This window comes from Erwinia sp. 2186 (assembly GCF_057812255.1).
In genome coordinates this window covers 3,443,852-3,895,786 of the sequence record NZ_CM173824.1, presented here as the reverse complement: position 1 = coordinate 3,895,786, position 451,935 = coordinate 3,443,852, and the positions used below count along the sequence as shown (strand labels likewise).

Sequence of the window (451,935 nt, the reverse complement as noted above, 5' to 3'; positions counted from 1 at the left end):
ATGGCGGCGGGCCACCCACAGCAGGGTATGAATGTCGCGCAGGCCACCGGGGCTGCTTTTGATGTCGGGTTCGAGGTTATAGCTGGTGCCGTGATAGCGCAGGTGGCGCTCCTGCTGCTCCTCAATTTTGGCGGCAAAGAAGCGGTCAGACGGCCAGAAGCCATCGCTGAAGACGTTCTTTTGCAGCTCGAGGAACAGCGCCACGTCGCCAGTCAACATGCGGGACTCAATCAGGTTAGTGGCCACCGTCAGATCGGACAGACCTTCCAGCAGACACTCTTCCAGCGTGCGCACGCTGTGGCCGACTTCCAGCTTCAAATCCCACATCAGCGTCAGTAATTCGCTGGTGCGTTGGGCATCCTGTTCGGAGAGCGGCAGGCGGCTGAGGATCAACACATCAATATCGGAAAGCGGGTGCAGTTCACCACGACCATAGCCACCGACTGCCACTAACGCGATGCCGTCCTTTTCCGGGAAGCCATAAAAGCGCCACAGGCGTCGCAACAGGCGGTCAATAAACAGTGTGCGTGCGTCAATCAGCGCTTCCACCTCTGCGCCAGCATCAAACTCGATGGCCAGCAGCTGATGAAATTGCTCAAGGTGTTGTTTGAGGGATTCGCGGGTCAACTCCGCATCAGCCCAGTGGGCAGGGGAGCCAGACTTCTTGTAATCCTTGAGGGTTTTGGTCACGCCAGTGCTCCTGCTAAATGCTCTGCGAGTCAGAATAGGAAAAATCAACACTGACAATAGCGCCAGCACCAGCCTGAGATCAAAAAAAACCGGCCTCAGCCGGTTTTTTTATTTAACGAGCGGTTACTCGTCGTGCGTCAGGATGGCGGGAATGGTGTCATCTTTGCGCAGTGTCATAATTTCACAGCCGTTTTCCGTCACCACGATGGTGTGCTCGTACTGCGCCGACAGGCTGCGATCTTTGGTTTTTACCGTCCAGCCATCTTTCATGCTGCGAATGCGGTAATCACCGGCATTAACCATCGGTTCGATGGTAAACGCCATACCGGCCTGAAGCACCACGCCGCCGTCATCCGCATCGTAATGCAGTACCTGTGGCTCTTCATGGAAGCCTTTACCGATGCCGTGACCGCAATATTCGCGCACCACGGAGAAGTCCTGAGCTTCGACAAACTTCTGGATTTCACGGCCAATGGTCCGCAGGCGAATGCCCGGTTTTACCATCCGCAGCGCCAGATACAGGCTCTCCTGAGTGATGCGGCACAGGCGCTCACCCTGGATGGTTGGTTTGCCGGCGATAAACATCTTTGAGGTGTCGCCGTGATACTCATCTTTGATCACCGTGACGTCGATATTGACGATATCGCCATCTTTCAGAATGCGCTCGTCGCTAGGGATGCCGTGGCAAACCACTTCATTAATCGAGATACAGACAGATTTTGGGAAGCCGTGATAGCCCAGGCTGGCTGAGACCGCTTTCTGCGTATTGACGATGTAATCGTTACAAATGCGATCCAGTTCACCGGTGCTGATGCCCGGCTTCACGTGTTCTTCAATCATTTCCAGCACTTCAGCAGCCAGGCGGCCCGCCACGCGCATTTTTTCGATTTCTTCAGGGGTTTTAATTGTAATTGCCATCAATTTTGTCCGCAGTTGTCGCTATTTTCGACAATAATAAAGGAAGTGCAGCAATGGTAGCAGCCCACCCTTGCTCTGCCAATTGCAGTTTGTGTCAGGGTGGGCTGTTGCTAACAAAACTTGGCTTCACAGGGCGCTTTGTGGTATAAAGCGCGCCGACGATTCTCTGTAGGGAAGTTCTACAGGGAAACGCATAACTCTCATTATGTGTAAATAACACACATGTATCGACACATACTCCGGGGTGCCTGAACGCCTGCGTAAGCAGTCTGCCGGGTCGGTTGTATGGGATACATGGAGGCTTAACCCCAAATCATTCTATAGAGGTAATCATGGCAACTGTTTCCATGCGCGACATGCTCAAGGCCGGTGTACACTTCGGTCACCAGACCCGTTACTGGAACCCGAAAATGAAGCCATTCATCTTCGGTGCTCGTAACAAGGTTCACATCATCAACCTTGAGAAAACTGTACCAATGTTCAACGAAGCTCTGGCTGAACTGAACAAGATCGCTTCCCGTAAAGGTAAGATCCTGATCGTTGGTACTAAGCGCGCTGCAAGCGAATCAGTAAAAGAGTCTGCGTTGAGCTGCGATCAGTTCTTCGTAAACCATCGCTGGTTGGGTGGCATGCTGACTAACTGGAAAACCGTTCGTCAGTCCATCAAACGTCTGAAAGACCTGGAAATCCAGTCTCAGGACGGTACCTTCGATAAACTGACCAAGAAAGAAGCGCTGATGCGTACTCGCGAACTGGCCAAGCTGGAAAATAGCCTGGGCGGTATCAAAGACATGGGCGGCCTGCCTGACGCACTGTTCGTTGTTGACGCTGACCACGAACACATCGCTATCAAAGAAGCAAACAACCTGGGTATCCCAGTCTTTGCTATCGTTGATACCAACTCTGATCCAGACGGCGTTGACTTCATCATTCCTGGTAATGACGATGCAATCCGTGCTGTGAGCCTGTACCTGACTGCAGTAGCGACTACTGTACGTGAAGGTCGCTCTCAGGACCTGGCTCAGCAGGCTGAAGAAAAATTCGCCGAAGCTGAGTAATAAGGATCGCTCTCCCGAGAGCCCTTAGACGTCAGATGTTAATCTGTAAGGGGCCTGCATTGGCCCCTTTATTTTATTCGAATTCGCTTTGCCGGTTGTGATTACGGCGGGGCAGAATGTTTCTCCCGAGACCAGGCATCAGTGGCGAACCTCTCAGGCTCTCGCTGACCGATGCAAGCTAACCGAGGATTATAGAATGGCTGCTATTACCGCTGCTCTGGTAAAAGAACTGCGCGAGCGTACTGCTGCTGGCATGATGGATTGCAAAAAAGCGTTGACTGAAGCTGACGGCGACATCGAGCTGGCGATCGAGAACATGCGTAAATCTGGCGCGATCAAAGCTGCTAAGAAAGCAGGCAACGTTGCTGCTGATGGCGTGATCAAAACCAAAATCGAAGGCAACTTCGGCGTGATTCTGGAAGTAAACTGCCAGACTGACTTCGTTGCGAAAGACGGTGGTTTCCAGGCCTTTGCTGACAAAGTGCTGGACGCTGCTGCTGCAGGCAAAATCACTGACGTTGAAGTGCTGAAAGCCCAGTTCGAAGAAGAGCGCGTTGCACTGGTTGCTAAAATCGGTGAAAACATCAACATCCGTCGCGTTTCCATCCTGGAAGGCGATGTGCTGGGTAGCTACCTGCACGGTGCTCGCATCGGTGTTCTGATCGCCGCTACCGGCGCTGACGAAGAGCTGGTTAAGCAGCTGGCAATGCACGTTGCTGCCAGCAAGCCAGAATTCGTTAAGCCTGAAGATGTGTCTGCTGAAGTGGTTGAGAAAGAGTTCCAGGTTCAGCTGGACATCGCCATGCAGTCTGGCAAGCCGAAAGAAATCGCAGAGAAAATGGTTGAAGGCCGCATGAAGAAATTCACCGGCGAAGTTTCTCTGACTGGCCAGCCTTTCGTTATTGACCCATCTAAAACTGTGGGCCAGTTGCTGAAAGAGAAAAACGCAGACGTTGTTAACTTCATCCGCTTTGAAGTGGGCGAAGGCATTGAGAAAGCTGAAACAGATTTCGCAGCAGAAGTTGCGGCGATGTCCAAGCAGTCTTAATGAACGATAAGAACCGCCAATCGGCGGTTCTTTTTTATCTGTCTTTCGTTCCACCCATTTTCAGTCTCATCCCAATAGCATTTCTCCGATGCTAAGAGGATGATAGTCCAGATTTTACTCCTCACATCGATTAAACCATTCGGGAAAATACACCATGGCGACCAATGCAAAACCTGTATATCAACGTATTCTGCTTAAACTGAGTGGCGAAGCGCTGCAAGGTGCCGAAGGCTTCGGCATTGATGCCAGCGTGCTGGATCGTATGGCTCAGGAAGTGAAAGAACTGGTAGAACTGGGCATTCAGGTGGGTGTGGTTATCGGTGGTGGTAATCTGTTCCGTGGCGCGGGTCTTGCGCAGGCTGGAATGAACCGCGTAGTGGGCGACCATATGGGCATGCTGGCGACCGTGATGAATGGTCTGGCAATGCGTGATGCTCTGCATCGTGCCTATGTGAATGCCCGCCTGATGTCCGCAATCCCATTGAATGGCGTGTGCGATAATTACAGCTGGGCAGAAGCAATCAGCCTGCTGCGTAACAACCGCGTGGTGATCTTCTCCGCCGGTACCGGTAACCCGTTCTTCACCACTGACTCCGCAGCCTGCCTGCGTGGTATCGAAATTGAAGCTGACGTGGTGCTGAAAGCCACCAAAGTGGATGGCGTTTACTCGGCCGATCCGGTGAAGAATCCAGATGCGACCCTGTACGACCAGATCAGCTACACCGACGTGCTCGATAAAGAACTGAAAGTCATGGATCTTGCGGCCTTTACGCTGGCCCGTGACCACAAACTGCCGATCCGCGTGTTCAACATGAACAAACCTGGCGCGCTGCGCCGCGTGGTGATGGGCGAAAAAGAAGGCACCCTGATTACGCAATAATATCAGTCGCTGCGTAAAATAAGGTATATTCTGCCTTTGTGGCGTGTTGCACGCTACACTCAGGATCGTCATAGATTATTTTGAAACGGGCTCTGTGTTCAGAGCCTGCCTGGTAACCAGAATCCAAGGGTTCCAACGTGATTAACGAAATCAGAAAAGATGCTGAAACGCGCATGGAAAAATGCGTCGAAGCATTCAAAAACCACATCAGCAAAATCCGTACTGGCCGCGCCTCGCCGAGCATTCTTGACGGCATTATGGTCGACTATTACGGTTCTTCAACACCTCTGCGCCAGCTGGCCAGCGTGACCGTTGAAGATTCACGCACACTGAAAATCAACGTGTTTGACCGTTCTATCAGTGCTGCTGTTGAAAAGGCAATCATGACTTCTGACCTGGGTCTTAACCCAAGTTCAGCGGGCAGCGATATCCGTGTTCCTCTGCCAGCCCTGACTGAAGAGCGTCGTAAAGACCTGATCAAAGTCGTTCGTGGTGAAGCAGAGCAGGGCCGTGTGTCCGTGCGTAACGTTCGCCGTGATGCGAACGATAAAGTGAAAGCGCTGCTGAAAGACAAAGAAATCAGTGAAGATGATGAACATCGTTCACAGGATGACATTCAGAAAATGACCGACGTCTTTATCAAGAAAATTGATACTGCGCTGGCAGAAAAAGAAGCGGAGCTGATGGACTTCTAAGTCTGTCATGGTTCCGATGAAACGCCGTACAGATTGCCGTTCTTTGGAGTGGTCAGTCTTGCGGCGTTTTGCATTTATTCTCTTATCTGGCGTGCAGGGAAAGGCTTTCCCTGGCGGCGGAGTTGACACAGAGCAACCTCATGAAGCAATTGACCATCCTCGGTTCAACGGGCTCTATTGGCACCAGCACGCTGGCAGTCGTTCAGGCTAATCCAGAGCTGTTTGCTGTTAAGGCGCTGGTCGCAGGCCACAATGTTGAGCTGATGGCTGAACAGTGTCTGGCCTTCCGTCCGGCCTATGCCTCAATGTCCGATGAACACTCGGCAGCGGCCCTGCGACTTCGTCTGAAAAGTTTGAATGTGGCGACCGAGGTGTTCAGTGGCGAACAGGCTGCCTGCGATCTGGCCGCGCTGGATGATGTCGATCAGGTTATGGCGGCAATCGTCGGTGCGGCAGGATTATTGCCTACGTTAGCCGCAATTCGTGCCGGAAAACAGGTTCTTCTGGCGAATAAAGAGTCGCTCGTCACCTGCGGCCAGCTTTTTCTGGAGGCGGTCAGCGCCTCAAAAGCGCAGCTGTTACCCGTCGACAGCGAGCACAACGCCATTTTTCAGAGTTTGCCTGCTTCCCTCCAGCAACAGTTAGGATACGCTTCTCTGGAAGATAATGGCATTGATAGCATTATCCTCACGGGGTCGGGTGGCCCTTTTCGTGACACGCCGTTGGACCTGCTCAAGAGTATGACTCCCGATCAGGCCTGCGCGCATCCGAACTGGTCAATGGGGCGCAAAATCTCCGTTGATTCCGCCACCATGATGAACAAAGGTTTGGAATATATCGAAGCCCGCTGGCTGTTTAATGCAACCGATGCCCAGATGGAAGTCATCCTGCATCCGCAGTCGGTGATCCACTCGATGGTGCGTTACCGTGATGGCAGCGTGCTGGCTCAGCTGGGATCGCCGGACATGCGCACACCGATTGCGCATGTGATGGCCTGGCCACAGCGCGTGCCGTCCGGGGCGAAGCCACTGGATTTCACCCGCATGGGGGCGATGACTTTCGCCGAGCCGGATTATGCTCGCTATCCCTGCCTGAAGCTGGCAATAGACGCCTGTTCTGCCGGACAGGCGGCGACCACCACGCTGAATGCGGCCAATGAAATTGCGGTTGCCGCGTTTCTGGATTCGCAAATTCGCTTTACCGATATTGCTGCGGTCAATTTGGCCGTGCTGGAGGCGCTTTCCTGTGCAGAACCGGACAGCGTTGAAGCGGTGCTGGAGATTGACAGACAGGCACGAGCGGTTGCTCAGGCCCAGCTGTCGCGCTTCTCTGAAGCCCGATAATTCAGCCAATTAGCGCGCCGCTATTTGTGAGGCGAGGGCGGAGATGGTATAGTCTTCGGCCGCTAATTCAGTAATTCGTTGCGATGTAGCGGGGATACAAACCGTGTTTAGCACGGTTTTCTTACGTCGAGCGGGTAAGATATTTCAGAAGCCGTTGTATTTCTGATTAAAGGAAATAATTACGCGTTATGTCGTCCGAAAATCAACTAAAAACCGATGACTTGCAAGAAGGGGAGAATCCCCGTCACGTAGCCATCATCATGGATGGCAATGGCCGTTGGGCCAAAACCCGTGGAAAATTGCGTATCTCTGGCCACAAAGCCGGAGTGAAGTCCGTTCGTCGTGCGGTGAGCTTTGCTGTCAGCAACAATCTCACTGCGCTGACGCTTTATGCATTCAGCAGCGAAAACTGGAACCGTCCTCCACAGGAAGTCATGGCCTTGATGGAGCTGTTCGTCTGGGCACTCGACAGCGAAGTGAAAAGTCTGCACAAGCACAATGTTCGTCTGCGGATTATTGGCGACATCGGCCGATTCAGTGACCGTCTGCAGGAGCGTATTCGTCGCGCTGAGGAACTTACTCAACAAAATAATGGACTAACCCTCAACATTGCCGCGAATTATGGCGGACGTTGGGATATCATCCATGGCGTCAGAAAAATAGCAGAGCAGGTTCAGGAAGGTCTTATCCGTCCTGATCAGATCGAGGAAGAAACCCTTGGTCAGTATCTCTGCCTCAATGAACTGGCTCCCGTGGATCTGGTAATAAGGACAGGGGGAGAGCATCGAATCAGTAACTTCTTGCTGTGGCAGGTTGCCTATGCAGAGTTCTTTTTTACCGATGTTCTCTGGCCTGATTTTGATGAACAAGTCTTTGAAGGTGCACTGAATGCGTTTGCACAACGAGAGCGTCGCTTCGGCGGTGCAGCACCCGGCGGCGCTTAAGCGCACTGGGGGTAATCTTTGCTGAAGTCTCGCCTGATTACCGCGTTTATACTTATCCCGATTGTGATTGCAGCGCTGTTCCTGCTTCCGCCTCCTGGATTTGCCATTGTGACCCTGGTGGTATGCATGCTTGCCGCCTGGGAATGGGGACAGTTTGCGGGCTTCGCGACCCGCTCGCAACGCATCTGGCTGGCAGTCCTGTGTGGACTGCTGCTCGCCTTTATGATGTTCACTCTTCCTGCTTATCAGCACTCGGTACACCTGCCACAGGTTGCCGGTTCGCTATGGGCCGCCCTTTGTTGGTGGATCGTAGCCTTGCTGCTGGTACTCTCTTATCCCGGCTCGGCCTCGTTTTGGCGCTCGTCTAAAGCGCTTCGCCTGCTGTTCGGTGTCCTGACCATTGTGCCGTTCTTCTGGGGCATGCTGACGTTACGCCAGTATCACTACGATACCGACCATTTTGCCGGTGCCTGGTGGCTGCTGTACGTGATGCTGCTGGTCTGGGGCGCTGATTCTGGTGCCTACATGTTTGGCCGCCTGTTTGGTAAACACAAGCTGTCACCTAAAGTCTCACCGGGGAAAACCTGGGAAGGGTTCTTTGGTGGCCTGCTGACGTCTGCACTGATTGCCTGGCTGTTTGGCCTGTGGGCGCCGCTGACTATCTCGCCTGTTACCCTGTTGGTTTGTTCACTGGTCGCCGCACTGGCCTCGGTGTTAGGGGATTTAACCGAGAGCATGTTCAAGCGCGAAGCCGGCATTAAAGACAGTGGTAATTTGATCCCCGGACATGGGGGCATCCTTGACCGTATCGACAGCCTGACTGCAGCCGTACCTGTGTTCGCCTGCCTGTTGTTGCTGGTTTTCGGGACGCTATAAGGGACCCTATGCTAAGCATTCTCTGGAGCCTTGGGGCATTTATCGTTGCCCTCGGCGTATTGATCACCGTGCACGAGTTTGGCCACTTCTGGGTGGCCCGTCGTTGTGGTGTCAAGGTTGAACGCTTCTCTGTTGGTTTCGGTAAAGCGCTGTGGCGCCGGACCGATAAACAGGGAACGGAATACGTCATTGCTCTGATCCCCTTGGGTGGTTACGTCAAGATGCTCGATGAGCGTGTTGAAAGCGTGCCGCCTGAGCTGCGTAACCAGGCGTTTAATAATAAAACCGTGCTGCAACGCGCGGCGATTATTAGTGCCGGTCCTATCGCCAATTTCATCTTTGCCATTTTCGCTTACTGGCTGGTGTTTATCATCGGTGTGCCTGGTGTTCGCCCGGTTGTTGGCGAAATAGTGAGCGGTTCGCAGGCTGCTGAGGCTCAAATTACGCCTGGGATGGAACTTAAAGCCGTTGACGGTATCGAAACGCCTGACTGGGATGCTGTGCGTATGGCGCTGGTGTCGAAAATTGGCGACCAGCAAACCACGTTAAGCGTGGCGCCATTTGGCTCTTCTCAGGTCAGTGACAAGCGGCTCGATCTGCGCAACTGGCAGTTCGAACCGGATAAGCAGGATCCTGTTGTTTCACTCGGCATTAAGCCGCGTGGACCACAGATCGAAACGGTGCTGGCAGAAGTCCAGGCGAACTCGGCGGCAAGTAAGGCGGGTTTGCAAGCGGGCGACAGGATCGTTAAAGTCGATGGTCAGCCGGTGGACCAGTGGCAGCGTTTTGTCACTCTGGTTCGCGATAATCCGGGTAAAGCGTTGGCGGTAGACATTGAGCGACAGGGCAGTCCAGTCACAGTGACACTGACGCCAGACGTGAAGCCAGGCAGTAAAGCAGAAGGGTTTGCCGGGGTGATCCCGCGCATTGTTCCTCTGCCGGATGAATTTAAAACGGTACGCCAGTATGGTCCGTTTGCAGCGATCGGTGAGGCTAGCGCCAAAACTTGGCAGCTGATGAAACTGACGGTCAATATGCTGGGCAAACTGATTGTCGGCGAAGTGAAGTTGAACAATCTCAGCGGGCCGATTTCTATCGCCCAGGGTGCTGGGATGTCGGCGGAATATGGTTTGATCTACTACCTGATGTTCCTGGCTTTGATCAGCGTGAACCTCGGGATTATCAATCTGTTCCCGTTGCCGGTATTAGATGGTGGACATTTGCTGTTCCTGGCGATCGAAAAGATCAAAGGTGGGCCGGTGTCTGAGCGAGTTCAGGACTTCAGTTATCGCATTGGCTCTATTTTGCTGGTGCTGTTAATGGGGCTTGCACTATTCAATGATTTCTCACGTCTTTAGTCTGCCAACAGGCAAACTACCCGTGAGAACCAGTTAGGAAGAATGCATAACAACGATGGCGATGAAAAAGTTGCTCATAGCGTCGCTGCTGTTTAGCAGCGCTACCGTATACGCGGCAGACGGCTTCGTAGTGAAGGATATTCATTTCGAAGGCCTGCAGCGAGTCGCCGTCGGCGCGGCATTGCTGAGTATGCCTGTCCGCGTGGGAGACACCGTCTCCGATGATGATATCAGTAATACTATCCGTGCTCTCTTCGCGACCGGGAACTTCGAAGACGTACAGGTCCTGCGCGACGGCACTACGCTGATCGTCCAGGTGAAAGAACGCCCAACGATTGCCAGCATCACCTTCTCCGGTAACAAAGCGGTGAAAGATGACATGCTGAAGCAGAACCTTGAAGCCTCTGGCGTGCGCGTGGGTGAAGCCCTTGACCGCACCACCATCTCATCCATTGAGAAAGGGCTTGAAGACTTCTACTACAGCGTCGGTAAGTACAGCGCCAGCGTAAAAGCTGTGGTCACACCGCTGCCGCGTAACCGTGTCGATCTGAAACTGGTCTTTACCGAAGGTGTTTCTGCCAAGATCCAGCAAATCAACGTGGTCGGCAACAAAGCCTTCTCGTCTGATGAACTGATCTCCCGCTTCTCACTGCGTGATGAAGTGCCATGGTGGAACGTCGTTGGCGATCGCAAATACCAGAAGCAGAAACTGGCGGGTGACCTTGAAACCCTGCGCAGCTTCTACCTCGATCGTGGTTATGCCCGTTTCAACATTGATTCGACTCAGGTCAGCCTGACGCCGGACAAAAAAGGCATCTACATCACCATCAACATCACCGAAGGCGATCAGTACAAGCTTTCTGGCGTAGTGGTTAACGGCAGCATGGCCGGCCATTCAGCTGAAGTTGAGCAGCTGTCGAAGGTCAAGCCAGGCGAGCTGTATAACGGCGCCAAAGTGACCAAAATGGAAGATGACATCAAGAAGATGCTGGGCCGTTATGGTTACGCGTATCCACGCGTATCGACGCAGCCAGAAATCAATGATGCGGATAAAACCGTGAAGCTGCACGTCAACGTTGATGCGGGCAACCGTTACTCCGTGCGTAAAGTGCGCTTTGAAGGTAACGACACCTCTAAAGATTCCGTTCTGCGTCGCGAAATGCGCCAGATGGAAGGTGCATGGCTGGGCAGCGACCTGGTTGAGCAGGGGAAAGAGCGTCTGAACCGTACCGGTTACTTTGAGACGGTTGATACCGACACGCAGCGCGTGCCAGGCTCACCAGACCAGGTTGACGTGGTGTACAAGGTGAAAGAACGTAACACCGGTACCTTCAACTTCGGCGTCGGTTACGGCACCGAGAGTGGCGTCAGCTTCCAGGTTGGCGTGACGCAGGAAAACTGGTTAGGTACGGGTAATACCGTCGGTATCAGCGGCACCAAAAACGATTATCAGACCTATGCTGAATTCTCACTGATCGACCCGTACTTCACGGTCGACGGTGTCAGCCTGGGCGGTCGTGTGTTCTATAACGACTTCAAAGCGGATGATGCTGACCTGTCTGACTATACCAACAAGAGCTATGGTTTAGACGGTACGCTGGGCTTCCCGGTTAACGAAAACAACACCTTGCGTGTCGGTCTGGGTTACGTGCACAACGACCTGTCCAACATGCAGCCTCAGGTATCGATGTTCCGTTATCTGCGTTCGGTCGGTCAGGATCCTAGCCTGTCGGAAGATGCAGATTATGCAGCAGATGACTTCACCTTCAACTATGGTTGGACATACAACAACCTGGACCGTGGGTTCTTCCCAACGTCCGGTAACCGTACCAACCTGAACGGTAAAGTGACGATCCCGGGATCGGATAACGCCTTCTACAAAGCGACGCTGGATACTCAGCAGTATGTTCCGCTGAATCAGGATCGTACCTGGGTTCTGTTGGGTCGCGGTAAAGTCGGTTACGGCGATGGTCTGAGCGGCAAAGAACTGCCGTTCTACGAGAACTTCTATGCCGGTGGTTCCAGCACCGTGCGTGGTTTCCGTTCTAATACCATCGGTCCTAAAGCGGCCTACTACAATAATGGTTCGGATACATGTTCTACGGGCACGCTGTGTGATTCCAGCGATGCGGTTGGTGGTAACGCATTGGCTACGGCCAGCGCGGAGTTGATCACCCCAACACCGTTCCTGAGCGAGAAGTATGCCAACTCGGTCCGTACATCGCTGTTTGTCGATGCCGGTACAGTGTGGGATACCAATTGGGAAAACACGGCCGAAACACGTGCCGCGGGTATTCCTGATTACAGCGATCCGGGCAACATCCGTATGTCGGCGGGTCTGGCACTGCAGTGGATGTCTCCACTGGGTCCACTGGTGTTCTCTTACGCCCAGCCGTTCAAAAAGTATGATGGAGATAAGGCCGAGCAGTTCCAGTTTAACATTGGTAAAACCTGGTAACGGCGGTTTCGCACGGAAGCGTGTAAGTGAGTATCGCGACGTTTAATGGCAACCTGCGTGGTTGCCTTAACGCGCAACACATGTGTCGAAGACACAAACGTTGATGGTAAGGAGTTTATAGTGAAAAAGTTGTTGTGTGCCGCAGGCCTCTCTATCGCTCTGGCGGTTTCCGCTGGTGCCCAGGCTGCAGATAAAATTGCAGTGGTGAACGTTTCCAGCATTTTCCAACAGTTACCGGCGCGTGCGACAGTTGCGAAACAGCTTGAAAACGAGTTCAAAGGCCGTGCAACTGAGCTGCAGGGTATGGAACGCGATCTGCAGACTAAAATGCAGAAGTTGCAGCGTGACGGCTCTACCATGAAGGCTAGCGATCGCAGCCGTATGGAAAAAGACGTTATGGCTCAGCGTGAAGCCTTCTCAACTAAAGCTCAGGCTTTCGAGCAGGATAACCGTCGTCGCCAGGCAGAAGAACGTAACAAAATCCTGAGCCGTATTCAGGATGCTGTGCAGAAAGTTGCTGATGATGAAGGTTACGACGTCGTTGTTGATGCTAACGCTGTTGCGTATGCAGCTAAATCTAAAGACATCACTGCTGATGTTCTGAAACAGGTTAAATAATCGATGTCTTCAATTCGACTGGCTGATTTAGCCCAGCAGTTGGATGCAGATTTGCACGGAGATGGCGAACTCGTCATCTCCGGCATTGCTTCTATGCAATCCGCCCAATCCGGTCAAATCACTTTTCTCTCTAACAGCCGTTACCGCGAGCAGCTCGTCACCTGTAAGGCCTCCGCCGTGGTGCTGACGGAAGCGGATCTGGACTGCGTTCAAGGCGCCGCTCTGGTGGTGAAAGATCCTTATCTGACTTATGCCCGCATGGCTCAGATTCTGGACAGCACGCCGCAGCCTGCCAAAGACATCGCGCCGAGCGCGGTGATCGATGCCAGCGCTAAGCTGGGTCAATATGTCTCTATTGGCGCAAATGCCGTTATCGAATCTGGCGTTGAGCTGGGCGATAACGTGGTTATTGGTGCCGGTTGTTTCGTCGGGAAAAATACCCGCATTGGCGCCGGAACCCGTTTGTGGGCCAACGTCTCTATTTATCATGAAATTCAGATCGGCGAGCGTTGCCTGATCCAGTCTGGCACCGTTATCGGTGCGGATGGTTTTGGCTACGCTAACGATCGTGGCAATTGGGTGAAAATCCCGCAGCTCGGAACGGTGATTATCGGCGATCGTGTTGAGATTGGTGCCTGTACCACCATCGATCGCGGCGCGTTGGATAACACTCAGATCGGGAATGGTGTTATCATTGATAACCAGTGCCAGATTGCACACAACGTTGTGATTGGCGACAATACCGCGGTTGCGGGTGGCGTCATCATGGCAGGCAGCCTGAAAATCGGCCGCTATTGCATGATTGGTGGTGCAAGCGTAATTAACGGTCACATGGAAATTTGTGACAAAGTTACGGTCACCGGAATGGGAATGGTCATGCGACCAATCACCCAACCTGGGGTATACTCCTCCGGGATTCCACTGCAACCCAACAAAACCTGGCGCAAAACGGCAGCGCTGGTGATGAATATCGATGAAATAAGCAAACGCTTAAAAGCCATCGAGCGTAAAGTCGACAAAGACTAAACGCCTTCCCAGCACCTTGACCAGCTGACATTACCCCACAGGGTAGAATTAGAATGCTAAGCAAGGAAGCCCGGCGCACAGAACCTGATTTGCGGCCTGCGGATGATCTTTGCAGGCCGTGTTATTGATGCCATCAGAATTTTTTAGGACAGGAAGAGTATTTTGACTACTGAAACTCATACTCTGAAGATTGAAGAGATTATTGAACTGCTGCCTCACCGCTACCCGTTTTTATTGGTAGACCGCGTCCTTGAGTTCGAAGAGCACAAGTTCCTGCGCGCAGTGAAGAATGTCTCGGTCAACGAACCGTTTTTCCAGGGCCATTTCCCTGGTAAGCCGATTTTCCCAGGCGTGCTGATTTTAGAAGCTATGGCTCAGGCAACCGGTATTCTGGCGTTTAAAAGCGTGGGCAAACTGGAACCTGGCGAGCTGTACTACTTCGCAGGGATTGATGACGCGCGCTTCAAGCGCCCTGTCGTGCCTGGCGATCAGATGATCATGGAAGTCACCTTCGAGAAAACCCGCCGTGGTCTGACGCGCTTTAAAGGCGTGGCAACCGTAGACGGTAAAATTGTCTGTGAAGCAACGATGATGTGTGCCCGCAGCCGGGAGGGATAATTCGTGATTGATGAAACTGCTGTAATCCATCCAAGTTCCGTCATTGAAGAGGGCGCCGTCATTGGCGCTCGCGTCCATATCGGCCCTTTCTGTTTTATTGGGGCGAATGTTGAGATTGGTGAAGGCACTGTCCTCAAATCTCATGTGGTGGTCAATGGTCACACCCGTATTGGCAAAGACAATACCATTTATCAGTTCACCACCATCGGTGAAGCTAACCAGGATCTGAAGTACGCTGGCGAGCCAACCCGAGTGGAAGTGGGCGACCGTAACAGCATCCGTGAGAGCGTCACTATTCACCGTGGCACTTCTCAGGCTGACGGCCTGACCAAAGTGGGCAGCGATAACCTGTTTATGGTTAACGCGCACATCGCTCATGACTGCATTATTGGCGATCGTTGTATCCTCGCCAACAATGCAACGCTGGGCGGCCATGTGGTTGTGGATGACTTTGCCATTATTGGTGGGATGACAGCAATTCATCAATTCTGCGTTATCGGCGCGCACGTGATGATTGGCGGCTGTTCTGGTGTCGTCCAGGATGTTCCGCCATTCGTAATTGCCCAGGGTAACCATGCCACGCCGTTTGGTATCAATCTGGTGGGGCTACAGCGTCGTGGCTTCAGTAAAGAGGCCTTACACGCGATCCGCAATGCGTACAAGATCCTTTACCGCAGCAATAAAACGCTGGAAGAAGCGAAGCCAGAAATCGCTGAGATTGCCAGCAAGCATCCAGAAGTGCAGCCGTTCTACGATTTCTTCGCTCGCTCTACGCGGGGTTTGATTCGTTAACTCATGCCAAAGCATCCTTTAACGATTGCCCTTGTCGCCGGAGAAACCTCCGGCGATATTCTTGGTGCCGGTCTTATCCGTGCACTCAAAGAAAAGCACCCGGAAACCCGCTTTGTCGGCGTTGCCGGACCGCTGATGCAGGCCGAGGGTTGTGAAGCCTGGTACGAAATGGAAGAGCTGGCGGTGATGGGGATTGTTGAGGTGCTTGAACGTCTGCCTCGCCTGCTGAAAATCCGTCGCGATCTGACCAAACGCTTCACTGCACTGCAGCCCGATGTCTTCGTCGGTATTGATGCGCCTGACTTCAACATTACGCTTGAAGGGCGTCTTAAGCAGAACGGTATTCACACGATTCATTACGTCAGCCCATCGGTCTGGGCCTGGCGTCAGAAACGCGTATTCAAAATTGGCCGCTCTACCGATCTGGTATTAGCCTTTTTGCCGTTTGAAAAAGCGTTCTACGATCGTTTCAATGTTCCCTGCCGCTTTATCGGCCATACCATGGCTGATGCGATGCCGATCCAGCCAGACAAACGCGCTGCGCGTCTGGAGCTGGGGATTGCTGAGGGAACGCCGTGCCTGGCCTTGCTGCCGGGTAGCCGCAATGCGGAAGTTGAGATGCTTAGCGCTGACTTCCTGAGAACGGCGGTGTTATTGCGCCAGAAATGGCCAGAGCTGGAAATCGTGGTGCCGCTGGTTAACCCGCGCCGCCGTGAACAGTTCGAACGAATTAAAGCCGAAGTGGCGCCAGACCTGAAAATGCACTTGCTGGATGGCAAAGGGCGTCAGGCAATGGTTGCCAGCGATGCGGCATTGCTGGCGTCCGGTACCGCTGCACTGGAGTGTATGCTGGCTAAATGCCCAATGGTGGTCGGTTACCGCATGAAGCCCTTCACCTTCTGGCTGGCCAAGCGGCTGGTGAAAACGGACTACGTGTCGTTACCTAACCTGCTGGCGGGCCGTGAACTGGTGAAAGAGCTGCTGCAGGAAGAGTGTCAGCCCGATCTGCTGGCTGCCGCGCTTGAACCTTTACTGGCAGAAGGCGACACCCGCGATCAGTTGCTGGCAACCTTTACCGAACTTCATCATCAAATCCGCTGGAATGCCGATGAGCAGGCCGCGGCTGCCGTACTGGAACTCTGTCCATGAGCGACTTTATCTATCCTGACGCGACCTGCATTGCCGGCGTGGACGAAGTAGGGCGTGGCCCGTTAGTCGGCGCTGTGGTGACCGCGGCGGTTATTCTCGATCCAGCCCGTCCGATAGTGGGTCTGGCCGATTCCAAAAAGCTGTCTGAAAAACGCCGCCTGGCGTTGTACGATGAGATAGTCGAGAAGGCGTTAAGCTGGAGTTTAGGTCGGGCTGAGCCGGAAGAGATCGATCGGCTGAACATCCTGCATGCCACCATGCTGGCGATGCAGCGTGCTGTTGCCGGACTGCATATCTGTCCAGACTTTGTATTGATTGACGGAAACCGTTGCCCGGTGCTGGCGATGCCTTCTCTGGCGGTGGTAAAGGGCGACAGCCTGGTGCGTGAAATCAGCGCGGCGTCTATTATTGCCAAGGTCACGCGTGACCGGGAAATGAGCGAGCTGGATGTGTTGTTCCCGCAGTATGGTTTTGCTCAGCATAAAGGCTACCCGACCGCACTGCATATGGAAAAACTGGCGCAGCATGGCGTAACACCGCATCACCGTCGCAGTTTTGCACCGGTGCGTAATGCGATACTGGATGCCGACGTCGCGGCTTCAGCCGGACAGACCCTGTAATTTTCACCCCTCAGCCTTAAGTGGGATCCAAGATGGCCGAACCTCGTTTTATTCATTTACGCGTTCACAGTGACTATTCCATGGTTGATGGATTAGCCAAGACGGGCCCGTTGGTGAAAAAAGCTGCCTCTCTGGGCATGCCGGCCATTGGGATCACCGACTACCTCAACCTGTGCGGCCTGGTGAAATTCTACGGCGGTGCCCACGGTCAGGGCGTTAAGCCGATCATCGGTGCGGACTTTAAGGTCAGCAGTGACGCGATGGGCGACGATCTGGGTCAGCTGACGATCCTCGCAGCGAACAACACCGGTTATCAGAACCTCACCCTGTTGATCTCAAAAGCATACCAGCGTGGTTATGGTGCCGCCGGTCCGATCATCGATCGTGACTGGCTGATCGAGCTGGGCGAAGGGCTGATCCTGCTTTCCGGCGGGCGTCGTGGCGATGTTGGCCAGATGCTGCTGCGCGGTAACCATGCCCAGGTTGCCGAGTGCCTGGCGTTCTATCAGCAATACTTCCCTGAGCGCTACTATCTTGAGCTGATCCGCACCGGACGCCAGGATGAAGAGACCTGGGTTCATGCTGCCGTCGAGCTGGCCATTGCCAACAGTATTCCCGTGGTCGCCACCAACGAAGTGTGCTTCCTGGAAGCCGGCGATTTTGATGCGCATGAAATCCGCGTGGCGATCCACGATGGTTTCACCCTCGACGATCCCAAAAGACCGAAAAACTACAGTCCTCAGCAATATCTGCGTACCGAAGAGGAGATGTGCGAGCTGTTCTCGGACATCCCCGAGGCGCTGGCTAACAGCGTAGAGATTGCTAAGCGTTGTAACGTCACCATCCGCCTGGGTGAGTACTTCCTGCCGCAGTTCCCAACGGGCGAAATGACCACCGAAGACTTCCTGGTGATGAAATCGCGGGAAGGGCTGGAAGAGCGTCTGGAATTCCTGTTCCCGGACGCCGCAGTGCGGGCAGAAAAACGGCCTGAATATGACGATCGCCTCGAAATCGAGCTGAACGTGATCAACCAGATGGGCTTCCCGGGCTACTTCCTGATCGTGATGGAGTTTATCCAGTGGTCGAAGGATAACGACGTGCCGGTAGGGCCAGGTCGTGGTTCCGGTGCCGGATCGCTGGTGGCCTATGCGCTGAAAATTACCGACCTCGATCCGCTTGAGTTTGACCTGCTGTTCGAACGTTTCCTGAACCCGGAACGTGTATCGATGCCCGACTTCGACGTCGACTTCTGCATGGAAAAACGCGATCTGGTGATTGAGCACGTGGCCGAGATGTATGGCCGTAAAGCGGTATCTCAGATCATCACCTTCGGTACCATGGCGGCGAAAGCCGTGGTGCGTGACGTTGGGCGCGTGCTGGGGCATCCGTATGGCTTCGTCGATCGTATTTCCAAGCTGATCCCCCCAGAGCCCGGCATGACGCTGGAAAAAGCCTTTGCGGCCGAGCCGCAGCTGCCAGAAATCTACGAAGCTGACGAAGAAGTTAAAGCGCTGATCGATATGGCGCGCAAGCTGGAAGGCGTCACGCGTAACGCCGGTAAGCACGCCGGTGGTGTGGTGATCGCACCGACGCAAATCACCGATTTTGCGCCGCTGTATTGCGATGAAAACGGCAACTTCCCGGTAACCCAGTTTGATAAGAACGATGTGGAATATGCCGGGCTGGTGAAGTTCGACTTCCTCGGTCTGCGCACATTGACCATCATCGACTGGGCACTGGCGATGATCAACGCCCGGCGCAAGAAGCAGGGCGAACCGCCAATCGATATCGCCGCGATCCCGCTGGACGATAAAAAAAGCTTTGATATGCTTCAGCGATCTGAAACCACCGCGGTGTTCCAGCTTGAATCGCGCGGCATGAAAGATCTGATCAAACGTCTGAAGCCTGACAGCTTTGAAGATATGATCGCCCTGGTGGCGCTGTTCCGCCCGGGTCCGCTGCAGTCAGGCATGGTAGATAACTTTATCGACCGTAAGCATGGCCGTGAAGCGATCTCCTACCCGGATATCCAGTGGCAGCATGAATCCCTGAAGCCGGTACTGGAGCCAACCTATGGCATCATCCTGTACCAGGAACAGGTCATGCAGATTGCTCAGGTGCTGGCAGGTTACAGCCTGGGTGGCGCGGATATGCTGCGTCGTGCGATGGGTAAAAAGAACCCGGTCGAGATGGCCAAACAGCGCGGTGGCTTTGAAGATGGCGCCAAGTCGCGGGGTATTGAAGGTGAGCTGGCGGTTAAAATCTTTGACCTGGTAGAGAAATTTGCGGGTTACGGTTTTAACAAATCCCACTCCGCCGCCTATGCGCTGGTCTCTTATCAGACGCTGTGGCTGAAAGCGCACTACCCGGCCGAATTTATGGCCGCGGTAATGACCGCCGATATGGATAACACCGAGAAGGTGGTCGGTCTGGTTGATGAATGCTGGCGCATGGGGCTGAAGGTGTTACCACCGGATATCAACTCCGGTCAGTATCAGTTCCACGTCAACGATGACGGCGAAATTGTTTACGGCATCGGCGCCATTAAAGGCGTGGGCGAAGGCCCGATTGAAGCGATCATCGAAGCGCGTAATGAAGGCGGCTACTTCCGCGAGCTGTTCGACCTGTGTGCCCGTACCGACACCAAAAAGCTTAACCGCCGCGTGCTGGAAAAGCTGGTGATGTCCGGCGCGTTTGACCGTCTGGGGCCGCACCGTGCCGCCCTGATGAGCGCGCTGCCAGAAGCGTTGAAAGCCGCCGATCAGCATGCGAAAGCGGAAGCGATCGGCCAGGCCGATATGTTCGGCGTGCTGGCGGAAGAGCCGGCACACATCGAAAAATCCTATGCGGACATCAAGCGCTGGCCTGAACAGGTCCAGCTGGATGGCGAAAGAGAAACCCTGGGGCTTTACCTCACCGGGCACCCGATCAATCAGTATCTGAAAGAGATCGAGCGCTATGTGGGGGGAATGCGCCTGAAAGACATGCACCCGACCGATCGTGGCAAAATGACCATGGCAGTTGGTCTGGTGGTGGCGGCCCGCGTAATGGTAACAAAACGCGGTAACCGGATTGGCATCTGCACGCTGGACGACCGTTCTGGTCGTCTGGAAGTGATGTTATTCACAGATGCGTTAGAGAAGTTCCAGCATTTGTTGGAAAAAGACCGTATCCTGATCGTCAGCGGACAGGTCAGCTTCGATGACTTCAGCGGGGGGCTTAAAATGACCGCCCGCGATGTGATGGACATTGATGAAGCCCGTGAAAAATATGCTCGTGGGCTTGCTATCTCGCTGACGGACAGGCAAATTGATGACCAGCTTTTGAACCGTCTCCGTCAATCCCTGGAACCCCATCGTTCGGGGACCATTCCGGTACATCTCTACTATCAGAGAGAGGATGCACGGGCGAAGTTGCGCTTTGGCGCAGCCTGGCGTGTGTCGCCCAGCGATCGTTTACTCAACGAATTGCGGTCGCTGATAGGGTCGGAGCAGGTGGAACTGGAGTTTGACTAAAACAGGAATATTATGAGTCTTAATTACCTGGATTTCGAACAGCCAATCGCAGAACTTGAAGCGAAGATTGATTCGCTCAAATCGGTTGGCCGTCAGGATGAAAAACTGGATATTAATCTGGATGAAGAAGTTCAGCGTCTGCGTGAGAAAAGCGTAGAGCTGACCCGTAAGATCTTCTCCGATTTGGGCGCATGGCAGATCGCGAAATTAGCGCGTCATCCTTTGCGTCCTTACACGCTGGACTATGTCCGCAACGTGTTTACTGACTTTGACGAGCTGGCAGGCGATCGCGCCTATGCGGATGATAAAGCCATTGTTGGCGGCATCGCTCGTCTGGATGGTCGCCCGGTGATGATCATTGGTCATCAGAAAGGCCGCGAAACCAAAGAGAAGATCCGTCGTAACTTCGGTATGCCTGCACCAGAAGGCTACCGTAAAGCACTGCGTCTGATGGAGATGGCCGAGCGCTTCAAAATGCCGATCATCACCTTTATCGACACCCCGGGTGCGTATCCGGGTGTTGGCGCAGAAGAGCGCGGTCAGTCCGAAGCCATTGCACGCAACCTGCGTGAGATGTCCGGTCTGAAAGTGCCGGTCATCTGTACCGTTATTGGTGAGGGTGGTTCCGGTGGCGCGCTGGCTATCGGCGTTGGCGACAAAGTAAACATGCTGCAGTACAGCACCTATTCGGTGATTTCACCGGAAGGCTGTGCCTCAATTCTGTGGAAAAGCGCTGATAAAGCGCCGCTGGCCGCAGAAGCGATGGGCATTATTGCTTCGCGTCTGAAAGAACTGAAGCTGATCGACACGGTGATCCCAGAGCCATTAGGCGGAGCGCATCGCGAGCCGCTGGTGATTGGTGCCACACTGAAAGCCCAGCTGCTGGCCGACCTGGCCGATCTGGACGTGCTGAGTACTGAAGAACTGCTGGACCGTCGTTACCAGCGTTTGATGAACTACGGCTACGCCTGACAGTTCATGATCCACTCACAACGTCATGTTGTGGGTGGTTCATTCCCCAATTTTTTCCCTTCTGCCCGCCATCTTCGCTATGCTTACCCCTGCTGCACAATACCAGGAGGTACGCATTGAATATCATCGCGATCATGGGACCGCATAACGCATTCTATAAAGATGAACCCATCCGTGAGCTGGACGGGGCGCTCAACGCCCAGGGATTCCAGACTATCTACCCGAAAGATGCGAACGACCTGCTCAAGCTGATTGAACACAATCCCCGGATCTGCGGCGTCATCTTTGACTGGGATGAATACAGCCAGGATCTGTGCAGCGAAATCCAGCTGCTGAACGAATACCTTCCGCTTTACGCCTTTATCAACACCCACTCCAGCATGGACGTCAGCATCAACGAGATGCGCATGGCGATGTGGTTCTTTGAATACGGCCTCGGCGTTTCCGAAGAGATTGCCCAGCGTATCCGCCAGTACACCAATGAATACATCGATACGATTACGCCACCGCTGACCAAGGCGCTGTTCAACTATGTGAAAGAGGGCAAATACACCTTCTGCACGCCTGGGCATATGGCCGGCACCGCTTTCCAGAAGAGTCCGGTCGGTACGCTGTTCTATGATTTCTTTGGTGCCAACACGTTAAAGGCCGATATCTCTATTTCGGTGACTGAGCTGGGATCGCTGCTGGACCACACCGGTCCGCATCTGGAAGCGGAAGAGTATGTCGCGCGCACCTTTGGTGCTGAACAGAGCTACATGGTGACCAATGGCACCTCGACCTCAAATAAGATCGTCGGCATGTATGCCGCCGCCGCAGGGAGCACGGTATTAATCGACCGTAACTGCCACAAATCGCTGACTCACCTGTTGATGATGAGCGATATCATTCCCATCTGGCTGAAGCCAACCCGAAATGCGCTCGGCATTCTGGGCGGGATTCCCAAACGCGAATTCACCAAAGAGAGTATTGCGCTGAAAGTGGCGCAGACTGAACGCGCCACCTGGCCGGTGCATGCGGTGATCACCAACTCAACCTATGACGGGCTGCTGTACAACACCCAGTACATCAAAGAGACGCTGGACGTGCCGTCGATCCACTTTGATTCTGCCTGGGTGCCTTACACCAATTTCCATCCGATCTATCAAGGGCTGAGCGGGATGAGCGGCGATCGTACGCCGGGAAAAGTAATCTACGAGACGCAGTCGACGCATAAGCTGCTGGCGGCGTTCTCTCAGGCTTCACTGATCCACATTAAAGGCGATTACGACGAAGAAACCTTTAATGAAGCCTATATGATGCACACCACCACTTCGCCGAACTATTCGATCGTCGCGTCCATCGAGACGGCGGCGGCAATGCTGCGTGGCAATCCGGGTAAACGGCTGATTAACCGTTCTGTTGAGCGTGCGCTGCACTTCCGCCGGGAAGTCCAGCGACTGCGCGAAGAGTCAGAAGGCTGGTTCTTCGATATCTGGCAGCCGGCAGGGGTTGATGAACCAGAATGCTGGCCAATCCAGCCAGGCGAAGAGGACTGGCACGGCTTCAAAGAGGCGGATGCGGATCATATGTACCTCGATCCGATCAAAGTCACCATCCTGACGCCGGGGATGAGCGAACTGGGCGTGATGGCGGAGGAAGGGATCCCGGCGGCGCTGGTGGCTAAATTCCTCGATGAGCGCGGCGTAGTGGTCGAAAAAACCGGGCCCTATAATCTGCTGTTCCTGTTCAGTATTGGCATCGACAAGACCAAAGCGATGAGCGTGCTACGTGGCCTGACCGAGTTTAAACGTGCTTACGATCTGAATCTGCGGGTCAAAAACATGCTGCCGGATCTCTACGCGGAGGATCCTGATTTCTACCGCAATATGCGCATTCAGGATCTGGCGCAGGGGATCCACCGGCTGATCCGCGAACACGATCTGCCAAGGTTGATGCTGCAAGCCTTCGCCATCTTGCCAGAAATGAAAATGACGCCGCATCAGATGTTCCAGCAGCAGGTGAAGGGCAATGTTGAGACGGTCGATATTTCGCAGCTGGTTGGGCGCGTTTCGGCCAATATGATCCTGCCTTATCCGCCGGGCGTTCCCGTGGTGATGCCGGGTGAAATGATCACCGAGCAAAGCCGCGCGGTGCTCGACTTCCTGCTGATGCTTTGCACCATCGGCAAACATTACCCGGGATTCGAAACGGACATTCACGGCGCGAAGCTGACGGAGGAAGGGCAGTATCTGGTGCGGGTATTAAAAAACCCGGTCGATTAATTCCAGATTAGTGCCATTGTCGGTCGTTGAAGGCCTGCGTACAGTAAGGGATAGAAGCCATTAGCAAGGAGTTATTATGTTAGGTATTAAGCAGGTGCACCATATCGCCATTATTGCCAGCCGGTATCAGGTCAGTAAGGACTTTTACTGCGACATTCTGGGGTTTACCTTAATCGGCGAAGTGTACCGCGAAGCACGCGACTCCTGGAAAGGGGATCTGGCGCTCAACGGTCAGTACACCATTGAACTGTTCTCTTTCCCTTTCCCGCCTTCGCGGCCTACTCAACCTGAATCCTGTGGCCTGCGCCATCTGGCCTTCAGCGTTGACGATATTGATGCCGCCAAAGCGCATCTGGAATCAAAGGGCGTAATTTGCGAAGACATCCGTATCGATCCGATCACCGATAAGCGCTTTACCTTCTTCAACGATCCGGATGGTTTGCCGCTGGAGCTGTATCAGGCGTAATATAGCGCCATTCAAACCCGGCCAGCTCTGGCCGGGTTACCACTTCCCGTAACGGAATGCTCATGGCACTGCATGCACTTGCTCAGCACCTCGCCGGACACCAGCATCTGCTGGTGGGCTTCAGCGGTGGGCTGGATTCAACGGTTCTGCTGCATCAGCTGGTTACCCTGCGTGCACAGCGGGACGATCTGCACCTGCGGGCTATCCATATTCATCATGGTTTGAATCCGCTGGCCGATGGCTGGGTGGAGCATTGTCAGCAGCTGTGCCAGCGATGGCAGGTCGAGCTGGCGGTGGTGTACGTCACGCTGGATAGCCGTGAAAAAGGGGTGGAAGCGGCGGCCAGAGATGCGCGCTATCAGGCGTTTGCTGACCATCTTCGACCTGCCGAATGCCTGCTCACCGCCCAGCATCTGGACGATCAGTGCGAAACCTTCCTGTTGGCGTTAAAGCGCGGCAGCGGGCCCGCCGGGCTGGCAGGCATGCCGGTTCAGTCGCTGTTGGGCACACATACGCTGCTTCGTCCTCTGCTCTTACAAACCCGGGGACAGCTCGAAGCCTGGGCAGCGGAGCATGCGTTAAGCTGGATTGAGGATGACAGCAATCAGGACACCCGTTTTGACCGTAACTTTCTGCGGCAGAAGGTGATCCCTGAGCTGACTTCCCGCTGGCCCCATTTTGCTCAGTCAGTTGCCCGCAGCGCGACGCTTTGTGGTGAGCAGGAGCAACTGCTGGATGAGCTGCTGGCTGAATCATTGGGCACGCTGGTGGATGAGGCGGGTGGTCTGGCATGGGCACCGTTGCTGGCCATGAGCGACGTCAGGCGGGCGGCGCTGCTGCGTCGCTGGATTGCCTCACAGGGCGGACTGATGCCGTCGAAAGCGTCGCTGCAGCGGCTGTGGCAGGAAGTGGCGTGTAGCCGTGAAGATGCCGAACCGCGTTTGCGGCTGGGTCGGTTTGACGTCAGGCGATATCGCGATCGGCTTTACTGGCTGGCGCTGACCGAGCCGGTCACCGATGTGATCCTCCGCTGGCCTGCAGGCGATGCATCCCTCCGCTTGCCCGACGGTCTGGGACACCTGCTGCGCGATGATGCCGGCATAAAGATTCGGCCAGCTTTGCCGGAGGAGATCGTCAGCGTACGTTTTCAGGCGCAGGGGAAATTCCATCTCACCGATCGGGCCGGCAGCCGCGCGCTGAAAAAAATCTGGCAGGAAAAGGGCATTCCCCCCTGGCAACGCGATCGCACGCCACTGCTGTTTTATGGCGAGACGCTGATTGCAGCGGTTGGGGTGTTTGTCACGCGGGAAGGTAAGCCTGATGAAGACGTTTACGGGCAGGTGAGCTGGATAAAACAGACGTGATACTGAGGAGCATGGGCGGGAGCAACCCCGCCCGGCGGTTTAATCAGATTCGCTGACCACTACAGTGCCCAAATCGGGATGACTGAAGCTGGAAATGTGATCCAGTCTCAGCTCGCGGACTTCACCAGAAAGATCGATAGCCAGATATTCCACATTCTTTCGTGACACCATATCTGTGGCTTTCGCCTTCAGCTTTTCACCATCTTTCATTTCCAGCGCCAGCGTCCAGCTGTTCTGGCAGGCGAGTTCAAGGTTGTCGTAATCGTCGCAGTTTATCGGTTTGTAGGCTTCATTCGTCAACATAATCGCTCACCAATAAGTTTGCAGCAGCAAAAGCTGCCTGTTCCCTGATGGAAGAGTGTAGCTCAGTATTTGCCGCTACCTCGTCAAGTGCTTTCAGTACGCAACCTAATGCGTCTGGCACGTATCCCAGATCGCCGCTGCCTATCTGGGCATACTTGCGGCGAACTAATTCACAATACTTTTGCATTTGCACCTCACTCAGAGTTTTCTCTGGCTATTTCACGACTATAACACAGGCTTTTGCGTGAAATCAGCCCACCGGCGAGTGATTTGCTGTGTCAACGGGTTACAATAGCAGCCAATAACGATAAGGAACCCCATGGCACTTAAAGCGACCATTTATAAAGCAACGGTCAACGTTGCGGATATGGACAGAAATGTTTTTATCGACAGCAACCTCACGCTGGCTCGTCATCCTTCGGAAACCGAAGAGCGTTTGATGCTGCGGCTGCTTGCCTGGCTGGTGAACGCGCACGAACGTCTGGTCTTTACCCGCGGCTTGAGCGCGGAAGATGAGCCAGAAATCTGGCTGATGAACGACCACAACGGCATTGAGCTGTGGGTTGATTTGGGCCTGCCGGAAGAGAGAAGGGTGAAAAGAGCCTGTAATCGTTCTGCCAGCGTGGTGTTGTATACCTATAACGGACGTGCAGCACAGATCTGGTGGCAACAAAACCAGAGCAAACTGGCACAGCAGGATAATCTGACCATTCGTTTTATCGACGATGAGCAGCTGAGTGCGTTGATCAAACTGGCATCACGCTCGATGACGCTGCAGGCAACGATTCAGGACGGCACGATCTGGCTTTCTGACGACCAAAACCACCTGGAGCTGCGCTTCACTGACTGGTTGGTTAACGGCAAACGCGCATGATTATTCTGTCACGCAACGTCACCATCCCTGGCAGTGAGCTGGAACTAACGGCGATCAGGGCTCAGGGAAACGGCGGACAAAACGTCAATAAAAGTTCGACGGCGATCCATCTGCGCTTTGATATCCGTGCCTCCAGCCTGCCTGAGTTTTATAAAGAGCGACTGATGGCGGTCAGCCACCATTTGATTACCCCGGAAGGCGTAGTGATCATCAAGGCGCAGGAATACCGCAGCCAGGAAATGAACCGCGAAGCGGCGCTGAAGCGACTGGAGAATTTGATTCAGGAGCTGACGGTGGTCGAAAAGACCCGGCGAGCGACGCGGCCTACGCTGGCATCGAAAAAACGCCGGCTGGAAGGCAAGTCGCGTAAGGCAACCACCAAATCGCTGCGTGGAAAAATGCGTGGAGCAGAGTAAGCCTGGTTTTGAACGCGCGTTGCACAAGGCAACGATGTGGCAGGAACTGGGGTGAAGCGCATTGCGGGCCGGATAAGGGATTATCCGGCCCGCGGTCTGACTAGCCGTTGATCTCGCTGACCAGGAAATCAAGGATTTCGCCGGTTTTGATCATCCGCTTCTCGCCTTCACGGCGGGATTTGTACTCAACTTCTTCGCTGTCGAGGTTACGGTCGCCGATCACGATCGTATGTGGCACACCAATCAGCTCCATATCCGCAAACATCACGCCAGGACGCTCTTTACGATCGTCCAGAATCACGTCGATGCCTTTCGCGCGTAACTGAGCATACAGCTCTTCTGCCAGCTCTTTCACCCGGAAGGATTTGTGCATGTTCATCGGCAGGATGGCGACCTGGAAAGGTGCCAGCGCTGCAGGCCAGATAATGCCGCGTTCATCGTGGTTCTGCTCAATGGATGCCGCCACAATACGGGTAATACCAATGCCGTAGCAGCCCATGGTCAGGATCTGATTGCGTCCATCTTCACCCTGCACTGAGGCCTTCATCGCTTCCGAGTACTTGGTTCCCAGCTGGAAGATATGGCCCACTTCAATGCCGCGTTTGATCTGCAGCGTACCTTTCCCGTCCGGGCTGGCATCGCCTTCCACCACGTTGCGGATGTCTTCTACACGTGGCAGTGGCAGATCGCGCTGCCAGTTGATGCCGGTAAAGTGCTTACCATCAACGTTGGCACCGGCAGAGAAGTCACTCATCACGGCGACCGTGCGGTCAATGATGATGGGCATGTTCAGACCAACAGGACCCAGTGAACCCGGACCGGCACCAACCAGCGCACGGATCTCTTCTTCGGTGGCGAAAGTCAGCGGCGCGTCAATGATATCCAGCTTCTCAGCTTTGATTTCGTTCAGCGCGTGGTCGCCACGAACCAGCAGAGCAACCAGCGTATGGCCACTCTCTTTGGTCGCTTTCACCATCAGCGTTTTCACGGTTTTCTCGACCGGCAGGTTGAACTGCTCAACCAGCTCGGCGATGGTTTTCGCGTTTGGCGTGTCGATTTCCTGCATCGCTTGTTTAGCATCAGCACGGCCGCCCGCTGGCGCCACGGCTTCGGCAAACTCAATGTTGGCCGCATAGTCAGATTCGGTCGAGAAGATCACATCATCTTCACCGCTCTGCGCCAGCACCTGGAATTCATGCGAAGCGCTGCCGCCGATAGAACCGGTATCCGCCTGCACGGCACGGAAGTCCAGACCCATACGCTTGAAGCTCTGGCTGTAGGCGCGGTACATATCATCGTAGGTGGCCTGCAACGATTCCTGTGACGCATGGAAAGAGTATGCATCTTTCATGATGAACTCACGGGAGCGCATCACGCCAAATCGTGGGCGAACTTCGTCACGGAATTTGGTCTGGATCTGGAACACGTTCAGCGGCAGCTGCTTGTAAGAGCTCAGCTCGTTACGGATCAGATCGGTGACCACTTCTTCATGCGTTGGACCGAGAACGAACGGACGATCGCCACGATCGACAAAACGCAGCAGCTCAGGACCATATTGCTCCCAGCGTCCACTCTCCTGCCATAAATCAGCGGGCTGAACGACCGGCATGGAGATCTCAATCGCACCGGCGTTGTTCATCTCTTCACGCACGATGTTTTCAACTTTTTTCAGTACGCGCAGACCGGTTGGCAGCCAAGTGTATAAACCTGAGGCCAGTTTGCGGATCATCCCGGCACGCAGCATCAGCTGGTGGCTGATCACTTCAGCGTCGGCTGGCGTCTCCTTTAAGGTGGAGAGCAGATATTGAGTAGTACGCATGAGTTACGATTCCATTAAGCGGAAAGCTATTCGAAGTAAGCAGAGCCAAAAAAATTCTGGCGGCTAGTGTACCAGCGTGGCCGATGACTCAAAAGATGCAGGGGAATAAATTAACGAGGATCGAGCGCAATCACCACGGTTCCCGCTGCGTTTACGCACCAGCGAACGTTGAAATCCAGCAGCCAGGCCGCGTATTCACGTTCGGGCTCTTCGCCTTTACGGTAAGCCGGACGCGGATCCTGCGCCAGAACCTGCTGAATAAAGCGTTCGAGATGAGGATATTGCGCGCGGTGTAAAGCAAGCTGTTGCTGCGCCAGCGGCGAAAAGGTCACTGACATGGCGGCTTCAGGGGCCATTTGCGCAAATCCGGCCTGGGCCTCAGGAATCGACTCGGCAAAAGGCAGGTAGGGTTTGATATCGACGACGGGCGTACCATCAACCAGATCCAGACTGCCCAGTTCGAGAATCACCTGGCCTTTATCGGTACGAATGCCTTTTAACTCAACCAGCGACATGCCGATGGGATTGGGCCGGAAGGTGGAACGGGTCGCAAAGACTCCCATACGCGCATTCCCGCCAAGCCGGGGAGGGCGAACCGTCGGTCGCCAGCCGCCTTCCATCGTCTGGTGAAAGACAAACAGCAGCCACAGATGGCTGAAGGCTTCCAGGCCGCGCACGGCTTCGGGCTGATTATAAGGCGCGTGCAGATGAAGTTCTCCGCCGCCATCCTCAATCAGGCCGGGCTGGCGGGGAACGGCAAACTTCTCCTTCCAGGGGGAATGAACCGTTGCGATTTGCTGGAAGGAAAATGCACTCATTGATTGGAGACTTTCAACGCTGAACCCTGGCAAACGGCCTGGCGGTAGCAGCCTGGTGCATTGCTGACGATTTCACACTGATGGACCAGCACCGCATTGGCTTTCATCGCAGAAGCACGGATCTGCATTCTTTTGCGCGCGGTGTTGAGGTTCGGTGGCGAGCTTTGCATCGTTGCCTGACAATCATCGCCATAAACTTCACCAAGATCGCGGAATGGTTTACTCACCAGGTCGCTGGCATTGGTATAGAGTTTTACCGGCGCGGGCCGCGTTTGCGGTTTGCTGCGTTCAGGCTGAGTCTGCGTAGTCTGCTTAAAGGGTTCGACGGGCTTATAAGGTTTATGCATCAACGAACACCCTGTCAGCGAAAGGGCTAACAAACAGAGCGGTAAAACACGCATGGGATTATCCTCAGGTTCGGTAAAAGTGGCGTTATTGAAACAAGCCTTCAGGGAAATAACAAGCGCTTAAAAAGGCAAAAAGCGGGCAAAAGCCCGCTTTGTACTGAGTCACGCTGGATCGGCGGCGATCTCCGCCACCGCCCGGCTTACCAGCCTTTAACTGCACCACCATTGAAAATCTTGTTAGCCGCAGCGCTCACTTCGTCAGACTGGTAAGCCTGAACGAATTTCTTCACGTTTTCTGCGTCTTTATTATCTTCACGCGCCACAATCATGTTCACGTAAGGAGAGTCTTTATCTTCTACGAAGATGCCGTCTTTTTCCGGGGTCAGGTTGATCTGGCTGGCGTAAGTGGTGTTAATCACCGCCAGCGCGATCTGCTGATCGTCCAGTGAACGTGGCAGCTGTGGAGCTTCCAGTTCAACCAGTTTGATGTTCTTAGGATTCTCAACCACATCCAGAGAGGTTGGCAGCAAGCCGGTGCCTTCTTTCAGTTTGATCAGGCCCACTTTCTGCAGCAGCAGCAGTGAACGGCCCAGGTTGGTTGGATCGTTAGGGATAGCAACCTGCGCACCGTTCTGCAGCTCATCCAGAGATTTGATCTTCTTGGAGTAGCCCGCGATTGGGTAAACGAAGGTGTTGCCAACCGGCGTCAGCTTGTAACCACGATCCTTGATCTGCTGATCCAGGTAAGGTTTGTGCTGGAAGGCGTTAACATCAATGTCGCCTTTGCTCAGCGCTTCGTTCGGCAGCACGTAATCGTTAAAGGTCACCAGCTCAACATCCAGGCCGTATTTATCTTTCGCGACCTGCTTGGCCACTTCAGCAACCTGCTGTTCTGCGCCAACAATCACGCCGACCTTAATGTGGTTTGGATCTTTCGCTTTCTGATCGCAACCAACCAGCGCCAATGTACCAATCAGCGCGCCCACAGCGGCAAATGTTTTAAAGTTAAAAGACATATCCCTTCCTTAATCTAAGAACAGTTGGTTATTTATGGGTGACTACACGTGCAATGCGGTCGCCACAGAACTGAATCAAATACACAAGAACAACTAACAACACTAATACCGTGTTCATCACCGTAGCGTTATAGCCGATATAACCGTACTGAATACCAATCTGGCCCAGACCGCCGGCGCCAACGGCACCGCCCATTGCGGAATAGCCAACCAGAGTAATCAGCGTAATGGTAGCGGCATTAATTAAGCCGGGCAGTGCTTCAGGTAGCAGAACTTTCTTCACGATCTGGAACGGCGTGGCGCCCATCGCGCGGGAAGCCTCGATCAAGCCGGTAGGCAGTTCCAGCAGCGTGTTCTCAACCATACGGGCAATAAAGGGTGCCGCGCCAATCGTCAGTGGCACAATCGCCGCCTGCAGGCCAATAGAGGTGCCGACAATCATTCGGGTGAACGGGATCATCCAAACCAGCAGGATAATGAAGGGTATCGCACGGAAGATATTCACCAGCGCTGACAGTGAGCGATACAGTGAACGGCTTTCAATAATCTGACCTGGGCGAGTGACATATAAAAGAACGCCAAGCGGCAGGCCAATAACAAAACCGAAGAAGCCAGAGACAAACGTCATGACCAGCGTCTCCCAGACGCCCCGGCAAAGAAGCATAATCATCGCTTCAGACATAACCTAATACCTCTACCTTTACATGATGCTCTTTCAGGAACGTAATAGCCGCCTGAGTATCGGCTTCGGTGCCATGCATTTCGGTCAGCATGATGCCAAACTTCACACCACCGGCGTAATCCATCTGGGCACTGATAATATTGTTATTCACGTTGAAGCGGCGGGCCGACTCGGAAAGCAGTGGCGCATCGACAGACTGACCGGTGAATTCCAGGCGTAATAAAGGCACGCTCTCAGGAGTGTTGTCTGCGGACAGACGGGCGCTGTAGTCTTCCGGGATATCCAGATGCAGCGTCGACTGGATAAATTGCTGTGCCAGCGGCGTCTTCGGATGAGAGAACACTTCACTTACCGTGTCCTGCTCAATCAGTTCACCGTTACTGATCACCGCAACCTGATCGCAGATGCGCTTCACGACATCCATCTCATGGGTGATCAGCAAAATGGTGATCCCCAGACGCCGGTTAATGTCCTTCAACAATTCGAGGATTGAACGCGTGGTTGCCGGGTCCAGTGCGCTGGTGGCTTCATCACACAACAGAACCTTCGGATTGGTGGCCAGCGCACGGGCAATCGCCACGCGCTGCTTCTGCCCGCCAGACAGGTTAGCCGGCCAGGAATCGTGTTTGTCCGCCAGGCCAACCAGCTCCAGCAGCTCTTTTACGCGGGCGTTGATTTCGCTGCGGGAAAGCTTGCCTAACTCCAGCGGCAGGGCAACGTTCCCTGCAACGGTACGGGAGTTCATCAGGTTGAAGTGCTGGAAGATCATGCCAATCTGGCGACGGGCCTGGGTCAGCTGAGTTTCAGAAAGGCCGGTTAGGTCCTGACCGTCGACCAGCACAGTGCCGGACGTTGGGCGTTCAAGCAGATTCACGCAGCGGATCAGGGTACTTTTCCCTGCGCCCGATGCGCCAATAACGCCATAAATTTGTCCGGCCGGCACGTGCAGGCTGACATCAGACAGCGCTGTAATGGTGCGTGTGCCCTGCTGGAACACTTTGGTGATAGAGTTAAGTTTTATCATTTTATTATCGTAGTGCAGTTATCCGTGGCGTGTATTGAGTGCATCGCCCTTGGGCGAAATGCGAGTGGATGTTAAGGCATCCAGACGTCTAAATCAATCAAAGTCATTCAATCTGCCATTCTCACCGTTAGCGCAATCATGCGATACTCTACGGCAACTTTAGTAGCAGGAGTTTCTACGTGACAGACAAAGTCCCCGCCATATTTCTCGATCGTGATGGCACGATGAATGAGGATCATGGCTACGTCCATGAGATCGACAACTTTCAGTTTATAGACGGTGCCATTGAGGCGATGCAGGAACTGAAGAAGATGGGTTACGCACTGGTAATGGTGACGAACCAGTCCGGTATTGCGCGCGGCATCTTTTCCGAAGACACCTTTATGCAGCTCACTGAATGGATGGACTGGTCGCTCGCCGATCGTGACGTTGACCTGGATGGCATCTATTTCTGCCCGCATCATCCGGAAGGTGTAATAGAAGAGTATCGCCAGCAGTGTGATTGCCGTAAGCCAGAACCCGGCATGCTGTTATCCGCGCAGAAAGAACTGAACATCGATATGGCCGCTTCTTATATGGTTGGCGACAAAATTGATGACATGCTGGCAGGTAAAGCCGCCGGTGTAGGAATAAAGGTATTAGTTCGTAGCGGCAAGCCGATTACCGAAGAGGGTGAAAAAGCAGCTGACTGGGTGATTAATAGCCTTGCAGACCTGCCTGCACGCATCAAACAGGGCTAAAAAGCAGCGTTCTGAGTGAAGTTTCATCGAACGGTAAAAAAGTTCAGATTTACGCTTGCCTTCCCGCGGCGTATCCCTATAATGCGCCTCCATCGAACGGCAACGAGCAAACGCTCAGTATGCTGAAAGATGAAGAGAAAAATCCTGATTTAAGGGGTTGACTCTGAAAGAGGAAAGCGTAATATACGCCACCTCGCAGTAAGGCGCCAAGGCACTTACCGCAACGCTCTTTAACAATTTATCAGACAATCTGTGTGGGCACTCGCAGGATTGATATCAGCGCCGCAAGGCGCAAAAAAATATCAAGCCTTAAGAGTGAACACATAATGAAATTCATTATGACGTTTTACACTTGAGCACCGCTGAACTTGTTTCAGCAAATCGAACTTTTAATTGAAGAGTTTGATCATGGCTCAGATTGAACGCTGGCGGCAGGCCTAACACATGCAAGTCGAACGGTAGCACAGAGAGCTTGCTCTTGGGTGACGAGTGGCGGACGGGTGAGTAATGTCTGGGAAACTGCCTGATGGAGGGGGATAACTACTGGAAACGGTAGCTAATACCGCATAACGTCTTCGGACCAAAGTGGGGGACCTTCGGGCCTCACACCATCGGATGTGCCCAGATGGGATTAGCTAGTAGGTGGGGTAATGGCTCACCTAGGCGACGATCCCTAGCTGGTCTGAGAGGATGACCAGCCACACTGGAACTGAGACACGGTCCAGACTCCTACGGGAGGCAGCAGTGGGGAATATTGCACAATGGGCGCAAGCCTGATGCAGCCATGCCGCGTGTATGAAGAAGGCCTTCGGGTTGTAAAGTACTTTCAGCGGGGAGGAAGGCGATAAGGTTAATAACCTTGTCGATTGACGTTACCCGCAGAAGAAGCACCGGCTAACTCCGTGCCAGCAGCCGCGGTAATACGGAGGGTGCAAGCGTTAATCGGAATTACTGGGCGTAAAGCGCACGCAGGCGGTCTGTCAAGTCAGATGTGAAATCCCCGGGCTTAACCTGGGAACTGCATTTGAAACTGGCAGGCTAGAGTCTTGTAGAGGGGGGTAGAATTCCAGGTGTAGCGGTGAAATGCGTAGAGATCTGGAGGAATACCGGTGGCGAAGGCGGCCCCCTGGACAAAGACTGACGCTCAGGTGCGAAAGCGTGGGGAGCAAACAGGATTAGATACCCTGGTAGTCCACGCCGTAAACGATGTCGACTTGGAGGTTGTGCCCTTGAGGCGTGGCTTCCGGAGCTAACGCGTTAAGTCGACCGCCTGGGGAGTACGGCCGCAAGGTTAAAACTCAAATGAATTGACGGGGGCCCGCACAAGCGGTGGAGCATGTGGTTTAATTCGATGCAACGCGAAGAACCTTACCTGGCCTTGACATCCACGGAATTCGGCAGAGATGCCTTAGTGCCTTCGGGAACCGTGAGACAGGTGCTGCATGGCTGTCGTCAGCTCGTGTTGTGAAATGTTGGGTTAAGTCCCGCAACGAGCGCAACCCTTATCCTTTGTTGCCAGCGAGTAATGTCGGGAACTCAAAGGAGACTGCCGGTGACAAACCGGAGGAAGGTGGGGATGACGTCAAGTCATCATGGCCCTTACGGCCAGGGCTACACACGTGCTACAATGGCGCATACAAAGAGAAGCGAACTCGCGAGAGCAAGCGGACCTCACAAAGTGCGTCGTAGTCCGGATCGGAGTCTGCAACTCGACTCCGTGAAGTCGGAATCGCTAGTAATCGTAGATCAGAATGCTACGGTGAATACGTTCCCGGGCCTTGTACACACCGCCCGTCACACCATGGGAGTGGGTTGCAAAAGAAGTAGGTAGCTTAACCTTCGGGAGGGCGCTTACCACTTTGTGATTCATGACTGGGGTGAAGTCGTAACAAGGTAACCGTAGGGGAACCTGCGGTTGGATCACCTCCTTACCTGAAGATACTTTCCCGCGTAGTGTCCACAACAGATTGTCTGATAGAAAAGTAACGAGCAGAAAAAACCTCTACAGGCTTGTAGCTCAGGTGGTTAGAGCGCACCCCTGATAAGGGTGAGGTCGGTGGTTCAAGTCCACTCAGGCCTACCAAATTTTTACTCATGCTGCGTTATGTTTCCGGCTCGCATAGTGAACTATGCGGCGCGAAAACATGCCTTGCCTGAGCAAAAATTAACATTTGTCGCCTGACGGTGGCTGATGAACTCACGTTGAGTGGTAGTAGATGGTCTCTGCAGTAACTGTATGGGGCTATAGCTCAGCTGGGAGAGCGCCTGCCTTGCACGCAGGAGGTCAGCGGTTCGATCCCGCTTAGCTCCACCATGCAGTTTTCTGACAATACTTCAGAGCGTACCGGCAACGGTGTGCTGCGAAGTATTATGCTCTTTAACAATCCGGAACAAGCTGAAAATTGAAACGACATGTCGTTTTCATTCTCCGTAATAAGAATGAAATCAACGATATGTTCGAGTCTCTCAAATGCTTACAACAGCAATGTGTCTTTCGGGACGCTTGTGGGTTGTGAGGTTAAGTGACTAAGCGTACACGGTGGATGCCTAGGCAGTCAGAGGCGATGAAGGGCGTGCTAATCTGCGATAAGCGTCGGTAAGGTGATATGAACCGTAATAACCGACGATACCCGAATGGGGAAACCCGGTGCACTTTGGTGCATCATTGCAACATGAATACATAGTGTTGCAAGGCGAACCTGGGGAACTGAAACATCTAAGTACCCAGAGGAAAAGAAATCAACCGAGATTCCCCCAGTAGCGGCGAGCGAACGGGGAACAGCCCAGAACCTGAATCAGTTTGTGCATTAGTGGAAGCGTCTGGAAAGTCGCAGGGTACAGGGTGATACTCCCGTACACAAAAATGCACTTGCTGTGAGTTCGATGAGTAGGGCGGGACACGTGACATCCTGTCTGAATATGGGGGGACCATCCTCCAAGGCTAAATACTCCTGACTGACCGATAGTGAACCAGTACCGTGAGGGAAAGGCGAAAAGAACCCCGGCGAGGGGAGTGAAACAGAACCTGAAACCGTGTACGTACAAGCAGTGGGAGCACCTTCGTGGTGTGACTGCGTACCTTTTGTATAATGGGTCAGCGACTTATATTCTGTAGCAAGGTTAACCGTATAGGGGAGCCGAAGGGAAACCGAGTCTTAACTGGGCGTTAAGTTGCAGGGTATAGACCCGAAACCCGGTGATCTAGCCATGGGCAGGTTGAAGGTTGGGTAACACTAACTGGAGGACCGAACCGACTAATGTTGAAAAATTAGCGGATGACTTGTGGCTGGGGGTGAAAGGCCAATCAAACCGGGAGATAGCTGGTTCTCCCCGAAAGCTATTTAGGTAGCGCCTCGTGAACTCATCTTCGGGGGTAGAGCACTGTTTCGGCTAGGGGGCCATCCCGGCTTACCAACCCGATGCAAACTGCGAATACCGAAGAATGTTATCACGGGAGACACACGGCGGGTGCTAACGTCCGTCGTGAAGAGGGAAACAACCCAGACCGCCAGCTAAGGTCCCAAAGTCATGGTTAAGTGGGAAACGATGTGGGAAGGCACAGACAGCCAGGATGTTGGCTTAGAAGCAGCCATCATTTAAAGAAAGCGTAATAGCTCACTGGTCGAGTCGGCCTGCGCGGAAGATGTAACGGGGCTAAACCATGCACCGAAGCTGCGGCAGCGACGCTTATGCGTTGTTGGGTAGGGGAGCGTTCTGTAAGCCGTCGAAGGTGGACTGTGAGGTCTGCTGGAGGTATCAGAAGTGCGAATGCTGACATAAGTAACGATAAAGCGGGTGAAAAGCCCGCTCGCCGGAAGACCAAGGGTTCCTGTCCAACGTTAATCGGGGCAGGGTGAGTCGACCCCTAAGGCGAGGCCGAAAGGCGTAGTCGATGGGAAACAGGTTAATATTCCTGTACTCGGTGTTACTGCGAAGGGGGGACGGAGAAGGCTATGTTAGCCGGGCGACGGTTGTCCCGGTTTAAGCATGTAGGCGGAGAGTTTAGGTAAATCCGGACTCTTTTTAACGCTGAGGTGTGATGACGAGGCACTACGGTGCTGAAGTAACAAATGCCCTGCTTCCAGGAAAAGCCTCTAAGCATCAGGTAACACGGAATCGTACCCCAAACCGACACAGGTGGTCAGGTAGAGAATACCAAGGCGCTTGAGAGAACTCGGGTGAAGGAACTAGGCAAAATGGTGCCGTAACTTCGGGAGAAGGCACGCTGGCGCGTAGGTGAAGGGACTTGCTCCCGGAGCTGAAGCCAGTCGAAGATACCAGCTGGCTGCAACTGTTTATTAAAAACACAGCACTGTGCAAACACGAAAGTGGACGTATACGGTGTGACGCCTGCCCGGTGCCGGAAGGTTAATTGATGGGGTTATCCGCAAGGAGAAGCTCTTGATCGAAGCCCCGGTAAACGGCGGCCGTAACTATAACGGTCCTAAGGTAGCGAAATTCCTTGTCGGGTAAGTTCCGACCTGCACGAATGGCGTAATGATGGCCAGGCTGTCTCCACCCGAGACTCAGTGAAATTGAACTCGCTGTGAAGATGCAGTGTACCCGCGGCAAGACGGAAAGACCCCGTGAACCTTTACTATAGCTTGACACTGAATATTGAACCTTGATGTGTAGGATAGGTGGGAGGCTTTGAAGCGTGGACGCCAGTCTGCGTGGAGCCAACCTTGAAATACCACCCTTTAACGTTTGATGTTCTAACCTGGCGCCGTAATCCGGCGTGGGGACAGTGTCTGGTGGGTAGTTTGACTGGGGCGGTCTCCTCCTAAAGAGTAACGGAGGAGCACGAAGGTTAGCTAATCACGGTCGGACATCGTGAGGTTAGTGCAATGGCATAAGCTAGCTTGACTGCGAGAGTGACGGCTCGAGCAGGTGCGAAAGCAGGTCATAGTGATCCGGTGGTTCTGAATGGAAGGGCCATCGCTCAACGGATAAAAGGTACTCCGGGGATAACAGGCTGATACCGCCCAAGAGTTCATATCGACGGCGGTGTTTGGCACCTCGATGTCGGCTCATCACATCCTGGGGCTGAAGTAGGTCCCAAGGGTACGGCTGTTCGCCGTTTAAAGTGGTACGCGAGCTGGGTTTAGAACGTCGTGAGACAGTTCGGTCCCTATCTGCCGTGGGCGCTGGAAGATTGAGAGGGGTTGCTCCTAGTACGAGAGGACCGGAGTGAACGCACCACTGGTGTTCGGGTTGTCATGCCAATGGCATTGCCCGGTAGCTAAGTGCGGAAAAGATAAGCGCTGAAAGCATCTAAGCGCGAAACTTGCCTCGAGATGAATCTTCCCTGGGCCTTTAAGGCCCCTGAAGGGACGTTGAAGACTACGACGTTGATAGGCCGGGTGTGTAAGCGCAGCGATGCGTTGAGCTAACCGGTACTAATGACCCGTGAGGCTTAACCTTACAACACCAGAAGCGTTCTGGTGGTGTCTGAGAGACACGAACAGATATTTTCAGCTTGAACCGGATAAAGAATTATCTGTTCTGCGGACCCCGGTCCGTGGGATTTTGCTTTGTGGCAAGGCGGCAAGCGCCGTGAAGGAAGGAGCATACTGAGGTATGTGACTGAGTTTACAAGCGCGGCCAACGCGGCCACGGAGCGAAATACACAGGACAGAGCACAGAATTTGCCTGGCGGCTTTAGCGCGGTGGTCCCACCTGACCCCATGCCGAACTCAGAAGTGAAACGCCGTAGCGCCGATGGTAGTGTGGGGTCTCCCCATGCGAGAGTAGGGAACTGCCAGGCATCAATTTAGACCAATAAGCGTGAGTAACCCGCTTGTTGCAAGAAATAAGCGTGCTGATATGGCTCAGTTGGTAGAGCGCACCCTTGGTAAGGGTGAGGTCCCCAGTTCGACTCTGGGTATCAGCACCAGTAATTAACCGATAACTCGGTAACAGATTTGCCTGGCGGCTTTAGCGCGGTGGTCCCACCTGACCCCATGCCGAACTCAGAAGTGAAACGCCGTAGCGCCGATGGTAGTGTGGGGTCTCCCCATGCGAGAGTAGGGAACTGCCAGGCATCAATTCAGACCATTTATGGTCATGACCTTTCCAGTGACACGGAAAGGGCGAAACACCTGATATCAGAAGCAACATTCTGAATTCAGTACAGAATCGGTGGAGCGGTAGTTCAGTTGGTTAGAATACCTGCCTGTCACGCAGGGGGTCGCGGGTTCGAGCCCCGTCCGTTCCGCCACTTAAACATGAAGCCCTGAGTCATAAGACTCAGGGCTTTTTTGTGTCTGTTATTTGGCTATTGTTGCTCACAGGGCAAAAGTGTTGTGATTGTTAGCGGTTTTTTCGTCAATAATTCCTCTGTCATACTCCTCGCAACTTAACCAATAACAGTAACAACAGAGGATTTATGACACTTCCAGCATTCGGTTTGGGCACCTTCCGCCTGCAAGATGACGTGGTAATCGCATCCGTGAAAAACGCACTGGATCTCGGCTATCGCGTCATTGATACCGCCCAAATTTATGGTAATGAAGCTGCAGTAGGGCAGGCGATCGCTGAAAGCGGTGTGGCGCGCGACCAGCTGTTTATCACCACCAAGATTTGGGTAGAAAACCTCAGTGCCGACGCCTTGATCCCCAGCCTGAAAGAGAGCCTGAGCAAGTTACGCACTGATTACGTCGATCTGACCTTGATTCACTGGCCATCGCCAGGTGCGGCGGTAACGGTCGCGGAAACCATGAAGGCGCTGGTTGCGGCGAAAGAAGCCGGGCTGACCCGCCAGATTGGTATCTCCAATTTCACCACAGAGCTGATGCAGCAGGCGATTGATGCGGTCGGGGTTAAGCCGATTGCTACCAACCAAATCGAACTCCATCCTTTCCTGCAGAACCGCAAGGTGGTGGATTTTGCCCGTGAGAAGGGGATCCACATCACCTCCTATATGACGCTGGCGTATGGTAAAGCCTTGCAGGAACCGGTGATAATTGAGATTGCCGCTAAGCATCAGGCGACAGCCGCTCAGGTAGTGCTGGCATGGGCTATGCAGGAAGGGTATGCGGTGATCCCTTCCTCCACTCAACGTGCGAATCTGCAAAGCAACATGGCAGCAAGGGATCTGAAGCTGGATACTGAGGATCGGGCGAAGATCGCCAAACTGGATCGTGCTGAACGTCTGGTCAGCCCTGAAGGTCTGGCACCAGACTGGGATTAAATCTTCACTCTGGCTTTACGGCGCTTCCCGTGTCCCTGGGAGCGCTGCTTTCACCCACTCATCGAGAAAATCGATAAATGAACGGATGCGCGTACTCACCGCCCGGTCACTGTAATACACCGCGTTAAACGGCATTTCGATGGGCAGGATCTTATCAGCCAGTAATTCCACCAGGGTTCCCTCTCTGATCTCACGGTCAATCATAAAGTCTGACAGGCAGGCAATGCCGTTGCCGCTCAGGCAGAGTTGCTTGATGGTTTCGCCACTGTTAGAGGTGGGATCCGCCGTGATGTCGTAAAGCTGCCCGTCGGCTTTTGCTATCGGCCAGCGGTTCAGACTCAGAGGTTCGACAAATCCCATGCAGACATGCCCGGCGAGATCCTGACAAGAGTGCGGGATACCGTGCTGCTGCAAGTAGCCGGGACTGGCAACAATTTTACGGTAGCTGGTAAAAAGAGGGCGAGCCCGCAGACTGGAGTCAGTCAGGTTACCTGCCCGGATGGCGATATCCACCTTCCGCTCAATCAAATTAATAAAGGTCTCAGAAGACACCAGCGAAAGCGTGACTTCCGGATAGCGCTCCCGGTAAGGCTTGATCATCGGCATCAGCAGATGCAGCACGACCGGCGTGGCCGCATCGATCCGCAACAGTCCTTGCGGTATCTGTCGGCTTTCCATCAGCTCGTTTTCAGCCGCAGCCATCTCCTGTAGCACCGACTGGACCCGGCGAAAATAGACTTCGCCTTCCTGAGTGAGATTGACCTGTCTTGTGGTTCGGGTCAGTAACTCCACACCCAACTTGGTTTCCAGCTTTTTGACAGCCCGACTGACGGCAGAGTTAGCCATCTCCAGCTGCTCTGCTGCCCGGCTAAAACTGCCGCTCTCGACCACTGCGACAAAAATTGCCAGTTCTTCTGAATTGGCCTTCATTATTGCTCCTTGAGCAAAATTCTGCTGAGACTTTGAATTATTTTGTTATTTAATCATGTGCCGATCCCGAGCGCCATGGAAACCGTTACCGCAAGCAAGCCGGATAACGCTCGGCCCTTGTTATCATTTGTTTACCGACTAACAGCAGTTATTAGTCTGATCCGATTGAAACTCACTACCAAAGCCCCTATAACTGAATGACACAATGGTTCATTCAGTAGTAACTAAGGCCAGGCGGTAGAGTGCGAAGAAAGACGTATGCCATGAGATATGTAGCGGGACAACCAGCGGAACGCATTTTTCCGCCCGGTGCCATGCTGCACGTTGGCAAAGCCTTGCCGCCGGGAACGCCGCTGACGACAGAGTCCACGCTGCGGGTGCTGGTGTGGAACATCTTCAAACAGCAGCGTGCTGACTGGCTCTCCGTCCTGCAGAATTTTGGTAAGGATGCGCACCTGGTGCTGTTACAGGAAGCGCAAACCACGCCGGAGCTGGTGCGCTTCGCTACCTCCAACTATCTGGCCGCCGATCAGGTTCCGGCCTTTGCTTTGCCTCAACATCCATCTGGGGTGATGACGCTGGCTTCTGCGCATCCCGTCTATTGCTGCCCGTTACGCGAACGCGAGCCTTTGTTAAGGCTGTCTAAATCTGCTCTGGTGACGGCCTATGCCTTGCCTGACGATCAGATGCTGATGGTCGTGAACATCCATGCCGTTAACTTCAGTCTGGGGATTGATGTTTACAGCAAACAGCTGGGGCCGATTGGCGAGCAGATAATTCATCATCGCGGCCCGGTGATTATGGCCGGTGACTTTAACGCCTGGAGCCGTCAGCGCATCAATGCGTTATATACCTTCGCCCGCGATATGGGGCTGGAAGAAGTGCGCTTTACCGACGATCACCGACGCAAAGCCTTTGGTCGTCCGTTAGATTTTGTGTTTTACCGCGGTCTTGGCGTGGCTGAAGCCTCCGTGCTGGTTACCCGCGCCTCCGATCACAATCCCCTACTCGTTGAATTCCATCCCGGCAAGCCTGCGCTTCTCTAGGGAATGTTTGGCCTGCCGTCACGGGCAGGTCGACCTCACGTTCTGCCCATAACTCCAAAAAATCAGTAAGGAACACAGAGATATGGCTACACATCATCATGATAACGTCGACAAACAGTTTGGTGACCAGGCAAGCGCCTATCTGAGCAGTGCCGTGCACGCCAGCGGCCGCGACTTAGTGCGTCTGGGTGAACGTCTGTTTGCGGAAAAGGATGCGCATTTACTCGATTTAGGGTGTGGTGGTGGGCACGCCAGCTATGTTGCGGCTCAGCATGTTAAGCGCGTGGTGGCATACGATCTCTCGGCGAAAATGCTGGCGGTGGTAGCTGAAGCGGCAAAAGAGCGTGGCTATGAGCATCTGTCGACGGTGCAGGGCTATGCGGAATACCTGCCTTTTGCCGACGAATCCTTTGATATCGTTATCAGCCGTTATTCAGCTCACCACTGGCATGATGTCGGACGGGCGCTGCGCGAAGTGAAGCGCATCCTGAAGCCAGGCGGTAAAGTGATCTTTATGGATGTGAACGCGCCGGGCAATGCCGTGCTGGATATCTGGTTACAGACCGTTGAGGCGCTGCGCGATACCTCCCACGTCCGCGATTACAATCCTGGTGAGTGGCTGACGATGTTCACGGAAGCCGGACTGGCAATCACGGCCGTCAGTCATGACCGCCTGGATTTGGAGTTCAGCAGCTGGATTGAACGCATGCGCACGCCGAAGGTGATGGCGGATGCCATCCGGGCTTATCAGCAGTCTGCTTCTGAAGAAGTGCAGCGCTACTATGCTCAACAGCCGGATGGCAGCTTCAGTACCGACGTGATCTTTATCGAAGCGTTTAAGCCCTGAATCAAAACGGCCCCGCAAGGGGCTGTTACTCAACCAGTGCCACGGCCCGAATCGGCGAGGCGGAAGCGCCCTTAATTCGTAGCGGCAACGCCATAAAGATAAAGGCTGTCGGCAGGCTTCGCAGATTGGCCAGATTCTCAATAATCAGGCAATCGGCACCCAACACGGCAAGGTGCGCGGGATGCGCTTCATTACTGTAGCGATCGAGCGACATCGCATCCGTTCCGAACACCGTCACGCCTTTATCTATCAGATACTGCGCGCCTTCTCCTGACAGTCCCGGCCAGTTCTGCAAAAACGCCGCCTGATGCGGACGGCAACGCCATTTCTCATCATAGCCGGTGCGAAAAATCACAATATCCTGAGCCAGAATCTCGCCATGCTCTGCCTCCCATGCGGCGATCATCTCGCGGGTGATATCGGCGTTTTCCGCCAGATGGGACATATCCAGGCAGCGTCCACGTCCCGTCAGTTGCTGCACGTCCACCTGTTCAATCGTCTTGCCACCCTCAATAAAATGCACCGGCGCATCAACGTGCGTACCGCAGTGATCTCCCAGGCTTAGCTGGCAGTTATAGTTGCCGTCCCCGGCAGCGTAATCCTCCGCGCGGCTACAGAAAAACTTGCCGTGGGTCGGCCAGACGGGCATGAATTCCTCATACTGATGGTTCAGCTCGATGAGGCGGTGTTGACGCAATACGCTAAGCAGATCGTGAGTCATATCAGGCCTTATTCAGGTTGACGGTTTCTTTGATAAACCACAGTGGGGCGCAGGAGAGCAGCAGCACGCCGACAATCACCAGATAGTGAACGGTGAAGCCATAACTGTGAATGATCCAGCCGCTAACGGGCGCAACCAGAATGCCGGCAATGCCGACGGCGAGGCCAATCATCAGTCCCATGCTGGATGCGGCGGCACGCGGCGAGGAGTCAATCAGTAAAGCGTAGGCAACGGGATAGGGAGAGTTGCGGAACAGCCCCCAGAAAATCAGGATCGCCCAACCCAGCGCGGCAGAGTGGATAAACATGCACAGTGCCGCCGCCAGGATCCAGCCAGCAATAATAAAAGTCAGCGAGCGTTTGCGTCCTTTAACGTCTGAGAAGCTGCCCCACAGGATCTGGCCAATCCATCCGGTTAAGCCAGAGGCACCCGAAATAATCGCTGCGGTGGAAAGGTCCAGTCCCACTTCGCGGGTCAGTTGCAACGTCAGGAAGTTAGCAATGCCCATCTCGGCCCAGGTAAAGCCAAAAATCAGCAGGATCGCCAGCTGGCAGTTGCGGTTTTTCAGGCAGGAGACCGCGTTGGACCAGAGAGAGGCGTTCTCTACCGTTTTTTGCAGAGATTCGGTGACCGGCGGCGTCAGTTTGTTTTCAACAATCCAGTCATTCACTTTCTGATGATTTTTGCGGGTGCCGATAATCAGCTGGGCAATCAGGATCACCAGACCAATCAGCGGGATAAACAGAAAGGCTTCGCGCCAGGTAGCAAAAGCCAGAATGGCAGCGATCAGGATTGGGCCGATAAACTGTCCCAGCGGGAAGCCGGTATGGTGCACGCCGATCGCAAATCCACGGTTCTCTTTCTGCCACCATTCGCCCAGCAGCGCGACGTTAATCGGTTCTGAGCCGCCGGTGCCCATCCCCATCGCCACTCTCAGCGCCTGAAACGCCCCGAGAGACTTGCAGAACGCCGTAGCGACACCCGAGACAATCTCTACCAACACCGCGACACACCAGCTGTAACAGCGTTTGTGACCGGTGCCGACCCAATCCGAGAACAGCCCGAAAAGCACGGCGCCGGTTAAGGTGCCGACAAAACTTAACGAGTTGAGCCAGCCAGCCTGCACTTCGGTCAGGTTGAAGGATTTCATGATCGCCGGCAGCAGGGTCGGCAGAATAATCCTGTCGATGGAGTTCATCAGGATCGCCAGCGTGGTGATCACCAGCATCCACCAGGAAAGCGGGTGGGCTCTCGGCAGGAAGCGTAAAAGCCCACGCCGGGGTGCCTGCGCGCCAGCGGCAGCGCTAACCTGAGTCGTTTGATGTTCAGCCAGTTCAGAAGAAGGGAGTGTCATATCTGGTGCCTTTCAATGTCATCGTTGTCTGCAGCCGTCATTAAACGGTCCGCGCCCTGTTTTACGCTGTTTCTTGTTATGTATGCCGAAAATAGAGATCAAAAAATAAACAAGTTGATAACATAGACACTGAGATTACTACCATACAAGCGCTGATTGACGGTTACTGGATCTTGATCACAGTTGTACCAGCAAGGATGCGTGAAGCCGCGAGGCGATCACAACGTGGAGCGAAGGGGAGTAAGGGGAAATTCAGGGCATAAAAAAAGCCAATCCGCAGATTGGCTTTTTATCGGTCTCAGTCTTAACTGTCTGGCGTACTGGTGTTGCTTACAAACAGCGTCAGCTTGTCGCCTGGCTGGATGTTCTGTGAGCCACTGGTGTTCCAGCGCATCACATCTTTAATCTCAACACCGTGCCCTTTAGCAATGCTGGCCAGAGAATCACCTTTACGAACTTTATAGGTGATGCTGTTGCCATTATCGGCCAGTTTGGTGGCGTTGCCGCTACCGCCCGTGCTCAGGGTCTGTCCTGGTTTGATACTTGCGCCACGCAGGTTATTTGCGCGCTGCAGGTCTTTCACCGAGACGTTCAGACGTTTTGCAATTCCTGACAGGGTATCGCCGTTGCGCACCTTGTAAGAACCGGCTGTCGTGTTATTCGCCAACGCTGTTGGCTGCACGGCAGCAATATCGCCTGTTGCCAGCGAGTTACGCAGCTGCGCTACGTTCGACTTCGGTACCATGATGTACTGAGGTCCACCTTTCGGTGCCGTAGTGCCGCGTTTGTAGCCCGCGTTAAAACTTTTCAGCTTGCTCAGTGACATGCCCGACATTTCTGCCGCCTGCGTCAGTTCAATCTGTTGGCCCACATCGACACGTGCCAGAGCACGGGTTTCGTTAGGCGCCGGCAGACGTAAACCGTAACGCTTGTTGTTCTTCAGGATATCTCCCAAAGCCAACATTTTTGGCACGTAGACCGTGGTTTCGCGTGGCAGAGATAAATGCCAGAAGTCCGTCGGTTTCCCTCGGGCTTTGTTGGCTTTTACCGCTTTCATGACGCGTCCTTCACCGCTGTTATAGGCGGCGATGGTCAGTAACCAGTCACCGTCAAACATCTTGTTCAGACGTTCCATCATGTCCAGCGCAACCTTAGTGGAAGCCACGACATCGCGGCGTCCGTCATACCACTGGCTCTGCTTCAGACCGTAGTTTCGCCCCGTCTGCGGTACAATCTGCCAGATGCCTGCGGCATTGGCGGCTGAGGTCGCATGGGGGTCAAAAGCGCTCTCCACTATGGGTAGTAGTACCAGTTCCATCGGCATTTTACGTTCTTTAATCTGCTCGACAATCCAGTACATATACGGCTCTGCCCGTAATGTTACATCGTGGAGATAGCTCTTGTTGCTTAAGTATTTCTGTTTTTGTTCGCGTATCCGGGCATTATCCGGAACCTTCATCTTCAGCTCGGTACTGATGAGATTCCACAAATCTTTATCCTGCGTAACGCGGGTTCCATCATCCTGCCAACGCGGGGATAACAACCGATCTGTGTCCTGCTCTGCTTCATTCTGACCTGCCGAAGACAAACTCTGTGCATGCTGTTCCGGGATGTTGGTGTCATGCTTTGACGCCTGGCAACCCACCAGCAAGACCGAGGCGAGTAATATCGCTTTAGCCTTCATGTGTGTGTCATTCTTCGCTTAAAAGACGAGCAACTATACTTGCTCGCCCATAGCAACACAACCCGAAAAATCAAAAACGGTCTTTCTTCTCGCGTAGAGTTGCAAATACTTGCCACTCATGTTGTGGAGATGTTTCATACCCTATAAGTCTCTGTAAATCAGGTTCTTGCGTTCTTAAAAAAACATTAATTTGTCGCTCTAATTCCAGCTTTGTCGGCACGGAAACGCCGTTTTTCGCGCGTAACTCCTTAATTTCACGGTAATAGCTCTCTATCTTCGCATCCTGCGGTAAAACGGCATGCGCAAAGGTTAAATTCGATAAAGTATACTCATGCGCGCAACATATCAGTGTATCGGCGGGTAGCTCGTTAAGCTTCTGAAATGATTCAAACATTTGTTCCGGCGTGCCTTCGAATAAACGACCGCAACCGCCTGAGAACATCGTGTCGCCGCAGAAAAGGTAAGGGTGACTGAAATATGAGATGTGTCCTAAAGTGTGACCGGGTGTGTAGATCACGCTGAATTCGGTATCCAGCACGGTAATGCTATCCCCTTCACTGACGATCGATGTCGCCCCTTTATCGGCGGTTTCATTCGGCCCATAGACCGTCATTCCCGGATATTTCTCCAGCAATTCTTTCACGCCGCCAACATGATCGTGATGATGATGAGTAAGCAAGATCGCCACGGGCTGCCACTGGTTTTTTGCCAGAACGGAGAGCACCGGCGCCGCTTCGCCTGGGTCAACGATCAGGCACTGGCCCTGTTCATTATTTAATGTCCAGATGTAGTTGTCCTGAAGTGCCGGAATGCTGGTAAGATTCATCATCGCCTCTTTTATTGGCTGAAATGGAAAGAGAATGGTAAAGCATGAAGCCCGCTAAAACACGCCAAATTCGTCAGGTGCCAGACTCGTGGGCAGAGATCCCATGGGGAGAGTTTTATCGTGATGCCCTCAACAAGCATCTCCAGCCTTGCCTCGCCAAACTCTACGGTTTTCATCTGTTAAAAGTGGGCCATCTTAGCGCCGAAATCGACACCGAAAGCTGCGCCATCTCTCATCAGGTTAACGTGGGATTAAGCGGCGAAGGGCTGCAGGTCAAGGCGGATCCGATGAGCCTGCCGTTTGAATCGAAATCCGTTGATGCCTGTCTGCTGGCACATTGTCTGGCCTGGAGCAGCGATCCGCACCGCATTCTGCGGGAAGTGGATCGGGTACTGATCGACGATGGCTGGATCATTATCAGCGGCTTTAACCCGTTTAGCGTGCTGGGGATCGGCAAACTGATCCCGGGCATCCACAAGCGCGTGCCGTGGAACAGTCGGATGTTTACGCAGATGAGGTTAATGGACTGGCTGAGCCTGCTGAATTACGAAGTGGTTCAGCGCACGCGGTTCCAGGTCGTGCCGTGGAACCGGCAGGGCGGCAAGGTCATCAGCACGCATTTTCCGGCGCTGGGCTGCCTGAGCATCATTGTCGCGCGTAAGCGCACCTTCCCGCTGATCATGAATCCGGCCAAACGGGCCGCGGCGAAAAGAAGGATCACCTCGGCGGTTGGCGCAACCAGCCAGTTTCGCTCGCGGCAGGGGCATCAGGATTCTGACGTGTAGCCCACATCTTGCTGGGTCGGGTTGCCTGCGGCCGCGCGGGCTAACTCGTCACACTGTTCGTTTTCGACGTGTCCCGCATGACCTTTGACCCATTCCCATTTGATCTCATGGTGGCTCAGGGCGCTGTCCAGCCGCTTCCACAGATCGACATTCTTGACCGGTTTCTTATCGGTGGTTTTCCAGCCGCGTTTTTTCCAGTTATGGATCCAGCTGGTGATGCCCTGGCGAACATACTGGCTGTCGGTGCTGAGCACCACTTCACACTTCTGCGTTAAGGCTTCCAGCGCGACAATAGCAGCCATCAACTCCATGCGATTATTGGTGGTTAAAAAATAGCCTTCGCTGAAGGTTTTTTCGTGCTTACCATAGCGTAAGATAGCGCCATAACCGCCCGGTCCGGGGTTGCCCAGGCAAGAACCGTCGGTGAAAATTTCTACCTGCTTAGTCATCTCTGGTAGACTCCCTGCTGAAAAACGCCAAGTCTGACATAAACGGGTCCTATGAGCACAGTAAATACAACGCGTCAGATCGTACTCGATACTGAAACCACCGGTATGAACATGATTGGGGTGCACTATGAAGGGCATCGCATCATTGAAATCGGTGCCGTTGAGGTCATAAACCGCCGTCTGACCGGCAATAACTACCATGTTTATCTGAAGCCCGATCGGCTGGTGGATCCGGAAGCTTTTGGCGTTCACGGTATTGCTGATGAATTCCTCGCCGACAAACCCACTTTTGCCGACATCGCCGACGGCTTCCTCGAATACATCGATGGCGCCGAGCTGGTGATCCATAACGCGTCGTTTGATATCGGCTTTATGGACTACGAGTTTGCCAAGCTTGGGCGCAATATTCCCAAGACCGAAACCTTCTGCCGCATTACCGACAGCCTGGCGATGGCGCGCAAAATGTTTCCCGGCAAGCGTAACAGCCTTGATGCGCTCTGCTCACGCTACGAGATAGATAATACCAAGCGAACCCTGCACGGCGCACTGCTGGACTCCGAAATTCTGGCGGAAGTGTTCCTGGCGATGACCGGTGGCCAGACGCTGCTGAAGTTCTCGATGGAAGGCGATCAGCAGCAGCAAAGCAACGGCGACACTATTCATCGCATTACGCGTCCGGCCTCGGGGCTGGTGGTGCTATCGGCGAGTGAGGCGGAAAACATGGCCCATGAAGAGCGGCTGGATCTGGTGATGAAGAAGGGCGGAAGCTGCCTCTGGCGCGCATAAGTGCTGAAAATCACGGATTAAATCAGCGAAAAGGCGAAAAAACAGGCAGTCGGTTGAAAACCCCGATAAAAAGCGTTGACGGGGGGAAGGGCTGGCCGTAATATTCGCCCCGTTCCCGACGGGGAACATCGGTGGAGCGGTAGTTCAGTTGGTTAGAATACCTGCCTGTCACGCAGGGGGTCGCGGGTTCGAGCCCCGTCCGTTCCGCCAAGTATTCAGAAAGCCTGATTCAGCAATGAATCAGGCTTTTGTCGTTTCTGGAGACGGTAAAACGCCGTCCCCTTCTTTATTAACGCTTCTCTACCGCCACCTTACGACCATAACCCTGGCTGCTGACCACCCGATCCTCACGCGCAATCCAGCGATAGAACCCGCCAGCCAACGCCACGCCAATAAACCAGCTAAAGTTTGCCACGTCATGCAGCGAAGGAATAAAGCTGATCACCAACCCAATCAACACCGACGGGACGAGGGCGACGATGGCTTTCGGGTTGAATCCACCGCGATACCAGTACTGGCCCTGAGGCGTATCATCAAACAGATCCTTCACGGAAATCTGGCTGCGTTTAATCAGATAGAAGTCGCACAGCAGGATACCGAACAGCGGACCAATAAAGGCACCCAGTACGTCCAGCGTGTAGTGGATCAGCTCAGGGGACTGGAACAGGTTCCACGGCGTTAACAGCACCGAACCAACCGCCGCGATCATGCCGCCGGTGCGGAAGCTGATTTTCTGCGGTGAACAGTTGGAGAAGTCGAATGCCGGGGAAACAAAGTTCGCAACGATATTGATGCCGATCGTGGCGGTGATCATCGTCAGCAGACCAATGGCGACCGCCAGATCGTTACCGACGCGGCTCACCGTTTCAATCGGATCGGTGATCATATGGCCGAACAGCGACTGAGTACCGGAAACAATCACCACCGTCACCACGGAAAACAGCAGGAAGTTGAACGGTAAGCCCCAGCGGTTGCCGCGACGGATTTCATTCATGCTCTTACCGTAGCGCGAGAAGTCACCGAAGTTCAGCAGTGGGCCAGAGAAGTAGGAGACCACCAGCGCGGTCGCGGTAATCATTTCCCAGACCTGCTGGCCACCGGTGAGCTGCTTGCTGGCCAGCGTCAGCGAAATACCGTCAAAGCCCGTCTTGTACACAATCCAACCGGCCAGCGCCACCATCACCACATACACTGCCGGACCGGCGATATCGATAAAGCGCTTAATGGCGCTCATGCCGTGCCAGAACACCATGGCCTGCGCCAGCCACATAATGCCGAAGCAAATCCAGCCCAGCTGAGACAGACCCAGCCAGGACGCGTGCGTCATGGCGGCCAGCGACGGCCAGAATTTCAGCGACACCAGCATGAGCGCATTGGCGGCGAGATAGGTCTGGATGCCGTACCAGGCAAACGCAATCAGCCCGCGGATCACCGCCGGGATATTGGCACCAAACACACCAAAGGCCTGACGACAAATCACCGCATAGGGTACGCCGGCCATCTGGCTCGGTTTGGCGACCAGGTTGGCACAAATCTGCACGATGCAGATGCCGACCAGCAGGCAAAGCAGCACCTGCCAGCTTGCCAGCCCGAGCGTAAAGAAGCTCGCGGCGACCACATAGCCACCCATACTGTGTACATCCGACATCCAGAAAGAAAAGATGTTGTACCAGCTCCAGTTCTGGTCGCGAGTCGGCGCCAGGTCTTCGTTACACAGCCGTGGGCTGTAGTTTGCGTGGGCTTCAACCGCCGACGCCTGGCTGACATTCTGACTATTTGGCATGAAACCTGCTCCTGTGTAGGTCACTAAACGCAAATCGGTTTAGCAAGACATTGCAGGAATCAGGCCAGAATCGTTTTTTTGTATACAAAACTTGAGATTCATGTGTACGATTCTTTACGGAACTGATGTTTACCGGAGTGGGTAATGAAGAGTGAAACCGGCCTGAAAACGGCCTCTGACCTGAACGACAAGGACGAGCCAATCTATCAGGCGTTGATGTCGGCCATTGTGGAGCACCAGCTGCCACCGGGCAGTAAGCTGCCGGAAGAAGCGCTGGCGGAGGTGTTTGGCATCAGCCGCACCGGGATCCGCAAAGTGCTTCAGCGCCTCGCCGCGGTGCAAATGATCGTCCTGACGCCCAAACGTGGTGCACAGGTAGCGACACCCTCAGTGGAAGAGGCTCAGGATATTTTCCGCACCCGTGCCTTACTTGAATGTGCCAATCTGCCGGCGATCCTCGCACGTTGCCAGTCGACGCACCTGGTGGCGCTGGAGAAACTCAATCGCCAGGAACAACAGGCGCACGAGGCGCACGATGGCCCGGCCGCTATCCGCCTTTCCGCCGCTTTTCATATTCAGCTGCAGGCTATCTCAGGCAATCAGGTACTGACCGAAATGGTGACGCGATTAACGCAGCGATCGTCGCTGGTGATTGCGGCGTACGGCGCGCCGTGGCAGCAGGGCTGCCGCTGTGACGATCACGATCGGCTGATTGAACTGTTGCGACAAAAAGCGCTGCAACCGCTGACTGACGCTATGCAGCAACATTTCGCGCATATCGTAGACAGTCTGCACTTTGAACGCAGCGGCGAGCAGCTGCCTGACTTTGGCCGCCTCTTTGCCGGCTTTGGAGCGAAAGCATGAGCGTGAAGCAGATCGTTCAGGTGATTAACCCGAACACCAGCCAGGCGATGACCGCGACAATCGGAGCCGCAGCACGCGCCGTGGCCGCGCCGGGAACCGAGATCCTCGCGGTGTGCCCGTCGCAGGGCGTGCCGTCTATCGAAGGGCATTTTGACGAGGCTATCGCCGCCATCGGCGTGCTGGAACAGATCAAGGCGGGACGGGAATTGGGCGTCAGTGGGCACGTGATTGCCTGCTTTGGCGATCCGGGGCTGCTAGCCGCCCGCGAACTGGCTCAGGGACCGGTGATTGGTATTGCCGAAGCGGCGATGCATATGGCGACGATGGTGGCGACCCGCTTTTCTATCGTCACCACCTTGCCGCGCACCTTAATCATTGCACGGCATTTGCTACAGCAGTATGGCTTTGAACAGCATTGCGCCGCGTTGCATGCCATCGATTTGCCGGTGCTGGCACTGGAAGATGGCACCGGTCTGGCGCAGGAGAAAGTGCGCGAAGGCTGTATACAGGCGAAGAAGCGAGACGGCAGCGGCGCAATTGTGCTCGGCTGTGGTGGCATGGCCACGCTGGCGCGTGAGTTAACGCTGGAACTGGGTATCCCGGTCATTGATGGCGTGGGAGCCGCAGTAAAAATGGTGGAGTCGCTGGTGGCGCTGGGGTTATCGACCAGTAAACACGGTGACCTGGACTATCCTGTAAGAAAAACCCTGTCGGGTCAGTTTGCCTCTCTTAAACTGGATTAAGTCGTCCCGACACAAGGACTTTGACCATGAATGATGCCGTAGAGAAAAAAGAGTACAGCTTTAACAAAAACTACCCACGCGATCTGCGTGGCTATGCCGGCAATCCACCCCATGCGGCCTGGCCGGGCAACGCGCGGATCGCCGTGCAGTTTGTGCTGAACTATGAAGAGGGTGCAGAGAACAACGTGCTGCATGGCGATGCGGGTTCCGAACAGTTCCTGTCCGATATTATCGGCGCGGCAAGCTATCCCGAGCGTCATATGTCGATGGACTCGCTGTATGAATACGGTTCTCGTGCCGGTTTCTGGCGCATCCATAATGAGTTCCAAAAGCGCGGATTGCCGCTAACGGTGTTCGGCGTGGCGATGGCGCTGGCGCGTCATCCCGAGATTGTTGATGCTATTAAGGCTGCCGATTACGACGTGGTCAGCCATGGCTGGCGGTGGATCCACTACCAGTCGATGGATCCGAAAGCGGAACGTCAGCATATGCAGCAGGCGGTGGATACCTTAAAAGATCTGTTTGGCAAAGCGCCGACGGGTTGGTACACCGGACGCGACAGCCCGAACACCCGCAGGCTGGTGGTTGAGCAGGGCGGATTCACTTACGACAGCGACTATTATGGCGACGACCTGCCGTTCTGGACGCAGGTCACCTGCCAGGATGGCACGGTGAAGCCGCATCTGATTATCCCGTACACGCTTGAAACCAATGATATGCGCTTCGCCACGCCGCAGGGCTTCAACACCGCAGAGCAGTTTTATACCTATCTGAAAGACAGCTTTGATGTGCTGTATGAAGAGGGCGAAACCGCACCGAAGATGCTGTCGATTGGCATGCACTGCCGCCTGTTGGGCCGTCCGGGTCGCTTTAAGGCCTTGTTGCGCTTCCTGGATCATATTCAGCAGCACGAAAACGTGTGGATTTGTACGCGTCAGCAAATCGCCGAGCATTGGGTTAAAGCCCATCCCGCGCCGGCGGAGTGAGTCTGCAAGCGGGTGGCCTGAGAAATCGGGCCACCGGGATCGGCTATCCGGGCCAGATGGTTACATCCGGCCCGGATAATCCTGCTTTACACCATCAAACTGACCTGCGCGGCCACGATGCGCCAGCCGCACGGCAGCTTGACCCAGGTCTGTTGCTGACGGCCAATTTTATCCGTTCCTTCGCGGGTGAATTCAGTGCTACACACCGCATAATCTTCGCCAAAGGTGGTGATCACCGTATTGCGCAGATCGCGGTTCAAGCCGGCTGACGGCCGTGACGCGCGATATTCTCTGATCTCCTCAATGCCATACAGATTCTCCCCGGCACCCAAACGCACGGTGCGATCGTCATGCCAGAACAGCTCATCCAGCACCACCGTATCATTGCTGATCAGGGCTTCTTCATAGCGGTAAAACGCGGTGGTGACTTCAGCCAGAATCGCCGGGCGATCGATATATTCACTCTTCATTAGTTTGCGCTCACGTTGACGGGGGCTGCTTGGGCAATGCCCATTTTTTCCAGTGCCCATGCGGCACGCAGACAGGCCTCTTCTTTGAACGGTGCCGCAATCAGCTGCAGACCGATCGGTAAACCGCCCGGCGTTTGCAGCGGCACGGTGGTCACCGGCAAGCCGAGGAAGGAGATCGGCTGCGTCAGCATACCCATGCTGGCGCGGATCGGCAGATCGGTGCCGTTGATGTGCATGGTATCCTGGCCGATAAGCGTTGCGGTACTCGGCGTCGCGGGCGCGATCAGCACGTCGAACTGCTCAAACAGCGGCAGGATCTGCTGCTTAAAGTGATGACGGAACCGCTGCGCCTGCACGTACCAGGCCGACGGGATCATCGCACCAGCCAGTAAACGCTCGCGCGACAGCGGTTCAAAGCGTTCAGGCTGGGTACGCAGCGCCGGGAGATAGTGGTTGCCGCCCTCAGAGGCGGTAATGATAAACGCGGCAGTGCGCGCCAGCTCCGCTTCCGGGAACAGCACTTCATCCTGCGCGTTCAACGCATTAGCCGCAACCGCGACCGCTGCGCGGGCGTCTTCACTGCACCAGGTCTGGAAATAGCCGCCCAGCACGCCGCAGCGCAGGCCTTCAAGGCCATGCTCAAGCAGGCGATGGGCGGGATGAATGGCTTTCTCCGCCTGGAAGCTGTCCTGCGCATCGCGTCCCTGCAGCACGTCGTAGACGACCGCCAGGTCTTCCACCGAGCGGGCAAACGGACCGATGTGATCCAGACTGGCGACAAACGGATGGCTGCCGCTGCGGGACAGGCGACCAAAGGTCGGTTTCAGGCCAAAAATGCCACACAGCGAAGCCGGTACGCGGATCGAACCGTTGGTGTCGGTGCCCAGCGAAAAGTTAACCAGACCTGCCGCAACGGCGGCAGCGGAACCACCGGACGATCCGCCCGCGATCCGCTGCAGATCGCGGGGGTTTTTGGTCGCGCCATAATGGGTGTTCTCGGTGGTGAAACCGTAGGCATAGGCGTCCATATTCAGCATGCCGGAGAGCAGGGCGCCCGATTCGCTCAGTTTATTCACCGCAAAGCCATCCTGTTTTGCCGGCTGACGATCGCTGAACAGGCTGGCACCGGCGAGGGTGGCGTGCCCGGCAACATCAAACAGATTTTTCACCGCATACGGCACCGCGGCCAGCGGCGGCAGCGCACGGCCGTCTTTACGCAGACGATCGAGGCGATCGGCTTCGTTCAGCATGCGATCCTGCGTCACTTCCGTCCAGGCATTGATCGCCGGGTTGGCCGCTTCAATATGACTCAGCGTCTGCTGCGCGATTTCGCGGGCGCTGAGCTCGCCTTTCGCCAGCGCGCCCTGAATGTCGGTAATGGATAATGAGGCCGGATTCATGCTTTATACACTCCTGCCACTTCCAGACGGTCATCCAGCGGGAACGCCATCAACGGGGCGGCCATTCCGGCGATGCGGGTAAACTGCACTAACAGTTCGGCACGTCGCTGCTCGTCCAGCGGCACGCCCAGAACCTGTTCCATTTGTGCCACGTAGGCTGCCCAGTCGGGCGAAGTTTGCTTCATGATCCTCTCCTGTTAAAAACCGGCAGCGCTGCCGTTGCTTCTTGGGTCACATGCCCCTTCCAACATGCCGTTGGTATGACGGACGATGGCGCCGGCGTGACCAACGGCCTCGCTGTAATCGGGCAGCGCTTCAACGTCGTGACCCAACGCACGAAGTTGTGCAAAGGTGTGTTCGGAAAAACGGCTTTCCAGCTTCAGTGAATCGGAGGCCTGGCCCCAGGTGCGGCCGAGCAGCCAGCGCGGTGCGCTGATGCACTGCTGAAGCGGCATCCCCTGAACCACGTGACGGGTGAAAATGGCGGCCTGCGTTTGCGGCTGTCCATCTCCGCCCATCGACCCATACACCATGGTGCGGCCATCATTCAGGCGCGCGGCGGCAGGATTCAGCGTATGGAACGGCTGTTTGCCGGGCACCAGCGTTAACAGATGGTCAGGATCGAGGCTGAATGCCGCGCCGCGGTTCTGCCAGGTAATGCCGGTGTCGGGCAGCACCACGCCGCTGCCAAACTCGTGATAAATGCTCTGTATAAATGACACGGCCATGCCGCTGCTGTCCATCACGCCCATCCACACGGTGTCGCCCGGACCTTTGCCCGTTCCCCAGGGCGCGGCTTTCTGCTCATCGACCTGGTTCGCCAGGGTGGCCAGCACGTCGGAATCCAGCAGCGCCTGCATCTCTTCGCGCATATGCAGCGGGTCAGTGATGTAGCGATCGCGCAGGCTGAAGGCGAGTTTGGTCGCTTCGACAATGCGGTGCACGGTCTGGGCTTCATCGGCTTCCGCCATATTTAAGCGGTCGGTAATGCCAAGGATCGCCAGAGACACCAGCCCCTGGGTTGGCGGCGTCATATTGTAGACCTCGCCATACTCATGCTGAATACGCAGCGGCACCCGGCGCTTAGCGCGGTGATTATTCAGATCTTCCAGCGTGACCGGCATCCCCAGGCGCGACATCTCGCTGGCCAGCTTATTGGCCAGCGGACCGCGATAAAAACTCTCCAGCCCGTCTTCCGTCAGCAGGCTGAGGGTATTCGCCAGCTCCGGCTGGGTGAAGCGGCTGCCCGCTTTCGGCACTTCGCCATCCGGCAGGTAGGTGTGAGCGAAGCCAGGCTGCTTCGCCAGCTCATGGTATTTGCTTTCGGTGGCGGCAGACTGTGACTGGGTGACGGGAATGCCATCGGCAGCATAACGGATGGCATCGGCCAGTAACCGGGTAACCGGGGTGGGCGTACCGCCAAACTCAGCTGAAATCGTTAACGCTTCAGCCCAACCGCTGACGGTGCCGGCCACGGTCAGCGCCGCTTTAGGACCACGATGCGGAATCGACGCGAGGCCCTCGTAGAAGGCGCGATCGGCGAGCGAACCGGCAGCGCCGCTGGCGTCGATGGCAATCGGGTCACCCTTTGGCGGCACGATCAACCAGAAGCCGTCTCCGCCCAATCCATTCATGTGCGGGTAGACCACGGCAATGGTCGCGGCGGCGGCCACCATCGCTTCAATGGCATTGCCGCCTTCGCGTAAGACGGCCAGCGCGCTTTCACTTGCCAGATGGTGCGGCGCCACGGCCATGCCCAGCGGGGCGATATTACTCTGAATCATTCCAGTCTCTTTTTTTAGGGTTACAGGGGAACAAGGAAGCAAGAGATGTTCCAGTTTTTCAGAATCAGGGCGCTTAAGCGTGGAAAACTGCCGGCCGGCGCGGAAGAGAGAGACAAATTTCTCGTCTGACGGCAGAATGACTTCCCCGGATGGGCACGTTATTTGTATATGTTAGGTTCTCTGAAACAAAAGTTACAAGGTCAATACCATGAAGCAGCTCGATGAACGTCTCAGAAGTCACTATCCGCAGCTCTCGCCGCAGGAGCAACGGGTAGGGGATTTTGTTTTCGATCACTTTGATGATTTGATCAGCTACAACAGCGCCGAGCTGGCCCGCCTGAGCGGCGTATCCAAGGCGACGGTCAGCCGCCTGTTCAAGCGCTTAGGCTATGAAAAATATAAGGATATGCGCGATGAACTGCGCACGCTGCGTCAAAGCGGGATGCCGTTAACCGACAACCGTGACGCCGTGCAGGGCAACACGCTGCTGGCCCGCCACTACAAGCAGGAGATGGCCAATCTCACCCAGTGGGTTAACGAGGTGGATACCGCTCAGTTTGGTGAAGTAGTCCAGCATCTGGCCAACAGCAAGCGCGTATTTGTGGTCGGGCTGCGCAACGCCTATCCGGTGGCGCTGCACTTCCGCCAGCAGTTACTGCAGGCGCGGGGCGGCATTCAGGTGCTGCCGCAGCCAGGCCAGACGCTGTCTGAAGAGCTGGTGGAAGTGACGCAGGAGGATATGGTGGTGGTGCTGGCCTTCCGTCGCCGTCCCCGTATTATCAAGCCGTTACTGCAACAGCTGCAGCATGATGGCATCCCCACGCTGGTGATCTGTGAACCGCAGGCGCAGGCCATTATTGCGCTGGCCCGCTGGCAGCTTTGTGCTCCGCTGGACAGCGTCTCCGCCTTTGACAGCTACGCCTCGGCCAACAGCTTAATCAACCTGCTGGCCAATGCCGTGCTGCATGAACTTTTAACCGAAGGACGCCAGCGCATTCATCAGATCGCCGACCTTTACAGCCATCTGGACGAGCTGGAACAGCGCTAATGGGGCACCATTTTGGTGCTTTGCCTGTTTATAGGGCGCTGGCCCATCGCTAAACCCTTTCATCATACCCGCCCGATTCACGCGGGCTTCTGGCGCAATAGCAAACGATTGCCTGACAAATTACTGCCACTAAAACCTTAACTTCCGGTTTCAACGCGGTTTTTATCGCCCGATTTTCCCCGCGATCCCGCACGCGGCTCGCCGCCGCAAAAAATTCTCCGCCTTTTATTCTCGCTGGCACATTAGTTGCAAATAAATTCTTCAAGAATCTTTCGTTTCATGTTTTATTACTCGGGGAACACCTAATGAAGAAAGCAATACTGGCAATGCTTGGCGCGGCACTGATGTTGACGCAGGTGACGCATGCAATGGCCGATCAGCTGCAGGACATTGAAAAACGTGGCGTTCTGCGCGTGGCCGTTCCTCAGGACTTCCCGCCGTTTGGCTCAGTCGGCACCGATTTGCAGCCGCAGGGCTATGACATTGATATGGCGAAATACCTGGCGAAGCAGATGAAACTTAAGTTGCAGCTGGTGCCGGTGACCAGCGCCAACCGCGTGCCTTATCTGCAGACCGACAAGGTGGATCTGGTGATCTCCAGCATGGGTAAAAACCCGGAGCGTGAGAAAGTTATCGCCTTCAGCCGGGCCTATGCACCGTTCTTCCTCGGGGTGTTTGGACCGAAAGACGCGCAGCTGAAAGATGCCGCGGCGTTGAGCGGCAAAACCATTGGCGTGACGCGCGGTGCGGTGGAAGACATGGTGCTGACCGACGTGGCACCGAAAGACACCCAGTTGAAGCGTTATGAAGATAACAACACCACGCTGTCTGCCTACCTGTCGGGTCAGGTGCAGTACGTGGCGACCGGCAACCTGGTGGTGGCGGCGATTGCGCGCCAGAATGCCGACAAAGCGCCGGTGGCGAAATTTATGCTGAAAGATTCACCGTGCTTTATCGGCATGCGTAAAGATGAGCCGGCACTGAAAACCAAAGTCGACGCGCTGATTGAGCAGGCGATCAAAGACAAAACGCTGAACGGTCTGTCTGAAGAGTGGTTGAAAGCGCCACTGCCTGCAGATCTGGGCGCGTAAGGGCAGGCAATGATTGGGCAACTGAACTTTCCCGCTCTTTGGCCCTACTGGCCGGAACTGCTTTCCGGCCTGTGGGTCACCATCCAGCTGACCGTACTGGCCACCGTGGGTGGCGTCTCGCTGGGGATCCTCGGCGCCGCGCTGCGTAGCGGCAAGCCCTCGCTGGTGAGTCGCCTGTGGGGCGTCTATGTCGAGCTGATCCGCAACACGCCGTTTGTGGTTCAGCTGTTCTTTATCGTCTTCGGCCTGCCAAATCTGGGGCTGAAGCTGACCGCTGGCGAGGCGGCGCTGCTGGCGATGCTGATTAACCTCGGCGCATACAGCACCGAGATTATCCGCGCCGGCATCCAGGTGACGCCGAAAGGGCAGTGGGAAGCCGGCCGCGTGTTGGGCTTAACCCGACTGCAAACCTTTATGCGGGTGGTGCTGCCGCCGTCGCTGAAGCGCATTTACCCGGCGCTGGTCAGCCAGTGCATTATCGTGATGCTCGGCTCGTCGGTGGTGTCGCAGGTCTCTTATGAAGAGCTGACCTTTGCCGCCAACCTGATCCAGTCGCGCACGTTTTTAAGTTTTGAAGTCTATCTGGTGACCACGCTGATCTATCTGGCGTTGTCGATTGTGATGCGTCAGCTGTTGCTGGCCGCAGGCCGTAAATGGTTAGGGAGCGCCCAGGGATGAATACCTTTACCGATTGGGACATTCTGCGCAATTTGCTGCTGGCTGCCCGCTGGACGATTTTACTGTCGCTGACCGCGTTCTTTGGCGGCACGGTGGTCGCGCTGCCGCTGGTGATGGTGCGATTAACCCGCCGCCGCTGGCCGAACCGCCTGATCCGCGGCTACATCGAACTGTTTCAGGGCACGCCGCTGCTGATGCAGCTGTTCCTGGCGTTCTTTGGCGTGGCGTTATTTGGCATTGATGTGTCCCCGTGGACGGCGGCCTCGCTGGCGTTAACCTTTTACACCAGCGCGTTTCTGGTGGATATCTGGCACGGCAGCATTCTGGCGCTGCCAAAAGGGCAATGGGAAGCCTCACGCTGCCTGGGCCTGAACTTTGGTCAGACCTTATTTCGCGTGGTATTACCGCAGGCGTTGCGGATTGGCATTGCGCCCACCGTCGGCTTTGCCGTTCAGGTGATTAAAGGCACCGCGCTGGCCTCGATTATCGGTTTTATCGAGCTGACCAAAGCCGGCACCATCCTGAATAACGTCACCTATCAACCGTTCAAAGTTTTCGGGCTGGTAGCGCTGGGCTACTTCCTGATGTGTTATCCGCTGTCCCGTTACAGCCAGTACCTGGAGAAGAAATTCAATGCCGCTCATCACCATTAATCAGGTGCAGAAATATTATGGCGAGAACCACGTGCTGAAAGGCGTGGATCTCGATATCGATATGGGGCAAGTGATCTCCATTATCGGCCGCAGTGGCTCGGGCAAAAGTACCTTGCTGCGCTGTATGAACGGACTTGAAGGCTATCAGGAAGGCAGCATCAAGCTGGGTGGCATGACCATCACCAACCGCGATTCACAGGCGCGTGAAATCAGCAGTTCAATCGGCATGGTGTTCCAGAACTTCAACCTGTTCCCGCATATGACCGCGCTGGAAAACGTGATGCTGGCCCCGCGCCGCGTATTGAAAAAGAGCGAAGCGGAATGCCGCGCGCTGGCCGCCCAGATGCTGGAAAAAGTCGGCCTGGGCGACCGTATGGATTACTTCCCGGCCAACCTGTCCGGCGGACAGCAGCAGCGCGTGGCGATTGCCCGTGCGCTGGCCATGACGCCAAAAGTGCTGCTGTGTGATGAAATTACCTCGGCGCTGGATCCGGAGCTGGTGGGCGAAGTGCTGAAGGTGCTGGAGCAGTTAGCCAAAGAAGGCATGACCTTAATCCTGGTGACCCACGAAATGAACTTTGCCCGTGAAGTGGGCGACCGCGTGGTGTTTATGCATCAGGGGCGGGTCTGGGAGCAGGGCGACAGCAAAAGCCTGTTCGCCAATCCGCAGACGCAGGAACTTAAACAATTTATCTCCTCGGTGCGTGGCTTAAGTTAACCGCGCCGGTTCAGACCAAAAAGGAAAGAGCAGATGGATATCACCAAATACCCACAGATTAACCCGCCACAACGCCTGTTGATGGGGCCGGGACCAATCAATGCCGATCCGCGCGTGCTGCGCGCGATGTCCAGCCAGCTGCTGGGACAGTACGATCCGGCGATGACCCATTACATGAATGAAGTGATGGAACTGTATCGCGGCGTGTTTCGTACCGAAAACAAATGGACCCTGCTGATCGACGGCACCTCACGGGCCGGGATCGAAGCGATCCTGCTGTCGGCAATCCGCCCTGGCGATAAGGTGCTGGTGCCGGTGTTTGGCCGCTTTGGCCATCTGCTGTGTGAGATCGCCCGTCGCTGCCGGGCAGAAGTGCACACCATTGAAGTGCCATGGGGTGAAGTCTTCACGCCGGATCAGATCGAAGACGCGATCAAAAAAGTGAAACCGCGCCTGCTGCTGACCGTGCAGGGCGATACCTCGACCACCATGCTGCAACCGCTGGAAGAGCTGGGCGCGATCTGTAAAAAATACGGCGTGCTGTTCTACACCGATGCCACGGCGTCGTTTGCCGGTAACGCGCTGGAAACCGATGCCTGGGGACTGGATGCGGTCTCTGCGGGCATGCAGAAGTGTCTTGGCGGCCCTTCGGGCACCTCGCCAGTGACCTTAAGCGCGGAGATGGAAGCGGCGATCCGCAAGCGCAAATGCGTTGAGGAAGGCATTCGTACCGCGGCCCATCAGGACGGCGATGACGAGATGATCTACTCAAACTATTTCGATCTCGGGATGATCATGGATTACTGGGGACCGGAGCGGTTAAACCACCACACCGAAGCCACCAGCGCGCTGTTCGGTGCGCGTGAGTGCGCGCGTCTGATCCTGCAGGAAGGCCTCGATAACGGCATCGCCCGTCACAAGCTGCACGGCGATGCGATGCTGAAAGGCATTCAGGGGATGGGGCTCGCCACCTTCGGCAACCTGAAACACAAAATGAACAACGTGCTGGGCGTGGTGATCCCGGAAGGTATCAACGGCGACCAGGCGCGTAAGCTGATGCTGGAAGACTTCGGCATCGAGATCGGCACCTCGTTTGGTCCGCTGCACGGCAAAGTCTGGCGCATTGGCACCATGGGCTACAACGCGCGTAAAGACTGCGTGATGCAAACCCTCAGCGCGCTGGAGTCGGTGCTGACCCATCTGGGCTACAAAACCCCGCAGGGCGCGGCGATGCAGTCCGCCTGGGATCATTACGCCAACGGGAGCAACTGATGAGCGACGGCCTGATGAATGCCGCCAGTGCGGCGCAGGCGGCCGCCCGGGTGATGGCGCGTTGCGATCGGCTGGCGGAGATCAGCGAAACGCCCGGCATGCTGACGCGCGTTTACCTGTCACCTGAGCATATGCAGGCCAATGCGCTGGTGGGCGAGTGGATGCGCGAAGCCGGAATGCGCGTCTGGCAGGATAGCGTCGGCAATATCTGCGGACGCTACGAAGGGCTGGAAACCGGCGCGCAGGCGCTGCTGCTGGGATCGCACCTCGATACCGTACGCAATGCCGGCCGCTATGACGGCATGCTGGGCGTCCTGACCGCCATCGAAACCGTGCAGGCGCTGCATCAACAGCAGCAACGCCTGCCGCTGGCGATTGAAATCGTCGGCTTTGGCGATGAAGAAGGCACCCGTTTCGGCATCACCCTGCTGGGCAGCCGTGGCATTACCGGCACCTGGCCGGAAAGCTGGGTCACCCATCCGGATGGCAACAGCATTACCGTCGCCCAGGCGATGGCCGATATCGGGCTGGACGGTGAAAAAATCCAGCAGGCGGCCCGCGATGTCAGCGAGATTGTCGCCTATCTGGAACTGCATATTGAACAGGGACCCTGTCTGGAGCAGGAAGACCTGGCGCTGGGCGTGGTCACGGCGATCAACGGTGCCCGCCGTCTGAACTGCCAGTTTGTCGGCGAAGCCGGTCATGCTGGCACGGTGCCGATGTCGCACCGCAAAGACGCGCTGGCGGCGGCGGCCGAATGGATGGTGTTTATCGAGCAGACCACGCCGAAACACAGTCCTCAGCTGGTGGCGACGGTGGGCACGCTTCAGTGTTCACCTGGCGCGGTAAACGTGATTCCGGGCGACGTTGCCCTGACGCTGGATGTGCGTGGGCCGGAAGATCTGCCGCTGGCGGAACTGCTGTCCGATCTGCTGACTCAGGCCGAAGCCATTGCGCTGCGCCGTGGGCTGACCTTCAGCGCCGAAGAGTATTATCATATCCCGGCGACGCGCTGTGATGACGGCCTGCAGGCGGCGTTAAGCCGCGCCGTTTCCGGCGTGCAGGGTCGCAGCGTCTCATTGCCGAGCGGTGCAGGACACGACGCCATCGCCATTGCCGAACGCTGGCCGGTCGGCATGCTGTTCGTGCGTAACGATCGCGGCATCAGCCATCATCCTGCCGAGGCGGTGATGGAAAAGGATGTGGCGCAGGCGATCCAGGCATATACCCGGGTGGTGTTTGACGTGGCATCCGGAGGCGTGAAATGAGCCTTGAACAGTTTAATCAGGCCCCGGTAGCGGACGCGAAGCAGCAGATTGCGCACTGCGTGGCGATTGCTGACTGGTCTGAGGCACTGGTGGCCGCCAGACCGTTCGCGTCACTGGCATCGCTGCTGACCACCGCTAACGCACTGGCCGGAGAGTGGGACGCGCAGGCGCTCAACCAGGCGCTGTCAGCCCATCCCCGCATTGGTGAAAAAGCGCAGGGAACAGGTAAAGAAGCCACGCTTTCCCGTGGCGAGCAGTCGAGCGTTAACGCAGACGATCTGGCGCTTAAACAGGCCCTTCAGGCGGGCAATACCGCCTATGAAGAACACTTTGGCCGGGTGTTTTTGATCCGCGCGAAAGGCCGTAGCGGCGAAGAGATGCTCTCAGAGCTGGTCCGGCGGCTGGCGAACGATCCGCAGCAGGAGCAGCAGGAAGCCCTGCAGCAGCTGCGAGAAATTACGCTGCTGCGTTTGAAGGAGACTTTTGCATGAACACCATTACCACGCATGTGCTGGACACCGCAGTGGGCAAACCGGCCACCGGCGTGTCGATTTTACTGGAGCAGCACGGCAGCAACGGCTGGCAGCCGGTCAGCAAAGGCAGTACCGATGCTGACGGCCGTATCAAGGATTTAACCCCGCAAGGTCTGGGCGCGGGTCAGTATCGGCTGGTGGCCGACCTCGCCAGCTTCTTTGCCGCCAGCGGGCGCGAAACGCTGTATGCCAGCGCGCAAATTGACTTCGTATTGCCCGAACAGGGCGGGCATTACCATCTGCCTTTCCTGATTTCACCCTGGTCGTGGTCCACTTACCGCGGTAGCTGAGTTAGCACGCGTTACCCGCGTACCGCTTACAGGCTAAAGGCGTCGGCATCGCGCCATGCGGGGAATCTCTCGCGGTATTCGCGCAGGTTCTCCAGCGACAGCTCGGCATTCAGAATGGCTGGCTGATGGGCTTCGCCGGCCGACAGGATTTCACCCTGTGGGCTGATAATCCGGCTGTCGCCGCTGTACTGATGGTTATTGCCATCGGTGCCGACGCGATTGCATCCGGCGATATACGCCTGGTTTTCAATTGCGCGCGCCAGCAGCAACGCCTGCCAGTGCGCGGCACGCGGAGCAGGCCAGTTGGCGACGTACAGCGCCAGGTCATAATCGTTGCTGTTGCGGGAAAACACCGGGAAACGCAGGTCGTAGCAAACCTGCGGCAGAATACGCCAGCCGCGCCATTCAATGATTTCACGGCGATCGCCAGCCAGATAGTGATGATGTTCATCGGCCATGCGGAACAGGTGGCGTTTATCGTAATGGTGAACCTTGCCTTCCGGCTCAACCAGCAGGAAGCGATTCACCGCGCCCTTTTCAGTCTGAATCGCCGCGCTGCCGCCGACCATGGCCTTGGTGGCTTTCGCCTTCGCCTGCAGCCATTCGATCACCCGCGCCTGCGGCAGCGAGCTTTTGGCCGCTTCCATCGCGAAGCCGGTGGTGAACATTTCCGGCAGGATAATCAGATCCTTGCCCTGCAGATCCGCTAACAGGGTGTCGAAAAAGGCGAGGTTCGCTTCGCCATCCATCCACACCAGCGGTTGCTGTAATACCGTCAGGTTTAAAGTTGACACAGGCGCTCCGCAGCAGCAATCAGCGTGGCTTCCTGTTTGGCGAAGCACAGGCGGATCAGTTTATGGGGGAAGGCATCCGCACAGAACACCGACAGCGGAATGGCGGCGACGCCCACTTCCTTTGTCAGCCACTGACAGAATTCGACGTCGTTGAGGTCTGAGACCGCACTGTAATCGGCCAGCAGGAAATAGGTGCCTTCACAAGGCAGCACTTCCAGGCGGCTTTTGGCCAGCGCCTGCAGAAACACATCGCGACGGGCACGATAGAAATCCGGCAGCTCGCGGTAATGCTCAGGCTCTGCGGTCAGCATATCGGCGATCGCCAGCTGCGCCGGGGTGTTCACCGAGAACGTCAGGTACTGATGCACCTTACGCACTTCCGCCGTCAGCGCCGCCGGAGCCACGCAGTAACCCACTTTCCAGCCGGTCATATGGAAGGTCTTACCGAATGACGATACGGCAATCGCCCGCTCGCGCAGCTCGGCATGCGCCAGCACGCTGGCATGACCGTTCGGATCGAAGCAGATGTGCTCATACACTTCGTCACTCAGCACATAGATTTCCTGCGCTTTTACCGCCTGCCACAGCGACTCAAAATCGCTTTTCTGCCAGACGGTGGCGGAAGGGTTGTGCGGCGTATTCAGGATCACCAGTCGGGTGCGTGGTGACAGCAGGGCAGAGAACGCCTGCCAGTCGACGCGGAATGCCGGTGGCTGCAGGGCGATGCGTTTCATCACGCCACCGGCCAGCGTCACCGCCGGGGCATAGCTGTCATAGCTTGGGTCGAAACAGATCACCTCATCACCCGGACGCACCAGCGCGGTGATCGCCGCATACAGCGCTTCGGTTGCGCCAGAGGTCACCGTCACTTCGCTGTTGCTGTCAGGCTGGTAGCCATACAGCTCGGCGGTTTTGGCCGCAATGGCATCACGCAGCGGCTGGACGCCGGTCATCGGCGCATACTGATTCGCACCCTGGCTGACATGGTGCGCCAGGCGGGCTTTCAGATAGTCCGGGCCGTCGAAATCAGGGAAACCCTGCGACAGATTGATGGCGTTGTGCTGCTGCGCCAGGGCGCTCATTTGCGTAAAGATGGTGGTGCCCAGAGCAGGCAGTTTGCTCTCGGGAACGCGTGGAGTCTGGCTCATGAATGTTAACCCTTGAATAACGGTTTTTATGATGTGTTAACCCTGTGTTGCTGCCACTATAGCGTCGATGCTACTATTTGGCAATCGAGACGCTTAGACGTCTAAATGCCACTAAAAGGCCGGAAAATAACCGGCTCTATAAGGAAAGGTATGAGCATAACCCCGCAGTTGGATCAGTTGGTGGCGGCCTGCCACTGGATCGGTGCAAAAGGGTGGGCACCGGCAACCGGCGGCAATATGTCGGTGCGTCAGGACCGTGAATACTGCCTGCTGAGTGAATCGGGCAAAGATAAAGGCGCGTTGACGCGTGACGACTTTATCCAGGTGGATATCGCCAGCAATCAGGTGCCATCAGGGCGCAAACCGTCGGCGGAAACCGGGCTTCATACCTTAATCTATCGCCTGTTTCCTGAGGCCGGCGCCGTGCTGCATACCCATACCGTCAACGCCACGGTACTTTCCCGGGTTGAGAAGGGCGCCGCATTAGTGTTGCAGGGCTATGAAATGCAGAAAACCCTCGCCGGGCAGACCTCGCACCTTGATGCCGTGCCGATTGCGCTGTTCGATAACGATCAGGATATTGATGCTCTGGCGGTGCGGATTGCGCAGTTTGCCGAACAGACGCCGCTGCGTTACGGCTTTTTACTGCGTGGCCACGGGCTGACCTGCTGGGGAAAGGATGTCAATGAAGCACGTCGCCATCTTGAAGGTCTGGAATTCCTGTTCCAGTGTGAATTACAACGTCGTGTGCTGGAGGCCAAATGATCCGCGCGATTATCACCGATATTGAAGGAACGACCAGCGATATTCGCTTTGTTCATAACGTCTTGTTCCCCTATGCCCGCGAGAATCTGCCGGCATTTATCACCGCGTTCCAGCACCGCGAAGACGTGGCGCAAGCCTTAACCGATCTGCGTGCCGAACTGGCTCAGCCGCAGGCCACGGTCGATGAACTGATCGCCGCGCTGTTTGGCTTTATGGATGAAGACCGGAAGTCCACGGCGTTGAAAGCCCTCCAGGGCATGGTCTGGCACGATGGCTATGTTAGCGGCAGCTTCACTGGCCACCTGTACCCGGACGTATTGCCCGCCCTGGAAAAATGGAAGCAGCAAGACGTTGATCTCTATATTTATTCCTCAGGCTCGGTTGCCGCGCAGAAATTATTATTTGGCTACAGCGATGAGGGTGATATCACTAGCTTATTCAGCGGCTATTTTGATACCCATGTTGGCGCCAAGCGTGACGTGCAGTCTTACCGCAATATCGCGGCAGAGATTGGCCTGCCAGCGCATGAGCTGCTGTTTTTGTCCGATATACACCAGGAGCTGGATGCCGCACAGGACGCGGGCTGGAACACCGTGCAGTTACTACGCGGCGAAGCGGATGCCGAAAGCCGCCATCGTCAGGTAAACCGTTTTGATCAGATCAACCTGGAGCTGTTTTCCTCATGAGTGCACTGACTATTTTTACTGACAGCGAAGCGACCACCCCCGTGTGGCACAGCACCGATGCTGAAGAGATCCGCCAGCGGCTGAACGCTAAAGACGTGCGTTTCGAGCGCTGGGAAGCCGACCGCGATCTGGGCGAAAACCCGGCAGCGGAAACGGTGATTAACGCCTATCAACACGCCATCGACAAGCTGGTGGCTGAAAAGGGCTATCAGAGCTGGGACGTGATCAGCATGCGTGCCGACAATCCACAGAAAGAGGTTCTGCGCGGCAAGTTTCTGTCCGAGCATACGCATGGCGAAGATGAAGTGCGTTTCTTTGTTGAAGGCGCGGGCTTGTTCTGTCTGCATCTGGATGGCCACATTTATCAGATCCTATGTGAGAAGAACGATCTGATTTCCGTGCCCGCCGGCACGCCGCACTGGTTTGATATGGGGTCATCCCCGCATTTCACTGCCATCCGTATTTTCGATAATCAGGAAGGGTGGATCGCCAATTTCACCGGCGATAGCATTGCGGATGCCTATCCGCGTCTGCCTTAACTCGCGGTAAATAAAAGGGGCGAAAGCGGCTTTCGCCCGCTTTATTCTTACTATCATTTCACCATGCCATTGGGACTTCGCCCAGGTCGTTTCTTAATTCGGGCCGCCAACCTAGCCGGGAGTTAAACGTGCCGGGTGAATAAGATTTAGCTCAGGAGCAGAAAAAAACCGCTGTGATAATTTAAGGGTCGTTGTTTATTTTTTGTGGGCATTTGCCTGCCATGAAAACGTCATCTTTATTTCACAGAGGGAGAATGTCTTGAGCTTATTCCATGTACTGCTGCTGGCCGTCGTGCAGGGGCTGGCAGAACTGCTGCCGGTCTCCAGCTCGGCTCACGTGATCATGACCGAGAAGTTATTGGGGCTGGATCCTTCCGCCCCGGATATGACGCTGCTCCTGGTGATGCTTCACGCCGGAACCATGTTTGCGGTGATTGTTTATTTCTGGAAGAGTTGGGTAGAAACCTATTTCAGCTCAGTTCGGGCATTTAAAAAGAATATGCTGCTGATATTTTTAGCCAGCCTGTGTACCGGCATTGTCGGGCTGGTGTTATTAAAAGTGATTACCGCGCTGTATGCCAAAAATGCGCCGCACTTTGAAATCGAACAGCTGTTCAGTAATACCAAACTGATTGCGGGAGGACTGGCGGCGGCGGGGCTGTTGATCCTCTATTCGTCCAGACAGAAAGAGAATAAAGACGGCGAGCTGAGCCCAAAGAGCGCGATGATCGTCGGCATTGTTCAGGGACTCTGCCTGCCGTTTCGCGGTTTTTCGCGTTCCGGTGCGACGATTTCTGCCGGGATGGCGTCTGGCGTGTCCCGCAAACGGGCGGAAGAGTTCAGCTTTGCGCTGGCGGTAGCGTTAACGCCGCCGGTGATAATTAAGGAAGTGGTCAGGGTCTATCAGCACGGTGGACAGGCCGCTGCTGCCGGTGGTCATGGGGCGATGAGCGGGATCCTGGTGCCGTCGCTGGTGGGGATGGTGTTCAGCTTCCTGTCCGGTTTGCTGGCGCTGCGTTGGCTTTCACGCTGGCTTGAACACGGCAGATGGCACCTGTTTGGCGGCTACTGCCTGTTGGCCGCCGTGGTGGTGGGGGTGTTTGGCTAATCGCCACGCACAGAAATCCCCTTTGCCAGCAGCGGATGGCAAAGGGGCAATGTTACGCGGTCGGGCGGGAAGGCTGGAAAATGCCCGCCTCAACCTGTGCAGGCGTGACCACACCCGTATCCAGCACCCAACCGCTGATCAACGCCGCAGGCGTCACATCGAATGCCGGGTTGTAAACCTGCGCATCTTCCGGTGCCCACTGCACGTCACCAAAACTGCCCGCAACGCCGGTCACTTCACTGGCCGCGCGCTGCTCGATAGGAATTGCGCTGCCATCCGTGCAGGCGGGATCCAGCGTGGTATGTGGCGCGGCAACATAGAACGGGATGCCGTGATAGTTCGCCAGTACCGCCAGGCTGTAAGTGCCGATTTTATTCGCCACATCGCCATTGGCGGCAATGCGGTCTGCACCCACCCAAATCGCATCAACCTGTTTCTGCGCCATCAGGCTGGCCGCCATGCTGTCGCAAATCAGGCGGTACGGCACGCCCAGCTCACCCAGCTCCCAGGCGGTCAGGCGTCCGCCCTGCAACAACGGACGGGTTTCATCGACCCAGACGTTCGCCACGTTGCCTTCCTGCCAGCCGCGCGAAATCACTCCCAGCGCGGTGCCCACGCCTGCGGTTGCCAGCCCACCGGTATTACAGTGGGTCAGCAGGCGGCTACCCGGCGTAATCAACTTCGCGCCAGCCGTGGCAATGTTGTCACACAAGGCTTTGTCTTCTTCCACCAGGCGCAGGGCTTCAAAGGTCAGCGCGGTCACAAAATTCTCCTGCGCTAACGCTTGCTTCATGCGGTCCAGATTGTTCATCAGGTTGACGGCGGTTGGCCGTGACGCGCGCAACACCTCCAGCGCCTCGGCCAGTTCCGTTTTGCTCAGCCCGTTTTCAGCTAACAGGGCCAGCAGCAGGCTGGCGGAGAGGCCAATCAGCGGCGCACCGCGCACTCTCAACGCTTTAATATGACCAACCAGTTCAGCGACGTCTGGCGTCGGGCACCAGATTTTTTTCTGCGGTAGCGCCTGCTGATCGAGGATCCAAAGCTGGTTATCACGAACTTGTAAGCTGGTTGTGCTCAGTGTCTGCATGAAGGTTAAATCCTGGTTGCGTAATCAGGGCATATTGTGCCAACATGCGGAACGGATGTATAGACGTCTGAACGGCTTGCGCAACAAATTTGCGCGAAAAAGGCTCGCAAGATACGCGATGGGCAGACTGGAACGTTTTGATGAGGATGAGTTAATGTCGCAATACCGTACCTTCACTGCAGCGGATGCCGTGGACTATGCCCGCCAGTTCGGCGGCGTTGAAAATCCAGAGAGTCTGGTGGAGTCACAGGAAATCGGTGATGGTAACCTGAACCTCGTCTTTAAAATCTTCGACAGCGAAGGCGTCAGCCGGGTGATCGTCAAGCAGGCGTTGCCGTATGTGCGTTGCGTCGGCGAGTCCTGGCCGCTGACCTTAGACCGTGCGCGTATTGAAGCCGAAGTGCTGAAGGTGCACGGCACATTCTGCCCGGCGCATACGGTAAAAATCCTGCATTACGATCCGGTGCTGGCGGTGATGGTGATGGAGGATCTCTCCAGCCATGCCATCTGGCGCGGTGAGCAGGTTAAAGGCGTGGACTATCCTCAGGCCGCCTCGCAGCTCGGGGAATATCTGGCGCAGACCCTGTTCCATACCTCTGATTTCCATCAGCATCCTCATCAGAAAAAAGCCGATGTCATCCGCTTCACTAACCCTGAACTGTGCCAGATGACCGAAGACCTGTTCTTCGATGAGCCTTACGAAATTCACGAGCGTAACGCCTATGCCCCGGCACTTGAGCCGTTGGTCGCCTCCTTGCGGACCGACGACGAGCTGCGTCTGAAAGTGGCGGCACTGAAGCATCGCTTCCTGTCGAACGCTGAAGCCTTGCTGCATGGTGACGTGCACAGCGGGTCAATTTTTGTCGCCGAAGGCAGCCTGAAAGTCATTGATGCGGAGTTTGGTTATTACGGTCCGATTGGCTTTGATGTCGGCAGCGCGCTCGGCAACCTGTTGTTGAACTACTGCGCCTTGCCGGGGCTGCTGGCACCGCGTGAAGCGGCAGACGTGCGCGAAAAGCGTCTGCGTGACGTCAGTGCCGCGTGGAAAAGTTTTGCCGAAGGATTCCTCGCGCTGGCGGCGGAAAAAACCACCGATCGCGCGCTGGCTTATCCGGGCTATGCGGCGGCGTTTTTGCAGAAAATCTGGCGGGATACGCTGGGCTTCTGTGGCGTGGAAATGATCCGCCGTACCGTGGGCATTTCGCAGATCGCCGACATTAAAACCATCAAAGACGACACCATGCGCGTTGAGTGCGTTCGCCAGTGCATCACGCTGGGCCGGACACTGATCCTGGCGGCCGATCATATCGCCGACAGCGATGCGCTGATTGCCCGCGTGCGTCAGAACGGCTGAGCCAGAGGATTCCCCCTGTCGTCATGATATCCACAGAATGACAGGATCAAAAAAGGCCGGAAAGTTTCCGGCCTTTTTTATTATGTTAGCGGTCAGGCCGCTTCGGTTTTGCGCGGTTGCTGTGGCTCAGCCTGCACCACCGGCAGCGCCTTTTTTACCGGCTGGGTCGCCAACGCTTCAGGTTCAAACTCATCAACGTTGATGGAACGCAGACGGCTGGCTTCCGCACGGATCAGCACGCTCGCTTCCTCCTCGCTCAGCCATTTCTCCTGCAATCCTTGCTTCGCCAGCTCATCCAGACGGGTAAACGGCAGGTGTTTCTTCTGCTGTTTACACAGGCGATCGTGGATGGTTTCGGCGGCCATCACATCGGCCAGCGCCTCTTCAAGCTGACCGGCAGGGTTATGCTCGGTCGGCTTCAGGTACATGCCACGGCCCAGACGGGTGCGGGTGGCCGATGGAATTTGCAGAATACGCGCCAGCTGATGATCCAGACGGTCTGAAGGCGCACGGCAATGACGACCCAGCGGGAACACGGTCAGGCGTAACACACCCGCCACCAGACGATTAGGGAAGTTACGCAGCAGATCGTCAATGGCGATTTCCGCCTGATTCAACGCATCCTGAACGCCCCAATGTACCAGCGGAAGATCGGCTTCGTTACGGCCTTCATCTTCATAACGCTTCAACGCCGCCGAGGCCAGGTACAGCTGGCTTAACACATCGCCCAGACGGGCCGAAATGCGCTCGCGACGTTTCAGGCTGCCGCCCAGCACCGATATCGAAATGTCCGACAGCAGGGCCATATTGGCGCTCAGGCGATTCAGATGCTGATAGTAACGGCGCGTGGCATCGCGGGTTGGCGAGGCGCTGGTGCGTCCGCCGGTCAGACCCAGCCACAGGCTGCGCATCTGGTTGCTGCCCACGTGACCAACATGGCTGAACAGGGCTTTATCAAACTTCACCACGTCGTTGCTTTGTGCGGCGGCCATCTCTTCCAGCACATAAGGATGGCAACGGATCGCGCCCTGACCAAAGATGATCATGCTGCGGGTAAGGATGTTGGCCCCTTCGACGGTAATGGCAATCGGCGCGCCCTGATAAGCCCGCGCCAGGAAGTTGCTTTTACCTAACATAATGCCCTTACCGCCGGCGATATCCATCGCATCGACAATGGCGCGCTGCCCACGGTGGGTACAGTGATATTTGACGATGGCGGACAGCACCGCCGGTTTTTCACCGAGCATAATGCCGGAGGTGATCAGCGTGGCGGCGGCATCCATCACGTAGGCATTGCCGGCAATGCGCGCTAATGGCTCTTCAATCCCTTCCATCTTGCCGATTGGCAGGCGGAACTGACGACGGATATGCGCATAGGCGCCAATCGCCAGCGCAATACTTTTCAGGCTGCCGGTGGAGTTGGATGGCAGGGTGATGCCGCGTCCTACGGACAGACATTCCACCAGCATCCGCCAGCCCTGACCGGCCATTTTTGGCCCGCCAATGATGTAATCAATCGGCACAAAGATATCGTTACCGCGCGTCGGCCCGTTCTGGAACGGCACGTTAAGCGGGAAGTGGCGGGTACCGATTTCCACGCCGGCGGTATCGGTTGGGATCAGCGCACAGGTGATGCCCAGCTCTTCGGTCTGACCCAGCAGATGCTCAGGATCCGACAGCTTAAAGGCCAGACCCAGCACGGTAGCGACCGGCGCGAGAGTGATGTAGCGTTTATTCCAGGTTAAGCGCATGCCCAGCACCTGCTGACCCTGCCAGTTGCCCATGCACACCACGCCCGTATCCGGAATAGCACCTGCATCCGAACCCGCTTCCGGGCTGGTCAGGGCAAAGCACGGGATTTCGTCACCGCGCGCCAGGCGCGGCAGATAATGATCTTTTTGCTCATCGGTGCCGTAATGCTGTAACAGTTCGCCGGGGCCGAGTGAGTTCGGCACGCCAACGGTGATCGCCAGGATCCCGGAGACGCCAGCCAGTTTCTGCAACACCCGCGCCTGAGCGTAAGCCGAGAAGGCCAGCCCGCCGTACTCTTTCTTAATGATCATCGCAAAGAAGCGGTGCTCTTTCAGATAGGCCCACAGCTCCGGCGGCAGATCGGCCATTTCATGGGTGATCTGGAAATCATTGGCCATCCGGCAGGCTTCCTCAACCGGGCCTTCGAGGAACGCCTGTTCCTCTTCGCTCAGCCGTGGCTGCGGGTAGTTGTGCAGTTTCTGCCAGTCCGGCGTCCCGCGGAAAAGATCGCCTTCCCACCAGGTGGTGCCGGCCTCGATCGCTTCTTTTTCGGTGCGCGACATCGGCGGCATCACCTTCTGGAAGGTGCGCAGCATGGATTTGGAGAACATCGCCCGACGCAGTGGCAAAAGGTTGAACGGCAGCAGAATAATCGCCAGCGGGATCAACAGCCACGGCGTCCAGAGATGCGCGAATGACCACGCAGCTGTCCAGGCGAGCATGATCGCACTGCTCAGCAGCAGGTTAACGCGGTGATAAAAGAGTGCGCCGATCAACACGATCGTGGCCACGATACTGAGAACCATCATAACTAACGCTCCGTAAGTTGTAAGAGGTCTGACCTGTTGAATACAGGTTTAATGGAGAAGCTGTGCGTTAGCAATCTGTTTACATAATAATTACAACCTGGCTCACAAACCGGCCGCACCAAAAGTCAAAGCCCAAGCTTGAGGTGCAGGGCGCTTTTCGCCCCTCTCCCAACTTGGTAAACTGATGGCGACCTCACCTCTAAAGGACTTTCCCTATGTATCAGGACATCATTCGCGCCGAGCTCAACGAAGCAGCGGAAACGCTCAATAAATTCCTCAGTGACGATGCCAATATTCACGCTATCCAGCGCGCTGCGGTGCTGCTGGCAGACGCCTTCAAAGCCGGTGGCAAAGTGCTTTCCTGCGGCAACGGCGGCTCCCATTGTGACGCCATGCACTTCGCTGAAGAGCTGACCGGGCGCTACCGTGAGAACCGTCCAGGCTATCCGGCCATTGCTATCTCTGATGTCAGCCACCTGTCCTGCGTCAGCAACGATTTTGGCTATGATTTCGTCTTCTCGCGTTACCTTGAAGCGGTCGGTAAATCCGGTGATGTGCTGTTCGGAATCTCCACCTCCGGCAACTCCGCCAACGTGATCAAAGCGGTTGAAGCCGCTCGCGCTCAGGGCATGAAGGTGATCACCCTGACCGGCAAAGATGGCGGCAAGATGGACGGCATGGCCGATGTGGAAATCCGTGTACCGCACTTTGGTTACGCCGACCGCATTCAGGAAATCCACATCAAAGTGATCCACATCCTGATCCTGCTGATTGAAAAAGAGATGGCCGAGTAGTTTTTCTGGCCAGCTGCGGCTGGCCGCTACGTGAGGATTTTCTATGTGCGAATTGCTCGGGATGAGCGCGAATGTTCCGACGGATATCTGTTTTAGCTTTACCGGGCTGGTGCAGCGCGGCGGGGGAACGGGTCCGCACAAAGATGGCTGGGGCATTACCTTTTACGAGGGAAAAGGCTGCCGCACCTTTAAAGATCCCGAGCCCAGCTTTAATTCGCCTATCGCGCGGCTGGTGCAGGAATACCCGATCAAGTCCCGTTCGGTGGTGGCGCATATCCGCCAGGCCAACCGGGGCGAAGTGTCGCTGGAAAATACCCATCCGTTCACCCGTGAACTGTGGGGCCGCAACTGGACCTATGCGCACAACGGGCAGCTGAAAGGCTATAAAGGGATGGATACCGGGCCGTTCAGGCCGATCGGTGAAACGGACAGCGAGCAGGCATTTTGCTGGCTGCTGCATAAGCTGACCACCCGTTATCCGCGTACGCCCGGGAACTGGCCGGCGGTATTCCGTTATATTGCTGAACTGGCGGCGGAGCTGCGTGAGAAGGGCGTGTTTAATATGCTGCTGTCGGACGGGCGGTATTTAATGGCGTTTTGTTCGACCAATCTTTTCTGGATCACCCGACGGGCACCGTTTGGCAAAGCCACGTTGCTGGATCAGGATGTCGAGATTGATTTTCAAAAGCAGACCACGCCGAACGACGTGGTCACGGTGATCGCCACTCAGCCCCTGACGGGGAATGAAACCTGGAACAAGATTGAACCAGGTGACTGGGCGTTATTTTGCCTCGGTGAGCGCGAGCGCTGATCCGGAAACCGGCGCGCTGATCAGGGAACCTGGCTGGTTCAGCACGTAATGACCTTCATTAACACTCACTGACGGCGGCAGGCGGTTTTGCACAAATTGTGCATAACCAGGCTGCAGCTGTTTCCAGAAGCTGTAATACACCGAATTGCGATGACGCTGCAGATTGCTGTCGGTCATGCGGAACGGGTAAATGCTCACTTCCACTCGCGGCTGGCCGTTACGCAGCGCCGCATCAACAAACTGATAGATATCGGCAATGTTGGCATCGGTCATCGCATAGCAGCCAATCGACACGCAGCTGCCGTGGATCATCAGGTATTTCCCTTCATAACCCTGCTGGCGATCGTATTCGTTGGGGAAGCCGACGTTAATGGCGCGGTAGAACCGGCTGTCAGGCTTCAGCTGGGAAAGTCCCACGCTGTAAAATCCTTCCGGACTTTTAAAATCGCCCTGACGACGTTTTGGGCCTAAACCGCCCGAAAAGTTACAGATGCGGTAGCTGTCCAGCAAGCGGTAGTCGTTACCGATTTTGCCATACAGTTCCAGCGTACGTTCTTCTTTGAAAATCTGGATATACACGGGGGTGCCGAGTAATTGTTTCTTTAACTCTTTGCTTACCGGCGCGAGCGGAAGTACCGGGGACGTTGGTACGCTGGCGAAGACGACGGCTGGCAGAAAAATCATCGCAAACAGCAGTGCGATTTTGCCCATTCTGGTTCCCTTGAAAAAGAGGGTTGGATGCTATGCCCGAGGGCAGTGTCACTTGCAATATCGGAGAAATCCGCTATCGCTGCGTCACATTAGCATTGTCTATTTTTTTATCAAGTCGCCAGTGAACAAATTGAGAAAGAAAAAATTGCCGGAAGCCTATGCCGCTGCGCTTTACCGGGCGAACGGCATGTTGAAACCCGGCTGATTAACTGTATACTTATCCAGTGCATCTGGGGGGGATATGCGTAAGATCATTCACGTTGATATGGACTGCTTTTTCGCGGCGGTAGAAATGCGCGACGATCCCAGCCTGCGTGATATCCCGATCGCCATTGGCGGCAGCCATCTGAAGCGCGGGGTTATCAGCACGGCCAACTACCCTGCGCGGAAGTTTGGTGTGCACAGCGCCATGTCCACCGCGATGGCGCTGAAGCTCTGCCCGCATCTGAAAGTGATCCCTGGCCGCTTCGAAGCCTATAAAGAAGCCAGCCAGCATATTCGTGAAATCTTCTCGCGCTACACCTCGCTGATTGAACCGCTGTCGCTGGACGAAGCCTATCTCGACGTCACCGACAGCCCGCACTGTCACGGCTCTGCCACGCTGATGGCGCACGACATCCGCCAGACCATCGCCCGCGAACTCAATCTCACCGCTTCCGCCGGCATTGCGCCGATCAAGTTCGCCGCCAAAATCGCCTCCGATTTAAACAAGCCTGACGGGCAGTATGTGATTACGCCCGACTCGCTACCGCAGTTTCTGCTGACGCTGCCGCTGGCGAAAATTCCCGGCGTCGGTAAAGTCACCGCCAAAAAGCTGGAGGAAATGGGGCTGCAAACCTGCGCTGACGTGCAGAGCACCGATCTCTCCGCGCTGTTAAAACGCTTTGGCAAGTTTGGCCGGGTGATCTGGGAACGCAGCAACGGCATCGACGAGCGGGAAGTGGTGACCGAGCGCTTACGCAAATCACTCGGCGTGGAACGCACGCTGTCGGAAGATATTCACAGCTGGGAAGCCTGCCTGGAGATCATCGATTTCCTGTATGACGAGCTGGAGCGTCGGCTGATCAAAATCAAACCTGACCGGCAGATTGCGCGTCAGGGCGTGAAGCTGAAGTTCTCCGATTTCCAGCAAACCACTCAGGAGCACATCTGGCCGATGCTGAATAAGGCGGATTTGATCGAGGTGGCGCGCAAAACCTGGGAAGAGCGACGCGGTGGAAGAGGCGTCAGGCTGGTGGGATTGCACGTTACGCTGCTGAATCCGCAGCTGGAAAGGCAGTTATTGCTGGGGCTGTAAGACGGCGGAGTTGTGATCGACAGAGGTTGCCGGGGGATGAAAGAAAACGGGCGGAATCTCATCCGCCCGTCAGCCGGCTTATGACTTGGCCGGGATCGCCTTCAGCAGCGCGGTCAGCAGTTTCCAGTACAGGCCAACGCTTTCGATATGCACTTGCTCATCCGGTGAGTGTGGGCCGGTAATGGTCGGTCCGATAGACACCATATCCATGTCCGGATACGGCTTCTTAAACAGACCACATTCCAGACCCGCGTGGATCACCTGAATGTTCGGCGTTTTGCCAAACAGTTTTTTATAGGTCTCACCAACCAGCGCCATCACCGGCGAGGACGCGTCCGGCTGCCAGCCAGGGTAATTGCCTTTGGCCACGGTTTTCGCGCCCGCCAGCTCGCCTAACGCGGTCAGCATTTCCACCACGTAGTCTTTCCCGCTGTCGATCAGCGAACGGATCAGGCAGTTGATCTTCGCTTCATCCTCTTTCAACGACACCACGCCAAGGTTCAGCGAGGTTTCGACCACGCCTTTCATCACGTCTGAATTACGGATCACGCCGTTTGGCGTGCTGTTCATCAGGGCAATAAAGGTATCGCGGCTTGCCGCCGTCAGCGCCTGGTCGCCAGCCGCCACGTTCTCAACCACGATGTTGATGTTCTTCTCTTTCAGGCTCAGCTCGGACTTAAGCGTTTCCAGATAGCTCAGCGCCAGGCTTTTCAGCGCGTCGACGTTGTCTGCCGGTACCGCCAGCGTGGCCACCGCTTCACGCGGGATGGCGTTGCGCAGCGTGCCGCCGGTGAAGTCCACCAGACGCAGATCCAGCGCCTTAGCGTGCGCGAACAGGAAGCGGGACAGCAGCTTGTTGGCGTTACCCAGACCGACGTGAATATCACAGCCAGAGTGGCCGCCTTTCAGGCCTTTCAGGGTCAGCTTCAGCGGCTCGTAGCCAGCCGGAACGGCTTCACGGCTGATGGCGAGCGTCGAGGTGAAATCAATGCCACCGGCGCAACCCATATAGATCTCACCTTCTTCTTCGGAGTCGGTGTTGATCAGGATATCGGCCTGCAGCCAGTTCGGCTGAAGACCAAAGGCGCCGACCATGCCGGTCTCTTCGGTCATGGTCAGCAGCACTTCCAGCGGACCGTGCTCAACGCTCGGGTCGGCCAGCACCGCCAGCGCGGACGCCATGCCAATGCCGTTATCGGCGCCCAGCGTGGTGCCGCGCGCTTTTACCCATTCGCCGTCAATCCATGGCTGAATCGGATCTTTCGTGAAGTCATGCACGGTGTCGTTATTTTTCTGCGGCACCATATCGAGGTGCGCCTGCAGGGCAACCGGCTTCAGATTTTCCAGACCGGCAGTGGCAGGCTTGCGGATCAGAATGTTACCCACTGCATCGCGGTCGGTCGTTAAACCTTGCTCTTTCGCCCACGACAGAATGTGTTCTGCCAGTGCTTCTTCGTGATAAGACGGGTGCGGAATCGAGCAGATTTTGGCAAAAATATCCCACAACGGCTGGGGGAAAAGTTGAGATAATTCAGACACGACAAATCTCCTGTGTCATCACCATCGGCCAGCTGGGCTGCGGATGGCGAGGATGTTTAGCGAGTGGATGACTCCCGTCAGATGCTCTGACGCGATGGGCAAAGAATATCATCGTTTCCCCAGCCGTGCTTACTTCGCGGAAGGAAAAAAGGGTCACGGCGCTGGTTTTTAGCGGCTCAGATCACTATAATTCCGCGCAACCTCTCCCATTGTACATTTTTAAGCCAACACCATTGGTCGGGACTCCTTTATGAGTGAAAAATACGTCGTCACCTGGGACATGCTGCAAATTCATGCCCGTAAACTGGCCCAGCGCCTGCTTCCTGTTGAACAGTGGAAAGGCATTATCGCGGTCAGCCGCGGTGGTCTGGTTCCCGCCTCTTTGCTGGCTCGTGAGCTGTGCATCCGCTACGTCGATACCGTGTGCATCTCCAGCTACGATCACGACAACCAGCGCGAAATGACCGTGCTGAAGCGTGCAGAAGGCGATGGTGAAGGCTTTATCGTCATTGACGATCTGGTAGATACTGGCGGCACCGCTCAGGCCATCCGTGATATGTATCCAAAAGCGCACTTCGTCACCATTTTCGCTAAGCCAGCCGGTCGCCCGCTGGTGGACGACTATGTGGTCGATATCCCGCAGAACACCTGGATTGAGCAGCCGTGGGACATGGGCGTGGTCTATCTGCCGCCAATTGTTAAAGGCTGATTGACGCACGTCAAAGCAACGCCCGGTTATGCCGGGCGTTGTCGTTTTTACGAGCGTCAGGGCTGAGGCTGGGATAGACTCATCCCATGCCCCGTGCTGGAGGATCGTTACGTCATGTCACCTAAAAATCTGAGCGAAGAGCTGTTCAAACCTCGCTTCAAGCATCCTGAAACGTCATCGTTAGTTCGCCGTCTCCATCACCATAAACCGCTGCCCATCCACTCCGCGTTGGAAGGGGATAGTAATGCCGGTTGGTATCGGATGATCAACCGCCTGCTGTGGACGTGGCGCGGCATCACCCCGCAGGAAATCAGCGAAGTGCTGGCCCGCATCGCCGTCAGCCGCGTTGAACATACCGACGACCAGCTGCTGGATACCGTGGTCGGTTATCGGGGCGGGAACTGGATTTATGAGTGGTCGAAACAGGCGGCGCTGTGGCAGAAGAAAGCCGGTGAGGCTGAAACCGATGCGGAGGCCGGTCAGTGCTGGCTGCATGCCGCCAATCTGTATGGCATTGCCGGTTATCCGCATCTGAAAGGCGATGAGCTGGCCGAGCAGGCGCAGGTACTGGCGAACCGCGCGTATGAAGAAGCTACGCCGCGCCTGTCCGGTGAACTGAAGGAGCTGGAATTTGCCATTCCCGGCGGCAGCCCGATCTTTGGCTTCCTGCATATGCCGCCGGGCGTCAGCGCGCCTTATCCTACCGTGCTGCTGTGCGGCAGCCTCGACTCGCTGCAAACCGACCATTATCGCCTGTTCCACGACTACCTGGCGCCGCGCGGCATCGCCATGCTGACCATCGATATGCCGTCGGTAGGCTTCTCGGCCAAATGGAAGCTGACGCAGGATGCCAGCTTCCTGCATCAGCATGTTCTGCGTCAGCTGGAGAACGTGCCCTGGGTCGATCATCAGCGCGTCGGCGCGTTTGGCTACCGCTTTGGTGCGAACGTTGCCGTCAGGCTGGCCTATCTGGAAGCGCCGCGCCTGCGGGCCGTGGCCTGCCTGGGGCCGGTGGTGCACAGCCTGCTGTGCGATCAGGCGAAGCAGGACAGCGTTCCCGAGATGTATATGGATGTGCTGGCCAGCCGGTTGGGGATGGCCACCGCGTCTGACTCTGCGCTGCGCGTCGAGCTTAATCGCTATTCGCTGAAGATGCAGGGCTTGCTGGGACGTCGATGCCCAACGCCGATGCTGTCCGGCTACTGGCCAAACGACCCGTTCAGCCCGGAAGAGGAGTCCCGGCTTATCGTCAACTCGTCCGCTGACGGGAAGTTGATGCCGATCCCGCTCTCGCCTGCAATGCTCAACTTTGATAAAGCATTACGTGATATTGTCGACTGGTTAGCGAAACGGCTGACGCGATGAGTTGCTAAAATTCAATCCTTTGCTATAACCTTTAAGCCTTAAACCGCTGTGTTGCCGCGTTTAAGCGCCATAGAGGATTAATTAACAGGCTCAACGATGGAGGTTTACTGATGACGTTACCGAGTGGGCATCCCAAAAGCCGCTTAATGAAGCGCTTTGGATCGCTGGGGCCTTATATTCGCGAAGCGAAATGTGAAGACGACCGTTTTTTCTTTGACTGCCTGGCGGTCTGCGTCAATGTGAAACCCTCACCTGAGCTGCGTGAGTTCTGGGGCTGGTGGATGGAGCTGGAAGCGCAAAGCGATCACTTCACCTACGAGTACCACTTCGGTCTGTTCGATAAAGAAGGCAACTGGAAGCCGTCGACCGTGAAAGGGAAAGAGAATAACGAACGGCTGGAAGAGACCTTACGCAATTTCCACGTGCGGCTGAAAGCGCTGCTGGAAGAGATGGAGCTGGGGCTGAAACCCGCTGCAGACTTTGCGGATGCGCCGGTCAAACTGACCGCCTGATCCCGGCGTAAGTCATAACCTGAGCATTAAAAAAGGCTGGCAATTGCCAGCCTTTGTTTTAGACACATAACGAGGGTGGAACAACCGTAGCAGTGGCGTGTTACGGGGAATAAAAAAACGGATTAGAACTGGTACGTCAGGCCAACAGCAACCACGTCGTCGTTGTTCAGACCAAGTTTGTTGTCGTCGTCCAGCTGGTTGAGTTTGTAATCAACGTAGGTGTTCATGTTCTTGTTAAAGTAGTACGTCGCGCCCACGTCGATGTATTTCACCAGGTCAACATCACCCAGTCCTTCGATGTCTTTGCCTTTGGTCTGCACGTAGCCCACGGATGGACGCAGGCCGTTATCGAACTGGTACTGTGCCACCAATTCAATGTTCTGTGCTTTGTTGGCTGCACCCGCGACCGCGGTGGTGGCACCGTTGATCACGGCCGTGCCGCTGATTGGCGTCATGTTGCGGGTTTCGGTGTAGATGGCGGCCAGGTAAACGCTGTTCGCATCATATTTCAGACCGGTGCCCCAGGAATCGGCTTTGTCGCCCTGGCCCCAGACACGCGCTTGCTGTGCGTTGGTGCGGTCTGAAGAGGTATAAGCACCGCTCAGGCTCACGCCGCTGTCGCCCAGCGCATATACCGCCGACAGACCGTAGCCGTCGCCATTCTGCTTGCTGACGTCAGTACGCGAGTTAGAAGAACCCGCATCGTTCTTGCCCTGATACTGTAAGGCGAACTTCAGGCCATCAACCAGACCGAAGAAGTTTGAGTTGCGGTAGGTCGCCACGCCGGTGGTACGCTGGGTCATATAGTTATCACCACGCGCCGTACCGTCACCGCCGAATTCCGGGAACATATCCGTCCAGGCTTCCACGTCATACAGCACGCCGTAGTTACGGCCATAATCGATTGAGCCGTAGTCGCCAAATTTCAGACCGGCAAAGCCCAGACGGGTTTTGTTACCGGTGTTGGCATCGCTGCCTTCAGAGTTGTTGGTGTTGAACTGATATTCCCACTGGCCGTAACCGCTCATCAGATCGTTGATTTGGGTCTGACCTTTGAAGCCCATACGCATGTATGACTTATCGCCGTTGCTGCCGTCGTTGTCGCTGAAATAGTGCAGGCCTTTGATTTTACCGTACAGATCCAGCTTGTTGCCGTCTTTATTATAGATTTCTGCGGCTTGTGCAGCGGTGGACAGAGCCAGTGCGGCGGTTAAGATTGCCAGTGCGCTTTTCTTCATTTTGCTATCAATCCCGAATGAGTAAGTTTTCAAGTGGCCTTAAGACTTCTCTGAAGGCAGGAACGTTTTACCCTGAGGAGATGAACGTTTTATTACATTTCGACTCATTTCTTGTTATTTGCGAACTTTTGTACTAGCTGATTGTCACGCTAAATTCCGCCTTTTCTCCCGCCGCCTGTTGGCTTCCAGCACCACACCTGTTAAAAAGTCAGTTCACGCTTTTTTTTACGTAACGGCAGGAAATAATGAGCAGCAGCCAGACCCTGGTAGTGAAACTGGGGACCAGCGTATTAACCGGCGGATCGCGTCGGCTGAACCGGGCACATATCGTCGAATTGGTGCGCCAGTGCGCGCAGCAACATGCGGCAGGCCATCGGATTGTGATTGTCACCTCGGGCGCCATGGCGGCCGGACGTGAGCACCTTGGCTACCCGGAACTGCCGCCGACCATCGCCTCAAAGCAGCTGCTCGCTGCGGTGGGGCAGAGCCGGTTGATTCAACTGTGGGAGCAGCTGTTCTCGATTTACGGTATCCATATCGGCCAGATGTTATTAACCCGCGCGGATCTGGAAGATCGTGAACGTTTCCTGAACGCCCGTGACACCCTGCGCGCGTTGCTGGATAACCATATCGTGCCGGTGATTAATGAAAACGACGCGGTGGCCACCGCTGAAATCAAAGTCGGCGACAACGACAATCTGTCGGCGCTGGCGGCGATCCTGGCTGGCGCAGATAAGCTGCTGCTGCTGACCGATCAGCCGGGTTTGTTCACCGCCGATCCGCGCAATAATCCCGAAGCGGAACTGATTGGTGATGTGCATCTGATCGACGATGCGCTGCGGGCATTAGCCGGCGACAGCGTTTCCGGACTGGGCACCGGCGGCATGGCGACCAAGCTGCAGGCGGCCGACGTGGCCTGCCGCGCGGGCATCGACACCATTATTGCCGCCGGCAATCGCGCTGGCGTGATTGGTGACGTGATCGACAGCAAGCCGGTTGGCACGCGTTTCCATGCGTTGGAAACCCCGCTGGAAAACCGTAAACGCTGGATCTTCGGTGCGCCGCCAGCGGGTGAAATTACCGTTGATGACGGTGCGCTTTCCGCCATTCTGGAACGCGGCAGCTCGCTGTTGCCGAAAGGCATCCGCGAGGTCAGCGGCAACTTTTCGCGTGGCGAAGTGATCCGTATTCGCAGCCTGCAAGGGCGCGATGTGGCGCACGGCGTCTGCCGCTACAACAGCGATGCGATGCGGATGATTGCCGGGCACCATTCCCAGCAGATCAGCGACATTCTCGGGTATGAATATGGTCCGGTGGCCGTTCACCGCGACGATATGATCGTCAGTTAAGGAGTAAGACATGCTTGAAGAAATGGGCAAAGCCGCGAAAGCCGCGTCTTACCAGCTGTCGGTGCTGTCCACCGTACAGAAAAATCAGGTCTTGATGACCATTGCCGATCGCCTTGAAGCGCAAAGCGCGGAGATCCTCGCGGCTAACGCGTTGGATCTGGCCGATGCGCGGCAGAACGGCATGAGTGCCGCGCTGATGGATCGCCTGATGCTCAATCCGGCGAGGCTGAAAGGCATTGCCGATGATGTGCGCCAGGTCTGCCGTCTGGCGGATCCGGTGGGCGTGGTGATCGACGGTGGCGTGCTGGACAACGGTCTGCGCATCGAACGCCGCCGTGTGCCGCTGGGTGTGGTGGGGGTGATTTATGAAGCCCGCCCGAACGTCACGGTAGACGTCGCCAGCCTGTGCCTGAAAACCGGCAACGCGGTGATCCTGCGCGGCGGCAAGGAAACCTACCGCACCAACGGCGCAACCGTGCGGGTTATCCAGGGGGCGTTAAAAGAACACGGCCTGCCTGCGGGTGCGGTGCAGGCGATTGAAAGCCCGGATCGTGAGCTGGTCAATCAGCTGCTGAAACTGGATCGCTATGTCGACATGCTGATCCCTCGCGGCGGCGCCGGTCTGCACAAGCTGTGCCGCGAACAGTCGACCATTCCGGTGATCACCGGCGGCATTGGCGTTTGCCATATCTTTGTCGACCAGCAGAGCGAGCTGGAAGCGGCCATGACGGTGATTATCAACGCCAAGAAACAGCGTCCAAGCGCCTGTAACTCGGTGGAAACGCTGCTGGTGCATGCGGCTATCGCCGACAGCTTCCTGCCTGAACTGAGCCGCAGCATGGCGGAAGAGGGCATCACGCTGCATGCCGATCCGCGTTCGCTGCCGCTGCTGCAACAAGGCCCGGCTGAAGTCAGTGCGGTTACTGAAGCGCAGTACCGTGACGAGTGGTTAGCGTTGGATCTGAACGTTAAGCTGGTGGACGATCTTGACCAGGCCATCGCCCATATCCGGGAATATGGCACTCAGCATTCCGACGCGATCCTGACCCGCAGCATTCACAATGCCGATCGCTTTGTAAATGAAGTCGACTCCTCGGCGGTGTACGTCAATGCCAGCACGCGCTTCACCGATGGCGGTCAGTTTGGTCTGGGCGCTGAAGTCGCCGTCAGCACGCAGAAGCTGCATGCCCGTGGCCCGATGGGCCTTGAAGCGCTGACCACCTATAAGTGGGTGGCCTTCGGCAATGACACGGTGCGTGCGTAAGCAAAAGTCCGACGTTGAAGCCTGAATTTATTGGGCAAGCAGAGCCACAGGGAAGTGGCTCTGGTCGTATCCAGGGAGAAGTTGTCGCCTGTTGCTGCTCAACATCGTAAGGACATTCTGCATGGTTACCCTGTCGCAAATTCTTCCCTTCGCTGCCATCGCGCTCGGTCTGGTGCTGACGCCCGGTCCAAATATGATTTACCTGATTTCCCGTTCGCTCTGTCAGGGACGAAAAGCGGGATATATATCGCTGACCGGCGTGGCGCTGGGTTTTATGTTTTATATGGTCTGTGCCGCGCTTGGGATTACCGCGCTGATTATGGCCGTGCCGCTGGCCTACGATGCGCTGCGCATCGCCGGTGCAGCGTATCTGCTGTACATGGCATGGCAGGCTGTCTTCGGCGGCAAATCGCCGTTCCAGGTCCGCGATTTGCCGCCCGACAGTTCGCGTAAGCTGTTCACCATGGGGCTGCTGACCAACCTGCTTAACCCTAAAACCGCGGTGATTTATCTGACTCTGCTGCCGCAGTTTATCCGGCCTGAACAGGGGCACGTACTGGCCCAGTCTCTGACCTTAGGCATTACGCAGATCGTCACCAGTATGCTGGTCAATGGCCTGATTATTTTCGCCGCAGGCACTATCGCTAACTTCCTTGCTCAGCGCCCAACCTGGCAAAAAATCCAGCGCTGGCTGATGGGCATGGTGCTGACCGGACTTGCCCTGCGCATGGTGATGGATGGCAGAAAATAGCGTCGCGGCCGATCGAACTCATCGATCGGCGCCTCGTTAAATCCTCGACGCACTCTCTTCTTCCGCCAGCATCTGGCGCAGCAGATCCTGCAACGCGATCTGCTGGGGCTGACTGAGCCCTTGCAGCATCCTGTCCTGGGTTTGCGTATGCACTACCAGCGCCTGCTCAATCAGCGATAATCCCTTTGGCGTTAAGCCCACCATCATGCTGCGCTTGTCCGCCGGGTCCGGGATCCGCGCAATCAGCCCACTGGCTTCCAGCCGACTCAACCGGTTGGTCATCGCCCCGGACGTCACCAGCAGCGAAGTGAAAAGCTGGGTGGGCGTCAGGCGGAAGGGTTCTCCGGCACGGCGCAGCGTGGCCAGCACATCAAACTCACCTTCACGAAAGCCAAACGGCGCCAGTGCGCTGGCACGGGCTTTACTCAGCTGCTTCATAATCCTCAACATTCTGCCGAACACCGCCATCGACGACGCATCCAGATCCGGCATGGCGTCAGCCCATTGAGCGATAACGAAATCAACATGATCTGGCATCATTTCCCTTAATTCTTTGTGGTTAACATGTTCATTAGTGCGCACCGACTATCGGCAAGGCGATATTTATCTTAACGTTAAGATAAATCAATTCACACTGCCAGCACGCCTCTGCTGCGCAACACCTTATCCGAAGGAGTCGGTTATGAAATCTGCATTCTCAGCCATTACGCTGTTTGCCCTGCTTGTGCTGTTGGTCGGCCTTAATCTGCGGCCACTGATGGCCGCTGTCGGGCCGCTTTTGCCCCTGTTACAACGCCAGGAGCAGCTGACGGGTACCACTATCAGCCTGTTAACGACCCTGCCGGTACTGATGATGGGCATCATCGCGCTGGCCAGCGGCACGGTATTACGCCGAATCGGTTACGCGCGGGGCATCGCAGCCGGCTTAGGGATTATTACATTTGCCTGCGTGTTCAGAGGGTTTTATACGTCCGGCGGGGTGTTAATGGCAACTGCGCTGGCGGGCGGAATGGGCATTGGCCTGGTGCAGGCGGCGATGCCTGCCCTGATCAAACGGCGCTACGCCCGGCATACCGGTACGCTGATGGCGCTGTTTTCAACCGGGATTATGGGCGGCGCGGCGCTGGCGGCGGCAACAGCAGAACCGCTGTCGGTCTCGTTGGGGCTGAATTATGCCCTCGGCCTGGCGGCGTTGCCAGCAGCGCTGGCCTTTATCATCTGGTTCGCCGCCGAAAAGAATCAGCCGCAGGCGGCGACTCAACCGGTTCAGTCAACGTATTCGACCTCGCGCGCCTGGCTGCTGCTGGCTTTTTTTGGCATCGGGACCGGCGCTTACACGCTGGTGCTGGTCTGGCTGCCGCCGTTTTATATTGAGCACGGCTGGAGCGCACGTAACAGCGGCTTTCTGCTCGCCGCGCTGACCTTAACCGAAGTGGTTTCTGGCTTTATCGTCTCGGCGGTGATCCACCGTTTCACCGACAGACGCACGCCTTTACTGCTGGTGTTGCTGATGATTTTGGCCGGGCTGCTCTGTCTGGTGTTCTTCGGAGGAAAGGCCGCGATCCTGTCGACGTTGCTGCTGGGGTTGGGAATTGGCGCACTGTTTCCTCTTTCGCTGATCGTGACCTTTGACCACGCCAAAACGCCGGAAGAAGCAGGTAAACTCCTCTCTTTTGTTCAGGGCGGAGGCTATATCATCGCCGCAACCATGCCATTGATCGCTGGCATGGTGCTGGACAGCACGGCGTCACTGAATACGGCATGGATGTTGATGAGCGGCGGAATTGTGTTGCTGATGATCCTTTCACGCCGTTTTCGGCCAGCGTGACAGGCCGCGCCGTCGCAAGCCATGTTCGGCAGTTTCCCGGCAAAGACCTTATTTCTTACGGAATTCCCTTGGGCTGATTCCCATATGATTTCGAAACAGGCGGGAGAAATAAAGCGGATCGGTGTAGCCGACCGTTAACGCAATATGGGTGATGGCAAAACTGGTTTTGCTTAGCAACAGGCAGGCACGGGCAATACGCTGTTTTTCACGCCAGGCAAAGACAGTTTGACCGGTCTCTTCTTTAAATAAGTGGGCCAGACGCGATGGGGAAAGGCAGGCGCGGCGGGACAGCTGTTCAATGGTGGTTTCTTCAGCCATATGTTCGTTCAGATACTGGCAAAGTGCTTCAATGCGGGGATCGCACTTGTGGCGGTGCAAATTGGGCTGCGCGCGGAAGCACTCCAGAATCACCCGTTCAACGGCATTCATTGCCAGCGCTTCGGATAACGGTTCCTGACTGACGCTCAGCTGGATCACTTCCATAAATCGCGCCTGCATCTGACTGGTGTCTTCTGCGGCGGCAAAGGTCAGGCGGCCGATGCCATCGCGAACATTGTCCCACTGCAGCCAGTCAATCCAGTAGGTTCGTGGAATAAAATAGATCCACAAATGGTCCCAGCACTCGCTGTGTTCGCTGCGACCATAATGATGCGGTACGCCAGCCGGAAAATGCAGCACGTCGCCCGGCTTGCAGATAAAGCTGCCCTGAGACGTATGAATTTTCCCTTCACCTTTAAGGGTGATATTTAATACGTGGCCCTTCATGCCGGCAGCCCGGTTAATATAAAAGTCGAGCTTACTTCCGCGGGATATTGGGGTGAATCCTGCCACCATCCATGCGGTGAAGGTAAAGCGCCTGTAGAGAGGTGAAAAATTCAGCATCTCGGTATCTTCACTATGCGCCATCGCTGCGCTTCCTGCCGACAGAATAAAGAGTTGAGCAGCATAGCGCAGAGAATTAACCCTGCCGCGATGCGGCTCACATCTTCTCAACATTCAGAAAACCTGCGCTCAGCACAGCCTAATTTTGCAGTGAGGTGGCGGATAACCCGGAATCAACCGGCTGCGCAAACTTTCCTTCTGCCAGGTCTGCGGCAACCTGAGGATAAATAGCATCCAGCTTGTAGAAATAGAGCATGACGATATTGGCTACCGCGAGGATCACCGGGAAGAATATAAACAGGAACTGGATCATCTGAATGGCGCTGGCGGGTTGCATGCCGCCTCCGCTGGTGAATCCGGCCAGGCTTAACAACCACCCGACGCTTGCCGTTCCCAACCCCATGCCAACCGTCTGGCCCAGCGTGCCCGCACTGAATAAAATCCCTTCAATACGTAAGCCGGAGACCCATTCGCCGTAATCGATGGTGTCGGCAAGGAAGGCGAACATGGTGGCACCAATGCCGCAGAAGCCAATGCTTCTGACCACCGTCGCCGCAATCACAAAGAAGGCATCCTGACGATCAAACAGCGGCAGAAGATAGCCAATACAGCAGACCAGTAATCCGCTCAGCGCCAGCTTACGTTTGCCCAGTCGTTTAATTAAAAAAGGAATCACCGTCAGCGTCAGTAATCCCGGCAAATATTGCGCCACGCTGACCCACGACATCATCGACAGGTCTTTCAGAATGTATTTGGTGTAATAAACACTGACGGTGCTGAGCGCGGTCAGGCTGGTAAAGGTGATCATTAAATACATAAAGATCATCAGCCAGTATTTATTCGCCCGTATTGCCGGCAGCACTTTTTTAAGCTCAATATTTTCGCGGTTGTCTTGCCGTACTGGCTTAATACGTTCACGGGTGCCCAGTGCGGTAAGAGTAAGAAACAGCGCGGTGAAAAAGCCATAAATGGCGAAGATGGTCATCCACGCACCGCTGCTGTTACCAAACCACGCCACCAATGGCAGCGTAATGACACCGACCGTCAGCGATCCGCAGGTCGACAGGCCTTTGCGGAATACGCTTAACACGCCACGTTCTACGGTATCGCGGGTAATCAACGCCAGCAACGAGCCATAAGCGATGTTATTGGCGGTAAAAAGAATGTTAGCCAGCAAATAGGTTACGCACACCCAGGTGACTTTAACCGCATAGCTGCTGTCCGGTACGCAGGCCAGCAGAAAGGTGGAAAGTCCGAACGGGATGGCGGTCCAGAGAACCCACGGCCGGGCTTTCCCCATCCGGGTTTGCGTCATATCGATACGCACTCCCACCCAGATGCACAGCAGGCCATCGAGCACCCTGGCAAGGAACATTAACGAGCCCACCAGTAATGCTGACACGCCCACCACGTCGGTATAGTAATAGGCGAGAAAGGTCACCATCGTGGTGTAGGTGAGGTTAGTGCCGTAATCGCCGAGACCAAAAGACAGACGCTCTTTCAGCCCAATCGGCTGGGTTGCCACGCCATCACTCTTCATACCGCTTCTCCGCCAGATAAAATGACAAAATCCCAACCGGCTATTTCCAGCGTTTCGCCCGGTTCAACCTGCCGGTTATCTATCAGCGAAGTGGCTTGCCCCAACGGGTTTGGCAGCTGCTGCGGCGTCTGAGAGTAGTTAAAGATAAAGCACAGGGCCTTTTGCGCTTTACTTTGCGCCCGTCGAATTATTAGCGGGAAACTCACCTCCGACAGCAACGCGCTCAATGCCGGCGTGCTGAACAGGGTCGAGAAAACCTGCTCCATTCCGGCGGATGACAGGTTGCAGCCAATATAGGTCGCCGTCCCTTTGCCGAACTGATTGCGGGTGATGGCGGCATATTTTCCCCACTGTGGATGCTGATAGCGGGCCAAAATTTCGGTCTGTGACGACACCGGTTCCAGCAGCTCCATCCAGTCGGTCACCTGACCCGTTTCCTCCGTCAGCGCAAAGGTCTCCGTGGACAGCTGCACCTCATCTGGCTCAACGAACAGCTGATAGGTCACGCCGCAGGCTTCGCTGATAATGCCCGGCTGGATAGCCGTGCGCACCTTCAGATCCTGATTGGCAAAGCCGGATTTAAAGGAGTAAATGACATGGCCGCCTTGCCCGACGAAGGCATTGAGTCGCTGAAGCAGCGCATCGGATGCCGCGTAGAGCAAGGGGACAATCAGCACGTCATAGCGTTCGATACGCGGATCGTCGGCATCAAGAATATCCATCTCGATATTTTGTCGGTACAGGGCATCGTACCAACTGCGGAACAGATCGTTGTACTGGTGATTTTTGTCGCCGCCGAACTGATGTCCGCGCCACGGATGCCAGTCAATGGCGGTCAGCCCACGGTTACTGACCAGCATCGCCACGCGGTTACTTTTGCTTAAGCCGCTCAGTTCGGGCGTTAAGCGCTGCAGCGTTTTGCCAATGTCGCAGGCCTCGTCATACACCGGATTAGGCAGCAAGTCGTGGCTGAGCAGGCCTTTCCAGTAGGTTTCCCACGAATTATGAATCGAATGCCAGTGCCAGTAGCCCACCAGGCTGGCACCGTTGGCGATATGGCTAAACGCCTGCAGACGCAGCTGGCCAGGGTAAGGCGTCCAGTCCTTAAAGGCCTGAGCCTGGGTTTCCAGCACAAAGTAATTCTTATCCTTGGTGGTGCGGGCAATATCCCCGGTGAAGGCAATTTCGGCGCCGGTCAGCCGCGACTGGCCGGGATGATAAACGTCCACGCCGGTGATATCGACGACCTCAGACGCCGCGAAGTGATCGACCTCACTTCGCAAACCAAACGACCAGTTTCGCCAGTCAAAATCGAAGTTATGGGTGACGAAGCGATCGGCCGATTTATATTCGCCGACCAGATCGACCTGCCAGCGCAGAAAATCGATCACCAACTGGCGTTGAAAGGCCTGAAACTCAGCGCCGAGGCTGGCATTAATGGTGCCCTGGACCGACGGGAAATCTTCCCATGCATCCACGCGATTACTCCAGTAATCCAGACCAAACGCCTGATTTAACGCCTGCAGATCGTCGTTGAATTTTTTCCGCAGATATTTAACAAAGGCGATCTGCACCGCCGGGCCACTGGTTTCATAATATTTGGTTTCGTTGTCGACCTGGAAACCGATCACGGCGGGATGGGACGCGGTGGCCGTTAACAGCTTGCGGATAATACGCTCGGAATAATAGCGATAGACTGGACTGGTAATATCCATCTTCTGCCGGGGACCATATTTATTCAGCCCCTGCGGCGTGACGGCCATCACTTCAGGATATTTCTTTGCCAGCCAGCCAGGAATAGCGTAGGTCGGCGTACCGATGATCACGCGAATATCGTTGGCCTGCATCTGGTCGAGCACGGTGATCACCGAAGTGAAATCAAATTCGCCTTCCTGAGGTTCAAAGGTGCTCCAGGTACTTTCGGCAATGCGGACATAGTTGATACCAGCGGCTTTCATCATGGCGATATCTTTTTCCAGCCGCTCCTCTGGCATATATTCGCGGTAATACGCCGTACCAAACCAGATCTTATCCATTTCAGCCTCAATGCAGTCTCTGTAAGTGTGCTGCTAACTTAGCGGAGAACAATCAGCCGAAGCGGTAGCTGACTGTCGTCAACATAAAGAAATCTGCTGCCGTCAGCGCAGTCCGATCTGGATCACAAAACTCGCCGGACCGCTTTGCGCTTTCGCCGGGTGGGGTCGGTAATAAGAAGCCTGCGGGCTGCCCTGCGGGTGAGCAGGGCAGTTACTGGAAGGGGGTTTAGCTCTGTTCGGCCACCAGGATCGCCAGCGTATCGGGTTCCAGTGCGACAAAAATATGTTCCTGGTCGCCGGGGTAACAGATGTAATCCCCGACGCCTAACTCTTCTGGCGCGGCCTTCAGCCCCAACAGCGCGCGGCCCTGGGTGACAATAATGTGCTCCACCGATCCCGACGGATGGGGGTGAGACTGACGCTCCGATCCCGGTTGCGCCATCAGCAGGTAGATATCCCGACGCGCGCCCGGCGGGCAGGTTGCCAGCAAAATGGCCTGATAATCGGCCTTTTCAGCCACCACCTTGCTGCCTTCACCCCGGCGGATCACCTGAGTGCTGGCGCTTACCGGCTCAAGTAATTTGGCAAACGGGATATTCAACGCGCCGCATAAGGCCCACAGCGTTTCAATGCTCGGGTTGCCGTTAGCGGATTCCAGTTGCGATAACGTGGATTTGGCGATCCCCGCCCGACGGGCGACCTCGGCCAGCGACAACCCGGCACGCGTGCGTTCGCGTGCGAGGCTTGCGGCAATGACGCTGATCGGCTGGGTCATGGTGTACCTCTTTGTTCATTTAATCGAACGAATCGTTCGCTTGATCTCGCTGTTTGTTGCGTTCATTATAATGGCGATTTCGTTCGATATGGTAAAACTTTATGCTTATGCACGCATTTTCCAGCCTGAACTCTCAGACTAAAAAAGCCATTTATCTGGTGTGCCTTGCCGTCGGCGTGGTGGGCGCTTCCTACGGTTCGCTGGCCACGGCCTACGGCTTCCCGTTATGGGTGCCGCTGTTCTCCACGTTGTTTGTGCTGGCGGGAGCATCGGAATTTATGTTTGTTGCCATCATCGCCAGCGGCGGCAATCCGCTGGCGGCGGCGGTGGCGGGATTACTGGTTAACGCCCGGCACTTTCCTTTCGGCATCGCGGTGCGGGATCTGGCCGGCACCCGTCTGAAGGGATTGCTGGGATGCCACATCATGAATGACGAAAGCGTGGTGTTTGGTCTGTCGCAATCCACTCCGAAACAGCGTAAAGACGCGTACTGGCTCTGTGGGCTGGGCGTGGCGATCGTCTGGCCGGTTGGCGCGATGGCGGGAAGCGTGGTGGGTAAACTGCTGCCGGATATCAATGCGATCGGCCTGGATGCGGTCTTTCCGGCGATCCTGTTAGCGCTGGTGATCCCGTCACTGAAATCGAAAACCACGCTGATCAGGGCGTCGTCCGGGGCGCTACTGTCATTAGCGGTGACGCCGTTTGTCGCCGTGGGGATGCCGGTGCTGATCTCGATGCTGGGCTTACTGACGAGGAAAAAATAATGCCGTCGAATGAATTAATTATTGCCGGGATCGCCTTACTGTCTGTCGGCACTTACCTGATGCGTTTTGTCGGGGTGAAGCTGGGCAACCGTATGGCGCTGTCCGAGCGCACGCGGGCATTACTGTCCGATGCCGCCACCACGCTGTTGCTGGCCGTGGCGTTAGGGAATACGTTCTATGAAGGCGTGCATTTTGCCGGAACCGCGCGCGTGGCGGGCGTGGCGGTGGCAGTGATTCTGGCCTGGCGAAAAGTGCCGTTAATCGGCGTGATTCTGGCGGCGGCGGTGGTTACCGCGCTGCTGCGTTACGTCGGCGTGCCCTGATCCGCAACTACCAGAACCATGACGACATGGTAAAGCAGTAAGCTATTGTTACGGATAATAAAATAAGTTCGACAGGTTTAAAGTAGGTCATGATGTTGGCAGGTGTTTAGGTTAAGTACTCAATACATCGGTAATAACGGCAGAAACTTTAGGCCAAATTCGGGATTACTTTTGCTAGCAAAAAGAGGGAATTCCCCCCTGCCGCCGCAACGCGCGTGGATGTTCAGGTAAATGTTGGGAATAGTCGGCTAAGCCGCTATTTTAGGGGCTGATTTTTGCGTCAGGAGACGAGAGATGGAGAGACTGGATTGCGACCGGATGTTTATCGCGGTAATGGAAACCGGCAGCTTTACCGCCGCCGCTCAGCGTCTGGGCACCAGCCACGGCCAGGCATCTAAACTTATCTCCCGCCTTGAGCAGCATCTCGGCGTGCAGCTGTTTCGCCGCAGTACCCGGGCGCTGGCCGCCACCGACGTGGGTCGCGCCTATTATGAAAAAATCCGGGTGCTGCTGGCGGATTACGATGCGCTGAATGACTCGGTGCGCAATTCATCGGATGCCCCGGCCGGAAAAGTGCGTATCTCTGCGCCCGTGACCTTCGGCACCACCCAGCTGACTCCGCATCTGATCGACTTCGCGCGGCGCTATCCCGGTATCGAACTGGACGTCAGCTTTGCCGACCGTGCGGTGAACGTGGTGGATGAAGGCTTTGATCTGGCGTTGCGCATCGGCAAGCTGGCGGACAGCAGCCTGATGGCGAGAAAGCTGTGCGATATCCGCATTATCACCGTTGCCTCGCCGGGCTATCTGGCAGAGCGTGGCACGCCCGAGCACTGGGAAGCCCTGGCCAGCCATGACTGCATTATTGATACCAACTTCCGCGATCCCTGGCGCTGGCCGTTTCAGGACGAGAAGCTGGCGCTGCAGGGGCAGCCGGTTAACGGACGCCTGAAGTTCTCCAATGCCGAGGTGTGCTTAAAAGCCGCCATTGCCGGACTGGGCATTGCCCGCTTGCCCTCTTTTGTTGCCGGCGAAGCCCTGAAGAATAAAGAGGTAGTGCCGGTGCTCGCCGCCAGCGAGATTGTGCCGCTCGGGCTGTTCGCCCTCTATCCACCGGCCAAATACCTGGCCCATAAATCCCGCACCTTTATCGATTATCTGGTTGAAGCCTTTGCTGGCGAGCCCGTTTGGGAGCAGGGCTGGTGATTGTTTCCATAATGGAATAAAACATCCGCAGAACCGCTGGATAATCATCATTCCGGAAATAAGATAGAGTCCTCTCATCAACTACTGAGAGGACACCACCATGACTGATACCCGTAGCGCACCCTATGCCCTGAAGCCAACACCGCTGAGAGGATAAGGGAGGATTTATGCTGGTTAATGGAAAATGGACGGCCGAATGGCACCCGGTGCAGGCTACCGATGAGAAGGGCGGTTTCGTCCGTCAGACCTCAAGCTTTCGTCACTGGGTCACCCCAGACGGCGCCGCCGGACCGACCGGCGAAGCGGGCTTCAAGGCCGAAGTGGATCGCTATCACCTGTATGTGGCGCTGATTTGTCCGTGGGCATCCCGCACGCTGATTGCCCGCAAGCTGAAAGGGCTGGAGAAAGTGGTCAGCCTGTCGGTGGTCGAGCCGTGGTTGCTGGATCAAGGCTGGCACTTTGGTGACTACCCTGGCGCAAATAAGGACGAACTGAATCAGGCCGAGTGGGTGCATCAGCTTTACACCCAGGCTGATGCCACGTTTACCGGTCGGGCAACGGTGCCGGTGCTGTGGGATAAGAAAACCCGCACCATCGTCAATAACGAGTCAGCCGATATTGTGCGCATGTTTAACAGCGGCTTTGGCGAGCTGGCGAGTCACAGTTTCGACCTTTATCCTGCGGACTGGCAGAGTGAGATTGAGGCATTAAACGCGGAAATCTACCCACGCCTGAATAACGGCGTATATCGCGCCGGTTTTGCCACCACGCAGATCAGTTATCAGGAAGCCAGCGATGACGTCTTCGCCATGCTGGATAAGCTGGAACAGCGGTTGAGCGATGGCCGGGCATTTTTGACCGGCAACCAGCTTACCGAAGCGGATATCCGCCTGTTCGTCACGCTGATCCGTTTTGACGCGGCCTATCATGGCCTGTTCAAATGCAATCAGCGCAAGCTCAACGAATATGCCGGACTGGACGCTTACACCAAACGAATGCTGGATATTCCCGGTGTGCGTGAAACGGTCAATATCGATCATATTAAACAGGGCTATTACTCGATTAAGGCATTAAACCCCAATGGCATTGTACCTGCCGGGCCGGATTTAACGGCTTACGGGCTGTAAGCGACTGTATTAACAGAAAGCCGTTACCTGTATTTAGGTGGCGGCTTTTTTAATGTCATTCTTTTGTCATAACTCGCTCATGCCGTCGTCAGTTGCCGGGCCGTAAACTCCTCAGCGTAAACCCAACATTCTCCTGAGGAACGCAACATGAACGCATCACTGAAAAAAAACGTAAAATCGGCCGCGATCGCCAGTGCTTTTCTGCTGGCAGGCGCAAGCAGCGCCGCGATGGCGCAACCGGTTAACAATATCGTGCTGGTCCACGGCGCATTTGTTGGCGGCTCGGGCTGGCGTCCGGTGTACGACATCCTTAAGCATGATGGCTACAAGGTGACGCTGGTGCAGGAGCCGCTGACTTCCTTCCCGGAGGATGTGGCCGCCACTAAACGCATTCTCGATCGGCAAACGGGTCCGGCAATCCTGGTGGGACACAGCTATGGCGGCGCGATCATTACTGAGGCAGGCAATAATTCGCACGTGGCGGGTCTGGTTTATATCGCTGCCCATGCGCTGGATAATGGCGAAACCGAAGCAATCAACGGCAAGAAATTTCCTAATGCCGCCCATCCATTTATGAAAACGCCGGACGGCTTCCTGATGATTGCGCCACAAAACTTCCACAGTGACTTTGCCGCCGACCTTTCAGCAAAGCAGGCGGATTTTGAAGCTCAGGCGCAAATGCCGACCTCAGCCTCGGTGTTTACCGCAAATATTCCCGATCCGGCATGGAAAACCAAACCAAGTTGGTACATGGTGGCAAAAGCCGACAGGATCATTAATCCTGATTTAGAACGTATGTACGCCAAACGCGCCCACAGCACTACGGTGGAAGTGGCCGGGGCCAGCCATTCGGTCTATGAGTCGCACCCGAAAGAGGTTGCCGCACTGATCGAGCAGGCTGCACAACACGCGCTGAAGTAATCCTGTCCGCTGCGCCCGCTATCCTGGAGAAGACGATGAAAATTCTGGTGATTGATGATGAGCCCAAAGCCCGGGAATACATGCGCAGCGGCTTAACCGAATCTGGCTATGTGGTTGATGTGGCGGTAAACGGCCGCGAAGGGCTGTTTATGGCGCAGGAATATCATTACGACCTGATCCTGCTGGACGTGATGATGCCGGAGCTGGATGGCTGGGAGGTGATGAAAACGCTGGATGCGCAGAATATCCCGGTTATTTTCCTCACCGCGAAAAGCACCGTCGAAGACCGGATCAAAGGGCTGGAACTGGGTGCCGACGACTATCTGGTCAAGCCTTTCTCGTTTGCCGAGCTGCTGGCGCGGATCCGCACGGCACTGCGGCGCGGCGCTAACGTCAAGCGTGATGAGCTGCTGCAGGTCGGTGATTTGCAGCTGGACAGGGCGAAACGCCGCGTCGAACGGGCCGGGTTACGCATCGACCTGACCAACAAAGAGTTCAATTTGCTGCAGCTGTTTATGCTGAACCCCGGCCAGGTGATGAGCCGCACGCTGATTGCCTCGCGGGTGTGGGATATGAATTTCGACAGTGATACCAACGTGGTCGACGTGGCCGTTCGCCGGCTGCGGCAGAAGGTGGATGAGCCCTTTGCCACGCCGCTGATCCACACCGTGCACGGCGTCGGTTATCGCTGTGAAGGTGACGAATCCTGATGAAACCGCTCTCGCTGACCACGCGCCTGTCGCTGCTGATTTCAGGCATGGTGCTGCTGGTGATGATCCTCGTCGGTATGGCGCTGTATCACTCGCTGGCCCGGCAAATCAGCGTGCGCGATGATGGCGCATTGCTGTCGCGGATGGAGCAGATCCGCACGCTGCTACTTAATGAAGACGCGCTGCAACTGATCCGCGACAAGCCCAAACTGTTTGCCAATATGCTGGGCAATACCGAGTCGCTGCTGGTGCTGCGTTTTCCCGGTCAGCCGCCGTTAATCGAAGTCAACCCTGGCCATGCGCCGATCCCGGATCTGACGCCGGTGCCGCAGGGCCAGTCGCTTGGCCTGGCCAGCGTGCATCACCAGCTTACCCGCGACGGCACGCCGTTTATCTCGGCGGCGGCGCTGGCGCAAACCCGTGACGGGCCCGGCCAGCTGGAAATTATTACCGGCAGGCTGATGACCGAGCGCACCGCCACGCTCAGCGACTATCGCCAGCAAATTGGCGTGCTGATTGTGCTGGCGACGCTGATTGCAGCGCTGATGGTCTGGTTCCTGACGCGGCGCAGCCTGCGGCCGTTGCACCGGCTGGCGCAGGAAACCGCCGCCATCGACGTTCGCCATCTGTCGCGGCGCATCACCCTGACCAACGTGCCGCATGAACTACTATCGCTGGTGGCGGCGTTCAACCAGATGCTGGATCGGCTGGAAACCAGCTTTCAGCAACTGAGCCAGGTGTCGGCCGATATGGCGCACGATCTGCGCACCCCAATCGCCAATCTGCTCGGCCAGACGGAAGTCGCGCTGACGCAAAAACGCAGCAATGACTATTACCTTGGGGTGATGGGATCAAACTTTGAGGAGTTGCAGCGGCTGGCAAGGATGATCGACAACATGCTGTTTCTGGCGCGGGCAGAAGATGCCAGCCAGGCAATCCACCGCGTGGAGCAGCCTTTATCTGAGGTGCTGCAGCCGCTGGCCGACTATTTTGAAGGTCCGGCGGAAGAGCGCGAGATCCAGCTGGTGTTTCCGCAACAGGGGACGGTTTACGCCGACGCCGATTTACTGCGCCGCGCGGTGGCGAATCTGGTGGCCAACGCCATCCGCTATGCCGACGTGGGGAGCACCATCGCCATTACCCATCGGAGCGAGCCGGGCGGCGTGACGATAGCGGTGGAGAACCAGGGCGCAACCATCTCAACGACGCAACAGGCGCGGCTGTTCGATCGTTTCTATCGTGCTGACGCGTCACGTCATAACTCGTCAACGGGCAGCGGCCTGGGGCTGTCGATCGTGCGCGGCATTATGCAACTGCATCAGGGACGTTACGCGGTGCAAAGTCAGTCGGGAGAAACCCATTTTTCGCTCTTTTTCCCCTCTCGCGGTGGGAATCCTCCGCAAGATCGCTAGCTAACTTGCCTGTCGGGCGGAATAGCGACTACTGTTGACGGCTCAGGTTGGGTTTTTCCCGGAACGATTAAGACAGGGAGCCGTCATGAAAAAAGTCCTCGGCACTTTTTTACCGCTTTACACCACCACGTTACTGATGCTGTTAGGCTCCGGCCTGTTAACCACCTATGTCTCACTGCGACTGGCCCATGAAGCGGTCAGCGGCAGCATGATCGGTGCCATCACCGCCGCCAACTACTTCGGCCTGGTGCTGGGTGGCAAAGTCGGCCACAACCTGATTGCCCGCGTCGGCCATATCCGGGCCTACGTATCCTGCGCGGGGATCATTACCGCTTCGGTGCTGGGGCACGGGCTGACCGATTATCTGCCGATGTGGATCTTCCTGCGGCTGATAATCGGTCTGTGCATGATGTGCCAGTACATGGTGCTGGAGAGCTGGCTGAATGATGGGGCGGAAACCGGACAGCGCGGGCTGATTTTTGGCTTCTATATGGTCGCCACCTACCTTGGCCTGTCCGCCGGGCAGATCATACTGATGACGCAGATTGGCTCCGGGCCCTCAAGCCTGCTGATTGTCGCGTTGTGCTTTGCGCTCTGCCTGGTGCCGATGGCCCTGACCACCCGCACCAATCCGCACCCAATGACGCCTGCGCCAATGGAGCTGGGTTATTTTTTCCGCGCCATTCCCCGCATTCTGCTGGTGACGCTGGCGACCGGCATGGCCATCGGTGCGTTCTACGCGATGGCCCCGGTGTACACTAGCCAGCTGGGCTTCAGCACCCAGCAAACCGGCCTGTTTATGGCCATCACCATCTTTGCCGGGCTGGTTTCTCAGTTCCCGCTAAGCTGGCTGTCTGACCGCATCGACCGCAGCCGCCTGCTGCTGTTTACCGCACTGTTCTATATCCTCGCGGCGCTGCCGTTGACCATGCCTTTCCACTTCAGTTTCTTCGCTATCGTGGTGGTGGCGTTTATCACCAGCATGATGCAGTTCTCGCTCTATCCGCTGATTGTGGCGATGGCCAACGATATCGTCGCGCCTGAACGCCGGGTCTCGCTGACCGCCTGTCTGCTGATGGCCTACGGCGTCGGTGCCTGTATCGGGCCGTTGGTCACCGGCGCGATTATGCAGCCGCTGGGCGGCAATATGCTTTACGTCTTCTTCTGCCTGTGTGGCTGTGTGATTGCGGTGATCAGCTGGCTGGCCAGCAGACAGCGTCAGATTATTACCGACGCGCCGATCCCACACGTGGTGTTGCCTGCCAGCCTGACCAGCTCACCGCTGGCGGCGGCACTTAACCCGACAATCGCCGAAGAAGACATCCAGACCGCGATGTTCGACACCGAAGAAACCGATGTTGAGCAGAATAGCGAAGAGGAAGGGGAGTTAGAAAATAGTGAAAGCGAAATCAGATAAGGTTTAAAAATGTGATTATTCCGTTAAGGATAATCCGAAAGTTGATCACCAGTGCTGATTGTTTATACTGGCTACCAGTCTAAAACTGATTGCCAAGTATAAGGGATCCTAATGTCGACCAGAGGAAAGGTTTGGCTGGTGATTATCATCGGGTGTATTGCCTTCTGGGCACTCCTCCTGCTGTGGGGAATGGCGGCATGACTGCAGGGAAGGACGATGACAACCGGGAAGTTGAAGAAGATGGGCCGTTAGCCGGCTGGGCGTTAACCCGCAAGCAAAAATCCTTTTTACAGGCGCTCCTCCCGGACGATGTGCCGGAGGAGCCAGAGGCTACCCAGCCTCCTGACGAACCGTAAAAAATAAGCTGGGCTGAAAGCCCTCCACGTCGAGGATCATCCCGGTGCAGCGCATCCCGGCTTTGGTTAGCACCTTTTGCGATGCCAGGTGATTCTCCCTGACGGTAGCGGATATCTCGGTCATGCCGAGCTGCCGAAAGCCAAAGTCGACAGCCCACCGGGCAAACTCCGTGGCCAGCCCTTTTCCCCACGCCACCGTGCTGAAGCGATACCCCAAATTAATGAAATCCTGCTGATTTACCTGGCGCACCGTCAGGCCGCCAAAGCCAATCACCTCGTCACTGCCTGTCAGCGTCAGCGCCCAATAGCCAAAGCCAAATTGCTGCCAGTGTGCAAGCCACTTATCCAGCACCTCATCGGCGACATGTTGGCAGGAAAACGGGCCGGCAGGATTGAACAGATTGGTCGCCGGATCGCCATAGATAGCAAACAGGGCCTGGGCATCTGCGGAGGTGACCGGGCGAAGCGTCAGTCGTTGGCTGTTGTGCATAATGGTTAGGTAGTAAAGGGTTGATTGCAAGACGTTATCACGCAGGCTCCGCCGCTGAAAAATGAATTTTTAGCAAAATGTTAACTTAGGGCTGTCTGTCATCTCCGCTCCACGAATCTGTCATCTGGCTGTGCCAGAGTAGCCTCTGCTGAAGTTAACCCGATGCAGGGCAGCTCCGCTTTTTGCGCGCTGCACTCATCCAGATATCCGACCAGATGAGGCTTTATGACCGTCATTGAATTGCATCAGCCTAAGTTAGCCGACACCTTTATCGATGAGAGCGTCACGCTGCGTGAAGTGGAGATTGGGCGCTGCTGTGAAATCCTCGCCCATAGCCACCTGGAGTATGCCAGCCTCGGCGATTACAGCTATCTTGGCCCGTATTGCACGGTGGCTGACAGCGAGATCGGCAAATTCACCGCCATCGCGTCTAACGTCCGCTTAGGGGCACCCAACCATCCGATCGATCGGCCTTCACAGCATCGCTTTACCTACTGCGCGGAATATTACAGCGCTACCGCCGAGCGTGACCGCGAGTTTTTCGCCGCCCGGCGGGCGGACAAGGTGGTGATTGGCCACGATGTGTGGATCGGTCATGCGGTTACGGTATTGCCCGGGGTGACGGTGGGGGATGGCGCGGTGCTTGCCGCGGGTGCGGTGGTGACCAAAGATGTTGCGCCCTACACCATTGTCGGCGGCGTGCCGGCCAGAGTGATCAAAGCGCGCTTTTCGCCCAAGGTGGCGGAACGGCTGGCGCGGATTGCCTGGTGGGACTGGCCGATGAGCGAGATCATGGCGCATCTGGCCGATTTTAAAGCGACAGACATCAACGCGTTTTGTGACCGTTGGGACCCGCTTTCCCGTTAGCGCTTACGGCTTTGACGATTTTCTGACGATCTGGCTGCGGGTAAACAGGCGGGTCATCAGGATGGCGAACAGCGCAAATGCACCGCCCATGGCGGTGGCTTCCAGCCGGTGAGTGGCAACCGCGTCGGTCTGCGTCACCCCCAGGCTTGAAATCATAAAGATCACCATCAGCGTCACAAAGAAGGTAAAGACGAAATAGGATTTGGAAATCAGTGAATAGGAGAAGGTGAAGGCGATATAGCCGCAAAGGATAAAGCTGCACACCAGGAACAACGGGCTGTGCCAGTAGCGCACCAGGGTTGCGGCCAGAATGCTGGCCATCAGCGTGCCCAGCACCCTGGCCTGAACGCGGGAAAAAGTATCCTTGTAGTTATTCCGCAGGCAGAACAGCAGCGTCATGCCCGCCCAGTAACCGTTCTTCATCTGGAAAATTTCCACCGTACTCAGCGCCAGACACATGGTGAGCAGGGCATAAAACACCGACCATTGCAGATGGATTTTGTGTTTGTATTTTCTCAGCGTGACGCGGAAGAACATCAGCCAGGAGCGCGGACTGATGTCCTGTAAATGGAAGGGAAAGCGGCGGAACACCAGATAGAGAAAGGCCATTTGCAACAGGCCGCCTGCGCCGGTTAACGCCGCGCGCTCGGCGGCGTATGCCATGTTGCCGGCATAATAGCCGGAGACCAGATAGGCAATTGACCACTGCAACAGCATCCACCAGGCGCTGCTGTCGATATTCGCCATCGCGACATAGACACCGGCATACAGCATCGCCACGGCGATATACAGCGGCATCACGTTGCCGGTCAGACAGCCGAGCCAGGAAGAGAAGGCGAGGCCAAGGCTGGTGGTCAGCAACAGTGAAAACGACGATCCTTCCCAGGTTTTATTGGCACCGAAGGCTAAGGTCAGCGCACCGCTGGCCATGATGCTGGCCGCAGGCACCTGCTGAAACAGGAAGCCGACCAGAAAAATTACCCCAATGGCGGGCAGGCAGCACAGGCCAAGCAGCATATCGTGTTTTAAAACGGCGGAAAGACGCATCGGGATTCGGGCTCTCTGGGCTGACAATAAGGTTAACGAAACGTTGAAGCTTAGCAGCCCACCGCCGGCAGATCATCACCGGCGCCGCTGACCTTTGCTTATTGCAAAAAATGAGCCTGCTCAGTAGGCTAACGTTCCGGGTGATGGGTCAACAATGAGAGAGTTATGCTTAAGACGTTAGTGGCAATTGCAGTGGGCGGTTCCGCAGGCAGTATCCTGCGATGGTTGCTGTCGGTGCGTCTGAACGCGATTTTTCCGTCTCTTCCGCCGGGAACGCTGACGGTCAATCTGGTGGGCGGTTTTATCATCGGCGGGGCAATGGCCTACTTCTTGCGCAATCCGGAACTCGATCCGGCGTGGAAATTGCTGATTATTACCGGGTTTTGCGGGGGCTTAACCACGTTCTCCACCTTCTCAATGGAGATCGTCGGATTGATGCAGGCCGGCAATTATCTGTGGGCGATGATTTCGGTCTTCACCCACGTCATTGGCTCATTGCTGATGACCTTTGCCGGCTTCTGGCTGATTTCACTGCTGTTCTGACCCGCAACTCACAGACCGGGCGGCAACGCGCTGCTGCTGCCCGCGATCCTCAGGCCGGTTCTTCGTCGCTCTTCATTGCCAATGCGCTGGCGCTGGCGGCATCAAACAACGACAGGCTTTCAATCTGATCAAGCATGATAACTTTACGGAACGCCATCGCGGATTTAGGTTCTGAATCCAGCGTGATCCCATGCTCGTCATACCATTTGCTGTAGTTGTGCTCGATGCACAGGCTGAGGGTTTTGCCATCGCGATAGCCGCTGAGCATCGGGATCAGCACGATATTGGCGGTGGTGGCATTGTCATAGGTGGCGGTGTGGATCATGCCGATATAGATGCGGCGGGATTTCAGCGTTACCCAGGCCAGCTCACCTTCTTCCATGCACTGGAACATCAGCCCTTCAACACCATTCGAACGCGACAGTTTCTTATAGAGTTTTTTACGGCCCGAGCTGTTCAGTTTGGCACTGCCAGACCAGCTGGAGCGATACAGACAGAACGCCACGGCAAAGGCCAGCATGATCACCACCGGTGCCTGAATACCGAGGAAGCTCCAGGTCATAAACTCGACCTGCCAGTGATGGTGTAAGCCTTCATTCAGCTGCGGTAAGGCGTTGAGCCCGGCGGAAACAATCAGCAGGATTAGCCAGATAATTCCGGTAGCGATCACCCCTTGCAGCACGAAAATACAGCCGTAAAGGGCCACCAGGAAGTAAACATCCCAGCCGAAAGAGCGTTTTACCTTAAACCGGGTGGAGAGGTCGCGACTGGTGTACCAGTAGCCGCACACCATCAGCACCATAAATATTGCCGTTCCCATGTTAAGCCCTCTTCAGCGCGTTGACGTGCCGGGCAAAATCCTCACGCACATCCGGGCTGAAGATATTCACGGTTGCGCTGCCATCCTCATCAATCAGGATGCGCTCACCTTCTTCAATGGATTCTTCAATATCTTGCTGGCTCATGACTTGCAGCAGCAATTCGGGGCTGGAAAACAGGGAACATAAAAACCTGAACATGACGATCCTTTCTTAAGAATAAGCACTAAGCCTGGTCGGCAAACCGACGTCTCTCCATAAGATTAGTATGAAATGCAACAATTAGACCTGAAGTGCCGTCCCTGGCACGCAATATCAGCTACCGGTTTGCGGCGCCGGATCGTCCTGCAGGTGTTTTTTGAAGTGGACTTCAATCTGCTCCAGCGTTTTGCCCTGGGTTTCCGGCGCAAAAATCAGCGCGAAGATCCCGCCCGCGACGCCAATCACCGCAAAGGCAAAGAAGCAGGTGGTCAGACCGAAGGCTTCCAGCAGGATTGGGAACATAAAGGCGATGGAGAAGTTGGTCATCTGCATGGCAAATACCGAGATGCCGTTGGCCATACCACGGATGCGCATCGGGAAAATTTCCGACAGCAGCAGCCAGGTCACCGGAGAGAGCGCGCCCTGCTGGAAGCTGAGGAAAATCAGCATGCCACCCAGCACCAGGTAACTGCGCAGCACGTCAGGCTGACCGTGCACCGTTTCCGGCATCAGCCAGGTCACCAGACCGATCGCCAGCAGCGAGCAGGTGCAGCCGATCTGACCCACCAGCAGCAGCGGACGGCGGCCAAAGCGGCTCAGTAACATGATGCCGACAAAGGTCATGATCACCGAAATCACCCCGTTGGCGATGGTTGCCAGCAGCGAGGCATTGGTACCGAGGCCCGTCGCCTGCAGCATCGTCGGCGCATAAAACATGATGGTGTTGACGCCGGACAGCTGTTGCAGCATCGCAATACCGATCCCCAGCGCCACCAGCCGCTTCATCCATACCGAGATAGTTTTCTGACGGCGGGCATTTTTCTGGCTTTTCGAATCCATCGACTTGCGGATTTCGCTCATCTCTTTTTCGACTCTGCCGGAATGGCGGGTGCGCTCCAGCACGTCACGCGCTTCGCGGTAGCGGCCATGCATCGCGTACCAACGCGGCGTGTCCGGCAGGAACAGCATGCCGACCCACAGGATCACCGCCGGCACGCAGGCCACGCCGAGCATCCAGCGCCAGGTGGTTTCGCCGCCCCAGACTTCATTGATTGCAGCGTTGCTGGTGTAGGCAATCAGCTGACCGGACACAATCATCAATTCCTGCAGGGTGACAAACTGCCAGCGGCGGTTAGCCGGGACAATTTCCGCAATATAGATTGGCACGATAGCCGCTGCGCCACCGACCGCCAGGCCGAGGATAAAGCGGAACAGGATCATCAGCACCACGTTCGGTGCCAGCGCACAGCCCAGCGAGCCGCACATAAAGATCACCGCCATCACCAGAATGACCTTTTTGCGGCCAAACCGATCGGCCACGCGGCCGGCACAGATCGCCCCAATCGCCGATCCGAGGATCAGGAAGCTGGTGACCATCCCGGTGGTCAGTGAGGTCAGATGCAGGTCGTGCTTCATAAACAGCAAAGCACCGGCAATCACGCCGGTATCGTAGCCAAAAAGCAGGCCGCCCAGCGTGGCAATAAACGCAATTACTTTTACCAGCGGTTCGGTCGGCTGCGGTGCTTTTGCCGCCGTCGTCCCACTGTTTGATGAGTCAGTCACAAGTCACTCCCTGGAAAAACGTTATTATTCTGTTTTTAGTAGTGTGATGCAGATCACACGACCCTTAAATCTAAGACAGATATGCGAATTTGCCAGCGAAATGACGATTTTTAATTTTTTGCGAGGTAATCAGGCGGGGCGGGAAGTGACAGACAGGCTACCGGGATAATACCGGCAGCCTGATGCCTGCTAGGAAAGGCTGCGTGTCAGCCTTGAAGCGGGGGTAGTGGTATGCAGCCTGGGCTGGTGGTTGCCGGTCAGTGGCCGACAGCTTTCTTTGGTGATGCCACGCGCAACAACCGGCGTTTCCTGTGGTGCCGCCACGGCGATGTCGCTGCCGTTGTACTCCTGCAACCACTTCAGGTATTCGCCCAACACCTGCGCAATATCCTCTCCCGGCTGGGTGGTGCGGATGTAAAGCTGCGCGGATGTTTTGCTCTTGTCCTGAATATAAATCTCGTACTTTTTATTCCAGGCTTGTGTGTCGGGACGTTCACGCAGGGTGACGTCATTAAAGCGCAGATGCTGCCAGCGCGTTAGTCGCTCATAAAAATGATTTTTATCCATGACGGATTAACCTCTCCGTTTTTTCTCTGTGTGTGTAATCAAAAAAACGCCCTGGACAGAGGGCGGAATAACAGGGTTATTCGTGTAATTAGTAGAGGGAATGCGCCAAACCCGGCGGGATAGCCGGTTGGCAGCTTAAATCTAGTCGAAATCGGCCTGTTCGCCACCGCATGAAGAGATTTTAGGAAAATTACGCATTCAGAAGCAGGGAAGCTGCGCGGCAAGCGTTTGATACAGCGGGTAATGCCGCCAGAAATATCCCGACAGTTCTGAATAAGAGTCAGCGAAATCCTGTTTACTCGTGACCAGAGGTGATGGTAATTTCGGGGGCATATTATTTCAGGAGCAGGCCATGAAACAGTTAGTTATTGATATCTTGATGAAGATTGCAAAAATCGATGTAGACGCGAAGGAACTGACCGCGCAAGTCGAAGCCCAATCTCTGCTGATTGCTGCTCTGTTGCTGACTGCAGGTAAAGAAGGGGCCAATAACATTTCTGAAAATATCCAGAATGCGATTGTCACCGCCTCAAGTTCAGGTCAGGGTTTTATGCAGTCGGATGTTGATTTGCTGTTGACCCACGTTAACCGCCTGCTGGCCGTTACCCGCTACGTTGACGAGAAATCCGATACCGAAGAGCAAAGCTAAGCGCCTGTGCCTGGGACAATGCACCGATGCATTCCCCCAGGCCGCATAAGCGCGACGATTATTTCACCGCCCCTTCCGTCACGCCGCTGATAAACTTACGCTGGAACACCAGGAATACTGCCACCAGCGGTAAAATTACGATCATCGCGCCGGCCATCAGCACCGGAATGTTGATGGTGTTTTTGTTCTGGAAGAACATCATGCCGATCGGCAGCGTCCTCAGTTCATCCTTGTTGACCAGAATCAGCGGGATCAGGAATTCATTCCACGTCCAGATAAACAGCAGCAGCGCCAGAGTGGTCAGCGTCGGCACGATTGCCGGCACCAGGATCCCCCATAATATGCGCGTGCGTTTCGAGCCATCCATCACCGCCGCCTCCACCAGCTCTTTCGGCACTTGCTGGAAAGCGGTGGCAATCATCAGCGTGGTAAACGGCAGCGACAGCGCCACCTGCGGCAGGATCAGCGCCAGATAGGTGTTGGTGAGTCCCATCCAGTGCAATTCGTGGTACAGCGGGATAATAAAGGCTTCGCTGGGCAGCACCATGCCTAACGCCATCAGCGCGGCAAACACCGTTTTACCCGGAATACGCAGGAAGGCGAATCCAAACCCGGACAGAATGCCGACCAGGATACTGATAATCAGCACCGGAAACACCACCAGCACCGAGTTAAGGAAATAGGTGCTGAAATGGCCTTCCCGCCAGGCGGAAACGTAGTTAGCAAAACTGAAGTGCGAGGGCAGGGCAAATACCCCGGCAAACAGCTCGCTTTGCGTCTTAAACGAGGTCATCAACGCCATCAGGAAAGGCAAAATGGTGACAATGGCGATCAGCCAGATAACCGCACGTGAAACAACAGGCGTAGCGCGCATCAGTGACGCTCCCGGATGGCAAAATGAATAATACTGTTGATCGCAAACACAATGATCATTCCGACGATGGCCACCGCCGAAGCGTAACCGTAGTGGCGTAAATCAAAGCCCTGTTGATACATATACAGGTTGGTCACCAGCGTGGAGGTGCCTGGTCCGCCATGGGTCATCACGTACACCAGGTCAAAGGCTTTCAGGCTGGAGATCACCGTCAGCAGCAGCGCGACGCGAATTTCAGGCCGCAGGCCAGGCAAGGTAATGCGCATAAACTTCTGCCGGCGCGACGAGCCATCCAGATCGGCGGCTTCCAGCAATGACGGATCCATACGTTGCAGGCCGGACATAAACAGCACCAGACAGAAGCCGAAGAAGTACCAGGTGGCGACAAAGCCGACCGCCGGTAACGCCCAGTCAAAATCCCCCAGCCAGGACAGCGCCAGCTGCGGCAATCCAATCGCGCGGAAGAAGTGATCGATCGGCCCAAAGGCCGGGTTATATAACCAGCGCCAGACCACGCCGAGCACCGCCATCGGCATGATATAAGGCAGGAAGAACAGAATACGCAGCAGGCTGCGCTCTTTGTTATTGCGGGTATCGTTGAGGAAGCTGCACAACACCAGGCCAATACAGAGCGGGAACAGCGTGTAGAACAGCATCAGTACGGCGTTATTTTTGATTGCCACCCAGAACACCGGATCGCTAAACATCTGGATAAAGTTATTCAGCCCGATAAAAATCGGCCGGGTCGCACCGTCCCACGAGGTAAAGCTGACGCCGACCGAGACCAGCAAAGGGAACAGCAAAAATAGCGAATAGATAAGCATTGAGGGCAAAATATACAGCGCATTTTGCAGTCGTGACTTATTAAGCATAACGGTGTTCTCGCGCGTCAAACTGAATAACGGCCCGGCCTGTCTCAGCGCCGGGCAGAGGGATTACTTTTTCAGGCTGGAGAGGTACTGCTGGTAATTGGTATCCAGTTTGTCGGTCATCTGTTGCGGCGTAAGCTTGTCGGCCAGCAGCAGCTGCACATTTTCATTCAGCGCATTGCCCATGGTCGGTGTTGCCCAGTCCACGTAGTGGCCAAGGCCATCGTGGCCGTTAACCGTGGTCCAGACGTTATACACATCGGCCAGCAACGGGTTGTCCGCCGGAAGTTTGGCATCCTTGTTGGCGCTGGCGGGCAGGAAGCCGGCCTTCAGCCATTTTTCAGCCATCTTGTCGGAAACGATGTAATCAATGTATTTGGCCGCCGCATCCTGCTGTTCTTTGGTTTTCGCCGTCAGGGTGATGGAGAACGGCAAATCGGTTCCGCCGACCATCAGCGGTTTGCTGACGCCGTCAAACTGCGGGAAGGCAGCGAAGTGAATATCTTTATTATCTTTGAACTGCCCCATGTACCAGGTGCCGCTGACAAAGAATGCGGCCTGCCCACTCTGGAACAGCGTGGCCGCATCGTCTTTACCAATGCCCTGGAAGCCCGGGAAGAAGTAGCCTTTCTTATTCCACTCCTGCATCAGTGCGGCAGCTTTCTGCAGTTTCGCATCTTTAAAGGTGCCACCGACGTCGTAAATCAGGTCATCCATCGCTTTGCGATCGCTGCTGCTGATCTGATCCTGCCACAGCGTGGTCAGCATCTGCTGGCCGGCAGCGCCGTCGAGGATGCCTAACATCAGTGGCGCCGTACCCTGTTCTTTCAGCTTCGCCATCGCGGCTTCAAACTCAGCCATGGTTTTCGGCACGGCAATCCCGGCCTTATCCAGCAGCTGCTTGTTGTAGTAGAGCCCGACCATTTCACCGAGGCTGGCAACGCCATACAGACTTCCGCTACCGAACTGCTGGCTATCAGACCAGCGGTTGCGCTTCAGCATCGAATCCGGGAAGCGCGTGGTCCAGCCATACTGTTTGGCGTAGCCGTCCAGTGGGATCAGCAACTTCTCTTTCACCAGCGCACCCATATCACCGCCGCCCTGATTCACCTGGGCAACCTGCGGGCCGTCACCGGAGTTCAGCGACAGTTTCAGCGGGATGCGGGTATCGTCAAAGGAGTGAACGGAACGGTCAATGCTGACGCCCGGATTCTGCGCGGTAAACTCTTTGATCGCTTCATCGATGGCCGAGGTCTGGGACGGATAGTTATAGATATCCCACTCGGACAGCTTGGTGTCCGCCTGCGCGGGCAGCTGGAACAGTGCGGTAAGTAAGCCAACCGCCAGCAACGACAAGGCCGGGCGGGCAGTGACAGTGCGGGAAGAACGGGTAACCCTGGAAGCAGTGAACATGGATCTGTTTCTCCAACATCAAGAGAGCATCCTTTCATGATGGCAACCGACTTTCCCGCTGGTTGCATGAGGGCGTTTATAGATGATCACGTAGCCTTAGTTCATACTTACTTTAATGATTAAATAAAGTCAAACATCCCCACCTCCGCATTGCTGAAAGGTGATGCAGAGCAGAAAAACTGATAATTTTTCATTTCTCAGGGTGAAAAACTGCAGAATCGCGCTTTTCCTGCTTAAACGCCGGGTTGCCTGGGGCGATCAGGTGTTCTGTCTGGTGGGCGTTGGGGTGAGCTAATTCACTGAATGGTCATATGAAAATAGTATGTCGTCAGGGGCCATATTATCAGGGAACGGCACTGCGCCTGCATTATGGCGCGATTTTGCCGTCAGATTGCCGTCTGCGGGGGGTCTTACGCCAGACTAAAGTTCAAGACTGTGATCGACTGCATAATCTCAACGGCTCAGGTGCAGTGCAGGGGTATTATTTTTTCTTGAAAACAAAGTCGGCTTTATTTAAGTTGGTGTTCTCTTCTTCACCGACTGTATGAGCGTGGACGATGACTTTGCTTGAAGGAAAGATCCGCCCGGCAACCGCCGATGATACCGACGCCCTTTATGAGATCTGCCTGAAAACAGCGGATGCCGGCAAAGATGCCAGCGATCTGTATGCCGATCCTCACTATCCGGGCACCCGCTTTGCCGTGCCCTATGCGCTGTTTGCCCCTGATTTCGCCTTTGTTCTGGAGAAAGCCGGCAAGGTAATCGGCTATGTGGTGGCAACGCCCGACACCGTGGCGTTTGAGCAGCAGTTGCTGAAAGAGTGGTGGCCACTGCAGGTGGAACGCTTTGCCGACCGTCAGCCGGTTAAACCGCTGGACAGTAAAATCCTCGACGCGGTTCGCCAGCCTGAAACCGCCTCTGAGACGCTGACCCGCCGCTATCCCGCGCATCTGCATATCAATATCTTGCCAGAAGGCCAGCGCGGCGGCTGGGGGAAACGGCTGATTGAACATGAACTTGCCGCATTAAAAGCCGCAGGTGTCAGCGGCGTTTATCTCGGTATTAGCCTGCAAAATGAAGCGGTTGCCTGTTTCTATCAGCAACTCGGTTTTCAGCCGCTCTTCCGCAGCAATGCCATTTATATGGGCCAGGATCTGAACTGAGGACGCTATGGCTACTCTGCACTTAAAAAACGTCAAAAAGTCTTACGAGCACGTCAATGTGATCCACGGCATCGATCTGAAAATCGATAACGGGGAATTTATCGTGTTCGTGGGTCCATCCGGCTGCGGCAAGTCCACGCTGCTGCGGATGATCGCCGGCCTGGAAGAGATCAGCAGCGGCGAACTGTTTATCGATGAACAGGATATGACCCACCAGTCGGCTACCGAACGCGGCATTGCGATGGTCTTCCAGTCATACGCGCTCTATCCCAATATGACGGTCAAAGGCAATCTGGCCTATCCGCTGGAAGTCGCCAAGCGGCCGAAGGCGGAAATTGCCGAACAGATTGCGATCACCGCCGAAAAACTGCACCTGACCGAACTGCTGGATCGCCATCCGCGCGCGCTCTCAGGCGGCCAGCGCCAGCGTGTGGCGATTGGCCGGGCGATCATTCGTCAGCCACGAATTTTCCTGTTTGATGAGCCGCTCTCCAACCTTGATGCCGAGCTGCGCTTACAGATGCGTATCGAGATTGCCAAACTGCATGAATCGTTGGGTAACACCATGATTTATGTCACCCATGATCAGCTGGAGGCGATGACGCTGGCGGATCGCATCGTGGTGCTGCGGCAGGGTAAAATTGAGCAGGTTGGCGCGCCGCTGGATCTCTATCACGACCCGGACAACCTGTTTGTCGCTGGATTTATCGGCTCCCCGAAAATGAACTTCGTCAGCGCCCGCGTGCTGTCTGTCGAAGCGGGTAAGGTGCGGCTGGCGGTGCCGGAGCTGAAGCTGACGTCGATTGAATTGCCGGTGCACGCGGCGCTGGAGGAAGGGCAGAAGGTGACGCTGGGCATCCGACCTGAGCATTTCGTCAGCGCCGAACAGGATAACCGTGACTGGTCATTCCCCGGCACGCTGTCGTTTGCCGAGCGGCTTGGTCACACCAACTATCTTTACCTGGATATTGGCCGCGAGAGTTTGCTGGTGATTGAAGCGCGGAAAATGGAGGAGGTTGAGTTGGGAGAAGAGGTGCAGCTGGCACTTAACCCGCAGCACTGCATGCTGTTCGATGAGCAGGGCATGCGCATCCGCTAGATTTCAGCCTGGCGTCGGTTAAGCCCGCCGCCAGAACCTGCCTGTAAACCCGTTACCCTTCTTCATCTGCCTGCGCCGACAGCACGTCAATCAGCCGGTTTACGGTGAATCCTGCTGCGCCCAGGGCCCACATGCGGCTGGATTCGGTCAGGAACTGCAGCGGCGTCAGCTGCGGTGTCAGCTTCAGGCGATACTCCTGAAAACTCTGGCTGATCTGATCGAGTAAAATGCGCGAAGCCATTTGTGGCTCCATCGCCAGATAGATCACATCGGGATCGTAGGCCACGGCAAGGTTTGCCAGCGACAGGCCCAGATGTTGACCGGCCGTCGCCAGCGTTTGCAGCGCCAGCGGTGACGGGTGTTTATCCAGCGCCAGCAGATTGGCCGGCACCGCTTCACCGGCCTGCTGCAGGGTCTTCAGAATGGCTTTGGACGAGGCGATCTCTTCCAGCGTGCACTTTGAGCCATCGTTCAGCAGCGCATTACCAATCTCGCCTGCGGTGCCGGTGCGGCCGCGATACAGCGCCCGATCCAGAATAATCCCGGCACCAATCCCTTTACCGTAGGTGGCGATAATCGCCGTCTGCGCTGCGCCAAGCTGACCGAAGACCAGCGTGGCGAGGGCCAGCGCATTGGCATCGTTCTCGATATACACCGGAATGGCAAAGCGCTCTTCCAGCAATGAGGCAATCGCCACGTGGGTCCAGTCCAGCACCGTCGAACGGATGCAGTGGCCGCTGACCGGATCGACCAGCCCCGCCAGCGCCAGACCAATCGCTGCCACGCGCTTGTCCTCAACGGTTTTCAGGAACTTTGCCAGCGCATCGCTGAGCTGCTTGGGCGTCAGCTCGCCTGAGGGCATCTGCTGCTCGCCAATCAGGTTGCCGGTCAGATCGGTCAGCACAATCAGGTTACGTTCCGCATTGAGCTGGATGCCGACCACCGTGGCGTAATCCGGATTCAGGCCGAGCAGGGTTTTGGGTCTGCCCATCGAGACGCGACGCAGGCCTTTTTCAATGATGATCCCCCGGCTCAGCAGGCGGTTTGCCGCCTGGGACACGGTGGACATGCTCAGCCCGCTGCGGACTTTCAGATCGGACTGGCTGATCGGGGAGTTCTCAACAATCAGCCGCAAAATGCGGGAGGTAACGTTCGGTGCGATCATAAAAGGTGCGGGTCTCAAAAAGTAAGTGGCTGGCTGTCAGCGGTTGACCGGCTCAACAGAGGCTGGCCAGACGCAAAGCACCTGACAGCGCATCTTCCTGTGCAGGCACAATCTTATTGCGCGTGGCTTCAGCCAGCCAGGGGAGAAGCGGGGCGGCCATTCCACCCATCAGCGCCAGCGGGCCGTGGCTGGCTTGCGCCAGCGCATCCAGCATCACCGTCACTTCTGCGGCGCTTTCGGCGATCAGCTCAGCGGCAAGTTCATCACCCTGCTGAGCGGCGTCAAACACCCAGGGCGAGAAATGTCCCCAGTCGCCGGGCGTGGCGTGCCGGGTCCAGCTGAGTAGCGCATCCGGTGAGTGTGAAAAATGGCGCATCACGGCCTCAGTCAGCGGAGTGACGGCAATAATGCCATCATGAGCCTGTAAGGCTTTTCGCAGCGCGCGCTGGCCCAGCAATGCGCCAGAGCCGTGATCGGCAAGCGCAAATCCCCAGCCGCCGACCCGGTGAAAACGCGTGCCGTCCCAGGCCGCGCCCTGGCTGCCGGTACCGGCAATCAGCACCGCGCCCGGTTGCCCCTGATGGGCGCCCGCGCAGGCGATATCGACGTCAGAGAATAACGAGAGTCGGGCAAAAGAAGACGGATGTTGCTGCAAACGCTGGTCGACCGACGGTACATTCGCCCCTGCCAGTCCCCACACCGCGTGGGTGTTTTTACGCGCCGATAAAGGCAGGTCAGCGGCGATAAAGGTCTGTTCGATCAGCGTGTTGACGCGGTCCAGCGCGCCGGTGAAATCAGAATAGACGTTGGCCGATCCGCCGGTGCACTCCGCGAGGATCCTGCCGTCAGGCGTCGTGAGTCTGGTCCGGCAATGCGTGCCGCCGCCATCTACTCCGATCAAAAATTCTGATTGCATGATCCTCCCGTGACCGGCGTTGACCCACAGTGTGGCGAAAAACTACTGGCTATTTTGCTCGAAACGATAAAATAAAAAAACTTAAATCGCAATAACAAATAAATATGGATGGGTTTGTTAATATTATAATGATTTAAATCAAGTGTTTAATAAAAAGTGTGTTTTTGTTTGAGCTTTCATTGTTGACATTAGTTTTTCTGTCGTACTAAGTTGGTGTCCAACAATTGCGCGATTCCGGATGCCGATCACACCGCATCAGGGACGCTTTTCTTTTTCCGTGACCAAGATGGGCAGGGGTCAATATGAAAGTAGCGATCATCGGACTGGGCTTTCGGCTGTCGAACGTAGTAAATGAGTTCAACAAAGCTGACCCGGATTTCAGTATTGTCGGGTATGTCGATCCGGCACCTGCGGGCATACCTAACCTTGAGAAGTTTGGTATTCCTGCCGGAAAAGCGTTTGCCACGCTGGACGAAATGCTGGCAGCAGGCGGGTTTGATCTGCTGATGGTCGGCTCACCTAACTATCTGCACCTTGAGCATATTGAAGCCGGACTGAAGGCCGGCAAGCGGGTGTTCACGGAAAAACCGGTGGTGATCAACGAAGCGCAGACCATGGCGCTGGCAAAACTGATCAGCCAGTACGGTCAGGAGAATATTCTGGTTGGGCTGGTGCTGCGCTACTCACCGCTTTACCACGATCTGTTGCAGGCCAAGGCGGAAAACCGGCTGGGTGAAATTACCTCTATCGAAGCCACCGAGCACATCAAGCCGTATCACGGGGCGTTCTTTATGCGCGACTGGCGTCGCTACGAGCGCTATGCCGGTCCCTACATTCTGGAAAAATGCTGCCACGACATCGATCTTTATCAGGGATTAATGGGAGAACGACCGGTGCGGGTTGCCAGCTTCGGTGGCCGCAAATCCTTCACCCCGGAACATGCACCGCAGGGCGCGATTACCGCCGATTCCGAGCTGTACCATATCAAGCCCAGCGGCTGGTCGAGCACCGAAGCGGTGTTCGAAAGTGATGCGGATATTGTTGATTATCAGACGGCGATTGTGGAGTACGCCGGCGGTGCCACCATGGCATTTCACGCCAACCTCAACGTGCCGGATGAGTTCCGCCGTTTTTGCGTGATGGGCACCGATGGCATGGCCGAAGGCGACTTTGTACGCAACTACTTCCGCGTCCATGACGCGCGCACTGGCGAGAAAACCGTTGCTACAGAGTATGAAGGCAATGCTTACGATGGCCATTACGGCGCGGATGCGTTGATGGCTGCGGAGATTGTGAAGCACATTAAAACCGGTTCGCTGCTGAAGGTGTCGGTGATTGATGCGCTGGAGGCGGGACTGACGGCGATAAAAATCGATGAGGCGCGTAAGTCGCGGACGGTTATCGATCTGACGGACTGCTGGAACACCTTTGACGCCAATTTGGGTCGCTAATTAACTCCCTTCCTGACACTGTCAGCCTGGCATTTCCCCCGCAGGCTGGCCTTCTGATGGCACGCTGACTGACTGCTTGACCGCCGAACCCGACGGTCATTTTTCTCCGTTGACACGGGTAATCGTCGTACCTTCATTGCGGTGAACCTCACCACACAGCAACACCGCATCCGGCCGACGCTGGTGAATACGGCCGGCCATTTGTTCACAGGCGACCTGCGTGGGAAAAATGTGCTCAGAAACCGGCAATGCATCACATGCATCATGGCCACAGGCGCTGACCAGTAAAACGAAGCCAATTAACATAGCTCACTCCTTTGATGAATCAGACCCAATGTTCAGTATAGTCCAGCAGCGAGACGGCTGTGGTATCACCCTGTGTGCTGAGGTGATATAAAAAAGGGCAACCATGCGTAATCCTTTCAGGGAGATTTCTGATGCAATTCACCGGTCTTTCCGCTTTCCCCATCACACCCGCCAGTGAACAGGGTGTGGTTGATGTTGTTGCACTGGAAAAGGTTCTGCTGCGCCTGAAGCAGGCGAAGGTCAATTCCGTTGGCCTGCTCGGCAGCACCGGGCTGTATGCGTTTCTGCGGCGGGAAGAGAAGCGCCGCGCGATTGAAGCCGCCGTTGACTGCCTGCAAGGCGAGATCCCCATTATCGTCAGCGCCGGTGCGCTGCGCACGGATGACGCCATCCAGCTGGCTGAGGATGCAGATGCGGCGGGCGCAGATGGGATCCTGCTGGCGCCGGTGTCCTATACGCCGCTGACGGAAGAGGAAGTGTTCCAGCACTACGCGGCGGTGGCCCAGAGCACATCGCTGCCGATCTGCATCTATAACAATCCGGGCACCACGCACTTTACCTTTACGCCGACCCTGCTGGCTCGCCTTGGCACGCTGCCCACGGTGAAAGCGCTGAAGCAGCCGTCGTCCGACAAAACCGATAAGGATCTGGTGGCCGATCTGCGTGGACGCTTCGCGGACGATTTTGCCCTTGGCTTTAGCGTCGACTGGCATGCGCCAGAAGCCCTGTACGCCGGTGGCGACGTCTGGTTCAGCGTGTTGGGCGGATTGCTGCCAAAACAGGCGATGGCGCTGACTGAGGCCGCATTACGCAAGGATGGCGAACAGCTGGCCCAGCTCAACGCTGAACTTCAGCCAATGTGGACCTTATTCAAGACCCTCACCAGCCTGCGCGTGATGTACAGCGCGGCGGAAATTCTGGGGATTTGTCAGCCGGTATTGCCACGTCCGCTACTGCCGCTGCGGCCTGAGGATTATAAAAAAGTGGAAATGGTGCTGCGGGATTTACAGCTGGACTAGCCAATGAAAAAGGCCTTCCCGTGAGGAAAGGCCTCTGCAATCCGCATTACGCATCCTGCCAGTCAGTGCTGATAACGCGAATTAATGCGCCATGGTGCCGGTTGTGGTGGTGGTGGTGCCGGTGTTGGAGCCATCGCTACCACCACCGCCGCCGCCCATAGTCGCCAGGGCAACACCTAACAGCGCAGCAACAGCACCGATACCCACAGCATTTGAGTTGCCGTCGGACATCGCAGTGGCTTCACTTCCTGCTGCTGCTCCGGTAGTCGGTGCGGCATAAACGCTGGCGCTGGTAGCCAGAGTCAAAATCAGAGCAAGCGTCGTTATTTTTTTCATTTTTATCGTTCCTCAGGAAGGGGTAACCAGACAACGCTTGAGAGCATAATTTCAAAGTTCAGGGTTGAATAGTGGCCGCCCGGGAGGGAATTATTGTTATTCTGATTAAGGTGTTACCGGTTTAGCGCCAGTAATTTCCACAGTAAAAATGACCGATTAGGGTTGCTTGACTGGCGGAAGGGCTGTAGGGATTGAGAACGAGGTGATTAAAGCCAGATTATCCTTAAAACGCTCGGGAATTTATCTCATAGGACAAATTGCTCATGCTGGCCATAAATATGAGCCAATCTGCGCTGTAGTTTACCCTGCGTTTTAAGAATAAATACCGGCGCCTTTTTTTCGCTTTTTCTCCCTAAAGCAAATTTCTCGGGAGCGAATTGAGTGTGAGGCTATATTGATATCTGTTGCGAAATATAAATGATTACCCCGAAATACGGCGGCATTTATGCGATTAATCCTGGTTTTAACCCAGGGCTGAAAGGTTTTAAGAAATTGTTAAGTGTCTTGTGGCTTACTGGGCGTAATCATTTTTGCCAGGGGCTCAACTATGTTGTTATCTGCGTTTTCCTATATCAAAGATAAAACCGGGTATTTACAGGAATTCATCTCCGATCCACGGAAAACAGGCACTATCGCTCCTTCCTCTTTGTCTCTGTGCAAAACCATGTCTGATGCCGTCGACTGGAACCAGTGTCAGCGTATTGCTGAGTTGGGGGCCGGTGACGGCGTGGTCACCCGCCATCTGCTGACGCGCATGCGGCCCGATGCCGAGCTGCTGGCCTTCGAGACCAACAGCCGCTTCCATCCCAAGCTGGCCACCATTGACGATCCCCGCCTGCGGGTCACCGGCGCATCCGCTGAAACCCTGAGCGGTGAATACGACGCGATCTTCTCAGGCTTGCCGTTGCTGTCGCTGCCGAAAGAGGTCCGTCACGGCATTCTGGAGCGCGCCGCGTCGCTGCTGAGCCCGCAGGGCGTCTTCGTGCAGTTCCAGTACACCTCGCTCTCTGAGCCGCTGCTGTCCGAATACTTTGCGTGGAACCGCAGCCGCGTGCTGTGCAATCTGCCGCCAGCATGGGTGTATCGCTGCCATTCGCTGGATAATTTACCGCAGGAGAATGCGGGAGTTAGCACACCCTGATGAAGGGAATGTGACTTAGAGATGGCAATCTCCGTATGGTCTGCCAGGCTTAACCTTTACCCACAACAGGAGGAAATAATGAGTATTGAAAGTGACCTACCCACCTCAAGTGATGAAGAAGTCTGTACTATCATTGGCAAAGCAGTGGTTGACCTGAGTATCACCGGGCAACCTGTCAATAAGGCTACGCTGGCACACAAGCTGTTGGCGATGGCAGATCAGGATGGCGATGAAGAACGCATTTTACTGTACTGGATTGCCCGGAAGGCAATCAACCAGCCACACAGGTTTGCTGCTGCAGCCTTCTAATCTCGCGTGGCATACCGGCACATTGTCGGAAAGACGGCCGCTCCTCACAGAGTGGCCGTTTTTATTGCGCTCAGGTAATGCGGCGCACGAAGGGGATCAGTCTGATCAGCCAGACAATCAGTGCAGAGATGGCAAAGCAGGCGATCGCCACCAGTGGAATGGTCAGAATCGAATAGTAGCCTTCGAAATTAAGCTGCAGCAGGTTCAGCAGCACTTCCAGCACCATTGCATGCACAAAGAAGATTCCGAGGCTGAGATTGGACAGCGCGCGGATCACCCCAATAGCCGATTTGCCGAAGCGTAACGGGGCATTCAGCAGCATAAAGAAGAACGACAGGGACACCACAACCATGGTTGGCGCGGCGTAAAACAGGAAGATTTGGTTAGGCTTGAAGGTACTGATCGACAGGGAGTAAGTCATGACCGCCGTTAACACCACGGACAGAATAAAAATAACGCCCGCAATGATCACCTTCGGATTTATTTTAAAGCGGCGAACCACCCCACCGAGAATATAAAACCCGGACAAATACACCACCATATCGATATTACTCGGATCCGGCAGCGGACGGTTTTCCAGTAAATTGGCCTTCACGTTATCAAATAACATATACACCGAGGCCAGCACAAACCAGATGGTCAGCGTGTAGTTAACCCGCTGCTGGCTGCCATAGGTGATAAAGGTATTCAGCAGCGGCGTCACCAGATACAGCAGGATCATGGTGTAGATAAACCACATATGCGGCCACGCCGGGGTACTCAGCAGCTCCAGCACGCTGACCGACGAGTGGTTCATTTTCACCTGTTGCCCGTAGACAATATAAATCACCGACCAGGCAATCAGCGGGATCACTAAATCCAGCACGCGGGTTTTCAGCGTACTGAGTAGCGACTCATTTTTATTGAGGGAAACATAACCGGCGACCAGCAGGAACAGCGGAAATGCGATGCGCCCAAGCGCTTCATACATTACCGAGACCGACCAGGCCAGATGGAAATAGCTAAAAGGGATAGCAGCCGTATGCAACAAAATAACTAAAAACGTTGCCACAAGTGTGAGCAGCTTTATATTAATCGTTTTCAATGCCAGGTTCCTTGTCATAAAGCACACTCTGCCGGAAAGGAACAGACTGTCGCCACCTGGCTAAAGGTATCATATTTCGCTGTTGCCGATGTAGCTTCTGCTAAGAAAAAGGCCGGGCGCTTTCAGCTCGAATGGCGCGTTGCGTCTACCGTCAGCGTGGCGGGACAGGCCTGCTGAGGCTGAACAACGCGGTATTCCGCTTTCCCCTGATGGATGTACATGCAGGCCCGGCCAGCGTCACCGCCATCCTGTTCCTGGGACAGCGTCAGGACCACTTGCTCAGCGGGCACAAAACAGGACCATAAGATGCTAACGCCCAGCGTCACCACCAGTGAGATGACTTTCATTATTCCATTCATATCAGACAGCCAGAAAAAGTGAAAAGAAGGGTTCCGCTCTGACAATCCCTCCGCAAAGGGTGTCAGAAAACATGACCCTCGCATCAGTGCCTGGCCGACTGCAAGCGTCGGCATGCAATATCGGACGAAGCCTGGGGGTAAGCCAGCAGAGTTTTCTTATTTTACCTGGTCTATATTCCACGGCTGTGATCTGGCGACGGTTAAGCGGTCCTATTGGAGATAATTGAGTGAAAAGGGATTTATTTTTCCAGCTATCAGGGCGCACCATAATTCAGGACCAGTTTTTTTATCAAGTTTTTAACGCGCAGGATAATTTGGCTTAGGCGGAAAAAGGGCGGTTCGGTGGCGGTCGGGCGGCTTGGGAAAAAATTCACCACAGCGCGGGAAAGTTGTTAAAATTACTCTTTCGTCCTTTTTCATGGAAGCCAAGATGACTACTGAAATCTCCCATCCTGCCAGCAGCCCAAAGCAGGCCGCGTTACAACTGGTTATTGAACTGGTGCGTGCCGGTAAACTGAGCCCAATGCAGGGCGATGCCGCCAATATGATCTCCATCTACGAGCAGTTTAAAGATCACTTTGAAGCGGATAAGCACAAGCACTCCACGGACTCGGCTATCTCCTGATAGCAAAAAGGCGGCCTGAGGCCGCCCTTTAACCCTATTTGCTGACCTGATCGTAATACAGCATGCTGTTACCAATACCCTGATTGGCTCCGGTTATATTACTGCGTAATCCCACCAGTTTTTGTCCCTGCAACGTCACCACGTAAGGCGAATTTTGCTGAACCTCGGTCTGCAACTGCTGATACAGCGCGTTGCGCGTCTTCACGTTGCTCTCTGCGGCAGCCGCCTTGGTTTCTGCACTCAGTTTTGGAATTGACCAACCGACGCGCCACGCCAGGGTTTTCGGCCCGTTTGGCACGTTATAGGCAAAGGTGCTGGCATTAGTGTTGGGATCGACGTAATCAGCGCCCCAGTAAATAAAGATCGACTGGAAGTTTCTGCTGCGCATCTTGGCCCACAGCTCCGCCTCGGCAACCGGCTTGATGGCGATCTGAATATCGGCCTTGGCGAAGCTGGCCTGTAAAGCCTGCGCTACATCGGTATACGGCGGTTGATTAACGATGGTCAGCGAGAATTGCGTGCCCGGCTTGATGCCGCCTTTGCTTAAAATCTCCTTCGCCTTGGCCAGATCGTACTTAAACGGCTGGTTCTCCAGCGCGCCGTCAAATCCCTGCGGTAAAAAGGCCTGATGCACCTGATACTGATCTTTCAGCAGCTCATGCGAAATGCTCTGGTAGTCAACCAGCCAGCGGGCGGCCTGCCACAGTGCCGGGTTGCCTAACGCCGGCTGCGCTTTATCCTGAGTGTTAAAGCCGAGGTAATAAATCAGGCTGGAAGGGAAGCTGGCAACCCGCACCGAAGAGACTTTTTTCAGCGCATCAAACTGATCGGCGCCCAGCTCGTAAGCGACGTCGGCATCACCTTGCTCCAGCAGCAGACGGCGTGAACCGGGATCGGAGACCCCTTTCAGGATCACCCGCTTCAGTTTTGGCTGAGGTTGGGCATTGGGGTTTTGCTCAAGCACCAGCGCCTGCTGCGGGACATAGGTTTTGATGGCGTAAGCCGCGCTGCCTGCCGAATGGGTTTTCAGCCAGCCGTTGCCGAAGTCATGATTGACCGCGTGCTGCTCCGCCAGTTTGCTGTCGACGATCGAGGCCACCGGCGCGCTCAACAGCCGCAAGGCCAAATCCCGACCGATGGCCGAGGTCCAGCGGATCTCCAGTTGGTTGTTGCCGTGGCGGGTGAACTGCGCGTCAATATTGTCGGCCGACCAGCCAAATTCATTGAGGATAAATGCCGGCGTTTTGTTGAGCTTCACGCCGCGCGTCAGCGAGTAGATCACATCGTCTACCGTCAGCGGATTGCCGCTGGCAAACTTCGCCCCCGACTTCAGCGTAAACAGCAGGCTATGTTCGCTACTTCCCGGCTGCCAGCTTGATGCCAGCTGCGGCACCAGCTTGCGCGGATCGGTACGGTCCGAATCAACCAGCTTTTGATAGACGTTCAGCAGGCTGCTGGTACTGACGGTTTCGAAGCTTTCGGCCGGATCAAAGCTGATGATACCGTCCAGCGGGATGGCGACAATCAGCGTATCGGCTGGGGTGGCAGCATGGGCAGCAGCCGTCAGACTTAACGCGCAGGCAAGGGCTACGGGCAACAATTTACGCATCAACAGGTCCTGTAAAATGAGTGATTTCAGGACTATAGAGGGAAAGCGCAGGAGGGAGAAATGCCAATTCCGGCAAGCGTAATCTGATTAACAGCATAGCCGGAAAGGCAGATTGGGGCCGACCTGCAGGCCGGCCCCTGAGGTTCAGCTGACGATGTAGCCACGTTCCATATGCACCGCGCGATCGCACATATGATCGATCACGTCCGGATCGTGACTGACCAGCACCATGGTCAGATTGTCTTGACGCTTCAGACTGTTAAGCAGGTTAAGGATTTCAGCCTGCACCGACATATCCAGCGCCGAGGTCGGCTCATCCAGCAACAGGATTTTCGGCTCCAGCAGCAGGGCACGCACGATCGCCACGCGCTGGCGCTGTCCGCCTGAAAGCTGGTGCGGATAGCGATCGGCCATCGCCGGATCTAATCCCACGTGACGGAAGCCGCGATCGATACGATCGTTGATGTCACTCTTCTTCAGCAACGCCAACGGCTCCGCCAGCGTGCGGCGCAGACGATGACGCGGATGCAGCGAGGCATAAGGATCCTGGAACACCATCTGCACATCCTGACGCAGCTGGCCGGTAAAGGATTTACCGGGCTTCACCTGATGCTGTGCCAGCGACATTTCGCCCTGCCAGTTGGGATTCAGTCCCGCCAGCACCCACAGCAGCGACGACTTACCGCAGCCGGACGGGCCGACCAGTCCGAAGCATTCACCGGCCTTCACCTGCAGGCTGACATCGTGCACCACGGTGCGCTGCTCATAACCCTGTCGATGGGAAACGCTTAATTTGTTCAGTTCAATCATGTTCACGCCAGGCCTCCAGCGCAGCACGATCCAGTACCGGCAGTGCCTGGCCCTGAGTGGCTTTACTCGGGCGACAGGACCACAGCGTGCGGGTATAAGGATGGGTGGCATTGGGCAGTTCAGCGGCGGGCAGCGTATCGAGAATGTTTCCCTGATACATCACCATCACCCGATCGCAATGCTCGGAAACCTGCTGTAAATCATGGCTGATCAACAGCAGGCCCATATTACGTTCTTCCACCAGACGGCGGATTAATGCCAGCACCTGATCGCGCATCGCGTGATCCAGTGCGGACGTTGGCTCATCAGCAATCAGGCAGTGGGGATCGGCAATCAGCGCCATCGCCAGCATCACACGCTGGCCCATCCCGCCGGAAAGCTGATGCGGATAGCGCTGCATCAACTGCTTAGGATCGGGCAAGCCGACCGCATCCAGCATCTCACAGACTTTCTCGTTGATTTCCGCACGTCCCAGCTTGCTGTGCAGCTTCAGCGGCTCCGCCACCTGCCAGCCGATGGTGCGCATCGGGTTTAAGGCATATTTTGGATCCTGCATCACCATCGCCAGCTTGCTGCCGCGCAGCTGGCTCCAGCGGCGCTCGCTCAGGGTCAGGGCGTTTTCTCCGGCCACCTGCAGCGTCTTCGCCTGCAGCTGCAAACCCGGTGCCAGCAGGCCCATCAGGCTACGGGCAGTCAGTGACTTACCGGAGCCGGATTCACCCACCAGCGCCAGACGTTCGCGGCCCAGGGTAAAGCTGATTTCTTTCACCAGCGGCGTGCCGTCCGGACTGGCGATTTTCAGCTTATCCGCGACGATCAGGTCAGAGGTTTCAATTGCCATTTCGGGTATCCAGTCGGTCACGCAGGCCATCGCCCGTCAGGTTAAACGCCAGGCTGGCAAACAAAATCGCCCCGCCTGGTGCGGCGGCTACCCACCACTGATCGAATATCACTTTACTGCCTTCGGCCACCATCGATCCCCATTCCGCGGTCGGCGGCTGAACGCCCATCCCGAGGAAGCCGAGGCCGGCCGCAGACAGAATGATGCCGCCGAGGCTCAGCGCGGCACGCACTACGGCACTCGGCATACACAGCGGCAGAATATGACCAAACATCAGGCGTAAGCCGTTGATGCCCTGCATCCGCGCCGCCGCCAGATAATCACTGCGACGCAGCGCCAGCGTTTCAGCACGCGCCTGACGGGCGAACGGCGGCCAGCTGGTCAGCGCCAGGGCCAGCGCACCGTTCATCAGGCCGGGGCCAAGCATGGCGACCAGCGCCAGCGCGATCACCAGATTCGGCAGGGACAGGAAAATATCGGTGATGCGCATCAGCACGCGCTCCGTCCAGCCACCGAGGTAGCCGGCACAGATGCCGATCAGCATGCCCACCGGAATGGTCAGTACCAGGATCAGCGACACCAGCAGCAGGGTCGGGCGCGAGCCATAAATCACCCGTGAAAGCAGGTCGCGGCCAAAGCCATCGGTTCCCAGCCAGTGCAGGGAGGAAGGCGGCAGCAGGCGCGCGGACATCTCCTGCGCATTCGGGTCGAACGGCGCCAGTAACGGCGCAAACAGCGCTGCCAGCAGCAGGATCGCCACCAGCGTGCCGCCAATCACCAGCGACGTCAGGCGGGGACGGCGACGGCGCGACGGTGCCACGTTGTCGAGGTCGGTAAGATTTTGCGTCATCGGGTTCTCGGGTCGGTTAGCCAGGTTAACGCATCTGCCAGCGCATTGAGGATGATAAAGCAGCTGCCGATCAGCAGCGTCGAGCCCAGAATCGCCGGGGTATCGGAGGCGAACAGCGCGGTGGTCATATAGCGTCCCACGCCGGGCCAGGCAAACACCGTTTCGGTCAGAACCGATCCTTCCAGCAGCGTGGCGTAGGAGAGGGCCAGCACGGTAATCAACGTGCCACGAACGTTAGGGAACACGTGCAGCAGTAAAATCCGACCACGGCTGGCCCCTTTGGCCCGCGCCAGCGTGACGTATTCTTTGCTGCTCTCTTCCAGCAGCGCCGCGCGCAGCAAGCGGGTTATGCCGGCCATCGCCAGCAGGCCCAGCACTACCACCGGTAACCATAAATGCGCGACAGCATTGCGGAACATCTCGGGATCGCCGGACAGCCAGCTATCAACCAGCACCAGCCCGGTTTTCGGCTCCAGCGTGTAAATCCAGATATCGTCCAGTCGTCCGGGACCGGCCGACCAGTGCAGCACCGCATAAAACAGCAGCAGACCCAGCAGGCCCAGCCAGAATACCGGCACCGAGTAACCAAGCAGGGAAATCATCCGCGCAAGGTTATCGAGCAGGCTACCGGGCTTCCACGCGGCCAGCAGCGCCAGCACAATGCCGAAGAACGCACCAAAGATCATCGCGCAGGTCGCCAGTTCAATGGTGGCCGGGAAGGTGCGCAAGAGATCGCTGGATACGGCCTGATTGGTCAGGCTGGAAATGCCCAAATCGCCATGGGCGAGGTGCGTCAGATAGTGCCAGAACTGCACCGGCAGCGGCTTATCCAGCCCTAAATCGTGACGAACCTGGGCGTAGGTCGATTCACTGGCGTGATCGCCGGCGATCTGCAACGCCGGATCGACCGGCGACAGATGAGAAAGCATAAAGGTGAAGGCCAGCAGACCGAGCAGCGTCACCAGCAGTGAGGCTAACCCGGTCAGCAGGCGTCCGCTCTTTAACCAGAAAAGCCGGGAGGACCCGGCTTGTGCAACAGTGACCGTCATTACTTGGTGACCTGGCTGTAGTAAACCATATCCGGGTTAATGCCCTGGACGTAGCCTTTAAGATTATCACGCAGGGCGATCAGGTTACGCGCCTGCAGACCCACCACGTACGGGGAGTTCTTCTGGATTTCGCGCTGCATATTCTGGTACAGCTCGACGCGCTTAGCCTTATCGCTTTCCGCGGTGGCGGCCAGCGTCTGCTTGTTCAGCTCCGGGATATGCCAGTTTGAACGCCAGGCCAGCGTTTTGCTGCCATCTTCCGGGTTATAGGCGAAGGCGGCGGCGTTGGTGTTCGGGTCAAAGTAATCCGCGCCCCAGGCGTTCAGGGTGGCTTCATATTTGTGGGCTTTAACCGAGGTAGCGATTTCGCTGCTCAGGCCTGGGATCAGCTCAACCTTAATACCCCCTTTGGCAAAGCTGGCCTGCAGGGCCTGGGCAATGTCCAGATACGGCGGCTGGTTGCTGACGCTCAGCTTAAAGCTGACGTTGTTCAGACCGGCTTTCTTCAGGATGGCTTTCGCCTTCTCCGGATCGTAGCTGAAAGGATTGTCGTTCAGCGCGCCGAGGAAGCCTTCCGGCAGGAACGACTGATGCACCTGGAACTGGCCTTTCAGCAGATCGTCGGCAATGCCTTTGTAGTCAAACAGGTAGCGCGAGGCTTCCCATAACGCCGGGTTTTTCAACGCCGGATTGGCATCAATGTTGAACTGCATGTAGTAGAGCGACGCCATCGGGATCGCCATTGGCTTCACGCCCGGTTTGCCCTTCAGCCCGGCCATCTGATCGGCGCCCAGATTACGGGCAATATCCACATCGCCCTGCTCAAGCAGCAGGCGGCGGGTTGCCGGTTCCGGGACGTTTTTGATCAGCACGTTTTTCAGCTTCGGCGCGCCACCCGGTGAGGTTGGGTTGGCGGACAGCAGCACCACTTCATGCGGAATGTATTTGCGGATCTGGAACGGGCCGCTGCCGGCAGAATGCACCGCCAGCCACTTGTTGCCGAAATCATTGTTTTTGGCATTGGCCATCGCGGTTTTTTCATCAACGATGGATGAAACCGGGGCGGCCAGCAGGCTCAGCACGTAAGTCGGGCTGACGTCGGCGGTCCAGCTAATCTGCACATGGGTTGCATCAACCTTCTTCAGCTGCGCATCCACATTGTCTTTGGTCCAGCCCAGTTGGGTCAGGATGAAAGAGGGATCGAGGTTCAGCTTAACTACACGACCCAGCGAGAAGATCACATCTTCCGGACGCACCGGATTGCCGGAGGCAAATTTCGCGCCATCGCGCAGGGCAAAGGTCAGGCTGCGGTTATCGCTGCCCGGCTGCCAGGATGTGGCCAGCGTCGGTTTCAGATCGGTCGGATTCTGCGGATCGGATTGCACCAGGCGCTGATACAGGTTGGTAAACGCCTGTACCGACGTCAGCTCAAATCCTTCGGCCGGATCGAAGCTGCTGGCATCATCAATGGATTGAGCAATCACCAGCGTATCTGGCGGGGTTGCAGCGTGAGCAGCCCAGGAGGCGGTCAGTGCAAGGGCAATAATTGACGGGTAAAACGATTTCATGACGTTTCCTTACCTGTGAGTTGCTGGCGAGTGTAAGGTACCCGCCGGTAAGACAAATAGTAGATTATCGGCTATCGATAGATGAAATTGTTATAACGCGCGGGAATTGGTTATAAACCGTCAGCAGGTTATCCCGCCAGAGCCAGCCACAGCCACGGCGACACACCAATCAGGTTGTTGAGCATATGCAGAAAAATCGGCAGTTTTAAACCACCCGAGATTAAGCGCGCATAGCACAGCAGCAGCGAGAGGGCGATCAACGCAATCATCGTTTGCGGATGGGTGTACTGCGTGTGCATGGCGGCAAAACCGATCGAGGTCAGCAGGGCGCACGCCAGCCGTTGCCGGGGAGCCCACAGCAGCAAACCTTGCAGCACAAATCCCCGAAACAGGATCTCTTCAAACACCGGTGCCAGTAGCACCACCGCCAGCGAGAACAGCAGGATTTTGCTTTTCCCTTCGCCAAACTGCCCGCCGGTCCAGCTCTCCTGCTGCAGATATAACGACTGAGACAGGATCAGGCACAGCAGCAGTCCGCTGAATATCAGCCCCTGGCGGACGCTGATTTTACCGAACGGGATATTGCTGTAGTGCCTGGCATACCAGCGATAAAGCGGCACCAGCGCGGAAAACTCCAGTGCACAGAGCACCGGCATCAACAGGCCCGTTTCCCTTAACGCCGGATAGGCCGGCAGGGCGCTGATCATCACGGTGATCGAATACCAGACCAGGCACATCCCCATGCACAGCAGCGTACAGGTCACTCTGTCGGCATGATTGTTCATTGCAAGGTCTCTCGGTCCGGGGTGAAAGGATGGTAGCAAGCGGTTTGGGGGCTGTCGAGGCGCCCGCATTTCTGGAAAAACCCGCTAAACAGTTCGCCCGCCAGGCCGATAGTGCATTAACGATCGCGTCTTGAGGACGAGAGGACCAGCGATTCCACTACGCCATGCAGGCAATAAACGACAGGCGAAGTAAGTCAGCCTGCTTGAAAAGGTCCGAGTACATGAAATTTCCACCGACCCTGAATCTACACCTTACCGCCGAGGGTCATAAAACGACGTTTTTCACCCGGCGCTTACTGATGTCGCTGTCCCTGTTGCTCAGTATCGTGATGCTGCTGGCAATGCTGTTGGTGGTCGGCATTGCCTGGCGACAGAATGCCGACGCGGTAAAGCAAGAGACGTTCTTGTTGCACAACGCCTGGAAGGAAAACCGCCAGAACATTCTGACCGATATCCGTGACTATGCCTTCTGGGGCGAAGCCTGGAACCATCTGCATCTGACCGTGGATCCGGTCTGGGCTTACGATCAGCAGAACTTTGGTCCGGGGCTTTTCACCGAATATCACTACGAAGGGGTGTTTGTGGTGGACGGCAGCGGGCGGACAAGTTATGCGGTGATCAACGGCAAGCTGTCCGACCTGAAGCTGGAAAGCTGGCTGGGCATTCATGCGGCGCCGCTGATCAAAAGTGCCCGCGCGCTCGCCGCCGAGGATAATGCGCTGACCATCAATGCGATGATTGGCACCACACCGGCAATTGTCGCCGCTGCGCCGATCACCAACGGCAAAGTCCCTGGCCTGAAAACGATGCCCGGCCCGCCGTCGGTGATGGTGTTTGTGAATCGCTTCACCCCGGAAAAACTGAAAGCGTTTGGCGACAGTATAGGCGTCATCAACGCCCGGGTCCCTGACAGCGCCCACGACAGCTTTGTCCCGCCGCTGCTCAATGAAGAGATTGCTGATGAACCGCCGATTGTGATCCGCTGGGATTCGTTAGCACCTGGCGGCACCCTGCTGTTTATCGTGTTGCCGATGCTGCTGATTACCGCGCTGATCCTGGCGCTGGTGGCCCGCAGAGTGATCAATCACGCCATGCATAACGCCGCGCTGTCCGACGATCGCTTCACCCAGCTAATGCACAGCCAACGCGAACTGGCGGACAGTGAATCCCGTTTTCGCGACGTGGCAGAAACCGCCTCGGACTGGATTTGGGAAACCAATGCACAGGGCGCGCTAACCTATCTGTCCAAACGGTTTGCCGCCGTGACCCACTACGACGTGGCGAAGATGCTGGGACGTTCGCTGGATGACGTATTGCAGCACGACGAGCATCTGGTTTCTGACTGGATCATCCAGCAGCGTGCCGACGGTCTGCGCCATGCCTTGCGCTGCTACTCGGTGACGGCGTTGGGGGCAAAACGTATCTGTAGCCTGATCGCCAATCCGGTGACGGTGAATGGGCAGATCGCCGGTTATCGCGGCACGGTGTCGGATATCACCCAGGAAGTGGAAGCCCAGGCGCGCATCCATTATTTATCTCAACACGATGCGCTGACCGGCCTGCCAAATCGCGTCTATATGAGCGAGTTTCTGCTCGGTCGCCTGCAGGCGCAACCGACGGTGGAGCGGCCGCTGGTGCTGATCAGCCTGGATCTGGATAACTTCAAACCGATCAATGATACCTGGGGACATGCGGCCGGGGATTGTGTGCTGAATGAGGTCTCTCACCGACTGCGCAGCGTGTTGAAGGCGGGCGATCTGGTGTCACGGCAGGGCGGCGATGAGTTTGTGCTGATCGTCTCTAATCTGGCCGATGAAGCGGAAATTGCCGCCTGCTGCAAATCGCTGATCGATGAACTCCGTCGTCCGTTTATGCTCGGCCAGCATGAAGTTTTCCTTGGGGCAAGCCTGGGGATTGCGCTGGCACCGCGCGATGCGATGCAGGCCGAAGAACTGCTGCGGCTGGCGGATATTGCCCTGTATAAATCGAAGCAGGAAGGGCGCAATCGCTGGACCTGGTACACGCCAGAAATGGCCGAACTGTTGGTCAAACGCCGTGAGATGGAGCGCAACCTGCGTAAAGCCATCGGCGGTGATGAACTGCGGTTGTACTATCAGCCTCGCTATGACCTGAAAAAAGAGCGGCTGGAAGGGGCGGAAGCGCTGATCCGCTGGCAGCATCCGGCCAGCGGGATGATCATGCCGGACAGCTTTATCCCGCTGGCGGAAGAAACCGGTTTAATCATCGATATCAGTACCTGGGTGTTGCACCGCGCCTGCACCGACGCGATGAGCTGGCCGTCGCCGATGTACGTCTCGGTGAATATTTCTCCGGTTGAGTTTCGCAGCGGCCACCTGGCGAAGCGCGTGGCGAATGCCCTGCACAGCAGCGGGCTGCCGCCGGAGCGCCTTGAACTGGAAATCACCGAAAATATCACGCTGGAGAATCCCCAAAGCGCGCTGGAAGTGATGCAGGCGCTGAAGACCCTTGGCGTACGGTTAACGGTGGATGACTTCGGCGCAGGCTATGCCTCGCTGGGGTATTTGAAAACTTTCCCGTTCGATGGCATGAAGATGGACCGCTCCTATATGAATGACTTCCCGAACTCGCCACAGGCGCTGTCGATCGTCGAAGGCATCATTGGCCTCGGCAGGGCATTTGCCCTGACGGTGACGGCAGAAGGGATTGAAACCCGCGAGCAGCTGCAGGAGTTGCAGTCGATTGCCTGTCAGGAAGGCCAGGGTTATTACCTCGGCCGGCCGATGCCGCTGGACCGGTTCCGCCTGCTGCTGGACACGGAGGTTTCACCGGTAGCATGACGATCGCCGACACAAAAAAGCCCGCTTAAGCGGGCTTTTTACGTTAGCGGACACGAACCGCAACAAACGTCATGATGACGGCGAACAACACAAACACAACCAGTTCCATAAGAACCTCCTATCTCAGATAATTCTTAAATTATAGCGCTGGCTACGGCATCCCGCTGAGGCATTTTGTGCCGCGTTATCCCGGATCACAGAAACAAACAGCGTTACGAAAAGCGATTATCATCACGGCGTCGGGTCTGGTAGGCTTCCTGTTGATTGCCGAAGATAAAAGCACAGGAGAGAAGTTATGAAGTTTTATGGAAAAATTGCCGCTATCGCAGCGCTGCTGGCGTTATCCGGTTGCCAGACGGCGACGAAGAATGGGAACAGTTCCGCTGCGGTCGATCCGGAAATGGATCGTTGTGGTGCCTCTGAATATCAGCAGTACGTGGGCAAACCCTTGTCAGCCATAGATGGATTGCGTTTCGAACATCCTGTTCGCGCGATTCCGTATAATTCTGCGGTGACAATGGACTTCAACCTCAATCGTCTGAACTTTATGGGCGATGCCAAAAGCAACATCAGCCGGGTTTATTGCGGCTAAAAAAAGGGCCGAATTTCCGGCCCGTTCAGTATTAATGTTTTTTTTGCGCCCACCAGAGGCGCAACTTCATTCCCCAGTAGCTGGTCCAGCCGGTAGTGCTTTGCACCACCTGACCTTTCGAGACGACCAGCAGCGTCGGCGTTACGCTGACATCCCAGTTAGCCGCCATGCTTCCCTGCGGATCGTTGACCACCGGCAGCGTCAGATGTTTGCCATTCAAATAGCGCACCACGCGACTGTCGTCACCCGAGCGAATGGCCACGGTCAGCACGTTGCTGCCGTTATCGCTGAGTTTCACCACGTCAGGCGTGGTGTAGCGGCAGATGCCACACCAGCTCGCCCAGAAGTAAACCAGCAGCGGTTTTTTCATGCTCAGCTCGGCCAGCGTCACGTCCCGGCCATCAATGGTGTGAAGCGGGATGTCTGCAAAGCCTGTCGGCGCCTGCGGGGCACGGAAGAAATCAATCACCGTAAACAGCACCGCCATCATCATCATCATCAGCAGCAGATCGCGAAGAATGCGTCGCCCCTTAGCCATTATTTCACCTGCTCAAGCTGCGCTTTGACCAGCGCTTCCAGCTGTTCATAAGGGATCGCGCCTGAAACCATCTGCTCGCCAATCAGCGTGGCGGGCGTACCGGAAACGCCGAGATGCTGAGCCAGCTGCAGGTTGCTGTTGATGGTTTCCGTGCTGCGCCGATCGGGGTCGATGAAGCTCAGCCCCACTTTTTTCTCCGCCGCTTTGATGCTGGCCTCATCGTGATAGCCTTTTTTAGCCATCAGCCGCTGGTGGAGTGCCCAAAACTGCGCCGGCTTTTCACGCCAGAACATCAGTGCCTGGCGTGCGGCGGTCAGGGAGGTTTCCGAGCGGTACGGCAACGGTTTGATCACCACCGCAACATCCGGGTAATTTTTGACTAATTTCTCCAGCTCGGGATCGAACTGTTTGCAGTAAACGCAGTTGTAATCGGTAAAGTTAACCAGCGTCACTTTGGCCTGTTTCGATCCCAGCCGTGGGCTGCTCTCATCCTCGAACAGCGCCGCTTTATTTTGTTCAATCACCTGAGCAATCACCGCGCCTTGCTCTTTTTGCGCCTGCTTATCATAAGCATCTGCCGCTTCCGCCAGGATTTTAGGGTTCTCAACCAGCGTTTGGCGGATCAGTTCCCGGATACGCACTTCCTGCTCGGGCGTAAACGGTGGCGCAGCCAGTACCGGAGAACTGACCAGCAGCAGAGTTATCAGTAACTTTTTCATTTCGCCTTTCCTTTTGCGTCAGATAACGCGGTTAATAATTGTTGACGCTCAAGCAGCGGTGACAGCACGGTTCCCTGTGGATTGCCTGGGCCATAAACCTGATTGAACGGGACAGCCACGCTGCCGCGACGTTTCAGAAAGGTGTTGATGGCCGCAGAGGGACGGCTCCAGTCGCCGCGAAGTGCCACCACGTCCCCGGATTGTAAGGCCTGCTGGACGTCAGGCCGCATCAGCACGTTGAATTTGTTGGCCTTGCAGGTAATGCACCAGTCGGCCGTGACATCGATGAACACCCGTTTGTCGGTGGCGAGGGCATCAGTAATGGCTTGCTCGCTCAGCGGTTGCCAGTTGATGTGGTCATCCATCAGCGTGAAGCTGACGCCCTGATGACTGAACAGCAGGCTGACCAGCCACAGGCAGGAAGCCAGCATCATCACGCCCATGGCAATACGCACGCCGTTCATCCAGCGACCGGCTTTTGGTAACTTCAGCGCCAGTGCGGGGAACAGGGCGATTACCAACCACGGCAGGCTCATACCGATGCCCAGCGCGATGAAAATTCCCCATAACATCGGCAGGGAAGCCGCCAGCGCAAAGGCCACCGCTGTTCCAAGGAACGGCGCAGAGCACGGCGTTGCCAGCAACGTGGCAAAGGCGCCCTGCCAGAAATGCCCGGCGATGCCGTCGCCGTTGTGCGTGGCCAGACGCGTGGAGAGAGAAGAGGGCAGACGGAAATAGAACAGGCCGAACAGATTGGCGCTGAACAGCAGCGTAATCAGCACCATAAAGCCGATAAACCACGGATTCTGGAACTGAATTCCCCAGCCTAACGCGTGGTTGCTCAGACGAAGGACGGTCATCAGCAGCGCCAGCGCCATAAAGGACGCGATAATACCGGCGCTGGAAGCGATAAATTGCAGCCTCACCGCGCGTTTATTGCGCTGTTCTACCTGCAGGATCGAACCTAACTTCATGCCCAGCACCGGCAGCACGCAGGGCATCAGATTGAGGATAAAGCCGCCCGCCAGCGCCATTAACACCACTTGCCACAGCGCAATGCCGCCGCCGATTGACGCCACGGGCGGGCCAATTTTTAATTCGCTCTGCTGGGCCAGACCGCCGTCGGCAAGCACCAGAGAGACCGTTTCGCCCTGCAAATCCGGCGCACCTTCGCCCCATTGATCGCTGACGGGCACCACTGCCTGCAGGGTGTCACCCTTGATGGTCAGCGCCGGTTTGCCAAAGCTGGCGTCACTGCGATCGTCAATAAACAGGTCCGGCTGGCGCCAGCCGCCGGCACGCGTCGCGGTGATCTGCAGCTTGCCGGACTGATAGCCCGCCTGCAGCGTATCGGTCAGCACGTTGGCTACCGGAACCTGGCCCATCGCCTCGGCAAAATCATGCGCAAAGCGTTTGTCTGAGGGACGCTGCATATCCAGACTGAACGGATAATCGGTCAGAATACAGACGTTGCTACAGGTTGAAAGCGTCAGCGTACCGCTCAGGCGATCGCGCACCTTGCCCGCCATCGTAATGGGCAGCGCGACCTGGTGGTGATAACCCTGGGTAGTCAGGCCCGCAACGTCAAAGCGTTGCGGCACCGGCCAGAACCATCTGGCTGCTGGAGGCGAACCGTCCCAGCGGATTTCGGGCGCAATTCCGCCTTCGCCAGGCGATCGCCAGTAGGTCTTCCAGCCGTCCTGCAGTTTGATATCCAGCAGCACGCGGGTGGATCCTTCGCTGGCATTATCGGCACGAACGCGAACCTGGGCATGATCGTTCTGAGGGGTGGTCAGCCAGCCGCTGTCTGCTGCCTGCAACGCAGGCAGCCACAGGCTGAGCAGGACAACCAGTAAGGTCCTGAAAAGATATTGCATTGTTTCTCCGTAAATAAGTAAAAGACACCAATCCGATCGGGCGGTGACTTATTCACGGAAGACGCAGTGGCAGAGATGGAGCCTTCGTTCAGGCGGGGCCAGCGGCGGACGCAGGTAGCGGACTGGCAGGCGCATCAGCAATGGCGTAAACAGCAGGATCACCACCGCTAATGCCAGCAACGCCATCGCGGCAATTTCGGGCAAGGCAGAGAGCAGGGACTTCACGCTCAGTTCACAAGGGGTAGGAGACAGGTCAGAGTCAGCCGCGTCACTGAGTGTTGAAACGGAGGTTACCGCGGGTGCAGGCGCAGGCGCGCCAACCATCCGCACACCCAGACAGAGCAGGATAACCAGACAGGCCAGACTTAATAATCCCGTTGCGCGCCGTCGCTGAGCGTTCATGCCGAATCCTTTGAAAAGAGTGCGCCAATGATAACGGGGTGGTCAGGGTTAGCAATCTGGTCGCGTGTAAACATACGTAATATCAGGAAAAGGAAGTTCAGCATGTCACAGAATTGCAACCTGGGCGCGGTAGGGTATCGGGCTAACAAAGGTGATCTGCTGGTCACTGCGAAACATGCAATGCTCGTCTTATTCCCGCCTCGTGCGGGATTTTTTTTGCATCAGGCAGGCGAAATTAAGGCAGCGACACGCAGGTGGGCACCTTTCATCAAGCAGGAGGGCAGGCCGAAAATTACTCTTCTTTCTCTTCCAATAGCTGCGTCAGTAAATTGCGATACCCTTGCAGCAGCGCCTCATCGACTTCCCCTTCCAGCTTGGCAATCACCGTGGCGATAATCACTTTGCTGTGGGTAGGCCGTCCCCGGCGCATCAGTTCGGTCAGGATTGCCGCCAGCAGTTCACTCTCTTTCGGCGCATGAAAAGCCGGACTGTTAAAATATTCCGTTATTGCGCGGCCAGCGCCAGGCGTTGAATGTCTCATGATTAACCTCCAGAAAGGCACCACCGATCGCCCAGCGGCGAACCGATGAGATCAGGATTATCATTTTTAAATACGCGTCGATTCACCAGGACGGTCAATCGATACTGAGCCTGCGAATAATCAGGCGGAGATTTTAATTACTCTAGATGGCAGCCGCAGGAAAGCCAGTAACAATCAGAAATATTTTTCATTATGCTTTTTACTCTGGCGCAGAGGAGAGCGCACCCACAGGCCGGTTTTGACTGGGGTTTGCCACGGTAAATGAGAAGGTAAAGTGGATGATTTCGTCGCTGAACGAAAAAAACTAAACTATTTTTAGTTATTTTACAGTGACTTGATGTTGGTTTCGGTTTTTTTTAATCATCAGGTATTGAACTGCATCCTGCGTTATGAGTAAATGCATCGTCGGTTTTGAAACAGACAACGTATGCGAGCAAATTTATTAAAGCAGTTTTCAGTTAAAGGTTATCTCTGATATCTCTTCCTGACTTCCTTCTTAAGTGCCTCATAAGTCCACCCTGTTGAAAAACCCGTGCCCTTTGCGGCTTAATACTTATTGAAGGAAAGACAAATGTCTAACAAAATGACTGGTTTAGTAAAATGGTTCAACGCTGAGAAAGGTTTCGGCTTCATCTCCCCAACCGACGGCAGCAAAGACGTATTCGTACACTTCTCTGCAATCCAGAACGGCGGCTTCAAGACGCTGGAAGAAGGTCAGAAAGTTGAGTTCTCTATCGAAAACGGCCAGAAAGGCCCAGCAGCTGCTAACGTAACTGCTCTGTAATTAGAGAACTTTTCGCAGGCGAACCGGAGTCTACTCCGTGTAGAGCTAGCGAGAATACGAAAACCCGCTTAACGGCGGGTTTTTTGCGTCTGGGGCTTTTAAATCCTGGCTGCGACATGCTGCACTTTCCCGCCACGTTTTCACCAGTCAGAAATACTGCGCATCCGGCATGAAATGCCAGCGCCAGCGCCATTTTGCGGCTGGAGACCCTATGCCAACAGGGTAAAACTTCAAAGTTAACCCCATCCCGTTATTTGCCACTCATTGCTAAAATGTCCTTGTTACACTGCCAACTCGCTCTTCTGCTATAAGGCCCTCAGCACAGCAAGATGGAATCCTGGAAGGTTAACCTCATCTCAGTCTGGTTCGGCTGCCTCTTTACCGGCCTCGCGATCAGTCAAATCATCCCTTTTTTGCCGCTCTACGTTGAGCAACTGGGCGTTACCGATCCCAGCTCGCTGACCCTCTGGTCCGGACTTATCTTTAGCGTAACCTTTATGGTCTCGGCCATCGTCTCGCCGATGTGGGGCAGCCTTGCCGATCGTAAAGGCCGCAAGCTGATGCTGCTTCGTGCTTCTCTGGGCATGGGGATAGTGATTTTTCTGCAGGCATTTGTCACCGATGTCTGGCAGCTGTTTTTGCTGCGGGCCTTAATGGGGCTGACGTCCGGCTATATTCCCAACGCCATGGCGCTGGTGGCAACCCAGGTGCCGCGTGAGCGCAGCGGCTGGGCGATGAGTATGGTGACCACCGCCCAAATTTGCGGCGTGATCATGGGGCCGATGATGGGCGGTTTCCTGGCGGACTGGGTTGGGCTACGCGCGGTGTTCCTGATTACCTCGGGATTATTGCTGACCAGTTTTCTGATAACGCTGTTCCTGATCAAAGAGGGCGGCCAGCCGCGAGTGAAAAAAGAGGATAAGCTCTCCGGCACCATGGTCTTCCGTTCACTCGGCAATCCCGGCCTGATTATCAGCCTGTTTCTGACCACCCTGACTATTCAGCTGTGCAATGGTTCGATCAGCCCAATTCTGACGCTGTTTGTGCGGGAACTTGAGCCGAACGTGCAGAACATTGCCTTTATCAGCGGCGTGGTAGCGGCCATACCCGGCGTGTCTGCGCTGTTTTCGGCGCCGACGCTGGGGAAACTGGGCGACCGGATTGGCGCCCAGCGCATCCTGTTTTCCGCGCTGATCCTGACCTTCGTGCTGTTTGTGACCATGTCGTGGGCCGGAAGTGCCTTCCAGCTGGGTGCTCTGCGTTTCCTGCTCGGGTTTGCGGAAGGGGCGATGATGCCCGCGGTGCAAACCATGCTGCTGCGCTATTCCAGCGATCGGGTTACCGGACGCATTTTTGGCTACAACCAGTCATTTATGTACCTCGGCAACGTCGTCGGGCCGCTGATTGGTTCCGGCGTGTCGGCCATTGGCGGATTCCGCTGGGTATTTGCGGCAACGGCGGTGGTGGTCCTGGCCAATACGGTTCAGCTGATCGTCACCTGGCGTAACCGCAAAGTGGTGACTGCGGCTCAGGCCTGACGCTGCTGCCGTCAGGCCTGAACACGCGTTTATTCTGCTTTCAGCGTCAGCGCATAACGATAGCGTGAGGCTGACAGCAGAAATTCAGGGCTGACGCTGGGGCTCCACGAGTCATCGCCGCCGACGCCCATATGATACCCATCCAGCACCAGCCAGCAGCCTTCCTCTTCCTGCAGCAGATGACGGTGGGTCACCTCGCGAAGCTGTTGCTGGCTGTAGCGACTGACCGAGAAATGAAACTCCCCGTCGACCTTCATCCTGCCTACGCTTAACGATTTTGTGCCGCAGCGCAGACCATTTTCGCTGGGGAACACATACGGCGTAGTGAGCGCGTCGAGTGGCTGCGTCCAGCGTGAGAACTGCGCGGACAGCAGGCGGTCCGGGTAGTTTTCGTGCGGGCCCAGGCCCAGCCAGCTGACGTTTTCTGCCGGCTGACTTAACTGGCAGCTGAGACCGATGCGGGCCGGTGCCGGTAAGCCGGCAGCCACATCTACCTCAACCTGAATATGTAATTCTCCCGCGCTATCAATCAGGTAGCTTTTACGGCTGATAAATAGCCGTTCGCCCTGATGCAACCAGGCATGGGTGGTGGTCAGCTGCACGCTGCGGCTGAGTGCATCGACCTGGAAATCTGTCAGCTCGCTTTCCAGATGATTGAAACCGGCGCGCTGCCAGCGTTCAACCCAGGCATTCGGATCGACTTTAGTCACTTCGCTGATGCCGATATCGTTATCCAGCGGCGCGCGGGTGAAATTATCGCGTAATGGCGTCAGTAGTTGAGGCTGCCCATCAATCAGCCACTGCACCAGTTCGCCACTGTGTTTTGAGAACTGCCAGCGCTGGTTCTGCTGACGGATTTCGATCAGTTGTTCGGTCTCCACCATTTCGGGGATGAACAACGACTTAAGCGGTGAAGGCATCGGCAGACGAGAAGGCAGTTGCCATTGATCCCAGGCCACGCGATGATTTTCCGGCGACCACGCTGTCGCCTCTGGCTGGATAATCTCAACGTTAAGCCACAGCTGATCATCAAGTTCGGCAAACGGTGGCAGTTCGATATCCACCCGACCTTCCGCAGCGATGGCCAGCGGTTGTTCACCTGCCGCTATCTCCACGCCATTATGCTCAATGCACCAGCGCAGGATTTCATTGTCGCTGTGGCGGAAAAGATATTCGCTCTCAATGCGCAGGATTAACGGCCGCGTGCTGAGCAGCGAAAACTGGAAGAATTGCTGCGCACGCTGCGCTTCAAACAGGGAAGGATGCGGCGTACGGTCGGCAAAAACCAGACCGTTCATGCAGAACTGACGATCGTTGGGCGTGTCACCAAAGTCGCCACCGTAAGCCTGCCAGGCATTGCCCTGCGCATCGTAACGGGTCAGGCTTTGATCGACCCAGTCCCAGACAAAGCCGCCCTGCAATCGTGGAAACGCTCTGAAGGCCTGCCAGTATTTGGCAAAGCCGCCAAAGCTGTTGCCCATTGCATGCGCGTATTCACAGAGGATCAGCGGACGGGTTTCTTCCGGCAGACCGATCCACTTCTTCAGTGACCATTTCGGCACCGCGTCGAACGGTTGATCCTGATCGACGCGGGCATACATCGGGCAGATGATATCGGTGGCGGCGGTATCGGCACCGCCGCCTTCATACTGCACCGGCCGCGTCGGATCGTTACTTTTGATCCAGCGCCAGAGCGCGTCATGCGTGCTGCCATGCCCCGATTCGTTGCCCAGCGACCAGATGATGATGCAGGCGTGATTGCGATCGCGCTGTACCATTCGGGTCACGCGTTCGCTAAAGGCATTGAACCACACCGGATCGTCCGACAGACGGTTCATCGGCTGCATACCGTGCGTTTCGATATTCGCTTCGTCCACCACATACAGTCCGAAGCGGTCGCAGAGGCGATACCACAGCGGATGATTGGGATAATGCGAGCAGCGCACGGCATTGAAGTTATGCTGCTTCATCAGCGTGATGTCGCGGATCATCGTCGCTTCATCCATCACCTGGCCATGTTCCGGATGATGTTCATGGCGATTGGTGCCGCGAATCAGCAGCGGTTTGCCATTCAGCTTCAGCAAGCCCTGATGGATTTCGATTTTGCGGAAACCGACATCATAGGCTTCCACTTCCAGCAGGTTCCCCTGCAGATCGCGCAGCGCCGCGGTCGCCCGATAAAGATGCGGCGTTTCCGCACTCCATAACGCAGGATTTTCGACGCGCAGCGTCAGCGTGGTGCGATCGCTGTAGCGGCCTCGCTCATCCACGATCGCGCTGCCAAACGGTTGGTGAACGCTGCCAACCAGCGCGTTATGCCGCCACAGCTGAACCTCAACCTGATACTGCCCGGCATGCTCCAGTGAGCAGACCGCCAGAATTTTCAGCTGGGCGGAGTGAAACTCAGGGCTGAGATGCGTTTCAATCTGGATATCGCTCAGCTGCACGGCGGGTTTATGCAGCAGGCTGACATCGCGGAAAATCCCGCTCATGCGCCACATGTCCTGGTCTTCCAGATAGCTGCCGTCACTCCAGCGCAGTACCAGTACCGCCAACCGGTTCTCGCCGTGGGTCAGCACCGGGGAGAGATCGAATTCTGCCGGCAGGCGGCTGTCCTGCGAATAGCCAATAAACTGGCCGTTGCACCATAAGTAAAAGGCCGAGTTCACGCCGTCGAACTGGATCCGCGTCTGTCCGGACGTCAGCCAGTCCGGATCGCAGCTGAAGGTGAGTGAATAACAGCCGGTCGGGTTTTCCTTCGGCACAAAAGGTGGCGTGACCGGAATAGGGTACTGGACGTTGGTGTAGATCGGGGCGTCATAACCGGCCAGTTGCCAGTTTGACGGCACCGGCTGGGGATCCGCCTCCGGCAGATCCTGCGCTAACCAACTGTCCGGAACCAGTTCTGGCTGGCTGAAATAGCTGAAGTTCCAGACGCCATTCAGTGACTGGCGACGCTCGCTCGTTCTGTCTTCTCTGGCCGCAGCAACCGAACGCCAGCTGGAGAAAGGCGGATGCGCAGGCAGGCGATTCAATTGTGTTACGGCCGGATTTTCCCAATCACGGCGGATCAGTTGCTGTTGCAAAGAGAGAGAAGGAGCGGGTTTCATCAACAATACCTCATAAATGTTATGCGCTCACATTGCGCCGGTTTGGCGTCGTTGTAAAGCAGATCCCTGCGATCCTGCGAGCACGATCGCAGGTAAAACAGCCTGCGGATAATCCGCAATTTACCGGGTTAACCCAGCATTGTTACGGGGTTCTGACAGGAAAGTGTTAAGCGTAGTGACTGGCGGTAAAAATGGTCCTGAACCGGACTATTCTGCATTGCTGGGCCGGTAACGGACGCTTACTATCAGCGCCACTGTTCCGTGGAGGTCTGTACAATGAACCGATTAATGAAAGTAGTAAGTGTGATTGCGCTGGTAACAGCCTTAAGTGGTTGCCTGTTCCCACCTCCAGGTGGTGGCGGCGACGGCGGTCACGGTGGCGGTTGGGGCGGCGGTGGCCCACGCGGTGGCTTCTCTCAGGGCCCAGGCTGATAAAACCTTAAATCAGAGGCAAATTGCCTCTGATTTTTATTGCTGACGATTATTTTGTGACATTAACAGGCAGCAAAACGTTTCGCTCGCAATAAAAATTTGCTGCGCTTCGCAAAAGTGAATAATGAAATCAATACCGTGTTTAAGTAACGAAAAAATATAGCGATTATCTATTTTCTTTTTTTTTTGCTGGTGTTAACGTCTTGCTTTAACTCGCTGAGACGTCCGCATGAAAAACCTCATTGCAGAACTGCTGGTCAGGCTGGCGGAGAAGGAAGAAGAGTCCAAGGAATTAGTGGCTCAGGTTGAGGCGTTAGAAATCGTGGTGACCGCATTACTGCGTAAGCTGGACAGTCATCAATTCCAGCAGATCTCAGACAGCATCACTACCGCGATGGACACGGCGACACGTTCGGAGACCATCAATCCCGAAGACTCGTCATTGCTGGAAGGTTACATTCAGCGCCTTTTGCTTCATCCCCGCCAGTAATCTGCTTTATCAAACCCGTCGCTCGCATGTATGCGGTGACGAGTTGACCCCGTTCATTATTCCCTTATGTTTATTTCTGCTTTTCTTTCTCGCTCCCGTCTGAATTTCTGCCAAACTTTGAGTGTTCGTTAATCAAATAGGGATGGAAAACATGAAGCTGAAATATCTGATGGTTGCGGCAATGCTTTCGTTAATGGCCGGTGGTTATGCCAGCGCGGCAGAAAAGACCGCCCAACAACAAAAAATGACCGTGTGTAATCAGCAGGCCGGTGAAAAGACCTTAAAAGGCGATGAACGAAAAACCTTTATGAGCAATTGCCTGAAGAAAGACAGCAAAATGGACTCGATGACGCCACAGCAGATGAAAATGAAAACCTGTAATACCCAGGCCGGTGAAAAAATGCTGAAAGGGGATGAACGTAAAACCTATATGAGCAGCTGCCTGAAAAAAAGTTAACCTGAGGTGGGCCTGCTCAGGCCCCTCTTTTTGCACTTCCCTCCGTCCCACCGTTCATTCATATTTCCTTAGATATTAATAATCGATAATAAACAATGGCTTAAGCGTAATTATCCTCGCTTCGCCTGCCCCTTTTCGATCCTTTCCCCTGTAAATGCCAGGCTTATTACTGTTGATTTGAAAACAGATAATAAAAAGGAGCCTTGTCGTGAGCTATCAAAATGCCATCGTTTTACAGGATCTCCCTGAGCGAAAACCCGTCAGAGTGCCGGTAGGTGAAACCGGTATAATTCTGATCCGCGAGCAGCAGGAAGTGAAAGCCTTCCAAAGTAAATGCCCCCATTCTGGCGCGCCGTTAGAGCAGGGCGCAATCTATGGCGACAGGCTGGTTTGCCCGTGGCATAAAGCCAACTTCAGCCTGAATGACGGCAGTCTTTGCGAGCCGTTAGCGCTGAGCGATCTTAAGCGCTATCCGGTCAGAGTTGAAAACGGCATGGTGCAGGTGGATCCCCAACCGCTGCCGCCGCTGGCCACTTTCCAGGCCGATCGCCAGGATCCGGTCTTTGTGATCCTCGGCACCGGCGCGGCAGGAGCGGCTGCGGCATGGACGCTGCGCAGGGAAGGCTTTACCGGCAAGCTGATCCTGGTCGATCGTGAAAGTGAGGCGCCCTACGATCGTACCGTGCTGACCAAATTTGTCCCTTCCGGCAACATGAAGATTGATGAGGTTCCTCCGCTGTTAAAAGAGGATTTCTCCGCCTATGCCGAACATAAGCTGGCGGACGTCGAACGGCTTGAAAGCCGTAATCAGACCCTGCATTTCGCCGATGGCACAAGCTTGCAGTATGACAAGTTGCTGATTGCCAGCGGCGGCATTCCGCAGCGGCCAGATCTGGAAGGTAAGGCGCTGCAGGGCGTGCATGTGCTGCGCAGCCTTGAGCAGGCTGACAAGCTGCTGCAGGCGGTCGATGCCACCAAGCAGCTGGTGATTATTGGTAACAGTTTTATCGGCATGGAGCTGGCGTCTGCGCTACGGGCGCAGGATGTGAAGGTACAGGTGGTAGCACCGGAACCGTTGCCGTTTAAAAACACCTTCGGTGAGGAGATTGCCGGTTACTTCCGCAAGCTGCATGAAGATAAAGGCGTGGAGTTTATCGACGGCGAGGTGGCTGAGCTGAAGGAAGATAACGGTCACGTCAGTGCGATTGCGTTAAAAAGCGGTAAAATCGTGCCGGCTGATATCGTTCTGTTGGCTACGGGCGTCGCGCCGGGCACCTCGTTTATTCATGACATTCCGCTCAATGACGATGCCAGCCTGACCACCAGTGAGACGTTAGAAGTGGCCAGCCAGGTGTGGAGCGCAGGCGATATCGCCACCTTCCCGGCGGCGTCAGGCCCGCTGCGGATTGAGCACTATCGGGTAGCGCAACAGCAGGGTCGGGTTGCCGCTAAGAACATGTTGGGGCAAAACGAAGCGTTCGATCGCGTGCCGTTCTTCTGGACCGCGCAGTTTGGGACGCGCTACGAATATCTGGGTCATGCGGAAGAGTGGGATGACTATCAGCTGTTTGGGTCGCTGGCAGATAAGAAATTTGTCGCGCTCTATGGGCAGAAAGGCCAGCTGGCGGCGGTAGCCTCCTGCGGGCTGTATACCTTCACCGCCGAGTTGGTCTTGCGGATGCAGGAGCCGATGACGATGGCTGAAACCGCTGCGCTGGTCAAAGAAGCGCTGAAGTGATCGACAGGGGCGAACGCCGTTCGCCCCTTAAGGTCAGGCCTTGCTCATCCGCTCGGATTTGGCCATGCACTGCTGCATCGCTTCCATCACCGCCGCGCGGAAGCCTTTCTCTTCCAATACTTTCACCGCTTCAATGGTGGTGCCGCCAGGCGAGCACACCATATCCTTCAGTTCAGCAGGATGTTTGCCGGTTTCCAGCACCATCTGCGCTGCGCCTTTAACCGCCTGCGCGGCAAACTGATACGCCTGCGCGCGTGGCATCCCGCCCAGCACCGCTGCATCCGCCATCGCTTCGATAAACATAAACACATACGCCGGGGAAGAACCGCTTACGCCGACCACCGCATGGATCATGTATTCCGGCACCAGCGCGGCTTTACCGAAACCCTTAAAGATATCAACAATCTCATCGGCTTCTTCTTTGGTGACCAGCACGTTTGGCGTCACTGAGGTCATCCCTTCATTCACCAGTGCCGGCGTGTTCGGCATGACGCGAACCAGCTTACGGTCGTGGCCCAGTACGTTCGCCAGTGAATCCAGCGTGATGCCCGCCGCAATTGACACCACCACGGTATCTTTATTCAGGCTGTTGGCGATCTCTTTCAGCACGTTCAAAATGACATTGGGTTTCACCGCACCAAACAGGATATCGGCCTGTTTGGCCACTTCTTCCGCGCTGGACGCCGGCGTAATGCCGTATTGCTGCTGCATCGCTTCATTGGTGGCCGGTTTACGGTCAAATACCCAGATGTTCTCAGGTGCGATCTGACCCGACGAAACCAGACCACCGATAATGGCTTTCGACATATTGCCGCAGCCAATAAAACCAATTTTCTTATCCACCGTTGTGCTCCCTGTTTCAGTCAGTATTTGATACGGCTCTAGCTTACGTCATTCCCGGCCTTTATCCAGTTTCCGCTTCGTTTAGCCGTTACCGGCAGATTAGATTTGCCATTCCTGAAAAGCACGGCATGATCTCCCTGTTTATCGTAATAACAAAAAGGAAAGGGGTCATATGCCAATCTGGGTGGATGCCGATGCGTGCCCGAAAGTGATCAAAGAGGTGCTTTACCGGGCTGCCGAACGCGAGCAGATGAAGGTCACGTTGGTGGCGAATCAACCGCTGAGCGTACCGCCATCGCGCTTTATTACCACGCTGCGCGTGCCGGCGGGTTTTGATGTGGCCGATAACGAAATTGTGCGCCGGGCTGAAGCGGGCGATCTGGTGATCACCGCGGATATTCCGCTGGCGGCAGAAGTGATGGAGAAGGGGGCGATTGCGCTGAATCCACGGGGTGAACGCTACAGCGACGCCACTATTCGCGAACGGCTGACCATGCGTGATTTTATGGATACGATGCGGGCCAGTGGCGTGCAGACCGGCGGACCGGCGACGCTGAACCAGCGCGATCGCCAGCAGTTTGCCAATGAACTGGATAAGTGGCTGCTCAGCCAGAAAAAGAAATAATCAAGAAGCGGGTGGAGAACTCCACCCGCTGAGTTAATCAGACAAAGCTGTCGTCGTCGCCAAAATCATCGCCGCTGAAGTCGTCACCACCGAAATCAGCAAAATCATTGCTGTTATCCTGCTGATAGCCCGAATCCTGGCTGGCGAACTGATTGTCATTGCCGGTGCCGTTAAAAGTATCGAGATTATTATCAAAGTTTTCCTGCGGCATCGCCGGCTCGTTGATAATGTTCACAATTTCCTCTGGCTGCGAATGATGGAACATGCTGGTCAGCATATCTGCCATCACCACGCCACCGGCAACGCCGACCGCCGTCTGCAATGCGCCGCCTAAAAAGCCGCGCGTCGCGGAAGGGGCCGCAGCCTGAGCGGGCGCAGGCGCATAAGCAGGCTGCTGCTGCTGTTGCGGAGGCGGCGCGCTGTTCCACGGGTTCTGCTGCTGGGCCTGTGGCTGTGTCGGCTGCTGCTGGCGCTGACTGCCGCCGCCAAACAGGCCGGCCAGAAAACCGCCGCTGCTCTGCTGGGGCTGTTGCTGCTGCGCCTGAGCCAGCCTGGCTTCCAGCTCACTGACACGGTTGTTGAGCTGCTTCAGTGCCGCTTCCTGAATCAGAATCGACTGCGCCATATAGTAAGGTGCACCTGGCTGTTGCTGAACCTGCTGCTGGATTAATTTCTCCGCTTCGGCGTCACGCTGGCCGGACTGAGTTTCAGCCTGTTTTAAACGGCCAAACAGGCTCTCTATTAACTGTTGTTCTTCGCTCTGCATTAGTCTAACTCCGTAACGGGTGATGCTGACTATATTGGGGCTACGCGTGGGAAAGTAAACGTGCATCGGGTAAGGAAATGTTGCTGTTATCGCGCGGTTATTGTGTGACTGTAAAGTTAAAATTACAGCCTGTTAATTGTTATAATTCAGTCTGTTAATCGACCTCGGTCACACGGCGGGTGTAAAGAAAAAGTGACTACTGGTCGCGCAGGGAAATTATCGGTATGATGCGACGCAAAGTTCATTATTATCTGCCTTTCGGCGTGGGCGTTGACCCTGACGAGCAGGCTGAGGAAGTGCCAGTTATGTCGTTACCCCTTTATCTGATCGGCGCGCGCGGCTGCGGAAAAACTACCGTAGGTCAGGCGCTGGCGAACGCTTTAGGCTATGCCTTCAGTGATACCGATCGCTACCTCCAGCAAACCACGCAGCGTACCGTTGCTGATATTGTGTCCGCAGAAGGGTGGGAAGGGTTTCGTCAGCGTGAAACGCTGTCATTAAAAGCGGTGACGGCGCCGGCCACGGTCATCGCCACGGGCGGCGGTATGGTTCTGGCGGCGGAGAACGGCAAATTTATGCGTGAACAGGGCCGGGTTATCTACCTGAAAGCGGACGCCAACGTGCTGGCCGCGCGGCTGGAAGCCTACCCGGAGCAGGATCAGCGTCCGACGTTAACCGGCCGCCCGATAGCCGATGAAATGGTGGAAGTGCTGGCTGCACGTGATGCACTGTATCAGCAGACCGCGCATTACGTGATTAATGCCATGCAGTGCCCGGACAAGGTGGTAGAGGACATCATTACGATGCTCTCTCTGGCCCGCGCCAGCTAAATACTGCGGAAAAATACCAGTCTTTGTCTATACTTAGTCAGATACGCGATTGTCGGGCCTTTATTGCCGACAGAGGTTTTTATTCTGACAAGAGGGAAATTATATGGCTGGTAAACCCCCGTATCCACGTGAAGCAAAAATTGTCCCGGTTAAAAAAGGCACCACCGAGAAAACTGTCACCTGGTATGAACTGCGCGCCGATCATCCTAAGCCTGACACGCTGATCAGTGAGCATGAAACTGAGCAAGAGGCGCAGGACGCCAAAATCCGTTACGAAGATAAAGACAAAGAGTGATGGCGGCCGGCAAGGATGCCAGCGATCTCCCCGCGAGATTATGACTTGACCCCGCCAGACCCTCCCCGTATTTTTCTGTGGCACCCTGATTTACCTAAAATAAAAACCGATCATCCCTTAGCCCGAGCTGGACTGACTCTTGAAAGATTTTCTGAAAAACACCGCCACGCCTGCTGACCCTCACGCTGTTTCAGAGGCAGCTGCTATGCTTTCTGTATCTGTGGTTCCCGGTACTGACACCACTGAGGATCTGGCGGTTACGTTCGCTGACAGGGCGAACTTTGCGGAAAGTAAAACGATGAAACACTCACTTGCAACACTTACACTAGGCCAGGCTGCCCGTAGCGATCTCCATCCTCTGCTACTGGAAAATCTCCCTGAAGAACAAATCGCCCACGTTGGATTGCTTGACGATCTGACCCACGACGAAATACAGCAAAAATACGCCACGGCAGGCAATGAAAAGGTGGTGATGACCCGCCTGGAAGACGGCACTCACGTGGTGCTTTCGGCCGCGAAAGTGGAAGCGGCGCTGCAAAACAAGATCCTTGAACTTGAACAGCAGGGCTTTGAGACTATCCTGATGCTGTGTAGCGGGCAGTACAAAAACCTGTTTACTGACAGCGCCATTCTGCTTGAACCTTACCGTATCCTGCCGCCGCTGGTGGACGCGATCACCGGTGGGCATCAGGTCGGTATTGTGGTGGCGCGGGAAGAGTATATCGCGGAGCAGGCGTACAAATGGCAGAGCCTGGGGCAGAAGCCCCACTTTGCAGTAGCCAGCCCGTGGGAAACCAGCGATGATGATCTGATTGACGCTGCGCTGCACTTACAGGAGCAGGGCGCGGATGTGGTGGTGCTGGATTGTCTGGGCTACCACCAGCGGCATCGGGATTTCCTGCAGAAACTGTTAGGCATTCCGGTATTGTTGTCCAATGTGTTAATAGCCAAACTGGCAGCAGAACTGCTTGTGTAAACGAGAACTTCTCGGCACTTTTACACTGTTATCTTTTTCTCTGATTTTAAGGATGTTTATATGCTCAACGTCAGTGAGTACTTCGACGGAAAAGTGAAATCAATTGGTTTCGACAGTGCCAGTACCGGGCGCGCCAGTGTGGGCGTGATGGCGGAAGGCGAATATACGTTTGGCACCGGCCAGGCGGAAGAGATGACGGTAGTCAGCGGATCGTTGAAGGTGTTGTTACCAGGTGAAGCCGAGTGGAAGCACTTTGAGCCAGGCCAGGTGTTTAACGTCCCCGGTCACAGCGAGTTTCATCTGCAGGTGGCAGAGCCTTCTTCCTATCTGTGCCGCTATCTGAAAGATTAAACCTGAAGGGCCGACGCCGTTCGGCGCCAAAAGAAGCTCAGCCGTCTCGCGCTGAGCTTCTTTAATGCATTCGCTTAACGCTGCGCTTCGCCACCCAGGGCTTCAATCGTATTGCTCACCAACGCCGCCAGCACGCTGGTCATCAGAATAAAGTCGGCATCAAATCGCGCCTGAACATCATCCCGATCGATATCATCATTCTGTTCACGCAGGGTGTCTGAAAACTTCAGACGCTTCAGCGAGCCATCATCGGAAAGGATCAGCTGCACGCGCTCCTGCCAGTCCAGTGCCAGTTTGGTCACCAGTTTGCCGGCTTCGATATGGTTAGCAATCTCATCGCACACCAGATCCTGCTTCTTACAGCGGATCACGCCGCCATCTTCCAGCAAGGCTTTCAGCTCGGCTTCGTCCATCAGTGCGAACCCGGCCGGCGTTTCACCTGAACGCACCCATTCGGTCATGGTCAGCTCAATCGGGCTTTCCAGCGTCAGTGGCACCACCGGCAGCGAACCGAGGCTCTTGCGCAGCAGCGCCAGCGTATCTTCGGCTTTTTTGGCACTGGCACAGTCAACCATGATCAGGTTGTTAACGGTATCAATCCACAGGAAGGTCTGGCTGAAACGGCTAAAGGCGCGTGGCAGCAGGCTGTGCAGCACTTCATCTTTCAGCGAATCTTTTTCGGTCTTTTTCAGTTTGCGCTGCTGTTCGGCTTCAAGCTTGCCGATTTTAGCTTCCAGCGCCTGTTTGATTACCGTGGAAGGCAGGATTTTCTCTTCTTTGCGCGCGCAAATCAGGATCTGGCCATTATTGACGTGGGTAAATGCATCATGGCGCGGGCCCATTGGCGAAACCCAACCGGTTTTTGCCATATCCTGGCTGCCACAGGGAGCGAAAGAGAATGCCTCAAGCTGTTTTTCCATCTCGTCAACCGCCAGTGGGATCTCGCGATTCAGACGATATACCATTAAATTCTTAAACCACAGCATTATGCTTTCCCTCTCGGGCGCGCATCAGGCGCGCTAATTCAAAGTCAGCGCGCATGATAGCGAATCGGCGGCGGGGTTTCATTGCCTTTCCGCCTCCGGCCTTCTAAGGTAAGACGATGACCGTCAAATAATGAGGAATAACAAGTGCGTATCGGGATAGATTTAGGTGGAACTAAAGTTGAGGTGATAGCACTTGCTGAATCCGGCGAGACGCTGTTCCGTCATCGCGTGCCCACGCCGCGTGATGATTATCAGCAGACGCTGGATGCCATTGTCGGCCTCGTCAGGCTGGCCGAAGAGAAGACCGGTGAGCAGGGCACGGTCGGCATCGGCATTCCGGGAACGCTATCTCCCTACACGCGGCTGGTGAAGAACGCCAACTCGACCTGGCTCAACGGGCAGCCGCTGGATAAAGACCTGCAAAAAATGCTTAACCGTGAGGTGCGGATCGCCAATGACGCTAACTGCCTGGCGGTCTCCGAAGCGGTGGATGGCGCGGCGGCAGGGAAGCAGACGGTGTTTGCGGTGATTATCGGCACCGGCTGTGGTGCGGGTGTGGCGCTGAACGGTCAGGCGCACATTGGCGGCAACGGTAATGCGGGCGAGTGGGGGCATAATCCGCTGCCATGGATGGATGAAGATGAGCTGCGTTACCGCGAAGAAGTGCCGTGCTACTGCGGTAAACAGGGCTGCATTGAGACCTTTATCTCCGGCACCGGCTTCGCCACGGACTATCACCGCCTGAGCGGCGTGGAGCTGAAAGGCGCGGAGATTATCACGCTGCTGGAGCAGCAGGATCCGGTTGCGGAGCTGGCGATGAGCCGTTATGAGCTGCGGCTGGCAAAATCGCTGGCGCACATCGTCAATATTTTCGATCCGGAAATGATTGTGATGGGCGGCGGCATGAGCAATAACGACCGTCTGTATCAGACGGTGCCGCAGTTGATGAAGAAGTGGGTGTTTGGCGGAGAGTGTGAAACCCCGCTGCGTAAAGCGGTTCACGGCGATTCAAGTGGCGTACGTGGCGCCGCCTGGCTCTGGCCGCAGTAAAAAATCAGGGCCGATGGTCGGCCCTTTTTCTTGCTTACTCGCCTGCCAGCATCGCATCACGCGGCGCGTTGGCACGCTGGTTTTTGGTCATCAGGAAGTAGATATAGCCTGCCACCATAAAGGCCACGAACAGGGCCCCAATTAGCGCATTAAACCACAGCATGGCAATCAGGCAGACCACGGCCAGTACCAGCGCAATGCCCGGAACGATTGGGTAGCCCGGCGCACGGAAGCTACGCTCCAGCTCTGGCGCAGTGCGGCGCAGTCGGAACAGGCTCAGCATGCTCATGATATACATCACGATGGCACCGAACACCGCCATGGTGATCATCGCGGCGGTCAGCGTCATGCCCTGCAGGTTAATCCAGCTGTCGCTGAAGATCGCGGCAATGCCAATCAAACCACCGGCAATGATGGCGCGGTGTGGCGTCTGGAAGCGGGACAGCTTAGCCAGTCCGGCAGGCAGATAGCCAGCGCGGGACAGGGCGAAGAACTGGCGGGAATAGCCCAGAATAATACCGTGGAAGCTCGCCACCAGGCCAAACAACCCAATCCACACCAGCATATGCATCCAGCCGGAGTTTTCGCCCACCACCATTTTCATCGCCTGCGGCAACGGATCGTTGATGTCCGACAGCTTACGCCAGTCACCCGCACCGCCGGCCAGCAGCATCACGCCAATGGCCAGGATCACCAGCGTCAGAATACCGCTGATATAGGCCTTCGGAATGGTGCGTTTCGGATCTTTGGCTTCTTCAGCGGCCATCGCGGCCCCTTCAATGGCGAGGAAGAACCAGATAGCGAACGGGATAGCGGCAAAAATCCCGGAAAGCGCAGGCAGTCCGAAATGCTCGCCACCCGACCAGCCATTGGCGGCAAAGTTGGCCACGCTGAAGCCCGGCGCCACCACGCCCATAAACACCAGCAGCTCAAGCACCGCTAACACCGTCACCACCAGCTCAAACATCGCCGCCAGCTTAACGCCGAGGATATTCAGCGTCATAAAGATGATATAGGCGCCCACCGCGGCATATTTCGGATTCAGATCGGGGAACTGCACGTTGAGATAGGCGCCGATAGCCATCGCAATGGCTGGCGGGGCAAAGACGAACTCAATCAGGGTTGCCATACCGGCAATCAGGCCACCGGTTTCGCCAAAGGCGCGACGGCTGTAAGCAAAAGGGCCACCGGCATGCGGGATCGCCGTGGTCAGTTCGGTAAAGCTAAAAATAAAACAGGTATACATAAGGGCGATCAGCGCGGTGGTGACCAGAAATCCTAAGGTTCCCGCCACACCCCAGCCGTAACTCCAGCCAAAATATTCGCCGGAAATCACCAGACCTACCGCAATGCCCCACAGATGTATTGTGCCCAGAGTGGGCTTCAGTTTGCCTGTCATAACGCATTCCCCGTGATGAGTTTTATTGTCAGTCGATAATGCAGCCGTGGCCCGCCGGAAAACTTGACGCTGGCGTAAGGAATTTTGTGCTCTGCTGTCAACTCAGAAGCAAAAAAAGCGCCAGATGCACGCTAAAGTCAAAAGAGGGTCATCTGCGGTCAAGCGGGTCAGAGGCAGGTGACGCCATGCTGGTATCACACGGCGGGTAACCGACAGCCAACCATTACGGAGCCAGACTATGACTGCCACGCAATATGACAACCTGGATACAGCCGCGCTGCTAAACCTTGCTCAGCGCACGCTCACCCGTTATCCCGCAGCCTTACAGGGAACGCTGAGCCTGCTTTGCCGCTCAGAGAACGCCACGTTTTTACTGCAGGCCGGTGGCAAACGCTACGCGCTGCGCCTGCATCGCGGCAATTATCATCAGCGTGCGGATATTGAAAGTGAACTGCACTGGCTCGATGCGCTGCGGGAAACCGGCATCGTGGTGCCGCAGGCGGTGCCGGATAAAGAGGGTCAGACCGTGCAGACGCTGCAACTGGAAGACGGTAGCGAGCGCCATGTGGTGCTGTTTGACTGGATTGAAGGCGAGATGCCGACCACCGAGGTCGATCCGCGTGCCTTCCAGCAGTTAGGCCATATCACCGCCCGCCTGCATCAGCACAGCAAAAGCTGGCAGAAGCCGGCGGGATTCCAGCGCATCATCTGGGATCACCAGACGATGGTCAGCCCGCAGAGTCACTGGGGCGACTGGCGCGATGTGCCGAATCTGCGCCTGCAGGATCGTCCGGTGGTGGAAGAAGCGATCGCCCGGGTCGGTAGCGATCTGACGATCTTCGGTAAAGACGCCTCGCGTTACGGCTTGATCCATGCGGATCTGCGGCTGACCAACCTGCTGCTGCACAAAGGCGAGACGCGGGTGATCGACTTCGACGACTGCGGCATGGGCTGGTATCTGCACGATCTTGCGGCAGCGATCAGTTTTGTCGAGCACCATCCTCGTGCAGCGGAGTGGGTGGATCACTGGATCAAAGGCTACGAGCAGATTGCCCATATCAGTGATGAAGAGATGGCGATGCTGCCAACCCTGCTGATCCAGCGCCGCATCCAGCTGATGGCGTGGGCCGGATCCCATGCCGAAACCGAGATGGCGCACAGTCTTGGCCCGCAGTGGGCGGATCATTCTGTGCGGCTGTGCCGCCGCTATCTGGAGGCCCGCGAGCTTCCGGTTGGCGCCTGAGTTGCACCCAGAACGGGCAGGCATGCTGCGGGTACCGCATCTGCCCGTGATTGTCCTGTCATAACACCTTGTTTTTAAACGTCACCGACGAGGTTGGTATGAATATTGCTGCATTAGCAGCATATTTTCTACGCCGAGGCGACGATGATGGAAACCGGTCTTATCAGACAGCCTGACATGGCAACGGCGCTGAATGCCAGCGCCGTGAGTAATCGTGGGGTTCTGGCGGCGGCGGCCAGCGGCCTGAGCAGTTTTATCAGTGAGAAGGGCGGCGATGTCGATCGCATTTTTGGCGTCAGCGGCATCGATCCCGAACTGCTTTCCAGTCCGACCTTGAGCCTTGGGCTGATCAACTACTGTCGCGTGATGGAAGAAGCGGCGCGTTATTCAGGTTTTGATAACTTCGGTTTGCACTACGGCAAGCAGTTTAAACCGCAGTCATTAGGTCTGATTGGTTATGTCGGCCTGTGTTCGGCGACGCTGGAACAGGCGTTGCAGAACGTGGTGAATGCCTTTCCGTATCATCAGCACGACACGCTCACCCGGCTGGTTGATAAAGGGGATTGCTGGCGGCTGGATTATCAGGTGCGCCACGGTGCGATCCTCTGTCGCCGTCAGGATGCTGAACTGACGCTGGGGATGTTTATGAACCTTATTCGCCACGTGGCGGGTAAAAACTGGGCACCCAGAGAGGTCCATTTCGAGCATCCACGGCCTTCACAATGGCATGAGCACTGCAAAGTGTTCGATGCGCCGGTCTATTTTGATCAACCCTTCAATTCATTACTGATCCCGAAACGCGATCTGGCACGATCGATGCCGGACAGCGATCCGATGCTGTTAATGGTGATGCAGGATGCGATCCGCCGCCTGAACAGCGCCACGCCACAACAAAATATTGTCGATCAGGCCCGTGCGCAGGTGCATCTGGTGTTGCTGAAAGGTGAGCCGGTGCTGGAAGAGGTGGCTGAAAAAATGGGGTTGTCGAGCTGGTCGCTGCAACGGCGGCTACGCGATGAAAACCTGAGCTTCACCGCGCTGGTGGACAAGGTGCGTTGCGAAATGGCCAAGCACTATCTGCAACAGCGCCAGCTGCCAATTTCAGAGATGGCGCTGCTGTTGGGCTATTCCGAAGTCAGCGCATTTTCCCGCGCCTTCCGCCGCTGGTTTGGCATCAGCCCACGTCAGTGGCGGCAGGACGAGTTGGCGGGTTAAGCGGCCGGCTTAAAGTCGAGAATAATTTCGCTGGGAAATTTTTTTGGTGGCGCGGGCAGATTTTCCGCGCTGCTGACCACACCCCAGGCTTTCTTACACAGCTGCTCATCGCCCGACGTACTCAACACGCTATACCGCCCATTCTGTTTCCAGCTGATGGTCAGCACGCATTCGCGTCCGACATAACGCGCGTGGTCATAAAAATTGCGCTGAATACCGTACTGCATTTTCGCGTAGTAGCGGCAGTCTTCCTCAGACATTTCTGCAGTGGCGGCTGTGCACTGCTGGTCAGCAAACGCCTGCATTTCCTGCGCCGTCGCCGGGGCATTTTGATGAGTATTTTTGGCTGACTGACAGCCGGCCAGCAGCGTCGTCATCGCCGTTGCCGCCAACGCCCATGCCATTTTGTGCCGATTCATTTTCATTTATTCATCACTATTTCTAAAGAATCCTGACGTCCAGCCGATAGTTTATCCTGTTAGCTTCTTGCTGGCTGACTCTTTTTTCGCCGTCAGACTCTTTACAGATAAATCTCTACTTCAGCGGAAATATTCTCTCAGATTAAAACAAACCGGCAGGGAATTTACTTAATAACGGGAATAAATTATTTTTCAATTCTCCTTTTCCAGCGTAAATTATGCCTGTTTTTATTAAGTGCTTCGGGAAGTAGGGCAACAGGTTTGCCGTAAATAAAGCCGTCAGACGGGTTTTCACCTTAATTCATGGAACAGAAATGAAACCTTATATTAACGTCCTCGCATTGACCTTATTAAGTAGCGCCATGCTCAGCGGTTGCGCGACTGAATCCTCGCGTGCCATTGAAGCGCCTCAGGTGACTGCTGCCACGCAACCGGCCTGGCAGGGCGCTAAAAGCCCCATCGCGGTCGGTAAGTTCGATAACCGCTCTGCGTATATGAACGGCATCTTCTCGGATGGCGTCGATCGTCTGGGCAATCAGTCCAAAACGATTCTGATCACCCACCTGCAGCAAACCGGCCGCTTTAACGTGCTGGATCGCGCCAACCTGGATGAGCTGAAGGCTGAAGCGGGCTACAAGCGCAGCGCGCAGACCATCAAGGGTGCGGACTATGTGGTGACCGGTGATATCACCGAATTCGGACGCAAGGAAGTCGGCGATCAGCAGCTGTGGGGTATTCTGGGTCGGGGTAAAACGCAGGTTGCTTACGCGAAAGTGAACCTGAACATCGTCGATGTGGCCACCTCTGAAGTGGTTTATTCCGTGCAGGGCGCGGGCGAATATCAGCTTTCAAATCGTGAAGTGATTGGCTTTGGCGGCACCGCCAGCTATGACTCAACGTTGAATGGCAAGGTGATCGATCTGGCGATGCGTGAAGCGGTAAATCATCTGGTCAGCGGACTGGAGTCCGGCGCATGGCGCGCAGCTAAATAACTCAGGGAAGGGAATACAATGCGAATTAATAAGACACTGCTAATCGCGACAACCGCGCTGTTATTGACGGCCTGCGCCGAAAAAAGTAGCAATATCTATTATTGGGGTGACTATCAGCCCTCGCTTTACAGCTATTACCAGAAAAGTGCGGCACCTGAAAAAGAAATTGAGACGCTTAATGCGGTTATTCAGCAAGCCCACGCCAAAAATAAACCGGTAGCGCCAGGCCTGCGCGCACAATTGGGATTGTTGTATGTCGATACCGGTCATCCGGATCTGGCATTCGAGCAATTTAACGCCGAGAAAACCGCGTTTCCAGAATCCGCTCACTATATGGACTTTCTGATGCGTAATAAGCAGGGAGCAAATTAATGAAGAAAATTTTAGTTATTTCCGCCGTCCTGGCGGTGCTGGCCCTGACCGGCTGCGCCAAAAAAACGCCTTATGATTACACCGCGTTCCGAGCCAGCAAGCCGGCCTCGATTCTGGTGCTGCCTGCGGAAAATCGCACCACGGATATCAATGCCGCCCACAGTTTTGCCTCGCTGGTAACGCAGCCGCTGGCGGAATCGGGCTACTACGTCTTCCCGGTCGCCGTGGTGGAAGAGACCTTTAATCAGAACGGCCTGACCAATGCCACCGACATTCGTGGCGTCAGCGCGGCTAAGTTGCGCAGTATCTTCAATGCGGATGCGGCGCTGTACATCGATATCACCTCGTACGGCACCAAGTACATTGTGGTAGACAGCGTGACCCAGGTGACGGCCACTGCCAGACTGGTGGATTTGCGCACCGGCACGCAAATCTGGAGTGGGTTGGCCACCGCGGCGAACAACGAAAACAACAATAACCAGGGACTGGTGGGGATGCTGGTTGCCGCTGCGGTGAAGCAGATCGTCAACAACGTCAGCGATGAGGCGCATACCGTGGCCTCTGTCACCAGTGCCCGTTTGCTGAGCGCCAATGACAATGGCGGCATTTTAAAAGGGCCGCGCGCGAAATCGCCGACCCTGTAAGTCATCATCGGGCGCCTTCCAGGCGCCCGCTTTACGCCGAGGGCGTTTCCAGCTTGCTGTAACCCAATCCGTTGACTTTCCTGACCTTGATCTGCACCGGGATGCGTTCTTTCATCGCTTCCACGTGGCTGATCACGCCAATCGTTTTGCCACTGGCATTCAGGGCATCCAGCGCGTCCAGCGCACTGTCCAGCGTTTCCGCATCCAGCGTGCCAAAACCTTCGTCGAGGAACAGGGATTCAATCCGGGTTTTATGGCTGACCAGGTCCGACAGCGCCAATGCCAGCGCAAGGCTGACGAGGAAGCTTTCGCCGCCGGACAGGGTGCGGGTATCGCGCAGTGAATCTGCCTGCCAGGTATCCACCACCTGCAACTCCAGCGCCTCTTTCGATTTACGCTGCAACAGATAGCGTCCGTGCAGCCGGTTCAGCTGGTTGTTCGCCAGCCATACCAGGTGATCAAGGGTCAGTCCCTGGGCGAACTTACGGAATTTATCCCCTTCGCGGGAACCGATCAGCTGGTTGAGATAGCCCCAGTCTTCCACTTCCTGTTCGTTCTGCCGGATTTGTTCCAGTAACGATTGCTGCTGCTGGCGACGCGCGGCATCGCTGGTCAGCTGCTGGCGGGTTTCCCCTTGCTGGCGATTATTCTCTTTCAGCAGGTTCGCCAGCCGGCTGACCGCTTCACTTAACGCCTCAGTCTGCTCCGTGAGTTCGGCGGGTTTCTGCTCAATATGCCGATCCCGGGTTTTTTGCGCCTGTTGCAGCAATACGCTGGTTTGCTGGCGACGCTGGTCGTGCTGTTTTTGCAACGCACGCAGTTTCAGCGTCTGCTCTTCATCCAGCAATGCCGCAGTGAAGGCCGCTTCATCACTGAAATGACTGGCGGCCAGTGCGGTATTCAACGATTGCTGAGCATTTTCAAGCCGTCGTGCCAGCGCAACCGACTGCTCAGATAGTGAGTTATGCTGTCCGGTCAGTGTATTTAACTGGTTCTGCTCTGTCTGCCACTGTTGCAGGCAGGCCTGGCTGCTTTCTGCGTGACGCTGAGAATCCAGACGCAGCTGCTGTTGCACCGCTGAAGTCGCCTGCTCGCCAAATAGCTGCAGGCGTTGGGCTCGCAATTCGCTCAGCGATTCAGCTTCGGTGTTAAGGCGCAGTGCCAGTTCCGCAAGGCGCGATTTTTCGCGGCCGATTTCATCGCTCAATGCCTGCTGCTGAGTGGCAAGGGTCGTCAGCTGTGGCAACAGGTCAGTTAGCGCCTGCTCCGCTTTCAGCCACTGCTGCCACTCATCTTGTCTGCTGGCCAGCCAGCTTTCATGGCTGCCCGGCTCGGGTGGCGTCAGCGCAGATTCGGCCAGCGAGGCCTGCAGGTCGTCGCGCTGCTGCTGCACGGCGGCCTGCTGCTGTTTATGCTGCTGCTCCAGCTCGCTCAGCGCCTGTCGGGTAGTAAGCAGTTGCTGACCTGCCAGCTGTTGCTGCTGCTGCAAAGCTGCCAGCTCATTCTGCCGCTGGTTCAGCGCATCCTTCTGCTGTTGCAGTTCACGCGCGCTTTGCTGCAGGCTGAGTAAGTTAGCCTGACCCTCAGTTTCTGACTGGTCCTGAGCGGCCAGCCATTGCTGCGTTTCTTCCCGGTCTGCCAGCGTCAGGGTTAACGCCAGGCCATCGACTGCGGTCTGCCACTGGCTTTGTAACTGTGCGGCTTCACGATCGTTCTCTTCCCGCAGCTGCTGCTCTTTCTCCGCCTGCTGCTGCAGGTTTTTCAACTGTTCCCGCGTCGCCGTGCCCTGATCTTTCAGGCTATCGACCTCGGCTTTCAGTTTGACCAGCCGCTGCTGATTTTCTGACGGCTCAAGGGCCTGATAGTCGGCAATTGCAGGATGCTCGCACGCGCCACACAGCGGACAAGGCTGACCGGCTTCCAGTAAGGCACGCTGCTGCTCCAGCCCGGCAATGCGCCTCTCAAGCTCGCAGCGCTTCTCCAGATCCTGCCAGTGCTGATGCTTCTCTTTCCAGTTGGCGCGCAGCACCTCGAGTTGCTGTTCGGTCAGCTTCAGCTGTTTCTGACCCTCTGCCTGGCTGGTTTGCTGTCGCTGCATGCGGGTCTGCAACTGCTGCCACTGCGGGATCAGCAGCGCCAGGGTTTGTCGGAGTGGACGTTGCTGGCTGAGCTGGGCCAGCGAGGCCTGCAGCCGATCTTCCGGATGCTGCAGCTGACGCTGGTGATGCAATTTTTCAGCTTCATCACAGCGGGTTTTGGCCTGTTCCAGCTGCTGTTGCTGAGGCTGTATCTGCCGATCGAGCGCGGTGTAATGCTGTTCCTGCTGAACCACCTGAGCGGCCTGTTGTGCACTGCGTGCCTGCAGTGCAGTCAGCGCCAGTTCGCTCTGATGCTGCTGCTCAAAGCGCACGCGCCACAGGGGAAGGGAGGCACCCCAGCCGGAAAAGTGCGGATGTGCCTGCTGCCATTGGCGGGTTTGCTGCTGCTGAAGTTGCTTCTCAGCCTGGGATTTCTGGTTCTGTTGCAGGGCATCCTGCCGACGAGTAAGAGATTGTTGGTACTCACTGACCTCTTTTTCGAGCAGCTGGTTTTGCTGGTCCAGCGTGGCGATGCGGTTATCCAGCGGCAGCACCCTGTCGGTAATCACCGTTTCCTGCTGCTGGCGATGCGCTTCATGCTGTTGCCGTGCCTCATCGGCCGCTTTCAGCTGCTGAGTTAAGCCGGTCATCTGCTGCTGAGCCCGATCCTTTTGCTGGGACAGGCTCTGAAGCTGGACGCTGAGCTGATGCGCATCCTGCTGATACTGTTCGCGTTGTTGCCAGAGCGGGCGCAGTTTTTCTGCCGGTTCGGCCTGAACCAGACGGGCCAGCTCGCTGCTGTCCTGTTGCCAGGCGCTTTCGGCCTGCTGATGATCGTCTTCGGCCGCTTTCAGCGCCTGCAAGGCCGCGTGATATTGCTGCTGCCATTGCCATAAAAGGCTGTGCTGCTGATGTTGCGAAGTGAGTACCTGCTCATCCGACACCAGCTGCGCTAACTGGGTTGTTAGCAGCTGCAGTTGCTCTTCGTCGAGCAGCGCCATGCCGCTGGCCTGCGCACGCAGCGTATCCAGCGCCACTTTGGCGTTTTTATGCCGTTCAAAGACGTTGGCGGACAGGCGACCGTATATTTCGGTGCCGGTCAGCTCTTCCAGCAGCTCTGCCCGGCTGTTGGCATCGGCATTCAGAAAGGCGGCAAACTGCCCTTGCGACAGCATCATCGATTTGGTGAAACGCTCGAAATCCAGCCCGGTCAGCGCGGTCAGCATATCCAGCTTGTCTTTCACCTTATCGGCGACGATTTTGTTGTCATCACAGCGGGCCAGCTCGACGCGCGGGGCCTGCAGATTCCCATCCACCGCGCCGCGTGCGCGGTTCTGGCTCCAGAATGCCCGCCAGGCCACGCCTTTCACTTCAAATTCAACCTCGGCCAGACATTCTGAGGTGTCGCGGGTCATCAAATCGTTCTGCGTCTGCGAGAGTTTCCCCAGCCGCGACGTCTCGTGGTACAGCGCCAGGCAGATGGCATCCAGCAGGGTGGTTTTTCCCGCGCCGGTCGGGCCGGTAATGGCAAACAAACCGTTGCTGGCAAAGGGCTCGGCGGTAAAATCTATCTTCCATTCGCCTTTCAGCGAGTTGAGGTTTTTAAACCGCAGCGTCAGGATTTTCACGGTTGCACCTCATCATCAATTTCTGCCAGCGTCAGGGTGAACAGCGCCGTCGCCCGCGCCAGCCGTTCAGGCTGTTCATTTTCTTCCAGCGCCAGACGGCGGCTAAACACCTCCTGCGCGCTGAGTTCGCTGAGGGTTTCATTGTTTTGCCGGTCGATAACCTGTTCCCGTTGCTCGCGGCTGCGGCGCAACAGCACCACCTCCACCGGCATTTCCTGGGTCAGTTCCTGAATACGCCGCTGAAGGTCGTTCAGCCACGCCTGGGTGGAAATCTCGATATCCAGCCACACCGGCTTGCCATCTTCACGCGGCGCAATCGCGGCCAGCTGCTGCTCAATCTCCTCCAGCGAGCCTTTGATCATCTGCATCGGCTGAAACAGCGGGACGGAGAGCGTTTCAACCTGGCTCAGCTTGCCGTCGGCAAAGTCGACCAGAAACACGCTTTTGTCTTTGCCCAACTCGTCAAAACTGAGCGGAATCGGGGAGCCGCTGTAGCGAATATGCTCCGTGTTGGCGATGCGCTGCGCGCGGTGGATATGACCGAGCGCGATGTAATCCGCCGGGGGAAATGCCTGGGCCGGAAAAGCATCCAGCGTGCCGATATAGATATCGCGTACCGCATCACTTTTGGTCACGCCGACGGTGGTCAGATGGCCGGTAGCAATAATCGGCAACGGTAAATCCAGCCTTTGCCGCTCGGCCTGCGCCGCCTGCCAGCAGCGATCGTAATGCTGGGTGATGGCCTCCAGCAGGCTCTGCTGCTTTTCATGGCCAGACTGACCGGCCTGGCTGACGGTGATGTCACGCGGGCGAAGGAAGGGAATGGCGCACAGGACCGCGCCAGGTTCGCCATTGCGCTTATTCAGGATCACCACCTGCTGGGCGATATCGTCACTGGCCGCGGCGATCACCCGGGTGTTGAGACAGGCCAGCAGCTCACGCGATTCATTCAGCGTGGCGACGGAATCATGATTGCCACCCAGCACCACCAGCTGACAGCCGGTTTGCTGGAGGTTGACCACGAAACGGTTATACAGCTCGCGCGCATAGCTGGGCGGCGAACCGGTGTCGAAAATATCCCCCGCGATGATAATGGCATCCACCTGATGTTCCACCGCCTGAGCCAGCAGCCAGTCTGTAAAAGCCTGATGTTCCGGGGCGCGGCTTTTGGTGTAAAAAAATTGGCCCAGATGCCAGTCTGACGTGTGGATAATTCGCATGAGATCCCTTTAAGGCGCAAGGCAGAGTCGACGATTATAAACAGCAACGCGTAAAACCCCAGTCTGAATGACTGTAACCTTCACAAAAGTGTTATAAAACGGCGGCCCGGGCCGTGCTTTTTTCATAAAACTGTCATAAAACTGACGCATAATGACGCCGCAAATCCAGTGACATTCCGTCACAGTAGCAGGAGCAATAATGGCTAAGCGTATTCTGGTAGTCGAAGATGAAGCCCCAATCCGTGAGATGTTGTGTTTCGTGCTGGAGCAAAATGACTATCAACCGATAGAAGCGGAAGATTATGACAGTGCGGTCAATTTGCTTATCGAACCCTGGCCTGATTTGATCCTGTTGGACTGGATGCTCCCGGGTGGTTCAGGCATTCAGTTTATCAAGCATTTAAAGCGTGAAGCGATGACCCGCGACATTCCGGTGATGATGCTGACGGCGCGCGGTGAAGAAGAAGATCGCGTTCGCGGTCTGGAAGTGGGGGCTGACGACTATATTACCAAGCCGTTTTCGCCGAAAGAGTTGGTGGCGCGGATTAAAGCGGTAATGCGCAGGATCTCGCCAATGGCGGTGGAAGAAGTGATTGAGATGCAGGGACTGAGCCTGGATCCTTCGTCTCATCGCGTGATGTCAGACACCCAGCCGCTGGAAATGGGGCCGACGGAATACAAGCTGCTGCATTTCTTTATGACCCATCCTGAGCGGGTTTACAGCCGTGAGCAGTTGCTTAATCATGTCTGGGGCACTAACGTGTACGTCGAAGATCGTACCGTTGACGTTCATATTCGCCGCTTACGTAAAGCGCTGGAACTGACCGGGCACGATCGCATGGTGCAGACGGTTCGCGGAACAGGTTACCGTTTCTCTGCACGTTACTGATCGTTCGCACTGGAGTCTTCACCGTGTTGGAACGCCTCTCCTGGAAGAGATTGTTGCTGGAAGTGGTGCTCGCCTGCCTTCCGGCCCTGATTTTGGGGCTGCTGGTGGGCTACCTGCCCTGGCTGCTACTGGTATCGGTGTTAGCCGTTTTGGGCTGGCATTTCGCTAATTTACTTCGTTTATCCCACTGGCTGTGGATTGACCGCAGCATGACGCCACCGGCGGGGCGCGGCAGCTGGGAACCTCTCTTTTATGGCCTTTACCAGATGCAGGCGAGAAATCGCCGGCGTCGGCGTGAGCTGGGCCATCTGATCAAACGCTTTCGCAGTGGCGCCGAATCCTTACCTGATGCGGTGGTATTGACCACCGAAGAGGGCACCATTTTCTGGTGTAACGGCCTGGCGCAACAGATGCTGGGACTGCGCTGGCCGGAAGACAATGGTCAGAACATCCTTAACCTGCTGCGCTATCCCGAGTTTACCCGCTATGTGCGGCAGCGCGATTTTACCCGACCGTTGACGCTGGTGCTGAACAGCAATCGTCAGCTGGAATTCCGCGTGATGCCCTACTCGGAAGGGCAATGGCTGCTGGTGGCCCGTGATGTCACGCAGATGCATCAGCTTGAGGGTGCCCGCCGCAACTTCTTTGCTAACGTCAGCCATGAGCTGCGCACGCCGTTAACGGTGCTGCAGGGCTATCTGGAGATGATGAACGATTCGGTGATGGAAGGCCCGCTGCGTGACAAGGCCCTGCACACCATGCAGGAGCAGACCCGCCGCATGGACGGCCTGGTGAAACAGTTGCTGACCCTGTCGCGGATTGAAGCCGCACCGGCGCTGGATCTGCAGGAAAAAGTCGACGTGCCGATGATGCTGCGTCTGCTGCAGCGTGAAGCGGAAACCCTGAGCCAGGGCCGGCACGAGATTCACTTCACGATGGACGCAGATTTGCGAGTGTATGGCAATGATGAACAGCTGCGTAGCGCCATCTCAAACCTGGTGTACAACTCGGTTAACCACACGCCGGCCGGCACGCGCATCGATATCAGCTGGCTGAGAATCCCACAGGGCGCGCAATTTAAGGTGAAGGATAACGGTCCGGGCATTGCACAAGAGCATATTCCCCGACTGACCGAACGCTTTTACCGCGTCGATAAGGCCCGTTCGCGGCAAACCGGCGGCAGCGGGCTTGGCCTGGCGATCGTCAAGCATGCGCTCAGCCACCACAACACCCGGCTGGACATTACCAGCCAGCCCGGCAAAGAGACCTGTTTCAGCTTCTCCTTACCACCAAGGTTGATTGTCAGCAGCGAGTTGGCACAGAATGCGGTTCGATGATCGTAGCGGAACCCTGTGATGAAAAAGCTGTTTCTGATGCTGCTGGCCTGTTTCAGCCTGACCACCCAGGCACAAGAGGGGATGCTGGCCGGTAACCTGACCAGCGTTGGCTCGGATACCCTTGGCAGCTTAATGACGCTGTGGGGCGATAGCTTTAACCGACAGTTTCCGGGCGTGAATGTGCAGGTGCAGGCCGCCGGTTCCTCTACCGCACCCACCTCGCTGGCGGCCGGCGCGGCGCAGATTGGCGCAATGAGTCGCCCGATGCAGGCGGTTGAGCGCCAGCTGTTCGAGGACCGCTATGGCTATCCACCGCTGGCCGTGCCGGTGGCGATGGATGCGCTGGTGGTGGTGGTCAATCAGGACAACCCGATCAAGGGTCTGAATACGCAGCAGCTCGATGCGATATTTTCCGTTACCCGCCGCTGTGGCGCGCTCTCCGCGGTGCATCGCTGGGGCGATGTGCAGTTAACCCAGCCGGGCTGGGTGTCCCGTCCTTTGCAGCGTTTTGGCCGCAATTCCGCTTCCGGCACCTGGGGCTTTTTCAAACAGCAGGCGCTGTGTAATGGCGATTTCCGCAATGATGTCGGGGAATATCCCGGCTCTGCGGCGGTGGTGCAGGCCGTGGCGGGCACGCTGAATGCCATTGGCTATGCCAGCATGGGCATTCATCTTAGCGGCGTGAAGACATTACCGGTGTCCCGCGATGGCCAGAACTGGGTGGCGCCGGATGCGGCCAATATTCGCAGCGGCCGTTATCCTTACGCCCGCAAGCTGTACCTGTACGTCAATAAACCACCCGGCAAGCCGCTGGAACCTCTTACCGCCGCGTTTCTTCATCACGTGTTATCCGCTGACGGCCAGGCGCTGGTCACCCAGGCGGGATATCTGCCGTTATCGCCAGAGCAGGTCAGTCAGGCGCGTGCGCTGATTGAGGATCGTTAACACCGGCCAAGATGAATTTTTTTCATGTCTGATGAATTATCCTCGTTTGCGCCAGCGTCGCTCTCATGACACTCTTGCGTCTGGACATATAGACATCCAGAAGTCTAAGAATAACGATTCGTGATAATTTCACCGGTAAATTATGCGCGTGTGCGCAGGTCAGGAGTGACACAACATGCAAAGAGATTCAGCTCAGTATCGTGCCGAAGTGGTAGGCAGCTTCCTTCGTCCCGCCGCCATCAAACAGGCGCGCGAGCAGTTCCAGAAGGGTGAGATTGATGCCGTTGCCCTGCGTCGTATTGAAGATGAAGCCATTCGTGATGTGGTCACTCATCAGCGCGCCTGTGGACTGAAGGTGGTCACCGACGGTGAATTCCGCCGCGCGTGGTGGCACTTTGACTTCTTCGATGGCCTGGAAGGCGTTGAGCGCTATGAGTCTGAGCAGGGCATCCAGTTCAACGGCGTGCAGACCAAAGCCCACGGTATCCGTGTCACCGGCAAGATCGCCTTCGGTAACCATCCGATGCTGGAAGACTTCCGCTACCTGAAAAGTATCAGCGGCGACGCGGTGGCGAAAATGACCATTCCTAGCCCAAGCGTGATGCACTTCCGCGGTGGCCGTAAGGCGATCGACGCCAACGTTTACCCGGATCTTAACGACTACTTCGACGATCTGGCCACCGTCTACCGTGACGCGATAAGCGCATTTTATGCGGCCGGCTGCCGTTACCTTCAGCTCGACGACACCGTCTGGGCTTACCTCTGTTCTGAAGATCAGAAAAGCCAGATCCGCGAGCGCGGCGACGATCCAGAACAGCTGGCGCGCATCTATGCGCAGGTGCTGAATAAAGCCATCGAAGGCAAGCCGGACGATCTGACCATTGGTCTGCATGTCTGTCGCGGCAACTTCCGTTCAACCTGGATCTCCGAAGGCGGCTATGAGCCGGTGGCAGAAATTCTGTTCGGCACCGTGAATATTGATGCCTTCTTCCTGGAGTATGACAACGAGCGTTCCGGCGGCTTCGAGCCTCTGCGCTTTATCAAACCCGGCAAGCAGCAGGTGGTGCTGGGCCTGATCACCACTAAAAACGGTGAGCTGGAAAATCCGCAAACGGTGAAAGCGCGGATTGCCGAAGCGGCGCAGTTTGTCAGCCTCGATCAAATCTGCCTGAGCCCGCAGTGTGGCTTTGCCTCCACTGAAGAGGGCAACAGCCTGACCGAAGAGCAGCAGTGGGCGAAGCTGCGTCTGGTGGTCGATATCGCCAAAGACGTCTGGTAACCCTGCATCAACCTGTGTAAAAGGCGCGGAATTCCGCGCCTTTTGTGCATCATCCGGCCATTCCCTGCAGAAATTAACCCCGCGTTGCACAAATAAAATACAAATCATGTAAGGCATCCAGCCGATAACCTGAAGTGATACACTGGCTGGTTCTTTTTTTGCAACATATCGCTCTGCTTTTCCGATCCCGCCTTGCCTTTCTGCCCTATAAACGGTTTACTTAGCGCCGTTTTTACGTTATCCCCCTGTAAACAGATTAAAATCAGCGCAAATCCGCTACCAGAGTGACCACAGGACAGACAATCGCCCTGTATCGGTCTGAAATTCTGGCGTTTTTAGTGCAGGCAGGGTGATGAAGCTGACATCGCGACTTCACTTAACACCAGTACGGGCTAATTTTCTGCTTATGACGAATCGTTTAACTTCCAAAGACATCCTGGCACTGGGGTTTATGACCTTTGCGCTGTTTGTGGGTGCAGGTAACATCATTTTCCCGCCTATGGTCGGCATCCAGTCGGGTGAACATGTCTGGATTGCGGCCCTCGGCTTCCTGCTCACTGCCGTCGGTCTGCCGGTGATCACCGTCATTGCGTTGGCCCGTGTCGGCGGCGGCGTGGATGCGCTGAGTACGCCTATCGGTAAAGCAGCCGGACTGGTGCTGGCCACCGTTTGCTACCTTGCCGTTGGCCCGCTGTTCGCCACGCCGCGTACCGCAACCGTCTCGTTTGAAGTCGGCATCGCGCCACTGACCGGTGACGGCTGGCTGCCGCTGTTTATCTACAGCCTGATTTACTTCTCGCTGGTGATCGGCATTTCCCTGTATCCCGGCAAACTGCTGGATACCGTTGGCCACTTCCTGGCGCCGCTGAAAATTGTGGCGCTGGCGATATTGGGCATCGCGGCGCTGATCTGGCCTGCTGGCGGCCTGGCCCCGGCGACCGAGGCGTATCAACATGCGGCGTTCTCCAGCGGCTTCGTCAATGGTTACCTGACCATGGATACGCTGGGAGCAATGGTGTTCGGCATCGTGATTGTCAACGCAGCGCGTTCGCGTGGCGTCAGTGACGCGAAATTGCTGACGCGTTATACCGTGCTGGCCGGTTTGATTGCCGGTGTCGGCCTGACGCTGGTGTATCTGGCGCTGTTCAAGCTGGGTTCCAACAGTTCAGCTATCGTTGATCAGGGTGCCAACGGCGCAACTATCCTGCACGCCTATGTTCAGCAGACCTTCGGTGGCATGGGCAGCGTGTTCCTCGCCGCGCTGATCTTTGTGGCCTGCATGGTGACGGCAGTTGGCCTGACCTGTGCCTGTGCCGAGTTCTTTGAGCAGTACCTGCCGCTGAGCTATCGCCAGCTGGTGTTTGTGCTGGGTCTGTTCTCAATGGTGGTGTCTAACCTCGGCCTGAGCCATCTGATTGCCATCTCCATTCCGGTGCTGACCGCGATTTATCCGCCGTGCATCGTGCTGGTGCTGCTGAGCTTTACCCTGACCTGGTGGAACAAAAACACCCGCATTATTGCGCCAACCATGCTGGTCAGCCTGCTGTTCGGCATTGTTGATGCGATCAAAACCACCGGCTGGAAAGATTTGCTGCCGGCGTTTGCCCAGCATCTGCCGCTGGCAGAACAAGGTCTGGCCTGGTTGCCGCCATCGCTGGCCATGCTGGTACTGGTGGCCGTGTATGACCGCGTCTCCGGCAGTCGTGAGCAGGTCAGCGCGCAGCAGAAATAGTCTTAACCCCCGCGTCTTCTGTTGCCCGTGCGGCAGAAGACGCAGTCAGAGTGAAAGCAGAACCCGAAACATGACAAAAAATACGCTCAAAAAGGGACTGAGTACCCGCCACATTCGTTTTATGGCATTGGGATCGGCAATCGGCACCGGGCTGTTCTATGGCTCGGCAGATGCGATGAAAATGGCCGGTCCGAGCGTGATTCTCGCGTATATTATCGGCGGCGCGATTGCGTATATCATCATGCGCGCGCTCGGCGAAATGTCCGTCAACAATCCTCAGGCCAGCTCCTTTTCGCGCTATGCGCAGGACTACCTTGGCCCGCTGGCCGGGTATATCACCGGCTGGACCTACTGTTTCGAAATCCTGATTGTCGCCATCGCCGATGTTACCGCCTTTGGTATCTATATGGGCGTTTGGTTCCCCGACGTTCCGCACTGGATCTGGGTGCTGAGCGTGGTGCTGATTATTGGCGCCATTAACATGGCGACGGTGAAAGTGTTCGGGGAAGTGGAGTTCTGGCTGTCGCTGTTCAAGGTCGCGACCATCATCATTATGATTGTCGCCGGTATCGGCATCATCTTCTGGGGTATTGGTAACGGCGGTCAGCCGACCGGCATCCATAATCTGTGGACCAACGGCGGTTTCTTCGCCCACGGGGTGATCGGCATGGTGCTGTCACTGCAGATTGTGATGTTCGCCTATGGCGGCATTGAGATCATCGGCATCACCGCAGGTGAAGCGAAAGATCCGGAAACCTCGATCCCGAAAGCGATCAATACCGTTCCGCTGCGTATTCTGGTGTTCTACGTCGGCACGCTGTTCGTGATTATGTCGATTTTCCCGTGGAACCAGGTCGGCACCAACGGCAGCCCGTTCGTGCTGACCTTCCAGCATATGGGCATTGCGGCCGCGGCGGCGATCCTGAACTTTGTGGTGATCACCGCCTCACTGTCGGCGATTAACAGCGATGTGTTTGGCGTCGGACGTATGCTGCACGGTATGGCAGAGCAGGGCCACGCGCCGAAAATGTTCGCTACGGTTTCCCGTCGCGGCATTCCGTGGGTGACGGTGCTGGTGATGATGGCGGCGATGCTGGTGGCGGTCTACCTGAACTACCTGATGCCGGAAAAAGTGTTCCTGGTGATCGCCTCACTGGCGACCTTTGCCACCGTTTGGGTGTGGATTATGATCCTCTTCGCCCAGATTGGTTTCCGCCGCTCGCTGACCAAAGAGCAGGCGAAAGCGCTGAAGTTTGCCGTGCCAGGCGGCATCTTTACCGCCATCGTGGGCATCCTGTTCCTCGTCTTTATCATCGGCCTGATTGGTTACTTCCCGGATACGCGGATTTCGCTGTATGTCGGTGTCGCCTGGCTGGTGGTGCTGCTGGTGAGCTGGCAGTTTGTGAAGAAAACGCTGAACAAGAACGCCAACGCTTAACCGCGCTAACCGTTTAAGAACCGCCCCAACGTGGGCGGTTTTTTTATGGCTGCGATGCGGATTGAGGGTAGCTGACCGGCACCTGACTTGAGCGATCTGTTGCCTGCCCGATACGCTGTAAGGCAGCGTCATAAGGGCACAGCGTGCCCACCTCGGTGCGTTTGCAGCCGTCGGGGTGCCATTCCGTGGTCAGCAACGGATCGCTGGCGCTGATGGGCGTTAACTGGCGCAGTTGATCCAGGCTTTGAGACTGGAAGTAGACCCGGAGAAAACGCTTACCGAGATTATCGCGCCAGCGTTCAAACACCAGGCTGCCGCCGGGCGGCAGATTGCCTCGTGGATAATCGCCCTGTTGCCAGTTGAAGTGCAGCAGCGTGCGCAGGTAGGAGAGGTTAATATCGCTGGCGACGAACAATAACCAGCGCACGTCGGGTGGTGCATCCTGCGACTGAGAGGTTTGCAACGCTTTGGCAATCTGATCCAGCAACACCGATCCGCCCCGGCGTGCGGCGGAAGGCAAATCGTTGGTGAAATCATATTTCGCCGTCAGCAAAGGCAGTAATGCGCTGACCCTGGCCGCACTATCCGCCTGGCCAAACGCCACCTTGCTCAACGGCTGATTCTCACTCCAGGCTAAGCGGATGCTTTCTGCCATTGCCGCCAGGGTATCCAGCCCCTGGATAGCGATGCCGCCATTCGACCAGACGTTCAGAGTCCAGGGCCGATCGAATACCGGGCAGGGCTGGCCATGTTGGCAAACGGCGTGTTTAAGGGCGTCAATTTGCGGTTGCAGACGCTGCTGCGCCTGTTCGGGCGTGCCGCCCATTGCGTCCAGCGCTTCCTGCTTATAGCGGGCCTTTTGCGACTCACTGACTTTATCCGAGGGGAAGGCAAACAGCGCATCGTCTTTGTCCAGCGCATGCACCGGAACGCCGCAGCCAGGGAACGCGGCCGCAGACCAGGCTTCTGCACTGGCCTGGGTGCGCTGCAACGGACTGGAACGGATATAGACGTCGCCAGGGGATGGGCAGCCGGCTTTTAGCACGCCCAGCTGGCGATAGCGCCCGGCTTCATAGCGGGCCTTCAACCAGACGGCGGTGTAACCGTGGCCGGTCAGGTTGCCGTCGGCCGTTAACCAGCGCGGCCAACTGCGCTGCGTGCCCGCTTCAATGGACTGACGATCGCCCGGGGTGGGCGGCCGCACGCCATGGCGGCTGACTTCGACCACTTTTTCCAGCGTGTAATCTTCTGCTTTCGCTGCGGCGTACGGGCTGAAGACCTCGTACAGGACAGAAACCATCAGGGTGGTCACAAGGGAGAGTTTAGCGTCCATGTTTTCCTTTGCTTAGCGTTGAGTCAGGGGCGTGCCAGGCCCCTGACAGTAACGCAATCGTCAGGCCATTGAAACCGTGACGCTGCGGGCAAGGCTACAAATTGTTGCCCAGTGCAATGCTGCTGCCCAGATCGGTAAGATGGTGGGTGTCGTAGTAAAGCGGCAAGCCTTTACTGGCAATCAGACAGCCTTTTTGCGTGCATAAATTCTCTTTCAAATTGAGCACTTTCACCCCCGGCTGCGCATAGGCGCCGAGGATTTTATTGACTTTATCTTCCGTCAGATGAAAACGCAGCGTGCGGTCGGCAGCCGTATTTACGCCAGAGCCGTTGCTCAGCCACGCGTTAATTTTCGCCCGCAGCGGGATATTCTGGGTAATGCTGTAACGCAGCGGATCGATATCCAGACTCGGTACATCTTCCACTATTGTCACTTTCTTATTCGCCGCGCGTAATAGTTTTACCGCATTACCCAGGCCCTGATCGAGCGCCAGATAATTATCCTGTTGTTTTCCATCGATTGAGCGATAGCCATAGCCGGGAATTAATGAAAAGCCGGATGACCAGAATGCGGTAATCACCACTTCGTCGACCTTGTCACTGAGTAACGTTTTCATCACTTCTTTATTAAAGGCGGTACATTGGTCGCCCTGTTCAGGATGATCCAGCATATAGCGGCTGCTGCCAATCAAAAATGGACAGGAGGATTTGGTCATCTGGAATAAGGGCTTTTTATTTTTTAAGGCATATTGCGCGACGGCCGAGCGCAGCGCCGCAGCATGGCTGTCGCCCACCAGTGCCACAGCCGGCACCGCTATCGCCGGCATACACAGACTGTTGGTTGACGGCAGGTTCGCACCATAGGTTAACAGGCAGGGATTGGTTTCCGCCTCGACCTTAAACAGCTCACCGTTGTTCACCAAATCGTTAACGCGATATTTCAGCCCGCCGGTCATATAGATAGAAACGAATGACAGAATACCGACCACGCATAATATGGCGTAGGACGTTATAATACGCTGTTGCGGCTGAGCCGGACGCCGGAACGGCTTCTCGACAAAGTACCAGGAAAAGGTGGCAATCAGCAGTGCGCCAGCGCTGATGGATAATCCCTGCACCACGCTTAAAGGATCGTTCGCGCTGATACGGGCCAGGCTCAGTAACGGCCAGTGCCACAAATACCATGAGTAAGAAACCTTGCCGATAAATACCATCAGCGGGTTTTCCAGCAGAGTCTGATGCAGGCGGTTATGGGTAAGAATAATCAGCACCGCGCCGACCACCGGCATCAGCGCGAGGAAGCCGGGAAAAGCACTCTCTTTATCGAGGAAAAACACCGGTAGCAGGATTAACAGCAGGCCCGCCAGCGTCAACGGCACGCCTTTGCTGCCGGTCAACGGCTGGTTGCGCCACAGAGCCAACAGCACCCCTGCGCCAAGCTCCCACGCCCGGGTGTGCAACAGGTAAAACGCGCTGTTGCCGTTGATTGGGGTGATGATAATGCCCGCGACCAGCGAGGCCAGACTGAGGGTAACAATGACCGCCTTCAGTGAAAATCGTAACCGGTGGGCAATGATCATCAACGCCGGAAGCACAAAATAAAATTGCTCTTCAATGCCCAGCGACCAGGTCATCAGCATCGGATTGAGGTCGGCGTCAGGATTAAAGTAATCAATGCCTTTCAACAGCATGACGTTGGGAACAAACAGCAATACGGCGGTGACATACTTTGCCAGATCGCGGAATTCCAGCGGTGACAAAATGCTGTAACTTAATGCGGTGATGCAAAACAACATAAAGAACAGGGCGGGGGCAATACGGCGGATGCGTCGAACGTAAAATTGATAAAAGGTGAAGGTATTATTGCTTATTTCTCTGGAGATAATGCTGCCAATTAAAAATCCAGAAATAACAAAAAATACGTCAACGCCAATAAATCCGCCCGATAACGCGCCAACGCCAGAGTGGAACAGAACCACCAGCAGGATCGCAAGGGCCCGCAGCCCGTCAATGTCTTTACGATAGGAAAATAGATGCACACTCTTCATGGTCACTGATCCCAAAAATACGCAGTATTGCCGTTAATAAAAAAACGAAAATAACCACTGATTACCCCACACGCGTTACTGACGTCTGTCAGGCCACCTGTGAAGCAAGCCGCGATGAATAATTGGACTAATTTTCATATCAGGCTATGGCAATACGCGGGGATTTCCAATACGGAGAAACAAATATAGATATTCCTGAGGGAATTATCTCAAAACGACCGGTGTTAATTTCGGCTAAGCAGAGGGGAACTAACAATTAAGTAAAAAAATGGTGGGGCGCAGAAATGAAAAAGGCCCGCCGAAGCGAGCCTTTTCGACAGCGGACGCTATTACAGCTTAGCCGCGTTCGCAGACAGGTATTTAGCAACGCCGTCTGGAGACGCGCCCATACCTTCTTTTCCTTTTTCCCACTGAGCCGGGCACACTTCGCCGTGCTCTTCGTGGAACTGCAGCGCGTCAACCATGCGCAGCATTTCGTCAACGTTACGGCCCAGTGGCAGATCGTTAACAACCTGGTGGCGAACCACACCGGCTTTGTCGATCAGGAATGAACCGCGCAGTGCAACGCCAGCGTCCGGATGTTCGATACCGTAGGCTTTCTGCACTTCACGTTTGATGTCAGCAACCATGGCGTATTTCACTTCGCCGATGCCGCCTTTTTCGATTGGGGTTTTGCGCCATGCGTTATGCACAAACTCAGAATCGAAAGACACGCCGACAACTTCAACGCCGCGCTTCTGGAATTCTTCGTAACGCTTGTCAAAAGCAATCAGTTCAGAAGGACAAACGAAGGTGAAATCCATTGGCCAAAAGAACACAACGGTGGCTTTACCAGCGGTGTGTTTTTTAAAGTTGAAGTTCTCAACGATTTCACCGTTGCCCAGCACAGCTGCGGCAGTAAAATCTGGGGCTTGACGAGTTACCAGGACCATGTTCACTCCTGTAGAGAGAGGTGGGTTAATGAGACGAATCGCCTGCAGTATAAGAGCGATGTCGGGACAGGTGCCAGCGTAAAACGCTGATTGTTCAGATAGGTAAAACCTATCAAAAAATTAAAATGCTTAAAGCAGCCTCATACAATAACCGTTTTCGCCAAAAGGGCAAGCGGCAAACGTCTCACCCGGCTTTTACAGCGCTTTATGCACGGCTTTATCCATCATACGCGGATAAAACTGCCAAAAAAAATCTTCAAATATTTGATAATTATCAATAAAGTCGTCGAACGAATCTTCCAGCGCGGCCAGGCGTGGGCGACGACTGGCCATGCCCCGCAGTACCGGCTGCAGGTAATCGGCGTCGGCGTACTTCTCCATCCAGCGATCGGACCATAAATAACGGTTAAGATTCTGGAATCGCTCGGGTGTCGAGGCTAATTCGGGCGCGATCACAGATTTTGCCTGAGCCAAAAAAGCTGGCAAGGAAATTTCCGGAACGATTTTATCCCAGTTTCGTGACAGAAAATGATCCCAGATCACGTCGAGGGTGATGGGGGAAACGCGACGGGTTTCGGCACGGAAAAAGTCACGCGCAGCGCGCACTTCGGGCAGCGCGTCGGTCATCACATCAATGCGACGATGATGCAAAATGCCCTCGGCAACCGGCGTCGGCCAGTCGTTATGCGGATTACCCCGCACAAAATCGGCCATCAGATTGCCCAACAGGGAGCTTTCGGCCAGCGAGGCCAGGTGGAGATGCGCAAGAAAGTTCATCCGGGGAGTATATCGCCTAATCCGCTGGTGGTGTAGTTGCGTTAGCCGGTGCAGGAACTCTGGATGAATGCGGCTCTGACAGGACTCCGGAGGTGTTCCCGGCGCGTGCAGCATTAGATTGTTTAGAAATGGCGGGATTTCAGCTAGAATGTGCGCCCTGATTTCCCAACAGTGAATGACCATGCGCGTTGCCGATTTTTCGTTTGAGTTGCCCGAATCTTTGATTGCCCATTATCCGCAGGCCCAGCGCAGCGGATGTCGTCTCCTTTCCCTTAACGGGCCGGACGGCGAGTTGTCTCATGGCATCTTTACGGATTTGCTGGATAAGCTCACCCCTGGCGACCTGCTGGTGTTCAACAACACCCGCGTTATCCCTGCGCGCGTGTTTGGTCGTAAAGTCAGCGGCGGCAAAATTGAAGTGCTGGTTGAGCGCATGCTCGATGACCATCGCGTGCTGGCCCATGTGCGGGCGTCGAAAGCGCCTAAGCCGGGTGCAGAGTTACTGCTCGGCGATGATGAAAGCGTCAAAGCGACGATGGTTGCCCGCCACGATGCGCTTTTTGAACTGCAGTTTGACGATGAGCGCGCGGTGCTCGATATTCTCAATGCGGTGGGGCATATGCCGCTGCCGCCTTATATTGACCGTCCTGATGAAGACGCTGACCGTGAGCTGTATCAGACCGTCTACAGCCAGCGGCCAGGTGCTGTCGCTGCGCCAACGGCCGGCCTGCATTTCGATCAGCCCATGCTCGACGCGCTGCGTGAAAAGGGCATCGAAACGGCCTTTGTCACCCTTCACGTTGGGGCAGGGACCTTCCAGCCCGTGCGGGTTGACAGCATTGAAGACCACATTATGCACGCGGAGTATGCCGAAGTGCCGCAGGATGTGGTGGATGCGGTGCTGGCCTGTAAAGCCCGTGGCAACCGCGTGGTGGCCGTAGGCACCACTTCCGTGCGTTCGCTGGAAAGCGCCGCGCAGGCGGCTCAGGATGCGCTGATCGCGCCGTTCTTCGACGATACCAAAATCTTTATTTTCCCCGGCTACCAGTATCAGGTGATTGATGCGCTGGTGACCAATTTCCACCTGCCGGAGTCCACGCTGATTATGCTGGTCTCGGCGTTTGCGGGTTACCGCAATACGATGCACGCCTACCAGCAGGCGGTGGCAGAGCAGTACCGATTCTTCAGCTACGGCGATGCGATGTTTATCACCCGCAATCCCGAGGCTGTTACCGAGCAGGTTGGCGAATAACATCCAACCGGCAGTATCCTCAGCCGTGCACCCTGTGCGGCTGATAACACTTAACATCAGACTGTATCTCTGGTGGAGGCAACGTGAAGTTCGAATTAGATAAAACTGACGGGCGCGCGCGCCGTGGCCGTCTGATCTTCGATCGCGGCGTGGTGGAAACCCCGGCATTTATGCCCGTGGGCACTTACGGCACGGTAAAAGGCATGACGCCGGAAGAAGTGATTGATACCGGTGCACAGATCATCCTCGGCAACACCTTCCACCTGTGGCTGCGTCCTGGCCAGGAAGTGATGAAGCTGCACGGCGATCTGCATGACTTTATGAACTGGAAAGGCCCGATCCTTACCGATTCCGGCGGCTTCCAGGTGTTCAGCCTCGGCGACATCCGTAAAATCACCGAAGCCGGCGTGCACTTCCGCAACCCGATCAACGGCGATGCGATCTTCCTCGACCCGGAAAAGTCGATGGAGATCCAGTACGATCTCGGTTCTGACATCGTGATGATCTTCGATGAATGTACCCCCTATCCTGCTGACTGGGATTACGCCAAGCGCTCGATGGAGATGTCACTGCGCTGGGCGCAGCGTAGTCGCGATCGCTTTGATTCTCTTGAGAATAAAAAAGCCCTTTTCGGCATAATCCAGGGTGGGGTTTACGAAGATTTACGAGATGTCTCGGTAAAAGGGCTGGTAGAGATTGGCTTTGATGGTTACGCTGTGGGCGGCCTGGCGGTCGGTGAGCCAAAAGAAGATATGCACCGTATTCTGGAGCATGTCTGCCCGCAGATCCCGGAAGACAAACCCCGTTACCTGATGGGCGTCGGTAAACCTCAGGATCTGGTGGAAGGCGTACGTCGCGGAATCGATATGTTCGACTGCGTGATGCCTACCCGCAACGCGCGCAACGGCCACCTTTTTGTGACCGACGGCATCGTAAAAATCCGTAATGCGAAGTATAAAGATGACACCGCAACGCTGGATGCGGAGTGTGATTGCTACACCTGTCGCAATTACAGCCGTGCCTACTTGCATCATCTTGATCGTTGTAACGAAATACTGGGTGCGCGTCTGAACACCATTCACAACCTGCGCTATTACCAGCGTTTAATGGCTGGTTTACGTCAGGCGATTGAAGACGGTAAGTTAGAGCACTTTGTGACTGAATTCTACGACCGGACGGGTAACACGGCTCCGCCACTATCCGTTTGATAATTAAACAATGAGGGAAATTTAATGAGCTTGTTCATTTCTGACGCAGTGGCAGCAGCTGGCGCGCCGTCTCAGGGAAGTCCTTATTCACTGGTTATTATGCTGGTGGTTTTTGGTCTGATTTTCTACTTCATGATCCTGCGCCCGCAGCAAAAACGCGGTAAAGAGCACAAGAAGCTGATGGACTCCATCTCTAAAGGTGATGAAGTGCTGACCACCGGTGGCCTGGTTGGCCGCGTCACCAAAGTGGCTGACACCGGTTATGTTGCTATCGCGCTGAACGAAACTACTGAAGTGGTAGTTAAACGTGACTTCGTGGCTGCCGTTCTGCCGAAAGGTACGATGAAGGCGCTTTAATTTTTTGTTTTCCCTAAGGGAACTGCCGTGTTAAACCGTTATCCTTTGTGGAAGTACATCATGCTGATCGTCGTGTTACTCGGCGGCCTGCTGTACGCACTTCCCAACCTGTATGGTGAGGATCCGGCCGTTCAGATCACTGGTGCGCGCGGAAGCGCCGCCAGTGAGCAGACGCTGGTTCAGATCCAAGATGCCTTGAAGCAAGATAATATCCAGAGCAAATCCATTGCACTGGAAAATGGCGCAATTCTGGCGCGTTTCGCAAACGGTGACGTGCAGCTGCGTGCCCGTGATGCCATTACCAAAGTGTTGGGTGAAGACTTCGTTGTCGCGCTTAACCTTGCTCCCGCAACGCCAACCTGGCTGACCTTGCTGGCCGCAGAGCCGATGAAACTCGGTCTCGATCTGCGCGGCGGCGTACACTTCCTGATGGAAGTCGATATGGATACCGCTCTGGGTAAACTCCAGGAGCAGAACATCGATAACCTCAGAAGCGATCTGCGTGACAAAAACATTCCTTATACCAACGTTCGCAAAACCGACAATTACGGTCTGGAAATTCGTTTCCGTGATGCCGCGTCGCGTGATGCTGCCGTCAGCTATCTGTCGGACCGCCATCGTGACCTGGTGATCAGCGGAACCAGCGGTAATACCCTGCGAGCGGTGATGACTGACGATCGTCTGCGTGAAGCCCGTGAATATGCGGTTCAGCAGAACATCAATATCCTGCGTAACCGTGTTAACCAGCTTGGCGTAGCCGAACCGCTGGTTCAGCGTCAGGGTTCCGATCGTATTGTGGTTGAGCTGCCTGGTATCCAGGACACGGCCCGTGCGAAAGAAATTCTGGGCGCGACCGCCACGCTGGAATTCCGTCTGGTGAACACCACTGTTGATCCAACCGCTGCGGCTAACGGCCGTGTACCGGGTGATTCAGAAGTGAAAAACACCCGTGACGGTCAGCCAGTGACCCTGTACAAGCGCGTGATCCTGACCGGTGACCACATTACTGACTCCACGTCGAGCCAGGATGAGTACAACCAGGCACAGGTGAACATCTCGCTGGACAGCGCGGGCGGTAACATCATGTCCAACTTCACCAAGGATAATATCGGTAAGCCGATGGCAACGCTGTTTGTCGAATACAAAGACAGCGGTAAGAAAGATGCCAACGGCCGTGCGATCCTGGCGAAGCAGGAAGAGGTGATTAACGTTGCGAACATCCAGTCCCGACTGGGTAACAGCTTCCGTATTACCGGCATCAGCAACCCGAACGAAGCCCGCCAGCTGTCACTGCTGCTGCGTGCCGGTGCGTTGATTGCGCCAATCCAGATTGTTGAAGAACGTACCATTGGTCCAACCATGGGTGCGCAGAACATCACTCAGGGTCTGGAAGCCTGTCTGTGGGGCCTGATCGCCTCTATCGTATTTATGGTGGTTTACTACCGTAAGTTCGGTGTGATCGCCACCTCGGCGCTGGTGGCTAACCTGGTGCTGATTGTTGGTATCATGTCGCTGCTGCCGGGTGCAACGCTGACCATGCCGGGTATTGCCGGTATCGTGTTGACGCTGGCGGTTGCGGTGGATGCGAACGTACTGATTAACGAGCGTATCAAGGAAGAGATCAAGAATGGACGTTCCATTCAGCAAGCTATCCATGAAGGCTATAAAGGCGCGTTCTCCAGTATTGTCGATGCCAACGTCACCACGCTGATCACTGCAATTATTCTGTATGCGGTGGGCACCGGGTCAATCAAAGGCTTTGCAATTACGACCGCGATTGGCGTCGTGACCTCGATGTTTACCGCCATTGTCGGTACCCGTGCCCTCGTCAACCTGTTGTACGGCGGCAAACGCATCACCAAGCTGTCTATCTGAGGAGTGCGTTGTGGCACAGGACTATACCGTTGAACAACTGAACTACGGGCGTAAAGTTCATGACTTTATGCGCTGGGATAAAGTGGCCTTTACCATTTCAGCTCTGCTGCTGATCGCGTCCTTCGCGATCATGGGACTGAAAGGGTTTAACTGGGGCCTGGATTTTACCGGCGGAACCGTTATTGAAATCACCCTGGAGAAACCAGCGGATATTGACAGCCTGCGCGGTGCGCTGGAGAAGTCAGGATTCGTGGATCCTCAGGTACAGAACTTCGGCAGCAGCCGTGACGTGCTGGTGCGTATGTCCCCTAACGAGGGCAATGCGGGCCAGGAGCTGGGTAACAAGGTGGTGAGCATCATCAACCAGGCCAGCGAGCAGAACGCCACGGTTAAGCGTATCGAATTTGTTGGGCCAAGCGTGGGTAGCGATTTGGCGCAGGCTGGCGGCATGGCGCTGCTGGTGGCGTTGATTGCTATCCTGATCTATGTCGGTTTCCGCTTTGAGTGGCGACTGGCGTTAGGTGCGGTGCTGGCACTGGCGCATGACGTGATCATCACCATGGGTATCCTCTCTCTGTTCCATATTGAGATTGATTTAACCATCGTGGCGTCACTGATGTCGGTTATCGGTTACTCGCTGAACGACAGTATCGTGGTATCGGACCGTATTCGTGAAAACTTCCGCAAGATCCGTCGCGGCACGCCTTACGATATCGTTAACGTCTCGCTGACGCAGACGTTAAGCCGTACCATCATGACCTCGGCGACCACGCTGATGGTGGTGCTGATGCTGTTTATCTTCGGCGGCGCACTGCTGGAAGGCTTCTCGCTGACGATGCTGATCGGGGTGTCTATCGGGACCGTTTCCTCTATCTACGTGGCTTCAGCGCTGGCGCTGAAACTCGGCATGAAGCGTGAGCACATGCTGCAGACCAAAGTAGAAAAAGAGGGTGCCGATCAACCTTCGATTATGCCGTAAGCTGTGACGTTACGATGAGAAAGGGCCGCGAAAGCGGCCCTTTTTTTATGGCGCGGTGGCCGGTTTTGGCGCGTCTTGCAACACGATATCGTGAACCCTGATATAGCCCAACTGCTCAGGGGTGATATTGCTCAGGCGTAAGGGCACGGTAACTTCACTGCGCGCCAGCAGCGAGTCTTTCACCATCAGTGACTGACTTTGGCTGTCGACCTGCAGCGGTTTACCGGTGGTGGGATCCATTTCGCCCCATTCCACCTGCGCGGTAAAGGCCGGTATGGTGTTATCCGCTGCCGAGCGGATATGCAGAATGGCACGGGTGCCGTTAGCGTCGCCTTCAATCTGGCTAAGGGAAAGGCGGACTTCGCCAGCCTGGCTCTTCAATGCCACTGCCGTTTTGGTGGCGGGCAGCAACCAGGCACCCTGGTTTAAGGTACTGTTCAGCATGTTTTGCTGTTCAAGGCTGGCAGCCTGTTGAGTGAGCTGCTGCATTTCAGTATTGAGTTTACCGACCTGATTATGCAGTTTATTCAGCTCTGGCTGCTGCTTGGGTGCTGCACAACCCGCCAGCATCAATGCTGCAACCAGCAGCAGAGGTTTTTTCTTTAAGTCTTTCGCCATACCCGCTCAGAGCTCCTTGCCGTCAATTTATTCTGGAATGCGCAATGTCTGCCCGGGATAAATTTTATTCACATCAGACAGCATCGGCTTGTTAGCTTCAAATATCTTATTGTATTTATTAGCATCGCCATAGACTTCTTTCGAAATGGCGCTCAGCGTGTCGCCTTTTTTCACCGTGTAGAAACGGGCTTCCGTGGCGAGTTGCTCCACGTTTACGTTGTCTTCCACTGCGGTGATGCCGGCGACGTTACCGACAGCAATCAGCACTTTCTCTTTCAACTCCTGTGAAATGGCATCGCCACTGATGCTGGCTTTGCCGTCGGCAACCTTCACGTCAATCTTGTCGCTGCCGGGCAGGTTGAGCTTGGTGATGTGCTCCTGCAGCTTTTTGTTCTGGTCATCGCCTCCGGTGACGGAGTCCCACAATTTCTCACCTGCTTCTTTTACGAAGTTAAACAATCCCATATATCCTCCGGTTTATCCTTGGTTAGAGAAGAAATAACGCTATACAACCTGCTTATTATAGCGGGTAAAGCGTTAAGCCACGTCAGGACACGCGCAGGTTCTGAGCGGCGAGGCAACATTCGCCAAAGGCACGGAAAGGGCGATGACGTTATTTTGTTAGTAGCCACTTCGCGCTACACTGTGGGCCAATTTCCAGGATTATCAGGAATTATCATGCATTGCCCGTTCTGTTCTGCTGTGGATACCAAAGTGATCGACTCCCGTTTGGTTGGGGAAGGCACTTCGGTGCGCCGTCGTCGCCAGTGTCTGGTGTGCCATGAACGTTTTACCACCTTTGAGGTGGCCGAACTGGTGATGCCTCGGGTCGTTAAAAGCAATGATGTCCGCGAACCCTTCAATGAAGACAAGCTGGCCAGCGGCCTGATGAAAGCGCTGGAGAAGCGTCCGGTCAGCTCTGACGATGTGGAAAATGCCATCAGTCATATCAAAAGCCAGCTGCGCTCCACCGGCGAGCGTGAAGTGCCGAGCAAAATGATCGGCAATCTGGTGATGGATGAGCTGAAAAAACTGGATAAGGTGGCCTATATTCGCTTTGCCTCCGTCTACCGCAGCTTTGAAGATATTCGCGAGTTTGGCGAAGAGATTGCCCGTTTACAGGATTAAACCATGAGCGATGAAATCTGGATGGCGCGCGCCCTTGAGCTCGCCCGCCGTGGCCGGTTTACCACCACGCCCAATCCGAATGTCGGCTGCGTGATTGTCCGCGATGGCGTGATGGTCGGCGAAGGCTACCATTTTCGCGCCGGTGAACCGCATGCTGAAGTCCACGCGCTGCGGATGGCTGGCGATAAGGTGAAAGGGGCAACGGCCTATGTCACCCTTGAACCCTGTAGCCACCACGGGCGGACGCCACCTTGCTGTGATGCGCTGATTGCCGCCGGCGTCAGCCGGGTTATTGCAGCGATGCAGGATCCCAATCCGGAAGTGGCCGGTCGCGGGCTATATCGCCTGCAGCAGGCGGGCATTGAGGTCAGCCATGGGCTGATGATGCAGGAAGCAGAAGCGCTTAATCGCGGCTTCCTGAAGCGGATGCGAACCGGTTTCCCGTGGGTGCAGCTGAAGCTCGGCGCCTCTCTCGATGGCCGCACGGCGATGGCCAATGGCGAAAGCCAGTGGATCACCTCAGCAGAAGCCCGCCGCGACGTTCAACGCCTGCGCGCCCAGAGTTCGGCTATCCTCAGCACCAGCGCCACCGTATTGGCCGATAATCCGTCGTTAACCGTGCGCTGGCAGGATTTTGCCGCGGATACCCAGGCCGCGTATGCCGAAGCGGATCTGCGCCAGCCGGTACGGGTGGTGATTGACAGTCAAAATCAGGTGACGCCTGAGCACCGTTTGATTTCCCAGCCCGGTGAGACCTGGCTGGCACGCCAGCAGGCAGATAACCTGAACTGGCCGGAGAACGTGGAGCAGTTCCTCGTTCCGCGCCATAATGACCATACCGATTTAGTGTCGCTGATGATGCTGCTGGGTCGCCGACAGATCAATACGGTCTGGGTGGAAGCCGGCGCAAAACTGGCCGGCGCACTGCTTACCGCGGGCGTCGTGGACGAGTTGATTGTCTATATGGCACCGAAATTACTGGGAGATAATGCACGCGGTCTGTGCCATTTACCGGGCATAGCACATCTTGCTGACGCTCCCGCCTTCACCTTCAGCGATAGTCGCCAGGTTGGGCCCGACATTCGCCTGACGCTGACGCCTGACTCTTAGCTTTTAAAAGCGGAGCAGAGCGGTGAAGAGTATGATAGAATCCGCCCCCCTGCGGGGCCATAACTGAACCCTGAAAGGAAGATTATGAACGTTATTGAAGCTGCTGTTGCTACTCCTGACGCGCGCGTTGCCATCGTCATTGCGCGTTTCAACAACTTTATCAACGACAGCCTGCTGAGCGGTGCCCTTGATGCGTTAAAGCGCATCGGCCAGGTGAAAGATGAAAATATCACCGTGGTGTGGGTGCCAGGCGCCTATGAAATGCCAATGACCGCACGTGCGCTGGCTAAAGCCGGTAAGTACGACGCTGTTGTCGCCCTCGGAACCGTTATTCGTGGCGGGACTGCCCACTTCGAATATGTCGCTGGTGAAGCCAGTTCTGGCCTGGCCAGCGTCGCGATGAACAGCGATATTCCGGTCGCATTTGGTGTCCTGACGACTGAAAACATCGAACAGGCCATTGAACGTGCCGGAACCAAAGCGGGTAATAAAGGCGCAGAAGCTGCCCTGACCGCACTAGAAATGATTAACGTATTGAAAGCCATCAAAGCCTGATTTTAAGGGGAATTTCGTGAAACCTGCTGCTCGTCGCCGCGCCCGTGAATGTGCTGTCCAGGCGCTTTACTCCTGGCAGTTGTCTAAAAACGACATCTCTGATGTCGAATATCAGTTTCTGGCGGAGCAAGACGTCAAAGACGTTGATATCAGCTACTTCCGCGAGTTGCTGGTAGGCGTTGCAACCAACAGCGCATACCTGGATGGCCTGATGAAGCCGTACCTGTCGCGTCAGCTCGAAGAGCTGGGCCAGGTAGAAAAAGCCATCCTGCGTATCTCGCTGTTTGAGCTGAGCAAGCGTGCCGATGTTCCCTACAAGGTGGCCATCAATGAGGGCATTGAGCTGGCGAAAGTGTTCGGCGCCGAAGACAGCCATAAGTTTGTCAATGGCGTGCTGGATAAAGCCGCTCCCTACATCCGCCCCAACAAGAAGTAATCCTCCAAGGCCGGTCTGACCGGCCTTCTTCATTTTTCAAACTCGGAACGCATAGTATGGCATGTGGCGAATTCGAACTTATCGCGCGTTATTTCGATCGTGTGACAAGCTCCCGTCGCGATGTGGAAAAGGGCATCGGCGACGACTGCGCATTACTGACGCTGTCTGAAAAACAGACCCTCGCTATCAGCACCGATACGCTGGTAGAAGGCGTTCACTTCCTGCGTGATATCCATCCTGCCGATCTGGGCTATAAAGCGCTGGCGGTTAACCTCAGCGATCTGGCTGCAATGGGCGCCGATCCGGCCTGGCTGACGCTGGCCTTAACCCTGCCATCCGTCAACGAAGCCTGGCTGAAGGACTTCAGCGACAGCCTGTTTGAGCTGCTCGACTACTACGATATGCAGCTGATTGGCGGTGACACCACGCGTGGGCCGCTGAGCCTGACGCTGGGCATTCATGGCCTGGTGCCGCAGGGCAGGGCGCTGAAACGTTCAGGTGCCCGTCCCGGCGACTGGATCTACGTCACCGGCACGCTGGGCGACAGTGCCGCAGGCTTAGCGCTGCTGCAACACCTCGTGAAGATTAACGATCCGGTGGCGCATGAAATGCTGATCAAACGCCATCTGCGTCCGATGCCGCGTATTTTGCAAGGACAGGCGCTGCGCGACCTGGCCAGTTCGGCGATCGATCTGTCCGATGGGCTGATTTCCGATCTGGGTCATATCCTGAAAGCCAGCGACTGCGGCGCCAGACTGAATCTGGAAGCCTTGCCGCTTTCTGAAGTGATGAAACTGCACTTCGAGCCAGAGCAGGCGATCCGCTGGGCGTTAAGCGGTGGCGAAGATTACGAACTGTGCTTCACCGTGCCGGAGATTAACCGTGGCGCGTTAGACGTGGCGCTGGGGCATTATGGCGTGCCGTTTACCTGTGTGGGTCAGATCGCCCCACAATCCGAAGGCTTGGTGCTGTTACAGGACGGCAAGCCCGTCGAAAAAGACCTGAAAGGATTTGACCATTTTGGCCGCGAATAAGGATGTGGCGAAAAGCCGCCTGAAAATGAGCAACCCCTGGCATCTGCTGGCCACCGGTTTTGGCAGCGGACTCAGCCCCTATGTCCCGGGCACCATGGGCTCGCTGGCTTCGATCCCGTTCTGGTATCTGATGACCTTTTTGCCGCAGGATATTTACTCGCTGGTGGTGATGTTCGGTATCTGTATCGGGGTCTATCTTTGCCACCGTACGGCGAAAGATATGGGCGTTCACGATCACGGCAGCATTGTCTGGGATGAGTTTATTGGCATGTGGATTACGCTGATGGCGATCCCGGTCAACAGCTGGCAGTGGGTGCTGGCGGGGTTTGTGATCTTCCGTATTCTGGATATGTGGAAGCCGTGGCCGATCCGGTGGTTCGATCGCAACGTGCACGGTGGCATGGGGATTATGGTCGACGATATCATCGCCGGCATTCTCTCCGCGGGCATTCTCTATTATGCCGGGCTGCATTTTACGTTCTGAACCGCGTGTTCTGAAGCGGCAGGATAAGAAAGGGCGACGGTAACCGTCGCCCTTTTTCTTTACTCGAAGCCGACCACGTTATGTGGCTGGTAGGCACTTTCAAGCTGGATAATCTCTTCCTGCGTCAACTCAACGTCAACCGCCTGTACCAGATCGGCGAGCTGTTCGGTTCTTGATGCGCCGATGATCGGGGCAGTGACCGCCGGCTTAGCCAGCATCCACGCCAGCGCGACCTGCGCGCGGCTGATGCCCTTATCTTCCGCAATCGCGGCCACCCGGGCGGCAATCGCGCCGTCGTTCTCTTCGGTTTTGTCATACAGCGTGCTGCCGAACTCATCAGAGACGGAACGCGCGGTGGTTTCGCCCCATGGACGCGTCAGACGGCCTCGCGCCAGCGGACTCCACGGCAGCACGGCAATATTCTCGGCCTGACACAGCGGATGCATTTCCCGCTCTTCCTCACGCTGGATCAGGTTGTACTGGTCCTGCATGCTGACAAAGCGTGTCCAGCCATGTAAATCTGCGGTGTACAGTGCTTTAGCGAACTGCCAGGCGAACATCGAGGATGCGCCGATGTAGCGAGCCTTGCCCGATTTCACCACGTCGTGCAGCGCTTCCAGCGTCTCCTCCAGCGGGGTGTTGTAATCCCAGCGGTGGATTTGCAGCAGGTCGACGTGATCCATCCCCAGCCTGCCAAGGCTGTCGTCAATGGATTGCATGATATTCGCGCGGGAAAGGCCGCCCGAAAGGTTGCTCATCGGGAAGTAGACTTTGGTGGCGACCACGACCTCGTCGCGGCGGGCAAAATCTTTCAGCGCGCGGCCAACAATCTCTTCACTACTGCCATCGGAATAGCTGTTAGCGGTATCGAAGAAGTTGATGCCGGATTCCAGCGCTTGCTTGATCAGCGGGCGACTGCTCTCTTCAGGAAGTGTCCAGGCGTGGCGGCCTCGATCGGGTTGACCGAAGGTCATACAGCCCAGGCAAAGGCGGGAAACCGTCAGATCGGTTGTGCCCAGTGTGGTGGTTTTCATGCGAGCTCCTGCCAGTCGGTTGGCGGCGTTAAGCCGGTAAAGAACTGAATAAGCATAGCAGGAGAAAAGCTCCCCGGACGGGGAGCATTGTGCGGAATTACTGCGCGAGCCAGTCGGTGATTTGCTGCTCAATGCCTTCTGCATCAAGCAGATAGTCATGGCGGATCTCATCCTGGGTGCCCTGCGGTATAAACACATCAGGCAGCCCGATGGTCAGAACCGGGACCAGCAGGCGCCTGGCCATCAGCAGTTCAATCACACCGCTGCCTGCGCCACCTTTAATTGCGCCTTCCTCCAGCGTAATCAGCGCTTCATGGCTGGCAGCCAGCTCAATAATCAGCGCGTCATCCAGCGGTTTCACAAAACGCATATCGACCAGCGTGGCATTCAGCTTTTCAGCAACCGCTGCCGCTTCTGGCAGCAGGGTGCCGAAGTTGAGGATCGCCAGCTTCTCGCCTTCGCGTTTGACCAGGCCTTTACCCAGTTGCAGCGAGGCAAGCGGCTTCAGTTCTGCGCCGGTTCCGGTGCCGCGTGGATAACGTACCGCGCTTGGCCCCTGCGAATAGTGGTAGCCGGTGTACAGCATCTGACGGCATTCGTTTTCATCGCTTGGCGTCATGATCACCATATTCGGGATGCAGCGCAGGAACGAGATATCAAATGCGCCCTGATGGGTCTGTCCGTCAGCACCGACAATACCGCCACGGTCGATGGCGAACAGCACCGGCAGCTTCTGGATCGCCACGTCATGGATCAGCTGATCGTAGGCGCGTTGCAGGAAGGTGGAGTAAATCGCCACCACCGGCTTATACCCCCCGATCGCCAGACCGGCAGCAAAGGTCACCGCGTGCTGCTCAGCGATGGCCACATCGAAATACTGGCCAGGATAATCGCGTGAGAAGCTGACCATGCCAGACCCTTCACGCATGGCTGGCGTGACCGCCATCAGCTTGCTGTCATCGGCGGCGGTTTCGCTCAGCCACTGCCCGAAGACTTTCGAGTAGCTTGGCAGCCCTTCAGCCGCTTTTGGCAGCAGGCCGCTGGCAGGATCGAACTTAGGCACCGCATGCCAGGAGATCGGATCCTTTTCTGCCGGGGCGTAGCCTTTGCCCTTTTTGGTCATGATATGCAGGAACTGCGGGCCTTTCAGCTCGCGCATATTCTTCAGCGTTTGCACCAGTGCCAGCACGTCGTGACCGTCGACCGGGCCGATGTAGTTAAAGCCCAGCTCTTCAAACAGGGTGCCCGGCACGACCATCCCTTTCAGGTGCTCTTCCGTACGCTTCACCAACTCTTTGATTGGCGGCAGGCTGCCCAGCACTTTTTTGCCCCCTTCACGCAGGCGTGAATAGGTTTTGCCGGACAGGATTTGCGCCAGACGATTGTTCAGCGCGCCGACGTTCTCTGAAATCGACATTTCGTTGTCATTCAGCACCACCAGCATATCGGTTTTGATATCGCCCGCATGGTTCATGGCTTCAAACGCCATCCCCGCCGTCAGCGCACCATCGCCAATCACGCACGCCGTGCGGCGGTTTTTGCCTTCTTTTTCTGCGGCGACAGCCATACCCAAACCGGCGCTGATCGACGTCGAGGAGTGCCCAACGTTCAGCACATCAAACTCGCTTTCATCGCGCCACGGGAACGGGTGCAGGCCATTTTTCTGGCGAATGGTGCCAATACGATCGCGTCGTCCGGTGAGGATTTTATGCGGGTAGGCCTGATGGCCGACATCCCACACCAGATGATCAAAAGGCGTGTTGTAAACGTAATGCAGCGCGACGGTCAGTTCCACCACGCCAAGACCAGAGGCAAAGTGGCCGCTGGAGCGGCTTACGCTGTCGAGTAAATACTGACGTAGCTCATCACAAAGTCTTGGCAGGCTCTCTTTGGGGAGCGATCGTAATTCTTGTACCGTGCTGGCCAACGCCAGCGTCGGATATTTTGCAGTATCAAAACTCATCAGAGACTCATTGTGGAAGTTATTTATTGCGTTCAATTATGTAACTTGCCAGCGCTTGTAATGACGTTGTAGTAAAAGAGTGCGCGGCAAGTGTTTCTAATGCGCTGAGTGACTCCTGATAGAGGTCCCACGCTTTGGCCCGTGCGCCGTCGAGTCCCATCAGGGCCGGGTAGGTACTTTTGCCTAAATGCTGATCGGCTCCCTGCCGTTTGCCGATAATGGCGGTATCACCCACCACATCTAAAATGTCGTCCTGCACCTGGAACGCCAGACCAATCGCATTGGCATAACGATCGAGTGCGGGCAGGGCAGCGCGCCCACGTTCTCCGGCGGCTAAAGCGCCCAGACGAACGGCGGAGCGAATTAACGCCCCGGTTTTATGGCGGTGAATTTGCTCCAGTGCGGCCAGATCAACCTGCTGGCCTTCGGCAGCCAGATCCAGCGCCTGTCCGCCGCACATCCCTGCCACGCCACTGGCCTGAGCCAGTTCTGAAAGCATCGCCACGCGGTATTCTGCGCTCACGCCTGGCATCGGTGTATCGGCCAGAATTGAAAAGGCCAGCGTTTGCAGAGCATCGCCGGCCAGGATCGCCGTATCCTCGCCAAACTTAATGTGGCAGGTTGGTTGGCCACGGCGCAAGCTGTCATCATCCATCGCCGGCAGATCGTCGTGGATCAATGAATAGGCATGAATGCATTCAACGGCTGCCGCGGGCGCATCCAGCGCGGCATCGTCCGCGCCGAGCATTTCTCCGGTGGCATACACCAGAAAAGGACGTAAGCGTTTACCCCCCAATAATGCCCCATATTCCATGGCATTAACCAGCGGGGAATTCTGAAACGGCAGTGGCGCGATAAAACGCTGTAAAGCCTGATTCACACGCGTGTGGTGCGCGGTCAGTAAATCGCTAAAATCCATTACTCATTTTCCGGCGTGAAGGGCTGCAGGTCAGCGTCTTTATCGTCGCTCAACAGAATCTGCACGCGCTGTTCAGCGGCCTGCAGTTTTTGCTGGCCCGCACGTGCGAGCTGCACGCCGCGTTCAAATTCATTCAGCGCTTCTTCCAGCGGCAGGTCACCGCTTTCAAGACGGGATACAATCTGCTCCAGCTGCTGAAGAGAGGTTTCGAAGCTGGCTGGCTGTTCGGCTTTTTTAGGCATAGTGGCGTTCTGCTCAGTCGTTTTTTTAGCGTGAAGCCGCCCATGGTAGCCGACTCGAAATGATTAGCAAAATAATGATGCTGCTAACGGATGAAGAAGCAGTGAGCGGACAGGTGTGATACACTCGAGTATTGAATGTAAAGGGCTACAAGCTGCTTTGCAATACCCTCATTTTACCAGCTAAGTGCGTCCCATTTCAGCACTTAATTGCTTAACGAACCCATGCCGCCATGAAGTTTATCATTAAGTTATTCCCCGAAATCACCATCAAAAGTCAGACCGTTCGCCTGCGTTTTATTAAAATCCTGACGACGAATATCCGTAACGTGCTGAAGGACAGCGATGAAACGCTGGCCGTGGTCCGTCACTGGGACCATATCGAAGTGCGTTCAAAGGACGATACCAAGCGTTCCGTACTGGTTGAAGGGCTGCAGCGCATCCCCGGCATTCACCATATCCTCGATGTGGAAGATCGTGCTTATACCGATATGCACGACATCTTTGAGCAGACGCTGGAGCTGAACCGCGATCGTATTGAAGGGAAAACCTTTGCTGTCCGCGTGAAGCGCCGGGGCAAGCATGATTTCAGCTCGCAGGATGTGGAGCGTTACGTTGGCGGCGGGCTCAATCAGCACGTGGCCAGCGCCCAGGTGAAGCTGAATCACCCGCAGGTGACGGTGAATCTGGAAATTGAAGACGATCGTATGCTGTTAGTGACCGGCCGTCATGAAGGCATTGGTGGCTTCCCGATCGGCACTCAGGAAGATGTGCTGTCGCTGATTTCCGGCGGCTTCGACTCCGGCGTATCCAGCTATATGCTGATGCGTCGCGGTTGCCGCGTGCATTACTGCTTCTTCAACCTTGGCGGCGCAGCGCATGAAATCGGCGTTCGTCAGGTGGCGCATTATCTGTGGAACCGTTTTGGTCGCTCGCACAAGGTGCGTTTTGTGGCGATCAACTTCGAGCCGGTGGTCGGTGAGATCCTCGAGAAAGTGGAAGACGGTCAGATGGGCGTAGTGCTGAAGCGCATGATGGTGCGTGCCGCATCTCAAATCGCCGAGCGTTATGACGTGCAGGCGCTGGTAACCGGTGAAGCGCTTGGCCAGGTGTCCAGCCAGACGCTGACCAACCTGCGCTTAATCGATAACGCCAGCGACACGCTGATCCTGCGCCCGCTGATTTCCCATGATAAAGAGCACATCATTAATCTGGCGCGTCATATCGGTACGGAAGATTTTGCCCGTACCATGCCGGAATACTGCGGTGTGATTTCCAAAAGCCCAACCGTCAAAGCGGTCAAGGCGAAGATCGAAGCGGAAGAGCAGAACTTCGATTTTGCTATTCTCGATCGGATGGTCGCAGAAGCCACCAACGTCGATATCCGGCGTATTGCGGAAGATACCGAGCAGGAAGTCGTTGAAGTCGAAACGGTGGTGTCATTCGGCCCGGAAGATATGGTGCTGGATATCCGTTCTGCCGATGAGCAGGACGATCGTCCGCTGGAGCTGGAAGGGGTGGAAGTGAAAGGCCTGCCGTTTTATAAGCTCAGCACCCAGTTCGGCAATCTGGACCAGAGCAAAACCTGGCTGCTTTACTGCGATCGCGGCGTAATGAGCCGTCTGCAGGCACTTTACCTGCACGAGCAGGGCTTCAAAAATGTGAAGGTCTATCGTCCGTAGTGGGCCGTGGAGCTGACTTATCCCGTCAGCTCCACTCTTGCCAGCAGGCACTTTCCCCGCCTGCTGGCACCTCAGGCTATTTCTGAGCGTCGATTCTATTCAATCCACTCGCGGTAATCATAAATTCCGGCAGCGACCACCAGCTGTTTCGCCACTTCATGGGCTTTATCCCGGCCCAAAATCAGGTCGATTAACTTCAGCGCGAAGTCGATAGAGGTGCCCGGTGCCTGGCTGGTCAGGAGATTGACGCGCGGATCCCACACCACCCGTTTATCCATCCACTTCTCATCCGGAATGGTCTCTTTCAGGCCCGGAAAACCGGTCATGTTGCCGACCGGGAACAGGTTATGGGGGATCAGCACCGTGCCGGCGGCGGCACAAATCGCGGCAACAATACGGCCTGAGAGATGGAACTGGCGCACCGTTTCAACCAGTAGCGGGCTGTCGCGGAAGGCTTCAGCGCCTTTCAGGCCGCCGGGCAGCACGATGGCGGCAAAATCATTATCTGCCACCTCCACCAGCGGCGCATCGGCAATCAGCCTGACGCCGCGCGAGCAGCGGATTTCTCTGCTGCCGTCATCCGTCACGCTGGCAGTGGTCACGTTCAGCCCGGCGCGCACCAGCAGGTCGATAGTGGTGACTGCTTCCGTTTCTTCACTGCCAGGTGCCAGGCAAACCAGCACCGATGCGTTCTCGCTCATAATCTTGTTCCTTTCGCTTAATCAATTCATAAAGTCGGCTATTTTCAGGCGTTGCCAGGCCTTGTGCCCGCGCTCGTCGGATGACGTAGCCGGTAATGTAATCTATTTCAGTGCGGCGCTCGGCGCGGATGTCCTGCAGCATGGAAGAGGTATTGGCGGCGGTGGAGTTGATCACGTCCAGCACATAGTCGAGCAGCCCTTCACGCGAGGTATGCTGGCCTTCGCGTTCCATCACCATCGCCACTTCATTGCACAGCGCCGAGACTTCATCCAGATGATGAAGCAGTTCGCCATTGGTGCAGTCGTACTGCACGGTTAGCGGGTTAATCACGCAGTTAACGGCGAGTTTCTGCCATGCGGCGGAGGCCACATTATTGTGCCAGGCGACATCCGGCAGCGCCTGCTGCAACACCTCTGCCAGATCGCTGAGTGCCGCTGCATCGGCAGAGGTTGGGCCGATGTGGGTGATACCGGCCGCCACGTGGACGATCACCGTACCGTCGCGTTTCGCCGCATGCGTGGTGATACCTCGCAGTAGCGGTTGATGCAGGGCTTTCAGTTCATCCAGCGTCCCCATGCCGTTATGCAGCAGCAGGATCGGGCAGTCATCGCGCAGGATAAACTGCAAATTCTTCACCGCCTCGGAAACCTGCCAGGCTTTGAGGGTGACGAGCAGCAGGTCGCTTTCCGCGAGGAACTTTGGATCGTTGGCTATGCATGTCTTATTGATCGTCGTGCCATTCAGATCGATGACGTTGACCGAGCAGTAGGGCTGCGGCACCCGCAGCCAGCCCTGTACATCATGTCCCTGAGCGTCGAGGGCAGCTAACCAGATTTGCCCTAATGCACCGCATCCCAGTACGGTAATCTTCATACGTCCTCCCCGCGTGCGGGTTGCGTTAGTACCACCTTGCTGTCAGCCCATCACGGCGCCGCGCAGGTTTGTTATCCTTATTATAGCTTTCAACGCCGATGGTTTTTTTAACGGCGCTAAGTCGGTATTATGCATGTCACTTTAGGATCAGGAGAATACATCATGCCATCTTTCGATATCGTTTCAGAAATTGACATGCAGGAAGTCCGAAATGCGGTGGAAAATGCCAACCGCGAAATCTCAAGCCGTTTCGATTTTCGTAACGTGACCGCCAGCTATGAGCTGATTGAGAAAAACGAGTCTATCAAGGTGTTAAGCGAGTCTGACTTTCAGGTTAAACAGCTGATTGATATTCTGCGCGAAAGGCTGCTGAAGCGTGGCATTGAAGGCGCGGCGCTGGAGATCCCGGAAGAAATTGAGCACAGCGGTAAAACCTGGAGCGTGGAAGCCAAAATGAAAAAAGGCATTCCTGCGGATGTGGCGAAAAAGCTGGTTAAGCTGATCAAAGACAGCAAAATCAAAGTGCAGACGCAGATTCAGGGTGAAGAATTACGCGTGACGGGGAAATCTCGTGATGACCTGCAGGGCGCAATGGCGCTGGTGCGTGGTGGTGATTTGGGACAGCCTTTCCAGTTTAAAAACTTCCGCGACTAAGCGATCCCAGACAGCGGGGCTTTTCAGGGCCGCGCTGGCTGGTTATCTGCATCGATCAGGCCGCTTCGGCGACCAGCTTTTCGATCTCTGCGCGGTTGGTCACCTTGCTGTCGATCTTCACGTAAGCACTTCTCTCTTCCGGCACGATAAACACCGCGGCCACGCCCGGTTGCGCTTTAAGACGCTGCTCCAGCACGCTCTTGTCTAATGTACTGCCATCCAACATGATGCGTAAGCTGCTGACATACGGCGGTTCCTTCATTGTACAGCTCACCAGCAGCCAGATCGCCGCCACCAGGCTGCCGACCACGAACACCGATTGCGCATCAAAATGACCGAATACCCAACCGCCCATGCTGCCGCCAATGGCCACGCCTAAAAACTGGCTGGTGGAATAGAGGCCCATTGCGGTGCCTTTATAACCCGGCGGTGACTCTTTACTGATCAGCGACGGTAAAATGGCTTCCATCAGGTTAAAGCCAATAAAGAACAGCTGCACACCGACCACCAGCGTCCAGAAATTACTTCCCGCACCCCACAGCACGATCTCTGCAATCAGCATCAGAGCAACACAGCTGACAAATACCCGCTTCATGCGACGCTTCACTTCCGCGTAAATGATAAACGGGATCACGCCGCAGAAGGCGACCAGCATGGTGACCAGATAGACTTTCCAGTGCTGCTCCGCAGGGAAACCTGCGCGCTCAAACTCACCCGGTAGGGCGACGAAGCTCGACATCAGCAGAATATGCAGGCACAGGATGCCAAAGTTCAGCTTCACCAGGCGCGGATTGGTCAGCACGGCTTTGAAGGTGCCTTTCACCATGCCCGATTCGCGATTCAGAATATGGTTCGGCGTCGACGGCACCACCCACAGGGTGATCACAATGCCTAAGGTCGCCAGACAGGCGATCATCCAGAACAGCGCATGCAGGCCAAGAGCATGGGTAATGATCGGGCCCAGCACCATCGCAATGGCAAAGGTCACGCCGAAGCTGATACCAATAAAGGCCATCGCTTTGGTACGGTTCTGTTCACGGGTTAAATCGGAAAGCAACGCCATCACCGCGGCGGCAATCGCACCGGAACCCTGCAACGCACGGCCCAGGATCACGCCCCAGATGGAAGTGGTGCTCGCGGCAATGACGCTGCCGAGAACGAAAATCAGGAGTCCACCGACGATTAACGGTTTGCGGCCAATACGGTCCGACAATAATCCGAAGGGGATTTGGAAAACGGCTTGCGCTAAACCGTAGATGCCAATGGCGAGTCCAATCAGTGCTTCACTTGCTCCCTGCAATGCCATGCCGTAAGTGGTCAGGACGGGCAATACCATAAACATTCCCAACATACGCAGGGAAAATACCGTCCCCAAACCCCATGTCGCACGCAACTCGACTGGAGTCATTTTATTATCGTTCATTACTACCTCAGTTTATCTGGTCGACGTATTTTAGGCGGCGGGGGAGGGTGGGTAAAATAATACTTGTCGCGAAGTGGTAACAAAAAGAAAGGGCGCGATAATCGCGCCCTTTATGATGAGGTCTGTGTTACCTGACCATCGTCAGCAGGTCTTTCGAGGCCGGAGCCATGAAATCGACCGACATCATAACGCTCAGTGCGGTAATGGCGACGATAGAGAAGACAAACAGCTTACGGGCCCAAACGCGATCGTTCTGCGTTTTGTAACCTGAAAGCGCCATCCCCAACCACCACACGCTGACTGCCGCAGCAACCACCAGATATTTGTAGCCGGCATAACCGCCCAGCGTCAACATCAGGGTGGCAACCATAAAGGCGATGATGTACATCGTAATATGGTTTTTTGCCACGGAGATGCCTTTTACCACCGGCAGAACAGGGATATTCGCTGCCTGGTAATCTTTAAAGCGGAAGATCGCAATCGCATAAGAATGCGGCATCTGCCACAGGCTAAAGATAGCCAGCAGGATCAAGGCACCCGCATCGAAATGGCTGGTGACGGCACAGTAGCCAATTACCGGCGGCGCAGCGCCAGAAAGACTACCAATCAACGTGCCGTACACAGAATTGCGCTTCATGTACAGGCTGTAAACGCCGACATAAACCACAAAGCCCATCACCGCCAGCCACATGGCCAGCGGGTTTGCTCCGAAATACAACAACGCGAATCCAGCAATACCCAGAACGGTTGCATAAACCAGAGAGACTGTCGGAGAAATGAGGCCTTTAACCAGCACTCGATTTCTGGTCCTCTCCATTTTTACGTCGATGTCACGGTCGATAAAGTTGTTATAAACACAACCTGATGCGACCACCAGCGAAACGCCGACTAAGGTGGAGAGAAACAGGGGATAGTCGATGCTGCCTTTCGAGGCCAGCAGGAACCCCCCAATCACAGAAATTAAATTTCCGAAAATAATTCCTGGTTTCGTTACTTGCAGGTATTGCTTAATCATCACGGGTAACTCGGTTAGTTGGCCATCATGTTGTAGTTGAGGTTCCACATGATCCACAGCGAGCCAACAACTACTATCAAGATGATAATTGCAGAGAACACAATTGCCACCAGGTTCCATCTTTCTTCAGAGGAAGTGTTTAAGTGCAGGAAGTAGACCAGATGCACCAGCACCTGGACAATCGCACACACAATCACCACACCCAGGATGGTCGCTTTTGAAGCGCCGCCGTCCATCACCATCCAGAAAGGGATTGCCGTCAGAATGATCGACAGGATAAAGCCGATCATATAAGACTTCACGCTACCGTGTGAGGCACCATGTTCGTTCGTAGAATGACTCATTACATGGCTCCCATCAGGTAGACAATGGTGAATACACAAATCCATACCACATCCAGGAAGTGCCAGAACAGGCTCAGACACAGGATACGGGTACGGTTAGTCGGCGTCAGACCACGTTTGGAGACTTGGTACATCAGTACCGCCATCCAGATCAGGCCAGAGGTTACGTGCAGACCGTGCGTCCCAACCAGCGTGAAGAACGCTGACAGGAAGCCACTGCGCTGCGGACCAAACCCTTCCATAATCAGGTGATGGAATTCATAGATTTCCATCGCGATGAAACCGGCACCGAACAGGAAAGTCAGCATCAGCCAGCTGATCACTGAGCCTTTGCTGCCTTTGTTCATGCTGATAACTGCAAAACCATAGGTAATGGAGCTCAACAGAAGCAGGGCGGTTTCACCGAGAACGAACGGCAGTTCGAAAATATCTTTACCAGCCGGGCCACCCGCGGTGCTGTTAACCATCACACCGAAGGTTGCAAACAGGGTGGCAAAGATGATGCAGTCGCTCATCAGGTAGATCCAGAAGCCAAAGACTTTATTGGCTCCTGCATCGTGATGCCCATGCTCCGCATGGGCGTCGTGGTGCTTAGTCAGAGTTTCAGTCGACATTTTTCAGACCTGCTTTGCTAATTTCGTCAAAGTGCTGATTCTCGATTTTTTCGATCTCGGCAACGGGAACGTAATAATCAACGTCTTCGTCAAAGCTCTTGATGATCCAGGTTAAGATCATACCGAGGAACGACAGACCTACCAGCCACCAGATGTGCCAGATAGCTGCGAAACCAAACACCAGGCTGAATGCACCGATCACCACACCAGCGCCGCTGTTCTTCGGCATGTGGATCTCTTCGTAGTGCGCAGGCTGTTTGTACGCTTCGCCTTTTTCCTTCATTTCCCAGAACGCATCGCGCTCGTGGATAACAGGCACTTCAGCAAAGTTGTAGAACGGTGGTGGTGAAGAGGTTGCCCACTCCAGCGTACGGCCGCCCCATGGATCGCCGGTCACATCACGCAGCTGCTCACGGTCACGTACCGAGACCCAGAACTGAGTGATTTGGCACAACACACCACAGGCGATCAGCGCAGCACCAAACGCTGCTACAACCAGCAGTGGGTGGAACTGTGGATCGATATCCTGGCTCAGACGACGGGTCATCCCCATGAAGCCCAGTGCGTACAGCGGCATAAAGGCAACGAAGAAACCAATGATCCAGAACCAGAAGGCGCGGATGCCCCATTTTTCGTTCAGGCAGAAGCCGAACGCTTTAGGGAACCAGTAAGTCACACCTGCGAAGCAACCGAATACCACACCACCGATAATTACGTTATGGAAGTGAGCAATCAGGAACAGACTGTTGTGCAGCACAAAGTCAGCACCTGGCAACGCCAGCAGAACACCGGTCATACCACCGACAGAGAAGGTGACCAGGAAGCCTACGGTCCACAACATCGCAGAGTGCATCTGAATGCGGCCCTGGTACATGGTGAACAGCCAGTTGAAGATTTTAACGCCGGTAGGAATGGCGATAATCATCGTCATAATACCGAAGAAGGCGTTAACGTTCGCGCCCGCGCCCATGGTGAAGAAGTGGTGCAGCCACACGATGAAGGACAGGATGGTAATTACAATCGTTGCCCAAACCAGTGAGGTGTAACCAAACAGGCGCTTTTTAGAGAAGGTTGCTACCACTTCGGAGAACACACCGAAGACCGGCAGAACCAGGATATACACTTCCGGATGTCCCCAAACCCAAATCAGGTTTACGTACATCATCATGTTGCCGCCCATTTCATTGGTGAAGAAATGGAAGCCCAGATAACGATCCAGGGTCAGCAACGCCAGCGTCACGGTCAGAACCGGGAAGGAAGCGATAATCAGAACGTTAGTACACAGCGACGCCCAGGTGAAGACAGGCATCTTGAACATGGTCATGCCAGGTGCACGCATTTTCAGGATAGTAACGAAGAAGTTAATACCTGTTAATGTCGTACCGATCCCCGACAGCTGAAGACTCCATATCCAGTAGTCAACCCCGACCCCCGGACTGTACTCAGCGCCGGAAAGCGGTGGATAAGCCAGCCAGCCGGTCTGAGCAAATTCGCCCACACCCAGTGACAGGTTAACCAGCACCACACCGACAGCCGTGAACCAGAAGCTCAGGTTGTTCAGGAACGGGAAGGCCACATCGCGCGCACCGATCTGCAGAGGAACAGCAATGTTCATCAGACCGATAACAAATGGCATCGCTACGAAGAAGATCATGATCACGCCGTGAGCGGTGAAGATCTGGTCGTAGTGATGAGGCGGTAAGAATCCTGCCTCGCCGGCCGAAGCCAGTACCTGCTGGCTACGCATCATCACCGCATCGGCAAAACCGCGCAGCAGCATGACGAAGGCCACGATGATATACATGATACCGAGTTTTTTATGGTCGACAGACGTCAGCCACTCAGACCACAGGTATTGCCACTTACCGAAATAAGTGATTGCTCCAGCGACTGCCAGACCACCAAGAATGATGGCGGCGACCGTAATCACGATAATCGGTTCGTGATACGGTACTGCATCAAGGGTTAATTTTCCCAACATCGTATTATTCCTCGGCTCCCGCTTTAGGGGCTTCGTTCATGTCCATGCCTTCGTGTCCTGACATGTCCATTTTCCCGTGGCTCATCTTGAATTTGCCAATCACTTGCTTGAACAATTCAGGATTTGCGGTAGAGAAGAACTCAACCGGATGGTTTTCGCTTGGCGCTGCCAGTTTCTCGAAGTCATCCATGGTTGTCAGCGTATTGGATGAGTCTTTCACTTTTGCTACCCACTGATCGAATGACGCATTATCAGGAGTGGCAATCGCTTTGAACTTCATACCAGAGAAGCCGCGACCACTGAAGTTGGAGGAGATACCGTCAAACGTGCCTGGTTCATTCGCAATCAGATGCAGTTTAGTCTGCATGCCCGCCATAGCGTAAATCTGGCTACCGAGGGTAGGAATAAAGAAGGAGTTCATAACGGAGTTAGACGTGATCTTGAAGCTGACCGGCGTATTCGCAGGGAATGCGATTTGGTTAACTGTTGCAATACCCTGTTCCGGGTAAATGAACAGCCATTTCCAGTCCAATGCAACCACATCAATCTCAATCGGCTTCACATCGGAAACCAAAGGCTTGCTTGGATCAAGCGCGTGGGTAGATTTCCACGTCAGGATCGCAAGGAAGATAATGATCAAAATGGGAACAGTCCACACCACGGCTTCCACTTTATTAGAGTGTGACCAGTTAGGGCTGTATTTTGCATTGGTATTGGATGCCCGATATTTCCAGGCGAACACCACTGCCATCAAGACTGCGGGAATAACGACGATCATCATCAAGCCGAAGGCTGTCAGTATCAGCGAACGTTGCTCCAGTGCAACCTGTCCTTTGGGATTCAACAATGCACTATCACAGCCACTTAACAATAAAGTGCCTGCAATTAATGACAAAATCCCCAAACTTTTATTGTATTTCCTGAGTCTCATTTAACGACCTCAATGACAAGGGCTCTATTGTCGTTTAAGTGTGGCGGCATTTTACGGGAACGTTTCAGTACTGTAAACCAGCAACATCTTGTGTCAGCGCCGTGTTGACACCTTTTGCAAACACAGTCACAGATGTTGCCGAAGGTGACAAAATATGAATGCCAGCAAGGGTTTGCCTCTAATATAACAAAAACCAATGATAACCGCGTTTTTTAACAGGTCTCTGCTATAAACAGCGAAATTGGCACTCAATTATTTAACATACCCGCATCATTTGTGTGATTTAGTTTATACAATAATAATAACGCACCGGGTTTTAATAGTCTGTGGCAGAGAAATGTAAAGGTGAAAACCTTTTAGGAAATAACGGAAGGCGGGAAAATGTGACAATGCACTAATTGTTAAAAAAAGGCGGCTTTTCGAACGGTGCCGCCGTTTTTTCGCCCGCTAAAAAGGGCGGTATTGTTAAATGTTTGTGCCGGGCCGAGGCGTTATTTTTTTGCCAGAGCCTACATAACTTTACTTTTACTGTGTTGCCGGGCGCTGAGCGACGAAGTCTAACAAACTGCCGGTGACGATGCCCAACAGCGCCAGAATGGCCCCTGATTCAAACAGAACGCTAATGATTGAGCCCGCATCCAGCAGGTTTGTTGCGCGTAATGCCAGCAAAATCAGTCCTGCCACTACCAACGCTGAACCCAACTTCAAGGCGCGTAATGCCCATTTATATCCGGAAGCGAAGCGGGTTCGCGGTAAAAATGTCTGATGGGTTTGCGCATGTTCCAGCGTGGTTCGGCATCCCGCCAGCAATAGCAAACCGGGCAGGGCCGCCACCACAGAGAAGGCATAAAACGTCGGCCAGCCCCAGCTCTCAACAAACCATCCTGCCACCGGGCCAACATACACCCGGCCTACGGCGGACAACGCGGAGAGCAGGGCAAATTGCGTGGCGGAGAAAGACTTATTGCACAGCGTCATCAGCAGCGCCACAAATGCGGCGGTGCCCATACCGCCACACAGGTTCTCGACAAACACGGCCGCTGCCATGCTGTAAAGATGTTTGTCGGTGACGGCCAGAATCCAGTACGCCAGGTTTGATACCGCCTGCAGGATGCCAAACAGCATCAGCGCCCGGAACAGGCTCAGGCGCTGCATCAGTACGCCGCCGTAAAGCGCGCCAATTATCGTGGCGATCAACCCGAGCGTTTTATTCACCAGCCCCACGTCGCCGGCATCAAAGCCAACGCCACGGATCAGGAAAATGGTGGTCAGGCTGGCAGCAAACGCATCACCCAGCTTATAAAGGACAATAAGAGAGAGGGTCAGCCAGGCATTGTTGCGGTTGAAGAAGTCGCGCAGCGGGGCAATGACCGCCTCTTCAAGGCTGTGAGGGCGGGCAACCGGATCGCTGGGCTCTTTCGCTAACAGCGTGGCGATTACTCCAGGCACCATCATCGCCGCCATCAGCCACCAGATCGCCTGCCATCCGAGATATCGGTCTGCAAGCCATAGCGCCAGCCCGCCTGACACCAACATCGCCAGACGATAACCAAGGACGCTGATCGCCGCACCGCTACCGCGTTCTTCGGCGGGCAGCACATCGGTCTTCCAGGCATCAAAGACAATATCCTGCGAGGCGGAACAGAAGGCAACCAACACCGCGAGAGCCGCCAGCAGGGTCAGATTGCGTGAGGGATCCATAAATCCCATCAGGGCAATCCCGACAATTAACAGGATCTGCGTCACCAGTAACCAGCCACGACGACGGCCTAAAAACGGCGGCGTGTAGCGGTCCATCAACGGAGACCAGAGGAATTTGAACACGTAGGCCTGCCCGACCAGAGAGAAGAAGCCTATCGTTTTGATATCGACGTTTTCGACGGCCATCCAGGCTTGCAGCGTTCCCGATGTCAGCGCGAGCGGCAGACCGGAGGCAAAGCCAAGGAGCAGAAGAAGGGCGGCATTTCGTTGGGTAAAAATCTGGAGGTAATGGCTGGGCATACGAACCTTAAAACAAAGCCCGCCGGGATCCCGACGGGCACTGGCCAATTAACGGGCGTTTTGCTTGATAAACTCGTGGATGCTGGTGTCCTGAGCCATATCAGAAATCACGTCGCTCAGCGTGGAGTTAACCGCGTTAGTGATTTTAGCGTTGGTGGCTGAGAAGGCGCCTTCAACACTGTAGGTCTGGCGGTAGTTCTTCACTTGCTTGTTGCCGTTTTTCGCGGTGGCAACAATCGAAATATCGGCTTTCGTGGTGATGCTGTAGCGCACATTACCTTCGGTAACGTCGGCATACAGGTTATTCACGATGATCTGCAGGTCAACGGCGCCATTAGGACCGATCATGTAACCACGAGCACCCATCTGCTTCTCCAGCGTTTCCTGTAGCAGGAAGCGCAGATCGCGTGAAGGGGTCAGGGTAACCAGCTGTCCGTCGCGGTTAACTTTCGCCAGTGCCTGATCGCTACGCTGATCGGCGCCGTTGATGCTAACAGTGATGCCGGTCAGGCTGGGATCCTGCTGAGGCAGCTGAATTTTTGGCGAAACGGTGAGTGTGTTGCTGTTGCTTGCACAGCCAGCCAGAATTAACACGGCCAGCAGAGGGAATAATAATTTTTTTAACATGCTTATTTTCTCAATGACGAAGGTTGTAGTGCTGACAAAACTGAGGTCATCATAGCATTGCCTGTAACAAGGGGAAGCCCCGATAGCGCGTAAATTCATCGCCTTGCACTTTTAAGGCTGACGCCAGGCACGGGAACTTCGACCGTTTAATAACGGAGTGGTTGCAGCAGCAAAGATGAAAATGCACAGTAGCGGGCATTAAACGGCGGATATTTTTCGCGAACCCATCAGGGTTTGGTAAAAAACCAGCTAATATTTAAAGAGATGGGGCCACCGTCTTAGAGGAGTCCAGGTATGATCCGCGAAGAAATAGAAGAAAAGTTAAGAACGGCGTTAGCGCCTGTTCATCTGGAAGTTCATGACGAAAGCTATCGTCATAACGTCCCAGCGGGTGCAGAGAGTCATTTTAAAGTGGTTATTGTGAGCGACCATTTTATCAACCAGCGCTTTTTAATGCGTCACCGTACTATTTATAGTGCGCTGGCAGCAGAACTGGCTGGAAGCGTTCACGCGCTGGCTCTACATACCTATACTGTTAAGGAGTGGGAGGGGTTACAGGACACCGTTCCATCCTCACCCAACTGTCGCGGAGCGGGAACGCTTGCCTGATAGTGCACTTTTCAACCAAGGCGGCCTGCGGGCCGCTTTGTCATTTCTGACGTTAAATCCCCAGCGCACCCCCGTTTTCTGCCATTTATGAGAGAAAAGCAACGAAGTTAGCGAAATGTCAGGGTTGAGCAGCCTCGACTCGCTTAAACGTTGTCGCTATAATGCTGCGTCTATTTTTTTCCGGAATATCTTCGGGACCCTTTTGGTACAGCGACTACGATTCTGACACCAGAGGCCATCCCGGTTCTTAGTCTCACTCTGTTTCTTGCGGAGCAGAGAGGGTCTGAAGTTGACCGAGCACGTGATTTTTTGAGGTAATAAGATGCAAGCTTCAGTAGAAACAACTCAGGGCCTGGGCCGTCGCGTTACGATTACCGTTGCTAAAGATGTGATCGAAAACGCGGTGAAAAGTGAGCTGGTCAGCGTATCTAAAAAGGTACGTATCGACGGTTTCCGCAAAGGGAAAGTGCCGATGACTGTCGTAGCACAGCGCTACGGTGCCTCTGTTCGCCAGGACGTTCTGGGCGAACTGATGCAGCGCAACTTCGTTGACGCCATCATCAAAGAGAAGATCAATCCGGCTGGCGCACCTAAATACGTGCCAGGCGAATACAAAGAAGGTGAAGACTTCACTTTCGCCGTTGAGTTTGAAGTGTACCCGGAAGTTGAGCTGAAAGGTCTGGACGCAATCGAAGTTGAAAAACCGGTTGTTGAAGTGACTGACGCTGACGTTGACACCATGCTGGACACCCTGCGCAAGCAGCAGGCCACCTGGAAAGAAACTGACCGCGCAGCAGAAGCTGAAGACCGTGCCACTGTAGACTTCAGCGGTTCAGTAGACGGCGAAGAGTTCGAAGGCGGCAAAGCGTCTGACTTCGTACTGGCAATGGGCCAGGGTCGCATGATCCCAGGCTTCGAAGAAGGCGTTGTTGGCCACAAAGCGGGCGAAACCTTCACTATCGACGTAAACTTCCCGGAAGATTACCACGCTGAAAACCTGAAAGGGAAAGCAGCGAAGTTTGAAATCGTCCTGAAGAAAGTGGAAGAGCGTGAGCTGCCAGAATTCACCGCCGAGTTCATCAAACGTTTCGGCGTTGAAGATGGTTCAGTAGACGGTCTGCGTGCTGAAGTGCGTAAAAACATGGAGCGCGAGCTGAAAGGCGCCGTGCGTAACCGTGTGAAGACTCAGGCTATCGACGGTCTGGTCAGCGCGAACGACATCGACGTGCCAGTTGCACTGATCGATGGCGAAATCGACGTGCTGCGTCGCCAGGCTGCACAGCGCTTTGGCGGTAACGAGAAGCAAGCTTTCGAGCTGCCTCGTGAACTGTTTGAAGAGCAGGCTAAACGCCGCGTAGTTGTTGGCTTGCTGCTGGGCGAAGTGATTCGTACCCACGAGCTGAAAGCTGATGAAGACCGTGTGAAAGAGCTGATCGAAGAGATGGCTTCTGCTTACGAAGATCCATCAGAAGTGGTTGAGTTCTACAGCAAGAATAACGAGCTGATGAACAACATGCGTAACGTTGCGTTGGAAGAACAGGCAGTGGAAGCTGTGCTGGAGAAAGCCAAAGTGACCGAGAAGGCCACTAACTTCCAGGAACTGATGAACCAGGCGCAACCAGCCTGATCCACTGATTCTGTAAGCTAAATAAAAGCCCGCAGTTATGATGACTGCGGGCTTTTTGCTTTTATCCGTTGCCCGGACGTGCCTTAGTGCGCTTATTCGCTCATTAAACCGGCAAAATATCAACTAAGCTGTTTTTCCTGGTTAGCAGTTGATAAAAACGTTGTTATGCTTGAATCAGCGGGGCAACATCCCCAAATAGACTATTATGGCGTACTGAGTCCTGTCTTGATTGTCCCCGGTCAGTGTGGGGAATGTAATGGAAACATAGTGTTCCGGATCGCTCTCAAGTAGAATCGGTACGGAGTGTTGCCAAATGAAATTTATCCAGGAGACGGTAATGTCATACAGTGGCGAACGTGAACAAACTGCACCTCATATGGCTTTAGTGCCGATGGTGGTCGAACAAACCTCTCGCGGAGAGCGTTCTTACGACATCTTTTCCCGCCTGCTCAAGGAACGTATTATTTTCCTGACCGGACAGGTTGAAGATCATATGGCGAACCTGATCGTCGCTCAGATGCTGTTTCTGGAAGCTGAGAACCCGGAAAAAGACATCCACCTTTATATCAACTCTCCTGGCGGTGTGATCACTGCAGGGATGTCGATCTACGACACCATGAAGTTCATCAAGCCAGACGTCAGCACCATTTGTATGGGCCAGGCCTGTTCAATGGGCGCGTTCCTGCTGACCGCAGGGACCAAAGGCAAGCGTTATGCGCTGCCTAACTCTCGCGTGATGATCCACCAGCCGCTGGGCGGATATCAGGGTCAGGCAACTGACATTGAAATCCACGCGCGCGAAATTCTGAAAGTGAAAGCGCGTATGAACGAGCTGATGGCAGAACATACGGGCAAAACTCTTGAAGAAATCGAGAGAGACACGGAACGTGACCGTTTCCTGTCAGCGAGCGAAGCTGTAGAGTATGGGTTGGTAGATTCCGTTCTGACGCATCGCACGTAAGCCTGATGCCCATCTGTCGTCTATAGTTATGGATGGGCTAGAGCAACGAATGAGGGTGCCGCAAGGCGGCATCATCGCCGCAACACAGTGCGGACGAAGATAACAGAAGAGGTTAACTGATGACTGAGAAGCGCAAAGACGGTTCAGGAAAGCTGCTGTACTGCTCTTTCTGCGGCAAAAGCCAGCATGAAGTGCGCAAGCTGATTGCCGGCCCGTCAGTGTATGTCTGCGATGAGTGTGTCGATCTATGCAATGACATCATTCGCGAAGAGATTAAAGAAGTTGCGCCGCATCGTGAACGTAGCGCACTGCCGACGCCGCATGAAATCCGCCATCACCTCGACGATTACGTTATCGGCCAGGAACGGGCGAAAAAAGTGCTGGCCGTAGCGGTCTATAACCACTACAAACGCCTGCGCAACGGTGACACCAGTAATGGCATTGAGCTTGGCAAAAGTAACATTTTGCTGATCGGGCCTACCGGTAGCGGTAAAACGCTGCTGGCGGAAACCCTGGCTCGCCTGCTGGATGTGCCGTTCACAATGGCGGATGCCACCACGCTGACCGAAGCCGGTTATGTTGGTGAAGACGTCGAAAACATCATTCAGAAACTGCTGCAGAAATGTGACTATGACGTGCAGAAAGCACAGCGCGGCATTGTTTACATCGATGAAATCGATAAGATTTCCCGTAAATCTGACAACCCTTCCATTACCCGTGATGTTTCGGGCGAAGGTGTTCAGCAGGCGCTGTTGAAGCTGATTGAAGGCACTGTGGCGGCGGTGCCACCTCAGGGCGGACGTAAGCATCCACAGCAAGAGTTCCTGCAGGTTGATACCTCCAAGATCCTGTTTATCTGTGGCGGTGCGTTCGCCGGGCTGGACAAGGTGATTTCTCAGCGCGTAGACACCGGTACGGGGATTGGCTTTGGTGCCACCGTGAAGGGCACGGCAGAGAAAGCCACTGAAGGTCAGCTGCTGGAGCAGGTCGAGCCAGAAGATTTGATCAAATTCGGTCTGATCCCAGAGTTCATCGGTCGTCTGCCAGTCGTGGCAACCCTGAGCGAGCTGAGTGAAGAAGCGCTGATTCAGATCCTGCGTGAGCCGAAAAACGCCCTGACCAAGCAGTATCAGGCGTTGTTCAATCTTGAAGGTGTGGACCTGGAATTCCGTGAAGAAGCGCTGACGGCGATCGCCAAAAAAGCCATGTCACGCAAAACCGGTGCCCGTGGCCTGCGTTCCATTGTGGAAGGCGCGCTGCTGAATACCATGTATGACCTCCCTTCAATGGACGATGTTGAAAAAGTGGTGATTGACGATTCAGTGATCGATGGCCAGTCTGAGCCAATGCTGATCTACGGAAAACAGGAAGCTCAACAAGCTTCTGGTGAATAAATAACCACATCTTTCCAGTCAGTTATCATAAAAAGGGGGAATTTATTCCCCCTTTTGCTTTTCTCTCGCGGATAACATTGAATGTCTTACATTCATCCCCATATACTCAACTACCTGTGGGTAAAACTGCACTTTAGTGGTCTGTTGCGGTTCCCATCACCCTGGCGGAAATTAAACTAAGAGAGAGCTCTATGAATCCTGAGCGTTCTGAACGCATTGAAATCCCTGTGTTGCCGTTGCGTGACGTAGTGGTTTATCCGCACATGGTAATTCCGTTGTTTGTCGGTCGTGAGAAATCGATTCGCTGCCTTGAAGCCGCCATGGATCATGATAAAAAAATCATGCTGGTCGCCCAGAAAGAAGCTTCAACGGATGAACCTGGCATTAACGATCTCTTTTCTGTAGGGACCGTCGCCTCTATTCTGCAAATGCTCAAGCTGCCAGACGGTACGGTTAAAGTGCTGGTAGAAGGCCTGCAGCGTGCGCATATCACAACGCTTGCGGATAATGGTGACCATTTCACCGCACAGGCTGAATACCTGGCGTCCCCTGAAATCGATGAGCGCGAGCAGGAAGTGCTGGTGCGCACCGCAATTAATCAGTTTGAAGGCTATATCAAACTGAATAAAAAAATCCCTCCTGAAGTGCTGACCTCGTTGAACAGCATTGAAGATGCTGCACGTCTGGCTGATACCGTTGCGGCACATATGCCGTTGAAACTGGCCGACAAACAGTCCGTGCTTGAGATGTCAGACGTCAATGAGCGTCTGGAGTATCTGATGGCGATGATGGAGTCAGAAATCGATCTGCTCCAGGTGGAAAAACGTATCCGCAATCGCGTCAAAAAGCAGATGGAAAAAAGCCAGCGCGAGTACTATCTGAACGAGCAGATGAAGGCTATTCAGAAAGAACTGGGCGAAATGGACGATGCGCCTGACGAAAATGAAGCGCTGAAACGCAAAATCGACGCGGCAAAAATGCCGAAAGAAGCGCGTGATAAAACCGAAGCCGAACTGCAGAAGCTGAAAATGATGTCTCCGATGTCAGCGGAAGCGACCGTGGTACGCGGTTATATCGACTGGATGGTGCAGGTGCCGTGGAATGCCCGTAGCAAGGTCAAAAAAGACCTGGTGAAGGCGCAGGAAACGCTGGATACCGACCACTTCGGTCTGGAACGCGTGAAAGATCGCATCCTGGAATATTTGGCAGTACAGAGCCGCGTCAGCAAAATTAAAGGACCCATCCTCTGTCTGGTTGGGCCTCCGGGCGTGGGTAAAACCTCACTGGGCCAGTCTATCGCCAAGGCGACGGGCCGTAAGTATGTCCGTATGGCGCTGGGTGGCGTGCGTGATGAAGCGGAAATTCGCGGTCACCGTCGTACCTATATCGGTTCTATGCCGGGCAAATTAATCCAGAAAATGGCTAAAGTGGGCGTTAAAAACCCGCTGTTCCTGCTGGATGAAATCGACAAAATGTCGTCGGACATGCGCGGCGACCCGGCTTCAGCGCTGCTTGAAGTGCTGGATCCGGAACAGAACATTGCCTTTAACGACCATTACCTGGAAGTGGATTACGATCTCTCCGACGTGATGTTCGTGGCAACGTCCAACTCGATGAACATTCCTGCGCCGCTGCTGGACCGTATGGAAGTTATTCGTCTGTCGGGATACACCGAAGACGAGAAGCTCAACATTGCTAAGCAGCATTTGCTGTCCAAGCAGATCGAGCGTAACGCCCTGAAAGACAGTGAAATCACCGTCGATGACAGCGCCATCGTCAGCATCATTCGTTACTACACGCGTGAAGCGGGTGTGCGTAGCCTTGAGCGCGAGCTGTCCAAACTGTGCCGTAAAGCGGTGAAGACCTTGCTGATGGACAAAACCATCAAGCATATTCTGATCAATGCTGACAACCTGAAAGACTACCTCGGCGTTCAACGTTATGACTACGGTCGTGCGGACAACGAAAACCGCGTCGGTCAGGTAACCGGTCTGGCGTGGACGGAAGTGGGTGGCGATCTGCTCACCATCGAAACGGCTTGCGTACCGGGTAAAGGTAAACTGACCTATACCGGTTCACTGGGCGAAGTGATGCAGGAATCTATCCAGGCGGCGTTGACCGTGGTGCGTGCCCGCGCTGAGAAGCTGGGTATCAACGGTGACTTCTACGAGAAGCGTGATATTCACGTTCACGTCCCGGAAGGCGCGACGCCGAAAGATGGTCCAAGTGCGGGTATTGCAATGTGTACCGCGCTGGTGTCCTGTCTGACCGGTAACCCGGTGCGTGCCAATGTGGCGATGACCGGTGAGATCACTCTGCGTGGTCAGGTTCTGCCAATTGGTGGACTGAAAGAGAAACTGCTGGCTGCACACCGTGGTGGTATCAAAACGGTGTTGATCCCGGATGAAAACAAGCGCGATCTGGAAGAGATCCCGGACAACGTTATCGCCGATCTGGACATCCATCCGGTGAAGCGCATCGAAGAAGTCCTGACACTTGCGCTGGTCAATGCCCCTTATGGCATGCAGGTTGCGACCGCAAAATAGTGATTTAAGGCAAAAACAGGCCAAAAGCCGGGCTGGCAAGCAAATTGGGACTTGCCAGCTTTTTTTTGTGCCGCTAATTTAGAGAGCTGCTAGGCCAATGACGGCTGTTGCCGTTTTCGGCATGACAGGAATACTGAATCCAAATAATTGATGCGCGTTCGTCGCGGGTGGGAAGCCCGACTGCGAAGTGAATAATAAAAGAGGGGATTATTGAGTGAATAAGTCACAGTTGATCGACAAAATTGCTGCAAGCGCCGACATTTCTAAAGCGGCAGCGGGACGTGTTTTAGATGCTTTCATGGGCTCAGTGTCAGATTCACTGAAAGAAGGCGATGAAGTTGCACTGGTAGGCTTCGGCACGTTCTCCGTGCGTGAGCGCTCAGAGCGTACCGGCCGTAACCCACAGACCGGTAAAGAAATCACCATCCCAGCGGGTAAAGTACCAGGCTTCCGTGCCGGTAAAGCGCTGAAAGACGCCGTTAACTAATGGCGGTATGTTTCCACTGAGGCAATTTCTTCGGTGGAGAGTGAGGACTGTGTTCGCGTTCTCATGTACCATACGGGGCACATCAAAAAAACTGATGTGCCTTTTTTTATGTTTCAATGACATTTGCGAATTGCGGTTGTCATAGTGGCGTGCGGTTTGCTACGCAGCGGCGTGGAGCGTCCCCGGGAAGACGGGACGAAAGCGCAAGGGTTTACATTCACACTACAGCGGAGTGTTGTCACACCATGATGGACAATTTACGCGCGGCGTCGAACCATGTCGTGCTCAAAATTATATTGGCATTGATCATTCTGTCTTTCGTTTTGACCGGGGTGGGCAACTACCTGATCGGCGGTAACGGAGATTACGCCGCCAAGGTTAACGGACAGGAAATCAGCCGTGCACAGCTCGAGAACGCCTTCTCAAATGAACGTTCACGTCAGCAGCAGCAGTTGGGCGAACAGTTCTCCCAGCTCGCCGGAAACCCTGCCTACATTCAGCAGATCCGCCAGCAGGCGCTGTCTCAGCTGGTCGATGAATCGCTCCTGACCGGCTATGCCAAAGATCTCGGCCTGGCCATCAGCGATGATCAAATCAAACAGGCTATTTTCAACCAGTCGGCTTTCCAGACCAACGGCAAGTTTGATAATACAAAATACCTGGGTCTTATTAATCAGATGGGCTTCACCGCCGATCAGTACGCTGAAGCACTGCGTAAGCAGTTGACCACCCAACAGCTGATTGCTGCGGTGACCAATACCGACTTCATGCTGACCGGTGAAACTGACGCACTGGCTGCGCTGGTTTCTCAGGAGCGTCTGGTTCGCGAGGCGACGATCAATGTGGCGGCACTGGCCGCTAAACAGACCGTCAGCGCGGAAGAGATCAAAAACTACTACGAGCAGAACAAAAACAACTTCATGTCTCCTGAGCAGTTCCGCGTTAGCTACATCAAGTTAGATGCGGCTTCGATGCAGGAAACCGCCAGCGAGGCTGATATCCAGAGTTGGTACGATCAGCATCAGGCTGATTACACTCAGCCGCAGCGTAGCCGTTACAGCATTATCCAGACCAAAACCGAAGCGGAAGCGCAGTCGGCTCTGGATGCACTGAAAAAAGGCGGTGACTTTGCCGCGCTAGCTAAAGAAAAATCTGCTGACCCAATTTCTGCCCGTAACGGTGGCGACATGGGCTGGCTTGAGCCAGACACCACGCCGGATGAACTGAAAAGTGCCGGCCTGAAAGAGAAAGGTCAGCTGTCAGGGGTGATCAAGTCGTCTGTCGGCTTCATCGTTGCCCGTCTGACGGATGTTCAGCCACAGCAGATCAAGCCGCTGGCTGCCGTCCATGACGACATCGCTGCAAAAGTGAAGCAGGAAAAAGCGATTGATGCTTACTACAAACTGCAGCAGAAAGTGAGCGATGCGGCCACCAATGACAATGAGTCACTGGCGGGTGCAGAGCAGGCTGCTGGTGTGAAGGCGGTGGAAACGGGCTGGTTCAGCCATGATAATCCGCCTGCTGAGCTGAACTTCAAGCAGGTTGAGCAGGCCATCTTCAATGGCGGCTTAGTCGGCGAGAACGGCGCACCTGGCAGTAACTCGGACATCATCACTGTCGATGGTGATCGTGCGTTCGTGCTGCGTGTTAGCGAGCACAAGCCTGAAGCGGTGAAACCACTGGATCAGGTCACGGCCCAGATCACCGATACGCTGAAAACGCAGAAGGCGCAGGCTCAGGCGAAAGCGCAGGCGGATAAACTGTTGGCCGATCTGAAAGCAGGCAAGGGTGATGAGGCGATGAAAGCCGCTAACCTGAGCTTCGGCAGCCAGAAAACGCTGACCCGCAACGGTCAGGATGCCGTAACCCAGGCCGCATTCACCATGAGTCTGCCAGCGAAGGACAAACCGTCTTACGCGACCAGTGAAGATGGTGAAGGCAACGTGCTGTTGGTGGCGCTGGATCAGGTGCGTAGCGGTTCAATGCCGGACGCGCAGAAGAAGGCAATGGTTCAGGGGATCACGCAAAACAACGCGCAGATCACCTTCGAAGCCATGCTGAGCAACCTGCGTAAAGAAGCCAAAATCAAATACGGTGCAGCCGCGCAGGCCCAATAAGCCTCGCAAATTTCCTGCAACGACATGCAATACCAAAGGCCGCTTTCGCGGCCTTTTCCATTTCTCTAATCCGCCATTTGTTTACCGAATTCTTCCGCTGTACCGTGGCGTTGCTGTCACACACATGGAGGAATACAGCATGAAACACCCACTTATCGCGTTATGTTTTTTTACCGCAATGAGCGCAGGCATCCTGACTGCAATACCGGTAAAAGCGGCAGAAACGACATCGGCGGCGTCTGCTCAGGTCGCTACGGAAAGTACGGCCACTGCAAGCGACAAGGTAAGCCTGAATCAGGCTACCGCCCAGCAACTGGCCGCGGCATTGAATGGCGTCGGGCTCAAAAAAGCCGAAGCCATTATCAGTTACCGCGAGCAGTACGGCGCGTTTACCGATATTGAACAACTAAAAGAAGTGCCCGGCATGGGGAATGCGCTGGTGGAGAGAAATCTGTCACGGCTGAAATTGTGACTTAACTCGCGACTTTAACGCATTATCTGCTGAAGGCCTGAAACGGCTGCTAACCTGTAGAGGTCATACCAGTTGGGTGACTTCTACTTTTTTATAAGGGCAGCGTAACTATGCATACCACCATCAAAGTCCGTGGCTATCATCTGGATGTTTACCAGCACGTCAATAATGCCCGCTATCTGGAGTTCCTTGAGGAAGCCCGTTGGGAGTGGCTGGAACGCCTGGAGTCGTTCAACTGGCTGCAGGAGAACCAACTGGCGTTTGTGGTGGTCAACATCAACATTAATTATCGCCGGCCAGCGGTGATGGGCGATGTGTTAGACATCCACAGTAAGTTGCTCCAGCTGGGCGGGAAAAGTGGCGTGATTGGTCAGACCGTGACGCTGGCCCCAGCGGGTGAAGTGGTGGCCGACGCCGCGCTGACGTTTGTCTGCATCGATCTGCGCACACAAAAGGCGCAGCCGATGGAAGGAGAACTGAAAAGAAGAATGGAAGAGATGCTGTCAGCGTAGGCCGGTTTTGCGTTTCATTTCGGCCATCACCGCCTGTCCGTTGGCCTGATACTCGTTCAAGCCCTTCGCGCGAAGATGGCAGGCAGCGCATTCGCCACAGCCGTCGCCTTTCACGCCGTTGTAGCAGGTCAGCGTTTCATTGCGCACCAGCGGCAGTTGCTGCCAGTAGTCGGCCAGCGCCCAGGTTTCAGCTTTGTTCAGCCACATCAGCGGCGTTTCAAAGCGCACAGACCTTGCCATGCCGAGTTCAATCGCATGGTTCAGCGCCTTAACAAACTCATCGCGGCAGTCTGGGTAGCCCGAGAAATCGGTCTCACAGACGCCCGTGATCACCGCTTCCGCCTCAACCTGATAAGCATAAATGGAGGCGAGGGTCAGGAACAGGATATTGCGGCCCGGCACAAAGGTGCTCGGCAAGCCGCTGGCATCGGGATCGTAAGCCGGTACCGGAATGCTCTCACGCGTCAGGCTGCTGACCGCTAACTCATTTAACATGGTTACATCAAGAACTTTGTGCGCGCGTGCGCCCAAAGAAAGTGAAAGCTCGCGGGCAATATCGATTTCCGCACGATGGCGCTGGCCGTAATCGAAGGTGATGCAATGCACCTCATCATACTGTTGCAAAGCCTGAATCAGACAGGTTGTTGAATCCTGTCCACCGCTGAAAACCACCACTGCACGTCTCATTTTAATCACCTTAGTCATCTGTTAGGCCGTATGGTACTGCCTGTGGCGGCAGAAGGGTAGTTTTGCTCAGGGAATGGTGACCGGCGGCGGGATCCACGCGCGGGAAAAATCAAACCATCCCCAGGCATTTAAGGCGATATCTTCCACGTCCGGTGGGGCACTCACCTGATAACGATAGTTGAACAGCGGCGTAATCACCGACTGCGCCATCAGCTGATGAAAGGCCTGTTGCAGTCCGGTCAGCCGCTCGGCTTCGATGTTATTGCACTGGATCTGCTCGAGCGTGTTCAGCAGTTGCTGATAAGTCACCTCACCCAGCAGCGTCGGCCAGAGAGGATCCAGTTTTAGCCAGCTCTCCAGGGTGAACGCCGGCGCTTCACCAATCAGGCGATCGCCCATAATGATGTCAGCCGTTTCCAGACCGCTATACCCCTGCCAGTTTTTCGCTGGATGAAAGTGCAGTCTTAGCTGGCAACCTTCCTCCGTCAGCACCTGTTGCAGCTTTTCGGCCATCGCATGCAGTTCCACCGGCAGGTGATAGTGCAGATTCAGCGTGGCGGGCAATTCCGTTTCTTCCTGAGCGCTAATCTCTGGCACCGGCCAGCCGGGCAGCATCTCCAGACTCGGGGTAATCAGACCTTCCTCCAGAGGCAGTTCTTCAATCACCTTCTTACTGCGGATCAGCGCCAGTATTTTTTGTGCCTGAGCGGGGGAAAGGGCGCCGTTCTGCTTCAACGCCAGGTAACAAAATCCCAGGCTAATCCGACGGCTGACCGGGCGTAAAAGCGACAGTTCATGTTGCTCACCAATTGCTATCTGCACCGGATGGCGGCAGCTGGTCCCGAGGGTTTTGTCGAAAAGCTGCGGCGTGATCCAGTACTCCACCATCTGCATGAGCGGCTGATTGCCATAATAACGCTCGTGATTTTCGATTCTGACCAGCTCCGGTGACCAGTGGCTCAATTTCCACGGACCGGATCCAATAGCAGGATCGTCCGGATGCGTCAGCAGACAGAGCACCGTGGCCAGGCGCCAGGTGAGCCAGTAATCGGGGCGATGCAGATCGATTTGCAGGCACATCGATTGAGGAAGAGAGAGGGATTTTACGCTGGCTAACTGCTTTGTCCCTGCCGGGCTGTCGATGACCCTTTGCAGGTGCTGCATGATCTGCAGCGATGTCACTCGCTCGCCGCTGTGCCAGTAAAGCTGCGGACGCAGAAAGAAGAACCAGCTTAAGCCATCCTCACTGCATTGCCAGTGGTGAGCCAGATCGGCGACAACGCGATCGTCCTGAAAACGCGTCAGGCCGGAAAAAATCTGCCCGGCAAGATGTTGTTCAGCGCGCCCAGGCATATCCAGTGGATTGAGGGGATCCAACGGACGGTAATAAGGAATACGTAACGTGGGGCGATCGTCCAGCCACTGACCGCCCATAAAGGGTTTGAGCAACTGATTAAGCTGTTCCGGTGCGATCTGTACCAGTTCCAGCGCCTGATGTGACAAGCCCTGATCTAACTGCTGCTGAAAAAGGATTGTTCTGAGCTGAGTCGGAGACTGTAAAAATTCGAGTTCACCGCGTTTACCGCGACCGGACTGGGCCTGCCAGCGCAACCAGCCGGCCGACTGCCACTGGCCCAGTAGCGTGCGGACATGGCGTTCGCTGCAAATACAGCGCCCGGCGATTTCCGCCACGCTGGTTAACTGAGGTTCGCCCAGGCTGGCCTGCCACAGGCGTTGATATTGATTGAGTCGGTTTAACTGGCGCATCGAAATAAACCCGGAACACTTTTTCAGAAGTATTCACTATTAGTTCCGTAAATACCAGGTGATACTCAGCACTCGATGAAAAAACAGGCACTGGAGAAATAATGGCTCGTCTGGCGGCGTTTGATATGGATGGTACCTTGCTGATGCCTGACCATCAGCTGGGAGAACGAACTCTGACGGCGCTGCGTGCGCTGGATGAAAAGGGCGTATTACTGACCTTTGCTACCGGTCGCCACTGGCTGGAAATGCAGCCGCTGATCGCGGATTTTAAATTGAAGGCCTACCTGATCACCGGCAATGGCACGCGAGTACACGATCAGCAGGGCAACTTACTTTCCGCCTGCGATCTGTCGCCTGATGTGGCGGAAGAGGTCATTCATACGCACTGGGACACTACCGCCAGCCTGCATGTTTTTAATGATGATGGCTGGTTAACCGAGTTCGACGTGCCGCACATTCTCCACGCGCATCAGATGAGCGGTTTCCGCTATCAGCTTGCCGATCTGAAACGCCTGCCGGCACATATGATCACGAAAACCTGTTTCATCGCCGATCACGACGAGCTTTGCCAGCTCAAGGGACGGTTGGAAGATGCGCTGGGCAATCGTTCTCACATCTGTTTCTCTGCGCGGGATTGTCTTGAAGTCCTGCCGCCAGGCTGCAACAAAGGCACTGCGCTGGATTCACTCTCGTCTTCGCTGGGTTTTACGCTGGCAGATTGCATGGCGTTTGGCGATGCCATGAACGATCGTGAGATGCTGGAAACGGTCGGGCGCGGATTCATTATGGGTAACGCGATGAGTCAGCTGAAAGCCTTATTGCCGCATTTGCCGGTTATCGGACATTGTGAAACGCAGGGCGTGTCGCATTACCTCAATCACTGGCTTTCTACCCCAAACCTCGCTTATTCCCCCGAATATTGAGGTCATTATGCCGGACAGGGCGGTCCGGCATTTAACGCTGATGTTTGCCGGGCGGGAAAGCCCGGCGTTTTAGTTGAGCATGTTCTGCCAGGGCGTAATATCGCCGATGTTTTCCGCGACCCACTCCGCATTGTAATAGCTGTCCAGATAGCGTTCACCGCTGTCACACAACAGCGTGACGATGGCGCCTGTACGCTGCTCTTCCGCCATTCTGCTGGCTATCTGCAACGCTCCCCACACGTTGGTGCCGGTTGACGCGCCAGGCTTACGGCCGAGCTGTTTTTCCAGCCAGAGCATAGTGGCAATACTCGCGGCATCCGGCACGCGGATCATCTCATCCACCACGTCAGCAATAAATGAAGGTTCGACGCGCGGGCGACCGATCCCCTCAATCTTCCCGCCGGTGGTGTTGCGCAGGGTTTTATCCCGCTGATGCCAGTAATCGTAAAACACCGAATTTTCAGGATCGACCACCGTCAGCCGGGTAGCGTGTCCCTGATAGCGCAAATAGCGGCCAATGGTTGCCGAGGTGCCGCCGGTGCCAGCGCTCATCACGATGCTTTCCGGCACCGGGAAGGGTTCGTTCTGCATCTGCTGGAAAATGCTGTCTGCAATATTGTTATTACCGCGCCAGTCAGTGGCCCGTTCGGCATAGGTAAACTGATCCATAAAGTGGCCGTTCAGCTCACGGGCCAGCTGCTCGGATTCAGCATACATCTGGCAGGGATCGCTGACGAAATGGCAACGGCCGCCGTAGAAGGTAATCTGCTCAACCTTACGTTTTGCCGTGGTGGCGGGCATAACGGCAATAAAAGGCAGGCCCAACAACCGCGCGAAGTAGGCTTCAGAAACCGCAGTGCTGCCCGAAGAAGCCTCGATAATTGGCGTACCTTCTTTTATCCAGCCGTTGCACAAGCCATACAAAAACAGCGAACGCGCCAGGCGGTGCTTAAGGCTGCCGCTGGGATGCGTGCTCTCGTCTTTCAGATACAGCCAGATGCCTGGATAGGCTGCCAGCGGCAGGCGGATCAAATGCGTATCGGCTGAACGTTGAATGTCGGCATTGATCTCTTTAATAGCGTGCGATACCCATAAATCTGACATGTTCTTTCCCCGGCAAAATTTGTTAAAGAGTACGGCATTAATCGGAAAAAAGGTTTACTCTCTTTCCTGTAAAATGGCCCCTTAAGAGAAAATTATTCTCCGGAAATCGGCAATGACAGATAAAACTGACCTTAAGCTGTTGGCGCTGCTGCAGCAGGACTGCACGTTATCGCTGCAGGCGCTGGCTGATGCGGTGCATTTGACCACCACGCCCTGCTGGAAACGGTTGAAAAGGCTGGAAGATGAAGGCTATATTCGCGGCCGGGTCGCGTTGCTTGATGCCGATAAACTCGATCTGTCATTGACCGCCTTTATGCTGATCAAAACCCAGCAGCACAGCAGCAGCTGGTATCAGCAATTTGTTGAGGTGGTGCAGGCGATGCCCGAGGTGATGGGCTGTTATCGTATGGCCGGAGAATACGATTATCTGCTGCGCATTCAGGTGGCTGATATGAAAACCTATGATGCCTTCTATAAACGTTTAGTGAACGGGGTTCCAGGATTGCTGGATGTGACTTCGAGCTTTGCGATGGAAGAGATAAAATACACTACCGCGCTGCCATTAAAATGAGCAGGCGCCGGCGTTAACCCTGCTCAATCTTAACCAGGACGTTTTCTGTGCGACTGTTTAGCCAATTAAGCTGGTATTTTATTCGTGAGTGGCGCCGCTACCTTGGGGCCGTTGCGTTACTGATTGTGATTGCCATTCTGCAATTGTTGCCGCCAAAAGTGGTCGGCATGGTTGTCGACGGCGTTTCTCATCAGCAGATGAGCACCTCTCAGTTGATGATGTGGATCGGCGTGATGCTGATCACCGCCGTGGTGGTTTATCTGCTGCGCTATGTCTGGCGCGTATTGTTGTTCGGGGCCTCTTACCAACTGGCGGTCGAACTGCGTCAGGACTTCTACCGCCAGCTGAGCCGCCAGCATCCCGAATTTTATCTGCGCCATCGCACGGGCGACCTGATCGCGCGGGCCACTAATGATGTCGATCGCGTGGTGTTTGCCGCTGGCGAAGGGGTGCTGACGCTGGTGGACTCACTGGTGATGGGGCTGGTGGTACTGTTTGTGATGAGTACCCAAATCAGCTGGCAGTTGACCCTGCTGGCGCTGTTGCCGATGCCGATCATGGCGATAGTGATCAAGCGCTACGGCGACCAGTTGCACAACCGCTTTAAGCTGGCTCAGGCCGCGTTCTCTTCGCTGAATGATCAGACGCAGGAAAGCTTAACCAGCATCCGCATGATCAAGGCATTTGGTCTGGAAGATCATCAGTCCGGTCAGTTTGCCGATATTGCCAAAGACACCGGCCGCAAGAATTTGCGGGTAGCGCGCGTCGATGCCCGCTTTGATCCGACCATTTATATCGCGATTGGCATGTCTAACCTGCTGGCCATTGGCGGTGGCAGCTGGCTGGTCTGGCACGATCAGATGACCTTGGGGCAACTGACCAGTTTTGTCATGTACCTGGGCTTAATGATCTGGCCGATGCTGGCGCTGGCCTGGATGTTTAACATTGTTGAGCGCGGCAGCGCTGCCTGGAGCCGCATCCGCTCGTTGCTGTCTGAAGCGCCTGCGGTGGAAGACGGCAGCAAAACCCTGCCAGAAGAGCGCGGATCGCTGCAGATCGCCATTCGCGAATTCTGCTACCCTGGCGCGCAAAATCCCTCGCTCCGGCACGTCAATGTCCACCTGAAACCGGGACAAATGCTCGGGCTGTGTGGGCCAACGGGGTCCGGGAAAAGCACCTTGCTCAGCCTAATCCAGCGCCATTTTGATATTTCCCAGGGCGACATTCGTTTCCACGGCATTCCCTTACCGCAGCTGCGGCTTGATAGCTGGCGGGGGCGTCTGGCCGTGGTCAGTCAGACTCCTTTCCTGTTTTCCGATACCATCGCCAACAATATCGCGCTGGGACGGCCAACCGCCAAGCCGGCGGATATTGAGCAGGCGGCCAGGCTGGCGAACGTTCACGACGACATTTTGCGTCTGCCAAAAGGCTATGACACTGAAGTGGGCGAGCGTGGCGTGATGCTTTCCGGTGGACAGAAACAGCGTATTTCAATCGCGCGGGCACTGTTGCTGGATGCTGAGATCCTGATCCTCGATGATGCACTCTCGGCGGTAGATGGTCGTACTGAACATCAAATCCTGCATAACCTCCGGCGCTGGGGGCAGGGAAGAACGGTGATTATCAGCGCGCACCGCTTATCTGCCCTGACCGAAGCCAGCGAAATTCTGGTGATGCAGAAAGGCGCGGTGACCCAGCGTGGAGAGCACGAACAACTCGCCGCTGAACCCGGCTGGTATCAGGATATGTACCGTTATCAGCAGCTGGAAGCGGCACTGGACGAAGAAGAGATCGAAAAGGGAGTGCCACATGGCTAATCTTGCCCACCTCTGGCCGACCCTTAAGCGGTTACTGAAATACGGATCGCCGTGGCGTAAATCGCTCGGCCTGGCGGTATTGCTGCTGTGGATAGCCGCCGCCGCCGAGGTGATGGGGCCCATCCTTATCAGCTACTTTATTGATAATATGGTCGCCAAACATAATATGCCGTTAGCGTTAGTCTCCGGGCTGGCTACCAGTTTTATCCTGCTGCAAATTCTCGCGGCCTCGCTGCATTACTGGCAGGCGCTGCTGTTTAACCAGGCCGCAGTGGGCGTGGTTCAGCAACTGCGGATGGACGTGATGGATGCGGCCTTACGGCAGCCGCTGAGTGCGTTTGATACCCAACCGGTTGGGCAAATCATCTCCCGCGTTACCAATGACACCGAAGTGGTGCGCGATCTGTACGTCACGGTGGTTGCCACCGTCTTACGCAGTGCCGCGCTGATTGGGGCGATGCTGGTGGCGATGTTCAGTCTTGACTGGCGCATGGCGCTGGTGGCGATCACCATCTTCCCGGCCGTGCTGACGGTGATGCTGATTTATCAGCGTTACAGCACGCCGATTGTCCGTCGCATGCGCAGCTATCTGGCTGATATCAATAATGGCTTCAATGAAGTGATTAACGGCATGAGCGTGATCCAGCAGTTCCGCCAGCAGGCGCGCTTTGGTGAGCGTATGGGTGAAGCCAGCCGCTCGCATTATCTGGCGCGTATGGAAACGCTGAAGCTTGATGGTTTCCTGCTGCGTCCGCTGCTCAGCCTGTTCTCTGCCCTGATCCTTTGTGGACTGATGCTGCTGTTTGGCTTCTCGTCTGCGGGCAGCATTGAGGTCGGCGTTCTGTATGCCTTTATCAACTACCTCGGCAGGCTCAATGAACCGCTGATCGAACTCACTACGCAGCAGTCTATGCTGCAGCAGGCGGTGGTGGCAGGAGAGCGCATCTTTGAACTGATCGATGCCCCGCGCCAGGATTACGGCACGGATACCCGGCCACTGACCTCGGGGTCCATCTCGGTCAGGGATCTGACTTTCGCTTACCGCGACGATCGCAATGTGCTGAGCGATATCTGCCTTGACGTCCCGTCGCGTAACTTCGTGGCGCTGGTCGGCCATACCGGCAGCGGTAAAAGCACGCTGGCCAATCTGATGATGGGTTACTACCCGATTCAGCACGGTGAAATTTGTCTGGATGGTCGACCGTTAAGTACGCTCAGCCACAGCGTTTTACGTCAGTCGGTGGCGATGGTTCAACAGGATCCGGTGGTCCTGGCGGATACCTTCTTTGCTAACGTGACCCTGGGGCGCGATATCTCTGAAGAGGCGGTGTGGCAAGCGCTGGAGACGGTGCAGCTGGCTGAACTGGCGCGCGGCCTGTCTGAGGGCATCCATACTCGTCTTGGCGAGCAGGGGAATAACCTTTCCGTCGGGCAAAAGCAGTTGCTGGCGATGGCTCGGGTGCTGGTGGCTTCGCCGCAGATTTTGATCCTCGATGAAGCAACGGCCAATATCGATTCTGGCACTGAACAAGCCATCCAGAAGGCGCTGAAAGCCGTGCGCGAAAAAACCACGCTGGTGGTCATTGCACACCGGCTTTCAACGATTATCGACGCCGATACCATCCTGGTTCTGCACCGTGGTCGTGCTGTCGAACAGGGGAATCATCAGACGCTGCTGGAAAAACAGGGCCGTTACTGGCAAATGTACCAATTGCAGCAGGTCGGCGATGAACTGGAAGCGGGCGAGGCGGTGTAAAGACTGCCGCTTCGCTGCACCAGGAACAGGCGCATAACCGGCCGAATTCCCGCTTTTGCACATAATTAACGCGCGACGCACCGTAATGGTGCGTTTTTTGTTGGCTACATTCTGCTTCACCTCCTTCTGTTTTTCTCTGCTTTGCTCAGCAACACTGAGCCAGACTGACTAATCGTCTGAAAAATGCCAATTTTTAATTTATGGCACAGCCTTTGCTTTAATCAATCCGTGTTGGGCGAAACAACCGTATTCAATATCTGGAGGGGGATCATATGAAGCTGGTTACCGTGGTAATTAAACCGTTTAAGTTGGAAGACGTGCGTGAAGCACTTTCCTCTATCGGTATTCAAGGGCTGACCGTGACCGAAGTGAAAGGCTTTGGTCGCCAGAAAGGGCATGCAGAACTTTATCGCGGTGCAGAATACAGCGTGAACTTCCTGCCAAAAGTAAAAATAGACATTGCGATTGCAGACGACCAGCTGGATGAAGTGGTTGATGTGATCAGCAAGGCTGCCTACACCGGCAAAATCGGTGACGGTAAGATTTTTGTTGCGGAACTGCAGCGAGTTATCCGTATTCGCACTGGCGAAACTGACGAAGCAGCACTGTAATCTCGGGGCTAAGAATGTTGATGGGATGGGATAAAATGAATAAAAAAATTGCTCTGTTCGGCCTCGCCAGTCTGGCTCTGTTACCGTCGCTTGCGATGGCTGCAGCACCGGCAGTGGCTGATAAAGCTGACAACGCCTTTATGATGATCTGCACCGCGCTGGTGCTGTTCATGACGTTGCCGGGTATTGCCCTGTTTTACGGCGGTCTGCTCCGCGCTAAAAACGTGCTTTCCATGATGACTCAGGTCTCTGTGACCTTCGCGATGGTGTGCGTATTGTGGATGCTTTACGGTTATTCACTGGCCTTCAGTGAAGGTAACGCCTTCTTCGGTGGCTTCAGCATGGCGATGTTGAAAAACATCCAGCTGACCTCACTGGTAGGCACCTTCTACCAATATATCCACGTCTCCTTCCAGGCTTCGTTCGCCTGTATCACCGTGGGCCTGATTGTTGGATCGATTGCTGAGCGCGTTCGCTTCTCAGCGGTACTGATCTTCGTTGCTATCTGGCTGACCTTCTCGTATCTGCCTATTGCACACATGGTCTGGTCAGGCGGTTTGCTGGCCCAGGACGGTGCGCTGGACTTCGCAGGCGGTACCGTTGTGCACATTAACGCCGCAGTTGCTGGTCTGGTGGGTGCTTACCTGGTGGGTAAACGTGCTGGTTTCGGCAAAGAAGCCTTTAAGCCTCACAATCTGCCAATGGTCTTTATGGGTACGGCGATTCTGTATGTGGGCTGGTTTGGCTTCAACGCTGGCTCAGCCAGTGCAGCTAACGAAATTGCCGGTCTGGCGTTCCTGAACACCGTTATGGCAACAGCTGGCGCGATGCTGAGCTGGACCTTCGGTGAGTGGGCTCTGCGTGGCAAACCTTCACTGCTGGGCGTCTGCTCTGGTGTGATTGCCGGTCTGGTCGCGATTACTCCTGCCTGTGGTTATGTTGGTGTGGGTGGTGCGCTGATTATCGGCATCGTCGGCGGTCTGGCAGGTCTGTGGGGTGTTACCATCCTGAAGAAATGGCTGCGTGTGGATGACCCATGTGACGTGTTCGGCGTTCACGGCGTCTGCGGCATCGTAGGCTGTATCCTGACCGGCGTCTTCGCCTCTTCTTCACTGGGTGGCGTAGGCTATGCACCTGGCGTGACCATGGGCCATCAGGTCTGGATCCAGATCTTCAGCGTCGGTGTGACCATCGTCTGGACCGGAGTGGTCGCCTTCGTGGCCTTCAAAATTGCTGACATGATTGTGGGTCTGCGTGTTCCGGAAGATCAGGAACGCGAAGGTCTGGACGTCAACAGCCATGGCGAGAATGCTTACAACCAGTAAGCCCGTATCAAGAAAAGCAGTGCGCTAAAAGTAGAATAAAAAAACGGCTCCTTCGGGAGCCGTTCGTTTTTCCGCTCTTCAGGTGACGTTATTTCACTTCGCGCACCCGCATCACGCCTTCCTGAACCGTAGACGCGACCAGCGTACCGTCCTGAGTGTAAAACTCACCACGAACAAAACCACGCGCACTCGACGCAGAGGTGCTCTCCACGCTGTACAGCAGCCATTGATTGAGATCGAACGGACGGTGGAACCACATTGAGTGATCGATGGTAGCGACCTGCATACCCGGTTCGAGGAATCCTTTACCGTGCGGTTGCAGTGCTACCGGCAGGAAGTTGAAGTCGGAAGCATACCCCAACAGATACTGATGGATGCGCCGGTCTTCAGGCATCACGCCGTTTGCCCGCAGCCAGACGTGACGGGTCGGTTCATCCACGTGGCCTTTAAGCGGGTTATGAAACTTAACCGGCCGGATTTCAAAAGGCTTCTCGGAGAGAAACTTGTCACGCGCTTTCTCGGGGATATAGCTGGCAAGCTGCTTTGCATAGTCGGCTTCGCTGGGCAGGTTATCAGGACCCGGCACCTCAGGCATCGATTTTTGATGCTCAAAGCCGCTTTCTGGCCCCTGGAATGAGGCGGTCATATAGAAAATAGGCTGTCCGTTCTGAACGGCTTTCACCCTTCTGGCGCTGAAACTCTGCCCGTCACGCAGCGTTTCCACATCATAAATAATCGCCTTCTGGCTATCGCCCGGGCGTAAAAAATAGCTGTGGAAAGAGTGAATGATGCGGTCTGCCGGAACGGTCTGTTTGGCGGCATACAGCGCCTGGCCGACAACCTGGCCACCAAAGACCTGGCGTAATCCCAGATCCTCACTCTGGCCACGAAAAAGGCCCTCTTCAAGCTTTTCCAAATCCAACAGGTTTAACAGATTTTGCAGGGCCTGGCTCATAGCGTGGATCCTCAGTAAACGACTGGAGGATAGTTTGCGAGATCCGACCAGTTACCGTCAACGGGGCAGGGCAATTATCTTTTAAGAAGAAGAGAGAAGGGTGCGCTTCCAGGCAGAAATCAGTAAGTTGTGCCAGAATTAAAGCTAACGGAACAGTGATTCACTGTTTACAGGCTAACTGAGACCTCAATTTCACCATTGATCTTAAGGAGATTACATCAATGAAAGTCTGGCCAATGTTAACTGGCGCCGCACTGGCGGTGGCACTCTCAGGATGTGCCGATAAAGGAAAAGATGTGCCGACGGCAACGCTGGCTTCACAGGTCGCCGGCGAGCAGGCGACGCTGCGTCAGCCTAATGTCAGTGGTTCTATCTACATTCGTCAGAAAGTGGCGCTGCCGCCTGACGCCGTGCTGACCGTGACGTTATCGGATGCCTCCATGGCAGATGCACCTTCTAAGGTCATCTCCCAGCGCGTGGTGAGAACCGATGGCAAACAGGCACCGTTCAACTTTATTCTGCCGTACAACCCTTCAGAGATTCAGCCTAATGCGCGCATCCTGTTGAGTGCGGCCATTACGGTTGACGGCAAAATGATGTTCATCACCGACAGTGTCAAACCGGTGATCAACAATGGTGGCAACAAGCAGGAGTTGTTATTAGTGCCGGTGCCATCAATGGCGATGCCAACGCTGCCGGGTGCTGCCACTACCGTGCCATCAACGTCGCCGACGCAGGTCAATCCTTCGTCGTCCGTTCCCGCACCAAGTTCAATGTAGTTACAGCCGCCCCTTCTGGGGCGGTTATCCTTCCCAACGGTACTGCTTCAACGCGATTTTTCCTTCTGCACTGACCTCAATCCCTTCTTCCAGTAATGCATTACGCTGTCGATCCAGATCATCCCCAGTCAGCGAGATTTCACCCAACCGGTTAATCACCCGATGCCAGGGAAGTTTGCTGCCCTCGGGAAGGCGCTTTAATACGCCCCCGACCTGACGCGCGGCACGTGGTGACCCTGCCAACCGTGCAATATCACCGTAGGTGGTGACTTTGCCATAGGGAATAGCGGCAAGGATTTGGTAGATGCGTTGTTGAAAGCTGTCAAAGTGTTCCATCTGTTCTCCCCCTGTCGACGTCAACAGTAATCGAAAGTGCGGAACATCTGAAGCGATTTCATGATGTTATAAGAGAGCCTACGGCTTAACCCGTATCGGCTTTGAAAACAATCAGATAGGAATTTTTTAACGGAGTTGAACAAGAAAGCAACGGTCATCAGGAGCAGGCTTGCAATTGCCTGGGGCTTCATTGATAATGCCCTCGCTCCATCTGATGGAGCACTCAATGGGGGCCCGGTTGGTTCTCCCGCAATGCTAATTTGTGAACTCGGTCAGATCCGGAAGGAAGCAGCCGTAGCAGATGACGCGTGTGCCGGGATGTAGCTGGCAGGGCCCCCACCCAATTCTGCCCTCGTATGCCAGCCAGTCCATCCTGCAATCAAACTCAAACTTATCGAACGAACTTCCAAACTGCTACCGGGATTTTATCGTAGAGTTTATTCATCGTCAGTTCGGCCAGACGATGATCAGCCGCAGAATAAAACACAGCCAGTTCATTATCGGATAATTCGTATTTGTTTTTTTCGATTACGCGCTCGAGGGTGTCGATTGACCGACACCGTCTTAAACGCATCAGATAATCAGTTTTAGTAAGAAGTTTATCTGTCATTGTTAAACCGTAGAAAAAATAATGGGTTGCTAAAATGAATGGCTCGTCTGTACGGGCACGAGAGCGCATTCCTCGGCGAAAATGTTAAACAAGCGTTTTGCTGATTTTTGCCAGCGCTGCAAATCCTGAACATTAATGCCGTAATTACTAAAGAGCATAAACGTATCATCGAGATATTCATCAATCTGACTAATCAGGTCACTATCTTCGAGATGTTTAATTTTGTAATTCATGGTGAAGGCAGCAATATGCTCAATCAGATCATTGAGCTGTAAATTGACTGCAGCAGTAGGATCGTTAACCCAGCCGTGATGACTATCGCCTAACGTCGCCAGGCTTTCATCGTACAAATTTTCACACACAAATTTCAGCTGGGCGATATCATGCCTTTTTGGTGAGTATTCGTCCATCTTTTTCCCCTCCATAGCGAGTGAAAGATGCCGTCAGCGCGGGCTTTCAGCGATTGGTATGCCAGGAGCGATAATTAACGTTAACCTAAATCTATTAATAAATATAACGTAATAAAGCTGTATTTGTAATGCTATTACGCAATATTACAATTCGTCAGCGGTACTGGTCTGTTGATTATCGATGAAATCAAAGGTCAGCAGGCCTGATTGCCATTCAAAATTGACTGTTTCAGTTGTGGTCTGGTCTGCATCTATATCGAGACAGGCGTTGAATACGTTCCAGCGGAAGCTGTAAGTCATCTTATAACGCGATTCACCTGAATATTCTATAGAAATAATTTTCATACTTTCGGGAACATATTGCGCATTCTGTGAATACCATAACAGCGAACCCGTTAACTCTACTTCTATTTTGGGAATAATCCGTTGAAGGTTATCTGATAACGTTAACAGATCGTCTTCATTGCCTGAGTAAGAAAAGGGAATAGTTTTGCGCATTTTTCCCCCACAGTGTTAATTAGCGCTTATAGAGATAATTGGTCTGCCTGTGAAAATAAGCAAGTGCCTTTAGTGTCTTCTAAACTATCTTAATGATTTGGCTATTAATTATCTTAGTAGATAATGTCATGTCCCGCGACAGTAAAACTAAAGAAGTTGAAAAAAGTTTATATAACCCTGGGTAATGGAAGGCATTATTTAAGTAATAATTAGATACACTTTGTCTGAACCCGCCAGAGCCAGAGATTGTATGATATTGTTATGTTATAACATAATGGTGGTCGCAATCGATGTCCTCTCTTCCTGTCTTTCTTCGCTACGGCACCTTACTTACCCACTCAGCGCTGGTGCGCCTGCTGTTGTCTGCTGCGGTGGTCGTGTTACTGGCTGCGTTAACTTATTGGGCTGTTGCCTGATGATTACCCTTAATCAACTGACGGTAGGTTATCAGGGGCGCGCGGTGACGCCGGCTCTGCAAGGGGAGTTTGCTCGCGGTTCGATGACCGCGCTGGTGGGGGCCAATGGCTCTGGCAAATCCACGCTGCTGAAAACCCTGGCCGGTCTGTTGCGTCCGGTAAGCGGATCGTTGAGCTTGCCCGCGCCGCGGACAAGTCTTGCCTGGATGCCACAGCAATCAGAAATTGAGAAGACCTTTCCACTCCACGTATTTGATTTGGTGGCGATGGGCTGCTGGCAAAAGTGTGGCTGGTTCGGCGCGATTAATCGCACGATGCGCAATCAGGTGATGACCGCGCTGGACCGGGTAGGAATGCTGCAGTTTGCCACCGCCCAACCCGGCACCTTATCGGGTGGGCAGTTGCAGCGCGTGCTGTTTGCCCGTCTGCTGGTGCAGGATGCGGACCTGCTGATGCTGGATGAGCCTTTCGCCGGCGTCGACAGCCAGACTACCGCGCTGTTATTGCAGCTGCTGCAGGAACGGCATCAGGCTGGCTGTACGCTGATTGTCGTGCTGCACGATATGGCCACCGTCGAAAAATACTTCCCGCAAACGCTGCGGCTTAAAAGCAGCCACGCTGAATGGTCCGGTTCCGGCTCAGCCGTTACCCAGCTGAATTTTAACCGCAGCCTGGGAGCATCATGATGCTGGCGATGTTCCATCCTTTTATTGAATTCGGCTTTATGCGCCGTGCCCTGGTGGCCTGCATTGCGCTTTCCCTCAGCGCTACGCCCTTAGGCGTCTTTTTGCTGCTGCGCAGAATGAGCCTGGTGGGCGACGCACTGTCACACGCCGTCTTACCGGGCGCGGCAATTGGCTATCTGATATCGGGCTTGTCTCTGGTGGCGATGGGAACCGGAGGCGTGATTGCCGGGCTTTCTGTTGCGTTGTTGTCTGGCGCGGTCAGCCGCTATACGCCGCTAAAAGAAGATGCCAGCTTTGCCGGCTTTTATCTTGGCTCGCTGGCGCTGGGGGTGACGTTGGTCTCCTTGCGCGGCTCCAGCGTGGATCTGTTGCATGTGCTGTTCGGATCGCTGTTAGCGGTAGATAACCCCTCAATCCTGTTGGTCTGCGTCATTTCAGCTGTTTCTTTATTAGTGCTGGCGCTGATTTACCGCCCGCTGGTAATCGATGCTTTTGACCCTGGTTTCCTACGCGCGCAGAACCGCTGGACGGCGCCGCTGGTGCACAGCCTGTTTCTGATGCTGGTCGTCACCAATCTGGTGGCAGGTTTTCAGGTGTTGGGCACCCTGATGTGCGTCGGCCTGATGATGCTTCCGGCAGCCGCGGCCCGTTTCTGGGGCAAAGGTCTGCCGGGCATGATGGTGTCAGCGATGATCCTTGCGCTGATAGCCAGCTTCAGCGGGCTCATTGCCTCCTTCTACCTGTCACTGCCTGCCGGTCCGGCGGTGGTGTTAAGTGCCGCGATCCTGTTTTTTATCTCGATTTTAGTGGGGCCGTGCGGCGGAATTTTCCGTCAGCGCCCGTTTTCAGTTGGTAAGGAGAAAGTATGAAGAAGTTACCTGTAGCGCTGGCAGTGGCGGGGATTTTACTCACCCCAATGGTGATGGCTAAAACGGTCAACACCGTTGCCAGTTTCTCGGTTCTGGCAGACATCGTGAAAGAAGTGGGTGGCGAACACGTTAAGGTGAAAAGTCTGGTCGGGCCGGATGGCGACCCGCACAGCTTTGAACCGACGCCTCAGGACAGCCAGGCGCTGGCAAAAGCAGATGTGGTTTTCGTCAGTGGCCTCGGGCTGGAAGGGTGGATGGATCGCCTGATTAGCGCGTCGGAATATAAAGGTAAGGTGATCGTCTCCTCTGAGGGGATTGAAACCCGCTCAATGGAAGAAGACGGTAAAACCATTACCGATCCGCATGCCTGGAACAGCATGAAGAATGGCGTGGTGTACGCCAACAATGTGATGAACGCGTTGATAGCCGCCGATCCAGAGGATGCGGCCTATTTCCGTCAGCAGGGATCGGCCTATATTGCCCAGTTAACCAAACTGGACAGTTGGGCGGCGAAAAGCTTTGCGGCAATCCCGCAGGCTAAACGCAAAGTGCTGACCAGCCATGATGCATTTGGCTATTTTGGTCAGCGTTATGGCGTCAGTTTCCTGTCACCGGTGGGCTTCTCTACCGAGTCTGAAGCCAGCGCATCTGACGTGGCAAAACTGATCACCCAGCTTAAAACCGAGCATATTCGTAGCTACTTTATCGAGAACCAGACCGATCCCCGCCTGGTGAAGCAGATTGCTTCTGCCTCCGGTGCGCAGTCGGGTGGTGAACTTTATCCGGAAGCGCTGACTAAAAAAGGTGGCGCGGCAGATACCTACGTCGCTGCCTTTAAGCATAACGTCAACGCGATGGTTGCCAGTATGAAATAGTGATGCAGACGGTCAGCATGCTGGCCGTCCGTTTCAGCGATAAAAAAAGCGGGCCACAATGATTGCGGCCCGCTTTTTCAGTGCAGAACAGATCAGCGCTTTTTCTTGCCACCCTGAACCGCTTTAAAGCGCGGGTTACTTTTACAGATAACGTAGACACGACCATGACGGCGGACAACTTTGCAGTCTTTATGGCGTTTCTTGGCCGACGCCAGCGAGCTTAATACCTGCATGATGACGCCTTATTTATCTGAAGATGAAGTAAAGAAGCGACCAAAGCGCTGATTAAAGCGATGCGCGCTGCCTTCTTTGGCAAAGTCTTTCTGCTTACCGGTGTAATAAGCATGAGACGCTGAAGAGACGTCTAGCGGGACGTATGGCAGCACTTTGCCCTCCAGCTCAATAGTGCGATCGGTTTTGATGGTTGAACCGACCACGAAGTAGGTGTCTGCGCTGGTATCGTGGAACGCCACGGTGCGGTAAGCCGGATGAATACCCTGTTTCATAAATCCTCACTGAAATAAGTAATGTTATAACATAACAATAATTATGCGCGTGCGCTGAGCGGATTGCAACTGGAAAAGAGAGGCAGGGGAGAAGGGCAAAAAAAAGAGGCCGCATTAGCGGCCTCTCAGTACAGCAATCAAATGCTGATTAGTGCGGGTTGTGCTCTACAGGATGACCCTGTTCCAGCTCTTCTTTGTTCTTGCCGAAGCGGCGGCGAACCACCACAAAGAAGACCGGCACGAAGAAGATAGCGAACAGCGTTGCGGTCACCATGCCGCCCATTACCCCGGTACCCACCGCATTCTGCGCACCGGAACCTGCACCGGTACTGATCGTCAGTGGCAATACGCCGAGGATAAAGGCCAGCGAGGTCATCAGGATTGGACGCAGACGCATACGAACGGCTTCAAGCGTCGATTCGACCAGACCTTTGCCTTCCTTCTCCATCAGATCCTTGGCGAATTCTACGATTAATATCGCATTCTTCGCCGACAGCCCAATGGTTGTCAGCAGGCCTACCACGAAGTAGACGTCATTACTGAGTCCGCGAACGGTGGTAAAGATCAGTGCCCCAATAACCCCAAGCGGGACCACCAGCATCACCGAGAATGGAATCGACCAGCTCTCGTACAAGGCCGCCAGACAGAGGAAGACCACAATTAACGAGATGGCGTACAGAGCCGGTGCCTGGTTACCAGACAAACGTTCCTGATACGACATTCCCGTCCAGTCGTAGCCGATCCCTGAAGGGAGCTGAGAAGCGATTTGCTCCATCAGGCCCATCGCTTCACCCGAGCTCTTGCCCGGTGCCGGTTGCCCCAGGATCTCCATTGAAGGCAGACCGTTGTAGCGTTCCAGTCGTGGCGAACCATACTGCCATTTGGCAGATGCGAAGGCGGAGAACGGCACCATGGTTCCACTAGAGTTACGGACGAACCATTTGTTGATGTCGTCCGGTAACATACGGGAATCCGCTTCACCCATTACGTACACTTTCTTCACACGACCGCGGTCGATGAAGTCGTTGACGTAAGATCCGCCCCACGATGCACCCAGCGTGGTGTTGATGTCAGAGATTGAGACGCCGAGGGCTTCTGCTTTCTCCTGATCAATCATCAGCTTGTACTGTGGTGTATCTTCCAGTCCGTTCGGGCGCACGCCAACCAACACATCAGGATGCTTGGCAACCATGCCCAGCAGCTGATTACGGGCCTGAGTCAGCGCATCGTGACCCAGGTTACCCTGGTCAATCAGTTCAAAGTCGAAGCCGGTGGCGTTACCCAATTCGATAATCGCCGGCAGGTTAAACGGAATAACCATGGCATCTTTGATTTCGCTGAACGCCTTCATGGCACGTCCGGCAATCCCGTCAACTTTGTTCGCTGCACCTGAACGCTCGTCCCACGGTTTAAGGCTGACGAAGGCGATACCGGTGTTCTGACCACGTCCCGCAAAACCAAAGCCGTTAACGGTAAAGACGGATTTAACGTTGTCTTTTTCCTTGGTCAGGAAGTAGTCAGTCACCTGGTCGAGAACTTTCTCAGTACGTTCCTGAGTCGCGCCCGCAGGTAACTGTGCCTGTGCCAACAGCAGGCCCTGGTCTTCTTCCGGCAGGAAGGAGGTCGGAAGCTGAATGAACAGGTACGCCATGCCCACCACGATCAGCAGGTAAATCACCAGATAGCGACCTGTGCTACGGATGATATGACCCACGCTGTTGGTATAGTGGTTGGTACTCTTATCGAACATACGGTTGAACCAGCCGAAGAACCCGGTGGTTTTACCGTGGTCGCCTTTCTTAACCGGCTTCAGCATCGTTGCGCACAGCGCTGGCGTCAGCACCAGGGCAACAATTACCGACAGCACCATTGCCGAGACGATAGTGATCGAGAACTGACGGTAGATAACCCCGGTCGAGCCGCCAAAGAAGGCCATCGGGATAAATACCGCAGACAGCACCAGCGCGATACCCACCAGGGCACCCTGGATCTGCTCCATTGACTTCTTGGTGGCTTCTTTCGGCGGTAGGCCCTCTTCAACCATCACGCGTTCGACGTTCTCGACCACGACGATGGCATCATCTACCAACAGGCCTATCGCCAACACCATCCCGAACATCGTTAGGGTGTTTATCGAATAACCGAAAGCACTAATAATGGCGAAAGTTCCCAACAGAACCACCGGAACGGCGATAGTCGGGATCAGCGTGGCACGGAAGTTCTGCAGGAACAGATACATCACGATAAACACCAGCACAATCGCCTCAATCAGGGTTTTCACCACTTCAATGATGGAGATTTTAACAAACGGCGTGGTGTCGTACGGATAGACGGTTTCCATCCCTGACGGGAAGAACGGTTCCAGCTTTTTCAGCTCATCCTTAACGGCTGCCGCGGTGTCCAGGGCGTTAGCGCCGGTCGCCAGTTTGATACCGATACCGGACGCAGGCTTGCCGTTGTAGCGCGCAATGATCTCGTAGTTTTCACCGCCGAGCTCAATGCGTGCCACATCTTTCAGCAGAACACGCGAACCATCCGCATTCACTTTCAGCAGGATCTTGCCGAACTCGTCGGTCGAAGTCAGACGGGTCTGAGCAATGATCGAGGCGTTCAGCTGCTGGCCTGGCACCGGTGGAGAGCCGCCGAGCTGACCTGCAGCGACCTGGGAGTTCTGTGAGTCAATGGCGCTAATCACATCTACCGGGGTCAGCTGATAGTTATTCAGCTTGTGCGGATCCATCCAGATACGCATCGCATACTGCGCACCGAAGATCTGCGTATCGCCGACACCCAGCGTACGACTGATTGGATCCTTAATGTTAGAGGCCACATAGTCAGAAATATCATTCTGATTCATGCTGCCATCTTTACTCACAAAACCGGCCACCATCAGGAAGCTGCTGGAGGATTTCTGAACCTGGATCCCCTGCTGCTGCACTTCTTGTGGCAGTAATGGTGTCGCCAGCTGCAGTTTGTTCTGCACCTGAACCTGCGCGATATCCGGGTCGGTCCCTGACTGGAAGGTCAGAGTCAACTGCAACGTACCGGAAGAATCACTGTTCGATGACATGTACATCAGGCCATCGATACCATTCATGTTTTGTTCAATAACCTGCGTGACGGAGTCCTGCAGTGTTTTCGCATCGGCACCAGGGTAAACAGCGCGAATCTGAACGGCCGGCGGAGCAACATTAGGATATTGCTCAATCGGCAGTTTTAGAATCGACAGCACGCCCATCAGCATGATGATGATGGCGATTACCCACGCAAAAATGGGGCGATCGATAAAGAACTTAGCCATGTATCAGCGGCTCCTGTTTAAGACTTAGGTTGTTCAGATCCAGCCTGTTTGGCTTCATCTGCAGTGACTTCCTGTGGAGTAACCTGAGCGCCAGGTTTGGCTCTCTGCAATCCAACGGTAATCACCTTATCGCCTTCTTTCAGACCACTGGTCACCAGCCATTTATCGCCGATAGCCTGCTCAGCCGTCAGAGTGCGGACTTCTACTTTATTATCTGCACCAATCACCATCGCCGATGCCTGGCCCGTTGGCGTACGAGTAACCGCCTGCTGAGGCACTAACAGCGCGCTTGGGTTGGTTCCCTCTTCCAGACGGGCACGAACAAACATTCCTGGCAGCAGTGAGTGGTCCGGGTTAGGGAACACGGCACGCAGCGTGATGGAGCCCGTCGTCTCATCAACGGTGACATCAGAGAATTCTAATGTTCCGCCCTGAGCGTATTCGCTACCATTTTGCAGAAGAAGTTTGACCTGAGCCTTGCCGTTAGCCTGCTGGAGCTTGCCGGAGTTCAGTTCATCACGCAGGCGCATAAAGTCTTCACTCGACTGTGTGACGTCCACATAGATAGGATCAAGCTGTTGCACGGTAGCCAGTGCGGTGGTTTGCGCGCTCTGAACCAGTGCACCTTCCGTGACGGAAGATTTACCAATGCGACCACTGATAGGGGAGGTCACTTTGGTGTAGGCCAGATTAATACGCGCGGTTTCAACGTTGGCTTTCGCAGCCTGAACGGCAGCTGCCGTCTGACTTTCGGTGGCTTTCGCCGTGTCATAATCCTGCTGACTGATGTACTTGGTACCCAGCAGCGGCTGATAACGTTTAACGGTCACCGCAGCAATTTGCGCGTTGGCCACAGCCTGCGCTAAATCACCTTTGGCACTGTCATACGCAGCCTGATAGGTTGCGGGATCGATCTGGTAAAGAGATTGTCCTGCCTTAATGTCGCTCCCTTCCACGAAATTACGTTTCAAAATAATGCCCGAAACCTGTGGGCGAACTTCTGCAATACGGAATGATGAGGTGCGACCTGGAAGGTCGGTGGTGATCTGCAATGGCGCGTTTTTAAGCGTTACAACACCCACTTCGGGTGGTTTTTGCTGTCCGGCCTGCTGCGCTTCTTTGTTATCACATCCTGTCAGCATAATGCTGCCTGAAAGCATCAGAACGGCCGCCAGAGGCGTTAACCCTCTGTTTTTGTTCATAAATAAACCTCGAGTATCCGATTTCGATTGTTCAATGGATCACAAACCCATAAACCCATTGCTGCGTTTAAATTATGGTCGTGGTATGTTACATACATTCGCAAATGTATGTAAGTGCACCCTTTTGTAAAAGTCACCCTATGGCACGAAAAACCAAACAACAGGCGTTAGAAACGCGAAATCACATCATTGATGCGGCAATTGGCAGATTTTCCGAGCATGGCGTATCCAAAACATCACTGGCCGATATCGCGACTGCGGCTGGCGTGACGCGTGGTGCAATTTACTGGCATTTCAAAAACAAAGCTGACTTGCTAAATGAAATCTGGGCACAGTCCGAATCAGGACTGGAAGACTTAGAGCTTGAGTATCAATTAAAATACCCTTCCGATCCACTCTCCGTTATGCGTGCAATGATTACCTATGTCCTTGAAGCCACGGCAAGGGACCAGCGCAGACGCTCACTTCTGGAAATTATTTTTCATAAATGTGAGTTTGTGGGTGAAATGACCACTTTACAGATGATGCAACAAACTCTGTATCTTGAGTGTTACGAGAAGATTGAAGAGGTCCTCCGTCAGTGCATTGAAGCTGGGCAACTTCCTGTTGAACTCGACACCCGACGCACCGCGGTCGTGATGCGAGCTTACATCACCGGGATTATGGAAAACTGGCTATTTATGCCGGAAAGCTTTGATTTAGCAGCCGATGCGCCACAGCTGGTGGAGGTATTGATCGACATGCTTCTGCACAGTCCAGCGCTGCGGACCCGGGCGCATTAACCTTTTTCAGCCGGCTGTTCAGTCGCTAATTTGGCTTCAAAATCTTTCTGCACCATCGCCAGCGCGGCCAATACCGTTTGCGGCGCGATAGCATTCTCTTCCAGCAGCATGATCAGATCCACCGCCAGCTTAACTTCTGCAGGCGCATTTTCCAGTGACATAGCAATTTCCTCTGATAGCCGAATAAGGCATTAAATACGCAGTTTTTTTACCAACAGAACCATCAACAGCGCGCCAGCGATGGCGATCAGCAGCGCGCGTGGCTCGATTTCTGACAGCGTGCCGTAGTTAAAGAACACCCCGACGTAGCCGCCGATCAGCGCACCAACCACCGCCAGCACCAGCGTTGGGATCAGCCCGCCTGGCCGGCCGGGGAAAAAGCGCCGGGTTAAAAAACCGACCAGCAAGCCGATGATAATCCACGAAAGAAGTCCCATCTTTTCTACCCAGAATGAAATTTTATCCAAGTATAGCTAGTGTTCACGCTTTTCAATGGCGCGCTCGATACGCTTAGTGGCTTGCAGGCAACGTTGCAGACGTCCTTCCTGCGCCGCAATTTCCCGCTGCAGGTTTTGCTGTTGGACCAGCGTTTCGCATTTCGCCAGCTGACTTTCGCGATCGGTAATCATATCCCGCAGCCGCCGTTCGTAATCCTGATGTTTCGCCAACTTTTCGTAGAGGTTCTCACTGACCGGTTCAGCAACGGCTTCGCCTTTACGCAAGGTCTGCGTGGCCAGCTCCCGTTGCAAGGCGCTGATTTGCAGCACCACGCGCTCGGCCAGCCAGGCCACACGCTCGGTGCGCTGGTCGGCAACGCTCTGGTTGAGCATTTTCAGGCTCTCCCTGATCTCCAGCAAATAATCTCCCAACCGGGTGCTGTGAGAATGAAATAACTGGGCATCAAAACGCGCTTTGGGCGTCCGTTTATTGCGGTGAGGCTCGACGGCTTCAGCCAGCTGCTCCAGCCGGGAGGCTAACTGCTCCAGCATAAGGGCACTTTTCATCTTCGATCTCCAGGCATTGCCCTGATTATGCTAGTCTCACCTCGTGTGAGGGAGGGATGTAGAGCAATGAAGCGGATCATTCTACTGATTATTGGCTGGTTAGCGATGGCGCTGGCGACACTTGGCGTAATTTTACCGTTATTACCGACTACGCCCTTTCTGTTACTGGCGGCCTGGTGCTTTGCCCGATCCTCTCCACGCTTCCACCACTGGTTGCTGCACCGTTCGCTGTTTGGCCCTTACTTACGCCACTGGCAGAAGCACCGGGCGCTGCCGCCCAAAGCGAAAGGGCGCATGGTGGTGTTTACCGTCATCACCTTTGCGGTTTCTCTGTGGCTGGTCAACATTCTCTGGGTGCGGCTATTGTTAGTCTGTCTGCTCTGCATCCTGATCCTCTTTATGCTCAGGCTCCCGGTTGTTGAGGATCCGCAAGAAAAGCCGTGATTTTGCGGTGTATGGTTGCAATTGCCCGACGGTTTGCATAGATTTGGTCGTTTTCGTGCGTAGCTTCCCCTGACGTTCTCTTTTTGCCCTGTGACAGAGTGTCAGTGCAGATGAAGCTGCGCGAGTCAGATTTGTATTTACCAGGCATAACACTATGACCGCGACTGCTCAGCAGCTTGAATTCCTTAAAAACAGTATCAAAAGCATCCCGGATTACCCTAAGCCGGGCATTCTGTTTCGTGACGTGACCAGCCTGCTGGAAGATCCCACCGCGTTTGCACTCAGTATTGAACTGTTGGTTGAACGCTATCGTGACAAGGGGATCACCAAAGTGGTCGGCACTGAAGCCCGTGGCTTCCTGTTCGGCGCGCCGGTGGCGTTAGGTCTGGGTGTGGGCTTTGTTCCCGTGCGTAAGCCGGGCAAACTGCCCCGTAAAACCTTCGCCGAAAGCTATGAGCTGGAATACGGCACCGACCAGCTGGAACTGCATTGCGATGCCATCGGCCCTGGCGATACCGTGCTGATGGTCGACGATTTGCTGGCGACCGGTGGCACCATCGAAGCAACGGTGAAACTGATCCGCCGTGCCGGTGGCGAAGTGAAAGATGCCGCTTTCATTATCAATCTGTTCGACCTGAGCGGTGAAGCCCGCCTGAAGGCGATGGGGATCGACTCCTTCAGCCTCGTTAACTTCCCCGGGCACTGATCCCGCAACCTTCAGCCTCGCCGTAAAGGTGGGGCTGTGTTAGCATTACCCTCCGGTTCACTCAACACATCCCGCGAATTAATGAGCTATCAGGTACTGGCCCGCAAGTGGCGTCCACAAGCGTTTACTGATGTCGTCGGTCAGGAGCATGTCCTGACAGCGCTGGCTAATGGCCTGTCGCTCGGCCGCATCCATCACGCTTATCTGTTTTCCGGCACCCGAGGTGTGGGAAAGACCACTATTGCCCGCCTGTTGGCGAAAGGACTGAATTGCGAAACCGGCATTACGGCGACCCCGTGTGGTCAGTGTGATAACTGTCGTGAAATCGAACAGGGGCGTTTCGTTGATCTGATTGAGATTGATGCCGCCTCACGTACCAAAGTTGAAGACACGCGAGACCTGCTGGATAACGTCCAGTACGCCCCTGCGCGTGGCCGCTTCAAAGTTTACCTGATTGATGAAGTGCACATGCTTTCCCGTCACAGCTTCAATGCGCTGTTAAAGACGCTGGAAGAGCCGCCTGAGCACGTCAAATTCCTGCTGGCGACCACCGATCCGCAAAAGCTGCCGGTGACGATTCTGTCGCGCTGCCTGCAGTTCCATCTGAAAGCACTGGATGTCGAACAGATCCGCGGTCAGCTTCAGCATGTGCTGCAGGAAGAAAAAATTGAGGCTGAGCCGCGTTCGCTCCAGCTATTAGCCCGTGCGGCTGATGGCAGCATGCGTGATGCGCTGAGCCTGGCCGATCAGGCGATTGCCATGGGGCAGGGACAGGTCACCACCGTGACGGTCAACGCCATGCTCGGCACGCTGGATGATGAACAGCCGCTGGCGCTGATCGAAGCGCTGGTCAATGCGGAAGGCGAGCAGGTGATGTCGCTGCTGAATCAGGCGGCTTCCCGTGGCGTGGAGTGGGAAGCGCTGCTGGTTGAAATGCTGACCTTGCTGCACCGCGTGGCGATGATCCAGCTGCTGCCTTCGGCGCTGGGTGATGATTACGCCGCCGTTGAACAGCGCCTGCGTGAACTGGCCCGCGTGCTGCCACCGCCCGATGTGCAGCTCTATTATCAGACGCTGCTGGTGGGCCGCAAAGAGCTGCCGCTGGCCCCGGATCGCCGCATGGGCGTGGAAATGACGCTGCTGCGTGCGCTGGCTTTTCACCCTAAACAGGTGATTGCGGAGCCGGTCGCGCGTCCGTCCATGATGCCGCAGGCCCAACCTGTGGCACCACAGGCGGCAACGCCAACGCCACCGGCGGCCACCACGCCTGCCCATACCGTGCAGGACGCGGAAGCGCCGGGGAACATGCCCGATACGACCAACCAGCTGCTGCTGGCGCGAACACAGTTGATGCGCCAACAGGGAGCGACCAAACCAAAAAAGGATGAGCCGGCAGCGCAACGTGCGCGGCCGGCAAGTTCGGCACTGGAGCGGTTGGCTTCAGTTACCGAGCGCGGCCAGAAGCGGCAGCTTGCCGCTGAACCCGCCGCGCCGGTAAAAGAAGAGGCGTATCGCTGGAAGGCGCAGACGCAGGAAGACGCGATCCCCGAGCCGGTTGCCACGCCAAAAGCGTTGCGTACCGCACTGGAGCATGAGAAAACCCCGGAGCTGATGGCCAAACTGGCCGCAGAATCGCTGTTGCGGGACGCCTGGGCGGCAGAGATTGCGCAGTTGACGTTACCGAAGCTGGTGCAGCAAATGGCGCTGAACGCCTGGAAAGAGCAGACGGAGAGCGGCATTTGCCTGCACCTTCGCTCCAGCCAGCGCCACCTGAATTCCCCCTCAGCGCAGAAGGTGCTGACGGAAGCATTAAGTGCCGTCTCCGGTCAGCCGGTTGAACTGACACTGGTAGAAGATGATAATCCCGCGGTGTTAACGCCGCTGGAATGGCGTCAGGCGATTTACGAAGAGAAACTGGCGCAGGCGCGTCAGTCGATTATTGCGGATAATCATATTCAGACGCTGCGTCGGTTCTTCGATGCAGACGTGGATGAAGAGAGCATTCGCCCCCTTTGAAACGCTGCATTATCGCTTAGGCGGTATGCGGCCCGATCTGAGAGAGAAAAACTATGTTTGGAAAAGGCGGACTGGGTAACCTGATGAAACAGGCCCAGCAAATGCAAGACAAGATGGGCCAGGTTCAGGAAGAGATCGCGGCAATGGAAGTCACCGGTGAATCAGGCGCAGGCCTGGTGAAAGTCACCATCAACGGTGCACATAACTGCCGTCGCGTTGAAGTCGATCCAAGCCTGTTCGACGATGACAAAGACATGCTGGAAGATCTGGTTGCTGCAGCCTTCAACGATGCGGCACGTCGCATTGCGGAAGTGCAGAAAGAGAAAATGGCCGGTGTGTCTAACGGTATGCAGTTGCCACCTGGCTTCAAGATGCCGTTCTGATGCAGACCAGCCCGCTCCTTGAAAGTTTGATGGAGTCGCTGCGCTGCCTGCCAGGCGTTGGGCCGAAATCGGCCCAGCGTATGGCTTTTCAGCTTTTGCAGCGCGATCGCAGTGGCGGTATGCGTCTGGCTCAGGCGTTGACGCGTGCGATGTCTGAAATTGGTCATTGTTCCGACTGCCGGACCTTTACCGAGCAGGAAATCTGCACCATCTGCGCTAATCCACGTCGTCAGCAAAATGGTCTGATTTGCATCGTGGAAAGCCCGGCCGATATTCATGCCATTGAGCAGACCGGGCAATTTGCCGGCCGCTACTTTGTGCTGATGGGCCACCTTTCACCGCTCGATGGCATTGGTCCCAATGACATTGGTCTGGATCGGCTGGAGCAACGGCTGGAAAAAGAGTCTATTCAGGAAGTTATCCTCGCCACCAACCCCACGGTGGAAGGGGAGGCAACCGCCAACTACATCGCTGAAATGTGCGGGCAGTATGGCGTTGACGCCAGCCGCATCGCCCACGGCGTGCCGGTTGGTGGTGAGCTGGAAATGGTCGATGGCACCACGCTGTCGCACTCTCTGGCCGGACGCCACAAGATTAGATTCTAACCATTCAACGGCACGATCCGTCGTGCCTGCTTGAAATCCTGTTGTTTGCCCCCACTCTACTTCTCAACGTATATCCATCCGTATTAGTTGAGGTAGCAATGACCATGAAAGGACAAGAGACGCGTGGCTTCCAGTCAGAGGTAAAACAGCTTCTGCACCTGATGATCCATTCCCTCTATTCAAACAAAGAAATCTTCCTGCGCGAGCTGATCTCCAACGCATCTGATGCCGCTGACAAGCTGCGTTTCCGCGCGCTTTCCACGCCGGATCTCTATCAGGGCGATGGCGACTTGCGCGTACGGGTTTCCGTTGATAAGGACAACCGCACGCTGACGCTGAGCGATAACGGCATCGGTATGACGCGTGACGAAGTCATTGAAAACCTGGGCACCATTGCCAAATCAGGCACCAAATCTTTCCTTGAATCGATGGGTTCCGACCAGGCGAAAGACAGCCAGCTGATCGGTCAGTTCGGTGTCGGTTTCTACTCGGCATTTATCGTGGCGGACAAGGTCACCGTGCGCACGCGTGCGGCTGGCGCAACGGCTGACGAGGGCGTGTTCTGGGAATCTGCTGGTGAGGGCGAATACACCCTGGCCGACATCACTAAAGAAGACCGTGGCACGGAAATCACCCTGCATCTGCGTGAAGGTGAAGACGAGTTCCTTGATGCCTGGCGTGTGCGCAGCATCATCAGCAAATATTCTGACCACATCGCGTTGCCGGTAGAAATCGAAAGCCACAACGAAGAAGACGACACCACCAGTTGGGAAAAGATCAACAAAGCCCAGGCGCTGTGGACGCGTAACAAGTCGGAAGTCAGCGAAGACGAATACAAAGAGTTTTACAAGCACGTTTCTCATGACTACGCCGATCCCCTGACCTGGAGCCACAACCGCGTGGAAGGGAAGCAGGAATATACCAGCCTGCTGTATATCCCAACCCAGGCGCCGTTTGATATGTGGAATCGCGACCACAAGCACGGCCTGAAACTGTACGTGCAGCGCGTATTCATCATGGATGACGCCGAGCAGTTTATGCCGAACTATCTGCGCTTTGTGCGCGGCCTGATAGATTCCAGCGATCTGCCGCTGAACGTCTCCCGTGAGATCCTGCAGGACAGCCGCATTACCCAAAACCTGCGCAACGCGCTGAGCAAGCGTGCGCTGCAGATGCTGGAGAAAGTGGCGAAGGACGACGAAGAGAAATATCAGCAGTTCTGGCAGCAATTCGGTCTGGTGTTGAAAGAAGGCCCGGCTGAAGACAGCGCCAATGGCGAAACCATCGCTAAACTGCTGCGTTTCGCCAGCACCAGCAGCGAAGGTTCTGCGCAGAAGGTGTCGCTGGAAGATTACGTCAGCCGCATGGTCGAAGGTCAGGACAAGATTTACTACATCACGGCCGACAGCTATGCCGCCGCGAAGAGCAGCCCGCACCTGGAGCTGTTCCGCAAAAAAGGTATCGAAGTGCTGTTGCTCTCCGATCGTATCGATGAGTGGATGATGAGCTACCTCACCGAGTTCGATGGCAAACAGTTCCAGTCCGTCAGCAAAGACGATCAGGATCTGAGCAAGCTGGCCGACGAAGAGAGCGAAGAGCAGAAAGAAGCCGAAAAGGCGCTTGAGCCGTTTGTTGAGCGCGTGAAAACGCTGCTGGGCGATCGCGTGAAGGAAGTGCGTCTGACGCACCGTCTGACCGACACGCCGGCTATCGTCACCACTGAAGCCAACGACATGAGCACCCAGATGGCGAAGCTGTTTGCCGCTGCGGGCCAGGCCGTGCCGGAAGTGAAGTATCTGTTTGAGCTGAACCCGGACCATGCGCTGGTGAAACGCACGGCGGAGACGCAGGACGATACGCACTTTGCGGAGTGGGTTGAGCTGCTGCTCGATCAGGCGATGCTGGCTGAACGCGGCACGCTGGAAGATCCCAACCAGTTTATCCGCCGCATGAACCAGCTGCTGCTGGCGTAAGGCATTCTACCGACACTGTCATCACCAGGGGGCGAAGCGATTCGCCCCTTTTTCTTTTCTGCCGTTCTATCCCACCATGGCCGCTTCTTCTAACAGCCAGCGGCGAAACAGTTCGATCTCCCGCTCTTCCTTGCGTGACGCCTTAACCATCATCCAGGTTGCCCTGTCGACCTCGGCAAAGCCCAGCGGCGCGATCAGCGATCCCTCACGGATCTCTTTTTTCACCAGGATCTGCGGCGTCATAATAATCCCCAACCCATTGCGGGCTGCCTGGATCGCCAGCGTCAGATTATCAAAGTGCTTTCCTGCCCAGAAATCGCCCCGTGCGCCGGTTTTCTTCGCCCATTCAGCCCAGGCATGCAGCTTGGTATCCGCGTGCAGCAGCGGCAGGGTGGAGAAGTCCGTTTCATAGGTAAAGCGGTTGCTGAACGAGGGCGCGCAGACCGGGCCGATATAATCGACGGTGATAAGCGTGGCGGCAATATCGTCCTGCACCAGCTGTTCATGGCTGAGGATCAGCAGGTCGGACTGTTCGTTGCGCACCCGCTCAATATCCACATGGGTCTGGAACGTCAGCGCAATATCTTTGTGGCGCTCGGTAAACCGGCTGATCCTCGGGATCAGCCACTGCGCGAGAAAGCTGGGTGCGCAGGAGACGGTCAGGCTGTTCAGGTTTCTGGCGCGGATCTTCTCACAGGTGGTTTCGATCTCACGGAAGGTGTGCATACAGCAAACTTTCAGCCGCTCGCCGTCAGAGGTCAGCTGTACCCGACCATTCGCCCGCAAAAACAACGGCTTCCCTAACCACTCTTCCAGCAGTTTTATCTGATGGCTGACCGCACTGTGGGTCACGCTCAGCGACTGCGCCGCCAGACTGAAATTTTGATGCAGTGCGGCCTGATGAAAATAGCGCAGGGCGCGCAGTGAGGGGAGTCCTGACATAAGAGTGCTCTGTGAGAAAAACTAACAGCAAGTGTCTGTTTATATCATTTTAAAGTCCAGTCGGTTTTACCTAATCTGATTTCGCAGACAGGGAGGTCTGCCCGAAAACAAAGCTGCAGGCTGTTAACTGCGGCGCATGAGGCGGCCATCTCTCCCCGGATTAACCCACGATTACATACAACAGCGACGTGAAGGAAAGGAAAATGACAACACAGCATTCCGTAAAAACACAGCTTGTAATGTTTACCGGTGGACGTGATAGCACACTGGCAGCGTGTTATCTGATGTTACAGGGTATCCCTGTGCATCTTTGGTCAGGAAACAGTGGATGTTCACTGCATCGTGGCATTTTATCGCACCGGGTTGATGAGCTAAAAAACCGCTTTGGCGATTTAGTGGTTGACCATACGGTGGCGGATATCAGCGGGGCATTCCGCTCCATCGCCATTGAACACCTGGAAGACGATATCCTCAAATACCGGAAAAACCTGGTGTTATTGGGCGAGAAACTGGCAATCCATGCCCATCTGGTGGATTTCTGTCGACGTAACGACATCAACACCATTAACGATGGCATCACCCATTATCAGATGGAGTTCCCGGAGCAGCGGCAGGTGGCGAAATCGTTCCTGATGGAGATGATGGCGCAGTTTGATATCAACTATCAGTCGCCGATCTATGAATTCGCACAGTCAGCGGATGACGTGAAATATCGCCTGCTGCAGCTCGGGATTTCCACCAAATCGCTGGAAGGCATCAGCATCTTTGCTGACAGCTTCTCCACCCCAAGCGATGAAGTGATCCTCGCATATCTGAAAGACAAAACCCCGCTGGCCCTCAACATTGTGCGTTTCCTGTCAGGCGAAACCCTGACCACCCAGCTGCTGGGTAAAACGACCAGTGCCGCTGCCTGATACGGTCTCTTTATGCGACGTAACCTTCGGGTTACGTCCTTTTTCGGAGCCTGATATGAAAATTATCGTGAAATGTGCGGCCATTATCATCTGGCAGCGTTCCTTGTTGCTGACCCGCAAGCGGGGGACCAGCACCTTTATCTCGCCTGGCGGCAAGCCGCTGGCCGGGGAAGATCATCTGGCCTGCCTGAAGCGCGAACTGCAGGAAGAGCTGGGTGTGCAGGTGAAAGCGTTCCGGCCTTTTGGCCTGTTTCACGGCCTGGCGGAGTTTGAGGCCACCGCCATTGAGAACCATGTTTATCACGTGGAGATCGCCGGCCAGCCGCGCGCCGGATCGGAAATTGAAGAAATTGCCTGGGTTAACTACCGCAGGCCACCTTGTGAAATCGCGGTGGGTTCGATCTTCCGCGATAACGTTATGCCACTGCTTTATCAGCAAGAGTTGATTAACTAATGGACGCATCCTCCTTATCACCCCATTTACAGACGGTTCACGGCGAGCAATTTTTTAAGCGAGCGCGTATGCAACGAGATGAATTAAGGGAAGAGCTTTCCCGCCTGTATAAGCTGCAGGAGTACGATATTTTCTTCGTCCAGTCCGTGCGGGTTGGGCTGGTGATCCTGTCGCACCTGTTCCATAAGCAGGAGACCACGCTGTGCCTGGCAAAGCATGCGCATTACCAGCCGGTGAGCGAACTGTTCCATCATCCGGCGTCGCAATTTACCGGGCCGGGCAACGTGCCGATTATCACGCACGTCAATCCTTACACCGGCGCGGTAAACAGCCTCGACGACAGTAAAGGCAAAGGCGTGGTGGATGCCTCCCACAGTTTCGCCACTAACCTGCACAGCGAGCTGATTGAAAAGAGTTCGATTTTTGTCGCGCCGATGCACAAGCATGCTTCGCTGACCGTTGGTTTGGCGATCATTGCCCTGCGCCCGGAGCATTTCAGTACGCTGATGCGCAGCGAACTGCGTCTGTTTGAAGAATCTACCGCCTCAGCAAAACCGCTGGAAGAAGCGATCGGCAATATTCGCAGCGCCAGCTGGCAGCCGTATAACGTGGCGAAAGTGATGAAGATAGCGCTGAAAGACATCGCCGGGATGGATTTCACCTCGATTAGCCATCCGGCGTTGCCGTTTGCCTGCTTTAACGTGCCACCGTTAAGCGACGCGCTGCAAAAGCAGGTGAAAGCCGCCGGTGCCAGTTACTTTGCCCACTCGAAAACCCTGCGGCTTTCTTGCTGGGAAAGGGGAGACGGCAAAAAGGCCGTCGATATGAGCCGCCAGGTCGAACGGGATCTGACTCAGCTTTGGGAGCAACCCTGAATGAAACAGACTCTGCCGCTGAACGGCAATATGATCGGCATCCTGGGCGGGATTATCCTCAGCACCGACTCGGTGTTTATCCGCCTGATGAATATCGAAGACTCATGGACGATTGTCGCGCTGCGTGGCGTTTTTATGTGGGGGATCTGTCTGCTGGTGTGGGCGCTGTGGGGGAAAAGTCGCAGCACGCTCGGCCAGCCCTGGTTAACCAAAGATAACGTCTTATCAACGCTGTTTTTCTGTATCTCGTCAGCCTGCTTCGTTAATGCGCTGAACCGGGGAAATGTGGCGACGGTGCTGGTGATTATCTCCTCGACGCCGTTTATTTCCGCGTTGATCTGTCGGCTGTTCTTTAAGATCAAAAGCGATCGCAGCGTAATGATCGCCGCACTGGCGGGCATTGTCGGGGTGATCATCGTGATGTCTGGCCGTGCGGCAGGCGATCACGCCATCGCCAACGTCTACGCGCTGGCTACGGCGGTGTCGATGGCGCTGGCCTTTATCTTCACGTCGCGGGTGAAAGGCGGCACGGTGGGACTGCCGTCTCTCGGTGGCTTACTGGCGTCATTGCTGATTGCACTTTGGATGGGCCCGGAACTGAGTGCTAGTCTGAAAACGCTGACTTTTGCGCAATATGGCTGGTCGCTGGCCGAAGGCGCGCTGATCATGCCGTTGGCTATGGGTTTGATCACCTTATCCACCCGATATGTTTCCCCGGCAAATGCCGGACTGTTCCTGCTGCTGGAAACGGCGCTGGCGCCGTTATGGATGGCGGTGTTCCTCGGGGAAATGCCGACAATTCAGGCAGTTGTTGGTGGCGCCGTGATCGTGACGGCGGTGATTTCACAAACTATCTGGGCGCGTCGTCATGTTGCGGATGCCCGTTACGCGGACGCAGGTTAGACGCTGCGTTCCTTGTGGATAAAGGGCCATAATGGTATGGTTCCAGGCTTGGATAAATAGATCATTTAAGCGATTCGCAAGGGGATTTACGCAATGCGTATTATTCTGCTCGGTGCACCGGGTGCAGGTAAGGGGACTCAGGCTCAGTTCATTATGGAGAAATACGGTATTCCGCAAATCTCCACGGGTGACATGTTGCGTGCAGCAGTGAAAGCAGGCAGCGAACTGGGTAAACAAGCCAAAGAGATCATGGACGCCGGTAAACTGGTCACCGACGAACTGGTTATTGCGCTGGTCAAAGAGCGTATCGCTCAGGAAGACTGCCGCAACGGTTTCCTGTTAGACGGCTTCCCTCGCACCATTCCTCAGGCTGATGCCATGAAGGACGCGGGTATCAAAGTCGACAACGTGCTGGAATTTGCTGTACCAGACGAACTGATTGTTGAACGCATTGTGGGTCGTCGCGTTCATGCGCCTTCTGGCCGCGTTTATCACGTCAACTTCAATCCACCAAAAGTGGAAGGCAAAGATGACGTGACCGGCGAAGAGCTGACCACGCGTAAGGACGATCAGGAAGAGACCGTGCGTAAGCGTCTGGTCGAATACCATCAGATGACCGCGCCGCTGATTGCTTACTACAGCAAAGAAGCCGCAGAAGGCCACACCGCGTATCACAAAATCGACGGCACCCGTAAAGTGTCTGAAGTCAGCGCAGAGCTGGCTAAAATCCTCGGTTAATTTCTCAGGGGCCAGGCCTTGTCTGGCTCCTACTACAGCAATTGGTTTTCCCCCCGCCATTTTCCGCTAGAATAAGTCTCGTTTACATCACCCAAGATGCCCAGATAAGGAATAATAATGCGGCAAGATAAACCCGGCGTGCTGTTGGTGAACTTAGGCACACCTGATGCACCCACCACGCCTGCTGTAAAACGCTACCTGAAACAATTCCTCAGCGATCCGCGCGTGGTCGATACGCCGCGTTGGTTGTGGTGGCCGATCCTTAACGGTGCGATCCTGCCGATCCGCTCTCCGCGCGTCTCCAAACTGTATGCCTCGGTATGGATGGACGAAGGCTCCCCGCTGATGGTTTACAGCAAGCGGCAGCGTGCTGCGCTGGCAGCCCGACTGGATATGCCGGTTGAACTTGGCATGAGTTACGGCAACCCCAGCCTGAAAAGCGCGCTGGACAGCCTGATGGCGCAGGGCATTAACCGCCTGATCGTCCTGCCGCTCTATCCACAGTTCTCCTGTTCAACCGTCGCCGCGGTTTGGGATGGCATTACCAGCGTGTTCGCTGGTTATCGCAGCTTGCCATCCGTGGACTTTATTCGCGATTATGCCGAACATCCGGCCTATATTGCGGCGCTGAAAGCCTCCGTTGAGCGCTCTTTTGCCACCCACGGCAAACCCGATCTGCTGGTGATGTCTTTCCATGGTATTCCGCAGCGCTTTGCCGATGAAGGCGATGACTACCCTAAACGTTGCCATGACACCTATGATGCGCTGACCGCCTCGCTGGGTCTGACCGATCAGAATGCGATGCTCACCTTCCAGTCCCGCTTTGGTCGTGAACCCTGGCTGATGCCTTACACCGATGAGACGATGAAGTCGCTGCCGGCAAAAGGCATTAAGCATGTACAGATCATGAGCCCGGGCTTCTCTTCAGACTGCCTTGAGACGCTGGAAGAGATCAGTGAGGAGAACAAGGAGTTCTTTATCCACGCGGGCGGCACTAAATTTGAATACATTCCAGCCCTGAACGATGATGAATTGCATATCGATATGATGGTTGAGTTGGTCAACGGGCGGAGATAGCCGAATGAAATTTCCCGGCAAGCGTAAATCTAAACACTACTTCCCGGTCAGCGCGCGCGATCCTCTGCTGCAAATCGCGCAGCCTGAACAGGAGGTCTCCGGCAGCTGGATCGTCGGCATCGATCAGACGCTGGTGGACATTGAAGCCAACGTCGATGATGACTTTGTGGCGCGTTATGGCCTGAGCAGCGGTCACTCGCTGGTCATCGCCGATGACGTGGCGGAAGCGCTCTATGCAGAGTTAACCCGGGAAAACCTGATCACCCATCAGTTTGCGGGTGGCACCATCGGCAATACGCTGCACAACTATTCGGTGCTGGCGGATGACCGTTCGGTGCTGCTGGGCGTGATGTGCCGCAACGTGCAGATTGGCAGCTATGCCTATCGCTATCTGTGCAACACCTCCAGCCGCACTGACCTGAACTACCTGCAGGGCGTCGACGGGGCCATCGGTCGCTGCTTTACCCTGATTGGGGAAAACGGCGAACGTACCTTCGCCATCAGCCCCGGCCTGATGAATCAGCTGAAAAAAGAAAGCATCCCGGAAGAGGTGATTGCCGGTGCCTCCGCGCTGGTTTTAACCTCGTATCTGGTGCGCTGCGCGCCGGGCGAGCCGATGCCGGAAGCCACGATGGAAGCGATCGGCTTTGCCAAAAAGCATAACGTGCCGGTGGTGTTAACGCTGGGCACCAAATATGTCATTGGCGATAAGCCCGAGTTCTGGCAGGCGTTCCTGCGTGAACACGTTTCGATTCTGGCGATGAATGAAGAGGAAGCGGAAGCGCTGACCGGGCTCAGCGATCCGCTGATGGCGTCGAATATGGCGCTGGACTGGGTGGATTTGGTGTTGTGTACCGCCGGACCAAACGGCCTGTTTATGGCGGGATATACCGAAGAAGAGGGCAAACGCGTCACCCAGCATCCTTTGCTGCCTGGTGCGATCCCCGAATTCAACCAGTACGAATTCAGCCGCGCGATGCGCCATCAGGACTGTGAGCAGCCGTTGAAGATTTTCTCGCACATTGCGCCTTATATGGGCGGCCCGGAGAAAATCATGAACACCAACGGTGCGGGAGACGGTGCGCTGGCGGCGATGCTGCACGATATCACCGCCAATAATTATCACCGTCTGAATGTGCCCAACTCCAGCAAGCATGGCCGCAACTATCTGACCTATTCGTCACTGGCCCAGGTGTGTAAATACGCCAACCGCGTCAGCTATCAGGTGCTTAATCAGCATTCTCCCCGGCTTTCACGTGGCTTGCCGGAGCGTGAGGACAGCCTGGAAGAGTCCTACTGGGAACGCTAACGGTTTTCCCCGCCGGCTATCTGGCCGGCGGGGAGGCCAGTCAGATCGGACACTCTCGTGGCAATTCACTCAGACTGGTGTGCATCAGCGTATGCATACTGCTGGCAATCTCGCGCTCTCCCATCACCACCTGATCGGCACCACGCTCAATGATATAGCTCACTTCATCATCATGATGGGCGCGGGCAATAATCTCGATATTAGGCCGTTTCTCGCGTGCGGCGGTGACAATCTCGCCCGCTTCATAGCCATTGGGAATGGTCAGTAGCAGCCAGCGTGCGCAGTCCAGCCGCGCTAATTCCATGGTGTCGACGCGGGCCGCATTGCCCAACACCGCGCTGATCCCTTGTTCTCTCAAAGCCTCAACGCGCGGACGGCTGTTCTCGACCACCACGATCGGCACGCCTTCCTCGATCAGCTTTTTCCCCAACAGACTGCCGACGCGACCAAAACCTACCACAATGGCGTGATTACAGAGATCGACCGGGATCTGCTTCTCTTCCTCAATGGCTTCTTCGATCACCTGATCGTCCAGCGTCTCGGTTTTATTCAGGTAACTCTGCAACAGGGTAAACAGGATCGGGTTGAGCATAATCGACAGGATCGCCCCTGCCAGCACCAGATTGCGTCCTTCGCCGGTTAACAGGTTAAGGGAGATCCCGAGTCCGGCAAGGATAAAGGCGAACTCACCAATCTGCGCAAGGCTGACGGAAATGGTTAAGGCCGTGCGGCGTGAGTGGCCAAACATCCTGACCAGCACCAACGCCGCCAGCGATTTACCGAGCACGATAATCGCCAACACGCCAATCACCGCCAGCGGCTCTTTCAGCAGGATCATCGGGTCGAAAAGCATGCCGACAGAGACAAAGAACAGCACCGCAAAGGCATCACGTAATGGCAGGGTATCATGGGCCGCACGGTGGCTGAGTTCCGACTCGTTCAGCACCATGCCTGCGAAGAAGGCGCCAAGGGCAAAGGAGACATCGAAAAATTCCACCGCACCGAGGGCAATGCCCAGCGCCAGGGCGAGGACGGCGAGGGTAAACAGTTCGCGGGAACCGGTTGCCGCGCTGCGGGCGAGGATCCACGGCACCACGCGGCGACCCACCACCATCATCAGCACCATAAAGGCCACGACTTTGCCGATGGTGATCAGCAGGTCATACAACACCATGCTGATGCTGGCGTTGCCTTCTTCGAACATACCGGCAATGGCGGGCAGCAGCACCAGCGCCAGCACCATCACTAAATCTTCCACAATCAACCAGCCGATAGCGATTTGCCCCCGCTGGCTGTCAATTAACTGACGCTCTTCCAACGCACGCAGCAATACCACGGTACTGGCCGTTGAAAGACACAGACCGAACACCAGGCCGGTTAACCACGGCCAGCCCATCGCCCATGAAAGCCCCATTCCCAGCAGTGTCGCCACGGCAATCTGCGCGATTGCGCCGGGAATGGCGATGGCCTTTACCGCCATCAAATCCTTCATCGAGAAATGCAGGCCGACGCCGAACATCAGCAGGATCACACCCAGTTCCGCCAGTTCCGGTGCCAGGTTGGTATCGGCAACAAAGCCAGGGGTGAAAGGACCGGCCAGCACACCCGCTAACAGATAGCCAACCAGAGGAGAAATTCGCAGGCGATTTGCCAGCATACCAAAGAGGAAGGCGAGAACGAGGCCTCCCACAATGGTGGTGATAAGCGGTGTGGTGTGGTGCATGCCTCTCTCCTGTGTGAAAATGTGTCCGGTTGTAATATTAAGCGTATAACATAATTGATCACACTGCTTGATATAAAGGGTTATAACGGCAATAAACTGCAATTCCTTAGCCGGAATCGCACAGAAGTGTGATTTCTGTGAGTTATCGGGGTGGAAGCTTGATTTGTGGCAGAAATTAAGCGGCGCAGATCGCAATTATCTGCGCCGGGAAGGGTTATTTAGCCCGGTTATCAGGCAGGAATATGGTCAGAATACCGAGAAGTGGCAGGTAAGCACAGATTTGATAGACAGTATTAATGCTGCTGTGATCGGCAACCACGCCCAGCACCGCCGCGCCCAGGCCGCCCATGCCGAAAGCGAAGCCGAAGAACAGGCCGGAAACCATGCCAATCCGGCCCGGCATCAGTTCCTGGGCGTAGACCAGAATGGCCGAGAAGGCGGAGGCGAGCACAAAGCCGATAATGGCCGACAGCACGCCGGTCCACCACAACGACACATGCGGCAGCAGCAGGGTAAACGGGGCCACGCCGAGGATCGATACCCAAATCACCCGCTTACGGCCCACCTTGTCACCGATGGGCCCGCCGATCACCGTCCCGGCGGCGACCGCGAATAAAAAGGCAAACAGGTGGAACTGGGCACTCTGAACCGTCAGGCCAAACTTCTGCATCAGGTAGAAGGTGTAATAGTTGCTGAGGCTGGTCAGATAAAAGTATTTTGAGAAGATCAGCACCAGCAGTATTGAGATAGCGAAGGCCACTTTTTTGCGTGGTAAGGTTGTCACCTCTGTCGGCATCGCCTTGCTTTTTGCCACCCGATGCTGAGCCTGATACCAGCGGCTGATTTGCAGCAGCACGACGATCGCCAGCAGCGCGGCGAGGGTGAACCAGGCGACGTTACCACGGCCGTAGGGGGCGATAATCAGCGCAGCCAGCAGCGGGCCAAGGGAACTGCCGAAGTTTCCGCCCACCTGGAACAGCGACTGTGCCAGGCCATGTCGCCCACCAGATGCCATACGCGCCACGCGGGACGATTCGGGATGAAACACCGAAGAGCCGGTACCGACCAGCGCCGCCGCCAGAAGAATGGTGGGGAAGTTCGTTGCCAGCGCCAGCAGGATCAGGCCGCCCAGCGTGAATCCCATGCCGATCGGCAGCGACCACGGCTGCGGATGTTTATCGGTGTAGTAACCGATCACCGGCTGCAGCAGCGAGGCGGTGACCTGGAAAGTCAGGGTTATAAGGCCCACCTGCACAAAGCTGAGGGTAAACTCCGTTTGCAGTAGCGGATAGATCGCCAGAATCAGTGACTGGATCATATCGTTCAGCAGATGGGCCACGCTGATGGCGCCAAGAATGCCAAATGACGTCCTGGCTGGGGCAGAAGAAGCAGAAGACAGTATTTGTTCGCTGGCCATGAGAAAACCTGTTCGTTCGAAGGGTTGGAGGAGCAGTAAGAAGGCTAATTATTATCCCGCTCAGTTATCCTGCGGCATAATCGATAAATAGTCACAAATAAATGACAAAACCGCCGTTAATTTTTGACATCTAGTTTACGCGATACCGCGCGACCCATTCATAACAAGGAGATTCGTTGTGCTTTCATTGAATAAAAGGCTGGTGCCAGCCCTGACCTTACTGATGCTAAGCCTGCCGCTGGTGGCCCAGGCCTATGTGAAGGATCGGGTGTACAAATTCACCGTGCTGCACACCAACGACCACCATGGACACTTCTGGCAGAACGAGCACGATGAATATGGCCTGGCCGCGCAGAAAACCATGATGGATGAAATCCGTTACGACGTTCAGGCCCACGGCGGCCAGGTGCTGATCCTCTCTGGCGGCGATATCAATACCGGCGTGCCGGAATCCGACCTGCAGGATGCGGAGCCGGATTTCCGCGGCATGAATCTGGTGGGCTATGACGCGATGGCGATTGGCAACCATGAATTTGATAATCCGCTGTCGGTGCTGCGCCAGCAGCAGAAATGGGCCAAATTCCCGCTGCTCTCGGCCAATATCTATCAGAAAAGCACCGGCAAACGCCTGTTTCAGCCTTACGCGTTATTTAACCGTATGGGCCTGAAAATTGCGGTGATTGGTCTGACAACCGACGACACCGCAAAAATTGGTAACCCGGAATACTTCACCGACATGGAATTCCGCAAGCCCGCCGCTGAAGCCAAAGAAGTGGTGGAAGCGCTGAGGAAGAAAGAGAAGCCGGATGTGATTATCGCCGCCACGCATATGGGCCATTACGATAACGGTAACCATGGCTCCAATGCGCCGGGCGATGTGGAAATGGCGCGTGAATTGCCGGCAGGCTATCTGAATATGATTGTCGGCGGCCACTCGCAGGATCCGGTCTGCATGGCGAAAGAGAACGTCAGCCAGAAGGATTACGTGCCGGGAACGCCGTGTACGCCGGACCAGCAAAACGGCACCTGGATTGTGCAGGCGCATGAGTGGGGCAAATACATTGGCCGTGCCGACTTCACTTTCCTCAATGGCAAACTGACGTTGGAACATTACGAACTGGTGCCAATCAACCTGCGCCACAAGGTGACCAACGCCGACGGCAGCGTCAGCTGGATTAACTACACCCAGGAAATCGCGAAAAACCCGGCGATGATGAAGTTACTGACGCCGTTCCAGAAAAAAGGCGAAGCGCAGCTGGGGGTAAAAATCGGCAGCGTTAACGGCCATCTTGAAGGCGACCGCAGCAAGGTACGATTTGTGCAGACCAACCTTTCCCGCCTGATCCTGGCGTCTCAGATGGAACGCACCAAAGCCGACTTTGCGGTGATGAGCGGCGGCGGCGTGCGTGATTCAATCGAGTCCGGCACCATTACCTATAAAGACGTGCTGAAGGTGCAGCCATTTGGCAATAAGCTGACCTATGTGGAGATGAAAGGCAGCGACGTCGAGAAATATCTGGCGGTGGTGGCCAATAAGCAGGTGGATTCCGGGGCCTACGCGCAGTTTGCCAACGTCAGCCTGGTGGCTTATGGCACCGGCGTCAGCGAGATTAAAATCAACGGTGAGCCGCTGCAGGCGGATAAAATGTACCGCATGGCCACGCTGAGTTTTAACGCCACCGGAGGCGATGGTTATCCGCCGGTCAATCAGCTGCCGGGCTATGTGAATACCGGATTTGTCGATGCCGAAGTGCTGAAGCAGTACATCCAGAATCACTCGCCGCTGAATGCGGAGGCGTTCGCGCCAAAAGGCGAAATCGTTTACCAGAAAGAGGCGCCGGTAGAGAAAAAAGATCCGGCGGAGCAGGACGAGCCGCTGCTGCCGAAGGTGTGGAAATTATTTAAAATCCAGACCGCCCAGCGCTAGACGAAAAAAAACGGCACCCCAACTGGCGGTGCCGTTTTTTTACGTTGCCGGTTAAACCTGGCACTGTCTGCGCTGGATCAACCTGGCGCGCAGGGTGTCGTAAACCCAGTTATAGGCCACGGTGTACGGCAGGAAGAACAGGAAGAAGGAGACTTCCAGCAGAAACGCCTGCCAGAGACCAATCCCCAACATCCAGGCCGCAATCGGCAAACCAATACCGATAAAGCCACCCTCAAAGCCTAACGCATGAACGACGCGCAGCAGCAGCCCGCGTTTCACCGTTGGCGGCACCAGTCGGTCAAAACCGGCGTTATAAATGATGTTCCAGCCCATCGCCACGGTGGACAGCATGATGGCTAACGCACCCATCTGAAACAGCGGCTTCTCCATGATCCAGGCGGCAAGAGGGGACACCAGCAGGATCGCCAGCACCTCAAAGCCTGCGGCATGATAAAAACGTTCTTTCAGTGTTCTGGTACGCATAAATGCTCCTTAGTTGTTACCGGACGCTATTTTCCCCGTTTTCTTTGCTAAGATAAAATGACTACCTATCTAGAAAATCGATACTTCAATGCGTTATTCACCGGAATCGTTGCAAGCTTTTGTGCAGACCGTCGAAAGCGGTTCGTTTTCTGCCGCCGCGAGGGCGCTGCGCAAAAGCCAGTCCACCATCAGTACTGCCGTAGCTAATCTGGAAACCGATCTGGGATTTTCCCTGTTCAGCCGTGATGCCCGTTCGCCGGTGCTGACTGAAAATGGCCGACGGGCGCTGGCGCAGGTCAGGGAGATCCTTAACGCCAGCGCGCAGCTGGATGAGCTGGCGGTCAGGCTGGCAGGCGAGGTGGAGCCGTGCCTCAGTCTGGCGATATCGGACTTCTGGCAGGCGGATTATCACGAGTCGCTGCTGAAACGGTTGGATGCCCGTTATCCCGACATCGAATTTGAGTGCATGATTGCTGAAGATGCCGACGTGATCGATCTGCTGCAGGCCGGTCGGGCGCATATTGGCGTGATCCGCGTTCAGCCCGATTACCCGGAAGAGATTGCTACCTCGCGGCTGCAGGTTGAAGCGCAGATGGCGATCTATCTGCATCAGGATCATCCGTTGGCCAGCAAAGCGAAGGTCACCGAAACCGAGCTGAAATCCCTGCGTCAACTCTGCCTGAATACCTGGGTGGAGAATGAACGCTATCAGGGCGGGAAGGGGATTTGGTCGGCACCGTCATACCTGTTGCTGCTGGAGATGGCTGAGCAGGGATTTGGCTGGAGTATTTTGCCGCGCTGGCTGGTGGAGCAGTTTGGTCATCAGGTGTTAAGCGAGTTGCCGGTCACCGGCTGGCCGCAAAAAATTTCGGTGGATGTCGCCTGGTCGCGGCGTTCGCCGCCCGGACCGGCAGGCCAATGGATGATTGACCAGCTGCTGGCCCAGACGGCGGACTAACCGGCAATCAGTCGCGCCGGGCGATATCGGCGAAGGTGGCACTCAGCAGCTGCGCCAAATCCTGCGGTGAGAGCTCAATTTCCAGCCCACGCTTGCCGCCGGAAACAAAAATGGTCGGGAACTGCTGCGCCAGGCTGTCGATCACCGTTGGCAGCCGCTTCTTTTGCCCCAGCGGGCTGATCCCGCCCAGCAGATAACCGGTGGTACGCTGCGCAATCTGTGGATCGGCCATCTCGACCTTTTTCGCACCCAGCGCTTTTGCCACGTTTTTCAAATCCAGCTGGCTGGCAACCGGCGTAACGGCCACCGCCAGCGTTTTGCCATCGCCATTCAGCGACACCAGCAGGGTTTTATACACCTGTTCGGCATTTTGATTGAGTTTACGTACGGCCTCATCACCAAAATGGGTATCGTTGCTGTCATGTTCGTAGGCATGCAGCTGAAAGCTGACCTTTTGTTTTTCGAGAAGTTTTACTGCTGGTGTCATACTTCACGTCCTTCTGTAAGCGTCTGGCTGGACCCAATATCTACAATAATAGTGGCGAAATTTCAGGCTTTGAGCGACAATCGGCCCCCCGCTGGCAACCTGATTGCTACCGGATAACTAAAATCATAAAAAAATTCCTCTTTGACGGGCCGATAGCAATATTGGCCTTTTTTTTATCTCTTTTTCAGCAGATCGGGCAGATTGCCCTCGCCATAAAGGTGCAGTGCGCCCACCGCCACCACGTACCTGCCTTGCGGCAAATCCCGTAACGTTTGTACCCAGCGCTGATTCCTTTGCAGCATCAGCACATCATTCAGCGCGCTGTTAAAGGTACTCGGCAGCGCGGTCTGTTTCTGGCCCGGCGGGCTTTCCAGCCACCAGCTAATCATGGTTTGCAGCAGGCGCGCGTTGGTATGCCAGTGGATCAGGGTATCCTGCAGCAGCGTCAGGCCGTTATCCGGTAAGGCTCTGAGCAGCGCCAGCTGCGTTTCCGGGCCTTCCAGTTCAATCACCGGCTTTTGTAAGGCGCGGGCCGCTTTCAGCAGCTGGAAGTCGATACCGTAATCCGCCCGCAGTCCCAGACGCTGGGCCTGCTGCGCCTGAAGCATCAGCGCAACCTGCCAGGCGGGCAGCGTGTCGATCGCTTCGGGGCTGATCGCCACTTCTTCACACAGGCGATGCAGCCGGGTCAGTTCCTCTGACGTCAGCCGTTCTGCCAGCGGTGGGCAGGTTTCGCTTTCACTAAAGGGGGACGCGCTGCCGGTGATATCCGCCTCAACGATCAGCGCATCCGCCCGCTCAAGCTGTGCCTGCAGGGTTGCTGGCAGCGGCATCATATTCTGGGTGCCCATATGAATACTGCCGACCAGATGCAGCTGACTGTGATCTGTGGTGACATCCTGTGCCGGGTAGGCGTAGCGCACTGGCGACAGTAATCGCCAGAGAGATGCCGCCTTATGCAATAGTTTTCCCATACTTTCCGCCTTGTCAGTTAGCCAGCCATGCTAACGCTTTAACTGGCTGAGTAACAGGTAAAAACGGCGGATCCGGCGTGCGATAAATCCGTTATTCCGCCGGTGGCTGGTAGCGGATCAGTCGGTTGGCGTTGCTGACCACGGTAATGGAAGACAGCGCCATCGCGGCACCCGCAACCACCGGGCTGAGCAGGGTGCCGGTCAACGGATAAAGCACGCCGGCGGCAATCGGGATACCGAGGGCGTTATAGACAAACGCGCCCAGTAAATTCTGCTTCATATTTCGCAAGGTGGCTTTTGCGATGGCCAGCGCATCGACTACCGCATTCAGATCGTGGCGCATCAGGGTGATGCCGGCCGTTTCAATCGCCACATCGCTGCCGCTGCCCATCGCAATGCCGACATCGGCCTGGGCCAGGGCGGGCGCATCGTTGATGCCATCCCCAATCATCGCCACAATCTGCCCCTGCTGTTGCAGCGCGCGAATCGCCTCAGCTTTGCCTTCCGGCAACACCCCGGCGATCACCCGGTCCATACCGGCTTCTCTGGCGATGGCCTGGGCAGTAATTTCGTTATCGCCGGTCAGCATCACCAGCTGATAACCACGTTCACGCAGGCGTTTCAGCGCCGATACGCTCTCTTTGCGCAGCGGATCGCGCACTGAGAATAACGCGACAATTTTGCCATCGGCGGCCAGCAGCACGGGCGTTATGCCTTTGGCGGCCTGCCGATCGATCCGATCGTTCAGGCTTACGCTGTCGATCTGCTGCTGATCCATCAGCGCGCGGTTGCCCAGCCACAGTTCAACGCCGCTGACCTTACCGCTGACGCCTTTACCGGCAAGGGTGCGGAATTGCTCAACGGTCGGCAGCGTTTGCCCGCCGGCTTTTTCTTGCAACGCGCGGGCCAGCGGATGGGAAGAACCCTGTTCCAGCGCGGCGGCCCAGCCGATCGCCTGCTGCTCATTGGCACCATTAAACAGCATGATGTCGACCACGCGCGGTGTCCCTTCGGTCAGGGTGCCGGTTTTATCAAACACCAGAGTGGAAAGGGTGCTGGCGCGTTGCAGTGCATCGGCATCCCGCACCAGCACACCAAATTCGGCAGCACGCCCAACGCCGGCAATGATCGACATCGGCGTGGCCAGACCCAGCGCACAGGGGCAGGCGATAATCAGCACGGTGGTGGCAATCACCAGCGTGTACACCACCTGCGGGGCCGGGCCAACAACGTACCAGATGGCGGCGCTGATCAGGGCGATAGCCACCACCGCCGGGACAAAGACCGCCGAAATGCGGTCAGCCAGCTTACCGATCTCCGGCTTGCTGCTTTGTGCCTGGCGCACGCTGTGAATAATTCTTGCGAGGGTGGTGTTTTTGCCGACGGCGCTGGCGGTGAACAGCACGCTGCCATCCTGCATCAGCGTGCCCGCGTGGATCTCGTCGCCAGCCACCTTCTGCTGCGGCATCGCTTCGCCGGTCAGCATCGCTTCATCCAGCCAGGCTTCACCCTGGCTGAGCGTGCCGTCAACCGGGACGCGATCGCCGGTGGTCAGACGCAGCGTCATGCCTGGCTGAACGTCACTGAGTGGCAGCACGCGTTCACCGTCTGCCGTCACCACGCGCGCGGTGGGCGGCGTCAGATCGAGCAATTTCTCCAGCGCTTTTGAGGAGCGCTGCCGGGCGCGTTGCTCCAGCATATGGCCGAGGTTGATCAGGCCGATAATCATCGCGCTGGCTTCGTAATAAAGATGGCGCGCCTGAGGCGGGAAAAAGTCCGGCCACAGGTTCACAGAAATGGAGTAAAGCCAGGCGGCTGCGGTTCCCAACGCGACCAGCGTATCCATGGTGGCGGTGCCTTTTAGCAGGCTGCGCCAGGCGCTGCGATAGAAATGACCGCCGGCCAGCACCATTACCAGCAAGGTGGTGAGGCCAACGGCCAGCCAGCCATTGCGGTTGCTGTCGGTCAGCATCATATTGTCGCCGACCATTCCCCACAGCATCAGCGGAATGCCCAGCGTCAGGGCAAGCGCGGCCTGCCAGCGGAAACGGCGAACGGCCTGGCGGGCAGTCTGCTGCTGTTTTTCCCGCCGTTCGACGTCATCTTCAATAATTTCTGCCGTATAACCGGCATTTTTCACCGCATCGATCAGCGACTCAGCGGCGGCATCGCCCATCACCAGCGCACTGCGCTCGGCAAGGTTGACCCGCGCCTGGCTGACGCCGCTCACCTGTTGCAGCGCGTTCTGCACCCGACTGACGCAGCTGGCACAGCTCATGCCATCAATCAGCAGGTGAAAACTCGCTGCAGGTGCAGCTGATGCCGTCAGCGGCTCAGCGTGGGCGAGCGGGGCCGCTTCAGCTGAAGAGGCCTGTGGCGCCGGAAGCTGGTGGGAGTCCGCTGTCAGCGCTTCCGGCTGGGTGTCTGATGCTGTCAGCGGTTCAGCCTTTGGGAAGCTGTCGTCCTGCGCCAGGCTGGCGTGATAGCCGGCCTGTTCAACGGTGGCGATCAGTTCGCTGGCGTCAGCGCTGCCGCTGATACGCGCTTCAGCGATCGACACGTCGGCCTGTTCAACGTCGGCACGTTGCTCCAGCGCCTCTTTCACTCGTTTTACGCAGTGGCCGCAGGTTAAGCCATCCAGCGCCAATAACGTGGTCTGTGACATGGTGTAAGCTCCTGGTTATCCGGTTTGACCCCAATGGGGTTTTACAGTAGTAATGAAGGTTAAACCTTCCATCAAGGGGAAGGTCAAGGAGAGAAGATGAATATCAGCGATGTGGCGAAAAAAACCGGGCTGACCAGCAAAGCGATTCGATTTTACGAAGAGAAAGGTCTGGTTACCGCGCCCTTGCGCAGCGAAAACGGCTACCGCAGCTACACGGCGAAACATTTGGAAGAACTGACCCTACTGCGCCAGGCCCGGCAGGTGGGTTTCAATCTGGAAGAGTGCGGCGAGATGGTGACGCTGTTCAATAATCCGCAGCGGCACAGCGCGGATGTGAAGGCCAGAACGCTGGTCAAAGTGGCGGAAATTGAGTCGCATATTGAGGAACTGACCAGGATGCGTGAACGCTTGCTGGCGCTGGCGGCAAGCTGCCCTGGCGACGACAGTGCCGATTGCCCGATCATTAACGATCTTGCCGGTTGCTGCCCCAGCAAAAAGGCCGGCTGATCGTCCGCCAGAGTCTCAGCTTAAACGCAGCAGGTAGGGCGGCAGTTCAGGCACCGGTAACACAGAGAGCACCTTGAGCTTCTGTAATGTGCGGATCTGCGAACGTTCCAGATGCTCCCGCAGCCCCATCGCCGCCAAATCCCAGCTTCCCTTCAGCAGCATCTCATACACCAGACGGTGTTCTTTGACGATGGCGTCATCGATCGGGATCGCCAGCATCTCATAAAAAATCCGCGTGACGATCAACGGTGACTGGCTCTGCCGCAGGATCTCCATCATCGTGCGGTTGCCGGCAGGCTCCAGGCAGAACAGATGCAGATCGTCCTCGACCAGTTCCAGCTCGGCGGAGCTGACCCGTTTGCCTTCAACCTGATCCAGCCGTTGCAGATTGTCGAGGATCTGTTGCTGCGGCAGATGCGGTGCGGCTTTACGCAGCGCGGCGGATTCCAGGCTGGCGCGGATCTCATAATGATCGGTGATCTCTCTGGCGGTTAACGGGCCTGCCAGCCACTGGGAATAGGGCTCTTTTTCCACCAGCCCTTTGTCGCGCAGGCGCATCAGGCTTTCGCGGATGCTGTTGCGGCTGACGTTATAGAACTCGGCAGCCTGGGCTTCATTCAGCTGGTAGTGGCCGAAAACCATGCAGGTGGAGAGCGCTTCCTGCAAACTTTGCAGCAGTTTTTCGCCGGTGCTGCGGGTATCAACCAGTTCCCGCTGCTGATCCAGTCCCAGCACGCTGCGCGTCAGGGCGATACGCAGGGGTTCAACCTCTTCATTCTGCCGGGCAACGATAAAGCCACGGCCCTCAAAGCGGGTGATCAAGCCCTGATCGTGCAGCAAACTCAGTGCCTGGCGGACCGGCACGCGGCTGGTGCCAAACAGCTGGGCCAGCGGGCCTTCAACCAGTACCAGGCCATGGGGAACCTTGCGGGAAGCGATGGCATCTTCAAGTACCTGACGAATGGTTTCATAGCGCGCGGGCGCTCTGGCCTCCACCTTCAAACTGTCACTGTCGTTAACCATCCTTAATCCCACTCTCCCGCTGAACAGACCGCCATTATGCCATATCCCCTCAGTTTCAGGGGAGCGAAGCCGTGCGCATCGCCATGGTGCAGGCTGCACAATAATGGATCGTTTAGCACACCAGTCATTATTCACCGGCTGCCTCGCCGAGACGCCTTAACGGCTTACCGTGCGCCTGATACGCGATTAATCCAACTATTTTATAATATTAATCAATTGCTTAATTTTACCTTTCCGCGATTTGCGAGGCGCATCACCAAAACCTGGCATCCTCTTTGCTACTTTAAAAATGTACATTTGTTTTTAATATCCATTTTATAGGCGACAAAGTGAGCGGCTTCAGGCCTGGCTTGTGAGTCGACCCGATGAGGAGAGTGAAAGATGGCCAAAGAAATCCTGTGTGCGTTTGGTGTCGATGTGGATGCCGTTGCCGGCTGGTTGGGATCGTACGGCGGTGAAGATTCTCCCGACGATATCTCACGCGGCATGTTCGCCGGTGAAGTGGGCGCGCCGCGTCTGCTGAAGATGTTTGCCGAACATCAGTTAAAAACCACGTGGTTTATTCCCGGCCACTCAATCGAAACCTTCCCGGAGCAGATGCAGGCCGTGGCTGACGCGGGCCATGAAATTGGTATTCACGGCTACAGCCATGAAAACCCGATCGCCATGACCCCGGCGCAGGAAGAAGCCATTCTCGATCGCAGCATCGAGCTGGTCAGCAAACTGGCCGGCAAGCGCCCGACCGGCTATGTCGCGCCATGGTGGGAATTCAGCAACGTCACCAACGAGCTGCTGCTGAAGAAAGGCATCAAGTATGACCACAGCCTGATGCATAACGACTTCCATCCCTACTACGTTCGCGTCGGTGACAGCTGGACCAAGATTGATTACAGCAAGCATCCTGACAGCTGGATGAAACCGCTGGAGCGCGGCGTGGAAACTGATTTGGTGGAGATCCCGGCCAACTGGTACCTCGACGATCTGCCGCCGATGATGTTTATCAAAAAATCCCCTAACAGCCATGGCTTCGTTAACCCGCGCCATCTGGAAGAGATGTGGCGTGACCAGTTTGACTGGGTCTACCGCGAAAACGACTTCGCGGTGTTCACCATGACCATTCACCCGGACGTGTCAGGTCGCCCACAGGTGCTGCTGATGCTCGAGCGCCTGATCAAATACATTCAAAGCCATGAAGGCGTGCGTTTTGTCACCTTCGACGAAATCGCTGATGACCACCTGAAGCGCAATCCGCGCAAGGGTTAAGCCCATTACCTTTTGATGAGTGAGCGCACTATGAGCCTGTTTAAACGTCCCTCTGTTAACGGCTGGCTTCCACAGCAGCTGAGCATCAAAGATGTGAAGTTTGCTACCTGGATTGCCTTTTTCGCCTGGGTGTTCGCGGTCTATGACTTCATTTTATTCGGCACCTTGCTGCCGGCGATTGGCGGCCACTTCGGCTGGAGTGAAGTGGAGCAGGCTGAAATTGCCACCTGGGTGGCGGTTGGCGGCGCAGTGATTGCGCTGGCGATTGGTCCGCTGGTGGATCGACTGGGACGTCGAATGGGCATCGTGATTACCGTCGGTGGCGCCGCGCTCTGTTCGCTGCTGACCGCCATCGGCGGGGCGTGGGCTCACCGCCATTCGTTCAGTGGCTGGCCTTGGTTATGCCGAGCAGACGGTTAACGCCACCTATCTGTCCGAGCTGTATGCGGCGATTGACGATCCGAAACTGAACAAGCGTAAAGGCTTTATCTACAGCCTGGTGCAGGGCGGCTGGCCGGTCGGCGCGCTGGTGGCGTCGGCGCTCACCGCAATTTTAATGCCGGTTATCGGCTGGCAGGGCAGCTTTATCTTTGCGGCCGTTCCGTCTCTGGTGATTGCGGTGATGGCGTTAAAACTGAAAGAGACACCGCAGTTCCAGGTTCATCAGCATATCAAACAGCTGCGGGCCGCCGGCAATGAAACCGATGCGCGTCAGGTGGCGCAGGACTATGACATGCCGTACGAAGAGCAGCAGAAGTCCGGCCTCGCGGCGGCGTTTCGCGGCACGTCCTTGCGGGCAACGCTGGTGTTAGGCGGCGCGGTGTTGCTGAACTGGTTCGCGATACAGATCTTCAGCGTGCTGGGCACCACGGTGATCACCAAAACGCATGCTGTGTCCTTCGATAACTCGCTGCTGATCCTGATTATGTCCAATCTGGTGGGTTACTGCGGCTATCTGGCGCACGGCTGGTTAGGCGATCGGTTTGGTCGTCGCAACACCATCGCCGTAGGCTGGATGTTGGGCGGCGTGGCCTTCGCCGGCATGCTGTTCTGCCCGGATAACTTTGCCATCATCGTGGCGCTGTACAGCGTTGGCCTGTTCTTCCTGATTGGCCCTTACGCTGCCGCGCTGTTCTTTATCAGTGAAAGCTTCCCCACCGCTATTCGCGCCACCGCAGGTGCGCTGATTGGTGCGATGGGGCCGGTTGGCGCCATTATCGCTGGCGTCGGCACCACCTCAATCCTCAGCAACGGCGGCCACTGGCAAGAAGCGGCCTTATGGTTTGGCGCGCTGCCGTGCTTTATCTCAGGAATGATCATTTTACTGGCACGCCACGTTCCGGAAAAAGCGGCTGCAGCGCAGAACGCATCGCATAACGGCACTATTCAGATTCAGGAGTGAACTGTGACTACAACGCAAACAACCCCGGTAGCGCTGATCAGCGGCGCAGCGAGTGGCATCGGGCTGGCACTGGCAAAAAACTATGCCCAGCGTGGCGTGAAGGTGGTGGGCGGGTTTTATCCCGCCGATCCACACGACCCGAAACGCGCCGCCGCAGAAGTGGAGGCGCTGGGAGGCGACGCGCTTTGGCTGCCGCTGGATGTGGCGGAAACGGAATCGGTTAATGCGTTTGTCGCCGCAGCCATCGCCCATTTTGGCCGCATTGATTATGTCGTTGCCAACGCGGGCGTGCTGCGCCGCGCGCCGATTGCAGAGATGAGCGACGATCGCTGGAATGAGATGCTGAATGTCGATTTGACCGGCGTGATGCGTTGCTTCCGCGCGACGGCGCCGCACCTTGGTGAGGGTGCCAGTCTGGTGGCGGTGTCCTCCATCGCCGGCGGCGTCTATGGCTGGCAGGATCATGCCCATTACGCGGCGGCTAAAGCCGGCATTCCCGGCATTTGTCGCTCGATGGCTGTGGAACTTGCGCCAAAAGGCGTGCGCTGTAACGCGGTGATCCCAGGACTTATTGAAACACCGCAGTCGCTGGATAAAGAGAACTCGCTGGGGCCAGAAGGGCTGGCAAAAGCCTCACGGGTGATCCCGTTAGGGCGTCCCGGCCGCGCTGATGAGGTGGCTAACCTGATCAGTTTTCTGACCAGCGATGCCAGTAGCTATCTCACCGGACAAAGCCTGATTATTGACGGCGGTCTGACGGTTCGCTGGCCAGAATGAAGGAGGCAATGATGCAACTGGAACAGAAAAGAGCGGTCATCACCGGTGCTGCCAGCGGAATTGGCCTGGCCATCGCCAGCCTGTTCGCCCGCGAGGGCGCCCGACTGGTGCTGACCGATCGTCATGCGGATAACCTGCAAAACGCGGTTGCGGCCTGCCGTGAACGGGGAGCTGACTGCATCGGCGTGGTGGCGGACGTCGGCCAGGTGGCGGGCGCGCAGTCGGGGGTTGATGCCTGTGTCGAACAGTTCGGCGGCATCGATATTTTGGTCAACAACGCCGGGATGCTCAGCCAGGCGCGCTGCACTGATATCAGCCTCGCGATGTGGGACGAGATGATGGCGGTCGATCTTCGCAGCGTATTTCTCGCTTCACAACGCGCGCTGCCATGGATGCTGGCGCAGAAATGGGGTCGCATTATCAACGTGGCGTCACAGCTCGGCATCAAGGGTGGAGCAGAGCTTTGCCACTATGCTGCCGCCAAAGCGGGTGTGATTGGCTTTACCAAATCGCTGGCGCTGGAAGTTTCCGCGCAGAATGTGCTGGTGAATGCCATTGCGCCAGGCCCGATCGAAACGCCGCTGATTGAGGGTCTGAACAGCGAGTGGAAGAAAGCCAAAGCCGCCGAACTGCCTTTAGGCCGTTTTGGCCGGGCAGAGGAGATTGCACCGGTGGCGCTGCTGCTGGCAAGTGAACCCGGCGGCAACCTGTTTGTCGGGCAGACCCTTGGGCCGAACTCCGGCGACGTGATGCCCTGAAACAAGGAGCGCAACATGTGTGGCGTATGTGGTTTATTGGATAGCGGTCCGCAGTGGAGCGATCCGCTGCAAAATACCTTGCCCCGCCGACAGCTGCGGCTGCAGCAAATGGCGATGTTAAACCATGCGCTGGCCCCTTTCCGCCTGAAGCTGACGGATTTTCACACTAGCTGGGTGCTGGCCAGCCCGACCGGGCAGCAGGTGATAGTTAACAGCCTGGAGCAAATCTGGCAGGAAGCGGAAGCGCTGTTAAAGCGTCCGCTGGATCCGCTGGATGATGACTGGCTGGATGCACTGGAACAGACGAGGTAGCAGATGCAGGATGGGCAGAAGATCCCGGTTCACGTGCTGAGTGGCTTCCTGGGCAGCGGTAAAACCACGCTGCTCAAAAGCTGGCTGGGCGGACAGGCGCTGGCAGACGTTGCGCTGCTGGTTAACGAGTTTGGTGAGGTGGGCATCGATCATCTGCTGTTGGGCGAAGTTGCGCCGGATACGGTGTTACTGCCCAGCGGATGCGTCTGCTGCCAGGTGCGGGGAGAACTGAAGCAGGCGCTGCTGGATCTGAGCGAACGGCGTGAGCGCGGACAGCTGCCGCCGTTTAAAAAGGTGATCCTTGAAACCACCGGTCTGGCCGATCCCTCGCCAATCCTCTCTACCTTGCTGCACGATCGTCAGCTGCAGTATCACTTTGCGCAGGGCGTGCTGGTGACGCTGGTCGATGCTGAGCACGGCTGGCAGCAGGCAAAAAACCAGCCGGAATGGCTGGCGCAGGTTACCGCGGCAGATAAGCTGGCGGTGAGTAAAGGCGATCGGGTAAGCACGGCGCAACGGCATCAGCTGGAAGCCTATCTTCAGCAGCTCAACCCGCTGGCCGAAATTGCTGAAACCACCACCTTTCTGCATCAGGCTGATACTTTGTTCGAAGCCGCTATCAGTGAGGGCAGCGCTCAGCAGCGTTTTCGCTGGCTGGGCAATCTGGCGGCGGAAAAGATCGGCGTTATCAGCAGCGATCCGGCCCCGGCAACGGCCGCTCTCAAGGCCGACGGTACCGCTGTCGCCCACCTCGGTAGCCATCATCCGCAAACGGAAACCTGTGTGATTACCCTGACCGAGAAGTTTAACTGGGCGGCCTTTGCGGTCTGGCTGTCGATGCTATTACACTGTCATGGCAGTGCGATACTGCGGATGAAAGGCATCTTACGGGTTCAGGAGAGCGACACGCCGGTGGTGATCCATGGCGTTCAGCACAGTCTGCATCCGCCGGTTCATCTGACAGACTGGCCGGGCGAGCTGGAAAGCTCCCAGCTGGTATTTATTCTCCGGGGCCTTAGCGCCTCGCGGTTGCAGAGCGCCTTCCTGCGTTTTCAGCAGCCCTTTTTAATCGGTGATAAGTAATGAACTCCGCGGCCGTGGCGACCAATCAAATCACTCTGCGCGTACTGGGGACGTCGGTAACGCTGCTGGAGCGCCTTCGCCTGCGCGCCGAACAGGATTTAGGCATCAAAATTGTCTACCTGTTACGCAGCGTGGAAGATGCTCAGCGCATCGCGGTAATGGAGCCTGAAAGCTACGATCTTTACGATCAGTGGTTCCACAATATCGATTTTGTCTGGCCAGCCCGCGCCATTCAGCCGCTGGAAATCAGCCGACTGAAATACTGGGATGAGATCAACGCGCTGCCGAAGCAGGGCACCTTGATCCCCGGCGGCAAGCTGGGCGACGGCAGCGTCCCGGTCAACCGTCTGTACGTGCAGCACGATGGCAGCCTTGGCGGCCAGCCGACTGAGCTGATCAGCATGCTGCCGTTGACGCACAATGCCGACAGTTTTGCGTACCATGCCGACCGCCTACCCGCCGCGTTAAGCCGCGAAGAGGAGAGCTGGGGCTGGTTACTCCATCCGGCGTTTTCGGGCCAGGCCGCATTGCAGGATGATGCGGCCATGGGCGCGCTGGATGCGGTGCTGGCCGTGCAGGGCGCCGGGCTGGGCGAATTCAGCAACGTCGGCAATCTGACGCTGGAAGAGATTGATAGCCTGACCGGCGTGCTGGCGGGATTGCAGCGCCAGGGACATTTCGCCGCCTTCTGGTCTACTCAGGATGAGGCCTGTGCGCTGATTGAGAATCAGCAGGTCGGCGTGCAAAGCCTGTGGGCTCCGACCTATTTCCGGCACCATTTCCGTCAGAGCGGCTACAAGCTGGCGACGCCAAAAGAAGGTTACCGCGCCTGGTACGGCGGCATGTCTCTGTCGCGTTGCGCGACGGGGAAAATCAAGGATGCGGCCTACGCCTACCTTAACTGGTGGCAGTCGGGCTGGCCTGGCGCCATTATGGCCCGTCAGGGCTATTACATCTCCAATCCGCAACGTACGCGCGAGCATTTGTCGGAAGCGGAATGGGATTTCTGGTATGGCGGAAAACCGGCCAGTGACGTGTTGCCTGATGCCTCAGGCCAACCGCTGATCGCCAAAGGCGAAGTTCGCGATGGCGGCAGCTACGAACAGCGGATGAGCCATATTGGCGTCTGGAACTCAGTGATGGATGAACATAACTATCTGGTCAGACGCTGGCAGGACTTCCTGCGCGCCTGATGATTTTCAGCGTGACCCCTTCCACGGCAACCACCGTGACCGGGGTGCCCGCCGGGAAGTTTTCAGCCGCCTGCACACGCCAGCCGCTATCGCCAATGCGCACATGGCCAAAGCCATCGACCAGCGTTTCGTCCAGCGTCAGTTCGCGGCCAATCAGCTGAATGCCGCGCTGATTAAGCGAAGAGGGCGGCTGCTGGCGATCTTTGCCTTTCAGCCAGCGATACCACCACAGCGCCGAAAGCACCGTTAACAGCGCAAAGCTGACGCCCTGCCATTCCCATGGCAGCGGCACCAGCCACACCAGCAGGCTGACCAGCAGGGCTGCGACACCGCTCCACAGCAGGTAGCCGCTGGCACCGAGCATTTCCGCCGCCAGCAGCACGCCACCGACCGACAGCCACAGCCACCAGGGGTTCGCTAACAGCTCGGTGATCATTTCACACCCCGTTCCTTTTTGCTCTCGCCCATCAACTCGGCAATCCCCGCAATGGAACCCATCAGGCTGCTGGCTTCCAGCGGCATCATCACGATTTTGCTGCTGTTGGACGAACCAATTTTTTGCAACGCATCGGTGTACTTCTGCGCAACGAAGTAGTTGATGGCCTGAATGTCGCCGGCGGCAATCGCTTCAGAAACCATTTTGGTGGCAATCGCTTCCGCTTCCGCGCTACGTTCGCGGGCTTCAGCCTGCAGGAAGGCCGACTGGCGTTCACCTTCGGCTTTCAGAATCTGTGATTGCTTCTCACCTTCAGCCCGCAGGATCGCGGCCTGACGCACCCCTTCGGCTTCAAGAATACCGGCGCGCTTGGTACGTTCGGCTTTCATCTGCGCATTCATTGAGGCGATCAGTTCAACCGGCGGCCGCACGTCACGGATTTCAATACGGGTGATTTTAACGCCCCACGGATTGGTCGCTTCATCGACGATGCGCAGCAGGCGGGTATTGATGTTATCGCGCTGCGACAGCATCTCATCCAGATCCATTGACCCCAGTACCGTTCGCATATTGGTCATGGTCAGATTGACGATCGCCAGTTCAAGATTACGCACTTCATAGGCAGCACGCGGCGCATCCACCACCTGGGTAAAACAGACCGCATCAATGGTGACGCTGGCGTTATCTTTAGAGATGATTTCCTGCGAGGGGATATCCAGCACCTGTTCCATCATGCTGATCTTGCGACCGACACGATCCATAAACGGCACCAGAAGATTCAGGCCAGGCTGCAGGGTTTTGGTATAGCGGCCAAAGCGTTCCACCGTCCACTGATAGCCCTGCGGGACAATTTTAATGCCTGACCAGACAATAATGAGGGCCAGAACAATAATGACAGGAATGACTATAAGCATATAACCTCCGGATTGTTGTTACCTGGGCCGACTCATTCGGCCCAACCCCGTCATCATTCAGCCTGCCTGTGCAGCAGGCGGAACGGTTCCGGGAGGATCAGTACAGCAAAGAGTAGAGCTGTCTGCGGTATTTCGCCGCCAGTGCATCGCCCGTTCCCAGCGCGGCCAGGATCTCTTGCAGCATTTTGCGCGCCTGACCATTGGCCGCGCCCAAATCTTTCTTCAGATGGGTAAACAGCAGCTCAAGCGCCTCTTCATTTCGTCCCACCTGATGCAGTTGCAGCGCCAGTTTGGTCGCCAGCTCAGCATTTTCAGGTTCCGCTTCCAGCTGTTGTTGCAGCTGTTGGATCTCCGGCGTATCGGCCGCCTGCTTCAACAGGTCGATCTGCGCCATCAATCCCTGATAACGGGTATCTTTGTCCTGCAACGGCACGACGCTCAGCACCTGCTCAGCTTCTTCGCTGCGGTTTAAGGCAATCAGCGCTTCTGCCAGCAGGAAGCCCATTTCACTGTTCTGGTTACTCAGCTGCCAGGCGTCTTTCAGCAGCGGCAGGGCATCCAGCACTTTGCCTTCATCCATTAACTGCATGCCTTCCTGCGCCTTCAGTTCTTCCGGCTTTGGCAGCACTTTATCCAACAGCGCGCGGATCGCTTCTTCCGGCTGCGGTCCCTGGAAGCCATCAACCGGCTGGCCATTCTGGAACAGATAAACGGTCGGAATAGAGCGCAGACCAAACTGTTGCGCGACTGCCGGTTCGGCGTCGCAATCCAGCTCGGCGAGGATGAACTGACCGGCATACTCCTGCGCAAGGCGCTCCAGCACCGGTGACAGTTCCTGGCAATGCTGGCTGCGGGCAGACCAGAAGTAAAACAGTACCGGCACCTGCATCGACTGCTCTAGCGTCTGTTGCAGGTTGGTTTCGTTAATCGTAACAATTGCAGCTTGTGGTGACATGAATTTGTCTCTTTATCCGGGTTTCTTACTTTATTGGGGCGCAGCGCGGTGCTTCAAGGCTTATCGTCGCGATCCGGCTATTTCCCGCGCAAAATGCGATCCAGCATCCAGCCGGGCAGTAAACGGCGCAACAGGCTCATGCCATGGGCGACAACCGTCACCGGGTAGCGCAGGCGCGGATGCTTACTCTCTAAAGCATGGCGCAACTTCGGCAAAATTGCTTCGGGTGGCAGTGTGAAACGGGCAGCAATCCCAGGGTTCCTCACCGGTTTGTCTGACTGCCCCTGGCTGACATTATCGGTAAAGCGGGTTTTAATCGGACCCGGTTCAATCAGACTGACGCGAATGCCGCTGCCGTGCAGCTCCATCCGCAGCGCATCGGACCAGGCTTCCAGCGCATATTTACTGGCGGCATAGGTGCCGCGACCGGGTGTGGAAATCAGCCCTAAAACCGAACTGGTATTCACAATCCGGGCCTGGCCACTGGCGCGCAATGCCGGCAAAAGTAGGGTGGTCAGCTGGTGGGTGCCGAACAGATTGGTGGCGAACTGCTGTTCCATCTGCTGACGGGAAATCGACTCCAGCGGGCCATACACGCCGTAGCCGCCGTTATTAAACAGGCCGAACACGCGCCCTTCGCTGAGGGTGAGGATTTCTGCGGCGGCGCGCTCAACGCTCTCGCTGTCGTTCAAATCGAGCTGAATGCCGGTAAAGCCCAGTTCATTCATCCGCGCCACGTCTGCCGGCTTACGACAGGCCGCATAAATGTGATAGCCACGACGCAGTAAATCGTTGGCGGCGACCAGGCCAATTCCGCTGGAACAGCCGGTTATTACTATGATTTTTTGCATAACTTTACCTGTGAGCCGTCTGCAAACCCCGTTACTCATGCTTAACTAATGGAGCCAGTTCTTTGGCCATCAGCCCGGCAATAAACGGCTGAGCATCGGGATTGGGGTGGATCCCATCCTGTTGCATCCATTCTGGTTTCAGGTACACCTGTTCCATAAAGAAAGGCACCAGCGGGATGGCATTTTCTTTTGCCAGCTTCGGGTAAATGTCACTGAACGACGCGGTGTAGCGGCGGCCGTAATTGGCCGGCAGACGGATTTGCATCAGCAACGGCTGTGCGTTTGCCGCTTTTACCTGAGCAATAATTTTACTCAAGTCCTGCTCAATGTTTTGCGGTGGGAAGCCCCGTAAACCGTCGTTTCCTCCCAGTTCTATCAGCACCCAACGCGGTTGATGCTGCTTCAGCAGCGAGGGCAGGCGCGCAAGCCCCTGAGTGGCAGTGTCGCCGCTTATGCTACCGTTAATGATAGTGGGCGATTTCTGCCATTTATCATTGAGTAACGCGGGCCATGCCGTGGTGGCGGACATCTGGTAACCGGCGCTTAAACTATCGCCCAGCACTAACAGCGTATCTGCCGCCGTCGCGCGCAGCGACATCAGGGCCAATAATAACAGGAAAGGGTAATGCCAGCGGAAAACATTCTTGAAGTTCATCGTCTTAGTAAGTCCGTCGGTCAGGGTGAGCATCAGCTTTCCATCCTTACCGGAGTTGAGCTGGTTGTCAAACCGGCTGAGACCATCGCGTTGATTGGCGAGTCGGGTTCCGGTAAGTCGACTCTGCTGGGTATTCTGGCTGGTCTGGATGACGGTTCCGAAGGTGAAGTCTTTCTGCTGGGCTCGCCGCTGCACAAAATGGATGAGGAGCAACGCGCTGAACTGCGGGCCAAAAGCGTCGGTTTTGTTTTCCAGTCGTTCATGTTGGTGCCGACGCTAAACGCGTTAGAAAACGTGCAGCTACCGGCGTTGCTGCGCGGCGAGAGCGATCGTCAAAGTCGCGAACAGGCGCAGGCGTTACTGGCTCAGCTTGGGCTGGCAGAGCGCCTGACGCATCTGCCTTCGCAGCTGTCCGGTGGCGAGCAGCAACGCGTGGCGCTGGCACGCGCCTTTAACGGCAAACCGGCGCTGCTGTTTGCCGATGAGCCCACCGGCAACCTGGATCGTAAAACCGGCGATCGCATTGCCGACCTGCTGTTTTCGCTTAACCGCGACCTTGCCACCACGTTGATTCTGGTCACCCACGATGAACAGCTCGCCGCCCGCTGCGACCGACGCTTACGGGTGCGCGACGGTAAGCTGTGGGAGGAAGCATGATCTGGCGGTGGTTCTGGCGTGAATGGAAATCGCCATCGTTGCTGATTGTCTGGCTGGCCCTGACGCTGGCCGTGGCCTGCGTGCTGGCTCTGGGGTCACTCAGCGATCGCATGGAAAAAGGCCTGACCCAACAAACCCGCGATTTTATGGCCGGCGACCGGACGCTGCAAAGCTCGCGGGAAGTGCCGCAAGCCTGGCTGGACGAAGCGAAGAAAGAAGGATTACAGGTCGGACGCCAGTTGACGTTCATGACCATGACCTTTGCCGCCGATACGCCGCAGCTGGCGTCGGTTAAAGCGGTCGACGATCTCTATCCGATGTTTGGCACGCTGGCAACGGAACCTGCGGGGCTGAAACCTGCGGCCGGCACCGTGCTTGCCGCGCCGCGTCTGCTGGCGTTGCTCAACCTGAAATCTGGCGCAAATCTGGATGTCGGCGATACCACGTTACGCGTGGCGGGTGAGGTGGTTCAGGAGCCCGATGCGGGCTTTAACCCGTTCCAGACTGCGCCACGGCTGCTGATGAATCTGGCTGACGTCGGCAAAACCGGGGCGATCCAGCCGGGGAGCCGCGTGACCTGGCGTTATAAGTTTGCAGGCAACCCTGAGCAGCTCAGCCGTTACGACAGCTATATCAGCGCGCAGATCAAACCCGATCAGCGCTGGATCAGCGTAGAGAATTCGGAAGATGCGCTGGGCAAGTCGATGGTGCGTGCCCAGCAGTTCCTGCTGCTGTCGGCATTGCTGACGCTGATGCTGGCGATTGCCGCCGTGGCTGTGGCCATGAGTCATTACTGCAAGAGCCGTTACGATCTGGTCGCGGTGCTGAAAACCCTCGGTGCCAATCGTGCCGCGTTAAGAAAGCTGATTGTCGGCCAATGGCAGGCGGTGCTGCTGCTGGCCGCGGTGTGCGGTGGGGCGATCGGTATGGGCTTTGAAGTACTGCTGCTGCGGATGTTGAAGCCGGTGCTGCCGGGTGAACTGCCCGCCGCCAGCGCCTGGCCGTGGCTGTGGGCCATCGGTTCGCTGTTTATCATCTCGCTGCTGGTGGGCCTTCGTCCTTATCGCCTGCTGCTGGCGACTCAGCCGTTGCGCGTACTGCGTCGTGATGTCGTGGCCGATGTCTGGCCGCTGAAGTTCTATTTGCCGGCCATGGCGTTGGTGGTGATTGCGCTGCTGGCGTTGCTGGTGGGCGGCAGCAAATTACTGTGGGCGCTGGTCGGCGGCATTATCCTGTTGTCTGCACTGCTGGGGGCGATTGGCTGGGGTGGATTAATGCTGCTCCGCCGTCTTAGCGTGCGTAATCTGGCGTTCAGGCTGGCGATCAACCGGCTGTTACGTCAGCCCTGGACCACGCTCAGCCAGCTGGCGGCTTTCTCGCTGTCCTTTATGCTGCTGGCGTTGCTGCTGGTGATGCGCGGGGATTTGCTGGACCGCTGGCAGCAACAGCTTCCGCCGGGCAGCCCAAACTATTTCCTGCTTAATCTCACCCAGGATCAGGTGCCTCAGGTAAAAACCTTCCTGGAGAAGAATCACGTTGAGCCGCAAACCTTCTATCCGGTTGCCCGCGTCCGGCTGACTGGCATCAACCAGAAGCCCGCCGATCCGGCGCTGGACAACGCCTTAAACCGCGAGCTGAACCTGACCTGGCAGGAACAGCTGCCGGATCATAATCCGCTGACGGCAGGAAGCTGGCCGCCGAAAAAAGGCGAGGTGTCGATGGAAGAGGCGCTGGCCGGACGACTGGGCGTGAAGCTCGGCGATACGCTGACCTTTACCGGCGATACGCAGGAGTTCTCGGCCAAAATCACCAGCCTGCGCAAAGTTGACTGGGAGAGCCTGAAGCCAAACTTCTTCTTTATCTTCCCGCCTGGCGCACTGGACGATCAGCCGCAAACCTGGCTGACCAGCTTCCGTCTGGAAGGCAACAATGCCTTGCTGGCTCAACTCAACCGGGAATTCCCCACCCTGAGCCTGCTGGATATCGGCAGCATCCTGCGCCAGATTAGCCAGGTTCTGGCACAGGTCAGCCAGGCGCTGGAAATCATGGTGATTCTGGTAACCGCCTGCGGCATATTGCTGCTGCTGGCGCAGGTTCAGGTTGGCATGCGCCAGCGCAGACAGGAGTTAGTGGTCTACCGCACGTTGGGTGCCAGTAAGAAACTGCTGCGCGGGACGCTGTGGAGTGAGTTTGCGTTGTTAGGTGGCGTTTCCGGTCTGGCTGCCGCCATGGGTGCCGAAGCCGCCTTATGGGGACTGCAGCGCAAGGTGTTCGACTTCCCGTGGGAGCCAGACTTTGTGCTGTGGATCGCGCTGCCGCTGACCGGCGCGGTGCTGCTGTCAGTGTGCGGCGGCTGGCTGGGCGTGCGGTTGCTGAAAGGCAAAGCGTTGTTCAGAAGCTATAACGCAGACTAAAAAAACAGGCCGGATCGCTCCGGCCTGCTTCATTTCTTCCCCCGCCATCCTTATCCTTTTTCGCCTCGCGACTCACATCCTCCTCGGATAGTGCTTTGTGACAGGTTAATATTGCAGGTATTATTAGCGCAAAATTTAGCTAAGGATGGAGTAAGTATGCTGCACCTGCTTGATGTGAAATATAATTTCCTGTCTGAATTAAAATCTCAGGAGCTGTTTTCTCTTCGTAAAAAAGTCTTCAAAGATCGTCTTAACTGGATGGTCAATACTGAAAATAATATGGAGTCGGATCAATACGACAATCCGCGCACCACCTATATTTTCGGCATTTATAAAGAGTCCTGTATTTGCAGCCTGCGCTTTATCGAAATTAAATACCCGAATATGATTACCGGTACCTTTAAATCCTGGTTTAAAAATATTGATCTGCCGCAGGGTAATTATGTCGAAGCCAGCCGGTTATTTATCGATAAGGATCAGGTTCAGGCGAAAGAGCTTAAGCAGCAGCCGGTCAGCGCGTTACTTTTTCTCTCGATGATCAATTATGCCCGGCATTATGGTTACGAAGGGATTTACGCCATTGTCAGCCATCCGATGTACCTGATATTTAAAAAGTCAGGCTGGAAGGTGTCGGTGGTGGAACAGGCAATGTCAGAGAAGCAGGAGAATATCTATCTGATTTTTATGCCTGTCGATGCCGGGAACCAGTCAACGCTGATGGCGCTGGTGAAAGCGAAGGTTCCCGCATTACGCTGCGAACTGGATAGCTGGCCGCTGTCATTCCCCGTCAGGAAGCACCGGACGGATTAGGTTCAGCTCTATCCCCAGACGGATGGCGTGTTTGGCATTGGTTACGCCCAGCTTCTTCACCGCATTGCCGATATGGTATTTCACCGTGGTGAGTTTGATCCCAAGGATCAGGGCGATTTCCTGGTAGGATTTGCCGACGCTGGCCCAGTAAATGATCTCGTTTTCGCGGCTGGTGAACAGTTCGCGGGTGTTCATCTCTTCGAAATCGGCTTTTCTGGACTGCTCCTGATAGAGCTGTGTCAGCTTTTCATGCGTGGTGATCAATAACATCTGCAATTTATCTTTGTTAAGCTGGATCAGCTCTTCAATATTATCGTCGCAGTGTTTATCCAGCATAATCGACAACACCACCAGATTATTATTATGATCATGCAGCACAAAGGTATAACCGTTAATAATGTCGTGGTTTCTTGCCATATCAAACAGCTTGGGTACCTTGACGCCTTTATTCAGCATCAGGTTTTCATCCCAGGAGAAAGGCGTCATACGGTAAAGAGCGGTAATCAACACCGGATCGATAAACTGGAAATTGTTCTCGATATAAACCTTAAACCACTCCTGCCGGTTAGAGATAATGGAGAAATCCGCCGGATTCCTTTTACTCATAATGGCATAGGCGTATTTAATGTTATTGAACTGGACCAGCTTCCTTTCCAGATACTCTTTGACTGACGTATTAATAGCCTGATTATCAAAAAATAATTTAGCCATGTCATTATCTCCCTGGGAAAATATTTCTTCCATAGTTAATACAGAATTTTATCATAACTCCAAACATTCGCCTAACCCCGGCGCGCAAAGGATCGCGGGAAAAGCACCGCTTGATAAAGTCGGGGAAGTCGGCGGAAAAATCAGGCGTTTATGATGTCAGACTGGCAGAGAAGGGCGGGGCGGTAAGGGTGAACCAGATCGCATCAGGGGTATCGTAAAGGTGAATATTATTTACCTTTTTATACACAACAAATTTGGTACTGGTTCCCTTGGTGTTGGCAAATTAAATCTAATGTACTAATAATAAAGAATATTTATATTTTTGTTCGCCAATACAATACGTTTTTTGCCAGGCAATTGATAGCCATACTTAAGTACAGTTAAGGACTGTCCTTTTGCAGCTCGGGCAGGAAAATCGTCCGTTTGTTCGACGTTCCTGCCAGTTTTTCCCATCAGCCCTGCAATTTCTCAACCGCCCAGGCGATGCCGCTGGCATATTCAGCGGGTAACTGCGGCACCAGCGCCTCAATAGCGGCCTGCAACGCCGGTTTGCTCACGTCCGACAGGTTAAGATGGCCCACCTTGCGGCCGGGACGAACCTCTTTTTCGTACCAGTGCAGGTGCACCAGCGGCTGATTCAGCCAGTCCAGATTCACGGCGGTGCCAATCAGGTTAACCATCACTGACGGCGTGCTGACCACCGGCTTCGGCAAAGGCAGATCGAGGATCGCCCGCAGATGCAGTTCAAACTGGCTGATGGACGCGCCATTTTGCGTCCAGTGCCCGCTGTTATGAACGCGTGGCGCCAGTTCATTAATCAGCAGGCCTTCCGGCACCACAAAGCACTCCATCGCCATCACGCCGACGTACTTCAGCTCATGCATAATGGCTGACAGCATGGTTTCGGCCTGCTTCTGCAGGGCTGCGTCAGGATCCGGGAAGGCGACGCTGGTGCGCAGAATGCCGTCCTCATGCAGGTTATGGGTCAACGGATAGAAGACGGTGCTGCCATCATGGCCGCGTGCGCCCACCAGCGACACTTCGCCAGAGAAGTTGATGCCCTGCTCAACGATGCATTCACCGTAGCAATCGGCTGGCAATGAATCCGTATCCGTCGCGCGCAGACGCCACTGGCCACGACCGTCATAACCGCCGGTGCGGCGCTTAACGATGGCCAGTTCACCGAGGGTGTTGAACACCTGCGGCCACTCTGCGGCATCCGCCAGCAGCTGCCAGGGCGCGGTGGCCAGACCCAGCTGGTCCAGTAACTGCTTCTGTGTCAGGCGATCGGCCAGACGCGGGAAAATATCGCGGTTCACGAAGGCGTTATGGTTCGCCAGTTCGCGCGTCAGGGCGGTTTCCGGCCAGCGTTCGATTTCCGCAGTGATCACGCTTTGTTGGATTGGCAGCGCTTCCGGCTCGGCATCTAATCCAACCGGATAGACGGCGATGCCCAGCGGCTCGCCAGCCTGACGTAACATGCGGCCCAGCTGACCATTTCCTAATACGCAGACCGGCTTCATGCTTCCTCCCGCGGATCCGGGTTATTCAGCACTTCATCGGTCTGTGCCTGACGCCATGCTGCCAGCCGTGAACGCAGTTCCGCATCGTGGGTGGCCAGAATCTGCGCCGCCAGCAGCGCCGCATTGGCCGCACCGGCTTTACCAATCGCCAGGGTGCCAACCGGAATACCGCGTGGCATCTGCACGATGGAGTAAAGGCTGTCGATGCCGCTCAGCGCTGCGCTCTGCACCGGCACGCCCAGCACCGGCACCAGCGTTTTCGCTGCAATCATGCCCGGAAGATGCGCCGCGCCGCCTGCGCCAGCAATGATCACCTGAATGCCATTATCCGCAGCCTGCTCAGCGAAGCTGAACAGCTTGTCCGGGGTGCGGTGCGCCGAAACGACTTCACACTGGAAGGGCACAGCCAGAGTAGTGAGGATCTCGGCGGCAAATTGCATGGTTGCCCAGTCACTTTTGGAACCCATAACAATAGCGATGCGGGCCTGCGCGGCGTTGGATGACATGCGGGTCTGACTCCTGTGATTGTACATACGTCACCTGAAAGCCGTTTAGGCGGTCAGATGGGAAGGGCAAAGAGGATAGCATGACTCGACATCAAGGAAAACGTTTGCTCAGGCATGAAACGGGCATTTGCGGGATTTTTTTAGGGCTCAGAATGGGAAGGAAATGAGGGTGGTTTCGTCTTCGCTAACGCGGATCATTGAACCTTCGTGATGCCAGGCACCCAGCACCAGTCTTTCGGCAGGCTGGTCATTCACCTCAAGCGGATGAATTGCCGGGCGATGCGTATGGCCGTGGATCAGATACTGCACCTGATGACGGGTCATCGCGGCTTTTACGGCCTCATCATTCACGTCCATGATGGTCACGTCTTTGCTGCTGTTCGCCTGTTTACTGCCTGCGCGCATCTTCAGCGCAATCCGCTGGCGGACAAATAAAGGAAGGGCAAGGAACAGCCATTGCAGCCAGGGCTGATGCACTTTTTTGCGGAAGCGTTGATAGCCCTGATCGTCGGTGCAGAGCGTGTCGCCATGCATGATCAACATGCGCTTACCGTAAAGTTCCGGCACCTGTTCTTCCGGCAATAACGTCATGCCGCTGGCGCGGGCAAAGCGTTTGCCAACCAGGAAGTCGCGGTTACCGTGAATAAAATAGCAGGGGATACCCTGTTGCTTCAGGGTCAGCAGTGCGGCCGCGATCTCAGCATGAAGCGGGTCAGGATCGTCATCGCCAATCCAGGCTTCAAACAGGTCGCCGAGAATATACAGCGCATCGGCATGCAACGCATCACGGCGTAAAAAAGCAAGAAAACCGGCAGTAATTGCCGGTTCTTCTGCGCACAGATGTAAATCTGCGATAAACAGCGTGTGAGGCATTATTCGCTGACGGTGACTTTCTGGATCACAACGTCTTCTTTAGGAACGTCCTGGTGCATACCGCTACGGCCAGTGGCGACCGCTTTGATTTTCTCAACCACGTCCATGCCTTCAACGACTTCAGCAAACACACAGTAACCCCAGCCCTGCAGGCTTTCGTCACGGAAGTTCAGGAAGTCGTTGTCTGCCACGTTAATGAAGAACTGCGCAGTTGCCGAGTGAGGCGCCTGAGTACGGGCCATTGCCAGCGTACCCTTGGTGTTTTTCAGGCCGTTGCTGGCTTCGTTCTGGATTTCTTCTTTGGTGTCTTTCTGCTTCATGCCCGGCTCGAAGCCGCCGCCCTGAACCATAAAGCCATTGATGACACGGTGGAAAATCGTGTTGTCGTAGAAACCTTCACGGCAATAATCCAGGAAGTTAGCTACGGTAGCTGGCGCTTTGTCATCGAAGGTTTTGATAACGATATCGCCATGATTTGTCTGGAAAGTGACCATGTTCTCATCCTGTAAAGGTTGGAAGTGTGAATGGTAGAGCAGCACCGGCAGCACGAGGGCGCCAGTACGCAATTAATAGACGGCTTTTATATCACAAAATGTGATGACGAGTCAGCACCAGTGCATAAACGGCACGGGGCATAACCTTGCTTTGCGTGGCGCTTCCGTTAACAATACGTCAGAATAAGCCTTTTACTGGTTTTAACCCGCACACGTCAAAACGGAATGTCTCAATGCTAAAGATTTTTAATACCCTGAGTCGTCAAAAAGAGGAATTCAAACCTATTCATGCAGGTAAGATCGGCATGTACGTGTGCGGCATTACCGTTTACGACCTGTGTCATATTGGCCACGGCAGAACGTTTGTGGCGTTTGACGTGGTAGCACGTTATCTGCGTTATCTCGGCTATTCACTCAATTATGTCCGCAATATCACCGATATTGACGACAAGATTATCAAGCGCGCCAATGAAAATGGCGAAACCGTTGAGGTGCTGACTAACCGGATGATCGGCGAAATGCACAAGGATTTTGCCGCGCTGAATATTCTGCCGCCGGATCAGGAACCGCGTGCCACGCGCCATATCAGCGAGATCATTGAGATCGTCAGTAAGCTGATCGATCGCGAGCATGCGTACGTGGCCAGCAACGGCGATGTGATGTTCTCGGTGCCAAGCGATCCGCAGTACGGCCAGTTATCCCGTCAGGATCTTGAGCAGCTGCAGGCAGGCGCGCGCGTGGAAGTTGAGCAGGACGTGAAGCGCAATCCGATGGACTTCGTGCTGTGGAAAATGTCGAAAGCCAACGAGCCAAGCTGGTCCTCTCCGTGGGGCGAAGGCCGTCCTGGCTGGCACATCGAGTGTTCCGCGATGAACTGCAAACAGCTGGGCGAGCATTTTGATATCCACGGTGGCGGATCGGATCTGATGTTCCCGCACCATGAGAACGAGATTGCGCAATCCACCTGTGCTCACGAAGGTCCTTACGTCAACTACTGGATGCACTCCGGCATGGTGATGATTGACCGCGAGAAGATGTCCAAGTCATTGAATAACTTCTTTACCGTGCGTGATGTGTTGCAGCACTTCGATGCAGAAACCGTGCGTTGCTTCCTGATGTCAGGCCACTATCGCAGCCAGCTGAACTACGGCGAAGATAACCTGAAACAGGCGCGTTCGGCGCTGGAGCGCCTCTATACCGCTATTCGCAACACCGACCGCAGCGCTGAGCCTGCCGGTGGCGAGGTGTTTGAAACGCGCTTCCGCGAAGCGATGGATGACGATTTCAACACCCCCGAAGCCTATTCCGCGCTGTTTGATATGGCGCGTGAAGTGAACCGCCTGAAAGCGGAAGATATGTCGGCGGCTAACGGCCTGGCGGCTAAACTTCGCGAGCTGGCTGGCGTGCTGGGCCTGCTGGAGCAGGATCCGGAGCTGTTCCTGCAAAACGGCGCGCAGAGCAACGATGATGAAGTGGCAGAAATTGAAGCGTTGATCAGACAGCGTCTGGATGCGCGCCGCGAGAAGAACTGGGCGCAGGCGGACATGGCGCGCGACAAACTGGTGGCGATGGGCATCGTGCTGGAAGACGGCCCGCAGGGTACCAGCTGGCGTCGCAAGTAATCGGGTGATGCGGCAGTCAACACCATAAGGGGCGAAAGCCCCTTTTTGCCATCTGCAGGAGGCGTTTATGACCATTAAGCAACTCTCTCTGGCGGGTTTCCGCTCCATTCGCGATGTCGAACTGCCGCTCTCGCAGCTGAATGTGATCAGCGGACCGAACGGCTGTGGCAAATCGAACCTGTACAAAGCCGTGCGGCTGCTGCACGAAGCGGCGAGCGGGCGATTATCGGCCGCGCTGGCGGACGAGGGCGGTATCCAGAAAACGATGTGGGCAGGCGCGCCGAAGCGGGGCGAAAACAAGCGTAACGGCAAACGGATGGTGCTGGGTGTGGAAATGGAGGATTACGCCTATCAGCTGGAAATTGGTTTTCCCGAGCCGTTGATCAGCCTGTTTAACCTCGATCCCTTGGTCAAAGCCGAGCACATCTGGTTATCCGGTCAACGCCGTCGACCGTCCTCGCTGTTATTAGAACGCAAAAACCAGGCGGCCTTCCTGAATAATATTCAGGGCGAGCGGATAGCCTATCCTTCCTCATTACATGAAGAAGAGTCGGTTTTTTCGCAACTGTCCGATCCCCATCTTTATCCGGAAGTCTCGCAGGTGCGCGAAAATATGCGCAAGTGGCGTTTCTATCATGAATTTGCCGTCTGGCCGGGATCGCCGATTCGCGCGCCGCAGGTCGGCATTCGCGCACCGGTGCTGGCGCATGACGGCCATAATCTGGCCGCGGCGTTTGAAACGCTGCGCGAGCGTGGACATACCGAGTTGCTGTATTCGGTGCTGGCGGAAGCCTTTCCGGGCAGTGAATTCTTTGTGGAAGAGCAGGGTGGCCGCTTTCAGATGCTGATGCAGCGTGAAGGCATTCTGCGTCCGCTTGATGCGGCAGAACTGTCGGATGGCACGCTGCGTTTTCTGTGCCTGGTGGTCGCGCTGCTCAGCCCAAGGCCGCCGACGTTTATGGCAATTAATGAACCGGAGAACAGTTTGCATCCGGATTTATTGCCCGCGCTGGCGTTGTTAATTGCTGAAGCAAGCCGTTACAGCCAGATTTGGGTCACCAGCCACTCGTCCCACCTGGCGGAGCAAATTGGCAGGCATTGTGAGCTTCGCCATTATCAGCTGGCGCAAAGGGAAGGGGAAACGGTGGTGCTGTAGGATCAAGAGCCCCACCAGTGCGGTGGGGCAGCAGGCATTATTCGACGACTGCGATGCTGTTACCTTCAAACACCACGGTCTGACCGCTGACAATCTTGCAGCGTTTACGGGTTTCCACCACGCCATCAACGGTGACATTGCCCTCGGCAATCAGCGCTTTAGCGCGCGCGCCGCTTTCAACTAAACCTTCCAGCTTCAGCAGATCGCACAGGTCGACGTGCGGATGTTTACCTAAAGAGAAAGTGGCCATTATTCTACTGCTCCATCATCAAAAGTTTCGCAGGCGTAGAGCGTATTCTGAATCAGCGTTGCCACGGTCATCGGGCCTACGCCGCCTGGTACTGGGGTAATATAAGAAGCGCGCTCAGAGGCGGCGTCGAAGTCGACATCTCCCACCACTTTGCCGCTTTCGAGGCGGTTAATCCCCACATCAATCACTACCGCGCCCGGTTTGATCCAGTCACCCGGAATAAAGCCCGGTTTGCCCACCGCAACCACCAGCAGATCGGCATGCTCCACATGGTGGCGCAGATCTTTGGTGAAGCGGTGCGTAACGGTGGTGGTGCAGCCGGCCAGCAGCAGCTCCATGCTCATTGGACGTCCAACGATATTGGACGCACCCACCACCACGGCATTCATACCGAAGGTATCGATGTTGTAGCGTTCGAGCAGGGTAACGATGCCGCGAGGCGTACAAGGGCGCAGCTTAGGCGCACGCTGACACAGGCGGCCAACGTTATACGGGTGGAAGCCATCCACGTCTTTCGACGGCGAAATGCTTTCCAGCACCTTCACGTTATCAATGCCGGCCGGCAAAGGCAGCTGAACCAGGATCCCGTCGATTTCGCCATCGTGATTCAGCGTGTCGATCAGTTCAAGCAGCTCGGCTTCGCTGGTGGAGGCGGGCAGATCGTAGGAGCGGGAGAGGAACCCCACTTCTTCACAGGCACGGCGTTTGCTGCCGACATAAATCTGCGAGGCCGGGTTCTCACCGACCAGAACGACTGCCAGGCCTGGGACGCGTTTTCCAGCGGCCAGACGCTGCTGTACTTTTACCGCAACCTCTTGTCGCACCTGCTGCGCAATCGTTTTACCGTCAATAATCTTTGCTACCATCAGAGAGGGGATCCATCTGTGTTGAGTTAATACGGGGATTGGTGCCTATTTTGTCAGAAGCGGACGCTGCTGTCAGGCACAGTTTCAAGGCACACTGTTCAATAGTGCAGCAACAGAGCGCGTCAGCCCGATAAATCGTTGACTCAGCAGGTGCGCACCGTATAATTCGACGCAGTTCCCAATGCGCCCTTAGCTCAGTTGGATAGAGCACCGGCCTTCTAAGCCGTAGGTCACAGGTTCGAATCCTGTAGGGCGTACCATTATATTTCAATGAGTTGCAAGACTCACCCTGACTTCAAATTTTCCTTGTGGGACAGATTTGGGACAGAGGCACTATAAATCGCATCAATATGACGTGCATGCTCGGTCAAATGGTTCGGTGCCAGATGAGCATAACGCTGTACCATCTCGATACTTTCCCAACCTCCCATTTCCTGCAATGCTGACAGTGGCACTCCTGCCTGAATAAGCCAGCTCTCCCACGTATGTCGCAAGTCGTGAAAACGGAAGTCCTCTATACCCGCCCGAACAAGTGCGGCTCTCCATGCAGTATTTGAATCAACCCGCATTTTCCTTTCCTGAGGAACCTTAATTACCGGCCCTTTTTCGATCCACTTCCAGTCACGCTCCGCCGCCCGCATCAATGCTTTCATTAAAGCCAGGTGCTTCGCCTTCGTTGAAGTTGAAACCGGCTCCGGTTTATAAACCCCCATATCGATTCCCTTCTTCTGCATCCCTGCAGCCCGCTGTTTCCAGCGCTCCTCAGACTTCCTGTTATTCATCCTGCTTACAGCGGTGTAAATCTTCGCTTCGGTAATGTCCTTCAACAGAACACCCTCAAAGTGAATCAGCCAGAATCCCATCCGGCCTTTATCGGCATCCAGTGACTTTTTGTGTGCTTTCTCTTCAAGCCAGCGCATGCAGGCTTCGTCAAAAGTCACGCTGGGAAAATCACCGAGTTTCTCTATCCGCGATAGCTCAGCTTTTCTTTGGTCGTGCAATTCCATCCACACCTCACGGGCCAGAGTGCAGCGCGGTATGGTCCAGATTAAGCGGCGCTTTCCGGTCTGGCCTGCCCACTGGATAATCTCATCCATGTAGTGCTCAAAGGTTTTCTCTGCTTCAGTCATGTCACCCTCCGTTGTTTGCCTGCCCACTGATTAAGCTCATCATCTTTCCTGCACTCCGGGCAGCAGTAGCTCGCGCCCGGCTGAGATGGCTCCCCACAATTGCCATTGCGGCAAATGGGTGACGGCGGTTCCGCCTACTGCCTGTTAGCCAAAGCGATAGTCCTTTCCAGTTCTTCAAGCTCAGCGGGCTGGTCTGTTATGTCTGCATGCATGAGGTGGCTCCTGAATTTAGAAAACAAAAAACCGCCCGAAGGCGGTCACATTAATCAAAAATATGTATTACGGATTACGATATTGTTCATAGGTGCGTGGTTTGGGATCGGTGGCAGTACGATACTGTTCAATGCTTTCTTTGCGTTGCTTAAGGTACATCAATGTCTCATTGAGCTGATTTTGCTCATCAATAGGCATAGTGAAAACACCAGAATCATTCTTTGATTTAATCTTATCCATGATTTCAATGGCTAAACCAATCATCTCGCTATCGGTCAAAATCTCGTTTCGATACACTTCACAGCGGTTTTCGAGATCGTCAACTTTGCTTTCTAATTCCCCGACCTGATTGAAATAGCCTTCAATCTGTGACTGCGCATCGCTCAGCGCTACGTCCGCATTAATAGCGAGCTCTTTCAATTCGTTGACTTTTTCAATTGCTTGACTAGCAAGTTGTTCAGCTGTATCAGACATGATTAATTCCTTTTCAGTTTAGTAGTTTATCGTATTGACTCAGGAAAAATAGTAACCGAAAACTAATCATTTTCAAAGCAAAATACTGTATATAAATACAGTGCTTGTGTCATAAACTTGGCTAGGATTTTGCTAGCAGACCCACACCGCGAGCAGTTAAGAAGCGGATGCCCATCCGTTTAGCCATCTGACGAATTGATTCACATGAGCGGTTTATTTTTCGGGCGATTATTTTAGGAGGTAGAGAAGAGGCCATTCTCTCTCCGGCTCTAATCCAATGTCAGGGGATATGCTCTGTTTCGAGCTTTAAGGCGAAAGGGCGGCAGGCAAGATAATAGGGCAGTTAAGGGAAGGGCATTCAGTTCCGACTCTTGCCATCACATAGTTAATGTGATGAGTAAAGATACCTTATATTAAACCCGCCACCAGGCGGGTTTTTGCTTTCTGGGAGCAAGCTTTAGGTAAGCTAGGCCACTTCCTGAAAGCAAAGAAGTAGAGCGAGATGTAGTGGATCACTGGAATTGAAAGAACCAGAGCCATTGGCCATCCTAAGTCTGCTTTCCTAACCATTCTCTGGCATGGGAAGAAGGAGATTATTCACATGATGATGAACAGGTTGTTGTGTGTTTCCCCCATATTATCTCTCCTTAGATTGTTGTTACGAGCCCTCTCTGGTGGGCCTTTTTTAATCTATGGGCATCCTTGCCCAACCAGTCTTTAATCAAAAGAACAATAGCCACCTTTATGATGTGAGCCAGTTCCACCATGTGGATGCTGTCCTTTTGGGCATGCTAAAGCTGACGCAGACATGATGCCGAGGATTGATACCAGAAGGATTGCTGTAACTTTTTTCATTGTGTTCCTGTTAGTAATTTTGCCAGTTGGGAAAACCCCACAGTTAATATACTCTTAAGTTTAACAATAGGAATCCTGATAAAAGATCAGCCTTTATGCGTTTTTTTGCAGCATGGTCATATTAGGATTTCTCCTCCTACAACACGGGGGAATGCAATGAAGTGGATTTCTGTAGGAGATGCAATGCCAGAAACCAGATCCCAGTTTCAGACGGTGATTGTGGCAACTGAGAAGGGAGTAGGCGCGGCAAATTACAACTTAATCAATGGCTTCTATTCATATGAATAGAAGTCCTCTTCATCCTGATATGCGGAACGACGTGCCAGCTCATAGAATGGCCTGACCTTCCACGAAGACAATCGGCCAATAATATAACGGCTAAAAAATTACAAAAAAAAGCCCGCATGGCGGCGGGCTCAACTTATTTTAGCACAGGGGTGGATCTAATAAGTTCAACGATGAATATCGTTGATATAACCATAGTAGTGCCATGCTAAACTGTAAATCACAGGCGAAAAAAAACCGACACTATGGTCGGCTCCTGAAGTTCAGAATCACAAAGAAATTCGCGTACAAATAATCACGGATGCGAAAGATATCAGCTAAAAATCTTTAGAAAGCTAGCAGTTTTTATCGTGACGATAAGTATCATTTCAACATGCCCTTGCTCAAATTTGAGCCATAAAAAACCCGGCCGTGGAGCCGGGAATTGGAACAGTTTTACTCTTGCACTACACAAGCAGTAATCCGCATGTGTAGAATTTTTAGCCTACTATGCATGAACAGGAATGACTCCAGGCATGTTCCTATGTCATCCAAGTTCGGAGTTTTCTGGTGTAGGTATGGTTTAGGAATTGATTATTGACTGGATCTAAATGGCATAGAGGGAATAATGCTGGATGAGCTAAATGTGATCGGCAAAGTAACCTTTCACACCCGACGCGTTTACGAGGGGCGCCGGCCGACAATCTGATGGGACCAGATTGGGTTTGTACCCTTTACCAAGCCTTTGCATACTTTGGCATCATGAAGCGCGTACCATACTCTCTTCTGTTTCTTCTTTTAGCATCTCCCTGTCGGTTTACTTTCAGAATATCCCTGCTTTAAGATCTAATGCCAACCAGTCCACCTCACCGTACATGTCCATATTAAACCTTATTATTTCAGTACGCGCGGGCATATCTTGCAGTGCTAACGTTTTATTCAATGTTAAGCCGTCCCTTACTGGTCCGTTATCAGCTTAATAACCAAGGCTTTTCATGGTTTATTCCCCTGTCTCCGATGGCGCAGGTAAAAATACCTGGTGCCCCAGCTGCTGATGCCATTAGTTTGCGTAAATCGCGTTACTTAATGTTTACCTGGTTAAAGTAGTAAGCCAAACCAATAAGACGCATCCTTTGTTATATTCACAACCAGAGATACTTAGACACGGAAGAAATTTTATTCACATTGCCAATGGTAATGGTAATGGTAATGGTAATGGTAATGGTAATGGTATCGGGTTCACTTTTTGCCGCTGATACACAGGAAGGATATTACGGTTGCGTGAAATAATTGCTGGGCAAGCAGCACGCTGACTATATGGACAATGGCAGTCGACCAGGTGTGGGAGATGTTGTTAGCGGCACGGAGAATGCGCATCCTGGCGATGCATCGCTTGCTGCAGGTTATCATTAAAAACATTCAAATTTAATCAACTCAATGCAAAAGTAACCAAAAATAAATATTGCCTAAAGTGCTGCGCATAGCATCTCGCTTACAGGCTATTAACAAAAGCATCCATCTCATCCCCATCTGAGAATCGATATTTTCATCCGCTTAAGATAAAAACGCGCTTTTTATTTATCGAACGCCTTAGCTATCGTCATTTAACGGATTTTATGGTGGGTATGTATTCCCTGAGGAAACATTGCTTTACACATTTCTTTACATCGGGCTTAAGGGCCATTCCTTGTGCTTTTTTGATTAATAATACCCTTTAATCGCCAGGTTGACGATGAATGCAGTTTTAGACAGAATTACTCTCGTCAAATAAGTTCTCAAATTCATCCTCTGGAAATAATCACTCTCCAAATAGGGGACGAAGTAAAAGATGAACTAATTGTTTATTTTTCCTTTGTCGTTAATTTAAATGTTGAGTTCTAAAAACATCACTTATCTTGGTTAAGTATTTTGATTCCTTTATTAAATCATTAAGGACTTGTAAGTATGAAAAAACATATTATTGCATCATTTATTCCTGCACTCGCAATTTTTTCCTTCTCAACGTTGGCCGCAGTAGATCCGGTAACCGTTGATGGCGGCAAGATCAACTTTACCGGTTCTGTGGTTGCTGCACCTTGTGCAGTGGACAACGTCACAGACGGTCAGACGGTGAAACTTGGACAGGTTCCTACCAACCGTCTTGCGTCAAAAGGAGACTCGAGCTCCGCTGTTCCTTTCACCATTAAACTTACCGGCTGTGACCTGAGCGGTATCGAAAAGAGCGATCCGAAAACGACAGCCAGTTATACCAGCGCGTCCATCATCTTTAACGGTGCGACCACTGGGGAAGCTACCACACTGGCTATCCAGCCTGCTTCCAACGGCGCGGGCGATACCACGACCGCGGCACAAAACGTCGGTATCCAGATATTACAGAATAACAAAGCGGTGAATGTGAACGGCAGTACTGCCACAGATGTCCAGCGCATTCTGGCTGGCACCAACGAAATTCCATTCAGTGCGGTTTACGTTGCTACCGCTGATGGTGTTGTTGCAGGCTCCGCTAACTCCACGGTTAATTTCCAGGTTAGCTACGAGTAATTAATTTTATGCCGCCTGCGTAGTTTTTTAACTACTGCGCGGGCATTTTTTCAATGACTTTTTTACAGGGCATCCCATGTTTAATTATCATTTAAGAAATATTTTGTGTGCTGTTGTTATGTCTACCTCTTGCTTGATTCCTTCTCTTGCCAGTGCGGGCGGAATTACGCTGGGCGGCACGAGGGTCATTTATCCGGCGGGTCAGAAACAAGTCACTATGTCGGTACGTAATACCGCCGATCGGGCCAGCTTTATGGTGCAGTCATGGGTTGAACAACCGGACGGGCAGAAGAGCCAGGATTTTGTCGTTACCCCGCCAATTTACGTCAGCGGTCCGGGTAATGAGAACACCTTGCGTCTGATGTATGTCGGCAAACCAATCCGTCAGGATCAAGAAAGTCTTTATTACTTCAATACCAAATCTATCCCCTCTATGGATAAAAAAGAGATTGAGAATAAAAACATCCTGATGCTCGCCGCCATCACGCGCATCAAGCTTTTTGTTCGTCCGGCAGGCCTGAAGCCAGATGTGGCCAAGGCGCCTGAATCATTGACCTTTTCACGCATAAATGGACAGCTGCGCATTGATAATCCCACGCCGTATCACATCACGCTGGCCAAAATGAAAGTCGGCAATCAGACACTGCCCGATTCGATGGTCAGTCCTAAAGGCACTCTCTCTCTGCCACTCGTGGCCAGTGCTGGGAAAAGTATTACGTTCAGAACCATCAATGATTTCGGTGCCGCCACACCAGAAATGCGTGCAGAAATAAAATAGCGCTCTTTTTCCGACAGGCGTTTACAGGCAGAAATACAGGTATTCAGATGCAAATATCACATAATAAAAAAACAGTCAGCACCCTGAATTCTCCAGTTCGTCTTCCGATGTCCATCATGACATTACTGATGGGAGCCGCTTTGTTTCCATCATCAGGGCATGCTGAGCTCTATTTTGCCCCTGAACTGATCTCTTCCGATCCGGCGATGGTGGCCGATCTGACGCGTTTGCAAAATGCAGGTAATCAGCTTCCGGGCGCCTATGAAGTGGATATTTACCTTAACGGTACCCGCGTTAACGAGCGCAGCCTGATGTTTATTGATGCGCCAGACGCCAGGAACAAAAGAGAAGTGCGTGATAGCACCGGGCTAATGGCTTGTCTGAATCGCAGTGAACTGGAAGAGCTTGGCGTAGACGTTCGGCAAATTCCGGCCGACGTTGGCGACACCTGTATTTCTCCGGGAGAATTTATACCCGGCGCCTTTACCTCTTTCGATTTTCAGCGCCAGCGACTGGAGATCAGCGTACCGCAAGCCGCGTTGCGTACCCGCGCCCAAGGATATATTTCGCCGGAACGCTGGGACGAAGGTATTAATGCGGCAATGATGAATTACAGCTTCAGCGGCAGTAACAACCGCGGGCGCTATGGTGACAGCCGCAACACCTATCTGAATCTTAAGGGCGGCATCAACGTGGGGCCATGGCGTTTGCGCGACTACCGCACGTGGAATGAGTACAGCAGTGACCGCTATAACTACCGCAAGTGGCAGCACGTCTATACCTATGCCCAACGTGCCATCATTCCCTTGCGCAGCAACCTGATGCTGGGGGACGGCACGTCGGATGGCGATATCTTTGATTCTCTCGCCTTCAGAGGTGTGCAAATTGCCACGGATGACAGCATGTATCCGGATAGTATGCGGGGATTCGCGCCGGTTATCAGAGGGATGGCCAATACTAACGCCCGCGTTAATATCCGGCAGAACGGCTATACGGTGTATCAGACGTTTGTTGCGCCTGGTGCGTTTGCCATTGACGACCTTTTCCCGGTCTATTCCAGCGGCGATCTTGAAGTCACCGTGACTGAGGCCGATGGCAGCGTTCGGGTATTTACCGTGCCGTATTCGTCGGTACCCGTTTTGCAGCGCGAAGGGCGGATGAAATACAGCCTGACGGCGGGTCAGTACCGTTCATCAAGCGACAGTTATAACAGCCCAGTGTTTGTGCAGGCCACGCTTATCAGCGGCTTACCGCATAACATGACTGGCTACGGCGGTATGCAGTACGCCGAAAATTATCTGTCGGGCTTATTAGGTCTGGGATTCAACCTCGGTTATCTGGGGGCGATCTCGGCGGATATTACCCAGGCCAACAGCACGCTGGCCGATGGTAATCAATATCAGGGACGTTCGTTACGCTTTCTCTATGCGCGCTCCCTTAATACTTTGGGAACCAGTTTCCAGCTAACCGGCTATCGCTATTCGACCGAAGGTTTCCATACGCTGGATGAAACGGCGCTAAAGGGCATGAAAGGCTGGCGATATGAGGCTGACACCGTCGCGGCCGACGGCAGCTTGGTGAAGCAGCCTTACACCGATTATTACAATCTCTATAACAACAAACGGGCAAAAATCCAGGCCAGCGTATCCCAGCGAGCGGGCGATCATGGCTCTTTATTCCTGTCTGGCGTAAGGCAGACATACTGGAACACTGACGGCCATTACGACTCTCTACAGATGGGGTTTAACGGGGCGATGGGGCAGGTGAACTACGGTGTGACCTATAGCTACAGCCGACAGACAGGTCAGGCCGATGCGGATAATTCACTATTTTTCTCGATGTCATTGCCGATTAGCACCTTGTTTGGTGGCAAAAGTGCCCCGCACTCAGCTTATGCCACCTACAGCGCCGGCAGAAACCAGCAGGGAGATATCTCCCATCAGGCCGGCCTGAGCGGCACGGCACTGAAAGATAACAACCTGAACTGGAGTCTCAGCCAGGGGATGACGCGCAATGAAGGCAATAGCGGCAGCCTGAGCACCTCCTATCGTGGCGGGTATGGCAGCACCAATCTTGGCTATAGCTACAGTGACAGTTATAAGCAGACCAGCTATGGCGTCAGCGGAGGGGTGCTTTTACACAATGAAGGCGTGACGCTGGGGCAATCACTTGGTGAAACCAGCGTGCTGGTTGCCATGCCAGGGGTAGCCAATGCCAAAGTGGAAAATGAAACCGGCGTCAAAACCGACTGGCGGGGTTATGCCCTGCGGCCTTACGCCTCCGCTTATCGTGAGAATCGTATCGCCATCGATACCGGCTCACTGGATGATCAAACCGATATGGATTCTACGGTAACCCGCGTGGTGCCTACCCGTGGTGCCGTGGTGAAGGCCGGATTTAAAGGCCATTCAGGTAGCCGGGTTCTGATGACCCTGACCAGCGCAGGCAAACCGCTTCCGTTCGGCACTATCGTCAAGGCTGGCGAGCGTGGCGGGATAGTTGGGGATGGTGGGCAGGTTTATCTGTCAGGCATGCCGGATAAGGGAACAGTCATCGCACAGTGGGGAGTCGATAAACAGTGCGTTGGCGATTATCGTCTGCCGTCAGCAACAAAGGAACAGCGCGATCCGGTGATCAGAATTAACAGTAACTGCAAATGATAAATCAGGACAGTAGCCAAGCCATCGCGCAAAAAGCGCAATCAATAATCCAGATAAGAGGATAAAACATGAAAACTCGCGGAAAGGGTGTCCTTACTCAACTTTCTCACTCGGCATTACTTCTGATTGCGGTTGGAATGGGAAATGCTTATGCGGCAACAGATACGGCGATTATCACTATTACCGGGAAAGTGGTTGCGAACACTTGCACTATGAGCAGTGGCTCTGCAACACAGACAGTCACGCTTAATGATATTGCTGACCGGGACATTCGCGGTAAAGGGGTCACCGGCGGTGATAAAAATATCAGTATCGTGCTGAAAGATTGCGGCACCGCCGCATCTGCCGTGAAGGTGAGCGCCTGGGGGAGTGCTGACAGCGAGGATAACCAGGCTTTCGGCAACGCTATTGCTAAAAGTGACGGCGGTGCGGATGGCGTCGCACTCTATTTTTATCAGACCAATGGAACGACTAAATACAACCCCGATGGCAGTGTGACAGAAACCAGCAACCTGACACCCTCCGCGGACAATACCCTGAATTACAAAGCATCTTATGTAGGTACAAAAGATACCGTGGCTGCGGGGAGTTTCATGACCGTGGTGAACATGAATTTTGAGTATTTGTAGAAATAAATAACCCATCGGGAGTCTGTAGAAGCAATAACAAGTGGCTCGCAGGAATTAATAGTGTAGAAAATACAGAGGATGGGATACCTCCGTACTACAAAAGAGTAAGAAGAATAAATGATGAATTTCAGAAATCACAGTGAGGCCAGGCAGTGCTCAAAACGCCTGTCAGGGCTGTTGTACGTCGTTGCGTTTAGTGCAGTTATACCTTGTGAAGCAATGACTATACAGGCATCAAGTATTGTTGAGATCCCAATAACTGGCTTAAAACTTTATAACAAGGGGGAGTACCCAGTTATTGACAAAAAGGTGGGCTTCACGCGTCTGATACTAATACCTAATGGACGTAACCCAGGGATAATTGGTTACGGTGATGTCGTGATCACAACCACTCAAGGCTCTTTCAGTGCAAAACTACCGTTATGCCAGGATGCCGATCAGTGGCAGTGCTGGGATAACTCCGCCTATTGGGTGAATGTACCCACCTTTGATGGGCAGGCAGTGGAAGGTGGAACCAATCCGGTGATTACGGGATTATCACTTACAGGAAGATTACAAAATATATCTCAAAAAGATACGTCGATAAATATTAAAATAGTCGCTTCGGATGAGAATAATTGGGGGAATTCGCAGTTGGGATTTAGCAGCATTGGCGGCGCGACCTTACCCGCTGCTTCAGTTTGTGCCCTGGATGTAAATACGACGGCCGATCTCGGCAATCTTACAACGGGGCAAGCGAAAAAAAACATACTGGTCAGCTCAAATGCATCTGGAAATGGCAAGGTGACATTTAGGCCAGGCGAACATGATAGCAACAGTGGCTTAATTAAAAACACTGGCGGGGGAACGCTAAAGTATTCCGTTATGGATACCTCCTCATCTAATCTGTGGAATGCGGCTGATGGGCAGTGGCAAGGTGAACTCACCAACGACTATTATCTGCAGTTGGAGAGTGTCCCTGATACCACATACCCTGGCCTTTATGAAGGCATCATGACCACAACGCTTTCATGTGAGTAAAGACTCAAGGGGAGCGGCAGGTTTTTGATTTCATACTAAGCAACAGCAGCCCGCCGTATTCGCAGGCGATACTAATTTATAAATTATGCATGATTGGCGATACAAAATCCTGAGTATGTATTTATTTCTGCATTATATTCTATCTTTGAAGGTTTCGAGATATTTTGGTTAGCGAAATAACTTCTGGTTAGCCGCAGGGGTATTTCGATTTTCATTTATCCGAAATTAATGAAGGTGAAGTATGTCTCAGTGCTTGCTCAGGAACCACAACCGGATCATTACTGCTTTATCATGCTACAGCACCGTTGCAGCGCCTGATGAAGTGGTCAGAGGAAAACGGCACTATTTTTTGAATAAAGAGAATTGCCAGAGAGTATTTTTTATCACTGAAGGTGATTTCCTTTTACGTACGATTAATGAGAATAAAATTCTCAGCATTGTGTCTGCTCCCTATGTCATTGGCGCAACGCCGGCCTTGGAACCCACACCACTTTTTCTTGAGCGTATTGATTACGGCATAATAAAAACAATTGATTACGATCAGTTCTGGCGGGTGATCAATTATAATAATTCGCATGCGGATGTGATGAATATCATCGCAGGACATTATACCGATCTAATGAACTATCTTATGGTGAGCAGAGCTGACGCCCGTGAACAGGTCATCGCGCTTTTGAATATGTGGAAAAACCTCCCAATGCGTTTGAAGAATAGATACTCCGTCTTATATCTGCTATCAAACAGCTCACATTTATCAAAAAGCACGATATGCCGTATATTGAAGGATCTGAAAGAAGAAGGGGAGATAGAGCTTGAAAATGGGCGATTTGTCGCAGAGATGGTGTAACGATTAGTGTTGAGTTGATTTTTTTCAGTTTAATCTGTTTATTTATAAATAGCCTTCTTCAGTGTTATAACACGGCAGGGATCCGAGAGAATCACAAATTTTCCGATGTTAATTATTTTGATGTGATTGGGCGTCGCTATGGGAAGTTGTTTAATTTAGGGTGATGCCAGATTGAAATCGCATCATACACTCTTCCCCTTTAACAATAGCAATGAACTCACCGAAATGGTGACGGATTATATTGTGCTCTATATGCACCATGACGATAAAGTCAGCGTGTTGGTTATCTGTCACGAATAAACCTAGCCCCGCAACACAACACTGCGGGGCTACGCGCTATTTGCGATTAAGAATGCGCAGGAAGTCGTTTTTATTGGAAATCAGCGACAGCGCATTGGAAATGATTTCATCACTGAAAATCGACGCGACGTCTTTCAACACATCAATGTGTTCTTTCTCTTTAGCAATCACGCCGATGGCGATAAACATCACGTTGCTTCTGTCCCAGATCACCCCGTCGGGGAACTGAAAGATTTCCACGCCGGTTTTCAGGATGATGCCCGTTTGCGATTTCGGTAAGTGGGGCAGGGTAATTCCGTTGCCAAGGAAGGTAGAGACCTGATGCTCCCTTTCATTCAGGAAAGCGATACAGTCCTGGCTGACATAACCCTTGGCCTTAAACTCTTTCCCCACCATCGCTAAAACATCGGCCTTATTTTTTGCCTGACATCCCAGATGAAGATTCTCTACGGTAATCGTATCTATCATTGCCCGTCTCCTTTCATTTTCCAAAGTGTGAAGGTATCAATTACCCGCAGACAGCTCTTCTTCAAGTTGTTCCAACGATTTATTGGATGTTTCTGGCAAAGCGATTATCACAAAGGCGATGGCCAGATAGTTGATGACGGCAAAAATCAGAAACACCGGTCCAAGGCCAAGTTTAGCCTCCAGCACCGGGAACAGGTAGCTGACGATGGCATTCATCACCCACATAAAGAACACCGAAATACCCATCGAAAGGCCGCGGATTTTCAGCGGGAAGAGTTCAGCCAGCACCACCCAGGTCAGGAAGCCCATCGTACCTTGCATCACGCCTACAAAGAGTGCGCCCAGCAGCCAGATAGTGGTGGCCTTCATATCGCCGGTCAGATAATAGTCCGCCGCAGCGATTAACAGGTGCAGCGTTGCCATCAGGGCGAAACCCGACACGATCAGCGTTTTGCGTTTAAAGCGATCCACCAGATACAGCACGCCAAACAGCATACCGCCAACTGAGAATACCCCGTTCAGCACGTTACAGATTAACGATGTTCTTTCCGAGAAGCCGGCCGTTTTAAGGATTTCCGTGCCGTAATACATGATGACGTTAACGCCGGTGGTTTGCTGAATCGCAGCCCAGGCAATGCCCACCAGCAGCAGTTTCAGGATCCATGGCGTCTTAAAGATAATCTCCATGGCACCACGGGTATGCAGCTTCTTTTCTTTTTCAATCTCCATCAGCGTGATGATGTCTTCGTACTCTTTTACCGCACGCGCTTCGGGACGGATCTGTTTCAGGATCACCAGCGCTTCTTCGCGACGGCCTTTACTGATCAGCCAACGCGGGCTCTCAGGTGAACGCCACATCCCCACCAGCAGTAATACTGACGGTATCGCCTGCACCATTAACATATAGCGCCAGACTTCCGGCAGGTGTCCCCACATGAAACCAATGGCCGCATTGATGGCGAAGGCGGCCAGCTGTCCAATCACGATCGCCACCTCATTCAGCCCGGTCAGCTTGCCGCGCATTTCCGTCGGGGCCACTTCGGAAATAAAGGTGGGGGCGGTGACCGAGGCGCCGCCAACCGCATAACCGAGGATGAATCTGGCCAGCAGAAGAGTGGTGACGTTAGGAGCCATGGCGGAGCAGATCGCCCCGATAAAGAAGATAAAGGAGAGCCAGAGTAAATATTTTCGACGCCCAAAGAAGTCAGCGAGCTTTCCCCCACAGACGCTGCCGATGGCGGCACCGATCAGCAGCACGCTCATTACCAGGCCTTCGGTGGTCGGCGTCAGGGCCATATTCTCTTTCAGTGAAGAGAACGCCCCGTTAATGACGCCGGTGTCATAACCAAACAGCAAACCGCCAAACGTAGCAACCAGCGCAATCTGATGTAATCGTTTTCTCTGATGTTGATTAAGGTGCATCGCCAAAGACATATTTCTACCTTTTATTTGATTATCCGTTTAAAGCCGGAACGGTTAAAAACCCATGATGGCTTCATCTCTGTTCTCATCTGATGACAACAAAGGGTGCCAATGGCTGACTGGGGACCCGTTTCTGGCTATCCAACGGTGAGGTACTCACCGAGCGATATCGTCAAAGAAGATAGCATTATGTTTGAAATAAAAATTCTACTTACGTCACACTGCGATTGATTGATTTCGTTACTGGCGGTTTTTGGTATTTCTGTTCGATTTGTCTATTTCAGATAAAATGCGCAACTTTATGATTTTTATTGAATTTATGTTTGATGATAATGACGTCTGCAAATTTCCCTCAAACCCGCTCAACTCTGGAACGCATGATTAGTACATTTCTTAAGCAATTTATGTTCATTTTGTGATTACTTTGGAAGAAAAATTCCATTGAAAAAGTAGGTGTTTTCTTAACGGGTTAATGAAGCGGAGACCTGAAATTTTGGCGAAAAAAAACCACCCGCTGGATGGCTTATCGTTGCTGGTACCGGGATTAAACCGGTCTTGGTGAGAACTGACCAATCACCTCTTCGGCAACGTCATGCTCAATAGGCTGATTATGCGCGATCAGGTAGCGCTTTTCCCCCTGGCTGAACAACGTTAAGTCATAAGGCTCATCGTCGAAGGTCAGGGTTGCCGGGAAGCCTGGGCCGCCCTCATATTGCTGGAAGCTGACTAAGTCACCCCCGGTACCGGTCAAAATTAAAATGTCGTACGTCATGGCTTGGATCCCTGCAATGCGGTGTAAAGTCGGCATCAGTATACCGCGCCAGGCATAAAAGGGGAGAGCCTGCCCCATTGCTGAGGCAGGCAGAACGCAGATTAGAAGCTGTAGTTGGCGGTAACCGAGACGTTACGTGGCTCGCCGTAAACGGTGTTTCTGCCGACGTCGATGTTATAGCTCTTGTCGAACAGGTTGTTGAGGTTCGCCTGCACCGACAGTTGCTTAGTCACGCGGTAGCGGCTGAACAGATCCACCAGCGCATAGCTGCCTTGCTCGGCGTAAATCGTGCTGGCACCGTCTGGACCGTCAACATGATCCCAGGTGTGAGTCTGCCAGTTGATGCCGCCACCTACCGTCAGATCCTGCAGCATCGGCAGGCGATAGCTGGTGAACAGTTTCAGCGAGGTGCGCGGTTGGGTCGGATTCAGTGCCTGATCCTCGCCATCTTTCGCCACATAACGGGTAGCACCGAAGGTCATTTGCAGATTGTCGGTCACCGCACCGTTGATTTCGAACTCGACGCCTTTACTGACCGTGCCATCCTGCTCGTAGTAAGCGTAATCGCTGGTGCCTGGGATAATCGCGTAATCTGTTGTGCCAAGGTGATCCTGCTCGATACGGAAGACCGCCAGCGACGCCGTTACGCGGCTGTTCATCCAGTCGCCTTTAATCCCGGTCTCGTAGCTTTTCCCGGTCACCGGCGCAAGGTAAGCGCCACTGGCGTTGCGGTAGGTCTGCGGCTTAAAGATCGAGGTATAGCTGGCGTAAGCAGACCAGGTATCGTTGATGTCATACACCAGGCCGGCATACGGCGTGATGTTGTTCTTCTCGGTATTCTCGGTCAGCGTGTCTGCGCTGTATTTGGTATAGCGCGCGCCGAGGATCAGGTGCAGCGGATCGGCCAGCGAAATGCGTGTTGCCATATAGGCTGACTTCTGATGAATGGTGTTGTCTTCCGACAGGGCCTGATCGTCCCAGTCCGGTTCCGGATAATTGCCCCAGTTATTGAAGTCGCCGACATCGGCTGACGTCAGGTTGGTGAAGGCGCTGAAATAACGATCGTTCTGGCGGATATAACTCACGCCGGCCATCAGCTCATGTTGACGACCCAACAGCTCGTAAGGTCCGCTGACATAGGCATCAAGCGCATTTTCTTTCCGTTTGGCGCTGTTATAACCGGTGCCGCCTAACAGGTCGTAACCCGCATAAGGACCCACGCCGATACCGGTATTTTTATCAAAGTAGCCGTCGATATACAGCGCTTTACTGTCCATCGTCGCTTCGGTGTGGCTGCCGCTCAGGTTAAATTCCCAACCGTTATTGAAGCTCTGCTTCAGGCTGGCGAAGACCTTTTTCGAGTCGCTGTCGTTATACGCCCAGTCTGGCGCGGTATTGGTGCTGCGATCGTAATGGGTTCTGCTGCCATCCAGATAGTAAGTTGGCAAACCGCCCCAGGTGTTGCCCGAGATATGGTTTTCCTGGTAGTCATAACCGACGGAGAGGGTGGTGGAGTCGGTCAGATCCGCATCCACTATGCCGTAGAGGAATTTCTTCTGGCTGTGATAGCGATCCAGCCAGCTGTCACCGTCCTGGTAGCCGGCCACAATGCGGCCGCGCACGTTACCTGACTCAGTCAGCGGCGCAGATAAATCGGCGACATAGCGTTGATTGTCCCAGGTGCCGTAGCTGGCCGAGACGTTGCCGACAAATTCTTTGCTGTCCGCATGCTTGTGCACCATGTTGACCGAGGCCGCCGGGCTGCCGGCACCGGTCATCAGACCGGTTGCGCCGCGAACCACTTCGACCCGATCGTAAATCGCGGTATCAGAGAGGGTATCACCGATATTCCAGCGCGGATCGACCAGCACCGGAACGCCATCAACCTGATAGTTATCGATCATAAATCCGCGCGAATAGAAATTGCTGCGGTTCGCGCCGGAGTTAAATTCAGAGATGCCGGTGGTGTTTTTCAGCACATCGTTCAGCGTTTCCAGCTTCTGATCTTCCATACGCTGTTTGGTGATCACGCTGATCGACTGCGGCGTATCACGGGCGGTCAGGGCCAGTTTTGTGGCAGCGCGGGTGACGGGAACGTTGTAGTCGGTGTCTGCGGTGTTGCTGCTGTCATCCGTGGCGGCATTGACCACCAGGTTTTGTTCTTTCTGCGCCGTTTCTGCGGCGGAAACCGGCAACGCAGAGGCAATCAGCACGGCAAGCAGTGATAAAGACGGCGTGGAAACGGGGGTGAATCTGGATCCGCTGGCGCGAGTTCCCTGGGAAGAGCAAGGAGCAAAGGACATTATTTACCCTCAAAATGATTTTATTATTTTTACTTCTCACAATGCAGAGCAAGAAAATTCCTGAACGCACCAAAAAACGAATGAGAAGTATAATCATTTTGATTGGCAATGCAAAAGAATGTGTTGAACCATTTCGAAGTGTTGCGGTCTCGGATTTTCTTACAGAACAACCAGCCTGCGACCGACAACAACTGTGGTCAGTACAATGGTCGCGAAGGCCAGCAGATGCAGGATCAAATCCGGCATAACCAGATGAACTGGATGGCACAGTGTCAGCATCACTAACGCCATGCACGCCGTACCGGCGCCGGCCGCAGCCAGACTTTTTACCGGATAAATTGCCCGCGTCTGACGCAGATAGCCAATCATAATTGCCGCCATCGGCACGCTGACTACCAGCATAAACAGGTAGCAATTGGTGCCTTCACCCTGACCATGAATCGGGGAAACGCTGCGCATATTGAACAGAATACTGCCGAGCCACAACACCGCCAGCGGCACAAACCATTTCCAGCTCAACGGTCGGCGACCGGCAATGCTGATCACAAAGGCATTACGGATCGCCAGGGTTCCGGCGATAAACGCCAGCACCAGCTGAAAAATCGCCCATCCCATCCCAGGCTGAGACCAGTCGGTCAGGCTGCGGTGCACCAGCAAACTGGCCGCTGCGCCGCAGGGCAGGGCCATCACTATCGCGGCGACCACGCGCCAGCCGGTGGGTGGCGTCCTTTTTACCGGCGCCACGCTGCGGCTGAGTTTTTCAATTAAGGCATTATGATCGGTCATGCTTTGCTCCAAAACGGCGAAGATTGGTCAACGCGCGATGCAAAAGTGACTTAACGGCCGGAACCGTCAAATTATTCTGCGTGGCGGCTTCCGCCAGGGTCATCTCCCGCAGATGTACATGCTCAACGATTTGCCGCTGTCGGGATGAGAGTTGATTCAGATACAGGCTCAGCTCTTCCCGCGCTTCCGGCCGCTCAGGCTCGACAAAAGACGTCGACGGGTAGGTGGCGGCGGCGTCTTCTTCCTCCACTTCCCAGTGACGCTGGCGGCCGCGTCGGCGAAGCGCATCCACCGATCGCGCCTGGGTAATGGCCATCAGCCACGGCAAAAACGGGCAGGCGGGATCGTAGGTATGGCGGACGCGGTGAATGGCCAGCAGAACATCCTGAATCACGTCTTCAACCAGCACCGCATCGTCAACGTGCTTATGCACCAGGATGCGGATCACCGGCACCAGCTCGGTCAGCAGGCGAGTGTAGGCCTGCTGTTTTCCAGCCTGAGCTTGCGCCATCAATTCTGGCCATTCATCACGTTGCGTACCGGATTTAACCATCCACCGCCTTTCTTTCACGTCCTGCTTTGATCACGCTTTTTTGCCGCTCGCCTGATTAAGGGCATTCACCACGATCGACGGGGTCAATACCTGCGGCAACACCTTCGGTGCACTGCCATCAGCCGGATACACCACGTACAGCGGCAGACCGCCCTGGCCGAATTCGTTCATCGCATCATCAATGTCGGGGTTAAATTTCGTCGAGTCGGCAACCATATATACCGTGCCGGTGCGCAGCAACGCCTCTTTCACCGCCGTGGTGGAGAGCGTGGTGCGCTGGTTTACCTGACAAGTAATACACCAGGATGCGGTGAAGTCCACCATGATCGCTTTACCGTGCCCGCGCGTCTCGGCAACGGTTTGTGGCGACCATTTCACCTGGGTAACGGCTGCGGCGGTTTGTCCGTCAGGCAGCGGGGCGCCAGGCTGGATAATGCCGGTCACCGGCGCTATCACAGCCACCAGCAATGCGGCGGTAACGGCATACAGCAGCTTGTGCGATTTTTCACGAAAACGTCGTTTCTGCGCGATGCCGTAAAGCCAGCCGGCAAAACCGAGCAGCACCGAGCAGGCGAGGATCGTCGCCAGTGCGCCGGTACCGGCCTGTTGCGCCAGCACCCACACCAGCCAGGCATAAGCACCGAACATCGGGAAGGCGAGGCCGTGTTTAAGCACATCCATCCACGCGCCAGGGCGAGGCAGGCGTTTTGCCAGCTGCGGGAACAGTGACACCAGCGTAAAGGGTGCGGCGAACCCCAACGCCAGCGAGAAAAATATCGCCAACGAGACGGCCGGCGGCTGCACCAGCGCATAGCCAATCGCACTGGCCATAAACGGCGCGGAGCATGGCGTGGCGACCACGATCGACAGCGCACCGGTCAGCGCCGAACGCACTAACGCACTGCGACCGACTTCGATTTCGCCCGCGCGCTGCAACGAAAGCCCGACTTCAAAGACGCCAAGAAGATTCAGCGCCGCACCCAAAATAATTAGCGCCAGGATGGCAATGACCAGCGGCGACTGGAGTTGAAAACCCCAGCCCACCGCATCACCGGTGGCCCGCGCCGCCAGCAGGATGCCCGCCAGCGCCATCATGGTGACGACCACGCCCGCCAGGAAGGCCAGTCCCTCGGCGCGTGCCGCCGACGAACTGCCCTGATGACGCAGCAAACCCAGCGCTTTCAGGGAGATCACCGGAAACACGCACGGCATAAAGTTGAGGATAATGCCGCCTAAAAAGGCGGACAAAATAGCAGTTAACATAACGGGCCTCAGCAGGCTAAAGGGTGACCGGCAAACTCAGGATCAGGAATGCGAAGCAGAGTATTGTTTCACCGCGTCCATGGCTTTCTGAATATGGGTATCCGGGTTGCGGTCGGTGAAGCTCAGCAGGATCTTGCCGTCTGGCGCGATGACATATGAGGTACGGTCAGAGACGGTTTTGCCTTTGATCTGCATGGTGGTCTGGTATTCGCTGGCCACTTTCGCGCCAGGGTCGGCAGCTACGGTGAATTTATCGCGGCATTCCAGTTTAGAGAATTCGCCAATCTGCTCGGTATTGCCGGCGGTCACGCCAACCACGCTGGCACCGAGCTTTTTAAAGCCATCGGTCGCTTCGGCAAAGTCATGAGCTTCAATGGTACAGCCTTTGCTGAAGGCCACCGGGAAGAAGTAAAGCACGACCGGGCCTTTTGCCAGCGCCTGCTGCAGCGAGAAGGTCAGCGGCTTGCCCGCCAGTGCGCCCTGAAGCTTAAAGTCCGGGGCCTGCGCGCCGACCGGCAGTGCGGCGTAAGCGTTGAGGGCAGGCATCGCGAGGCTCATAACAGCAGCGGCGGTCACAGAACAGAGAAGTTTTTTTGTACGGTTCATGTCGGGCTCCAACAGGTTTACAGGAAGTGCGTTAATAAACAGTTCGCTGTCACGCTGCGGAAAGTTTCGCGGAGGGAAAAATAAATCGCGGTTTTATGTATAAAAACAGGCGGAGGGGAACCTGCGCCGACGCAAGCCTGGCGCAAGTTCCGTTTTCAAGGGGCAGAACGCGGGGTTACAGCGGTTTTTTGGCCGTCTCTTTCGCCGCCAACACCGCCAGTAAGGTGACAATCAGCGCCACCGAGACATAACAGGATACCGCTAACGTGGTGCTGAACTCGGTAAACAGCGTGGTAATGATCAGCGGCGCGAAGCCGCCGCCAACAATTCCCGACAGCGTATAGGCTAACGAAGAGCCTGCGTAGCGCACGCGGGTCGGGAATTGCTCGGTAACAAACGCCGCCTGCGGGCCATACATGATGGCGTGAACCTGCAGGCCACCGATAACCGCCAGGCAGATCAGCACCGGATGGGCGCTGTCGAGCAGCATAAAGAACACGAAGGACCAGGCGATCGCCAGCACCGCGCCCATGATGTACACCGGGCGACGTCCCCACCGATCGGACAGCGCGCCAAACATCGGCACGGTGATGGCGTTGCCCAGCGCCCCAAGCATGGTCGCCATCAGCGCCACCGGACGCGGCAAGTGCAGCACGGTCGTGACGTAGGTCAGCGTAAACACCACCACCAGCGCATACAGCACATCTGAGCCGATGCGGGCGCCGCCCGCCACCAGCAGCGGACGCAGATGGTGAGTAAACACCTCTTTGACCGGGGTGTGGGTGGTATTTTTCGCTTTTTCTAACGCCAGGAACGCGGGCGTTTCACCAACGCCACGGCGCAGCCATAAACCAAAAATCACCAGCAGCAGGCTGAGTACGAACGGAATACGCCAACCCCATTGCTGGAAGTCTTCTGGCGACAGGAACACCGTCACCAGCGTGATCAATCCGGTGCCAATCAGCGTGCCACAGGACGGTCCAACCTGAGCGAATGACGCGTTGCGGCCACGCTGTTCCGGTTTACCATGCTCCATCGACAGCAACACCGCACCCGCCCATTCGCCGCCCAGCGCGATACCCTGAATAAAGCGCAGGCTGACCAGCAGCAGCGGACTCCAGATCCCCCAACTGGCGTAGCCGGGCAACAGGCCCATCAGCGCGGTGGTGACGCCCATGATCACCAGCGTGGTCACCAGCACGAACTTACGCCCCAGCACATCGCCCAAATGACCGAAGATCATGCCGCCAACCGGGCGCGAGACATAGCCGACCGCATAGGTTGAGAAGGCCAGAATGGTGCCCACCAGCGGGTCAAACGACGGGAAAAAGACGTGGTTGAAAATCAGCGCGGCCATGATGTTGTAGACGGTAAAGTCATACCATTCCAGCGCGGTGCCGATTGAACTGGCCGCCGCCAGACGACCGGTTTTGGGCGGCGTCTGTTCAGCGCTGGCAGTTTTTGGCCGCAGGGTATCAGTAGATGACACACTCATGATTTCACCTCCTGCGCGGTCAACTGCCAGCCGAGCGCGTAATGCATGACGTCATTGTGGCGAAGTGCCAGCGCATCACAGGCCTGGGACGCCAGCCTTTGCGAGGCTTCAGCGCTGCTGGATTCAATCAGCATCATCGGCAGAAGCTGCCGGTTGTCAGGGGATTCTTTCGGCAGCGGTGTGCTGAGCGTCGCGTCCGGCGTTAACAGGCTGGAATGAATGAAGCCAGGCTGCGCGAACAGCGTTTCACCCAGTTGGGCAATGTTGCTTTCCGCGATGCCCGCGGCCAGGGTCAAAATGGCGAGATGGCTGCCAGAGCCCAGGCCAACCTGGGCGCTGATGGTGCACACCCGGCGCATCGGCGACTGCATTTTTTGCAGACAGGCCTGCGACCAGGCCGTTTGTTGCGTGAAGGCCGCGTGATACGCCGGGGAGGTGAAGCTTTCCAGCGAGTCGGTTTTATACAGGCCAAGATATTTGCGTCCGCCTTGCAGCGACTGATAGCGCGTACCAGAGCGAAAACCTTCAATTCTTACGCGTTCTTCAACGTGTTCGCGATCGTACCAGTGGTTAAAATCCGCTTCATCCTGTGCGGCGACGTCGGTGGCGACAAAAAGCATGCCCTGATTTTTTGGAGAAGTCATCATTAGTCCTGCCGTTTTCAGTGTCATGGTGAGAAGAGGTGTTTGCGGTTATCTGTCTGTTATTGGTGTGCTTTAAGCACGGTCTCAATCGCCAGCGCCCAGCTCATCAGCGCGTCGTCCTGCATGGGTAACGCCGCGACCATTAAGCCGACCGGTGCCTGACCCTTTGCCGAACAAGGCAAAGAGACGGCGCAGCCATCAAGGAAGTTGATCACCGACGGATTGCGCAGTGCCGCGCCGTTGATGCGGAAATAGGCGTCCTCATCGGCTTCCAGATCGGCAATGCGCGGGGCAATAAACGGCACGGTGGGCATTAACAGCGCGTCGTACTGCTGAACGATGTGGCTGACGCGCGTTTGCCAGTCGGCGCGTTGTTCCACCAACCGCTGGCGATCGGCTTCACCCAGGGCTTCACCGCGACGAATGCGCGAGACCACGCGCGGGTCATAACCTTCAGCGCGTTGCGCTATCAGCGGCTGGTGCCATTCCCAGGATTCCAGCGCGGTAAATCCCCCGCTGGCATTAATGGCGGAAAGCTCGGCGATTTCCCTCAGCGGAATGGCAGAAACCCTGGCTCCGGCCTGTTTCAGCGCCATCACCGCCCGCTCAAACGCGGCGGCAACCTGGGTATCCAGACCCTCCAGCACCCCCGTCTGGGGCACTGCAAAATGGGCGTCGGCAAGATTTTTTACCGTCAGCGATAACGGCCGGTTGGCTATCACCGCATCGAGTGCGACGCAGCTTAAGACGTCGTGAGCCAGGGTGCCGACAGAGTCGAGTGACGCCGAAAGCGGCAGTACGCCGGCCATTGAAATTCGACGTGCGGTGGGTTTGTACCCGGTCAGACCGCAGAACGCTGCCGGAATACGCACCGATCCGCCGGTATCGCTGCCGATTGCCCCGAGACACATGCCATCGCTGATCGATACGGCGGCACCGGAAGACGAGCCGCCAGGAATACGGCGTGCAGCGCGATCCCAGGGATTTGCCGGCGTGCCGTAGTGCGGATTAATTCCGAGACCGGAATAGGCAAATTCAGTCATATTGGTTTTACCGACGATCACCGCACCGGCTTGCAACAGCTTGTCGACAATCGCCGCATGGGATTCGGCGACGGGCGCATCCGCCAGCACGGTCGAGCCGCCGGTGGTGGCTTCACCCTGCAGGTCAAACAGGTCCTTGATCGACACCGGCACGCCATCCAGCGGCGAAAGCGCGTTGCCGGCCGCCCGGCGCTGAGCCGAGGCTTCAGCCTGCTCGCGTGCCCACTGCGCATACACTTGGGTAAAGGCCCGCGAGCCTTCACCTTCGCGAGCAGCGATCGCCGCCAGTGCCTGTTCGGTCAGCTGCACGGAGGTCACCGTACCAAGCTCCAGTTGTTCGATGGCCTGTTGCAGGCTTAAAGAGGGGTAAGAATTCATGGCGATACTCCTAGTTTCAAAGGGTGACGATCGGGGTCAGGCTCAGGCGATAACCGGTAATTCAAGGCTGTGATAGTCGTGGCAAATGCGGCGGCCCAACTGCTCATCAACCAGCTCCATACGGAATTCCGTTGCAGGACGAATGCCACCTATTGCCGCGACGGTGCCGCAGGTCATCCCCAGTCCTTCAGCCGGCACCTCACCATCCGGCAAATAGCGGCTTAGCAGGTCATCAGGTTTGCGCAGGCTGGCGAGCGTGCCTTCCTGATACAGGCGGAATTCGCCGTCTTCTTTTATCCATGCACGCAGGATCAGCTGGTCCCAGTGCCCGGCGACCTCGGTCATTCTCCAGGCCTGCGTCGCCACGGGCTTCACACACAGTTGTTTGGAGAGCGCCACGCTGTGCGATTCCAGCTCACGATCGGTGTGATCGGAGGCCAGTGAGACAAACACCTCGCCCTGATGGGTAAAGATAAACACTTCCGCTTCGCCAGAGCTGGCGGCGCCAATCACTTCCACCGAGTGACTTTGTGTCAGCTGGTTAGCGGCAACCCGATAGAAGAGGGGAACTGCACTCGGACGGGGCACGCCCAGGGCTTCCAGTTCACTAATATGGTGCGCGATAGCGTCAGGATCGCGTCCTGCCCATCCGGCGATCACCAACTTGTTGATGTCAACAGTCAGGCTTTCGGTGCGGTTTTTTGTATTATTATCAACACCATGAGCTGATGGCAGTGTGAAGGTAAGTTGCATGGGGAAACGCCTCTTTTACTGATTGAATAGAAAACACAGTGAAATTTCACTATAACTTCATTTATCAAATAAGCGATTTCCGTGCCATGTTTTGTGTAGAATGTCTAAAAATCTTCTCAGCACGCGCTGGATATGAAGACTGATGTCACAGAAACGGAGGAACGACCGGTGAGCGAACAGTCAGGGCTATCGTTAAACGAGCAGGCGTATAGCCGATTCAGGCAGGCATTGGTCACCCTGAGCTACAAGCCAGGGGAATATCTCAATACCGCGCAGGTGATGAGCGACCTGGAGATGGGCAGGACGCCGGTGAATCAGGCTATCCACCGTTTGGCCAACGAAGGGCTGTTGCAGATTATTCCGCGCAAAGGGGTGATGGTTTCACCGCTGTCCGTGGATGACGCGCTAGAACTGATTGATGTCAGGCTGGCCAATGAAATGCTGTGTATGCGGCTGGCCAGTTCGCGTATTTCGGCTCAGGAGCTGTCGGAACTCGACGCCATCAATCAGCAGATTGAAGCGGCCAGCGAGCGCCGCGATCGTGACGAGATGATGCTGCTGGATAACCAGTTTCACCAGCTGTTGGCCAGAATTTCCGGCAATAAGATGTTGATGGATATTCTTAGCGTGCTGCATGCGCAATCGCAGCGCTTCTGGGCCAGCTCGTTGTCGAAAGAAGGGCATATGCAGGAAGTGATTGAGGAACATCGGGCGATTATCAGCGCGCTGGCCGCACGGGACGGGCAGGCCGCCGCCGACGCGGCGGAAGTGCATATTTTGTCATTCCGCCATGCGCTGTTGCGCCGCTAACCGACTCACAATACCGCACCTGTTATCGATTGAAGCGGGCGCTCACCCGCTGCTTGCTTTATTCGCGGTATTAAATCTTCTCGCCCATCTTGAGTAAAGTTTCTACAGAGGTAAGATATCCTTCGTTTCCAGGGGGAACCTTCAATGAAAAACGTTATCTTTAGCATGCTCGCTAAAATTTCAAAAATGGATGCGGAATCCAAGCAGTTAACCGCACAGGTGGAAGCGCAGTCCTTACTGATCGGTGCATTGACGCTGACGGTGGGTAAAAACGGCGGTATGACCCGAATGGTCGAGAGCGTTAACAAAGCCATCAATTCGGTACTTGATTCGCAAGATGATGTGCTGAGATCCGATGCGGATATATTGCTGAACGAATTCCGTAACCTGCTGGAAGTGACGCGTCTTATCGAACAGGCTGATGCCGAACTCGATCAGGAGGCGCTGGCTGCAGCAGGGGGTGATTCACTGGAGATCTTGCCCCAGCCGAAGTAGGGCCGCCTGAAGCGGCTTCAATCCTGGCCGTGATGTGCCAACATCACCGGCCTGAGCTTATTTTTTCTTTCGCCCTGATGTGTGATGTCAGGCACCTATTGCGTAAAAGCACCTCCTATAGTTAATACACCCATATGGGCTAACGGAGGTGAGTATGTCTGAACGTCCCGATGACCTTGAACCACTCCCAGATGATGCAGAGTTCCCTGAGGAGGAAGATGAAGATGAAGCCGGATTGCCATTAGGCACGGACGATGTAGAAAATCCCGTTGAAGATGATGATGAGCCCGTAGATCCACGAGAAGACATCTGAATTCTCTGATAAACCGCCAGAATGGCGTGCGCCATACCCGATTTCGGGGGCCACGCCATCAGCGCGGTTTTTTTTCGTCCTGAATCCGTCTGCATTAACCCCGCTTCACACCGCCCGGTGCATTTTCAACACATCTTGTTGATCTTTGATATGTTATATCATAACATTTAATCCTCTGTTACTTTTTGAGGATTCAATTTTGGCGGGTCACTTTGGAAAATTTGCGTTAGCTCTGGGTAGTCTTCTGGTTAGCGGACAGGCACTGTCGCATGGTCATCATTCGCACGGTGTGCCGTTGACGGAGGTCGAGCAGAAGGCGGCTGATGGGGTGTTTGACGACAAAAACGTTAAGGACCGCAAGCTTGAGGATTGGGATGGCGTCTGGCAATCCGTTTATCCGCTGCTGTTGAAAGGCGAACTGGATCCGGTATTCAAAAAAAAAGCGCAGAAGGATAAAAGTAAAACCTTCGACGATATTAAAGCCTATTACCGCAAAGGTTATGCCACCAATATTGAGAGCATTGGCATCGAGAATGGCACCATGGAGTTCCACGTTGGCGAGCAGGTCAGTAGCTGTAAGTATGACTATGCTGGCTACAAAATCCTGAACTATGTCTCTGGTAAGAAGGGTGTCCGCTATCTGTTCACCTGCTCTGATGCCAGCAGCAAGGCACCAAAGTTCGTGCAGTTCAGCGACCATATTATCGGTCCGCGTAAATCGTCCCACTTCCATATTTTTACCGGCAATACTTCCCAACAGGCCCTGTTGGCCGAAATGGACAGTTGGCCGACCTACTATCCGTTCCAGATGACGGACGAGCAGGTGGTTGACGAAATGCTGCACCACTAAGGCGATGACTGCCCCGAGCGGGGGGATTATCTGCGCCGTTTACCCTTTATCAGGACGAAAAAAAGCCCACTCGAAGGTGGGCTTCTTCTCACTTGCCGGATAGTAGGAGTACCCAGCATGTTCGGGAATAGGGCGATAAGGCGACTACCATACAGTGATCTCATCAGATAGACAGCCTTGATCAAAGTTTAGTCAGCTTTAGGCCGGGCAGGGCAATAATTAATTAGTAAGCAGGCTAATAATAACGACAGCAAGAAGTGCTAAGAATCATCTTAAGGATTGCGGGATAATCTCTCTCGCCCCCTTCAAGAGCTAAGCCAATGCGAGTGCCGGAGATAAGCGCCGGATGGGGAGCAGTATTTAAAGAGGTCGCCTTTCGGCGGCCTTTTCTCGTTATAAAGCTCCGCTTTTCACCGACAAGGTCTGGGCAAGGTCAGATTAGCAATCATCTTCCTTTACAGCGCGTTGCCTTATCAGCAACGCCGCGTGGACGAAATGCGTCTACGGTAACCGGTTTCAATCTGCTAATGTTGATGTTCTTTTGTGCATTGGGGATCGTTATGACTGTCATAAATCCTGACGGGTTGAAGGCCAGAAGTTACTACAACCACATCAAAATCCGGCCCGGCACACCGGTGTTTCCTACCGGACAGGTCGCCTGGGATCAGGACGGCAGAATCGTTGGGGTGGGCGATATGCGGCAACAGGTTGAGCAGGTGTACGCCAATATCGACAGGTTACTGGCAGGATTAGGCGTCAGTCGCGATACCATTGTCCGAACCACTACCTATGTGACCAATCTGGCGCTGGTGGCCGAAATTCATCCGGTGCGTGAGCGCTTCTTCGCCGGGCTGGAATTGCCCGCCAGCACGCTGTTCAAGGTATCGGCACTCGCTGAGCCGGAACTGATGCTGGAAATCGATCTGGTTATTATGTTGCCGCTCTGAACAACGTCTTCTGCAACATCCTCCGCTCTGGCGAACATGTTTCTGAACCGGTGACCGTGTGTCAGGGCGGTCACCAGCCGAGATCAGACTTCCGTCACCACCAGCTCATTAAGATGATGGAAACGGCGATCCATATACAGCAGCGGCGCGGCATCGGCACGAGGATGGGTAACACCGGTCACTTCGCCAAGAAAAATACCATGGCTGTGCCAGTCAACAATCTTTGCCAGACGGCATTCAAACGACACCAGCGCTTCGGCACAGATCGGCGCCCCCTGCGCTGAAAAGCTCCAGTCACCGGTCTGAAAGCGCTCCGCCCGACGGCTGGAGTTGCTGAAAATATCCACCAGTGAAACGGCCTCTTTCGACAACACATTTACGCAGAAACGGCCTCCCTCCTGAATCATTGCAAACATCGACGCATTGCGGTTAACGCACACCAGCAAGGTTGGCGGCTCGGCACTGACCGAGGTTACGGCGGTGGCAATCATGCCGCTGTGCACACCGTCGTGATGAGTGGTGATCAGGCATACACCGGCTGGCAGCAGGCGCATCCCGCCGCGATACGCATCGGCAACATTGCCTGCCGCTTCGGTTACTGGCGGGATTATGCTGCCAGGGGCACTTCTGGACTCTGTCATGAACGAACCTTTAACAATCGGTAATGGGTTAAAATGTTATGCCTGTCACCTGCGAGTGACGCGACCTTCAATCGGGTGATGGCTGTCCACCGGACCGAGGCTGGAGCTTTTACCCGGCGAAACCAGCCGGTCGCAAAAGGCTTCATCTTCAGCCGTCCAGTCGCACGCCATCGCGGCTATACCGTCCTGCCACTGCTCAAACGTTCTCGGACCCAGTAGCGTGCTGGTCACGAGGCTGTTACGCATCACCCATGTCTGGGCAAGATGCGCTGGTTTACGTCCGGTCTGTTCGGCGTACGCCGCCAGCTCGCTCGCAGCCTGCAGCGACTCGGGCCGCCATTCCGCTTGCAACATGCGCGGGTCGCCTCGTCCGGCGCGGCTGCCCGCATCGGGTGCCTGATCCGGGCGATACTTGCCGGTCAGAATGCCGCGCGCCAGCGGACTGTAGCAAACTGTGCCGGTGCCAAAATACGCAGCAGAAGGCAGAATTTCTACTTCTGCTTCACGATTGACCAGGTTGTAAAGCGGTTGCGTAGCGACCGGCCCAGCGATGCCGGCCTGATGGGCCAGACGTACCGTTTCTGCCAGCCGCCAGGCTTTGAAATTGGATACGGCGAAATAACCGATTTTGCCCTCTCGGATCAAATCGGCGAAGGCCTGCACCATCTCTTCCAGCGGGGCATTGAAATCCGCTTTGTGCATATAGAGGATATCGATGTAATCGGTGCCCAGGCGGGTCAGTGACGCATGGGCCGCTTCGCGGATCCACTTACGTGACATGCCGCCCTGATTCGGGCCTTCGCCCATCGGATTACCGGCTTTAGTTGCCAGCACCCAGCGATCGCGTTCGGCGGCAATCGCCCGCCCCACCACGCGCTCTGACTCGCCTTTGTTATAGACGTCGGCAGTATCGATAAAATTGACTCCGCTGTCGCGTGCGGCGGCGATAATCTGCCGCGAGGTGGCCTTGTCGGTCACTCCGCCGAACATCATGGTGCCCAGGCAAATCTCTGAGACTTTTAGCCCACTGCGGCCCATATAACGGTATTGCATCTGGCAAATCCTCTTGGTTGCACTTGCGGAGCAGTAAGCTTAGCCGCTCCGCGAACGGCCCATGTCGTCAGGCTGGAATGATGGCGGTGGTAGCAATCTCAACCAGAAACTCAGGCCTGACCATTTCCAGCTTGACGCAAAAACGTGCCGGCAAAATAGCCGGGAAGTAGGTGACGTACAGTTCGTTGAATTTATGGTAGTCGTCCAGATTACGCAGGAAGATCTGATTCATCACCACGTGATCCATGCTGCTGCCGGCCGACTCTAACACCACTTTGATGCTGTCCAGTACCCGGCGCGTCTGTACTTCAATATCGCCTTCACCAACGATGCTGCCATCAATCGGATCGGTCGAGAGCATGCCAGCGACGGAAATATGGTTGCCCGACTTCACGCCCCAGTTAAGGTGATTGAGGCCGGTCGCAGTTTTGCCAATGATCCAACCTTCCGGATTTATTGCCTGATTCATCTCTGACTCCTGTTGGGGCTTCCGCCCACGGTGTTAAGTGATTAACGCCCCGATCCGCGGAGGAAAGGGCGACCTAAATCTGCCGGTGCCGCGCCCGCCCGACCCATCATGATCCAGGCAAACAGCGCGACCACAAACGGCATTGCCATTAACAGCGACGGCGCGATATCAATGCCCAGATATTGCCCCTGGAACTGCAGGGCCTCGAGCAGGCCGAGCACCACAGCGACGATCAGCACCCGCAGCGGCTTCCAGCGGGCAAAGATGGTGATGGCAATCGCCAGATAGCCGCGACCGGCGGTCATATCGTCGACGAAGATCCCGCCCGAGGCGACGATGCACAAATAGGCGCCACCCAGTCCCGCCATCAGGCCGGTGAACAACGCGGCAAAAAAGCGCAGGCGTAATACCGGGTGGCCGGCGGCATCGGTGGATAATGCATTTTCGCCCACCGCCCGCAGCAACAGTCCTGCGCGAGTAAAGCGGAACAATACCCACAGCGCGATGCCCACCAGCACCGCCAGATAGAACACCGGGCTTTGCGAGAACAGGGCGCGTCCCACCACCGGAATATCCGACAGCCAGGGCAGTTTTAACATCGAGACGGACCGCATTGAGCCGCTTGCCGGCGCACCGCTTAGCCATAGTTGCCGAATCAGTGATGTCGCGCCGATGGCCAACAAATTGAAGCCAATGCCCATCACAATCTGGTTGGCACGGGCAAAAACGGTGGCGAATGCCAGCACCGCTGCCGCCAGCAGTCCGCCCGCCATGCCAGCCAGCAGAGCGAGCATCGGCGAGCCGGTTACTGCCAGTCCCAGCGCCGAGGCAGACGCGCCAAACAGCATCAGACCTTCCAGCCCGATGGTGAACACGCCCGCCCGTTCAGAAACGGTTTCGCCCAGTGCGGCGAGCATCACCGGCACGCAGAGCCTCAGCCCACCGGCAAAAAACAGGGCCAGAGTTACAGCGTCGAATTCCATACCGGCCTCCCTTTCACCAACATCACGCCACTGATGGTCGCGAGGAAAATAATCGGCATGCCACCAAGCACATCCGCTAACGCCGCCGGGATCGAAAAGGTACTTTGCAGGGCCAGCGCGGCACTGTTGATCGCGCCAAAATAGAGCGAAACGATGATGGCGCCGAAGGGTTCAAGACCGGCGAGGAAAGAGACCGCCAGCCCTTCAAACCCCAAGCCGGAAGAGAAGCCGTCAATCAGACGGTACTGCACGCCCAGTACTTCAAATGCCCCGGCCAGTCCACTAATTGCACCTGAAATCGCCATACTGGAAATCACATTTTTTGCCGCAGACTGACCCTGAAACTGCACAAAGCGCGGGCTCTGGCCGCTGGCCCGCAGTTTTAAACCAAATGCGGTATGTTTCAGCATTACCCAGACGGCGAGGGCAATCATCAGGGCCAAGAACACGCCAGAGTGCAGACGTGTGCCGGCAATCACCTGTTCAAAAACGCCATCAGCCGGTAACTGCGCGGACATATTGAAGTTGGAATTCGCCGGACGCATCGGCCCTTGCACCAGATACTTGAGGGTATAAATAGCGATAAAATTCATCATCAGCGTCACGATGATTTCATCGATGCCACGCCAGACTTTCAGCACGGCGGGGATCAATCCCCACAACGCACCGCAAAGCGCACCACTGAGGATCGCCAGCGGCAGCAGGGCAGCGCCAATATCGCCGAAGGCGAGAAACGGCAACATCGCGCCGATGGCGCCCATTTGCAGCTGTCCTTCGCCACCCAGATTAAACATGCCGCCGCGAATGGCCACCAGCGCACCCAGCGCCACCAGCAGCCGCGGCGTCATAAACACCAGCGTATCGGACAGCGCGCGCACCGAGCCAAACGCGCCATCCCACACCACGCTGATGGCGGAATGTAGCGGCACGCCCATTGCGGCGATTAACCCCAGCCCGAGGATCGCCGATCCGATAAAGGCGCTGAGGGTGACCCATAAGGAACTGGCCGCGCTAAGCCTGGCGATAACGCGACGCAAAGATGCGCTGGATTCGGTCAGTGGATTGATTGATTCAGACATGTTCACCCCTTGCTGCTTGCGACGGCACGCCCTGACCCTGAGTCATCAGCGTGCCGATTCGCTCAATAGTCATCTCATCTCCCGCGACTTCGCCGGTAAAACGGCCGCCGTTCATCACCACGATGCGATCGGAAATGCGCAGTAATTCTTCAATATTGGAGGAGATAATCACCACGGTAGTGCTGGCATCTGCCGCTTCGGTGAGGCGGATTAACACCGCTTCTGCGGCGGCCATATCCAGCCCGCGCGTGGGCTGATAAACCACGATGATGGCCGCCGATTCCGCCATCGCCCGCGCTACCACGATCTTCTGCTGATTCCCCCCGGAAAGGGCGCGGGCAGGGCTAGTCGGCGAGTGGGTTCGAATATCGGATTGGGCGATCATTTCGCCGGCGCGCTGAGCAATGGCCGCATGGTTAAGCAGCCCCAGACGGCGGTACTGGCCCTGCATAATTTTCGGATAGAGCAAATTATGGCTAACCGGCAAATCCAGCGATAACCCTTCGTGATGGCGATCCTGTGGCACCAGCGCCACCGTCACCTCCTCGCCGCAGCGGGTGATCTCGCCACTCTCTGGCACTCGTTGGCCCGCCAGCAGTTCAAACAGTTCGGTTTGCCCGTTGCCTTCCACCCCGGCGATGCCAATCACTTCCTGCTGGCGTAGCGTCAGGTTGATATTGCTCAGTCCGGGCGAGCCACTGGCAGGACGTAAATTGACCCCGCTGACGTGCATCCGCTCAATGCCGGGCTGGCGTTGGCTGCCCAGCCGCGTGCCGCTGGCGACCGCACGGCCAACTATCTTTTCGACCAGCTCATCAGCACGACAGTCTTTAGTCATGCCCGTGCCGTTGGTTTTGCCGCGCCGGAGAATGGTGTAACGGTCGGCGTTAGCCAGCACTTCGTCGACATTGTGGGTCACCACCGCCACCGCCGTGCCTTTTTTACAGATACGCCGCACCGTGTCGTACAGCGCCACAATTTCAGCCGGGGTAAGGATAGTGGAGGGCTCATCCAGCAACAGCACGCGGGTGTCATTCACCAGCGCTTTCAGGATCTCGACGCGCTGCTGCAATGCCAGCGGTAGCTGCCCGACGATGGCGTGCGGATCGAGATCGACGCCATAGCCCTGCATAAAGGCGCGAATGTCCCCGTCCCGCCGCAGCGCTTTACGGCGTTCGCCCCTGGCAACCAGTGCCAGATTCTCGGCAACGGTAAACGGGCTGACCAGCTTGAAGTGCTGATGAACCATGCCGATGCCATTGGCTATCGCATCGGCAGGCTGGCGGTGGATCACCTGGCGTCCAGCCATAAGCACGCCACCTTCACTCGGTTCGTGCACGCCGTACAGAATATTCATCAAGGTCGACTTGCCGGCCCCGTTCTCGCCCAGGAGCGCGTGGATCTCGCCTGGATAAAAAGACATGCAGACCTTATTCAGCGCGACGAAACCGTTTGGGTAGCGCTTCGAGACGTGATCAAGTTCGATGACGGGGCTGGACATGCGGCTATTCCTCAATCTTAATCTTGCCAGCCTTCAGATCGTCAATCACCTTAAACACTTTCGTTTCAACGTCTTTGCCGACATGGGCAAACGGCGTTTTCAGCGACCAGCCATTGGTGGCTAAATTCTCGGTGATAATGCGGTTGCCCAGCTGGTGGTCAGCAAAGTGCTTACCGATATCGGCATACGACTTGTCAAAGTTCATCACCGTGGAGGTCATGATCGCGTTCGGGAAGGATTTTGATTGATCGGTATAGGAGCCGATAGTCAGTACGCCTTCATCATCGGCCGCTTGCTGAATACCGGCATCGGCGGTATCTGCCGCTGGGATGATAAAGTCGGCGCCACGGGCGATGGTGCCGGTAGCAATTTCTTTTGCGCGGGCCACGTCAGTGAAGGAGCCGACATAGGCCGAGTCGACCTGGATTTTAGGGTTGACGTAAGCCGCCCCTTTTTTGATGAACTGCACGGTGCGTTCAGCCGACGGGATCGGTTCACCGCTAATCACCGCGATATGTCCGCTCTTACTGGCAGACGCGGCCAGCACACCGAGCACAAAGCCATATTCATCCCAGTCGACCGACCAGGCGGAGTAGTTCGGCAGGTTCGCCGTAGTGCTCTCGTAGGAATAGAGTACAAACTGGGTGCCGGGGAAGGCGGGGGCCACTTCCTTGATCGCCGCGGAATAGCCGGATGAGTGGGCTATAACCAGCTTCACGCCATCCGACGCTAGCTGACGCAGCACCGCAGGCGCGGATTCATAGGTGGTGTTTTCAAGATAGCTGGGGGCGAAACCGTCTTTGGTCGCCATGGATTTGAATGCGGAATAGCCGGCCATATCCCAAGAGCCCTGGCTGACGGTTTGGGTAAACAACGCGGCAACGCGCGGTTTGCTGTCATCTGCGTGCGCAACCGGGCCGTAACTTATTGCTGAGGAGACCGCAAAAGCCAACATCATTTTCATTTTCATAGCTCAACTCCTGGCGAGCCGCGAAGCGGCAAAGGTGATTCATAAGAGGCTGAGACAGGCCCAGCCTGAAGGTGACTACCGATCAACGCTTTACAGATTTTTGCCAGGCACGGGCGTTGGTATCGACGCCATGCAGCTCCAATACCTCCAGCACCTCGGTGCCGACCGTGCGCAGGTCATCGATGAAGTCCGGCACAATCACAGTGACGCCATCCAGCTGTGCCCCTTTAACAATCGCCGCCAGCTTGTTGCCGATCGTCTCCGGAGAGCCAACCAGTGCGGCGCGCGTCATCGAATTACGCTGCTCACCCTGCGAAACGAAACGCTGAGCCATGGTGTTTTGCTTGAAGCTTTTATCGCCGGAATATTCACGCGTCTGGTTATCCAGCGCGATGGTATCGACGCCGGCGTCATAGAAGGCCACCCGCTCCTGCGCTTCAGCATCGGTTGCGCCCGGAACGATGGTAAACAGCCCGTACGTTTTGAAGTCGGGTTTACCTTGCTGCGCCGCGAGCTCTTTGGCCCGCAGGCCGGTTTTAATAAAATCGTCGTGGTCTGAGCCGAGCATAAAACTGCCGGTGCAATGTTCGATGGTGAACAGGAAGCCCCGGTCGGAGGCGCCGGCGCAGATGATCGGTGGCGGGGAAACCGGTTTAGGGTTCGACATACAGTCGGTCAGTTGGTAGTGCTTACCCTGATGATCGACCCGATCTTCGGTCCACAGGCGTTTAAGCACCTCCAGCCATTCCGCCGCCAGCTCATAGCGTTCGCCATGATCCAGATCCATCCACAGCCCCATCTGCCCCTGATCGGTGGGATTGGATCCCGAAACGATATTCAGCGCAAAGCGCCCTTTAGAGATTTGATCGAGCACAGCGGTCATTTTGGCCACTACCGCCGGATGGAAAACCATGGTATGCACCGTTCCCCACACGCCAATTCGGCTGGTGGCCTGCGCCAGTCCCGCCATGGTGGTCAGGCTTTCCAGCGTGACGTCCCAGTGTTTAGACGGACCGCCGTAGCCGCGCCATTTCGCCATCGACAAGGCAAAATCAAATCCTAATTGCTCCGCCAGCACGGTGACGTCGCGGTTGTAATCATAGGTCGCCGGCAGTTGAGGGCTGTTGGTAGAGGTGATCCAGCCGCCGTTACCGACCGGGAGAAAGACGCCAAACTCAACGTTACGCGATTCGTGGTTGCTCATAAGCACCTCCGTTTGCCGGGCTGTGGATGGCTGCCACAAACCCAAACGTAATCTGGTTAAACAATGCGGGTTCCGTTTCAGACAGACTGTGTCCGCCCTGCGGGACGATTTTTAGTTCCGATCCGGCGATGCCCTCAGCCAGCAGGCGCGACTGGTAAGGTGGGGTCAGCACGTCATCCTGTGCGCAGAGCACCAGCGTCGGGATGGCGATCAGCGGCAAACAGGCGATAGCATCGTGCGCCATAATGGCGTCAATGCGGCTGAGCACCACCTCGCGCTGCGGAAATTTGGCGGCCGAGGCCAACAACGCTGGGGACAACACCTCGGCATTGGCTCTTACATGATCCGGTGGGTAAAGGAACAATGCGCTGCCATGTACATATTCTTCCACCGTGCTGCCCACAAGCAGCGCGCGGCGCATACGGAAACACCAGTTGAAATGCCGGTCCGACTTCGCCCAGCTGGCGTACATCACCATGCCGGCCAGCAGGTCAGGATGACGCGCGGCGAGGATCTGGCCGATGGCGCCACCCGTGGAATGGCCAATCAGGATCGGCCGTTCCAGCTTCAGTTCGCTAAGCAGACAAAACAGATCGTCGACCAGCGTTTCAATGCTGTATGGTCCGGCGGGATGTTCAGTCGTGCCAGACCCGCGCTGATCGTAGGTCAGAACGGTGAAGTCTTTGGCAAAAGCCGCAATCTGCGGCTGCCAGTAGGCCGCCGTTCCGCCCAATCCGGAGACAAAGACAATGGCCGGACCCGTGCCCTGAATTTCATAGTGGGTCAGTATCCCGTTAGTCATGATGCTCGGCATGGTTCTACCCTCGTTAGCGTCTTGCCTGACCAGGTCAGGTGCGTGAAGTCTTCGATGGCTAAATAAATATCACGCCCGCCGGGCGGTGATGTAATACCGAATGCAGCACGCCGCGTTGACTGTTTTAGAACGCCCGCCGGTTTGGCAGAATTAACCAATCTCTTTGCAGATATGCTTCAGAAACTGATGGGCAGCGAAGGAGAGAGAGCGATCGCGATGCACGCAGATTTCGATGGTGGCGGATTGCATCGCCTCGTTTTCAATGGGAATGGCGCGCAGCAGATTTTGCTGGATCTCTTTGGTGGCGATCTGTTCTGGGCCGATGGTTAAGGTTCTGCCCGCCATCGCCATTGCTTTGGTCAGCTCAAGATTATTGGTGTTCACAATCGATTGCGGATTCAGATGCAGGTTGCGAATATTTTTATCGAAGGTCTGACGCAGACCGAAGCTGGAGACGGGCAGGGCGATTGGCCAGGCGCAAATATCTTCCAGCGTCAGAGAATCATGGTCGGCTAGCGGGTGTTTCGGTGACACCAGGCACTGAATTGGTGCAGCGCAGCGTTTAATCACCTCGATGCCGGGGCGTTCACCCATGTTAAAAACGATGCCAATATCAATCTCATCGCGCATGATCGCTTCAATTGTCCGGTCGGAGGATTCGCTATATATGGAGAACTGAATGGCTGGGTAATTTTCATTAAATTCAGTCACTATGCGCGGTAATATCGCCTGAACCACCGCTTCAATCACCCATATTTTGACTTCCCCTTCGCGCAGGCCTTTTAAATTTTTAATCGACTCATGGATACGATCTAAATCCCGTACCATTTTTCGGGTAAAGCGTTCCAGCATCATGCCTGCGGGCGTCAGCCGGATACCGGTGTTGGTGCGCTCCAGCAGCATAACGCCGAGGCTGTGTTCGAGTAATGCGATCTGGCGACTGATGGCCGACGGGGCGACGTGCAAGCGATCGGCGGCGCGACGAATCGATCCGCTGGCCACTACCTCATTGAAATATTTATAAGTATTTAAATTCATACCAACCCCTGAAAGCAAAATGTTGCCGTAATGACGTTCAGGGCTGATGCAACATTGATACCAACGGGCGTTGCCAAACTGGCAGCACTAGCAAAGCAGGGCTTTCATGCAGAATGCGAGAACGAACAGAATAAAAAATAATCAGCGGTGGTATGATTAGGCCCATTCACCAAAAAGGTCGACGATAATGTCCTTCTTAAATCAGCTCATGGGCAGAATGACCAAAGGGACCTCTCAAACAAAATGCCCGGTTTGCGGTAAATCATCACAACAGTCATTCGCCAAAGTGAACCGTGAACAAACGCTACTTTGCCCGCACTGTAAATCCCTGTTCGTCGTCCATCCTTAAGGCCCAGCTGAGCTATACTTTAGCTACCCAATAATGGGTGAAGGAGGTCTTATGCTCACAGACCCGGAAGTCAAAAGGTGGGCCTCGTTGATGCTCACATCCGCCTTGCGCGGAGGCACGTGTAAAGAAACCATATGTCAGCAAATTGTTCTGTTGCGAACGCGTCATGGTACAGATGCACTGGAAGAGGTGTTAGAAGCAATGCTGTTGGAGGCGGGCCGTATCGGCACCTTGCACAGCGATGGCACCTTGTATGTCCAGGAGAGTGTTAACAAACCCGACCGACGCCCGCACTGATCGTTGCTATTTCAGTTAAATCTGCCGCCTTCCTGACGTGGATCTCACTATTTAACGGGGTCCAGTTCACGAAGGCGGCTTTTTTTATTCTGCGGGTGGCTCAAAAAACTGATATGACCCGTCACCCCGGGCCTTCGCCTGGTACATGGCTTTATCGGCATTATCAAATAACACCCTGGCCGATGCGGTGCCAAACTGTGCGAGGCTGATGCCTATTGCCGCCCCGACCTGTACCTTGATGCCATTGATAGAAAAAGGCTCTATCAAACTGTCGATCAGGCGTTGGGCAATGGTCGACGCCACCTCGCGATTGCTGCACTTGGCGGCCACCACAAATTCGTCTCCACCCATACGTGCCACCGAGTCGCCCGGTCGCATGCAGTGTTGTAGCCGCTCGCTGACCCGCTGCAGCAGGACATCTCCCGTCGCGTGCCCCATCGAGTCATTGACCGCCTTGAACCCATTCAAATCGATAAACAGCACCGTTGTCCAGGCCCGATCTTCGCCCTGCGAGAGCATGCAGCTAACCTGTTCGTTGATCCAGGCCCGATTGGGCAATCCGGTCAACGTATCGTGAGTCGCCAGCTTTTCGAGTTTCCGCATCCTTTCCTTATCACGCGTAATGTCGCGCGAAATCAGCACGGCGCCGATGTTTTTGCCTGAGGAAGGATCGCTGACGCTGCAGGCCTTGGTGCCCAGCGTCATGTAATGGCCATCGCGATGTAGCTTGCGCACCTCAACCACGTCCGGCAATTCGCCGCCGTTGAAGAGGTGTTCCAATACTTCTGTGGCGGATGCGCGGTCGTCGGGATGCAGGAAGTCCACCACCCGCTGGCCGGTCATCTCATCGGCTGACCAGCCGATCATTTTGCTGTAAGAGGGCGAAATCGAAACGTACCTGCCGTCCGCGTCACAGTGGGCGATTAAATCCGTACTGTTTTCAATCAACAGACGATATTCCGCCGCGGTGCGCAGCGCGTCTTCCAGCGCTTTGCGCTGTGCGGTGATATCCAGAATAAAGCCGCTGTAACGCAGGCGAGGCACACCGGGTTGGCGATCCGGCAGGCCGGAGACAATCACCCGCCGCGTCGTTCCGTCCAGGCATTGGATAGGCACTTCGAGACTAAAAGGCGTCACACATTCCAACGCCGCAGCCAGTTGCAGCGCGATCTTCGCATCATCATCTGCCTGTGCCAGCCTTAGCCAGGCACAAAGCGTGACGCCTTTCAGCGCAGGCATCAGGCCTGCGGGGCTTTCCTGACTGGCGATGCATAAGCCTTGGGCGTCCATGGACCAAACGGCGGAGAGGGTAGGTTTGATCACAGTGTTCATGATGGTTGGATCCGGTGTTTGCTGACGCGGGCCTGTCTGACAGCGGTTTCTACGATGCCATTTTGCCTGCAGAATTGAGCGGGAATTATCGATGACGCGTTCAGGTAAAGAAGGTTGTGACTGCGTATATCGGCCAATCGGCCCACAACCTTTAATGAAACCTTTATCGGGCTACGGGCGTGATCCGGTTAGCGGAAAAGCTCCGGCCCGGGATAAAACTCACGGAAGGCATCATCGACCGGCTGGTAACCCAGCACCTTGCGGGTCTCGGACAGATCGAATCGCTTAAAGCGGTTATCCGAAATGCCGTAGCCGATAAAGAAGGTTATATCCCTGGCTTCAATCGCGCAGGTGATGAGCTTCACGGCATCTTCCGGGCTGAGCCAGGCGCTGTAGTCGCGGGCATTGTTGAGCGCATCCGCATGTCGGGTTTCAAAGGCGCCGATCCTGAGCGCGACAGATGACAGGCCATGTTGAGTGGCATAAAAAGAACAGAGCGCCTCGCCGTAGCATTTGGTGACGCCATACAGATTGGCCGGCGCGACGGCCATACCCGGAGAGATTTGCACGTCAACCGGATATCCTTCAATGGTCTGGGCACTGCTGGCAAAAACAAAGCGACGACATGTGGTGGCTGCCGCCGCTTCCAGCAGCCAGGTGATGGAGAGGATGTTGGCCGGCAAGAGCTGTTCGAATTCCGCATCGGCGTCTGGAATCCCGGCCAGGTGCACGATCGCATCAGGTGGCTCAGCGGACAGCAGTTTTGCAGCCGCACCCGGCGTCGACAGATCCGCGGCAATAAACCGGTGAGGTGATTCAATCTCATAGTCCGGTACGTTCCGGTCAGTAAGAATAAAGTTATAGGTCTCGCGCATCTTATTAAAATAGGTGCGCCCAATACGGCCGCTGGCACCTGTAAGCAGAATTGTTTTTACCGTCATCGTGCCGGATCCCTTGTTTCGTTAATCCATCATCGGGCTGATACCAAACGAGTTTAGCTCGGTCATGGCGGTCTGTAAGTCTGAGCCGCATGGAATTATGGCAAACAATCCGCCGTGATGAAGGTCAGGGATAAAAGTAATCTTTACTTCACGCTGAGCAGAGCCTGCTCCATCAGGTGTCCCAGTACCGTCCGCGCGTCAGCATTCGCTTCATTCCGTTGTCCCTGTTGTAGCGTAATCCCCAGGTTCCCCGGCGAAGGCAAAATGCTGCCCGTCACGCGCAGACTATCCGGCATCCCCACGCGCGTTCGCACGGTAATCCCCAGTCCTGCCTGAACCGCCGCCCAGATACCGCTCAGGCTGTGGCTGACAAATACCACCCGCCAGGGAATGCCAGCCCGGTCCAGGCAGGCGAGGGCAGGTGTGCGCATCAGGCACGGGCTATCAAACATCACCAGCGGCAAGGGTTCGCCATGCTCCAGCAGCGTGCTGACGTCAAATTCTGCATGCTGTATCCACTCAAGCGGGAAGTGGCTAATCAGTTTGCCCTCACGCTGTGCGTTCGCCGGCTGCCATAACAGCGCCATATCCAGAGCGTTGTCATCAAGCGCATTGAGCAGCGCCTGGTTGCGGTCCACGCGGGCAATAATCCGCATTCCCGGATGGTGGCGTGTAAACTCGCCGAGGATGCCGGGCATCAGCGACTCGCCAAAGTCTTCCTGCAACCCAATGCGGATTTCCCCCTGTAACAGCTCGCCTTTCACTGCACGCTGCGCCTCATCATTCAGCGCCAGCAGACGACGGGCATAACCCATTAAGATTTCTCCGTTAGGGGTTAGCATCAGATGGCGTCCGTTCTTAACCACCAGTTCGGCGCCGCATTGATGTTCCAGTTTCTTAAGCTGCGCGCTGACTGCGGAGGTGGAACGACAAAGCCGGGTTGCCGCCAGCGCAAAACTGCCGCACTCAATGCCGGTCACAAAGCTGCGCAGGGCATCGAGATCCAGGGTCAGACTTAACTTTTCCATAATCATCCTGATAAACGGGACTTATGATCGCGTTTAATTTGATTTTCAGGATGAAAGTATTTCGTCAGACTCGCTTCACTGTCAATAAGGAGAAAGATGATGGCGAAATCCCTCAATCGGGAAACCCTGGCAAAGCTGGCGCCGAAGCTGGCCGAACTGAGTCAGGAGATCCTTTTCAATGATATCTGGAAACGTGAAGCGCTGACGCCGCGCGAACGCAGCCTGCTTACGCTGGGTGCGCTGACAGCGCTGGGCCGCGTGCAACAGTTACCCTGGCATATCGATTTCGCGCAACAAAATGGCCTGACGCGTGAACAGATCGTCGAAGCCTTCACGCACCTGGCATTTTACGCTGGCTGGCCAGCCGCAGTTTCTGCCCTGACCTGTCTGGAAGAGGAATAACAGAGATGCCTTTTACGCGAATCATATTGCGCCAGGGATACAGCCACGTGCAGATAATGCAGATCTCCGACATCCTGCAACAGAGTCTTGAGCAGGAGTTTGCCGTGCCGCCCCGCGATCGCTTTCAGGTTTTCGAAGAATTGCCTGCCAGACTCCGCGTGTTTGACCGCCATTATAAAAGTGGCGGACGTAGCGATAATTTTATTCAGTTTCATATCCTTGCGGGCAGGCCGCGTTCATTTGCACAAAAGCAAAACCTGAGCCGCGTATTGTGCGACAGGCTGCACGGTGGCCTGAATATTGATCCGGATGATGTGATGATAATGATTCAGTTTAACAGCGCCGAGGAGTGGAGTTTCAGTCAGGGGCGGATGCTGTCTGAAGAGCAATGACGATCGCCATACAACCAGGCTGGTGGGGAATGATGGCGTTAGTTAGCGCGAATTTTTCTGCGCTAAAACTAATCCAGGCCGTTCATTGCCGGAACACCCTGCAAGGTCGTGCAATTACGCTTTCATCACCGTGACGCCTTTTTCTTCAATGCTGCGAACCCAATTCTCATCGGCTGCGCTATCCACCACGATCGTGTCGATCAACCCGAGGTCACCAATAACAAAGGGTGACGCGGCGTTGATCTTTTCAGGAGAGACCAGCACGACCGTTTCTGCCGCTCTGCCGGAAAATGCACGTTTGATGCACGCTTCTTCGTAATCACCGGTGGTTAATCCCGCCTCGGCATGGACGCCGGTGACACCCATAAAGAAAATATCGGCCTGAATTTTGCCAATGCCTTCGATAGTGGCCGCGCCAACGGTTACAACTGAGTGTTTGAACAGCCGTCCGCCAATCAAAATCACCTCAATTGAAGGGTGCTCAATGAGCCCAAGAGCAATGCTCGGGCTGTGCGTAACCACGGTGATGCGCAGGTCATCAGGGAGACAGGCAATGAGTTCTGAGGTGGTGGTGCCGCCATCAATAATCACCACCTGGCCTGAAGAGATCAGTTCTGCCCCTTTTTGCGCAACCTTCCTTTTAGCATCAGTTTTTAATGACTTACGCTCGGAAAATGTGGCGGTGGCTGAAGATGAAGGCAGCGCACCTCCGTGCACACGCTGCAAACGGCCTTCCGCGGCAAGCTCGCGTAAATCACGCCGAACGGTGTCTTCTGAGACCTCAAAGCGAACACTCAGATCCTTCGAGAGCACCTGTCCTTCCTTCAGAAGCTGTTCAAGGATGCGTTGTTTCCGTTGGCTGGTGAGCATGTCATTATTCCTGGTTTGCACGATATTGCTTGAATTTGCACGAGTGTGCTGCTTATGATGATAATCCTACGTATGGAGGAGGGAGTATGCAACCAAAACGTGCAGAAGTACGGATCGTCGACGAAAAAATTCTTTCCGATGATTGGTATTCTTTAAAGAAATACACCTTTGATATTCAACGGCGAAACGGTGACTGGCAGCAACAAACGCGTGAGGTCTACGATCGGGGCAATGGCGCCACCGTACTGCTCTATAACCGTGAGCGGGAAACGGTAATCCTGACTCGTCAGTTTCGTTTTCCGGTATTTATGAATGGTCACGAGGGTTATCTGATTGAAGCAGCGGCCGGTCTGCTGGATAACATGGACCCTGAAAGACGCATAAAAGCGGAGGCCGAAGAAGAAACAGGTTTCAAAATTTCTACGGTACAGAAAGTGTTTGAAGCCTATATGAGTCCGGGTTCGGTTACCGAAAAACTCTACTTCTACATTGCTGAATATGATGCAGGCGATAAAACCAGCGCGGGCGGTGGAATAGAGGCTGAAGGGGAAGACATTGAAGTGCTGGAAATGCCCCTGAAAGACGCGCTTGCCGCAGTCGAAAATGGCCTTATCGTTGATGGTAAAACCATCATGTTACTTTATCACGTGGCATTAAAAGTCATTTTACGAGGTTACGATGAATAAGCAGCTGATTATTATCGCGGGTCCATACCGTAGTGGAACCGAAGGAAAACAAGCGCTGATTGACGCTAATCTTGCCCGTCTGGAAAAGGCCGCGCTGGAGGTTTATCAACGAGGACACATTCCGGTCATCGGCGAATGGCTGGCGTTACCGTTGGCGAAAGCCGCAGGTTCAGAATCTATCGACGATGAAATAGGTGAGGCGATGATCTATCCGGTCGCGCACCGGCTTATCACCAAGTGTGATGCCCTGTACCGTATTGCAGGCGCTTCAAAAGGCGCCGATATGGATATCGAAATAGCACGGAAACACGGGCTGGCAATTTATACTCGAATTGAAGATATCCCCTTAGCCTGATTGAGTCGTTCAACAACGCCTGTAGCTAAAGCGGGCAGGGCTAAGTTCATGCCTGGTTTAATAAGGGGAAAGCGCAGGTGGCGATCCCCACATTTACTCACTACGAATTAGCTTTGACAGAAGCGCAGCCGGTTGCCAAACGGATCATAGACTTCCATCACATCGCCCCAATCTTGCTGCACTATTTCCGGGCGGCCGTACCCATATTGTTTACCGTGTAGTTCATCTCTGAACGACGCAATATTCTGCATCGGGATAAATATCGTTGCGCCGGGGCTGGCGTCACCATGATGTTCAGAAAGGTGTAGCTGCAAACCCTCGCGGACAATGCCCATATACAGGGGTAAGTTCGGCTCGAACCGGTGTTCAAATTCGACGCTGAACGACAGGAATTCAAGATAGAACTCACGGGCTTTTCGCTCATCAAAGCTGCGCAGAATAGGGATGGGTTTACTGAATTGAATCTCTGAGGGAGTGATATGCAGGGGTTCTGCCGTCTGAGAGGGCAGCGTTGCAACAGCGGTGTTCCAGTCGCGATAGCCCAACTGGTGTGAAACTGTTTCGAGTGCGGTGGCATAAGAAATCTTTTGATCGCGCAGCTCAAGTGAAGCTTTTAGCTTTGCGGCCATGTTTTTGGCCTGCTCGATAGATAGCATCTTATCTCCAGTCGTCAGGAATTGAGGGGGCTCGCATTACCACATCCCGACCATCAAGAGTTATTTAATCAATGAGGTTGAGCACTAACATGCTTTCACCATTTCCTTTAAGGAAGCGAGCGGCAGGCAGCGTGTGGTTGTTGGATGTTGTGGTAAAGATGCGTGACGGCAAGGTTTTCGTGATTACAGAATTTCACTCACCACAAACTCTTCTGCCACAAGCTCCATATCGTCAGAGAAAAAGCCAGCCCTTGTGAAAAAAGCCTTATGCTCTCTTCTCCAGTATTCGAGGCTTAAATCTCCTTCCCCCTCTTTCCTGGCAAACTCTTCAGTCACTTCAGAGAAACGTACCAGCCGAAGCGAAACTAATCGGATAACACATACCGGCGTGCCTTGTCCGTCCAGGACAATATTATAACTGCCTATTTTTGGTGAAGGTTCGTCTGCCTGGAATGAGGCAAGCGAGCCGCATGATGCGGTTTTAACCCCTTTAACAACTAAGCTTGCAAGCTCGTTTGCCATCTCAGGATTGTCCCCGAACGACCATGCTTGAGCATCCGGATATTTCGCGTTTAGCTCATCAATTAAACTCATTTTAAAATCCTTTTATCACCGTGAGTTGAGGGCTGAATTTAGCACGGTTTAACGGGTGGTGAACTTTGGGTAGACGCGAGATGCATAGATAAATGGAATTGGCTTTTCTGTTACTCACAAAGCACGGTGTACCCACACCCCAATCGGATACAGCAAATACAGAAAGATGGCGATTTGCATCCCTCTTATAAGCCAGCGGGCGTGCCGCCACTGGTGACGTTCTTTCTGATTGGCTTGTTGAATACTTTTTTGTATCTGATCCTGAGCTGTCATAACGTCGTCCTGAACGGGTGAGTCGGGTCATTACCTGAATTTTTAGCATAGCGATATAGATGCATACAGCAAGTTGTCTTGAGGGTATTAAACTGATTTTTATACGCCAACCAGTAATCCGTCTGCATAAAAGCCTGATAGTTTTTCACCGGGTTTATCGAAGCGGTTTTGCCCGTTAAGCCAGTTATCTTCCAGCCTGCGCAGCATGTTAAATCCAGCGGCGATACTTTCCGCTTTCAACTCCAGGAAACCGCTGTAGTCCGGGGTAATATCCTCGATGGTGACATTCATCAGTAATGCCCTTCTGTTTTAAGTTTGCGGACGATGATCTGAATGTTGCATCAGGCGTACTTTAGATCAGCATCGCCAGCAGGACCACGCACAGTAGCAGCACATAAACGCGCGCATGCCAGATATCCGGTACCGCGGGGATGTTGCTGCGGCTAAATACACTACCCGCCCAACCGGTTAAAACCAAAACAGCTAATATTTTCAGGTTGATGAAGCCAAGATATCCGCTTGCCGGCATGTGATGCCAGCCGCTTATCGCGTAGGTCGTTGCACCGCAAAGCGCCACCGGCAGTGAAAGCGGGTTGGCGGCACTGATGCAATCGCGCATCGTGTGGCCGTGTCGGCGCAACAACGGCACCGTCATCACGCTGCCGCCCAGGCCCAATAATGCGGCAATCATCCCAATCAGTACACCGCCGCCCGTTACGGTTACAGGCGCTAAACGTCGGGGGGCGCTGCCGCCAATGAATCCTTTGCGCAGCAGGCAATCAGCAATCGCCACCACCATATAGACAATAAACAAGCCGCGAATCAGCGCCTCGCCGATCGTTCCTGCCAGCCATGAACCGGCTACCGCCCCAATGGCGATAAACCCTAACAGCGGAAAAAGAATTTGTGATGAAAGCTTACCCGCGCGCCAGTTGCGATAGCTGACCCAGCCCGCGTTAAAAATCATCACCGCCGTCGAGGTGGCCACGGCGATATGCAACGCATTACCCGCAACATCGGGCTGGCGCAGCAATAACTGGTAGACAAACGGCACCACCACAAAGCCACCGCCGAAGCCAAACAGCACGGTAGTGATGCCGGTGGTAAAACCGGCCAGTGCAATAATAACAATATCGTTCAAGGGAATGTCCTGATGGGAAATAATGCAGCAGCTTACCGTGCTGGCGACTCACTTCCCATTTGCGCAACGCTCGATTACCCTTGCAAATCGGTCAGAAGGGGGCAGATGTGCGCAACGGAAAAATTGACGATTACGATCATCTGGATCGTGACGTGGTATCGCTCGGCAATGACTATGCGCAGGGATTTATCCTGCCGCACCATCAGCATCGCCGCGCGCAGCTGTTGTATGGCGCAACCGGGTTGATGCACGTATCCACTCTTGACGGGGAATGGGTGGTGCCGCCGCAGCATGCGGTGTGGATCCCGCCTGAAACGCTACATGCCGTCAAGTTTGTCGGCGTCAGCACGCGCAGTATCTATATCGAACCTGCCTGCGCGGCCGCGTTAAATAAAAACAGCCGCTGCGAAGCGATCGGCGTATCGCCACTGTTGCGGCAGTTATTGCTGGAAGCGGTGGATATGCCGCCGCTGTATGACAGCGAACGCGACAGGGCGGTGATTAGGTTGATGTTGCTGGAACTGGCGGCAATGCCGGTACGCGAGTTTGATATTCCCCTGCCGCAGCAGCCTGCACTATTGGCGCTTTGTCAGGCTTTTTTAATCGCGCCAGCCATCCACGATCCGGCCGAGCGCTGGGCCAGCGCGCTGTTTATGAGCGCCAGCACCTTTCGCCGCCATTTTCTGCAGCAGCTCGGCATGTCATTTTCTGCATGGCGTCAGCGAGCCTGTGTGGTCAGCGCGTTGGCATTATTGATAACCGGAAAGTCGGTCAAGGAAGTGGCATTGTTACTGGGTTATGACAATGGCTCATCCTTCGCAACGATGTTCCGCCGCGTTACCGGGCAGGCACCTTCACATTATCATCCGAACTAATTGCTGGCGCATCGCAGCGGCTTTATGACTGCTGTTTTTTTCCATCAAGGTAAATATCAGGACGGGTGATGGTCCACGCATAATTTTCTTTATTGACGGGTGCATAGCCTAACTTCTCATAAAGCCATGGCGCCGTGCTTGTGAATAACACAATCCTGCGAAGCTGCTCAAAAACGGGATGGTTATGAATGCATTCCATCAGCCATCTTCCCAGCCCATCCCCTTGATATTCGTCCAGCACGTAGACATCGCACAGATAAGCGAAGGTGGCGTAGTCCGTAATCAGACGCGCAAAACCAATCTGCGATTGATGGTGATACATGCCAAAGTTGAGGCTGTTATCTATTGAAGCAGAGACGATGTCGGGAGTAATGCCTTTAGCCCACGTTGACCGCGTCAAATACTGATGCACGGCCGATACATCCAGCTTCTCTTTGTCCGTGCTAACGAGATAGTCATTTTCACGCCATTCATGTATTGCTGAAATGCTCACGCTAATGTCTGCCAGGAAGATGTCGGGGAAATTAAACCTATCATAAAATAAGCAAACCAGACGTTAAAAATCGCGTAGGCTCTGTTGCGATAATTTTTTAACTGACAGAAGCCTCTTTCGATTACCGATTGGCAATATAGCTTTTCAGAACCTGTCCGGCTGAAAGTATATGTTCAACGGTACGGTCGCGCGCAGCAGCGGGATCGTCTTCCAGACAGGCCTTTAAAATAAGCGCATGTTCATCCTGAAACTTAGCCGTTTCCGACAGCAATCGATGCTGTAAGTGCTCATATCTCTCTACCTGCTCGCGTAGTTCAGTAATCATCTTCAGCAGGCGTTGATTTTTACAGCGCCGATAAAGCAGTTCATGAAATTCCCGATTGTACTGTCCCTGCAACGTTGATTCCGTCGCGCTACCCAGAAGCTTGTGCACAAGCTCTGCGCGCGTAAGGGTTTCGGCATCCATGTTTTGCACGCTCTGGAAGATTGCATCGCCTTCCAGCAATGCCCGAAGTGGGTAAATTTCGTCAACGTCGCTGGCAGTAAGGGTTCTGACAACGGCTCCCCGGTTTCGGTAAACGTCTACCAAACCTTCCCGCTCAAGTTTCTGGATCGCTTCTCTCAGCGGGATGCGGCTGACAGAAAACTGGCTGGCGAGGTCTCTTTCAACAAGGCGATCGCCATCCCGCAACGCGCCGGTGTTAATTAAAATTTTAAGCTCACGGGCAAGCATGTCCGCAGTTGAAAAGATAACCGTACTCATAAACCTTCTTTACCTGGTCGCTAAATGGTATACCATTATGCCACATTCAACGCCGGAGCGTGAAATTTATGCAACACACCTATTCGTCACACCTGTCCTGGACGGGAAATCTGGGGACCGGGACATCGGGTTACCGTTCTTATGCCCGCACATGGGACATTTCAGCCGCTGGGAAGGAAATCATTCATTGCTCTAACGATCCGCTACTGGGTGGCGACCCCGGTAAAATGAATCCGGAAGATCTGCTGATATCGTCTCTTTCTGCCTGTCATATGCTGTGGTATTTGCATCTGGCGTCGGATGCTGGCATCACCGTGCTGGAATACGAGGACTCACCGCAAGCAACGGGTGAGGTTTTAAAGAGTGGTGCAGGCCGCTTCATATCAGCAATTCTCAAACCCAAAATTACTGTGGTAGCCGGTACAAATATTGATGCTGCAACGGCTATTCACCATGAAATCCATAAAGTGTGCTTTATTGCCAGGTCAGTAAATTTCCCGGTGACCTGTGAGCCTGAATTTATCCTCTCTGATGACGTGCATTCTTCGGAGTAGGGCCCGGTATGAACAACGCCGCTTTCTAAAGGGTTTGGATTTTCCTGAAAACGGCGATATGGCTTTTAACGGATGTTTCCTCTTTGCCAGAGGCTCTTACTGCACCTTCCAAAGAGCTCTCGCAGCCCCTTCCAAAAAGCGCCAGTCACACCCCTTCGAAACCTTTTTGAAAAAACCTATAGACGACTGGTCTAATTGTTGTTAGTTTAACGCCATCGCACCGATATGCGGTCGACATTTACCCCATTACAAGACGACTGGTCTAATTCAGTCGGCCAACCTAACTTGCAGGAGAGTAACGATGAAAATTCTTATGGTCTTAACCTCACACGACAAACTGGGTGATACCGGACGTAAAACCGGCTTCTGGCTGGAAGAGCTGGCCGCGCCTTACTATGCCTTTAAGGATGCCGGCGCCGAAGTCACGCTGGCTTCACCGAAAGGCGGCAACCCACCGTTAGACCCGAAAAGTAATGAACCGGATTTCCAGACTGACCAGACCCACCGCTTTGAAGCTGACGCCGCGGCTGTGGCCCAACTGGCTGCAACGGTCCGTCTCGACAGCGTGTCATCCGCAGATTACGACGCCGTTTTCTATCCAGGTGGACACGGTCCGCTGTGGGACCTGGCTGAAGATAAACACTCCATCAGCCTGATCGAATCTTTCCTCGCGGCGAACAAGCACGTTGCACTGGTATGTCATGCGCCAGGCGTGCTGCGTCACGTTAAAACGCCAGCGGGAAAACCACTGGTCGAGGGCCGCAAGGTCACCGGATTTACTAACAGCGAAGAAGAAGGGGTAGGGCTGACCCAGATTGTGCCTTTCCTGGTTGAAGACGAGCTGATCGCCAAAGGCGGGATCTATTCCAAAGGGGAAGACTGGGGTTCATATGTGGTGAGCGATGGCCTGCTGATCACCGGGCAAAACCCAGGATCTTCGGCCGCAACTGCAGCCCAGCTGATTAAGCAATTAGGTGCATAAAGGGTAATCACGCCGGAGGGGCGCCGGTTCAGCGCCCCACGGCAAAGGATTATCCCGCACGGTCCATCAACTTATCGGGCTATCAGACGGTCTTTCAGAGCGTCTGGCTCAACGTCACCATTGAAGGAAAATCATCATGTTTAAAAAATCTTTGACCACGCTGGCATTAAGTCTGGCCTTGTCTGTCTATGCGCAGTCGTCTGTGGCTGAGCCGGTAAAAAACATTGTTTTGGTTCACGGGGCTTTTGTTGATGGATCGGGCTGGAACCCGGTGGCGCGCATTCTGGATAAAGCGGGCTATAAGGTGTCGATAGTTCAGGAGCCGCAAACCTCACTGGCGGATGATGTTGCGGCCACCCGGCGCATTCTGGCACTACAACAGGGAAAATCGTTGCTGGTGGGCCATAGCTACGGCGGGATGATCATCAGTGACGCGGGAAATGAGGCTTCTGTCGCGGGGCTGGTCTATATCGCTGCGTTTCAGCCTGAGCAAGGCGACTCCTTGCTGAGTCTGGCAAAACAAATGCCGGCAGCCGCCCAGTCAATTACCGAAACAGCGGATCACTTCCTCTATATCAAACCGGAAAACTTCCACGCTGACTTTGCGGCAGATTTACCCGTTAAAGAGACGGATTTATTGGCGCGTTCCCAGGTGATGCCTGCCGTCGCCGCATTTACGGCTGCCGCCGGCGTTCCTGCCTGGAAAACCAAGCCAAGCTGGGCGGTTGTTGCCACCCAGGACAGGGCGATTAATCCCGAATTAGAGCGCTTCATGGCGAAACGTGCTCACAGCACCGTGACGGAACTAAAGGGCAACCACGCCATTTATGCCTCACAGCCGGAAAAAATTGCGGCAGTGATTGAAAAAGCGGCGGAGAGTTTATCCCGGTAAACAAAGAGTAAGCCTGCGAGGCGCTAACAGCGCTAACCTGTCTATAGACGACTGGTCTAGCCCCTGATAAATTATGCCGATGAATACGACAACTTCACTCCATAACCATGAAATCCGCGATCACATCCTAGCTACCGGCCAGCGCATTATGGCCGGTAAAGGATTCTCTGCCGTCGGATTGAATGAAATACTCAAAGATGCCGGTGTGCCAAAAGGCTCTTTCTACCATTACTTTGGTTCGAAGGAAGCGTTTGGCGTGGATATGTTGAGCCACTATTTTGATGACTATCTGGCGGATATCGACAGAACGCTGGGCCAGCCGGGTCTGACGATGGCGCAGCGACTGATGAACTACTTCCAGCAGTGGCAGGCGTCGCAGTCATTTTCTGATTGTCAGGGTAAATGCCTGGCGGTGAAGCTGGGGGCTGAAGTTGCCGACCTGTCGGACAGCATGCGCTTAGCATTGGATGCGGGCACGTCTGGCATCATCTCACGCCTGTCGGAAGCGTTAGAAACAGGTGTCGCCGAGGGATCGCTTGCCATCGACGAGCCGCCTCGCACCGTGGCAGAAAGCCTCTATCAGCTTTGGCTGGGCGCAAGCGTCATGGTCAAGATTGTTCGACATACCGGCCCGTTCGACTCAGCCATGATCACCACCCGAAAAATTATTCATATCACCCCTTAACCGGGGGATATGCCTTCGTTAAGGTTCTTATCCCTTCTCAACGCCACGCGCACACCCGACCTTGTCTATTTTATTCTCTGCAACATATCGAGTTTGAATAGTTTGTTGTGCAGTTCAACAACGTTGCGGCAGCCCAGCTTCTTCATGATGTTTTGTTTGTGGCTGCTGATGGTTTTATTGCTGCGCGAAACAATCGGCGCTATTAGCTTGTTGGTTTTTCCGCGGGCCATCAGTTCAAGCAGCCTGAACTCTAATGGCGTCAGCGTTTTGTGCTCGTCCTGATTATATTTCCATACCATCGCTTGTGAAGAGCTGTTAAAAGGATGCCCGCTGGCACCGGCAAATATGCATGCAGCCAACTGCTGGACGCTGTCATTTTTCATCACCATATTGCAGTGCGGAACATGTTGCAGAACGTACTTTATCAGCACCGGGTCAGCGATTTGGGTGAATATAATCAGCCGGATATGTGGCCAGCGCAGGTTAAGCTGCGTCAGGAATTTTACGCTGCGGAAGAAGGTATCCTTGCTGGTGGCCAGTTCGGCGATCACCACCTGAACTGAGTGAATTTCGAGGGTAAATTCAAGCTCAGTCATGTCCGGGCAGCAGAATGTGCGGATATCCCTGGCCTCAAAATAATCAGCGATGCCTTTGCAGCAAAAGGCATCACTGTCGAGCACGGCAAGTGTAAACATGGCGAGGACTCCGTGACAGTAGGTCCCGTCATTACACCCCTAAGATTAAGGGCCAGGAATCAACCATTACTGAAGATGTTGTAAGGCCTTTCCGAGTTTGGTTTAAGCACGTTTTTTTGTTAGATACTCCGTAATGAACTCTGATGACAAGCCAGACACAGGTTCAAGGTATTCGATCTCATATCGCTCACGATTGTTTAGCCGTTTTAGCCTGGACGTTGCCGGTATTCCCCCAGTGAGCCAGCGCACAAACCGGGACTAAAGTCTCCGACAATAATTAACATAACAGCATGATTTGTAACAAGTGCAGGGCATTTGCCTAACTGTTATCGGGCAATGTCACATAGGCGCGGGTCAACTCTGCTGGGTATACCTATAGCGGTGCTCTTAACCCTACAGGTGACGCATGACCCAACAACACGCTGAATTATCAGCCGATCACGACGCGCATATCGCGTCTGCCATCGGCAAGTTCTTCCGCCGCATCATCCCGATCCTGGCCGTGATGCTTATCGTTAACCAGATTGACCGCGCCAACATTGGCTTTGTTAAGGCCGAATTGCAAACCGATGCCGGCATCAGCGCCGCCGCGTTTGGCCTGGGCGCTGGGCTGTTCTTTATCGGCTATGCGCTGTTTGAAGTGCCAAGCAATATGATGCTGAAAAAAGTCGGCGCACGGGTGTGGCTGACGCGCATCATGATCACCTGGGGTCTGGTGGTGGTGTTGACCGGCTTCGTCAGCACGCCGCTGCATTTCTATCTGCTGCGCTTCCTGCTTGGCGTTGCCGAGGCGGGCTTCTTCCCGGGCGTACTGTTCTATTTTCGTCAATGGGTGCCGAATGCCTGGCGAGGACGCGCGACGGCGATGGTGCTCAGCGCGACCGCCAGCGCCTTTCTGTTCTCCGGCCCGCTGACCGGTGCCATCCTGATGATGCACGATTTTGGCGGCATCGCAGGCTGGAAATGGGTGATGTTTCTGGAAGGCGGCGCGTCGATAGTCATCGGTTTGCTGGCGGCCATGGTGCTGGTGTCGAAACCGGACGGGGCGAAATGGCTGAGCAGCGCGGAGAAACAGGCGCTGGCGCAGCAGCTGGCGCTGGAAGATGCCGCTCGTGAAGAGCATGCGGTAACCCAGGGCCGCTGGGGATTAATTACCGACCGCAGCCTGTTAACGTACTGCCTGATCTTCTTCACCATGACCATGACCGGCTACACGCTGGTGTTCTGGCTACCGCAAATTATTCAACGCATTCAGGGCTTCAACAGTTTTGAAACCGGACTGCTGACCGCCGTTCCGTGGCTGTTCGCCATTGTGGCGCTGTTTCTGCTGGGCAAAGCCACCGACCGCTATCGCCATATGCTCGATAAAGGGCTGGGTATCGCCATGCTGATCGCCGCCTGCGGCACCTTTATGGCCACGCTGGGCACGCCATGGTTTGGTTTTGTGGCGATGATTGTTGCCTGTATTGGCTCCAAGGTCAGCGCCGCCTTCTTCTGGCCGATGCCGCAAAGCGAATTGCCGTCATCGATAGCTGCCCCCGGCATTGCGCTGATCAACTCCATTGGCAACCTTGGCGGATTCTTTGCGCCAACGGTGTTCGGCTACCTCGAAATGCATACCGGCAGCACCACCGGCGGGCTCTACGCGCTGACCAGCGTCTCCGTCGTGACCGGCCTGTGGCTGCTGCTGCGTCGCAAACCTGTTCCCCCGGCATTTGGTCATACGGAGACAAACCATGTCAGACAGTCCAGTCATTAAATCGATGCGCATCGTGCCGGTTGCCGGTTACGACAGCATGTTGCTGAATATTGGCGGTGCCCATAACTGCGTTTTTACCCGCATTATCGTGATCCTCACCGATTCTGCCGGACACACCGGCGTTGGCGAAACGCCCTGTCATGCCTCAACCCTGCAGTTGCTGGCGCAGTTTCGCCCGCTGATTGAGGGCAGTTCGCTGCTGCGGCTGAACGCGACGCTAAGCCAGCTGTTCAGCAGCGACGCGCGTCAGCAGCAAACCTCGCATACCAACGACATTCATATTCCGCAGATGAATCCGGAGAAGTTTTATAACGCCGCCGCCGCTATCGAAGCGGCGTTGCTGGATCTGCAAGGCAAGCTGTTTAACCTGCCGGTGGCGGATCTGCTGGCCAGTGGCAAGCAGCGCGATCGTATTCCGGTGCTGGGCTATCTGTTCTATATCGCCGACCGCAAGCTGACCAATATGCATTATCGCTCGGGCGATAATGAGCAGGATGGCTGGTTCCGCCTGCGGCATGAAGCGGCGATGGACAGCGCCGCCGTGGTGCGGCTGGCCGAAGCGGCGGTTGAGCAGTACGGCTTTCGCGACTTCAAACTGAAAGGCGGCGTGCAGGCGGGCGAAGTGGAAGTTGAAACGGTTGAAGCGCTGCTGTCGCGTTTCCCCGAGGCGCGGGTGACCGTCGATCCCAACGCCAGCTGGTCGCTGGAGGAAGCGATTCGCTTTGGTAAACAGCTGGCCGGTAAGGTGCCCTATCTGGAAGATCCGTGCGGTGCAGAGCAGGGCTATTCCGGTCGGGAAACGCTGGCCGAATTCCGTCGCGCCACCGGGGTGCCGGTTGCCACCAATATGATCGCCAACGACTGGCGACAGCTGCATCATGCGCTGCAACTGAATGCCATCGACATTCCGCTCGCCGACCCGCACTTCTGGACGATGCGCAACGCCAACGTGGTGGCGCAGCTGTGCAACGAATGGGGACTGACCACCGGCTGCCACTCCAATAATCACTTTGATATCTCGCTGGCGATGGTGGCACACCTTGGCGCAGCGGCACCGGGCGATCGTCAGACCGCCTTTGATACCCACTGGATTTGGCAGGATGGTCAGCAGCTGACGCGTCAGCCGCCGCAGATCCGCGATGGCTACCTGAAATTACCGCCGGGCCCCGGACTGGGCATTGAGTTGGATATGGAACGCGTTGAGCAGGCGCATGCGTTGTATAACGCGCTGCCGGATAAGAATCGCAACGATGCGTTGGGAATGCAGTTTTTGATCGACAACTGGCGCTATGACGCCAAACGACCGTCACTGGTACGCTAAGGAATAAGCATGCAGAAAATAATACGTGCAGCGGCGGTGTTAGCGTCGATCGCCGCCAGCGCGCCAGTGATGGCGCAAACCTTTGTCTACGTTTCGGAAGCCGATGATGGCACCATCGCACGCTACGCGCTGAATGAGCAAACCGGTGCGCTTAACCTGCTGGGACGCACCAAAACCGCCGGCAAAGTGATGCCGATGGCGCTGAGTGCCGATCGTACCCAGCTCTATGCGGCCATCCGCAGTAAACCGCTGCAGCTGGAAAGCTGGCATATCGACAGCAAAACCGGCGATCTCAGCCCGTCCAGTTCGGTTAACGCCGCCGCCAGCTATCCCTATATCAGCACCGACCCGCAGGGGCGTTTTCTGCTGGGCGCGTCCTATGATGGCGACGTGGTGCACGTCTACCGGCTCGCCAGTGACGGCAAGGTGATTGCGCCGCCGGTTGGCAGCTTCAAGACCGGTCACGCGGCCCACTCGGTGATTGTCGATGCCCGTGGGGAAAATGCCTACGTTGGCAATCTCGGCACCGATCGGGTGCTGCAGCTGAAGTTAAGCGCTACCGGCGAGCTGACGGCCCTTGGCAACGGCTATGTCAAAACGGCCGCTGAAAATGGCCCGCGCCATTCGGTGCTGTCGCCGGATAATCGCTACCTCTACAACATCGGCGAGATGGGCGGAATCATCACCCAGTTCCGCCGTGAAGCCAGTGGCGAGCTGGTAAAAGTGGCGGAGACGCCGAATGCGGTGGCCGAAAAACACCATCTGGAACATGGCAAAGAGCGCCCGGCAAACTACAGCGATCCCACGCCGCGCATCTGGGCCGCCGATATCCGCCTGACGCCGGATGGCCGTTTTCTGTATGTTAGCGAGCGGACCAGCAGCACCATCAGCGGTTATCGGGTGAATAAGGCCGACGGCAAGCTAACGCTGATTGATAGCTGGCAGGTTGAGAAACAGCCGCGCGGTATGGCGATTACCTCCGACGGTCGCTGGCTGATTGCCAGCGGGGAGAAGAGTACGGTTACCGGCAGTTATGCCATCGATCCGCAAAGCGGGGCGCTTAAGCGCGTCGGTGAAGCACCAGCCGGCCGTGATGCGAACTGGGTGACGACGGTGACCTATGCGGAACACTGTACGCCGGAAGATTTTGGCGGCAAGGCGGATGGAAAAACGCTCAATACCACTGCCATCCAACAGGCGATTGACCAGTGCAGTCAGCGCGGCGGCGGAACGGTTCAGCTGTCGCCAGGACGCTGGTTAAGCGGCCCGCTGCAATTGCAGAGCAATATTACGCTTCAGATTGATCAAGGCGCCACGCTGCAAGCCAGTAATCAGGAAGGAAAATTTGTTAACGCCTTTATTGGCCATCCCGCCAGAGTGAATGAAGCCTTTATTTATGCCAGCAACGTCAACAACGTGGCGATAACCGGCGGCGGCATGCTGGATGGCGACGGTGAAAAAAGCTGGTGGCCGCAAGCATTGAAAATCCGCGCAGAGGTGAGAGGAGGCAATCCTAAAGCCTTTACCGATCGCTTCCCTGGCATTCCGTTAGCCAACGGCGCACCGCGTCCGTGGTTTATCGAATTCAACAACGTCACCCACAGTAAGATCGAACAACTGCACCTGACCAATTCGCCGATGTGGAATATTGTTATCCGCAACAGCGCCGATATTACTGTGCATAACGTCAGGATTACCAATCCCGTCAGCTCGCCAAATACCGACGGCATGGACATCGTTTCCTCGCGCAATATCACCGTGTCAAATATGGATATTCATACCGGTGACGACAATATTGCCATCAAGTCCGGGCTGGTTAACGGCACGGCTGCCGCCTCGAAGGACATTACTATCGAGGATTCGGTGATGCGGGATGGCCACGGTATTTCTGTCGGCAGTGAAACCGCCAACGGCATCGGAAAAGTAACCATTAATCACGTCACCTTCCTGAATACCGAAAATGGCGTGCGCATTAAATCAGCCAGAGATCGGGGCGAGAATATCGGTCCGCTGATCGCCAGTCATCTCACCATGACCAATGTGGTGACGCCGGTGCTGGTGACCAACAGCTACAGCGGCCAGGCAGGCGCACAGGGCCACACGCTGACTCAGCCGATTGAAACGGCCGCGGTCACCGCCTCCACACCAAAAATGAAAGGGATACATATTTCCGACCTGATGGCGACGAAAGCCAGCTATGCGATGATTTTCAGTGGCCTGCCGGAATCACCTGTCGAAGACGTCACGCTGAATAACATTCGCATTGATGCGCAATATGGCGTGCAGGCAAGGTATGTCAGCGGGGAAGGGAAGAACATCACTCTCACCGTGAAGGAAGGCGAGACGCTGGCAAAAGGCCCGGATACCTCGCTGACACTAAACTGACCCGGCTTGCTCCTTCTGGACCCAATTCGTCCTAAAAGGAGCCGGTTTTTTCGCCAGAAAACAGCGTTGCACAAACTTTGAAACCATCCAGCTGACGCAGAGCATAGGGATATGCTGGATCTGGGGTTATCTTATGTGCAGGCATGTTGCCTGGAGGGGAGTTTATGAAGACAGTGATCGTGATATTAGCCTGCCTGGTGCTGTCCGGGTGTGGTGCAGGGATGGCTTCGCTGATTCCTTCCTCAGATGTGTGCCCGAACGGCATCGACAGCGTAACCGGGCAGTGCCGTTAAGAAAAACCGCCGTATCGGGATTAGCTGTGTTGGATCCTGATATCGGCGTCGGTCATTTTCCCCAGCAGTTGCTGTTCCGACACCAGCGGACGCCTGAAATCAACCGACTCGCCGGACAAACACACCGTGCGTAAATGGCGGTTACAGATAAACCAGATTTCATCCCGGTCATTCGAGAGAATGTAATACGCGTCGGAGGTTTCGGACGGATTGTAGCAACCCAACGCCCGGTAAGCCGTTTCGCTGTTGAATCCACTTTGCAGCGGAAGAGGGCGAGGACCGTTTTCCATTTCCTTCACCTTCAAATACAAGCCTTGTTCCAGCCAGAGCATAAGTCACCAATGGGTTTGCAGAAGTCCTGTAATTATAACCAGCCTCTCTCTGTTCACCCCGTCTGTGACGTTAATTGCCAACTCTGTCACAGACGAGACAAATTTATTGCCTTTAAAGCCGTTATTTACCGATCCTGGTAGGGATCTTTCTTGTGATCTTCACTGTCATCACGGGTTCGTGGGATCTCGCCATGTTCATTGGGATTATCTTTGGCAGGATGCTGGCCTTTCTCGTTGTCTTTTGGCTTTTTTTCATGCTCATGCGTTTTATCAGACATGCTTAACTCCTTCTTTTCCAGAAGTATTAAGAATAGACGATAAATGCCACAAATCTGGCTAAAACCCTACACTATTCACGGATATTGAGAGGGCGATCGATGAATAATTCACTCAGGCGAATTAAGGATAATTACCGCATTAACGCAAATTAATCTTGTAAACTTACGTAATAAGTTCAATGCCTTGAAATTGAACAGGTTTTAATTAAAGTAAGTAAAGAAAGCTTATTTGTAGTTAAAGGTATCTGTGATTTGTTAACAAAATTATTAAAATATTCCCCTAATTTTTTAATAATTGTTGAACTAAGTTACTCATATGTCGCAAACAAAAAAAGTTATTCCTGCTGTCTCGCTTCTGGCCCTGCTTGTCTGCTCCAGCGTTCACGCTGAAGAAACGGAAAAGACCGATGTCCTGCTGATTGGCGGCGGCATTATGAGTGCTTCTTTAGGCACCTTGCTGCACGACCTCCAGCCTGACTGGAAGCAGCTGATGGTTGAAAAACTGGATGGTGTTGCGCTCGAGTCCTCTAACGGCTGGAACAACGCCGGTACCGGTCACTCCGCCAACATGGAGCTGAACTACACGCCAGAGCGCCCGGACGGTTCCATTGATTACAGCAAAGCGCTGGAAATCAACGAAGCCTTTATGATCTCCCGCCAGTTCTGGACCACTCAGGTGCAGCGCGGCGTGCTGAACAATCCGCACTCCTTTATCAACTCCACGCCGCATATGAGCTTTGTCTGGGGTGACAAAAATGTCGACTTCCTGACCAAACGCTACAAGGCGCTGCAGGAAACCACGCTGTTCCAGGGAATGCAGTTCTCTACCGATCAGAACCAGATTAAGAAGTGGGCGCCGCTGATCATCGAAGGCCGCGATCCACAGCAGAAAGTGGCCGCGACCTGGACGCCAGTCGGCACCGACGTCAACTACGGTGAAATTACCCGTCAGCTGGTCGGCAGCCTGAAGAAGAACGACAACTTCAAGCTGGAAACCTCGACCGAAGCGACTGACTTCAAACGCAATGCCGATAACTCCTGGCACGTGACCGTGACCGATGTGAAAACCGGCAACACCCACGCCGTGGATGCGAAATACGTCTTTATAGGTGCCGGTGGCGGCGCGCTGAAGCTGCTGCAGAAAACCGGTATTCCGGAAGCAGACAACTATGCTGGCTTCCCGGTGGGCGGTTCATTCCTGGTGACTGAAAACCCGGACATCACCCGTCTGCACGGTGAGAAGGTTTACGGTCAGGCGTCCGTTGGCGCGCCGCCAATGTCCGTTCCGCACCTGGATGCGCGTTTCCTTGACGGTAAGCGTGTGGTGTTGTTTGGGCCGTTCGCCACCTTCTCCACCAAGTTCCTCAAGCAGGGTTCATTCCTCGATCTGCTGAGCACCACCACCACCAAAAACGTGATTCCAATGACCGACGTCGGTCTGGATAACTTCGACCTGGTGAAATACCTGATTGGTCAGGTGATGTTGAGCGATGACGACCGTTTTGCGGCGCTGAAAGAGTACTATCCTTCTGCCCGTAAAGAAGACTGGAAACTGATCCAGGCCGGTCAGCGCGTGCAGATCATCAAGAAAGATGCAGACAAGGGCGGCGTACTGAAGCTGGGCACCGAAATTGTCACCGACCAGCAGAAAACGCTGGCTGCGCTGTTAGGTGCGTCACCAGGCGCATCGACCGCTGCACCGATCTCGATCAACGTGATGAAAAAGCTGTTCCCTGAGCAGTTCAACTCGCCAGAATGGCAGAGCAAAATCCGCACCATCGTACCGAGCTACGGCCAGGAGCTGAATGGCAACGTGGCACTGACGCAGAAAGTGTGGAATGACACGGCTGCGGCACTGCAGCTGACCACGCCGCCGGTGATCAACATGAACAACGTTGATAAAGATGCGGTAACCAAACCTGCCGACCATAAATCTGTGGTCACTGGCCAGCACGATATGGCGCTGTAAGCCTGAGTGTCCTGAAGCCCCCAACGTCCGCGTTGGGGGCTTTTTCGTTTCTGGCATCTGGCGAAGGGAAGGCGGCGAAGTTTGCACCAGCCGTGGCCGGAGCCTGTGCTATCATCGCCGCGCGTGTTTCTGCTGCCCGTCGCGGGCGTTAATGATGAATGAGGAAATCATGAAAATTGGTTATTTATTCCCGGCTGCGGTGGGTATCGCAGGTGTCACTCTGCTGATCTGGTTTATCGCCAGCGGCGCGTGGATGCCGGGCGCGTAGCTCTCGGAATTATCCAGCGCCAAACCGGGGCTGACCTCTGCTACCCTATGGGAAGACATATAAGGGAGGCCTATGCGCACAAGAAATGCACTTTTGATTATCGCTTTGTCGGCAGTTTCACTGTCGGCTTCCGCTGCCGAATCGTTAACCTGCAGCCTGACGCACAGCGTGGAGTCTCCGGGACAGCAGCCTAAAGTCTCGGTGGTCAGCAAAAATTCTGCGGTGACCGATGAAGGCACCAGCTTCACCTTCTCCACCGATGGACAGAAGCGCATCACCAGCCCGGAGCTGCAGCCGCTAAAGACCGATGACGGTGAAACGGCGCTGGCTGCCAAGGTGAAAGATGTCACCTTCGTTAAGCTGAAAGACAGCTATGTGCTGCGCAACAAAAGCGAAAGCTACGTCTATTCGGACTGTAAGCCCGCCGCGAAGTAACCTCGTTTGTGACGCTCAAACAACCCAGCCACCGCGCTGGGTTTTTTATTGCCGCAGCCGCCTCAACGGGTCGGCTTAGTGCTATTTTTCCGTCACTTGCATATAACATTTTTGAAATGTTTTCGAATCAGGCTTTCCCATTGCCGCGGTGAGGCTTAAACTATCTGACTTTAGGGTGGTCATCGTCGCCCATTTGACAGGAGTAATGTATGGTTTCCCCGCTGAAGGTTGCATTTATTAAAGCCAACTGGCACGCCGACATCGTTAACCAGACGCTGGTTGGGTTCAAGAAAGAGATGGCCGCGCGTGACGTTGACTGCCAGATCACCGTGCTGGACGTACCCGGTGCCTTTGAGATGCCGTTGCTGGCACAGCGCCTGGCAAAACGGGGTGACGTTGATGCGATTGTTTGCGCCGCGCTGGTGGTTGATGGCGGCATTTACCGTCATGACTTTGTTGCTCAGGCGGTGGTGACTGGCCTGATGGATGTGCAGCTGGCCACCGACGTGCCGGTGTTCTCCGTCTCCCTGACGCCGCACAACTTCCAGCCCGCTGAAGAGTTCACCGGTTTCTACAGTGAGCACTTTATCAAGAAGGGCGCTGAAGCCGCCCGTGCCGTGTGCATGGTTGCCGAACTGAAATAAGCATTCCCGCCACACCGCAATGACGCCGGACGGAGAAATCCCCCGGCGTTTTTCATTTTTTGGTCCTACCAATTCTCCCATTCTGTGATCCCGCTTAGGCCCTGAACGCATCAGGTTACGCAATCGTTGCATTCAGGTTAGCGAAAGAGGAACAATCGCCCGGTCAAACGCCTTTTTTGGTAGGACCAATCAGCGATGAGCAACGAACTGCTGGTGGATCGTCTGCGGGACTTTATCCACCAAAATCACCTTCAACCGGGCGCACGTCTGCCTGCCGAACGTCAGCTGGCGCAGCAGTTTGGCGTCTCGCGATCCTCACTGCGGGAAGCGATTCAAACGCTCACCAGCCAGGGCGTCTTATTCAGCCGTCGCGGAGGCGGCACCTTCCTGCAACCCGAGACGGTGGACTGGAGCGAAGAGAGTCTGGTGATGCCGCTCAGCTCACTGCTGGCCGAGGACCCGGGCTATCGCTATGACGTGCTGGAAGCGCGCATGGCGATTGAAGCCAGCACCGCCTGGCACGCCGCCAGCCGCGCCACCGAAGAGGATAGGGCGCGGCTGAAAATGTGCTTCGAGGCGATGCAAACCATCTCCGATCGTGACGATCCCGATCTTGCCGCACACGCTGACGTGCGCTTTCACCTGGCGATTGCCGAAGCCTCGCACAATCTGGTGTTGCTGCAGGCGATGCGCGGCCTGTTCGATCTGCTGCAATCCTCAGTGATGCAAAGCCGCCAGAAGATGTTTACCCAGCCAGCCATTCTCGATCGGCTTTCCGCCCAGCATCAGGCCATCTACCGGGCAATTGTCGCCGGAGAGGCGGATGCTGCCCGCGACGCCACCCTTCACCATCTGGAGTTTGTTGCCCAGACTCTGCATGGCCTGACCGAGCAGGCGGCGCGACACGCCCGCAGCCTGCGTATTCCCGACATTAACCCGCAGCTTAAGTGAGGCACACCCGTGATTATCTCCTCCTCGAAAGACTACCGCGCCGCGGCAAAGGCCAAGATCCCGCCGTTTCTGTTTCACTATGCGGATGGCGGGGCCTACGACGAACACACGCTGCAACGCAACTGTGAAGACCTGGCCGATATCGCGCTGCGTCAGCGCATTCTGCGCAACATGTCCTCGCTGGACCTGACAACAACACTGTTTAACGAAACGCTGTCGATGCCGGTGGCGTTAGCGCCTGTCGGCCTGTGTGGCATGTACGCCCGGCGCGGGGAAGTGCAGGCCGCGCGCGCGGCGGATAAAAAGGGCATCCCGTTTACCCTGTCGACGGTCTCCGTGTGTCCGATAGAAGAAGTCGCGCCGGTGATGAACCGGCCGATGTGGTTCCAGCTGTACGTGCTGCGCGACCGGGGATTTATGCGCAATGCGCTGGAGCGTGCTCAGGCCGCGGGCTGTACCACGCTGGTGTTTACCGTGGATATGCCGGTGCCGGGCGCGCGTTACCGTGATGCGCACTCCGGGATGAGCGGTCCCAATGCGGCGATGCGCCGCTATCTGCAGTCGGTGACCCATCCGCAGTGGGCCTGGGATGTGGGTTTGCATGGGCGCCCGCACGATCTGGGCAATATCTCGGCCTATCGCGGCGAGCCGACCAATCTGCAGGATTACATCGGCTGGCTGGCGAATAACTTCGATCCGTCGATCTCGTGGAGCGATCTGGAGTGGATCCGTGACTTCTGGAAGGGGCCGATGATCATCAAAGGCATTCTGGATCCAGACGATGCGCGCGATGCGGTGCGCTTTGGTGCCGATGGCATTGTCGTTTCCAATCACGGCGGTCGCCAGCTGGATGGCGTGCTCTCGTCGGCGCGGGCGTTACCGGCGATTGCCGATGCGGTCAAAGGCGATCTGACCATTCTGGCCGATGGCGGCGTGCGCAGCGGGCTGGACGTGCTGCGCATGCTGGCGTTGGGGGCGGACACCGCATTGATTGGCCGCGCGTTCCTCTATGCGCTGGCCACCGACGGCGAGGCGGGCGTGACCCATCTGCTCAACCTGTTTGAGAAAGAAATGCGCGTGGCGATGACCCTCACCGGCGCCCGTTGCATCGCTGAGATCACCCGCGATTCGCTGGTTGCGGCGGCGAAACAATAGTCAGCCTGCGAATAAAATCAGCAACAGGGGACAGAAGTCCCCTGTATTTTTTTCTTCTTCTGCCGATAACCCTCTCAGAGTGATTTCAGCGCGCAACGGCGTGCAGGGGTAACACTTCCCGTATGCGCCTCGTTGAGAGCAGCGACGAAAACTAGAGGATTAAAATGGATAACTTTCAGAAAGAGATCGATGAGCGCGCCAACCTCGCCTTATCCAATAAATTTGAACTGCTGGTGTTTCGTTTAGGCTCGGATCTCAACGAAGAAAAGTCTGAACTGTTCGGCATCAACGTCTTTAAGCTGCGTGAAATCGTCCCGATGACCACCATCACCAAAGCGGCAGGCATGAAGTCACCGCTGCTGGGGATGGCCAACATTCGCGGTCAGTTTATTCCGGTGATCGACCTGCCGGCGGTCGTCGGCTGCACGCCAACCACCGGCCTTAACCTGATCCTGGTGACGGAATATGCCCGCAGCACCCAGGCCTTTGCCGTCGAATCGGTTGAGGATATCGTGCGTCTGGACTGGAGCCAGGTCCACGCTGCGGAAGCCGGCGTCAGCAGCCGTAATATCACCAGCATCGCCTGTCTGAATACTGACAAAGACAACAACACCACCATGGCGTTGGTGCTGGATGTCGAGCAGATCCTGCATGACGTGATCCCGTCGGTGCGTGAAGTGAAGGAAGGCGACATCAAGCTGAAAGAGTTTGATATCCGTCCAGGTTCGGTGGCGATCGTGGCAGAAGATTCGAAGGTTGCCCGGCAGATGCTGGAACAGGGCCTGAAGGCGATGGGCATTCCGGCAGAGATGCACAACACCGGTCTGGAAGCCTGGAACCGCATCAGAAGTATCCAGCAGCAGGCGAAGGAAGAAGGGATCCCGATCCGCGATAAAATCTCGATGGTGCTGACCGATCTGGAAATGCCGGAAATGGATGGCTTCACCCTGACGCGCAATATCAAAACCGACATTAACCTGCGGGATATTCCGGTGGTGATCCACTCGTCGCTGTCCGGCAGCGCAAACGAAGATCATGTGCGTAAGGTCGGTGCGAATGGCTACGTGGCGAAGTTTGAGATCAACCAGCTGTCGGCGGTGATCCACAAGGTGCTGGAAGAAGCTCCCCGCTAATGCGAGGAGCCATCGCGCATTATCTGCGGTTATTGCACAGGATTGAGAAGTTGAGGGCGGCGGCGATCGACAGCCACGCCAGATAAGGCAGCAGGATCAGGCCAGTCAGCGCTTCCAGCTGAAGGGCCATCACCACCATCGCCGCAACCACCAGCCACAGCAGGGTCAGGATTATCATCCCGGCAAGAATGCGGTGCGAGCCGAAGAACACCGGCGTCCACAGCGTGTTCAGCGCAATCTGTGCCGCCCACAATGCCAGCAGCGTCTCGCTGCCTGGCAGCATGGTCAGACGGTAGCCTGCCCAGGCAAGCAGCAGATAAATAATCGACCAGGCCACCGGAAACGCCCAGTTTGGCGGGGTGAAGCCCGGTTTTTTTAACGACTTATACCACTCGCCAGGTTTAAACAGCATCCCGGTACTGCCTGCTGCACAGCAGGCAAAAAGAAAGATAAAAAAGGTCATGCTCCGTCCTTAGCTTGCCGCTGTTTCCCGCTGTTGCAAAATGTTCTCAATGGCCGATTTAAAGGCTTCCGGCGGCTGTCCACCGGAGAGCAGATACTGGCGATCGAACACGATGGACGGCACGGACTGAATACCGGCATCCACCCATTCACGCTCCAGCGCGCGAACCTCGTCAGCATAGCGGTTGGTCGCCAGCACCTCGGCCGCTTCAACCGGATCCAGCCCAACGTCTTCGGCGACGTTAACCAGCACCACGTGACTCGACGGGTTTTCGCCATCGGTAAAGTAGGCGGTAAACAGCGCGTGCTTCAGCGGCTGCTGCAGGCCAAAGCCTTCCGCCCAGTGCAACAAGCGGTGCGCATCGAAGGTGTTATAGATGCGCAGTCCCGGCCCGGCGTTATTCATCTCAAAGCCCACCGCCTCAGCACGTTCGCGGATGCGCTGACGATTCTCAGCAGATTCTTCCGGTGACGAACCGTATTTCTCGGCGATATGCTCAACCAGATCCTGACCTTCAGCCGCCATTGACGGGTTTAACTCGAAGGGCTGGAAGGTGATGTTAGCCTGAACGTCGGGGCCGAGTTCAGCCAGCGCTTGCTCCAGCCCCTGAAGGCCGATAATGCACCAGGGACAGGAAATATCGGAAACGAAGTCTATCTGCAGTGGCTTGCTCATGGTGCCTCCTCTGGCGTTATGGGCAGACTGTCGCGACGCATCGCGACAGCGAATGCCTTACAGTCTAGCATTTCACGCCCGGAGCTCAGGAGGCACCTTGAGCTTTTTCTCTCAGGAAGACTTCGGCAGTGGCGTAGTGCGGCCAACGCGGAAGAAACCGGGTTTAGCAAACATCACCAGATTCCCCAGCAGGATCAAGACCAGGCCAATCACCGCGTTCGCATGCCAGACGTAGCCTTCGTACAGCGTGGACAGGGTCAGCGCCACCAGCGGGAACAGCAGGGTGCTGTAGGCGGCCTGGCTGGCACCAATGCGGCCAACCAGCGTGAAGTAAGCGCCGAAGGCGATCACCGAACCGAAAATCGCCAGATACAGCAGCGATCCCAGATAGCGCACCGACAGGTCCGGCATAAAGCGATCGCCGTTAAACAGGCTGATGGCGGCCATTACCAGCGCACCGTAAAACATCGCATAGGTGTTGGTCGAGAGGATTTCCAGCCCGCGACGCTGGTGGCGGGTGCTGATCATATTGCCCAGCGAGAAGCCGAAGGTCCCCAGCGCGCTCAGGCCGATGCCGATCAGCAAAGACGGCGCCATCTGCGTGGCCATCAGGTCGTGCCAGAAAAGGGCGATAATGCCGACAATGCCCAGCGCGGCGGCCGGTAACAGATTGGGATGCGGACGCTGGCGGAAGAACAGCATGCTGTTCACCGCGTTATACAGCACCGCCATTGAGAAAATCACCGACTCCAACCCGCTGCTGATATAAGAAGCCGCATGGTAGAAGCAGACAAAGTTAAAGCCGAACACGCAGCAGCCCTGTAACAGGCAGTAAAGGTGATCCTTCAGGCTGACTTTTCGCAGCCGACCCGCCAGGCCCAGCACGATGACCATCGCCAGCGCCGCCACCAGAAAGCGCCAGAAAATGGAGACGGTAACCGACACCACGCCTTGCTGCATCACAATGGCAATCCATGTCGTCCCCCAAATCACCACCACCAATGCGTATAAAATTCCGTTCATCGTGACACCTCAAAAACCGCGTTTAATTGCCGCCAGTGTGTCAGTTACCTGACCGTGTCGCTTTCAGCAGCCTGCGCAGACTTGCATATTCTTGCGGTTATTTTCGGCTTGCGGGGATAAGCGCTGGAATCTGCTCCGGCAGCTCCTTAAAATACGGCTTTGTTTCCACCTTCAGGTAACGTTATGCCCCAGCCCTATCAGGCTTTTGAAAATCTGCGTCAGCATCGCGCGCGCCTGCAGGGCAGCGTGCAGCTTGGCTCGGGTATTCAACTGGCGGCATGGCGTAATGACTTTGACTGCGTCCGGCAGCGTAGCGATCACCACACGCTGAGCCTGTACGTTGAGGGCGGGGTGAACACCTGGCATAAAACCCGTTCCGGCTGGCAGAACGGCGGCGGTCCGGACCGTTTTTGCCTGATGCCCGAAAACAGCGAATCGGTCTGGGATATCCGTTCCGAATTCTCCTTCGTGCATCTTTACTGCACCGATCGTCATCTGCGCCATCTGGCCGAGCAAATCTGGGATAAAAGCCCGGCAAGCATTTCGCTGGATGAAAAGGTGTTCAGTGAGGATGTGCGCATTACCCAGCTGTATCGCCATTTTTTGCTGAGCAGCGACTGGCAGCAGAATGCCAACCATCTGATGCTCAGCAGCGCCTCAACCCTGTTGATGACCCATCTGTTGCAGCATTACAGCGAGGTGCTGTGGAAGTTGCCCGCGCTAAGAGGCGGACTGGCCCCGGCGGTGTTACGCAACATTATGGCGTTTATCGAAGAGCATCTTGCCAGCCCGTTAACGCTGGCCGAACTGGCGGTGCAGGCGGGACTCAGCGAGTTTCACTTTGCGCGGATGTTTAAGCAGTCCACCCAGCTGGCACCGCATCAGTACGTGATGCAGCGGCGGATGGCCAAAGCGGAACAGCTGGTGCGCGGAAGTCCGCTTCCACTGACCGAAATCGCGCTGGTCTGCGGCTTTAACTCCTCCAGCCATTTCAGCAACCGTTTTAAAAGCGTGTATGGCTGCACGCCGTCCACGCTGCGGGGCTAGCCTGAGGCTTATCCTGGGGAGCTTTCTGAATTTGCCGGAAAGGCGAATATAAAGACATTTTTAACAGTCGACCGGGTGTACTGTCTGTTTGTCGGGTAATTTATGACAAAGAGATAACAATGGGCGATTACTATTATCTGGAGCAGAAAGCGCGCCAGGATGCTCTCAAAGTTGTCCACCGCTCAGGCTGCCTGAAGCTAAGCATTCTGAAACGACAAAGAGAGTTTTTGGGCACGTTTTATACCTCAGCAGATGCATTACTTACAGCAAACAAACGTTATGGTAGCAGCCGCTTATGTCCACTGTGCTGCATGAAGAAGCGTTAATTCAGAGGCTGCCTGCGGGCAGCCTTTTCTCTTTGTTGCAAAGGCTGACAGGCTGCTGTTACTCTGACGCCCCGCAGAATCGCCGTCCTTGAGCGGCCCGTGTCTGGAACAGGATAGTTAATGATTTGGCTGATGCTCGTGACCCTGGTTGTGGTCTTTATAATTGGTTTTCGTGTGCTGAATTCCCAGACCCGGCGGGCCAGCAAAGCGCTGACTAAGCGGTTGAATCTGGAGCCGGTGTACGTGGAGTCATTGATTAATACGATGGGACGCGTGGCGGGCGAAGAGTTTGTGCAGTACCTGGCGCGGGATAATGAAGCCCATATCGCCAACGGGGCCAGCGTGCTGCTGATCTACCAGGTGTTTATCGTCGACGAGTCCGACGAAAGCCTGATGTTCTGGCGCGGCGTGCTGCGTAAAGCCTATCTTCCGACCGAACTCAGCAATGAACACGTCAGGCTGGCGATGTCATTCCTGCGCGAGCTGGAACCCGACGCGCAGGAAATGCTGGCATTTCGTCAGCGCTATAACGCCCGCTTTGCGCCACCAGACGACCATTCGCCTGATGAGCCGCACAATAATGTCTATTCCCTGCATTCGCGCCTCGATCGTCACTGATTTCCGCTTATTCCCGTTGCCGCTGAATGTCTGAATAAGCGGGAATTCAGCGCTCAGTTGTTTTATATTTGTTAATATCATGATCCTCTTGCGTTAAATAATAAGAAAGGCGTCAGACGAATTTTTTCCATTTATTTAATGGGGGTATAGTCACGCTTTTGAATTATTCCCGGATAATCACAAGGGATAACTGGCCCTAATCAGCATAAAAACAGGGGTTATGCGGTTTTTTTAACCATAACAGGCCTTTATCATTTTCATGCTTAAATTTAACAACGTGATAAACATTTAACTATAAATAAACTGAATTCAAATTTTACATTTTGTAACCCTCCTATCCATAACATTACGTTCAGCACTGTCGATAACCATACTTATTAACTCAAATTACATTTTATTAGCATGTGAGAGTCGTGATGTTATGCTCCTTCAAAAAGAAACTACCCGTCGTAAGTTTTTAATAGGATCGCTGTTGGCATTACCGCTAGGCGATATGGTCCTGAAAGGTATTACTGCCGCCCAGGCTGCGGAAATGGCCGCACCCGAGCTGGTCGATTATAAACCGATCTTTTTTAGCGCCGATGAATGGCAATTCATCATGGCTGCCTGCGACCGCCTGATCCCGGCTGGCGGCAAAGGTAAAGCACCAGGCGCACTGGAAACCAACGTGCCGATCTTTATCGATCAGCAAATGCACGGTGATATGGGATCTGAAATCTATATGCAGGGGCCGTTCAACACCCACGCGCCTGCCACGATGGGCTATCAAATCCCGTTCCGTCCTCAGCAGATCTACAAAACCGGTATCAAGCTGATCGAGGGCTGGTGCCAGACGACCCATCAAAAATCCTTCCATGAACTGTCTGATGCGGACAAAGACGCCGTGCTGACTCAGGTTCAGAAGAACACCATCAGCTTCGCCGATCTGGGCGAAGAGGCACTGAAAGGATCGCAGTTCTTTAGCGAGCTGCTGGCCGATACCAAGCACGGTTACCTTGCCGATCCTATCTATGGCGGAAACAAGGGGATGAAGGCGTGGATCGCCATCGGCTTCCCTGGCGCGCGCGCCAGCTTTACCGAATGGGTGAAGCAGCACAACGTGCCATATCCACTGGGCCCGGTCAGCCTGTTAGGCATGCAGGCCTGAGTGCGCTAATCACGCTGATTGCGCTAATCGCGCTGACTCCGTTTTCTGATGAGTGACAGGATTTAAGATGGCAACTGTAAATAAAGAAGAAGTCGACGTCGTAGTCGTCGGCCTGGGTTGGGCTGGCTCACTGATGAGTATTGAGCTGGCGATGGCCGGGCTGACAGTTCGTGCGCTGGAACGTGGTGGCGATCGCGGCTACGAAGAGTTCAAATATCCAAAACCGGCGGATGAGTACGCTTACGCGGTCCGTAATAAAGTGATGGCCACGCCGGCGGAAGCCGCGGTGACCGTACGCTACAACATGAGCGAAACCGCGCTGCCAACCCGTAAATGGGGCGCGTTCGCACCCGGTACCGGCGTCGGCGGATCGGGCCTGCACTGGACGGCGGTATTGATCCGTCCAACGCCAACCGATCTCAAGCTGAAAACCTATGCAGACGAAGCCTACAAGCCCGGCATTCTGCAGGAAGATATGCGCATCATGGACTTCCCGTTCACCTGGGATGAAATCGAGCCGTATTACACCAAGTTTGAACATATCTGCGGCCAGTCCGGTAAAACCGGTAACCTGCGCGGCCAGATTATGGAAGGTGGCGATCCGTTCGAAGGGCCACGTTCAGAGCCGTATCCACTGCCCGCACTGGAAGATACGCTGAACAGCAGCATGTTTGCGGAAGTGACCAAAAAAATGGGGTATCACCCGTTCCCGAACCCATCTGCTTGCGTTTCCCGTGCCTGGACCAACCCGTATGGCAACCAGATCGCGCCGTGCAACTACTGCGGTTACTGCAGTAAATATCCGTGCCTCAACTACTCCAAAGCCTCGCCACAGACCGCGGTGATGGATGCGTTGAAGCGTATGGATAACTTTTCCTACGAAGTGCATGCCAACGTGATGAAAGTGGTGCTGCATGATGATAAGAAAACCGCCAAGGGCGTGATCTACATCGATGCGCAGGGCAACGAATGCTTCCAGCCAGCGAAAATCGTGGTGCTGAGCAGCTTCCAGTTCTGCAATGTGCGCCTGATGCTGCTGTCCGGCATTGGCCAGCCTTACAACCCAATCACCGAAGAAGGGGTGATCGGTCGTAACTATGCCTTCCTGAGCAACGGCGGCTCGACGCTGTTCTTCAAAGACAAAAACTTCAACCCGTTCGCCACCGCAGGCGCCACCGGCCAGATGTTTAACGATCTGTCACCGGGCAACTTCGACGGTCCTTCACTGGGCTTTATCGGCGGCGCGAAAATTCACAGCTCGCAGGCGACCGGTACGCCAATCAGCACCGCCTTGCCGAAAGGCACTCCGGCATGGGGAACCGGCTGGAAAGAGGGGATGGAAGAGTGGTACGGCCATTCGATGAAGATCAGCATCACCACCACCTGCCAGTCCTACCGCGATATCTATCTCGATCTGGATCCGAACTACAAAGATGAGTATGGCTATCCGCTGCTGCGTATGACCTTCGACTGGAAACTCAACGAGCTTAAGTTGCAGCAGCACCTGAAGCAGATCGTCGGCAATATCACCAAAGAGCTTAACCCGGACAGCTACAGCGAAAGCTTCCTGCCGATGGATGCGCACTTTGACCTGACCAAATATGTCTCGACCCACAACGTCGGCGGCGCGGTGATGGGCGATAATCCGAAGACCTCTGCGCTGAATAAGTACCTGCAGAGCTGGGATGTTCATAACGTCTTTGTGCCAGGCGGTAATGCGTTCCCGCAGAACTTCCAGGCGAACCCGACCGATACCATTGGCGCAATCACGCTGATGGCGGCTCAGGCGATCAAGGATCACTATCTGAAAAATCCCGGCCCACTGGTACAGGCGTAAGCGATATGAAGATGACATTAAAAAGTTTGGTTCTGGCCAACACGCTGCTGCTGGGCGCAGGATTTTGTCAGCTGGCGCAGGCAGACGATGCGGCGCTGGTAAAGCAGGGGGAATACATCTCCCGTCTGGGCGACTGCAGTGCCTGTCACTCGATTCCGGGCAAACCGGCGTTCTCCGGCGGCCTGGCGATTGAGTCGAACCTCGGCACGATTTATTCGACCAATATCACGCCGGATAAAGATCACGGCATTGGCAACTATTCCGAGCAGCAGTTCTCTGATGCGGTGCGTAAGGGTGTGCTGCCAGACGGCAAGCGCCTGTATCCGGCAATGCCTTATCCGGACTACGCCAAGATCAACGATCGGGATATGCACGCGCTTTACACTTACTTTATGCAGGGCGTGAAGCCAAGTGCCGACGTGCCGCCGGAAACGGATCTGAGTTTCCCGTTCAGCCAGCGCTGGGGAATGCGCTTCTGGAACTGGGCGTTTGTGTCCGACAAGCCATTCCAGCCTATCGGTGGGGCCACGGCGGAAGTAAATCGCGGTGCCTATCTGGTGGAAAGCCTCGGTCACTGTGGCAGCTGCCACACGCCGCGCGGTCTGGGGATGAACGAGAAAGCGCTGGATAGCGGTGACGACCAGTTCCTCGCCGGTGGCAACCTCAACGGATGGGAAGTGCCTTCCCTGCGTGGTCTGCCACACTGGACCGAGCAGGAAACCGTCGACTATCTGGCAACCGGCCGTAACGACAAGGCGGCGGTGGGCGGCGAGATGACCTCGGTGGTTGAGCACAGCACCTCGTATATGAGCGATGCCGACCTGAAAGCGATTGCCGCTTACCTGAAGTTTATTGGCGGCAACCCGGCGGCACCTGCCGCGCAGGAAACCACCATCAGCCCAACGGAAGCGAAGCTGACGGCGGCGAAAAACCTCTCTGCGGGCGAGCGTCTGTATCTGGACAACTGTGGCGCCTGTCACTTTGTCACCGGTAAAGGCGCACCGGGCGTGTTCCCGCAGCTGGACCAGGCGACCATCGTTAATGCCGGCGATCCGGGTGGGTTGATTCATACCATTCTGGCCGGTGCGCAGCAGCCTTCAACGGCGAAAGCGCCCTCCACGCTGGCGATGCCAGGCTTTGCCAACCGTCTTAGCGATGATCAAGTGGCGCAGTTAGCGACCTTTATCCGCCAGGGCTGGAGCAACAAAGCGTCGGCGGTTACCGCTGACCAGGTGGCGAAAGTCAGAGAATCGCTGAAGAAGTAAGGGATTTTCGGGCACCACATACAGAGAGAGGCTTCGGCCTCTCTTTTTTTATGCCGTTTGGCCCTCTTAACACAAATCATTCGCGTCTGGAAGGTCCTTAATTCGTTCATAGTGTTAAGGAAGTGATAAGAAGGGGTAAAGTAGCGTAAGTCCATGGGTTTTAAGACATTTGGAGATATTCAACCGCCTGAGCTTAGCCGATAGTACCACTCAACGGCGGCACGAAAGCCGGGTGAAAATCGAGGATACAAAAATGAAAAAAACGACTCTGGCACTGTTAATGACCGTCTTTACGGCAAGCACCCTGTTCTCCACGGTTTCTCAGGCTGATGGCCCTCCGGGACAGCCATGGCATCAGCAGGGCGGCCATGATGGACACGGCGGCCCTGACGGCCACGGTGGCGGCCCAGGTCGTGGTCCGGATCGCGGACATGACGATCGCGGCCATGATAATCACGATCGCGGTCACGACAATCGCGGCCCGGATCGTCATTACGAATCCCGCGACCGCTTTGCGTGGCAGGGACACGACTTCCGTCGTGGCGACCGCCTGCCACCGCACTATCGCTACGATGATTACCGCGTCAATGACTGGCACGAACGTGGCCTGCGTGAACCCCCGAGGGGTGAAAATTGGGCTTACATCGACGGCAACTATGTGTTGATTGCGGCGGCAACCGGGGTGATTACCTCAATCCTGTTAAATAACGCCTTCCACTAGTCCTTCTGACGGCTGGCCTCTGCGCCAGCCGTGTTACTTTTCCCCTTACTTTTCAGCCTGCTACATCCCCGCGTTTTATATCCTTCCCTCAGGGTAAAGTTTCGCCGCTCAACTACCGATAACCTCTGTAAGGCCGTTCTCTGACCTTAATTCCAGCTTAGATCCGACTGCTGCTTCACCTGAAGGGTGAGGGCGATGTCTGTCAGCTATTTACAAGGCACCAGTGAAATCACGTTGAGGTTTCAGCATGACTATTACAAAAAGACTGTTCTTTATTTTTTCCCTGCTCGCCGTGGCCCTGTGCCTGCTGGCCGGGTTCTCTCTCTATGCCATCACCGGGTTCCAGAACAGATTTGAATACGTTCAGATGAACGCCATTCCCAGCATCAAAGATTTGGATAAGGCTATCAGCACCGCCAGCAAGCTGAATCTGGCGCTTTACGAGCATCAGAGTGAAGCGAACAACAGCAAGCAGAATGAATTTGAGAAAAAGATTAACGATCAGATTGACCTGTTAAAAACCCAGACCGATTACTATATGGCTAACGATATCTCCAGCGATGAAGATAAAGCCATGACCGTGGATGCGCTGGCCAATATCGAGGCGATTAAAGCGGTGTTGCCGGCCTTTATCACCGCTTCACTGGCGCATAACGATGCGGTTACCTTGCCGATGATGCAGGGCGAAGGTGGAATTGGCGCGGCCGTAAATAAGCTGACTAAGGAACTGAAAGCACAGATTGAGCTGAACATTCAAATCGGTGAAAGCTTACGCAAAGAAAACAGCGCGATTTACTCTCGCGTGTTCTGGGGCTTGCTGAGCTTCTCTGCGGTAGTGATCCTGCTGATGGGCGCGCTGGCCTGCAAAACCATCTTCGGCGTGCGCCGCAGCCTGAACAGTATTCAGCAGGTGATGGTTGAGACCAGCGAATCGCTGGATCTGACCCGTCTGGCTGACGACAGCCGTCATGACGAGATTGGCAAAACCGCCTTCGCCTTCAACGCCCTGATGGCGCGTGTGGCAACTGCGATGACCGCCGTCACCGCCTCGGCGCAGTCCGTCAGCTCGGCTTCAACGCAGATTGCCGCCGGTAACGAAGACCTGTCTGCCCGTACGGAAGAACAGGCTGCCTCACTGGAGCAGACCTCTGCCAGCATGAGTACCCTGAACGACACGGTGAAGCAGAACGCCGAAAACGCCAAACAGGCCAGCCTGTTAGCCAGCAACGCCAACGAAATGGCCGAGCAGAGCGGGAATGCGGTGTCCTCAATGGTGAAAACCATGGACAACATTAAGGCCAGCTCCAGCAAAATCTCCGACATCACCGGGTTAATCGAAGGCATTGCCTTCCAAACCAACATCCTGGCGTTAAACGCCGCGGTAGAAGCGGCGCGTGCCGGTGAGCAGGGGCGTGGATTTGCCGTGGTCGCTAGCGAAGTCCGTAACCTGGCACAGCGCTCATCGGTGGCAGCCAAAGAGATCAAAGATCTGATCGTTACCTCGGCACAGCTGGTGGAAAGCGGTGCCGTACAGGTGGCGAACGTCGGCGATAATATGGCGAAAGTGCAGGGTTCGATCCGTCAGGTGGCAGATATCGTCGGTGAAATGGCGGCAGCAACCTCTGAGCAGAGCCAGGGCATTGAGCAGGTACATCTGGCCGTGGGTCAGATGGACTCGGTGACGCAGCAGAACGCCGCGCTGGTGGAAGAAGCGTCAGCGGCTTCCCAGTCGTTGCAGGAACAGGCACAGACCCTGAGCAATCTGGTGGGGGCGTTTAAGGTGCAGGCCGGCAGCGCGGTCGCCGCCGTTCATCAGCCAGCGGTGGTGAAATCACCGGCCAGGGCGGGAAAACTGATTAAACCTGAACTGGCAACGGATAACTGGAGCTCGTTCTGATAGCACGGCCTGACGCCGCCTGATTTGCTCAGGACGTGTCAAAGCCATAAAAAAGCCCCGCCAGAGCGATCTGGCGGGGCTTTTTATTGCCCGCTTAGCGCGGGATCTCAGCGCTTACTGATGGGCAATGATAGAAGCAATCACACCGGTGCTGATGGCAATCAGGACATAGTTGCCATCAACATTCTGCCAGCGGTGACCGGCCGGTGGCGCCTTCAGGCCACGCTGATGCCAGTCGTTGACCTGATAACCTTCACCCCGGTATTTCTGCGGCAGTGGGCGACCCTGATGGAAGTCATTGTGATGCGACTGTTTGTGCTGCGGCTCGCGGTGCTCGGAAGCACGCTGTGGCTGTGCACCGTGCGGATTACCCTGCGGCTGGCCGCCGTGCTGATTGCCGCCCTGCGGTGGACGTTTCACTGGCTGCTGCTGGTGCTGATCGTCATGACCCTGCTGTGGGCCTTCGGCAAATGCGCTCAGGCTGGTTGAAGCAAACAGCAGCGCAGAAAGGGCAATAATTCCTGATTTTTTCATCTTTTTTTCCCTATGGGTATGGAGCAAAAGTCGTGTTGATGCAGACAATTTGGGGGGCAGGGAAGGGAAGAACAACCTGAATACTCCTAAGAATGATGATCTTAACGGTAAATTTACACTTGCTTAGCGCAACGCTAACGGAGGAAGGGCAAAAGGGGAGAAATCGGGCGCTGAAAGCGGATGAATAGTGCCAGTAAATACGGCGAACACGCGCCACCGCAGTGGCGCATTGTGGATCAGAACGGGGTTTCGACCACACCGCCGTCGACACGTAAGGCGGCACCGGACGTGGCGGAGGAAAGCGGTGAACAGACATACACCACCATATTGCTGACTTCTTCGACGCTGGCGGCACGCTGAATCACCGAGGTTGGGCGGTTGGCTTTGACAAATTTCGCGCCCAGTTCTTCCAGATCGGCACCCTGATCCAGCTCTTTCTTAAACATCTCTTTAAAGCCATCGGAGAGCGTCGGGCCGGGCAGTACGGCATTTACCGTGACGCCGGATCCGGCAACCGCTTTAGCCAGTCCACGAGAGAGAGCCAATAGCGCAGTTTTGCTGACGCCATAATGGATCATATCGGGTGGGATATTCACCGCAGATTCAGAAGAGAGGAACACCACGCGTCCCCAGCCTGCCTGCTTCATCGCCGGCATATAGGCACGGCTCAGGCGCACGGCGGACATCACGTTGACGTCCCAAATCTTTTGCCAGGTATCGTCGGTGGTTTCAAAGAAATCCCCCTGCGGGAAAATCCCGACGTTGTTGACCAGCACGTCGCAGGTGGGCTCGGCGTTGATCAACGCCTGACAGCCCTCTTCCGTCCCCAAATCCACCACATGACCGCGCGCATTGTTGCCGAGTTTTTTCACCAGCGAATTCACCTGATCTTCGCTGCGGCCGGTGACAATCACCGTTGCGCCCGCGGCCGCCAGACCTTCCGCAATCCCTTTACCAATACCCTTGGTTGAGCCGGTAACAATCGCCGTTTTGCCGGTTAATTCAATCTTCATGTCGATCTCCTTTTGGGTCGCAAAAGAGATAAGTGTAGACAAGCGAAACTGCAAACCCGGCTCTCAGTCACATTCCCCAACAAAATCAATAAATGCCCGCAGCGGTGCCGGGATCAGACGGCGGTCGGGATAATAGAGCCACGGGCCGGGGAAGGTCAGCCACCACGGCTGCAAAATGGGTTCGAGTTCGCCGCGGGCAAAATAGGGCGCAAGCCACTCTTCGAACAGGTAAACGATGCCGCCGCCGGCGATGGCGGTATCCACCGCCAGGTCGACACCGGCGCCAATGCTGACCAACAGCGCGGCGGGCGGCTTAACCCGCACGTTTTCTCCCTCACGCTCAAATTCCCACTCCGGCTCCACGCCACTGGCGAAGCGACCGCGCAGGCAGCGGTGCTGTATCAGATGATGTGGATGGGTTGGCCGTCCGGCCTGATTGAGGTAATCCGCTGAGGCGGCCAGCGCAAACCGTTGCTTGCGCGGGCCAATCGGAACGGCAATCACATCCTGCTCCAGCTTTTCGTTGTAGCGTATGCCGGCATCACAGCCCTCGCGGAACACATCCTGCACGTTGCTTTCGGCAACTATCTCCAGTTGGATGTCCGGGTAGCGCGCCAGAAATGCCGGCACGATCGTCGGCAGGATCAGCCTTGAGACGCTTATCGGCACGTTTAAACGCAGGGTGCCTGAAGGCGTGTCGCGATAGCGATTAATGTCATCCAGCGCCGACTCCATCTCGTTCATAGCAGGCATCAGCCGCGCCATCAGCGCTCGGCCAGCGTCGGTCAGCGAGACCGAACGGGTGGTGCGGTGAAACAGCCGGATGCCCAGCTGCTGTTCCGCCCGTCTGACCGCATCGCTCATACGCGAGGGATTGCTGCCGGTAACGCGTGCCGCTTCGCGAAAGCCGCCGGCTTTGGCTACCGCCACCACCGCATGAAGCAGGGAAATATCGAGTTTCATTGTCCGCCTTATCGTACAGTCTGTCGTGATTCTGCTGGATAGTTGCACAGACTCAGCAGGGCTACAATCATCAGGTCATCAACTCTGGAGGTTTGTTATGTCCGATCTTTCGCTTACCTTTCCCCTCGCGGGTCGTCAGATTAACCGTATGGGCTACGGCGCTATGCAGTTAGCCGGTCCGGGCGTGTTTGGCCCACCGGCCGATCGCCAGGCCGCCATCAACGTGCTGCGTGCGGTGGTCGACGCCGGCGTCAATATGATTGATACCTCGGATTTTTACGGCCCGCATATCACCAATCAGTTAATCAAAGAGGCGCTGCATCCCTGGCCTGAAAGCCTGTGCATTGTCACCAAAGTCGGTTGCTTCCGGGATGAGAAGGGCGGTTGGCTGCCCGCGTTTAGTGCCGATGAGCTGGCGCGCGCGGTCGACGACAACCTGAAAAATCTGGGCGTTGATGTGCTGGATGTGGTGAATCTGCGCAGCATGTTCAACGTCCAGCAGCCGCAGGAAGGCTCGCTCGACGCGCCGTTGCAGGCGTTGATAAAACTGAAGGAGCAGGGACTGATCCGTCATATTGGCCTCAGTAACGTTACGCCGAAACAGGTTGCCGATGCGCAGGCGATGACCGAGATCGTCTGCGTGCAAAACCTGTATAACCTGGCTAACCGTCAGGACGACCAGCTGGTCGATAGCCTGGCCGCGCAGGGCGTGGCGTATGTGCCTTTCTTCCCGCTGGGTGGCTTCAGCCCGTTGCAGTCTGCCGAGCTGACCGACGTGGCGAAAAGCCTGAATGCCACGCCGATGCAGGTGGCGCTGGCATGGTTGCTACAACGTTCGCCGAATATCTTGCTGATCCCCGGCACCTCGTCGGTGGCGCATTTACATGAAAATATGGCGGCGAAGGATCTGCACTTACCGGCGGAGGCGCTGGAAAAATTGAATGGCATGAGCGCTTAACGGCCGGTCAGGTCGGTCTGAATGACAGGCGGAGAGGCCGATAACGTGCTGAATCAGGCTGGATAATGCAGGCAGGCCAGGGAAGGCCCGCCTGCCGTTGGCGATCAGGCGACGGAGTACGCCTGCTCCAGCATAAAGCGTTGCTGCTCTTCGCTGTAACTCACGATTGAATTCTTGCTGTTGGAACGCGCCAGGATCCAGCTGACTTCTTCCGCCGTCAGCGGCTGGGCATCGTGCCAGAAAGGCGTGATGGCATTATCTTTCAGCCAGTGAACCAGCATTCTGGCCGGCGGCAGGGTAAAGCCAGGGAACAGCGTGGCCGCCAGATCCGCCATCAGTTCCTGTTGCTGTTCATTTTCGCTGTCGTTCAGCAGCGTCAGGAAAGGTAGCAGTAAGCGCCCGCACACTTCTCCGTGATGATAATCTTTAATCGCCCCTAATTCCCCGGCGATGCCGTGGATCACCCCCAGCCCGGCCATGCTCAGGCTTAAGCCGCCCTGCCAGGACGCCAGCATCATCTGCTCACGCGCCAGATCACCCTGTTCATCTTTGCGGTTCAGATGTGGCCAGGCGCTGATAAAGGCGCGCATGCCGCTCAGCGCGGTCTGACGGCTGAACAGATTGCCTTTACTGGAAAGGTAGGCTTCAAACAGATGGGTGAAGGCGTCAATCGCGCAGCAGGCCAGCACATGCTCTGGCGCGCCGCGCAGCAAATCGGGGTCGAGAATGGCAATATCAGGTACAAAATTGGCGTGACGCAGCGAGGCTTTGACCTTGATGTCGGCCTTGTCGGTTACCACTGCGTTTTGCGTCACTTCGCTGCCGGTGCCGGCAGTTGTCGGGATGGCGATCAGCGGCAGGGTTGCGCCGGTAATCGGAGTATCACCGACTTTTTCAAGATAGCGCAGGGTATTCAGTGGGTGCTGGCTCAGCGCCGCAAAGGCTTTCGCGGCATCCAGTACGCTGCCGCCGCCAATGGCCACCACGCGTTGCACCTTGCCGCGCCAGCGACCCACCCAGCCATCAATCTCCGCAGGAGAGGCCTCATGGCTGACTATCTCATGGCCCAGCAGCAAAGGTTCCAGTTCGGCTTTCAGCGCGTCCCACGCGCCGCCTTGCAGAAATGAACGGCCACAGAACAGCAAAGTGGGTTGCGGATCGTTTTGCAGCAGCGGCAGCAGCTCGCGCAGGCTTCCACGGCCAAAATAGGTGTGGCGGTTGGCAATCATCTGGCTGGTGGTCATTGAGGTTTCCAGTAAGGTCAGAATCAGAGCCTACAAACTAGCAAGCTCGCAGGACGGGATAAAGATCAGATTGAGCGGGAAGGGCAGTTAAAGGTCAGCACCTTATCCTGCGGCGCATTGACCACCATAAAACGCGTATCGGAAAGCCGCATCGCCAGCCAGCCTTCTGGCGTGACCGCCGCAGGCACATATTTCTGGCGATCGGCGGAGTGTAATGGGCCACTGTTTAAGGTGAGATCCGGCACGGTGACGCTGAAAGAGGTAAAGCGATCGACTATTTTGCCCTGCACATTGCCCAGCACGCGGCCATCCAGCGTTTGCGCCTGGCCTTCACAGACCATGCCTTTTTCGCCGGATGAACAGCCGGTTAACAGCGCCAGCGCGGCAAGCAGCGGCACAGCAAAAATTGCCGGGTTGAGACCCGCGCACAACGGTCTTTTTGACTCCTGCCGGCGCATAATACGTCCTTTTTTTCGGGTGTTCCTCTGAGTATAGCGGGGAGTGTGTTAAATATCGCCTGGCCTGAAACCCGGTAAAGATCAGGGGTAAAAGCGCTGATTTAACGCAAACTGCCCGGTGTATTATCAATTTGTGGGGTTCGACTGAATCAATTCAGCAAAATGCGTAACAACAGTTCGCAAAGCAATTATTGAGTGCTACAATTCCGCCCGATTTTGACACTTTCCCCCTGTTTTCCGCATCTGAACAGCCGTTTTACTCGACTGATTGCGCTATCACCCTCATTCCGTAGGGGACATTGACGGGCAAGTTTCAAAACGTCTTGTATACTTTTGCAGCATGATGCGCGCGTCTTATCGCATAACGGTGCTTACGAAAAGTCCGGTTTTTCGTGGCCATTCTGACGGTGAGGCTTTGACGGCTAACTTTAAAAAAATAACGAACCGATCCTGTGAATAACAAAACGTCTGCTTTTCTCTTAACGCCGCTGTTTCTACTTCAGCCTGCGATGAGCTATGCCCAGTCAACGGCTCCGCAGAGCTCCACCGACAGCCCCTCCGAAGGCTCGCTGATGGTCATTAAGCAGCGCAGTGGCTTGTCCGAACTGGACACTCCGGCCGCGGTCAGCGTGGTCAGCGGTGATGATTTACGCAACAGCACGGCGCAGGTCAATCTGTCCGAGAGTCTCGGCAGCGTGCCTGGCCTGCAGATCCAGAATCGTCAGAACTATGCACAGGATCTTCAGCTGTCCGTCCGTGGCTTTGGTAGCCGCTCGATGTACGGCGTTCGTGGCGTGCGCGTCTATGTTGACGGCATTCCGGCCACCATGCCCGACGGGCAGGGGCAAACCTCCAATATTGATATCAACTCGATTGATAAGGTCGAAGTGCTGCGCGGCCCCTATTCGGCCCTGTACGGCAATGCCTCCGGCGGCGTGGTCAATATCGATACGCAGACCGGCAGCCAGCCAACTACACTGACAGCAGGCACTTACTTCGGCAGCTACGGCAGCTGGCGCAACAGCGTTAAGGCCAGCGGCTCGACCGGTGACGGCACCCATGCAGGCGATGTGAATTACACCATTTCCGGATCCCGCTTCACCACCAACGGCTATCGCGACCACAGCGGCACGCAAAAGAATCTCGGCAATGCCAGGCTCGGCGTTCGGATTGATGATGTCAGCACCTTAACGCTGATGTTGAACAGCGTCTCGGTCGATGCCAACGATCCCGGCGGCTTGACGCGCGCCGAATGGAAAGACAATCCCCGCCAGTCTCCGCGCGGTGATACCTTCAACACCCGTAAGAGTCTGGATCAGACCCAGGTGGGCCTGCGTTACCAGCGCGAGATGAGCGAAAACGACCAGCTGACGCTGACCACCTGGCATGGCGAGCGCCATACCACGCAATATCAGTCTATTCCTGTCGCCGTGCAGAAAAATCCGGCCTATCCGGGCGGGGTGATTGTGCTGGAACGTAAATACTCCGGTATTGATACCCGCTGGAAGCATCAGGATCAGATTGGCTCAGTGCCGTTCAGCGTTATTGGCGGCCTCGATTACGAAACCATGACCGAACGTCGTCAGGGCTTCCAGAACTATGTGATCGATAACGGCACCACCGAGCTGGGCGAGAAGGGCGAGCAGCGCCGGAACGAGAAGAACGTCATGTGGAATCTCGATCCCTACCTGCAAACCAGCTGGGATCTGGCCCCGAAATGGACGCTGGATGCGGGGATGCGCTACAGCACCGTCAGCTTTGACTCTACCGATTATTACGTCACCACCGGAAACGGCGATGACAGTGGCAGCAAGCGCTACCACAAACTCCTGCCGATGGGATCGCTGAATTACGCGGTGACCGATGCCTGGAACGTCTATCTGTCCGCCGGACGGGGCTTTGAAACGCCAACCATCAATGAGCTTTCCTACCGCTCGGTGGATGGCAGTCAGACCGGGCTGAACCTCGGCCTGAAGCCGTCAACCAGCGACACCGTGGAACTGGGCAGCAAAACCCGCATCGGCTATGGCCTGTTGACTGCCGCCGTGTTCCAGACCAACACCGATAACGAACTGGTGGTGGAAGACAGCAGCAACGGACGTTCAGTGTATAAGAATGCCGGTAAAACCCGCCGTCAGGGCGTTGAGATATCCTTCGACCAGCAGTTTGCTGAAAACTGGCAGATGAAAATGGCGTGGACGTATCTTGATGCTACCTACCGCAATTCGACCTGTGATGACAGCGGCAGCTGTACGCCATCCGGCAACCGTCTGCCGGGCGTGGCGAAAAATATGGGCTACGCTTCTCTGGCCTGGGCACCGGAACAGGGCTGGCACGCCGGCGCTGACGTGCGCTATATGGGCAGCATTCAGGCCGACGATGAAAACGACGCTAAAGCGCCGTCTTACACCGTGGTTGGCCTGAGCACCGGCTACAAATTTGGCTGGGATAAGTGGTCTCTCGACCTGTTCAGCCGCGTCGATAACCTGTTCGATAAAGCCTATGTTGGCTCGGTTATCGTGAATGAAGGCAACGGCCGTTACTACGAGCCGGCGCCGGGACGAAATTACGGTGTGGGCGCGTCGCTCTCCTATTCGTTCCTGTAATACAGAATCCAGCACAGCCTGCCGTGTTGCCAACGCAAGACGGCGGGTACAAAACACCGGATGGATAAGATGGTTAAACCGGGTGTTTTTTGCGATTTAGCATACGATCTAAATCGAAGACGTTAAATTTTGGTAAGGTCCATACTATGCAAAGTAAAGCACCGTTATCACGAATCCTCGTGATCCTTACGGCTGTGTTTGCCGTCCTCAGCGGGTTATACCTGCTGGTTGGCGGTATCTGGCTGGCCAAGCTTGGCGGCTCGTTCTATTACATCATCGCTGGTGTGATTGAACTGGTTGTTGCCTGGTTGCTGTTCCGTCGCCGCTCATCAGCGCTGTTGCTGTACGCGGTATTCCTGATCGCAACGCTGATTTGGTCGTTGTGGGAAGTGGGGTCCGATTTCTGGGCACTGACGCCACGTCTGGACGTCACCTTCTTCCTCGGCCTGTGGCTGGTGCTGCCGTTTGTTTACCGTGGTCTGAGCCAGGGCAAATTTGCCCGTGGCGCACTGAGCCTGGTACTGGTGGTAACGGTGATTGCGCTGGCTTACTCGGTGTTCAACGATCCGCAGGAAATCAACGGTTCCCTGAGCCCGGAGCAAGCGGCGAACATTGAGAAGTCTGGCGACGGCATCGCTGCCGGTGACTGGCCGGCTTATGGCCGTACCCAAGGCGGTACGCGTTACTCGCCGCTGACGCAGATCAACGACAAGAACGTTGGCCAGCTGAAGGAAGCATGGACCTTCCGTACCGGTGACATGAAGCGCCCAACCGATCCAGGCGAACTGACTGATGAAGTCACGCCGATCAAAATTGGTGATTCCCTGTACCTGTGTACGCCGCACCAGATCCTGTTCGCGCTGGACGCAGCGACCGGTAAAGAGAAGTGGAAATTTGATCCACAGCTGAAAACCGATCCGTCCTTCCAGCACGTGACCTGTCGCGGTGTGTCTTACTACCAGACGCCGGATGTGGCAACGCTGCCAGCAGGCACCAAGCCTGCCATGTGCGCACGTCGCATCATCCTGCCGGTTAACGATGGTCACCTGTACGCGCTGGACGCGGAAACCGGCGCGCTGTGCCCGGAATTCGGCGAAAACGGCAAGCTGAACCTTCAGCAGAACATGCCTAACGCCCGTGCCGGTGCTTACGAGCCAACCTCTCCGCCAATCATCACCGACAAGGTGATTGTGGTGGCCGGTGCCGTAACCGATAACTACTCAACCAAAGAGCCGTCTGGCGTGATCCGTGGTTTCGATGTCAACAGCGGTAAGCTGCTGTGGGCCTTCGATACCGGCGCTAAAGACCCGAATGTCCTGCCGGGTGAAGATCAGCACTATGTGGCTAACTCACCGAACTCATGGGCACCGGCGTCATATGATGCCAAGCTGGATCTGGTTTACCTGCCAATCGGCGTGGCGACGCCGGATATCTGGGGCGGCAACCGTACCCCGGAAATGGAGCGTTACGCTTCTGGCCTGCTGGCGCTGAACGCGACCACCGGTAAGCTGGCGTGGTTCTACCAGACCGTGCACCACGATCTGTGGGATATGGACGTACCGGCTCAGCCGACCCTGGCGGATATCAACGACAAAAACGGCAACAAAGTGCCGGTGATTTATGTTCCGGCGAAAACCGGTAACATCTTTGTGCTGGACCGTCGTACCGGTAAAGAAGTGGTTCCTGCACCAGAAACGCCAGTGCCACAAGGCCCGGCGAAAGGCGACCGTCTGTCACCCACCCAGCCGTATTCTGAGCTGACCTACCGTCCGAAGAAAAACCTGACCGGTGCGGACATGTGGGGCGCAACGATTTACGATCAGCTGATCTGCCGCGTGATGTTCCACAGCCTGCGTTATGAAGGTCCGTTCACACCGCCTTCAGAGCAGGGCACGCTGGTGTTCCCGGGTAACCTGGGCATGTTCGAATGGGGCGGCATCTCTGTTGATACCGATCGCCAGATCGCCGTGACCAACCCAATGGCGCTGCCGTTTGTTTCCCGTCTGATCCCACGTGGTCCAAACAACCCACTGTGGCCAGATGCCAACGACAAAGGCGGTAGCGGTACAGAAACCGGCGTTCAGCCACAGTATGGCGTGCCATACGGCGTGACCCTGAACCCGTTCCTGTCACCACTGGGCTTCCCTTGTAAGCAACCGGCCTGGGGCTATGTGTCTGCGGTTGACCTGAAAACTAACGATATCGTGTGGAAAAAACGCATCGGTACCGTTCGTGACAGCTCACCAATTCCACTGCCATTCAAAATGGGTATGCCAATGCTGGGCGCACCAATCTCTACAGCGGGTAACGTGATGTTCATTGGCGCAACGGCAGATAACTATCTGCGTGCGTTCAACGTGACTAACGGTAAATCCCTGTGGGAAGCGCGTCTGCCAGCGGGCGGCCAGGCAACTCCTATGACCTACGAAGTGAACGGCAAGCAGTACGTGCTGATCGCTGCGGGTGGTCATGGTTCCTTCGGCACCAAGCTGGGCGACTATATCGTTGCTTATGCGCTGCCGGATGATGCCAAGTAATCCTTGATAAGGGCGAACCCCGGTTCGCCCAATCTTCCCCGTTCATCAGGGAAGGCCAATAATAAGGACGTCTGCGCAATGCAGGCGTCTTTTTTTTGGCAAAAAAAAGGGCAGAAAGATGAAGGCAACCTTAAGTTTTCATTTTTTTCCCGTGCCTGAATTCCCCCCGCTGCCCGCAATTGCCTCGCGAAAGTAAACCCAACCTAAACCCCGCAACTGATTTCCTGACTAAATTCTCACGCCTCGAACAATCTTAATTTTTAGCTAAGGAATCTCCTATATCGTTCAGCAAATGTTGATTAATGGACATTCTGACTCTGATACAGTCATTTTCCACTGTTGCTGAGCGCTTGATAACAACGGGCTTGCCAATGCTATCCGCAGACAGACAGGCGTGGCCTGGTTAAACGACGATTAAATTTCAAGGTATTAGCGTTTGGTTTAGGCGCAGTTGGCGCACGTTCTGCTAAAGTTTTTTAGGGTTATTGTTAAAGGAATTTTACCAATGTCTGAATTTCTCCCTTTTTCTCGCCCGGCGATGGGCGAGGCCGAACTGGCCGCGGTTGGCGAAGTCATGAACTCTGGCTGGATTACGACTGGACCTAAGAATCAGCAGCTGGAACAGGCATTTTGCCAACTGACCGGCAACCAACACGCGATAGCCGTAAGCTCGGCCACCGCCGGGATGCATGTCACCCTGATGGCGCTGGGCATTGGCAGTGGCGATGAAGTGATCACCCCGTCGCTGACCTGGGTGTCCACGCTGAATATGATTGCGCTGCTCGGCGCTGAGCCGGTCATGATTGATATCGATCGCGACAGCCTGATGATTACCCCTGAGCTTATCGAAACGGCGATAACTCCCCGTACCAAAGCCATCGTGCCGGTTCACTATGCCGGTGCGCCGGCGGATATCGATGCCATCCATGCGCTGGGCAAACGCTACGGCATCCCGGTGATTGATGACGCGGCGCATGCGGCAGGCACCTTTTACAAAGGACGCCATGTTGGTAACAGCGGCACGGCGATCTTCTCCTTCCACGCCATTAAAAATATGACCTGCGCCGAAGGTGGCCTGGTCGTCACCGATAACGAAGCGCTGGCCAACCGTATTCGCAGCCTGAAATTCCATGGTCTTGGCGTGGACGCCTTTGACCGCCAGACCCATGGCCGCGCGCCGCAGGCGGAAGTTATCGCGCCCGGCTACAAATACAACCTCGCCGATATCAACGCCGCCATCGCGCTGGTGCAGTTGGCCAAGCTGCCAACGCTGAATGCCCGCCGTCAGGCAATCGCAGAACGTTATCTGAAGGAGTTGGCCGACACGCCTTTCCTGCCGCTGTCGCAACCTGACTACGACCATCAGCACGCCTGGCATCTGTTTATTCTGCGCGTTGATCCCGCCCGTTGCGGCCTGAGCCGCGACCAGCTGATGCAGGAACTGAAGGATCGCCAGATTGGCACCGGCCTGCATTTCCGCGCGGCGCATACGCAGAAATATTACCGGGACCGTTTCCCTGAACTGTCGCTGCCCGAAACAGAATGGAACTCCGAGCGCATTTGTTCAATTCCGCTGTTCCCAACGATGACCGATGACGATGTCAGCCGGGTTATTGCCGCGCTGCATGAAATTGCTGAGAAACACCATGACCGCTGATCAACCCATTAACAAAGTCTCCGTCGTAATCCCGGTCTATAACGAGCAGGACAGTCTGCCGGAGCTGATCCGGCGCACCTCTGAAGCCTGCTCCCAGCTGTCAATGGAGTGGGAAATCCTGCTGGTGGACGACGGCAGTAGCGACCGTTCACCGGAGATGCTGACCGCCGCGGCGGAAGCACCGGGCAGCCATGTTGTCGCGGTGCTGCTTAACCGTAATTACGGCCAGCATTCGGCGATCATGGCCGGTTTCAACCACGTCAGCGGGGATTTAATTATCACCCTGGACGCCGATCTGCAGAACCCACCGGAAGAGATCCCGCGGCTGGTGGCGAAAGCGCAGGAAGGCTACGACGTGGTCGGCACCGTGCGGCAAAATCGCCAGGACAGCTGGTTCCGTAAACGCGCGTCCCGGCTGATCAACAACCTTATTCAACGCACCACCGGTAAGGCGATGGGCGATTACGGCTGCATGCTGCGCGCCTACCGCCGTCACATCATTGACGCGATGCTCAACTGCCACGAGCGCAGCACCTTTATTCCCATTCTGGCCAACACCTTTGCCCGTCGGGCGATTGAAATTCCGGTGCTGCACGCCGAGCGTGAATTTGGTGATTCCAAATACAGCCTGATGAAGCTGATCAATCTGATGTATGACCTCGTCACCTGCCTGACCACCACGCCGCTGCGGATGCTCAGCGTGTTTGGCAGCCTGATCGCGCTGGCCGGCTTTGCATTGTCACTGTTACTGATTGTTTTACGTCTCTTCTTTGGCCCGGAGTGGTCCGGAGACGGGGTGTTTATGCTGTTTGCCGTGCTGTTTATTTTTATCGGTGCGCAGTTTGTCGGTATGGGGCTGTTAGGGGAATACATCGGACGTATCTACAACGATGTCCGTGCCCGTCCACGCTATTTTATCCAGCGCGTAGTTAACTCCTCCGCGCCTGTCCGCTCTGAGGAAGACCAATAATGAAAGCTGTCGTTTTTGCCTATCACGATATGGGTTGCATTGGGATCAATGCGCTGGTGAATGCCGGTTATGAAATTGAAGCGATTTTTACCCACGCCGATTCATCTAACGAGAACCACTTTTTTGCCTCCGTTGCCCGTACCGCCGCAGAGCAGGGGATCCCGGTGTATGCGCCCGAGGATGTCAACCATCCGCTGTGGGTTGACCGCATCAGAACCATGGCGCCGGAGGTCATTTTCTCTTTCTATTACCGTAACTTGCTAAGCGATCAATTGTTAAGCATCGCGACCAAAGGCGCGTTTAACCTGCACGGTTCTCTGCTGCCAAAATACCGTGGCCGCGCGCCGCTGAACTGGGCGCTGGTCAACGGTGAAACGGAAACCGGCGTGACGCTGCACCGTATGGTGGCCCGTGCCGATGCCGGCGCCATTATTGCGCAGGATAAAGTCAGCATTTCGGCCGACGATAATGCGCTGACACTGCACCGCAAACTGAATGCCGCCGCTGAACATCTGCTGGCGGACTGCCTGCCAGCGCTGAGAAATGGTCAGATCAGCGAACGTGCTCAGGACAATACGCAGGCTACCGTGGTGGGACGCCGTACGCCGGACGATGGCCGTATCGACTGGTCGCAACCGGCGGAAGTGGTCAACAACCTGGTGCGTGCGGTGACCGATCCGTGGCCGGGTGCGTTTGGCTACGTTGGCGCGGCCAAATTCATTATCTGGAAAGGCAAAGTGCGTCACGATCTGCCTGCCGCCAAAGCCGGAACCGTACTGTCAGTGAATCCGCTGGTGGTGGCCTGTGGTGAAGGTGCGCTGGAAGTGATGACCGGACAGAGCGAAAACGGCGTTTACATGCAGGGCTCGCAGCTGGCACAAACTCTGGGTCTGGTAAACCAGGCGCTGTTGACCAACAAACCGGTTTCGGCAGTGAAACGCCGCACGCGCGTGCTGATCCTCGGCGTTAACGGCTTTATTGGTAACCACCTGACCGAGCGCCTGTTGCAGGACGATAACTTCGATATTTTCGGCCTGGATATTGGCTCCGATGCCATCAGCCGCTTTATCGGCCATCCGCGCTTCCAGTTCGTCGAAGGGGATATCAGCATCCATTCGGAGTGGATTGAATACCACATCAAAAAATGCGACGTGATCCTGCCGCTGGTGGCCATCGCCACGCCGATTGAGTACACGCGTAATCCGTTACGGGTTTTTGAGCTCGATTTCGAAGAGAACCTGAAGATCATCCGCGACTGCGTTAAGTACAAAAAACGCATTATCTTCCCGTCCACCTCTGAAGTGTACGGCATGTGTGATGACCCGAACTTCGATGAAGACACCTCGAATCTGGTGGTGGGGCCGATCAACAAACAGCGCTGGATCTACTCGGTTTCCAAGCAGCTATTGGATCGCGTGCTGTGGGCCTATGGCGACAAAGAAGGGCTGCGCTTCACCCTGTTCCGTCCGTTTAACTGGATGGGCCCGCGCCTGGATAACCTGAACGCCGCGCGCATTGGCAGTTCCAGGGCGATCACCCAACTGATCCTCAATCTGGTGGAAGGATCGCCGATCAAACTGATGGACGGCGGTAAGCAGAAGCGCTGCTTCACCGATATCAGTGATGGCGTTGAGGCGCTGTTCCGCATTATTGAAAACAAAGACAATAACTGCGACGGACAGATCATCAACATTGGTAACCCGGATAACGAAGCAAGCATCAAAGAGCTGGCGGAACAGCTGCTGGCCAGCTTTGAGCGCCATCCACTGCGCGATCGTTTCCCGCCGTTTGCCGGTTTCCGCGACGTGGAAAGCAGCAGCTACTACGGCAAAGGCTATCAGGACGTTGAGCACCGCAAGCCGGCAATCCGTAACGCCCGTCGCCTGCTGGGCTGGACGCCGGAAGTGACCATGGATAAAACCATCGATGCCACGCTGGACTTCTTCCTGAGAACGGTCGAACTGGACGTGCCGGAAGAGAAAAAATGAGGAAAGTCGGCCTTCGAATAGATGTCGATACCTGGCGGGGCACGCGGGATGGCGTGCCAAAGCTGCTGGAAATCCTCAGTTTGCATCGCACTCAGGCCACTTTTTTCTTCAGCGTTGGACCCGACAACATGGGGCGCCACCTGTGGCGCCTGCTGAAGCCCAGGTTTCTGTGGAAGATGCTGAGATCGAACGCCGCCTCGCTGTATGGCTGGGATATTCTGCTGGCGGGCACCGCCTGGCCGGGCCGTCAGATCGGACGCGGGCTGGCGGAGATCGTCAGCGCCGCCAGCGATCACCACGAAGTCGGCCTGCATGCCTGGGATCACTTTGCCTGGCAAACCTGGGCGGGCGTCTGGCCTGCGGCACAGCTCACGCAGCAAATCCGTCTGGGAAAGGATGCGCTGGCGGTGATTACCGAACAGCCGGTGACCTGTTCAGCGGTCGCCGGATGGCGCGCTGACCAACGGGTGGTGAATGCGAAGGAGCCGTTCCAGTTTCATTACAACAGCGACTGCCGGGGAACCACGCCGTTTCGTCCGCTGTTAAGTGATGGCACTGCCGGTACGGTGCAGATCCCGGTGACCCTGCCCACCTGGGATGAGGTGGTCGGCTCCACGGTGAGCAAAGAAGACTTCAATGCGTTCATTATCGATCGGATTAAGCAGGATCAGGGCACACCCGTTTATACCATCCATGCGGAAGTGGAGGGGATCGTAATGAGCACCCTGTTCAGCGATCTGCTGACGCTGGCCGCCCAGGAGGGGATTCAGTTTTGCCCGCTGAGTGAGCTCTTACCTGACGATCTTAACAGCCTGCCAACAGGAAAAATTGTTCGGGGTAGCCTCCCCGGTCGTGAAGGATGGCTGGGATGCCAGCAATTAACCGAGTAATTTTTTATGACTATGACGAGAAAGGGCTTTCTCCTTCTGGCGTTATTTGCCGTGTATTACCTGGTCCCACTGGAATTTCGGGCGTTATGGCAGCCTGATGAGACCCGCTATGCGGAGATCAGCCGTGAAATGTTGGTCAGCGGTAACTGGGTGGTGCCGCACTTCTTTGATTTACGCTATTTCGAAAAGCCAATTGCCGGTTACTGGATCAACAACCTCAGTCAGCTGATTTTTGGTCATAACAATTTTGCCGTGCGTTTTGGTTCCGTTTTCTCCATTACCCTGACCGCGCTGATGGTCACCTGGCTGGCGTTCCGCCTGTGGCGCGATCGTGCTACGGCGATGGTCTCTGGCGTCATTTTCCTTACCTGTCTGTTGGTGTACGGCATCGGCACCTATGCGGTGCTGGATCCGATGATCACCTTGTGGCTGGTCGCCGCCATGTGCAGCTACTGGCTGGCAACGGAAGCGACGACCACCGGCAAAAAAGTGCTGAGCTGGCTGCTGCTCGGGTTTGCCTGCGGCATGGGCTTTATGACCAAGGGCTTCCTGGCGCTGGCGGTGCCGGTGATTGCCATTCTGCCCTGGGCGATTCATCAGCGTCGCTTCAAAGCGTTGCTGTGCTTTGGTCCACTGGCCATCGTCGGTGCGGCGTTAATCAGTGCGCCCTGGGCGATGGCTATCGCCAAAAGCGAACCGGACTTCTGGCACTATTTCTTCTGGGTGGAACATATCCAGCGCTTTGCCGAAGCCAACGCGCAGCATAAAGCGCCGTTCTGGTATTACCTGCCGGTACTGGTTATGGGCTGCGTGCCCTGGCTGGCCCTGTTGCCGTCTGCCTTACGTTCAGGCTGGCAGGATCGCCAGAGTAGCCGCGGCAGCCTGTATTTGCTGAGCTGGGTGGTGATGCCGCTGCTGTTCTTCAGCATCGCCAAAGGCAAGCTGCCAACCTATATCCTGCCATGCTTTGCGCCGCTGGCGATCCTGATGGCGCGTCAGGCGATGAGCATGATGTCAGGCAACGGCCAGGCGTTAAAAATCAATGGCTGGATAAATCTGGCGTTTGGTCTGGTGCTGACGGTCGCCGTGCTCGGTTTCCTGGCACCGTGGGGGCTGGCGAAGCATCCGGTTTACGGTCATCACGAAGTGATCAAAGTGCTGCTGGCCGCTGCGGCCTTCGCATTCTGGGCGTTGTGCGGTGGGTTAACGCTGAAAGCGCCACAGGCACGCTGGGGTCTGGCCGCGCTGTGCCCGCTGGTGCTGGCGCTGGTGATCGGCCAGGCGATCCCGTCAGGCGTGATGGATGCCAAACAGCCTCAGCAATTTATCCGGGCGATCAAAAGCGATATTGCCGGCAGCCGTTATCTGCTGGCGAATAACCCCGGCATTGCTTCTGGCCTGGCGTGGGAGATGCAACGCAGCGATATCACTCTGTACGATCAGCCGGGCGAAGTGCAGTACGGGCTGAGCTACCCGGACGCGCGCGATAAGTTTGTCAGCGGAGCCGACTTCCCGGCCTGGCTGGCAGCGCATCGCCGCATGGGCGATGTGACGCTGGTGCTGTCGCTGTCCCGCAATCAGGATCCGGACAAAGAGCTGCCCAAAGCCGATTTCAGTTACCGGCAGGGCCGGTTAGCCCTGTTCCGTTACGGTCAGACGCCATGAGTCTGCTGCTGATCCTGCTGGCCAGCCTGCTGAGTTGCGGCGGGCAACTGTGCCAGAAGCAGGCTGCGCATCATGGTTTGCAAAAGGGGAAAGGCCACCTGCTGATCTGGCTGGGGTTAAGCGTGCTGCTGCTGGGCGTGGCGATGGTGATCTGGCTGGTGGTGCTGCAAAGCGTGCCGGTCGGGGTGGCGTATCCGATGCTGAGCCTGAACTTTATCTTTGTGGTGCTGGCGGCACGCGGGTTGTGGAAAGAACCCGTTCCTTTCCGCCACTGGCTGGGCATCGGCTTGATTGTGGCGGGTGTGGTGGTGATGGGAGCCTATACCTGATGGGCATTTTATGGGCACTGTGCAGCGTCCTGCTGGTCAGCGGGGCGCAGCTGTTATTGCGCTGGTCAATGATGTCTCTGCCTTCAGTGGGCGAGCCATCAGCCTTTTTTAGCGCCTTGCTGAGCTGGCCCTTCGCCGCCTCCGCGTTGTTCGCCGGGCTGGCGGCCTATGCCTGCTCCATGCTGTGCTGGCTGCTGGCGCTGCGACGCATCGCCCTGAGTAAAGCTTACCCGCTGCTCAGCCTGAGTTACGTGCTGGTGTGGGCGGCAGCGCTGATTTTGCCTGCCTTCAATGAAGTCTTTCAGTGGGGAAAACTGGCAGGCGTGGCGCTGATTTTTAGCGGGTTACTGTTGATATGCTGGCCAAGGGACGCAGTCGATTCACACTGACGGGAAGAACAGCATGCGAATATTGCTGGTAGAAGATGACGCCATAATGGGTGAAGCGGTTGTTGAAGCGCTAAAAGAAGCCCGCTACGCGGTGGACTGGGTGCGCAGCGGCACCGAGGCTATCGCCACGCTTGCGATCCCACGTTATGACCTGGTGCTGCTGGATTTGCGGCTGCCAGGCAACGATTGCTTTAGCGTAATCAGTAGCTTGCGCGATAAAGGCAATATGCTGCCGCTGCTGATTATCACCGCCCGCGACGCGCTGGAAGACCGGCTGCGCGGGCTTGACGCGGGCGCGGATGACTTCGTGATCGCACCGTTCGACATGACAGCGTGGCTGGCAAGAATACGCGCGGTCATGCGGCGTAAAGAAGGCCACTGTGGCCCGGTGCTGAGTAACGGCATTATCCGGCTCGATCCCGCCAGCCATGAGGCCTGCGACGTGGAAAAGGGCGAGGTTTACCGGCTCTCCAACCGTGAGTTTGCCTTGCTGCAGGCGCTGTTGATCCGCCCGGGGACGTTGCTGTCGCGCAGCGAACTGGAGGAGAAGATTTACGGCTGGGGTGAAGAGATTGAGAGCAACGCAGTGGAATTTTTTATTCATGCGTTGCGTAAGAAATTCGGCACGAAAGCGATCAAGAACGTCCGGGGCGTGGGATGGAAGGTATCAGGAAATGCCTGAAGGCGCTGGTGACGACCCTCGGCCGATCCCGCCTGAGCGATAATGGCGTTCAGCCAGGGCCATAGCGGTGCGTTTGCGGGCGGCGTAAACGATAAAAAGGCGAAAATTTATCGCCTTATCACGTTATTATCCTGGGGTTAAATTTCACATCAGGTTGACTCATTATGTCGCGAACTTCTCTCCTGCTGGACGTGCAGGACGTTAGCTATGTGCAGGATGGCACCACGTTGTTGGCCCCCGTCTCGCTACAGCTGAATCAAGGTGAATTTGTGCTGCTGACCGGGCCCTCCGGCAGCGGCAAAAGCACGCTACTCAAAATCATCGCTTCCCTGCTCGAACCCACCACCGGCGATATTCAGTTTAAGGGCCGCAGCATTAACGAACTTAAGCCGGAAAGCTATCGTCAGCAGGTCTCTTACTGCTTCCAGACCCCGGCGCTGTTTGGCGACACGGTGTATGACAATCTTGCGTTGCCGTGGCAAATCCGCCAGAAAAAGGTCGACAGCGAAAAGCTGAAAGACTGGCTGAAAAAGGTCAATCTGCCGGTGGAGATGCTGACCAAAAAAACCGAACAGCTCTCCGGCGGAGAAAAGCAGCGGGTCGCGTTACTGCGCAATCTGCAATTCCTGCCGGATGTGCTGCTGCTGGATGAAATCACCAGCGCACTGGATGAGGAAAATAAGCAGGCGATTAATCAGCTTGTTGCCGGGCTGGTGAAAGATAAGGGCGTGGCGGTGATGTGGATTAGCCATGACACCACCGAGATCAATCAGGCGCAACGCGTGGTGACGCTTCAGCCACCGGTCAGGAAGGGCACAGATGAATCAGCATAATATTAGCAACGAATCCCTCGGCCTGGCGCTGATTCTGGTGCTGATTGCGCTGCTGGTCAGTAAGAAAGAGAAGCTCGGGCTGGAGAAAGACATTGTCTGGAGTATCGCCCGGGCGATCGTTCAGCTGATTATTGTCGGATACGTTCTCAAGTATATTTTCGACCTCAACAACCGCTGGCTGACGGTATTGATGGTGCTGTTTATCTGTGTCAATGCGGCCCTCAACGCCCGTAAACGCAGCCGCAATATTGGCAATGCCTTTATGCTCTCCTTTATCGCCATTACCGTCAGCACCACGTTGACGCTGGTGATCCTGGTGTTAAGTGGCTCGATTGAGTTTATGCCGATGCAGGTGATCCCGATTTCAGGGATGATTGCCGGTAATGCGATGGTGGCGGTGGGGCTCTGTTACAGCAATCTGAACCAGCGCTTTACCGACAACCGGCAGAAAATCCAGGAGATGTTGAGCCTGGGCGCGTCAATCAAAACCGCGTCGGGAAGGCTTATCCGCGACAGCATTCGTGCGGCGATGATCCCAACGGTTGATGCGGCTAAAACCGTGGGGCTGGTCAGCTTGCCGGGCATGATGTCCGGGCTGATTTTTGCCGGTATCGATCCGGTTAAAGCGATCAAATACCAGATCATGGTGACCTTTATGCTGCTGGGGACGGCCAGCATCTCCACGATTATTGCGGGCTATCTCGCCTACCGCCGCTTTTACACAGCACGCGCACAGCTACGCTAGTCAGGGCTGATGTTTGCGGGTGAGTTATGTCGATGTTGATGCAGGGATGAAGAGCAGGCGGATCGAACGATCCGCCTGACGCGCGAGGATCAGAAGTTGATATTGGCGCTGATACCGCCAACGAAGGCATTTTTCACTTCACTGACCGCACCTGGAGAAGCCACGTACTGCAGGTTTGGACGCAGTTTCAGCCAGTTGGTGACCTGAGCGTTGTAATAGATCTCATAGTTATATTCGGATCCACTCTGGATCGGCAGGTAAGTTGGGTTGTCGTAATCGTTAACCCCGTTTTCCTGGTTGGTTTTGCGCAGCATATTGCCGTAATCATTGTTGACGTGAATACGCGCGGCACCGACCCCGATCTCATCTTTCGGACGGGCATCAAACGGTCCTTTCCAGACGAAGGAGACGGACTGATAGTTGTCGGTCTTAGAGGTTTTCTGGTCGTTCATTACGGCCTGAACCGTCACGCCTAAACCGCGCGTGTTGTCGCCTTCCATCGCGGTCAGCTGTTGTTGTAACAGCAGGTAGCCGCCGTAAGAGTGGTTGTCTTCGCCGTACTGTCCCTCGTTGTAGCTGCTGTAGTTATCGCCGCGTACCGAGGAGTAGTACATCCCGACGCGGTAATTACCCGGCAATTTGTCGGCGCCCAGCGCCGGTTTCCAGCCCAATTCCACCGGCACCATATTCCCCAGCGTTGGGCTGGTATCGAGGCGGAAACCGTTACCGGTATCGTAGTTCGACGGCGTCTGATTATAGAAACCCACCTGGAAGAACAGCTCTGGCGTGAAGTTAAACTTCACGCGTCCGCCCCACTGGGAGACCGGCCAGTTATACCAGCGGTCGCCACGCCAGTTACCCGCCTGGCCGCTACCAAACGCCAGGTTCTGGAAGTTGCTGTCAAAGGAGTCGAAGTCCTCACCAACCGTGACCCGTCCCGCTTTCACTTCTACCGCATGATCAAAGAAGCCTTTATTCAACCAGAACTGCGTCAGGCGCCAGGTTTGTCCTCGTCCCCACACTTCCTGCACTGAGGAAAGGCCACCCGAACGCGGATCGTTAATATATTGCGTTAAGTCCTGACCGTTACGGCTGGTGATAGTCGTCTGGAACTGGGTGTCATTCCAGTTCAGCAGTTTTTCCAGATCCAGGGTGGTCCCGAACGCCCACTGGTCGGTATAACGCGCGCTGGTTGACTGGTTATAGCCGCCGGAGAAATTACTGGCGGATTCCATGGTGTAATTCACCTGGAAATCCACACCGTCATTTTTCAGCTGGGTGCGGGAACCCTCCCAGTCACCAAATGCGTAGGGAGAATCCATACTGAGCGGCGCGAAATCTGCCAGTGCAGATCCTGACGCCAACATCAGTCCTAAACCACAGAACGCCACCGATCTTTTTAACGTGGTTTTTGGTTGCTTGCTTTTCATGTGAAACACCTTCTTTCTTATAGTGATAGCGCTGTCCAAAAGGTTATTTATTGGACAGGGTGCGTCGCGGCCACGCTGCTTTGTTAAGCATTTTCTCCTGCTCAGGGGATCTGTTCAGGGGGGACGTGCTGACATAAGCCGGGAATGACGGCCTTAACAGACGGAATGAAAGCATTAATTGGCGGGAAAGGTGTTCTAATTAGTGCTGAAATTATTAGCCTGGTAGTAATGAGTTATAGAAGTTTTAATCGGATCACAATTTAGCCATCGCGACAGCCGTAACGACAGGGAAAAGCGGGGCAGGAAGGGGAATAGCGGGCAGAAAAAAAGGCCGAAAATGTCGGCCTTTTATTTTCAGAGCGTCGCGAGGCGACGCTGCGGGCTGATTAGCGGCGACCAAAAATCTTCGCGGCCAGGAAGCCCACGCCAGCGGCAATCGCCAGCGAGACAAACGGGGCGTCCTGCGTCTTGGTTTTTACGCAATCCAGGGCGTCGTCAACGGCATAAGAGGCTTTAGCTGCGCCCTGGCGCACACGGCCTTTGAACTCATGCTCGGGAGAATCGACAGCTTTACCAAATTGCTCCTGACCTTTACCCAGCGCTTCGTCAGCTTTGTCTGATGCTTTATCTAATAAACTCATACTGTCTCCTTCTTGATGGCATGATTTCCTCATGAACGTTAAAAGCTTAGACCATCCTGCGCCTTATGCCGCCTCGGTTATGTGACTATTTATGACTTCTGTAAAGAAAAAGGGCCGACAAATGTCGGCCCTTCGCAAATAACTGGCAATCAGAGGTTCAATGTGACTTCATGCCAGCAGCGGTCATCATCACGCGGAACAGCATCGCCACCACGCCAAGTGCCATTACGCTACCCGCGTAAATGGCAACCATCCACAGTACGCGTTTCCACGCTCGCGGTTTGACCGCCTGCTGTGTGTGTTGTGCTTCAATCATCATCGTGTCTCCAAAATATCCCGCAGTATGCCGGGTGCCGGTGGCTTAACTGCCCGCCTGCACCCGGCTCTGTTGTGGTTATCAGATTGCCGTTAAATCAATGGTAGCCTTCGTCTGCTTTGATTTTCCCACGGAACACGTAGTAGCTCCAGAAGGTGTAAACCAGGATCACCGGGATGATCAGCAGGCCACCGACCAGCATAAAGCCAAGGCTCTGCGGCGGTGAGGCCGCCTGCCAGATGGTGATGGACGGCGGAATAATGTTCGGCCAGATGCTGATGCCGAGGCCGGTAAAGCCCAGGAACACCAGCGCCAGCGTCAGCAGGAACGGCGAGTAGTGAGCATGGCGCTTCAGGGAACGCAACAGTCCCCACGAAGCCAGCAGCACCAGCACCGGGACCGGCAGGAACCAGAACAGGTTCGGCAGGGTAAACCAGCGCTGCATGATGTTGGCATGCTCCAGCGGTGTCCAGATGCTGACCACGGCGATGATCGCCAGCAGCGCCAGCAACATCGGCTTAGCCAGTGCCGTCATCTTCCGGTGCAGCTCGCTCTCGGTCTTCATGATCAGCCAGGTGCTGCCCAGCAGTGCATACGCCACAACCAGACCCAGACCGCAGAACAGTGAGAACGGCGTCAGCCAACCCAGTTCCGGGCCGCTGTAAGCACGGTTGGTCACGCTGAAACCGTTGATGATCGCGCCCAGCGCCACACCCTGACTGAAGGTGGCCAGATAAGAGCCGACGATAAACGACTTATCCCAGAACGGACGGTGCTCTTCAGTGGCTTTAAAGCGGAATTCAAACGCCACGCCACGGAAGATCAGACCAATCAGCATGGCGGTCAGCGGCACGGACAGTGCGTCAATGATCACCGCGTAAGCCAGCGGGAAGGCACCGTAAAGTGCTGCACCGCCCAGCACCAGCCAGGTTTCGTTACCATCCCACACCGGTGCGACGGTGTTAACCATCATGTCGCGCTCGGTGGCGTCCTTATTGAACGGGAACAGGATGCCGATACCCAGGTCGAAACCATCCATCACGATATACATCAGGGTCGAGAAGACGATGATGGTGAACCAGATTACAGGAAGATCGATACCCACGTTATTTCCCCTCTTCCGGCGAATTTAATTTTTCCTGCACGGCTGACAGCGGACGTGAAGGGGTGTGATGGGTACCCGGACCGCCGTCTGGCGTGTGGTCACCTTCACCCGGTTGCGGGCCTTTCTTGATCAGGTTGAACAGGTAGGTATAACCCACGCCGAACACCGACATATAGACCACGATAAAGGCAATCAGGCTGATGCTCATATGCAGATCGCCATGGGCAGATACCGCATCTTTGGTGCGCAGCAGACCGTAAACCACCCACGGCTGACGGCCGATTTCAGTGGTGAACCAACCCGCCAACAGTGCAATCAGACCTGATGGACCCATCGCCAGTGCAAACCACAGGAACGGACGAGAGGTGTAAAGACGGTTACGGAAACGCAGCCACAGGCTGGCGAAGCCAAGGAACACCATCAGCATGCCCAGACCGGCCATCACGCGGAACGACCAGAAGATGATGGTCGAGTTAGGACGATCTTCTTTCGGGAATGACTTCAGCGCAGGCACTTGCTTGTGCAGGCTGTGGGTCAGGATCAGGCTGCCCAGATACGGAATTTCAACCGCATACTTGGTTCTTTCCTGTTCCATGTCGGGAATACCGAACAGCACCAACGGCGTTGGCTCACCCGGTGGGTTTTCCCAGTGACCTTCAATCGCGGCAATCTTCGCCGGCTGATGCTCAAGGGTGTTCAGACCGTGGGCATCGCCCAGCATCGCCTGAATTGGCGAAACGATCAGCGCCATCCACATGGCCATCGACAGCATTTTACGGATTGCCGGCGTGTCGTTTTTACGCAGCAGGTGCCACGCCGCAGAAGCGCCAACAAAGAAGGCGCTGGCGAGGAACGCCGCGGTGGACATATGCAGCAAGCGGAACGGGAAGGACGGGTTAAAGACAATCTTGAACCAGTCAACCGGGACCACAATGCCGTTCTGAATGGCATAACCCTGCGGGGTCTGCATCCAGCTGTTCGAGGCGAGGATCCAGAAGGTCGAGATCAGGGTGCCCAACGCCACCATACAGGTAGCGAAGAAGTGCAGGCCCGGACCCACGCGGTTCCAGCCGAACAGCATCACGCCCAGGAAGCCCGCTTCGAGGAAGAACGCGGTAAGCACTTCGTAAGTCAGCAGCGGACCGGTCACACTGCCGGCAAACTGCGAGAAGCCGCTCCAGTTGGTGCCGAACTGATACGCCATGACCAGGCCGGACACCACGCCCATGCCAAAGTTAACGGCGAAGATTTTTGACCAGAAATGGTACAGGTCGCGATAATCCGGGTTTTTGGTTTTCAACCATAGCCCTTCCAACACCGCCAGGAAACTGGCGAGGCCGATAGTGATGGCCGGGAAGAGGATATGGAAGGAAACGGTAAACCCGAACTGTATCCTTGCCAGGTGGAACGCATCTAATCCAAACATTGCTTACCTCGATCTAACATAATAAAAAACTGCCTTTCTTTTTTATTTACCGACATTTAACAAGCGGGCTACATTCTGCCGCCGCTAAACGGGTATTTCATCGAAGGATTGATCCTGAGACCAAATCAGGTGAAGGAGTAGCTACAGTAATAGGAAATCTGCCTATAACAGCGCGGATCTTTGCGATGAATTGTTTCATCATCAGGTTAAAATATTTTGACGCGCTGTTAAATAAGAGTAGCCGAATGATGCCGCAATGTAAGAATACTGTGTCTTTCGGGCCGGAAGGGCTTTTTGCAGCCGCCGTCGGGGAGAGGGAAGGGCGACGTATTGTAAAAAAGCGCGCGACTTTTAATTATGTATGAGCGCGTTGCTATAACTTTTTAGAGATTCAATTCCTCGAACAAGCGCACAAATGGGAAATTAATCAGAAAAAACATCACTCCGAAAAGGGGTATGTTATTTTATTGTTATTTTAAAGGGTGTTTGAAATTAAATATTCACCCGCCGAATGTTATCAACAATGGTCAGGTTTCCCTGCGTCATCACTTGGTATGAAAAACCGTGTAAATGTTAAACCTTAATTTCTTATTTTGATTCACATAGAATCATTTTGTTACGTTTATCCCTTACGAAAAACGCGTTTTCTTGTTTTGGGTCAAAATGTGGTCAGCCGTTGTGTGACTCCACAAACGGCCGACCCTGCCTAAGACAACCGCTTGATCATGATATACACCACGCTTTGCTGACTGGGGCTGGTAAACAGCTCTTCCCTTAAAAAGGTAAATCCCTGGCGTTGGTAGAATTGCATGGCGCCGGGATTCTCCTTCAATACTTCCAGCCAGTAGTAAGCTTTCTGTTTTTGCCGACAAAGCGCTTCAATGTGCGCGAAAACGCCTGCGCCATAACCCTTCCCGGTGTGTTCCGGCAAGATATAAATCTTATTGAGGTAAGCGCCGTCAGGCTGGTTTTCTGCCACCGGCAAGGCCCAGTTCACCAGACAGACGCCGACTGCTTCCCCAGCCACTTCTATCCAGAACCAGTCAGTATCGGGTTTTTGCAGGCTACGGGTGATCGATTCAATGGAGAACTGGCTTTGGACAAACGCATCCATCTCCGCAGGGTTATGCCACAGACTGGCGAAGTGGTGGTAGTAGCTACGCGTGCCAACCGATGAGAGTTGCTCTGCATCCGGGAGGGTGGCGTGATGAAGTTTCATATCTGGCGATCCTTTGCATACGACGAGGAAAAACAGATTAACAGCAACGGCATAGCGTAACTATGCGCAAAGTAAGTGGAAAAATCCCCTCGAAGCGCCATGTGTCAAAAGTTTGATCTTCATCTCAAAATGTAAATTTCCCGCTGCCGGAGCATATCAGCGTTGGGATGTTACCGTTAACATGTTCCCGGTAACACCTCGTGAGTTATGCCTGATTACCCTGACACTGATACCCGTCACGCCCTGAGCAAGGCGGGAAAAATTAATGTGACCCTGATGACGCATCCGGGCCACACACCGGAGAATATTTATGCCATTAGTCATCGTTGCGATTGGCGTAGTGCTGTTACTGCTGCTGATGATCCGCTTGAAATTGAATGGATTCATTGCCCTGATCCTGGTCGCACTGGCGGTCGGCGTGATGCAGGGAATGCCTGTTAACAAAGTGATTGGTTCGATCAAAGCTGGCGTCGGCGGCACGCTGGGCAGCCTGGCACTGATTATGGGCTTCGGCGCGATGCTCGGCAAACTGCTGGCGGACTGTGGCGGTGCGCAGCGCATTGCCACCACGCTGATTGCCAAATTTGGCACCAAACACATTCAATGGGCGGTGGTGCTGACCGGGTTTACCGTCGGCTTCGCGCTGTTCTATGAAGTGGGCTTTGTGCTGCTGTTGCCGCTGGTGCTGACCATCGCGGCTTCTGCGCGCGTACCTTTACTCTACGTTGGCGTGCCGATGGCGGCGGCGCTGTCCGTCACCCATGGCTTCCTGCCTCCGCACCCGGGCCCAACGGCTATCGCCACGTTGTTCCACGCGGATATGGGGAAAACGCTGCTGTTCGGTACGCTGTTGGGGATCCCTACGGTAATCCTGGCGGGCCCCGTCTACACCCGTTTCCTGAAGAGCATTGATAAGCCAATCCCGGAAGGTCTGTATAACAAGAAAACCTTCACCGAAGCCGAGATGCCAGGGTTTGGCGTCAGCGTCTGGACCGCGTTAGTCCCGGTGGTGCTGATGGCGTTGCGTGCAGTTGCTGAGATGGTGTTGCCAAAAGGGCATCCGCTGCTGGCCTATGCCGAGTTCTTTGGTGACCCAATCATGGCAACGCTGATTGCGGTGTTAATTGCGATCTTCACCTTTGGGCTGAACCGCGGCCGCACCATGGATGAAGTGATGCAGACGCTGACCGACTCAATCAAAATCATCGCCATGATGCTGTTGATTATCGGCGGTGGCGGGGCCTTCAAGCAGGTGCTGGTCGACAGTGGCGTGGATAAATACATCGCCGGCATGATGGAAGGCAGTACCATCTCGCCAATCCTGATGGCCTGGTCGATTGCCGCCGCGCTGCGTATTGCGCTGGGCTCTGCAACCGTTGCGGCGATTACTGCCGGTGGCATTGTCGCCCCGATTATCGCCACCACCGGCGTCAGCCCTGAGCTGATGGTGATTGCGGTTGGTTCCGGTAGCGTGATCTTCTCGCACGTTAACGATCCCGGCTTCTGGCTGTTCAAAGAGTATTTCAACCTGACTATCGGCGAAACCATTCGTGCGTGGTCCGGCCTGGAAACGGTGATTTCGCTGTGCGGCTTAATCGGCTGCCTGCTGTTGCAGAACGTGGTGTAAGCTTGCTGGCCTGCCTGTAAGGGCAGGCCTTTGCCCCCATTCGCCAGACCATATAACGTTTTTGTCGTGAGTCTCAGGTCCAGAAAATTAAAATGCTTAAGGTTGTCCTAATCTTAAAAATGTCATACTGCTGCAATAATTTCTGACGTTCACCGGACCTGCTTTGTTTATGTCACTGTCATCGATTCTGAAACGGCCCACGCTCAGTCGGGTTGCCTTCCTGATATTGTTTTCCGTTTATATCGCCGTATTCCTCAATATTGCCTATTACCGGCAGGTGCTGGCCAACCTGCCGCTGACCTCATTCCATAATGTGTTGGTCTTTTTATCGATGCCGGTGGTGGCATTTAGCGTGATTAATATCCTGCTAACCATTGCCTCTTTTATATGGCTCGACCGCATTCTTATTGCCATTTTTATTCTGGTCTCAGCATCAGCCCAATATTTCATTATGAATTTCGGGATTATCATCGATCGTTCAATGATCACCAATATGCTGGACACCACGCCTTCCGAGACGCTGGCGTTAGTGACCCCGCAACTGTTATTCGCCATCCTGGTCCTTGGCCTGTTGATGGTGATTGTGGCGTTTTGGATAAAAATCAAAAAAACGCAGCCGGTGTGGAAGAGCTTGGTTTTTCGTCTGGCTAGCCTGGTGGTCTCAGTGGCGTTGATTGCCCTCGTTGCCACCTTCTTTTATAAAGATTACGCCTCGTTATTCCGTAACGATAAAGAGCTGGTGAAATCGCTATCGCCTTCCAACAGCATCGTCGCGTCCTATTCTTATTACTCTCACCACAAGCTGGATAATCTGCCATTGGTGAAAATAGGCGAAGATGCGAAACAAAATCCAAAAATGCTGGCCGGCCCGAAGAAGACCCTGACCATTTTGGTGCTCGGTGAAACCTCGCGTGCCGATAATTTCTCGTTATCTGGCTACGGCCGTGATACCAACCCGTTGCTGGCGAAAGATAACGTCTTCTATTTCCCTCATACGACGTCATGTGGCACCGCCACCGCGGTTTCCGTGCCGTGCATGTTCTCGAATATGCCCAGAGCCCATTACGATGAAGAACTGGCCAGTCATCAGGAAGGCCTGTTGGATGTGATTCAGCGTGCGGGAATTAACGTCTTGTGGAAAGAAAATGATGGCGGCTGCAAAGGGGCTTGCGATCGTGTTCCCCATGAAGATGTCACCAGCCTGGATTTACCCGGCATGTGCATTGAGGGTGAGTGCCACGATGAGATCCTGTTTAATAAGCTCGAGGATTATATTAAAAATCTGAAAGGCAACGGCGTCATTGTGCTGCACACCATCGGTAGCCATGGCCCGACCTACTATCATCGTTATCCTGCCAGCTTCCGTAAGTTCACGCCAACCTGTGATACGAACGAGATCCAGACCTGCAGCAGCGAGCAGCTGGTAAATACCTATGACAACACCATTCTGTATATCGATTATATTGTCGATAAAGCCATCACGGTGTTGAAGCAGAACGATGCGAATTTCACTACCAGCCTGGTCTATCTGTCCGACCACGGCGAGTCGCTGGGTGAAAGTGGCGTCTATCTGCACGGTATGCCGTATGCCATTGCGCCGGTTCAACAAAAGCATGTGCCGATGCTGATCTGGCTGTCGGAAGATTACAAAAAACGCTTTGGTATTAATGAGACCTGTCTGAAGAAAGAGGCGGCGAACAACAACTATTCTCAGGATAATCTGTTCTCCACCCTGCTGGGGCTCACGGGGACCGAGACCAAAGAATATGTGCCGTCTGATGACATTCTTGCAAGCTGCCGCTGATTGAGGGAGTGAGCGTTGATGAAAGCGATCGTCTTTGCTTATCATGACATGGGCTGCGCCGGACTGAAGGCGCTGATCGAGGCCGGGATTGAGGTTCTGGCGGTCTTCACCCATCCAGACGCGGTGGGAGAAAATCACTTCTACGGCTCGGTGGCGCTGGCTGCAGAGCAACAGGGCATTGCGGTGTATACGCCCGAGGATGTCAATCTGGCTGCGTCATTCAGCCATACAATGGCCTTAACCAGCGGCCAGGTTTTATCGCTAGCTCGCTGAAATCGTTATCAGTTGGAGCCGTTTATCGGCTCCTTTTATTCGCGAATCCCGCCCTGCACCCGGTAATCTCATCCAAGGCTGTTGCCAAAAAACACCTTTGCTAAGTATACTATCACCTTGATAGTATTTAATTTTTTGACTAAAGCCAAATTTCGACCGGCAATAAAAATAACAAACGACCTTAAGTCGATTTGCCCCATTTTCGGCGCAGGCCACCCAACACCTTTCTCAAACGCCTTCTGCGTTACACGGTTAATTATCCTTTTTATTAAACAGGTCTGTGGGCAATTGCCTTTGGGGATGTATGCAGTATGGAAAATGAACAGATTCAGGTGCCGACGCTCCCCGAGCTGCCGCTTAAGGGGATCCCGCAGGAAATACTGCGGTTAGGAAAACGCCTGGCGGACACCAAATATCAGATCGATATGCTCGGGAAAACAGGCTGGGGAGAACTGACGGCCAACCTTCACGGCCTTGAAGCCAGCGGTGAATGGGACGGGCCGGATGATGCCCTGACCTTTTTCAGCAAAATTTTTCCCTTCGCCAGGCTGCCGGCGGAAACCGAACCGCTGGGCATTTTCCGCGTGCCGACGGAGCGGGTCATTGGGCGCAGCTGGCGCTGGTGGCCAGAGCATTTGAGCGCCACCAGTGAAACAAAACTCCTTGAGCACCTGGACGGTCCGATGGCTGCGGAGAGTACCTCATGGTATTTCCTGCCTTCACTTGGGCTGCTGCTGGCTGCACAGGGCCAAAGCCGGGTGAACTATTGTCGTCTGCGGCATATCCCCTTTATCACCGCACGGGTGAGTAATCTGAACTATCCTCCGGCCGACCGTTTCCGTCTTTATCACGTCACCAAAGGCCAGACGCGGCAGAGTTGGGTGGTGTTTAACGACCGTTATCTTCAACCGGTTCAATGGCCGCGCATCACCCTGCCAGCATTAACCACCTATGGTGTGCACAGCGGCAGTTGGCCAGTGACATTTCCGCCGGTCGAGCGTATTTTCGATGCGCTGTATCATCCGCAACCCGCGGAAGACTTTATTGCGCCTTGTGTCGATCTGAATGCGGTTAAAGAGGCGATTGAAGCGGAAAAACTGGCGGAAAAAGCGGCCAAAAAACCGGTGAAAATGGCGCTCAGCGATATGGATATCACCAATATCTGGCCAGTCAGCCTGACGCTGTCGTTCTTCTTTATCCTGTCGCTAGTGGTGGCGGGGCTTACCGCGGGTGAAGGGATTACCGGCTGTATCAGCCTGCTGGTCTGTGGCATGGCCGGAAGCCTGTTACTGTTCCTTGCCACGCCGGTGTTTCTGGTGAGCAAACGCTTACGAAGAAATTATGATAATGATGAATCGGATGATGAGCCAGCGGAAGAGTCGCTGCAAAAGGCGGAGGCGCAAACTCCCGCGGGCTGAGGACCAAACCTGTTTTTAACGGCATAAGGATAACGTCATGCTGAAAGTCTGGGGCAGAAAAACCTCTTCCAACGTGCAGGCGGTGATGTGGTGCATTGCTGAGTTGGGATTACCCTGTGAACGGGTGGATATTGGCCATAAGTACGGTGGCAACGACACGGCTGAATTCCTGGCCATGAACCCGAATGGCACCGTACCGGTGATCCGTGATGGGGAAGGGGAGCCGCTATGGGAAACCGGCGCTATCCTGCGTTATCTCGCCAATCGTTATGCTGACAGGACGTTCTGGCCAGCGGATATTGCACAACGCGCGGCAGTGGATAAGTGGGCCGAGTGGGCCAAGATCAACGTGGCCCACAGCTTTACTGCTCCCCTGTTCTGGCGAGTGGTCAGAACGGCGGAAAAAGATCGCGATTATCCGGCCATTGCGGCAGCGCTGTCAGTGTTGAATAGCAAACTGGCAATTGCCGAGGCGCAGTTAAACCAACATGCCTATCTGGCGGGAAATGAACTGACGCTGGCCGATATTCAGTTTGGCCATCTGCTGTTCCGTTATTTCGATATTGAACTCGCCCGCACGCCATTTCCGGCCGTCGAGGCGTATTATCAGCGCCTGCAGCTGCGGCCCGCTTTTGTCGAGCACGTGATGGTTTCCTATGAGGATTTGCGGGTAACCTGAGTGAATGCACGGCCTGAGGAAAGGGCAGACAATCAGCACGCCGCGATTGTCCGCAAAACAAAAGGGCCCTGAGATAAGGGCCCTTAATCAATCACGCCACCGCTAATGCGGCTGAACAAAGCCTGCTTTTACCATCTCATCTCTGAATGCATTGGCAATCACCCGGTTTCCGCCGGTAACGGGATAAATCACGTTATTCACCACGTCGTCCAGGTAATGTTCATTAAACTCCTGGAGGGTGAGCTGCGACCCGCCTTCATCATTGATGGCAATCGATCCTTTAATATGATTGCCGTTGTGTTTGGCCTTCAGGCTATAACGGCCCATGCTGCTATTAATTGTGCTCATAAGATCTCCTTGTTAACGTCATGAAAAAGTCATAGCAAGTGAGTCCATAGCAAATGACACTCATCAGTTTAGTCCCACCGCGCAGTGACATCCTGGTGAGAAAGGTAAAGAAAACGCAGAGCGTGACCGCCATCGCGAAAAAAATCGGGTAGGGGATTTTAACGTTAATTATTTAGCTAACGTTATGACAATAAAGCATTAATTTGGTATCTGGACGCTAAGTGTCTGAACGGGCTTTATTCGCTGGCGTGAGGCGCCGATTGCGCAAAGGAAAAAATCTTCTTCTATACTCAAGCCACTACATCGTAGTGACTTTTTACTGTGGCTGAGGAAAATGGAATGAAGCTAATACTCTGGATTATTGCGATTATTTTTATTGTTGGTTTATTGACCATCACAGGCGTGTTCAAAATTCTGTTCTAAGACTCAGGTGGCAGTGGAGTCCTGCGCGCTGTCACCTCTTCACTTTGTAAAAGGGCGCTTCTGAAAGAAAGATCCTTCAGGCTGATCGGCTTTTTACAGGTTGCACAACGTGCGCCATGATGTTGACCGAACCGATCTCCTCGGGTGGTAAAGACTATCTTCACCTCACCACATTTATTGCAGCGAATTCTCATCAGCTCTCACCTCCTTGCTTTAAGCGTCCTCTGAGTCTACCAAAAAAAATCCGCACATTGATAAATTATACTTATCAGTAAACTCAGGTGATATTCACCGGTAACAAATTGATTAATAAGGATGACCTTAGAGTATGTAGGTGATTATTTCACGTTTGACGATTAAGGATTTTTCTTAGGGCGGGATTTAATTTTGCTTACAGGGGATTCTTAGCAGGAGCAACTGAGCGGGTTTCGTTCATGACGGTAAGCAGAGGACTACGCTTGCCTGGGATTCATCCTGGAGAAAGCGTGGCAAGGCATTGTTAAAATAGCCTTCAGAAGAAATTGAGCCAGATGCCCGTTAGCTGCATAAAAATAAAGCAGGTACATTCAGCAAGCGTTTAAGCGGCATCGGTATAATGGCTATTTTTACGACGGAACGACATTTGGATTGCTTCTGATTGCCGTTAGTAACAGCGTCTTTTCAACACCATGTGAACGGTAGATCATTCAGTGAAGTCACTAAAACTCCCCCTTTTCTTGCTGGCCCTGTCCAGTCTGTGTTTTGCCCCTTTTGCCGGGGCGATCACCCTGGCGACCGGTATCTCAAATACCTGGACGGCGTTTACTGACAACGTCAGCGAAACCTGGAACACCCCTGATAACTACGATGTGTATCTTCCCGCTGTCACCTGGCATAACCGACTGACCTACGACAGTGATAAAACCGACCGATACAATGAACGTCCCTGGGGAGCAGGTGGCGGGATTTCCCATTACGATGAGAAAGGGAACTGGAACGGCCTCTATCTAATGGCGTTTAAGGACTCCTATAATAAATGGGAACCGATCGGCGGTTACGGCTGGGAAAAGACCTGGCGACCGTTGAACGATCAGGATTTTCACCTCGGTTTAGGCTACACCGCAGGGGTGACGGCGCGTGATAACTGGAAGTACATTCCCATCCCTTTAGTGCTGCCCTTAGCATCAATAGGTTACAGCAAGGCGACTTTCCAGATGACTTATATACCAGGCACTTACAATAACGGAAACGTTTACTTTGCCTGGTTCCGCTGGCAGTTTTAGCTGCGGGAAGCGTGGCGAAAGTATGACGTATCTTCAAAAAAGGCGATATTTATCACTTTTTCGCGGTGGGTGACTGGACAAAAGCCTCGGCAATTGCTGTACTAACCACCGACACAGTTTAGTGTCCATTTTTCATGTAAAGGTAATATAGATGTCTAAGATTAAAGGTAGCGTTAAGTGGTTTAATGAGTCCAAAGGATTCGGTTTCATTACTCCTGAAGATGGTAGCAAAGACGTGTTCGTACACTTCTCTGCCATCCAGAGCAATGGTTTCAAAACTCTGGCTGAAGGTCAGCGCGTAGAGTTCGAAATCACCAACGGTGCCAAAGGCCCATCTGCTGCTAACGTTGCCGCTATTTAAGTTACCAGACAGAATTCTAAAAACCCGCCGATTGGCGGGTTTTTTTTTGCGTTATTTTTACCCCTTTCCGCAGGTGAAAAGGGGCGGTCGGGTCGGCGGTTAGCGGGCGAAATACTGGCTAAGCCAGAGGGCAGCCGCCAACAGGCTCACGGTGACGGCAACAGCTTCAGTCAGGGATTTTGGTAAGATATTCATTGGGTCAACTCTTTGGCTGGTTTTATCAAAGAGTGTGGCGAAACATTATTAAGGAAACATTAATAAACCCGTTTTGGCCAACGGGATCCCGCCGATTTGCCTGCTGGCCTGAAATGCGGCTGCGGGTCTGTAACAACCGCCCGGTTTCTGACACTTGCTTATCCTGCCGGGCAAGCTATAAACATAGGCGAGAGGGCCCTGCATAGGCTCATAACTGGAGGAAGCGTGATGAAAATCCGTCTGGCGGAAGCCAATGACAGTTTTGCCCTGAGTGCCCTGTTAGCCGAACTGGGCTATGAGAATACCGAAGGGTTTATTGAACGGCGTCTTGCACAGTTGATTGATGACCAGACCGAGGAGCTGTTGGTTGCCGTTTATGGCAACACGGTGCTGGGTTTCCTGTCTTTGCACTTTATTCCCCAGCTGGCGCTGGCCGGTGATTTTGCCCGCGTTAGCTACTTCTGCGTGGCAGAAGGTGAGCGCAGCAAAGGCGCAGGACAAAAGTTGCTGCAGCATGCGGAACAGGTGGCAAAGCAGCGGGGTTGCGACCGGATGGAAGTCCATTGCAATGCGCACCGCATCAAAGCCAATGCGTTTTATGCCCGGGAAGGTTACAGCGAATCTCCCCGTTATCTGATCAAAGACCTCAACGAATAGCGTTACTGTCCAGCCCACTGGCCAGCAGCAGAGCGTCGGCAATACTCTCAATGCGGTCACTTTGGATCATTGAGATGCTGACGCGGATAAACTGAATCCCTCCAATGCGGCAGCGTTCCCCTGGCAGGACGGCAATACCGCGTGCCGCCAGCGTGATCATCGCAAACTGCTCCGATTGCACCGGCATAAAAATACTCAGACCATCACGGTCCGGCAGTTCCAGGCCTCGCCTTGCCAGCGCGCTGAGCAGCTCGCGGCGACGCTTAGCGTAAATCGCTTTCGCCTGCTGTATCTGCTGCTGGGTCGCGGGATCGTTAATCATCCATGCCACTGCCTGCTGAGTAATGCGGCTGGTCCAGCCGGCGCCAAAATTGCGCCATGACTGAATACGCTTAAGGTGCTCAGACGGGCCAGAAAGGACCGCCAGACGCAGATCGGGTCCGTAAGCCTTGGAGTAAGAACGGACGTGCAGGGTGCGTTCCGGGAAATAACGGCCCAGGCTCCAGACCGGATGCACCGACAATTCGCCGATGCCATCATCTTCCACAATCAACGTCCGCGTACCCATTAACACTTTCGCCAGCGCTTCGCTGCGTGCTTCACTGACCGTATGGCCGGTGGCGGAGTGCGTCCTCGGCTGATAGATAAAGGCGGTTGCGCCTTTATTCAGTAACATCGCCAGCGCGCCAGGCAGCGGGCCGTGCTCATCACAAGCCAGCGGCATCACTTCGGCGCCAATATTGTCCAGAATATCCAGCAGCCTGGTGGCGGTGGGATCCTCAATGATCACCTTTTCTCCTGGCGAAAACAGCGTCTGCACGAGGGTATTCATCGCCGCAAAGCCCCCCTCGGTCGCCAGCCAGGCGTCGGCCTGGTAAGGCCAGTCCGGTTTGATCGCCTCCAGCAACGGCTGCGAGATCGGATCGCGCTGGTAGCTGTTGAGCTGTGGGCAAAGAACGCCCTGGCGCATCGCCTCCTGCAGATCGGGCATTAACGTCGGATCGGGGGACGCCATGGCCAGATCGGCGCGGATATTGTCGCCATAATTGCCGATCTTCTCAAAACGCACCGGCCTCGGCGTGACGTTATCGCCACAGACCCACACGCCGCTGCGGCCTTTCCCGGCAATCACCTTCTGCCGCTTTAACTGTCCCCAGGCGGCGGAAACCGTCGCCGGACTGACGCCTAACGCTTCTGCGAGATCGCGAACCGAAGGCAAATGCGTGCCTATCGGGATTTGCCCTTCGCGAATCAGGCCCGCCGTCACCCCGGCAATCCCTTTAACAGAAGCATCGGTAAGGCGTTCAGCAAACCAGCGCAGGTCCAGCGTTGAGGTCATAAGAAATCCGTTTGTTCAGTAACAAAGAAATTATTGTACAGCTATTATTATCGATCTAGTATCGAATTCAAGCAGTAATTGCACACAAATTATGCGCCCCGTTCCGGCGCTCTTCAGGGCAGAGAGAGATAACGATGGTCACGATCAGACTGGCAGTTAGAGATTGGGATTACTTCACGCCGCTGGCGCTGGGCGATATCAAACCGCAGGGGTTTGCGCTGGAAGTGCATCGCGTGGGTACGCTGGTCGGCGACCTGGCGACCAGCAGCGAGTATGACGCGGCAGAAATTTCCTTCAGCCGCTATGCTCAGGGCAGGGCAAAAGGTGACAGCGCCTTGCTCGCCTTGCCCCACATCCTGATGCGTGGCTTCCGCCAGCGTTGCATCATCACCACCGAAGACAACCCGATCGTCTCTCTTGAGCAGTTGAAGGGGGCCAAAATTGGCGTGACCGGCTGGCAGGATTCCGGCAATACCTGGACCCGTGCGGTCCTGCGTGAAGCCGGCGTCGATATTGATGATGCTTACTGGTTTGCCGGTCGCCTGACGGCTGACCATCCCGTTGTTGACCGTCTGAACGGTTTTGGCCGTCCGGGCCGCATTGAAGCCGCACCCGGCGAGCACCCGTTGATCGACCTGCTGCGTGCCGGTGAACTGGATGCCGTCTTTACGCCGTTTATGCCACAGGGCTTCTTCCTGAAAGGCTCCGGCCTGCGCCAGTTGCAGACTGATTTCCGTCAGGCAGAACTGGATTACTTCAACCGGGTTGGCTATATCCCTGGCCATCACCTGCTGGCCTTTAAATCTTCCTTTGCCGAAGCCCATCCGGACATTCCTCAGCAGCTCAGCGAGCTGATCGATCAATCGGCCAAAATGTGGAACGACAAGCGCGAAAAGTATGCCGATACCACCCCCTGGTTGTTGGACGATTTGCGACGCACCGCGCAGGATTTACCTGCCGACTGGAACGCAAATGGTTTTGACGCTAACAAGAAGATGATTGCCGATTTCGGCACAGAGCTTTTTGAGCAGGGAATTACTTCTCAATGCCTTACGCCTGAGGATCTTTTCCCGGCCGTGACCAAAGGATCAATACGATGAAAGTTGCATTAGGACAGTTCGCAGTCAGCCGCGAGTGGCAGGAAAATGCCGTGACCTGCACCGGTTTAATGGCCCAGGCGCTGGCCGGTGGTGCCGATTTGCTGGTGTTGCCGGAAGGCGTGCTGGCGCGTGATATTGCCGATCCTGATTTGGTGCTGAAGGCCGCACAGCCTCTCGATGGCCCGTTCCTGACGGAAGTCTATGCCGCCAGCCGTGGCAACACGCTGACCACGATGATGACCGTCCACGTGCCCACGCCCGATGGTCGTGCGCTGAACGTGCTGATCGCCATCCGTAACGGCGAAATCATCGCCCGCTACGACAAGCTGCATCTTTATGATGCCTTCGCGATGCAGGAATCCCGCAACGTCACGGCAGGCAATGAGGTTCCGCCGCTGGTTGAAGTTGCCGGCATGAAAGTTGGCCTGATGACCTGTTACGACGTGCGTTTCCCGGAGCAGGCGCGTCGCCTGGTGCTGGACGGTGCGGATGTGCTGGTGCTGCCGGCCGCCTGGGTTAAAGGCCCGTTAAAAGAGATGCACTGGGAAGTGCTGGTCACCGCCCGCGCGCTGGAAAATACCTGTTATATGGTGGCGGTCGGTGAATGTGGTCCGCGCAATATCGGTAACAGCCTGGTGGTGGATCCGCTCGGCGTGGCGATTGCCAAAGCCGCTGAAGCCCCGGCGCTGGTCTTTGCCGATTTAGATCCGGCCCGTATTGCGCATGCGCGCCACGTGCTGCCGGTGTTGGAAAACCGCCGTTTCGCGCGTCCTGAATTGAATAAACAATAAGACACCGGGGAAATTTATAATGAAAAAGATAGCGACCGCCATTGCACTGGCTCTGGGATTAAGTGCGGGTTGTGCCCAGGCCTCAGACGCCATTCCGGCGCAGAAAGTCGATCAGGCGTTACACGACCGTTTACCGGCGGATATTAAAACCGCTGGCAAAATGATCTCGGTAAATAACGGTTCCTTCCCGCCTTATGAGATTGTTGAAGGCCCGACCACCATGACCGGCGCGTCTGCCGATTTAACCGAAGCCCTGGCACAACTGCTGGGCATCAAAATCGAACATGCCACGGTAAGTGGTCTGTCGGGCGTGTTGGCTGGCATTAAGTCAGGTCGCTATCAGTTAGCTATTGGCCCGATTGGCGACTATCCGGACCGCCAGGCTAAAAATGATTTTATCGACTTCGTGCAGGAGTTTGTGGTGTTTGCCGTGCAGAAAGGCAACCCAGCGCAAATCAACGGCCTCGACGATACCTGCGGTAAGCGGATTGCGGTGATGGCGGCCGGCTCTGCTGAGCAGGTGATCCGCAAACAATCTCAGGTCTGTACCGATGCGGGTAAACCGGCGGTGACCGTCCAGTCATTTACCGACCAGCCTTCGTCGATTCTGGCGGTGCGTTCTAAACGTTCCGATGCCTTCTTCTCGTCTCAGGCCCCGCTGGTGTACTTCGTTGACCAGGCGCACGGCCAGCTGGAGTTAACCGGCCAGGGCAAGAAAAATGGTTTTGGCGATATCTTCCAGGGCACCGTGGTTCCTAAGGATTCTGAACTGGGGAAAGTGGTCCTCGACGGTTATAAAGCGCTGTTCGCCAACGGCACCTACGCGGCGATCATGAAAAAGTGGAAGCTGGATGGCAACATGATCAGCGCACCGGGGGTTAACCTGGCGAAAGGGGCGGCGAAATGACAAAAAGCACCACGGATTCACGAGCCAGGGAAACGGCAGACGTGGAACAGCGCGACGTGGCCTTTGCCCGCAGCGCACCGCGTTACGGACGCCTGGCCTCATGGATTGTGGTGCTGGTGATTGCCGCCAACTTTAGCTGGCTGGTGGCCACTAACCCCAATTTCGAGTGGCACGTGGTGTTGCAGTGGTTTACCGAAGGCTCGGTGCTGAGCGGATTAAAGGTGACGCTGGGACTGACGGTGGTGTCGATGGTTCTCGGCACCCTGTTGGGCCTGCTGTTAGCGGTCGCCCGGCTGTCGGATAACCGGCTGATGCGCGGCCTTTCCGGGCTGTATATCTGGTTCTTCCGCGGCACGCCGCTGCTGGTGCAGCTGATTTTTTGGTACAACATGTCGACCTTGTTCCCGAAGATCACCCTGGGTATTCCGTTCGATGGCCCGATCTTCGCCAGCTGGAACACCAACGATTTGATCACCCCGTTAACCGCGGCGATCGCCGGGCTGGCCCTGAATGAAGCGGCCTATATGGCCGAAATTATTCGTGCCGGGCTGCAGTCGGTAGACAACGGTCAGGTTGAAACCACCCAGGCATTTGGCATGAGCCGCGCGCGTGCGCTGCGCCGGATTATCATTCCTCAGGCGATGCGCTCGATCATTCCTCCGACCGGCAATCAGCTGATCAGCATGATCAAAGCCACCTCGCTGGTCAGCGTGATCGCGATGGGCGATCTGCTGTATTCGGTGCAGTCGGTGTATAACCGCACCTTTGAAGTGATCCCGATGCTGATGGTGGCGGTGATCTGGTATCTGTTTATCACCTCGATTCTCAATGTCGGACAGTCTTTCATTGAGCGATATTACTCGCGCGGCGTGCGTCGCTCGGTCTCGGCGAGTAAACGCCGCCAGCCGCCAGCGGACAGTAAAACAACGCCGATGGTTAACCGCCCATTAGTCCGTAAGGAGGATGTATGAGTGAAATGCAGCCGCTGGTTCGGGCACGTAACGTACAGAAAAGTTACGGTGATAATGAAGTGCTGAAAGGCATCGATCTGGATGTGATGCCGGGCGAAGTGGTGGTGATCCTCGGGCCTTCCGGCTCCGGTAAATCGACCTTCCTGCGCTGCATCAATCATCTTGAAGATATGAATGCCGGCTCGATTATGGTGGGCGGGCAGCAGATTGGCTATGAGCTGAAACAGGGGATTTTACAGCGCCTGTCGGCCCGTAAAATTGACCGCCAGCGCCAGGAGATCGGCATGGTGTTTCAGCAGTTTAATCTCTATCCGCATATGACCGTGCTGCAGAACATTATTGAAGCGCCGATTGGCGTGCACAAAGAGTCACGTGAAGCCGCGACGCGTCACGCTCGGGAACTGCTGGCAACGGTGGGTTTGAGCGATAAAGCCGATGCCTGGCCGCGTCATCTTTCCGGCGGGCAACAGCAGCGCGTGGCGATTGCCCGCGCGCTGGCCATTCGTCCTAAGCTTATGCTGTTTGATGAGCCAACGTCGGCATTGGATCCGGAACTGGTTGGCGAGGTGCTGGCCACCATGCGCACCCTGGCCGATCGGGGGTTAACCATGGTGGTGGTGACCCATGAGATCGGTTTTGCCCGCGAGGCTGCCGATCGGGTGGTGTTTATGGATGGGGGCGTGGTGGTTGAACAGGGGCCGCCTGAGAAGGTATTGGTGAATCCTGAGCATCCCCGATTCCAGGCTTTCCTCAGCCGGTTTATCTGATATTATCGCGAGAGTATTCTGTACAGAGAACTCTGTTACAGATTGCGGTTGTATTGACCGGCGATCTGCGCGTTAATACACTTTATCGTTATTGGCCTTGTTATTGGTCAGGTTAAAAAAGAAGGTGTGTATGGAAGGTATCAGTATTGCAAAACTGCTGATTATCGGTGCTCTGATCGTCTTGCTGTTCGGAACCAATAAGTTACGTTCTCTCGGTGGCGATCTGGGGTCAGCGATCAAAGGCTTTAAAAAGGCGATGAGCGACGACGACACTTCCGCTAAAAAAGCGCCGGTTGTTGACGAAAAGCCAGCAGAGCAGGTTGTTCACAAAGATTAATCGCCCGCTCAGGCATAAAAAAACGGATGACAGGGTCATCCGTTTTTTGTTTGTGTTGCAATAATGTAAATTATTGTAACGCAGGGCAAGTCACCTCACCCCGTCAATTTATTTCACTTCCAGACCTTTCGCCTGCATATCCGCATGATAAGAAGAACGGACGAACGGTCCGCAGGCAGCGTGGGTAAAGCCCATCTCCATCGCCGCATCTTTCATCTCATCAAACTCCGCAGGGCTGACATAACGCTGAACTGGCAGATGGTGACGGCTTGGCTGCAGGTACTGACCTAAGGTCAGCATGGTCACGCCGTGGCGACGCAGATCGCGCATCACTTCCACGATTTCCGCGTTCGTTTCACCAAGGCCAACCATCAGACCGGATTTAGTCGGCACGTCTGGGTGCGCTTCTTTAAAGCGTTCCAGCAGCTTCAGTGACCAGTCGTAGTTAGCGCCAGGGCGCACCTGACGGTAAACACGCGGCACGTTTTCCATGTTGTGATTAAACACGTCTGGCGGCGTAGCGGTGAGGATTTCCAGCGCGCGATCCATACGGCCACGGAAGTCCGGTACCAGCGTTTCAATCTTGATGGTCGGGTTCTTGGCGCGGATGGCGGTAATGCAGTCGGCAAAGTGCTGAGCACCACCGTCACGCAGGTCATCACGGTCAACAGAGGTGATCACCACGTAGCGCAATCCCATATCGGCAATGGTCTGCGCCAGCTTCAGCGGCTCATTCTGATCCGGGGCAACCGGACGTCCGTGGGCCACGTCGCAGAACGGGCAGCGGCGGGTACAGATCGCGCCGAGGATCATAAAGGTGGCTGTGCCGTGGTTGAAACATTCTGCAAGGTTAGGGCAGGAAGCCTCTTCACAGACGGAGTGCAGGCCATTTTTACGCATCGCAGCTTTGATGCCCTGGATGCGGCTGGAGTCCGCGGGGAGCTTGATTTTCATCCACTCCGGCTTGCGTAAAATCTCCGTGCGCTCGGTGATCACGGTTTTAACCGGGATAAGCGCCATTTTGTCTGCGTCGCGGTATTTAACACCACGTTCCATCTGAATGGGTTTACTCATAATCTTGCAAGTTCCAGGTTGGCATGCGCGATCCGCATAAAACTCAAATAAGTGATCTTGTGTTCAACTTTTTTTGATAAAGCGCAAAAATTATATCATCTCGGCGCGGCAGTTTCAGCCAGCCAGACCGATTAAATGTGACGTAATTGTAAATCCGCACGGACGGTTACTTTTCAATAAGGTTATCGGCGGCCTGCCAGCGAACGTCAGTGATGTTCAACAGTCTGGCAAAATGCGTGATTAACAGCGGCTGCACATCGGCCAGCGTCACGCCAGCTTTCAACGCGCTAAGCTGCGTCATCTCCAGCCCGGCATAGCCGCAGGGATTGATGCGCAGAAAAGGCGACAAATCCATATCGACATTCAGCGCCAGGCCATGGAACGAGCAGCCGTTACGAATGCGTAAGCCCAATGAACAGATCTTTTTACCCTGCACATACACACCGGGTGCATCGGCTCTGGCCGCCGCTTCCACGCCAAAATGGGCGAGGGTGGCAATCACCGTATCTTCGAGGGCGGTCACCAGCTGCCTGACGCCAATTTTCCGGCGCTTCAGATTGATCATCACGTACATGATTTGCTGTCCGGGTCCGTGATACGTCACCTGGCCACCGCGATCGCTTTGCATCACCGGAATATCGCCCGGACCCAGCAGATGTTCGGCTTTGCCTGCCTGACCCTGAGTGAAGACCGGAAGATGATCGACCAGCCAGATTTCGTCGGCAGAGTGCTCACCGCGCTGGTCAGTAAAATCATGCATGGCTTGAGAGATGGGTGCCCAGGGCTGTAAGCCCAGCTGGCGGATGAGTAGGGTATCGTGAGGCAAAACGTCAGTCCTGTTGAGAACAGAAGGGCAGTATAACGCTGACAGAGAGCAGATCCATGCCCGCTGTCAGCGAGAGTTTTTACAGCACCATGCGGACAATTTCGATTTTGCCCAGCTCGTCATACAGCGTTTCCACTTGCTCAATGTGGGTAGCGGTAATGGTGATCGAGACGGAGTGGTAGTTGCCTTTGCTGCTTGGCTTCACGTCCGGAGAGTAGTCACCCGGCGCATGGCGCTGAACAACTTCAACTACTTGATCAACCAGTTCCGGCTGCGCCAGTCCCATTACTTTGTAAGTAAAAGGAGTTGGGAATTCGAGCAGTTCTTTAAGATTGGTTTTCATAGGGGCTCCGGTAACGCCAAAACAAAGACTCCCGCTGTGCGTAGCGGGAGTCTACAGATAACTCAAATATGGGGTGCATTCACGCCGAAATCAAGGGGGCATTACTGCCCAAATGCGTGCCGGCATGACGGGCTTAGCCAAACCAGTGATGGAACATCAGCTTAATGTAATCGACGATGCGACCGATGAAACCACCTTCCTGCATATCGTTCAACACCACCAGCGGATGCTGTTCAATGGTTTTGCCATCCAGCTGGAAGTTGATGGTGCCGACAACCTGGTTTTTCGCCAGCGGCGCATGCAGTTCGGTATTGCTCAGCGTGTAGCTGGCTTTCAGATCTTTCATGCGGCCACGAGGGATGGTCAGGAAGACATCTTTTTCCACACCCAGCTGCACGCGGTCGCTGGTGCCGAACCACACTGGCTCAGAAGCAAACTCTTTGCCTGCTTTCAGCGGTGCCACGGTTTCAAAGAAACGGAAGCCCCAGGTCAGCAGTTTTTTGCTTTCGGTTTCGCGGCCTTTATAGGTATGACCACCCATTACGGCGGAGATCAGACGCATCTGGCCTTCGGTCGCGGAGGCAACCAGGTTGTAGCCCGCGGCTTCAGTGTGACCGGTTTTGATGCCGTCAACCTGCAGGCTGGTATCCCACAGCAGACCGTTACGGTTCATCTGGCGGATATTGTTGAAGGTGAATTCTTTCTCTTTATACACCGCGTACTCGTCCGGCACGTCACGGATCAGTGCACGGCCAATCAGCGCCATATCACGCGCTGAACTGTACTGGCCATCCGCATCCAGGCCATGAACGGTCTGGAAGTGGGTGTTCTGCAGGCCCAGTGCTTTAACGTAGTTGTTCATCAGACCAACAAACGTATCCTGGCTGCCGGCAACATAGTCGGCCATTGCCACACAGGCATCATTACCGGATTGCAGCACGATGCCGCGCGTCAGCTCGGACACCGCAACGCGATCGCCTGGCTTCAGGAACATCAGGGAAGAGCCTTTGAACACCGGATTACCGGTTGCCCAGGCATCTTTGCCCACGGTAACCATGTCATCCTGCTTGATTTTACCGGCTTTGACCGCCTGACCAATCACGTAGCTGGTCATCATTTTGGTCAGGCTGGCTGGGTCACGGCGAGCGTCGGCATTTTTCTCTGCCAGCACTTTGCCTGAGTTGTAGTCGATCAGCACATAGGCTTCCGCATCGATATCCGGCACGCCTGGGATCATTGTTTTAATGTTCACGTCGTCGGCGTGGGCGAAGGAAGTCAGGCTGAGGGCAATCAGCGATCCCGCCGTCAGGCGTTTGATCAGTTTGTAGGAGGTCAGATTGTTCATGTTTAGGACTACAACATCCATCGGCTAAGTTAAAAAAAGTGACTCACTATAGCAAAAGCAGTCCTGCCCGGCACTCGTCTTTACCATGCAGGTTAACAGCACTTTCAGCCTGTTAGCCCGCACTGAATGCCGGTCAGTATGACATTTCGTTAGGGTGCGACGGTAATAAATGAGGTGAGCTTCGCTTCGCTCGATAACCGCTGCTGCAAGGCGCTGGCCTGCTGGCGAGAGGTGAAGCGGCCCAGCTGAACCCGATAAACATTGCCGTGGCTGTCAACCGCGCCCGGCACACCAAACTGTTTGCTCAGGGAATTCATCCAGGTTTTGGCTTTGGCTGCATCGCCAACGGCGCCGACCTGCACCACATAGGTGGTGCCGGAAGCGGCAGGGCGGCTGGCAGCGACCGCTGCGGGTGCTGCGACGACGGCGGCAGCGGCTGGCGCAGCAACCGGCGCGGCGACCGGCTCACTGCCTTCCAGCACGCCAGAACGTAACGGCTGCGCGGCACCTAAAAATCCATTGCTGCGTACCGGTGCGCCCAGGCTGTCATCACTGTTGACGTTGGCGTTATCAATTGGACGCGACTCCGGCGCCTGCTGCTGACTGGCCTCCGGTTGTGACGCGGCACTGGCGGCGGCATCGCCACCCATCGTGGTCATACCGCCGCCCAGGGTGGTCATCCCACCCGCGATATCAGGACGGGCGGGCAGGGCATAGCTCTGTTTGGCGACGGTGGTGCCAATGGTGCCAGGACCCGAGAGCGTGCCATCCGGCGCGACCTTGATGTAATCGATTTTCACTTTGGTGTTATTCGATATATTCAGGCGATCGCCCGCGGCTCGGGACAGATCGATAACCCGGCCTGGCGTGTAAGGACCGCGATCGTTCACGCGCACCACCAGCTGGCGACCATTGGCCAGGTTAGTGACGCGCACGTAACTTGGCAGCGGTAACGTCGGGTGAGCCGCAGTAAGCGCATCAGGATCGAACTGCTCGCCGGTTGCGGTGCGGTTGCTGCCGGCCTCATCGCCATACCAGGCGGCCAGGCCGGTTTCGCTGAAATTAGACGGATCTTTGACGATTTTGTAAGTCTTGCCATTCACCGTGTAGTCCTGGCTGGTGCCTGGGTTCTGCGGTTCATAACGGGGTTCGGCACCGCCAATTTCCACCACCGGACCATTGTAGGCCGGTTGCTGTGGTGCGGGTGCCTGCTGCTGTTCATCGGTAGCACAGGCTGCCAGCAATACTGAAGCCAGACCAATCCAAAGCCAATCCTTACGCATGTTTACGCCTCTTAAACGCTCTTAGACAACAGTTTTCGGTGGGTGTGAATCGACATAATAATGCCAAACCCGGCCATCAGCACGATCAGCGCCGAACCGCCATAGCTGACCAACGGCAATGGAACCCCAACCACCGGGAGAATGCCGCTAACCATACCAATATTAACGAAAACATACACAAAGAAGATCAGCATTAAGCCACCGGCCATTACCCGACCAAAGGTGGTTTGCGCCCGCGCCGCCATCATCAGGCCACGCATAATCACCAGAATGTAGAGTACCAGCAGCACCAGGACGCCGACCAGGCCTAATTCTTCGGCCAGAACCGCAAAAATAAAGTCCGTGTGGCGTTCGGGTAAAAATTCCAGCTGTGACTGGGTGCCATGCAACCAGCCTTTGCCGCGTAGCCCGCCTGACCCAATGGCAATCTTGGATTGAATGATGTGGTAACCCGCGCCAAGCGGGTCGCTCTCCGGATCCAGAAGCATCATAACGCGGTCGCGCTGATAATCATGCATCAGGAAGAACCACAGCACCGGCACGAAGGCCGCCACCATCAGTACCGCCACCGCAATCAGTTTCCAGCTCATCCCGGAAAGGAACAGAACAAACAGGCCGGAGGCGGCAATCAGAATTGAGGTTCCCAGGTCCGGCTGCGCGGCGACCAGCAGCGTGGGCATAAAGATCAGCACCAGCGCGATGGCGGTGTTTTTCAGCGTCGGCGGACAGACATCGCGGTTAATAAAGCGCGCCACCATCAGCGGCACGGCGATTTTGGCAATCTCTGAGGGCTGGAAGCGCACAAAGCCCAGATCCAGCCAACGCTGTGCACCTTTACTGATATGGCCAAACGCATCCACGGCGACCAGCAGGATCACCGTGATGATATACAGATAGGGCGCCCAACCTTCATAAACCCGCGGCGGGATTTGCGCCATCACCAGCATGATCACCACACCCATGGCGATCTGGCCGATTTTACGCTCCATCATGCCTGGATCCTGGCCACTGGCGCTCCAGATCACTAAGGCGCTGTAAACCAGCAGGGCAAAAATCAGAATAAAGAATGTCGGATCGACATGAATTCGGGTCCAGATGGTGCGTTTATGGTGACGATCGTTCATGTCTATTCACCCTCATAACCGGGCGGCACGGGGGCAGCGTCCGGCAGGTTGGTATTGTTATCACCAAGCATAATATGGTCCAAAATCTGGCGCATGATAGTCCCTACGGCCGGGCCTGCGCCGCCATTCTCCAGAATCATGGTGACGGCCACACGCGGCTTGTCATACGGAGCAAAGGCGGTCATCAGCTTGTGGTCTCGCAGGTGTTCAGCGATTTTATGCGCATTGTAAGTTTCGTTGGCTTTCAGGCCATAGACCTGAGCCGTACCGGATTTGGCGGCAATCTTGTAAGGTGCGTCAGAGAAGCTTTTTCTGGCGGTGCCGTTAGGTCGGTTTGCAACACCGTACATACCGTCTTTGGCGATTTCCCAGTAGCCTGAGTGAATATCCGCAATCGGGGGTGAGTCGGGCTGACGATAAGGCACCCGCACATTATTCACCACGTTGGACTGCATCAGGTGCGGTGTTTTCACGATTCCGTCGTTAATCAGGGTCATCATCGCTTTGTTCATTTGCACCGGCGTGGCGGTCCAGTAACCCTGACCGATCCCCACCGGAATGGTATCACCCTGATACCACGGCTTTTTAAAGCGTTTCTGCTTCCATTCACGGGTTGGCATATTACCCGGCGTTTCTTCCACCAGGTCAATGCCGGTCAGGTGCCCGTAGCCAAACTTGTTCATCCATTCGCCGAGGCGATCGATGCCCATATCGTAAGCCACCTGATAGAAAAAGGTATCCGCAGACTCTTCCAGCGATTTGGTGACGTTCAGGCGGCCGTGGCCCCAATGCTTCCAGTCACGGAAGCGCTTTTCGGAGCCCGGCAGCTGCCACCAACCCGGGTCAAACAGGCTGGTGTTTTTGTTGATCACGCCAGCGGTCAGCGCTGAGACGGCAATATAGGGTTTCACCGTTGATGCCGGCGGATAGGCGCCCTGCGTCGCACGGTTAATCAGCGGCCGGTTGGGGTCATTCAACAGCATGTTGTAATCGGTGCTGCTGATGCCATCAACGAACAGATTGGGATCGTAGCTGGGCATCGACACCATCGCCAGAATGTCACCGTTGCGCGGATCGGTCACCACCACTGCGGCACGGCTGCCCGCCAGCAGCGTCTCAATATATTGCTGCAGCTTCAGGTCGATGGTCAGGTAGATATCCTGGCCGGCCTGAGGGGACTGTTCGTGAAGCTGACGGATCACCCGGCCACGGTTGTTGACTTCGACTTCTTCGTAGCCGGTTTTGCCGTGCAGCATCTCTTCGTAATAACGTTCGATACCCAGCTTGCCGATATCATGCGTGGCGGCATAGTTGGGCCACTTACCTTCATTATCCAGCCGTTCGACATCACGATCGTTAATTTTGGACACATAGCCCAACACGTGAGTCAGCGCAGAGTTGTAAGGGTAGTAGCGGCGTTGATAGCCTTTCACTTCCACGCCGGGGAAAGCATATTGATTAACGGCGAAGCGGGCGACCTGCACATCGTTCAGGCCGGTTTTAACCGCGATAGAGGTAAAGCGGCGTGAGCGCTTACGCTCTTTTTCAAAGGCGACAAGGTCTTCGTCACTTAAGTCGACAATGGGGCGCAGAGCAAGCAGGGTTTTTTCAAGGTCATCGACCTTTTCGGGCACCAGCTCAATCTGATAAATCGTGCGGTTGAGCGCAAGGGGCAGGCCGTTACGATCAAAAATAATGCCGCGGCTGGGCGCGACGGGCACCAGTTTGATGCGGTTTTCGTTTGAGCGGGTACTGTAATCGGTGTAGCGGATAATTTGCAGGTGGTACAGATTGACCACCAGGATACCGGAAAGCACGATAATGCCGATAAAGGCGATCAGCGCCCGACGAACAAAGAGAGACTGTTCGGCAGTGTAGTCACGAAAAGAGTTACGTTGTAATTTCATCCGCTGTTTCAGTGTATCCGGTTGATCCTATGGCCTATTCCCGATGGTAAGGGTGATTTGCTGTGATGCTCCATGCACGATACAAACTCTCCGCAACCAGCACCCGTACCAGCGGATGGGGCAGGGTCAGCGCGGAAAGAGACCAGCTTTGCTCAGCGGCAGCTTTGCAGGCTGGCGACAGACCTTCCGGTCCACCAATCAGCAGGCTGACATCACGGCCATCCAGCTTCCAACGTTCAAGCTGAGTGGCTAAATGGGGCGTTTCCCACGGCTGCCCTGGAATATCCAGGGTAACAATGCGGTTCCCTTTGCCAGTCGCAGCCAGCATCATTTCGCCCTCTTTTTCAAGAATGCGTTTGATGTCGGCATTTTTACCGCGCTTGCCAGCCTGAACTTCAGTCAGTTCCAGCGGCATATCTTTAGGAAAACGACGCAAATACTCCAGAAACCCGGTTTGCACCCAATCCGGCATTTTAGTGCCGACGGCAACCAACTGCAGCTTCACAGCTTAGTTCCAGAGCTTTTCGAGTTCGTAAAGCTGGCGGCTCTCTTCCTGCATGACGTGAACAATCACTTCACCCAGATCGACAACAACCCAGTCAGCGGCAGCTTTACCTGCAACAGCAAAGGTTTCCACGCCAGCAGCACGAGATTCCTGAACCACGTGGTCAGCAATCGACGCCACATGACGCGTTGAGGTGCCGGTGCAGATAATCATGCAATCGGTGATACTTGATTTGCCCTGGACATCTACAGCAACAATGTCCTGGCCTTTTAAATCGTCTAATTTATCAATGACGAAGTCTTGGAGTGCTTTACCTTGCAAAAGGTTCCCCTTGGGTTTTGAGTCGGAGCGGTTGTCCTGCGCCTGTGGCGTGGCTAACCGAAAAAAGATGTTTCCGGATTGCTCCAGAAAATTTAGCGGCGAAGTATACCACGTGCTCAGGGCTTGCGATATAAACCTGCAGCAAGGATGTAGGCCGAAACTGCCGGAGGGATCAGATCGTCACACGATTGCCCGCTGTGCAATCGATCGCGTATTTCAGTCGCAGAGATGGACACCAGCGGCGTGTCTGCCAGAAAAATCCTGCCGCAGGGATGCTGATGCAATATTTCTGCCTGGCGGGTTTGATGCTGTTCCAGCCAGCGCTGTAACGCCGGGGTTTCCATCGTGCTGTCATAACCCGGACGTTTACAGACCAGTAAATGGCACAGGCTAAGCAGTTCTTCCCAGCGATGCCACTTGTGTAAGGTTAGCAAAGAATCCTGGCCAATGATAAACGCCAGCGGCTGGTCGTCGCCCCGTTCTGCACGAAGCTCCGTAAGCGTCTCGAGGGTGAAAGAGGGCGTGTCGCGCTGCATTTCACGCAGATCCAGGTCGAACAACGGCAGGTCGGCAATCGCCAGCCTCACCATTTCCACCCGCTGTGACGGGCTGGCTTCAGGCTGTGGGCGATGAGGCGGCACGTTATTCGGCAATAACGTCACCTTTTTCAGCCCGACCTGCGCGGCTAAAACCTCAACTGGCTTCAGATGGCCAAAATGGATCGGATCAAAGGTGCCGCCGAACAGCGCTTCCAGCGTGTGAGATTCAGACATCGCAGAAATGCTCAGGGAAACCGCGCTGACAAATCAGCAACGACAGCGTTTCAAGATCGGACCAGACCGACTGACCATAATCCTGCTTCAGCGTCAGCTCAATGCGCGTCAGCAGATGGATCGCCTGACTCAGCTGCCGTGCAGAAAGACGTTGCAGCGCTTCGCTGAACAGTGGACGGCGGTTTTGCCAGACGCGGTGCTGATCAAACAGCGTTCTGATCGGTGTTTTCACCATCTGGCGCTGTAAGGTCAGCAGCATCATCAGCTCTCTTTGCACGGTGCGCAATAAGATCACCGGCTCGCTCTCTTCCGCCTGCATCTGGCGCAAAATATGCTGGGCACGTTTACTTTTCCCAGCCAACAAAGCATCCACCCAGTGGAACGGCGTAAAGTGCGCCGCATCGTTAACGGCCTGCTCCACTCTTGGCAGCGTCAGCTTTCCGTCTGGCCAGAGCAGCGACAGCCGTTCCAGCGCCTGGGCCAGCGCCAGCAGATTCCCTTCATAACAGTAGCAAAGCAGCTGAACAGCCGCATCGTCCACGCTCAGCTTGAGGCTTTTCGCACGGGCAATTACCCAGCGAGGCAACTGCGCCTGCTCGGGTGTCTGGCAGGGCACGATCACCGCATTGGCGCTCAGCGCTTTAAACCAGGCACTGTTTTCCTGCGCTTTAGTCAGTTTCGACGCCCGCAATATCAGCAGAATATCGGCATGGAGCAGTGAGGAGAGGGTAACAAGCTGTTCCGCCATCGCCGCGTTGGGACCATTTTCAGGTAGCGTTAGCAGCAGCGTTTGCCGGCTGGCAAACAGGCTTAGAGCCTGGCAGGTAGAGAAGATTGCATCCCAGTCAGTATGGGCATCAATGACCACGCTGAAGTGCTCGGTGAATTCCTGCTTTTGCGCAGCAGCCCGCACCGCATCCTGAGATTCCTGCAACAGAAGCGGTTCGTTACCGGCCAGAATGTAACAAGCGCGCAGCCCCTCGTGGAGCTGCGCGCTGAGTTGCTCAGGGTAAATCCTGATCATCTTGCCAGAGAGCTGTCTGTCAGGCCGGATGCAGGATTGGTCTGATCGATGGCTTCAGGCGTGCTGTCCAGCGTATTGATGGAAGGATCGTCCTCTGCCGCATGTACCGTCAGTAATTTACGCACCAGCTGTTGAGCCGCCTGGGTACGCATTTCACTCATGATAATGTTCTGCTCGGAGTCCTTCGCCAGTGCCGCCAGCGGGTTATCAAAGAATGAACGATACACGGTCGCGCTGATGGGATAGATGCCTTTATTTGGCACCAGCACCTGCGCATTAACGGTCATGTACATCGAGTACTCGGCCGTTTTACCGTCCTGGAAGATGGAGGCTGTGTCACGACCCTGAACCTCACCCATCAGACGCAGGGAAGGCACGGTTTTATGCAGCGTCCCTTTGCTCATCGCCGTGGTGTTGCTGTCATCCAGCACCGTCACGTTATTCAGGCGCAGCTCTTCACGTACGGTACGCGTCAGCGGACCATAAGGATCGGAGGTGTCCAGGATCATCGTTTTCATTTCTTTCGGGACCGAAGTGGTCCCGCGAAGATGAAAGCCACAACCTGCGGTGATTAACACCGCAAGACCCAGCATCACAGATAAAATCGGATGTCGCACAATTCCTCCTGACATCAACCCACGACCAGGTTAAGCAATTTGCCCGGTACGTAAATCTCTTTACGAATGGTGGTGCCATCGACGTACTTGGCAACCAGATGCTCCTGCAACGCACGAGCCTTAACCTGTTCCGCAGTGGCATCAGCCGGAACGGTAATTTTGCCACGCACTTTACCATTAACCTGCACGACCACCAGCAGAGAATCTTCCACCATCGCCTCTTCATCTGCCTGCGGCCATGGCGCGTTGTCGACGTCGCCTTCGCCACCCAGCGCCTGCCACAATGAGAAGCAGGCATGCGGGGTAAACGGATACAGCAGACGCACCACGGATTGCAGCGCTTCCTGCATCAGTGCACGGTCCTGCTCGCTTTCCTGTGGGGCACGGGCCAGCTTGTTCATCAGCTCCATAATCGCCGCAATGGCGGTGTTGAAGGTCTGACGACGGCCGATGTCATCGGACACTTTGGCGATGGTTTTATGCAGCTCGCGGCGCAGCGATTTCTGATCGTCGTTGAGGCTGGCGATATCCAGTGCAACGGTCGGTCCTTTTTCGCTGTGTTCGAAGGCCAGTCGCCAGACGCGTTTCAGGAAGCGGTTAGCACCTTCCACACCGGATTCCTGCCATTCGAGAGTCATTTCTGCCGGCGAAGCGAACATCATAAACAGACGCACGGTATCGGCACCGTAGCGCTCAACCATCACCTGTGGGTCAATGCCGTTGTTTTTCGACTTCGACATTTTGCTCATACCGGCGTAAACCAGCTCGCGGCCGGTTGCATCGGTGGCTTTGGTGACGCGGCCTTTCTCATCACGCTCAAGGGTGACATCAACCGGGGAAACCCAGTTACGCTCACCGCTGGCGCCAAGATAGTAGAAGGCATCAGCCAGAACCATGCCCTGGCAAAGCAGGCGTTTGGCCGGCTCATTGGAGGTCACCAGGCCAGCATCACGCAGCAACTTATGGAAGAAGCGGAAGTAGAGCAGGTGCATGATGGCGTGTTCGATACCGCCGACATACTGATCGACCGGCAGCCAATAGTTAGCTGCAGCCGGGTCCAGCATGCCTTTGTCATAGTCCGGGCAGGTATAGCGCGCGTAATACCAGGAAGACTCCATAAAGGTGTCAAAGGTGTCGGTTTCGCGCAGCGCAGGCTGACCGTTGACGGTGGTTTTTGCCCACTCAGGATCGGCCTTGATTGGGCTGGTGATCCCGTCCATTACCACGTCTTCCGGCAGGATAACCGGCAGCTGATCTTCTGGCGTCGGCATCACGGTGCCGTCTTCCAGGGTCACCATTGGAATTGGTGCGCCCCAGTAACGCTGGCGTGAAACACCCCAGTCGCGCAGACGGTAGTTAACTTTACGCTCGCCAACGCCTTTGGCCGCCAGCTTCTCAGCAATGGCGTTAAAGCCTGCTTCGTACGACAGACCGTCAAACTCGCCTGAGTTAAACAGCGTCCCTTTATCGGTCATGGCCGCGTCGGTCAGATCCGGCTCGCTTCCGTCAGCATTAAGGATCACTGGCTTGATAGTGAGGTTGTACTTGGTGGCGAACTCCCAGTCACGCTGGTCGTGGCCAGGAACGGCCATCACCGCACCGGTGCCGTATTCCATCAGCACAAAATTGGCGACCCAGACCGGCACTTTCTCGCCAGACAGTGGGTGCACGGCAAACTTGCCGGTGGCCATGCCTTTTTTCTCCATGGTCGCCATTTCAGCTTCGGCAACCTTGGTATTACGGCATTCGGCAATAAAGTCGGCCAGCGCAGGATTCGACGCGGCAGCCTGCGCAGCCAGCGGATGGCCCGCAGCCACGGCCAGATAGGTCACACCCATAAAGGTGTCTGGACGGGTGGTATAAACGCTCAGTTTTTCGGTGCTTTCTGCCACGTCAAAGGTGATTTCCACCCCTTCAGAACGGCCGATCCAGTTACGCTGCATGGTTTTAACCTGCTCAGGCCAGCTTTCCAGCGTGTCCAGGTCATTTAACAGTTCATCAGCGTAATCGGTGATTTTAACAAACCACTGTGGGATCTCTTTGCGTTCAACTTTGGTATCGCAGCGCCAGCAGCAACCGTCAATAACCTGTTCGTTAGCCAGCACGGTCTGGTCGGTCGGGCACCAGTTAACTGCCGAGGTTTTCTTATAGACCAGGCCTTTTTCGTACAGCTTGGTGAAGAACCACTGTTCCCAGCGATAGTACTCAGGCTGACAGGTGGCCAGTTCACGGTTCCAGTCATAGCCGAAGCCCAGCAATTTCAGCTGGTTCTTCATGTAGGCAATGTTGTCGTAGGTCCATGGCGCCGGCGCGGTGTTGTTTTTTACCGCTGCGCCTTCTGCAGGCAGGCCAAATGCATCCCAGCCGATCGGCTGCAGGACGTTTTTGCCCAGCATACGCTGGTAGCGGGAGATCACATCACCGATGGTGTAGTTACGAACGTGGCCCATATGTAGGCGGCCAGAAGGATAGGGCAGCATGGAGAGGCAGTAGTACTTCTCTTTACCTTCCTCTTCGGTCACTTTGAACGTTTGCTTCTCATCCCAGTGCTGTTGGACGTGGGATTCTATCTCTTCCGGGCGGTATTGCTCTTGCATGGCAGCCAGTGGTCCTTTGTAAACTTTATGAGTTCGTTCAGATCCGCATAGCATAGCTGATCCGCCCCCGGAGCAACAACAGTAACCGCCCTGACAAACGGCATTTCTCTACAAGCTGGAAGAGAGCAGGCATTTTTGACAGCGGGTTGGGTGCATTTTTTTGATCGACGCTAGAATTACTTCATAACGTATTGGAACGTTTAGGAGAAAATATGAACAAGGTTGCTCAGTACTATCGGGAACTGGTCTCTTCTCTGACCGAAAGGATCAACCGGGGAGAGCATGATATTGATGCTCTGGTGGAGAGTGCCCGACAACGGATGAACAATCGCGGCGAATTGACCCGCAGCCAGATCGAGGATGTCACCCGAGCGGTGCGCAGGGATTTAGAAGAGTTTGCCCGCAGCTATACCGAGAATCAGGATGATGCAGGGGATAGCGTATTTATGCGCATTATTCGCGAAAGCGTGTGGAAAGAGCTGGCCGATATCACCGATAAAAGTCAGTTAGAGTGGCGCGAAGTTTTTCAGGACCTGAATCATCATGGCGTTTATCAAAGCGGTGAGGTGGTGGGACTGGGGAATTTAGTTTGTGAGAAATGTCAGTTTACCCGGGCGATTTACACCCCTGAAACGCTGACACGCTGTCCTGAATGCGGTAACGATCAGTTCCAGCGACAACCGTTTGAACCGTAGAAAGCGGGGCGGAATTTTCCGCCCCGCTATGCTGATTAATGCAGGATTTTGGCGAGGAAGTCTTTCGCACGATCGGACTGCGGATTGTTAAAGAAGTCGTCTTTCGGCGAATCCTCCACGATTTTCCCCTCATCCATAAAGATCACCCGGTTTGCCACCTTACGGGCGAAGCCCATTTCGTGGGTCACCACCATCATGGTCATCCCTTCATTCGCCAGTTCCACCATGACATCCAGCACTTCATTGATCATCTCGGGATCTAGTGCGGAGGTGGGCTCATCGAACAGCATGGCGATCGGATCCATGCACAGCGCTCGGGCGATAGCCACACGCTGCTGCTGACCACCGGAAAGCTGCCCTGGGTGCTTGTTAGCATGGGCTGACAGGCCCACGCGCTCCAACAGTTTCAGCCCCTTCTGACGGGCTTCCTCTTTGTTACGCTTCAGCACTTTTACCTGCGCCAGCGTCAGGTTCTCAACGATGGTCAGATGCGGGAACAGCTCAAAATGCTGGAAGACCATGCCGACTTTGGAACGCAGCTGCGCCAGATTGGTCTTTTTGTCGTTGACGGCGGTGCCGTTGACTTCAATCTTACCTTCCTGAATCGGCTCTAAGCCATTGACCGTTTTGATCAGCGTGGATTTACCGGAACCCGACGGGCCGCACACCACCACCACTTCGCCTTTTTTCACTTCGGTTGAGCAGTCGGTCAGTACCTGAAAGTGACCATACCACTTAGAAACATTTTTCAGGGTAATCATTTAAACCGTCCTTTTTTTCTTTAAATAGCTGACCAACAGCGAAGCGCTAAGGCTGATAACGAAGTAGACCGCACCGGCAAACAGCACCATTTCAATTTCGGTGCCGTTGTTGATGCCGATGGTGTCGGCCGTCCTGAAGAAGTCGGCAAGGCTGAGCACGTAAACCAGAGAGGTATCCTGGAACAGCACGATGCCCTGAGTCAGCAGCAGCGGCACCATAGCGCGAAACGCCTGAGGCAGGATAATCAGCTGCATCGACTGCCAGCGCGTCATCCCCAGCGCCAGCGCGGCGCTTCCCTGGCCTCGGGCGATACTGACAATACCGGCACGAATGATTTCAGAGTAGTAAGCGGCTTCGAACAGCGAGAAGGCAACCATCGCCGAGATCAGGCGGATATCGGTTTTCGGCGACAGGCCAAGCACGTTCTGCAGGAAGCTGGGCACCACCAGATAGAACCACAACAGCACCATCACCAACGGCACCGAGCGGAACAGGTTGACGTAAAGGCGGGCAAACCAGCTGACAGGCTTGAAGCTCGACAGACGCATCACCGCCAGCAGCGTTCCCCAGACGATGCCAAAAATGATGGCCGTCACGGTAATTTTGAGGGTGATCACCATGCCGTTCATCAGATACGGCAGGTTGGGAACAATGGTGCTCCAGTCAAATTCGTACATTATTTGCCTCCCATGCCGCCAGGCAGGCGAACCTTACGTTCGACCAGGCTCATCAGCAGCATAATCACAATATTGATGCCAACGTAGGCCAGCGTAATCGCGGTAAAGGATTCATAGGCATGAGCCGAGTAATCCAGCAGCTTGCCTGCTTGTGCGGCCATATCGACCAGACCAATGGTCGAGGCGATGGCGGAGTTCTTTACCAGGTTCAGCATCTCTGAGGTCATTGGCGGCACAATTACGCGATAGGCGTTGGGTAACAGCACATAGCGGTAGGTTTGTGGCAGCGTCAGGCCCATCGCCAGACCGGCATTCTTCTGGCCTGATGGCAGCGACTGGATCGCCGCGCGAACCTGTTCGCACACGCGGGCGGCGGTAAACAGGCCTAGGCACAGCACCGAGCAAGTAAAGAACTGAATATTGGGATCCAGCTCGGATTTGAACCAGGTGCTAATGCTTTCAGGCAGCAGTTCAGGGATCACCAGATACCAGATAAAGAATTGCACTATCAGCGGGATATTACGGAATAGCTCAACGTAACAGGTGCCGAGAGTGGAGAGCAGACGGTTGGGCACGGTGCGCAGAATACCAAACAGCGAACCGACCAAAAGGGCGATAATCCACGCGCAGACTGACACAGCAATGGTGACCTGAAAGCCGGACCACAGCCACCCCAGATAGGTGGTATTACCGAAGGGGGCCTGTTGCAGGAAAATACCCCAGTTCCAATCGATTGACATAAATAACTCCGGAAGAAAAAAAGGGTAGCGAAGCTACCCTGAAGATTGATGAGAGGCTCATTTGCACGTTATGGGGAACGACCACTTCGTACCTTTGCCTGACTATCCGGATGTGTGTTCCGGATGATTCAGGCTGTTGTCTGTCCGAGCCTGTTTTCAACAATCATAGGGCAACCAGCGGTCACCCTTATTTTCATTATTAGTTCAGTGCCTTGTCATTTGGCGTTTTGAATGTCGCTTTCATGTCGTCAGACAGGGCGAAGTTCATGTTGAGGTTTTTTGGTGGGATCGGGTTGCTGAACCACTTATCAAACCACTTCGACGCTTCACCTGAGGTCTGCGCTTTCGCAATGGTGTCATCCATCAGCTGTTTGAAGCCGGCGTCGTCTTTACGCAGCATACAGCCGTAAGCTTCTTTCGACTGCGGCGTACCCACGATCACCCAGTTATCAGGTTTTTTAGCTTTAGCACGTTCGCCAGCTAGCAGGGCATCATCCATCATAAAGGCAACGGCACGACCACTTTCCAGCGTACGGAAGGAGTCGCCATGGTCTTTGGCGCTGATGATGCGCATGTCCATTTTCTTCTCATCATTCAGCTTGTTCAGCAGAATTTCGGAAGTGGTACCTGAAGTGACGACAACCGTTTTGCCTTTCAGATCCGGGAAGTCTTTAATCGGGCTGCCTTTCTTCACCAGCAAACGGGTGCCGATAACAAAGATAGTGTCCGAGAAAGCGGCCTGTTTCTGGCGCTCAAGGTTGTTGGTGGTTGAACCACACTCAAAATCGTAGGTGCCGTTTTGCAACAGTGGAATACGGTTCTGTGAGGTGACCGGCAGCATTTTCACCTGTAGATCGGGTTTGTTCAGTTTGGCTTTGATCGCGGCCACGATGGCGTTGGAATAATCCTGCGAGTAGCCGACCACTTTTTGCTGATTATCGTAGTAAGAGAAAGGAACAGAAGACTCACGGTGTCCCACGACAATGACGCCATTTTTAGCGATTTTGTCTAACGTGGGAGATTGTGATGCATCTTCTGCATGGGCGATACCGGATGCAAGGCCAGCCAGTGCCAGGCACAAGCCTAATTTCCGTAATTTCATCTCCAACTCCTTCGTTTAATGGCGTCATAAAATTGCGCCGATTGTGATGTTATGTTTATTAACTGCTGCTTTTCTTTTTATCCCAGGACGTAATCGCCCCCTGAATAGTCATAACATAGCCGAATGTTAAAACGATGAAACAAGAAAGTTTCTTTTTTGCGAAGCGTGCCGCACCAAATAAAGGCATTGTTAAAAACAATGCTCCGCCCTGGGGCAATGATTGAGCCACAATGGTGCGGAAACGCTTATGCAAGGCTTTATGCAGACTAATCAGCGAGTTCGCTGGTAATGTTTTGCAATCGTCGTGCCAAAATGTTTTTTGTGAAACAGTTAGCAGCAGGATCTGCTTGTAGATGCAGGAGCAGGAGAAGGGCAAAAAAAAACGCCGAACCCAAAGGTTCAGCGTTTTAGTGTCGTGCTTTGACGCTTAACCGCGACGTCTGAAGCCGGTAATCACCGCGCCCACTGCGAACAGCAGGGTGATGATCCACACAGGCCAGTTACCAAAACGCGCATAGGGCGTCAGGCCCTGAGTCGGCGTGATCTTGGTGGAAAGCACCGTCGCCTGGAATTGCGGGATCATCTCTTCGGCATCGCCATCAGCATTGATCACCGCCGTGACGCCGTTGTTGGTGTCACGCAGCAGTGGCCTGCCCAATTCCAGGGCACGCATCCGCGCCATCTGGAAATGCTGCCATGGGCCGATAGAGTGGCCGAACCACGCATCGTTGGAGATGGTCAGCAGGAAGTCAGTATCCGGTCGGAAATTATCCCTGACCTGCTGACCCAACACTATCTCATAACAGATAGCCGCGGTCAGATTGTAGCCGGCCACCTTTAACTGAGGCTGAATATAGGCGCCACGGCTGAAGGAGGACATCGGTAAATCGAATAATGGTGCCAGAGGACGCAGCAGCGCTTCCATTGGAACAAACTCGCCAAATGGCACCAGATGGTTTTTCTGGTAACGATTCGGGCTGAAGTAGTCGTAAGGCTCATCGCCGCCGAGCACAATAATCGAGTTGTAATCGTGGTAACGATTCTGTTCCAGACGCGAATCCACAATCCCGGTGATCAGGCTACTGCCGTGTGCCCGCAGTTCTTCATCCAGAGATTTCAGGAACGGCTGCTGGTTAGATTCCAGATCGGGAATAGCGGATTCAGGCCAGATAATAATCGGCGCTTTGCCGACGTAAGGCCGACTGAGTGAGGTATAGGTTTTCAGCGAGTTGATCAGCTGATTCGGATCCCACTTCATCGACTGCGGAATGTTGCCCTGAACCAGCGCAATATTCACTTCACGCTCGGGCATGGGCTGATACCAGCTAATCTGACGCAGCGGCCATGGAAGCACCAGCAGCGCCAGCGCGATAACACCGGCGACCCAGTGACGTTTTACCGCCGCAAACACCGCCAGCCCGGAGATAACCATCAACGCGAAGGTAATGCCTTCAACACCAAATAGCGGTCCCAGACCTTTCAGCGGTCCATCAATCTGGCTGTAACCAAACTGTAGCCATGGGAAACCGGTCAGGATCCACCCGCGCAGGAACTCGGTGATCTGCCATAAAACCGGCGCAGCAACCACCAGCCGAACCAGCGAGGTTTTTGGGAATAAGCGGTTAAGCAGGGCGGCAAACAGTAGGGTGAACAGCGACAGATACGCCGCCAGCAGCACCACCAGGAACACGTTGACCGGCCCCGGCATGCCACCAAAGGTGGCGATACTGACATAGACCCAGTTTATGCCGCTACCAAACAGCCCCATGCCCCAGACAAAACCAATCGCCGTCGCCTGACGGGTAGAGCGGTTGAGGGTCAGCGCCAGCAAACCGGCCAATGACAGCAGTGCAGCAGGCCAAAAATCATAAGGTGAGAACGACAGGGTGCCAAGGGCACCCGTTATCAGCGCTAAAAGCAGGCGAACCCGCTGGCGCTGGTACAGTGAGGCAATAGCCATAAGAAAATTATTCTTCCAGTATCGGTTGCGGCGCGTTTTCCGGAATTCTGACGTGGACCTGAATGATGCGGCGGCTGTCGGCCATAGCGACCTTGAACTGATAGCCATCGATCTCAATGCTCTCCCCGCGGGCAGGCAAATGACCAAAGGCCTGCATCACCAGACCGCCGATAGTGTCGACCTCTTCATCGCTGAAGCTGGTTTCAAACACGTCATTGAAGTCTTCAATCGGCGTGAGCGCACGAATGGTGTAGGTATGACGACTCAGCTGGCGGATATCACGATCTTCTTCATCGTCATACTCATCTTCGATTTCGCCAACGATCAGCTCCAGAATATCCTCAATGGTGACCAGTCCTGAGACGCCGCCGAATTCATCGATCACAATCGCCATATGGTAGCGTTGGGAACGGAACTCTTTCAGCATGCGGTCAACGCGCTTGCTCTCAGGCACCACGACCGCCTGACGCAGCACTTTTTCGACGCTGAACGGGGACGATCCGCTGCTCATAAACGGCAGCAAATCTTTAGCCATCAGAATGCCTTCAACATGATCTTTGTCTTCGCTGATCACCGGGTAACGGGAATGGGCGGATTCAATGATCACGTCCAGGCACTCTTCCAGTGACTGATTGCGCTTCAGGGTTACCATCTGCGAGCGGGGGATCATGATGTCGCGCACGCGCTGCTCGGCAATATCCATCACGCCTTCAAGCATGTCGCGCGTGTCCGGATCGATCAGATCGTTCTGTTCGGAATCGCGGATCAGCTCCAGCAGTTCGTCGCGGTTTTTTGGCTCACCGTGGAACAGCTGATTGAGGATAAGGGTGAAAAATCCCTTTTTGGTACTGGGACTGTCGTTGTTCTGTGAATGGTCATCGCTCATGGCGTTTTGGTTTGGTCACTCTTGTCATGTGTTGGGGTATCCCTGCCTGCCGGTTGCACAGGCCAGGGACATATCAGGCCAGCGGCCTGCTTAGGGTAACTCTTTCTCCGAAATGTACGGATCGTCATAACCAAGAGCAAGCATTATCTCGGTCTCGATCGATTCCATCTCGTCAGCTTCGTCGTCTTCAATATGGTCATAGCCCAGTAAATGCAGACTGCCATGCACCACCATATGGGCCCAGTGTGCCAGTACCGGCTTCTCCTGCTCGGCCGCTTCTTTCTCCACCACCTGGCGACAAATAATCAGGTCGCCCAGCAGCGGAAGCTCAATCCCCGGCGGGGCTTCGAACGGAAAAGAGAGCACATTGGTCGGTTTATCTTTGCCGCGATAGGTGTGATTCAGCTCATGGCTTTCAGCTTCATCCACCACGCGCACCGTGACTTCGCTCTCTTCCTGGAACTGCGGCAAAACCGCTTCCAGCCAGCGACGAAAATCAGATTCTGCCGGTAAGCCGGCGGGTTTTTCGCAGGCAAGTTGTAAATCGAGAATTACGGTGCTCATTTCTGCTCCTGCGCAGCCTGTTGCAGGGCCAGCGCGTCACGTTTGCGCTCTTCTGCCTGCGCATCACGCCGTTTTTGATCGGCGGCTTCCCAGGCTTCATAAGCAACAACCACTCTCGCCACCACCGGGTGACGGACCACATCTTCACTGTGGAAGAAGTTAAAGCTGATCTCTTCTACACCGGAAAGCACTTCAATCGCATGACGCAGGCCAGACTTAAGGTTACGCGGCAGGTCAATTTGCGTGACGTCGCCGGTAATCACCGCTTTGGAGTTGAAGCCAATACGGGTCAGGAACATCTTCATCTGTTCGATGGTGGTGTTCTGGCTCTCATCGAGAATGATAAAAGCATCGTTCAGGGTACGACCACGCATATAGGCCAGCGGGGCGACCTCAATCACGTTACGTTCGATCAGTTTCTCGACGCGCTCGAAGCCCAGCATTTCAAACAGTGCATCATAAAGCGGGCGCAGATAGGGATCGACCTTCTGGCTTAAATCGCCCGGCAGGAATCCGAGCTTTTCGCCCGCTTCCACTGCCGGACGCGTCAGCATGATGCGGCGCACTTCCTGGCGCTCCAGCGCATCGACCGCTGCCGCCACGGCCAGATAGGTTTTCCCTGTTCCCGCCGGGCCGATGCCGAAGGTGATATCGTGGTCGAGCACGTTGGCGACATATTGCGCCTGGTTTTGCGTGCGGGGCTTGATCACGCCACGCTTGGTCTTGATATTGACCGACTTGCCGAACTCCGGAATGCTCTCGGCACTTTGCTCCAGCACGCGGCTCTCTTTAATCGCCAGGTGAATTTGCTCAGGGTCGATATCCGGGATATGGCCACGCACCGGCGCGGTGTCCACATACAGGTCGCGCAGGATCCGCGCCGCGGCGTCAACAATCAGCGCTTTACCCACCAGCTTAAAGGCGTTGTCACGGCGGTTGATCTCAATCCCCAGACGGCGCTCAAGCTGTTTGATGTTGTCATCAAAGGGACCACACAGGCTCAGCAGGCGGGTGTTGTCTGTTGGCTCTAACGTAATTTCGCGTGTTTCAATATTCAAACTAATCCTTTGGGTCGCTCAGGGCCAGTTGAGGAGAATAATCAGAGGCTATCAACGCCTTCGGGTGCCGGGCCATAACGAAAGTATTTATGGCGCAACCGAAAGGCGCAAGCACTGAAGGAGATATTTGGGCTCCGCTTGCGGAAAGCAAGGGTAAGCCGATGATTTGTTGCGGCGAACCTGCGAGGCCCGCCGCAATTATTCGCGGGTTCAAGGCTGGAAAGTCCCGACGCCAAGCTCATTTTCTTTGCGTGTGCGGGCAATCACGGCTGACGGGGTCTCAACCGAACGCAGGGTCATCTGTTCTTCTTTCAGCACCACCACGCCGCGCATTGAGTTGGTATGAACCTCGACGATTTCAACATCGACGAACTTACCAATCATCTCTGGCGTTCCTTCGAAGTTCACCACACGGTTACATTCGGTGCGTCCGGCCAGCTCCATCACGTTTCTGCGCGACAGTCTTTCCACCAGGATACGCTGAACGGTGCCCAACTTACTGCGGCTCCAGTTCATCACCTGCTGGTTAATGCGCTGCTGCAGCAGCCACAGGCGCTCTTTTTTCTCTTCATCACTGACGTCGTCCGGCAAATCGGCAGCCGGGGTGCCTGGACGGGCAGAGTAGATAAAGCTGAAGCTGGTATCGAAGTTGATTTCGCCAATCAGCTTCATGGTTTGCTCGAAGTCCTGCTGGGTTTCACCAGGGAAGCCGATAATAAAGTCCGAACTCATCTGCATCGCCGGGCGCGCAGCCAGCAGCTTACGGATGGTGGACTTGTACTCCAGCGCAGTATGGGAGCGCTTCATCAACGTCAGAATGCGGTCCGAACCACTTTGCACCGGCAGATGCAGGAAGCTCACCAGCTCTGGCGTATCACGATAGACATCAATAATGTCGTCGGTGAATTCAATCGGGTGGCTGGTGGTGAAACGAATGCGGTCAATGCCATCAATCGCGGCAACCAGACGCAGCAGATCGGCGAACGAGCAGATGTCGCCGTCGAACGTTTCGCCACGATAGGCATTCACGTTCTGGCCAAGCAGGTTGACCTCACGGACGCCCTGAGACGCCAGCTGAGCGATTTCAAACAGAATGTCGTCGCTTGGACGGCTGACCTCTTCGCCACGCGTGTACGGCACCACGCAGAAGGTACAGTATTTGTTGCAGCCTTCCATGATCGACACAAAAGCCGACGGGCCATCGGCGCGCGGCTCTGGCAGACGGTCAAACTTCTCAATTTCCGGGAAGCTGATATCAACGACCGGGCTTTTGGTGCCTTTCACTGTGTTGATCATTTCAGGCAGGCGGTGCAGCGTCTGCGGGCCAAACACGATGTCGACACAGGGCGCACGCTGGCGAATCAGATCGCCTTCCTGTGACGCCACGCAGCCACCGACGCCGATCACCAGGTCAGGATTTTTCTCTTTCAGCAGTTTCCAGCGCCCAAGCTGATGGAACACTTTTTCCTGCGCCTTTTCACGAATAGAACAGGTATTGAGCAGCAGGACATCGGCCTCTTCAGCAACCTCTGTCAGGGTGTAGCCATGCGTGCTGTTTAACAGGTCCGCCATTTTTGATGAATCATATTCATTCATCTGGCAGCCCCAGGTTTTAATAAGAAGTTTTTTTGTCATCTGCTCGTAACCGCTAATAGGCCTGGAAAAATCCGGTACACTAAGGGTAACAGAATTAGCCCTGGCAAGGCCAGGTGAAGGGCGTACGGATGGCCTCAAGGACAGGAATTATATGAGCGAAATAACGCAAAAATGGGATGTCACCGTGGTCGGTGGCGGAATGGTGGGTGCAGCTTTAGCCAGTGGGCTGGCCGCGCAGGGATTTAAGGTCGCGGTGCTGGAGCAACAGGAACCCGCAGAGTTTGATGCCAGCAGCAATCCGGATGTGCGGATCTCGGCGATTGGTGCCGCGTCTGTCGCGTTGCTGAAACAGCTGGACGTCTGGCCGTTGATACAAAGAATGCGCTGCACCCCTTATCGCAAACTCGAAACCTGGGAGTGGCATACGGCGCAGGTAAGCTTTGATGCGCAGTCACTGGGGTTGCCCGAGCTGGGCTATATGGTTGAGAACAGCGTATTGCAGCGGGCGTTGTGGCAACGTTTGCAGCAGCAGGGCGTGGAGTTGATTTCTCCGGCCAGATTGCAGGCGATGCAGCCTGGTAACGGCGGATGGCAGTTAACCTTAGAGAATGGCGACAGGCTGTTGACGAAGTTGGTGGTGGGCGCGGACGGGGCCAACTCGCAGGTTCGCCAACTGGCGGGAATGGGGATCCGTGGCTGGAATTACGCACAGTCCTGTATGTTGATCAGCGTGCGCTGTGAACAGGATGCGGGCGACTGCACCTGGCAGCAGTTCACGCCGGATGGCCCACGGGCATTTCTTCCGTTGTTCAATCGCTGGGCATCGCTGGTCTGGTATGACAGTCCGGCCAAAATACGCCAGCTTCAGGCGATGAATATGGCACAGCTTGGCCAGCAGATCGCCACCCATTTCCCGGCGCGACTGGGAAAGGTCACGCCGGTTTCGGCAGGTTCTTTCCCCCTGGTTCGCCGCCACGCCACGCGCTATGTGCTGCCGGGACTGGCGCTGGTCGGTGATGCCGCGCATACCATCAACCCGCTGGCCGGGCAGGGCGTTAATCTGGGCTATCGCGACGTGGATGCGCTGATTGATACGCTGGTGGCATCACGCGACCGCGCGGAAGACTGGGCATCGGAAGGGGTGCTCAAACGTTATCAACGTAAGCGTCAGAAAGATAATCTGCTGATGCAAAGTGGCATGGACCTGTTCTATTTCGCATTCAGCACGCCGGTTGCACCTTTACGGATTGTGCGTAACCTGGGGCTGATGGTGGCAGAACGTTCGGGCGTGTTGAAACGTCAGGCATTGAAGTACGCGCTGGGATTGTAACTGTCGGGCGGGATTCATCGGGTGTGGTGGCAGGTTGTCACCACACCGTGCCGGTAAACGTCTTTAAGAAGATACACACGTCAGACGTAAAAAAGCCCGCGTTAGCGGGCTTCTTCACTTACTGGCTGGGGTGCAGGGATTCGAACCCCGGAATGCTGGTATCAGAAACCAGTGCCTTACCGCTTGGCGACACCCCAATTAGGTGTTGCGATCTGCGCTGCAAATCGTCTTTTTTATGGCTGGGGTGCAGGGATTCGAACCCCGGAATGCTGGTATCAGAAACCAGTGCCTTACCGCTTGGCGACACCCCAATAAAATTGGTGGCTACTACGGGAATCGAACCTGTGACCCCAGCATTATGAGTGCTGTGCTCTAACCAGCTGAGCTAAGTAGCCTAATTTTACTGCGTCTAACTGTACATCTTGTTCGTTCAGTCTGGCTGGGATACCTGGATTCGAACCAGGGAATGCCGGTATCAAAAACCGGTGCCTTACCGCTTGGCGATATCCCAATGTCCGTTTCAAAGCACAAAAACCATCAGAAAAAACTGGCTGGGGTACCTGGATTCGAACCAGGGAATGCCGGTATCAAAAACCGGTGCCTTACCGCTTGGCGATACCCCATCCGTGCAAAACCGTTTTGGAAATGGTGCGGGAGGCGAGACTTGAACTCGCACACCTTGCGGCGCCAGAACCTAAATCTGGTGCGTCTACCAATTTCGCCACTCCCGCAAAAAAGATGGTGGCTACGACGGGAATCGAACCTGTGACCCCAGCATTATGAGTGCTGTGCTCTAACCAGCTGAGCTACGTAGCCATCTTTTTTTCGCGTTACCTTCATCGGCGTTGCGGGGCGCATTATGCGGAGTTGACCTGTTAGCGTCAACAATTTTTTTAGCGTTTTTTCCCAGAAACCTGTCGTTTGTCTGGCTTATAACCAGCCTGGCGAATAAATCAGCAAAATATGAAGGTAATCAGCGAATTTCTCAAAAATAACGGGCCGCTGGCGGCCCGTTTTCTCACGCAAAGCAGTCGCTTATTTGTAAGCTGACTGGTGAACGCCTACCGCGCGCCCAGACGGATCGTCCATGGTTTTGAACGCTTCGTCCCACTCAATGGCTTTTGCTGACGAACAGGCCACTGACGGGCCGCCAGGTACGCATTCTGCAGCGCTTGCCAGAGGGAACTGCTCTTCAAAGATTTCACGGTACAAATAGCCTTCTTTTGAGGTCGGCGTGTTGTAAGGGAAACGGAAGTGAGCCGTTTGCAACTGCTGATCCGTGACCTGCTTCGCCGCGACTTCTTTCAGCGTATCAATCCAGCTGTAGCCAACGCCGTCAGAGAACTGCTCTTTCTGGCGCCAGGCAACGCTTTCCGGCAGATAAGAAGAGAAGCATTCGCGCAGGATGTGTTTTTCCATCTTGCCGTTGGTGCCACACAGCTTGTCCTCAGGGTTGATGCGCATCGCCACGTCGAGGAATTTTTTATCCAGGAAAGGAACGCGCGCTTCCACGCCCCAGGCCGACATTGCTTTGTTAGCACGCGCACAGTCAAACATATGCAGCGCCAGCAGTTTACGGACGTTTTCTTCATGGAATTCTTTGGCGTTCGGCGCCTTATGGAAGTACAGGTAGCCGCCAAACACTTCATCAGCCCCTTCGCCAGACAACACCATCTTGATGCCCATCGCTTTAATCTTACGTGACATCAGGTACATCGGGGTGGAAGCACGGATAGTGGTCACGTCATAGGTTTCAATGTGATAGATCACATCGCGGATCGCATCCAGACCTTCCTGCACGGTGAAATGGATCTCGTGGTGTACGGTACCCAGATGTTCAGCAACAGATTTAGCCGCTTTCAAATCCGGCGAACCTTCCAGACCGACGGCAAAGGAGTGCAGCTGCGGCCACCAGGCTTCGCTCTTATCCTGATCCTCAACACGCTTGGCGGCGTATTTTTTGGTCACAGCAGAGATGATGGATGAGTCCAGACCGCCTGACAGCAGCACGCCGTAAGGCACGTCTGACATCAGGTGACTTTTAACCGCTTCTTCCAGCGCATCTTTCAGCTCAACGGCGTCGGTTTTGTTGTGTTCAACGGCTTCATAGCTGAACCAGTCACGCTGCCAGTAACGGCGGATTTCCCCGTCGGTGCTGGACATGTAGCTTCCTGGAGGGAACTCTTTGATTGATTTGCACACCGGCACCAGCGCTTTCATTTCTGAAGCAACGAACAGGTTGCCGTGCTCATCGTTACCCATATACAGCGGGATAATACCAATATGGTCACGACCAATCAGGTAGGTGTTTTTCACGCTGTCATACAGGATGAACGCGAACATGCCTTGCAGATCGTCGAGGAAATCAACGCCCTTTTCCTGATACAGCGCCAGAATCACTTCACAGTCTGATTCTGTCTGGAATTCGTAGCGATCGCTCAGCTCTGCACGCAGCGCCTGATGGTTATAGATCTCACCGTTCACTGCCAGAACATGGGTATGGGCTGCGTTATAAAGTGGCTGAGCACCGTTGTTGACGTCAACAATCGACAGACGCTCGTGCGCCAGAATCGCGTTATCGTTGGCATAGACGCCGGACCAGTCCGGGCCACGGTGACGCATCAGACGGGAAAGCTCGAGGGCTTTCTTACGCAGTTCAACAGGATCGCTTTTGAGATCCAATACACCAAAAATAGAACACATAGCTAACTCCCTAACGACATCCCTGAACGGTGATGATGATGATTCGTGAATAAATCAGAGCGACAGTTATCGCCGATGTATAAGAAAATGCTCTATATCATCGATGTGAGCAAGCGTTTTAGCTTTTCTCTGAAAAATAGTCTGTTGACCTGCGATAAATGTTGATGGATCCACAAGGAATCGCCTTATTTATTGTTGAATCGATAATTATTTGCCGGGGGTGGCTGAATTTTGAGCAGGGGCGGGGCAATAAAAAGCCCGACGCGCTGGCCGGGCTGATGTTCAGATAATGTCGATATCGGCAACCGAGGGATAAATCCAGCTCGGTCGGAACGGCATGGCATCCACGTCACTGAGGGTGGAAACCCCTGACAGCACCAGGATGGTTTCCAGACCCGCCTGGAAGCCGGCCAGAATATCCGTGCGCAGGTTGTCTCCGACGATCACCGTTTCTTCCGAATGGGCCTGCATCTTATTTAAGGCAGCGCGGATAATCCACGGGCTGGGCTTGCCGACGTAGAAGGGCTGGCGGCCGGAGATCTTCTCAATCCCGGCGCAAAGCGCGCCACAGGCAGGGACAAAGCCGCGTGCATGGGTGTCGGGATTGGTGGCAATAAAGCGCGCGCCATTGGCAACATGGAAGGCGGCCTTATGCATCATATCCCAGTTAAAGGAGCGCGTTTCGCCCACGATAACAAAATCCGGGTTGACGTCAGTAATGGTAAAACCGGCTTTATACAGCTCATGGATCAGCGCGCCTTCACCAATGACATAGGCTTTCTTCCCTTCCTGGCGGCGCAGGAAATCGGCGGTTGCCATTGCGGAGGTATAAAAGACGCTATCCGGCAGATCGATCCCGGCAGACGCAAAACGGTTCGCGAGATCCATTGAAGTCTGGGAAGGGTAATTGGTCAGCACCACCAGCGGCATGCCTTTTTCCATGATCCGCTGCAGGAATTCATTGGCGCCAGGCACGGCGGTGTTGTCATGCATCAGTACGCCATCGATATCGCAGATGACATTTTTTATTGTGGCAGTTTCACTGTCCGACAGGGTCAAAGCGCTCATTAACCTTCCAGTAAATGTTGTAATAAGATGCCGTTAAGCATGGCCCGTTTCGCCAGCGCAAACGCGCCAATGGCAGAACGATGATCAATCTCTGAGCGTACCACCGGCAGATTCTTGCGGAAAGCTTTCAGAACCTGAGTATTGATACAGCCCTCTATGGCCGCCAACAGCACTTTATCGGCTTCGGTAATTTCACCGGCAATCACCACTTTCTGCGGATTAAACAGGTTGATGGCAATCGCAATCGCCTTGCCGAGGTGTCGCCCAACGTAATCGATAACTTCCACTGCCAACGCATCGCCCCGGTTGGCGGCTTTGCAAATCTTCGGCATCTGGCAATCATCCAGCGTCAGCGAGCTGGGATAGCCCTGTGTGAGCAGATGGCGCACCCGGTTTTCAATTGCGCCATTGGCGGCGATGGTTTCCAGACAGCCAAAGTTACCGCAGTGGCAGCGTTCACCCAGCGCATCGACCTGAATATGCCCCAACTCGCCAACGTTGCCGTTGCTGCCGAGGAAAATATGGCCATTGGCGATGATGCCGGCGCCGGTTCCCCGGTGAACGCGCACCAAAATGGAGTCGGCACAATCGCGTGATGCACCAAAGTAGTGCTCGGCGAGGGCGAGACTGCGGATATCGTGACCGACAAAGCTGGTGACGTTAAAGCGCTTTTGCAAATTCGCCACTAACGGCCAGTGATGAACATGGATATGCGGCATGTATTTAATCACGCCGTTATTCGGGTCAACCAGGCCGGGAAGAATGACCGAGATGGCGATCAGCTCACGCACCTTGCGCTGGTGCTGCTCGCTGAAGCTGGCGATAGCATTGAAGAGGGCGTTTTCCAGCGTTTCCTGGGTGCGTTCCGGCAGCGCGTAGTCTTCCTGCGCCAGCGATTTTCCGCTAAGGTCGAATAAGGTCAGGGTGGCATCGCTGCGGCCAAGACGCACACCGATGGTGTGGAAGCCGCGGGTTTCAGTAATGATGGAAATTGCGCGGCGGCCTCCGGTAGAGGCCTGCTGATCGACTTCTTTGATCAGCCCACGTTCAATCAGCTGGCGGGTGATTTTGGTGACGCTGGCGGGGGCTAACTGGCTATGCTCAGCAATCTGGATGCGCGAAATCGGCCCTTGCTGGTCGATAAGCCGGTAAACGGCCGCGCTGTTGAGTTGCTTAACAAGATCGACATTTCCTATTTGAGCCTGGCCGCCAGTGGTCATACAGTATCTACTCGCTTAAGACTTCGTCACCATTAACGATAGTCTGGATTATTTTGTAGTCACGGGTGAAAACAGTCAGGTTAGCCACTTTTCCGGCTTCGATCGATCCTAACTTTTTCTCAACACCCATAGCCCGTGCAGGGTACAACGTTGCCATTCGCAGCGTTTCGTCCAGTGAGATACCAACATGTTCAACGCTGTTCGCGACAGCTTCAATCATAGTCAGCGCCGAACCACTGAGCGTACCGTTCTCGTCAACGCAGAGTCCATCGCGATAGTATATTGTTTTTCCTGCAAAAATGAACTGGTCAATGGATGCACCCGCCGGTGCGGTGGCATCGGTCACCAGGATCAGTTTGTCGCCTTTGATGCGTTTGGCATTACGGATGTTAGCGTAGTGAACATGTAAACCGTCAGCAATGATACCGCAGTAGACATTTGGCGAATCAAAAAGCGCCCCAATCAGGCCCGGCTCACGGCCGGTAATGGTTGGCATGGCGTTATATAAATGGGTCGCGAAGCTGACGCCGGCGCTGATGCCGATGCGCGCTTCATCATGGGTCGCATGCGAGTGCCCGGCGGAGATAACGATACCGGCTTCGCTGAGCTGACGGATCACCGCACTGTCAACCTGCTCAGGCGCCAGGGTGATTTTACCGATCACATCCGCATTAGCGCAGAGAAACTCCACCAGCGCCGGCTCGGGCGTGCGGATCAATTTAGGGTCATGGGTGCCCGGTTTTCTTGGGCTTAACCATGGGCCTTCAAGATGTAAACCCAGCGCTTTATTGGCATTTTGCGCCAGATAAGCACGCATCACTTCCACCGCGCGCTTCATCATCTCGTCGGTGCTGGTAATCAGGGTCGGCAGATAGCTGGTGCAGCCAGAGCGTTCATTGGCCTGCTGCATGGTGGTCAGCGTTTCGACGCTCAGCGCGTTGATATCATCATTAAACTGAACGCCACCACAGCCGTTAAGCTGCAGATCGATAAAGCCGGGAGCAATTATCGCACCACCCACGTCACGCGTTGTAACGCCAGCAGGAATATCACTCAGGGCGCAAACGCGCTCAATCACGCCATCTGCAATGATAACAGCATGATTATCCAGTATTTCGTGGCCGGTATAGATACGGCCATGGGTTAATGCGTACATAATTTTCTCCCGGCTAATTCCAACGTGGTTTACAGATTTTTGACGTTTTCTGCTTCCATCTCGCGGAAATATTTAACAGTTTTGACTTTCAGTTCCATGGTCGCTGGCTCATCACAGACCACCACAGATTTGGCGTGAAGCTGCAGGCAGCTGATGGTCCACATATGGTTCACATTGCCTTCAACCGCGGCCTGCAGCGCCTGCGCTTTAACATGGCCAATCACCAGAATCATCACTTCTTCGGCATCTAACAGCGTACCTACGCCGACAGTCAGCGCATATTTCGGCACCTGATCGACATCGCCATCGAAGAAGCGTGAGTTGGCCACGCGCGTGTCATGCGTCAGGGTTTTGATGCGGGTACGTGAAGCCAGAGATGAAGCAGGTTCGTTAAAAGCAATGTGACCGTCGTTGCCGACACCGCCCATAAACAAATTAATTTTACCGTATGAACGGATCTTCTCTTCATACTGGCGACATTCTGCGTCAATATCTGGTGCATTGCCATTCAGAAGGTTGATGTTTTCCGGTTTAATATCAACGTGATCGAAAAAGTTGCGGTACATGAAGCTGTGATAGCTTTCCGGGTGCTCTTTTGGCAGGCCGACATATTCGTCCATGTTAAAGGTCACCACATTTTTAAAGCTAACCTGGCCTGCTTTATGCATATCGATTAAATGCTTGTACGCTTCCAGTGGGGTCCCACCGGTTGGCAGACCGAGGACGAAAGGACGGTCCGCGGTCGGGTTGAAAGCGTTAATGCGATTGACGATATGGCGCGCGGCCCATTTTCCAACCTGGGTCGGGGTAGCTAAAGGAATCAGTCTCATGTTTCACCTCATAGTAACAAGCAGTTTTAAGGGAGTCAGACGGTGTCCGGGGGATCAGTGATGCTTAAGCGTAACGCGCCCTGTCCGGTATCGGCGAGGAATAAATCCGTCTTGATAATTCGGATCATAAAATAAGTTTGAGGTGATAGCCAGCCTGACAGCTATTTTTGTCTGTGATTAGGTGATAAAAGTCACAAACAGAGCGAATTAATTTGCGAAGCGAATTAATTTCTTTTTACACTCCGTACCGTGGTTAAACTGTCTTACAGAAACCAACTAGCCGTGATAAAAACAGAAAACGGCTATTTGCGCTTAGCGGATCTCAAAGGGGGAAATGTGAATATACTCGGGTTCTTTCAAAGGTTAGGGCGGTCGTTACAGCTGCCAATCGCTGTATTGCCGGTCGCAGCGTTGATGCTACGCTTCGGTCAGCCAGATTTACTCAATATGCCGTTCATCGCTCAAGGTGGCGGCGCGATATTTGACAACCTCGCACTGATCTTCGCCATCGGTGTTGCGTCAACCTGGTCGAAAGACAATGCCGGTGCTGCGGCTCTGGCGGGTGCGGTAGGTTACTTTATCCTGACCAAATCAATGGTCACCATCAACCCAGCGATCAATATGGGCGTGTTGGCCGGTATCATTACCGGGCTGGTTGCCGGTGCAACCTACAACCGTTGGTCCGATATCAAACTGCCTGACTTCCTGAGTTTCTTCGGTGGCCGACGCTTTGTCCCGATCGCGACCGGCTTCTTCTGTCTGATTCTGGCCGCAGTGTTTGGCTACATCTGGCCACCGGTTCAGGCCGCAATCCACGCCGGTGGTGAATGGATTGTGTCTGAAGGGGCGTTTGGTGCTGGCGTATTCGGCTTCGTTAACCGTCTGCTGATCCCAACCGGCCTGCATCAGGTGCTGAATACCATCGCCTGGTTCCAGATTGGTGAGTTCCATAATGCAGCAGGCGCGGTATTCCACGGTGATATCAACCGCTTCTACGCCGGTGATGGCACCGCTGGCATGTTTATGTCTGGCTTCTTCCCAATCATGATGTTTGGTCTGCCTGGCGCCGCGTTAGCGATGTACCTGGCTGCACCGAAAGAGCGTCGTCCAATGGTGGGTGGCATGCTGCTGTCGGTGGCGATTACCGCCTTCCTGACCGGTGTGACCGAGCCGCTGGAATTCCTGTTCATGTTCCTGGCGCCGATGCTGTATCTGATCCATGCGCTGTTAACCGGTATCAGCCTGTATATTGCGACCGCACTGGGTATCCATGCCGGCTTCTCCTTCTCAGCGGGTGCGATTGACTACGCGTTAATGTACAACCTGCCGGCGGCCAGCAAAAACGTCTGGATGCTGTTGGTGATGGGCGTGGTGGCATTTGGTATCTACTTTGTGCTGTTCACCGCGGTGATCCGCATGTTCAACCTGAAAACCCCGGGTCGTGAAGATGCCAGCGCGGACGTGGTCGACAGTGAAGCCAACAGCAATACCGAAGAAGGGCTGAACCAGCTTTCCCAGCAGTATATTGCCGCGATTGGCGGTTCCGATAACCTGCAAATCATTGATGCCTGTATTACCCGTCTGCGTCTGTCGGTGAAAGATGCTGGCCTGGTCAACGATGCCGCCTGTAAGCGCCTGGGGGCTTCCGGTATTGTTAAGCTGAACAAACAAACCGTTCAGGTTATTGTTGGTGCGAAAGCTGAATCCATCGCGGAAGTGATGAAGAAACTGATTGCTAAAGGCCCGATTGCGGCCTGGTCTTCCACCACTGCACCTGCACCTCAGGCGGTGAAAGTGGCGCCTCAGGCAGTACCTAACGCCCCTAAAGGCATCATTGCTACGCTGGTTGCGCCGGTAAGCGGTGAGGTTGTGGCGTTGGAACAGGTTCCGGATGAAGCCTTCGCCAGCAAAGCGGTCGGTGATGGCCTGGCGATCAGGCCAACCAGCAGCACGGTGTTGTCTCCTGCTGCCGGTACCGTGGTGAAAATCTTCAACACCAACCATGCCTTCTGTCTGGAAACAGAGAACGGCGCTGAGATTGTGGTGCATATGGGGCTGGATACCGTGGGACTGGAAGGCAAAGGCTTTACCCGTCTGGTGGAAGAAGGTGCTCAGGTGACTGCAGGTCAGCCGGTACTCGAGATGGATCTGGCCTTCCTTAATGCCAATGCCCGCTCGATGATCAGCCCGGTGGTGGTCAGCAATATCGATGACTACAGCGGCATCACGCTGGTAGCCGGTCAAACCGTCGTGGCAGGTGAAAGTCGCCTGTTCGACATTAACGGCTAAACGCTGATTGCGTTACAATGAACGGGCGGGAAGCAATTCCCGCCCTTTTTTTATCGTTATCCCGCAACAAACGGTTGTTTCCCTTCCCGGCTTTGTGGATCATACTCCGTTATTTCACGCACTTCTTATGCTAAGCATTACTGAGGAAATTAAGATGAGTGAGGCTGAAGCCCGCCCAACTAACTTTATTCGTCAGATCATCGACGAAGATCTGGCGACCGGTAAGCATGCCAGCGTGCATACCCGCTTCCCGCCGGAACCGAATGGTTATCTGCACATTGGCCATGCCAAGTCTATCTGTCTTAACTTTGGTATTGCGCAAGATTATCAAGGCCAGTGCAACCTGCGTTTTGATGACACCAACCCGGTCAAAGAAGACCTGGAGTTTGTTGAGTCGATCAAACAAGACGTGCAGTGGTTGGGCTTCGAGTGGACGGGCAACGTTCGCTACTCCTCTGACTATTTCGACCAACTGCATAACTACGCTGTTGAGTTGATCAACAAAGGCCTGGCCTATGTTGACGAACTGAGCCCGGAACAAATTCGTGAATATCGCGGAACCCTGACTGCGCCTGGCAAAAATAGCCCGTACCGCGATCGCACGGTTGAAGAGAACCTGGCGCTGTTTGCAAAAATGCGCAACGGTGAGTTTGCCGAAGGGACTGCCTGCCTGCGTGCAAAAATCGATATGGCTTCCAGCTTTATCGTGATGCGCGATCCGGTGCTGTACCGCATTAAGTTTGCCGAGCATCATCAGACCGGTAACAAGTGGTGCATCTATCCCATGTATGACTTCACCCACTGCATTTCCGATGCGCTGGAAGGGATCACACATTCACTCTGCACGCTGGAGTTCCAGGATAACCGCCGCCTGTATGACTGGGTGCTGGATAACATCACTATCCCGATGCATCCACGCCAGTACGAGTTCTCTCGCCTGAATCTGGAATACGCCATTATGTCCAAGCGTAATCTGAATCGTCTGGTGACTGACAAGATTGTAGAAGGCTGGGATGACCCGCGCATGCTGACCGTTTCCGGTCTGCGCCGCCGTGGATATACCGCCGGTTCAATCCGCGAGTTCTGCCGCCGTATCGGCGTGACCAAACAGGACAACATCGTGGAAATGGCTTCGCTGGAATCCTGTATCCGCGACGATCTCAACGAGAACGCGCCGCGTGCGATGGCGGTGCTGGATCCGGTTAAGCTGGTGATTGAAAACCTGCCGGCGAATCACGAAGAGATCATCACCATGCCTAATCATCCGAATAAGCCGGAGATGGGTACGCGTGACGTTCCGTTCAGCCGCGAGATCTATATCGATCGTGCTGACTTCCGTGAAGAAGCGAACAAACAGTATAAGCGTCTGGTGCTGGGCAAAGAAGTTCGCCTGCGCAACGCCTACGTGATCAAAGCTGAACGCATCGCGAAGGATGAAGAGGGCAATATTACCTGCCTGTTCTGTACCTGCGATACCGAGACCTTAAGCAAAGATCCGGCTGATGGCCGTAAAGTGAAAGGCGTGATCCATTGGGTATCTGCAGAACATGCACTGCCTGCGGAATTCCGTCTGTATGACCGTCTGTTCAGCGTGCCAAATCCGGGCGCGGCAGAAGACTTTATGACCACGATCAACCCAGAGTCTTTGCTGATCCGTCAGGGATTTGTCGAACCTGGATTGCAGAAGGCAGAAGCCAACAGCCCGTATCAGTTCGAACGTGAAGGCTACTTCTGTGCTGACAGCCGTTATTCCAGTGCCAACAATCTGGTGTTCAACCGCACCGTTGGCCTGCGCGATACCTGGGCAAAAGCGGGCGAGTAACGCTCTCTGATTGCCAGACTGAAACGCAGCCTTCGGGCTGCGTTTTTTTTTATGAACGACACCGGGCGCCATTCAATATCTAAGAATTTTATTAAACAAGACCGCCAGCCAGTCCTTAATACGCTAAGGAGATGTTGTCTTTCTGTAATTAGAATATATCCGCGAGATGATATTTAAGATTAATATTAATTGAGTAAGCGCGAATTAAATTAGCGGGCTATTTATATTCTTTCATTAATAACGGCCGTTTTGTGCCGCCGCTCATACTTTCTTCTTTCACTTTTAAATAGTTATTGATAATTCGCGTCGCGAAAAATATCATCGACTTTGAGTTTCGTCGGTTAGAGGATGCTTATAACCAATTGATATCATGGCTCAGAATGGGCCTTACTCTTATGGAAGAGGGGTTATCTATGTCTGTTTTTACCTCATCACGTCATGTGATTGCGGGCGCAGTCGCCTGCTGTACGCTGTTATCGGTTCCGCTTTTTATTCCTGATGCTACTGCCGCCGGATTTATTGATGATGCCTCATTAACGGGCGGCGTTTATTACTGGCAACGCCACCGGGAAAGAAAGGATCTGAATCCTGACAGCGATAAGTTTGGCCAGTATCAGCAAAATCTCCACCATTCTACTTTTAACAGTAATCTGGATTTTTCATCGGGTTATGTTGCCGATATTATTGGACTGGATTTAGCGGTATTTGGCGCGCTGGAAATGTCAGATAAAGGCCCGGCAGCGCCAAATGAAATTGGCTTCAGCGATGCCAATACGCGCTGGGATGAAAAATGGAGCGGGGATAAAAATGGCGCCAGCCTTTATAAGGCGGCATTAAAACTAAAGCTTAACGATTACTGGCTGCGGGCCGGTTATTTGCAGCCGCAGGGACAGACGCTGCTGGCGCCAAACTGGAGTTTTTTACCGGGCACCTATCGCGGAGCCGAGCTTGGCAGCCAGGTTGATTTTGCTGATGCAGGGGCGCTATCACTTTCCTATATGTGGAGCGATGAGTATAAGGCACCCTGGTATCGCAACACCTATCACTTCCGCAAGGCTGATGGCAAAACGGGCATCCCGTATCTGCATTCGATAGGGGCAAAATACGACTTCAAAAATGACCTGCTGTTGGAAGGCGCTTTCGGTCAGGCGGCCGGTTATATGGACCAGTACTTCACCAAACTCTCTTACACCTTTGCGCTGGCTGAAAATCCGCTTACCACCAGCTGGCAATTCTATGGTGCCCGGGACAAAGAGCGCGGTGGCGCAGCCAACAGTAATGATGTCTATGACGGCCTGGCCTGGCTGCAGGCGCTGACCTTCGGTTATCGCGCGGGGCCTTTCGATCTGCGTCTTGAAGGCACCTGGGTCAAGGCCGAGGGAAATCAGGGCTTCTTCCTGCAACGCATGACGCCGGGTTATGCCACCTCAAACGGTCGGCTGGATGTCTGGTGGGATTCCCGTTCCGACTTTAACGCCAACGGCGAGAAAGCCCTGTTTGCCGGCGTGTTGTATGAGCTGAAAGGCTGGGGCCTGCCGGGCCTATCGGTCGGCACCTCCTATGCTTACGGCTGGGATGCCAAACCCAACAGCAAACCGATCTATAACCAAAATACCCGTCTGAAAGAATCTGCCTGGAATCTGGACCTGCTTTACAAAGTGCAGGAGGGCAGGGCGAAAGACACCTTATTCAAGCTGCACTTCACCCGATTCAATAACCATTCCACCCTTCCCAGCTGGGGCGGCGGCTACGGCAATATCTTCCAGGATGAGAAGGATCTGAAGTTTATCGTCACTGCACCCTTCACAATTTTATGACGTGTGTCTTGCAACGAAATGAAGAAAAACGACTTACCTACGGACAAGGAATAAAGGATGAAAAAGTTCAGAGCCAGTCTGATATCGGTTGCGCTGATATCTGCGTTAGCCAGTGGTGGAGCAGCCGCCAACCAGCAGTTAGTCGATCAAATCAGCCAGTTTGGCGTGAAGTACAAAGTGACGGACAATCTTGCCGCCCAGCATGGCGTGGATTGCGCCGGACTGGGCGCTGACTGGGCCTCCTGTAACCGCGCAACCATTAGCTTCACCAATCCGGGCCCCGCCATCGACAGCAAAGACTGGGCAATTTATATGTCTAACGTGCATGAAACGCTGAAGGTCGAAAGCGATCAGTTTCGCATGGTGCATATTGTCGGGGATTTAACCCGCCTGGAGCCGACAGACAAATTCAAAGGCATTGCGGCGGGCGAAACCATCGAGATCCCGATCGTGAATGAATACTGGCAGCTGTTTATTACCGATGTGATGCCGCGTTGGTATGCGACCTCTGGCGATGCCACGCCGAAAATCCTCGTCAGCACGGATACCGAGATACTGACCGATTTTGTGGAGCCTTTTGGCGCTCAGTGGAAGCGCATCGCAGATGATAAGAACCTGTTGATGGATGCCCAGGGCCGCTTTACTAAAAACAGCGATGTCGCCCCGATGGCCGCGTCCACTTTACGTGGGCAAATCCTTCCCACCCCGTTGAAGGTTTCGGTGTTCTCTGATGACGCGGATCTCTCTGCTGGGGTGACGCTGGAACTGGCAAGCCTGTCGGCAGAGAAAGCCGAAGCCATACAGCAGCGTTTTGCGTTGATGGGAATCAAAGCGCAGCCCAATGGATACCCGATTACCACTCGGGTGAGCCAAAAAGCGTTCGATAAAAAGCTGGCCGTTCCGGGGGGATACACGCTGAATATTGGCAAGGACAAGGCTGAAGTGGTGGGTTATGACCAGAGCGGCGTGTTCTACGGTTTACAGTCGATCCTGTCGCTGATCCCGGCCGATGGCAGCCTGAACGTGGCGACGTTAAAGGCCAGCGATGCGCCGCGTTTCCAATACCGTGCGGTGTTCCTTGATGTGGCGCGCAACTTCCACAGCAAAGAGGTGGTACTGCGCTTGCTGGACCAGATGGCGGCGTGGAAACTCAACGTTTTCCATTTCCATCTGACCGACGATGAAGGCTGGCGTATTGAAATTCCAGGCCTGCCGGAGTTAACGGAGATTGGCAGCAAGCGTTGTCACGATCTCGAAGAGAAGCGCTGTTTGCTGCCACAGTTAGGATCGGGACCAAACAGTGATAACAGTGGCAGCGGTCATTTCAGCCGTCAGCAGTATATCGATATTGTGAAGTATGCTGATGCGCGCGGTATTCAGGTCATCCCGGAAATCGATATGCCGGCCCACGCCCGGGCAGCGGTAATCTCGATGGAAGCGCGTTACGATCGCTTGTTCAATGCCGGTAAGGAAAAAGAAGCCAATGAATTCCGCCTGCTCGATCCCAGCGACAATTCCAACACCACCTCCGTGCAGCTTTACGATCGCACCAGCTATCTCAATCCGTGCCTGAGCTCCTCGTTACGCTTTACCGACAAGGTGATAGGTGAAATCCAGGCGATGCATAAAGCTGCCGGACAGCCGCTGAAGACCTGGCATTTCGGCGGAGATGAAGCCAAAAACATTCGCTTAGGATCCGGCTATTCGGATAAGAACACACCCGTTGAAGGCACCGGTTTACTGGACTTAAGCCAGCAAGATAAGCCGTGGGCAAAATCCCAGGTCTGCCAGACGATGATTGAAGAAGGAAAGATCGAAGACCTGGATCATCTGCCGAGCGACTTTGCCCTTAACGTCAGCAAGCAGGTTAAGGCACACGGTATCGGCAAAATGCAGGCCTGGCAGGATGGTATTAAAGACGCTAAAAATGCCAAAGCCTTTGCAACGGACAGGGTTGCGGTCAACTTCTGGGACACACTGTTTTGGGGCGGTTTTGATTCTGCCAATGACTGGGCAGGCAAAGGTTATGAAGTGATCGTCTCCAATCCGGATTACCTGTATCTCGATTTTCCTGCCGAGGTGAATCCGCTGGAGCGGGGATACTACTGGGGAACGCGCTTTACCGATGAACGGAAAATTTTCCACTTCGCGCCGGATAACTTGCCACAAAACGCCGAGACTTCCGTCGATCGCGACGGCAAACCTTTCACGGCTAAATCTGACAAGCCCTGGCCTGGCGCTCACGGCATCTCCGCTCAACTGTGGAGTGAAACCACCCGTACCGACGCGCAGGTGGAGTACAAGCTTTTCCCGCGCATTTTGTCCGTGGCGGAACGCGCCTGGCACCGCGCAGCCTGGGAGCAGGATTATAAAGCCGGCAAAGAGTATACCGGCGGCAAAACCCGCCTGGTAGACCAGCAGGCTCAGCTGAAGGACTGGCAGCGGTTTGCCAACCTTCTGGGGCAACGTGAATTGGCAAAACTGGATAAAGCCGGCATTGCCTATCGCTTGCCGGTGCCCGGTGGGGTGGTGCAGGACGGTAAGCTGGTGGTCAATACCGAGCTACCTGGCTTAACCGTTGAGTACAGCCTGGACGAGGGGACAACCTGGCAGCATTGGCAGGCGGATCAACCGCCGGCGGTGGCCGGTAAGGTATTGCTGCGTACGCGCAGTCCTGATGGTCTGCGCGTCAGCCGGACGGAAGCGCTGTAACGGGGCGACAGGCAAAAAAAAACCGGTGAAGGATCACCGGTTTTTTGCTGTTAGTGTAGATTACTTGTCGTGCAGCGTCTCATCTTCACGGCAGTCACCGGTTGAGCAGTGACCGTAAAGGTACAGGCTGTGGTTACTGAGTTTGATGCCGTGGCGCGTGGCGATATCACGCTGGCGAGCTTCGATGTTTTCATCACGGAACTCGATCACCTTGCCACAATCCAGGCAAATCAGATGATCGTGGTGATGCTGCTGAGTCAGTTCGAAAACGGATTTACCACCTTCGAAATTATGACGGGTAACGATCCCGGCATCATCAAATTGGTTAAGAACGCGGTAAACCGTCGCCAGACCAATCTCTTCGCCCATGTCAATCAGACGCTTGTACAAGTCTTCCGCACTGACGTGATGGCCCTCAGGTTCCTGAAGTACTTCCAGAATTTTAAGTCGTGGAAGCGTGACTTTCAGGCCGGCCTTCTTTAATGCGGTGTTATTGTCAGTCATGCGGATATTGTCCTGTTACTTTGCTAGTCACTTTGTGGCTGAAAAGCCCTGAACATCGGTCGTCGCGAAAAGCCAAACGTCTCATTATAGAACTGATATTTCGAAATGAACACCACTGGCGATGCATCTCAATCAAGGGAGGTAAGGAGAAGAGTCGTTACGTCCGTGAGAGCAAGCGGTTGGGCTGACATTTCGCTCTGCCTCATCATAGTCGCTATTAGAGCGAAAGGCGCTGAGAAAGCGGGTGACCGATGGCGATATTTTACAGATTTGCAGATGAAAGTTACAAAAATGTGTCTATTACTTCTATAGGAAAAACCACTGGCCTGATGTGAGATACCTCCCAATCAGGCCGGTCTGATTACGCTTCCAGGATTTCTTTCAGCTGGAGCTCGTCATAAATCTGTTTGACCCACTGCTCGGTGCGCTCACTGGTGAGTTCTGGCTGACGATCTTCGTCAATAGCCAGACCGAGGAAGTGCTTATCATCCGCCAGCCCTTTCGAGGCTTCAAAATGGTAGCCTTCAGTTGGCCAGTGACCGACGATCACCGCGCCTTTAGGCTCGATAATGTCGCGGATGGTGCCCATCGCGTCACAGAAGTACTCAGCGTAATCTTCCTGATCGCCACAGCCGAACAGCGCAACGAGCTTGCCGTTGAAATCAATTTCTTCCAACGTCGGGAAGAAATCATCCCAGTCGCACTGCGCTTCGCCGTAGTACCAGGTTGGGATACCGAGCAGCAGAATATCAAAGGCTTCAAGGTCTTCTTTGCTGCTTTTAGCGATATCATGAACTTCAGCCACCTCTTTACCGAGCTGCTTCTGGATCACTTTTGCAATGTTTTCTGTATTGCCCGTATCGCTGCCAAAGAAAATGCCTACGATTGCCATGACTTACTAACCTCTTGAAACGTATTGATAGGGTAAAGGCTGCTTATTACAGATACCGGCAATGATAGCAGACAGCTACAGGGGGATAAATGAGTAATCCGCCTGCTTTTGTCGCTTTGTGCTTCACCGGGGGGTGCTGAAAGCGCCTGTTCAGCGGTCCTGATCGGCCAACTGCGCCATGACCATTTCTTCAATCAGCTCGCTGCGGCTCATATTACGCTGCTCGGCAAGCTGGTTCAGAGCATCAACCGCGTCACTGTTCATTTTCAGTTCAACGCGCTTCAGCCCGCGCACTTTATCGCGCTTAAGCTGGTTGCGTTTGTTGATACGCAGCTGCTCATCACGCGTCAGCGGATTGGTTTTTGGTCGTCCCGGGCGACGGTCATCTGCGAACAGATCGATCGTGGTGCGGTCCGTGTTTTCTTTTGCCATAGAATCGTGATACTGAAAGGCTGGAGTTCTGATGGTTCAGGCCTGATGTCGGCTGAAATTCGTGCAGCGACAAATTTTTAGCGCGCCATCATACCCCAGCGAAAGTCATGACGACAATGATTTAGCCATCTCAGGATATAATTGTTTTTACAGCGCAAAAAAACGGCGTATTGCGCGCAAAACAGCATCAGGTTTCTCGGCATGGACCCAGTGACCGGCACCGTTGACCACATGCGCACGGGCTTTGGGGAACTGCGCCAGCAGGGCGTCACGATATTCATCGGCCAGGTAGGGCGAACGTTCGCCGCGAATAAACAGCGCGGGATGCTCCCAGGCCGGAACCGGCTGCCAGCCAATAATCCGATCGTAGCACTGCCACAGCACCGGCACGTTAAACCGCCATTCCCCTTGCTGGAAGGATTTCAGCAGAAACTGAATCACGCCTTCTTCTTCTATCGTTTCACGCATCAGCGCTGCGGCATCGCTGCGTTGCGTAATGCCCGCTGCGGTGACCGCCTTCAGCGCCGCAAAAATCGTATCGTGATGGCGAGTCGGATAAGCGACCGGTGCCATATCGATAACCACCAGCTGCTCGATGCGTTCTGGCGCCAGCGCGGTTAACGCCATCGCCACTTTTCCGCCCATCGAATGTCCGATGACCGCGACCCGGTCAATCCCTTCGTCATCCAGCGTTTCCAGTACATCGCGGGCCATCGCCTGATAATCCATCTGGTCATCGCGAGGCGATAAACCGTGGTTTCTCAGGTCGATCTGCACCAGCTGGCGATCGTCCTTTAACCCTCGCGCCAACACGGACAAATTATCAAGGCTGCCAAAAAGGCCGTGGATTAACACCACGGGAACCTCAGGGCGGGCGGATTGTTCAGATAGCAAGCGGGTATTCAATTTCATAACAAAGTTCTTACTGTTGAAACGAGGGGTTAGGGTATCATAGATTCACTTTTTCCTGCCGTGACGGCCAGAAAGCGCCCGCCAATCTTTTTGCGGCATATTCTGACTTTTACTGGTATCAGGGGCTGGCGCTACACCCCGGCAGGATTTAACTTTATAATCCTCGTGTTAGAGCTGGAACGATCCTGTGCGGCTTGTTCAGGCAGCGTACAGACCGGCTCTTATCAGCAATAAATTGTACTGGATCAAGATGAAAACTATTGAAGTCGACGAAGAGCTCTACCGTTATATCGCCAGTCACACTCAGCATATTGGTGAAAGCGCCTCTGACATTTTGCGTCGTATGCTTAAATTTACGGCCGGGCAAAAAGCGCCTGCTACCGCAGCGGTAACGGCATCTACTGCCGTGAGCGTCGCGAAAGACGCGGCGCCAGTGAAGGTGGAATCCCGCCCTCAGGACCGCGTTCGCGCGGTGCGTGAGCTGCTGCTGTCTGACGAATATGCTGAGCAGAAGAAAGCGGTTAACCGTTTTATGCTCATCTTGTCGACTTTATATAATCAGGATCCCAAAGCTTTTGCCGCCGCGACCGAGTCACTGCTTGGCCGCACGCGCGTTTACTTTGCAGGCAATCAGCAGACCCTGGTACAGAATGGCACCCATACCAAGCCGCAACATATTCCCGGCACGCCGTATTGGGTGATCACCAACACCAACACAGGTCGCAAACGCAGCATGGTGGAACACATCATGCAGTCAATGCAGTTCCCTGCGGAACTCGCTGACAAGGTTTGCGGCACCCTCTAACTGATAAAGAAGCGTCAGGGAGAATCGCCAATGGCCAATCACCCCCGTGCAGGG

Annotated in this window: 441 protein-coding genes, 13 tRNA genes, 4 rRNA genes, 1 other RNA gene, 4 pseudogenes and 1 other annotated feature (2 of these 464 only partly in view); of the genes and pseudogenes, 247 read left to right on the top strand and 216 right to left on the bottom strand. The window is 55.0% G+C overall.

Features of this window, described 5'->3' with window-relative positions; genetic code table 11:
- A protein-coding gene (gene glnD, locus ACXKZG_RS18300) for a bifunctional uridylyltransferase/uridylyl-removing protein GlnD (RefSeq protein WP_013200842.1) crosses the window boundary here: on the bottom strand, positions 1-690 show its 5' portion. It extends 1,956 nt beyond the left edge of the window; only the first 690 of its 2,646 coding nucleotides appear in the window; it begins with the start codon at positions 688-690; its stop codon lies beyond the left edge, outside the window.
- Between the two features lie 123 nt (positions 691-813).
- On the bottom strand, positions 814-1,608 hold the full coding sequence (map, locus tag ACXKZG_RS18295) for a type I methionyl aminopeptidase (protein ID WP_013200843.1): 795 nt from the start codon (positions 1,606-1,608) through the stop codon (positions 814-816).
- Positions 1,609-1,940: 332 nt separating this feature from the next.
- On the opposite strand from map, the gene rpsB reads away from it, so the two are divergent.
- The 20 genes from rpsB (at position 1,941) to tilS (ending at position 25,672) form a co-directional block, all read left to right on the top strand.
- The gene (rpsB, locus tag ACXKZG_RS18290) at positions 1,941-2,666 is read left to right on the top strand and encodes a 30S ribosomal protein S2 (RefSeq protein WP_013200844.1); all 726 of its coding nucleotides are present in this window, start codon (positions 1,941-1,943) and stop codon (positions 2,664-2,666) included.
- A gap of 196 nt (positions 2,667-2,862) precedes the next feature.
- Positions 2,863-3,714: a translation elongation factor Ts gene (tsf, locus tag ACXKZG_RS18285; RefSeq protein ID WP_013200845.1), complete on the top strand. Its 852-nt coding sequence runs from the start codon at positions 2,863-2,865 to the stop codon at positions 3,712-3,714.
- Positions 3,715-3,868: 154 nt separating this feature from the next.
- On the top strand, positions 3,869-4,594 hold the full coding sequence (pyrH, locus tag ACXKZG_RS18280) for a UMP kinase (RefSeq protein ID WP_013200846.1): 726 nt from the start codon (positions 3,869-3,871) through the stop codon (positions 4,592-4,594).
- Between the two features lie 137 nt (positions 4,595-4,731).
- A complete protein-coding gene (gene frr / locus ACXKZG_RS18275) occupies positions 4,732-5,289 on the top strand; it encodes a ribosome recycling factor (protein ID WP_013200847.1) in 558 nt (185 codons plus the stop codon).
- Between the two features lie 140 nt (positions 5,290-5,429).
- Entirely contained in the window at positions 5,430-6,632 is a 1,203-nt protein-coding gene (gene ispC, locus ACXKZG_RS18270; RefSeq protein ID WP_013200848.1) for a 1-deoxy-D-xylulose-5-phosphate reductoisomerase, read from the top strand.
- 188 nt (positions 6,633-6,820) lie between these two features.
- Positions 6,821-7,576 (top strand): (2E,6E)-farnesyl-diphosphate-specific ditrans,polycis-undecaprenyl-diphosphate synthase, encoded by a 756-nt coding sequence (gene ispU / locus ACXKZG_RS18265; RefSeq protein WP_013200849.1) that lies wholly within the window; start codon positions 6,821-6,823, stop codon positions 7,574-7,576.
- A gap of 18 nt (positions 7,577-7,594) precedes the next feature.
- Positions 7,595-8,452: a phosphatidate cytidylyltransferase gene (gene cdsA, locus ACXKZG_RS18260; RefSeq protein ID WP_013200850.1), complete on the top strand. Its 858-nt coding sequence runs from the start codon at positions 7,595-7,597 to the stop codon at positions 8,450-8,452.
- 8 nt (positions 8,453-8,460) lie between these two features.
- Entirely contained in the window at positions 8,461-9,810 is a 1,350-nt protein-coding gene (rseP, locus tag ACXKZG_RS18255; protein ID WP_013200851.1) for a sigma E protease regulator RseP, read from the top strand.
- A 55-nt stretch (positions 9,811-9,865) separates the two neighbouring features.
- Complete coding sequence (bamA, locus tag ACXKZG_RS18250) at positions 9,866-12,268, top strand: outer membrane protein assembly factor BamA (protein ID WP_488875243.1); 2,403 nt, start codon at positions 9,866-9,868, stop codon at positions 12,266-12,268.
- Between the two features lie 120 nt (positions 12,269-12,388).
- Positions 12,389-12,886 (top strand): molecular chaperone Skp, encoded by a 498-nt coding sequence (gene skp / locus ACXKZG_RS18245; RefSeq protein ID WP_013200853.1) that lies wholly within the window; start codon positions 12,389-12,391, stop codon positions 12,884-12,886.
- A 3-nt stretch (positions 12,887-12,889) separates the two neighbouring features.
- On the top strand, positions 12,890-13,912 hold the full coding sequence (gene lpxD / locus ACXKZG_RS18240) for a UDP-3-O-(3-hydroxymyristoyl)glucosamine N-acyltransferase (protein WP_134823506.1): 1,023 nt from the start codon (positions 12,890-12,892) through the stop codon (positions 13,910-13,912).
- Positions 13,913-14,074: 162 nt separating this feature from the next.
- Positions 14,075-14,530: a 3-hydroxyacyl-ACP dehydratase FabZ gene (fabZ, locus tag ACXKZG_RS18235; RefSeq protein ID WP_013200855.1), complete on the top strand. Its 456-nt coding sequence runs from the start codon at positions 14,075-14,077 to the stop codon at positions 14,528-14,530.
- Between the two features lie 3 nt (positions 14,531-14,533).
- Positions 14,534-15,322 carry an acyl-ACP--UDP-N-acetylglucosamine O-acyltransferase gene (gene lpxA, locus ACXKZG_RS18230; RefSeq protein ID WP_013200856.1) on the top strand — a complete coding sequence of 263 codons (789 nt, stop codon included), beginning with the start codon at positions 14,534-14,536 and terminating at the stop codon, positions 15,320-15,322.
- A gap of 3 nt (positions 15,323-15,325) precedes the next feature.
- Positions 15,326-16,471, top strand: a complete 1,146-nt coding sequence (lpxB, locus tag ACXKZG_RS18225; protein WP_488875242.1) for a lipid-A-disaccharide synthase — start codon at positions 15,326-15,328, stop codon at positions 16,469-16,471.
- Positions 16,468-17,091: a ribonuclease HII gene (gene rnhB, locus ACXKZG_RS18220; protein WP_488875241.1), complete on the top strand. Its 624-nt coding sequence runs from the start codon at positions 16,468-16,470 to the stop codon at positions 17,089-17,091. The genes lpxB and rnhB overlap by 4 nt, the downstream gene beginning before the upstream one ends.
- A gap of 32 nt (positions 17,092-17,123) precedes the next feature.
- Positions 17,124-20,606 carry a DNA polymerase III subunit alpha gene (gene dnaE, locus ACXKZG_RS18215; protein WP_488875240.1) on the top strand — a complete coding sequence of 1,161 codons (3,483 nt, stop codon included), beginning with the start codon at positions 17,124-17,126 and terminating at the stop codon, positions 20,604-20,606.
- 12 nt (positions 20,607-20,618) lie between these two features.
- Positions 20,619-21,578 (top strand): acetyl-CoA carboxylase carboxyl transferase subunit alpha, encoded by a 960-nt coding sequence (gene accA / locus ACXKZG_RS18210; RefSeq protein WP_013200860.1) that lies wholly within the window; start codon positions 20,619-20,621, stop codon positions 21,576-21,578.
- Positions 21,579-21,694: 116 nt separating this feature from the next.
- Complete coding sequence (locus ACXKZG_RS18205) at positions 21,695-23,842, top strand: lysine decarboxylase LdcC (protein WP_488875239.1); 2,148 nt, start codon at positions 21,695-21,697, stop codon at positions 23,840-23,842.
- A gap of 76 nt (positions 23,843-23,918) precedes the next feature.
- Positions 23,919-24,308 carry a VOC family protein gene (locus ACXKZG_RS18200; RefSeq protein ID WP_013200862.1) on the top strand — a complete coding sequence of 130 codons (390 nt, stop codon included), beginning with the start codon at positions 23,919-23,921 and terminating at the stop codon, positions 24,306-24,308.
- 62 nt (positions 24,309-24,370) lie between these two features.
- Entirely contained in the window at positions 24,371-25,672 is a 1,302-nt protein-coding gene (tilS, locus tag ACXKZG_RS18195) for a tRNA lysidine(34) synthetase TilS (RefSeq protein ID WP_488875238.1), read from the top strand.
- A 39-nt stretch (positions 25,673-25,711) separates the two neighbouring features.
- Here tilS and rof read toward each other — a convergent pair whose 3' ends face one another.
- Both rof and ACXKZG_RS18185 read right to left on the bottom strand, forming a co-directional pair.
- Positions 25,712-25,975, bottom strand: coding sequence for a Rho-binding antiterminator (gene rof / locus ACXKZG_RS18190; RefSeq protein WP_013200864.1), 264 nt, complete (start codon positions 25,973-25,975; stop codon positions 25,712-25,714).
- The gene (locus ACXKZG_RS18185) at positions 25,962-26,162 is read right to left on the bottom strand and encodes a YaeP family protein (protein WP_071822098.1); all 201 of its coding nucleotides are present in this window, start codon (positions 26,160-26,162) and stop codon (positions 25,962-25,964) included. The genes rof and ACXKZG_RS18185 overlap by 14 nt, the downstream gene beginning before the upstream one ends.
- Positions 26,163-26,294: 132 nt before the next feature.
- Here ACXKZG_RS18185 and ACXKZG_RS18180 point away from each other — a divergent pair, with 132 nt between their 5' ends.
- Both ACXKZG_RS18180 and arfB read left to right on the top strand, forming a co-directional pair.
- Positions 26,295-26,849, top strand: a complete 555-nt coding sequence (locus tag ACXKZG_RS18180; RefSeq protein WP_013200865.1) for a YaeQ family protein — start codon at positions 26,295-26,297, stop codon at positions 26,847-26,849.
- Positions 26,846-27,265, top strand: coding sequence for an alternative ribosome rescue aminoacyl-tRNA hydrolase ArfB (gene arfB / locus ACXKZG_RS18175; RefSeq protein ID WP_488875237.1), 420 nt, complete (start codon positions 26,846-26,848; stop codon positions 27,263-27,265). The genes ACXKZG_RS18180 and arfB overlap by 4 nt, the downstream gene beginning before the upstream one ends.
- A gap of 100 nt (positions 27,266-27,365) precedes the next feature.
- On the opposite strand, the gene proS is transcribed toward arfB, so the two are convergent.
- The 6 genes from proS to metN form a co-directional block, all read right to left on the bottom strand.
- Positions 27,366-29,084, bottom strand: coding sequence for a proline--tRNA ligase (proS, locus tag ACXKZG_RS18170; RefSeq protein WP_013200867.1), 1,719 nt, complete (start codon positions 29,082-29,084; stop codon positions 27,366-27,368).
- 110 nt (positions 29,085-29,194) lie between these two features.
- On the bottom strand, positions 29,195-29,902 hold the full coding sequence (gene tsaA / locus ACXKZG_RS18165) for a tRNA (N6-threonylcarbamoyladenosine(37)-N6)-methyltransferase TrmO (protein WP_134823511.1): 708 nt from the start codon (positions 29,900-29,902) through the stop codon (positions 29,195-29,197).
- Positions 29,899-30,303: an Rcs stress response system protein RcsF gene (gene rcsF / locus ACXKZG_RS18160; RefSeq protein ID WP_013200869.1), complete on the bottom strand. Its 405-nt coding sequence runs from the start codon at positions 30,301-30,303 to the stop codon at positions 29,899-29,901. Before rcsF ends, tsaA begins: the two co-directional genes overlap by 4 nt.
- Positions 30,304-30,449: 146 nt before the next feature.
- A complete protein-coding gene (locus tag ACXKZG_RS18155) occupies positions 30,450-31,265 on the bottom strand; it encodes a MetQ/NlpA family lipoprotein (protein ID WP_013200870.1) in 816 nt (271 codons plus the stop codon).
- A gap of 28 nt (positions 31,266-31,293) precedes the next feature.
- Positions 31,294-31,947 carry a methionine ABC transporter permease MetI gene (locus tag ACXKZG_RS18150; RefSeq protein WP_013200871.1) on the bottom strand — a complete coding sequence of 218 codons (654 nt, stop codon included), beginning with the start codon at positions 31,945-31,947 and terminating at the stop codon, positions 31,294-31,296.
- On the bottom strand, positions 31,940-32,971 hold the full coding sequence (gene metN / locus ACXKZG_RS18145) for a methionine ABC transporter ATP-binding protein MetN (RefSeq protein ID WP_013200872.1): 1,032 nt from the start codon (positions 32,969-32,971) through the stop codon (positions 31,940-31,942). The genes ACXKZG_RS18150 and metN overlap by 8 nt, the downstream gene beginning before the upstream one ends.
- A 179-nt stretch (positions 32,972-33,150) precedes the next feature.
- On the opposite strand from metN, the gene gmhB reads away from it, so the two are divergent.
- From gmhB to dkgB, 10 genes are all read left to right on the top strand, one after another.
- Positions 33,151-33,711 carry a D-glycero-beta-D-manno-heptose 1,7-bisphosphate 7-phosphatase gene (gmhB, locus tag ACXKZG_RS18140; RefSeq protein WP_013200873.1) on the top strand — a complete coding sequence of 187 codons (561 nt, stop codon included), beginning with the start codon at positions 33,151-33,153 and terminating at the stop codon, positions 33,709-33,711.
- Positions 33,712-34,101: 390 nt separating this feature from the next.
- Positions 34,102-35,642, top strand: a 16S ribosomal RNA gene (locus tag ACXKZG_RS18135).
- Positions 35,643-35,717: 75 nt separating this feature from the next.
- Positions 35,718-35,794, top strand: a tRNA-Ile gene (locus ACXKZG_RS18130).
- Between the two features lie 155 nt (positions 35,795-35,949).
- Positions 35,950-36,025: transfer RNA gene (locus ACXKZG_RS18125), tRNA-Ala, on the top strand.
- A gap of 202 nt (positions 36,026-36,227) precedes the next feature.
- Positions 36,228-39,135 (top strand): 23S ribosomal RNA (locus ACXKZG_RS18120).
- A gap of 227 nt (positions 39,136-39,362) precedes the next feature.
- Positions 39,363-39,478 (top strand): 5S ribosomal RNA (gene rrf, locus ACXKZG_RS18115).
- A 53-nt stretch (positions 39,479-39,531) separates the two neighbouring features.
- Positions 39,532-39,607: transfer RNA gene (locus ACXKZG_RS18110), tRNA-Thr, on the top strand.
- Positions 39,608-39,638: 31 nt separating this feature from the next.
- Positions 39,639-39,754: ribosomal RNA gene (gene rrf / locus ACXKZG_RS18105) — 5S ribosomal RNA — on the top strand.
- Together the 16S, 23S and 5S rRNA genes with 4 tRNA genes alongside form the textbook arrangement of a ribosomal RNA operon.
- 100 nt (positions 39,755-39,854) lie before the next feature.
- Positions 39,855-39,931: transfer RNA gene (locus ACXKZG_RS18100), tRNA-Asp, on the top strand.
- 168 nt (positions 39,932-40,099) lie between these two features.
- Positions 40,100-40,903, top strand: a complete 804-nt coding sequence (gene dkgB / locus ACXKZG_RS18095) for a 2,5-didehydrogluconate reductase DkgB (protein ID WP_488875236.1) — start codon at positions 40,100-40,102, stop codon at positions 40,901-40,903.
- Positions 40,904-40,918: 15 nt separating this feature from the next.
- On the opposite strand, the gene yafC is transcribed toward dkgB, so the two are convergent.
- The gene (gene yafC / locus ACXKZG_RS18090; protein WP_488875235.1) at positions 40,919-41,833 is read right to left on the bottom strand and encodes a DNA-binding transcriptional regulator YafC; all 915 of its coding nucleotides are present in this window, start codon (positions 41,831-41,833) and stop codon (positions 40,919-40,921) included.
- Positions 41,834-42,075: 242 nt separating this feature from the next.
- On the opposite strand from yafC, the gene ACXKZG_RS18085 reads away from it, so the two are divergent.
- Together ACXKZG_RS18085 and ACXKZG_RS18080 are read left to right on the top strand one after the other, a co-directional pair.
- The gene (locus ACXKZG_RS18085) at positions 42,076-42,879 is read left to right on the top strand and encodes an endonuclease/exonuclease/phosphatase family protein (RefSeq protein ID WP_151038196.1); all 804 of its coding nucleotides are present in this window, start codon (positions 42,076-42,078) and stop codon (positions 42,877-42,879) included.
- Positions 42,880-42,961: 82 nt separating this feature from the next.
- Positions 42,962-43,726 carry a class I SAM-dependent methyltransferase gene (locus tag ACXKZG_RS18080; protein WP_346565600.1) on the top strand — a complete coding sequence of 255 codons (765 nt, stop codon included), beginning with the start codon at positions 42,962-42,964 and terminating at the stop codon, positions 43,724-43,726.
- Positions 43,727-43,751: 25 nt separating this feature from the next.
- On the opposite strand, the gene ACXKZG_RS18075 is transcribed toward ACXKZG_RS18080, so the two are convergent.
- The 4 genes from ACXKZG_RS18075 to gloB all read right to left on the bottom strand — a co-directional run bounded on the left by ACXKZG_RS18075 (position 43,752) and on the right by gloB (position 48,311).
- Complete coding sequence (locus tag ACXKZG_RS18075) at positions 43,752-44,447, bottom strand: cyclase family protein (RefSeq protein ID WP_346565601.1); 696 nt, start codon at positions 44,445-44,447, stop codon at positions 43,752-43,754.
- Position 44,448: 1 nt separating this feature from the next.
- Positions 44,449-45,801 carry an MFS transporter gene (locus tag ACXKZG_RS18070; protein WP_346565603.1) on the bottom strand — a complete coding sequence of 451 codons (1,353 nt, stop codon included), beginning with the start codon at positions 45,799-45,801 and terminating at the stop codon, positions 44,449-44,451.
- Between the two features lie 304 nt (positions 45,802-46,105).
- A complete protein-coding gene (gene mltD / locus ACXKZG_RS18065; RefSeq protein WP_013200880.1) occupies positions 46,106-47,485 on the bottom strand; it encodes a murein transglycosylase D in 1,380 nt (459 codons plus the stop codon).
- Between the two features lie 70 nt (positions 47,486-47,555).
- Positions 47,556-48,311, bottom strand: a complete 756-nt coding sequence (gene gloB, locus ACXKZG_RS18060; RefSeq protein WP_488876283.1) for a hydroxyacylglutathione hydrolase — start codon at positions 48,309-48,311, stop codon at positions 47,556-47,558.
- A 44-nt stretch (positions 48,312-48,355) separates the two neighbouring features.
- On the opposite strand from gloB, the gene ACXKZG_RS18055 reads away from it, so the two are divergent.
- The gene (locus ACXKZG_RS18055; protein WP_013200882.1) at positions 48,356-49,096 is read left to right on the top strand and encodes a class I SAM-dependent methyltransferase; all 741 of its coding nucleotides are present in this window, start codon (positions 48,356-48,358) and stop codon (positions 49,094-49,096) included.
- Here the strand turns inward: ACXKZG_RS18055 and rnhA are convergent.
- Positions 49,078-49,545 carry a ribonuclease HI gene (gene rnhA, locus ACXKZG_RS18050; protein WP_041691914.1) on the bottom strand — a complete coding sequence of 156 codons (468 nt, stop codon included), beginning with the start codon at positions 49,543-49,545 and terminating at the stop codon, positions 49,078-49,080. The genes ACXKZG_RS18055 and rnhA overlap by 19 nt on opposite strands.
- 51 nt (positions 49,546-49,596) lie before the next feature.
- On the opposite strand from rnhA, the gene dnaQ reads away from it, so the two are divergent.
- On the top strand, positions 49,597-50,331 hold the full coding sequence (dnaQ, locus tag ACXKZG_RS18045) for a DNA polymerase III subunit epsilon (RefSeq protein ID WP_013200883.1): 735 nt from the start codon (positions 49,597-49,599) through the stop codon (positions 50,329-50,331).
- A gap of 133 nt (positions 50,332-50,464) precedes the next feature.
- Positions 50,465-50,541 (top strand) — tRNA-Asp (locus ACXKZG_RS18040).
- Positions 50,542-50,620: 79 nt separating this feature from the next.
- On the opposite strand, the gene ACXKZG_RS18035 is transcribed toward ACXKZG_RS18040, so the two are convergent.
- Complete coding sequence (locus ACXKZG_RS18035; RefSeq protein WP_053141652.1) at positions 50,621-52,114, bottom strand: NCS1 family nucleobase:cation symporter-1; 1,494 nt, start codon at positions 52,112-52,114, stop codon at positions 50,621-50,623.
- Positions 52,115-52,258: 144 nt separating this feature from the next.
- Here ACXKZG_RS18035 and ACXKZG_RS18030 point away from each other — a divergent pair, with 144 nt between their 5' ends.
- From ACXKZG_RS18030 to puuE, 3 genes are read left to right on the top strand one after another with little or no spacing between them, the layout of a single operon-like run.
- Positions 52,259-52,978, top strand: coding sequence for a GntR family transcriptional regulator (locus tag ACXKZG_RS18030; RefSeq protein ID WP_053141653.1), 720 nt, complete (start codon positions 52,259-52,261; stop codon positions 52,976-52,978).
- The gene (gene hpxA, locus ACXKZG_RS18025; protein WP_053141656.1) at positions 52,975-53,721 is read left to right on the top strand and encodes an allantoin racemase; all 747 of its coding nucleotides are present in this window, start codon (positions 52,975-52,977) and stop codon (positions 53,719-53,721) included. Before ACXKZG_RS18030 ends, hpxA begins: the two co-directional genes overlap by 4 nt.
- Positions 53,722-53,747: 26 nt before the next feature.
- Positions 53,748-54,707, top strand: coding sequence for an allantoinase PuuE (puuE, locus tag ACXKZG_RS18020; protein ID WP_346565606.1), 960 nt, complete (start codon positions 53,748-53,750; stop codon positions 54,705-54,707).
- Between the two features lie 86 nt (positions 54,708-54,793).
- Here puuE and hpxZ read toward each other — a convergent pair whose 3' ends face one another.
- Genes hpxZ through ACXKZG_RS18000 form a run of 4 tightly spaced genes read right to left on the bottom strand, consistent with a single transcriptional unit; the run spans position 54,794 to position 58,361 of the window.
- Complete coding sequence (hpxZ, locus tag ACXKZG_RS18015) at positions 54,794-55,177, bottom strand: oxalurate catabolism protein HpxZ (RefSeq protein WP_013200888.1); 384 nt, start codon at positions 55,175-55,177, stop codon at positions 54,794-54,796.
- Positions 55,177-56,577 (bottom strand): AtzE family amidohydrolase, encoded by a 1,401-nt coding sequence (locus ACXKZG_RS18010; RefSeq protein ID WP_346565607.1) that lies wholly within the window; start codon positions 56,575-56,577, stop codon positions 55,177-55,179. Before ACXKZG_RS18010 ends, hpxZ begins: the two co-directional genes overlap by 1 nt.
- On the bottom strand, positions 56,574-56,762 hold the full coding sequence (gene hpxX, locus ACXKZG_RS18005) for an oxalurate catabolism protein HpxX (RefSeq protein ID WP_013200890.1): 189 nt from the start codon (positions 56,760-56,762) through the stop codon (positions 56,574-56,576). The genes ACXKZG_RS18010 and hpxX overlap by 4 nt, the downstream gene beginning before the upstream one ends.
- A 12-nt stretch (positions 56,763-56,774) precedes the next feature.
- Positions 56,775-58,361, bottom strand: coding sequence for a gamma-glutamyltransferase family protein (locus ACXKZG_RS18000; RefSeq protein WP_488875234.1), 1,587 nt, complete (start codon positions 58,359-58,361; stop codon positions 56,775-56,777).
- Positions 58,362-58,569: 208 nt separating this feature from the next.
- Between ACXKZG_RS18000 and hpxU the strand changes: the two genes are divergently transcribed.
- The 9 genes from hpxU (at position 58,570) to uraH (ending at position 65,912) form a co-directional block, all read left to right on the top strand.
- Positions 58,570-59,409, top strand: coding sequence for a MurR/RpiR family transcriptional regulator HpxU (hpxU, locus tag ACXKZG_RS17995; protein ID WP_013200892.1), 840 nt, complete (start codon positions 58,570-58,572; stop codon positions 59,407-59,409).
- Positions 59,410-59,714: 305 nt separating this feature from the next.
- On the top strand, positions 59,715-60,500 hold the full coding sequence (locus ACXKZG_RS17990; protein WP_134823529.1) for a transporter substrate-binding domain-containing protein: 786 nt from the start codon (positions 59,715-59,717) through the stop codon (positions 60,498-60,500).
- 9 nt (positions 60,501-60,509) lie between these two features.
- A complete protein-coding gene (locus tag ACXKZG_RS17985; protein ID WP_134823530.1) occupies positions 60,510-61,178 on the top strand; it encodes an amino acid ABC transporter permease in 669 nt (222 codons plus the stop codon).
- Complete coding sequence (locus ACXKZG_RS17980) at positions 61,175-61,831, top strand: amino acid ABC transporter permease (protein WP_013200895.1); 657 nt, start codon at positions 61,175-61,177, stop codon at positions 61,829-61,831. The genes ACXKZG_RS17985 and ACXKZG_RS17980 overlap by 4 nt, the downstream gene beginning before the upstream one ends.
- Positions 61,812-62,549, top strand: a complete 738-nt coding sequence (locus ACXKZG_RS17975; RefSeq protein WP_041691915.1) for an amino acid ABC transporter ATP-binding protein — start codon at positions 61,812-61,814, stop codon at positions 62,547-62,549. Before ACXKZG_RS17980 ends, ACXKZG_RS17975 begins: the two co-directional genes overlap by 20 nt.
- A gap of 33 nt (positions 62,550-62,582) precedes the next feature.
- Entirely contained in the window at positions 62,583-63,821 is a 1,239-nt protein-coding gene (locus tag ACXKZG_RS17970; protein ID WP_013200897.1) for a pyridoxal-phosphate-dependent aminotransferase family protein, read from the top strand.
- A complete protein-coding gene (gene hpxK / locus ACXKZG_RS17965) occupies positions 63,821-65,089 on the top strand; it encodes an allantoate amidohydrolase (protein ID WP_471720545.1) in 1,269 nt (422 codons plus the stop codon). Before ACXKZG_RS17970 ends, hpxK begins: the two co-directional genes overlap by 1 nt.
- Positions 65,086-65,580 carry a 2-oxo-4-hydroxy-4-carboxy-5-ureidoimidazoline decarboxylase gene (gene uraD / locus ACXKZG_RS17960; RefSeq protein WP_488875233.1) on the top strand — a complete coding sequence of 165 codons (495 nt, stop codon included), beginning with the start codon at positions 65,086-65,088 and terminating at the stop codon, positions 65,578-65,580. The genes hpxK and uraD overlap by 4 nt, the downstream gene beginning before the upstream one ends.
- Positions 65,577-65,912 carry a hydroxyisourate hydrolase gene (gene uraH, locus ACXKZG_RS17955; RefSeq protein WP_488875232.1) on the top strand — a complete coding sequence of 112 codons (336 nt, stop codon included), beginning with the start codon at positions 65,577-65,579 and terminating at the stop codon, positions 65,910-65,912. Before uraD ends, uraH begins: the two co-directional genes overlap by 4 nt.
- 26 nt (positions 65,913-65,938) lie before the next feature.
- Here the strand turns inward: uraH and ACXKZG_RS17950 are convergent, their stop codons facing one another.
- Both ACXKZG_RS17950 and ACXKZG_RS17945 read right to left on the bottom strand, forming a co-directional pair.
- Positions 65,939-66,706 (bottom strand): amidohydrolase, encoded by a 768-nt coding sequence (locus tag ACXKZG_RS17950; RefSeq protein WP_041691916.1) that lies wholly within the window; start codon positions 66,704-66,706, stop codon positions 65,939-65,941.
- Positions 66,694-67,854 (bottom strand): pyridoxal phosphate-dependent aminotransferase, encoded by a 1,161-nt coding sequence (locus ACXKZG_RS17945; protein ID WP_151038181.1) that lies wholly within the window; start codon positions 67,852-67,854, stop codon positions 66,694-66,696. Before ACXKZG_RS17945 ends, ACXKZG_RS17950 begins: the two co-directional genes overlap by 13 nt.
- Positions 67,855-68,004: 150 nt before the next feature.
- Between ACXKZG_RS17945 and ACXKZG_RS17940 the strand changes: the two genes are divergently transcribed.
- From ACXKZG_RS17940 to ACXKZG_RS17925, 4 genes are all read left to right on the top strand, one after another.
- Positions 68,005-68,619, top strand: coding sequence for a methylthioribulose 1-phosphate dehydratase (locus ACXKZG_RS17940; protein ID WP_346599658.1), 615 nt, complete (start codon positions 68,005-68,007; stop codon positions 68,617-68,619).
- Positions 68,616-69,305: an acireductone synthase gene (mtnC, locus tag ACXKZG_RS17935; RefSeq protein ID WP_013200904.1), complete on the top strand. Its 690-nt coding sequence runs from the start codon at positions 68,616-68,618 to the stop codon at positions 69,303-69,305. The genes ACXKZG_RS17940 and mtnC overlap by 4 nt, the downstream gene beginning before the upstream one ends.
- A complete protein-coding gene (locus tag ACXKZG_RS17930) occupies positions 69,302-69,844 on the top strand; it encodes a 1,2-dihydroxy-3-keto-5-methylthiopentene dioxygenase (protein ID WP_338571003.1) in 543 nt (180 codons plus the stop codon). The genes mtnC and ACXKZG_RS17930 overlap by 4 nt, the downstream gene beginning before the upstream one ends.
- Positions 69,845-70,103: 259 nt before the next feature.
- On the top strand, positions 70,104-70,952 hold the full coding sequence (locus tag ACXKZG_RS17925) for an undecaprenyl-diphosphate phosphatase (protein WP_488875231.1): 849 nt from the start codon (positions 70,104-70,106) through the stop codon (positions 70,950-70,952).
- Positions 70,953-71,004: 52 nt separating this feature from the next.
- Here ACXKZG_RS17925 and mtnA read toward each other — a convergent pair whose 3' ends face one another.
- The gene (gene mtnA / locus ACXKZG_RS17920; RefSeq protein WP_488875230.1) at positions 71,005-72,039 is read right to left on the bottom strand and encodes an S-methyl-5-thioribose-1-phosphate isomerase; all 1,035 of its coding nucleotides are present in this window, start codon (positions 72,037-72,039) and stop codon (positions 71,005-71,007) included.
- Positions 72,040-72,193: 154 nt separating this feature from the next.
- On the opposite strand from mtnA, the gene mtnK reads away from it, so the two are divergent.
- Positions 72,194-73,393: an S-methyl-5-thioribose kinase gene (mtnK, locus tag ACXKZG_RS17915; RefSeq protein ID WP_013200909.1), complete on the top strand. Its 1,200-nt coding sequence runs from the start codon at positions 72,194-72,196 to the stop codon at positions 73,391-73,393.
- 92 nt (positions 73,394-73,485) lie between these two features.
- Here mtnK and fadE read toward each other — a convergent pair whose 3' ends face one another.
- Positions 73,486-75,954, bottom strand: coding sequence for an acyl-CoA dehydrogenase FadE (fadE, locus tag ACXKZG_RS17910; RefSeq protein ID WP_488875229.1), 2,469 nt, complete (start codon positions 75,952-75,954; stop codon positions 73,486-73,488).
- Between the two features lie 215 nt (positions 75,955-76,169).
- Between fadE and lpcA the strand changes: the two genes are divergently transcribed.
- A complete protein-coding gene (gene lpcA, locus ACXKZG_RS17905) occupies positions 76,170-76,748 on the top strand; it encodes a D-sedoheptulose 7-phosphate isomerase (RefSeq protein WP_013200911.1) in 579 nt (192 codons plus the stop codon).
- Positions 76,749-76,791: 43 nt separating this feature from the next.
- Positions 76,792-77,559: a class II glutamine amidotransferase gene (locus ACXKZG_RS17900; RefSeq protein WP_013200912.1), complete on the top strand. Its 768-nt coding sequence runs from the start codon at positions 76,792-76,794 to the stop codon at positions 77,557-77,559.
- On the opposite strand, the gene dpaA is transcribed toward ACXKZG_RS17900, so the two are convergent.
- Complete coding sequence (dpaA, locus tag ACXKZG_RS17895; RefSeq protein WP_013200913.1) at positions 77,530-78,270, bottom strand: peptidoglycan meso-diaminopimelic acid protein amidase; 741 nt, start codon at positions 78,268-78,270, stop codon at positions 77,530-77,532. The two genes, ACXKZG_RS17900 and dpaA, sit on opposite strands and share 30 nt — an antisense overlap.
- A 241-nt stretch (positions 78,271-78,511) precedes the next feature.
- Here dpaA and dinB point away from each other — a divergent pair, with 241 nt between their 5' ends.
- Positions 78,512-79,567, top strand: coding sequence for a DNA polymerase IV (gene dinB, locus ACXKZG_RS17890; protein ID WP_488875228.1), 1,056 nt, complete (start codon positions 78,512-78,514; stop codon positions 79,565-79,567).
- 78 nt (positions 79,568-79,645) lie between these two features.
- Here the strand turns inward: dinB and pepD are convergent, their stop codons facing one another.
- On the bottom strand, positions 79,646-81,106 hold the full coding sequence (pepD, locus tag ACXKZG_RS17885; RefSeq protein WP_488875227.1) for a beta-Ala-His dipeptidase: 1,461 nt from the start codon (positions 81,104-81,106) through the stop codon (positions 79,646-79,648).
- Between the two features lie 250 nt (positions 81,107-81,356).
- Between pepD and gpt the strand changes: the two genes are divergently transcribed.
- The 3 genes from gpt (at position 81,357) to crl (ending at position 83,692) form a co-directional block, all read left to right on the top strand.
- Complete coding sequence (gene gpt / locus ACXKZG_RS17880; RefSeq protein ID WP_013200916.1) at positions 81,357-81,815, top strand: xanthine phosphoribosyltransferase; 459 nt, start codon at positions 81,357-81,359, stop codon at positions 81,813-81,815.
- A gap of 114 nt (positions 81,816-81,929) precedes the next feature.
- Positions 81,930-83,180, top strand: a complete 1,251-nt coding sequence (gene frsA / locus ACXKZG_RS17875; protein WP_013200917.1) for an esterase FrsA — start codon at positions 81,930-81,932, stop codon at positions 83,178-83,180.
- Positions 83,181-83,290: 110 nt separating this feature from the next.
- Positions 83,291-83,692 carry a sigma factor-binding protein Crl gene (gene crl, locus ACXKZG_RS17870; protein ID WP_013200918.1) on the top strand — a complete coding sequence of 134 codons (402 nt, stop codon included), beginning with the start codon at positions 83,291-83,293 and terminating at the stop codon, positions 83,690-83,692.
- A gap of 122 nt (positions 83,693-83,814) precedes the next feature.
- Here the strand turns inward: crl and ompC are convergent, their stop codons facing one another.
- On the bottom strand, positions 83,815-84,930 hold the full coding sequence (gene ompC / locus ACXKZG_RS17865) for a porin OmpC (RefSeq protein WP_488875226.1): 1,116 nt from the start codon (positions 84,928-84,930) through the stop codon (positions 83,815-83,817).
- Positions 84,931-85,175: 245 nt separating this feature from the next.
- Here ompC and proB point away from each other — a divergent pair, with 245 nt between their 5' ends.
- The 3 genes from proB to ACXKZG_RS17850 all read left to right on the top strand — a co-directional run bounded on the left by proB (position 85,176) and on the right by ACXKZG_RS17850 (position 88,294).
- Positions 85,176-86,279 carry a glutamate 5-kinase gene (proB, locus tag ACXKZG_RS17860; RefSeq protein ID WP_053141697.1) on the top strand — a complete coding sequence of 368 codons (1,104 nt, stop codon included), beginning with the start codon at positions 85,176-85,178 and terminating at the stop codon, positions 86,277-86,279.
- Positions 86,280-86,289: 10 nt separating this feature from the next.
- Positions 86,290-87,543 carry a glutamate-5-semialdehyde dehydrogenase gene (gene proA, locus ACXKZG_RS17855; RefSeq protein ID WP_488875225.1) on the top strand — a complete coding sequence of 418 codons (1,254 nt, stop codon included), beginning with the start codon at positions 86,290-86,292 and terminating at the stop codon, positions 87,541-87,543.
- Positions 87,544-87,664: 121 nt separating this feature from the next.
- Positions 87,665-88,294, top strand: coding sequence for a LysE family translocator (locus tag ACXKZG_RS17850; protein ID WP_013200922.1), 630 nt, complete (start codon positions 87,665-87,667; stop codon positions 88,292-88,294).
- 36 nt (positions 88,295-88,330) lie between these two features.
- Here ACXKZG_RS17850 and ACXKZG_RS17845 read toward each other — a convergent pair whose 3' ends face one another.
- On the bottom strand, positions 88,331-88,831 hold the full coding sequence (locus ACXKZG_RS17845; protein WP_471721152.1) for a MarR family winged helix-turn-helix transcriptional regulator: 501 nt from the start codon (positions 88,829-88,831) through the stop codon (positions 88,331-88,333).
- Positions 88,832-88,976: 145 nt separating this feature from the next.
- Here ACXKZG_RS17845 and ACXKZG_RS17840 point away from each other — a divergent pair, with 145 nt between their 5' ends.
- Positions 88,977-90,122 carry an MFS transporter gene (locus tag ACXKZG_RS17840; RefSeq protein ID WP_488875224.1) on the top strand — a complete coding sequence of 382 codons (1,146 nt, stop codon included), beginning with the start codon at positions 88,977-88,979 and terminating at the stop codon, positions 90,120-90,122.
- A gap of 48 nt (positions 90,123-90,170) precedes the next feature.
- On the opposite strand, the gene araC is transcribed toward ACXKZG_RS17840, so the two are convergent.
- The 4 genes from araC to ACXKZG_RS17820 form a co-directional block, all read right to left on the bottom strand.
- Positions 90,171-91,028, bottom strand: coding sequence for an arabinose operon transcriptional regulator AraC (gene araC, locus ACXKZG_RS17835; protein ID WP_013200925.1), 858 nt, complete (start codon positions 91,026-91,028; stop codon positions 90,171-90,173).
- A gap of 115 nt (positions 91,029-91,143) precedes the next feature.
- Positions 91,144-92,544, bottom strand: a complete 1,401-nt coding sequence (locus ACXKZG_RS17830; protein WP_488875223.1) for an MFS transporter — start codon at positions 92,542-92,544, stop codon at positions 91,144-91,146.
- Positions 92,541-94,580 (bottom strand): beta-galactosidase, encoded by a 2,040-nt coding sequence (locus ACXKZG_RS17825; protein WP_488875222.1) that lies wholly within the window; start codon positions 94,578-94,580, stop codon positions 92,541-92,543. Before ACXKZG_RS17825 ends, ACXKZG_RS17830 begins: the two co-directional genes overlap by 4 nt.
- 226 nt (positions 94,581-94,806) lie before the next feature.
- Complete coding sequence (locus tag ACXKZG_RS17820) at positions 94,807-95,355, bottom strand: helix-turn-helix domain-containing protein (protein WP_013200928.1); 549 nt, start codon at positions 95,353-95,355, stop codon at positions 94,807-94,809.
- Between the two features lie 101 nt (positions 95,356-95,456).
- Between ACXKZG_RS17820 and ACXKZG_RS17815 the strand changes: the two genes are divergently transcribed.
- The 9 genes from ACXKZG_RS17815 (at position 95,457) to ACXKZG_RS17775 (ending at position 103,591) form a co-directional block, all read left to right on the top strand.
- Complete coding sequence (locus ACXKZG_RS17815) at positions 95,457-96,119, top strand: AzlC family ABC transporter permease (protein ID WP_041691918.1); 663 nt, start codon at positions 95,457-95,459, stop codon at positions 96,117-96,119.
- Positions 96,119-96,442: an AzlD domain-containing protein gene (locus tag ACXKZG_RS17810; protein WP_488875221.1), complete on the top strand. Its 324-nt coding sequence runs from the start codon at positions 96,119-96,121 to the stop codon at positions 96,440-96,442. The genes ACXKZG_RS17815 and ACXKZG_RS17810 overlap by 1 nt, the downstream gene beginning before the upstream one ends.
- 294 nt (positions 96,443-96,736) lie before the next feature.
- Complete coding sequence (locus tag ACXKZG_RS17805; protein ID WP_013200931.1) at positions 96,737-97,648, top strand: LysR family transcriptional regulator; 912 nt, start codon at positions 96,737-96,739, stop codon at positions 97,646-97,648.
- 167 nt (positions 97,649-97,815) lie between these two features.
- Positions 97,816-98,775 (top strand): glutathione S-transferase family protein, encoded by a 960-nt coding sequence (locus tag ACXKZG_RS17800; protein WP_488875220.1) that lies wholly within the window; start codon positions 97,816-97,818, stop codon positions 98,773-98,775.
- 147 nt (positions 98,776-98,922) lie between these two features.
- Positions 98,923-99,696 (top strand): alpha/beta hydrolase, encoded by a 774-nt coding sequence (locus tag ACXKZG_RS17795; protein WP_346565636.1) that lies wholly within the window; start codon positions 98,923-98,925, stop codon positions 99,694-99,696.
- Positions 99,697-99,731: 35 nt separating this feature from the next.
- Positions 99,732-100,406: a heavy metal response regulator transcription factor gene (locus ACXKZG_RS17790; RefSeq protein WP_479995742.1), complete on the top strand. Its 675-nt coding sequence runs from the start codon at positions 99,732-99,734 to the stop codon at positions 100,404-100,406.
- Positions 100,406-101,818 carry a heavy metal sensor histidine kinase gene (locus ACXKZG_RS17785; RefSeq protein WP_488875219.1) on the top strand — a complete coding sequence of 471 codons (1,413 nt, stop codon included), beginning with the start codon at positions 100,406-100,408 and terminating at the stop codon, positions 101,816-101,818. Before ACXKZG_RS17790 ends, ACXKZG_RS17785 begins: the two co-directional genes overlap by 1 nt.
- Before the next feature lie 85 nt (positions 101,819-101,903).
- A complete protein-coding gene (locus ACXKZG_RS17780; RefSeq protein WP_346595186.1) occupies positions 101,904-103,235 on the top strand; it encodes an MFS transporter in 1,332 nt (443 codons plus the stop codon).
- 197 nt (positions 103,236-103,432) lie between these two features.
- Positions 103,433-103,591: a hypothetical protein gene (locus ACXKZG_RS17775; RefSeq protein ID WP_157868006.1), complete on the top strand. Its 159-nt coding sequence runs from the start codon at positions 103,433-103,435 to the stop codon at positions 103,589-103,591.
- Here the strand turns inward: ACXKZG_RS17775 and ACXKZG_RS17770 are convergent.
- On the bottom strand, positions 103,566-104,084 hold the full coding sequence (locus ACXKZG_RS17770; protein WP_488876282.1) for a GNAT family N-acetyltransferase: 519 nt from the start codon (positions 104,082-104,084) through the stop codon (positions 103,566-103,568). The two genes, ACXKZG_RS17775 and ACXKZG_RS17770, sit on opposite strands and share 26 nt — an antisense overlap.
- Positions 104,085-104,306: 222 nt before the next feature.
- Between ACXKZG_RS17770 and ACXKZG_RS17765 the strand changes: the two genes are divergently transcribed.
- Entirely contained in the window at positions 104,307-104,948 is a 642-nt protein-coding gene (locus ACXKZG_RS17765; RefSeq protein WP_488875218.1) for a DapH/DapD/GlmU-related protein, read from the top strand.
- Between the two features lie 3 nt (positions 104,949-104,951).
- Here the strand turns inward: ACXKZG_RS17765 and ACXKZG_RS17760 are convergent, their stop codons facing one another.
- Complete coding sequence (locus ACXKZG_RS17760; RefSeq protein WP_488875217.1) at positions 104,952-105,995, bottom strand: FUSC family protein; 1,044 nt, start codon at positions 105,993-105,995, stop codon at positions 104,952-104,954.
- Positions 105,996-106,160: 165 nt separating this feature from the next.
- Between ACXKZG_RS17760 and crcB the strand changes: the two genes are divergently transcribed.
- Positions 106,161-106,538, top strand: coding sequence for a fluoride efflux transporter CrcB (gene crcB / locus ACXKZG_RS17755; protein ID WP_013200940.1), 378 nt, complete (start codon positions 106,161-106,163; stop codon positions 106,536-106,538).
- Between the two features lie 49 nt (positions 106,539-106,587).
- On the opposite strand, the gene ACXKZG_RS17750 is transcribed toward crcB, so the two are convergent.
- From ACXKZG_RS17750 to ACXKZG_RS17735, 4 genes are all read right to left on the bottom strand, one after another.
- Positions 106,588-107,358 carry a hypothetical protein gene (locus tag ACXKZG_RS17750; protein ID WP_013200941.1) on the bottom strand — a complete coding sequence of 257 codons (771 nt, stop codon included), beginning with the start codon at positions 107,356-107,358 and terminating at the stop codon, positions 106,588-106,590.
- 1 nt (position 107,359) lies between these two features.
- Positions 107,360-107,557 carry a hypothetical protein gene (locus ACXKZG_RS17745; RefSeq protein WP_013200942.1) on the bottom strand — a complete coding sequence of 66 codons (198 nt, stop codon included), beginning with the start codon at positions 107,555-107,557 and terminating at the stop codon, positions 107,360-107,362.
- Positions 107,558-107,671: 114 nt separating this feature from the next.
- Positions 107,672-109,120, bottom strand: a complete 1,449-nt coding sequence (locus ACXKZG_RS17740) for a sugar porter family MFS transporter (protein WP_013200943.1) — start codon at positions 109,118-109,120, stop codon at positions 107,672-107,674.
- Positions 109,121-109,309: 189 nt separating this feature from the next.
- A complete protein-coding gene (locus ACXKZG_RS17735; protein ID WP_105759661.1) occupies positions 109,310-109,687 on the bottom strand; it encodes a hypothetical protein in 378 nt (125 codons plus the stop codon).
- Positions 109,688-110,039: 352 nt separating this feature from the next.
- Between ACXKZG_RS17735 and iraP (ACXKZG_RS17730) the strand changes: the two genes are divergently transcribed.
- Positions 110,040-110,336, top strand: a complete 297-nt coding sequence (iraP, locus tag ACXKZG_RS17730; RefSeq protein ID WP_013200945.1) for an anti-adapter protein IraP — start codon at positions 110,040-110,042, stop codon at positions 110,334-110,336.
- Between the two features lie 58 nt (positions 110,337-110,394).
- Here iraP (ACXKZG_RS17730) and ACXKZG_RS17725 read toward each other — a convergent pair whose 3' ends face one another.
- From ACXKZG_RS17725 to ACXKZG_RS17715, 3 genes are all read right to left on the bottom strand, one after another.
- Positions 110,395-111,210, bottom strand: a complete 816-nt coding sequence (locus ACXKZG_RS17725; RefSeq protein ID WP_488875216.1) for a carbohydrate ABC transporter permease — start codon at positions 111,208-111,210, stop codon at positions 110,395-110,397.
- The gene (locus ACXKZG_RS17720) at positions 111,210-112,082 is read right to left on the bottom strand and encodes a carbohydrate ABC transporter permease (RefSeq protein ID WP_013200947.1); all 873 of its coding nucleotides are present in this window, start codon (positions 112,080-112,082) and stop codon (positions 111,210-111,212) included. The genes ACXKZG_RS17725 and ACXKZG_RS17720 overlap by 1 nt, the downstream gene beginning before the upstream one ends.
- Before the next feature lie 63 nt (positions 112,083-112,145).
- On the bottom strand, positions 112,146-113,492 hold the full coding sequence (locus tag ACXKZG_RS17715; protein ID WP_346599633.1) for an extracellular solute-binding protein: 1,347 nt from the start codon (positions 113,490-113,492) through the stop codon (positions 112,146-112,148).
- 557 nt (positions 113,493-114,049) lie between these two features.
- Between ACXKZG_RS17715 and ACXKZG_RS17710 the strand changes: the two genes are divergently transcribed.
- Positions 114,050-114,655, top strand: a complete 606-nt coding sequence (locus ACXKZG_RS17710) for a GNAT family N-acetyltransferase (protein WP_013200949.1) — start codon at positions 114,050-114,052, stop codon at positions 114,653-114,655.
- Positions 114,656-114,662: 7 nt separating this feature from the next.
- Positions 114,663-115,754, top strand: coding sequence for an ABC transporter ATP-binding protein (locus ACXKZG_RS17705; RefSeq protein WP_488875215.1), 1,092 nt, complete (start codon positions 114,663-114,665; stop codon positions 115,752-115,754).
- A 52-nt stretch (positions 115,755-115,806) separates the two neighbouring features.
- Here the strand turns inward: ACXKZG_RS17705 and ACXKZG_RS17700 are convergent, their stop codons facing one another.
- Entirely contained in the window at positions 115,807-116,919 is a 1,113-nt protein-coding gene (locus tag ACXKZG_RS17700) for an ROK family transcriptional regulator (protein WP_013200951.1), read from the bottom strand.
- Between the two features lie 52 nt (positions 116,920-116,971).
- A complete protein-coding gene (locus ACXKZG_RS17695; RefSeq protein ID WP_488875214.1) occupies positions 116,972-117,835 on the bottom strand; it encodes a glucosamine kinase nucleotide-binding domain-containing protein in 864 nt (287 codons plus the stop codon).
- 302 nt (positions 117,836-118,137) lie between these two features.
- Here ACXKZG_RS17695 and ACXKZG_RS17690 point away from each other — a divergent pair, with 302 nt between their 5' ends.
- Positions 118,138-119,286 (top strand): Gfo/Idh/MocA family protein, encoded by a 1,149-nt coding sequence (locus ACXKZG_RS17690; RefSeq protein WP_013200953.1) that lies wholly within the window; start codon positions 118,138-118,140, stop codon positions 119,284-119,286.
- A gap of 96 nt (positions 119,287-119,382) precedes the next feature.
- On the opposite strand, the gene ACXKZG_RS17685 is transcribed toward ACXKZG_RS17690, so the two are convergent.
- On the bottom strand, positions 119,383-119,592 hold the full coding sequence (locus ACXKZG_RS17685; protein WP_013200954.1) for a hypothetical protein: 210 nt from the start codon (positions 119,590-119,592) through the stop codon (positions 119,383-119,385).
- A 131-nt stretch (positions 119,593-119,723) separates the two neighbouring features.
- Here ACXKZG_RS17685 and ACXKZG_RS17680 point away from each other — a divergent pair, with 131 nt between their 5' ends.
- Positions 119,724-120,611, top strand: coding sequence for a dihydrodipicolinate synthase family protein (locus tag ACXKZG_RS17680; RefSeq protein WP_488875213.1), 888 nt, complete (start codon positions 119,724-119,726; stop codon positions 120,609-120,611).
- 81 nt (positions 120,612-120,692) lie between these two features.
- Here ACXKZG_RS17680 and yjbE read toward each other — a convergent pair whose 3' ends face one another.
- On the bottom strand, positions 120,693-120,947 hold the full coding sequence (gene yjbE / locus ACXKZG_RS17675) for an exopolysaccharide production protein YjbE (RefSeq protein ID WP_013200956.1): 255 nt from the start codon (positions 120,945-120,947) through the stop codon (positions 120,693-120,695).
- 547 nt (positions 120,948-121,494) lie between these two features.
- Here yjbE and ACXKZG_RS17670 point away from each other — a divergent pair.
- Positions 121,495-122,088: a class I SAM-dependent methyltransferase gene (locus ACXKZG_RS17670; protein ID WP_013200957.1), complete on the top strand. Its 594-nt coding sequence runs from the start codon at positions 121,495-121,497 to the stop codon at positions 122,086-122,088.
- A gap of 78 nt (positions 122,089-122,166) precedes the next feature.
- Positions 122,167-122,397, top strand: a complete 231-nt coding sequence (locus ACXKZG_RS17665) for a hypothetical protein (RefSeq protein WP_013200958.1) — start codon at positions 122,167-122,169, stop codon at positions 122,395-122,397.
- A gap of 70 nt (positions 122,398-122,467) precedes the next feature.
- Here the strand turns inward: ACXKZG_RS17665 and ACXKZG_RS17660 are convergent, their stop codons facing one another.
- On the bottom strand, positions 122,468-123,499 hold the full coding sequence (locus ACXKZG_RS17660) for an acyltransferase (RefSeq protein WP_041691919.1): 1,032 nt from the start codon (positions 123,497-123,499) through the stop codon (positions 122,468-122,470).
- Between the two features lie 104 nt (positions 123,500-123,603).
- Positions 123,604-123,828 (bottom strand): hypothetical protein, encoded by a 225-nt coding sequence (locus tag ACXKZG_RS17655; RefSeq protein ID WP_346565656.1) that lies wholly within the window; start codon positions 123,826-123,828, stop codon positions 123,604-123,606.
- 442 nt (positions 123,829-124,270) lie between these two features.
- Between ACXKZG_RS17655 and ACXKZG_RS17650 the strand changes: the two genes are divergently transcribed.
- Positions 124,271-124,465, top strand: coding sequence for a hypothetical protein (locus tag ACXKZG_RS17650; RefSeq protein WP_013200961.1), 195 nt, complete (start codon positions 124,271-124,273; stop codon positions 124,463-124,465).
- A 34-nt stretch (positions 124,466-124,499) separates the two neighbouring features.
- Here ACXKZG_RS17650 and ACXKZG_RS17645 read toward each other — a convergent pair whose 3' ends face one another.
- The 7 genes from ACXKZG_RS17645 to ACXKZG_RS17615 form a co-directional block, all read right to left on the bottom strand.
- Positions 124,500-126,074, bottom strand: a complete 1,575-nt coding sequence (locus ACXKZG_RS17645; protein WP_013200962.1) for an ABC transporter substrate-binding protein — start codon at positions 126,072-126,074, stop codon at positions 124,500-124,502.
- Positions 126,075-126,218: 144 nt separating this feature from the next.
- Positions 126,219-126,884: an ABC transporter ATP-binding protein gene (locus tag ACXKZG_RS17640; protein WP_134824863.1), complete on the bottom strand. Its 666-nt coding sequence runs from the start codon at positions 126,882-126,884 to the stop codon at positions 126,219-126,221.
- Positions 126,877-127,755 (bottom strand): ABC transporter ATP-binding protein, encoded by an 879-nt coding sequence (locus tag ACXKZG_RS17635; protein ID WP_265909861.1) that lies wholly within the window; start codon positions 127,753-127,755, stop codon positions 126,877-126,879. The genes ACXKZG_RS17640 and ACXKZG_RS17635 overlap by 8 nt, the downstream gene beginning before the upstream one ends.
- The gene (locus tag ACXKZG_RS17630) at positions 127,715-128,575 is read right to left on the bottom strand and encodes an ABC transporter permease (protein ID WP_053141760.1); all 861 of its coding nucleotides are present in this window, start codon (positions 128,573-128,575) and stop codon (positions 127,715-127,717) included. Before ACXKZG_RS17630 ends, ACXKZG_RS17635 begins: the two co-directional genes overlap by 41 nt.
- Positions 128,572-129,624, bottom strand: coding sequence for an ABC transporter permease (locus ACXKZG_RS17625; protein ID WP_013200966.1), 1,053 nt, complete (start codon positions 129,622-129,624; stop codon positions 128,572-128,574). Before ACXKZG_RS17625 ends, ACXKZG_RS17630 begins: the two co-directional genes overlap by 4 nt.
- Complete coding sequence (locus tag ACXKZG_RS17620; RefSeq protein WP_013200967.1) at positions 129,624-131,192, bottom strand: ABC transporter substrate-binding protein; 1,569 nt, start codon at positions 131,190-131,192, stop codon at positions 129,624-129,626. Before ACXKZG_RS17620 ends, ACXKZG_RS17625 begins: the two co-directional genes overlap by 1 nt.
- A 128-nt stretch (positions 131,193-131,320) precedes the next feature.
- Complete coding sequence (locus ACXKZG_RS17615) at positions 131,321-131,977, bottom strand: CPBP family intramembrane glutamic endopeptidase (RefSeq protein ID WP_134823562.1); 657 nt, start codon at positions 131,975-131,977, stop codon at positions 131,321-131,323.
- Positions 131,978-132,276: 299 nt separating this feature from the next.
- On the opposite strand from ACXKZG_RS17615, the gene ACXKZG_RS17610 reads away from it, so the two are divergent.
- Positions 132,277-134,796, top strand: coding sequence for a bifunctional diguanylate cyclase/phosphodiesterase (locus ACXKZG_RS17610; RefSeq protein ID WP_488875212.1), 2,520 nt, complete (start codon positions 132,277-132,279; stop codon positions 134,794-134,796).
- 295 nt (positions 134,797-135,091) lie between these two features.
- Positions 135,092-135,388, top strand: coding sequence for an I78 family peptidase inhibitor (locus ACXKZG_RS17605; protein ID WP_013200970.1), 297 nt, complete (start codon positions 135,092-135,094; stop codon positions 135,386-135,388).
- 31 nt (positions 135,389-135,419) lie between these two features.
- On the opposite strand, the gene ACXKZG_RS17600 is transcribed toward ACXKZG_RS17605, so the two are convergent.
- The 5 genes from ACXKZG_RS17600 to ACXKZG_RS17580 all read right to left on the bottom strand — a co-directional run bounded on the left by ACXKZG_RS17600 (position 135,420) and on the right by ACXKZG_RS17580 (position 139,465).
- Entirely contained in the window at positions 135,420-135,926 is a 507-nt protein-coding gene (locus ACXKZG_RS17600) for a protein disulfide oxidoreductase (protein WP_346599619.1), read from the bottom strand.
- Entirely contained in the window at positions 135,926-136,645 is a 720-nt protein-coding gene (locus tag ACXKZG_RS17595; protein WP_488875211.1) for a DsbA family protein, read from the bottom strand. The genes ACXKZG_RS17600 and ACXKZG_RS17595 overlap by 1 nt, the downstream gene beginning before the upstream one ends.
- Positions 136,642-138,522: a cytochrome c biogenesis protein CcdA gene (locus ACXKZG_RS17590; protein WP_488875210.1), complete on the bottom strand. Its 1,881-nt coding sequence runs from the start codon at positions 138,520-138,522 to the stop codon at positions 136,642-136,644. The genes ACXKZG_RS17595 and ACXKZG_RS17590 overlap by 4 nt, the downstream gene beginning before the upstream one ends.
- 48 nt (positions 138,523-138,570) lie before the next feature.
- Positions 138,571-138,924, bottom strand: a complete 354-nt coding sequence (locus tag ACXKZG_RS17585) for a hypothetical protein (RefSeq protein ID WP_053141774.1) — start codon at positions 138,922-138,924, stop codon at positions 138,571-138,573.
- Between the two features lie 292 nt (positions 138,925-139,216).
- Complete coding sequence (locus tag ACXKZG_RS17580) at positions 139,217-139,465, bottom strand: biofilm development regulator YmgB/AriR family protein (protein ID WP_013200975.1); 249 nt, start codon at positions 139,463-139,465, stop codon at positions 139,217-139,219.
- A 571-nt stretch (positions 139,466-140,036) separates the two neighbouring features.
- Here ACXKZG_RS17580 and cspE (ACXKZG_RS17575) point away from each other — a divergent pair.
- Both cspE (ACXKZG_RS17575) and ACXKZG_RS17570 read left to right on the top strand, forming a co-directional pair.
- A complete protein-coding gene (gene cspE / locus ACXKZG_RS17575; RefSeq protein ID WP_013200976.1) occupies positions 140,037-140,249 on the top strand; it encodes a transcription antiterminator/RNA stability regulator CspE in 213 nt (70 codons plus the stop codon).
- A gap of 329 nt (positions 140,250-140,578) precedes the next feature.
- Complete coding sequence (locus ACXKZG_RS17570; protein WP_013200977.1) at positions 140,579-141,787, top strand: multidrug efflux MFS transporter; 1,209 nt, start codon at positions 140,579-140,581, stop codon at positions 141,785-141,787.
- Positions 141,788-141,816: 29 nt separating this feature from the next.
- Here the strand turns inward: ACXKZG_RS17570 and ACXKZG_RS17565 are convergent, their stop codons facing one another.
- Positions 141,817-144,897 (bottom strand): beta-galactosidase, encoded by a 3,081-nt coding sequence (locus ACXKZG_RS17565; RefSeq protein ID WP_488875209.1) that lies wholly within the window; start codon positions 144,895-144,897, stop codon positions 141,817-141,819.
- Positions 144,898-145,185: 288 nt separating this feature from the next.
- On the opposite strand from ACXKZG_RS17565, the gene ACXKZG_RS17560 reads away from it, so the two are divergent.
- From ACXKZG_RS17560 to ACXKZG_RS17545, 4 genes are all read left to right on the top strand, one after another.
- The gene (locus tag ACXKZG_RS17560; protein ID WP_488875208.1) at positions 145,186-145,329 is read left to right on the top strand and encodes a hypothetical protein; all 144 of its coding nucleotides are present in this window, start codon (positions 145,186-145,188) and stop codon (positions 145,327-145,329) included.
- 229 nt (positions 145,330-145,558) lie between these two features.
- Positions 145,559-145,819, top strand: a complete 261-nt coding sequence (gene iraP / locus ACXKZG_RS17555; RefSeq protein WP_013200979.1) for an anti-adapter protein IraP — start codon at positions 145,559-145,561, stop codon at positions 145,817-145,819.
- Positions 145,820-145,970: 151 nt separating this feature from the next.
- Positions 145,971-146,276: a PsiF family protein gene (locus ACXKZG_RS17550; protein WP_013200980.1), complete on the top strand. Its 306-nt coding sequence runs from the start codon at positions 145,971-145,973 to the stop codon at positions 146,274-146,276.
- Positions 146,277-146,484: 208 nt separating this feature from the next.
- Positions 146,485-148,014 carry an FAD-dependent oxidoreductase gene (locus ACXKZG_RS17545; protein WP_488875207.1) on the top strand — a complete coding sequence of 510 codons (1,530 nt, stop codon included), beginning with the start codon at positions 146,485-146,487 and terminating at the stop codon, positions 148,012-148,014.
- A 33-nt stretch (positions 148,015-148,047) separates the two neighbouring features.
- Here ACXKZG_RS17545 and proC read toward each other — a convergent pair whose 3' ends face one another.
- The gene (proC, locus tag ACXKZG_RS17540) at positions 148,048-148,821 is read right to left on the bottom strand and encodes a pyrroline-5-carboxylate reductase (RefSeq protein WP_049789642.1); all 774 of its coding nucleotides are present in this window, start codon (positions 148,819-148,821) and stop codon (positions 148,048-148,050) included.
- Between the two features lie 208 nt (positions 148,822-149,029).
- Between proC and ACXKZG_RS17535 the strand changes: the two genes are divergently transcribed.
- Positions 149,030-149,482, top strand: coding sequence for a YaiI/YqxD family protein (locus tag ACXKZG_RS17535; protein WP_013200983.1), 453 nt, complete (start codon positions 149,030-149,032; stop codon positions 149,480-149,482).
- A 37-nt stretch (positions 149,483-149,519) separates the two neighbouring features.
- Here the strand turns inward: ACXKZG_RS17535 and ACXKZG_RS17530 are convergent, their stop codons facing one another.
- Positions 149,520-150,248 carry a DUF2076 domain-containing protein gene (locus ACXKZG_RS17530; protein ID WP_346599608.1) on the bottom strand — a complete coding sequence of 243 codons (729 nt, stop codon included), beginning with the start codon at positions 150,246-150,248 and terminating at the stop codon, positions 149,520-149,522.
- 305 nt (positions 150,249-150,553) lie between these two features.
- Here ACXKZG_RS17530 and aroL point away from each other — a divergent pair, with 305 nt between their 5' ends.
- The 4 genes from aroL (at position 150,554) to ppnP (ending at position 152,700) form a co-directional block, all read left to right on the top strand.
- A complete protein-coding gene (gene aroL, locus ACXKZG_RS17525) occupies positions 150,554-151,078 on the top strand; it encodes a shikimate kinase AroL (RefSeq protein WP_013200985.1) in 525 nt (174 codons plus the stop codon).
- A 103-nt stretch (positions 151,079-151,181) separates the two neighbouring features.
- Positions 151,182-151,373 carry a YaiA family protein gene (locus ACXKZG_RS17520; protein WP_013200986.1) on the top strand — a complete coding sequence of 64 codons (192 nt, stop codon included), beginning with the start codon at positions 151,182-151,184 and terminating at the stop codon, positions 151,371-151,373.
- Between the two features lie 298 nt (positions 151,374-151,671).
- Positions 151,672-152,349 (top strand): AroM family protein, encoded by a 678-nt coding sequence (locus ACXKZG_RS17515; protein ID WP_053142003.1) that lies wholly within the window; start codon positions 151,672-151,674, stop codon positions 152,347-152,349.
- 60 nt (positions 152,350-152,409) lie between these two features.
- The gene (gene ppnP / locus ACXKZG_RS17510; protein WP_013200988.1) at positions 152,410-152,700 is read left to right on the top strand and encodes a pyrimidine/purine nucleoside phosphorylase; all 291 of its coding nucleotides are present in this window, start codon (positions 152,410-152,412) and stop codon (positions 152,698-152,700) included.
- 74 nt (positions 152,701-152,774) lie between these two features.
- On the opposite strand, the gene rdgC is transcribed toward ppnP, so the two are convergent.
- The gene (rdgC, locus tag ACXKZG_RS17505) at positions 152,775-153,686 is read right to left on the bottom strand and encodes a recombination-associated protein RdgC (protein WP_488875206.1); all 912 of its coding nucleotides are present in this window, start codon (positions 153,684-153,686) and stop codon (positions 152,775-152,777) included.
- 144 nt (positions 153,687-153,830) lie between these two features.
- Here rdgC and mak point away from each other — a divergent pair, with 144 nt between their 5' ends.
- The gene (gene mak, locus ACXKZG_RS17500) at positions 153,831-154,736 is read left to right on the top strand and encodes a fructokinase (protein ID WP_013200990.1); all 906 of its coding nucleotides are present in this window, start codon (positions 153,831-153,833) and stop codon (positions 154,734-154,736) included.
- A 34-nt stretch (positions 154,737-154,770) separates the two neighbouring features.
- Here mak and eat read toward each other — a convergent pair whose 3' ends face one another.
- The gene (gene eat / locus ACXKZG_RS17495) at positions 154,771-156,135 is read right to left on the bottom strand and encodes an ethanolamine permease (RefSeq protein ID WP_105759642.1); all 1,365 of its coding nucleotides are present in this window, start codon (positions 156,133-156,135) and stop codon (positions 154,771-154,773) included.
- A gap of 238 nt (positions 156,136-156,373) precedes the next feature.
- Here eat and ACXKZG_RS17490 point away from each other — a divergent pair, with 238 nt between their 5' ends.
- Both ACXKZG_RS17490 and qhpR read left to right on the top strand, forming a co-directional pair.
- On the top strand, positions 156,374-157,378 hold the full coding sequence (locus tag ACXKZG_RS17490) for a phosphotransferase enzyme family protein (protein ID WP_488875205.1): 1,005 nt from the start codon (positions 156,374-156,376) through the stop codon (positions 157,376-157,378).
- 147 nt (positions 157,379-157,525) lie between these two features.
- Positions 157,526-158,593 (top strand): AraC-like transcriptional regulator QhpR, encoded by a 1,068-nt coding sequence (gene qhpR, locus ACXKZG_RS17485; RefSeq protein ID WP_371732183.1) that lies wholly within the window; start codon positions 157,526-157,528, stop codon positions 158,591-158,593.
- On the opposite strand, the gene ACXKZG_RS17480 is transcribed toward qhpR, so the two are convergent.
- Positions 158,590-159,018: a cell envelope integrity TolA C-terminal domain-containing protein gene (locus ACXKZG_RS17480; RefSeq protein ID WP_488875204.1), complete on the bottom strand. Its 429-nt coding sequence runs from the start codon at positions 159,016-159,018 to the stop codon at positions 158,590-158,592. The genes qhpR and ACXKZG_RS17480 overlap by 4 nt on opposite strands.
- Before the next feature lie 136 nt (positions 159,019-159,154).
- Entirely contained in the window at positions 159,155-159,307 is a 153-nt protein-coding gene (locus ACXKZG_RS17475) for a hypothetical protein (protein ID WP_488875203.1), read from the bottom strand.
- Positions 159,308-159,326: 19 nt separating this feature from the next.
- Here ACXKZG_RS17475 and ACXKZG_RS17470 point away from each other — a divergent pair, with 19 nt between their 5' ends.
- Genes ACXKZG_RS17470 through ACXKZG_RS17460 form a run of 3 tightly spaced genes read left to right on the top strand, consistent with a single transcriptional unit; the run spans position 159,327 to position 161,020 of the window.
- Complete coding sequence (locus ACXKZG_RS17470; RefSeq protein WP_013200994.1) at positions 159,327-160,004, top strand: CsgG/HfaB family protein; 678 nt, start codon at positions 159,327-159,329, stop codon at positions 160,002-160,004.
- Positions 160,005-160,022: 18 nt separating this feature from the next.
- Entirely contained in the window at positions 160,023-160,376 is a 354-nt protein-coding gene (locus ACXKZG_RS17465; protein ID WP_013200995.1) for a DUF4810 domain-containing protein, read from the top strand.
- Positions 160,376-161,020: a DUF799 domain-containing protein gene (locus ACXKZG_RS17460; protein ID WP_151038125.1), complete on the top strand. Its 645-nt coding sequence runs from the start codon at positions 160,376-160,378 to the stop codon at positions 161,018-161,020. Before ACXKZG_RS17465 ends, ACXKZG_RS17460 begins: the two co-directional genes overlap by 1 nt.
- 31 nt (positions 161,021-161,051) lie before the next feature.
- Here the strand turns inward: ACXKZG_RS17460 and ACXKZG_RS17455 are convergent, their stop codons facing one another.
- Positions 161,052-164,726, bottom strand: a complete 3,675-nt coding sequence (locus ACXKZG_RS17455; protein WP_488875202.1) for an SbcC/MukB-like Walker B domain-containing protein — start codon at positions 164,724-164,726, stop codon at positions 161,052-161,054.
- Positions 164,723-165,946: an exonuclease subunit SbcD gene (gene sbcD / locus ACXKZG_RS17450; protein ID WP_488875201.1), complete on the bottom strand. Its 1,224-nt coding sequence runs from the start codon at positions 165,944-165,946 to the stop codon at positions 164,723-164,725. The genes ACXKZG_RS17455 and sbcD overlap by 4 nt, the downstream gene beginning before the upstream one ends.
- A 199-nt stretch (positions 165,947-166,145) precedes the next feature.
- Here sbcD and phoB point away from each other — a divergent pair, with 199 nt between their 5' ends.
- From phoB to proY, 6 genes are all read left to right on the top strand, one after another.
- Entirely contained in the window at positions 166,146-166,835 is a 690-nt protein-coding gene (gene phoB / locus ACXKZG_RS17445) for a phosphate response regulator transcription factor PhoB (protein ID WP_013200999.1), read from the top strand.
- A 23-nt stretch (positions 166,836-166,858) separates the two neighbouring features.
- Positions 166,859-168,172 (top strand): phosphate regulon sensor histidine kinase PhoR, encoded by a 1,314-nt coding sequence (phoR, locus tag ACXKZG_RS17440; protein ID WP_338570845.1) that lies wholly within the window; start codon positions 166,859-166,861, stop codon positions 168,170-168,172.
- Between the two features lie 18 nt (positions 168,173-168,190).
- Positions 168,191-169,117, top strand: a complete 927-nt coding sequence (locus ACXKZG_RS17435; RefSeq protein ID WP_488875200.1) for a PstS family phosphate ABC transporter substrate-binding protein — start codon at positions 168,191-168,193, stop codon at positions 169,115-169,117.
- A gap of 175 nt (positions 169,118-169,292) precedes the next feature.
- A complete protein-coding gene (locus tag ACXKZG_RS17430) occupies positions 169,293-170,396 on the top strand; it encodes a cobalamin-independent methionine synthase II family protein (protein WP_013201002.1) in 1,104 nt (367 codons plus the stop codon).
- Between the two features lie 406 nt (positions 170,397-170,802).
- The gene (gene brnQ / locus ACXKZG_RS17425; RefSeq protein WP_488875199.1) at positions 170,803-172,128 is read left to right on the top strand and encodes a branched-chain amino acid transport system II carrier protein; all 1,326 of its coding nucleotides are present in this window, start codon (positions 170,803-170,805) and stop codon (positions 172,126-172,128) included.
- Positions 172,129-172,198: 70 nt separating this feature from the next.
- On the top strand, positions 172,199-173,566 hold the full coding sequence (proY, locus tag ACXKZG_RS17420; protein ID WP_013201004.1) for a proline-specific permease ProY: 1,368 nt from the start codon (positions 172,199-172,201) through the stop codon (positions 173,564-173,566).
- 43 nt (positions 173,567-173,609) lie between these two features.
- Here the strand turns inward: proY and ACXKZG_RS17415 are convergent, their stop codons facing one another.
- The 4 genes from ACXKZG_RS17415 to ACXKZG_RS17400 form a co-directional block, all read right to left on the bottom strand.
- Complete coding sequence (locus tag ACXKZG_RS17415; protein WP_488875198.1) at positions 173,610-174,899, bottom strand: histidine-type phosphatase; 1,290 nt, start codon at positions 174,897-174,899, stop codon at positions 173,610-173,612.
- Between the two features lie 94 nt (positions 174,900-174,993).
- Positions 174,994-176,946 carry an acyltransferase family protein gene (locus ACXKZG_RS17410; RefSeq protein ID WP_488875197.1) on the bottom strand — a complete coding sequence of 651 codons (1,953 nt, stop codon included), beginning with the start codon at positions 176,944-176,946 and terminating at the stop codon, positions 174,994-174,996.
- A 329-nt stretch (positions 176,947-177,275) separates the two neighbouring features.
- Complete coding sequence (locus ACXKZG_RS17405) at positions 177,276-177,878, bottom strand: peroxiredoxin C (protein WP_013201007.1); 603 nt, start codon at positions 177,876-177,878, stop codon at positions 177,276-177,278.
- A gap of 195 nt (positions 177,879-178,073) precedes the next feature.
- Complete coding sequence (locus ACXKZG_RS17400; protein WP_013201008.1) at positions 178,074-178,655, bottom strand: ACP phosphodiesterase; 582 nt, start codon at positions 178,653-178,655, stop codon at positions 178,074-178,076.
- Positions 178,656-178,836: 181 nt separating this feature from the next.
- On the opposite strand from ACXKZG_RS17400, the gene queA reads away from it, so the two are divergent.
- From queA to secF, 5 genes are all read left to right on the top strand, one after another.
- The gene (gene queA, locus ACXKZG_RS17395; RefSeq protein WP_013201009.1) at positions 178,837-179,907 is read left to right on the top strand and encodes a tRNA preQ1(34) S-adenosylmethionine ribosyltransferase-isomerase QueA; all 1,071 of its coding nucleotides are present in this window, start codon (positions 178,837-178,839) and stop codon (positions 179,905-179,907) included.
- Positions 179,908-179,990: 83 nt separating this feature from the next.
- Positions 179,991-181,115, top strand: coding sequence for a tRNA guanosine(34) transglycosylase Tgt (gene tgt / locus ACXKZG_RS17390; protein WP_488875196.1), 1,125 nt, complete (start codon positions 179,991-179,993; stop codon positions 181,113-181,115).
- A gap of 24 nt (positions 181,116-181,139) precedes the next feature.
- The gene (gene yajC / locus ACXKZG_RS17385) at positions 181,140-181,472 is read left to right on the top strand and encodes a preprotein translocase subunit YajC (RefSeq protein WP_013201011.1); all 333 of its coding nucleotides are present in this window, start codon (positions 181,140-181,142) and stop codon (positions 181,470-181,472) included.
- A gap of 27 nt (positions 181,473-181,499) precedes the next feature.
- Positions 181,500-183,347 carry a protein translocase subunit SecD gene (gene secD / locus ACXKZG_RS17380; RefSeq protein ID WP_013201012.1) on the top strand — a complete coding sequence of 616 codons (1,848 nt, stop codon included), beginning with the start codon at positions 181,500-181,502 and terminating at the stop codon, positions 183,345-183,347.
- 10 nt (positions 183,348-183,357) lie between these two features.
- Positions 183,358-184,326 (top strand): protein translocase subunit SecF, encoded by a 969-nt coding sequence (gene secF, locus ACXKZG_RS17375; protein ID WP_013201013.1) that lies wholly within the window; start codon positions 183,358-183,360, stop codon positions 184,324-184,326.
- 45 nt (positions 184,327-184,371) lie between these two features.
- On the opposite strand, the gene ACXKZG_RS17370 is transcribed toward secF, so the two are convergent.
- Positions 184,372-184,944 carry a SadB/YajI family lipoprotein gene (locus ACXKZG_RS17370; RefSeq protein WP_134823586.1) on the bottom strand — a complete coding sequence of 191 codons (573 nt, stop codon included), beginning with the start codon at positions 184,942-184,944 and terminating at the stop codon, positions 184,372-184,374.
- 27 nt (positions 184,945-184,971) lie between these two features.
- A complete protein-coding gene (gene lysM, locus ACXKZG_RS17365; protein WP_488875195.1) occupies positions 184,972-185,409 on the bottom strand; it encodes a peptidoglycan-binding protein LysM in 438 nt (145 codons plus the stop codon).
- 213 nt (positions 185,410-185,622) lie between these two features.
- On the opposite strand from lysM, the gene nrdR reads away from it, so the two are divergent.
- The 6 genes from nrdR (at position 185,623) to pgpA (ending at position 189,691) form a co-directional block, all read left to right on the top strand.
- Positions 185,623-186,072: a transcriptional regulator NrdR gene (gene nrdR, locus ACXKZG_RS17360; RefSeq protein ID WP_013201016.1), complete on the top strand. Its 450-nt coding sequence runs from the start codon at positions 185,623-185,625 to the stop codon at positions 186,070-186,072.
- 3 nt (positions 186,073-186,075) lie between these two features.
- Positions 186,076-187,182 carry a bifunctional diaminohydroxyphosphoribosylaminopyrimidine deaminase/5-amino-6-(5-phosphoribosylamino)uracil reductase RibD gene (ribD, locus tag ACXKZG_RS17355; RefSeq protein ID WP_488875194.1) on the top strand — a complete coding sequence of 369 codons (1,107 nt, stop codon included), beginning with the start codon at positions 186,076-186,078 and terminating at the stop codon, positions 187,180-187,182.
- 84 nt (positions 187,183-187,266) lie between these two features.
- Positions 187,267-187,737, top strand: coding sequence for a 6,7-dimethyl-8-ribityllumazine synthase (ribH, locus tag ACXKZG_RS17350; protein ID WP_013201018.1), 471 nt, complete (start codon positions 187,267-187,269; stop codon positions 187,735-187,737).
- Between the two features lie 16 nt (positions 187,738-187,753).
- A complete protein-coding gene (gene nusB, locus ACXKZG_RS17345) occupies positions 187,754-188,173 on the top strand; it encodes a transcription antitermination factor NusB (RefSeq protein ID WP_013201019.1) in 420 nt (139 codons plus the stop codon).
- A gap of 56 nt (positions 188,174-188,229) precedes the next feature.
- A complete protein-coding gene (gene thiL, locus ACXKZG_RS17340) occupies positions 188,230-189,207 on the top strand; it encodes a thiamine-phosphate kinase (RefSeq protein ID WP_013201020.1) in 978 nt (325 codons plus the stop codon).
- Positions 189,185-189,691: a phosphatidylglycerophosphatase A gene (pgpA, locus tag ACXKZG_RS17335; RefSeq protein ID WP_041691923.1), complete on the top strand. Its 507-nt coding sequence runs from the start codon at positions 189,185-189,187 to the stop codon at positions 189,689-189,691. The genes thiL and pgpA overlap by 23 nt, the downstream gene beginning before the upstream one ends.
- A 59-nt stretch (positions 189,692-189,750) precedes the next feature.
- On the opposite strand, the gene ACXKZG_RS17330 is transcribed toward pgpA, so the two are convergent.
- The 4 genes from ACXKZG_RS17330 to xseB form a co-directional block, all read right to left on the bottom strand.
- Positions 189,751-190,725 carry an aldo/keto reductase gene (locus ACXKZG_RS17330; RefSeq protein ID WP_488875193.1) on the bottom strand — a complete coding sequence of 325 codons (975 nt, stop codon included), beginning with the start codon at positions 190,723-190,725 and terminating at the stop codon, positions 189,751-189,753.
- 97 nt (positions 190,726-190,822) lie between these two features.
- Complete coding sequence (gene dxs, locus ACXKZG_RS17325; RefSeq protein WP_206402033.1) at positions 190,823-192,688, bottom strand: 1-deoxy-D-xylulose-5-phosphate synthase; 1,866 nt, start codon at positions 192,686-192,688, stop codon at positions 190,823-190,825.
- A 19-nt stretch (positions 192,689-192,707) separates the two neighbouring features.
- Complete coding sequence (ispA, locus tag ACXKZG_RS17320) at positions 192,708-193,607, bottom strand: (2E,6E)-farnesyl diphosphate synthase (RefSeq protein WP_013201023.1); 900 nt, start codon at positions 193,605-193,607, stop codon at positions 192,708-192,710.
- Positions 193,607-193,849, bottom strand: coding sequence for an exodeoxyribonuclease VII small subunit (xseB, locus tag ACXKZG_RS17315; protein ID WP_013201024.1), 243 nt, complete (start codon positions 193,847-193,849; stop codon positions 193,607-193,609). Before xseB ends, ispA begins: the two co-directional genes overlap by 1 nt.
- 230 nt (positions 193,850-194,079) lie before the next feature.
- On the opposite strand from xseB, the gene thiI reads away from it, so the two are divergent.
- Positions 194,080-195,528 carry a tRNA uracil 4-sulfurtransferase ThiI gene (gene thiI / locus ACXKZG_RS17310; protein ID WP_265909901.1) on the top strand — a complete coding sequence of 483 codons (1,449 nt, stop codon included), beginning with the start codon at positions 194,080-194,082 and terminating at the stop codon, positions 195,526-195,528.
- A 95-nt stretch (positions 195,529-195,623) separates the two neighbouring features.
- Here the strand turns inward: thiI and yajL are convergent, their stop codons facing one another.
- Together yajL and panE are read right to left on the bottom strand one after the other, a co-directional pair.
- A complete protein-coding gene (gene yajL / locus ACXKZG_RS17305) occupies positions 195,624-196,229 on the bottom strand; it encodes a protein deglycase YajL (RefSeq protein WP_053141824.1) in 606 nt (201 codons plus the stop codon).
- Positions 196,183-197,103 carry a 2-dehydropantoate 2-reductase gene (panE, locus tag ACXKZG_RS17300; RefSeq protein WP_488875192.1) on the bottom strand — a complete coding sequence of 307 codons (921 nt, stop codon included), beginning with the start codon at positions 197,101-197,103 and terminating at the stop codon, positions 196,183-196,185. The genes yajL and panE overlap by 47 nt, the downstream gene beginning before the upstream one ends.
- 162 nt (positions 197,104-197,265) lie before the next feature.
- Between panE and ACXKZG_RS17295 the strand changes: the two genes are divergently transcribed.
- Complete coding sequence (locus tag ACXKZG_RS17295; RefSeq protein WP_013201028.1) at positions 197,266-197,757, top strand: YajQ family cyclic di-GMP-binding protein; 492 nt, start codon at positions 197,266-197,268, stop codon at positions 197,755-197,757.
- A gap of 55 nt (positions 197,758-197,812) precedes the next feature.
- Here ACXKZG_RS17295 and ACXKZG_RS17290 read toward each other — a convergent pair whose 3' ends face one another.
- The 8 genes from ACXKZG_RS17290 to ACXKZG_RS17255 all read right to left on the bottom strand — a co-directional run bounded on the left by ACXKZG_RS17290 (position 197,813) and on the right by ACXKZG_RS17255 (position 206,693).
- Positions 197,813-199,180: an MFS transporter gene (locus ACXKZG_RS17290; protein WP_488875191.1), complete on the bottom strand. Its 1,368-nt coding sequence runs from the start codon at positions 199,178-199,180 to the stop codon at positions 197,813-197,815.
- Positions 199,181-199,307: 127 nt separating this feature from the next.
- Entirely contained in the window at positions 199,308-200,195 is an 888-nt protein-coding gene (cyoE, locus tag ACXKZG_RS17285) for a heme o synthase (protein WP_013201030.1), read from the bottom strand.
- 14 nt (positions 200,196-200,209) lie between these two features.
- Complete coding sequence (locus tag ACXKZG_RS17280) at positions 200,210-200,539, bottom strand: cytochrome o ubiquinol oxidase subunit IV (protein WP_013201031.1); 330 nt, start codon at positions 200,537-200,539, stop codon at positions 200,210-200,212.
- Positions 200,539-201,153 (bottom strand): cytochrome o ubiquinol oxidase subunit III, encoded by a 615-nt coding sequence (locus ACXKZG_RS17275; protein WP_013201032.1) that lies wholly within the window; start codon positions 201,151-201,153, stop codon positions 200,539-200,541. The genes ACXKZG_RS17280 and ACXKZG_RS17275 overlap by 1 nt, the downstream gene beginning before the upstream one ends.
- The gene (gene cyoB / locus ACXKZG_RS17270; RefSeq protein ID WP_053141830.1) at positions 201,143-203,134 is read right to left on the bottom strand and encodes a cytochrome o ubiquinol oxidase subunit I; all 1,992 of its coding nucleotides are present in this window, start codon (positions 203,132-203,134) and stop codon (positions 201,143-201,145) included. The genes ACXKZG_RS17275 and cyoB overlap by 11 nt, the downstream gene beginning before the upstream one ends.
- Before the next feature lie 4 nt (positions 203,135-203,138).
- Positions 203,139-204,065, bottom strand: a complete 927-nt coding sequence (cyoA, locus tag ACXKZG_RS17265; protein ID WP_013201034.1) for a cytochrome o ubiquinol oxidase subunit II — start codon at positions 204,063-204,065, stop codon at positions 203,139-203,141.
- A gap of 525 nt (positions 204,066-204,590) precedes the next feature.
- Complete coding sequence (ampG, locus tag ACXKZG_RS17260; RefSeq protein ID WP_488875190.1) at positions 204,591-206,066, bottom strand: muropeptide MFS transporter AmpG; 1,476 nt, start codon at positions 206,064-206,066, stop codon at positions 204,591-204,593.
- 48 nt (positions 206,067-206,114) lie between these two features.
- On the bottom strand, positions 206,115-206,693 hold the full coding sequence (locus ACXKZG_RS17255) for a lipoprotein (protein WP_013201036.1): 579 nt from the start codon (positions 206,691-206,693) through the stop codon (positions 206,115-206,117).
- A gap of 294 nt (positions 206,694-206,987) precedes the next feature.
- On the opposite strand from ACXKZG_RS17255, the gene bolA reads away from it, so the two are divergent.
- The 9 genes from bolA to ACXKZG_RS17210 all read left to right on the top strand — a co-directional run bounded on the left by bolA (position 206,988) and on the right by ACXKZG_RS17210 (position 217,418).
- Complete coding sequence (gene bolA, locus ACXKZG_RS17250; RefSeq protein WP_013201037.1) at positions 206,988-207,302, top strand: transcriptional regulator BolA; 315 nt, start codon at positions 206,988-206,990, stop codon at positions 207,300-207,302.
- Between the two features lie 322 nt (positions 207,303-207,624).
- The gene (gene tig, locus ACXKZG_RS17245) at positions 207,625-208,929 is read left to right on the top strand and encodes a trigger factor (protein ID WP_013201038.1); all 1,305 of its coding nucleotides are present in this window, start codon (positions 207,625-207,627) and stop codon (positions 208,927-208,929) included.
- Between the two features lie 337 nt (positions 208,930-209,266).
- A complete protein-coding gene (gene clpP / locus ACXKZG_RS17240; protein ID WP_041691925.1) occupies positions 209,267-209,890 on the top strand; it encodes an ATP-dependent Clp endopeptidase proteolytic subunit ClpP in 624 nt (207 codons plus the stop codon).
- Between the two features lie 119 nt (positions 209,891-210,009).
- Positions 210,010-211,284, top strand: a complete 1,275-nt coding sequence (clpX, locus tag ACXKZG_RS17235) for an ATP-dependent protease ATP-binding subunit ClpX (protein ID WP_013201040.1) — start codon at positions 210,010-210,012, stop codon at positions 211,282-211,284.
- 191 nt (positions 211,285-211,475) lie between these two features.
- Positions 211,476-213,830 carry an endopeptidase La gene (lon, locus tag ACXKZG_RS17230; protein WP_013201041.1) on the top strand — a complete coding sequence of 785 codons (2,355 nt, stop codon included), beginning with the start codon at positions 211,476-211,478 and terminating at the stop codon, positions 213,828-213,830.
- A 214-nt stretch (positions 213,831-214,044) separates the two neighbouring features.
- Complete coding sequence (gene hupB / locus ACXKZG_RS17225; RefSeq protein ID WP_013201042.1) at positions 214,045-214,317, top strand: nucleoid-associated protein HU-beta; 273 nt, start codon at positions 214,045-214,047, stop codon at positions 214,315-214,317.
- A gap of 245 nt (positions 214,318-214,562) precedes the next feature.
- Complete coding sequence (ppiD, locus tag ACXKZG_RS17220; protein WP_346595145.1) at positions 214,563-216,434, top strand: peptidylprolyl isomerase; 1,872 nt, start codon at positions 214,563-214,565, stop codon at positions 216,432-216,434.
- A gap of 139 nt (positions 216,435-216,573) precedes the next feature.
- Entirely contained in the window at positions 216,574-216,906 is a 333-nt protein-coding gene (locus ACXKZG_RS17215; protein ID WP_041691926.1) for a helix-hairpin-helix domain-containing protein, read from the top strand.
- A 110-nt stretch (positions 216,907-217,016) separates the two neighbouring features.
- Positions 217,017-217,418, top strand: a complete 402-nt coding sequence (locus ACXKZG_RS17210; protein WP_013201045.1) for an acyl-CoA thioesterase — start codon at positions 217,017-217,019, stop codon at positions 217,416-217,418.
- On the opposite strand, the gene queC is transcribed toward ACXKZG_RS17210, so the two are convergent.
- Positions 217,410-218,105, bottom strand: coding sequence for a 7-cyano-7-deazaguanine synthase QueC (gene queC / locus ACXKZG_RS17205; protein WP_206402055.1), 696 nt, complete (start codon positions 218,103-218,105; stop codon positions 217,410-217,412). The two genes, ACXKZG_RS17210 and queC, sit on opposite strands and share 9 nt — an antisense overlap.
- 66 nt (positions 218,106-218,171) lie before the next feature.
- Positions 218,172-219,872: an SgrR family transcriptional regulator gene (locus ACXKZG_RS17200; RefSeq protein WP_488875189.1), complete on the bottom strand. Its 1,701-nt coding sequence runs from the start codon at positions 219,870-219,872 to the stop codon at positions 218,172-218,174.
- Between the two features lie 101 nt (positions 219,873-219,973).
- Here ACXKZG_RS17200 and cof point away from each other — a divergent pair, with 101 nt between their 5' ends.
- The gene (cof, locus tag ACXKZG_RS17195) at positions 219,974-220,795 is read left to right on the top strand and encodes an HMP-PP phosphatase (RefSeq protein WP_488875188.1); all 822 of its coding nucleotides are present in this window, start codon (positions 219,974-219,976) and stop codon (positions 220,793-220,795) included.
- 69 nt (positions 220,796-220,864) lie between these two features.
- Here cof and ACXKZG_RS17190 read toward each other — a convergent pair whose 3' ends face one another.
- Entirely contained in the window at positions 220,865-221,899 is a 1,035-nt protein-coding gene (locus ACXKZG_RS17190) for a PLP-dependent cysteine synthase family protein (protein WP_013201049.1), read from the bottom strand.
- A 112-nt stretch (positions 221,900-222,011) separates the two neighbouring features.
- Here ACXKZG_RS17190 and ACXKZG_RS17185 point away from each other — a divergent pair, with 112 nt between their 5' ends.
- The 5 genes from ACXKZG_RS17185 to amtB all read left to right on the top strand — a co-directional run bounded on the left by ACXKZG_RS17185 (position 222,012) and on the right by amtB (position 227,979).
- Entirely contained in the window at positions 222,012-222,470 is a 459-nt protein-coding gene (locus ACXKZG_RS17185; protein WP_013201050.1) for an Lrp/AsnC family transcriptional regulator, read from the top strand.
- 47 nt (positions 222,471-222,517) lie between these two features.
- Positions 222,518-224,287 (top strand): SmdA family multidrug ABC transporter permease/ATP-binding protein, encoded by a 1,770-nt coding sequence (locus ACXKZG_RS17180; protein ID WP_134823598.1) that lies wholly within the window; start codon positions 222,518-222,520, stop codon positions 224,285-224,287.
- Complete coding sequence (locus ACXKZG_RS17175) at positions 224,280-226,043, top strand: SmdB family multidrug efflux ABC transporter permease/ATP-binding protein (protein WP_013201052.1); 1,764 nt, start codon at positions 224,280-224,282, stop codon at positions 226,041-226,043. The genes ACXKZG_RS17180 and ACXKZG_RS17175 overlap by 8 nt, the downstream gene beginning before the upstream one ends.
- Before the next feature lie 272 nt (positions 226,044-226,315).
- Positions 226,316-226,654: a P-II family nitrogen regulator gene (glnK, locus tag ACXKZG_RS17170; RefSeq protein WP_007886947.1), complete on the top strand. Its 339-nt coding sequence runs from the start codon at positions 226,316-226,318 to the stop codon at positions 226,652-226,654.
- A 20-nt stretch (positions 226,655-226,674) separates the two neighbouring features.
- Entirely contained in the window at positions 226,675-227,979 is a 1,305-nt protein-coding gene (gene amtB, locus ACXKZG_RS17165) for an ammonium transporter AmtB (RefSeq protein ID WP_013201053.1), read from the top strand.
- A gap of 88 nt (positions 227,980-228,067) precedes the next feature.
- Here amtB and tesB read toward each other — a convergent pair whose 3' ends face one another.
- A complete protein-coding gene (gene tesB / locus ACXKZG_RS17160; protein ID WP_013201054.1) occupies positions 228,068-228,934 on the bottom strand; it encodes an acyl-CoA thioesterase II in 867 nt (288 codons plus the stop codon).
- Positions 228,935-229,155: 221 nt separating this feature from the next.
- On the opposite strand from tesB, the gene ACXKZG_RS17155 reads away from it, so the two are divergent.
- Positions 229,156-229,713 carry a YbaY family lipoprotein gene (locus ACXKZG_RS17155; protein ID WP_134823600.1) on the top strand — a complete coding sequence of 186 codons (558 nt, stop codon included), beginning with the start codon at positions 229,156-229,158 and terminating at the stop codon, positions 229,711-229,713.
- A 24-nt stretch (positions 229,714-229,737) separates the two neighbouring features.
- Here ACXKZG_RS17155 and ACXKZG_RS17150 read toward each other — a convergent pair whose 3' ends face one another.
- Positions 229,738-230,049: an MGMT family protein gene (locus ACXKZG_RS17150; protein ID WP_488875187.1), complete on the bottom strand. Its 312-nt coding sequence runs from the start codon at positions 230,047-230,049 to the stop codon at positions 229,738-229,740.
- A gap of 236 nt (positions 230,050-230,285) precedes the next feature.
- Between ACXKZG_RS17150 and ffs the strand changes: the two genes are divergently transcribed.
- An RNA gene (gene ffs / locus ACXKZG_RS17145) (signal recognition particle sRNA small type) lies at positions 230,286-230,382 on the top strand.
- Between the two features lie 58 nt (positions 230,383-230,440).
- On the opposite strand, the gene ACXKZG_RS17140 is transcribed toward ffs, so the two are convergent.
- The 3 genes from ACXKZG_RS17140 to ACXKZG_RS17130 form a co-directional block, all read right to left on the bottom strand.
- Complete coding sequence (locus tag ACXKZG_RS17140) at positions 230,441-230,659, bottom strand: HHA domain-containing protein (RefSeq protein ID WP_013201057.1); 219 nt, start codon at positions 230,657-230,659, stop codon at positions 230,441-230,443.
- Positions 230,660-230,688: 29 nt separating this feature from the next.
- Entirely contained in the window at positions 230,689-231,069 is a 381-nt protein-coding gene (gene tomB, locus ACXKZG_RS17135) for an Hha toxicity modulator TomB (protein WP_013201058.1), read from the bottom strand.
- Positions 231,070-231,213: 144 nt separating this feature from the next.
- Complete coding sequence (locus tag ACXKZG_RS17130; RefSeq protein WP_013201059.1) at positions 231,214-231,567, bottom strand: hypothetical protein; 354 nt, start codon at positions 231,565-231,567, stop codon at positions 231,214-231,216.
- A gap of 290 nt (positions 231,568-231,857) precedes the next feature.
- On the opposite strand from ACXKZG_RS17130, the gene ACXKZG_RS17125 reads away from it, so the two are divergent.
- Genes ACXKZG_RS17125 through ACXKZG_RS17110 form a run of 4 tightly spaced genes read left to right on the top strand, consistent with a single transcriptional unit; the run spans position 231,858 to position 234,413 of the window.
- The gene (locus tag ACXKZG_RS17125) at positions 231,858-231,983 is read left to right on the top strand and encodes a hypothetical protein (protein ID WP_258166976.1); all 126 of its coding nucleotides are present in this window, start codon (positions 231,858-231,860) and stop codon (positions 231,981-231,983) included.
- Positions 231,983-232,669, top strand: a complete 687-nt coding sequence (locus ACXKZG_RS17120; protein ID WP_013201060.1) for a metal ABC transporter ATP-binding protein — start codon at positions 231,983-231,985, stop codon at positions 232,667-232,669. The genes ACXKZG_RS17125 and ACXKZG_RS17120 overlap by 1 nt, the downstream gene beginning before the upstream one ends.
- On the top strand, positions 232,669-233,538 hold the full coding sequence (locus tag ACXKZG_RS17115; protein WP_013201061.1) for a metal ABC transporter permease: 870 nt from the start codon (positions 232,669-232,671) through the stop codon (positions 233,536-233,538). Before ACXKZG_RS17120 ends, ACXKZG_RS17115 begins: the two co-directional genes overlap by 1 nt.
- Complete coding sequence (locus ACXKZG_RS17110) at positions 233,535-234,413, top strand: metal ABC transporter substrate-binding protein (RefSeq protein ID WP_346565711.1); 879 nt, start codon at positions 233,535-233,537, stop codon at positions 234,411-234,413. Before ACXKZG_RS17115 ends, ACXKZG_RS17110 begins: the two co-directional genes overlap by 4 nt.
- 92 nt (positions 234,414-234,505) lie before the next feature.
- Here ACXKZG_RS17110 and ykgO read toward each other — a convergent pair whose 3' ends face one another.
- From ykgO to ACXKZG_RS17090, 4 genes are all read right to left on the bottom strand, one after another.
- Complete coding sequence (ykgO, locus tag ACXKZG_RS17105) at positions 234,506-234,646, bottom strand: type B 50S ribosomal protein L36 (RefSeq protein WP_013201062.1); 141 nt, start codon at positions 234,644-234,646, stop codon at positions 234,506-234,508.
- Positions 234,647-234,655: 9 nt separating this feature from the next.
- Entirely contained in the window at positions 234,656-234,919 is a 264-nt protein-coding gene (locus ACXKZG_RS17100; RefSeq protein WP_053141865.1) for a type B 50S ribosomal protein L31, read from the bottom strand.
- Positions 234,920-235,067: 148 nt separating this feature from the next.
- Positions 235,068-238,220: a multidrug efflux RND transporter permease subunit AcrB gene (locus tag ACXKZG_RS17095; protein ID WP_053141867.1), complete on the bottom strand. Its 3,153-nt coding sequence runs from the start codon at positions 238,218-238,220 to the stop codon at positions 235,068-235,070.
- 17 nt (positions 238,221-238,237) lie between these two features.
- Entirely contained in the window at positions 238,238-239,422 is a 1,185-nt protein-coding gene (locus ACXKZG_RS17090) for an efflux RND transporter periplasmic adaptor subunit (protein ID WP_013201065.1), read from the bottom strand.
- Between the two features lie 140 nt (positions 239,423-239,562).
- Between ACXKZG_RS17090 and acrR the strand changes: the two genes are divergently transcribed.
- On the top strand, positions 239,563-240,204 hold the full coding sequence (acrR, locus tag ACXKZG_RS17085; RefSeq protein WP_013201066.1) for a multidrug efflux transporter transcriptional repressor AcrR: 642 nt from the start codon (positions 239,563-239,565) through the stop codon (positions 240,202-240,204).
- On the opposite strand, the gene rsmS is transcribed toward acrR, so the two are convergent.
- Genes rsmS through priC form a run of 3 tightly spaced genes read right to left on the bottom strand, consistent with a single transcriptional unit; the run spans position 240,201 to position 241,208 of the window.
- Positions 240,201-240,365, bottom strand: a complete 165-nt coding sequence (gene rsmS, locus ACXKZG_RS17080; protein WP_013201067.1) for a pleiotropic regulatory protein RsmS — start codon at positions 240,363-240,365, stop codon at positions 240,201-240,203. The genes acrR and rsmS overlap by 4 nt on opposite strands.
- A gap of 30 nt (positions 240,366-240,395) precedes the next feature.
- The gene (locus tag ACXKZG_RS17075) at positions 240,396-240,641 is read right to left on the bottom strand and encodes a GlsB/YeaQ/YmgE family stress response membrane protein (protein WP_053141873.1); all 246 of its coding nucleotides are present in this window, start codon (positions 240,639-240,641) and stop codon (positions 240,396-240,398) included.
- A gap of 36 nt (positions 240,642-240,677) precedes the next feature.
- Entirely contained in the window at positions 240,678-241,208 is a 531-nt protein-coding gene (gene priC / locus ACXKZG_RS17070) for a primosomal replication protein PriC (protein ID WP_013201069.1), read from the bottom strand.
- 66 nt (positions 241,209-241,274) lie between these two features.
- On the opposite strand from priC, the gene ACXKZG_RS17065 reads away from it, so the two are divergent.
- From ACXKZG_RS17065 to htpG, 6 genes are all read left to right on the top strand, one after another.
- Positions 241,275-241,652 (top strand): DUF454 family protein, encoded by a 378-nt coding sequence (locus tag ACXKZG_RS17065; RefSeq protein WP_013201070.1) that lies wholly within the window; start codon positions 241,275-241,277, stop codon positions 241,650-241,652.
- A 154-nt stretch (positions 241,653-241,806) separates the two neighbouring features.
- Positions 241,807-242,358, top strand: a complete 552-nt coding sequence (apt, locus tag ACXKZG_RS17060; RefSeq protein ID WP_013201071.1) for an adenine phosphoribosyltransferase — start codon at positions 241,807-241,809, stop codon at positions 242,356-242,358.
- 81 nt (positions 242,359-242,439) lie between these two features.
- Positions 242,440-244,374 carry a DNA polymerase III subunit gamma/tau gene (dnaX, locus tag ACXKZG_RS17055; RefSeq protein WP_346566224.1) on the top strand — a complete coding sequence of 645 codons (1,935 nt, stop codon included), beginning with the start codon at positions 242,440-242,442 and terminating at the stop codon, positions 244,372-244,374.
- Positions 243,716-243,777: a sequence feature (DnaX frameshifting element), on the top strand. Its footprint overlaps the gene before it by 62 nt.
- Before the next feature lie 53 nt (positions 244,375-244,427).
- Positions 244,428-244,757: a YbaB/EbfC family nucleoid-associated protein gene (locus tag ACXKZG_RS17050; RefSeq protein ID WP_013201073.1), complete on the top strand. Its 330-nt coding sequence runs from the start codon at positions 244,428-244,430 to the stop codon at positions 244,755-244,757.
- Entirely contained in the window at positions 244,757-245,362 is a 606-nt protein-coding gene (gene recR / locus ACXKZG_RS17045; RefSeq protein WP_013201074.1) for a recombination mediator RecR, read from the top strand. Before ACXKZG_RS17050 ends, recR begins: the two co-directional genes overlap by 1 nt.
- A gap of 98 nt (positions 245,363-245,460) precedes the next feature.
- Entirely contained in the window at positions 245,461-247,335 is a 1,875-nt protein-coding gene (gene htpG / locus ACXKZG_RS17040; RefSeq protein WP_053141880.1) for a molecular chaperone HtpG, read from the top strand.
- Positions 247,336-247,401: 66 nt separating this feature from the next.
- On the opposite strand, the gene ACXKZG_RS17035 is transcribed toward htpG, so the two are convergent.
- A complete protein-coding gene (locus ACXKZG_RS17035) occupies positions 247,402-248,277 on the bottom strand; it encodes a LysR substrate-binding domain-containing protein (protein WP_013201076.1) in 876 nt (291 codons plus the stop codon).
- Positions 248,278-248,480: 203 nt separating this feature from the next.
- Between ACXKZG_RS17035 and ACXKZG_RS17030 the strand changes: the two genes are divergently transcribed.
- The 7 genes from ACXKZG_RS17030 to ACXKZG_RS17000 all read left to right on the top strand — a co-directional run bounded on the left by ACXKZG_RS17030 (position 248,481) and on the right by ACXKZG_RS17000 (position 254,547).
- On the top strand, positions 248,481-249,191 hold the full coding sequence (locus tag ACXKZG_RS17030) for a hypothetical protein (protein ID WP_041691927.1): 711 nt from the start codon (positions 248,481-248,483) through the stop codon (positions 249,189-249,191).
- Positions 249,192-249,246: 55 nt separating this feature from the next.
- Positions 249,247-249,645, top strand: coding sequence for an NUDIX hydrolase (locus ACXKZG_RS17025; RefSeq protein WP_013201078.1), 399 nt, complete (start codon positions 249,247-249,249; stop codon positions 249,643-249,645).
- Entirely contained in the window at positions 249,645-250,520 is an 876-nt protein-coding gene (locus tag ACXKZG_RS17020; RefSeq protein WP_013201079.1) for a DUF6024 family protein, read from the top strand. The genes ACXKZG_RS17025 and ACXKZG_RS17020 overlap by 1 nt, the downstream gene beginning before the upstream one ends.
- Positions 250,521-251,423, top strand: coding sequence for a DMT family transporter (locus ACXKZG_RS17015; protein WP_105759608.1), 903 nt, complete (start codon positions 250,521-250,523; stop codon positions 251,421-251,423).
- 93 nt (positions 251,424-251,516) lie between these two features.
- On the top strand, positions 251,517-252,161 hold the full coding sequence (gene adk, locus ACXKZG_RS17010; RefSeq protein ID WP_013201081.1) for an adenylate kinase: 645 nt from the start codon (positions 251,517-251,519) through the stop codon (positions 252,159-252,161).
- Between the two features lie 117 nt (positions 252,162-252,278).
- Complete coding sequence (gene hemH / locus ACXKZG_RS17005; RefSeq protein ID WP_013201082.1) at positions 252,279-253,238, top strand: ferrochelatase; 960 nt, start codon at positions 252,279-252,281, stop codon at positions 253,236-253,238.
- A 4-nt stretch (positions 253,239-253,242) separates the two neighbouring features.
- A complete protein-coding gene (locus tag ACXKZG_RS17000; protein ID WP_013201083.1) occupies positions 253,243-254,547 on the top strand; it encodes an inosine/guanosine kinase in 1,305 nt (434 codons plus the stop codon).
- A 40-nt stretch (positions 254,548-254,587) separates the two neighbouring features.
- On the opposite strand, the gene ybaL is transcribed toward ACXKZG_RS17000, so the two are convergent.
- Both ybaL and ACXKZG_RS16990 read right to left on the bottom strand, forming a co-directional pair.
- Positions 254,588-256,270 carry a YbaL family putative K(+) efflux transporter gene (gene ybaL, locus ACXKZG_RS16995; RefSeq protein ID WP_013201084.1) on the bottom strand — a complete coding sequence of 561 codons (1,683 nt, stop codon included), beginning with the start codon at positions 256,268-256,270 and terminating at the stop codon, positions 254,588-254,590.
- A gap of 214 nt (positions 256,271-256,484) precedes the next feature.
- Positions 256,485-257,687, bottom strand: coding sequence for an MFS transporter (locus ACXKZG_RS16990; protein WP_488875186.1), 1,203 nt, complete (start codon positions 257,685-257,687; stop codon positions 256,485-256,487).
- A gap of 223 nt (positions 257,688-257,910) precedes the next feature.
- Here ACXKZG_RS16990 and ushA point away from each other — a divergent pair, with 223 nt between their 5' ends.
- A complete protein-coding gene (gene ushA / locus ACXKZG_RS16985; RefSeq protein ID WP_488876281.1) occupies positions 257,911-259,614 on the top strand; it encodes a bifunctional UDP-sugar hydrolase/5'-nucleotidase UshA in 1,704 nt (567 codons plus the stop codon).
- Positions 259,615-259,665: 51 nt separating this feature from the next.
- Here the strand turns inward: ushA and ACXKZG_RS16980 are convergent, their stop codons facing one another.
- Entirely contained in the window at positions 259,666-260,097 is a 432-nt protein-coding gene (locus tag ACXKZG_RS16980; RefSeq protein WP_151038087.1) for a multidrug/biocide efflux PACE transporter, read from the bottom strand.
- Positions 260,098-260,185: 88 nt separating this feature from the next.
- On the opposite strand from ACXKZG_RS16980, the gene ACXKZG_RS16975 reads away from it, so the two are divergent.
- Positions 260,186-261,055 (top strand): LysR family transcriptional regulator, encoded by an 870-nt coding sequence (locus ACXKZG_RS16975; protein ID WP_151038086.1) that lies wholly within the window; start codon positions 260,186-260,188, stop codon positions 261,053-261,055.
- Positions 261,056-261,062: 7 nt separating this feature from the next.
- Here the strand turns inward: ACXKZG_RS16975 and ybaK are convergent, their stop codons facing one another.
- From ybaK to copA, 3 genes are all read right to left on the bottom strand, one after another.
- Positions 261,063-261,542, bottom strand: coding sequence for a Cys-tRNA(Pro)/Cys-tRNA(Cys) deacylase YbaK (gene ybaK, locus ACXKZG_RS16970; protein ID WP_013201089.1), 480 nt, complete (start codon positions 261,540-261,542; stop codon positions 261,063-261,065).
- A gap of 173 nt (positions 261,543-261,715) precedes the next feature.
- Positions 261,716-262,516 (bottom strand): TraB/GumN family protein, encoded by an 801-nt coding sequence (locus tag ACXKZG_RS16965; RefSeq protein WP_488875185.1) that lies wholly within the window; start codon positions 262,514-262,516, stop codon positions 261,716-261,718.
- A gap of 91 nt (positions 262,517-262,607) precedes the next feature.
- Complete coding sequence (gene copA / locus ACXKZG_RS16960; protein WP_488875184.1) at positions 262,608-265,181, bottom strand: copper-exporting P-type ATPase CopA; 2,574 nt, start codon at positions 265,179-265,181, stop codon at positions 262,608-262,610.
- Positions 265,182-265,277: 96 nt separating this feature from the next.
- Between copA and cueR the strand changes: the two genes are divergently transcribed.
- Positions 265,278-265,688, top strand: coding sequence for a Cu(I)-responsive transcriptional regulator (cueR, locus tag ACXKZG_RS16955; protein ID WP_134823614.1), 411 nt, complete (start codon positions 265,278-265,280; stop codon positions 265,686-265,688).
- A gap of 15 nt (positions 265,689-265,703) precedes the next feature.
- Here the strand turns inward: cueR and ACXKZG_RS16950 are convergent, their stop codons facing one another.
- Positions 265,704-266,711 (bottom strand): GntR family transcriptional regulator, encoded by a 1,008-nt coding sequence (locus ACXKZG_RS16950; RefSeq protein ID WP_013201093.1) that lies wholly within the window; start codon positions 266,709-266,711, stop codon positions 265,704-265,706.
- 381 nt (positions 266,712-267,092) lie between these two features.
- Here ACXKZG_RS16950 and ACXKZG_RS16945 point away from each other — a divergent pair, with 381 nt between their 5' ends.
- From ACXKZG_RS16945 to ACXKZG_RS16915, 7 genes and pseudogenes are all read left to right on the top strand, one after another.
- Positions 267,093-267,974, top strand: a complete 882-nt coding sequence (locus ACXKZG_RS16945; protein ID WP_013201094.1) for a polysaccharide deacetylase family protein — start codon at positions 267,093-267,095, stop codon at positions 267,972-267,974.
- Positions 267,975-268,004: 30 nt separating this feature from the next.
- Positions 268,005-269,376: pseudogene (locus tag ACXKZG_RS16940) on the top strand (MFS transporter).
- 3 nt (positions 269,377-269,379) lie between these two features.
- Positions 269,380-270,153 (top strand): SDR family NAD(P)-dependent oxidoreductase, encoded by a 774-nt coding sequence (locus tag ACXKZG_RS16935; RefSeq protein ID WP_013201096.1) that lies wholly within the window; start codon positions 269,380-269,382, stop codon positions 270,151-270,153.
- A gap of 11 nt (positions 270,154-270,164) precedes the next feature.
- Positions 270,165-270,911 carry an SDR family NAD(P)-dependent oxidoreductase gene (locus tag ACXKZG_RS16930; RefSeq protein WP_318526434.1) on the top strand — a complete coding sequence of 249 codons (747 nt, stop codon included), beginning with the start codon at positions 270,165-270,167 and terminating at the stop codon, positions 270,909-270,911.
- Positions 270,912-270,926: 15 nt separating this feature from the next.
- A complete protein-coding gene (locus tag ACXKZG_RS16925; RefSeq protein WP_013201098.1) occupies positions 270,927-271,223 on the top strand; it encodes a hypothetical protein in 297 nt (98 codons plus the stop codon).
- A gap of 3 nt (positions 271,224-271,226) precedes the next feature.
- Entirely contained in the window at positions 271,227-272,306 is a 1,080-nt protein-coding gene (locus ACXKZG_RS16920) for a CobW family GTP-binding protein (RefSeq protein ID WP_488875183.1), read from the top strand.
- Entirely contained in the window at positions 272,306-273,499 is a 1,194-nt protein-coding gene (locus ACXKZG_RS16915; RefSeq protein ID WP_013201100.1) for an ABC transporter substrate-binding protein, read from the top strand. Before ACXKZG_RS16920 ends, ACXKZG_RS16915 begins: the two co-directional genes overlap by 1 nt.
- On the opposite strand, the gene ACXKZG_RS16910 is transcribed toward ACXKZG_RS16915, so the two are convergent.
- From ACXKZG_RS16910 to tesA, 5 genes are all read right to left on the bottom strand, one after another.
- The gene (locus tag ACXKZG_RS16910) at positions 273,468-273,935 is read right to left on the bottom strand and encodes an NfeD family protein (protein WP_105759596.1); all 468 of its coding nucleotides are present in this window, start codon (positions 273,933-273,935) and stop codon (positions 273,468-273,470) included. The genes ACXKZG_RS16915 and ACXKZG_RS16910 overlap by 32 nt on opposite strands.
- Positions 273,932-274,849, bottom strand: coding sequence for an SPFH domain-containing protein (locus ACXKZG_RS16905; RefSeq protein WP_488875182.1), 918 nt, complete (start codon positions 274,847-274,849; stop codon positions 273,932-273,934). Before ACXKZG_RS16905 ends, ACXKZG_RS16910 begins: the two co-directional genes overlap by 4 nt.
- 97 nt (positions 274,850-274,946) lie before the next feature.
- Positions 274,947-275,804, bottom strand: coding sequence for a co-chaperone YbbN (locus ACXKZG_RS16900; RefSeq protein WP_488875181.1), 858 nt, complete (start codon positions 275,802-275,804; stop codon positions 274,947-274,949).
- 77 nt (positions 275,805-275,881) lie between these two features.
- On the bottom strand, positions 275,882-276,655 hold the full coding sequence (locus tag ACXKZG_RS16895; RefSeq protein ID WP_134823621.1) for an SDR family oxidoreductase: 774 nt from the start codon (positions 276,653-276,655) through the stop codon (positions 275,882-275,884).
- A 31-nt stretch (positions 276,656-276,686) separates the two neighbouring features.
- Positions 276,687-277,310, bottom strand: a complete 624-nt coding sequence (gene tesA / locus ACXKZG_RS16890) for a multifunctional acyl-CoA thioesterase I/protease I/lysophospholipase L1 (RefSeq protein ID WP_488875180.1) — start codon at positions 277,308-277,310, stop codon at positions 276,687-276,689.
- Between tesA and ybbA the strand changes: the two genes are divergently transcribed.
- The 3 genes from ybbA to ACXKZG_RS16875 all read left to right on the top strand — a co-directional run bounded on the left by ybbA (position 277,281) and on the right by ACXKZG_RS16875 (position 281,191).
- Complete coding sequence (ybbA, locus tag ACXKZG_RS16885; RefSeq protein ID WP_053141917.1) at positions 277,281-277,967, top strand: putative ABC transporter ATP-binding protein YbbA; 687 nt, start codon at positions 277,281-277,283, stop codon at positions 277,965-277,967. The two genes, tesA and ybbA, sit on opposite strands and share 30 nt — an antisense overlap.
- A complete protein-coding gene (gene ybbP / locus ACXKZG_RS16880; protein ID WP_488875179.1) occupies positions 277,964-280,381 on the top strand; it encodes a putative ABC transporter permease subunit YbbP in 2,418 nt (805 codons plus the stop codon). Before ybbA ends, ybbP begins: the two co-directional genes overlap by 4 nt.
- Positions 280,382-280,537: 156 nt before the next feature.
- The gene (locus ACXKZG_RS16875) at positions 280,538-281,191 is read left to right on the top strand and encodes an acyl-homoserine-lactone synthase (protein WP_151038045.1); all 654 of its coding nucleotides are present in this window, start codon (positions 280,538-280,540) and stop codon (positions 281,189-281,191) included.
- Here the strand turns inward: ACXKZG_RS16875 and ACXKZG_RS16870 are convergent.
- From ACXKZG_RS16870 to ppiB, 5 genes are all read right to left on the bottom strand, one after another.
- The gene (locus ACXKZG_RS16870; RefSeq protein ID WP_013201148.1) at positions 281,159-281,902 is read right to left on the bottom strand and encodes a helix-turn-helix transcriptional regulator; all 744 of its coding nucleotides are present in this window, start codon (positions 281,900-281,902) and stop codon (positions 281,159-281,161) included. The genes ACXKZG_RS16875 and ACXKZG_RS16870 overlap by 33 nt on opposite strands.
- A 452-nt stretch (positions 281,903-282,354) precedes the next feature.
- Positions 282,355-283,425, bottom strand: a complete 1,071-nt coding sequence (gene purK, locus ACXKZG_RS16865; RefSeq protein ID WP_346595110.1) for a 5-(carboxyamino)imidazole ribonucleotide synthase — start codon at positions 283,423-283,425, stop codon at positions 282,355-282,357.
- Positions 283,422-283,931: a 5-(carboxyamino)imidazole ribonucleotide mutase gene (gene purE, locus ACXKZG_RS16860; protein ID WP_488875178.1), complete on the bottom strand. Its 510-nt coding sequence runs from the start codon at positions 283,929-283,931 to the stop codon at positions 283,422-283,424. Before purE ends, purK begins: the two co-directional genes overlap by 4 nt.
- A 147-nt stretch (positions 283,932-284,078) precedes the next feature.
- Complete coding sequence (gene lpxH, locus ACXKZG_RS16855; RefSeq protein ID WP_346599545.1) at positions 284,079-284,804, bottom strand: UDP-2,3-diacylglucosamine diphosphatase; 726 nt, start codon at positions 284,802-284,804, stop codon at positions 284,079-284,081.
- On the bottom strand, positions 284,804-285,298 hold the full coding sequence (gene ppiB, locus ACXKZG_RS16850) for a peptidylprolyl isomerase B (RefSeq protein ID WP_013201152.1): 495 nt from the start codon (positions 285,296-285,298) through the stop codon (positions 284,804-284,806). The genes lpxH and ppiB overlap by 1 nt, the downstream gene beginning before the upstream one ends.
- Before the next feature lie 233 nt (positions 285,299-285,531).
- Between ppiB and cysS the strand changes: the two genes are divergently transcribed.
- Positions 285,532-286,920, top strand: a complete 1,389-nt coding sequence (gene cysS / locus ACXKZG_RS16845) for a cysteine--tRNA ligase (protein ID WP_338570563.1) — start codon at positions 285,532-285,534, stop codon at positions 286,918-286,920.
- Between the two features lie 67 nt (positions 286,921-286,987).
- Positions 286,988-288,076, top strand: coding sequence for an AAA family ATPase (locus tag ACXKZG_RS16840; protein WP_134823629.1), 1,089 nt, complete (start codon positions 286,988-286,990; stop codon positions 288,074-288,076).
- Positions 288,077-288,113: 37 nt separating this feature from the next.
- Here ACXKZG_RS16840 and ybcJ read toward each other — a convergent pair whose 3' ends face one another.
- Together ybcJ and folD are read right to left on the bottom strand one after the other, a co-directional pair.
- Positions 288,114-288,326, bottom strand: a complete 213-nt coding sequence (gene ybcJ / locus ACXKZG_RS16835) for a ribosome-associated protein YbcJ (RefSeq protein ID WP_151038039.1) — start codon at positions 288,324-288,326, stop codon at positions 288,114-288,116.
- A complete protein-coding gene (gene folD / locus ACXKZG_RS16830) occupies positions 288,326-289,192 on the bottom strand; it encodes a bifunctional methylenetetrahydrofolate dehydrogenase/methenyltetrahydrofolate cyclohydrolase FolD (RefSeq protein WP_013201156.1) in 867 nt (288 codons plus the stop codon). Before folD ends, ybcJ begins: the two co-directional genes overlap by 1 nt.
- 183 nt (positions 289,193-289,375) lie before the next feature.
- On the opposite strand from folD, the gene ACXKZG_RS16825 reads away from it, so the two are divergent.
- Positions 289,376-289,452 (top strand) — tRNA-Arg (locus tag ACXKZG_RS16825).
- Between the two features lie 24 nt (positions 289,453-289,476).
- On the opposite strand, the pseudogene ACXKZG_RS16820 reads toward ACXKZG_RS16825, so the two are convergent.
- Together ACXKZG_RS16820 and ACXKZG_RS16815 are read right to left on the bottom strand one after the other, a co-directional pair.
- Positions 289,477-290,196, bottom strand: a pseudogene (locus ACXKZG_RS16820) (site-specific integrase); the annotation flags it as partial.
- Between the two features lie 405 nt (positions 290,197-290,601).
- Positions 290,602-291,009, bottom strand: coding sequence for a hypothetical protein (locus ACXKZG_RS16815; RefSeq protein WP_013201158.1), 408 nt, complete (start codon positions 291,007-291,009; stop codon positions 290,602-290,604).
- Between the two features lie 3,063 nt (positions 291,010-294,072).
- On the opposite strand from ACXKZG_RS16815, the gene ACXKZG_RS16810 reads away from it, so the two are divergent.
- The 6 genes from ACXKZG_RS16810 (at position 294,073) to ACXKZG_RS16785 (ending at position 300,603) form a co-directional block, all read left to right on the top strand.
- The gene (locus ACXKZG_RS16810) at positions 294,073-294,669 is read left to right on the top strand and encodes a fimbrial protein (protein WP_488875177.1); all 597 of its coding nucleotides are present in this window, start codon (positions 294,073-294,075) and stop codon (positions 294,667-294,669) included.
- A 76-nt stretch (positions 294,670-294,745) separates the two neighbouring features.
- Entirely contained in the window at positions 294,746-295,447 is a 702-nt protein-coding gene (locus ACXKZG_RS16805) for a fimbria/pilus periplasmic chaperone (protein WP_134823631.1), read from the top strand.
- 116 nt (positions 295,448-295,563) lie between these two features.
- Positions 295,564-298,107, top strand: coding sequence for a fimbria/pilus outer membrane usher protein (locus ACXKZG_RS16800; RefSeq protein ID WP_231853681.1), 2,544 nt, complete (start codon positions 295,564-295,566; stop codon positions 298,105-298,107).
- Positions 298,108-298,175: 68 nt separating this feature from the next.
- A complete protein-coding gene (locus ACXKZG_RS16795; RefSeq protein WP_013201162.1) occupies positions 298,176-298,736 on the top strand; it encodes a fimbrial protein in 561 nt (186 codons plus the stop codon).
- Between the two features lie 117 nt (positions 298,737-298,853).
- Entirely contained in the window at positions 298,854-299,756 is a 903-nt protein-coding gene (locus ACXKZG_RS16790; RefSeq protein ID WP_346595105.1) for a hypothetical protein, read from the top strand.
- A 241-nt stretch (positions 299,757-299,997) separates the two neighbouring features.
- The gene (locus ACXKZG_RS16785) at positions 299,998-300,603 is read left to right on the top strand and encodes a cyclic nucleotide-binding domain-containing protein (RefSeq protein WP_013201164.1); all 606 of its coding nucleotides are present in this window, start codon (positions 299,998-300,000) and stop codon (positions 300,601-300,603) included.
- A 336-nt stretch (positions 300,604-300,939) separates the two neighbouring features.
- Here the strand turns inward: ACXKZG_RS16785 and ACXKZG_RS16780 are convergent, their stop codons facing one another.
- The 12 genes from ACXKZG_RS16780 to ACXKZG_RS16725 all read right to left on the bottom strand — a co-directional run bounded on the left by ACXKZG_RS16780 (position 300,940) and on the right by ACXKZG_RS16725 (position 313,389).
- Complete coding sequence (locus ACXKZG_RS16780; protein WP_013201165.1) at positions 300,940-301,371, bottom strand: PTS mannitol transporter subunit IIA; 432 nt, start codon at positions 301,369-301,371, stop codon at positions 300,940-300,942.
- 36 nt (positions 301,372-301,407) lie between these two features.
- Positions 301,408-302,805: a sugar porter family MFS transporter gene (locus ACXKZG_RS16775; protein ID WP_013201166.1), complete on the bottom strand. Its 1,398-nt coding sequence runs from the start codon at positions 302,803-302,805 to the stop codon at positions 301,408-301,410.
- Positions 302,806-303,337: 532 nt separating this feature from the next.
- A complete protein-coding gene (locus tag ACXKZG_RS16770; RefSeq protein ID WP_013201167.1) occupies positions 303,338-303,565 on the bottom strand; it encodes a hypothetical protein in 228 nt (75 codons plus the stop codon).
- A 101-nt stretch (positions 303,566-303,666) separates the two neighbouring features.
- Positions 303,667-305,868: a ferric-rhodotorulic acid/ferric-coprogen receptor FhuE gene (gene fhuE / locus ACXKZG_RS16765; RefSeq protein WP_455916323.1), complete on the bottom strand. Its 2,202-nt coding sequence runs from the start codon at positions 305,866-305,868 to the stop codon at positions 303,667-303,669.
- A 159-nt stretch (positions 305,869-306,027) separates the two neighbouring features.
- Complete coding sequence (locus tag ACXKZG_RS16760; protein WP_488875176.1) at positions 306,028-306,654, bottom strand: DUF1109 domain-containing protein; 627 nt, start codon at positions 306,652-306,654, stop codon at positions 306,028-306,030.
- Positions 306,641-307,207 carry a sigma-70 family RNA polymerase sigma factor gene (locus tag ACXKZG_RS16755; protein ID WP_488875175.1) on the bottom strand — a complete coding sequence of 189 codons (567 nt, stop codon included), beginning with the start codon at positions 307,205-307,207 and terminating at the stop codon, positions 306,641-306,643. Before ACXKZG_RS16755 ends, ACXKZG_RS16760 begins: the two co-directional genes overlap by 14 nt.
- A 30-nt stretch (positions 307,208-307,237) precedes the next feature.
- Positions 307,238-308,470, bottom strand: coding sequence for a protein-disulfide reductase DsbD family protein (locus ACXKZG_RS16750; RefSeq protein WP_013201171.1), 1,233 nt, complete (start codon positions 308,468-308,470; stop codon positions 307,238-307,240).
- Positions 308,471-308,512: 42 nt separating this feature from the next.
- Positions 308,513-309,076, bottom strand: coding sequence for a peroxiredoxin (locus ACXKZG_RS16745; protein ID WP_053146398.1), 564 nt, complete (start codon positions 309,074-309,076; stop codon positions 308,513-308,515).
- Positions 309,077-309,251: 175 nt separating this feature from the next.
- Complete coding sequence (locus ACXKZG_RS16740; protein ID WP_346565785.1) at positions 309,252-310,571, bottom strand: MFS transporter; 1,320 nt, start codon at positions 310,569-310,571, stop codon at positions 309,252-309,254.
- Positions 310,568-311,215 (bottom strand): DUF4286 family protein, encoded by a 648-nt coding sequence (locus ACXKZG_RS16735; RefSeq protein ID WP_013201174.1) that lies wholly within the window; start codon positions 311,213-311,215, stop codon positions 310,568-310,570. Before ACXKZG_RS16735 ends, ACXKZG_RS16740 begins: the two co-directional genes overlap by 4 nt.
- A gap of 59 nt (positions 311,216-311,274) precedes the next feature.
- Positions 311,275-312,636 carry an amidase gene (locus ACXKZG_RS16730; RefSeq protein WP_488875174.1) on the bottom strand — a complete coding sequence of 454 codons (1,362 nt, stop codon included), beginning with the start codon at positions 312,634-312,636 and terminating at the stop codon, positions 311,275-311,277.
- 42 nt (positions 312,637-312,678) lie between these two features.
- The gene (locus tag ACXKZG_RS16725; RefSeq protein WP_346599510.1) at positions 312,679-313,389 is read right to left on the bottom strand and encodes a DUF2848 domain-containing protein; all 711 of its coding nucleotides are present in this window, start codon (positions 313,387-313,389) and stop codon (positions 312,679-312,681) included.
- Positions 313,390-313,521: 132 nt separating this feature from the next.
- Between ACXKZG_RS16725 and ACXKZG_RS16720 the strand changes: the two genes are divergently transcribed.
- The 5 genes from ACXKZG_RS16720 to ACXKZG_RS16700 all read left to right on the top strand — a co-directional run bounded on the left by ACXKZG_RS16720 (position 313,522) and on the right by ACXKZG_RS16700 (position 316,804).
- The gene (locus ACXKZG_RS16720; protein WP_488875173.1) at positions 313,522-314,199 is read left to right on the top strand and encodes a GntR family transcriptional regulator; all 678 of its coding nucleotides are present in this window, start codon (positions 313,522-313,524) and stop codon (positions 314,197-314,199) included.
- 144 nt (positions 314,200-314,343) lie between these two features.
- Complete coding sequence (gene iraP, locus ACXKZG_RS16715) at positions 314,344-314,694, top strand: anti-adapter protein IraP (RefSeq protein ID WP_013201178.1); 351 nt, start codon at positions 314,344-314,346, stop codon at positions 314,692-314,694.
- Positions 314,695-314,848: 154 nt separating this feature from the next.
- Positions 314,849-315,007 (top strand): hypothetical protein, encoded by a 159-nt coding sequence (locus ACXKZG_RS16710; RefSeq protein ID WP_167738374.1) that lies wholly within the window; start codon positions 314,849-314,851, stop codon positions 315,005-315,007.
- Between the two features lie 199 nt (positions 315,008-315,206).
- Positions 315,207-315,857 (top strand): metal-binding protein ZinT, encoded by a 651-nt coding sequence (gene zinT / locus ACXKZG_RS16705; RefSeq protein WP_488875172.1) that lies wholly within the window; start codon positions 315,207-315,209, stop codon positions 315,855-315,857.
- A gap of 560 nt (positions 315,858-316,417) precedes the next feature.
- Positions 316,418-316,804, top strand: coding sequence for a RidA family protein (locus tag ACXKZG_RS16700; RefSeq protein ID WP_049789585.1), 387 nt, complete (start codon positions 316,418-316,420; stop codon positions 316,802-316,804).
- Positions 316,805-316,887: 83 nt separating this feature from the next.
- Here the strand turns inward: ACXKZG_RS16700 and ACXKZG_RS16695 are convergent, their stop codons facing one another.
- The 10 genes from ACXKZG_RS16695 to ACXKZG_RS16650 all read right to left on the bottom strand — a co-directional run bounded on the left by ACXKZG_RS16695 (position 316,888) and on the right by ACXKZG_RS16650 (position 326,556).
- Complete coding sequence (locus ACXKZG_RS16695; protein WP_013201181.1) at positions 316,888-317,445, bottom strand: flavin reductase family protein; 558 nt, start codon at positions 317,443-317,445, stop codon at positions 316,888-316,890.
- Positions 317,446-317,490: 45 nt separating this feature from the next.
- On the bottom strand, positions 317,491-318,498 hold the full coding sequence (locus tag ACXKZG_RS16690) for an aldo/keto reductase (RefSeq protein WP_488875171.1): 1,008 nt from the start codon (positions 318,496-318,498) through the stop codon (positions 317,491-317,493).
- A gap of 67 nt (positions 318,499-318,565) precedes the next feature.
- On the bottom strand, positions 318,566-318,967 hold the full coding sequence (locus tag ACXKZG_RS16685; protein WP_013201183.1) for a RidA family protein: 402 nt from the start codon (positions 318,965-318,967) through the stop codon (positions 318,566-318,568).
- A 41-nt stretch (positions 318,968-319,008) separates the two neighbouring features.
- Positions 319,009-319,950 carry an ABC transporter permease gene (locus tag ACXKZG_RS16680; RefSeq protein WP_049789586.1) on the bottom strand — a complete coding sequence of 314 codons (942 nt, stop codon included), beginning with the start codon at positions 319,948-319,950 and terminating at the stop codon, positions 319,009-319,011.
- Positions 319,932-321,029: an ABC transporter permease gene (locus tag ACXKZG_RS16675; RefSeq protein ID WP_346595091.1), complete on the bottom strand. Its 1,098-nt coding sequence runs from the start codon at positions 321,027-321,029 to the stop codon at positions 319,932-319,934. The genes ACXKZG_RS16680 and ACXKZG_RS16675 overlap by 19 nt, the downstream gene beginning before the upstream one ends.
- Positions 321,022-322,530: an ABC transporter ATP-binding protein gene (locus ACXKZG_RS16670; protein ID WP_013201186.1), complete on the bottom strand. Its 1,509-nt coding sequence runs from the start codon at positions 322,528-322,530 to the stop codon at positions 321,022-321,024. Before ACXKZG_RS16670 ends, ACXKZG_RS16675 begins: the two co-directional genes overlap by 8 nt.
- 4 nt (positions 322,531-322,534) lie before the next feature.
- Positions 322,535-323,500 (bottom strand): BMP family protein, encoded by a 966-nt coding sequence (locus tag ACXKZG_RS16665; RefSeq protein ID WP_013201187.1) that lies wholly within the window; start codon positions 323,498-323,500, stop codon positions 322,535-322,537.
- A gap of 82 nt (positions 323,501-323,582) precedes the next feature.
- The gene (locus ACXKZG_RS16660) at positions 323,583-324,704 is read right to left on the bottom strand and encodes an LLM class flavin-dependent oxidoreductase (RefSeq protein WP_041691936.1); all 1,122 of its coding nucleotides are present in this window, start codon (positions 324,702-324,704) and stop codon (positions 323,583-323,585) included.
- Positions 324,682-325,506 carry an alpha/beta fold hydrolase gene (locus ACXKZG_RS16655; RefSeq protein ID WP_488875170.1) on the bottom strand — a complete coding sequence of 275 codons (825 nt, stop codon included), beginning with the start codon at positions 325,504-325,506 and terminating at the stop codon, positions 324,682-324,684. The genes ACXKZG_RS16660 and ACXKZG_RS16655 overlap by 23 nt, the downstream gene beginning before the upstream one ends.
- Before the next feature lie 162 nt (positions 325,507-325,668).
- On the bottom strand, positions 325,669-326,556 hold the full coding sequence (locus ACXKZG_RS16650; RefSeq protein ID WP_013201190.1) for a LysR family transcriptional regulator: 888 nt from the start codon (positions 326,554-326,556) through the stop codon (positions 325,669-325,671).
- Positions 326,557-326,743: 187 nt separating this feature from the next.
- Here ACXKZG_RS16650 and ACXKZG_RS16645 point away from each other — a divergent pair, with 187 nt between their 5' ends.
- Positions 326,744-326,905, top strand: a complete 162-nt coding sequence (locus tag ACXKZG_RS16645; RefSeq protein WP_225309779.1) for a YnfU family zinc-binding protein — start codon at positions 326,744-326,746, stop codon at positions 326,903-326,905.
- 381 nt (positions 326,906-327,286) lie between these two features.
- Here ACXKZG_RS16645 and ACXKZG_RS16640 read toward each other — a convergent pair whose 3' ends face one another.
- From ACXKZG_RS16640 to ACXKZG_RS16630, 3 genes are all read right to left on the bottom strand, one after another.
- Positions 327,287-328,534 (bottom strand): diguanylate cyclase domain-containing protein, encoded by a 1,248-nt coding sequence (locus ACXKZG_RS16640; protein WP_488875169.1) that lies wholly within the window; start codon positions 328,532-328,534, stop codon positions 327,287-327,289.
- 188 nt (positions 328,535-328,722) lie between these two features.
- On the bottom strand, positions 328,723-329,475 hold the full coding sequence (locus tag ACXKZG_RS16635) for an NAD-dependent epimerase/dehydratase family protein (protein WP_134823645.1): 753 nt from the start codon (positions 329,473-329,475) through the stop codon (positions 328,723-328,725).
- A gap of 143 nt (positions 329,476-329,618) precedes the next feature.
- A complete protein-coding gene (locus ACXKZG_RS16630) occupies positions 329,619-330,515 on the bottom strand; it encodes a LysR substrate-binding domain-containing protein (RefSeq protein WP_488876280.1) in 897 nt (298 codons plus the stop codon).
- A gap of 87 nt (positions 330,516-330,602) precedes the next feature.
- On the opposite strand from ACXKZG_RS16630, the gene ACXKZG_RS16625 reads away from it, so the two are divergent.
- Together ACXKZG_RS16625 and ACXKZG_RS16620 are read left to right on the top strand one after the other, a co-directional pair.
- Complete coding sequence (locus ACXKZG_RS16625) at positions 330,603-330,905, top strand: carboxymuconolactone decarboxylase family protein (protein WP_041691938.1); 303 nt, start codon at positions 330,603-330,605, stop codon at positions 330,903-330,905.
- 5 nt (positions 330,906-330,910) lie between these two features.
- Positions 330,911-331,297, top strand: a complete 387-nt coding sequence (locus tag ACXKZG_RS16620) for a tautomerase family protein (RefSeq protein ID WP_013201195.1) — start codon at positions 330,911-330,913, stop codon at positions 331,295-331,297.
- A 114-nt stretch (positions 331,298-331,411) separates the two neighbouring features.
- On the opposite strand, the gene ACXKZG_RS16615 is transcribed toward ACXKZG_RS16620, so the two are convergent.
- Positions 331,412-332,167: a DeoR/GlpR family DNA-binding transcription regulator gene (locus tag ACXKZG_RS16615; protein WP_338570323.1), complete on the bottom strand. Its 756-nt coding sequence runs from the start codon at positions 332,165-332,167 to the stop codon at positions 331,412-331,414.
- A gap of 86 nt (positions 332,168-332,253) precedes the next feature.
- Between ACXKZG_RS16615 and ACXKZG_RS16610 the strand changes: the two genes are divergently transcribed.
- Positions 332,254-332,853: an NUDIX hydrolase gene (locus ACXKZG_RS16610; protein WP_013201197.1), complete on the top strand. Its 600-nt coding sequence runs from the start codon at positions 332,254-332,256 to the stop codon at positions 332,851-332,853.
- Complete coding sequence (locus tag ACXKZG_RS16605; RefSeq protein ID WP_053146332.1) at positions 332,846-333,208, top strand: TIR domain-containing protein; 363 nt, start codon at positions 332,846-332,848, stop codon at positions 333,206-333,208. Before ACXKZG_RS16610 ends, ACXKZG_RS16605 begins: the two co-directional genes overlap by 8 nt.
- 107 nt (positions 333,209-333,315) lie before the next feature.
- Here the strand turns inward: ACXKZG_RS16605 and ACXKZG_RS16600 are convergent, their stop codons facing one another.
- The 4 genes and pseudogenes from ACXKZG_RS16600 to ACXKZG_RS16585 all read right to left on the bottom strand — a co-directional run bounded on the left by ACXKZG_RS16600 (position 333,316) and on the right by ACXKZG_RS16585 (position 335,872).
- Positions 333,316-333,864, bottom strand: coding sequence for a glyoxalase superfamily protein (locus tag ACXKZG_RS16600; protein ID WP_013201199.1), 549 nt, complete (start codon positions 333,862-333,864; stop codon positions 333,316-333,318).
- A gap of 183 nt (positions 333,865-334,047) precedes the next feature.
- On the bottom strand, positions 334,048-334,458 hold the full coding sequence (locus ACXKZG_RS16595; protein ID WP_488875168.1) for an ASCH domain-containing protein: 411 nt from the start codon (positions 334,456-334,458) through the stop codon (positions 334,048-334,050).
- A 375-nt stretch (positions 334,459-334,833) separates the two neighbouring features.
- Positions 334,834-335,022 (bottom strand): annotated as a pseudogene (locus ACXKZG_RS16590) (GNAT family N-acetyltransferase); the annotation flags it as partial.
- 61 nt (positions 335,023-335,083) lie between these two features.
- Complete coding sequence (locus ACXKZG_RS16585) at positions 335,084-335,872, bottom strand: sulfite exporter TauE/SafE family protein (protein WP_013201201.1); 789 nt, start codon at positions 335,870-335,872, stop codon at positions 335,084-335,086.
- 107 nt (positions 335,873-335,979) lie between these two features.
- On the opposite strand from ACXKZG_RS16585, the gene ACXKZG_RS16580 reads away from it, so the two are divergent.
- Positions 335,980-336,747 (top strand): AraC family transcriptional regulator, encoded by a 768-nt coding sequence (locus ACXKZG_RS16580; protein WP_488875167.1) that lies wholly within the window; start codon positions 335,980-335,982, stop codon positions 336,745-336,747.
- Between the two features lie 22 nt (positions 336,748-336,769).
- On the opposite strand, the gene ACXKZG_RS16575 is transcribed toward ACXKZG_RS16580, so the two are convergent.
- Together ACXKZG_RS16575 and ACXKZG_RS16570 are read right to left on the bottom strand one after the other, a co-directional pair.
- Complete coding sequence (locus ACXKZG_RS16575) at positions 336,770-337,240, bottom strand: GNAT family N-acetyltransferase (protein WP_488875166.1); 471 nt, start codon at positions 337,238-337,240, stop codon at positions 336,770-336,772.
- A gap of 121 nt (positions 337,241-337,361) precedes the next feature.
- On the bottom strand, positions 337,362-338,003 hold the full coding sequence (locus ACXKZG_RS16570; protein ID WP_488875165.1) for a GntR family transcriptional regulator: 642 nt from the start codon (positions 338,001-338,003) through the stop codon (positions 337,362-337,364).
- A gap of 68 nt (positions 338,004-338,071) precedes the next feature.
- Here ACXKZG_RS16570 and ACXKZG_RS16565 point away from each other — a divergent pair, with 68 nt between their 5' ends.
- The 4 genes from ACXKZG_RS16565 (at position 338,072) to ACXKZG_RS16550 (ending at position 341,116) form a co-directional block, all read left to right on the top strand.
- Positions 338,072-338,557 carry an OsmC family protein gene (locus ACXKZG_RS16565; RefSeq protein ID WP_346565811.1) on the top strand — a complete coding sequence of 162 codons (486 nt, stop codon included), beginning with the start codon at positions 338,072-338,074 and terminating at the stop codon, positions 338,555-338,557.
- Between the two features lie 301 nt (positions 338,558-338,858).
- Positions 338,859-339,539 carry a type 1 glutamine amidotransferase domain-containing protein gene (locus ACXKZG_RS16560; protein ID WP_013201206.1) on the top strand — a complete coding sequence of 227 codons (681 nt, stop codon included), beginning with the start codon at positions 338,859-338,861 and terminating at the stop codon, positions 339,537-339,539.
- A gap of 136 nt (positions 339,540-339,675) precedes the next feature.
- A complete protein-coding gene (locus ACXKZG_RS16555; protein WP_488875164.1) occupies positions 339,676-340,431 on the top strand; it encodes an alpha/beta fold hydrolase in 756 nt (251 codons plus the stop codon).
- A gap of 79 nt (positions 340,432-340,510) precedes the next feature.
- On the top strand, positions 340,511-341,116 hold the full coding sequence (locus ACXKZG_RS16550; RefSeq protein ID WP_041692234.1) for a TetR/AcrR family transcriptional regulator: 606 nt from the start codon (positions 340,511-340,513) through the stop codon (positions 341,114-341,116).
- A 65-nt stretch (positions 341,117-341,181) separates the two neighbouring features.
- Here ACXKZG_RS16550 and ACXKZG_RS16545 read toward each other — a convergent pair whose 3' ends face one another.
- Complete coding sequence (locus tag ACXKZG_RS16545) at positions 341,182-341,811, bottom strand: response regulator transcription factor (protein WP_488875163.1); 630 nt, start codon at positions 341,809-341,811, stop codon at positions 341,182-341,184.
- A 406-nt stretch (positions 341,812-342,217) separates the two neighbouring features.
- Between ACXKZG_RS16545 and ACXKZG_RS16540 the strand changes: the two genes are divergently transcribed.
- The 4 genes from ACXKZG_RS16540 to ACXKZG_RS16525 all read left to right on the top strand — a co-directional run bounded on the left by ACXKZG_RS16540 (position 342,218) and on the right by ACXKZG_RS16525 (position 347,569).
- Complete coding sequence (locus ACXKZG_RS16540) at positions 342,218-343,570, top strand: MFS transporter (protein WP_488875162.1); 1,353 nt, start codon at positions 342,218-342,220, stop codon at positions 343,568-343,570.
- Positions 343,548-344,891, top strand: coding sequence for an enolase C-terminal domain-like protein (locus tag ACXKZG_RS16535; RefSeq protein ID WP_488875161.1), 1,344 nt, complete (start codon positions 343,548-343,550; stop codon positions 344,889-344,891). Before ACXKZG_RS16540 ends, ACXKZG_RS16535 begins: the two co-directional genes overlap by 23 nt.
- A gap of 9 nt (positions 344,892-344,900) precedes the next feature.
- A complete protein-coding gene (locus ACXKZG_RS16530) occupies positions 344,901-347,276 on the top strand; it encodes a beta-propeller fold lactonase family protein (RefSeq protein WP_488875160.1) in 2,376 nt (791 codons plus the stop codon).
- A gap of 164 nt (positions 347,277-347,440) precedes the next feature.
- Complete coding sequence (locus ACXKZG_RS16525; protein ID WP_256372207.1) at positions 347,441-347,569, top strand: hypothetical protein; 129 nt, start codon at positions 347,441-347,443, stop codon at positions 347,567-347,569.
- Positions 347,570-347,589: 20 nt separating this feature from the next.
- Here ACXKZG_RS16525 and ACXKZG_RS16520 read toward each other — a convergent pair whose 3' ends face one another.
- Both ACXKZG_RS16520 and ACXKZG_RS16515 read right to left on the bottom strand, forming a co-directional pair.
- The gene (locus ACXKZG_RS16520; RefSeq protein ID WP_013201213.1) at positions 347,590-347,901 is read right to left on the bottom strand and encodes a hypothetical protein; all 312 of its coding nucleotides are present in this window, start codon (positions 347,899-347,901) and stop codon (positions 347,590-347,592) included.
- Between the two features lie 125 nt (positions 347,902-348,026).
- A complete protein-coding gene (locus tag ACXKZG_RS16515; protein ID WP_167738400.1) occupies positions 348,027-348,179 on the bottom strand; it encodes a hypothetical protein in 153 nt (50 codons plus the stop codon).
- Positions 348,180-348,495: 316 nt separating this feature from the next.
- Between ACXKZG_RS16515 and mqo the strand changes: the two genes are divergently transcribed.
- The 7 genes from mqo (at position 348,496) to ACXKZG_RS16480 (ending at position 354,734) form a co-directional block, all read left to right on the top strand.
- Complete coding sequence (mqo, locus tag ACXKZG_RS16510) at positions 348,496-350,148, top strand: malate dehydrogenase (quinone) (RefSeq protein WP_013201214.1); 1,653 nt, start codon at positions 348,496-348,498, stop codon at positions 350,146-350,148.
- 169 nt (positions 350,149-350,317) lie between these two features.
- Positions 350,318-350,416, top strand: coding sequence for a YoaK family small membrane protein (locus ACXKZG_RS16505; RefSeq protein ID WP_141653825.1), 99 nt, complete (start codon positions 350,318-350,320; stop codon positions 350,414-350,416).
- 72 nt (positions 350,417-350,488) lie between these two features.
- Positions 350,489-350,851: a hypothetical protein gene (locus tag ACXKZG_RS16500; protein WP_488875159.1), complete on the top strand. Its 363-nt coding sequence runs from the start codon at positions 350,489-350,491 to the stop codon at positions 350,849-350,851.
- Positions 350,852-351,060: 209 nt separating this feature from the next.
- Positions 351,061-351,495, top strand: a complete 435-nt coding sequence (locus ACXKZG_RS16495) for a 6,7-dimethyl-8-ribityllumazine synthase (RefSeq protein ID WP_013201216.1) — start codon at positions 351,061-351,063, stop codon at positions 351,493-351,495.
- Between the two features lie 195 nt (positions 351,496-351,690).
- Entirely contained in the window at positions 351,691-352,446 is a 756-nt protein-coding gene (gene lldR, locus ACXKZG_RS16490; RefSeq protein WP_488875158.1) for a transcriptional regulator LldR, read from the top strand.
- A gap of 9 nt (positions 352,447-352,455) precedes the next feature.
- Positions 352,456-353,601 (top strand): FMN-dependent L-lactate dehydrogenase LldD, encoded by a 1,146-nt coding sequence (gene lldD, locus ACXKZG_RS16485; protein WP_346599457.1) that lies wholly within the window; start codon positions 352,456-352,458, stop codon positions 353,599-353,601.
- A gap of 164 nt (positions 353,602-353,765) precedes the next feature.
- On the top strand, positions 353,766-354,734 hold the full coding sequence (locus tag ACXKZG_RS16480) for a chemotaxis protein (RefSeq protein WP_013201219.1): 969 nt from the start codon (positions 353,766-353,768) through the stop codon (positions 354,732-354,734).
- 19 nt (positions 354,735-354,753) lie between these two features.
- Here the strand turns inward: ACXKZG_RS16480 and tspO are convergent, their stop codons facing one another.
- From tspO to ACXKZG_RS16465, 3 genes are all read right to left on the bottom strand, one after another.
- On the bottom strand, positions 354,754-355,197 hold the full coding sequence (tspO, locus tag ACXKZG_RS16475) for a tryptophan-rich sensory protein TspO (protein WP_013201220.1): 444 nt from the start codon (positions 355,195-355,197) through the stop codon (positions 354,754-354,756).
- Positions 355,198-355,206: 9 nt separating this feature from the next.
- The gene (locus tag ACXKZG_RS16470; RefSeq protein ID WP_013201221.1) at positions 355,207-355,872 is read right to left on the bottom strand and encodes a DsbA family oxidoreductase; all 666 of its coding nucleotides are present in this window, start codon (positions 355,870-355,872) and stop codon (positions 355,207-355,209) included.
- A 111-nt stretch (positions 355,873-355,983) separates the two neighbouring features.
- Complete coding sequence (locus ACXKZG_RS16465; RefSeq protein ID WP_488875157.1) at positions 355,984-356,895, bottom strand: DMT family transporter; 912 nt, start codon at positions 356,893-356,895, stop codon at positions 355,984-355,986.
- Between the two features lie 183 nt (positions 356,896-357,078).
- Here ACXKZG_RS16465 and ACXKZG_RS16460 point away from each other — a divergent pair, with 183 nt between their 5' ends.
- The 7 genes from ACXKZG_RS16460 to ACXKZG_RS16430 all read left to right on the top strand — a co-directional run bounded on the left by ACXKZG_RS16460 (position 357,079) and on the right by ACXKZG_RS16430 (position 365,753).
- Positions 357,079-357,942 carry a helix-turn-helix domain-containing protein gene (locus tag ACXKZG_RS16460; protein ID WP_488875156.1) on the top strand — a complete coding sequence of 288 codons (864 nt, stop codon included), beginning with the start codon at positions 357,079-357,081 and terminating at the stop codon, positions 357,940-357,942.
- A 446-nt stretch (positions 357,943-358,388) separates the two neighbouring features.
- The gene (locus ACXKZG_RS16455; protein WP_013201224.1) at positions 358,389-358,886 is read left to right on the top strand and encodes a DUF1198 family protein; all 498 of its coding nucleotides are present in this window, start codon (positions 358,389-358,391) and stop codon (positions 358,884-358,886) included.
- A 421-nt stretch (positions 358,887-359,307) separates the two neighbouring features.
- A complete protein-coding gene (locus tag ACXKZG_RS16450) occupies positions 359,308-360,033 on the top strand; it encodes a gluconate 2-dehydrogenase subunit 3 family protein (protein WP_013201225.1) in 726 nt (241 codons plus the stop codon).
- Positions 360,034-360,100: 67 nt separating this feature from the next.
- On the top strand, positions 360,101-361,870 hold the full coding sequence (locus ACXKZG_RS16445) for a GMC family oxidoreductase (protein ID WP_346565835.1): 1,770 nt from the start codon (positions 360,101-360,103) through the stop codon (positions 361,868-361,870).
- A gap of 11 nt (positions 361,871-361,881) precedes the next feature.
- Entirely contained in the window at positions 361,882-363,135 is a 1,254-nt protein-coding gene (locus ACXKZG_RS16440; RefSeq protein WP_081461052.1) for a c-type cytochrome, read from the top strand.
- A 253-nt stretch (positions 363,136-363,388) separates the two neighbouring features.
- On the top strand, positions 363,389-363,856 hold the full coding sequence (locus tag ACXKZG_RS16435) for an RcnB family protein (protein WP_134823670.1): 468 nt from the start codon (positions 363,389-363,391) through the stop codon (positions 363,854-363,856).
- A 247-nt stretch (positions 363,857-364,103) separates the two neighbouring features.
- Positions 364,104-365,753: a methyl-accepting chemotaxis protein gene (locus ACXKZG_RS16430; protein WP_346565837.1), complete on the top strand. Its 1,650-nt coding sequence runs from the start codon at positions 364,104-364,106 to the stop codon at positions 365,751-365,753.
- 114 nt (positions 365,754-365,867) lie between these two features.
- Here ACXKZG_RS16430 and ACXKZG_RS16425 read toward each other — a convergent pair whose 3' ends face one another.
- From ACXKZG_RS16425 to ACXKZG_RS16415, 3 genes are all read right to left on the bottom strand, one after another.
- Positions 365,868-366,287, bottom strand: a complete 420-nt coding sequence (locus tag ACXKZG_RS16425) for an RcnB family protein (RefSeq protein WP_013201230.1) — start codon at positions 366,285-366,287, stop codon at positions 365,868-365,870.
- Between the two features lie 236 nt (positions 366,288-366,523).
- Positions 366,524-367,300 (bottom strand): SDR family NAD(P)-dependent oxidoreductase, encoded by a 777-nt coding sequence (locus ACXKZG_RS16420; RefSeq protein WP_013201231.1) that lies wholly within the window; start codon positions 367,298-367,300, stop codon positions 366,524-366,526.
- Between the two features lie 63 nt (positions 367,301-367,363).
- A complete protein-coding gene (locus tag ACXKZG_RS16415) occupies positions 367,364-368,263 on the bottom strand; it encodes a LysR substrate-binding domain-containing protein (protein WP_346565840.1) in 900 nt (299 codons plus the stop codon).
- Between the two features lie 97 nt (positions 368,264-368,360).
- On the opposite strand from ACXKZG_RS16415, the gene ACXKZG_RS16410 reads away from it, so the two are divergent.
- Positions 368,361-369,221, top strand: coding sequence for an aldo/keto reductase family oxidoreductase (locus ACXKZG_RS16410; protein WP_053146194.1), 861 nt, complete (start codon positions 368,361-368,363; stop codon positions 369,219-369,221).
- Positions 369,222-369,325: 104 nt separating this feature from the next.
- On the opposite strand, the gene ACXKZG_RS16405 is transcribed toward ACXKZG_RS16410, so the two are convergent.
- The gene (locus ACXKZG_RS16405; RefSeq protein WP_134823676.1) at positions 369,326-370,465 is read right to left on the bottom strand and encodes an iron-containing alcohol dehydrogenase; all 1,140 of its coding nucleotides are present in this window, start codon (positions 370,463-370,465) and stop codon (positions 369,326-369,328) included.
- Positions 370,466-370,530: 65 nt separating this feature from the next.
- Positions 370,531-370,863 carry a hypothetical protein gene (locus ACXKZG_RS16400; RefSeq protein ID WP_488875155.1) on the bottom strand — a complete coding sequence of 111 codons (333 nt, stop codon included), beginning with the start codon at positions 370,861-370,863 and terminating at the stop codon, positions 370,531-370,533.
- Positions 370,864-371,432: 569 nt separating this feature from the next.
- On the opposite strand from ACXKZG_RS16400, the gene pqqU reads away from it, so the two are divergent.
- From pqqU to fetB, 12 genes are all read left to right on the top strand, one after another.
- Positions 371,433-373,529 carry a TonB-dependent receptor PqqU gene (gene pqqU / locus ACXKZG_RS16395; RefSeq protein ID WP_488876279.1) on the top strand — a complete coding sequence of 699 codons (2,097 nt, stop codon included), beginning with the start codon at positions 371,433-371,435 and terminating at the stop codon, positions 373,527-373,529.
- A gap of 146 nt (positions 373,530-373,675) precedes the next feature.
- On the top strand, positions 373,676-376,066 hold the full coding sequence (locus ACXKZG_RS16390; RefSeq protein WP_346565846.1) for a glucose/quinate/shikimate family membrane-bound PQQ-dependent dehydrogenase: 2,391 nt from the start codon (positions 373,676-373,678) through the stop codon (positions 376,064-376,066).
- A 505-nt stretch (positions 376,067-376,571) separates the two neighbouring features.
- The gene (gene arnB / locus ACXKZG_RS16385) at positions 376,572-377,723 is read left to right on the top strand and encodes a UDP-4-amino-4-deoxy-L-arabinose aminotransferase (protein ID WP_488875154.1); all 1,152 of its coding nucleotides are present in this window, start codon (positions 376,572-376,574) and stop codon (positions 377,721-377,723) included.
- Positions 377,713-378,693, top strand: a complete 981-nt coding sequence (gene arnC, locus ACXKZG_RS16380; protein ID WP_134823679.1) for an undecaprenyl-phosphate 4-deoxy-4-formamido-L-arabinose transferase — start codon at positions 377,713-377,715, stop codon at positions 378,691-378,693. The genes arnB and arnC overlap by 11 nt, the downstream gene beginning before the upstream one ends.
- Positions 378,693-380,681: a bifunctional UDP-4-amino-4-deoxy-L-arabinose formyltransferase/UDP-glucuronic acid oxidase ArnA gene (gene arnA, locus ACXKZG_RS16375; RefSeq protein WP_471720423.1), complete on the top strand. Its 1,989-nt coding sequence runs from the start codon at positions 378,693-378,695 to the stop codon at positions 380,679-380,681. The genes arnC and arnA overlap by 1 nt, the downstream gene beginning before the upstream one ends.
- Positions 380,678-381,571 (top strand): 4-deoxy-4-formamido-L-arabinose-phosphoundecaprenol deformylase, encoded by an 894-nt coding sequence (gene arnD / locus ACXKZG_RS16370; protein ID WP_488875153.1) that lies wholly within the window; start codon positions 380,678-380,680, stop codon positions 381,569-381,571. Before arnA ends, arnD begins: the two co-directional genes overlap by 4 nt.
- Positions 381,572-381,577: 6 nt before the next feature.
- Positions 381,578-383,236 carry a lipid IV(A) 4-amino-4-deoxy-L-arabinosyltransferase gene (gene arnT / locus ACXKZG_RS16365; RefSeq protein WP_488875152.1) on the top strand — a complete coding sequence of 553 codons (1,659 nt, stop codon included), beginning with the start codon at positions 381,578-381,580 and terminating at the stop codon, positions 383,234-383,236.
- Entirely contained in the window at positions 383,233-383,565 is a 333-nt protein-coding gene (gene arnE, locus ACXKZG_RS16360) for a 4-amino-4-deoxy-L-arabinose-phosphoundecaprenol flippase subunit ArnE (RefSeq protein WP_488875151.1), read from the top strand. The genes arnT and arnE overlap by 4 nt, the downstream gene beginning before the upstream one ends.
- A complete protein-coding gene (gene arnF / locus ACXKZG_RS16355; RefSeq protein WP_488875150.1) occupies positions 383,565-383,954 on the top strand; it encodes a 4-amino-4-deoxy-L-arabinose-phosphoundecaprenol flippase subunit ArnF in 390 nt (129 codons plus the stop codon). Before arnE ends, arnF begins: the two co-directional genes overlap by 1 nt.
- A gap of 13 nt (positions 383,955-383,967) precedes the next feature.
- Entirely contained in the window at positions 383,968-384,636 is a 669-nt protein-coding gene (locus tag ACXKZG_RS16350) for a response regulator (protein ID WP_488875149.1), read from the top strand.
- A gap of 164 nt (positions 384,637-384,800) precedes the next feature.
- Positions 384,801-385,469: an iron efflux ABC transporter ATP-binding subunit FetA gene (gene fetA / locus ACXKZG_RS16345; RefSeq protein WP_013201246.1), complete on the top strand. Its 669-nt coding sequence runs from the start codon at positions 384,801-384,803 to the stop codon at positions 385,467-385,469.
- On the top strand, positions 385,456-386,214 hold the full coding sequence (gene fetB, locus ACXKZG_RS16340) for an iron efflux ABC transporter permease subunit FetB (RefSeq protein ID WP_013201247.1): 759 nt from the start codon (positions 385,456-385,458) through the stop codon (positions 386,212-386,214). Before fetA ends, fetB begins: the two co-directional genes overlap by 14 nt.
- Before the next feature lie 89 nt (positions 386,215-386,303).
- On the opposite strand, the gene ACXKZG_RS16335 is transcribed toward fetB, so the two are convergent.
- The 6 genes from ACXKZG_RS16335 to ACXKZG_RS16310 form a co-directional block, all read right to left on the bottom strand.
- Positions 386,304-387,644, bottom strand: a complete 1,341-nt coding sequence (locus ACXKZG_RS16335) for a carbohydrate porin (RefSeq protein ID WP_346595052.1) — start codon at positions 387,642-387,644, stop codon at positions 386,304-386,306.
- 386 nt (positions 387,645-388,030) lie between these two features.
- Positions 388,031-388,285, bottom strand: coding sequence for a CsbD family protein (locus ACXKZG_RS16330; RefSeq protein ID WP_013201249.1), 255 nt, complete (start codon positions 388,283-388,285; stop codon positions 388,031-388,033).
- Between the two features lie 157 nt (positions 388,286-388,442).
- Entirely contained in the window at positions 388,443-388,601 is a 159-nt protein-coding gene (locus tag ACXKZG_RS16325) for a DUF2474 domain-containing protein (protein ID WP_013201250.1), read from the bottom strand.
- Between the two features lie 97 nt (positions 388,602-388,698).
- A complete protein-coding gene (gene cydB, locus ACXKZG_RS16320) occupies positions 388,699-389,706 on the bottom strand; it encodes a cytochrome d ubiquinol oxidase subunit II (protein WP_488875148.1) in 1,008 nt (335 codons plus the stop codon).
- Between the two features lies 1 nt (position 389,707).
- The gene (locus tag ACXKZG_RS16315; protein ID WP_013201252.1) at positions 389,708-391,132 is read right to left on the bottom strand and encodes a cytochrome ubiquinol oxidase subunit I; all 1,425 of its coding nucleotides are present in this window, start codon (positions 391,130-391,132) and stop codon (positions 389,708-389,710) included.
- Positions 391,133-391,838: 706 nt separating this feature from the next.
- Positions 391,839-392,351: a GNAT family N-acetyltransferase gene (locus ACXKZG_RS16310; RefSeq protein ID WP_134823688.1), complete on the bottom strand. Its 513-nt coding sequence runs from the start codon at positions 392,349-392,351 to the stop codon at positions 391,839-391,841.
- A gap of 310 nt (positions 392,352-392,661) precedes the next feature.
- Between ACXKZG_RS16310 and gntT the strand changes: the two genes are divergently transcribed.
- The 5 genes and pseudogenes from gntT (at position 392,662) to ACXKZG_RS16285 (ending at position 398,152) form a co-directional block, all read left to right on the top strand.
- Positions 392,662-393,978 (top strand): gluconate transporter, encoded by a 1,317-nt coding sequence (gene gntT / locus ACXKZG_RS16305; RefSeq protein WP_053146165.1) that lies wholly within the window; start codon positions 392,662-392,664, stop codon positions 393,976-393,978.
- 169 nt (positions 393,979-394,147) lie between these two features.
- Positions 394,148-395,782, top strand: coding sequence for a phosphoethanolamine transferase EptA (eptA, locus tag ACXKZG_RS16300; RefSeq protein ID WP_488875147.1), 1,635 nt, complete (start codon positions 394,148-394,150; stop codon positions 395,780-395,782).
- Between the two features lie 18 nt (positions 395,783-395,800).
- Positions 395,801-395,989 (top strand): annotated as a pseudogene (locus ACXKZG_RS16295) (hypothetical protein); the annotation flags it as partial.
- A 377-nt stretch (positions 395,990-396,366) separates the two neighbouring features.
- A complete protein-coding gene (locus tag ACXKZG_RS16290; protein ID WP_488875146.1) occupies positions 396,367-397,473 on the top strand; it encodes a hypothetical protein in 1,107 nt (368 codons plus the stop codon).
- A gap of 37 nt (positions 397,474-397,510) precedes the next feature.
- Complete coding sequence (locus tag ACXKZG_RS16285; RefSeq protein ID WP_013201256.1) at positions 397,511-398,152, top strand: glutathione S-transferase family protein; 642 nt, start codon at positions 397,511-397,513, stop codon at positions 398,150-398,152.
- Between the two features lie 102 nt (positions 398,153-398,254).
- Here the strand turns inward: ACXKZG_RS16285 and ACXKZG_RS16280 are convergent, their stop codons facing one another.
- The gene (locus ACXKZG_RS16280; RefSeq protein ID WP_013201257.1) at positions 398,255-398,500 is read right to left on the bottom strand and encodes a hypothetical protein; all 246 of its coding nucleotides are present in this window, start codon (positions 398,498-398,500) and stop codon (positions 398,255-398,257) included.
- A 339-nt stretch (positions 398,501-398,839) separates the two neighbouring features.
- On the opposite strand from ACXKZG_RS16280, the gene ACXKZG_RS16275 reads away from it, so the two are divergent.
- The 4 genes from ACXKZG_RS16275 (at position 398,840) to ACXKZG_RS16260 (ending at position 401,398) form a co-directional block, all read left to right on the top strand.
- Positions 398,840-398,923 (top strand): small membrane protein YohP, encoded by an 84-nt coding sequence (locus ACXKZG_RS16275; RefSeq protein WP_441316267.1) that lies wholly within the window; start codon positions 398,840-398,842, stop codon positions 398,921-398,923.
- A gap of 689 nt (positions 398,924-399,612) precedes the next feature.
- On the top strand, positions 399,613-400,185 hold the full coding sequence (gene pagP, locus ACXKZG_RS16270) for a lipid IV(A) palmitoyltransferase PagP (protein WP_428980670.1): 573 nt from the start codon (positions 399,613-399,615) through the stop codon (positions 400,183-400,185).
- A gap of 151 nt (positions 400,186-400,336) precedes the next feature.
- Positions 400,337-400,546: a transcription antiterminator/RNA stability regulator CspE gene (cspE, locus tag ACXKZG_RS16265; protein ID WP_004156612.1), complete on the top strand. Its 210-nt coding sequence runs from the start codon at positions 400,337-400,339 to the stop codon at positions 400,544-400,546.
- Between the two features lie 423 nt (positions 400,547-400,969).
- Positions 400,970-401,398: a GNAT family N-acetyltransferase gene (locus ACXKZG_RS16260; RefSeq protein ID WP_013201259.1), complete on the top strand. Its 429-nt coding sequence runs from the start codon at positions 400,970-400,972 to the stop codon at positions 401,396-401,398.
- Here ACXKZG_RS16260 and ACXKZG_RS16255 read toward each other — a convergent pair.
- Complete coding sequence (locus ACXKZG_RS16255; RefSeq protein ID WP_488875145.1) at positions 401,388-402,737, bottom strand: aminotransferase-like domain-containing protein; 1,350 nt, start codon at positions 402,735-402,737, stop codon at positions 401,388-401,390. The two genes, ACXKZG_RS16260 and ACXKZG_RS16255, sit on opposite strands and share 11 nt — an antisense overlap.
- Positions 402,738-402,871: 134 nt before the next feature.
- Here ACXKZG_RS16255 and ACXKZG_RS16250 point away from each other — a divergent pair, with 134 nt between their 5' ends.
- The 6 genes from ACXKZG_RS16250 to tatE all read left to right on the top strand — a co-directional run bounded on the left by ACXKZG_RS16250 (position 402,872) and on the right by tatE (position 407,610).
- Positions 402,872-403,837, top strand: coding sequence for a substrate-binding domain-containing protein (locus ACXKZG_RS16250; protein WP_134823695.1), 966 nt, complete (start codon positions 402,872-402,874; stop codon positions 403,835-403,837).
- Positions 403,834-404,628: a deaminated glutathione amidase gene (locus ACXKZG_RS16245; protein ID WP_013201262.1), complete on the top strand. Its 795-nt coding sequence runs from the start codon at positions 403,834-403,836 to the stop codon at positions 404,626-404,628. The genes ACXKZG_RS16250 and ACXKZG_RS16245 overlap by 4 nt, the downstream gene beginning before the upstream one ends.
- A 19-nt stretch (positions 404,629-404,647) precedes the next feature.
- Positions 404,648-405,535 (top strand): ABC transporter substrate-binding protein, encoded by an 888-nt coding sequence (locus ACXKZG_RS16240; RefSeq protein ID WP_488875144.1) that lies wholly within the window; start codon positions 404,648-404,650, stop codon positions 405,533-405,535.
- Positions 405,532-406,506, top strand: a complete 975-nt coding sequence (locus ACXKZG_RS16235) for an amino acid ABC transporter permease (protein ID WP_488875143.1) — start codon at positions 405,532-405,534, stop codon at positions 406,504-406,506. Before ACXKZG_RS16240 ends, ACXKZG_RS16235 begins: the two co-directional genes overlap by 4 nt.
- Complete coding sequence (locus ACXKZG_RS16230; protein ID WP_013201265.1) at positions 406,503-407,273, top strand: amino acid ABC transporter ATP-binding protein; 771 nt, start codon at positions 406,503-406,505, stop codon at positions 407,271-407,273. Before ACXKZG_RS16235 ends, ACXKZG_RS16230 begins: the two co-directional genes overlap by 4 nt.
- 130 nt (positions 407,274-407,403) lie before the next feature.
- Positions 407,404-407,610 carry a twin-arginine translocase subunit TatE gene (gene tatE, locus ACXKZG_RS16225; RefSeq protein ID WP_013201266.1) on the top strand — a complete coding sequence of 69 codons (207 nt, stop codon included), beginning with the start codon at positions 407,404-407,406 and terminating at the stop codon, positions 407,608-407,610.
- A 108-nt stretch (positions 407,611-407,718) separates the two neighbouring features.
- On the opposite strand, the gene lipA is transcribed toward tatE, so the two are convergent.
- The 13 genes from lipA to leuS all read right to left on the bottom strand — a co-directional run bounded on the left by lipA (position 407,719) and on the right by leuS (position 421,349).
- Entirely contained in the window at positions 407,719-408,684 is a 966-nt protein-coding gene (gene lipA / locus ACXKZG_RS16220) for a lipoyl synthase (protein ID WP_013201267.1), read from the bottom strand.
- Between the two features lie 166 nt (positions 408,685-408,850).
- A complete protein-coding gene (gene lipB / locus ACXKZG_RS16215; RefSeq protein ID WP_041691942.1) occupies positions 408,851-409,510 on the bottom strand; it encodes a lipoyl(octanoyl) transferase LipB in 660 nt (219 codons plus the stop codon).
- Positions 409,511-409,589: 79 nt separating this feature from the next.
- Positions 409,590-409,853 carry a DUF493 family protein YbeD gene (gene ybeD / locus ACXKZG_RS16210; RefSeq protein ID WP_013201269.1) on the bottom strand — a complete coding sequence of 88 codons (264 nt, stop codon included), beginning with the start codon at positions 409,851-409,853 and terminating at the stop codon, positions 409,590-409,592.
- 133 nt (positions 409,854-409,986) lie between these two features.
- Complete coding sequence (dacA, locus tag ACXKZG_RS16205) at positions 409,987-411,198, bottom strand: D-alanyl-D-alanine carboxypeptidase DacA (protein WP_013201270.1); 1,212 nt, start codon at positions 411,196-411,198, stop codon at positions 409,987-409,989.
- Between the two features lie 149 nt (positions 411,199-411,347).
- A complete protein-coding gene (rlpA, locus tag ACXKZG_RS16200; RefSeq protein WP_013201271.1) occupies positions 411,348-412,481 on the bottom strand; it encodes an endolytic peptidoglycan transglycosylase RlpA in 1,134 nt (377 codons plus the stop codon).
- Positions 412,482-412,492: 11 nt separating this feature from the next.
- On the bottom strand, positions 412,493-413,605 hold the full coding sequence (gene mrdB, locus ACXKZG_RS16195) for a peptidoglycan glycosyltransferase MrdB (protein ID WP_013201272.1): 1,113 nt from the start codon (positions 413,603-413,605) through the stop codon (positions 412,493-412,495).
- A gap of 2 nt (positions 413,606-413,607) precedes the next feature.
- Positions 413,608-415,512: a peptidoglycan DD-transpeptidase MrdA gene (mrdA, locus tag ACXKZG_RS16190; RefSeq protein WP_013201273.1), complete on the bottom strand. Its 1,905-nt coding sequence runs from the start codon at positions 415,510-415,512 to the stop codon at positions 413,608-413,610.
- A gap of 34 nt (positions 415,513-415,546) precedes the next feature.
- Positions 415,547-416,017: a 23S rRNA (pseudouridine(1915)-N(3))-methyltransferase RlmH gene (rlmH, locus tag ACXKZG_RS16185; RefSeq protein ID WP_013201274.1), complete on the bottom strand. Its 471-nt coding sequence runs from the start codon at positions 416,015-416,017 to the stop codon at positions 415,547-415,549.
- A 3-nt stretch (positions 416,018-416,020) separates the two neighbouring features.
- Positions 416,021-416,338: a ribosome silencing factor gene (gene rsfS, locus ACXKZG_RS16180; RefSeq protein WP_041691943.1), complete on the bottom strand. Its 318-nt coding sequence runs from the start codon at positions 416,336-416,338 to the stop codon at positions 416,021-416,023.
- A 116-nt stretch (positions 416,339-416,454) separates the two neighbouring features.
- Positions 416,455-417,111: a nicotinate-nucleotide adenylyltransferase gene (nadD, locus tag ACXKZG_RS16175; protein ID WP_346565869.1), complete on the bottom strand. Its 657-nt coding sequence runs from the start codon at positions 417,109-417,111 to the stop codon at positions 416,455-416,457.
- The gene (gene holA, locus ACXKZG_RS16170; protein ID WP_013201277.1) at positions 417,104-418,135 is read right to left on the bottom strand and encodes a DNA polymerase III subunit delta; all 1,032 of its coding nucleotides are present in this window, start codon (positions 418,133-418,135) and stop codon (positions 417,104-417,106) included. The genes nadD and holA overlap by 8 nt, the downstream gene beginning before the upstream one ends.
- A complete protein-coding gene (gene lptE, locus ACXKZG_RS16165; protein WP_041691944.1) occupies positions 418,132-418,752 on the bottom strand; it encodes an LPS assembly lipoprotein LptE in 621 nt (206 codons plus the stop codon). Before lptE ends, holA begins: the two co-directional genes overlap by 4 nt.
- A gap of 14 nt (positions 418,753-418,766) precedes the next feature.
- Positions 418,767-421,349 (bottom strand): leucine--tRNA ligase, encoded by a 2,583-nt coding sequence (gene leuS / locus ACXKZG_RS16160; RefSeq protein ID WP_105759490.1) that lies wholly within the window; start codon positions 421,347-421,349, stop codon positions 418,767-418,769.
- Between the two features lie 212 nt (positions 421,350-421,561).
- Between leuS and ACXKZG_RS16155 the strand changes: the two genes are divergently transcribed.
- Positions 421,562-422,044: a zinc ribbon-containing protein gene (locus tag ACXKZG_RS16155; protein ID WP_013201280.1), complete on the top strand. Its 483-nt coding sequence runs from the start codon at positions 421,562-421,564 to the stop codon at positions 422,042-422,044.
- A gap of 35 nt (positions 422,045-422,079) precedes the next feature.
- On the opposite strand, the gene ACXKZG_RS16150 is transcribed toward ACXKZG_RS16155, so the two are convergent.
- The 10 genes from ACXKZG_RS16150 to miaB form a co-directional block, all read right to left on the bottom strand.
- Positions 422,080-422,805: an amino acid ABC transporter ATP-binding protein gene (locus ACXKZG_RS16150; protein WP_013201281.1), complete on the bottom strand. Its 726-nt coding sequence runs from the start codon at positions 422,803-422,805 to the stop codon at positions 422,080-422,082.
- Positions 422,806-423,483 (bottom strand): glutamate/aspartate ABC transporter permease GltK, encoded by a 678-nt coding sequence (gene gltK, locus ACXKZG_RS16145; protein ID WP_013201282.1) that lies wholly within the window; start codon positions 423,481-423,483, stop codon positions 422,806-422,808.
- The gene (locus ACXKZG_RS16140; protein WP_013201283.1) at positions 423,483-424,223 is read right to left on the bottom strand and encodes an amino acid ABC transporter permease; all 741 of its coding nucleotides are present in this window, start codon (positions 424,221-424,223) and stop codon (positions 423,483-423,485) included. The genes gltK and ACXKZG_RS16140 overlap by 1 nt, the downstream gene beginning before the upstream one ends.
- 199 nt (positions 424,224-424,422) lie before the next feature.
- Entirely contained in the window at positions 424,423-425,325 is a 903-nt protein-coding gene (locus tag ACXKZG_RS16135) for an amino acid ABC transporter substrate-binding protein (RefSeq protein WP_013201284.1), read from the bottom strand.
- 58 nt (positions 425,326-425,383) lie between these two features.
- The gene (locus ACXKZG_RS16130; RefSeq protein WP_488875142.1) at positions 425,384-425,578 is read right to left on the bottom strand and encodes a hypothetical protein; all 195 of its coding nucleotides are present in this window, start codon (positions 425,576-425,578) and stop codon (positions 425,384-425,386) included.
- 174 nt (positions 425,579-425,752) lie between these two features.
- Positions 425,753-427,285 (bottom strand): apolipoprotein N-acyltransferase, encoded by a 1,533-nt coding sequence (gene lnt / locus ACXKZG_RS16125; RefSeq protein ID WP_013201285.1) that lies wholly within the window; start codon positions 427,283-427,285, stop codon positions 425,753-425,755.
- A 7-nt stretch (positions 427,286-427,292) separates the two neighbouring features.
- Positions 427,293-428,171, bottom strand: a complete 879-nt coding sequence (gene corC, locus ACXKZG_RS16120; RefSeq protein WP_013201286.1) for a CNNM family magnesium/cobalt transport protein CorC — start codon at positions 428,169-428,171, stop codon at positions 427,293-427,295.
- 90 nt (positions 428,172-428,261) lie between these two features.
- Entirely contained in the window at positions 428,262-428,735 is a 474-nt protein-coding gene (gene ybeY / locus ACXKZG_RS16115) for an rRNA maturation RNase YbeY (RefSeq protein WP_013201287.1), read from the bottom strand.
- Positions 428,732-429,793, bottom strand: a complete 1,062-nt coding sequence (locus tag ACXKZG_RS16110) for a PhoH family protein (protein WP_013201288.1) — start codon at positions 429,791-429,793, stop codon at positions 428,732-428,734. The genes ybeY and ACXKZG_RS16110 overlap by 4 nt, the downstream gene beginning before the upstream one ends.
- 210 nt (positions 429,794-430,003) lie before the next feature.
- Positions 430,004-431,428, bottom strand: coding sequence for a tRNA (N6-isopentenyl adenosine(37)-C2)-methylthiotransferase MiaB (gene miaB / locus ACXKZG_RS16105; RefSeq protein WP_013201289.1), 1,425 nt, complete (start codon positions 431,426-431,428; stop codon positions 430,004-430,006).
- Between the two features lie 112 nt (positions 431,429-431,540).
- On the opposite strand from miaB, the gene ubiF reads away from it, so the two are divergent.
- A complete protein-coding gene (gene ubiF / locus ACXKZG_RS16100; RefSeq protein WP_488875141.1) occupies positions 431,541-432,719 on the top strand; it encodes a 3-demethoxyubiquinol 3-hydroxylase in 1,179 nt (392 codons plus the stop codon).
- A 122-nt stretch (positions 432,720-432,841) separates the two neighbouring features.
- Here ubiF and ACXKZG_RS16095 read toward each other — a convergent pair.
- The 12 genes from ACXKZG_RS16095 to nagB form a co-directional block, all read right to left on the bottom strand.
- Positions 432,842-432,916 (bottom strand) — tRNA-Gln (locus tag ACXKZG_RS16095).
- A 39-nt stretch (positions 432,917-432,955) separates the two neighbouring features.
- Positions 432,956-433,030: transfer RNA gene (locus ACXKZG_RS16090), tRNA-Gln, on the bottom strand.
- Positions 433,031-433,037: 7 nt separating this feature from the next.
- A tRNA-Met gene (locus tag ACXKZG_RS16085) sits at positions 433,038-433,114 on the bottom strand.
- Between the two features lie 41 nt (positions 433,115-433,155).
- Positions 433,156-433,230: transfer RNA gene (locus tag ACXKZG_RS16080), tRNA-Gln, on the bottom strand.
- A 37-nt stretch (positions 433,231-433,267) separates the two neighbouring features.
- Positions 433,268-433,342: transfer RNA gene (locus tag ACXKZG_RS16075), tRNA-Gln, on the bottom strand.
- A 23-nt stretch (positions 433,343-433,365) separates the two neighbouring features.
- Positions 433,366-433,450 (bottom strand) — tRNA-Leu (locus ACXKZG_RS16070).
- 8 nt (positions 433,451-433,458) lie between these two features.
- Positions 433,459-433,535: transfer RNA gene (locus ACXKZG_RS16065), tRNA-Met, on the bottom strand.
- A 219-nt stretch (positions 433,536-433,754) separates the two neighbouring features.
- Positions 433,755-435,422: an asparagine synthase B gene (gene asnB / locus ACXKZG_RS16060; protein ID WP_134823707.1), complete on the bottom strand. Its 1,668-nt coding sequence runs from the start codon at positions 435,420-435,422 to the stop codon at positions 433,755-433,757.
- 282 nt (positions 435,423-435,704) lie between these two features.
- Positions 435,705-436,490 carry an HAD-IIA family hydrolase gene (locus ACXKZG_RS16055; RefSeq protein ID WP_013201292.1) on the bottom strand — a complete coding sequence of 262 codons (786 nt, stop codon included), beginning with the start codon at positions 436,488-436,490 and terminating at the stop codon, positions 435,705-435,707.
- Positions 436,490-437,710 (bottom strand): DNA-binding transcriptional regulator NagC, encoded by a 1,221-nt coding sequence (nagC, locus tag ACXKZG_RS16050; protein WP_013201293.1) that lies wholly within the window; start codon positions 437,708-437,710, stop codon positions 436,490-436,492. Before nagC ends, ACXKZG_RS16055 begins: the two co-directional genes overlap by 1 nt.
- Before the next feature lie 7 nt (positions 437,711-437,717).
- The gene (nagA, locus tag ACXKZG_RS16045) at positions 437,718-438,866 is read right to left on the bottom strand and encodes an N-acetylglucosamine-6-phosphate deacetylase (RefSeq protein ID WP_013201294.1); all 1,149 of its coding nucleotides are present in this window, start codon (positions 438,864-438,866) and stop codon (positions 437,718-437,720) included.
- 29 nt (positions 438,867-438,895) lie between these two features.
- Positions 438,896-439,696 carry a glucosamine-6-phosphate deaminase gene (nagB, locus tag ACXKZG_RS16040; protein ID WP_013201295.1) on the bottom strand — a complete coding sequence of 267 codons (801 nt, stop codon included), beginning with the start codon at positions 439,694-439,696 and terminating at the stop codon, positions 438,896-438,898.
- Positions 439,697-440,032: 336 nt separating this feature from the next.
- On the opposite strand from nagB, the gene nagE reads away from it, so the two are divergent.
- The 4 genes from nagE to ACXKZG_RS16020 all read left to right on the top strand — a co-directional run bounded on the left by nagE (position 440,033) and on the right by ACXKZG_RS16020 (position 448,336).
- Positions 440,033-441,985, top strand: coding sequence for a PTS N-acetyl glucosamine transporter subunit IIABC (nagE, locus tag ACXKZG_RS16035; RefSeq protein WP_041691945.1), 1,953 nt, complete (start codon positions 440,033-440,035; stop codon positions 441,983-441,985).
- A 154-nt stretch (positions 441,986-442,139) separates the two neighbouring features.
- Complete coding sequence (glnS, locus tag ACXKZG_RS16030) at positions 442,140-443,807, top strand: glutamine--tRNA ligase (protein ID WP_053146104.1); 1,668 nt, start codon at positions 442,140-442,142, stop codon at positions 443,805-443,807.
- A 413-nt stretch (positions 443,808-444,220) separates the two neighbouring features.
- Complete coding sequence (chiP, locus tag ACXKZG_RS16025; RefSeq protein WP_488875140.1) at positions 444,221-445,624, top strand: chitoporin ChiP; 1,404 nt, start codon at positions 444,221-444,223, stop codon at positions 445,622-445,624.
- A gap of 57 nt (positions 445,625-445,681) precedes the next feature.
- On the top strand, positions 445,682-448,336 hold the full coding sequence (locus ACXKZG_RS16020; RefSeq protein WP_488875139.1) for a beta-N-acetylhexosaminidase: 2,655 nt from the start codon (positions 445,682-445,684) through the stop codon (positions 448,334-448,336).
- 60 nt (positions 448,337-448,396) lie between these two features.
- Here the strand turns inward: ACXKZG_RS16020 and fur are convergent, their stop codons facing one another.
- From fur to ybfF, 4 genes are all read right to left on the bottom strand, one after another.
- The gene (gene fur, locus ACXKZG_RS16015; RefSeq protein WP_013201300.1) at positions 448,397-448,840 is read right to left on the bottom strand and encodes a ferric iron uptake transcriptional regulator; all 444 of its coding nucleotides are present in this window, start codon (positions 448,838-448,840) and stop codon (positions 448,397-448,399) included.
- 361 nt (positions 448,841-449,201) lie between these two features.
- Positions 449,202-449,732, bottom strand: coding sequence for a flavodoxin FldA (gene fldA, locus ACXKZG_RS16010; protein ID WP_013201301.1), 531 nt, complete (start codon positions 449,730-449,732; stop codon positions 449,202-449,204).
- 150 nt (positions 449,733-449,882) lie between these two features.
- The gene (gene ybfE, locus ACXKZG_RS16005) at positions 449,883-450,164 is read right to left on the bottom strand and encodes a LexA regulated protein (RefSeq protein ID WP_013201302.1); all 282 of its coding nucleotides are present in this window, start codon (positions 450,162-450,164) and stop codon (positions 449,883-449,885) included.
- Positions 450,165-450,311: 147 nt separating this feature from the next.
- Entirely contained in the window at positions 450,312-451,076 is a 765-nt protein-coding gene (gene ybfF, locus ACXKZG_RS16000; protein WP_346565887.1) for an esterase, read from the bottom strand.
- A 250-nt stretch (positions 451,077-451,326) separates the two neighbouring features.
- Here ybfF and seqA point away from each other — a divergent pair, with 250 nt between their 5' ends.
- Together seqA and pgm are read left to right on the top strand one after the other, a co-directional pair.
- A complete protein-coding gene (gene seqA, locus ACXKZG_RS15995; RefSeq protein ID WP_013201304.1) occupies positions 451,327-451,881 on the top strand; it encodes a replication initiation negative regulator SeqA in 555 nt (184 codons plus the stop codon).
- A gap of 30 nt (positions 451,882-451,911) precedes the next feature.
- Positions 451,912-451,935, top strand: the 5' portion of a protein-coding gene (gene pgm, locus ACXKZG_RS15990) for a phosphoglucomutase (alpha-D-glucose-1,6-bisphosphate-dependent) (RefSeq protein WP_053146095.1). Its footprint extends 1,617 nt past the window's final position; only the first 24 of its 1,641 coding nucleotides appear in the window; it begins with the start codon at positions 451,912-451,914; its stop codon lies beyond the right edge, outside the window.

Excerpts from the sequence above, each read along its gene's own strand:
- map (WP_013200843.1), bottom strand. The coding sequence starts at position 1,608 with ATGGCAATTACAATTAAAACCCCTGAAGAAATCGAAAAAATGCGCGTG.
- rpsB (WP_013200844.1), top strand. The coding sequence starts at position 1,941 with ATGGCAACTGTTTCCATGCGCGACATGCTCAAGGCCGGTGTACACTTC.
- tsf (WP_013200845.1), top strand. The coding sequence starts at position 2,863 with ATGGCTGCTATTACCGCTGCTCTGGTAAAAGAACTGCGCGAGCGTACT.
- pyrH (WP_013200846.1), top strand. The coding sequence starts at position 3,869 with ATGGCGACCAATGCAAAACCTGTATATCAACGTATTCTGCTTAAACTG.
- ispC (WP_013200848.1), top strand. The coding sequence starts at position 5,430 with ATGAAGCAATTGACCATCCTCGGTTCAACGGGCTCTATTGGCACCAGC.
- ispU (WP_013200849.1), top strand. The coding sequence starts at position 6,821 with ATGTCGTCCGAAAATCAACTAAAAACCGATGACTTGCAAGAAGGGGAG.
- rseP (WP_013200851.1), top strand. The coding sequence starts at position 8,461 with ATGCTAAGCATTCTCTGGAGCCTTGGGGCATTTATCGTTGCCCTCGGC.
- bamA (WP_488875243.1), top strand. The coding sequence starts at position 9,866 with ATGGCGATGAAAAAGTTGCTCATAGCGTCGCTGCTGTTTAGCAGCGCT.
- lpxD (WP_134823506.1), top strand. The coding sequence starts at position 12,890 with ATGTCTTCAATTCGACTGGCTGATTTAGCCCAGCAGTTGGATGCAGAT.
- lpxB (WP_488875242.1), top strand. The coding sequence starts at position 15,326 with ATGCCAAAGCATCCTTTAACGATTGCCCTTGTCGCCGGAGAAACCTCC.
- rnhB (WP_488875241.1), top strand. The coding sequence starts at position 16,468 with ATGAGCGACTTTATCTATCCTGACGCGACCTGCATTGCCGGCGTGGAC.
- dnaE (WP_488875240.1), top strand. The coding sequence starts at position 17,124 with ATGGCCGAACCTCGTTTTATTCATTTACGCGTTCACAGTGACTATTCC.
- accA (WP_013200860.1), top strand. The coding sequence starts at position 20,619 with ATGAGTCTTAATTACCTGGATTTCGAACAGCCAATCGCAGAACTTGAA.
- ACXKZG_RS18200 (WP_013200862.1), top strand. The coding sequence starts at position 23,919 with ATGTTAGGTATTAAGCAGGTGCACCATATCGCCATTATTGCCAGCCGG.
- tilS (WP_488875238.1), top strand. The coding sequence starts at position 24,371 with ATGGCACTGCATGCACTTGCTCAGCACCTCGCCGGACACCAGCATCTG.
- rof (WP_013200864.1), bottom strand. The coding sequence starts at position 25,975 with ATGTTGACGAATGAAGCCTACAAACCGATAAACTGCGACGATTACGAC.
- ACXKZG_RS18185 (WP_071822098.1), bottom strand. The coding sequence starts at position 26,162 with ATGCAAAAGTATTGTGAATTAGTTCGCCGCAAGTATGCCCAGATAGGC.
- ACXKZG_RS18180 (WP_013200865.1), top strand. The coding sequence starts at position 26,295 with ATGGCACTTAAAGCGACCATTTATAAAGCAACGGTCAACGTTGCGGAT.
- arfB (WP_488875237.1), top strand. The coding sequence starts at position 26,846 with ATGATTATTCTGTCACGCAACGTCACCATCCCTGGCAGTGAGCTGGAA.
- proS (WP_013200867.1), bottom strand. The coding sequence starts at position 29,084 with ATGCGTACTACTCAATATCTGCTCTCCACCTTAAAGGAGACGCCAGCC.
- tsaA (WP_134823511.1), bottom strand. The coding sequence starts at position 29,902 with ATGAGTGCATTTTCCTTCCAGCAAATCGCAACGGTTCATTCCCCCTGG.
- rcsF (WP_013200869.1), bottom strand. The coding sequence starts at position 30,303 with ATGCGTGTTTTACCGCTCTGTTTGTTAGCCCTTTCGCTGACAGGGTGT.
- ACXKZG_RS18155 (WP_013200870.1), bottom strand. The coding sequence starts at position 31,265 with ATGTCTTTTAACTTTAAAACATTTGCCGCTGTGGGCGCGCTGATTGGT.
- ACXKZG_RS18150 (WP_013200871.1), bottom strand. The coding sequence starts at position 31,947 with ATGTCTGAAGCGATGATTATGCTTCTTTGCCGGGGCGTCTGGGAGACG.
- metN (WP_013200872.1), bottom strand. The coding sequence starts at position 32,971 with ATGATAAAACTTAACTCTATCACCAAAGTGTTCCAGCAGGGCACACGC.
- dkgB (WP_488875236.1), top strand. The coding sequence starts at position 40,100 with ATGACACTTCCAGCATTCGGTTTGGGCACCTTCCGCCTGCAAGATGAC.
- yafC (WP_488875235.1), bottom strand. The coding sequence starts at position 41,833 with ATGAAGGCCAATTCAGAAGAACTGGCAATTTTTGTCGCAGTGGTCGAG.
- ACXKZG_RS18080 (WP_346565600.1), top strand. The coding sequence starts at position 42,962 with ATGGCTACACATCATCATGATAACGTCGACAAACAGTTTGGTGACCAG.
- ACXKZG_RS18075 (WP_346565601.1), bottom strand. The coding sequence starts at position 44,447 with ATGACTCACGATCTGCTTAGCGTATTGCGTCAACACCGCCTCATCGAG.
- ACXKZG_RS18070 (WP_346565603.1), bottom strand. The coding sequence starts at position 45,801 with ATGACACTCCCTTCTTCTGAACTGGCTGAACATCAAACGACTCAGGTT.
- mltD (WP_013200880.1), bottom strand. The coding sequence starts at position 47,485 with ATGAAGGCTAAAGCGATATTACTCGCCTCGGTCTTGCTGGTGGGTTGC.
- gloB (WP_488876283.1), bottom strand. The coding sequence starts at position 48,311 with ATGAATCTTACCAGCATTCCGGCACTTCAGGACAACTACATCTGGACA.
- ACXKZG_RS18055 (WP_013200882.1), top strand. The coding sequence starts at position 48,356 with ATGAAGCCCGCTAAAACACGCCAAATTCGTCAGGTGCCAGACTCGTGG.
- rnhA (WP_041691914.1), bottom strand. The coding sequence starts at position 49,545 with ATGACTAAGCAGGTAGAAATTTTCACCGACGGTTCTTGCCTGGGCAAC.
- dnaQ (WP_013200883.1), top strand. The coding sequence starts at position 49,597 with ATGAGCACAGTAAATACAACGCGTCAGATCGTACTCGATACTGAAACC.
- ACXKZG_RS18035 (WP_053141652.1), bottom strand. The coding sequence starts at position 52,114 with ATGCCAAATAGTCAGAATGTCAGCCAGGCGTCGGCGGTTGAAGCCCAC.
- ACXKZG_RS18030 (WP_053141653.1), top strand. The coding sequence starts at position 52,259 with ATGAAGAGTGAAACCGGCCTGAAAACGGCCTCTGACCTGAACGACAAG.
- hpxA (WP_053141656.1), top strand. The coding sequence starts at position 52,975 with ATGAGCGTGAAGCAGATCGTTCAGGTGATTAACCCGAACACCAGCCAG.
- puuE (WP_346565606.1), top strand. The coding sequence starts at position 53,748 with ATGAATGATGCCGTAGAGAAAAAAGAGTACAGCTTTAACAAAAACTAC.
- hpxZ (WP_013200888.1), bottom strand. The coding sequence starts at position 55,177 with ATGAAGAGTGAATATATCGATCGCCCGGCGATTCTGGCTGAAGTCACC.
- ACXKZG_RS18010 (WP_346565607.1), bottom strand. The coding sequence starts at position 56,577 with ATGAATCCGGCCTCATTATCCATTACCGACATTCAGGGCGCGCTGGCG.
- hpxX (WP_013200890.1), bottom strand. The coding sequence starts at position 56,762 with ATGAAGCAAACTTCGCCCGACTGGGCAGCCTACGTGGCACAAATGGAA.
- ACXKZG_RS18000 (WP_488875234.1), bottom strand. The coding sequence starts at position 58,361 with ATGATTCAGAGTAATATCGCCCCGCTGGGCATGGCCGTGGCGCCGCAC.
- hpxU (WP_013200892.1), top strand. The coding sequence starts at position 58,570 with ATGAAGCAGCTCGATGAACGTCTCAGAAGTCACTATCCGCAGCTCTCG.
- ACXKZG_RS17990 (WP_134823529.1), top strand. The coding sequence starts at position 59,715 with ATGAAGAAAGCAATACTGGCAATGCTTGGCGCGGCACTGATGTTGACG.
- ACXKZG_RS17985 (WP_134823530.1), top strand. The coding sequence starts at position 60,510 with ATGATTGGGCAACTGAACTTTCCCGCTCTTTGGCCCTACTGGCCGGAA.
- ACXKZG_RS17980 (WP_013200895.1), top strand. The coding sequence starts at position 61,175 with ATGAATACCTTTACCGATTGGGACATTCTGCGCAATTTGCTGCTGGCT.
- ACXKZG_RS17975 (WP_041691915.1), top strand. The coding sequence starts at position 61,812 with ATGCCGCTCATCACCATTAATCAGGTGCAGAAATATTATGGCGAGAAC.
- ACXKZG_RS17970 (WP_013200897.1), top strand. The coding sequence starts at position 62,583 with ATGGATATCACCAAATACCCACAGATTAACCCGCCACAACGCCTGTTG.
- hpxK (WP_471720545.1), top strand. The coding sequence starts at position 63,821 with ATGAGCGACGGCCTGATGAATGCCGCCAGTGCGGCGCAGGCGGCCGCC.
- uraD (WP_488875233.1), top strand. The coding sequence starts at position 65,086 with ATGAGCCTTGAACAGTTTAATCAGGCCCCGGTAGCGGACGCGAAGCAG.
- uraH (WP_488875232.1), top strand. The coding sequence starts at position 65,577 with ATGAACACCATTACCACGCATGTGCTGGACACCGCAGTGGGCAAACCG.
- ACXKZG_RS17945 (WP_151038181.1), bottom strand. The coding sequence starts at position 67,854 with ATGAGCCAGACTCCACGCGTTCCCGAGAGCAAACTGCCTGCTCTGGGC.
- ACXKZG_RS17940 (WP_346599658.1), top strand. The coding sequence starts at position 68,005 with ATGAGCATAACCCCGCAGTTGGATCAGTTGGTGGCGGCCTGCCACTGG.
- mtnC (WP_013200904.1), top strand. The coding sequence starts at position 68,616 with ATGATCCGCGCGATTATCACCGATATTGAAGGAACGACCAGCGATATT.
- ACXKZG_RS17930 (WP_338571003.1), top strand. The coding sequence starts at position 69,302 with ATGAGTGCACTGACTATTTTTACTGACAGCGAAGCGACCACCCCCGTG.
- mtnA (WP_488875230.1), bottom strand. The coding sequence starts at position 72,039 with ATGCAGACACTGAGCACAACCAGCTTACAAGTTCGTGATAACCAGCTT.
- mtnK (WP_013200909.1), top strand. The coding sequence starts at position 72,194 with ATGTCGCAATACCGTACCTTCACTGCAGCGGATGCCGTGGACTATGCC.
- fadE (WP_488875229.1), bottom strand. The coding sequence starts at position 75,954 with ATGATGGTTCTCAGTATCGTGGCCACGATCGTGTTGATCGGCGCACTC.
- lpcA (WP_013200911.1), top strand. The coding sequence starts at position 76,170 with ATGTATCAGGACATCATTCGCGCCGAGCTCAACGAAGCAGCGGAAACG.
- ACXKZG_RS17900 (WP_013200912.1), top strand. The coding sequence starts at position 76,792 with ATGTGCGAATTGCTCGGGATGAGCGCGAATGTTCCGACGGATATCTGT.
- dpaA (WP_013200913.1), bottom strand. The coding sequence starts at position 78,270 with ATGGGCAAAATCGCACTGCTGTTTGCGATGATTTTTCTGCCAGCCGTC.
- dinB (WP_488875228.1), top strand. The coding sequence starts at position 78,512 with ATGCGTAAGATCATTCACGTTGATATGGACTGCTTTTTCGCGGCGGTA.
- gpt (WP_013200916.1), top strand. The coding sequence starts at position 81,357 with ATGAGTGAAAAATACGTCGTCACCTGGGACATGCTGCAAATTCATGCC.
- frsA (WP_013200917.1), top strand. The coding sequence starts at position 81,930 with ATGTCACCTAAAAATCTGAGCGAAGAGCTGTTCAAACCTCGCTTCAAG.
- crl (WP_013200918.1), top strand. The coding sequence starts at position 83,291 with ATGACGTTACCGAGTGGGCATCCCAAAAGCCGCTTAATGAAGCGCTTT.
- ompC (WP_488875226.1), bottom strand. The coding sequence starts at position 84,930 with ATGAAGAAAAGCGCACTGGCAATCTTAACCGCCGCACTGGCTCTGTCC.
- proB (WP_053141697.1), top strand. The coding sequence starts at position 85,176 with ATGAGCAGCAGCCAGACCCTGGTAGTGAAACTGGGGACCAGCGTATTA.
- proA (WP_488875225.1), top strand. The coding sequence starts at position 86,290 with ATGCTTGAAGAAATGGGCAAAGCCGCGAAAGCCGCGTCTTACCAGCTG.
- ACXKZG_RS17850 (WP_013200922.1), top strand. The coding sequence starts at position 87,665 with ATGGTTACCCTGTCGCAAATTCTTCCCTTCGCTGCCATCGCGCTCGGT.
- ACXKZG_RS17845 (WP_471721152.1), bottom strand. The coding sequence starts at position 88,831 with ATGCCAGATCATGTTGATTTCGTTATCGCTCAATGGGCTGACGCCATG.
- ACXKZG_RS17840 (WP_488875224.1), top strand. The coding sequence starts at position 88,977 with ATGAAATCTGCATTCTCAGCCATTACGCTGTTTGCCCTGCTTGTGCTG.
- araC (WP_013200925.1), bottom strand. The coding sequence starts at position 91,028 with ATGGCGCATAGTGAAGATACCGAGATGCTGAATTTTTCACCTCTCTAC.
- ACXKZG_RS17830 (WP_488875223.1), bottom strand. The coding sequence starts at position 92,544 with ATGAAGAGTGATGGCGTGGCAACCCAGCCGATTGGGCTGAAAGAGCGT.
- ACXKZG_RS17825 (WP_488875222.1), bottom strand. The coding sequence starts at position 94,580 with ATGGATAAGATCTGGTTTGGTACGGCGTATTACCGCGAATATATGCCA.
- ACXKZG_RS17820 (WP_013200928.1), bottom strand. The coding sequence starts at position 95,355 with ATGACCCAGCCGATCAGCGTCATTGCCGCAAGCCTCGCACGCGAACGC.
- ACXKZG_RS17815 (WP_041691918.1), top strand. The coding sequence starts at position 95,457 with ATGCTTATGCACGCATTTTCCAGCCTGAACTCTCAGACTAAAAAAGCC.
- ACXKZG_RS17810 (WP_488875221.1), top strand. The coding sequence starts at position 96,119 with ATGCCGTCGAATGAATTAATTATTGCCGGGATCGCCTTACTGTCTGTC.
- ACXKZG_RS17805 (WP_013200931.1), top strand. The coding sequence starts at position 96,737 with ATGGAGAGACTGGATTGCGACCGGATGTTTATCGCGGTAATGGAAACC.
- ACXKZG_RS17800 (WP_488875220.1), top strand. The coding sequence starts at position 97,816 with ATGCTGGTTAATGGAAAATGGACGGCCGAATGGCACCCGGTGCAGGCT.
- ACXKZG_RS17795 (WP_346565636.1), top strand. The coding sequence starts at position 98,923 with ATGAACGCATCACTGAAAAAAAACGTAAAATCGGCCGCGATCGCCAGT.
- ACXKZG_RS17790 (WP_479995742.1), top strand. The coding sequence starts at position 99,732 with ATGAAAATTCTGGTGATTGATGATGAGCCCAAAGCCCGGGAATACATG.
- ACXKZG_RS17785 (WP_488875219.1), top strand. The coding sequence starts at position 100,406 with ATGAAACCGCTCTCGCTGACCACGCGCCTGTCGCTGCTGATTTCAGGC.
- ACXKZG_RS17780 (WP_346595186.1), top strand. The coding sequence starts at position 101,904 with ATGAAAAAAGTCCTCGGCACTTTTTTACCGCTTTACACCACCACGTTA.
- ACXKZG_RS17775 (WP_157868006.1), top strand. The coding sequence starts at position 103,433 with ATGACTGCAGGGAAGGACGATGACAACCGGGAAGTTGAAGAAGATGGG.
- ACXKZG_RS17765 (WP_488875218.1), top strand. The coding sequence starts at position 104,307 with ATGACCGTCATTGAATTGCATCAGCCTAAGTTAGCCGACACCTTTATC.
- ACXKZG_RS17760 (WP_488875217.1), bottom strand. The coding sequence starts at position 105,995 with ATGCGTCTTTCCGCCGTTTTAAAACACGATATGCTGCTTGGCCTGTGC.
- crcB (WP_013200940.1), top strand. The coding sequence starts at position 106,161 with ATGCTTAAGACGTTAGTGGCAATTGCAGTGGGCGGTTCCGCAGGCAGT.
- ACXKZG_RS17750 (WP_013200941.1), bottom strand. The coding sequence starts at position 107,358 with ATGGGAACGGCAATATTTATGGTGCTGATGGTGTGCGGCTACTGGTAC.
- ACXKZG_RS17745 (WP_013200942.1), bottom strand. The coding sequence starts at position 107,557 with ATGTTCAGGTTTTTATGTTCCCTGTTTTCCAGCCCCGAATTGCTGCTG.
- ACXKZG_RS17735 (WP_105759661.1), bottom strand. The coding sequence starts at position 109,687 with ATGGATAAAAATCATTTTTATGAGCGACTAACGCGCTGGCAGCATCTG.
- iraP (WP_013200945.1), top strand. The coding sequence starts at position 110,040 with ATGAAACAGTTAGTTATTGATATCTTGATGAAGATTGCAAAAATCGAT.
- ACXKZG_RS17725 (WP_488875216.1), bottom strand. The coding sequence starts at position 111,210 with ATGCGCGCTACGCCTGTTGTTTCACGTGCGGTTATCTGGCTGATCGCC.
- ACXKZG_RS17720 (WP_013200947.1), bottom strand. The coding sequence starts at position 112,082 with ATGCTTAATAAGTCACGACTGCAAAATGCGCTGTATATTTTGCCCTCA.
- ACXKZG_RS17715 (WP_346599633.1), bottom strand. The coding sequence starts at position 113,492 with ATGTTCACTGCTTCCAGGGTTACCCGTTCTTCCCGCACTGTCACTGCC.
- ACXKZG_RS17710 (WP_013200949.1), top strand. The coding sequence starts at position 114,050 with ATGACTTTGCTTGAAGGAAAGATCCGCCCGGCAACCGCCGATGATACC.
- ACXKZG_RS17705 (WP_488875215.1), top strand. The coding sequence starts at position 114,663 with ATGGCTACTCTGCACTTAAAAAACGTCAAAAAGTCTTACGAGCACGTC.
- ACXKZG_RS17700 (WP_013200951.1), bottom strand. The coding sequence starts at position 116,919 with ATGATCGCACCGAACGTTACCTCCCGCATTTTGCGGCTGATTGTTGAG.
- ACXKZG_RS17695 (WP_488875214.1), bottom strand. The coding sequence starts at position 117,835 with ATGCAATCAGAATTTTTGATCGGAGTAGATGGCGGCGGCACGCATTGC.
- ACXKZG_RS17690 (WP_013200953.1), top strand. The coding sequence starts at position 118,138 with ATGAAAGTAGCGATCATCGGACTGGGCTTTCGGCTGTCGAACGTAGTA.
- ACXKZG_RS17685 (WP_013200954.1), bottom strand. The coding sequence starts at position 119,592 with ATGTTAATTGGCTTCGTTTTACTGGTCAGCGCCTGTGGCCATGATGCA.
- ACXKZG_RS17680 (WP_488875213.1), top strand. The coding sequence starts at position 119,724 with ATGCAATTCACCGGTCTTTCCGCTTTCCCCATCACACCCGCCAGTGAA.
- yjbE (WP_013200956.1), bottom strand. The coding sequence starts at position 120,947 with ATGAAAAAAATAACGACGCTTGCTCTGATTTTGACTCTGGCTACCAGC.
- ACXKZG_RS17670 (WP_013200957.1), top strand. The coding sequence starts at position 121,495 with ATGTTGTTATCTGCGTTTTCCTATATCAAAGATAAAACCGGGTATTTA.
- ACXKZG_RS17665 (WP_013200958.1), top strand. The coding sequence starts at position 122,167 with ATGAGTATTGAAAGTGACCTACCCACCTCAAGTGATGAAGAAGTCTGT.
- ACXKZG_RS17660 (WP_041691919.1), bottom strand. The coding sequence starts at position 123,499 with ATGACAAGGAACCTGGCATTGAAAACGATTAATATAAAGCTGCTCACA.
- ACXKZG_RS17655 (WP_346565656.1), bottom strand. The coding sequence starts at position 123,828 with ATGAAAGTCATCTCACTGGTGGTGACGCTGGGCGTTAGCATCTTATGG.
- ACXKZG_RS17650 (WP_013200961.1), top strand. The coding sequence starts at position 124,271 with ATGACTACTGAAATCTCCCATCCTGCCAGCAGCCCAAAGCAGGCCGCG.
- ACXKZG_RS17645 (WP_013200962.1), bottom strand. The coding sequence starts at position 126,074 with ATGCGTAAATTGTTGCCCGTAGCCCTTGCCTGCGCGTTAAGTCTGACG.
- ACXKZG_RS17640 (WP_134824863.1), bottom strand. The coding sequence starts at position 126,884 with ATGATTGAACTGAACAAATTAAGCGTTTCCCATCGACAGGGTTATGAG.
- ACXKZG_RS17635 (WP_265909861.1), bottom strand. The coding sequence starts at position 127,755 with ATGGCCTGCGTGACCGACTGGATACCCGAAATGGCAATTGAAACCTCT.
- ACXKZG_RS17630 (WP_053141760.1), bottom strand. The coding sequence starts at position 128,575 with ATGACGCAAAATCTTACCGACCTCGACAACGTGGCACCGTCGCGCCGT.
- ACXKZG_RS17625 (WP_013200966.1), bottom strand. The coding sequence starts at position 129,624 with ATGACGGTCACTGTTGCACAAGCCGGGTCCTCCCGGCTTTTCTGGTTA.
- ACXKZG_RS17620 (WP_013200967.1), bottom strand. The coding sequence starts at position 131,192 with ATGAAATCGTTTTACCCGTCAATTATTGCCCTTGCACTGACCGCCTCC.
- ACXKZG_RS17615 (WP_134823562.1), bottom strand. The coding sequence starts at position 131,977 with ATGAACAATCATGCCGACAGAGTGACCTGTACGCTGCTGTGCATGGGG.
- ACXKZG_RS17610 (WP_488875212.1), top strand. The coding sequence starts at position 132,277 with ATGTCGCTGTCCCTGTTGCTCAGTATCGTGATGCTGCTGGCAATGCTG.
- ACXKZG_RS17605 (WP_013200970.1), top strand. The coding sequence starts at position 135,092 with ATGAAGTTTTATGGAAAAATTGCCGCTATCGCAGCGCTGCTGGCGTTA.
- ACXKZG_RS17600 (WP_346599619.1), bottom strand. The coding sequence starts at position 135,926 with ATGGCTAAGGGGCGACGCATTCTTCGCGATCTGCTGCTGATGATGATG.
- ACXKZG_RS17595 (WP_488875211.1), bottom strand. The coding sequence starts at position 136,645 with ATGAAAAAGTTACTGATAACTCTGCTGCTGGTCAGTTCTCCGGTACTG.
- ACXKZG_RS17590 (WP_488875210.1), bottom strand. The coding sequence starts at position 138,522 with ATGCAATATCTTTTCAGGACCTTACTGGTTGTCCTGCTCAGCCTGTGG.
- ACXKZG_RS17585 (WP_053141774.1), bottom strand. The coding sequence starts at position 138,924 with ATGAACGCTCAGCGACGGCGCGCAACGGGATTATTAAGTCTGGCCTGT.
- ACXKZG_RS17580 (WP_013200975.1), bottom strand. The coding sequence starts at position 139,465 with ATGAGACATTCAACGCCTGGCGCTGGCCGCGCAATAACGGAATATTTT.
- cspE (WP_013200976.1), top strand. The coding sequence starts at position 140,037 with ATGTCTAACAAAATGACTGGTTTAGTAAAATGGTTCAACGCTGAGAAA.
- ACXKZG_RS17570 (WP_013200977.1), top strand. The coding sequence starts at position 140,579 with ATGGAATCCTGGAAGGTTAACCTCATCTCAGTCTGGTTCGGCTGCCTC.
- ACXKZG_RS17565 (WP_488875209.1), bottom strand. The coding sequence starts at position 144,897 with ATGAAACCCGCTCCTTCTCTCTCTTTGCAACAGCAACTGATCCGCCGT.
- ACXKZG_RS17560 (WP_488875208.1), top strand. The coding sequence starts at position 145,186 with ATGAAAGTAGTAAGTGTGATTGCGCTGGTAACAGCCTTAAGTGGTTGC.
- iraP (WP_013200979.1), top strand. The coding sequence starts at position 145,559 with ATGAAAAACCTCATTGCAGAACTGCTGGTCAGGCTGGCGGAGAAGGAA.
- ACXKZG_RS17550 (WP_013200980.1), top strand. The coding sequence starts at position 145,971 with ATGAAGCTGAAATATCTGATGGTTGCGGCAATGCTTTCGTTAATGGCC.
- proC (WP_049789642.1), bottom strand. The coding sequence starts at position 148,821 with ATGTCGAAAGCCATTATCGGTGGTCTGGTTTCGTCGGGTCAGATCGCA.
- ACXKZG_RS17535 (WP_013200983.1), top strand. The coding sequence starts at position 149,030 with ATGCCAATCTGGGTGGATGCCGATGCGTGCCCGAAAGTGATCAAAGAG.
- ACXKZG_RS17530 (WP_346599608.1), bottom strand. The coding sequence starts at position 150,248 with ATGCAGAGCGAAGAACAACAGTTAATAGAGAGCCTGTTTGGCCGTTTA.
- aroL (WP_013200985.1), top strand. The coding sequence starts at position 150,554 with ATGTCGTTACCCCTTTATCTGATCGGCGCGCGCGGCTGCGGAAAAACT.
- ACXKZG_RS17520 (WP_013200986.1), top strand. The coding sequence starts at position 151,182 with ATGGCTGGTAAACCCCCGTATCCACGTGAAGCAAAAATTGTCCCGGTT.
- ACXKZG_RS17515 (WP_053142003.1), top strand. The coding sequence starts at position 151,672 with ATGAAACACTCACTTGCAACACTTACACTAGGCCAGGCTGCCCGTAGC.
- ppnP (WP_013200988.1), top strand. The coding sequence starts at position 152,410 with ATGCTCAACGTCAGTGAGTACTTCGACGGAAAAGTGAAATCAATTGGT.
- rdgC (WP_488875206.1), bottom strand. The coding sequence starts at position 153,686 with ATGCTGTGGTTTAAGAATTTAATGGTATATCGTCTGAATCGCGAGATC.
- eat (WP_105759642.1), bottom strand. The coding sequence starts at position 156,135 with ATGACAGGCAAACTGAAGCCCACTCTGGGCACAATACATCTGTGGGGC.
- ACXKZG_RS17490 (WP_488875205.1), top strand. The coding sequence starts at position 156,374 with ATGACTGCCACGCAATATGACAACCTGGATACAGCCGCGCTGCTAAAC.
- qhpR (WP_371732183.1), top strand. The coding sequence starts at position 157,526 with ATGGAAACCGGTCTTATCAGACAGCCTGACATGGCAACGGCGCTGAAT.
- ACXKZG_RS17480 (WP_488875204.1), bottom strand. The coding sequence starts at position 159,018 with ATGAAAATGAATCGGCACAAAATGGCATGGGCGTTGGCGGCAACGGCG.
- ACXKZG_RS17470 (WP_013200994.1), top strand. The coding sequence starts at position 159,327 with ATGAAACCTTATATTAACGTCCTCGCATTGACCTTATTAAGTAGCGCC.
- ACXKZG_RS17465 (WP_013200995.1), top strand. The coding sequence starts at position 160,023 with ATGCGAATTAATAAGACACTGCTAATCGCGACAACCGCGCTGTTATTG.
- ACXKZG_RS17460 (WP_151038125.1), top strand. The coding sequence starts at position 160,376 with ATGAAGAAAATTTTAGTTATTTCCGCCGTCCTGGCGGTGCTGGCCCTG.
- sbcD (WP_488875201.1), bottom strand. The coding sequence starts at position 165,946 with ATGCGAATTATCCACACGTCAGACTGGCATCTGGGCCAATTTTTTTAC.
- phoB (WP_013200999.1), top strand. The coding sequence starts at position 166,146 with ATGGCTAAGCGTATTCTGGTAGTCGAAGATGAAGCCCCAATCCGTGAG.
- ACXKZG_RS17435 (WP_488875200.1), top strand. The coding sequence starts at position 168,191 with ATGAAAAAGCTGTTTCTGATGCTGCTGGCCTGTTTCAGCCTGACCACC.
- ACXKZG_RS17430 (WP_013201002.1), top strand. The coding sequence starts at position 169,293 with ATGCAAAGAGATTCAGCTCAGTATCGTGCCGAAGTGGTAGGCAGCTTC.
- brnQ (WP_488875199.1), top strand. The coding sequence starts at position 170,803 with ATGACGAATCGTTTAACTTCCAAAGACATCCTGGCACTGGGGTTTATG.
- proY (WP_013201004.1), top strand. The coding sequence starts at position 172,199 with ATGACAAAAAATACGCTCAAAAAGGGACTGAGTACCCGCCACATTCGT.
- ACXKZG_RS17415 (WP_488875198.1), bottom strand. The coding sequence starts at position 174,899 with ATGGACGCTAAACTCTCCCTTGTGACCACCCTGATGGTTTCTGTCCTG.
- ACXKZG_RS17410 (WP_488875197.1), bottom strand. The coding sequence starts at position 176,946 with ATGAAGAGTGTGCATCTATTTTCCTATCGTAAAGACATTGACGGGCTG.
- ACXKZG_RS17405 (WP_013201007.1), bottom strand. The coding sequence starts at position 177,878 with ATGGTCCTGGTAACTCGTCAAGCCCCAGATTTTACTGCCGCAGCTGTG.
- ACXKZG_RS17400 (WP_013201008.1), bottom strand. The coding sequence starts at position 178,655 with ATGAACTTTCTTGCGCATCTCCACCTGGCCTCGCTGGCCGAAAGCTCC.
- queA (WP_013201009.1), top strand. The coding sequence starts at position 178,837 with ATGCGCGTTGCCGATTTTTCGTTTGAGTTGCCCGAATCTTTGATTGCC.
- yajC (WP_013201011.1), top strand. The coding sequence starts at position 181,140 with ATGAGCTTGTTCATTTCTGACGCAGTGGCAGCAGCTGGCGCGCCGTCT.
- ACXKZG_RS17370 (WP_134823586.1), bottom strand. The coding sequence starts at position 184,944 with ATGGCGAAAGACTTAAAGAAAAAACCTCTGCTGCTGGTTGCAGCATTG.
- lysM (WP_488875195.1), bottom strand. The coding sequence starts at position 185,409 with ATGGGATTGTTTAACTTCGTAAAAGAAGCAGGTGAGAAATTGTGGGAC.
- nrdR (WP_013201016.1), top strand. The coding sequence starts at position 185,623 with ATGCATTGCCCGTTCTGTTCTGCTGTGGATACCAAAGTGATCGACTCC.
- ribD (WP_488875194.1), top strand. The coding sequence starts at position 186,076 with ATGAGCGATGAAATCTGGATGGCGCGCGCCCTTGAGCTCGCCCGCCGT.
- ribH (WP_013201018.1), top strand. The coding sequence starts at position 187,267 with ATGAACGTTATTGAAGCTGCTGTTGCTACTCCTGACGCGCGCGTTGCC.
- thiL (WP_013201020.1), top strand. The coding sequence starts at position 188,230 with ATGGCATGTGGCGAATTCGAACTTATCGCGCGTTATTTCGATCGTGTG.
- ACXKZG_RS17330 (WP_488875193.1), bottom strand. The coding sequence starts at position 190,725 with ATGAAAACCACCACACTGGGCACAACCGATCTGACGGTTTCCCGCCTT.
- dxs (WP_206402033.1), bottom strand. The coding sequence starts at position 192,688 with ATGAGTTTTGATACTGCAAAATATCCGACGCTGGCGTTGGCCAGCACG.
- ispA (WP_013201023.1), bottom strand. The coding sequence starts at position 193,607 with ATGGATTTTAGCGATTTACTGACCGCGCACCACACGCGTGTGAATCAG.
- xseB (WP_013201024.1), bottom strand. The coding sequence starts at position 193,849 with ATGCCTAAAAAAGCCGAACAGCCAGCCAGCTTCGAAACCTCTCTTCAG.
- thiI (WP_265909901.1), top strand. The coding sequence starts at position 194,080 with ATGAAGTTTATCATTAAGTTATTCCCCGAAATCACCATCAAAAGTCAG.
- yajL (WP_053141824.1), bottom strand. The coding sequence starts at position 196,229 with ATGAGCGAGAACGCATCGGTGCTGGTTTGCCTGGCACCTGGCAGTGAA.
- panE (WP_488875192.1), bottom strand. The coding sequence starts at position 197,103 with ATGAAGATTACCGTACTGGGATGCGGTGCATTAGGGCAAATCTGGTTA.
- ACXKZG_RS17295 (WP_013201028.1), top strand. The coding sequence starts at position 197,266 with ATGCCATCTTTCGATATCGTTTCAGAAATTGACATGCAGGAAGTCCGA.
- ACXKZG_RS17290 (WP_488875191.1), bottom strand. The coding sequence starts at position 199,180 with ATGAACGATAATAAAATGACTCCAGTCGAGTTGCGTGCGACATGGGGT.
- cyoE (WP_013201030.1), bottom strand. The coding sequence starts at position 200,195 with ATGATTAAGCAATACCTGCAAGTAACGAAACCAGGAATTATTTTCGGA.
- ACXKZG_RS17280 (WP_013201031.1), bottom strand. The coding sequence starts at position 200,539 with ATGAGTCATTCTACGAACGAACATGGTGCCTCACACGGTAGCGTGAAG.
- ACXKZG_RS17275 (WP_013201032.1), bottom strand. The coding sequence starts at position 201,153 with ATGTCGACTGAAACTCTGACTAAGCACCACGACGCCCATGCGGAGCAT.
- cyoB (WP_053141830.1), bottom strand. The coding sequence starts at position 203,134 with ATGTTGGGAAAATTAACCCTTGATGCAGTACCGTATCACGAACCGATT.
- cyoA (WP_013201034.1), bottom strand. The coding sequence starts at position 204,065 with ATGAGACTCAGGAAATACAATAAAAGTTTGGGGATTTTGTCATTAATT.
- ampG (WP_488875190.1), bottom strand. The coding sequence starts at position 206,066 with ATGCCCAGCCATTACCTCCAGATTTTTACCCAACGAAATGCCGCCCTT.
- ACXKZG_RS17255 (WP_013201036.1), bottom strand. The coding sequence starts at position 206,693 with ATGTTAAAAAAATTATTATTCCCTCTGCTGGCCGTGTTAATTCTGGCT.
- bolA (WP_013201037.1), top strand. The coding sequence starts at position 206,988 with ATGATCCGCGAAGAAATAGAAGAAAAGTTAAGAACGGCGTTAGCGCCT.
- tig (WP_013201038.1), top strand. The coding sequence starts at position 207,625 with ATGCAAGCTTCAGTAGAAACAACTCAGGGCCTGGGCCGTCGCGTTACG.
- clpP (WP_041691925.1), top strand. The coding sequence starts at position 209,267 with ATGTCATACAGTGGCGAACGTGAACAAACTGCACCTCATATGGCTTTA.
- clpX (WP_013201040.1), top strand. The coding sequence starts at position 210,010 with ATGACTGAGAAGCGCAAAGACGGTTCAGGAAAGCTGCTGTACTGCTCT.
- lon (WP_013201041.1), top strand. The coding sequence starts at position 211,476 with ATGAATCCTGAGCGTTCTGAACGCATTGAAATCCCTGTGTTGCCGTTG.
- ppiD (WP_346595145.1), top strand. The coding sequence starts at position 214,563 with ATGATGGACAATTTACGCGCGGCGTCGAACCATGTCGTGCTCAAAATT.
- ACXKZG_RS17215 (WP_041691926.1), top strand. The coding sequence starts at position 216,574 with ATGAAACACCCACTTATCGCGTTATGTTTTTTTACCGCAATGAGCGCA.
- ACXKZG_RS17210 (WP_013201045.1), top strand. The coding sequence starts at position 217,017 with ATGCATACCACCATCAAAGTCCGTGGCTATCATCTGGATGTTTACCAG.
- queC (WP_206402055.1), bottom strand. The coding sequence starts at position 218,105 with ATGAGACGTGCAGTGGTGGTTTTCAGCGGTGGACAGGATTCAACAACC.
- ACXKZG_RS17200 (WP_488875189.1), bottom strand. The coding sequence starts at position 219,872 with ATGCGCCAGTTAAACCGACTCAATCAATATCAACGCCTGTGGCAGGCC.
- cof (WP_488875188.1), top strand. The coding sequence starts at position 219,974 with ATGGCTCGTCTGGCGGCGTTTGATATGGATGGTACCTTGCTGATGCCT.
- ACXKZG_RS17190 (WP_013201049.1), bottom strand. The coding sequence starts at position 221,899 with ATGTCAGATTTATGGGTATCGCACGCTATTAAAGAGATCAATGCCGAC.
- ACXKZG_RS17185 (WP_013201050.1), top strand. The coding sequence starts at position 222,012 with ATGACAGATAAAACTGACCTTAAGCTGTTGGCGCTGCTGCAGCAGGAC.
- ACXKZG_RS17175 (WP_013201052.1), top strand. The coding sequence starts at position 224,280 with ATGGCTAATCTTGCCCACCTCTGGCCGACCCTTAAGCGGTTACTGAAA.
- glnK (WP_007886947.1), top strand. The coding sequence starts at position 226,316 with ATGAAGCTGGTTACCGTGGTAATTAAACCGTTTAAGTTGGAAGACGTG.
- amtB (WP_013201053.1), top strand. The coding sequence starts at position 226,675 with ATGGGATGGGATAAAATGAATAAAAAAATTGCTCTGTTCGGCCTCGCC.
- tesB (WP_013201054.1), bottom strand. The coding sequence starts at position 228,934 with ATGAGCCAGGCCCTGCAAAATCTGTTAAACCTGTTGGATTTGGAAAAG.
- ACXKZG_RS17155 (WP_134823600.1), top strand. The coding sequence starts at position 229,156 with ATGAAAGTCTGGCCAATGTTAACTGGCGCCGCACTGGCGGTGGCACTC.
- ACXKZG_RS17150 (WP_488875187.1), bottom strand. The coding sequence starts at position 230,049 with ATGGAACACTTTGACAGCTTTCAACAACGCATCTACCAAATCCTTGCC.
- ACXKZG_RS17140 (WP_013201057.1), bottom strand. The coding sequence starts at position 230,659 with ATGACAGATAAACTTCTTACTAAAACTGATTATCTGATGCGTTTAAGA.
- tomB (WP_013201058.1), bottom strand. The coding sequence starts at position 231,069 with ATGGACGAATACTCACCAAAAAGGCATGATATCGCCCAGCTGAAATTT.
- ACXKZG_RS17130 (WP_013201059.1), bottom strand. The coding sequence starts at position 231,567 with ATGCGCAAAACTATTCCCTTTTCTTACTCAGGCAATGAAGACGATCTG.
- ACXKZG_RS17125 (WP_258166976.1), top strand. The coding sequence starts at position 231,858 with ATGTCCTCTCTTCCTGTCTTTCTTCGCTACGGCACCTTACTTACCCAC.
- ACXKZG_RS17120 (WP_013201060.1), top strand. The coding sequence starts at position 231,983 with ATGATTACCCTTAATCAACTGACGGTAGGTTATCAGGGGCGCGCGGTG.
- ACXKZG_RS17115 (WP_013201061.1), top strand. The coding sequence starts at position 232,669 with ATGCTGGCGATGTTCCATCCTTTTATTGAATTCGGCTTTATGCGCCGT.
- ACXKZG_RS17110 (WP_346565711.1), top strand. The coding sequence starts at position 233,535 with ATGAAGAAGTTACCTGTAGCGCTGGCAGTGGCGGGGATTTTACTCACC.
- ykgO (WP_013201062.1), bottom strand. The coding sequence starts at position 234,646 with ATGCAGGTATTAAGCTCGCTGGCGTCGGCCAAGAAACGCCATAAAGAC.
- ACXKZG_RS17100 (WP_053141865.1), bottom strand. The coding sequence starts at position 234,919 with ATGAAACAGGGTATTCATCCGGCTTACCGCACCGTGGCGTTCCACGAT.
- ACXKZG_RS17095 (WP_053141867.1), bottom strand. The coding sequence starts at position 238,220 with ATGGCTAAGTTCTTTATCGATCGCCCCATTTTTGCGTGGGTAATCGCC.
- ACXKZG_RS17090 (WP_013201065.1), bottom strand. The coding sequence starts at position 239,422 with ATGAACAAAAACAGAGGGTTAACGCCTCTGGCGGCCGTTCTGATGCTT.
- acrR (WP_013201066.1), top strand. The coding sequence starts at position 239,563 with ATGGCACGAAAAACCAAACAACAGGCGTTAGAAACGCGAAATCACATC.
- rsmS (WP_013201067.1), bottom strand. The coding sequence starts at position 240,365 with ATGTCACTGGAAAATGCGCCTGCAGAAGTTAAGCTGGCGGTGGATCTG.
- ACXKZG_RS17075 (WP_053141873.1), bottom strand. The coding sequence starts at position 240,641 with ATGGGACTTCTTTCGTGGATTATCATCGGCTTGCTGGTCGGTTTTTTA.
- priC (WP_013201069.1), bottom strand. The coding sequence starts at position 241,208 with ATGAAAAGTGCCCTTATGCTGGAGCAGTTAGCCTCCCGGCTGGAGCAG.
- ACXKZG_RS17065 (WP_013201070.1), top strand. The coding sequence starts at position 241,275 with ATGAAGCGGATCATTCTACTGATTATTGGCTGGTTAGCGATGGCGCTG.
- apt (WP_013201071.1), top strand. The coding sequence starts at position 241,807 with ATGACCGCGACTGCTCAGCAGCTTGAATTCCTTAAAAACAGTATCAAA.
- dnaX (WP_346566224.1), top strand. The coding sequence starts at position 242,440 with ATGAGCTATCAGGTACTGGCCCGCAAGTGGCGTCCACAAGCGTTTACT.
- ACXKZG_RS17050 (WP_013201073.1), top strand. The coding sequence starts at position 244,428 with ATGTTTGGAAAAGGCGGACTGGGTAACCTGATGAAACAGGCCCAGCAA.
- recR (WP_013201074.1), top strand. The coding sequence starts at position 244,757 with ATGCAGACCAGCCCGCTCCTTGAAAGTTTGATGGAGTCGCTGCGCTGC.
- htpG (WP_053141880.1), top strand. The coding sequence starts at position 245,461 with ATGACCATGAAAGGACAAGAGACGCGTGGCTTCCAGTCAGAGGTAAAA.
- ACXKZG_RS17035 (WP_013201076.1), bottom strand. The coding sequence starts at position 248,277 with ATGTCAGGACTCCCCTCACTGCGCGCCCTGCGCTATTTTCATCAGGCC.
- ACXKZG_RS17030 (WP_041691927.1), top strand. The coding sequence starts at position 248,481 with ATGACAACACAGCATTCCGTAAAAACACAGCTTGTAATGTTTACCGGT.
- ACXKZG_RS17025 (WP_013201078.1), top strand. The coding sequence starts at position 249,247 with ATGAAAATTATCGTGAAATGTGCGGCCATTATCATCTGGCAGCGTTCC.
- ACXKZG_RS17020 (WP_013201079.1), top strand. The coding sequence starts at position 249,645 with ATGGACGCATCCTCCTTATCACCCCATTTACAGACGGTTCACGGCGAG.
- ACXKZG_RS17015 (WP_105759608.1), top strand. The coding sequence starts at position 250,521 with ATGAAACAGACTCTGCCGCTGAACGGCAATATGATCGGCATCCTGGGC.
- adk (WP_013201081.1), top strand. The coding sequence starts at position 251,517 with ATGCGTATTATTCTGCTCGGTGCACCGGGTGCAGGTAAGGGGACTCAG.
- hemH (WP_013201082.1), top strand. The coding sequence starts at position 252,279 with ATGCGGCAAGATAAACCCGGCGTGCTGTTGGTGAACTTAGGCACACCT.
- ACXKZG_RS17000 (WP_013201083.1), top strand. The coding sequence starts at position 253,243 with ATGAAATTTCCCGGCAAGCGTAAATCTAAACACTACTTCCCGGTCAGC.
- ybaL (WP_013201084.1), bottom strand. The coding sequence starts at position 256,270 with ATGCACCACACCACACCGCTTATCACCACCATTGTGGGAGGCCTCGTT.
- ACXKZG_RS16990 (WP_488875186.1), bottom strand. The coding sequence starts at position 257,687 with ATGGCCAGCGAACAAATACTGTCTTCTGCTTCTTCTGCCCCAGCCAGG.
- ushA (WP_488876281.1), top strand. The coding sequence starts at position 257,911 with ATGCTAAGCCTGCCGCTGGTGGCCCAGGCCTATGTGAAGGATCGGGTG.
- ACXKZG_RS16980 (WP_151038087.1), bottom strand. The coding sequence starts at position 260,097 with ATGCGTACCAGAACACTGAAAGAACGTTTTTATCATGCCGCAGGCTTT.
- ACXKZG_RS16975 (WP_151038086.1), top strand. The coding sequence starts at position 260,186 with ATGCGTTATTCACCGGAATCGTTGCAAGCTTTTGTGCAGACCGTCGAA.
- ybaK (WP_013201089.1), bottom strand. The coding sequence starts at position 261,542 with ATGACACCAGCAGTAAAACTTCTCGAAAAACAAAAGGTCAGCTTTCAG.
- ACXKZG_RS16965 (WP_488875185.1), bottom strand. The coding sequence starts at position 262,516 with ATGGGAAAACTATTGCATAAGGCGGCATCTCTCTGGCGATTACTGTCG.
- copA (WP_488875184.1), bottom strand. The coding sequence starts at position 265,181 with ATGTCACAGACCACGTTATTGGCGCTGGATGGCTTAACCTGCGGCCAC.
- cueR (WP_134823614.1), top strand. The coding sequence starts at position 265,278 with ATGAATATCAGCGATGTGGCGAAAAAAACCGGGCTGACCAGCAAAGCG.
- ACXKZG_RS16950 (WP_013201093.1), bottom strand. The coding sequence starts at position 266,711 with ATGGTTAACGACAGTGACAGTTTGAAGGTGGAGGCCAGAGCGCCCGCG.
- ACXKZG_RS16945 (WP_013201094.1), top strand. The coding sequence starts at position 267,093 with ATGGCCAAAGAAATCCTGTGTGCGTTTGGTGTCGATGTGGATGCCGTT.
- ACXKZG_RS16930 (WP_318526434.1), top strand. The coding sequence starts at position 270,165 with ATGCAACTGGAACAGAAAAGAGCGGTCATCACCGGTGCTGCCAGCGGA.
- ACXKZG_RS16925 (WP_013201098.1), top strand. The coding sequence starts at position 270,927 with ATGTGTGGCGTATGTGGTTTATTGGATAGCGGTCCGCAGTGGAGCGAT.
- ACXKZG_RS16920 (WP_488875183.1), top strand. The coding sequence starts at position 271,227 with ATGCAGGATGGGCAGAAGATCCCGGTTCACGTGCTGAGTGGCTTCCTG.
- ACXKZG_RS16915 (WP_013201100.1), top strand. The coding sequence starts at position 272,306 with ATGAACTCCGCGGCCGTGGCGACCAATCAAATCACTCTGCGCGTACTG.
- ACXKZG_RS16910 (WP_105759596.1), bottom strand. The coding sequence starts at position 273,935 with ATGATCACCGAGCTGTTAGCGAACCCCTGGTGGCTGTGGCTGTCGGTC.
- ACXKZG_RS16905 (WP_488875182.1), bottom strand. The coding sequence starts at position 274,849 with ATGCTTATAGTCATTCCTGTCATTATTGTTCTGGCCCTCATTATTGTC.
- ACXKZG_RS16900 (WP_488875181.1), bottom strand. The coding sequence starts at position 275,804 with ATGTCACCACAAGCTGCAATTGTTACGATTAACGAAACCAACCTGCAA.
- ACXKZG_RS16895 (WP_134823621.1), bottom strand. The coding sequence starts at position 276,655 with ATGCAAAAAATCATAGTAATAACCGGCTGTTCCAGCGGAATTGGCCTG.
- ybbA (WP_053141917.1), top strand. The coding sequence starts at position 277,281 with ATGCCAGCGGAAAACATTCTTGAAGTTCATCGTCTTAGTAAGTCCGTC.
- tesA (WP_488875180.1), bottom strand. The coding sequence starts at position 277,310 with ATGAACTTCAAGAATGTTTTCCGCTGGCATTACCCTTTCCTGTTATTA.
- ybbP (WP_488875179.1), top strand. The coding sequence starts at position 277,964 with ATGATCTGGCGGTGGTTCTGGCGTGAATGGAAATCGCCATCGTTGCTG.
- ACXKZG_RS16875 (WP_151038045.1), top strand. The coding sequence starts at position 280,538 with ATGCTGCACCTGCTTGATGTGAAATATAATTTCCTGTCTGAATTAAAA.
- ACXKZG_RS16870 (WP_013201148.1), bottom strand. The coding sequence starts at position 281,902 with ATGGCTAAATTATTTTTTGATAATCAGGCTATTAATACGTCAGTCAAA.
- purK (WP_346595110.1), bottom strand. The coding sequence starts at position 283,425 with ATGAAGCCGGTCTGCGTATTAGGAAATGGTCAGCTGGGCCGCATGTTA.
- purE (WP_488875178.1), bottom strand. The coding sequence starts at position 283,931 with ATGTCATCCAACGCCGCGCAGGCCCGCATCGCTATTGTTATGGGTTCC.
- lpxH (WP_346599545.1), bottom strand. The coding sequence starts at position 284,804 with ATGCCTCACACGCTGTTTATCGCAGATTTACATCTGTGCGCAGAAGAA.
- ppiB (WP_013201152.1), bottom strand. The coding sequence starts at position 285,298 with ATGGTCACTTTCCAGACAAATCATGGCGATATCGTTATCAAAACCTTC.
- cysS (WP_338570563.1), top strand. The coding sequence starts at position 285,532 with ATGCTAAAGATTTTTAATACCCTGAGTCGTCAAAAAGAGGAATTCAAA.
- ACXKZG_RS16840 (WP_134823629.1), top strand. The coding sequence starts at position 286,988 with ATGACCATTAAGCAACTCTCTCTGGCGGGTTTCCGCTCCATTCGCGAT.
- ybcJ (WP_151038039.1), bottom strand. The coding sequence starts at position 288,326 with ATGGCCACTTTCTCTTTAGGTAAACATCCGCACGTCGACCTGTGCGAT.
- folD (WP_013201156.1), bottom strand. The coding sequence starts at position 289,192 with ATGGTAGCAAAGATTATTGACGGTAAAACGATTGCGCAGCAGGTGCGA.
- ACXKZG_RS16815 (WP_013201158.1), bottom strand. The coding sequence starts at position 291,009 with ATGTCTGATACAGCTGAACAACTTGCTAGTCAAGCAATTGAAAAAGTC.
- ACXKZG_RS16810 (WP_488875177.1), top strand. The coding sequence starts at position 294,073 with ATGAAAAAACATATTATTGCATCATTTATTCCTGCACTCGCAATTTTT.
- ACXKZG_RS16805 (WP_134823631.1), top strand. The coding sequence starts at position 294,746 with ATGTTTAATTATCATTTAAGAAATATTTTGTGTGCTGTTGTTATGTCT.
- ACXKZG_RS16800 (WP_231853681.1), top strand. The coding sequence starts at position 295,564 with ATGACATTACTGATGGGAGCCGCTTTGTTTCCATCATCAGGGCATGCT.
- ACXKZG_RS16795 (WP_013201162.1), top strand. The coding sequence starts at position 298,176 with ATGAAAACTCGCGGAAAGGGTGTCCTTACTCAACTTTCTCACTCGGCA.
- ACXKZG_RS16790 (WP_346595105.1), top strand. The coding sequence starts at position 298,854 with ATGATGAATTTCAGAAATCACAGTGAGGCCAGGCAGTGCTCAAAACGC.
- ACXKZG_RS16785 (WP_013201164.1), top strand. The coding sequence starts at position 299,998 with ATGTCTCAGTGCTTGCTCAGGAACCACAACCGGATCATTACTGCTTTA.
- ACXKZG_RS16780 (WP_013201165.1), bottom strand. The coding sequence starts at position 301,371 with ATGATAGATACGATTACCGTAGAGAATCTTCATCTGGGATGTCAGGCA.
- ACXKZG_RS16775 (WP_013201166.1), bottom strand. The coding sequence starts at position 302,805 with ATGTCTTTGGCGATGCACCTTAATCAACATCAGAGAAAACGATTACAT.
- ACXKZG_RS16770 (WP_013201167.1), bottom strand. The coding sequence starts at position 303,565 with ATGACGTACGACATTTTAATTTTGACCGGTACCGGGGGTGACTTAGTC.
- fhuE (WP_455916323.1), bottom strand. The coding sequence starts at position 305,868 with ATGTCCTTTGCTCCTTGCTCTTCCCAGGGAACTCGCGCCAGCGGATCC.
- ACXKZG_RS16760 (WP_488875176.1), bottom strand. The coding sequence starts at position 306,654 with ATGACCGATCATAATGCCTTAATTGAAAAACTCAGCCGCAGCGTGGCG.
- ACXKZG_RS16755 (WP_488875175.1), bottom strand. The coding sequence starts at position 307,207 with ATGGTTAAATCCGGTACGCAACGTGATGAATGGCCAGAATTGATGGCG.
- ACXKZG_RS16750 (WP_013201171.1), bottom strand. The coding sequence starts at position 308,470 with ATGTTAACTGCTATTTTGTCCGCCTTTTTAGGCGGCATTATCCTCAAC.
- ACXKZG_RS16745 (WP_053146398.1), bottom strand. The coding sequence starts at position 309,076 with ATGAACCGTACAAAAAAACTTCTCTGTTCTGTGACCGCCGCTGCTGTT.
- ACXKZG_RS16740 (WP_346565785.1), bottom strand. The coding sequence starts at position 310,571 with ATGAGTGTGTCATCTACTGATACCCTGCGGCCAAAAACTGCCAGCGCT.
- ACXKZG_RS16735 (WP_013201174.1), bottom strand. The coding sequence starts at position 311,215 with ATGACTTCTCCAAAAAATCAGGGCATGCTTTTTGTCGCCACCGACGTC.
- ACXKZG_RS16730 (WP_488875174.1), bottom strand. The coding sequence starts at position 312,636 with ATGAATTCTTACCCCTCTTTAAGCCTGCAACAGGCCATCGAACAACTG.
- ACXKZG_RS16725 (WP_346599510.1), bottom strand. The coding sequence starts at position 313,389 with ATGCAACTTACCTTCACACTGCCATCAGCTCATGGTGTTGATAATAAT.
- ACXKZG_RS16720 (WP_488875173.1), top strand. The coding sequence starts at position 313,522 with ATGAAGACTGATGTCACAGAAACGGAGGAACGACCGGTGAGCGAACAG.
- iraP (WP_013201178.1), top strand. The coding sequence starts at position 314,344 with ATGAAAAACGTTATCTTTAGCATGCTCGCTAAAATTTCAAAAATGGAT.
- ACXKZG_RS16710 (WP_167738374.1), top strand. The coding sequence starts at position 314,849 with ATGTCTGAACGTCCCGATGACCTTGAACCACTCCCAGATGATGCAGAG.
- ACXKZG_RS16700 (WP_049789585.1), top strand. The coding sequence starts at position 316,418 with ATGACTGTCATAAATCCTGACGGGTTGAAGGCCAGAAGTTACTACAAC.
- ACXKZG_RS16695 (WP_013201181.1), bottom strand. The coding sequence starts at position 317,445 with ATGACAGAGTCCAGAAGTGCCCCTGGCAGCATAATCCCGCCAGTAACC.
- ACXKZG_RS16690 (WP_488875171.1), bottom strand. The coding sequence starts at position 318,498 with ATGCAATACCGTTATATGGGCCGCAGTGGGCTAAAAGTCTCAGAGATT.
- ACXKZG_RS16685 (WP_013201183.1), bottom strand. The coding sequence starts at position 318,967 with ATGAATCAGGCAATAAATCCGGAAGGTTGGATCATTGGCAAAACTGCG.
- ACXKZG_RS16680 (WP_049789586.1), bottom strand. The coding sequence starts at position 319,950 with ATGGAATTCGACGCTGTAACTCTGGCCCTGTTTTTTGCCGGTGGGCTG.
- ACXKZG_RS16675 (WP_346595091.1), bottom strand. The coding sequence starts at position 321,029 with ATGTCTGAATCAATCAATCCACTGACCGAATCCAGCGCATCTTTGCGT.
- ACXKZG_RS16670 (WP_013201186.1), bottom strand. The coding sequence starts at position 322,530 with ATGTCCAGCCCCGTCATCGAACTTGATCACGTCTCGAAGCGCTACCCA.
- ACXKZG_RS16665 (WP_013201187.1), bottom strand. The coding sequence starts at position 323,500 with ATGAAAATGAAAATGATGTTGGCTTTTGCGGTCTCCTCAGCAATAAGT.
- ACXKZG_RS16660 (WP_041691936.1), bottom strand. The coding sequence starts at position 324,704 with ATGAGCAACCACGAATCGCGTAACGTTGAGTTTGGCGTCTTTCTCCCG.
- ACXKZG_RS16655 (WP_488875170.1), bottom strand. The coding sequence starts at position 325,506 with ATGACTAACGGGATACTGACCCACTATGAAATTCAGGGCACGGGTCCG.
- ACXKZG_RS16650 (WP_013201190.1), bottom strand. The coding sequence starts at position 326,556 with ATGAATTTAAATACTTATAAATATTTCAATGAGGTAGTGGCCAGCGGA.
- ACXKZG_RS16645 (WP_225309779.1), top strand. The coding sequence starts at position 326,744 with ATGTCCTTCTTAAATCAGCTCATGGGCAGAATGACCAAAGGGACCTCT.
- ACXKZG_RS16640 (WP_488875169.1), bottom strand. The coding sequence starts at position 328,534 with ATGAACACTGTGATCAAACCTACCCTCTCCGCCGTTTGGTCCATGGAC.
- ACXKZG_RS16635 (WP_134823645.1), bottom strand. The coding sequence starts at position 329,475 with ATGACGGTAAAAACAATTCTGCTTACAGGTGCCAGCGGCCGTATTGGG.
- ACXKZG_RS16625 (WP_041691938.1), top strand. The coding sequence starts at position 330,603 with ATGGCGAAATCCCTCAATCGGGAAACCCTGGCAAAGCTGGCGCCGAAG.
- ACXKZG_RS16620 (WP_013201195.1), top strand. The coding sequence starts at position 330,911 with ATGCCTTTTACGCGAATCATATTGCGCCAGGGATACAGCCACGTGCAG.
- ACXKZG_RS16615 (WP_338570323.1), bottom strand. The coding sequence starts at position 332,167 with ATGCTCACCAGCCAACGGAAACAACGCATCCTTGAACAGCTTCTGAAG.
- ACXKZG_RS16610 (WP_013201197.1), top strand. The coding sequence starts at position 332,254 with ATGCAACCAAAACGTGCAGAAGTACGGATCGTCGACGAAAAAATTCTT.
- ACXKZG_RS16605 (WP_053146332.1), top strand. The coding sequence starts at position 332,846 with ATGAATAAGCAGCTGATTATTATCGCGGGTCCATACCGTAGTGGAACC.
- ACXKZG_RS16600 (WP_013201199.1), bottom strand. The coding sequence starts at position 333,864 with ATGCTATCTATCGAGCAGGCCAAAAACATGGCCGCAAAGCTAAAAGCT.
- ACXKZG_RS16595 (WP_488875168.1), bottom strand. The coding sequence starts at position 334,458 with ATGAGTTTAATTGATGAGCTAAACGCGAAATATCCGGATGCTCAAGCA.
- ACXKZG_RS16570 (WP_488875165.1), bottom strand. The coding sequence starts at position 338,003 with ATGAGTACGGTTATCTTTTCAACTGCGGACATGCTTGCCCGTGAGCTT.
- ACXKZG_RS16565 (WP_346565811.1), top strand. The coding sequence starts at position 338,072 with ATGCAACACACCTATTCGTCACACCTGTCCTGGACGGGAAATCTGGGG.
- ACXKZG_RS16560 (WP_013201206.1), top strand. The coding sequence starts at position 338,859 with ATGAAAATTCTTATGGTCTTAACCTCACACGACAAACTGGGTGATACC.
- ACXKZG_RS16555 (WP_488875164.1), top strand. The coding sequence starts at position 339,676 with ATGTTTAAAAAATCTTTGACCACGCTGGCATTAAGTCTGGCCTTGTCT.
- ACXKZG_RS16550 (WP_041692234.1), top strand. The coding sequence starts at position 340,511 with ATGAATACGACAACTTCACTCCATAACCATGAAATCCGCGATCACATC.
- ACXKZG_RS16545 (WP_488875163.1), bottom strand. The coding sequence starts at position 341,811 with ATGTTTACACTTGCCGTGCTCGACAGTGATGCCTTTTGCTGCAAAGGC.
- ACXKZG_RS16540 (WP_488875162.1), top strand. The coding sequence starts at position 342,218 with ATGACCCAACAACACGCTGAATTATCAGCCGATCACGACGCGCATATC.
- ACXKZG_RS16535 (WP_488875161.1), top strand. The coding sequence starts at position 343,548 with ATGTCAGACAGTCCAGTCATTAAATCGATGCGCATCGTGCCGGTTGCC.
- ACXKZG_RS16530 (WP_488875160.1), top strand. The coding sequence starts at position 344,901 with ATGCAGAAAATAATACGTGCAGCGGCGGTGTTAGCGTCGATCGCCGCC.
- ACXKZG_RS16525 (WP_256372207.1), top strand. The coding sequence starts at position 347,441 with ATGAAGACAGTGATCGTGATATTAGCCTGCCTGGTGCTGTCCGGGTGT.
- ACXKZG_RS16520 (WP_013201213.1), bottom strand. The coding sequence starts at position 347,901 with ATGCTCTGGCTGGAACAAGGCTTGTATTTGAAGGTGAAGGAAATGGAA.
- ACXKZG_RS16515 (WP_167738400.1), bottom strand. The coding sequence starts at position 348,179 with ATGTCTGATAAAACGCATGAGCATGAAAAAAAGCCAAAAGACAACGAG.
- mqo (WP_013201214.1), top strand. The coding sequence starts at position 348,496 with ATGTCGCAAACAAAAAAAGTTATTCCTGCTGTCTCGCTTCTGGCCCTG.
- ACXKZG_RS16505 (WP_141653825.1), top strand. The coding sequence starts at position 350,318 with ATGAAAATTGGTTATTTATTCCCGGCTGCGGTGGGTATCGCAGGTGTC.
- ACXKZG_RS16500 (WP_488875159.1), top strand. The coding sequence starts at position 350,489 with ATGCGCACAAGAAATGCACTTTTGATTATCGCTTTGTCGGCAGTTTCA.
- ACXKZG_RS16495 (WP_013201216.1), top strand. The coding sequence starts at position 351,061 with ATGGTTTCCCCGCTGAAGGTTGCATTTATTAAAGCCAACTGGCACGCC.
- lldR (WP_488875158.1), top strand. The coding sequence starts at position 351,691 with ATGAGCAACGAACTGCTGGTGGATCGTCTGCGGGACTTTATCCACCAA.
- ACXKZG_RS16480 (WP_013201219.1), top strand. The coding sequence starts at position 353,766 with ATGGATAACTTTCAGAAAGAGATCGATGAGCGCGCCAACCTCGCCTTA.
- tspO (WP_013201220.1), bottom strand. The coding sequence starts at position 355,197 with ATGACCTTTTTTATCTTTCTTTTTGCCTGCTGTGCAGCAGGCAGTACC.
- ACXKZG_RS16470 (WP_013201221.1), bottom strand. The coding sequence starts at position 355,872 with ATGAGCAAGCCACTGCAGATAGACTTCGTTTCCGATATTTCCTGTCCC.
- ACXKZG_RS16465 (WP_488875157.1), bottom strand. The coding sequence starts at position 356,895 with ATGAACGGAATTTTATACGCATTGGTGGTGGTGATTTGGGGGACGACA.
- ACXKZG_RS16460 (WP_488875156.1), top strand. The coding sequence starts at position 357,079 with ATGCCCCAGCCCTATCAGGCTTTTGAAAATCTGCGTCAGCATCGCGCG.
- ACXKZG_RS16455 (WP_013201224.1), top strand. The coding sequence starts at position 358,389 with ATGATTTGGCTGATGCTCGTGACCCTGGTTGTGGTCTTTATAATTGGT.
- ACXKZG_RS16450 (WP_013201225.1), top strand. The coding sequence starts at position 359,308 with ATGCTCCTTCAAAAAGAAACTACCCGTCGTAAGTTTTTAATAGGATCG.
- ACXKZG_RS16445 (WP_346565835.1), top strand. The coding sequence starts at position 360,101 with ATGGCAACTGTAAATAAAGAAGAAGTCGACGTCGTAGTCGTCGGCCTG.
- ACXKZG_RS16440 (WP_081461052.1), top strand. The coding sequence starts at position 361,882 with ATGACATTAAAAAGTTTGGTTCTGGCCAACACGCTGCTGCTGGGCGCA.
- ACXKZG_RS16435 (WP_134823670.1), top strand. The coding sequence starts at position 363,389 with ATGAAAAAAACGACTCTGGCACTGTTAATGACCGTCTTTACGGCAAGC.
- ACXKZG_RS16430 (WP_346565837.1), top strand. The coding sequence starts at position 364,104 with ATGACTATTACAAAAAGACTGTTCTTTATTTTTTCCCTGCTCGCCGTG.
- ACXKZG_RS16425 (WP_013201230.1), bottom strand. The coding sequence starts at position 366,287 with ATGAAAAAATCAGGAATTATTGCCCTTTCTGCGCTGCTGTTTGCTTCA.
- ACXKZG_RS16420 (WP_013201231.1), bottom strand. The coding sequence starts at position 367,300 with ATGAAGATTGAATTAACCGGCAAAACGGCGATTGTTACCGGCTCAACC.
- ACXKZG_RS16415 (WP_346565840.1), bottom strand. The coding sequence starts at position 368,263 with ATGAAACTCGATATTTCCCTGCTTCATGCGGTGGTGGCGGTAGCCAAA.
- ACXKZG_RS16410 (WP_053146194.1), top strand. The coding sequence starts at position 368,361 with ATGTCCGATCTTTCGCTTACCTTTCCCCTCGCGGGTCGTCAGATTAAC.
- ACXKZG_RS16405 (WP_134823676.1), bottom strand. The coding sequence starts at position 370,465 with ATGACCACCAGCCAGATGATTGCCAACCGCCACACCTATTTTGGCCGT.
- pqqU (WP_488876279.1), top strand. The coding sequence starts at position 371,433 with ATGAGCTATGCCCAGTCAACGGCTCCGCAGAGCTCCACCGACAGCCCC.
- ACXKZG_RS16390 (WP_346565846.1), top strand. The coding sequence starts at position 373,676 with ATGCAAAGTAAAGCACCGTTATCACGAATCCTCGTGATCCTTACGGCT.
- arnB (WP_488875154.1), top strand. The coding sequence starts at position 376,572 with ATGTCTGAATTTCTCCCTTTTTCTCGCCCGGCGATGGGCGAGGCCGAA.
- arnC (WP_134823679.1), top strand. The coding sequence starts at position 377,713 with ATGACCGCTGATCAACCCATTAACAAAGTCTCCGTCGTAATCCCGGTC.
- arnA (WP_471720423.1), top strand. The coding sequence starts at position 378,693 with ATGAAAGCTGTCGTTTTTGCCTATCACGATATGGGTTGCATTGGGATC.
- arnD (WP_488875153.1), top strand. The coding sequence starts at position 380,678 with ATGAGGAAAGTCGGCCTTCGAATAGATGTCGATACCTGGCGGGGCACG.
- arnT (WP_488875152.1), top strand. The coding sequence starts at position 381,578 with ATGACTATGACGAGAAAGGGCTTTCTCCTTCTGGCGTTATTTGCCGTG.
- arnE (WP_488875151.1), top strand. The coding sequence starts at position 383,233 with ATGAGTCTGCTGCTGATCCTGCTGGCCAGCCTGCTGAGTTGCGGCGGG.
- arnF (WP_488875150.1), top strand. The coding sequence starts at position 383,565 with ATGGGCATTTTATGGGCACTGTGCAGCGTCCTGCTGGTCAGCGGGGCG.
- ACXKZG_RS16350 (WP_488875149.1), top strand. The coding sequence starts at position 383,968 with ATGCGAATATTGCTGGTAGAAGATGACGCCATAATGGGTGAAGCGGTT.
- fetA (WP_013201246.1), top strand. The coding sequence starts at position 384,801 with ATGTCGCGAACTTCTCTCCTGCTGGACGTGCAGGACGTTAGCTATGTG.
- fetB (WP_013201247.1), top strand. The coding sequence starts at position 385,456 with ATGAATCAGCATAATATTAGCAACGAATCCCTCGGCCTGGCGCTGATT.
- ACXKZG_RS16335 (WP_346595052.1), bottom strand. The coding sequence starts at position 387,644 with ATGAAAAGCAAGCAACCAAAAACCACGTTAAAAAGATCGGTGGCGTTC.
- ACXKZG_RS16330 (WP_013201249.1), bottom strand. The coding sequence starts at position 388,285 with ATGAGTTTATTAGATAAAGCATCAGACAAAGCTGACGAAGCGCTGGGT.
- ACXKZG_RS16325 (WP_013201250.1), bottom strand. The coding sequence starts at position 388,601 with ATGATTGAAGCACAACACACACAGCAGGCGGTCAAACCGCGAGCGTGG.
- ACXKZG_RS16315 (WP_013201252.1), bottom strand. The coding sequence starts at position 391,132 with ATGTTTGGATTAGATGCGTTCCACCTGGCAAGGATACAGTTCGGGTTT.
- ACXKZG_RS16310 (WP_134823688.1), bottom strand. The coding sequence starts at position 392,351 with ATGAAACTTCATCACGCCACCCTCCCGGATGCAGAGCAACTCTCATCG.
- gntT (WP_053146165.1), top strand. The coding sequence starts at position 392,662 with ATGCCATTAGTCATCGTTGCGATTGGCGTAGTGCTGTTACTGCTGCTG.
- eptA (WP_488875147.1), top strand. The coding sequence starts at position 394,148 with ATGTCACTGTCATCGATTCTGAAACGGCCCACGCTCAGTCGGGTTGCC.
- ACXKZG_RS16290 (WP_488875146.1), top strand. The coding sequence starts at position 396,367 with ATGGAAAATGAACAGATTCAGGTGCCGACGCTCCCCGAGCTGCCGCTT.
- ACXKZG_RS16285 (WP_013201256.1), top strand. The coding sequence starts at position 397,511 with ATGCTGAAAGTCTGGGGCAGAAAAACCTCTTCCAACGTGCAGGCGGTG.
- ACXKZG_RS16280 (WP_013201257.1), bottom strand. The coding sequence starts at position 398,500 with ATGAGCACAATTAATAGCAGCATGGGCCGTTATAGCCTGAAGGCCAAA.
- ACXKZG_RS16275 (WP_441316267.1), top strand. The coding sequence starts at position 398,840 with ATGAAGCTAATACTCTGGATTATTGCGATTATTTTTATTGTTGGTTTA.
- cspE (WP_004156612.1), top strand. The coding sequence starts at position 400,337 with ATGTCTAAGATTAAAGGTAGCGTTAAGTGGTTTAATGAGTCCAAAGGA.
- ACXKZG_RS16260 (WP_013201259.1), top strand. The coding sequence starts at position 400,970 with ATGAAAATCCGTCTGGCGGAAGCCAATGACAGTTTTGCCCTGAGTGCC.
- ACXKZG_RS16255 (WP_488875145.1), bottom strand. The coding sequence starts at position 402,737 with ATGACCTCAACGCTGGACCTGCGCTGGTTTGCTGAACGCCTTACCGAT.
- ACXKZG_RS16250 (WP_134823695.1), top strand. The coding sequence starts at position 402,872 with ATGGTCACGATCAGACTGGCAGTTAGAGATTGGGATTACTTCACGCCG.
- ACXKZG_RS16245 (WP_013201262.1), top strand. The coding sequence starts at position 403,834 with ATGAAAGTTGCATTAGGACAGTTCGCAGTCAGCCGCGAGTGGCAGGAA.
- ACXKZG_RS16240 (WP_488875144.1), top strand. The coding sequence starts at position 404,648 with ATGAAAAAGATAGCGACCGCCATTGCACTGGCTCTGGGATTAAGTGCG.
- ACXKZG_RS16235 (WP_488875143.1), top strand. The coding sequence starts at position 405,532 with ATGACAAAAAGCACCACGGATTCACGAGCCAGGGAAACGGCAGACGTG.
- ACXKZG_RS16230 (WP_013201265.1), top strand. The coding sequence starts at position 406,503 with ATGAGTGAAATGCAGCCGCTGGTTCGGGCACGTAACGTACAGAAAAGT.
- tatE (WP_013201266.1), top strand. The coding sequence starts at position 407,404 with ATGGAAGGTATCAGTATTGCAAAACTGCTGATTATCGGTGCTCTGATC.
- lipA (WP_013201267.1), bottom strand. The coding sequence starts at position 408,684 with ATGAGTAAACCCATTCAGATGGAACGTGGTGTTAAATACCGCGACGCA.
- ybeD (WP_013201269.1), bottom strand. The coding sequence starts at position 409,853 with ATGAAAACCAATCTTAAAGAACTGCTCGAATTCCCAACTCCTTTTACT.
- dacA (WP_013201270.1), bottom strand. The coding sequence starts at position 411,198 with ATGAACAATCTGACCTCCTACAAACTGATCAAACGCCTGACGGCGGGA.
- rlpA (WP_013201271.1), bottom strand. The coding sequence starts at position 412,481 with ATGCGTAAGGATTGGCTTTGGATTGGTCTGGCTTCAGTATTGCTGGCA.
- mrdB (WP_013201272.1), bottom strand. The coding sequence starts at position 413,605 with ATGAACGATCGTCACCATAAACGCACCATCTGGACCCGAATTCATGTC.
- mrdA (WP_013201273.1), bottom strand. The coding sequence starts at position 415,512 with ATGAAATTACAACGTAACTCTTTTCGTGACTACACTGCCGAACAGTCT.
- nadD (WP_346565869.1), bottom strand. The coding sequence starts at position 417,111 with ATGTCTGAATCTCACACGCTGGAAGCGCTGTTCGGCGGCACCTTTGAT.
- holA (WP_013201277.1), bottom strand. The coding sequence starts at position 418,135 with ATGATCAGGATTTACCCTGAGCAACTCAGCGCGCAGCTCCACGAGGGG.
- leuS (WP_105759490.1), bottom strand. The coding sequence starts at position 421,349 with ATGCAAGAGCAATACCGCCCGGAAGAGATAGAATCCCACGTCCAACAG.
- ACXKZG_RS16155 (WP_013201280.1), top strand. The coding sequence starts at position 421,562 with ATGAACAAGGTTGCTCAGTACTATCGGGAACTGGTCTCTTCTCTGACC.
- ACXKZG_RS16150 (WP_013201281.1), bottom strand. The coding sequence starts at position 422,805 with ATGATTACCCTGAAAAATGTTTCTAAGTGGTATGGTCACTTTCAGGTA.
- gltK (WP_013201282.1), bottom strand. The coding sequence starts at position 423,483 with ATGTACGAATTTGACTGGAGCACCATTGTTCCCAACCTGCCGTATCTG.
- ACXKZG_RS16140 (WP_013201283.1), bottom strand. The coding sequence starts at position 424,223 with ATGTCAATCGATTGGAACTGGGGTATTTTCCTGCAACAGGCCCCCTTC.
- ACXKZG_RS16135 (WP_013201284.1), bottom strand. The coding sequence starts at position 425,325 with ATGAAATTACGGAAATTAGGCTTGTGCCTGGCACTGGCTGGCCTTGCA.
- lnt (WP_013201285.1), bottom strand. The coding sequence starts at position 427,285 with ATGGCTATTGCCTCACTGTACCAGCGCCAGCGGGTTCGCCTGCTTTTA.
- corC (WP_013201286.1), bottom strand. The coding sequence starts at position 428,171 with ATGAGCGATGACCATTCACAGAACAACGACAGTCCCAGTACCAAAAAG.
- ybeY (WP_013201287.1), bottom strand. The coding sequence starts at position 428,735 with ATGAGCACCGTAATTCTCGATTTACAACTTGCCTGCGAAAAACCCGCC.
- miaB (WP_013201289.1), bottom strand. The coding sequence starts at position 431,428 with ATGACAAAAAAACTTCTTATTAAAACCTGGGGCTGCCAGATGAATGAA.
- ubiF (WP_488875141.1), top strand. The coding sequence starts at position 431,541 with ATGAGCGAAATAACGCAAAAATGGGATGTCACCGTGGTCGGTGGCGGA.
- asnB (WP_134823707.1), bottom strand. The coding sequence starts at position 435,422 with ATGTGTTCTATTTTTGGTGTATTGGATCTCAAAAGCGATCCTGTTGAA.
- ACXKZG_RS16055 (WP_013201292.1), bottom strand. The coding sequence starts at position 436,490 with ATGAGCGCTTTGACCCTGTCGGACAGTGAAACTGCCACAATAAAAAAT.
- nagC (WP_013201293.1), bottom strand. The coding sequence starts at position 437,710 with ATGACCACTGGCGGCCAGGCTCAAATAGGAAATGTCGATCTTGTTAAG.
- nagA (WP_013201294.1), bottom strand. The coding sequence starts at position 438,866 with ATGTACGCATTAACCCATGGCCGTATCTATACCGGCCACGAAATACTG.
- nagB (WP_013201295.1), bottom strand. The coding sequence starts at position 439,696 with ATGAGACTGATTCCTTTAGCTACCCCGACCCAGGTTGGAAAATGGGCC.
- glnS (WP_053146104.1), top strand. The coding sequence starts at position 442,140 with ATGAGTGAGGCTGAAGCCCGCCCAACTAACTTTATTCGTCAGATCATC.
- chiP (WP_488875140.1), top strand. The coding sequence starts at position 444,221 with ATGTCTGTTTTTACCTCATCACGTCATGTGATTGCGGGCGCAGTCGCC.
- ACXKZG_RS16020 (WP_488875139.1), top strand. The coding sequence starts at position 445,682 with ATGAAAAAGTTCAGAGCCAGTCTGATATCGGTTGCGCTGATATCTGCG.
- fur (WP_013201300.1), bottom strand. The coding sequence starts at position 448,840 with ATGACTGACAATAACACCGCATTAAAGAAGGCCGGCCTGAAAGTCACG.
- fldA (WP_013201301.1), bottom strand. The coding sequence starts at position 449,732 with ATGGCAATCGTAGGCATTTTCTTTGGCAGCGATACGGGCAATACAGAA.
- ybfE (WP_013201302.1), bottom strand. The coding sequence starts at position 450,164 with ATGGCAAAAGAAAACACGGACCGCACCACGATCGATCTGTTCGCAGAT.
- ybfF (WP_346565887.1), bottom strand. The coding sequence starts at position 451,076 with ATGAAATTGAATACCCGCTTGCTATCTGAACAATCCGCCCGCCCTGAG.
- seqA (WP_013201304.1), top strand. The coding sequence starts at position 451,327 with ATGAAAACTATTGAAGTCGACGAAGAGCTCTACCGTTATATCGCCAGT.